Source organism: Pseudomonas sp. 22085, assembly GCF_052045815.1.
Lineage (GTDB): Bacteria > Pseudomonadota > Gammaproteobacteria > Pseudomonadales > Pseudomonadaceae > Aquipseudomonas > Aquipseudomonas glycinae.
This window is the reverse complement of the sequence record NZ_JBQEQA010000003.1, coordinates 1-355,548: the sequence shown is the minus strand read 5'-3', so window position 1 is coordinate 355,548 and position 355,548 is coordinate 1. Positions and strand designations below refer to the sequence as shown.

At 61.4% G+C, this 355,548-nt stretch carries 296 protein-coding genes, 2 tRNA genes, 5 pseudogenes and 1 riboswitch; of the genes and pseudogenes, 153 read left to right on the top strand and 150 right to left on the bottom strand.

What is annotated here, in order from left to right; genetic code table 11:
- Positions 1 to 46: 46 nt before the first annotated feature.
- The 3 genes from ACTJK7_RS05455 to ACTJK7_RS05445 all read right to left on the bottom strand — a co-directional run bounded on the left by ACTJK7_RS05455 (position 47) and on the right by ACTJK7_RS05445 (position 3,524).
- Positions 47 to 1,429, bottom strand: a complete 1,383-nt coding sequence (locus ACTJK7_RS05455) for an MFS transporter (protein WP_064379290.1) — start codon at positions 1,427 to 1,429, stop codon at positions 47 to 49.
- 126 nt (positions 1,430 to 1,555) lie between these two features.
- Positions 1,556 to 2,290 (bottom strand): ArsR/SmtB family transcription factor, encoded by a 735-nt coding sequence (locus tag ACTJK7_RS05450; RefSeq protein ID WP_064379288.1) that lies wholly within the window; start codon positions 2,288 to 2,290, stop codon positions 1,556 to 1,558.
- A gap of 304 nt (positions 2,291 to 2,594) precedes the next feature.
- On the bottom strand, positions 2,595 to 3,524 hold the full coding sequence (locus tag ACTJK7_RS05445) for a LysR family transcriptional regulator (RefSeq protein WP_085655551.1): 930 nt from the start codon (positions 3,522 to 3,524) through the stop codon (positions 2,595 to 2,597).
- A 117-nt stretch (positions 3,525 to 3,641) separates the two neighbouring features.
- On the opposite strand from ACTJK7_RS05445, the gene ACTJK7_RS05440 reads away from it, so the two are divergent.
- The 3 genes from ACTJK7_RS05440 (at position 3,642) to ACTJK7_RS05430 (ending at position 5,320) form a co-directional block, all read left to right on the top strand.
- Positions 3,642 to 3,935 (top strand): putative quinol monooxygenase, encoded by a 294-nt coding sequence (locus ACTJK7_RS05440; protein ID WP_323151694.1) that lies wholly within the window; start codon positions 3,642 to 3,644, stop codon positions 3,933 to 3,935.
- A gap of 31 nt (positions 3,936 to 3,966) precedes the next feature.
- Complete coding sequence (locus ACTJK7_RS05435; protein ID WP_064379283.1) at positions 3,967 to 4,980, top strand: zinc-binding alcohol dehydrogenase family protein; 1,014 nt, start codon at positions 3,967 to 3,969, stop codon at positions 4,978 to 4,980.
- Positions 4,981 to 5,146: 166 nt separating this feature from the next.
- Positions 5,147 to 5,320, top strand: a complete 174-nt coding sequence (locus ACTJK7_RS05430) for a hypothetical protein (RefSeq protein ID WP_011332306.1) — start codon at positions 5,147 to 5,149, stop codon at positions 5,318 to 5,320.
- Between the two features lie 8 nt (positions 5,321 to 5,328).
- On the opposite strand, the gene ACTJK7_RS05425 is transcribed toward ACTJK7_RS05430, so the two are convergent.
- Together ACTJK7_RS05425 and ACTJK7_RS05420 are read right to left on the bottom strand one after the other, a co-directional pair.
- Positions 5,329 to 6,534 (bottom strand): multidrug effflux MFS transporter, encoded by a 1,206-nt coding sequence (locus ACTJK7_RS05425; protein WP_440780900.1) that lies wholly within the window; start codon positions 6,532 to 6,534, stop codon positions 5,329 to 5,331.
- 114 nt (positions 6,535 to 6,648) lie between these two features.
- Positions 6,649 to 6,846: a heavy-metal-associated domain-containing protein gene (locus ACTJK7_RS05420; protein ID WP_007958490.1), complete on the bottom strand. Its 198-nt coding sequence runs from the start codon at positions 6,844 to 6,846 to the stop codon at positions 6,649 to 6,651.
- Between the two features lie 148 nt (positions 6,847 to 6,994).
- Between ACTJK7_RS05420 and ACTJK7_RS05415 the strand changes: the two genes are divergently transcribed.
- From ACTJK7_RS05415 to cueR, 3 genes are all read left to right on the top strand, one after another.
- Entirely contained in the window at positions 6,995 to 7,378 is a 384-nt protein-coding gene (locus tag ACTJK7_RS05415; protein WP_064379277.1) for a hypothetical protein, read from the top strand.
- Between the two features lie 216 nt (positions 7,379 to 7,594).
- Entirely contained in the window at positions 7,595 to 9,985 is a 2,391-nt protein-coding gene (locus ACTJK7_RS05410) for a heavy metal translocating P-type ATPase (RefSeq protein ID WP_064379275.1), read from the top strand.
- Positions 9,982 to 10,395, top strand: coding sequence for a Cu(I)-responsive transcriptional regulator (gene cueR, locus ACTJK7_RS05405; RefSeq protein WP_011332302.1), 414 nt, complete (start codon positions 9,982 to 9,984; stop codon positions 10,393 to 10,395). Before ACTJK7_RS05410 ends, cueR begins: the two co-directional genes overlap by 4 nt.
- Here cueR and ACTJK7_RS05400 read toward each other — a convergent pair.
- Both ACTJK7_RS05400 and ACTJK7_RS05395 read right to left on the bottom strand, forming a co-directional pair.
- The gene (locus ACTJK7_RS05400) at positions 10,349 to 11,566 is read right to left on the bottom strand and encodes an MFS transporter (protein ID WP_440780902.1); all 1,218 of its coding nucleotides are present in this window, start codon (positions 11,564 to 11,566) and stop codon (positions 10,349 to 10,351) included. The genes cueR and ACTJK7_RS05400 overlap by 47 nt on opposite strands.
- Before the next feature lie 56 nt (positions 11,567 to 11,622).
- Entirely contained in the window at positions 11,623 to 12,519 is an 897-nt protein-coding gene (locus ACTJK7_RS05395; RefSeq protein WP_011332300.1) for a PA4780 family RIO1-like protein kinase, read from the bottom strand.
- 440 nt (positions 12,520 to 12,959) lie between these two features.
- Between ACTJK7_RS05395 and ACTJK7_RS05390 the strand changes: the two are divergent.
- Both ACTJK7_RS05390 and ACTJK7_RS05385 read left to right on the top strand, forming a co-directional pair.
- Positions 12,960 to 14,048 (top strand): annotated as a pseudogene (locus tag ACTJK7_RS05390) (cache domain-containing protein); the annotation flags it as partial.
- A 90-nt stretch (positions 14,049 to 14,138) separates the two neighbouring features.
- The gene (locus ACTJK7_RS05385; RefSeq protein ID WP_440819224.1) at positions 14,139 to 14,906 is read left to right on the top strand and encodes a methyl-accepting chemotaxis protein; all 768 of its coding nucleotides are present in this window, start codon (positions 14,139 to 14,141) and stop codon (positions 14,904 to 14,906) included.
- 49 nt (positions 14,907 to 14,955) lie between these two features.
- Here the strand turns inward: ACTJK7_RS05385 and ACTJK7_RS05380 are convergent, their stop codons facing one another.
- Positions 14,956 to 16,233, bottom strand: a complete 1,278-nt coding sequence (locus ACTJK7_RS05380) for an acetyl-CoA C-acetyltransferase (protein WP_064379268.1) — start codon at positions 16,231 to 16,233, stop codon at positions 14,956 to 14,958.
- 275 nt (positions 16,234 to 16,508) lie between these two features.
- Here ACTJK7_RS05380 and ACTJK7_RS05375 point away from each other — a divergent pair, with 275 nt between their 5' ends.
- From ACTJK7_RS05375 to ACTJK7_RS05360, 4 genes are all read left to right on the top strand, one after another.
- On the top strand, positions 16,509 to 17,861 hold the full coding sequence (locus ACTJK7_RS05375) for a 3-oxoacyl-ACP reductase (protein ID WP_108559449.1): 1,353 nt from the start codon (positions 16,509 to 16,511) through the stop codon (positions 17,859 to 17,861).
- 2 nt (positions 17,862 to 17,863) lie between these two features.
- The gene (locus ACTJK7_RS05370) at positions 17,864 to 18,718 is read left to right on the top strand and encodes a MaoC family dehydratase (protein WP_323151798.1); all 855 of its coding nucleotides are present in this window, start codon (positions 17,864 to 17,866) and stop codon (positions 18,716 to 18,718) included.
- A gap of 306 nt (positions 18,719 to 19,024) precedes the next feature.
- Positions 19,025 to 20,563: a collagen-like triple helix repeat-containing protein gene (locus tag ACTJK7_RS05365; RefSeq protein WP_139831633.1), complete on the top strand. Its 1,539-nt coding sequence runs from the start codon at positions 19,025 to 19,027 to the stop codon at positions 20,561 to 20,563.
- 134 nt (positions 20,564 to 20,697) lie between these two features.
- Entirely contained in the window at positions 20,698 to 22,365 is a 1,668-nt protein-coding gene (locus ACTJK7_RS05360) for a ShlB/FhaC/HecB family hemolysin secretion/activation protein (RefSeq protein ID WP_085655557.1), read from the top strand.
- Between the two features lie 523 nt (positions 22,366 to 22,888).
- Here the strand turns inward: ACTJK7_RS05360 and ACTJK7_RS05355 are convergent.
- The gene (locus ACTJK7_RS05355) at positions 22,889 to 23,296 is read right to left on the bottom strand and encodes a response regulator (RefSeq protein WP_011332293.1); all 408 of its coding nucleotides are present in this window, start codon (positions 23,294 to 23,296) and stop codon (positions 22,889 to 22,891) included.
- Between the two features lie 85 nt (positions 23,297 to 23,381).
- Positions 23,382 to 23,582, bottom strand: a complete 201-nt coding sequence (locus tag ACTJK7_RS05350; protein ID WP_085655558.1) for a Flp family type IVb pilin — start codon at positions 23,580 to 23,582, stop codon at positions 23,382 to 23,384.
- A gap of 337 nt (positions 23,583 to 23,919) precedes the next feature.
- On the opposite strand from ACTJK7_RS05350, the gene cpaB reads away from it, so the two are divergent.
- Genes cpaB through ACTJK7_RS05310 form a run of 8 tightly spaced genes read left to right on the top strand, consistent with a single transcriptional unit; the run spans position 23,920 to position 31,366 of the window.
- The gene (cpaB, locus tag ACTJK7_RS05345; RefSeq protein WP_440780904.1) at positions 23,920 to 24,858 is read left to right on the top strand and encodes a Flp pilus assembly protein CpaB; all 939 of its coding nucleotides are present in this window, start codon (positions 23,920 to 23,922) and stop codon (positions 24,856 to 24,858) included.
- 21 nt (positions 24,859 to 24,879) lie between these two features.
- The gene (locus ACTJK7_RS05340; protein ID WP_085655560.1) at positions 24,880 to 26,148 is read left to right on the top strand and encodes a type II and III secretion system protein family protein; all 1,269 of its coding nucleotides are present in this window, start codon (positions 24,880 to 24,882) and stop codon (positions 26,146 to 26,148) included.
- Complete coding sequence (locus ACTJK7_RS05335; RefSeq protein WP_323151802.1) at positions 26,145 to 27,335, top strand: pilus assembly protein; 1,191 nt, start codon at positions 26,145 to 26,147, stop codon at positions 27,333 to 27,335. The genes ACTJK7_RS05340 and ACTJK7_RS05335 overlap by 4 nt, the downstream gene beginning before the upstream one ends.
- Positions 27,332 to 28,603: a CpaF family protein gene (locus ACTJK7_RS05330; RefSeq protein ID WP_323151803.1), complete on the top strand. Its 1,272-nt coding sequence runs from the start codon at positions 27,332 to 27,334 to the stop codon at positions 28,601 to 28,603. Before ACTJK7_RS05335 ends, ACTJK7_RS05330 begins: the two co-directional genes overlap by 4 nt.
- Positions 28,604 to 28,613: 10 nt before the next feature.
- A complete protein-coding gene (locus tag ACTJK7_RS05325; protein WP_108559438.1) occupies positions 28,614 to 29,495 on the top strand; it encodes a type II secretion system F family protein in 882 nt (293 codons plus the stop codon).
- On the top strand, positions 29,492 to 30,382 hold the full coding sequence (locus tag ACTJK7_RS05320) for a type II secretion system F family protein (protein WP_085655563.1): 891 nt from the start codon (positions 29,492 to 29,494) through the stop codon (positions 30,380 to 30,382). The genes ACTJK7_RS05325 and ACTJK7_RS05320 overlap by 4 nt, the downstream gene beginning before the upstream one ends.
- 10 nt (positions 30,383 to 30,392) lie before the next feature.
- On the top strand, positions 30,393 to 31,082 hold the full coding sequence (locus ACTJK7_RS05315) for a tetratricopeptide repeat protein (RefSeq protein WP_011332285.1): 690 nt from the start codon (positions 30,393 to 30,395) through the stop codon (positions 31,080 to 31,082).
- Between the two features lie 11 nt (positions 31,083 to 31,093).
- Positions 31,094 to 31,366: a DUF3613 domain-containing protein gene (locus tag ACTJK7_RS05310; RefSeq protein WP_085655565.1), complete on the top strand. Its 273-nt coding sequence runs from the start codon at positions 31,094 to 31,096 to the stop codon at positions 31,364 to 31,366.
- 659 nt (positions 31,367 to 32,025) lie between these two features.
- Here the strand turns inward: ACTJK7_RS05310 and ACTJK7_RS05305 are convergent.
- Both ACTJK7_RS05305 and ACTJK7_RS05300 read right to left on the bottom strand, forming a co-directional pair.
- Positions 32,026 to 32,802 carry a response regulator transcription factor gene (locus ACTJK7_RS05305; protein WP_064384041.1) on the bottom strand — a complete coding sequence of 259 codons (777 nt, stop codon included), beginning with the start codon at positions 32,800 to 32,802 and terminating at the stop codon, positions 32,026 to 32,028.
- Positions 32,803 to 32,926: 124 nt separating this feature from the next.
- The gene (locus tag ACTJK7_RS05300; RefSeq protein ID WP_064379248.1) at positions 32,927 to 33,397 is read right to left on the bottom strand and encodes an A24 family peptidase; all 471 of its coding nucleotides are present in this window, start codon (positions 33,395 to 33,397) and stop codon (positions 32,927 to 32,929) included.
- Between the two features lie 75 nt (positions 33,398 to 33,472).
- Between ACTJK7_RS05300 and ACTJK7_RS05295 the strand changes: the two genes are divergently transcribed.
- Together ACTJK7_RS05295 and ACTJK7_RS05290 are read left to right on the top strand one after the other, a co-directional pair.
- The gene (locus tag ACTJK7_RS05295) at positions 33,473 to 33,913 is read left to right on the top strand and encodes a TadE/TadG family type IV pilus assembly protein (protein WP_440779924.1); all 441 of its coding nucleotides are present in this window, start codon (positions 33,473 to 33,475) and stop codon (positions 33,911 to 33,913) included.
- Positions 33,910 to 36,675, top strand: coding sequence for a PAS domain-containing sensor histidine kinase (locus ACTJK7_RS05290; protein WP_108559435.1), 2,766 nt, complete (start codon positions 33,910 to 33,912; stop codon positions 36,673 to 36,675). The genes ACTJK7_RS05295 and ACTJK7_RS05290 overlap by 4 nt, the downstream gene beginning before the upstream one ends.
- Here ACTJK7_RS05290 and ACTJK7_RS05285 read toward each other — a convergent pair.
- The 5 genes from ACTJK7_RS05285 to ACTJK7_RS05265 form a co-directional block, all read right to left on the bottom strand.
- A complete protein-coding gene (locus ACTJK7_RS05285) occupies positions 36,645 to 38,624 on the bottom strand; it encodes a pilus assembly protein TadG-related protein (protein WP_440779925.1) in 1,980 nt (659 codons plus the stop codon). The two genes, ACTJK7_RS05290 and ACTJK7_RS05285, sit on opposite strands and share 31 nt — an antisense overlap.
- A gap of 149 nt (positions 38,625 to 38,773) precedes the next feature.
- A complete protein-coding gene (locus ACTJK7_RS05280; protein WP_007951006.1) occupies positions 38,774 to 39,331 on the bottom strand; it encodes a DUF4136 domain-containing protein in 558 nt (185 codons plus the stop codon).
- A gap of 54 nt (positions 39,332 to 39,385) precedes the next feature.
- Entirely contained in the window at positions 39,386 to 39,997 is a 612-nt protein-coding gene (locus ACTJK7_RS05275) for a DUF4136 domain-containing protein (protein WP_440779927.1), read from the bottom strand.
- Positions 39,998 to 40,009: 12 nt separating this feature from the next.
- Positions 40,010 to 40,759, bottom strand: coding sequence for a methyltransferase (locus tag ACTJK7_RS05270; RefSeq protein ID WP_440779929.1), 750 nt, complete (start codon positions 40,757 to 40,759; stop codon positions 40,010 to 40,012).
- The gene (locus tag ACTJK7_RS05265) at positions 40,759 to 41,061 is read right to left on the bottom strand and encodes a MazG-like family protein (RefSeq protein ID WP_440779931.1); all 303 of its coding nucleotides are present in this window, start codon (positions 41,059 to 41,061) and stop codon (positions 40,759 to 40,761) included. The genes ACTJK7_RS05270 and ACTJK7_RS05265 overlap by 1 nt, the downstream gene beginning before the upstream one ends.
- A gap of 143 nt (positions 41,062 to 41,204) precedes the next feature.
- Here ACTJK7_RS05265 and ACTJK7_RS05260 point away from each other — a divergent pair, with 143 nt between their 5' ends.
- Both ACTJK7_RS05260 and ACTJK7_RS05255 read left to right on the top strand, forming a co-directional pair.
- Positions 41,205 to 41,498: a hypothetical protein gene (locus ACTJK7_RS05260; RefSeq protein ID WP_064379237.1), complete on the top strand. Its 294-nt coding sequence runs from the start codon at positions 41,205 to 41,207 to the stop codon at positions 41,496 to 41,498.
- Positions 41,499 to 41,535: 37 nt separating this feature from the next.
- Complete coding sequence (locus tag ACTJK7_RS05255; RefSeq protein ID WP_440779932.1) at positions 41,536 to 42,885, top strand: MATE family efflux transporter; 1,350 nt, start codon at positions 41,536 to 41,538, stop codon at positions 42,883 to 42,885.
- 9 nt (positions 42,886 to 42,894) lie between these two features.
- On the opposite strand, the gene ACTJK7_RS05250 is transcribed toward ACTJK7_RS05255, so the two are convergent.
- The 10 genes from ACTJK7_RS05250 to ACTJK7_RS05205 form a co-directional block, all read right to left on the bottom strand.
- Positions 42,895 to 43,689, bottom strand: a complete 795-nt coding sequence (locus ACTJK7_RS05250) for a DUF4123 domain-containing protein (RefSeq protein WP_108559427.1) — start codon at positions 43,687 to 43,689, stop codon at positions 42,895 to 42,897.
- Complete coding sequence (locus tag ACTJK7_RS05245; RefSeq protein ID WP_440779934.1) at positions 43,686 to 45,035, bottom strand: type VI secretion system Vgr family protein; 1,350 nt, start codon at positions 45,033 to 45,035, stop codon at positions 43,686 to 43,688. The genes ACTJK7_RS05250 and ACTJK7_RS05245 overlap by 4 nt, the downstream gene beginning before the upstream one ends.
- A gap of 233 nt (positions 45,036 to 45,268) precedes the next feature.
- Complete coding sequence (speA, locus tag ACTJK7_RS05240; protein ID WP_039772053.1) at positions 45,269 to 47,182, bottom strand: arginine decarboxylase; 1,914 nt, start codon at positions 47,180 to 47,182, stop codon at positions 45,269 to 45,271.
- Between the two features lie 218 nt (positions 47,183 to 47,400).
- Positions 47,401 to 47,772, bottom strand: a complete 372-nt coding sequence (locus ACTJK7_RS05235; RefSeq protein ID WP_064379228.1) for a translation initiation factor Sui1 — start codon at positions 47,770 to 47,772, stop codon at positions 47,401 to 47,403.
- Between the two features lie 187 nt (positions 47,773 to 47,959).
- Positions 47,960 to 48,517: an NUDIX hydrolase gene (locus ACTJK7_RS05230; protein WP_064379226.1), complete on the bottom strand. Its 558-nt coding sequence runs from the start codon at positions 48,515 to 48,517 to the stop codon at positions 47,960 to 47,962.
- Between the two features lie 3 nt (positions 48,518 to 48,520).
- Positions 48,521 to 49,588 carry a DUF2333 family protein gene (locus ACTJK7_RS05225; protein WP_064379224.1) on the bottom strand — a complete coding sequence of 356 codons (1,068 nt, stop codon included), beginning with the start codon at positions 49,586 to 49,588 and terminating at the stop codon, positions 48,521 to 48,523.
- A 137-nt stretch (positions 49,589 to 49,725) separates the two neighbouring features.
- Positions 49,726 to 50,202 carry a hypothetical protein gene (locus tag ACTJK7_RS05220; protein WP_064379222.1) on the bottom strand — a complete coding sequence of 159 codons (477 nt, stop codon included), beginning with the start codon at positions 50,200 to 50,202 and terminating at the stop codon, positions 49,726 to 49,728.
- Entirely contained in the window at positions 50,199 to 50,705 is a 507-nt protein-coding gene (locus tag ACTJK7_RS05215) for an Hcp family type VI secretion system effector (RefSeq protein WP_064379220.1), read from the bottom strand. Before ACTJK7_RS05215 ends, ACTJK7_RS05220 begins: the two co-directional genes overlap by 4 nt.
- The gene (locus ACTJK7_RS05210; RefSeq protein ID WP_108559422.1) at positions 50,684 to 51,403 is read right to left on the bottom strand and encodes a hypothetical protein; all 720 of its coding nucleotides are present in this window, start codon (positions 51,401 to 51,403) and stop codon (positions 50,684 to 50,686) included. The genes ACTJK7_RS05215 and ACTJK7_RS05210 overlap by 22 nt, the downstream gene beginning before the upstream one ends.
- The gene (locus tag ACTJK7_RS05205; protein WP_323151145.1) at positions 51,403 to 52,551 is read right to left on the bottom strand and encodes a DUF2515 family protein; all 1,149 of its coding nucleotides are present in this window, start codon (positions 52,549 to 52,551) and stop codon (positions 51,403 to 51,405) included. Before ACTJK7_RS05205 ends, ACTJK7_RS05210 begins: the two co-directional genes overlap by 1 nt.
- A gap of 326 nt (positions 52,552 to 52,877) precedes the next feature.
- On the opposite strand from ACTJK7_RS05205, the gene gcbA reads away from it, so the two are divergent.
- The 14 genes and pseudogenes from gcbA to ACTJK7_RS05135 all read left to right on the top strand — a co-directional run bounded on the left by gcbA (position 52,878) and on the right by ACTJK7_RS05135 (position 71,352).
- Positions 52,878 to 54,548 (top strand): diguanylate cyclase GcbA, encoded by a 1,671-nt coding sequence (gene gcbA, locus ACTJK7_RS05200; RefSeq protein ID WP_064379216.1) that lies wholly within the window; start codon positions 52,878 to 52,880, stop codon positions 54,546 to 54,548.
- 1,490 nt (positions 54,549 to 56,038) lie between these two features.
- Positions 56,039 to 56,545, top strand: a pseudogene (locus ACTJK7_RS05195) (methyl-accepting chemotaxis protein); the annotation flags it as partial.
- A 58-nt stretch (positions 56,546 to 56,603) separates the two neighbouring features.
- A complete protein-coding gene (locus ACTJK7_RS05190) occupies positions 56,604 to 58,361 on the top strand; it encodes a protein-disulfide reductase DsbD (RefSeq protein WP_440779937.1) in 1,758 nt (585 codons plus the stop codon).
- A 132-nt stretch (positions 58,362 to 58,493) separates the two neighbouring features.
- Positions 58,494 to 58,949: a type II 3-dehydroquinate dehydratase gene (aroQ, locus tag ACTJK7_RS05185; protein WP_011332265.1), complete on the top strand. Its 456-nt coding sequence runs from the start codon at positions 58,494 to 58,496 to the stop codon at positions 58,947 to 58,949.
- A 24-nt stretch (positions 58,950 to 58,973) separates the two neighbouring features.
- On the top strand, positions 58,974 to 59,444 hold the full coding sequence (gene accB / locus ACTJK7_RS05180) for an acetyl-CoA carboxylase biotin carboxyl carrier protein (RefSeq protein WP_064379210.1): 471 nt from the start codon (positions 58,974 to 58,976) through the stop codon (positions 59,442 to 59,444).
- Between the two features lie 17 nt (positions 59,445 to 59,461).
- The gene (gene accC, locus ACTJK7_RS05175) at positions 59,462 to 60,820 is read left to right on the top strand and encodes an acetyl-CoA carboxylase biotin carboxylase subunit (RefSeq protein ID WP_064379208.1); all 1,359 of its coding nucleotides are present in this window, start codon (positions 59,462 to 59,464) and stop codon (positions 60,818 to 60,820) included.
- 166 nt (positions 60,821 to 60,986) lie between these two features.
- Positions 60,987 to 61,865 carry a 50S ribosomal protein L11 methyltransferase gene (gene prmA, locus ACTJK7_RS05170; RefSeq protein ID WP_007951025.1) on the top strand — a complete coding sequence of 293 codons (879 nt, stop codon included), beginning with the start codon at positions 60,987 to 60,989 and terminating at the stop codon, positions 61,863 to 61,865.
- A 30-nt stretch (positions 61,866 to 61,895) separates the two neighbouring features.
- Positions 61,896 to 63,164: a DUF3426 domain-containing protein gene (locus ACTJK7_RS05165; RefSeq protein WP_108559411.1), complete on the top strand. Its 1,269-nt coding sequence runs from the start codon at positions 61,896 to 61,898 to the stop codon at positions 63,162 to 63,164.
- Between the two features lie 185 nt (positions 63,165 to 63,349).
- The gene (dusB, locus tag ACTJK7_RS05160) at positions 63,350 to 64,360 is read left to right on the top strand and encodes a tRNA dihydrouridine synthase DusB (RefSeq protein ID WP_064379205.1); all 1,011 of its coding nucleotides are present in this window, start codon (positions 63,350 to 63,352) and stop codon (positions 64,358 to 64,360) included.
- Positions 64,357 to 64,677 (top strand): DNA-binding transcriptional regulator Fis, encoded by a 321-nt coding sequence (gene fis, locus ACTJK7_RS05155; RefSeq protein ID WP_002555375.1) that lies wholly within the window; start codon positions 64,357 to 64,359, stop codon positions 64,675 to 64,677. Before dusB ends, fis begins: the two co-directional genes overlap by 4 nt.
- 82 nt (positions 64,678 to 64,759) lie before the next feature.
- Positions 64,760 to 66,367 (top strand): bifunctional phosphoribosylaminoimidazolecarboxamide formyltransferase/IMP cyclohydrolase, encoded by a 1,608-nt coding sequence (gene purH, locus ACTJK7_RS05150; RefSeq protein ID WP_039772035.1) that lies wholly within the window; start codon positions 64,760 to 64,762, stop codon positions 66,365 to 66,367.
- Between the two features lie 153 nt (positions 66,368 to 66,520).
- Entirely contained in the window at positions 66,521 to 67,813 is a 1,293-nt protein-coding gene (purD, locus tag ACTJK7_RS05145) for a phosphoribosylamine--glycine ligase (protein WP_108559408.1), read from the top strand.
- A 102-nt stretch (positions 67,814 to 67,915) separates the two neighbouring features.
- Positions 67,916 to 70,693, top strand: a complete 2,778-nt coding sequence (locus tag ACTJK7_RS05140; RefSeq protein WP_323151142.1) for a hybrid sensor histidine kinase/response regulator — start codon at positions 67,916 to 67,918, stop codon at positions 70,691 to 70,693.
- A gap of 62 nt (positions 70,694 to 70,755) precedes the next feature.
- Positions 70,756 to 71,352: a MarC family protein gene (locus ACTJK7_RS05135; protein ID WP_440779940.1), complete on the top strand. Its 597-nt coding sequence runs from the start codon at positions 70,756 to 70,758 to the stop codon at positions 71,350 to 71,352.
- Positions 71,353 to 71,409: 57 nt separating this feature from the next.
- On the opposite strand, the gene ACTJK7_RS05130 is transcribed toward ACTJK7_RS05135, so the two are convergent.
- From ACTJK7_RS05130 to ACTJK7_RS05095, 8 genes are all read right to left on the bottom strand, one after another.
- Positions 71,410 to 78,588, bottom strand: a complete 7,179-nt coding sequence (locus ACTJK7_RS05130; RefSeq protein WP_440779942.1) for a TcdA/TcdB pore-forming domain-containing protein — start codon at positions 78,586 to 78,588, stop codon at positions 71,410 to 71,412.
- 313 nt (positions 78,589 to 78,901) lie between these two features.
- On the bottom strand, positions 78,902 to 80,605 hold the full coding sequence (gene cobJ, locus ACTJK7_RS05125) for a precorrin-3B C(17)-methyltransferase (protein ID WP_108559403.1): 1,704 nt from the start codon (positions 80,603 to 80,605) through the stop codon (positions 78,902 to 78,904).
- Entirely contained in the window at positions 80,605 to 81,339 is a 735-nt protein-coding gene (locus tag ACTJK7_RS05120) for a precorrin-2 C(20)-methyltransferase (protein WP_108559402.1), read from the bottom strand. Before ACTJK7_RS05120 ends, cobJ begins: the two co-directional genes overlap by 1 nt.
- Positions 81,336 to 81,962, bottom strand: coding sequence for a precorrin-8X methylmutase (locus ACTJK7_RS05115; RefSeq protein ID WP_108559400.1), 627 nt, complete (start codon positions 81,960 to 81,962; stop codon positions 81,336 to 81,338). Before ACTJK7_RS05115 ends, ACTJK7_RS05120 begins: the two co-directional genes overlap by 4 nt.
- Entirely contained in the window at positions 81,955 to 83,253 is a 1,299-nt protein-coding gene (gene cobG / locus ACTJK7_RS05110) for a precorrin-3B synthase (protein WP_064379190.1), read from the bottom strand. The genes ACTJK7_RS05115 and cobG overlap by 8 nt, the downstream gene beginning before the upstream one ends.
- A 159-nt stretch (positions 83,254 to 83,412) precedes the next feature.
- Positions 83,413 to 84,075 carry a hypothetical protein gene (locus tag ACTJK7_RS05105; protein WP_108559396.1) on the bottom strand — a complete coding sequence of 221 codons (663 nt, stop codon included), beginning with the start codon at positions 84,073 to 84,075 and terminating at the stop codon, positions 83,413 to 83,415.
- Positions 84,076 to 84,128: 53 nt separating this feature from the next.
- Positions 84,129 to 84,965, bottom strand: coding sequence for a hypothetical protein (locus ACTJK7_RS05100; RefSeq protein WP_064379186.1), 837 nt, complete (start codon positions 84,963 to 84,965; stop codon positions 84,129 to 84,131).
- A gap of 120 nt (positions 84,966 to 85,085) precedes the next feature.
- Positions 85,086 to 85,757, bottom strand: coding sequence for a hypothetical protein (locus tag ACTJK7_RS05095; protein WP_064379185.1), 672 nt, complete (start codon positions 85,755 to 85,757; stop codon positions 85,086 to 85,088).
- Between the two features lie 221 nt (positions 85,758 to 85,978).
- Here ACTJK7_RS05095 and cbiE point away from each other — a divergent pair, with 221 nt between their 5' ends.
- The 26 genes from cbiE to ACTJK7_RS04965 all read left to right on the top strand — a co-directional run bounded on the left by cbiE (position 85,979) and on the right by ACTJK7_RS04965 (position 111,631).
- Positions 85,979 to 87,190, top strand: a complete 1,212-nt coding sequence (cbiE, locus tag ACTJK7_RS05090; protein WP_108559394.1) for a precorrin-6y C5,15-methyltransferase (decarboxylating) subunit CbiE — start codon at positions 85,979 to 85,981, stop codon at positions 87,188 to 87,190.
- Positions 87,183 to 88,280, top strand: coding sequence for a cobalt-precorrin-5B (C(1))-methyltransferase (locus ACTJK7_RS05085; RefSeq protein WP_323151511.1), 1,098 nt, complete (start codon positions 87,183 to 87,185; stop codon positions 88,278 to 88,280). Before cbiE ends, ACTJK7_RS05085 begins: the two co-directional genes overlap by 8 nt.
- On the top strand, positions 88,277 to 89,005 hold the full coding sequence (locus tag ACTJK7_RS05080) for a cobalt-precorrin-6A reductase (protein WP_108559390.1): 729 nt from the start codon (positions 88,277 to 88,279) through the stop codon (positions 89,003 to 89,005). Before ACTJK7_RS05085 ends, ACTJK7_RS05080 begins: the two co-directional genes overlap by 4 nt.
- 191 nt (positions 89,006 to 89,196) lie before the next feature.
- Positions 89,197 to 89,499, top strand: a complete 303-nt coding sequence (locus ACTJK7_RS05075) for a type II toxin-antitoxin system RelE/ParE family toxin (RefSeq protein ID WP_085611238.1) — start codon at positions 89,197 to 89,199, stop codon at positions 89,497 to 89,499.
- Positions 89,500 to 89,502: 3 nt separating this feature from the next.
- Complete coding sequence (locus ACTJK7_RS05070; RefSeq protein ID WP_085609233.1) at positions 89,503 to 89,793, top strand: addiction module antidote protein; 291 nt, start codon at positions 89,503 to 89,505, stop codon at positions 89,791 to 89,793.
- Between the two features lie 97 nt (positions 89,794 to 89,890).
- Positions 89,891 to 90,292 carry a DUF2946 domain-containing protein gene (locus ACTJK7_RS05065; protein ID WP_108559388.1) on the top strand — a complete coding sequence of 134 codons (402 nt, stop codon included), beginning with the start codon at positions 89,891 to 89,893 and terminating at the stop codon, positions 90,290 to 90,292.
- Positions 90,293 to 90,340: 48 nt separating this feature from the next.
- Positions 90,341 to 90,820 carry a copper chaperone PCu(A)C gene (locus ACTJK7_RS05060; protein ID WP_179692816.1) on the top strand — a complete coding sequence of 160 codons (480 nt, stop codon included), beginning with the start codon at positions 90,341 to 90,343 and terminating at the stop codon, positions 90,818 to 90,820.
- Positions 90,821 to 90,841: 21 nt separating this feature from the next.
- Positions 90,842 to 91,288: a DUF2946 domain-containing protein gene (locus ACTJK7_RS05055; protein WP_323151512.1), complete on the top strand. Its 447-nt coding sequence runs from the start codon at positions 90,842 to 90,844 to the stop codon at positions 91,286 to 91,288.
- A gap of 84 nt (positions 91,289 to 91,372) precedes the next feature.
- The gene (locus ACTJK7_RS05050) at positions 91,373 to 93,493 is read left to right on the top strand and encodes a TonB-dependent copper receptor (protein ID WP_440779947.1); all 2,121 of its coding nucleotides are present in this window, start codon (positions 91,373 to 91,375) and stop codon (positions 93,491 to 93,493) included.
- A 79-nt stretch (positions 93,494 to 93,572) separates the two neighbouring features.
- Positions 93,573 to 94,952, top strand: coding sequence for a PepSY-associated TM helix domain-containing protein (locus tag ACTJK7_RS05045; RefSeq protein ID WP_108559383.1), 1,380 nt, complete (start codon positions 93,573 to 93,575; stop codon positions 94,950 to 94,952).
- Positions 94,953 to 95,114: 162 nt separating this feature from the next.
- Entirely contained in the window at positions 95,115 to 97,241 is a 2,127-nt protein-coding gene (locus ACTJK7_RS05040) for a TonB-dependent receptor (RefSeq protein WP_108559381.1), read from the top strand.
- Between the two features lie 12 nt (positions 97,242 to 97,253).
- Entirely contained in the window at positions 97,254 to 98,042 is a 789-nt protein-coding gene (locus tag ACTJK7_RS05035; protein WP_108559379.1) for an ABC transporter ATP-binding protein, read from the top strand.
- Complete coding sequence (locus ACTJK7_RS05030; protein ID WP_108559377.1) at positions 98,039 to 98,986, top strand: ABC transporter substrate-binding protein; 948 nt, start codon at positions 98,039 to 98,041, stop codon at positions 98,984 to 98,986. The genes ACTJK7_RS05035 and ACTJK7_RS05030 overlap by 4 nt, the downstream gene beginning before the upstream one ends.
- Entirely contained in the window at positions 98,983 to 99,993 is a 1,011-nt protein-coding gene (locus ACTJK7_RS05025; RefSeq protein ID WP_323151515.1) for a FecCD family ABC transporter permease, read from the top strand. The genes ACTJK7_RS05030 and ACTJK7_RS05025 overlap by 4 nt, the downstream gene beginning before the upstream one ends.
- 205 nt (positions 99,994 to 100,198) lie before the next feature.
- Complete coding sequence (gene urtA / locus ACTJK7_RS05020; RefSeq protein WP_011332239.1) at positions 100,199 to 101,464, top strand: urea ABC transporter substrate-binding protein; 1,266 nt, start codon at positions 100,199 to 100,201, stop codon at positions 101,462 to 101,464.
- Positions 101,465 to 101,623: 159 nt separating this feature from the next.
- Positions 101,624 to 103,126, top strand: a complete 1,503-nt coding sequence (gene urtB / locus ACTJK7_RS05015) for an urea ABC transporter permease subunit UrtB (protein WP_108559373.1) — start codon at positions 101,624 to 101,626, stop codon at positions 103,124 to 103,126.
- Positions 103,126 to 104,205 carry an urea ABC transporter permease subunit UrtC gene (urtC, locus tag ACTJK7_RS05010; RefSeq protein WP_064379157.1) on the top strand — a complete coding sequence of 360 codons (1,080 nt, stop codon included), beginning with the start codon at positions 103,126 to 103,128 and terminating at the stop codon, positions 104,203 to 104,205. Before urtB ends, urtC begins: the two co-directional genes overlap by 1 nt.
- Positions 104,202 to 105,071, top strand: a complete 870-nt coding sequence (gene urtD / locus ACTJK7_RS05005) for an urea ABC transporter ATP-binding protein UrtD (protein ID WP_007950599.1) — start codon at positions 104,202 to 104,204, stop codon at positions 105,069 to 105,071. Before urtC ends, urtD begins: the two co-directional genes overlap by 4 nt.
- Positions 105,072 to 105,208: 137 nt before the next feature.
- Positions 105,209 to 105,907 carry an urea ABC transporter ATP-binding subunit UrtE gene (gene urtE / locus ACTJK7_RS05000; protein ID WP_108559369.1) on the top strand — a complete coding sequence of 233 codons (699 nt, stop codon included), beginning with the start codon at positions 105,209 to 105,211 and terminating at the stop codon, positions 105,905 to 105,907.
- A 30-nt stretch (positions 105,908 to 105,937) separates the two neighbouring features.
- Positions 105,938 to 106,777: an urease accessory protein UreD gene (locus tag ACTJK7_RS04995; RefSeq protein ID WP_108559368.1), complete on the top strand. Its 840-nt coding sequence runs from the start codon at positions 105,938 to 105,940 to the stop codon at positions 106,775 to 106,777.
- A 33-nt stretch (positions 106,778 to 106,810) separates the two neighbouring features.
- Entirely contained in the window at positions 106,811 to 107,113 is a 303-nt protein-coding gene (gene ureA, locus ACTJK7_RS04990) for an urease subunit gamma (protein ID WP_039766748.1), read from the top strand.
- Between the two features lie 9 nt (positions 107,114 to 107,122).
- The gene (locus tag ACTJK7_RS04985) at positions 107,123 to 107,656 is read left to right on the top strand and encodes a GNAT family N-acetyltransferase (protein ID WP_108559366.1); all 534 of its coding nucleotides are present in this window, start codon (positions 107,123 to 107,125) and stop codon (positions 107,654 to 107,656) included.
- Positions 107,657 to 107,661: 5 nt separating this feature from the next.
- Positions 107,662 to 108,195, top strand: a complete 534-nt coding sequence (locus tag ACTJK7_RS04980) for a GNAT family N-acetyltransferase (protein WP_039766745.1) — start codon at positions 107,662 to 107,664, stop codon at positions 108,193 to 108,195.
- Positions 108,195 to 108,503, top strand: coding sequence for an urease subunit beta (locus ACTJK7_RS04975; protein WP_108559364.1), 309 nt, complete (start codon positions 108,195 to 108,197; stop codon positions 108,501 to 108,503). Before ACTJK7_RS04980 ends, ACTJK7_RS04975 begins: the two co-directional genes overlap by 1 nt.
- A 143-nt stretch (positions 108,504 to 108,646) precedes the next feature.
- Positions 108,647 to 110,347, top strand: a complete 1,701-nt coding sequence (gene ureC / locus ACTJK7_RS04970) for an urease subunit alpha (RefSeq protein ID WP_085685440.1) — start codon at positions 108,647 to 108,649, stop codon at positions 110,345 to 110,347.
- Between the two features lie 156 nt (positions 110,348 to 110,503).
- Positions 110,504 to 111,631 (top strand): sensor histidine kinase, encoded by a 1,128-nt coding sequence (locus ACTJK7_RS04965; protein ID WP_064379141.1) that lies wholly within the window; start codon positions 110,504 to 110,506, stop codon positions 111,629 to 111,631.
- 136 nt (positions 111,632 to 111,767) lie between these two features.
- On the opposite strand, the gene ACTJK7_RS04960 is transcribed toward ACTJK7_RS04965, so the two are convergent.
- Positions 111,768 to 112,073, bottom strand: coding sequence for a chaperone modulator CbpM (locus ACTJK7_RS04960; RefSeq protein ID WP_108559362.1), 306 nt, complete (start codon positions 112,071 to 112,073; stop codon positions 111,768 to 111,770).
- Positions 112,074 to 112,096: 23 nt separating this feature from the next.
- Complete coding sequence (locus tag ACTJK7_RS04955) at positions 112,097 to 113,047, bottom strand: DnaJ C-terminal domain-containing protein (protein WP_011332227.1); 951 nt, start codon at positions 113,045 to 113,047, stop codon at positions 112,097 to 112,099.
- A gap of 293 nt (positions 113,048 to 113,340) precedes the next feature.
- Between ACTJK7_RS04955 and ACTJK7_RS04950 the strand changes: the two genes are divergently transcribed.
- Complete coding sequence (locus tag ACTJK7_RS04950; protein WP_108559360.1) at positions 113,341 to 114,615, top strand: Hsp70 family protein; 1,275 nt, start codon at positions 113,341 to 113,343, stop codon at positions 114,613 to 114,615.
- A 145-nt stretch (positions 114,616 to 114,760) separates the two neighbouring features.
- On the opposite strand, the gene ACTJK7_RS04945 is transcribed toward ACTJK7_RS04950, so the two are convergent.
- The 3 genes from ACTJK7_RS04945 to ACTJK7_RS04935 form a co-directional block, all read right to left on the bottom strand.
- Complete coding sequence (locus tag ACTJK7_RS04945) at positions 114,761 to 115,774, bottom strand: AI-2E family transporter (protein ID WP_011332225.1); 1,014 nt, start codon at positions 115,772 to 115,774, stop codon at positions 114,761 to 114,763.
- A 215-nt stretch (positions 115,775 to 115,989) separates the two neighbouring features.
- Positions 115,990 to 116,295, bottom strand: coding sequence for a PsiF family protein (locus ACTJK7_RS04940; protein WP_064379136.1), 306 nt, complete (start codon positions 116,293 to 116,295; stop codon positions 115,990 to 115,992).
- Between the two features lie 63 nt (positions 116,296 to 116,358).
- Entirely contained in the window at positions 116,359 to 117,153 is a 795-nt protein-coding gene (locus ACTJK7_RS04935) for an AraC family transcriptional regulator (RefSeq protein WP_323151517.1), read from the bottom strand.
- Positions 117,154 to 117,251: 98 nt separating this feature from the next.
- Here ACTJK7_RS04935 and ACTJK7_RS04930 point away from each other — a divergent pair, with 98 nt between their 5' ends.
- Positions 117,252 to 118,139: a DMT family transporter gene (locus tag ACTJK7_RS04930; RefSeq protein WP_323151518.1), complete on the top strand. Its 888-nt coding sequence runs from the start codon at positions 117,252 to 117,254 to the stop codon at positions 118,137 to 118,139.
- 120 nt (positions 118,140 to 118,259) lie between these two features.
- Here the strand turns inward: ACTJK7_RS04930 and ACTJK7_RS04925 are convergent, their stop codons facing one another.
- The 3 genes from ACTJK7_RS04925 to ACTJK7_RS04915 form a co-directional block, all read right to left on the bottom strand.
- Positions 118,260 to 119,150, bottom strand: a complete 891-nt coding sequence (locus ACTJK7_RS04925) for an esterase/lipase family protein (RefSeq protein WP_323151519.1) — start codon at positions 119,148 to 119,150, stop codon at positions 118,260 to 118,262.
- Between the two features lie 91 nt (positions 119,151 to 119,241).
- Positions 119,242 to 119,547, bottom strand: coding sequence for a DMT family transporter (locus tag ACTJK7_RS04920; RefSeq protein ID WP_064379132.1), 306 nt, complete (start codon positions 119,545 to 119,547; stop codon positions 119,242 to 119,244).
- Positions 119,548 to 120,186 carry an FMN-dependent NADH-azoreductase gene (locus ACTJK7_RS04915; RefSeq protein ID WP_323151520.1) on the bottom strand — a complete coding sequence of 213 codons (639 nt, stop codon included), beginning with the start codon at positions 120,184 to 120,186 and terminating at the stop codon, positions 119,548 to 119,550.
- Between the two features lie 119 nt (positions 120,187 to 120,305).
- Here ACTJK7_RS04915 and ACTJK7_RS04910 point away from each other — a divergent pair.
- A pseudogene (locus ACTJK7_RS04910) lies at positions 120,306 to 121,275 on the top strand (LysR substrate-binding domain-containing protein).
- Between the two features lie 31 nt (positions 121,276 to 121,306).
- The gene (locus tag ACTJK7_RS04905) at positions 121,307 to 121,837 is read left to right on the top strand and encodes a ferritin-like domain-containing protein (protein WP_011332217.1); all 531 of its coding nucleotides are present in this window, start codon (positions 121,307 to 121,309) and stop codon (positions 121,835 to 121,837) included.
- A 63-nt stretch (positions 121,838 to 121,900) separates the two neighbouring features.
- Here ACTJK7_RS04905 and ACTJK7_RS04900 read toward each other — a convergent pair whose 3' ends face one another.
- Entirely contained in the window at positions 121,901 to 123,976 is a 2,076-nt protein-coding gene (locus tag ACTJK7_RS04900; protein WP_440779960.1) for an AsmA family protein, read from the bottom strand.
- Between the two features lie 382 nt (positions 123,977 to 124,358).
- Here ACTJK7_RS04900 and ACTJK7_RS04895 point away from each other — a divergent pair, with 382 nt between their 5' ends.
- The 7 genes from ACTJK7_RS04895 to ACTJK7_RS04865 all read left to right on the top strand — a co-directional run bounded on the left by ACTJK7_RS04895 (position 124,359) and on the right by ACTJK7_RS04865 (position 129,457).
- A complete protein-coding gene (locus tag ACTJK7_RS04895; protein ID WP_064379127.1) occupies positions 124,359 to 124,823 on the top strand; it encodes a hypothetical protein in 465 nt (154 codons plus the stop codon).
- 173 nt (positions 124,824 to 124,996) lie between these two features.
- Entirely contained in the window at positions 124,997 to 125,629 is a 633-nt protein-coding gene (locus ACTJK7_RS04890; RefSeq protein ID WP_108559349.1) for a TetR family transcriptional regulator, read from the top strand.
- 185 nt (positions 125,630 to 125,814) lie between these two features.
- On the top strand, positions 125,815 to 126,315 hold the full coding sequence (gene ureE / locus ACTJK7_RS04885; protein ID WP_108559347.1) for an urease accessory protein UreE: 501 nt from the start codon (positions 125,815 to 125,817) through the stop codon (positions 126,313 to 126,315).
- Positions 126,312 to 126,986, top strand: coding sequence for an urease accessory protein UreF (locus ACTJK7_RS04880; RefSeq protein WP_108559345.1), 675 nt, complete (start codon positions 126,312 to 126,314; stop codon positions 126,984 to 126,986). Before ureE ends, ACTJK7_RS04880 begins: the two co-directional genes overlap by 4 nt.
- Before the next feature lie 22 nt (positions 126,987 to 127,008).
- On the top strand, positions 127,009 to 127,623 hold the full coding sequence (ureG, locus tag ACTJK7_RS04875; RefSeq protein WP_007950645.1) for an urease accessory protein UreG: 615 nt from the start codon (positions 127,009 to 127,011) through the stop codon (positions 127,621 to 127,623).
- Between the two features lie 27 nt (positions 127,624 to 127,650).
- On the top strand, positions 127,651 to 128,223 hold the full coding sequence (locus ACTJK7_RS04870; protein ID WP_064379124.1) for a HupE/UreJ family protein: 573 nt from the start codon (positions 127,651 to 127,653) through the stop codon (positions 128,221 to 128,223).
- A 100-nt stretch (positions 128,224 to 128,323) separates the two neighbouring features.
- A complete protein-coding gene (locus tag ACTJK7_RS04865) occupies positions 128,324 to 129,457 on the top strand; it encodes an AGE family epimerase/isomerase (protein ID WP_108559343.1) in 1,134 nt (377 codons plus the stop codon).
- Positions 129,458 to 129,487: 30 nt separating this feature from the next.
- On the opposite strand, the gene ACTJK7_RS04860 is transcribed toward ACTJK7_RS04865, so the two are convergent.
- The 9 genes from ACTJK7_RS04860 to amaB all read right to left on the bottom strand — a co-directional run bounded on the left by ACTJK7_RS04860 (position 129,488) and on the right by amaB (position 140,567).
- Positions 129,488 to 130,393, bottom strand: a complete 906-nt coding sequence (locus ACTJK7_RS04860; RefSeq protein WP_108559341.1) for a cation diffusion facilitator family transporter — start codon at positions 130,391 to 130,393, stop codon at positions 129,488 to 129,490.
- Positions 130,394 to 130,593: 200 nt separating this feature from the next.
- On the bottom strand, positions 130,594 to 131,358 hold the full coding sequence (locus ACTJK7_RS04855) for an SDR family oxidoreductase (RefSeq protein ID WP_108559339.1): 765 nt from the start codon (positions 131,356 to 131,358) through the stop codon (positions 130,594 to 130,596).
- Between the two features lie 739 nt (positions 131,359 to 132,097).
- Positions 132,098 to 132,814, bottom strand: a complete 717-nt coding sequence (locus tag ACTJK7_RS04850; protein ID WP_011332208.1) for an ABC transporter ATP-binding protein — start codon at positions 132,812 to 132,814, stop codon at positions 132,098 to 132,100.
- Entirely contained in the window at positions 132,811 to 133,683 is an 873-nt protein-coding gene (locus ACTJK7_RS04845) for an ABC transporter ATP-binding protein (protein WP_108559337.1), read from the bottom strand. The genes ACTJK7_RS04850 and ACTJK7_RS04845 overlap by 4 nt, the downstream gene beginning before the upstream one ends.
- Positions 133,680 to 134,981 carry a high-affinity branched-chain amino acid ABC transporter permease LivM gene (livM, locus tag ACTJK7_RS04840; protein ID WP_064379119.1) on the bottom strand — a complete coding sequence of 434 codons (1,302 nt, stop codon included), beginning with the start codon at positions 134,979 to 134,981 and terminating at the stop codon, positions 133,680 to 133,682. Before livM ends, ACTJK7_RS04845 begins: the two co-directional genes overlap by 4 nt.
- Positions 134,982 to 134,984: 3 nt before the next feature.
- The gene (locus ACTJK7_RS04835) at positions 134,985 to 135,899 is read right to left on the bottom strand and encodes an ABC transporter permease subunit (protein WP_039766704.1); all 915 of its coding nucleotides are present in this window, start codon (positions 135,897 to 135,899) and stop codon (positions 134,985 to 134,987) included.
- A gap of 229 nt (positions 135,900 to 136,128) precedes the next feature.
- Positions 136,129 to 137,262: an ABC transporter substrate-binding protein gene (locus tag ACTJK7_RS04830; RefSeq protein WP_039766703.1), complete on the bottom strand. Its 1,134-nt coding sequence runs from the start codon at positions 137,260 to 137,262 to the stop codon at positions 136,129 to 136,131.
- A 364-nt stretch (positions 137,263 to 137,626) separates the two neighbouring features.
- Positions 137,627 to 138,910, bottom strand: coding sequence for an L-pipecolate oxidase (gene amaA / locus ACTJK7_RS04825; RefSeq protein WP_221615479.1), 1,284 nt, complete (start codon positions 138,908 to 138,910; stop codon positions 137,627 to 137,629).
- Between the two features lie 166 nt (positions 138,911 to 139,076).
- Entirely contained in the window at positions 139,077 to 140,567 is a 1,491-nt protein-coding gene (amaB, locus tag ACTJK7_RS04820; RefSeq protein ID WP_011332204.1) for an L-piperidine-6-carboxylate dehydrogenase, read from the bottom strand.
- Positions 140,568 to 140,728: 161 nt separating this feature from the next.
- Here amaB and ACTJK7_RS04815 point away from each other — a divergent pair, with 161 nt between their 5' ends.
- From ACTJK7_RS04815 to nadE, 3 genes are all read left to right on the top strand, one after another.
- Entirely contained in the window at positions 140,729 to 141,628 is a 900-nt protein-coding gene (locus tag ACTJK7_RS04815) for a LysR family transcriptional regulator (protein WP_064593129.1), read from the top strand.
- Between the two features lie 229 nt (positions 141,629 to 141,857).
- The gene (gene pncB / locus ACTJK7_RS04810; protein WP_011332202.1) at positions 141,858 to 143,081 is read left to right on the top strand and encodes a nicotinate phosphoribosyltransferase; all 1,224 of its coding nucleotides are present in this window, start codon (positions 141,858 to 141,860) and stop codon (positions 143,079 to 143,081) included.
- A gap of 4 nt (positions 143,082 to 143,085) precedes the next feature.
- A complete protein-coding gene (gene nadE, locus ACTJK7_RS04805; protein ID WP_064379115.1) occupies positions 143,086 to 143,913 on the top strand; it encodes an ammonia-dependent NAD(+) synthetase in 828 nt (275 codons plus the stop codon).
- A gap of 55 nt (positions 143,914 to 143,968) precedes the next feature.
- On the opposite strand, the gene azu is transcribed toward nadE, so the two are convergent.
- Complete coding sequence (gene azu, locus ACTJK7_RS04800) at positions 143,969 to 144,415, bottom strand: azurin (protein ID WP_007950684.1); 447 nt, start codon at positions 144,413 to 144,415, stop codon at positions 143,969 to 143,971.
- Between the two features lie 343 nt (positions 144,416 to 144,758).
- On the opposite strand from azu, the gene ACTJK7_RS04795 reads away from it, so the two are divergent.
- Positions 144,759 to 145,346, top strand: a complete 588-nt coding sequence (locus ACTJK7_RS04795) for a TIGR00730 family Rossman fold protein (protein WP_064379113.1) — start codon at positions 144,759 to 144,761, stop codon at positions 145,344 to 145,346.
- A 68-nt stretch (positions 145,347 to 145,414) separates the two neighbouring features.
- Positions 145,415 to 145,594: a hypothetical protein gene (locus ACTJK7_RS04790; RefSeq protein WP_007950694.1), complete on the top strand. Its 180-nt coding sequence runs from the start codon at positions 145,415 to 145,417 to the stop codon at positions 145,592 to 145,594.
- A gap of 116 nt (positions 145,595 to 145,710) precedes the next feature.
- Here ACTJK7_RS04790 and ACTJK7_RS04785 read toward each other — a convergent pair whose 3' ends face one another.
- From ACTJK7_RS04785 to ACTJK7_RS04770, 4 genes are all read right to left on the bottom strand, one after another.
- A complete protein-coding gene (locus ACTJK7_RS04785) occupies positions 145,711 to 146,604 on the bottom strand; it encodes a transglutaminase family protein (protein ID WP_064379112.1) in 894 nt (297 codons plus the stop codon).
- On the bottom strand, positions 146,604 to 149,090 hold the full coding sequence (locus ACTJK7_RS04780) for a circularly permuted type 2 ATP-grasp protein (RefSeq protein WP_108559329.1): 2,487 nt from the start codon (positions 149,088 to 149,090) through the stop codon (positions 146,604 to 146,606). Before ACTJK7_RS04780 ends, ACTJK7_RS04785 begins: the two co-directional genes overlap by 1 nt.
- 88 nt (positions 149,091 to 149,178) lie before the next feature.
- The gene (locus ACTJK7_RS04775) at positions 149,179 to 152,454 is read right to left on the bottom strand and encodes a DUF2126 domain-containing protein (RefSeq protein WP_440779966.1); all 3,276 of its coding nucleotides are present in this window, start codon (positions 152,452 to 152,454) and stop codon (positions 149,179 to 149,181) included.
- A gap of 323 nt (positions 152,455 to 152,777) precedes the next feature.
- Entirely contained in the window at positions 152,778 to 155,081 is a 2,304-nt protein-coding gene (locus tag ACTJK7_RS04770; protein WP_108559325.1) for a YgiQ family radical SAM protein, read from the bottom strand.
- 157 nt (positions 155,082 to 155,238) lie between these two features.
- On the opposite strand from ACTJK7_RS04770, the gene ACTJK7_RS04765 reads away from it, so the two are divergent.
- Positions 155,239 to 157,818 (top strand): hypothetical protein, encoded by a 2,580-nt coding sequence (locus ACTJK7_RS04765; protein ID WP_440779967.1) that lies wholly within the window; start codon positions 155,239 to 155,241, stop codon positions 157,816 to 157,818.
- Positions 157,819 to 157,827: 9 nt separating this feature from the next.
- On the opposite strand, the gene dnaB is transcribed toward ACTJK7_RS04765, so the two are convergent.
- From dnaB to rnr, 7 genes are all read right to left on the bottom strand, one after another.
- Positions 157,828 to 159,225, bottom strand: a complete 1,398-nt coding sequence (dnaB, locus tag ACTJK7_RS04760; RefSeq protein WP_011332193.1) for a replicative DNA helicase — start codon at positions 159,223 to 159,225, stop codon at positions 157,828 to 157,830.
- 120 nt (positions 159,226 to 159,345) lie between these two features.
- Positions 159,346 to 159,792, bottom strand: a complete 447-nt coding sequence (rplI, locus tag ACTJK7_RS04755; RefSeq protein ID WP_003186385.1) for a 50S ribosomal protein L9 — start codon at positions 159,790 to 159,792, stop codon at positions 159,346 to 159,348.
- A gap of 19 nt (positions 159,793 to 159,811) precedes the next feature.
- Positions 159,812 to 160,702: a hypothetical protein gene (locus tag ACTJK7_RS04750; RefSeq protein ID WP_108559321.1), complete on the bottom strand. Its 891-nt coding sequence runs from the start codon at positions 160,700 to 160,702 to the stop codon at positions 159,812 to 159,814.
- A 36-nt stretch (positions 160,703 to 160,738) separates the two neighbouring features.
- Positions 160,739 to 160,969, bottom strand: a complete 231-nt coding sequence (rpsR, locus tag ACTJK7_RS04745; RefSeq protein WP_002551829.1) for a 30S ribosomal protein S18 — start codon at positions 160,967 to 160,969, stop codon at positions 160,739 to 160,741.
- A 28-nt stretch (positions 160,970 to 160,997) separates the two neighbouring features.
- On the bottom strand, positions 160,998 to 161,426 hold the full coding sequence (gene rpsF, locus ACTJK7_RS04740) for a 30S ribosomal protein S6 (protein WP_007950702.1): 429 nt from the start codon (positions 161,424 to 161,426) through the stop codon (positions 160,998 to 161,000).
- 306 nt (positions 161,427 to 161,732) lie between these two features.
- Positions 161,733 to 162,500: a 23S rRNA (guanosine(2251)-2'-O)-methyltransferase RlmB gene (gene rlmB, locus ACTJK7_RS04735; RefSeq protein ID WP_064379106.1), complete on the bottom strand. Its 768-nt coding sequence runs from the start codon at positions 162,498 to 162,500 to the stop codon at positions 161,733 to 161,735.
- Positions 162,497 to 165,127, bottom strand: a complete 2,631-nt coding sequence (gene rnr / locus ACTJK7_RS04730; protein ID WP_108559319.1) for a ribonuclease R — start codon at positions 165,125 to 165,127, stop codon at positions 162,497 to 162,499. Before rnr ends, rlmB begins: the two co-directional genes overlap by 4 nt.
- Before the next feature lie 225 nt (positions 165,128 to 165,352).
- Here rnr and ACTJK7_RS04725 point away from each other — a divergent pair.
- The 4 genes from ACTJK7_RS04725 to ACTJK7_RS04710 all read left to right on the top strand — a co-directional run bounded on the left by ACTJK7_RS04725 (position 165,353) and on the right by ACTJK7_RS04710 (position 168,475).
- Positions 165,353 to 165,439 (top strand) — tRNA-Leu (locus ACTJK7_RS04725).
- Positions 165,440 to 165,620: 181 nt separating this feature from the next.
- Positions 165,621 to 165,707: transfer RNA gene (locus tag ACTJK7_RS04720), tRNA-Leu, on the top strand.
- Between the two features lie 192 nt (positions 165,708 to 165,899).
- Positions 165,900 to 166,910 carry an extracellular solute-binding protein gene (locus ACTJK7_RS04715; RefSeq protein ID WP_064379104.1) on the top strand — a complete coding sequence of 337 codons (1,011 nt, stop codon included), beginning with the start codon at positions 165,900 to 165,902 and terminating at the stop codon, positions 166,908 to 166,910.
- The gene (locus tag ACTJK7_RS04710; RefSeq protein ID WP_064379103.1) at positions 166,910 to 168,475 is read left to right on the top strand and encodes an ABC transporter permease; all 1,566 of its coding nucleotides are present in this window, start codon (positions 166,910 to 166,912) and stop codon (positions 168,473 to 168,475) included. The genes ACTJK7_RS04715 and ACTJK7_RS04710 overlap by 1 nt, the downstream gene beginning before the upstream one ends.
- A gap of 41 nt (positions 168,476 to 168,516) precedes the next feature.
- Here the strand turns inward: ACTJK7_RS04710 and ACTJK7_RS04705 are convergent, their stop codons facing one another.
- From ACTJK7_RS04705 to ACTJK7_RS04650, 12 genes are all read right to left on the bottom strand, one after another.
- Positions 168,517 to 170,451, bottom strand: a complete 1,935-nt coding sequence (locus ACTJK7_RS04705; protein ID WP_041475493.1) for a methyl-accepting chemotaxis protein — start codon at positions 170,449 to 170,451, stop codon at positions 168,517 to 168,519.
- A gap of 140 nt (positions 170,452 to 170,591) precedes the next feature.
- Positions 170,592 to 171,881 carry an adenylosuccinate synthase gene (locus ACTJK7_RS04700; RefSeq protein WP_064379102.1) on the bottom strand — a complete coding sequence of 430 codons (1,290 nt, stop codon included), beginning with the start codon at positions 171,879 to 171,881 and terminating at the stop codon, positions 170,592 to 170,594.
- Between the two features lie 54 nt (positions 171,882 to 171,935).
- Positions 171,936 to 173,123 (bottom strand): ATP phosphoribosyltransferase regulatory subunit, encoded by a 1,188-nt coding sequence (locus ACTJK7_RS04695; RefSeq protein WP_108559315.1) that lies wholly within the window; start codon positions 173,121 to 173,123, stop codon positions 171,936 to 171,938.
- A 313-nt stretch (positions 173,124 to 173,436) separates the two neighbouring features.
- Positions 173,437 to 174,306, bottom strand: coding sequence for a protease modulator HflC (gene hflC, locus ACTJK7_RS04690; protein ID WP_085655749.1), 870 nt, complete (start codon positions 174,304 to 174,306; stop codon positions 173,437 to 173,439).
- Complete coding sequence (gene hflK / locus ACTJK7_RS04685; protein WP_064379100.1) at positions 174,306 to 175,478, bottom strand: FtsH protease activity modulator HflK; 1,173 nt, start codon at positions 175,476 to 175,478, stop codon at positions 174,306 to 174,308. Before hflK ends, hflC begins: the two co-directional genes overlap by 1 nt.
- Before the next feature lie 96 nt (positions 175,479 to 175,574).
- On the bottom strand, positions 175,575 to 176,876 hold the full coding sequence (hflX, locus tag ACTJK7_RS04680) for a ribosome rescue GTPase HflX (protein WP_064379099.1): 1,302 nt from the start codon (positions 176,874 to 176,876) through the stop codon (positions 175,575 to 175,577).
- Between the two features lie 12 nt (positions 176,877 to 176,888).
- On the bottom strand, positions 176,889 to 177,149 hold the full coding sequence (gene hfq, locus ACTJK7_RS04675; protein ID WP_007902656.1) for an RNA chaperone Hfq: 261 nt from the start codon (positions 177,147 to 177,149) through the stop codon (positions 176,889 to 176,891).
- A 93-nt stretch (positions 177,150 to 177,242) separates the two neighbouring features.
- The gene (miaA, locus tag ACTJK7_RS04670; protein ID WP_064379098.1) at positions 177,243 to 178,214 is read right to left on the bottom strand and encodes a tRNA (adenosine(37)-N6)-dimethylallyltransferase MiaA; all 972 of its coding nucleotides are present in this window, start codon (positions 178,212 to 178,214) and stop codon (positions 177,243 to 177,245) included.
- Positions 178,214 to 180,112 (bottom strand): DNA mismatch repair endonuclease MutL, encoded by a 1,899-nt coding sequence (gene mutL, locus ACTJK7_RS04665; RefSeq protein ID WP_197869925.1) that lies wholly within the window; start codon positions 180,110 to 180,112, stop codon positions 178,214 to 178,216. The genes miaA and mutL overlap by 1 nt, the downstream gene beginning before the upstream one ends.
- 5 nt (positions 180,113 to 180,117) lie before the next feature.
- The gene (locus tag ACTJK7_RS04660) at positions 180,118 to 181,497 is read right to left on the bottom strand and encodes an N-acetylmuramoyl-L-alanine amidase (protein ID WP_371915557.1); all 1,380 of its coding nucleotides are present in this window, start codon (positions 181,495 to 181,497) and stop codon (positions 180,118 to 180,120) included.
- Positions 181,498 to 181,548: 51 nt separating this feature from the next.
- Positions 181,549 to 182,019 carry a tRNA (adenosine(37)-N6)-threonylcarbamoyltransferase complex ATPase subunit type 1 TsaE gene (gene tsaE, locus ACTJK7_RS04655; protein ID WP_064379095.1) on the bottom strand — a complete coding sequence of 157 codons (471 nt, stop codon included), beginning with the start codon at positions 182,017 to 182,019 and terminating at the stop codon, positions 181,549 to 181,551.
- Entirely contained in the window at positions 182,007 to 183,506 is a 1,500-nt protein-coding gene (locus ACTJK7_RS04650; protein WP_064379094.1) for a bifunctional ADP-dependent NAD(P)H-hydrate dehydratase/NAD(P)H-hydrate epimerase, read from the bottom strand. The genes tsaE and ACTJK7_RS04650 overlap by 13 nt, the downstream gene beginning before the upstream one ends.
- Positions 183,507 to 183,569: 63 nt before the next feature.
- Here ACTJK7_RS04650 and queG point away from each other — a divergent pair, with 63 nt between their 5' ends.
- Positions 183,570 to 184,670 carry a tRNA epoxyqueuosine(34) reductase QueG gene (gene queG, locus ACTJK7_RS04645; RefSeq protein WP_323150973.1) on the top strand — a complete coding sequence of 367 codons (1,101 nt, stop codon included), beginning with the start codon at positions 183,570 to 183,572 and terminating at the stop codon, positions 184,668 to 184,670.
- 49 nt (positions 184,671 to 184,719) lie between these two features.
- On the opposite strand, the gene ACTJK7_RS04640 is transcribed toward queG, so the two are convergent.
- From ACTJK7_RS04640 to orn, 6 genes are all read right to left on the bottom strand, one after another.
- Positions 184,720 to 189,441, bottom strand: coding sequence for an RHS repeat domain-containing protein (locus ACTJK7_RS04640; protein WP_440779970.1), 4,722 nt, complete (start codon positions 189,439 to 189,441; stop codon positions 184,720 to 184,722).
- Positions 189,442 to 189,522: 81 nt separating this feature from the next.
- Positions 189,523 to 190,509, bottom strand: a complete 987-nt coding sequence (locus ACTJK7_RS04635; RefSeq protein ID WP_108559307.1) for a hypothetical protein — start codon at positions 190,507 to 190,509, stop codon at positions 189,523 to 189,525.
- 355 nt (positions 190,510 to 190,864) lie between these two features.
- On the bottom strand, positions 190,865 to 192,394 hold the full coding sequence (locus ACTJK7_RS04630; protein ID WP_159085198.1) for a hypothetical protein: 1,530 nt from the start codon (positions 192,392 to 192,394) through the stop codon (positions 190,865 to 190,867).
- Between the two features lie 184 nt (positions 192,395 to 192,578).
- Positions 192,579 to 193,610 (bottom strand): hypothetical protein, encoded by a 1,032-nt coding sequence (locus ACTJK7_RS04625; RefSeq protein WP_108559304.1) that lies wholly within the window; start codon positions 193,608 to 193,610, stop codon positions 192,579 to 192,581.
- 168 nt (positions 193,611 to 193,778) lie between these two features.
- A complete protein-coding gene (locus tag ACTJK7_RS04620; protein WP_064379088.1) occupies positions 193,779 to 194,390 on the bottom strand; it encodes a trimeric intracellular cation channel family protein in 612 nt (203 codons plus the stop codon).
- 83 nt (positions 194,391 to 194,473) lie between these two features.
- Positions 194,474 to 195,016, bottom strand: a complete 543-nt coding sequence (gene orn, locus ACTJK7_RS04615) for an oligoribonuclease (RefSeq protein WP_011332176.1) — start codon at positions 195,014 to 195,016, stop codon at positions 194,474 to 194,476.
- Positions 195,017 to 195,123: 107 nt separating this feature from the next.
- Between orn and rsgA the strand changes: the two genes are divergently transcribed.
- From rsgA to ACTJK7_RS04595, 4 genes are all read left to right on the top strand, one after another.
- Positions 195,124 to 196,155 (top strand): small ribosomal subunit biogenesis GTPase RsgA, encoded by a 1,032-nt coding sequence (rsgA, locus tag ACTJK7_RS04610; RefSeq protein ID WP_007950741.1) that lies wholly within the window; start codon positions 195,124 to 195,126, stop codon positions 196,153 to 196,155.
- A 209-nt stretch (positions 196,156 to 196,364) separates the two neighbouring features.
- Positions 196,365 to 196,772 carry a TIR domain-containing protein gene (locus tag ACTJK7_RS04605; RefSeq protein ID WP_440779971.1) on the top strand — a complete coding sequence of 136 codons (408 nt, stop codon included), beginning with the start codon at positions 196,365 to 196,367 and terminating at the stop codon, positions 196,770 to 196,772.
- Positions 196,773 to 196,774: 2 nt separating this feature from the next.
- Positions 196,775 to 197,734, top strand: a complete 960-nt coding sequence (locus ACTJK7_RS04600) for a caspase family protein (RefSeq protein WP_064379086.1) — start codon at positions 196,775 to 196,777, stop codon at positions 197,732 to 197,734.
- The gene (locus tag ACTJK7_RS04595) at positions 197,734 to 198,225 is read left to right on the top strand and encodes a toll/interleukin-1 receptor domain-containing protein (RefSeq protein WP_102686789.1); all 492 of its coding nucleotides are present in this window, start codon (positions 197,734 to 197,736) and stop codon (positions 198,223 to 198,225) included. Before ACTJK7_RS04600 ends, ACTJK7_RS04595 begins: the two co-directional genes overlap by 1 nt.
- A gap of 88 nt (positions 198,226 to 198,313) precedes the next feature.
- Here the strand turns inward: ACTJK7_RS04595 and motB are convergent, their stop codons facing one another.
- Complete coding sequence (motB, locus tag ACTJK7_RS04590) at positions 198,314 to 199,393, bottom strand: flagellar motor protein MotB (RefSeq protein ID WP_108559300.1); 1,080 nt, start codon at positions 199,391 to 199,393, stop codon at positions 198,314 to 198,316.
- 3 nt (positions 199,394 to 199,396) lie between these two features.
- Positions 199,397 to 200,248: a flagellar motor stator protein MotA gene (gene motA, locus ACTJK7_RS04585; RefSeq protein ID WP_007952169.1), complete on the bottom strand. Its 852-nt coding sequence runs from the start codon at positions 200,246 to 200,248 to the stop codon at positions 199,397 to 199,399.
- A 167-nt stretch (positions 200,249 to 200,415) separates the two neighbouring features.
- Between motA and ACTJK7_RS04580 the strand changes: the two genes are divergently transcribed.
- From ACTJK7_RS04580 to asd, 3 genes are read left to right on the top strand one after another with little or no spacing between them, the layout of a single operon-like run.
- Positions 200,416 to 201,954 carry an HDOD domain-containing protein gene (locus ACTJK7_RS04580; protein ID WP_108559298.1) on the top strand — a complete coding sequence of 513 codons (1,539 nt, stop codon included), beginning with the start codon at positions 200,416 to 200,418 and terminating at the stop codon, positions 201,952 to 201,954.
- A gap of 39 nt (positions 201,955 to 201,993) precedes the next feature.
- Complete coding sequence (locus ACTJK7_RS04575; RefSeq protein ID WP_108559296.1) at positions 201,994 to 202,809, top strand: rhodanese-like domain-containing protein; 816 nt, start codon at positions 201,994 to 201,996, stop codon at positions 202,807 to 202,809.
- 18 nt (positions 202,810 to 202,827) lie between these two features.
- Positions 202,828 to 203,688 (top strand): archaetidylserine decarboxylase, encoded by an 861-nt coding sequence (asd, locus tag ACTJK7_RS04570; RefSeq protein WP_108559293.1) that lies wholly within the window; start codon positions 202,828 to 202,830, stop codon positions 203,686 to 203,688.
- Between the two features lie 60 nt (positions 203,689 to 203,748).
- Here asd and ACTJK7_RS04565 read toward each other — a convergent pair whose 3' ends face one another.
- Entirely contained in the window at positions 203,749 to 204,150 is a 402-nt protein-coding gene (locus tag ACTJK7_RS04565; protein WP_108559292.1) for a lectin OAA family protein, read from the bottom strand.
- A 221-nt stretch (positions 204,151 to 204,371) separates the two neighbouring features.
- On the opposite strand from ACTJK7_RS04565, the gene ACTJK7_RS04560 reads away from it, so the two are divergent.
- Positions 204,372 to 206,126 carry a molecular chaperone gene (locus ACTJK7_RS04560; RefSeq protein ID WP_440779974.1) on the top strand — a complete coding sequence of 585 codons (1,755 nt, stop codon included), beginning with the start codon at positions 204,372 to 204,374 and terminating at the stop codon, positions 206,124 to 206,126.
- A 39-nt stretch (positions 206,127 to 206,165) separates the two neighbouring features.
- On the opposite strand, the gene serB is transcribed toward ACTJK7_RS04560, so the two are convergent.
- Positions 206,166 to 207,380 (bottom strand): phosphoserine phosphatase SerB, encoded by a 1,215-nt coding sequence (gene serB, locus ACTJK7_RS04555; protein WP_039766615.1) that lies wholly within the window; start codon positions 207,378 to 207,380, stop codon positions 206,166 to 206,168.
- A gap of 134 nt (positions 207,381 to 207,514) precedes the next feature.
- Here serB and ACTJK7_RS04550 point away from each other — a divergent pair, with 134 nt between their 5' ends.
- Positions 207,515 to 209,023, top strand: a complete 1,509-nt coding sequence (locus ACTJK7_RS04550) for an AhpA/YtjB family protein (protein WP_197869237.1) — start codon at positions 207,515 to 207,517, stop codon at positions 209,021 to 209,023.
- A gap of 382 nt (positions 209,024 to 209,405) precedes the next feature.
- On the opposite strand, the gene ACTJK7_RS04545 is transcribed toward ACTJK7_RS04550, so the two are convergent.
- The 9 genes from ACTJK7_RS04545 to ACTJK7_RS04505 all read right to left on the bottom strand — a co-directional run bounded on the left by ACTJK7_RS04545 (position 209,406) and on the right by ACTJK7_RS04505 (position 218,712).
- A complete protein-coding gene (locus ACTJK7_RS04545; protein WP_064382913.1) occupies positions 209,406 to 210,116 on the bottom strand; it encodes a PqiC family protein in 711 nt (236 codons plus the stop codon).
- Between the two features lie 177 nt (positions 210,117 to 210,293).
- Positions 210,294 to 212,558 (bottom strand): DNA topoisomerase IV subunit A, encoded by a 2,265-nt coding sequence (gene parC / locus ACTJK7_RS04540; protein ID WP_064382912.1) that lies wholly within the window; start codon positions 212,556 to 212,558, stop codon positions 210,294 to 210,296.
- A 7-nt stretch (positions 212,559 to 212,565) separates the two neighbouring features.
- Positions 212,566 to 213,090 (bottom strand): retropepsin-like aspartic protease family protein, encoded by a 525-nt coding sequence (locus ACTJK7_RS04535; protein WP_007952204.1) that lies wholly within the window; start codon positions 213,088 to 213,090, stop codon positions 212,566 to 212,568.
- Entirely contained in the window at positions 213,087 to 214,076 is a 990-nt protein-coding gene (locus ACTJK7_RS04530) for an esterase-like activity of phytase family protein (protein WP_085654390.1), read from the bottom strand. Before ACTJK7_RS04530 ends, ACTJK7_RS04535 begins: the two co-directional genes overlap by 4 nt.
- Positions 214,076 to 215,983: a DNA topoisomerase IV subunit B gene (parE, locus tag ACTJK7_RS04525; protein ID WP_064382910.1), complete on the bottom strand. Its 1,908-nt coding sequence runs from the start codon at positions 215,981 to 215,983 to the stop codon at positions 214,076 to 214,078. Before parE ends, ACTJK7_RS04530 begins: the two co-directional genes overlap by 1 nt.
- 42 nt (positions 215,984 to 216,025) lie before the next feature.
- Entirely contained in the window at positions 216,026 to 216,634 is a 609-nt protein-coding gene (locus ACTJK7_RS04520) for a YqiA/YcfP family alpha/beta fold hydrolase (RefSeq protein ID WP_064382909.1), read from the bottom strand.
- 96 nt (positions 216,635 to 216,730) lie between these two features.
- Entirely contained in the window at positions 216,731 to 217,546 is an 816-nt protein-coding gene (gene cpdA, locus ACTJK7_RS04515; protein WP_108559284.1) for a 3',5'-cyclic-AMP phosphodiesterase, read from the bottom strand.
- Positions 217,547 to 217,651: 105 nt separating this feature from the next.
- On the bottom strand, positions 217,652 to 218,104 hold the full coding sequence (locus ACTJK7_RS04510; RefSeq protein ID WP_064382907.1) for a DUF1249 domain-containing protein: 453 nt from the start codon (positions 218,102 to 218,104) through the stop codon (positions 217,652 to 217,654).
- The gene (locus ACTJK7_RS04505) at positions 218,095 to 218,712 is read right to left on the bottom strand and encodes an NUDIX domain-containing protein (RefSeq protein WP_440779976.1); all 618 of its coding nucleotides are present in this window, start codon (positions 218,710 to 218,712) and stop codon (positions 218,095 to 218,097) included. The genes ACTJK7_RS04510 and ACTJK7_RS04505 overlap by 10 nt, the downstream gene beginning before the upstream one ends.
- A 220-nt stretch (positions 218,713 to 218,932) precedes the next feature.
- On the opposite strand from ACTJK7_RS04505, the gene ACTJK7_RS04500 reads away from it, so the two are divergent.
- Positions 218,933 to 219,679 carry an RsiV family protein gene (locus tag ACTJK7_RS04500; RefSeq protein ID WP_440779977.1) on the top strand — a complete coding sequence of 249 codons (747 nt, stop codon included), beginning with the start codon at positions 218,933 to 218,935 and terminating at the stop codon, positions 219,677 to 219,679.
- Here the strand turns inward: ACTJK7_RS04500 and cytX are convergent.
- Both cytX and thiC read right to left on the bottom strand, forming a co-directional pair.
- The gene (cytX, locus tag ACTJK7_RS04495) at positions 219,648 to 220,940 is read right to left on the bottom strand and encodes a putative hydroxymethylpyrimidine transporter CytX (protein WP_085654392.1); all 1,293 of its coding nucleotides are present in this window, start codon (positions 220,938 to 220,940) and stop codon (positions 219,648 to 219,650) included. The two genes, ACTJK7_RS04500 and cytX, sit on opposite strands and share 32 nt — an antisense overlap.
- Positions 220,941 to 221,131: 191 nt before the next feature.
- Positions 221,132 to 223,021, bottom strand: coding sequence for a phosphomethylpyrimidine synthase ThiC (gene thiC, locus ACTJK7_RS04490; RefSeq protein WP_108559280.1), 1,890 nt, complete (start codon positions 223,019 to 223,021; stop codon positions 221,132 to 221,134).
- Positions 223,022 to 223,168: 147 nt separating this feature from the next.
- Positions 223,169 to 223,274, bottom strand: a riboswitch (TPP riboswitch).
- A gap of 196 nt (positions 223,275 to 223,470) precedes the next feature.
- Here thiC and ACTJK7_RS04485 point away from each other — a divergent pair.
- Positions 223,471 to 224,904 (top strand): TolC family outer membrane protein, encoded by a 1,434-nt coding sequence (locus ACTJK7_RS04485; RefSeq protein WP_011332156.1) that lies wholly within the window; start codon positions 223,471 to 223,473, stop codon positions 224,902 to 224,904.
- 31 nt (positions 224,905 to 224,935) lie between these two features.
- Here the strand turns inward: ACTJK7_RS04485 and waaA are convergent, their stop codons facing one another.
- Entirely contained in the window at positions 224,936 to 226,216 is a 1,281-nt protein-coding gene (waaA, locus tag ACTJK7_RS04480) for a lipid IV(A) 3-deoxy-D-manno-octulosonic acid transferase (protein WP_064382902.1), read from the bottom strand.
- An 11-nt stretch (positions 226,217 to 226,227) separates the two neighbouring features.
- The gene (locus tag ACTJK7_RS04475; RefSeq protein WP_323150981.1) at positions 226,228 to 227,130 is read right to left on the bottom strand and encodes a LysR family transcriptional regulator; all 903 of its coding nucleotides are present in this window, start codon (positions 227,128 to 227,130) and stop codon (positions 226,228 to 226,230) included.
- 102 nt (positions 227,131 to 227,232) lie between these two features.
- Between ACTJK7_RS04475 and ACTJK7_RS04470 the strand changes: the two genes are divergently transcribed.
- From ACTJK7_RS04470 to ACTJK7_RS04455, 4 genes are all read left to right on the top strand, one after another.
- Positions 227,233 to 227,565: a DMT family transporter gene (locus ACTJK7_RS04470; RefSeq protein ID WP_064593060.1), complete on the top strand. Its 333-nt coding sequence runs from the start codon at positions 227,233 to 227,235 to the stop codon at positions 227,563 to 227,565.
- Between the two features lie 204 nt (positions 227,566 to 227,769).
- Positions 227,770 to 228,945 carry an NAD(P)/FAD-dependent oxidoreductase gene (locus ACTJK7_RS04465; protein ID WP_064382900.1) on the top strand — a complete coding sequence of 392 codons (1,176 nt, stop codon included), beginning with the start codon at positions 227,770 to 227,772 and terminating at the stop codon, positions 228,943 to 228,945.
- On the top strand, positions 228,942 to 229,754 hold the full coding sequence (locus ACTJK7_RS04460; protein ID WP_064382899.1) for an aldo/keto reductase: 813 nt from the start codon (positions 228,942 to 228,944) through the stop codon (positions 229,752 to 229,754). The genes ACTJK7_RS04465 and ACTJK7_RS04460 overlap by 4 nt, the downstream gene beginning before the upstream one ends.
- 31 nt (positions 229,755 to 229,785) lie before the next feature.
- Positions 229,786 to 230,751 (top strand): hypothetical protein, encoded by a 966-nt coding sequence (locus ACTJK7_RS04455; RefSeq protein ID WP_064382898.1) that lies wholly within the window; start codon positions 229,786 to 229,788, stop codon positions 230,749 to 230,751.
- Between the two features lie 4 nt (positions 230,752 to 230,755).
- Here ACTJK7_RS04455 and ACTJK7_RS04450 read toward each other — a convergent pair whose 3' ends face one another.
- The 5 genes from ACTJK7_RS04450 to msbA form a co-directional block, all read right to left on the bottom strand.
- Complete coding sequence (locus tag ACTJK7_RS04450) at positions 230,756 to 231,556, bottom strand: hypothetical protein (RefSeq protein WP_064382897.1); 801 nt, start codon at positions 231,554 to 231,556, stop codon at positions 230,756 to 230,758.
- A 13-nt stretch (positions 231,557 to 231,569) separates the two neighbouring features.
- Positions 231,570 to 232,256 carry a hypothetical protein gene (locus ACTJK7_RS04445; protein WP_064382896.1) on the bottom strand — a complete coding sequence of 229 codons (687 nt, stop codon included), beginning with the start codon at positions 232,254 to 232,256 and terminating at the stop codon, positions 231,570 to 231,572.
- Complete coding sequence (locus ACTJK7_RS04440) at positions 232,257 to 233,231, bottom strand: glycosyltransferase family protein (RefSeq protein WP_064382895.1); 975 nt, start codon at positions 233,229 to 233,231, stop codon at positions 232,257 to 232,259. It abuts the gene before it with no gap.
- Positions 233,232 to 233,361: 130 nt separating this feature from the next.
- Complete coding sequence (gene hldE, locus ACTJK7_RS04435; RefSeq protein WP_064382894.1) at positions 233,362 to 234,783, bottom strand: bifunctional D-glycero-beta-D-manno-heptose-7-phosphate kinase/D-glycero-beta-D-manno-heptose 1-phosphate adenylyltransferase HldE; 1,422 nt, start codon at positions 234,781 to 234,783, stop codon at positions 233,362 to 233,364.
- 200 nt (positions 234,784 to 234,983) lie between these two features.
- Complete coding sequence (gene msbA, locus ACTJK7_RS04430; protein ID WP_064382893.1) at positions 234,984 to 236,786, bottom strand: lipid A export permease/ATP-binding protein MsbA; 1,803 nt, start codon at positions 236,784 to 236,786, stop codon at positions 234,984 to 234,986.
- A gap of 154 nt (positions 236,787 to 236,940) precedes the next feature.
- On the opposite strand from msbA, the gene ACTJK7_RS04425 reads away from it, so the two are divergent.
- Positions 236,941 to 238,803, top strand: a complete 1,863-nt coding sequence (locus ACTJK7_RS04425) for a bifunctional O-antigen ligase/aminoglycoside phosphotransferase family protein (protein WP_108559274.1) — start codon at positions 236,941 to 236,943, stop codon at positions 238,801 to 238,803.
- 39 nt (positions 238,804 to 238,842) lie between these two features.
- On the opposite strand, the gene ACTJK7_RS04420 is transcribed toward ACTJK7_RS04425, so the two are convergent.
- Genes ACTJK7_RS04420 through ACTJK7_RS04395 form a run of 6 tightly spaced genes read right to left on the bottom strand, consistent with a single transcriptional unit; the run spans position 238,843 to position 246,114 of the window.
- Positions 238,843 to 239,727: a glycosyltransferase gene (locus ACTJK7_RS04420; protein ID WP_108563635.1), complete on the bottom strand. Its 885-nt coding sequence runs from the start codon at positions 239,725 to 239,727 to the stop codon at positions 238,843 to 238,845.
- A gap of 14 nt (positions 239,728 to 239,741) precedes the next feature.
- A complete protein-coding gene (locus tag ACTJK7_RS04415) occupies positions 239,742 to 240,896 on the bottom strand; it encodes a glycosyltransferase family 4 protein (RefSeq protein WP_108559272.1) in 1,155 nt (384 codons plus the stop codon).
- Positions 240,893 to 242,338 (bottom strand): PIG-L family deacetylase, encoded by a 1,446-nt coding sequence (locus ACTJK7_RS04410; RefSeq protein ID WP_108563634.1) that lies wholly within the window; start codon positions 242,336 to 242,338, stop codon positions 240,893 to 240,895. The genes ACTJK7_RS04415 and ACTJK7_RS04410 overlap by 4 nt, the downstream gene beginning before the upstream one ends.
- Before the next feature lie 8 nt (positions 242,339 to 242,346).
- Entirely contained in the window at positions 242,347 to 243,243 is an 897-nt protein-coding gene (locus ACTJK7_RS04405; RefSeq protein ID WP_085654397.1) for an antimicrobial resistance protein Mig-14, read from the bottom strand.
- On the bottom strand, positions 243,243 to 244,373 hold the full coding sequence (locus tag ACTJK7_RS04400) for a glycosyltransferase (protein WP_064382888.1): 1,131 nt from the start codon (positions 244,371 to 244,373) through the stop codon (positions 243,243 to 243,245). The genes ACTJK7_RS04405 and ACTJK7_RS04400 overlap by 1 nt, the downstream gene beginning before the upstream one ends.
- A complete protein-coding gene (locus ACTJK7_RS04395) occupies positions 244,357 to 246,114 on the bottom strand; it encodes a carbamoyltransferase family protein (RefSeq protein WP_440779979.1) in 1,758 nt (585 codons plus the stop codon). The genes ACTJK7_RS04400 and ACTJK7_RS04395 overlap by 17 nt, the downstream gene beginning before the upstream one ends.
- Positions 246,115 to 246,503: 389 nt before the next feature.
- On the opposite strand from ACTJK7_RS04395, the gene ACTJK7_RS04390 reads away from it, so the two are divergent.
- The gene (locus ACTJK7_RS04390; protein ID WP_159085197.1) at positions 246,504 to 247,310 is read left to right on the top strand and encodes a hypothetical protein; all 807 of its coding nucleotides are present in this window, start codon (positions 246,504 to 246,506) and stop codon (positions 247,308 to 247,310) included.
- 49 nt (positions 247,311 to 247,359) lie between these two features.
- On the opposite strand, the gene ACTJK7_RS04385 is transcribed toward ACTJK7_RS04390, so the two are convergent.
- From ACTJK7_RS04385 to ACTJK7_RS04340, 10 genes are all read right to left on the bottom strand, one after another.
- Positions 247,360 to 247,695 carry a YceK/YidQ family lipoprotein gene (locus tag ACTJK7_RS04385; RefSeq protein ID WP_108563633.1) on the bottom strand — a complete coding sequence of 112 codons (336 nt, stop codon included), beginning with the start codon at positions 247,693 to 247,695 and terminating at the stop codon, positions 247,360 to 247,362.
- 159 nt (positions 247,696 to 247,854) lie between these two features.
- Positions 247,855 to 249,306 carry a lipopolysaccharide kinase InaA family protein gene (locus ACTJK7_RS04380; protein WP_323150984.1) on the bottom strand — a complete coding sequence of 484 codons (1,452 nt, stop codon included), beginning with the start codon at positions 249,304 to 249,306 and terminating at the stop codon, positions 247,855 to 247,857.
- The gene (locus ACTJK7_RS04375) at positions 249,306 to 250,058 is read right to left on the bottom strand and encodes a lipopolysaccharide kinase InaA family protein (protein ID WP_085654400.1); all 753 of its coding nucleotides are present in this window, start codon (positions 250,056 to 250,058) and stop codon (positions 249,306 to 249,308) included. Before ACTJK7_RS04375 ends, ACTJK7_RS04380 begins: the two co-directional genes overlap by 1 nt.
- Positions 250,055 to 250,789, bottom strand: coding sequence for a lipopolysaccharide kinase InaA family protein (locus ACTJK7_RS04370; RefSeq protein WP_440779980.1), 735 nt, complete (start codon positions 250,787 to 250,789; stop codon positions 250,055 to 250,057). Before ACTJK7_RS04370 ends, ACTJK7_RS04375 begins: the two co-directional genes overlap by 4 nt.
- Positions 250,789 to 251,595, bottom strand: coding sequence for a lipopolysaccharide core heptose(I) kinase RfaP (gene rfaP, locus ACTJK7_RS04365; protein ID WP_440779982.1), 807 nt, complete (start codon positions 251,593 to 251,595; stop codon positions 250,789 to 250,791). Before rfaP ends, ACTJK7_RS04370 begins: the two co-directional genes overlap by 1 nt.
- On the bottom strand, positions 251,596 to 252,717 hold the full coding sequence (locus ACTJK7_RS04360) for a glycosyltransferase family 4 protein (protein WP_440779983.1): 1,122 nt from the start codon (positions 252,715 to 252,717) through the stop codon (positions 251,596 to 251,598).
- Positions 252,717 to 253,778, bottom strand: coding sequence for a lipopolysaccharide heptosyltransferase I (waaC, locus tag ACTJK7_RS04355; RefSeq protein WP_074689605.1), 1,062 nt, complete (start codon positions 253,776 to 253,778; stop codon positions 252,717 to 252,719). Before waaC ends, ACTJK7_RS04360 begins: the two co-directional genes overlap by 1 nt.
- Position 253,779: 1 nt before the next feature.
- Positions 253,780 to 254,814 (bottom strand): lipopolysaccharide heptosyltransferase II, encoded by a 1,035-nt coding sequence (gene waaF, locus ACTJK7_RS04350; RefSeq protein ID WP_011332131.1) that lies wholly within the window; start codon positions 254,812 to 254,814, stop codon positions 253,780 to 253,782.
- A gap of 51 nt (positions 254,815 to 254,865) precedes the next feature.
- On the bottom strand, positions 254,866 to 257,805 hold the full coding sequence (gene glnE, locus ACTJK7_RS04345; protein WP_085654403.1) for a bifunctional [glutamate--ammonia ligase]-adenylyl-L-tyrosine phosphorylase/[glutamate--ammonia-ligase] adenylyltransferase: 2,940 nt from the start codon (positions 257,803 to 257,805) through the stop codon (positions 254,866 to 254,868).
- Positions 257,802 to 257,927, bottom strand: a complete 126-nt coding sequence (locus ACTJK7_RS04340) for a hypothetical protein (RefSeq protein WP_255261909.1) — start codon at positions 257,925 to 257,927, stop codon at positions 257,802 to 257,804. The genes glnE and ACTJK7_RS04340 overlap by 4 nt, the downstream gene beginning before the upstream one ends.
- 262 nt (positions 257,928 to 258,189) lie before the next feature.
- Here ACTJK7_RS04340 and aceE point away from each other — a divergent pair, with 262 nt between their 5' ends.
- The 5 genes from aceE to msrA all read left to right on the top strand — a co-directional run bounded on the left by aceE (position 258,190) and on the right by msrA (position 268,189).
- Positions 258,190 to 260,835 carry a pyruvate dehydrogenase (acetyl-transferring), homodimeric type gene (gene aceE / locus ACTJK7_RS04335; protein ID WP_011332129.1) on the top strand — a complete coding sequence of 882 codons (2,646 nt, stop codon included), beginning with the start codon at positions 258,190 to 258,192 and terminating at the stop codon, positions 260,833 to 260,835.
- 11 nt (positions 260,836 to 260,846) lie between these two features.
- Complete coding sequence (gene aceF / locus ACTJK7_RS04330; protein ID WP_085654404.1) at positions 260,847 to 262,808, top strand: dihydrolipoyllysine-residue acetyltransferase; 1,962 nt, start codon at positions 260,847 to 260,849, stop codon at positions 262,806 to 262,808.
- 278 nt (positions 262,809 to 263,086) lie between these two features.
- Positions 263,087 to 264,484: an alkaline phosphatase D family protein gene (locus ACTJK7_RS04325; protein WP_108559258.1), complete on the top strand. Its 1,398-nt coding sequence runs from the start codon at positions 263,087 to 263,089 to the stop codon at positions 264,482 to 264,484.
- Between the two features lie 238 nt (positions 264,485 to 264,722).
- On the top strand, positions 264,723 to 267,419 hold the full coding sequence (locus ACTJK7_RS04320; protein WP_108559256.1) for a putative bifunctional diguanylate cyclase/phosphodiesterase: 2,697 nt from the start codon (positions 264,723 to 264,725) through the stop codon (positions 267,417 to 267,419).
- A gap of 104 nt (positions 267,420 to 267,523) precedes the next feature.
- On the top strand, positions 267,524 to 268,189 hold the full coding sequence (gene msrA / locus ACTJK7_RS04315) for a peptide-methionine (S)-S-oxide reductase MsrA (RefSeq protein WP_236195586.1): 666 nt from the start codon (positions 267,524 to 267,526) through the stop codon (positions 268,187 to 268,189).
- Positions 268,190 to 268,333: 144 nt separating this feature from the next.
- Here the strand turns inward: msrA and ACTJK7_RS04310 are convergent, their stop codons facing one another.
- From ACTJK7_RS04310 to putP, 5 genes are all read right to left on the bottom strand, one after another.
- Positions 268,334 to 269,173, bottom strand: coding sequence for a 23S rRNA (adenine(2030)-N(6))-methyltransferase RlmJ (locus tag ACTJK7_RS04310; protein ID WP_064382876.1), 840 nt, complete (start codon positions 269,171 to 269,173; stop codon positions 268,334 to 268,336).
- A 656-nt stretch (positions 269,174 to 269,829) separates the two neighbouring features.
- On the bottom strand, positions 269,830 to 270,141 hold the full coding sequence (locus ACTJK7_RS04305) for a hypothetical protein (protein ID WP_108559254.1): 312 nt from the start codon (positions 270,139 to 270,141) through the stop codon (positions 269,830 to 269,832).
- Positions 270,142 to 270,472: 331 nt separating this feature from the next.
- Positions 270,473 to 271,180, bottom strand: coding sequence for a DUF4123 domain-containing protein (locus ACTJK7_RS04300; RefSeq protein ID WP_440779985.1), 708 nt, complete (start codon positions 271,178 to 271,180; stop codon positions 270,473 to 270,475).
- On the bottom strand, positions 271,170 to 273,185 hold the full coding sequence (locus ACTJK7_RS04295) for a type VI secretion system Vgr family protein (RefSeq protein WP_108559250.1): 2,016 nt from the start codon (positions 273,183 to 273,185) through the stop codon (positions 271,170 to 271,172). Before ACTJK7_RS04295 ends, ACTJK7_RS04300 begins: the two co-directional genes overlap by 11 nt.
- Before the next feature lie 352 nt (positions 273,186 to 273,537).
- The gene (putP, locus tag ACTJK7_RS04290; protein WP_064382872.1) at positions 273,538 to 275,022 is read right to left on the bottom strand and encodes a sodium/proline symporter PutP; all 1,485 of its coding nucleotides are present in this window, start codon (positions 275,020 to 275,022) and stop codon (positions 273,538 to 273,540) included.
- A 456-nt stretch (positions 275,023 to 275,478) separates the two neighbouring features.
- Between putP and putA the strand changes: the two genes are divergently transcribed.
- Both putA and ACTJK7_RS04280 read left to right on the top strand, forming a co-directional pair.
- Positions 275,479 to 279,432 carry a trifunctional transcriptional regulator/proline dehydrogenase/L-glutamate gamma-semialdehyde dehydrogenase gene (gene putA / locus ACTJK7_RS04285; protein ID WP_108559247.1) on the top strand — a complete coding sequence of 1,318 codons (3,954 nt, stop codon included), beginning with the start codon at positions 275,479 to 275,481 and terminating at the stop codon, positions 279,430 to 279,432.
- Positions 279,433 to 279,709: 277 nt separating this feature from the next.
- Positions 279,710 to 281,512: an acyl-CoA dehydrogenase gene (locus tag ACTJK7_RS04280; RefSeq protein WP_108559245.1), complete on the top strand. Its 1,803-nt coding sequence runs from the start codon at positions 279,710 to 279,712 to the stop codon at positions 281,510 to 281,512.
- A 124-nt stretch (positions 281,513 to 281,636) separates the two neighbouring features.
- Here the strand turns inward: ACTJK7_RS04280 and ACTJK7_RS04275 are convergent, their stop codons facing one another.
- From ACTJK7_RS04275 to ACTJK7_RS04260, 4 genes and pseudogenes are all read right to left on the bottom strand, one after another.
- The gene (locus tag ACTJK7_RS04275) at positions 281,637 to 282,368 is read right to left on the bottom strand and encodes a methyl-accepting chemotaxis protein (protein ID WP_440819223.1); all 732 of its coding nucleotides are present in this window, start codon (positions 282,366 to 282,368) and stop codon (positions 281,637 to 281,639) included.
- A gap of 135 nt (positions 282,369 to 282,503) precedes the next feature.
- Positions 282,504 to 283,529: pseudogene (locus tag ACTJK7_RS04270) on the bottom strand (cache domain-containing protein); the annotation flags it as partial.
- 145 nt (positions 283,530 to 283,674) lie between these two features.
- A complete protein-coding gene (locus ACTJK7_RS04265) occupies positions 283,675 to 283,977 on the bottom strand; it encodes a cell division protein ZapA (protein ID WP_064382868.1) in 303 nt (100 codons plus the stop codon).
- On the bottom strand, positions 283,974 to 284,204 hold the full coding sequence (locus tag ACTJK7_RS04260) for a hypothetical protein (protein ID WP_007952320.1): 231 nt from the start codon (positions 284,202 to 284,204) through the stop codon (positions 283,974 to 283,976). Before ACTJK7_RS04260 ends, ACTJK7_RS04265 begins: the two co-directional genes overlap by 4 nt.
- A 171-nt stretch (positions 284,205 to 284,375) precedes the next feature.
- Here ACTJK7_RS04260 and ACTJK7_RS04255 point away from each other — a divergent pair.
- From ACTJK7_RS04255 to trxC, 6 genes and pseudogenes are all read left to right on the top strand, one after another.
- A pseudogene (locus ACTJK7_RS04255) lies at positions 284,376 to 285,254 on the top strand (MCP four helix bundle domain-containing protein); the annotation flags it as partial.
- Entirely contained in the window at positions 285,237 to 286,109 is an 873-nt protein-coding gene (locus tag ACTJK7_RS04250; protein WP_371850982.1) for a methyl-accepting chemotaxis protein, read from the top strand. The pseudogene ACTJK7_RS04255 and the gene ACTJK7_RS04250, both read left to right, overlap by 18 nt.
- A 262-nt stretch (positions 286,110 to 286,371) precedes the next feature.
- Positions 286,372 to 288,114, top strand: coding sequence for a potassium/proton antiporter (locus ACTJK7_RS04245; RefSeq protein ID WP_011332112.1), 1,743 nt, complete (start codon positions 286,372 to 286,374; stop codon positions 288,112 to 288,114).
- A 34-nt stretch (positions 288,115 to 288,148) separates the two neighbouring features.
- Positions 288,149 to 291,502, top strand: coding sequence for a mechanosensitive channel MscK (gene mscK, locus ACTJK7_RS04240; RefSeq protein WP_011332111.1), 3,354 nt, complete (start codon positions 288,149 to 288,151; stop codon positions 291,500 to 291,502).
- 48 nt (positions 291,503 to 291,550) lie between these two features.
- Positions 291,551 to 293,014: a protein adenylyltransferase SelO gene (gene selO / locus ACTJK7_RS04235; RefSeq protein ID WP_108559241.1), complete on the top strand. Its 1,464-nt coding sequence runs from the start codon at positions 291,551 to 291,553 to the stop codon at positions 293,012 to 293,014.
- Positions 293,015 to 293,095: 81 nt separating this feature from the next.
- Positions 293,096 to 293,530, top strand: a complete 435-nt coding sequence (trxC, locus tag ACTJK7_RS04230; protein ID WP_440779988.1) for a thioredoxin TrxC — start codon at positions 293,096 to 293,098, stop codon at positions 293,528 to 293,530.
- Positions 293,531 to 293,537: 7 nt separating this feature from the next.
- On the opposite strand, the gene ACTJK7_RS04225 is transcribed toward trxC, so the two are convergent.
- Positions 293,538 to 294,308 (bottom strand): ParA family protein, encoded by a 771-nt coding sequence (locus ACTJK7_RS04225; RefSeq protein WP_064382864.1) that lies wholly within the window; start codon positions 294,306 to 294,308, stop codon positions 293,538 to 293,540.
- Positions 294,309 to 294,677: 369 nt separating this feature from the next.
- Between ACTJK7_RS04225 and ACTJK7_RS04220 the strand changes: the two genes are divergently transcribed.
- From ACTJK7_RS04220 to queC, 22 genes are all read left to right on the top strand, one after another.
- Positions 294,678 to 295,403: a beta-ketoacyl synthase chain length factor gene (locus tag ACTJK7_RS04220; protein WP_064382863.1), complete on the top strand. Its 726-nt coding sequence runs from the start codon at positions 294,678 to 294,680 to the stop codon at positions 295,401 to 295,403.
- Complete coding sequence (locus ACTJK7_RS04215) at positions 295,379 to 296,188, top strand: lysophospholipid acyltransferase family protein (protein ID WP_108559237.1); 810 nt, start codon at positions 295,379 to 295,381, stop codon at positions 296,186 to 296,188. Before ACTJK7_RS04220 ends, ACTJK7_RS04215 begins: the two co-directional genes overlap by 25 nt.
- A complete protein-coding gene (locus ACTJK7_RS04210) occupies positions 296,169 to 296,429 on the top strand; it encodes a phosphopantetheine-binding protein (RefSeq protein ID WP_007952344.1) in 261 nt (86 codons plus the stop codon). The genes ACTJK7_RS04215 and ACTJK7_RS04210 overlap by 20 nt, the downstream gene beginning before the upstream one ends.
- A 9-nt stretch (positions 296,430 to 296,438) precedes the next feature.
- Positions 296,439 to 296,693 (top strand): acyl carrier protein, encoded by a 255-nt coding sequence (locus ACTJK7_RS04205; RefSeq protein ID WP_007947135.1) that lies wholly within the window; start codon positions 296,439 to 296,441, stop codon positions 296,691 to 296,693.
- Positions 296,690 to 297,235 (top strand): hypothetical protein, encoded by a 546-nt coding sequence (locus tag ACTJK7_RS04200; RefSeq protein ID WP_440779990.1) that lies wholly within the window; start codon positions 296,690 to 296,692, stop codon positions 297,233 to 297,235. Before ACTJK7_RS04205 ends, ACTJK7_RS04200 begins: the two co-directional genes overlap by 4 nt.
- A complete protein-coding gene (locus ACTJK7_RS04195) occupies positions 297,232 to 298,911 on the top strand; it encodes an AMP-binding protein (RefSeq protein ID WP_440779991.1) in 1,680 nt (559 codons plus the stop codon). Before ACTJK7_RS04200 ends, ACTJK7_RS04195 begins: the two co-directional genes overlap by 4 nt.
- Positions 298,904 to 299,638: a glycosyltransferase family 2 protein gene (locus tag ACTJK7_RS04190; protein ID WP_323150815.1), complete on the top strand. Its 735-nt coding sequence runs from the start codon at positions 298,904 to 298,906 to the stop codon at positions 299,636 to 299,638. Before ACTJK7_RS04195 ends, ACTJK7_RS04190 begins: the two co-directional genes overlap by 8 nt.
- Positions 299,635 to 300,582, top strand: coding sequence for an LpxL/LpxP family acyltransferase (locus ACTJK7_RS04185; RefSeq protein WP_108559231.1), 948 nt, complete (start codon positions 299,635 to 299,637; stop codon positions 300,580 to 300,582). The genes ACTJK7_RS04190 and ACTJK7_RS04185 overlap by 4 nt, the downstream gene beginning before the upstream one ends.
- Positions 300,563 to 302,107: an HAL/PAL/TAL family ammonia-lyase gene (locus ACTJK7_RS04180; RefSeq protein ID WP_323150814.1), complete on the top strand. Its 1,545-nt coding sequence runs from the start codon at positions 300,563 to 300,565 to the stop codon at positions 302,105 to 302,107. Before ACTJK7_RS04185 ends, ACTJK7_RS04180 begins: the two co-directional genes overlap by 20 nt.
- Positions 302,100 to 302,525 (top strand): acyl-CoA thioesterase, encoded by a 426-nt coding sequence (locus ACTJK7_RS04175; protein ID WP_323150813.1) that lies wholly within the window; start codon positions 302,100 to 302,102, stop codon positions 302,523 to 302,525. The genes ACTJK7_RS04180 and ACTJK7_RS04175 overlap by 8 nt, the downstream gene beginning before the upstream one ends.
- The gene (locus ACTJK7_RS04170) at positions 302,522 to 303,124 is read left to right on the top strand and encodes an outer membrane lipoprotein carrier protein LolA (RefSeq protein ID WP_440779992.1); all 603 of its coding nucleotides are present in this window, start codon (positions 302,522 to 302,524) and stop codon (positions 303,122 to 303,124) included. The genes ACTJK7_RS04175 and ACTJK7_RS04170 overlap by 4 nt, the downstream gene beginning before the upstream one ends.
- Positions 303,108 to 305,447: an MMPL family transporter gene (locus tag ACTJK7_RS04165; RefSeq protein ID WP_440779993.1), complete on the top strand. Its 2,340-nt coding sequence runs from the start codon at positions 303,108 to 303,110 to the stop codon at positions 305,445 to 305,447. Before ACTJK7_RS04170 ends, ACTJK7_RS04165 begins: the two co-directional genes overlap by 17 nt.
- Positions 305,444 to 306,604: a sodium:proton antiporter gene (locus tag ACTJK7_RS04160; protein WP_440779994.1), complete on the top strand. Its 1,161-nt coding sequence runs from the start codon at positions 305,444 to 305,446 to the stop codon at positions 306,602 to 306,604. Before ACTJK7_RS04165 ends, ACTJK7_RS04160 begins: the two co-directional genes overlap by 4 nt.
- A complete protein-coding gene (locus ACTJK7_RS04155) occupies positions 306,591 to 307,838 on the top strand; it encodes an NAD(P)/FAD-dependent oxidoreductase (protein ID WP_323150810.1) in 1,248 nt (415 codons plus the stop codon). Before ACTJK7_RS04160 ends, ACTJK7_RS04155 begins: the two co-directional genes overlap by 14 nt.
- Positions 307,835 to 308,560 (top strand): class I SAM-dependent methyltransferase, encoded by a 726-nt coding sequence (locus tag ACTJK7_RS04150; protein WP_011332096.1) that lies wholly within the window; start codon positions 307,835 to 307,837, stop codon positions 308,558 to 308,560. Before ACTJK7_RS04155 ends, ACTJK7_RS04150 begins: the two co-directional genes overlap by 4 nt.
- Positions 308,560 to 309,042, top strand: a complete 483-nt coding sequence (locus ACTJK7_RS04145; RefSeq protein WP_108559220.1) for a hypothetical protein — start codon at positions 308,560 to 308,562, stop codon at positions 309,040 to 309,042. The genes ACTJK7_RS04150 and ACTJK7_RS04145 overlap by 1 nt, the downstream gene beginning before the upstream one ends.
- On the top strand, positions 309,039 to 310,235 hold the full coding sequence (locus tag ACTJK7_RS04140) for a beta-ketoacyl-[acyl-carrier-protein] synthase family protein (protein ID WP_108559218.1): 1,197 nt from the start codon (positions 309,039 to 309,041) through the stop codon (positions 310,233 to 310,235). The genes ACTJK7_RS04145 and ACTJK7_RS04140 overlap by 4 nt, the downstream gene beginning before the upstream one ends.
- A complete protein-coding gene (locus tag ACTJK7_RS04135; RefSeq protein ID WP_064382849.1) occupies positions 310,232 to 310,711 on the top strand; it encodes a hotdog family protein in 480 nt (159 codons plus the stop codon). The genes ACTJK7_RS04140 and ACTJK7_RS04135 overlap by 4 nt, the downstream gene beginning before the upstream one ends.
- On the top strand, positions 310,704 to 311,432 hold the full coding sequence (locus tag ACTJK7_RS04130; RefSeq protein ID WP_108559216.1) for a 3-ketoacyl-ACP reductase FabG2: 729 nt from the start codon (positions 310,704 to 310,706) through the stop codon (positions 311,430 to 311,432). Before ACTJK7_RS04135 ends, ACTJK7_RS04130 begins: the two co-directional genes overlap by 8 nt.
- Positions 311,432 to 312,667, top strand: a complete 1,236-nt coding sequence (locus ACTJK7_RS04125) for a beta-ketoacyl-ACP synthase (RefSeq protein WP_064382847.1) — start codon at positions 311,432 to 311,434, stop codon at positions 312,665 to 312,667. Before ACTJK7_RS04130 ends, ACTJK7_RS04125 begins: the two co-directional genes overlap by 1 nt.
- A 20-nt stretch (positions 312,668 to 312,687) precedes the next feature.
- Positions 312,688 to 313,128, top strand: coding sequence for an excinuclease (locus ACTJK7_RS04120; RefSeq protein ID WP_074689575.1), 441 nt, complete (start codon positions 312,688 to 312,690; stop codon positions 313,126 to 313,128).
- A gap of 175 nt (positions 313,129 to 313,303) precedes the next feature.
- Positions 313,304 to 314,002: a 7-cyano-7-deazaguanine synthase QueC gene (queC, locus tag ACTJK7_RS04115; RefSeq protein WP_108559214.1), complete on the top strand. Its 699-nt coding sequence runs from the start codon at positions 313,304 to 313,306 to the stop codon at positions 314,000 to 314,002.
- A 51-nt stretch (positions 314,003 to 314,053) separates the two neighbouring features.
- Here queC and ACTJK7_RS04110 read toward each other — a convergent pair whose 3' ends face one another.
- Positions 314,054 to 314,932, bottom strand: coding sequence for a queuosine precursor transporter (locus ACTJK7_RS04110; protein ID WP_108559212.1), 879 nt, complete (start codon positions 314,930 to 314,932; stop codon positions 314,054 to 314,056).
- On the bottom strand, positions 314,916 to 315,518 hold the full coding sequence (locus ACTJK7_RS04105) for a helix-turn-helix domain-containing protein (RefSeq protein ID WP_108559210.1): 603 nt from the start codon (positions 315,516 to 315,518) through the stop codon (positions 314,916 to 314,918). Before ACTJK7_RS04105 ends, ACTJK7_RS04110 begins: the two co-directional genes overlap by 17 nt.
- 341 nt (positions 315,519 to 315,859) lie before the next feature.
- Between ACTJK7_RS04105 and ACTJK7_RS04100 the strand changes: the two genes are divergently transcribed.
- From ACTJK7_RS04100 to ACTJK7_RS04090, 3 genes are all read left to right on the top strand, one after another.
- The gene (locus tag ACTJK7_RS04100; protein WP_108559208.1) at positions 315,860 to 316,189 is read left to right on the top strand and encodes a DUF6124 family protein; all 330 of its coding nucleotides are present in this window, start codon (positions 315,860 to 315,862) and stop codon (positions 316,187 to 316,189) included.
- 75 nt (positions 316,190 to 316,264) lie between these two features.
- Positions 316,265 to 316,519 (top strand): hypothetical protein, encoded by a 255-nt coding sequence (locus ACTJK7_RS04095; protein ID WP_108559205.1) that lies wholly within the window; start codon positions 316,265 to 316,267, stop codon positions 316,517 to 316,519.
- 318 nt (positions 316,520 to 316,837) lie between these two features.
- Positions 316,838 to 317,275: a hypothetical protein gene (locus tag ACTJK7_RS04090; RefSeq protein ID WP_064382846.1), complete on the top strand. Its 438-nt coding sequence runs from the start codon at positions 316,838 to 316,840 to the stop codon at positions 317,273 to 317,275.
- Here ACTJK7_RS04090 and ACTJK7_RS04085 read toward each other — a convergent pair whose 3' ends face one another.
- Entirely contained in the window at positions 317,276 to 318,172 is an 897-nt protein-coding gene (locus ACTJK7_RS04085) for a LysR family transcriptional regulator (RefSeq protein ID WP_039766450.1), read from the bottom strand.
- A gap of 178 nt (positions 318,173 to 318,350) precedes the next feature.
- On the opposite strand from ACTJK7_RS04085, the gene ACTJK7_RS04080 reads away from it, so the two are divergent.
- A complete protein-coding gene (locus ACTJK7_RS04080; protein WP_234420622.1) occupies positions 318,351 to 319,565 on the top strand; it encodes an MFS transporter in 1,215 nt (404 codons plus the stop codon).
- A gap of 71 nt (positions 319,566 to 319,636) precedes the next feature.
- Here the strand turns inward: ACTJK7_RS04080 and hemE are convergent, their stop codons facing one another.
- The 11 genes from hemE to ACTJK7_RS04025 form a co-directional block, all read right to left on the bottom strand.
- Positions 319,637 to 320,704, bottom strand: a complete 1,068-nt coding sequence (hemE, locus tag ACTJK7_RS04075; protein WP_440779995.1) for a uroporphyrinogen decarboxylase — start codon at positions 320,702 to 320,704, stop codon at positions 319,637 to 319,639.
- A gap of 246 nt (positions 320,705 to 320,950) precedes the next feature.
- Entirely contained in the window at positions 320,951 to 322,369 is a 1,419-nt protein-coding gene (locus tag ACTJK7_RS04070; RefSeq protein WP_007909438.1) for an FAD-dependent oxidoreductase, read from the bottom strand.
- 33 nt (positions 322,370 to 322,402) lie between these two features.
- On the bottom strand, positions 322,403 to 326,848 hold the full coding sequence (gene gltB / locus ACTJK7_RS04065) for a glutamate synthase large subunit (RefSeq protein ID WP_064382840.1): 4,446 nt from the start codon (positions 326,846 to 326,848) through the stop codon (positions 322,403 to 322,405).
- A 350-nt stretch (positions 326,849 to 327,198) separates the two neighbouring features.
- A complete protein-coding gene (locus tag ACTJK7_RS04060; RefSeq protein ID WP_064382839.1) occupies positions 327,199 to 328,806 on the bottom strand; it encodes an AAA family ATPase in 1,608 nt (535 codons plus the stop codon).
- 10 nt (positions 328,807 to 328,816) lie between these two features.
- Positions 328,817 to 329,917, bottom strand: a complete 1,101-nt coding sequence (gene aroB, locus ACTJK7_RS04055) for a 3-dehydroquinate synthase (RefSeq protein WP_129972288.1) — start codon at positions 329,915 to 329,917, stop codon at positions 328,817 to 328,819.
- A 152-nt stretch (positions 329,918 to 330,069) separates the two neighbouring features.
- The gene (gene aroK / locus ACTJK7_RS04050; protein WP_011332081.1) at positions 330,070 to 330,588 is read right to left on the bottom strand and encodes a shikimate kinase AroK; all 519 of its coding nucleotides are present in this window, start codon (positions 330,586 to 330,588) and stop codon (positions 330,070 to 330,072) included.
- Positions 330,589 to 330,592: 4 nt separating this feature from the next.
- Complete coding sequence (gene pilQ, locus ACTJK7_RS04045) at positions 330,593 to 332,671, bottom strand: type IV pilus secretin PilQ (RefSeq protein WP_085654412.1); 2,079 nt, start codon at positions 332,669 to 332,671, stop codon at positions 330,593 to 330,595.
- A 14-nt stretch (positions 332,672 to 332,685) separates the two neighbouring features.
- Positions 332,686 to 333,210 (bottom strand): pilus assembly protein PilP, encoded by a 525-nt coding sequence (locus tag ACTJK7_RS04040; RefSeq protein WP_039766425.1) that lies wholly within the window; start codon positions 333,208 to 333,210, stop codon positions 332,686 to 332,688.
- Positions 333,207 to 333,830: a type 4a pilus biogenesis protein PilO gene (pilO, locus tag ACTJK7_RS04035; RefSeq protein ID WP_085654413.1), complete on the bottom strand. Its 624-nt coding sequence runs from the start codon at positions 333,828 to 333,830 to the stop codon at positions 333,207 to 333,209. The genes ACTJK7_RS04040 and pilO overlap by 4 nt, the downstream gene beginning before the upstream one ends.
- Positions 333,827 to 334,393: a PilN domain-containing protein gene (locus ACTJK7_RS04030; protein WP_440779997.1), complete on the bottom strand. Its 567-nt coding sequence runs from the start codon at positions 334,391 to 334,393 to the stop codon at positions 333,827 to 333,829. The genes pilO and ACTJK7_RS04030 overlap by 4 nt, the downstream gene beginning before the upstream one ends.
- On the bottom strand, positions 334,393 to 335,457 hold the full coding sequence (locus tag ACTJK7_RS04025; RefSeq protein WP_085746416.1) for a pilus assembly protein PilM: 1,065 nt from the start codon (positions 335,455 to 335,457) through the stop codon (positions 334,393 to 334,395). The genes ACTJK7_RS04030 and ACTJK7_RS04025 overlap by 1 nt, the downstream gene beginning before the upstream one ends.
- A 217-nt stretch (positions 335,458 to 335,674) precedes the next feature.
- On the opposite strand from ACTJK7_RS04025, the gene ACTJK7_RS04020 reads away from it, so the two are divergent.
- Positions 335,675 to 338,122 carry a penicillin-binding protein 1A gene (locus tag ACTJK7_RS04020; protein WP_064382834.1) on the top strand — a complete coding sequence of 816 codons (2,448 nt, stop codon included), beginning with the start codon at positions 335,675 to 335,677 and terminating at the stop codon, positions 338,120 to 338,122.
- Between the two features lie 263 nt (positions 338,123 to 338,385).
- Here ACTJK7_RS04020 and ACTJK7_RS04015 read toward each other — a convergent pair whose 3' ends face one another.
- The 3 genes from ACTJK7_RS04015 to rpmE form a co-directional block, all read right to left on the bottom strand.
- Positions 338,386 to 339,654: a malic enzyme-like NAD(P)-binding protein gene (locus ACTJK7_RS04015; RefSeq protein ID WP_007952395.1), complete on the bottom strand. Its 1,269-nt coding sequence runs from the start codon at positions 339,652 to 339,654 to the stop codon at positions 338,386 to 338,388.
- Positions 339,655 to 339,838: 184 nt separating this feature from the next.
- Positions 339,839 to 340,621 (bottom strand): thermonuclease family protein, encoded by a 783-nt coding sequence (locus tag ACTJK7_RS04010; protein ID WP_108559195.1) that lies wholly within the window; start codon positions 340,619 to 340,621, stop codon positions 339,839 to 339,841.
- A gap of 41 nt (positions 340,622 to 340,662) precedes the next feature.
- The gene (rpmE, locus tag ACTJK7_RS04005) at positions 340,663 to 340,881 is read right to left on the bottom strand and encodes a 50S ribosomal protein L31 (protein ID WP_007952398.1); all 219 of its coding nucleotides are present in this window, start codon (positions 340,879 to 340,881) and stop codon (positions 340,663 to 340,665) included.
- A 180-nt stretch (positions 340,882 to 341,061) separates the two neighbouring features.
- Here rpmE and ACTJK7_RS04000 point away from each other — a divergent pair, with 180 nt between their 5' ends.
- From ACTJK7_RS04000 to ACTJK7_RS03955, 10 genes are all read left to right on the top strand, one after another.
- Positions 341,062 to 343,281 (top strand): primosomal protein N', encoded by a 2,220-nt coding sequence (locus ACTJK7_RS04000; RefSeq protein ID WP_108559193.1) that lies wholly within the window; start codon positions 341,062 to 341,064, stop codon positions 343,279 to 343,281.
- A gap of 212 nt (positions 343,282 to 343,493) precedes the next feature.
- Positions 343,494 to 345,230, top strand: coding sequence for an arginine--tRNA ligase (gene argS, locus ACTJK7_RS03995; protein ID WP_440779999.1), 1,737 nt, complete (start codon positions 343,494 to 343,496; stop codon positions 345,228 to 345,230).
- Between the two features lies 1 nt (position 345,231).
- Positions 345,232 to 345,948 carry an SPOR domain-containing protein gene (locus ACTJK7_RS03990; RefSeq protein WP_011332070.1) on the top strand — a complete coding sequence of 239 codons (717 nt, stop codon included), beginning with the start codon at positions 345,232 to 345,234 and terminating at the stop codon, positions 345,946 to 345,948.
- Between the two features lie 258 nt (positions 345,949 to 346,206).
- On the top strand, positions 346,207 to 346,737 hold the full coding sequence (hslV, locus tag ACTJK7_RS03985; protein WP_039772440.1) for an ATP-dependent protease subunit HslV: 531 nt from the start codon (positions 346,207 to 346,209) through the stop codon (positions 346,735 to 346,737).
- Between the two features lie 55 nt (positions 346,738 to 346,792).
- Entirely contained in the window at positions 346,793 to 348,130 is a 1,338-nt protein-coding gene (hslU, locus tag ACTJK7_RS03980; RefSeq protein WP_039772441.1) for an ATP-dependent protease ATPase subunit HslU, read from the top strand.
- A 77-nt stretch (positions 348,131 to 348,207) separates the two neighbouring features.
- Complete coding sequence (locus ACTJK7_RS03975; protein WP_039772444.1) at positions 348,208 to 348,579, top strand: gamma-butyrobetaine hydroxylase-like domain-containing protein; 372 nt, start codon at positions 348,208 to 348,210, stop codon at positions 348,577 to 348,579.
- 258 nt (positions 348,580 to 348,837) lie between these two features.
- A complete protein-coding gene (gene phaC, locus ACTJK7_RS03970; protein ID WP_011332067.1) occupies positions 348,838 to 350,517 on the top strand; it encodes a class II poly(R)-hydroxyalkanoic acid synthase in 1,680 nt (559 codons plus the stop codon).
- 160 nt (positions 350,518 to 350,677) lie between these two features.
- A complete protein-coding gene (gene phaZ, locus ACTJK7_RS03965; protein WP_007952412.1) occupies positions 350,678 to 351,532 on the top strand; it encodes a poly(3-hydroxyalkanoate) depolymerase in 855 nt (284 codons plus the stop codon).
- Between the two features lie 151 nt (positions 351,533 to 351,683).
- Positions 351,684 to 353,366: a class II poly(R)-hydroxyalkanoic acid synthase gene (gene phaC / locus ACTJK7_RS03960; RefSeq protein ID WP_011332066.1), complete on the top strand. Its 1,683-nt coding sequence runs from the start codon at positions 351,684 to 351,686 to the stop codon at positions 353,364 to 353,366.
- A gap of 28 nt (positions 353,367 to 353,394) precedes the next feature.
- Positions 353,395 to 354,015, top strand: a complete 621-nt coding sequence (locus tag ACTJK7_RS03955; protein ID WP_007952414.1) for a TetR/AcrR family transcriptional regulator — start codon at positions 353,395 to 353,397, stop codon at positions 354,013 to 354,015.
- Between the two features lie 70 nt (positions 354,016 to 354,085).
- Here ACTJK7_RS03955 and ACTJK7_RS03950 read toward each other — a convergent pair whose 3' ends face one another.
- Both ACTJK7_RS03950 and ACTJK7_RS03945 read right to left on the bottom strand, forming a co-directional pair.
- Positions 354,086 to 354,964, bottom strand: a complete 879-nt coding sequence (locus tag ACTJK7_RS03950; RefSeq protein WP_085654418.1) for a phasin family protein — start codon at positions 354,962 to 354,964, stop codon at positions 354,086 to 354,088.
- A 10-nt stretch (positions 354,965 to 354,974) separates the two neighbouring features.
- Complete coding sequence (locus ACTJK7_RS03945; protein WP_039772451.1) at positions 354,975 to 355,397, bottom strand: phasin family protein; 423 nt, start codon at positions 355,395 to 355,397, stop codon at positions 354,975 to 354,977.
- Positions 355,398 to 355,548 lie beyond the last annotated feature (151 nt).

Sequence of the window (355,548 nt, the reverse complement as noted above, 5' to 3'; positions counted from 1 at the left end):
GACGGTCCGCCATCGCGGGCAAGCCCGCTCCCACAGGGTGCTGTATTCAGCTGAGCATCTCGGTTTCAGTCAGCTCTTCCAGCGTCTTGCCTCGGGTCTCCATCCCGAACAGCCACACCACTCCCGCCGCAATCGCAAAGCACAACGCCCCCAGCGCAAACACCCCGCCCTGCCCGGTAATCGGAAACACCAGCCCGGTGACCAGCGGCCCAAGCAACGACCCCACGCGCCCGATGGCCGAGGCAAACCCCGAGCCGGTCGCTCGCGCCGAGGTCGGATACAACTCCGGCGTGTAGGTGTAGAGCACCGCCCACATCCCGAACAGAAAAAACTGCATCAACAGACCGGTGCCGATCAGCAGCGCCACGTTACCGCCGAACACTGCGCTCTGCCCGTAAAGAAATGCCATCACCCCACCGCCGAGCAACGTGACGATACACACCGGCTTGCGTCCCCAACGCTCCACCAGCCAGGCCGCCATCAGGAAGCCGGGAATCCCGCCGAGGGAAATCAGCACCGTGTAATATACCGACTGGGTCACGGCAAAACCCGACTGTTGCAGCAACGCACTGAGCCACGAGGTCAGGCCGTAGAAACCGAGCAGTGCGAAAAACCACAGGCTCCAGATCATCGTCGTGCGTTGGCGATAAAGCGGCGACCAAATCTGCTTCAGCGCCGAAAGGAAATGCCCCGGAGGTGTCACGCTCCGTGGCAGGCGAACCGGTTCCGGCAATGCGGCACCGCCGAGCGATGCCTTTACCCGCGCCTCAATGCCGCGCAATACCTTGTCCGCTGCGTCATGCTTGCCGGCCTGTTCCAGCCAGCGCGGCGACTCGGGAATGAAAAAGCGGATCGCCAGCACGAACACCGCCGGCACCGCCAGCACCAGAAAGATGTCGCGCCAGCCGATCAACGGCAGCAGGAAATACGACAGCACACCCGCTGCGACAAAACCCAGCGGCCAGAAACCGTCCATCAGCGCTATGTAGCGCCCCCGACGCTGGGCGGGGATCAACTCCGACAACATCGACTGGGCAATCGGAAACTCCATGCCCATGCCGATTCCCAGAAGGATGCGAAACAGCGTCAGGCTCTCGACCGTCTGCGCCGTGGAACACAGGTAACTGGCCAGCCCCCACAGGACGATGCTCCACTGGAACACCGGTTTGCGACCGAACCGATCCGCCAGTAATCCGGACAGCGACGCCCCCAGCACCATGCCGAAAAAGCTTGAACTGGCCAGCAGACCGGCCTCGGCACTGCTCAGGCCGAACTCGGCTTTGATCGAGCCGAGCAGGAAGGTCATCATCGCCAGATCCATGGAGTCGAAGAAGAACGCCAGGGCAATGATGATGAAGATGATCCGGTGATAACTGCTGACTGGCAGACGCTCCAGTCGATCCGCCGCGCTGAAGTTACCCGTGTCCATGCCACCTCCTCAATCCGAAAAATCTCCGGATCGAGTGTGCGCGATAGCGGTTGCGCACTTGTGCCAGATGCGACTTTTCCGCAGCCGTTGACGACGTTCAACAGCGAATCTGTGGAAGAAGGCGCTCTACAACGCCATTTCCAGTTCGGTTTCACAGGCAAACCGATGAATTTCCCGCTGGCCTGCCGCCGTCAGTTGCAGGGCTCGGGAATCGTTGGGCAGCACCAGCCAGCCCGACTGCATGAACAACTGCAGCAGCGCGGCCCCCAGCGATCCGCCCATGTGCGGGCGACGTTCGCTCCAGTCCGGACAGGCACAAGCCACTTGCGCATTGCGGTGGGCCAGCGCCTGGATGTACACGCCGCGCCCGGCCAGTTGCGTCGAGCCTTTGTGTGTCACGACCACCCGGTTTTCAAGCTGCTCGATCCAGCCGGCGTCGAGCAGTCGCTGGTACAGGTCGGCGGCCAGCGTTCCCCCCAGATGGTCGTCGCAGAACCGGGCGCGCAGCAGTGACGAGGGCGCGGCCTGGGGTCTGAAGACGGGCGAGGCACGCTTGAATACGTCGGGAATTTCTCGCGGAGCACTGGCCAGTGTGGCGCTGGCCAGGGCTTCGATGGCCGCGCCGATTTCGGGAGCCGCCAGGCGGAAGAAGCGTTTGCGACCGCGCGCCTCGACCTTCAACAGACCGCCAGCGGACAAACGCCCCAGGTGCGCACTGGCCGACGACGGCGAAAGCCCCGCCAGCAACGCCAGTTCCTCGGTCTGCCGGGCCGAGCCATCCATCAACGCCCACATCATCGCGCTGCGCTTGGGATCGGCCAGCAACGTGGCGATCTGGCTGATGCAAGGTGCATGTTCCATGTATTCACTCCCTGTTGAATCGTATCGTCTACTGCTCATAGACATCTTGACCAGTAATCTGTCGTCGGCCAAGGCGCGCAAAATGCCTTGAGTCGAGGCGAGGCAGCGCGCCACGGCAAGGAAACCGCAGCGTTGTCGCGACCATCGTCCCTACCCCGCCGGTGCGGTCTGATTGTTCTCGTGTCAGCCTTTTGGTGCGGGCATCAGGCGGTCGCTAGTATAAGCGGGTTGTTCGCCGAGTCCTGCGCCGGAGCGGTCGTGGCTGGTGATTGTTCCTGAGAGAAATTTCGCTATTTACCTGCGACTAATGATCAGTCGCCGGGAAAACGGGAAATCGGCTACTCAATTCAGCGCAACGACTGGCGAGCATTTCCCTCAGAAGGTTCACCGGCTTACTCAATTGTGCGCGATGGGCGCACAGCAAATTCAGCGGAGCGCGTTCGCAAAGCAGCTCCGGCAACAGCACTTTCAGCCGTCCCGACAGCACATCGCCGGCCACATCCAGCCACGACTTGTAGGCGATCCCCGCTCCCGCGACCGCCCACAGACGCACCACGTCGGCGTCGTCACTGAAGCGATCGCCACTGACGGTCAGGCTGACCTCACGCTTGCCGTCATGAAAACTCCAGTGGTCATGCACCCGGCCGCCGAGCATATACAGCAGGCAGTTGTGCTGAGCGAGCTGTTCCAGATGCAGCGGCTCGCCGTGCCGGGCCAGATAGGCGGGGGACGCGCACAACACCCGGCGGTTGTGCGGGGCAATCGGCAACGCCACCAGACTCGAGTCCTCCGGCTCGCCGTAGCGCAAGGCGATGTCCACCGGCTGGCGAAACAGATCGGCGATACGGTCGCCCAGCAGCAGACGCACCGTCAGTTTCGGGTGTTCGCGCTGAAAGTCGTCGAGCCATGGCAACAGCAGGTTGCGACCGAAATCCGAAGGCGCCGACAGCTGCAGAATCCCGCTGACCTGGTCCTGCCCGCTGGCCAGCAGGCGGCGCCCCTCATCGAGGTTGCTCAAGGCAGCGCGGGCGTATTCGAGAAACCCTTCACCTTCGGCCGTCAGCCGCAGACTGCGGGTGGAGCGCGCCAACAAACGCGCGCCCAATTGCTGTTCGATCCGTTTGAGCGCGGCACTGGCCACCGCAGCGGACATGTCCATTACCCGCGCCGCCGCCGACAGACTGCCCAGATCCGCCGCCCGGACAAACAACTGCAAGTCATCAAAACGCAGCATCCTGAGCCTCAATTATCAAAAAAATATTGAAAGAGACTGCTCTTTTAGCCGGTTTTATCTCCGACAGAAATAGCCAATCATGCCTTCCATCGAACTCATCCCGTCCCGGAGTCGCATATGTCCCAGCCCTTCACCGCCATCGCCACCCTGATCGCCCGACCTGGCCAGCAGGACGCTCTCGAACAGCACTTGCGCGCCCTGATCGAACCGACCCGCGCCGAAGCCGGTTGCGGTCAGTACGAACTGCACCAGGACCTGGCCAATCCGCTGGCCTTCTACATGATCGAACAGTGGGCCAGTGACAAAGCCCTGCAAGCCCACGATGCCAGCGCCCATATCCAGCATTTCCGCAGCCAGGCCGAGGCGTTCCTCGAACACTTCGAACTCAAGCGTCTGCGCGTCATCGCCTGACGCCTTCCTTTATTCACTTTCGGAGTTCTCCATGAAAGCTATCGCCTATTACGCCTCGCTCCCGATCAGCGACGAAAAATCCCTGCAAGACATCGAACTGCCGGAACCGGTTGCCGGCCCGCGCGACTTGCTCGTCGAAGTCAAAGCGATTTCGGTCAACCCGGTCGACACCAAGGTTCGCCAGAACGTCGCGCCGGAAGGCGGCGCCGCCAAGGTGCTGGGTTGGGACGTGGCCGGTGTGGTCAAGTCGGTCGGCAGTGAAGTGACCCTGTTCAAGGCCGGCGACAAAGTGTTCTACGCCGGCTCCATCGCCCGGGCCGGTGGCAACAGCGAATTGCACGTGGTGGATGAGCGGATTGTCGGCCATATGCCAAAAACCCTCGGTTTCGCCGAAGCCGCCGCCCTGCCACTGACCGCCATTACGGCCTGGGAGTTGTTGTTTGAACGCCTGCAGATTCGCGAAGGCAATACCGATGAGGGCCAGAGCCTGCTGATCGTCGGCGCGGCCGGCGGTGTCGGTTCGATCCTCACCCAACTCGCCAGCCAGTTGACCGGGCTCAAAGTGATCGGCACCGCCTCCCGCCCGGAGACCCGCGATTGGGTGAGCGAACTGGGGGCAGATCGGGTGATCGATCACAGCCAGCCGCTGAGCGAAGAACTGAAACGCGCCGGTGTCGCTCACGTGACCCATGTCGCCAGCCTGACCCAGACCGAACAACATCTGGACCAACTGGTCGAGGCCCTGGCGCCGCAAGGCAAACTGGCGCTGATCGACGATCCGAAGGCGCTGGACGTGACCAAGCTCAAGCGCAAGAGCCTGTCGCTGCACTGGGAGTTCATGTACACCCGCTCGCTGTTCGAAACGCCGGACATGATCGAGCAGCACAAACTGCTCAACCGGGTGGCGGAGCTGATTGACAGCGGGACATTGAAAACCACGGTCGGCGAGCACTTCGGCACGATCAACGCGAGCAACCTGCGCCGCGCCCATGAATTGCTGGAAAGTGGCAAGGCCAAGGGGAAAATTGTTTTAGAAGGTTTCTAAAACCCGCAAGACCGCAGCCTTCGCCAGCGCCAAAAATGTCTGGCCCGGGGGCTGCGGTGTTTTTTTGCCGTCAGTCAGATGCTTGACCCTTGTCACAATTGCGATCGTATTCAGGTCTACAATCGGAACCTCTGCGATGCAATCTTTTACGTACGGGAGGTCAGCAATGAAGATCCTGATAAAAGAAGTGGCAAAGTCCCAATGGCAAGTTCGTCTTGACCAGCACGCCGTGACCTTTCGCAGTGAGGCCGAAGCCAGGGCCTTCACCCGCACCCTCGAAGCGCGTATTTGCGCGCCCCATCAGATTCCCGACCTCGGCCAGCAACGCGCTGTCGGCTGAGGCTTTCGTTACTGGATTTCGGCCTGCGCCTTTGCCAGCGCCCGGGCATTCTGCATGCGCCGGGTGAGTGTCGCCGCGCAGACGACCAACAGACCGCACAGGCTGATGACCATGGCCATCGGCACGGCGCTGCCATCGTGCAGGATGCCCACCAGCGCCGAAGCCCCGGCGGCGACGCTGAATTGCATGCTGCCGAGCAACGCTGAAGCACTGCCGGCGCGACCGCCCTGCCCGTTCATCGCACACGCCGCCGCATTGGGGCTGATGCAGCCAAGGCTGGCCACGCAGATGAACAACGGGATCAGCAGTGGCCACAGGGCCTCGGTGTGCAAGGCGCTGACCGCGAGCAGCGTCAGCCCGGCGGCCAGGTAAACCCAGACCGCCCGTGACAGCAGAAAGGCCGGACCGCGCTTGGCCAGCAGGCGCGCATTGACCTGTGCGACCAGAATGAACCCGGCCGCGTTGGTGCCGAACAGCCAGCCGAAATGCTCGGCCGGTACGCCATACAACTTGATGAAAATGAACGGGGAGCCGGCGATGTAGGCAAACATCCCGGCAATGGCGATGCCGCCGGTCAGGGCATGCCCCATGTAGACCGGATCGGCCAGCAGCCGACCGTACTGACGCAGGGCACCGGACAACGGCTGACGCGGAACATGCGCCGGCAGACTTTCCGGCAGGCCGAAGGCCACCGCCAGCCCGGCGAGGGCACTGAACGCCGTCAGCACCAGGAAGATCGACTGCCAGCCTGTGGTGTTGACCAGCAGACCGCCGAGCATCGGCGCCAGAATCGGTGCCAACCCCATCACCAGCATCAACTGCGAGAAAACTTTCGCCGACCCCACCGCGTCGCACTTGTCGCTGACCACCGCCCGGGCAATCACCATCCCCGCGCAACCGCCCAGCGCCTGCACCAGTCGCGCTCCGATCAGCCACTCCAGGTTCGGCGCATAGGCGCAGGCCACTGACGCCAGCGTGAACAGCGTCAGACCGATCAGCAACGGAATCCGTCGTCCGAAACGATCCGCCACCGGCCCGTAAGCCAGTTGACCAATGGATAGACCAAAGAAGTAAGCCGACAGCGTCAGCTGAACGTCTTTCTCATCGGTGCCGAACGCCAGCGCCATGGTGGGAAAGGCGGGTAGATAGAAGTCGATCGCCAACGGACCGAAAGCGGTCAGGGCACCGAGAATCAGAAGGGTACGGAAGTTCATCAGGCGTCCAGGTCTGGCAGGCAGTTGGGGGGCACTTCGGTGGAGTGCAGCCCGACAGTCTAGCCGCGCGAGGACGCCTTGAACATTCCGGTAGCTCGCTAACTATTAAAAAGATCAGGCGAGTTTGATGGCGTAACCTTCTTCGCTGATCGCTTCGATCACCTGCTCGGCGCTCAACGCACTTTCGACGCCGACTTCCTTCGCCGCCAGATCGACCCGCACGCTGGCGGCCGGATCCTTGCTCTGCACCGCCTGAGTGACGGCTTTGACACAGTGACCGCAGGACATACCTTCAACAGTGAACACTTGCATGGAATGACTCCTTTGAGTGAGGTTGTCGGCAGTTTCGGGCTTGCCACGATGGCAAGGTCAAGTTCTGCAAAAAACTGCCGGGCTGGCAATCGGCGCCGCGCTCGGCCAAGCTGCGTGCATCAATGACTTGAATTCAGGAGATTCAGCCATGCGCTGGTCAGCTTTCAGCCTGTTTGGCGTACTCAGCCTTTTTGCCGCAATCCCTTCGGTGCAGGCCGCCGGGGAAGATTACGGGGTGCTGATCATTTCCCGCGAGCGCCTGGAAGTCGCGACTTCCTGCGAAATCGGCGTTTACATTCAGGATCAACTGTCGGCGCGCCTGTTCCAGGAGCAAAGCACCTCGTTCAACCTGCCGCCGGGCAATGTCTCGCTGCGCCTGAAGCTGCTGCCGGGGCAAATGCCGGGCTGCAACCCGGGCATGCTCGCGCCGGGCTCGCAGGAGATCAAACTGCATGCCGGCGACATCCTGAAATTCCGCATCGCGATGAACCAGGAAGGCATGTACCTCAAGCCGACCGGCCTCGGTTATTGAATACCGCTCGCTGATCATTCCCACGCTCTGCGTGGGAATGCAGCCCGGGACGCTCTGCGTCCCAAAGCGTGACGCAGAGCGTCACAAGAGGCATTCCCACGCAGAGCGTGGGAACGATCGGGTATGAGGGCGGTGGCGGGTGGCGGAAACTGGCGCTTGACCTTGCCAGCATGGCAAGGTTGATCCTGTAGGCCTCTTCTACAGGGAGTACGACCGATGTCCGATTCCATCACGTTCGATCTGCCCATCAGCGGCATGACCTGCGCCAGCTGCGCCGGCCGTGTCGAGCGGGCGTTGAGCAAAGTCAGCGGCGCCACTGCCGTCAGCGTCAACCTCGCCACCGAACAGGCCCGGGTGCAGGCACCCGGCGACAGCCTGCCGGCGTTGATGGAGGCGGTCGAACGCGCCGGTTACAGCGTGCCGCAGCAAACCGTGGAATTGAACATCGACGGCATGACCTGCGCTTCCTGCGTCGGCCGCGTCGAACGCGCCCTGAACAAAGTACCGGGGGTGAAGAGCGTCAGCGTCAACCTCGCCAATGAACGTGCTCATCTCGAATTGCTCGGCGCGGTCGATCCGCAAACCCTGATCGCCGCCGTGAGCAAGGCCGGCTATTCGGCCAGCCTCTTCGAACTCGAACACCAGACCGACAATCGCCAACAGCGCCTGAACCATGAGCGCTGGGCGCTGATCTGCGCGATCGCCTTCGCCTTGCCGCTGGTGCTGCCGATGCTGGTGCAACCATTCGGCATTCACTGGATGCTCCCGGCCTGGGTGCAATTCGCCCTCGCCACCCCGGTGCAATTCATCTTCGGTGCACGCTTCTACGTCGCCGCTTGGAAAGCCGTACGCGCCGGGGCCGGCAACATGGACTTGCTGGTAGCGCTGGGCACCAGCGCCGGTTATGGCTTGAGTCTCTACGAATGGGCCACCGCCGCCGGGCGCATGCCGCACCTGTATTTCGAGGCCTCGGCAGTGGTCATCGCGCTGGTGCTGCTCGGCAAATACCTGGAAAGCCGCGCCAAACGCCAGACCGCCAGCGCCATTCGCGCACTGGAAGCCTTACGGCCGGAGCGGGCAATTCAAGTCATCGATGGCCGTGAACAGGACGTCGCCATCAGCGCCCTGCGTCTTGGCGACCGAGTTCTGGTCAAACCCGGTGAACGCTTCCCGGTGGACGGCGAAGTGCTGGAAGGCCAGAGCCATGCCGACGAAGCGCTGATCAGCGGCGAAAGCCTGCCGGTGCCCAAACAGCCGGGCGACAAGGTCACCGGCGGTGCGATCAATGGCGAAGGCCGCTTGCTGGTGAGCACCACGGCGCTCGGCGCGGAAAGCGTGCTGGCGCGGATCATCCGTCTGGTGGAAGACGCCCAGGCCGCGAAGGCTCCGATCCAGAAACTGGTGGATAAAGTCAGCCAGGTGTTCGTGCCGACCGTGTTACTACTGGCCCTGGCCACGCTGATCGGCTGGTGGCTGTACGGCGCGCCGCTGGAAACCGCGTTGATCAACGCCGTCGCGGTGCTGGTGATCGCCTGCCCATGCGCCCTCGGTCTGGCGACACCGACCGCGATCATGGCTGGCACCGGCGTGGCGGCGCGGCACGGGATTCTGATCAAGGACGCCGAAGCATTGGAGCGTGCCCATGAAGTCAGCGCTGTGGTATTCGACAAGACCGGCACCCTGACCTCCGGTACGCCGCGCATCGCGCATTTCAGTGCGGTCGACGGTGACGAAAATGCCCTGCTGACAGCGGCCGGCGCGCTGCAACGCGGCAGCGAACATCCACTGGCCAAAGCGGTGCTGGATGCCTGCGCCGAACGCAATCTGACGGTGCCCGATGTCAGCGACAGCCAGTCCCTGACCGGGCGCGGCATCGCCGGCAGCCTCGACGGCCGGCGCCTGGCCCTGGGCAACCGGCGCTTGCTGGAGGAAAGCGGTCTCGACGCCGGAAACCTGAGCGAATCCGCCAAGGCCTGGGAAACCGAAGGCCGCACGCTGTCGTGGCTGATCGAGCAAAGTCCGGCGCCCCGCGTACTCGGCCTGTTCGCCTTCGGCGACACCCTCAAGCCCGGCGCGCTGCACGCGGTGCAACAACTGGCCGCCCAGCACATCCACAGCCACCTGCTGACCGGCGACAACCGCGGCAGCGCCCGGGTGGTCGCCGAAGCGCTGGGCATCGAAAATGTCCACGCCGAAGTGCTGCCGGCGGAAAAAGCCGCCACCGTCGCCGAGCTGAAAAAAACCGGCGTCGTGGCCATGGTCGGCGACGGCATCAACGACGCCCCGGCACTGGCCGCTGCCGACATCGGCATCGCCATGGGCGGTGGCACCGACGTGGCCATGCACGCCGCCGGCATCACCCTGATGCGCGGCGATCCGCGGCTGGTGCCGGCGGCGCTGGAAATCAGCCGCAAGACTTACGCGAAGATCCGCCAGAACCTTTTCTGGGCTTTCGTCTATAACCTGATCGGCATTCCCCTGGCGGCGTTCGGCTTTCTCAACCCGGTGCTGGCCGGTGCGGCGATGGCCTTGTCGAGCGTCAGCGTGGTGAGCAATGCGCTACTGTTGAAAACCTGGAAACCCGAGGACCTGGAGGACAACCGATGAACATCGGCCAAGCGGCCCGCCACAGTGGCCTGAGCGCGAAAATGATCCGGTATTACGAGTCGATCGGTCTGCTCAAGGCTGCCCATCGCACCGACAGCGGCTATCGCATCTACGGCGACGATGACCTGCATACGCTGGCGTTCATCAAGCGCTCGCGGGACTTGGGTTTCTCGCTGGAAGAGGTTGGGAAACTGCTGACCCTCTGGCAGGATCGCCAGCGCGCCAGTGCCGATGTGAAGGCCCTGGCGCGACAGCACATCGACGAGCTTAATCAGAAGATCCGCGAACTCGGCGAACTGCGCGATACCCTGCAGGATCTGGTCGAGCACTGCCACGGCGACCATCGTCCGGACTGCCCGATCCTCAAGGAACTGGCGTCGGGTTGCTGCGCGCAACCCGCGCGTGCCTGAGCAACAGGGCTTTCATCGACAGCACCGTGCCAAGGGGAATGCCGTGGAACAACAGCACCACGGCACCCGGCGCCCACCACTCATAGAACGGTGCGGCGATCAGCATGCCGACGCCGAATCCGGTCATCTGCAACAGCGTCAGGAAACTGAAGATCGGCAGGCGCAATGGCTCCGGCTCCCGTTGCAGGCGTGACATCAGGCCGACTTCCGAGAAACCGTCGCCCAATCCGGCCGGCAGCGAAAACAGCAACAGGCCGACGACGCTGTGCTGCTGGAACATCAGGATGAAGCCGCAGGACATCAGCAGCACGCCACCGAAATAGCGGCGCTCCAGATGAACGTTTTCCGAGCCGTTCAAGCGACTGGCGATCCGCGCGCCGAGCAGTTTGCCGGCGGCCCACACCGCGAGCATCAGGCCCAGCGTGGTGCTCGCCGAGTCCGGCGTCAGCAGTTTGGAGATGACCGGAAAACCGACGTTGTGCGCAGCGCTGCCAAGGGTGTCGGCCATGGTCACCGCCAGCATCGCCGCCACCACCGGAGCGCTGCGCAAGCCCTGGACCAACGCTGACCATTCGCTGCGCTCATCGCTTGATTCGGCCAAAGGCTCCGGTGCACTGAACCGCAGCGGCGCAATCAACACCGCCGCCAGCAGGTAGGTCAGCGCGTTCAGTGCGAACACCGCTTCAAAACCAACCCCCGCAACCAGCAACCCGGACACCAGACTGCCGCCGACCATCGCCATGGACGAGGCGGACGTGATCCACGCATTGGTCTTGAGCAACTGCGCCGGCTCGATCAATCGCGGCAACTGGCTGTTGAGGCCGATGGCGAACATCGAATTGCCAAAGCCCAGGCCGAACGCGATCAGCGGTAGCAACAGCGCCTGCTGACTGACCGGCACGATGAGCAACAGCCCGAGCACAGCGGCGCGCAGCAGATCGAAGGCAATCAACGGCAGACGGCCACTGCATCGACGATAGAGCGCGGTGCCGATCAGACTCGCAAAGATTCCGCCGCCCACGCGACTGGCTAGAAAAATCCCCACGCTCATCGCGCTGTTGCTCAGCAGGTAGACATACGTGGCCAGCGCAACCATGTTCAGAAAAGCGCCGAAATCGGAAATCAGCCGAGCCGTGATGATCAGCCGGGCATTGCGGGAGGTGGTGGTCACAATCAATCCTTGAATGTGTAAAACCCGGCCGAAGCCGGGTTTTCCCTTTCAGATGCTCACTGCATCCACGGTGGCGGAGGCGGTTCGTCAGACTTGCCCTTGGGCTCGTCGTCCGCCGCGCGGATGGCTTGCTTGCGCTCCTCATCCAGACGCGCTGCTTCGATCTCGCGCAGCACCCCGCCGACATCGGCAAGGTCCTCGGGATCGTCGAACTCGCCGGTCAGCACGCTGGCCGGATGTAACGTACCCGCTTCGTACAACGCCCACATTTCCTTGGCGTATTTGGTCTTCTTCAGCTCCGGCGCGAAGCGACCGAAGTACGAAGCCATGTTGCCGACGTCACGTTCCAGCATGCTGAACGCGTGGTTGTTGCCGGCGGCGTCCACCGCTTGCGGCAGGTCGATGATGACCGGGCCGGTCGGCGTCAGCAGCACGTTGAACTCCGAAAGGTCACCGTGCACCAGACCGGTACACAACATCAGCACGATCTGCGAAATCAGGAACGCGTGATATTCGCGGGCCTGATCCGGCTCCAGCACCACGTCGTTCAGACGCGGCGCGGCATCGCCGTACTCGTCGGCCACCAGTTCCATCAGCAGCACGCCTTCGAGGAAATCGTACGGCTTGGGCACCCGCACCCCGGCATTGGCCAGGCGAAACAGCGCCGCGACTTCGGCGTTCTGCCAGGCGTCTTCGGCTTCCTTGCGCCCGAACTTGGAACCCTTGGCCATGGCCCGGGCCTGTCGGCTGTTGCGAACCTTGCGGCCTTCCTGATACTCGGCCGCCTGGCGGAAACTGCGTTTGTTCGCCTCCTTGTAGACCTTTGCGCAACGTAACTGATTGCCGCAGCGCACCACATAAACAGCTGCTTCTTTGCCACTCATGAGTGGACGCAGCACTTCGTCGACCAGACCGTCCTCGATCAGGGGTTCAATGCGTTTTGGAGTCTTCATCAGCTTTTATTGTGGGTCCTTTATTACCAAACACGCGAATGTCACTCGTTATACGGCAATCCTCGCATCACGGGGAGGGGTTGCCGACCTGTGAACCTGTGGATGCACACACTGTGCCGGATAAACCGGGCCGATCCGCCGCTATATCGGCCGCTGCGAATCATAGCCGAGGCTGTCGAAGTTGTTGGCGACAGGACTTGAGGGCATTTGCGACAGAATCTGACATCCCGATGCACGCATCTCGTAAGAATTTTCTCTTCTGGCCTCAATTTCCCTTTCGTGCGGCCGAATTCCTCTGTGACAGAGGAATTTGTCCGACAATCGTTCCAAAAAAATGTCGATGTCGCACCCAAGGAAACGGGTGAGAAATAGGTTTTTCGGCTGCCAATAACCGCGAGTCATCTGCACTGCGTGGGCCTACAAGAAAATCTGGAGCGCGGATGAACATCAAACAGAAGTTGACCTGGGCGTTTGCAATCATCGCCTGCTTGCCCGTGGTGCTCGTCGCCACGCTGGTGGTACTGAACCTGCGCAGCGATGCCCGGGACGATTTTGTCGACAGCAGCGGGCGCGAGATCCGTCAGGTCAGCAATGCCATGCAGCTGTTTTTCGACGGCATCAGCCAGAACGTCGATTACCTGGCGGCGCAACCATTGGTCAAAAACGCCGACGGCAGCGTGCGCAGCCGCATGAGCGCCAACGCTTCCGACACCTCGGATGGCGAGATCGACAAGCAACTGTTTGCACTGTTCGAGGGGCTGGCCAAATCCCACCCGGCCTACTCCTACGTGTCCTATGGATTGAACAGCGGCGGCTATGCCTTCTGGCCGGGCGATCCGAAGATGGCCAACTACGACCCGCGCACCCGCCCCTGGTACAAGACCGCCATGGCCAACCCGGGCAAAACCCTGCGCACCGAAGCCTACTACTGGGCCGGCGATGACGCGGTACTGGTCAGCACCGTGCGCGCGGTCGCCAACCAGTTGGGCGCCCAGGGTGGGGTGGTCAACATTGACGTGTCGCTCAAGCAACTGACCGAGATCGTCAAACAGATCAAGCTCGGCGAAAGCGGTTACCTGATGCTGATGGAAAACACCGGCACGGTGCTGGTCGATCCGAAGCAACCGGAGCACAACTTCAAGCGACTCGACAGCCTCGGCGATGGCTATGCGCAACTGGCCAAGGCCGGCAAAGGGCTGGTGGAAGTCGAGCTCAACGGCGAACGTTACATGGCCAATGTCTGGCCATCGGAGCAACTGGGCTGGACCTTCATCGGCCTGATCAAACAGAACGAAGTGATGAGTTCCGCCACCCAACTGACCTGGCTGATCGCGATCATTGCCGCCGTGCTGGCGGTGTTTTTTGCCGTGGTCGGTGCCAGTTTTGCCAGCCTGATCGTGCGGCCGATCCGCAGCGTGGCCAGCGGTCTGGAAGGCATCGCCCAGGGCGAAGGCGACCTGACCAAGAGCCTCGACATCCGTGGCAGCGACGAAACCGCGCAACTGGCCAACTGGTTCAACCAGTTCCTCACCGCGATTCGCAGCCTGATCCAGCACATCGGCGGCGCGGCCGGGAAAATCCTCGCCACTTCGCAGAGTTCGACCCGGGTCTCCAGCGACATGGCCGAAGCGGCCGGGCGCCAGCGCGAAGCGGTGGACATGGTCTCGACCGCGTTCCACGAAATGGTCGCCACCGCCAACGAAGTCGCCCGCTCGTGCAGCCAGGCAGCGGAGTCGGCCGACAGCGGCCAGCGTCAGGCCCGCGAAGGTCAGCAACAGATCGATGCGGCGGTGCACAGCGTCGATCAACTGAGCCAGGAGCTGGAGCAATCGGCGCAGTCGATGCAACAACTGGAGCGCGACAGCAACGACATCCAGTCGATCCTCGGCACCATCCGCTCCATCGCCGAACAGACCAACCTGCTGGCGCTCAACGCGGCCATCGAAGCAGCGCGGGCCGGTGAGCAGGGGCGTGGTTTTGCGGTGGTGGCCGACGAGGTTCGCGCACTGGCCAAACGCACGGCGGATTCGACGGCGGAAATCGACGGGCTGCTGGGCAATCTCGCCAAGCGCACCAGCGCGGTGACCCAGCAAATGCACGCCAGCCTCGACGTGTCGCAGCAATCGGTGGCACGCATCGGCGAAGCGCGGGAGAGCTTTGGTCAGATTCGTGAGTCGGTGGATGTGATTCGCGATATGAACACGCAGATTGCTACGGCGGCGGAAGAGCAGCATCAGGTGGCTGAGGACATCAATCGGCATATCAGCCAGATTCACGGTGATGCGCAGTTGGTGGCGGAACTGGCGAATTCGGCGCGGCTGGATTCGCAGAGTCTGGCGGGGTTGTCGAATGAGCTGGATGGGTTGGTGCGCAGGTTTCGTACCTGAGTAACCTTTGGAATTCCCTCTCCCTTTGGGAGAGGGAATTCCTGTTCGTTCAGCGTTCGATGATCGCCGTCACACCCTGTCCGCCAGCCGCACAAATCGAAATCAACCCCCGCCCCTGCCCCGCCGCATCCAGCAACTTCGCCAGGTTCGCCACGATCCGCCCGCCCGTCGCGGCAAACGGATGCCCCGCCGCCAGTGAGCTGCCCTTGACGTTCAAGCGGCTACGATCAATCGACCCCAGCGGCGCGTCCAGCCCCAGCCGGGTCTTGCAGTATTCCGGATCTTCCCAGGCCTTCAACGTGCACAACACCTGCGCAGCAAAGGCCTCGTGGATTTCGTAGTAGTCGAAGTCCTGCAAGGTCAGCCCATTGCGTGCCAGCAGGCGCGGCACCGCATAGACCGGAGCCATCAGCAGCCCTTCGGCGCCGTTGACGAAATCCACTGCCGCCGCTTCGCCGTCGCGCAGATACGCAAGGATCGGCAAACCACGCTCCTTCGCCCACTCTTCGCTGCCCAGCAACACCACCGAGGCGCCATCGGTCAGCGGCGTCGAGTTGCCGGCGGTCAGCGTGCCCTTGGCGCTTTTCTCGAAGGCCGGCTTCAGGGTCGCGAGTTTTTCCAGGGTCAGGTCCGGGCGCAGGTTGTTGTCGCGGGTCAGGCCGAGGAACGGTGTCATCAGGTCGTTGTGCCAGCCTTCGCTGTAGGACGCCGCCAGTTTGTGGTGGCTTTCGAAGGCCAGTTGATCCTGTTCCTCGCGGGGGATGTTCCAGGTCTGCGCCATCAATTCGCAGTGCTCGCCCATCGACAGGCCGGTGCGCGGTTCGCCGTTGCGCGGGAATTCGGGGATCAGGTGTTTAGGGCGTAATTGCAAAAAGGTCTTGAGCTTGTCGCCGGTGGTCTTGGCGCGGTTGGCCTGCAGAAGGATCTTGCGCAGGCCTTCGCTGACGCTGATTGGCGCGTCCGACGTGGTGTCGACGCCGCCGGCAATACCGCAATCAATCTGGCCGAGGGCGATCTTGTTCGCCACCAGCAACGCCGCTTCCAGGCCGGTGCCGCAGGCCTGCTGAATGTCATAGGCCGGGGTGGCCGGCGACAGGCGCGAGCCGAGCACGCATTCGCGGGTCAGGTTCATATCCCGTGACAATTTCAGTACCGCCCCTGCGACCACTTCGCCGATGCGCTGGCCGTGCAGGTTGTAGCGTTCGATCAGGCCTTCGAGGGCGGCGGTGAGCATCACCTGATTGCTGGCGGTGGCGTAGGGCCCGTTGGAGCGGGCGAACGGAATGCGGTTGCCACCAATGATCGCGACGCGGCGCAGCTGACTCATGAAATGCTCCTTGTTGATTCAGACTCATGGAAATCCCTGTGGGAGCTGGCTTGCCAGCGATAGGGCCAGCACATCCAACACCTTCGGTGGCTGACTCCGCCATCGCGGGCAAGCCCGCTCACACAGGATCGGTGATGTATTTGCCATGTGTTCGGCCACAAAAGCGCCGGGGGCAAACTACTCTGCTGTTCTAGCGTAGGCCTTATTGCGTGGATCGAACGATTGATTGCCCTTCGCAGTCCACACTTTGAACCCCATCTTCTGGAGAGCGTTCCATGTCTGACCGCTATATCGACTTCGCCAACTCGTCCATCGGCCACCGTCTGGTCGGAGCCCTGGGCCTGCCGTCGCCGGTGCGGCTGGAACGCTGGCAGGCCGGGCGTCTGCGGCCGGTGGAAGGTGCGCTGCTGATCGGCGGCGGGCCGCTGGCCGAACGGGTCAGTGCATTCGCCAATCGCCTGACCGACGCGATCTACCGCTACGGCGACCAGCCGGCGACCGCCACTCAATGGATTCCCGGCCATGGCCCGAAACTCAAGGCCGTGGTGTTCGACGCCAGCGATTTGCAGCACACCGACCAGCTCAAGCAACTGCGTGAATTTTTCCAGCCGTTGATGAAGAACCTCGACAGCAGCGCGCATCTGGTGATCCTTGGCCGTGCCCCGGAAACCCTGCGCGAACCGTTCGCCGCCAGCGCACAACGGGCACTCGAAGGCTTCTCGCGCTCGCTGGCCAAGGAGCTGCGCAGCGGCGGCACGCTGCAACTGATCTACGTCGGCGAAGGTGCCGAGGATCAGCTCGAAGGACCGCTGCGGTTTTTCCTCTCGCCGAAAAGCGCTTTCGTCTCCGGGCAAGTGATCCGTCTGACAGCCTGCGCCACTCAGGTCACCGACTGGACCCGCCCATTGGCCGGGCGCAAGGCGCTGGTCACCGGAGCGGCTCGCGGCATCGGCGCCTCGATTGCCGAAACGCTGGCTCGCGACGGCGCCGAGGTGATCCTGCTCGACGTACCGCCAGCCAAGACCGATCTCGAAGCCCTGGCGGCTCGCCTCGGCGGTCGCGCCATCACCCTCGACATCTGCGCCGAAGACGCCGCCGCGCAACTGATCGAAGAGCTGCCGGACGGCCTCGACATTCTGGTGCACAACGCCGGCATCACCCGCGACAAGACCCTGGCCAACATGACCCCGGAGTTCTGGGACGCGGTGCTGGCGGTCAACCTCAACGCACCGCAAGTGCTGACCAAGGCCCTGCTCGACAGCGGCACCTTGCGCGATAACGCCCGGATAGTTTTGCTGGCATCGATCAGCGGCATCGCCGGCAATCGCGGGCAGACCAATTACGCGGCGAGCAAGGCCGGGCTGATCGGACTGGCCCAGGCCTGGGCGCCGACCCTGCTCGAACGCGGCATCAGCATCAACGCCGTGGCGCCGGGGTTCATCGAGACCCAGATGACTGCGCACATTCCGTTCGGCCTGCGTGAAGCCGGGCGGCGCATGAGTTCGCTGGGCCAGGGCGGCCTGCCGCAAGACGTCGCCGAAGCCGTGGCCTGGCTGGCACAACCGGGCACCGGCGCGTTCACCGGACAAGCGCTGCGGGTGTGCGGCCAAAGCGTTCTGGGAGCCTGAACATGACGATCAAATGGCACACGCTGCACCACGAGCCGAGCCTGCCGGGGCTGTATGCCCGGGCGGCGACCCGACGCAAAATCACCGGCACCACCCTGCCCGACAGCGGTTTGCGTTGCGCCGTCGAGGTGGAGGGCAAACGGCTGGCGGCCTATCGCAAGGTTTGCGGTTTCGCTGATGACGGCCTGCTGCCGCCGACCTATCCGCATATCCTGGCGTTCGCCCTGCAGATGCAGTTGCTGACCGCCAAAGAGTTTCCGTTCCCGTTGCTGGGGCTGATTCATCTGAGCAATCGCATCCGCGTATTGCGGCCGATGGGCGGGATCAGTCGTGCGCAAGTCAGCGTCCGGGTGCATAACCTGCAACCCCATCCCAAAGGCGCGACCTTCGATCTGCTGACCACCCTCGACGATCAACTCGGCCCGTTGTGGGAAGCCGAAAGCCAAATGCTCTGTCGCGGCGTGAAGCTTGAAGGTGAACCGGTCGAACAGGCCTGGGAGCCGGCGCTGCCGCTGATGCAAGTGGCGCAATGGAAGGCGCCGGCGGACATCGGCCGGCAGTACGCGAAAGTCTCCGGCGACTACAACCCGATCCACCTGAGCGCCGCCAGCGCCAAGCTGTTCGGTTTCCCAACCGCCATCGCCCACGGTCTGTGGAATAAAGCCCGCACGCTGGCGGCACTGGCGGATCATCTGCCCAAGGCCAACCTTGAGGTCACCGTGCATTTTCGCAAACCGGTGCGCCTGCCGAGCGAGGTGAGCCTGTTCGCCAGCGCTGCCGGTTCCAGCGGTGAGTTGCGCCTGATCGGCGCCGGGGATCTGGAGCACATGGTGGGCAACTGGCAGCCGGTGGCCTGACATCAAGGCCGAAAAAACCTGCTCAATTGTGTATATATCACTTAAGTTTTCCCGCGCCGCCCACACCGCACTCTTGAAAACCCAGCCTTGATTTTCAAGGCTTTTTTTTGCGCGCCTATATCCTCGGTATTAGTCGTTAGGCCGCACTCGCAGCCCCCTGCATAAAGGCGTTAATACCAACTTGAGAATGGCGTGGATCCGGCCTTGCGACTGATATGAGCACAACGGACGAAGGCACTGCCGGCAACAGAATCGGCGGGCCATCGAAGACAACAAACGTTGTGACAGGTGCAAGGAATAACGCTCATGAAAACTCAGATGAAAGCTCATGCGGCATGGTGCAAATCGGCAACGGCACTGGCCCTCATTCTCTCCCTCGGTCTGGCCGGTTGCAGCAGTGGCGGCGGCGGTCATCACAGCAGCTCCGGCAGTTCTTCTCCAGACAGCTCGACTGCCGGTACGGGTGGCACGGGCGGTACCGGTGGCACAGGAGACACGGCAGGCACTGGCGGTACCGGTGGCACTGGCGGAACCGGCGGCACGACAACCCCGACCAATCCCACCGACCCGACGGATCCGACCAACCCAACCAACCCGAGTACACCGACACCTCTGGTTACCACCACCCTGGTGCAGGACGTCGGCAATACCGTCAGCGGCGTCGGCGATGGCGTCGGCCAGGTCGGTGACTCCCTGAGCGGCGTGCCTGTCGTTGGCGGCGTGGTGCAAAGCGCGGCCCGGACTGCCGGCAACGTAGTGACCACGCTGGGTGACGGCGTAGCCAACGGCATCGGCAAACTGGCAACCACCGACAATGGCCTGGGCGTCACCGCTTCGGCGGTCGGCGGCGTGGTGCAGGATGTGGGTAACGGCGTGTCCGACCTGAGCGGCAAACTGGCCACTGCCTCGGGCAGCGTTCCCGTGGTCGGCGGTGTGGTGACCAAGGTCGCCCCAGTGCTCAACGGGGTCGGCGAAAAGGTCACCATGCTCGGCGACACCCTAAGCACCGCCACCACCACCGGCCCGCTCGGCTCGGTTACCAAAGAAGTCGGCAGCAAACTGGTGCCGGTGATTGCCATGGTCGAAAGCACCACGGACAAACTCGGTACGGCTACAGGGCTGGGCGCGCCGTTGAACGGTTTGGTCCAGAAGGTCGGCAGCACGGTTGACGGCGTGGGCGACAAAGTCACCGACGCCGGCAACGGCAACGCCCTGACCAACACTGTCGGCGGTGCCTTGAGCAATGTCGGCACCGCTGTCGGCAAGGCCGGCGGGCTGGTGGATAACGGGACCGGTTCCGGAACGGGCGTCGGTGGCGGCCTGGGCAGCAATGGCCTGCTGCAAACCGTCGGCGGCGCCGTGGTCAACGTCGGCGCCGGCTTGAGCAGCGGCAATGGCACCCTCGCCGCACCGGGTGGCGTGCTGGCGGCGGCCGGTAATACCGTGGCCTCGCTCAACACCGTGCTCGGCGGTTCGGGCTCGCCGATCACCAGCCCGACCACGCCCCTGGCAACCCTGGGCAACAACGTGGGTGCCGGACTTGCGCCAGTCACCACGGCGGTCACCAGCCTGACCCAGAACGTCGGCGCCGCCACCGGGCTCGGTACTCCGGTCGCCGGTCTCACCGGCCAGGTCGGCGGTGCCGTCGGCAATCTCGGCAACACGATTGCCAGCACCAACAGTAATCCGGTCGTGGCGGCGGTCGGTAACACAGTCACCACAGTGGGCAATACGGTCACTGCGGTCGGCGGCCTGGTCAACGGTGGCACCGCCACCGGAACCGGCGGCGGACTGGGTGGCGTCCTCGGTGGTCTCACCGGGACCCTGGGCGGCAACAATCGCTGAATTGCACCTGGCCGATTCGACGGCCGAACCTACAGCGCCTACGCTTGGTTGAGGGCGGAAGATTCCCACGAGTCTTCCGCTTTTTTCTTGGGAGAAAACCCGCCCGGTGCCGGGGGTTGAACATGGAGTGTCCTATGCGCGTTATGGCATCCCTGCTGTTTGTCAGTCTCAGTTCCACAGCCCTCGCCGATACCCTGCCCAGCTTTCTCAACAGCAACGAAACCATACGCAATCTGCCGGTGCCCAATTTGCCCGCCGACGCCTACCGGCCGAATGCCGCGCCGCTGCAAGTGCCGGAGCCAGGGGCCGCCGCCGAGCCGTTGATGATGAGCACCAAGATCAAACTCAACACTGTGCAGATCGAAGGCGGCACGCTTTACCCGCTGAACGAACTGGCAGAAATCTACAAACCCCTGATCGGCCGCGAGAGCAGCCTCGCCGACCTGATCGAGGCCACCCGCACGATCACTCGACGTTATCAACAGGACGGCTATCTGCTGTCATACGCCTTCCTGCCACAGCAGACCTTCGATGACGGCGTGGCGCGCGTCGTACTGGTGGAAGGCTATGTCCGCGACGTGCAGATCGCGGGCGACGTGGGACGGGTCAAAGCCCTGCTCGACCGACTGGCCGCCAAGCTCCAGGCCGAGCGCCCTCTCACACGCAAGACGTTCGAGCGCTATACCACACTGATGACCCGCATTCCCGGCGTGACGATCCAGGCCCAGGTGCCACCGCCTGGCACCACCGATGGCGCAACCACGCTGATCGCCCAGGCCAGCCGCAAACCGTTCACCAGCACCCTGAGCACCACCGAAGACAACCGTAACGGCACTCAGGCCCTGCTCGGGGTCAGCAGCAATTCACAAACCTCGATGGGCGAACAATTGACGTTCAGCGGCCTGTTTCCACCGGGGGATGATCACGAGCATTACTATCGGCTGGACTACAACCAGTTCATCAACGACGAGGGTGCGCAACTGAGCCTGTCGGCCTCACGCTATCGCGCAGATCCCGGCACCAACGTGCTGCTGAACAACGGCCTGGAACTCAAGCCGCATCGCGAAAACGACCGTTACTCGCTCGGCTTCAGCCTGCCGCTGATTGCCGCTTCGGATGAATTGCTGACCGCCGGATCGCGCCTGTACGCGGTCAACGACAAGACCCGCTACAACGTGATCGGCTACCCGTTGAGCGTCGAAGAACGCACCGACATCCGCGCTCTCGCCTTCGAAAGCGACTGGCGCAAGGCCGATCCCCGGCAACTGCGCATTCTCAGCGGCGGCGTGTATCAGGGCTTGGACAGCCTGGGCGCGCGCACCAACAACAATGCCATCGACCTCGATTTTTTCCGGGTGCGTCTGTCGGGAGTGCAAAGCGACAAGTTCCTTGATAACTGGCAAGGCGTACTGTCAGCCGCGTTGTATTGGAGTGACGACACCCTGCCCGACAGCGAGCGCGCCGTATTCGGCGGCCAGAACTTCGGCCGCGGCTATCCCGACGACCAGGCGTCCGGCGACAAGGGCTGGGGCGTGGCTTACGAAATCAACTACAGCTTCAACCGCGACGGCAACTGGGTGCGCATCCTGCAACCGTACTTCGTGCTCGACCGCTCACGCAGCTGGTTCAATGAATTGCCGGTGCAGGCCAACAACCTGTCATCGGCGGCGGTCGGCCTGAGATTCGGCGATGCGAAGTACTACAACATTGCCCTGGAAGCCGCCAAGGCGATGTCCGATGAAGCGCTGGACACCTTCAACCGCCGGCCGCGTTACAGCATCAGTTTCAGCTACCAGTTGTAAGCCGCTTGATCGCCGGCGAATCCCAGATCGGAACGCAGAGCGTCCCAGGCTGCATTCCCACGCAGAGCGTGGGAACGATCAAACAAAAGCAGTCCGCTTTCGCTCATCGCTCCTCGCTCCTCGCTCCTCGCTCCTCACCACTCAACACAATGAGCGTTAGCTCGAGTACCGCTTTTGATCTACGGGCGACGTCGGAAGGCTGAGTGGAGGGATTCATCCGGGGGTGGGAGCGCAGCGACCGTTTGGCGAAGCCAAACACATCGAGAGGAGGTGCAGCGAAGCAAACCGTAGGCGATGCCCCCGGATGAAACCCGGAACGAAGGAACCCCGAGCCCCAGCGAGCGGGCCGAACGCAGGAGCAAGCGTTTTTTTGCTTACTTTTTGACTGGGCCGGCACTCCGGGCGTTTGTCAAAAAAGTGAGTCGCCGTAAGGGCGAAACCGCCAGCAGGCGCACCCGCAGAAACGGATATTCACCCAAAACCCCAACAACATGGTCGGCCCAAAGGCCGCCAAGTCAAACCCTCAAGAAACATTCACCCGAGGCTTGGGAAACAGATTATCCAGCGTCTCAAGCAACCGAACGTGATAAATCGGCTTGCGAAACAGATCCAGCACCTGCAACCGCAACATGTCGCTCACATCCTCCATGTCCGCATGCCCGGAAGTCACAATCACCGGTAAATGCTGGCGCGAGGTGTGTTCGCGCAATCGCTTTATCAGCGACATGCCGCTTTCCTCCGGCATGCGCAGATCGGTAATCACCAGCGCGATATCGGGATGCCGGGTCAAATGATGCAGGGCCAGTTTCACCGAGGTCGCGGTATGACAGACAAAGCCCTCCCCCTCCAGCAACTCCGCCAGTTCCAGCAGTGCGTCCTCCTCGTCATCGACCAGAAGCAACTGTTGGCGGGGCGTATGGGAGAAAGACATAGGGCGATTCCTGCGATGGACTAAGCGCTGACGTTAGAACCCCTTGGGCGCATTCGCAAGTTGCCGGCCATGGCTGCCTACCCGATCAGAGTGCGGCCTGAATGGTGTTGAACATCGTGGTAATGGCGTTCGAGATCGGTGTCACGAATGCCGCCAGCGCCACCGCCACCATCCCGGCGATGATCGCGTATTCGATACCCGAAGCTCCTTCGGTGTCCTTGACCAGGCCTTTGTAAAAAGTGATCTGGGACTTGATTGTCTGCACGGTTTTTTTTGCGAAGGACATGACTGATTCTCCTTGAAGGCACCGGGTGTTATGCGTTCGCAACATGATTTCCCCGTGCCAGCATCAGCATTGTCGGCAAAGTCCGGACCTACAACTGTAAGAACGGATTAACACCAAAGTACTAACTACTAAAACAACGGGAAAAAACCATGTTTGGCGCTTTAGTCCCCTGCTTTCGGCGGATATTTCGGCCCGCGTAATGGCATTTTGTTCGGGCTGCGCTACCGTCAAATAGCGAAATAGTTACTCGTTCATAGCTGCCTGATTGCGAAGTTATCTCGTTGGACGTCACGGGTTGTTGCAAGAGACAGAGCGCAGCGGGAAAGGGAGAGCCGTCATGAACAGTCGCGTCACTCTGGGTCTGGCCGGCATTTTGCTGCTGGGTGCCATCATCGCCGGTTACTGGGGGCTCACTTTGAGTCGCCAGGCCCCGGCCGCCGAACCCGTGGTTGCCGCCCCTGATACCCCCGTCGCCACCCCGGCACCGGTGGAAGATCCGACTCGCCAGCCGGTGGTGGTGCTGGTGCGAGATATTGCACCGTTCGTGACCATCACCGCCGCCGATGTCGCCGTGGAAAAACTGCGCACCGCCCCCGCCGGAAGCCTGTCCAGCGTCGATCAGGTGATCGGCCGCACACCCTGGCGCGCCCTGTCGGCTGGCACCTGGCTGACCCAGGAAAGCTTCGAGGCCGGCAGCCCGCTGGCGCGGATGATTCGCCCCGGCGAACGCGCACTCGCAGTGGCGGTCGATGAAGTGATCAATGCCGGCGGGCAACTGGCGCCGGGAGACTACGTCGATGTGCTGCTGTTCTTGCGCAAGGATGAGAACAACCCGCAGCCGAGCGCCCAACTGGTAGTGCCTGCCGTGCGGGTGCTCGGCGTGGGCAATCAGATGGGCCTGACCAACAGCGGCCAACCCGCCAGCCCCGCCCACAGCGAAGAAGAAAGACTCAAACAGGAACAATTGCGCGCCGCCGCCCGCAGCGTGGTGCTCGCGGTGCCTGAGCCGTTGCTCAACCGCCTGATGCTGGCCTCCAGCGCCGGCGTATTGCGGCTGGCCGTGCGCAGCGCCGACGAGCAGCAACTGGCCCGCTACTGGGCCGGCGACAACAACGTCGCCGCCAGCCTCGATAGCCCTCGGCGCGCGTTGATCGAGTTCAGCCAACTGTCGTTGACGCCGCCCCCCAAACCCATGGCGGTCGCCAGTCAGACTGCTCCAGGAAAACCGGCCGTGGAAGTGATACGCGGCACCGAATCCGCCGAACCCACGCACTGAATCGAGCAAGGATGCACCTCCATGCGCAAACGCTTTACGCCCCTGTTCCACTGGCTGCAGTTTTCCTTGCTGAGCGTGGCTTCGATCGGCAGCGCGGCCGCCGCTACCGGCAACTGCGCTGCGCTTGCGCCGCTGCCGGCCGTGCTGGAAATCGGCGAAGGCCTGCAACAGGCCGTGCAATCGCCGGTGGCGATCACTCGGGTGGCAGTGGGCGATCCGAAGATCGCCGATGTGCGCGTGACCGGCGATCAGGGTGTGTTGCTCACCGGCGTCGGCCCCGGCGCCACCACGTTGATGATCTGGACCGCCTGCGCCAGCACACCGCGTCAAAGCATGGTGTTCGTGCAGGGCAAGGCCAGTGCGGCGATGACTGCGGCGGCGCTGCCGTCCAGCAGCGAACCGAACCTGCCCTCGCAAGTGCAGACCGACATCCGCTTCGTCGAAGTCAGCCGCACCAAACTCAAGGAAGCGGGTACGTCGATCTACGGCAAGGGCTCCAACAACTTTCTGTTCGGCGCGCCGGGCACCGTGCCGAACACCGGGGTCACGCCGGGCGTGGTTCCGCTGCTCAACATCGATCCCCGTATTGCCGCGCCGAGCATCCCGCTGGCCAACGACATGTTCAACATCGTCTGGGGCGGTGGCAGCAGCAAGTTCCTCGGCATCGTCAACGCGCTGGAAGGCAGCGGTTTCGCCTACACCCTCGCGCGGCCAAGCCTGGTTGCACTGAGCGGACAAAGTGCGAGTTTCCTCGCCGGTGGCGAGGTACCGATCCCGGTGCCCAGCGCCAACAGCAACAGCTACTCCATCGAGTACAAGGAATTCGGCATCCGCCTGACCCTGACCCCGACCGTGGTCAGCAACGACCGGATCGCCCTCAAGGTCGCCCCGGAAGTCAGCGAGCTGGATTACAACAACGGTGTCACCATCGGCGGAACAACCGTGCCGGCGTTCACCATCCGCCGCACCGACACCAGCATCTCCCTGGCCGATGGCGAAAGCTTCGTCATCAGCGGCCTGATCAGCACCCGCAACGCCTCGGAGGTGAACAAGTTTCCGGGGCTGGGCGACATCCCGGTGCTTGGCGCGTTTTTCCGCAACTCGTCGATCAACCGCGAAGAACGCGAACTGCTGATGATCGTCACCCCGCACCTGGTGCAGCCGCTGGCCGTCAACGCGCCATTGCCGTCGTTGCCCGGCGAGAAACTGCGCAACTACGACCCGAACTGGTATCGCCTGTACTTCCTGGAAAACGGCAACTTCGATAAACGCAGCGGGTTATCGCAATGAGCCAGAGCCTGAGCCAGACCTTTCTCGCCATCACTCGCAACACCACTGATCTTGAGTGGCTGCAAGGCGCGCTGGCGCCCCTGGGCCAGGTGGTCAGTGCCGGTGGCGGCAGCCTCGACGAACTGCTGGCGCTGGTCGACGTGACCTTCGCCAGCCTGGTGTTCGTCGGCCTCGACCGTGAACATCTGGTGGCCCAGAGTGCGTTGATCGAAGGCGTGCTCGAAGCCAAGCCGATGCTGGCGATCGTCGCCCTCGGCGACGGCATGGACAATCAATTGGTGCTCAACGCGATGCGCGCCGGTGCCCGGGATTTCGTGGCCTACGGCTCGCGTTCCAGCGAAGTCGCCGGCCTGGTGCGACGGCTGAGCAAACGCCTGCCGGCGGTCACGCCGAACACCCAGCTCGGCGGATTGACGGTTCTGTACAGCATCCAGAACAACGCCGACGGTGCGCTGCTGGCCAATCACATGGCGCTGGTGGTGCAGAAGAGCGGCCAGCAGACCTTGCTGCTTGACCTTGGCCTGCCGCGCGGCGACAGCCTCGCCCTGCTGGGGCTGGAGAGCTCGTTTCATTTCGGCGATGCGTTACGTCACCTGCGCCGCCTCGACGCAACCCTGATCGACAGTGCCTTCACCAGTGCCGAGGCCGGGTTGCGCATTCTCGCCTACGCCCCCGGCGACGAACCGCTGGAGCGCACCAGCGCCGCCGAGCTGTACATGTTGCTCAGCGCCCTGCGCCAGCACTTCCAGCACATCGTGGTAAACCTCACCGGCCAGCCCGACAGCGAAGCGCTGCGCACCTTCGTCAGCCATTGCGACAAGCTGCTGTGGTACACCGACCAGAACGTCCTCGACTGCCGACGCAATCTCGCGGTGCTCAATCTGTGGCGCGAAAAAGGCATGAAGCTCGACCACGGCCGGCTGCTGGTGGATCGCTACCTGCGCAATGTCGCGCCGGACTCCGACACCCTCGGCAGGACCTTCGGCCTGGAAGTCATCGCAGTGCTGGCCTACAGCCCGGAAGTGCGCCTGAATGCCAAGAACCAGGGCGTGACCCTGTTCGAACTGGCCCCGCGCGAAGCCATCAGCCAGAGCCTGCGCACCCTCGGCGAACGGCTGGCCAAGCGTTCCGAAGGCCTGGCCAAACCCAAAGTCACCTGGTTTGATCGCTTGCGAGGCAGCTCATGAGCAGCGAGCAATTGTTCGGCGGACCACAGCGCAACACCACCGGCAACACCGACCACGACGGCCTGAAACTGGTGCTGCACCGCTACATCATCGACGCCATCGAAGAGTCGGGAAAAAACCTGCTGGAAGGCTCGCGGCAAGTGTTATCGCAGTTCGTCATCGACAAGGTCGGCGAATATATCGCTCGTCTGCATCTGGCGATTTCCCGTTACGAAATGGAGCGTCTGGCCGAAGAAATCGTCGACGAACTGACCGGTTTCGGCCCGCTGGAAGTGCTGCTGCGCGACAGCGCCGTGACCGAGATTCTGGTCAACGGCCCACACCGGGTGTTCATCGAACGCGATGGCGTGCTGCACCTGAGCGACCTGCGCTTCATCGATGCGCACCACGTCGAACGGGTGATGCAGCGCATCCTCGCCCCGCTCGGCCGGCGCCTCGACGAGTCGTCGCCGATGGTCGATGCGCGCCTGCCCGACGGCAGCCGGGTCAACGCGATCATCCCGCCGATTGCCCTCGACGGCCCGTGCCTGTCGATCCGCAAATTTCGCAAGGACATGCTTAAAAGCACTGACCTGATGGCGATGCAGACCATCGATCAGGCGATCTTCGACTTCATCGCCGAAGCCGTCGGCAAGCGCTGCAACATTCTCATCAGCGGCGGCACCGGCACCGGCAAGACCACCTTGCTGAACATTCTCAGCCAGCTGATCAACCCGCACGAGCGGCTGGTGACCATCGAAGATGTCGCCGAATTGCAACTCGGCCATCCGCATGTGGTGCGCCTGGAAACCCGCCCGCCGAATGCCGAGGGCCACGGCGAAGTGAAGGCCAGCGACCTGATCCGCAACGCCCTGCGGATGCGCCCCGACCGGATCATCCTCGGCGAGATTCGCGGGGTCGAAGTGGTCGACGTGCTGACGGCGATGAACACCGGCCACGACGGCTCGATGAGCACGGTCCACGCCAACAACGCCCAGGACGCGCTGCTGCGCCTGGAAACCCTGGTGGGCCTGACCGGACGCACCATTGCCGAACGCACCCTGCGCCAGATGATTTGCGCGGCACTCGACGTGATCATTCAACTGACGCGCATGCCCGACGGCCGCCGCTGCGTCAGCGAAGTGGTGGAAGTGGTCGGGGTACGCGACGACGTCTACGTCACCAACACCCTGTTCCGTCTCGACCGCCGCACCGGTTTCGGTTTTCTGCGTGAAGCAGTCAACCCGGCCGGTGACAAGTTGCGCCGCGAACCGGCGCTGTCACCGTGAGGACCACGACATGCTCAAACCGCTGTTGCTGATCCTGATCTGTATGGCGTTGCTCGGTCTGTCGCTGCGCCTGTTCTACAACGGCTGGCGCCAGAGCGGCACCGAACGGGTACTGGACCGCTTGAATCAGGGACAACCGCGACTGCTGGCGGAGAAACCGCGCTGGGCGGGACTGGAGCGCGCCTTTTTGCGGGCGGGTCTCGGTCACCCGGATCGTCTCGAATTGTGGTTGCTGCTGTGGGCCTTCGGCAGCGTGATCGGCCTGGTCATCGGCGGCTGGATCGGCTTTTTGTTGCTGCTGATGCTGCCACCGCTGGCGCTGCGCGTTTACGTCATTTGGCGCTATCAGCGACGGTTGCGACGGATGATCGAACAACTGCCGCAACTGCTCGACCACACGGTGCGCAGCCTGAAATCCGGACGCACCCTGGCCGACGCGATACTGGGCGCAATCGACGCCAGCGAAGACCCGCTGAAGAACGCCATGGGCCGGGTACAGCGCAACGTGCAATTGGGGGTGAGCCTGCCGGAGGCCGTGGGCGATGTGGCCGAGCTCTATGAAAAGGACGAATTGCGCCTGTTCGCCGTCGGCCTCAAGGTCAATCACCGCTACGGCGGCAACGCCAGCGAACTGCTGGAAAACTTGATCCGGATGATCCGCGAACGTGACCAGGCGTCCCGCCAGTTGCGCGCCATGACCGGCGAAACCCGCATCACCGCTTGGGTGCTCGGCCTGCTGCCGGTGGGGCTGGCCGGGTACTTCCTGCTGTCCAATCCCAAATACCTGATCGCCATGTGGAACGACCATTCCGGCCAGATGATGCTCGCCAGCGCCTTCGGCCTGCAGGTGATCGGCAGCCTGTTGCTCTGGCGGATGTTGCGCAGCCTATGACCATGCCTCTGATGATCAGCGCCCTGTTGATGCTGGGCGCTGCACTGTTGCTGATCAGCGGCCTGCTCGACCGCCGTCGTCGCGCGCGGCAGGTCACGCGGCGGCTGGAAGGTGCGCTGCTGCGGGACAATCGTTTCGGTAACCTGCTGCAGGTGCTCGGCAGCAGTACCCTCGGCCAGCGCGCGGTCAAACTCGACAACGAAACCCAGACCCTGCTCAACCGCCTCGGCTGGCGCAGCGCCCGCCAGCGATCACTGTTCGCCGCCTGCCAGATCGGCTCGCCGCTGCTGTTGCTGACCGTGGCGGTCTTGCTGCAAGGGGTGCTGTTTCCTCACATCGAGCGTCAATGGATCGCCCCGCTGTTCGCCCTCGGCATCGGCTACCTGTTGCCCAAACGCCTGCTGGCGATGGCCGCCGCCCGCCGGCAAAAACAATTGGCCACGGAAATCTCCACCTTCATTCCTTTGCTGCGCATCCTGTTCGAAGCCGGCATGGCCGTCGAGCAGGCGTTGCGCGTGCTCAGCCATGAAGGCCAGACGTTGCTGCCGGTGCTGACCCAGGAATTGCGTCTGGTGCTGGCCCGTGTCGACTCGGGCCTGGAGCTGGGCGAGGAACTGAACAAGGCCACGCGCCTGCTGGCGGTGGACGAATTCACCGACACCTGCGTGATCCTTCAGCAACTGCTGCAACAGGGTGGGGGCGCGATGAAATCGCTGCTGGCGCTCAAGCAACTGCTCGATGACCGACGCCTGACCAGGCTGCAGGAATACATCTCGAAAATGTCCGCCAAAATGTCCGTCGTGATGATGATGTTTCTCTTCCCGGCGCTGTTGATCGTCCTCGCAGGCCCGGGCTTCAGTGCCCTGGCGCGGGCGCTGGGCTCATAAAGGAATCGCCATGAAAGCAATGATTGCAAGCTTGACCCTGCTGATGCTCGGCGGCTGCGCCAGCAACGGCCAGACGCCGTGGAGCGCCCTGAACCCGAACGCCGGTTGCGGCCCGTTGAGCCAGGAACAACAACTGTCGATGACCCTGGCCGACGACATGGCCAAGGACGGCAAACTGCACGCCAGCCTGGCGAACCTGCAAAGCCTGCCGGACAACCTCGCCGACGTCCGCCTGCGCAAGGCCAAGGTCTATCGCCTGCTGGGGCGCAGCGAAGCCGAGCCGTTGTATCGCGGCCTGCTCGGCAGCTGCCTGGCCGCCGAAGCCGAACACGGCCTCGGCCAGCTCGCCGCCGCCCGCGCCGACTACGGCCAGGCCCAGGCTCACCTGCAACGCGCCGCCCGCCTGGCCCCCACCGACGAAAAAATCCGCAACGACCTGGGCGTGGTGTACCTCAACCAACTGCGCATCGAAGACGCCCGCTTCGAATTCCTCACCGCCATGGAACTCAAGCAAAGCGATTCGCTGGCCGCCCTGAACCTGGTAACACTGCTGCTCTACCAGGACGACTGGACCCGCGCCGCCGAACTGGTCAGCCGCCTGAACCTGAGCCCTGAGCAATTCAACGAGGCCCAGACCCGCGCCCAGAAACTCAAGACCCCAAGCCCCGTCACCGCAGCCGCCACCGCGATGCTCAAGTAAGGAGCCCCGCCATGAAAGCCACCGCGCTCTGCCTCACCCTCCTCGCCCTGCCCCTGACCACCCACGCCATCGACCCCGGCCCCGCCTCGGCGCAACAACAGGAAACCGAAGGCTGGCTGCTCCTGCAAAGCCGCAACAAAGCCGCCTCCACCAAACCCCAGACCAGCACCCCCACCGAACGCGAACTGACTATGCAACGCTGGCTGAAGAGCTACACACACGAGATTCCGGAATTCTTTGATCAGAAGCAGGGTGGGACTGTGGACAGTGGGTCGGGAGGATAAACGCGGCGCAAGCACACATTTCCAAACGTGTTTGTCGTCCTACAGATGGCGTGATTTTGGGGGATGTTTCCGACAACATGCCCACCGAACTGACGGTGAACCGAGTACTGGATAACGTCGAAGTACAGCGTCATCCAACCCACAGCCAAGCCGCTCTGACTGAACCGAGCTGCCAGCGACTGTTGCTGGCAGCTCGAATCGGGACGCGGAGCGTCCCGGGCTGCATTCCCACGCAGAGCGTGGGAACGATCAAGAAAAAGCAGTCTGCTGTTCGCTGTTCGCTTCCCACCACTCAACACGATGAGCGTTAGCTCGAGTACCGCTCTTGACGTGCCGGCCCCATCGGCAGGCTGAGTGGAGGGATTTATCCGGGGGTGGGAGCGCAGCGACCGTGCGGCGCAGCCGCATGCATCGAGAGGAGGTGCAGCGAAGCAAACCGTAGGCGATGCCCCCGGATGAATCCCGGAACGAAGGAACACCGAGCCAAAGCGAGGTGCCGAACGCAGGGGCCCAGCGTTTTGGTTACTTTTGGCTGGGCCGGCATTCCGGCGTCTGCAAAAGTGACTCGCCGTAAGGGCGAAACCATAAGAAGCCGTTACCGCAGCAACGGATATACACCCAAAACCCCAAGAACCTGGCCGGCCCAAAGGCCGCCAAGGTCAATGCGCCGTAACCCCCCGCCGAACAGCAGAAGAACTCCCCGGCGCCAGAGCCAACGCCAGCTGCGTCCGATTATGCATATGCGTCAACCGCAAAACCTGCGACACATACAATTTCACCGTGTTCTCGGTAATCCCCAACTCACAGGCAATCTGATAATTGGTCTGCCCCTTGCCCACCAGCCGGGCCACATCGAGCTGGCGCGGCGACAACTGCTCGAAAATCGCCGGCATCTCTGCACTGTCACCCTCTGCCAAGGTCTGGGCAGCCGGCGCAGGCCCGCGCCGAACCTTGTCCAGATCCTGATACAAATCATCGATCGACGAAGAAAGATCCTGCAGCTTCTGATTCAGGTGCCCCAGTTGCAGGGTCTTCTGCCGCTCCTGCAGCACCGTTTCCTGACGCCGCAACCCCTCCAGCAACTCATCCAGATCCACCGGTTTCTGGTAGTAATCGGCAATCCCCGCGCGCAACGCCTTGATCACATCCTGCTTGTCGGCGCGGCCGGTAAGCATGATCGCTTCGAACGCCCGGTTCTTGCCGGACACCCGCTGCAGCGCCTGCACCAGCTCGATGCCGTCCATGTCCGGCATGTGCAGGTCGCACAACACCAGGCCGATGGCCGGGTCTTCACTGAAACGCGTGACCGCCTCGCTGCTGGACTCACAGGGCACGCAGCGATAACCGCTGCTCTCGAGAAACTCACAGAGCTCTTCAACGATCAGCGCCTGATCATCGACCACAAGGACTTTTACCGCCGACGTAAGCTTGTTCACGTGCCACTCCATGCCCGGGCCAAAGCTGGCCTTTCCTGTACTGCCAGCCTGTGGCTGTATAACTGCTTATTTGAAAGTAGACGCACTTTCCGACTATGTACATAGCAGTAGTGGCGGGTGGCGACTAATGGATCCAATAAAAAGTCAGGATTGTTCCAACCAGCACAAACGGCGCAAATGGCAGCTTTTTTGACACTTCAGGACTGAAATATCTAAGACGTTCTCTAACCCCTTGACTGACATGCAGCCAGACTTTTGGCACCAGCAGCATCCACATCACACTGCAAAAAGCGGCGCCGATGAACGCGCCCAGCAGGTGCTGACCGTCTGTCGCGAGAGCCAGGGCTGTCATTAGTTTCACATCGCCGCCGCCCATACGCCCCAGCAGGTAACCCGGCAGCGTGAGCGCCAGCGCCAGCAATACCGCCCAGCCGCCCTGCGCCGCCTCGGCCCCGATCCAGGTGGTGCCGCTGACCAGCAGCCAGACCAGCGCCAGCGCGCCGACACCGAGGGTCAGGCCGTTGCCGATGTGGCGTTCGCGGGCATCCTGCGCGGCGCAGAGTGTCAGCCAGATCAGTAGGACAAAGCTGTGCATCCGGTAAAAATCGTCCGTTTTGGCTGAATGATTCTATGCTGATACTACGTAGTGACTGTCAGGGTAGACGCACTCATGAAAACCGGCCTCCCCCGCAAGCAAAAAGGCGCCGCCGCCATCGAATTCGCCTTGGTGTTCGTCATCTTCTTTGCCGTGTTTTACGGGATCGTGAGCTACAGCCTGCCGATGTTGCTGATGCAGGCCTTCACCCAGTCGACGTCCGAAGCGGTGCGGCGTGGCGTGGCGCTGGATCCGGCGACCGCCAACTACGCCACCGCGATCCAGAACGTGGCACGCGCCGAACTGGCCCGACGCCTGGCGTGGCTGCCGCCGGCGCTGAACTTCAACGCAGCCACTGACGCGACAGTGACCTACGTGGGCGGCCTGCTGACGGTGCGCATCAACTACCCGACCAACAAGCTCAATCAGGCGTTACCGTTTCTGATCTTGCCCGGTATCGGGGCGGTGCCCAATCTGCCGGCCAACCTGACCGCCAGCTCGAGCCTGCATTTTTGAGTTCCGGTGACAAGCTGTTCAACCGCCTGCTCAATCGTCAAACGTCCACACCGCCAGCGGTCATGGACAACCCCGCGGTATCCAGCGTCGGTTTGCAGCTGCATCTGGATGGCGAAGGCCAGGTCATCCACCTGACCGGACCGCTGCGCCATGTGCTGGCGCAACAACTGTCCGCCACTCGCACGCCGCATCTGCTCGATTACCTGCTGCCCCACAGCGCGCTGGCGGTCGAAGGAGCTCCGGCCGACTGGCAAGGGCAACCGCTCGATCTGGATTTTTTCAGCCTCGCCGGTCCGCCGCTGCACTTGCGCGGCTGGGTGCAGCCGCAGGGGAATGGCTGGATCCTGCAATTGCTGGACATCGGTGACCTGCTGAGCGAAAGGCAGCAGGCGCGCAGTCGCGAACAATGCCAGTGGCTCGCCGCACACATCCGCGACCACTTGCGGCTCTGTAGCCTGGCGCGCCTGCCGCATGTGCTGGGCGAACAGTTGCAGTGCCTGAGCCAGCGTTTTCAGGTGCCTTGCATCGCCGTGGCACTGCTGGATGAAGCGGCCCAGGGCTGGCAGATTCATCAGCATTACAGCGCACCCCACGCCCCGCGACTGTGGGATATGGCGCAGCGTCTGGGTACCGGACTCGACAGCCTTAACGGCGCCGCACCGCAACGCGTGCTGCCCGCCGAGCATCCACGACTGAGCAGCGTGTTCGGCCCCGCCGAAGGGTTTGCCGTGCCTTACCGCGATGCCCATGGCGTGGCGGCATGGTTGCTCTTCGGCTGTTTCAGCGCGCAGCCACACACCGCCGAGTTGAGCGATCACGACTGGCTGCAACTGGCCGCCGCCGTCGCCGCGCCGCTGCTGGAACGCCTGCGTGAACATCGTCACCACTTGCAGCTGGAACGTCTGGAAATCCTGCAAAGCCTGCTCGGCACCGGTTGGTGGGAGGTGTTCAGCGACAGCGCGGAAGTGCTGCTCGCCGATGCGCTTGCCGTCAGCCTCGGCTTGAGCGCCGGGCGCCTGCCGATTCAGGCCTGGTTCGCCCGGGTGCACCCGGCCGACCGCGAAGAACTGCGCAGCCGCCTGCAAGCCTTGCAGGACGAAGGTCAGGCACTGGAGCTGTGCGTGCGCCTGCAACCCGTTGATCAAGCGCAACCGCAGTGGTTCCGCCTGCAGGGCCAGTCACTGGGCATCGGCGCCGAGCGGCGTCTCGTAGGCTTCATGCTCGACATCAGCGACATCAAGAACCAGCAACAGCAGGCCGCCGCTGCCCATGCGCGACTGGACAACCTGATCGCCAGCGCGCCAGCGGTGATCTACGTGCAGCGCTATGTCGAGGGCGCGCTGCAGCCGACGTTTTTCAGCGCCAGCCTGCAACCATTGCTGGGCTGGAGCCTTGCCGACTGCGCCGACGGTGCGCTGGTGAATCATGTCCATCCCGACGATCGCGCGGCGTATTTCGAACGCACCCGGCAGTTGTTGCGCGAAGGTTCGGTGAGCACGCGCTACCGGATGCTCGACACCCAGGGCAACACCCACTGGCTGCTCGACGAAGCCAAACTGTTACGCGACGATCTCGGTCTGCCAGTGGAGGCTGTCGGGCTGTGGCTGGACGTTACCGACTCGACCCTCGCCGCCGAGCGGATCAAGACCAGCGAAGAACGCTATCGCATCCTCGTGGAAGATTCGCCGGCCATGATCTGCCGCTATCGCCCCGACCTGACCCTGACCTTCGGCAACCGGCCACTGGCGATGTATCTGGAGTGCGCCCCGGAGCAACTGCCGGGGGTGAATCTGGGCAGCTGGATGTCGGACGAACAACGCGAGGCCTTCGTCCAGCGCCTGGCGCAACTGACTCCGGACGCGCCGGTGAGCAGTGCCGAAATCAACCTGCGCCTGCCGGGGCGCGAACATGCGTGGTGGATCTGGTCGGATCGCGGGGTGTTCGATGAACAGGGCCGTTTACTCGAAATCCAGGCCGTGGGCCGTGACAACACCGAGGTCCGGCGTTCGCAGCAGCAACTGACCCAGAGCGCAAAAATGGCCACCCTCGGCGAGATGGCCACGGGGCTGGCCCACGAGATCAATCAGCCGCTGAACGTGATGCGCATGGCCATCGTCAACGTGCTCAAACGCCTGGGCAACGGCGATGTGCAGATCGATTACCTGACCGACAAACTCAACCGTATCGACACTCAGGTCCAGCGAGCGGCGCGGGTGGTCGATCATATGCGGGTGTTCGGCCGTCGCTCGGAAATCGAACAGCACCCGTTCAACCCGCTCGATGCCATCGAAGGCACCTTGTCGTTGCTGTCCGAAGGTCTGCGCGGCAAAGGCGTAGAGCTACGAATCGGCGAGGCGAACTTCCAGCTGCAGGTGCGCGGGTACGTCGATCAATTGGAACAGGTGTTGATCAACCTGATGGTCAACGCCCGGGACGCGCTGTTGAGCAAACGTGAATCCAATCGCGACTTCCAGCCGTGGATTGCCGTGCATGCCGAACACGACGAACACGTGGTGCGGCTGTGGGTCGAGGACAACGGCGGCGGCATCGATCCGCGTTTGCTGGAGCGGATTTTCGAGCCGTTCTTCACCACCAAACCGGTGGGCGTCGGCACTGGCCTGGGCTTGTCGGTGAGTTACGGCATCGTCGAGAACATGGGCGGACGCCTGAGCGTGCGCAACGGCGACGACGGCGCCCGGTTCTGCATCGAATTGCCGATCGCCCTCGACGATCAGATCACCAGCGTCGCCCGCCCCGACTGACAACTGAGATTAGCGCCGACATCGACCTGATTGAGGTTGATCCCCAGGGCCATCAATAAGGTATTGATCAGAGTGTCGAGCAGCGGACTGAGCACCGTATTGATGGTGGTCACCAGCAAGGTCTTCACGGAGCTCAGAATCGCCCCCAATCCACTGACCAGACTGCCCGTCGGGCCATGCATGTTGAGGTTGAGGTTGTTCAGGGTGTCGCTCAGGCTGCTGACCACGTTGCCGGTGCTGTAGCTGTAATAGAACGGCGGCTGGTTGATCTCCGGCAGACTGGCAGCCGGCGGTGCGGAGTAGACATGGGGGATGTTGGCGTTCTGGCCGACGGTGGTGTCAGCCGAGATGTCGAGCCCGCCACCGACGGAAGGGATGCGCGGATCGCAGCTGACCGGCAGCACCAGGAAGCGTCGGCAGGTCTTCACGCCGATATCGATCACCTTCAACGGCTGCACCACCACGGCCGGCGGCGTGACGTTATTGCCGAACACCGCTGCCGGATCCATCCGGCCGATTTTCAGGTTGGCGACTGAAGTCGTGGTGTTGGTGGTCAGGGTCTTGTTGGTCGGCGTCAGGCAACTGAATGCAGTGACGTAGCTGTTGGCCGCCGCCACATCCAGCGCCACGTCGAGACGAATCGGCCCGGGCAGCACCTCGATCGACGGTGTCTGGCAGGGCGCACCGAGCGCGCACGTCAGCGAATCGATCACCCCCACCAGATTCAGGCTGAGCAGGGCATTGAGCGTATTGGTCAGCGGCCCGGCGAGATCGGCCACGGCGTTGACCAGCGACAGAATCGTATCCAGCAAAGGCAGATTGACCGATAACAGCGTTCGCACCTGCGCGGTCTTCACATAAATCCGGTTCGGCCCCAAGGGGTTGGCGGCTGCCAGCCGAGGGTTACCGATAGCCGACAATTGCGGCGGCTCCAGCACCTGCACGCTCGCGGTAATTTGTGCCACGCCAAGGTTGATCGTCTGGTTGGCCACCAGGCCGTTCTGCTTGTTGGCCAGTTGCACGAAGCCCTGAATCAGATCGAACGCCCGCACGTCCACCGCCAGTGCCGTGGCCTGGGTGCCGGCCTGTACCTTCAGCAGGTTGCCCAGCACCACTTGGGTCGCACCGGCCGCTGCCTTGATCGCCTGCAAGCCGAGGATGGTTGCCGTGGCACTCAGGGTGCCGTTGGGGTCGAGGACGTTGATCGCGGTCTGGACCAGTTGACTGACGGCGATGGTGTTGCCGAGCACTTCGCTGTAGCCGCCGGCACTGAGACCGATATCGACCTTCAACCGGTCCAGATAACCGAGCAGATTGATATTGGTGTTGACCAGGCCATTCCAGCTCGCGGCACTGAGCGAGAGGTTGCCGCCCAGCAAGCCACCGAACAACGCATTGAGCACGGCTGACCGCCCCGTATCGACGCTCAATGCGGTGCTGCGGATGGTCAGGGAAGCCAATGGTGGCGGCACCGCCGCGACTGCCGTGGCGCTGAGATTGATGGTTGCATTGCGGCCCGCGCCGCCGAAGAGTCCACCGATGGCACCGGCAAAGCTCTGAGGCACGGTATGACTGACGACGACACGGATCGCTTCGGTGCTGGCGGCATTGACGGCAAACACCCGCAGATTGCTGGCGTCCAGACTCAATGATCCGCAGGCGACCGCCAAGGCTCGACCGGCACTGGGAATCGGGAAATTGTTGCGCACGACGCTGGCCTGCGCATAGGCGTTGGCCGTGGCCCCGGCGCCGCAGTTGCCGCCACGGGTCGCGGCTTCAAGGGCGGCGACATCGGCGATCTGTTGCAGGTGACGACGCTCGAGATACAGGCGGCCGCTGTCGACCACCACCAGGATGAACACCAGGGCCATGCCCAGGGTCAGCGCCGCCATCAGGCCGATGGCTCCCCGCTGCCGGGCTGGCCCGCCGCACTGCGAATGACGTGACATGGCGCACTCCTTTGCCGGCGCACGGCCGGGCGCAACCTCCATGGATGGGTATGAGTGTAGACACGCGCAGGCAACGCTGCTGGCAAGACGCCAGTTTTACCCGCCCATAAAAAACGGGAGCCATTTGGCTCCCGTACTTTTTCAACAGATTAACGCGGTGGATAGTTGGACAGGATCCGTGCCACCGTCTCGCGGATGGCATTGCTGCGATCCGCGGGATTCGGCGTGCGGCTGAGCATCTGCTCGTCGCTGCCGCGCCACACCAGTTTGCCGTCCTTGCCGTCGAGCAGATCGACCTGAATGGTCGCTACTTTATAGGTGATGTTGCGGGTTTCGTTGTACATCGGGGCGCCCCAGTAACCGTTCCACGGGCCGCCCCAACCGCCGCCGTAGTTGGTGGTCACCTGTTGCTGACGGTCCTCGACGATCAGGTAGGTCTGCACAAACAGATCACCTCGGGCGCCCGAAGCGGCCGGGCGCAGGCCGCGCTGATCCAGTTGGTCGGCGACGGCCTGACGGATGCGCTGTTCGGTCAGGTCGCTCTTGATCCTTGGATCGTCGGGGCGGTATTGCAGGGCGGGGTCTTTCCAGCTCCAGCTGCGGTAAGCGGCAAAGTCGCGGCTGGCGTCGAAGTCATGGTTGACCTGGTTGGCGGCGCAGGCACTGAGCAGCGCGGCCACAGCCAGTAAAGCGAGACGGCGGAACATGGTTTTTCTCCGGTGGAAGACATGAACCTGGAGGAGCTTCTCATTTGCCAGAAGCTAACCGGGAGGATACGCCGACATGGCCTTTTCGACAGCCTCCCGAATCGCGTCGGTGCGATCACTTTGCTTGCCTTGCGTGCGGGTTTCGGCGCTGGCGCTCCAGACCGGCTGACCACTGCCGGCGTCGAACAGATCGACTCGCACCACCACGACCTGTTCCTGGTAGGTACGCACGATCGGCACCGTGTTGTACATCCCGTAACCGCGGCCGTAACGGTCATAACCACCATAGCCGCCGTAGTAACCGTAATCGTCCTGCACCTGACGCAGGCGGGTTTCCAGGCTCAGGTTGGCGCTGACCAGCAGGTCGGCCGGGCGATTGTCATGCAGCGGGCGCAAGCCGCGCTGATCCAGCGCACTGCTGACGGCTTCGGCCACTTGCGCCGAATCCGCCCAGGCCGTGCCCGGCGGCAGCTGACCGTTGAGCCACGCCCAACTGCGATAGCGCCCGTAATCCCGTGGCGGCGCGGGATAAGCGCTGCGGTCGAAAGTGGTCGCTGCCTGCGGAGGGGCCGGCGGCAACGGTCGCGACTGCGCTACGTAGGGGTTGCTGCCCTGGCAAGCGGCCAACCCCAGACAGATCAGCAGTAACCCTGAATGACCTTTCATATCTCGCTCCGATCAGATCGGCCGGCAGATCCAGTGCAAGTAGCGCCCAAGCCCGGCGAAGCCTGGGTGACGACGGTGGGCGAGTTCCATCTCGAGCAAATCAATCAACTCGGCGCGGGCCTGGAATTCCACCGGCATGTAATCGTGGAAAACCCGCACCCCGCTCTGAGTTTCGACCTGCCACAACCCGGCGAGTTGCGTCGCCAGTTCCCGTGGATCGAGTGGCTGCTGCGGCGTCAGGCTCTGCTTTTCACCGGCCATGTCGTTGCTGCGCATTTTCTTGAAATGGCCTTTGAGCAGGTTCCGGTAAATCAGTGCATCGCGGTTGTAGAACGCCAGCGACAGCCAGCCGCCGGGCTTGGTCAACTGATGCAGCACCGGCAGAATCGCGTGGGGTTCGGCCAGCCACTCCAGCACCGCATGGCACAGCACCAGATCGTAAGGCTCGGTGAGCTGGCCGAGCAGTTCCTGCCAGGGCGCCTGAATGAACGTCGCGGTTTGCCCGGCTTCGGCAAAGCGCTGGCGTGCGCCTTCGAGCATCGGTTCGGCCGGCTCGGTGAACGTCACCTCATGCCCGCGCTCGGCCAGCCATAGCGACATGTGGCCCAGGCCACCGCCAATGTCCAGAACCCGCAACGGACGATCCGGCAAGGCTTCGGCGAGGTCGGCCTGCAGCACCGCGAGGCGGATCGCGCCCTTGGCGCCACCGTAGATTTTTTCGGCGAAGCGGGTCGCCAACTGATCGAAATGACGGTCGCTCATCAGCTGAACCGCCGTTCGCTGTCGGCGAGTTTGCTGCGCACCACTTCATTCATGTCCAGGCCCAGCTCGCTGCACAGCAGCAACAGATACAGAACGATGTCGCCGACTTCCTGCCCGGCGTGGGCGAGTTTGTCCGTCGGCAACTGGCGGGACTGGTCTTCGGTCAGCCACTGAAAGATTTCCACCAGTTCGGACATTTCCACGCTGGCGGCCATGGCCAGGTTTTTCGGGCTGTGAAATTGCCGCCAGTCATTGCGGTCGCGAATGGCGTGCAGGCGTTCGGTCAGTTCAACAAGGTTCATCGGGCTCTCCTGAAGGCGTATAGCTTCGGGGGGATGTCGAGCGAAGGCAAGCGCCAGTCGCCCGTTAAAACCCTCTATGCTTGCAGGGAACTCGACCGCACCCGCTGCGGCCCAAGGCTCAGCTCTTTCATCAGGAAACAGACATGCAGGTAGAAAGCTTTTTCGAATGGCTGGGCCAGGCGCTCGGCTCGATCATCCGCTTCATCGTCGACGGCCTCAGCGGCCTGTTCAATCTGCTGGGCAACGCCGGAGGCAACTTTGTCGACGGGCTGTCGAGAGCGCTGGGCATGGACACCTCGATCATCAGCATCATCGCGCTGATCGTCGGCCTGATGCTGCTGTGGTCGGCGATCCGCGCGTTCATGAATGCCTCGATCATTGCCGGGATCATCTGGTTGCTGCTGGGATTGTGGCTGCTGAGCTGGATCATTCACTGACGCCGCCCGCTACAATGCAGCTCCTCAAGGAGCCCGCATGTCCAACCTGATCACCGACTGGCGCGACCGCCCGACCCACCGCCGGGTCTGGGCGCTCGCCGCCCCCATGATCCTTTCCAACATTTCCGTGCCGCTGGTGGCGCTGGTCGACAGCACCGTCATCGGTCATCTGCCCCACGCCCATCAACTGGGCGCTGTGGCGGTTGGCGCCAGCCTGTATACCTTTCTGGCCTGGGCCATGGGTTTTCTGCGCATGGGCACCACCGGTTTTGCCGCCCAGGCCGCCGGGCGCAGCGACGGTGCGGCCTTGCGGCAGATTCTGCTTCAGGGCCTGCTGCTGGCGATGGGGCTGGCGCTGCTGCTCGGAGCGCTGGGTGTACCACTGAGCGGGGTCGCGCTGCACTTCATGCAACCGTCGGCGGAGCTGGATCAGCTGACCCGCGACTTCTTCCACACCCGCCTGTTCGGGTTGCCGGCGGCGCTGGCCAGTTATGCGCTGGTCGGCTGGTTCCTCGGCACCCAGAACGCCCGGGCGCCGCTGGCCATTCTGCTGAGCACCAACCTGATCAACATCGCGCTCAACCTGTGGTTCGTGATCGGCCTGGACTGGGGCGTGGTCGGTTCGGCCCGCGCCTCGGTGATCGCCGAATGGAGCGGCGCCCTGCTCGGTCTGTGGATGACCCGCAAGGCGCTTCGTGCCTATCCCGGCCACATCGCCTGGGCGGCACTGAAGGTCTGGCAGAGCTGGCGCCCGCTGCTGGCGGTCAACCGCGACATTTTCATCCGCAGCCTGGCCCTGCAATCGGTGTTTTTCCTGATCACCGTGCAGGGCGCGCGACTGGGCGATGCCACCGTCGCGGCGAACGCGCTGTTGCTCAACGGCCTGCTGTTGACCGCCCACGCGCTGGACGGACTGGCCCATGCCGTCGAAGCCTTGTGCGGCCACGCCATCGGCGCCCGGGATCGTCTGGCCCTGCGTCGCTCGCTGGTGGTTGCCGGCGGATGGTCGCTGCTGGCCAGCCTGGGCTTTGCCGCGTTGTTCCTGCTGGCCGGCCACTTGTTCATCGAAATGCAGACCGACATCCAGAGCGTGCGCGACACCGCGTTCATCTACCTGCCCTACCTGGCCGTCCTGCCGTTGATCGCAGTCTGGAGCTACTTGCTCGACGGCCTGTTCATCGGTGCCACCCGTGCCCGGGAAATGCGCAACGGCATGCTGGCGACCGTGATCCTGCTGCTGCCGGTCGCCTGGGCGCTGCAAGGTCTGGGCAATCACGGCCTGTGGATTTCATTCCTGCTGTTCATGGTGCTGCGCAGCCTGACGCTCGGGGGACTGGCGTGGTGGCTGCGGCGCACCGATGGCTGGTTCAACGGTGCCGCTCACTGAAGCGGCGCTTCACGACGGATCGTTCAGCCAGCGCCGACGCAACAGTTCGAGCCGCTGCCGTGGGGTCAAACCTTGCGGCAGCGGTGTCAGCTCGGCACGCGGATGCTGCAAACGCAGCCACAACCAGTCGTCCAGCAGCGCCTGTTCGCTGAACCCCAGCGCCAGGCCTTGCTCCTGAAAGGAAGACATCAGCCGATAGCCGTTCCCCGTCGACTGACTCCAGCGCCAGACATGCTGATCCAGCAGGCATCGGTGCAGGCGTTCGCGCTGTTGGCGGGTCAGGCTTTGTTCGACCCGCAGCGGTTCCACGGCCAGCCCCGGATTGCGCAGCTGCTGCCAGCCCTGACTGCCGCCGGCCAGATCGGCCCAGGTCCCGCCGAACCAGCGCAACCAGTCTATCGGCCCGAGCCAGCAGCTCAATTGCCGGGCGTCACAGGCATCGAAAAAGTAGCTGGCAGTCTGGCGATTGTAGTAATTGAGCAGCGCACGATGATCCAGTCCCACCGAGACGGTCAGCATCCGTTGCAAGTGCTCGCGCAACCGCTGCTCCGGAGCTGCGCAGCCCAGCAGCAGCCCTTGCCAGGTATGCGGGTCGGCATGACAGAGCGACGAGAGTGCGGGGAAGTCGCGCAGATCGATCAGCCATGGCCCCTGCTCATCGACCGGCTGGAACTCCGTACCGTGAAACAGTTTCATGCTGCGCACACCCGAGAATCCCTGACGCAGCGTGATCAACGCCTGCTGTGCCTGCGCGGTGTCCAGCAACAACCATTGCGCACGCTGTCCGGGTGCCGCGACGCTCATCGCCCTTCGCTCGTTTTGAGCCCGGCGGCCACTCGGCAACAGCACACCGATGCGGCGCAGTGCCGATAACTGCCGCCTCCGGGTATCAGGCACAACAGTAACAACGGCTCGGCCGCCTTCAGCCATTGCGAGAGACCTTCGCTGGCCAGGCGGTCAGGCACCGGCAACGGCTCTTCTTGCTCAATGGATTTCGCAGGCGCCAAAGCCTGCAGGACGCCACTGATCACGGGCTGTTCGGGATCGCCTTCCAGAAAGCTCACCACAACCTCCAGACCTTCCAGCATCAGCGCCGACGGTGCATCGGCCAGCGCCGGGGCCAGTGGCAGCCAACAGTGACTCGGGCTCGCCCCTTCGCCCTGATACAGCCAGTCAAACTGGACGGCAATCGGGCGCCCGGGATCCGGTTGTGGCTCCGCAACTGACACGACCCACGCGCGTTGCGGACTGCGCATGCGGTTTCCCGAGCACTGCGCGGGCACCGGGGGCACGTGAAGATGATCGGCGGCAAAGATCCGATTGCTGTAGGGCGGGTCGAGCAACTGATCCGCATGGTGCTCGATCCGGGTCAACAACCAGCGCCTGTTGGCGTCTGCGATAGGGTGATCGGACAACGCCAGCCATTGACCGCTGCGCAGGGTTGCCTGACAGGAGTCCCCCTGTGCCGTGCGAACACGCTGCAATCCTTCGCCTTGCACGTCGACCTGCTCGCTCATCAGCCAACGCCGTATGGTCGACGACGGGGCGCTGCTTTCGCTGTCGACTCGCAAGTCGTGCGCTGACGGCAGCCCGGCCGGATTATCGCCGAACACCAGACAATGCCCCCTGTCGCCATGCTCGAAGCGATAGTGAATCCGCGCCTGCCTGCACAACCGCTGCACCAGTTGCAGATCCGACTCTCCGTACTGGGTGCAGAATGTCTGCGGGGAATGATCGGCCTGCAGTTCGAATCGGCGCCGGGCTCCGCTGATTCCATGCTCGCGCAGGACCTGATCCAGAATCTGCGGTGCCGTGCGGTCGCTGAAGATGCGCTGGCTATATCGCAGGCCGAGGCAGCTCAACCGTGGCCCCAGCCGCACCCGGCACAATCGCGCGCCCTGCCCAGGCTCATGCTGGACAAGACTGTGCAGTTGCCCGTGCACGCCGTTGCCCGAAGGCCCGAAACACAGGCGAGCCGGGCGATACATCAGGCTGGCGAGATCCAGGGAGGGATCATCGAGCAGCAAGTCGATCTCGAAGGCAAAAGGCTCACTGATGGCTTCGCTACCCGTGAATGCCAGGACTTCAAGCGGAGCGGACAGACCCGCTACATCGAGACGAAACAACGGCTCGCAGGCTGGATCGAACATGGGCGATTCTCTACAGGAGGGGCGGCCGGGGATTCTCGCCGAGAGGCATGGCCGAGTAGAGTGCCGAAGTACAAATTCGGAAATGACCTACGCGAAAAGCAGACGACATCACTTTGCTCGCCTGGATGAAGGCCATTTCACGAATTTAAAAAGAAGAATCTCACCAGATCATCTGAAATGCCCGCTGTGCGCGGAACAATTTCAGACAATCTGGTGGAATCGGAACCTGAACGTCAGGAAGACAGGTAGGAGGAGCGAGTCAGGCCCAGGCGCAAGGCATCGAGGAACTGGGTGCGCTCGCTGGCGCTGATGCGGGCACTGGCGCACTTGTCGCGGTAGTGAGTCATCAGTTCTTCCGGCGACAGGTGCACATAACGCAGCATGTCTTCGATGGTGTCGTGGGTTTCAATACCGGCGTGGTACACGCTGCCATCGGCGTTCTGGTAGATGTTCACCGAGTCGGTGTCACCGAACAGGTTGTGCATGTCGCCCAGGATTTCCTGGTAGGCACCGACCAGGAACACGCCCAGCAGGTAGTCTTCACCTTCGTTCAGCGCGTGCACCGGCAGGCTGGTCTCGATGCTCTGCTCGTCGACGTACTGGTTGATCTTGCCGTCGGAGTCGCAGGTCAGGTCTTGCAGGACGGCGCGACGCAGCGGTTCTTCGTCGAGACGGTGCAGAGGGATGATCGGCAGGACCTGATCGATCGCCCAGGTGTCCGGCAGGCTCTGGAACACCGAGAAGTTGCAGATGTACTTGTCGGCCAGCTTGTCGTTGAGTTCGTCCAGCACCTGACGGTGCGAACGCTGACGTGCTTTCAACGAGTTGTGCAGGCGACGGCATACGGCGAAGTAGCACTGCTCGGCCAGGGCTTTCTCGGCCAGGGTCAGTTTGCCGTCGGCGTACTGGGCGGCCACGTCGCTCATGTAGTGAGTGGCACGCCAGTAGGTTTCGGTGACCATTTCGATATCGGTTGGGCCGAGCAGATCGACCAGCCACTGCACGGTTTCCGGCAGGGCTTCCTTGTTCTCGATCAGCGGAATTTCGTCGTTGTGTTTCTCGACGTCGGTCACCTGCACCACCAGCATCGCGTGGTGCGCAGTCAGCGAACGGCCGCTTTCGGAGAAGATGTGCGGATGCGGCAAGGCCTGCGCGTCGCAGAATTCCTTGAGCATGCCGACCACGACACCGGCGTAGTCGTCCATGTCGTAGTTGATCGAGCTGGCGTTGCGCGAGTGGGTACCGTCGTAGTCCACACCCAGACCGCCGCCGACGTCGATGTGATCGACTGGCAGGCCCAGATTGCGCAGCTCGCCGTAGTAACGGATCGCCTCCTTGAAGCCGTGCTGGTAGTCAGCGAGGTTGGCGATCTGCGAACCCATGTGGAAGTGCAGCAGGCGGATGCCCTGATCCAGGCCCGCCGCGCGGAAGCGCTCGACTACCGACAACAGTTGCGCCGCCGACAGACCGAACTTGGATTTCTCGCCACCGGTGTCTGCCCACTTCGACGACGCCAGGGACGACAGACGCACGCGCAGGCCGACCTGTGGCTTGACCTTGAGCGAGGCGGCTTCTTCGATCACCAGACCGACTTCGGATTCTTTCTCGATCACGATGAATACATTGTGGCCGAGCTTCTGACCCATCAGCGCCAGACGGATGAACTCGCGGTCCTTGTAACCGTTGCAGACGATGGTGCCGCCCTTCGGCGCCAGCGCCAGCACCGCCAGCAGCTCAGGCTTGGAGCCGGCTTCCAGACCGATGGAAACGTTCTGGGTGGCGATGATGTTCTCGATCACCGCTTCCTGCTGGTTGACCTTGATCGGGTACAGCGCGGTGTATTTGCTCTGGTACTCCAGACGCTCGATATTCGCATCGAAAGCGCCGGTCAGCTGACGGACGCGGTCTTGCAGGATGTCGGGGAAACGTACCAGCAGCGGCAGGGACAAGCCGCTCTTGCGCAACTGGTCGACTTGTTCGAACAGATCGATAGGCGAGCTGCTCGGGCCGTTCGGACGAACTTCGACGCGACCGGCGTCATTGATCGCGAAATACCCGGCCCCCCAATGGCGAATCCCGTAAACACTGCGGCTGTCCGCAACTGTCCATTGGCTGCCATCGTCTTTGCGTGTGCGTCGTACGGACATCGAAGTCCCCTATAAAGAAGTCATAGTGCGTCGCCTGATCGCAGGCCGGCGCAGTCTAAAGAATGAAAATGACGGTTCGTCAGCGGGGCGGTAGACCGCGCTGACAGCGTTGAGTTTAGAAACCGTTCATGAACAGGCTCTGTGAAAACCATGGAAACGACGTCAGAACCAGGAACTCTGGAGCTGAATCAAGCCGTCGGTGGGTTTCACAGAGGCTGCTAGCCGCCGGACTTCTTTGCTTTGAAACCGTGCTTGACCAACTCGGCCAGGAGCAGCTCGACATGGTCGCCCTGAATCTCGATGACCCCGTCTTTCAATGCACCGCCGGTGCCGCAACGCTTCTTCAGCGTTGTCGCCAGCTCCTTGAGCGCGTCTTCGGCCAGGGGCACGCCGGTGATGGTGGTCACCGTCTTGCCGCCACGGCCCTTGCTCTCGCGGCGCACGCGGGCAATGCCGTCGCCGGCCGGGATCACGGTTTGCTTGCAGATACAGGCGTCCACCGGTTTGCTGCATTCCGGGCAATGACGACCTGCGTCGGTGGAAAATACCAGGCCGCCCAGGGCGGCGAAGGATGCGGCTTTTTTGGCCACCGGCAATCCTCTCGGGAGGACAAAGACTGATCGCAGCCTTGGGCAAGGCTATCGACCGCGAAGCCCCACTCAGGCAGGGGCAGCGCTACTGCACCGGTTCTTCAATAAAAGCGGGCCGGTGCAGCTTGAAAAGGTCGCGCAGTGTAACGGCAAAAACGCCGATTGCTAAGTGCCAATCGGCGCCAATTTATGTGTTCTTTGCGACGTTGCTTTGCTGAGCCTTCAGATAACGTTTCAAGGCTGCCAGAGAGTCCGGGCAATAAGGCTTTTGCCGGATTTCCTGCATGACCTGCTCGACCGGAATGAAGCGCGCTTCGAGCACTTCTTCAGGCTGCAGGATCAGCGGCCCGTCCCACACCGCCGAAAACGCCGAACACCACAGACGATTGCCGGTGTCTTCGAAGTAGAAATGGTCGTGGGCCGTCAGCTCTACGCCACTCACGCCCAGCTCTTCTTCCAGTTCACGGGCCGCCGACTCGGCGTAGGTCTCGTGCGCCTGCACCATGCCGCCTGCTGCCACGTCCCAGTAACCGGGATAGATGGCTTTGCTCAACGTGCGCCGATGCACGCAGAGTTCACCGGCGGAGTTGAACAGCATGATGTAGGTGCCACGGCCGATCAGCCCGCGCTCGCGCAGGTCGGAACGTACCAGGGCGCCGAGCAGGTTGTCCTGCTCGTCGACCCAGGCGATCTGTTCGGCATCCGAGGCGGCGCGGTGGGCCGCCTCTCTGGCGCTCTCGTCCATGACTCAGCCCTGATTGAGCAGTTGACGCAAATCGATCACGGCCGCGTTGGCCCGGGAAATGTAGTTGGCCATGACCAGCGAGTGGTTGGCCAACACGCCGAAGCCGCTGCCGTTGAGGATCATCGGGCTCCAGATCGGCTCCTGGGAAGCTTCCAGCTCACGGATGATCTGACGCACGCTGACGGTCGCGTTCTTCTTGGCCAGCACGTCGGCGAAATCGACCTCGATCGCGCGCAGCAGGTGCGACAGCGCCCACGCCTGGCCACGGGCTTCATAGAACACGTTGTCGATCTGCATCCACGGGGTTTCGACCACTTCCTCGTCGACCTGCGGCACTTCACCCACCGCCGGCACTTCGGTTTTCAGCGCGGTGTTGAGCTTGACCCGGCCGACACTGGCCGACAGGCGTTGCGACAGCGAACCGAGACGGGTGCCGACATCGCCCAGCCAGTTGTTCAGGTTGTCGGCGCGGGCATAGAACAATGCGTTTTTCTGGGTCGGGTCGGACAGACGCGCCTGATAACGGCTCAGGGAATTGATGCCCTCCTGATATTCCGACTCGCTGGACGGCAGGACCCAACTCTTGTTGTCGAAGTTAAAGCGCGGCTCGGCCTTGGCCAGGTCGGCGTCTTCAGCCGATTGCGACTGCGAACGGGCGAAGTCCTTGCGCAGGGCACGGGTCAGGTCGCGCACCTGCACCAGCACGCCGTACTCCCAGCTCGGCATGTTGTCCATCCACAGACCCGGCGGGAAACGGTCGTTGGAAATGTAGCCGCCCGGCTTGTCGAGCAAAGTGCCGGCAACGGTTTTCAGGGTTTCGACGGTGGTGTAGCCGACCACCATCTGCTTGCCTTCCTTCTCGGCGGCAACCTGAGCGTTCTGCGCGACGGGAAACAGTGCCGGCTCCTGACTCCAGTACCAGCCCAGGCCAATGGTCACCAACAGATAAATGGCAACCAGCGTGGCCAGCGCCCGGCTGAACAACAGCCCGCCGACATAGCTGCGGGCGGCCGACTTGGGCTCGGCGGCACGTTCAGGCGCGCTGCCCGCGCGGTTCTTCCAGTCCAGCATGGCGATATCCTTTCAATCTTGGGTTCAACGGTTCGACCACAACCATACAACAACGTGCCTCGCCCCGGCACCCGCGATCAGGGTCGCGAAGAAAAACAGGCGGAGTTCGTCAGTGAACGAAAGGATAGACGCAGGCTTCAGACGTTGAAAATTCGCATTGAAATCTGCCGGGCATCGTCCGGCATGAACAGATGAGCAATGCCTTCGGCGTCAGTTCGGCGCTGGGTGGGGATCCCGTCAACTGTTGCAATGTAAGGCTGCTGCGGCAACGGTTCGCCGGTCATGCTCTCGACCAGACGATAAATGCGCGGCGTTCTGGTGGGCTGGGGCGGGGGGTTGTTCATCAAGTCGAGCACCGCCTGATCGAAGGCTGACTGGACGGTGGACCACTCGCCGTCATCGGCTTCGGCCCTGAGTAACAGCCACTCGCCACGTTCGATGTGCTCCAGCACTTCACTGTCCAGATCGAGCATCAGACCTGCCCGCAGTTGATCGAGACCTTCGAGGGATTGCCGCTCCAGCAGCACCTTGCAAACCCACTCCAGCGCCTGGTCCACCGGATAGACATGCAGGCGCTCGGTATCGGTCAGGTGCGAATGATGAACCAGCCTCATCCCAGGCTCTCGCTCTGCCACTCATCGGAGCCCATCGTCCGGCTGATCTCGTGCCGCCAGTAGATGCGGCGGTAGCTGAAGTGGACTTTTTCCCGCTGTGTCAGGTGTGACGTGGCGGGATCCTGACAGTCGGGCATAAAAACCTCGGTGCTGACGATCTGCGCGTCTTCCAGTTCAATCGTATAAAAGTGCTCCTGACTACCGTGGGCCGATGTTCGATAGAACTCCAGACAGCACTTGCTCAGCCGCTCACCGGAACACAGGGCGACCTGGATCAGCGGCGACGCTTTGTCGATGGTTTTGGTGATGACCAGCGGCTTGTGCATTCGCCGCCCGGCACCCGCGCCCTTGGGCAGGAGAATGCCGTGGCTGAAGGCCTGAACCATGATCTTGTCCTCACGTCCGTTCTGGTAGCTGTTGCCCACCGACGGTTCGGTGAAGGCACCGGCGCTGATCAGGCCCTGGCGGCTGCCAACAATGGTCATGAAGGCTGGGGTTGGCATGGTATTGCTCCTTGTTTGGGTTGCGGCGGGGGAAAGGGGTGGGGTTCTTCGTAGAGGTCTTCCGTTTCCTCGAATCTCCAGGGTTTGCTGAGCTCTAGAGTGATGAGATAGCGCTCCTGGTGGGGGTGTCTGGAATCGGCGAATCGTCCAAGAAACAACATCGCTTCGTACTGCTCGCCGGCCTTCCAGTAAGTGGTACCAGTCCGTACCCCCGGTCTTAGAAAGGCCCGCCACTCGGGGGTGTCCGCGATGGTGGGATTGTGCCGCGTCCCCATGGGTTTCCACCCTTTCGCGCACCATTGGGCTTGCAGATCGAGAACGACCTTCAAGGCATCTTCAATCAGCAACGGTTCGACCTGGGGAGACATACGAATATTACCGACCACGTCACCCTTGAAAGTGAACGTAAAGAACCGCGCCAGCGGCGTTTCGAAACCGTATTGCGGATCGACAAATCGCAGGCGCGCATCTGTCCTGGAAGCGCCACCCCAGACGCGCCTGCCAACATGGCCCCATATAACGAGGGGTGCAGTCGAATGGTCACGCATGTATTCATACGTTCCTCCAACGGACATGGCGATCACAGAATCGCCCCACAAAGGCTGTGTCAATTGACGTGCGGCAGCCACTGCCAAAACACCACAAAACCCCAGCCATGCCCAACAACGCCATCTGGACAGACAGGCACGCAAGCGCATCAAGCGCCCTCCAAGGCAGCAATCTCACGGATGGATTGCGCCAGTGCGTCTCTGTTGCTGTCATTGAGCATCTGGTGAAAACGGGCTGCGGCCCGCAGGACAAACGCCATTCGCTGATCGAGATCGGACAGATTCGCCAGCGGGTTGCGGCCAAAATCGATGGTGCGACCGTCATCGACCCGCTGACATTGACTGGAGAGGGTCAGCTCGATGGCCTGGGCTACACCGGAAGGGAAGCCGGTCACGTAAGAAAAATGGTTGCTACGCAGCAGCATTACCAATTGACGGTTTTCGTAGATGCTCGGCTGAAGAATGTTTTGCTGTTCGTGCCAGGCCAGATGCTGCACGCTTGAGGCAATGTTTCCCGCCTCAATGGCCTCGAAGGCATTCAAGACTTGTTCAAACGCCTTCCCAAATGGGAGCGTTTCCTGACTTACCGGCCAAAGCACGGGAAACTTTGCGTGCCCATAAATGCCTTCGCGTGCCCTCAAACACTTCTTCAACTCCGCCAACCCACGCACCGCATAAAACTGATGCAGCGGATAAACATCCAGAAACAGCGTGGTATTGCCCATCGCCATCATGTCGTACACATGCCGGAACTGTTGCTGCACCAATGACAGCTCTTCACCCGAAGTACGCAAATCCAGCGAAGGCAAAGGGTTGCGCGCCCTCGCCTCTTGGTAATCCCCCCAGTCCTCGGCCTGTCGGGGCATTTTGTCCGGAGTGAGCAGCCCGGACTCACGGCGCCCGTCCCGCATCCGCTGCCGCGCCTCATGCTCCTGGCGGATCAGCTCGATACTGTCCGCCGCATGCAGCAATCCACAACCGACCTGCTTGGACGCGAACGCCGCCAGCCCGGCCCACTGGAACCGCGAGTCATGCAGCCACAGTCGGGCATACGCGGCGTTGATCGCCCGGTTGCGCTGCACCGGATCGGCGATCAGCACGCCGTCAGGGGCGACGATGCTCTCCGCCTCCCGTTGATAGGCACGCCAAAGGCACTGGCACGTCAAAACCGGCACCTCGGTCACCCTCACCCGTTCGCCATACAACATCTCTTCATTGCACTCACAGTCGGCAACGGGCGTGATGTTGTGATTCAGGCGCTGGGCATCGCTGGAGTATTTGTTGAAACACTGAGTCATGTCCGGGCAAACATCCGGTAGGGGTTTCCCTGACCCTACCAGTGCAAAACCCTTGCGAAACCGATCTTGGGAAAAATCAGAAAGCCCTGACAGACGATGACCATCCAGTGCGGGGGAAGCGTCCTCAAAAGCCTTGGGAAACATCCTTTAAGGCCCGGTTCACGGGCACTTGAACGACGAGCCAGTCCCGGATGAAACCGACCAGTCAGAAACTGAATAGTGACGCACAGCAGATTATTGACGTACGACACTCATGTAAGGGAAAAGAGGTGCTAGCATAGAGCCACCAGTCGATCTCAGCATGCAGCCTAACTAGTAGTCAGGATATGACCGAGCCAGAAGACCCCAGCCGTGAGCGCCTCAAGCACCACTTTGCCCAGCGGGTAATTCATCAGGCACGTCAGATTCTTGAGATATGGCAGCGCCTGCAGCGCAGTGAGTGGTCCACTGCCGATCTCGCCGAACTGAGCGAGGCTAATCTGCGCCTGCTGCGTTTTGCCGAGCGCTTCGAACAGCCCGAACACACGCAACTGGCCCGCCACATCAGCCAGTCGCTGGAAGCGGTGGACGCCAATCGCGGACGCCTGAGCAGCGGCCTGATCACCGATCTCAACCGTTTGATGCAGCGCTTGTCGCGCACCGGCCTGCGCCATGGCGATCAGCTTGATCAAACCTTTTTGCCGCCGCTGCGCAAACCGATCTACGTGATGCTGCAGGATCACGACCGCGCCGAGCGGCTGGCCAAGCAGCTGGAGTTTTTCGGTCTGAGTGCCCAGGCGCTGGACAGCGTGTCGGCGTTTCGTTCGTCGATGGTCGAGCGCCTGCCGGCCGCGATTGTCATGGACGTGGATTTCAGCGGTGCCGGCGTCGGTCTGAAACTCGCCGCCGAAGCCCAGCAAGGTCTGGAAGAACCGCTGCCGCTGCTGTTCTTCAGCCTGCACGAAACCGACACCCCGACCCGCCTCGCGGCAGTGCGCGCCGGTGGCCAGGAATTTCTCACCGGTACCCTCGAAGCCTCGAGCCTGCTGGAGAAGATCGAAGTCCTGACCTGCGTCGCCCAGTACGAACCCTATAAAGTGCTGATCATCGACGACTCCCGCGCCCAGGCCCTGCACACCGAACGCCTGCTCAACAGCGCCGGGATCGTCACCCGCACCCTGATCGAACCGATTCAAGCGATGGCCGAGCTGGCGGACTTCCAGCCAGACCTGATCATCCTCGACATGTACATGCCGGCCTGCACCGGCACCGAGCTGGCCAAGGTCATCCGCCACAACGACCGCTACGTCAGCGTGCCGATCATTTACCTGTCGGCCGAAGACGATCTGGACAAGCAGCTCGACGCCATGAGCGAAGGTGGCGACGACTTCCTGACCAAGCCGATCAAGCCGCGCCACCTGATCACCACCGTGCGCAACCGCGCCGCCCGTGCGCGCAATCTCAAGGCACGGATGGTCCGCGACAGCCTCACTGGCCTCTACAACCACACGCACATTCTGCAATTGCTCGAAGACTGCTCGTTCCGCGCCCGCCGCGAGAACAAGCCGTTGAGCTTTGCCATGCTCGACATCGACCACTTCAAGCGGGTCAATGACAGCCACGGTCACCCCATGGGCGACCGGGTGATCAAGAGCCTGGCGCTGTTCCTCAAGCAGCGTCTGCGCAAGACCGATTTCATCGGCCGTTACGGCGGCGAAGAATTCGCCATCGTCATGCCGGACACCGATATAGAAGCGGCGCACAAAGTGCTCGACGAAATCCGCCAGCGCTTTGCCGAGATTCACTATCCGGCCCAGCCGCAGGATCTGTGGTGCACCTTCAGCGCCGGCGTGGTGGAGATGCACGACGACTCCGACAGCCTGATGATGGCCAGCCAGGCCGACGAGGCGCTGTACCGCGCCAAAGGCGAGGGACGCAATCGGGTGCAGACCGCTCGCGACTCAAAGCAAAGTGCCACTTTTTCATCGGATTCGACCCAAACGGTCATAACCGTGTAACAGAACCGCAATAAATTCAGGCGCTTACCATTCTGCCGTTGGTAGCCGTCATGCGCCTGAAGTTGCTCACCAATCTCAATACTCTGTTGCTGGTCGCCGTCTGCGTGGCCCTCGGCGCCACGCTGTGGTGGTCGCAAAAAGCCCTGGAGCGCCCGTATCTGTTGATGGAGCGTTACCTGGGACTGTCGCAGCGATTTCAGAATGACGTGGCACGCAACGTCGAGGATTACCTCGCCAGCGGCGACGCCCTGCGCCTGAGCAACGCCAGTCAGGCCATCGATGATTTGCAGAAAGAACTTGGTGAGCTGCCGCCCGCGCTGGCCGACACCTTGCGCCCCAGCCTCGCCGACCTCGATGGGTTCAGCAAGACCGACCTGCTGGCTGCCGGCAAACTGGCCGGCGATCCACAAGCCCTGTTGTTGCAGGCCGAGCGCGAATTGAGCGCCAGCCTCGATCAACTCAGCACCTACGCCGGCGGCAATGCGACTTACCTGACACCCCTGCTGGTTGCCTCTCAACATCTGGGCAAACTATCGCTGGCCCGAGACAAACTGGTCAGCAGCGGACGCAGTGAACTGGCCGCCGATGTCGAGCGCGAAGTCAGCAACATCCGCGCCCAGGCCCAGACAATCGACGCCCTGCCCTTGCTCGGCGTGGTCGCCAGCAGTGAATCCGGCAGCGACGATTTCGCCGCGATGATGGGCATCGAAAGCACAGCAAAAGCCGCCGCCGAAGACGCCGGTGTCGGCCTCAAACGCGAACTCAACAGTCTGCTCGGTCGTTACCCGGCGGAACTGGCGCGCACCCGCGAGCAGATCCAGAAACGCACCGACCTGAGCACCGCGACCCACCAGAAAATCGCCGCCGTGCAGCAAGCCATCGCCGGCCTCGAACCGGTGGTACGCGCCCAGCACGGGCAAATCCAGGGTGAAGTCCGCCTGATGCAAGGCGTGATGATCGGTCTGATTCTGCTGATCGCGCTGCTGATCGACACGCTGCAACGACGCCTCGCCCGCACCCTGACCAACCTCGCGCCGGCGCTGTCGACCTGGGCCGAAGGCGACTTCAGCCGCGACATTCATCTGGGCAAAACCAACCGCGAACTGCACGACATCGAAGCCTCGCTCAATCGCCTGCGCGCCTATCTGGTGGATCTGGTCGGGACCATTCGCGGCAATGCCGAGCAAGTGGCCGGCAGCAGCCGCACCCTCGCCGAACTGAGCAACGACTTGCACAGCGGCGCCGAACATCAGGCCGGTGACACCGCGCTGATCCGTGATTCCCTCGGCGAACTGGAAGCGACCATCCAGCAAGTGGCCGGCGATGCGCGCCAGGCCGCCGACGCCAGTCGCCATGCCGGGCTGGCGGTCGAACACGGGCAACAAGTGATCGGCCAGAGCCTCACCGGCCTGCACGCGCTGGTTGGCGAAGTGCAGGGCAATGCACAGATGATCGAACACCTGGCCGAAGAGTCGGCAACCATCGGCGGCGTGCTGACGGTGATCCGCTCGATTGCCGACCAGACCAACCTGCTGGCGCTCAACGCGGCGATCGAAGCCGCCCGCGCCGGGGAAATGGGCCGCGGGTTTGCCGTGGTGGCCGAGGAAGTGCGCTCGCTGGCGCAGCGCACCGCCGGCGCCACCGCCGAAATCCAGACCCTGATCGCCGGCCTGCAAACCGCCGCCCGGCAATCGGTCGAGGGCATGCGCGCGCAGGTCGAACACGCCGAGGCCACGGCCAGTCAGGCGCAATCGGCGGACGGTGCGCTGGACAAGATTGTCGGCGCGATCCAGACCATCTCCGACACCGCGATCCGCATCGCCGACATCACCGCGCAACAGAGCGGTGCGGTCAGCGAGATCCGCGATCACAGCGAACGGATTCACCAATTGGGCGGGGACAATCTGCTGCGCATCGGCCAAGGCCGCGAGCAGGGCGAGAACCTGCTGTTGCTGGGCGGTCAACTGCACACCGCCGTGCAGGCGTTCCGCGTCTGACACACAGCTCAGGGCCAAGTCCGCTATCATTCCCGCACCTTTGATTCGCGAGATTGTCATGCGCCGTCTGCTCTGCCTGCTGTTTTTCATCTTCGCCCTGCCGGCCGGCGCCGCCGGTCTGTTCGACAGCAAACCCAGCGCCACGCTGGGCTCGGTCAACAACAGCGCCGATTTCCTGCCGGTGCGCGAAGCCTTTCAACTGAGCCTGGTCGAGAGCACACCGCAATCGGTCAAACTGCGCTTCGTCGCCACCGAAGGCTATTACCTCTACCGCCATCGCTTCCAGTTCCGTGCCGAACCTGCCGAGGTAAAACCTGGCGCCGCACAAATGCCCCAAGGCGAGCAGAAACACGACGAGTATTTCGGCGACGTCGAGGTCTACCACGGCATTCTCGATGTGGAGCTGCCACGCAATGATGCCCGTGCCTTCACGCTGGCCGTCACCTATCAGGGCTGTGCCGACAAGGGCTTGTGCTATCCACCGGAAACCGAGCGCCTGAGCATCGAGGGCGATGCAGCGGCAAGTGACGCGTCCACTCCGGTGACCGGTTGGGACTGGCGTGATCTGGCGCTGTTCTTCCTGGCGGGCCTGGGCCTGACCTTCACACCTTGCGTATTGCCGATGCTGCCGATTCTGTCCGGCGTGGTGTTGCGCGGGCAGGTCGGCGGTTTGCGTGGCTTTAACCTTTCCCTGGCTTATGTGCTGCCGATGGCCGCGTGCTTCGCGCTGCTCGGCGCATTGATGGGGCTGTTCGGCGCGCAACTGAATTTGCAGGCGCGGCTGCAATCGGCGTGGGTGCTGGTGCCGTTCGCGATGTTCTTTGCGGTGTTCGCGCTGGCGATGTTCGGCGTATTCGAGCTGAAACTGCCGCACTTCATCAGCAGCCGCCTCGACCGGATCGCCGGGCGCACCGAAGGCGGCTCGCTGTGGGGCGCGGCGGTGTTGGGCGTGGTGTCGAGTCTGCTGGTCTCGCCGTGCGTTTCCGCACCGCTGGCCGGCGCACTGCTTTATATCAGCGCCAGCGGCGATGCGCTGGGCGGTGGCCTGAAGCTGTTCATGCTCGGCCTGGGCATGGGCGCGCCGCTGTTGCTGGTGGCCACTGGCGGCGCGGCGTGGCTGCCGAAAAGCGGGCCGTGGATGATGTACGTGAAGAACGGCATCGGCGTGTTGCTGCTCGGGCTGGCGATCGGTTTGCTCGGCCGGGTACTGCCGGGGCAGATCACGTTGCTGCTGATCGGCTTGCTGGCCGGTGGCGTCGGACTGTTTCTCGGCGCTCTGGAATTCGTCTACAAACCGCCGCGCAAACGCCTCGGCCAGTTGCTCGGCATGTTCCTGCTGTTTTATGCGCTGGCCTGCTGGTACGGCGCGTTCAGCGGGCAGACCGACCCGCTGAACCCGATAGCCGCGGCGCGGCTTGCCGACAGCGGCTCGACCGCGCAGAACAGCGGTTCGTGGCAGACCGTCAGCACCCCGGCGGAACTGGATCGGGTGCTGCTCGAGGCGAAAACCGCCGGCACCCCGCTGCTGCTCGACTGGTATGCCGACTGGTGCATCAGCTGCAAAGTCATTGAACACGAAGTACTCAATGACGCCACGGTGGTGGAGCGGCTCAAGGGCTATCGGCTGATCCGCTTCGATATCACCGCCAGCAATGCCGAACAGCGCACCCTGCTCGACCGCTACAGCCTGTTCGGCCCACCGGCGCTGATGTTCTTCGGCAAGGACGGGGTGGAACGTCGCGATGTGCGGGTGATCGGCGAGATCAACGCCAGCGACTTCGCCAAACGTGTCGCCAAAGCGAATGACCGGATTTAATCAGTCAGTCACATATTTTGCGCAAACATCGGTCATCGTGCTGGCTATTGCAGAGAACTGGACAGTCACAAAGTCTTTGCGGCATAGTCGCCGGGTTCTGACGAAGGCTCACCCATAACAAGGAACACGCAGATGGCAACGCTACTGGTGCTGCACGGCCCCAACCTGAACCTGCTCGGCACCCGGGAACCGGGGACCTACGGGTCGACCACCCTGGCGCAGATCAATCAGGATCTGGAACGCCGCGCCCGTGAAGCCGGCCACCATCTGCTGTATCTGCAAAGCAATGCCGAGTACGAATTGATCGATCGCATCCACGCCGCACGCGGCGAGGGCGTGGACTTCATTCTGATCAACCCGGCAGCATTTACACACACAAGTGTCGCATTACGTGACGCGCTGCTGGGAGTGAGCATCCCATTCATCGAAGTGCATTTGTCCAACGTGCACAAACGCGAACCTTTCCGCCATCACTCCTACTTCTCCGATGTAGCGGTAGGAGTGATCTGCGGCCTTGGCGCCAGCGGTTACCGACTGGCCCTGGAGGCTGCACTAGAGCAGCTTGAACACCAAGCTAAACGCCCCTGACCGACCCTTGGGAGTTGATGATTCATGGATATCCGTAAAGTTAAGAAACTGATCGAATTGCTGGAAGAGTCCGGCATCGACGAGCTCGAGATCAAGGAAGGCGAAGAGTCCGTACGCATCAGCCGTCACAGCAAGACCCCGGCGCAGCAGTACTACGCTCCGGCTCCGATGCAGGCTCCGGCCGCTGCACCTGCCGCCGCTGCCGCTCCGGTTGCTGCTGCAGCCGCCGCTCCAGCTGCCGCTGCTGCGCCAGCGCTGAACGGCACCGTTGCCCGTTCGCCGATGGTCGGCACCTTCTATCGCAAATCTTCGCCAACCTCGCCGTCCTTCGTTGAAGTCGGCCAGACCGTGAAGAAAGGCGACACCCTGTGCATCGTCGAAGCCATGAAGATGATGAACCACATCGAAGCTGAAACCAGCGGTGTGATCGAGTCCATCCTCGTCGAAGACGGCCAGCCGGTTGAGTACGACCAACCGCTGTTCACCATCGTTTGAACTGCGGAGAGCCTTTGATGACTGCGAAGTTGGAAAAAGTTCTGATCGCTAACCGCGGTGAGATCGCCCTGCGGATTCTGCGTGCCTGCAAAGAGATGGGCATCAAGACCGTCGCCGTTTACTCCAAGGCCGACAAAGAGCTGATGCACCTGGGTCTGGCAGACGAATCCGTCTGCATCGGCCCGGCTTCTGCCGCGCACTCCTACCTGCACATCCCGGCAATCATTGCGGCCGCTGAAGTGACTGGCGCTACCGCCATTCACCCAGGCTACGGTTTCCTCGCGGAAAACGCCGACTTTGCCGAGCAGGTCGAGAACTCCGGCTTCGCCTTCATCGGCCCGAAAGCCGAAACCATTCGCCTGATGGGCGACAAGGTATCGGCCAAGCACGCGATGATCGAAGCGGGCGTGCCAACCGTTCCAGGTTCCGACGGCCCGCTGCCGGAAGACGAGGAAACGGCGCTGCGCATCGGTCGTGAAGTCGGCTATCCGGTGATCATCAAGGCCGCTGGCGGCGGTGGTGGTCGCGGCATGCGTGTGGTGCACAAGGAAGAAGACCTGATCGCCTCGGCAAAGCTGACCCGCTCCGAAGCAGGCGCGGCGTTCGGCAACCCGATGGTCTATCTGGAAAAATTCCTGACCAATCCGCGTCACGTCGAAGTGCAGGTTCTGTCCGACGGCCAGGGCAACGCCATCCATCTGGGCGACCGCGATTGCTCGCTGCAACGCCGTCACCAGAAAGTTCTCGAAGAAGCACCGGCACCGGACATCGACGAGAACGCGCGCAAGGAAGTCCTGGCCCGCTGCGTCAAGGCGTGCATCGACATCGGCTACCGTGGCGCCGGCACCTTCGAGTTCCTGTACGAGAACGGTCGTTTCTACTTCATCGAAATGAACACCCGTGTTCAGGTGGAGCACCCGGTTTCGGAAATGGTCACCGGTATCGACATCGTCAAGGAGATGCTCAGCATCGCCGCTGGCAACAAGCTGTCGTATACCCAGGATGATGTGGTCATCCGCGGTCACTCGCTGGAATGCCGGATCAACGCCGAAGACCCGAAAACCTTCATGCCGAGCCCGGGCACGGTCAAGCATTTCCACGCTCCAGGCGGCAACGGCGTTCGCGTCGATTCGCACCTGTACAGCGGTTATGCCGTTCCGCCGAACTACGACTCGCTGATCGGCAAGCTGATCACTTACGGCGCAACCCGCGACGAAGCCATGGCGCGCATGCGCAATGCCCTGGACGAAATCGTGGTCGACGGGATCAAGACCAACATCCCGCTGCACCGTGATCTGACCCGCGACGAAGGCTTCTGCAAAGGGGGCGTGAACATTCACTACCTCGAGCACAAGCTGGCTGGCGACAAGCACTAAGCTTCAGCCCGCACCTGACAAGGCCGCCTTCGGGCGGCTTTGTTGTTTCCGAAGGTTTCATCTGCTCACACATTCCCCGCTCCCACAAAACCGTCGCGCTCGCGTAAACTTGCGCGCTTCTCGCAGGCCGCTAGGCTGCAATCAATCTTTTTCACAGGTGCCCGCCATGCCTTGGCTGCAAGTCCGTCTCGCCATCAGCCCGGAACAAGCCGAAACCTACGAAGACGCTTTCCTTGAAGTGGGCGCCGTTTCGGTGACCTTCATGGACGCCGAAGACCAGCCGATCTTCGAGCCGGAACTCAACACCACCCCGCTGTGGGCACACACCCACCTGCTGGCCCTGTTCGAGGGCGGCACCGAAGCCGCCCCGGTACTGGCCCATCTGGAACTGCTGACCGGCAGCCCGCTGCCCGAGCACCACAGCGAAGTCATCGAAGACCAGGACTGGGAACGCAGCTGGATGGACGGTTTCCAGCCGATGCGTTTCGGCCAGCGGCTGTGGATCGTGCCGAGCTGGCACGCCGCACCGGAGCCGGACGCGGTCAACCTGCTGCTGGATCCGGGCCTGGCGTTCGGTACCGGCACCCACCCGACCACCGCCCTGTGCCTGGAATGGCTGGACGGCCAGGACCTGAAAGACTGCAACGTGCTGGACTTCGGCTGCGGCTCGGGGATTCTGGCGATTGCCGCCCTGCTGCTCGGCGCGAAAGAAGCCGTGGGTACCGACATCGACGTGCAGGCACTCGAAGCCTCCCGCGACAACGCCGGCCGCAACAATATCGCTGACGAACTGTTCCCGCTGTACCTGCCGGAAGACCTGCCGCAGGTCAAAGCCGACGTGCTGGTGGCCAACATTCTGGCCGGCCCACTGGTTTCCCTGGCGCCGCAACTGTCCGGCCTGGTCAAGTCCGGTGGGCGTCTGGCACTGTCCGGGATCCTCGCCGAACAAGGTGACGAAGTTGCCGCCGCCTACGCGCAGGACTTCGATCTCGATCCGATCGCCAATCGTGATGGCTGGGTGCGCATCACCGGCCGTCGGCGCTAGAATGACCGCCTGCTCAATCCGGATCGCCGCATGACCGACAGCTTCGTCACCCAGTGCCCGCATTGCCAAACCAGTTTCCGCGTCAGCCACGCTCAGTTGAGCGTGGCCCGCGGGGTGGTTCGTTGCGGCTCCTGCCTGCAAGTGTTCAATGCCGCCAAGCAATTGCTGGAGCAACACGCAGGCAAGGAAGCGGTCACGCCGGTGGCGCCGTCAATCAGCGAGCCACCGCCGATCAGCGAACCTGCGCCTGTCGAGCCACCGGCCATCGTCGAAACGCCCGAGCCGCGCGCCATCAGCCAGAAGCAATGGAGCGCCGCCGAGCTGGATCTGGACACTCTGGATCTGGACGAAGAACTGGCCCGCCTCGAGCAACGGGAAATCCAGCCGACCACCGAGTTCGGCCGCCCACGCGAAGACGCCCTGAGCGCTCGCCGCGACAGCCACGAACCGGAAGACACGACGTGGCCGGACAGCCTGTTCAGCGAGCCGGCGGATGAGCGCGCACCCGAAGTCGAAGATGAACCCGAGGCCATCGAGCTTGAGCCGATTCGACCGGAGCGCACCGAACCGTCGCTCTCGCTGGAGCCGGTAGATCTCGATGACGAACCGCCGATCCCGCAACTGCGCCTGCACGATCCGATCGACCCGAATGCGCGCCGCGAACGCCTGTCGGCAAGTGACGAAGTCGACGACGAACTGCCATTGATCGAACCTGCGCGCAAAAAACGCGAACGTGCCGAAACCAGTGTTCGCGCCGAAGCCTTGCAGGACCTGACCGACGATCCGCTGCAACTGGACTGGCAGAAACGCCGCTCCCCATGGGGCCGTCGTCTGCTCTGGCTATTGCTGATCGTGCTGGCCGCCGCTGGCCTGGGCGGACAGTACATCGCCTATCACTTCGATGAACTGGCTCGCCAGGATCAATACCGGCCCTGGTTCCAGCAACTGTGCCCGCAAATTGGCTGCACGGTGCCGTCCAAGGTGGATATCGCCAAAATCAAGAGCAGCAACCTGGTGGTGCGCAGTCACCCGGAATTCAGCGGTGCGCTGGTGGTGGACGCGATCATTTATAACCGCGCACCGTTCTCGCAACCGTTTCCGCTGCTGGAGCTGCGCTTCGCCGACCTCAACGGCCACCTGATCGCCAGTCGTCGCTTCAAACCCGGCGAATACCTCAACGGCGACCTCGAAGGCATGGCGGAAATGCCGCCGCAGACGCCGATCCACATCGCCCTCGACATTCTCGATCCAGGACCGAAAGCCGTGAACTACAGCCTGAGTTTCCACTCGCCCGAGTGAAACGCTGCGCCGCTCCCGGATTGACGGCAGTTTTCTGACTGCGCGCCGCGCGACCAAACCGGCGGTAATAACAGAATAACTGTTCAGATTTTGTTCAATTCAGCCTTTATCCAGTCATCGAGAGCGGGTATCATGCCAACCCTTTTTCGAACTCTCATGATCCGGCCCCACTTCAGGGAAGTCCTATGTCGGCGGTACGCATCGGCCCATATACATTGCAGAACGGCTTGATCCTCGCCCCGATGGCGGGCGTCACCGACCAGCCCTTTCGTCAGCTGTGCAAGCGTCTGGGCGCAGGGCTTGTAGTCTCGGAAATGGTCACCAGTGACATGAGCCTGTGGAACACCCGCAAGTCGCGCATGCGCATGATCCACGAAGGCGATCCCGAGCCACGCTCGGTGCAGATTGCCGGTGGCGATGCGCAGATGCTCGCGGATGCGGCCCGGGCCAACGTCGAACTGGGCGCACAGATTATTGATATCAACATGGGTTGCCCGGCGAAGAAGGTCTGTAACAAGGCCGCCGGCTCCGCGCTGTTGAAGGATGAGGCACTGGTCACCGAGATCCTGCACGCCGTCGTGGCGGCAGTTGATGTGCCGGTGACCCTGAAGATCCGCACCGGATGGGATCGCGACAACAAGAACGGCCTGACCGTGGCGAAGATCGCCGAGCAGGCCGGGATCACGGCGCTGGCGGTGCATGGCCGCACCCGCGCCGACCTGTACACCGGTGAAGCCGAGTACGACACCATTGCCGCGATCAAGCAGGCGGTGTCGATTCCGGTGTTTGCCAACGGCGACATCGTATCGCCGGAAAAGGCCCGCTACGTGCTCGACGCGACCGGCGCCGATGGCCTGTTGATCGGCCGGGCCGCCCAGGGGCGGCCATGGATTTTTCGCGAGATCGAACACTTCCTGCGTACCGGCGAAAAACTGCCGGCGCCGGAGCTGATCGAGGTGGAACGCATTCTGCTTGAGCATCTGGCCGCCCTCCACGCCTTCTATGGGGACGTGATGGGCGTGCGAATTGCCCGCAAGCATGTGGGCTGGTATCTCGCAACCTTGCCGGGCGCCAGGGAATTTCGCGCCCACTTCAATCGTTTGGATGGTACGGAAACACAATGCGCCAACGTTCGGGAGTTCTTCGCCGAACGTTACAAGAGCCTGACAGGGGACGAAGAAGGGGTGGCCGCATGACGATGATGACCGAGACTTTAGTGAGTGGAACAACACCCGTGAGCGACAACGTGAATTTGAAACAGCACCTCAATACCCCGAGCGAAGAAGGTCAGACCCTTCGCGGGAGTGTCGAGAAGGCGCTGCACAATTATTTCGCCCACCTTGAGGGCGCGTCCGTCACGGACGTGTACAACCTGGTGCTCTCCGAAGTCGAGGCTCCCCTGCTCGAAAGCGTGATGAACTACGTCAAGGGCAACCAGACCAAGGCCAGCGAGCTGCTCGGACTGAACCGCGGCACGCTGCGCAAGAAACTCAAGCAGTACGATCTGCTGTAAGCATTCAATCAAACCAGAAAGGCGCCCGCGTAAAACCGGTCGCCTTTTTTGCTGACTTCCCTTGCTTTTGATGGAAATTGAGATGACCGACCAGACTACCCGCCTGCCGATCCGCCGCGCCTTGATCAGTGTTTCCGACAAGACCGGGATCCTCGAATTCGCCAGGGAGCTGGAAGCCCTGGGCGTGGAAATCCTTTCCACCGGCGGGACCTTCAAACTGCTGCAGGACAACGGCGTGGCCGCAGTGGAAGTCGCGGATTACACCGGTTTCGCAGAGATGATGGACGGTCGGGTGAAAACCCTGCACCCGAAAATCCACGGCGGGATCCTCGGTCGTCGCGGTATCGACGACGCGATCATGAACGAGCATGGCATCAAGCCGATCGACCTGGTAGCCGTCAACCTGTATCCGTTTGAAGCCACCATCAGCAAGCCAGGCTGCGACCTGCCGACCGCCATCGAGAACATCGACATCGGCGGCCCGACCATGGTCCGTTCGGCGGCGAAAAACCACAAAGACGTGGCCATCGTGGTGAATGCCAGCGATTACGCCAACGTCCTGGAAAACCTCAAGGCCGGTGGCCTGACCTACGCTCAGCGTTTCGACCTGATGCTCAAGGCGTTCGAACACACCGCCGCCTACGACGGCATGATCGCCAACTACATGGGCACCGTGAACCAGGCTGCCGAAACCCTGAGCACCGAAGGTCGCAGCGAATTCCCGCGCACCTTCAACAGCCAGTTCATCAAGGCCCAGGAAATGCGCTACGGCGAGAACCCGCACCAGAGCGCGGCGTTCTACGTTGAAGCCAAGCCTGCCGAAGTCGGCATCGCTACCGCGACCCAGCTGCAAGGCAAGGAACTGTCGTACAACAACGTGGCCGACACCGACGCCGCGCTGGAATGCGTGAAGAGCTTCGTCAAACCGGCCTGCGTGATCGTCAAGCACGCCAACCCGTGCGGCGTGGCCGTCAGCCCGGACGCCGAAGGCGGCATCCGTCAGGCCTACGAACTGGCCTACGCCACTGACACTGAATCGGCGTTCGGCGGCATCATCGCCTTCAACCGTGAACTGGATGCCGAGACCGCCAAGGCGATCGTCGAGCGTCAGTTCGTTGAAGTGATCATCGCACCAAGCGTCAGCGAAGAAGCCCGCGCCATTGTCGCCGCCAAGGCCAACGTGCGCCTGCTGGCCTGCGGCGAGTGGTCGGCCGATCGCGTTCCGGCCTGGGACTACAAGCGCGTCAACGGCGGTCTGCTGGTACAGAGCCGCGACATCGGCATGATCGGTGCCGACGACCTGAAAGTGGTGACCAAGCGCGCCCCGACCGAACAGGAAGTCCATGACCTGATCTTCGCCTGGAAAGTGGCCAAGTTCGTCAAATCCAACGCCATTGTGTACGCCAAGAACCGCCAGACCATCGGTGTCGGCGCCGGCCAGATGAGCCGCGTGAACTCGGCGCGTATCGCCGCGATCAAGGCTGAGCACGCGGGTCTGCAAGTGGCTGGTTCGGTGATGGCATCCGATGCATTCTTCCCGTTCCGCGACGGCCTGGACAATGCGGCCAAGGTCGGTATCACGGCGGTGATCCAGCCAGGTGGTTCGATGCGTGATGCCGAGGTGATTGCTGCTGCTGATGAAGCCGGCATCGCGATGGTATTCACCGGCATGCGCCACTTCCGTCACTGATAAACCGATTCCCTGTGGGAGCGGGCTTGCCCGCGATGCAGACACCTCGGTTCTTCAGATAGACCGCAGTGATGCCATCGCCGGCAAGCCAGCTCCCACAGAAAAGCGCCCCAACGGCGCCCAACAGAATTAGCGTCATCCGAGGTTTTTGAAATGAATGTTTTGATCATTGGCAGCGGTGGCCGCGAACACGCCCTGGCCTGGAAAGTGGCTCAGGATCCGCGTGTGCAGAAAGTTTTCGTCGCACCGGGCAACGCCGGCACCGCGATTGAAGCCAAGTGCGAAAACGTCGCCATCGACGTGCTGGCCCTCGAGCAGCTCGCTGACTTCGCCGAGAAAAACGTTTCCCTGACCATCGTCGGTCCGGAAGTGCCATTGGTGGCCGGCGTCGTTGACCTGTTCCGCTCCCGTGGCCTGGACTGCTTCGGTCCGACCGCCGGCGCCGCGCAGCTGGAAGGCTCGAAAGCCTTCACCAAGGATTTCCTGGCACGCCACAAGATCCCGACCGCCGACTACCAGAACTTCACAGAGATCGAGCCGGCCCTGGCTTACCTGCGTGAAAAAGGCGCACCGATCGTGATCAAGGCCGACGGCCTGGCCGCCGGTAAAGGCGTGATCGTCGCCATGACCCTGACCGAAGCCGAAGACGCCGTGCGCGACATGCTCGCCGGCAATGCCTTTGGCGACGCCGGTTCGCGCGTCGTCATCGAAGAATTCCTCGACGGCGAAGAAGCCAGCTTCATCGTCATGGTCGACGGCAAGAACGTCCTGCCGATGGCCACCAGCCAGGACCACAAACGCGTCGGCGACGGCGACAGCGGCCCCAACACCGGCGGCATGGGTGCTTACTCCCCGGCTCCGGTAGTCACCGCCGACGTGCACCAGCGCGTGATGGACCAGGTGATCTGGCCGACCGTGCGCGGCATGGCCGACGAAGGCAACGTCTACACCGGTTTCCTTTACGCCGGTCTGATGATCGACAAGGCCGGCAATCCGAAGGTCATCGAGTTCAACTGCCGTTTCGGCGACCCGGAAACCCAACCGGTGATGCTGCGTCTGCAATCGAGCCTGGTGCTGCTGGTCGAAGCCGCACTGGCCCAGGCGCTGGACAAGGTTGAAGCACAGTGGGATCCACGTCCAAGCGTCGGCATCGTGCTGGCCGCCGGTGGCTACCCGGGTGACTACGCCAAGGGCGCGCCGATCAACGGTCTGGACGCCGCCGCCGCACTGGAAGGCAAAGTCTTTCACGCCGGCACCGCGCTCAAGGACGGCAACGTTGTGACGGCCGGTGGTCGGGTGCTGTGCGCCACCGCCATGGGCGCCAGCGTCGGCGCCGCCCAGGAGCAGGCCTACAAACTGGCCAAGGCCATCGACTGGGAAGGCTGCTTCTACCGCACCGACATTGGCTACCGCGCCATTGCCCGTGAACGCGGTGAATCTCAGTAATAAGCTACGCCGTGTTTCCGGCAGGGGCCCATCGCCCTTGCCGGACTGTTCCGACGCTGCGCATCGTTATATTCTGGCATCAACCTACGAAGGGATTTCGCCGTGCGCTGGCTCAGGATTGCCATAGGCTTCACCGTCACGCTGCTGACCTTGCTCTGCACGCTCCCGGCCCAGGCCGCGCAAGGCAGTGGCTGGTCGGTATTGCTTGACGATCAGGGCAACCTCCAACTGAGCGACATCCGCTCTGCCCGCTACACCAATCAATTCAGCCCTATCGAGCTTGACCGCCTCACCGCGGCCGAACCCGATGGCGCCCTGTGGCTGCGCTTCAGGCTGGCGCCCGGCAAGCACGAGCAAGTGCTGCGGATCTTCGCCCCTGACCTGTCGCACCTCAATCTGTATGTACTCGACGGTGATCGACTGATCGAACAACGCGACACCGGCACCGCTCAGCCCCAGGCGGAGCGACCGCTGCCCAGCAGCGATTTCATGCTGCCGTTGCCCCAGAGTGACAAGCCCCTCGATGTCTACCTGCGACTGGTCTCAGACCACCAGCTGCGCCCGTACATCACCCTGCAAGCGGCGGTGATGGCCGCGGCCAATCACAACCAGACGCTGATCTACGGCCTGCTGTTCGGCTGTCTGGCGATGCTGATCCTGCACAACCTGATCCGCTACGCCTACACCCGCTCACGCAGCAGCCTGTGGCTCGCGGTGTGTGAAGGCCTGTTGAGCCTGAGTCTGTTGCTGCTGCTCAACCTCGCCGGCCCGTGGCTGCCGAACTGGCACGCGATCCAGACCCCCGGCGCCTATCTGGCCCTGCTGCTGACCGCACCGGCGGGCCTGATGTTCGCCTACCGCTTCTTCGCGCCGCTCGGCCCGCATCCACTGAACAAGCTGCTGATCGGCGACATCCTGTTCATCGTGGTCTGCAGCCTGCTGCTGTTGTTCGTCAACACCCTGCCACTGAACATCATCACCTACGCGCTGGTGGCCCTGGCCGGCCTGAGCATGTTGTTGGTGGGGTTCTTCCACTGGCAGAAAGGCTACCGCCCTGCCCGGCTGTTCGTTGCCGCAATGGTGGTGTTCAACATCGGCACGCTGATCATCCTCCCGGCCTTGCTGGGGCTGACTTTGGTGGCGCCGCAAGGTCTGATCATGACCCTGATGGGTTTCATCTGCATCAGCGGCCTGCTGATGAGCATCGCCCTCGGCGAGCGTCAACGCAGCATCACCGAAAGCCGTTTCAGCATCAGCCGCGACCTTGCCGCGAGCAACGCCGAGATCAACGCCAAGGCCGAGTTCCTGGCCAAGATCAGCCACGAAATCCGCACGCCGATGAACGGCGTACTGGGCATGACCGAACTGCTGCTCGGTACGCCGCTGTCGGTAAAACAGCGCGACTACGTGCAAACCATCCACAGCGCCGGCAATGAACTGCTGACCCTGATCAACGAGATCCTCGACATCTCCCGCCTCGAGTCCGGGCAGATCGAACTCGACGACGTGCAGTTCGACCTCAACGCGCTGATCGACGATTGCCTGAGCATCTACCGCGCCAAGGCCGAACAGCAGAACGTCGAGCTGATCAGCTTTATCCAGCCGCAAGTGCCACGGGTCATCAGCGGCGACCCGACGCGTCTGCGCCAGACACTGCTGAGCCTGCTGGAAAACGCCCTGAAGAAAACCGAGGAAGGCGAAGTGCTGGTGGTGGTCGCCCTCGACGAACGCAGCGCCGGCCCACGCCTGCGCATTGCCGTGCAGGACAGCGGCCAACCGATGGATCAGGAAGAGCGCGACGCGCTGATGCACGCCGAGTTGCACAGCAAGCACTTTCTGTCGGCCAACCGTCTGGGTGGCAACCTCGGGCTGGTGATCGCCCGCCAACTGATCCGCCTGATGCAGGGCGAGTTCGGCATCAAGAGCGGCGCCAGCCAGGGCAGCACGCTGTGGCTGACCCTGCCGCTGGACCCTGATCGCCTGGAGCACCCGACCTCGGACCTCGACAGCCCGCTGCAAGGCGCGCGCGTGCTGGTGGTCGACGACAACGACACCTGCCGCAAGGTGCTGGTGCAGCAATGCAGCGCCTGGGGCCTGAACGTCAGCGCCGTGCCGTCTGGCAAGGAAGCGCTGGCCCTGCTGCGCACCAAGGCGCATTTGCGCGACTATTTCGATGTGGTCCTGCTGGACCAGAACATGCCCGGCATGACCGGCATGCAACTGGCGGCCAAGATCAAGGAAGACCCGAGCCTGAACCACGACATCCTGCTGATCATGCTCACCGGCATCAGCAATGCGCCGAGCAAGATCATCGCGCGCAACTCGGGGATCAAGCGCATCCTGGCCAAACCGGTGGCCGGCTACACCCTCAAGACCACGCTCGCCGACGAACTGAACCAGCGCAACCGTGGCCAGGTGGTGTTCCAGCCGCAGCCAGCCAACCCTGCCACCCCCGTCAAAGTGCCCAGCGACTTCCGCATTCTGGTGGCCGAAGACAATACGATTTCCACCAAGGTGATCCGGGGCATGCTCGGCAAGCTCAACCTGCAGCCAGACACCGCCAGCAACGGCGAAGAAGCCTTGCAGGCGATGAAAGCCCAGCGCTACGACCTGGTACTGATGGACTGCGAAATGCCGATCCTCGACGGGTTCTCCGCCACCCAGCAACTGCGGGCCTGGGAAGTCGGCAACCAGCGCATCCGCACGCCGATCGTGGCACTGACCGCGCACATTCTCGCCGAACACAAGGAACGCGCGCGTCAGGCCGGGATGGACGGGCACATGGCCAAACCGGTGGAGCTGTCGCAACTGCGCGAGCTGATCGAGCACTGGGTGGCCCAGCGTGATCAGCAGAACCGAGCGACGACGCAACCGTCGTGAGCCGACAGACACGATAGCGCCTGTTAGACTCCCCCGACTTTCCCCGCCAGCGAGCCCGCGCCATGCTCCACGTGTTATTCAGTGTTTACCTGAAGATGCTGGTGCTCTACAGCCCGTTCTTCGTGTTGTCCTGCTTCATCAGCCTGACCCGTGGTTATTCACGCAAGGAACAACGCCGCCTGGCCTGGAAGGTGGCGATCGCCACCCTGGTCTCGAGCGTTTTGCTGTATCTGTTCGGGCGAGTGATTTTCGATGTGTTCGGCATCACGGTGGATGCCTTCCGTATCGGCGCCGGCAGTGTGCTGTTCATTTCGGCACTGGGCATGGCACAAGGCAAATCGGCGGTGCAGGCTGACAACGTCCAGCAGGACGTGACCATCGTGCCACTGACCATTCCCCTGACCGTCGGCCCCGGAACGATCGGTGCGCTATTGGTGATGGGCGTCAGCCAACCGCACTGGGACGATAAACTCACAGCCATCATCAGCATCGCTCTGGCCAGTTTTACCGTGGGTGTCGTGCTTTATCTGTCGAACCGCATCGAACGGATCCTGGGCGATCAAGGCTTGCAGATTGTCAGCCGCCTGATGGGACTGTTCGTCTGTGCGTTGGCCGCGCAGATCATTTTCACCGGGGTGAAAGGTTATCTGGTGCCGTGATCCGCACGGCAAGGCCGCCGACGCAGAGATCGGCGGCCTCGTTTGGCCACAATCGAATCAGTGAGTGAACGATTCGCTCGTTGCGATCAACGCCTTCATGTCCACGTAGCCTTTGTCGACCTGATCAGTCATGACCTTGTGCAGCAGCTGTTCAAGGCTGAACCGGTGGTCACCCGTTGCGGTCCTGACAACGATCTCCATCGCAATGACCGGCCCGCCTTCCGAGGCATATACATCGCGCACTATCAGACTGTGAGCGTTGTCTGGATCGATCAACATGAGTTGCCCGTCCTTTACTGTCAGCAACAGCCGTTCGTTCGCCGACATCTCCAGAAACAGCCTGGGCGCCCCGGAACGCTGAACGTCCGGGGACGGCTGGCATTCAAGCACGATGCAGTCCATGCGCTGCCAGTCTTCGTCGGTCAGGCGACAGACCTGCTGCGGCGCGCCGAACGTCAGCAACAGCTTTTCAACGCCAAGGGGCACAACCACCTGTGAACCTGGAAAGTCACTGCGGGACGCAATGGACATGACCTCCTCCTGCCTCTGTGCCAGACAGTCCTGCATCCAGATCGAGACTGACGGGGTCGGCTCAGGGCGCGGCGTGAAGACAATGTTATCCACGGGGTCGTACACCAGCGGCAGCGATTCACTTTCAAGGCCCAAAAACACCGGCCATTGCCCGTCGGACGGTTTGATGACGTCGAACAGTTGATCGGACTCGGGGACATAGTATCGATAGAATCCATCCCTCTCTCCAACCGGCATGAAAGCAGCATGTGGACAGGTCGAGACCAGCGCTCGCAAGCGATCGCGAAGCCGGGCATCGGTTGGGCGATCGCGTTCGGACCAGCGAGTCTCGACACCGAGAACTTTGGCCGGCTGGCCATCAATCAATTGCAGGTTCACACCGTCCCGCGTCTGCACCAGCAACCCTTGACCCCGGACCTCGACCTCTGAAACCTGCCACTGATCCCATACCGGCTGTGCCTTCGGCAAATGGTCCGGATTCGACAGACGCGAGCCTTCGGCAAAGGCGGCCCCCAGCGCTTCGAAGTCGACGAGGCTCTGGCGATAGAGTCGGCCTGCCGTACGGTCGAACAACCAGGCCGCCTTCGCATCAGGTGTCGTCGCAAGCAAAGTCATTTCCCCGCCGTCGCCGACGTCTGCCAGTAGCATTTGCCCGGCGATGCACCACGCTGCCAGAAATGCAGGACGGTCCCGGCGCGTCAGACCGATCACGGCAAAGGGTGCGGCCTTATGCTTTTGAGCCAGTTCAGACATTGCGTCCGGCCAGTCGGGATTCAATTCGAACCAGCGCTGACCCACGCCGATGAACCGCAGCGCGCCGTCCCTGTCGACCTCGAACAGACGCCCGTCCTTTTTGGTGGCAACGTAACGACCTGCGGTAGAAGTCAGCTCGACGACATTGTCTTCGATAATGTCGTCAACCGTCTCTGCATCATCTATCCGGCCGAGCGCCACTCTAATCAGCGCTCCAGCTTCCTTGTCATAAATAATCGCGTCCTGATTGTCGACCCGGTCCCACATCAACATCGTCCGCTGCACGACATCGAAATAATTGAGAATGAATTGGTTGTCATGCAGCCGAAGCCATCCGGAGTAAGCAAACTCACCGTGGTCAAAACAGCGTAACTCGACAAACGGCGCGGCTTTCCAGATGCTCAGCGACGTGGACATTTCGGCAGCGTCATCGGCATACGGCCGGGGTTGCGTTAACTGACTCAGAGGTTGCTTCCAGTAATCGAGCGTGCGTTGAAGCAAATCTTCGGAATGTCCCCGGGCGTTGAAGTGTGTGAATGTCAACGCCGCTCCATCAATCAGGTACTCCAACGAATAGTCGGCCTCACCCGAGCCGGAGACGTCCTGAACGACACGCAGCCCTCCGCTGACCGTGCTTTCGAAACCGGTGATTCTTGAACCTTGCGCAGGATTCATCAGGCGATAGCGATGATTGACCGTTCCAGAGAGGGTATCGACACGCCACAGGGTCGGATGATCCGGGTGATAGAACCACGCGTGCTCTGCAATGACGGCTCCCAGAACGATGCCTGTATTCACCGCGTCCGGCAGATTGCGCGGATACAGAATGCGATCCAGTCCGGCGTCGTAGTACCCGGTGGTCGAAACGGGTTTGTTGGAGGCAGTCATAGGCACCTGAAAACCAGACACCGGCGTGTGCGACGAGGTCAGCCGATTCGCGCGGCGCAGGCTCCTGAGTCTTGCCAGAACGGTATCTGAAATCCGGTCCACGTCCGGCAGCCCGGCGGTGATACCGACACCGGACTCACTTGTTTGCGAGATCCTGTTGCTGCTCAGATCGATGCGAACCAGCAGCAACGCATTGTTTTTGCTGCGATCCACCTGAAACAGTTCGCCGCCCTTGAGCCGTATAAAACCTTCAAAGCCATCGATCCGGATGCCATCGACGATAAGTGCCGCGTCCTCGAACCGAACCTGCTCCTCACTCGCCCAAGGCGCGGCAATCACCCACTCGGCCGAGGCACGAGGCAAAAACGCCTCAGGGGAGGGGCCCTCAACGAGAGGCGGCGGATTGAGGACAACCGACACCACGCCCGGACTGAGCGTCAGCAGCACTTGTCCAGAATGGGCGGTGATTTCATAGGAAATCAGGTTTTTCCATTCGGCCGGCAATTGAGGTACGACCAGTTGTCGACAGTGTTCATCCAGGCGCACGCGGATAGCGGTCGGCGTGTTGAACGGATGCAATTTGTAGAGGACATGGGGGAACGGGGCCGTGGAAAAGAACTGCAACCGTTGCTCGCCCCGCTCATCGAACTCCAGTCGTTCCTTCCATCCGTCGATGATATTGGGATAGGACGTGCGCAGCCCGCTGCGGTCTTGCGCGACCGGCAGCGAATAATCCCCGTAATCCCAGAACCGCTGATAAGTTTTCAAGCGTTCGGAGATATCCTCGTCCGGGGAGAAACCCGACGAACCCAATTGGTATTCGTATCCGTAGTAACAGCCTGGCGTGCAGGGCAAGACGACTGCATTGACCTGTTTCTGCCGGTCGATTCTCAACGTCGATGGCAGACGCAGCGCCTCGCGAATATTGATCGCCCGGTGCCTTTCCTGCTCTCTTGCATCGAAGGAGGGAAGCCCCACAGTCTGAAAGATCGTCGCGAAGAACTTCTGGCTATCGAATGCCACGCTGCCCCGCCGCAGATCCAGCTCTGTGATGACGGCTTCGGGTTCGAAACGCAGGACACCCTTCTCGATCCTGTGTCCTGCCTCCGTATAGGCTTCATTGATCAGAAACAAGTGACGTCCGACCGCTCTGGCCTTGTCACTGATTTGTCCCAGGTTGCTGGCAATGGCCGCTGCACCGATACCGATGCCCAGCAACGGAATCGACAGCACAGCCGCCACCGACCCCACCGTACCGCCGACCGCCAGCGCCGCTATATCCAGACCCAGCGCCGCCCCATTGAATGCAAGCTGGGTGGCCAGTCGCGAGCGTTGCTCATCAGTGGTGGCCACGGTCAGGCCATGGATATCGAAACCGATGTTGACCGCCGAAAATCCCAGACCTACTCCCGATGCGGCACGCCCCAGCAACCGCGAGGAAAGCGACGCATGACCTGCTGCGAGCGCCTGTTCACTGGCCGCCACTTGTCGCACCAGACTGACCATCTGCAGTGCGTCTGTCACGACACCAAAACTCAGTTGCGCATAACTCACATAAGCCTGGACCTGCAGAGCGGTCGTCAGTGCGGGAATCTGCCCCCCCTGACGTTGATACTCTCGACTGCGCATCTCATTGATGATGGCCTGGATAGCGAAGGCAAAACTCAAACGGCTGCCGCCGTCGGTCTCCACCGGGCCTCGCGCCGGCCCCGCCAGCGTGTTTGCCAGACGCCTGATGTGTCTTGCGAGTTTGATGAACCGTGAATCGACGGTACTGACCTCGACCGAGACCTGGGGGTGACGGGCGTCAACCATCGTCAGCGTGTAGTGCGACTTCGACGTTTCCCTCACCGTCTCGAGCAATGGCAGGTATTGCTCCCCAAGCTGGCTGTCACTGCGCAAGCGCCGGGTCGCCTCTTCGAACTCGCCTGCCTGGTGGCGTGCGTCAAGTTGCGCCAGGCCCTCTCCCATCCGCACGTTTTCCGAAAGCGAGCGCATGCGTGCCGATGCCTGTTCATCCCATACGGAAACCGTTCGGCCGGCGCTAACCCGTTCGCTCTTCAGAAGGTCGTTCACGAGCAGTTTCGAAGGCAATACCTTGTCGGCAATCGCCTTCGTATCCAGCTCGATCACCGTGAACACGGAGTCCGTCGAACCGGCCAGACCGTAGAGCGCTGCCAAATCACCGTCACTGGCGAGGTGACCCTGTATGGCTCGCTGGAGTTGATCCGCCCGAGAGAATCCGTAAATCGCATAATTCGGGTCGAAAAAGCGATAGGACGGTTTTCCGTCAACCTGAACCCTGGCCACCAGCAATGCATGCTTACCCGTATCGAGCAGGTAGACGGCGGATCCGGCTTTCGCCTCCAGATTGCGGACAATCACGTCAAGCCCAAGTGCTCCGTTCGAACGTCCGATCTCGGTCGTTGCAACAGCCGACAAGTCATCCAGTGCGGCAAACATGGTCCGGGACTCGGCATCAGCGGGATCGAGACTGGCATTGGCAATCCGGCCGATCAGCGCACGCTCGGCCTCGTCTCCGAGCCCCAGCGCAGCGGCCATCAGCAATGCCAAGGGATAGCAGCGGCGGCCGGGATCGCCGGTGCCCAGCCGCAACAGATCCTGAGGAACCTGCCGTGCCGAAGAGGCCCCGGCCTTGAAGAACTGCTCGCGGATCTGCACAGCGTTCCTGAGGATTTTCGTCTGATAGTCACGGCGCGCGGCACCGTTGATTTGCGCGATGCGCTGTCCCCACTGGTACAAGGTCAGCGGTTCGGCCAGTGCGCGGACCTTCAGCTCACCTGCGCTCTCTGCGCCAGATGTGGCCCCTTGGGCAAAACCGGCCTGAAAAGCCGGAGCGCTGCGTTCGTAAAGGATCTTCTCGATAGCGTTATAGCGTTTGAAAAAGCCTTCATCGACGGTGTCCCGGGCCACTGCCCGGACTTTTTGCCACGCCTCGGAAAAGCCCTCCACATCCACACGCGATGCCGAGAACAAACCACCGATAACAGCTCTCTGCAACGGGCTCAACTGATCGAGTTCAAGCGCCCCCCGGGCAAGCCTTGTCAGAAAATCATTGAAATTGTCGGCAGCCTGCTCCCCATGCGAAGGCGGAATGAGGCTGTCAGGTTGCGCGAGAATTTGCTGTCGAACATCCAGACCCAGATCGATTCGCCTGCCGACATTGATTTCGCCACTCAGTTTGTCGCGCATTGCCTTGATGAAGGGGTCGCCCAGATCATTCATCAGTTTCTGCAAGACATCGGTCAAGAACACCGGTTTGCCTTCGATGACCGGCCAGCCCTGCTTGAATGTCATATGGTGCTCATTGAGCAACTCCGTCAGGTTGGCGCCGTAACGTGACAGGAGTTTTCCATCTTTCCACTTGTTGTGTTCTTTCGTCAGCCACTGTTCGGGATCATCATTGACGGTCCAGCCAGAGATCATTTCCTCTTCGGTATAGACGTTGTAGCTGTCCAGTAACTTGAGATGTTTACGCACATCATCGACATGATCGGGCAATAATTTGTCTTCTATATACTTTGTCACTCCTGTCGCCGCGCTGCCTGGCCCGGTCAGCGTGACAGTTCCTCGTGCGCCGATGCGAATGCCGTCTTGATAATACGTAGCAATGGCTTCAATCAGATTGGCCGATGAAAAGTGATTCTTTGAACCGGGAAATCTTCCCTCCGCCTGTTTTTCATTGACGACGTTCTGAATGACGCTGATAACACGGCTTTCATCCGACGCCGCGATACCCATTGCGTCCAGACGACGCTCGACCTCATACAGGCAGTCATAATTCAGACGGATCGCCTGCATGTAGGCCATGGTCATCCCGCTGCGCGGCTGCGCCAGAAAATGCGCGTTCATTTCCCCATTGCTCGCAAGACCTTTCGCGGTGCCCAGGCGAATGGCATCCTGCGGAACCGGGCTGTCCTGCGGGGCAATGAATATTCCGGACACGCCGGGCTTCTCACGGGCAAACGCTAGAAGTTTTTCTTTATCCTGTGCAGGAATTTTGTCGGTTCTGTCCTTGTAGCGAGACCGATCCCTGCCCGGCATCAACGAAGCATCCTCATTGAGCAGAAGCTGCAGCACGCCCACCTTCGCCTCTTCGCTGAACTGGCTGATGTCCACGCCGCCCAGCTTGTCGACAAACGGAGGCAGATAGTCCATGTCACTGTAGCGGCCGCCCTCCAGAAACCCGGCCTGCAACCTGACGACATCACTGGCTGCCGCGAGATTTCCGCGCAGGCCGATTTCCCGCTGATAGACATCCTGCAGGAAATGTCCGGCAAACTCGCGGCCAGCGTCACGCACTCGCAGATCATCACCGGCCATCGCCAGATGCGTATCCAGGCATTTCTGACGGAATGCCTCCAGCACCTTGCGGTCCTTGCCATATGCGCTGACCATTAACTGGATGCGGGCGTCATCCCTGCGTCCGGCCCACTGCGGCTGGTTGATGTAATCCGCCATCTGGAGCTTCAAGACGCGCGCGCGGTCTTCAATCATTTGTGCCAGCTGCGAAGGTTTGCTGACCTGATCTGCGCCGGACTCCATCGCATGCGCCCTGGCACTGTCGAGAATGACGCGGTTCATCTCGAAAGCCAGCAACGCATCGCTGTCGTACCAGAGATTGAATTGGTAATTCTCCGGGCCCAGCACGGCGCGCCAGATATTCATGTAGTCGCGCTGGATGTGACCGACTTCACTGCCGCCCACCCAGACGAAGTGCATGATTTTCGGAACGGTCCGAGCGACACCTGAAAATACTGAAACCGTTGCGCCAAGTCGCGACGCGTAGTTCTGAATACGCGCGTGCGCCCGCTCGATGACCGGTGATACCGGCCCCTTCATTCGCCCGGTCAACGATTCAAAGGTTTCGAGGAATAGTTTGACTGGCAACTGCTGTTCCACAGGCTGATTCGTTGCGGTGGCCAACTGATAATAGTGTTCGAGCGCCGCATATTCGGCGCTCGCCGAATACGCGGCAAATGCATTCTTTATATGACTGAATTCGGTCTTCGAAGGCAAACCAATTAAACTTTCAACATCCATGATGACAGATTCCATTCGATCAAAAACATTCAAACAGGCACAAACACACCTCCCTGCTCATATTGATCAGGAGGGCACTCGATAATTAATAAACTTCCTTGAAGCCGGGCCAGACTAGGATAAAAAAACAACCACCACAAACATAAAAACCTTCAAACTGTTTCCATCACAACATTCAAAACAATATAAATCCCGACACTTTAAAAACAGTCAGTATTTCGAAACAGATTCTCAACTTAAAAAACAAGGCCGCGAATATCAAGTTCGCGGCCTTGTTTGCGTACGGCAGGTATGCGAGCGCAAGCATCGGACGTCAGCCCACTGGCTTTTCACCGTACCAACGTGGGGTGTACACCCACTCGCCACCTTCGGCACGAGCAAAGGTGCAGGTCGTGGACGAACCGATCAGCACCATCGTGCGCATGTCCACCTGCTCCGGCGTCACTGCGCCGAGCGTCGTCACCCGCAACGTCTGCCCCGGCCGACCGATATCGCGGCCCAGCACCACTGGCGTTTGCGGTGTGCGGTGTTGCGCGACGATTTCCAGCGCTCGCCCCAGTTGCCACGGACGGGCGCGGGAGATCGGGTTGTAGAACGCCAGCGCCAGATCCGCTTCGGCGGCCAGATCCAGCCGTTTCTCAATGATCGACCACGGCTTGAGGTTGTCCGACAGCGACATCACGCAGAAGTCGTGACCCAACGGTGCACCGGCCTGAGCGGCGGTGGCGAGCGAGGCGGACACGCCCGGCAGAATTTCCAGATCGACGCTGTGCCACGCCGGGTCCGTCGACTCGTGCAACGCTTCGAGCACCGCCGCCGCCATGGCGAACACGCCCGGATCGCCGGAGGAAACGACGATCACCGATCGGCCCTGAGCGGCCAGCCTGAAGGCGTGACGGGCGCGCTGCATTTCTTCGCGGTTGTCGGTGCAATGCTGCACCTGATCAGCGCGGAACGGGCCGGCCATGCGCACGTAGGTTTCGTAACCCAGCACGTCGGTGGCCCGGGCCAGTTCGGCTTTTACCGCCGGCACCATCAGCTCGGCTGCACCTGGCCCGAGACCGATGACGGCCAGACGTCCGCGCGGACGGCCAACCTGCGAAACATCCAGCGGTTGTTCGGCCACGGCGATGGCGAGGTCATGGGATGTGGTGATGATCCGAGCGCCGGGGACTGCATCACGAGCCAGCTCACCGATGTCATTCGCCGGCGCCACAAAGCGCAGCGGCACCGCCAGTTCAAGCGCAGCCTCACGCAATGCCGGACTGGCCATCTGAACGTCCGCCGCCACCAGACAGGCCAGCGATTGAATCGCCACACCGGCCTGCTGCAACGCATCGCGAATCGCATCCGGCAGATCGGCCACATCGGCACCGACCGCCACCGCCACACTGCGTGGATAAATCAGCAACTCACTGGCGCTCGCTTCTCGGGCTGCGCTGCTGACATGAATCGAGCGCTGCGCCCGTGGATCTTCCGGCAGTTGCGCCTGCTCAAGCCACGGCGCAGCGCCGTCGATGCGCACGCTGTGGCCGGCGAGCAGGTCGGAGACAAAACGCTTGCCCTGCTCGAGATCGCCGAGGGCATAACCGCCGGGCGGGTTGAGCAGGCAGGTGCCGAAGCGCAACTCGCCGCTGGTGGTGATCGCCGCTGCCACTTCAAGCGCAGCCGCGATCTCGCGGGCCATGACATTCACCCCGCCGAGGCCACCGAGCAGCGGCACCACGGCACTGCCGTCCTCAGCCACGGCGAGCACCGGTGGCTCGTTGCCTTTCTCCAGTAGCAGCGGCGCCAGGGTGCGGATGACGATGCCGGCCGCGCACAGGGCAATGATCGGCGTGTCCTGTTGATACAGCGCGCGCAGGGTCGCGCCGAATTCGCTGTAAGTCAGGTCTGCGCCTTCGACACGTCCATTGAGCCCGTGAATCTTTGCGCCCGGATAGACCTGCTGAAGGCGACGGGCCGTAGCGAGCGCGCCCTGGCCGAGAATGACGATGGCCGGTGTGGAATGGTTCATCAGCCTTGCCACCGTTCGCCAGGAACAATGATCAGCGAGAAGTATGGCGACGACATCGGCTCGACCTCATCCAGCGGCACGATCTTCTGATTGGCCATGGTCGCGCGCTCGACATACAGCGCACGCTCGGCGAGACCCAGTTCCGCCAACACCTCGCGCACCTTCGGGAAGTTGCGCCCCAGCTTCATGATCACCGCCGCGTCGGCATCGGCCAGACGACGCTTGAGCTCGTCATGAGGCAGCACGCCGGACAACACCGACAGGCTCTGATTGCGATACACCAGCGGCGCGCCCAGCACCGAGGCGCCGCCGAGCATCGAGCAGACGCCCGGCACCACTTCGGCTTCATAGCGGCCGGCGAGACGATCGTGCAGGTACATGTAAGAGCCGTAGAAGAACGGATCACCTTCGCAGATCACCGCCACGTCGCGACCGGCATCCAGATGCGCGGCCACTTCCTCTGCCGCTTCATCGTAGAAGTCGCTGATCACTTGCTCGTAGGACAGCGGCGCCGGCAGCACTTCGGTGGTCACCGGGTACACCAGCGGCAGCAGGTTCTGCGCGTCCTGCAGATGCGCTTCGATGATGCCGAACGCGTTGCCCTTCTTGCCCTTGGCCACGAAGTACGCCACCACCGGCGATTCGCGCAGCAGGCGCAGGGCCTTGACGGTAATCAGTTCCGGATCACCGGGGCCGACGCCCAGGCCAATCAAACGTCCTTGAGCCTGCATCATTCGATCTCCGTGGCGAGGGCATTGACCGCAGCGGCAGCCATGGCGCTGCCGCCGAGGCGGCCCTGCATGATCACGAACGGCACGCCACGGCTGTTGGCAGCCAGCTCGGCCTTGGACTCGGCAGCGCCGACGAAGCCCACCGGGAAGCCGAGGATCAACGCCGGTTTCGGGGCGCCGGCATCGAGCATTTCCAGCAGATAGAACAGCGCGGTCGGCGCGTTGCCGATCACCACCACGCTGCCTTCCAGATGCGGACGCCACAGCTCCAGAGCGGCTGCCGAGCGGGTGTTGCCCAGCTCGCGCGCCAGCCCCGGCACGCTGTCATCGCGCAAGGTGCAGATCACTTGGTTGTTGGCCGGCAGGCGCGCACGGGTCACGCCCTCGGAAACCATCCGCGCATCGCACAGGATCGGCGCACCGGCGGCCAGCGCATCGCGCCCGGCCTTGCCCGCGCCTTCGGAAAACTGAAGCCCGTCGATCGCCTCGACCATGCCGCAGGCGTGGATCACCCGCACCGCGAGTTTTTCCAGGTCGGCCGGAATGCGCGCGAGGTTGGCCTCGCTGCGAATGATCGCGAAGGAGTTGCGATAGATCTCCTGACCGTCGCGGATGTAATCAAGCATCAAGGGGGCTCCGTGAGCGGGCGGCGAGCAGGGTCGCGACCGCTTCGATAGTAAGGTTGTGAGCGTGCAGTGCGCCGAAACCCGGCAGCGCTGCATCGCGAAAATAGAGATCGTAGTGACCGGGGCCGACCGCCAGCAGCGTCACCCCAGCCCGATGCGCGGCGGCGCAAGAGCGAGGGCAGCCGGACAGGTGCACATCCACGGCGTGGGGCAACAGCGCAGCCAGCAGGCGGGCATCGTGTTTGGTGTCGGCCAGGCCTTTGCCGCAACCGTTGGCACCGGTGCAGGCGATCAGGCGCGCCAAAGGATCTTCGACACGGGTCAGCAGGTTCAGCGTATCCAATTCGTCGAGCACTTGAACCGCATCGGTTTCCCGCACATTAGGCAGCAACAGACTCTGCCAAGGGGTGAAACGCAGGCTGCCGTCGCCGAAGGTTCTGGCCAATTGCGCAACACCACGCAGCGTATCCGGGTCGAGGCGACCGAGCGCCGGTGCGGCACCGACATAGACCTGACCGGGCAACTGCTGAGCGTGGATGCCGAGGTGCAAACCCACTGATCCGGCTTCGCGCTGCCAATCTCTGGCAGCCTGGAGGTTGATCCGCTGACCGAGCACTTCCAGAAACTTCGGCGCCGGGCATTCTTCCAGCAGATGGCGCATCCGGGCCTGATCCGGCCGGGCCAGCTCGAGGAACAACTCCAACACCGCCACCACCAGCGCATGGCCGTCGGCAAGCGCTACGGCAGCCAGCGGTCGATCCGTCGGGCAACCCGCCAGGCCGAACGCCAACAGCGTGTCGTCGCACTCCTGGTACGCCGACAACCACAGATCATGGGGGTGTTCGAGCATCGCCAGCGCTTCTCCGCCATCCAGTTGCACGGCGAACTTGGCGCTCAGCTCATGGAAACGCGGATGGCTTTGCAGGGTCTCGAGGATCTGCCCGGACAATGGCCGAGTATCGAAGCGCATCTGCCGGTCAATACCGGCAGCCGGGCTGAGCATCAGGTTGCGCACATCATCGCCGGCTGCGGTTCGCGGCCCGAGACCGGCGGCCAGCAGGCTGTCGATCAGCGCGGCGGATTGCTCGCCGATCCCGCGTATCTGCAGATTGCCCCGGTTGGTCGCCTCGATCGCCCCGCCGGCAAAGCGCTCGGCAGCGTTGGCCAGCGCATCGGCCTGACCGGCCGTGATCGAACCACCGTCAAGCTTGATCCGGCAGATCCCGCCATCCAGCGCCTGGACGATACGCAGCAACCCCGGACAGGCCGAGGGGCGTATGGCGTTGGACATCGGGCGTTCGTTCAAGGGCTGACCGGCTGACAGGCAGTGCTGTGATGGGCGAAAGGTCGCCATTATGCCTGCTTTGCCTGACTGCATGAAAAGTCTGCCCGTCGGACAGCCGATCATGTTGCATCTTCTACCGCCACCGCTGGAGCTTGTCGCCAACTCTCAGGCTAACGCGATGATCTGCTCCTGGCGCCGCTCCCCCAATAACTCAATCACTTTGGCCCGGGAAAAGACGTAATCTTCGGGATCGATCAGTGCCCTGTAACCATCGATGGATACGTTACCCCGCACGTTTGCGGTATTGAATCGATGGCACCAGAGATTGCCTTCAATGACTTCATCAACTTCGAACGCGATGAAGACTGTCGACACCCCCAGCCCCCGAGTCAGAAGACTGAGTCCGAACCGCACCCACCGGCCCTCATGCAACGCGTTCTCGAAAAGAACGCCCGTTGCCGGCGTCGGCGATGCCTCGCTCAACAGCGAATCCAGGCTGAGATCCACGACTTCATCGGTCGCGGCGGGAACCCACTGATAAAGGATCCGCCGGGTCAACTCGGCGAGAGTAAAACTGCGCGGCATCGGCACAGGCAGGCTGGCTTGCGGGTTATCCAGCAACATTGCACCGGTGACTCTCAGTGCGATCCTGTTGGCCTGATTCCATGCATCGACCTGGGCAAAGTCAGGACATTTGCGAGAAGCGACCAGTTGAGCATAAAGCAGTGCATCCAGACCATCGCACCGGTCCGACGCCAACAACTCATCCGCGACCAACACCACCGTACCGGCGCATACGAAGGTCTTGAAACCAACACCTGCATTCATCGAAAACTCCTTTTAAGAAAGCCAGAGGACCGGGCCTCTGGCTTCAATGAACATCAGGCCTGGCCAAACTCGTAGCTGAGCGCTTTTTCACGCTGCTCGGTCAATGCCCTGACAATCAATGGCTCGACCAGCAAGTAGTCCTCTTCGTCCATGGTCATGGTGGCGGAGCCGTTGTAGATGCTGACGCTGGATGTCGCCCACTCGACAAACAGCACCTTGGTCGGTTGCGCCGCGGCAAAATACTGAACCGCAGCGATGGCCATCGTGATGGTGCCGTCTTTGTTTTCCAGGGCACTCGACATACAGAAGTTGCCGCCCTCGGCTTTTTTAACGTTGCGTTCAAAAAGTCCCAGCGCTTCAGGGACATCTTTCAGCGCTTCAATCGTGGAGTCCGCCACATCCTTGAGCACCTTCAAGGCCGCCGCCCCCTGCCCCACCGCCGAAGACACCGCAGTATGGAGGATGTTGAGTGCAACATTGTCCATGGTCAGTTTCTGGGAAGTTGCATTGTAGCGATTGTAAGGCTGGTTGAAGGCAAACCAGCCCCCTACTTTCATGAGCTTCATGAATTCATCGTAGCGTTTCTCCTTCTGGCTGGCGGAAGGGTATTTGGTCAAGGCAACCAGATCAGCGTACATATAGGTATTTTTCACAATGCGTTTGCTGCGTCTGGACATACTTTCATCGAAACCGGCGATGCCTGTGCCCATGATGGCGGCGTTAAGTTCATCCTTGTCGATTGGCAAACTGGCATTCAGCGACAACTTCGCAGAGCGAGGAACGGGCTGTGCGGCGATCAGCTGGTTACACTCTTCGATCAAAGCAATACGTTGAGCTGCGGACAAGGTCTCACCAACCACTTCGTCATTCTTAGCAATTACTTCATTCATTATGCACATTCCTTTAAATTAAAAACGCCTCCGTGGCGCACACTCAAACTAACTTCCACTCCACCAACACGCAACTTTCACTGCATTCAATTTATTTCAACACAGACAAAAAAACCGAACTCACTGACTCAGTGCAAACTCATTACGCCGCATATCGCGGACCAGTTCAGTCAACTCTGCTCGCCGGGCACTCATGTTTTTCGGCGTATTCATGAACCGCCGCGCATAGACTTCCAGTTGCGACCTGGAATATTCGACATCCCAGAACAAATACCTCTTCGTCCACTGGGCGTCGAGCAACCCGACATGACTGATCACTATTTCAAGATGTTTATAGTAATTGTAATAGGCCGGTGAAAATACAAAGTCATTCCATTCCCGGACACTGTCCGCAAACAAATCAAAACCCGCCGGATTGTGTTCCAGCAACTGGAAGGTTTTTTTCATCTGCTGTCGCCTTCCACTACTCAGCAGCCGTTCCATCGATTTTGACCAGGCATCCAGAAAGTCGCCCTCAAACTCCCGACCGGCAACCCGCACCGGTTCACCCAGCTCCCAGCCAAGCTGCTGAAGCGATGCGGAGTAATATTCGAACCAGAAGCCCGGAGCCTGTCTTCTGTTCACGCGCTGGTCGGCCTGATACTCGGCCCAGCGCATGCTGTCTTTGATAAAACGTTCATCTTCACGGCTCACTCCGGAAAAAAAAGTGAGCAAGCTATTTCCCGCGACAACCGAGCTGCTTTCTTCGGCAATGTCAGCGACTTGTGGCAAAACATTATCAAGCATTTCCATGCGTCATTAATTCCCTTATAAAAATCACTATCCAGAACAACAAGTCATCTCTAACAAACCCATACCAACTACAAACAAAACTTATCAACAAAAAAACAACCTGAGAAAAAACAACATAAACATTAGATGTCTTCCAGGCTGTTCAAAATGCGCAGCAGTCATTTCGCGGGAGTCGCGTTATCATGTCGCCCACTGACGATGAACAAGTAATGAGGAATGGCATGACCCCTTGGCTGACGGTTGTAGGCATTGCCGAAGACGGCTTCAAAGGTCTTGGCAAAAATGCCCGGCGCGCCTTGATGAGCGCCTCGCGGATCATCGGCGGTCAGCGTCAGCTGGATCTGTTGCCGGTGTGCATCCGTGGCGAGCGCCAGTTGTGGCCGAGCCCGTTTTCCCTGGCCCCGGTGCTCGAGCGTCGCGGCGAAGCGGTGTGTGTGCTGGCCAGCGGTGATCCGATGTTCTACGGCGTTGGCGCGAGCCTGGCGCGGCAGGTGCCGGGGGCCGAGATGCTGGTCCTGCCGGCCCCGTCGTCCTGCTCGCTGGCGGCGGCCCGACTGGGCTGGCCGTTGCAGGACGTCAGCGTGCTGTCGCTGGTGGCTCGCCCGCTGGCGGCTCTCAATGCACAACTGTTTGGCGGCGTGCGCCTGTTGTTGCTGAGCAATGACGGCCAGAGCCCGGCCGCCGTTGCGGCATTGCTGCGCGAGCGCGGCTTCGGCGCCAGTCGCCTGAGCGTCCTGGAGCATCTGGGTGGCAGCGCCGAACGCCGGATCGACGGCACCGCCAACGACTGGAACGATCCGCGCATTGCCGACCTCAATGTGATCGCCATCGAATGCCTCGCAGATCCAGACACTCCGCGCCTGTCGCGCCTCGCCGGGCTGCCGGACTCGGCCTTCCGGCACGACGGCCAACTGACCAAGCGTGACGTGCGCGCCATCACCCTCGCCCGCCTCGCCCCGACACCGGGCGAACTGCTGTGGGACGTCGGCGCCGGCAGCGGCTCGATCGGCATCGAGTGGATGCGCGCGCACCCGAGCTGTCGCGCACTGGCCATCGAGGCTGACGATGGTCGCCAGCAGCTGATCGAACACAACCGCGATGCGCTGGGTGTTCCCGGCCTGCAATTGATTCGCGGCAGTGCGCCGCAGGCGCTCATCGGGCTGGAACGTCCGGACGCGATTTTCATCGGCGGCGGCGTGACCCGCGAAGGCGTGCTCGACACTTGCTGGGAACAACTAAAGCCCGGTGGCCGACTGGTCGCCAACGCCGTGACCCTGCAAAGCGAAATGACCTTGATGAGCTGGCGCGAACAGCACGGCGGCGAGCTGACCCGCATCCACATCGCCCAGGCACAGCCGCTGGGCGAGTTCGATACCTGGCGCCAGGCGCTGCCGATCACCCTGCTCGATCTGGTCAAACCCCTCGATGCGTGACGAAACTGCCGAACAACCCGCGCCCCTGCGCAGCGGCCTGACCACCGGCAGCTGCGCCACAGCGACCAGCCTCGCCGCGGCTCGCCTGCTGCTCGGCGGAGTGGTGGCGGACGCGGTGCAGATCGTGTTGCCCAAGGGCAAGCAGGTGCAGATGCGACTGGAGTTCTGCCGACTGACCGAAGACGGCGCGGAAGCCGGAACGATCAAGGATGCGGGCGATGATCCGGACGTGACTCACGGCGCCCTGCTCTACTCCCGTGTGCAACTGATCGACGAGCCGGGAATTCGCTTCATTGCCGGTAAAGGTGTCGGCACCGTCACCCGCCCGGGACTGGTGCTGGCCGTCGGCGAACCGGCGATCAACCCGGTGCCGCGCAAGATGATCAGCGATCACCTGACGCTGCTCGCCGAAGAAACCGGCTATCGCGGCGGCTTCGCGGTGACGGTGAATGTCGAGGGCGGCGAAGCTTTGGCATTGAAAACCATGAACCCGCGCCTGGGGATTCTCGGCGGGCTGTCGATCCTCGGCACCAGCGGCATCGTCCGGCCGTTTTCCTGCGCGGCGTACATCGCTTCGATCCACCAAGGCATCGACGTGGCGAAAACCAACGGCTTCCTGCACATCGCCGCCTGCACCGGCAACGCCAGCGAAGACACCATGCGCCGGGTCTACAACCTGCCGGAAATTGCCCTGATCGAAATGGGCGACTTCGTCGGCGCGGTGCTCAAGCACCTGCGCAAAGTACCTGTGGATAAACTCAGCCTGTGCGGCGGCTTCGGCAAGATCAGCAAACTCGCAGCCGGGCACATGGACCTGCACTCGCGTCATTCGAGCATCGACCTGCCGCAACTGGCCGAATGGGCGGCGGCGATTGGCGCCGACGATGCGCTGCAGCAAGCCATACGCGGGGCGAACACCAGTCAGCAGGCGTTGGCGATGGCCAGTGCGGCGGGTGTTGCCCTGGGTGATGAAGTTTGCCGCCATGCTCTGGAATTCGCCCGCAGCGTGGTGCCGGCTCAGGTGCAGGTCGAAGTGTTTGCGATTGATCGTCAGGGCGGCATCGTCGGCCATGCGGGAGCTTTTGTATGAAACGGATTCTGTTGCTCGGCGGCGTGACTGAAGCGCTGGCCATCGCGCGCACTCTGGGGCCAGAACACATTTACAGCCTGGCCGGCGTCGGCCGGGTGCCGACCGATCTGACGTGTCAGGTGCGCGTCGGCGGCTACGGTGGCGCCGAAGGTCTGGCGCAGTTCATTCTCGACGAAGGCATCACACTTTTGCTCGACGCGACCCATCCCTACGCCGCACAGATCAGCCACAACGCCGCCACTGCTGCGCAACTCACCGGCATCCCCTGCTGGGCCCTGCGCCGCCCGGCGTGGCAACCGCAACGGGGCGATGACTGGCGCGAAGTCGCCGACTGGGCCGAACTGATCACCGCCCTCGAACCCTTCCGCCGCCCACTGTTCACCCTTGGCCGCGAACCGCTGCAACACCTCGATGAAATCCCCGCGCACCAGTTCTGGACCCTGCGCGCCCTCGACGTCTACCCCGGCAACGAACGCTGCGAAGTCATCGGCGCCCGTGGACCGTTTCTGCTGGAGGACGAGCGAGCGCTGTTCGAACGCCGGCAGATCGACGTGCTGATCAGCAAGAACAGCGGCAGCACCGCAACCGAGCCGAAACTGGACGTGGCGCGGGAGCTTGGGGTGCCGGTGATGGTGTTGAAGCGGCCGGTGTTGGCGGGGGTTGATCGGGAGTTCAAGAGTACGTCTGAAGTCCTGGAAGCCCTCTCTACGTCAGATAATTCCTGATTTCGAGCTAATCCTTGATTTGACCGGCAGAATTTCAGGAACCAGCCGACTGTTCGCCCCTGCCACCTCACGCCAAGATTTCGATTCCTTTAATCCACACAGATTTGCAGCGAGCAAATTCTTGAAGCGCACTGCTGCCTTCAAGAAAAATGCGGCTTGTCAGCCTGTATCCCAAGGAATACGATTTCGACATGATCGAATTTGAACGATCCCCTGCATTTGCCGATTGGCTCGACTCGATGAAAGACACCAACGGCAAAGCTCGCATCATCGCCAGAATTCGAGGTGCAGAGCATGGAAATATGGGTGATTGCGAGTTCGTTGGCAGTGCCGTTTATGAAATGCGCGTTCATTACGGTCCCGGCTACAGGATGTACTTCACACGTAAAGGTAACGTGATTTATCTGCTACTGCTGGGGGGCGACAAGTCGACACAAAAACGAGATATCAAACGCGCCATCCGGATGGCGCAAAGCATCGGTAATGAGGAGTAAGTCATGACCGAAAAATTCACCCGCTTCGACGCTGCAGAGTTTCTTAAAACGCCGGAGGAAATGGCGGCTTACCTGGACGCCTGTTTTGACGAAGATGCTGGCGATGGCGTTCTCATCCGTGCAGCGCTTAATGACATTGCCCGCGCCCAAGGCATGACTCAGGTTGCGCGGGATGCAGGTCTGGGTCGTGAAAGCCTTTATAAAGCGCTGAGCAGCACTGGAAATCCGGAATTCGCGACTATCATGAAAGTCATGAAGGCGCTGGGTTTGCGGCTGCATGCCGTAGCAGGCTGAATCCTCTGCGACACCAAACCGCACGACGCTTTTTTACTTATCGGCCCTGATCAGGCTAAATAGCCGCGCCTGATCGCCCACCCTACGGATCTGTCCCATGAACCGACACCGGCTCGCATTTGCCTGGATCGCCTGCTTTGCAGTGCTGTTCAACATGCTCGCCATGCCGTTGACGGGTGCGATGGCGCAGGCGGCGCAAACGCCGGCCGAGCAGTTGCTGTGGAGCAGTTTCTGCACCGGCAGCGGGACGAAGATGGTGGCGATCGACATCGGCAGCCTCGATCAGAAGGCGCCGCAAAACGGTGACCATCATTCGACCATGCAGCATTGCTGGTGCTGTTCCGGATCGGCGCCGGTGGTGGCGTTGCCGGGGCATTCGCCGCAGCTGTATTTCGCTCAATACGAAAGCAATCGCAGCGTGGCGCCCGCCGTGCTGCAGACTCCGACACCGCGCCAGCAATGGCCGAGCCTCAATCCCCGCGCCTCTCCTCTGGTTTGATTTGTTCCCGCATTTGACCTGCGTTTCAAATCGTTCTGGAGAACTGCCATGTTGAACAAACTCATCGTCATCGCTGCGCTGTTGCTGCCTGCGTGCTTCGCCCATGCCCACGAATACAAGGCCGGCGAGCTGGAGATCGCCCACCCGTGGTCGCAGGAACTGCCGCCGAACGCGCCGACCGTTGCCGCGTATTTCATCATTCACAACGGCGGCAAAACCGCTGACCGTCTGCTCAGCGTCGACTCGCCCATCGCCCCGACAGCGGAATTGCACGAGCACGTGATGCAGGGCGATCTGATGAAGATGCAACAGGTGCCGAACGTGGCCATCCCGGCCGGTGGAAACGTGACCTTCGCGCCGATGGCCTATCACGTGATGCTGATGAATCCGACCGACCGCAGTCTGTTGACCGATGGCAAGCGCTTCCCGCTGACCCTGCACTTTGAAAAGGCCGGTGACGTGACCGTCGAAGTCGCCGTGCAGAAAAAGCCGCCGGAAGCCACGCAAGCCCACGCGCACGCCCAGTAACCGTTCCGGCAGACTCCGCCCATGCGCCCCCTGAGCGCCAGGCCCTCCCTGCAACGCCGTCAGACTGAACACCTGACCCGCGGCAGCTGGATCGCCCTGTTCGCCATGTTGATGATCTTCATCGGCCCGCTGATTTCCCAGTCGATGCCGATGGATCAGCACGCCTCGACCTCCATGCCAATGAGCATGGACATGTCGATGGACATGCCGGGTATGGACCATTCCGGGCACGGTGCACAGCCCTCGGCGCAACACTGTCCGCCGCAATCCTCGCACCACGTGCTGTGGGAAAAGTGCGGCTATTGCAGCCTGCTGTTCAATTGCCCGGCGCTGACCGGCGGCGGCAGCTTCGCCACCTTCAGCATTCCACTGGTCAACACCTTCACCCCACCCTCCCCGCGCCTGGGCCACGCCCGGCAGACCTTCTTCCCCGGCGCCCGCACCCGCGCCCCGCCCGTCGCAGCGTAAACACCCACCTCTGATTGCACACGGTTGAGAAGACAGCCTCAGGCTGCCGGCCGCGTCGTTTACGACTGTTTGATGGAAATTGTCATGTCCAGGTTTTCTGCTGTCCCACGCCCGGGTTCTGCCCCGGCGTCCTTTGCCCTGAACGAATCCCGCGTTCGTTTCAGGCACGCTACCGCCGTCCTTTGCGGCGTCCTGCTGTCCCCGCTGGTCCACGCCGACGAACACGCCGGCCATGCTGACGAACTGAGCCCGACGGTGATCACCGCCATCGCCCCGAGCTCGCCGCTGACCATCGTCACCAACCCGAAAGACCCGCGCCAACCGGTGCCGGCCAGCGACGGCGGCGACTACCTGAAGACCATTCCCGGCTTCGCCTTGGTGCGCAACGGCGGCACCAACGGTGATCCGGTGCTGCGCGGGATGTTCGGTTCGCGCCTGAACATCCTCACCAACGGCAGCATGATGCTCGGCGCCTGCCCCGGCCGGATGGACGCGCCGACCTCGTACATCTCGCCCGAGACCTACGACAAACTCACCGTGATCAAGGGCCCGCAAACCGTGCTCTACGGACCGGGCGCCTCGGCCGGCACGATCCTGTTCGACCGCGAGCCGGAAAGTTTCGGCGAACTCGGCACCCGCGTGAACGCCAGCGTGCTGGCCGGCTCCCACGGGCGCTTCGACAAGGTCGTCGATGCGGCGGCCGGCGGCTCGCTGGGCTACGTGCGGGTGATCGGCAACACCGCGCATTCCGACGACTACCGCGACGGCAACAACGACATCGTTGCCTCGCGTTATGACAAGTGGAACGGCGACGTGGCGCTGGGTTGGACCCCGGACGCCGACACCCTGATCGAACTCACCGCCGGCAAGGGCGACGGCGAAGCGCGCTACGCCGGACGCGGCATGGACGGCTCGCAATTCCTGCGCGAAAGCCTCGGCCTACGCTTTGAGAAGTCCAACATCACCGATGTGCTGGAGAAGCTCGAAGCGCAGGTCTACTACAACTACGCCGACCACGTGATGGACAACTACACCCTGCGCACGCCGTCCGGCACCGGGATGATGGCCGGTCCCATGGCGTCCAACGTCGACCGCCGCACCCTCGGCGCCCGGATCAAGGCCACCTGGCGCTGGGCCGATATCCAGCTGATCACCGGCCTCGACGCGCAGACCAACGAACACCGGCAGCGCAGCGGCATGGGCATCGATACCTACAAGGATCAGCCGTACACCAAGGACGCCGACTTCCATAACTACGGGGTGTTCAGCGAAATGACCTGGTACGCCGCCGACCGCGACCGGCTGATCACCGGCGCCCGGGTCGACCGTGCCTCGGCCAGGGATTTCCGGCAGACCACCGGTTCGGGAATGATGTCGCGCCCGAACCCGACTGCCGGCGATACCCGCGCCGACACCCTGCCGAGCGGTTTCATCCGTTACGAGCATGACCTGGCCGACAGCCCGACCACGCTCTACGCCGGCCTCGGCCACGCGCAACGTTTTCCGGATTACTGGGAGCTGTTTTCGCCCAAATCCGGCCCGGCGGGTTCGGTCAACGCATTCGATTCGATCAAGCCGGAAAAGACTACTCAGTTCGACTTCGGCGTGAACTACAAGAGCGCCGAGCTTGAAGCCTGGGCCTCCGGTTACATCGGCCAGGTGCGCGATTACATCCTGTTCGACTACACCCCGACGATGATGGGCATGAGCACCTCCCGCGCCGAGAACATCGACGCGCGGATCATGGGCGGTGAACTCGGTGCCGCCTACAAACTCACCGACAACTGGAAAGCCGATGCGACCCTGGCCTACGCCTGGGGCAAGAACAGCAGCGACGGCAAGGCCCTGCCGCAAATGCCGCCGCTGGATGCACGTTTCGGCCTGACCTACAGCGAAGACAACTGGAGCGCCGGCGCACTGTGGAGGGTGGTCGCCGCGCAAAACCGTATCGACCAGAACAAGGGCAACGTGGTCGGCAAGGATTACGACAAGAGTTCAGGCTTCGGCGTGTTCTCGCTCAACGGCGCCTACCGGATCAACAAACACTGGAAGGTCAGTACCGGCGTCGACAACCTGTTCGGCAAGGCTTACGCCGAACACCTCAACCTGGCGGGCAACGCCGGGTTCGGCTATCCGGCCAACGACCCGCAAGCCATCAACGAGCCGGGGCGCACGCTCTGGACCAAGGTGGACATGAGTTTCTAACCCTCAAGGGCGCTCGCTCCCTTCAGGGAGCGGGCGGCAACAGACAACTAGAAGATCCAAGCCAAGCGGAGCACACGTGATGAAACAGCCCAAACCGAATTTCTACAACCTGGCCTGGCGTTGGCATTTCTATGCCGGATTGTTCGTCGCGCCATTCATGGTGATGCTGGCCCTGACCGGCATCATTTACCTGTTCAAGCCGCAACTCGATTCGCTGATGTACAGCAGCCTGCTGAACGTCCCCGCCGGGCATCACACCGTGCCGGCCGACGACCTGCTGCAAAAGGTCAGAAGCGCTTATCCACAAGGCCAGGTCACCCAGTACCTGCCGCCGGTGAATGCCGAGCGCAGCGCGCAGTTTGTCGTGGCCAATGCCAGCCATGAGCTGAACGTGTTCGTCGATCCGTACCACGGCGACATCCTTGGCGAGCAGGATGCCAGGCAGAACCTGCAAGCCATCGCCCGGGCGATTCACGGCGAACTGATGATCGGCACCGTCGGTGACCGACTGATCGAAATGGCCGCCGGCTGGGGCGTGGTGCTGGTGGTGTCCGGGGTTTTCCTGTGGTGGCCGCGAGGTCAGGCAGCGGGAATTTTGTGGCCACGCCTGAGCAGTCGCGGCCGCGTGCTGTGGCGTGATTTGCATGCCGTTACCGGATTCTGGGGCGCCGCGTTGCTGCTGGTGATGCTGCTCAGCGGCATGACCTGGACCGGTTTCTGGGGCAAGCAGTACGCGCAGGTGTGGAACGTGTTCCCGGCGGCGATGTGGGACAACGTGCCGACTTCCGACGTCGAGGCCGGCAGCCTCAACAACGCCGCGCGCCAGACCGTACCGTGGGCGATGGAAAACACCCCGATGCCGATGTCCGGCGACCACGCCGAACACATGGCCCACGGCGGCATGCAACACGGCCCCGCTGCACCGACCATCCGCCTGCAGGACGTGCAGAACATCGCCATCGAGCGCAAGGTCGAGCCGGGCTACAGCATCACAATGCCGACCACCGCCACCGGCGTGTTCACCATCGCCGTGTTCGCCGACGACCCACGCAACGACGCGACACTGCACATCGATCAGTACACCGGCAAGGTGTTGGCCGACGTGCGCTTCGAGCAGTACGGCGCTGTTGCCCGCGCCACCGAGATCGGCGTGATGCTCCACGAAGGCAAGATGTTCGGCACCTTCAACCAGATCATCGTGCTGCTGATCTGCCTGATGATTCTGCTCAGCGCCGTCAGCGGCGTGGTGATCTGGTGGAAGCGTCGGCCACAGGGCAAGTTCGGCGTGCCGCCGCTGCGCCACGATCTGCCGAAGTGGAAAACCGGGGTGGCGATCATGCTCGTGCTGGCGGTGGTGTTTCCGCTGGTGGGGGCTTCGCTGGTAGTGGTGTGGTTGCTGGATCGGCTGCTGTTGTCGCGTCTGGGCCGGCAAACTGAATCTGCCTCAACTTCATCGTGAATCTCGCGAGATGCGCGATCCAGACAGATCTTTAAACTGCCGGGGCTTAAACTCCGGCAATTTTTAGTGTTACTGTATAACGCAAATTTGCTGCTCTGCCCGCAGCCATGCACTGTCATGAGGCTGCGGGCTTTTCTTTTGAAGAAGTGATTCACCGTCCCGATGAACAAGTACCTCTTGTCCAGCCTCTGTCTGTTCGCCTTGAACAACAGCGCCCACGCCGACAACGCCCAGCTGACGCTGCCCACCGGCACCATCACCGCCCTGGCCAATGACGACCGGACCGTCAACCTGAGCACGCCAACCAGCGCCGGCTCGCGTCTGAACCTCAGCGCCATGGAAACCCCGGCCAGTGTCGAAAGCCTGAGCGGCGAACAAGTCCGCGCCCGTGGCGACCGCAGCGTGCAGGACGCGGTGTCGCGCAGCACCGGCATCAGCCGCACCGGCACGCCGGGCGATGGCGGCACCTCGTTGCAGGCCCGGGGTTTTACCGGGCAGAGTTCGGTGATGCAGCTGTATGACGGCAACCGCATGTACACCGGCATGGGCACCGTGACGTTTCCGGTCGACACCTGGTCGGTGGAGCGCGTCGACGTGCTGCGCGGCCCGGCCTCGGTGCTGTATGGCGAAGGCGCGACCGGCGCGGTGGTCAACGTGATCCCGAAAAAGCCGTTCGAAGGCGAAATCGAAAACCACGTGCGCGTCGGTTATGGCTCGTTTGATAGTCAGCAGCAGGCGTTCGACAGCGGCGGTTCGCTGACCGACACCCTGAGCTATCGCCTCAACCTCAACCGCCTGCGCAGCAACGGCTGGGTCGATCGCGGTGATTCGTCCAGCGACTTCATCAGTGCCGCCCTGCGCTGGCAGGCGACCGACGACCTGACTTTCACCCTCGCTCACGATTACGGCGATCAACACCCACAGAACTACTTCGGCACGCCACTGATCAACGGCCAGTTGAAGGACAGCCTGCGCAACCAGAACTACAACGTGCGAGACGACAAACAGCACTACAACGATCAATGGACGCGCCTGACCAGCGACTGGCAGATCAACGATGCAGTCAGCGCCAGCAACGAGCTGTACTACCTCAAGGCCCAACGCCGTTGGCAGAACGCCGAAAACTACAACTTCGACGCTGACCGTCAGCAGTTCAGCCGCAGCGGCTACTTCGGCATCGGCCACAAACAGGAACAGGTCGGCGACCGCCAGACCTTCACCTTCAAGCATTCGCTGTTCGGCCTCGACAGCCAGACCGTGACCGGTGTCGACTACAACCGTATTCGCTTTCAGCTCGACAGCAACTCGCCATTCAACGACGTATTGCCGAACGGCCAGCCGCTGGATCGCTATCACCCGCAGACCGGTTATTTCGAGAGCGCCGATCCGTATCGCGATCAGTTCGACAGCACCACCAGACAGATGTCGGTGTTCGCCGAAAACCGTACGCAGCTGAGCGAACGCTGGTCGCTGGTGACCGGTGTGCGCCGCGACTACGTGCACGTGGATCGCAACAACCTGGTCGACGGCAGCCAGAGCGACAAGACCTTGACCGGCAACAACTGGAAGGCCGGCCTGGTGTTCGCGCTGACCCAGGACACCTCGTTCTACGGTCAGGTCGCCACCAGCACCGATGGCATCGGCGGTTTGATTTCCCTGAGCCCGAGTCAGCAGCAATATGACCTGTCCACCGCGCGGCAAACCGAGATCGGCCTGAAGCAGCTGTTCTGGGATCAGCGTGGCGAGTTCACGCTGGCGGCGTATCGCATCGTCAAGAAGAAGCTGCTGACCGACGATCCGGGCAACCCGACGCTCAAGCAGCAGGTCGGCCAGCAGTCGTCGAACGGCCTGGAAGCGAGCCTCGATCTGCAACTGCCGAACGCCTGGCAACTGCAGGCCAACGCCGCCATCGTCAAAGCCAAGTACGACGATTTCGAAGAAGTGGTCGGCGGCGTGCCCGTGTCGCGCAACGGCAATCGCCCGGTGGACGTGCCACGGCGCACCGCCAATCTGTGGTTGAGCAAGGCGCTGACCGATGACCTGAAAGCCGGCGCCGGTGTGCGTTATGTCGATGCGCGCTACGCCGACATGGCCAACCGCAACGAGCTGCCGAGCTACACCGTGGTCGATGCAACGCTGTCGTGGAAAGCCCTGCGCAACACCACGCTGGGGTTGCAGGTGAACAATCTGTTTGACCGGACGTACGCGCAAAGCCAATACAATGAGGGCCAGCAGTGGATTCTGGGTGAGCCTCGTTCGTTCTTTGTCACCGCTGACTACACCTTCTAGAACAGGAACGAAATGAGCTCACTGTCCCTCACCGATCTCGCCTGGACACCTCTGGGCCACGGCCATTGCCATCACCAGTTCCAGCTGCGTGACGCCTCGCTGCAAGTGGCCGCCGGGGAGTTCGTCGGGCTGATCGGTCCCAACGGCAGCGGCAAGACCAGCCTGTTGCGCTGCGCCTATCGCTTCAGCCAGCCGGAACACGGTGAGGTCAGACTCGATCACCACAACGTGTGGAAACAATCCTCGCGCTGGTGCGCGCAACGCATCGCCGTGGTCTTGCAGGAGTTCCCCGACGCCTTCGGCCTGACCGTCGAAGAAGTGGTCGCCATGGGCCGCACGCCGCACAAAGGCCTGTTCGACGGCGACACGCTGGACGATCGCCATCTCGCCACCCAGGCCCTCAAATCCGTGGGCCTCGATGGCTTCGAAGATCACGCGTTCGCCACGCTGTCGGGGGGTGAAAAACAGCGCGTCATACTCGCCCGGGCCCTGACCCAACAACCGCAACTGCTGATCCTCGACGAGCCGACCAACCACCTCGACCCGCGCTATCAGCTGGAGCTGCTGCAACTGGTCAAGCGCTTGCAGATCGGCACGTTGGCGAGCATCCACGACCTGAACCTGGCTGCCGCGTTCTGCGACCGGTTGTATGTGATCAACCACGGCCGGATCGTCGCCAGCGGCACGCCGCAACAAGTCCTGACCGTCGAACTGCTGCGCGACGTGTTCGGCGTCGAAGCATTGATCGATTCCCACCCCCTCCACGGCTACCCGCGAATCACCTGGATAACCCGACCATGACTGTGCGCTCCCTGCTTTGCCTCGCTCTGTTGCTGGGCACCACCCAAGCCTTTGCCGAGGCCACGAAGTACCCGCTGACGATCCAGAGCTGCAATCGCGAAGTGACCTTCAAGCAAGCGCCGAAACACGCGGTCAGCCACGACATCAACATGACCCAGATGATGCTCGCCCTCGGCCTCAAGCCGAAAATGGCCGGCTACAGCGGCGTCAGTGGCTGGAAATCGGTGACGCCTGAAATGCAGTCGCTGCTCGACGGTCTGCCGGAGCTGGCAGCCAAGTACCCGTCGGTGGAAACGTTACTCAACGCCAACGTCGATTTCTTCTTCGCCGGCTGGGATTACGGCATGCGCGTCGGCGGCGATCTCACGCCGCAGACCCTGCAACCGCTGGGCATCAATGTGTATGAACTGACCGAGTCTTGCGCCTTCGTGATGAAGCGCCCGGCCGCGACGCTGGACGACACCTACAACGACCTGCGCAACCTCGGAAAGATTTTCGACGTGCAGGACCGTGCCAACGCATTGATCGCCGACATGCAAAGTCAGGTCGCCGAAGTCCGCAAAGACCTGCCCGCCGAAAAACCTCGGGTGTTCCTGTACGACAGCGGCGAAGACCGCGCCATGACCTCCGGCCGCCTCGGCATGCCGCAAGCGCTGATCGACGCCGCCGGCGGGCGCAACGTTCTCGATGACGTCGAAGCGAGCTGGACCCGGGTCAACTGGGAAACCGTGGTCGAGCGTAATCCACAGGTGATCGTGATCGTCGACTACAGCGAAATCACCGCCGAGCAGAAGATTGAATTCCTGCTGAAGAACAAGGCGCTGCAATCGGTGGACGCGATCAAGAACCAGCGCTTCATCGTCATCCCCTACGTGCAGGCCACGCCGGGGATCGACAATGTGCTCGCCGTGGAAACCCTGGCCAAAGGGTTCCACGGCGAATGATCGATCGTCGCTATGCGCTGCTGCTGATCGCCCTCGGTGCCGTGCTGCTGGTGTCGTGCGTGGTGTCGCTGGGCTTCGGCCCGGCGCGAGTGCCGGTGGACGTTGTGTGGCGGATTCTGCTGCACAAACTGTTCGGCCTCGGCGTGCCGGACTGGAGCGCCGGCCAGGAACACATCGTCTGGCTGATCCGCGTACCGCGCATGCTGCTCGGTGCGTTGGTCGGCGCCGGACTGGCGTTGATCGGCGCGGTGCTGCAGGCAGTGACGCGCAATCCGCTGGCCGATCCGCACCTGCTTGGCGTCACCTCCGGCGCCACCCTCGGTGCAGTGATCGTGGTGCTGCACGTCGGTGAAATCGTCGGTCTGCTGACCTTGCCGATTGCAGCATTCATCGGCGCATTGTTGAGCATGGTTCTGGTGCTGGGCATCGCCAACCGTCAGGGCCGGCTGGACAGTGATCGTCTGCTGCTGTGTGGCGTGGCGGTGTCGTTCGTAATGATGGCGATCGCCAATCTGCTGCTGTTCATGGGCGATCACCGGGCAAGTTCGGCGGTGATGTTCTGGATGCTCGGTGGCCTCGGACTGGCCCGCTGGGAATTGTTGGCGGTGCCGGCGTTGAGCGTCCTGCTCGGATTGATTCTGCTGATCGGCATGGCCCGTCCGCTGAACGCTTTGATGGCCGGCGAACAGACCGCCGTCACCCTTGGCCTGAATGCCCGGGCGGTGCGTCTGCGGGTGTTCGTGATTGCTTCGTTGATGACCGGAGTGCTGGTGTCGATCAGCGGCTCCATCGGCTTTGTCGGGCTGATGGTGCCGCACATTGCCCGGCGCCTGATCGGTGCCGAGCATCGGCGTCTGCTACCGGCGTGCGTGTTGCTCGGCAGCGTTTTCCTCGTCTGGGTGGATGTCGCCGCACGCACGCTGATCGCCCCTGAAGACCTGCCCATCGGCGTCGCCACCGCAGCCCTCGGCGGCCTGTTCTTCATCGGCCTGATGCGCCGCCGCTGAATCCTCCGGGTGCGCCCCAATCTGGCGCACCCCGCTGCACCTTTGCATGCAACACGTCCCCTCGTGGTGCGCCGACTCTAAGCGCGACCGCTCTAAACCGACATTTCCCTGCCCAAACCCGACCGGGCACAGCCCTTGCAAAACAGCCTTCAGTCGTTCGCATCTGCCAACCATAAAAAACTTTAACGTTCATGGAGATCGCACAATGAAGCGTCGCAGTTTGATCAAGGCTTTCACACTCACGGCATCCATTGCCGCGATGGGCATGACCTGGACCGTACAGGCCGCCGAGACCATCAAGGTCGGGATTCTGCATTCGTTGTCCGGCACCATGGCGATCTCCGAAACGTCGCTCAAGGACATGGCGTTGATGACCATCGACGAGATCAACGCCAAGGGCGGGGTGAACGGCAAGATGCTTGAACCGGTGGTGGTCGACCCGGCGTCGAACTGGCCGCTGTTCGCGGAAAAGGGCCGCCAGTTGCTGACTCAGGACAAGGTCGCGGTGGTGTTCGGCTGCTGGACCTCGGTGTCGCGCAAATCGGTGCTGCCGGTGTTCGAAGAACTCAACGGCCTGCTGTTCTACCCGGTGCAATACGAAGGCGAAGAGATGTCGCCGAACGTGTTCTACACCGGCGCCGCGCCGAACCAGCAAGCGATCCCGGCAGTTGAATACCTGATGAGCGAAGAAGGCGGCAGCGCCAAGCGCTACTTCCTGCTCGGCACCGACTACGTCTACCCGCGCACCACCAACAAGATTCTGCGTTCGTTCCTGCATTCCAAAGGCGTCGCGGACAAAGACATCGAAGAGGTCTACACCCCGTTCGGCCACAGCGACTATCAAACCATCGTCGCCAACATCAAAAAATTCTCGGCCGGCGGCAAGACCGCGGTGATCTCGACCGTGAATGGCGACTCCAACGTGCCGTTCTACAAAGAGCTGGCCAACCAGGGCCTGAAGGCCACCGACGTACCGGTGGTGGCGTTCTCGGTAGGTGAAGAAGAACTGCGCGGCATCGACACCAAGCCGCTGGTGGGCAACCTCGCGGCATGGAACTACTTCGAGTCGGTGGAGAACCCGGTGAACAAGAAGTTCGTCGATGACTGGAAAGCCTACGCGAAGAAACACAACCTGCCGGGCGCCGACAAGGCGGTGACCAACGACCCGATGGAAGCCACTTACGTCGGCATCCACATGTGGGCGCAGGCGGCGGAGAAAGCCAAATCGACCGACGTCGACAAGGTCCGCGAAGCTCTCGGCGGCCAGACCTTCGCCGCGCCGTCCGGCTACACCCTGACCATGGACAAGACCAATCACCACCTGCACAAACCGGTGATGATCGGCGAGATCCAGAGCGACGGTCAGTTCAACGTGGTGTGGCAGACCGAGGGGCCGATCCGTGCGCAGCCGTGGAGCCCGTTCATTCCGGGTAACGACAAGAAGCCGGAGTATGCGGTGAAGAGCAACTGAGTTAACCCGCTCAACCTGATCGTTCCCACGTCGAGGCGTCGAACCGTCTGCGTGGGAATGCCTCAATGGACGCTCTGCGTCCGCTTTTGGGACGCGGAGCGTCCCGGGCTGCATTCCCACGCAGAGCGTGGGAACGATCACTACGCAAGGCCATTTCATATGCCCACTGCCCTTTACCGCTTGATCCTGGCCGTCACACTTTTGCTGCCGATGGCCGTCCATGCCGGAGATGCGGAAGACTTCGTCGCCGCCAACCCGATGCAACAGGCCAAACTGTTGGAAGCCTGGGCCGCGCAGCCCGATCCGGCGCGTGTTGAACTGATCAACGCCCTGCAACAAGGCGAGCTGACCGTCGACGGCCAAGCCAAAACCCTGCGCCTGAACAACCGCCTGCGGGGTCTGATCGACACCGCACTGGCCAGCCACCAATTGCTCGCCGCCGACGCCAAAACCCGTCTGACCGCCGCGCAGCAATTGCAGAAAAGCGCCAAACCCGCGCAGCTGAAATTCCTCGACCAGCAACTGGCTGGCGAACAAGACGAAAGCGTCCACGTCGCCCTGAGCCTGGCACTGGCCAACCTGCAACTGGTCGACACCGACCCGGCGGTGCGCCTCGCGGCCGTGCGTCTGCTCGGTGAAACCGGCGACCCGCTGGCCCGCACCCGCCTCGAAGGCCTGCTCGAACCCGGCGTGGAAACCGACGCCAACGTGCGCACTGCCGCCGAAACCAGCCTCGCCCAGGTCAAGCGCAAACTGCTGGTCGGCGAACTGCTCGGCCAGGCCTTCAGCGGTATGTCCCTCGGTTCGATTCTGCTGCTCGCGGCACTCGGCCTGGCGATCACCTTCGGCCTGCTCGGTGTGATCAACATGGCCCACGGCGAGATGCTGATGCTCGGCGCCTACTCGACCTACGTCGTGCAGTTGATGTTCCAGCGCTACGCGCCGAATGCCATCGAGTTCTATCCGCTGATCGCGCTGCCGGTGGCGTTCTTCGTCACCGCTGCCATCGGCATGGCCCTGGAGCGCACGGTGATCCGTCACCTCTACGGCCGCCCACTGGAAACCCTGCTCGCCACCTGGGGCATCAGCCTGATGCTGATTCAGCTGGTGCGACTGGTGTTCGGTGCGCAGAACGTTGAAGTGGCGAACCCGGCGTGGCTGTCCGGCGGGATTCAGGTGCTGCCGAATCTGGTGCTGCCGTACAACCGCATCGTGATCATCGCTTTTGCGTTGTTCGTGGTGGTGCTGACCTGGCTGCTGCTGAACAAGACCCGCCTCGGCCTGAACGTGCGCGCCGTCACCCAGAATCGCAACATGGCCGCCTGCTGCGGCGTGCCGACCGGGCGCGTCGACATGCTCGCCTTCGGCCTCGGTTCGGGCATCGCCGGACTCGGTGGCGTGGCCCTGAGCCAGATTGGCAACGTCGGCCCTGACCTCGGCCAGAGCTACATCATCGACTCGTTCCTGGTGGTGGTGCTCGGCGGTGTCGGCCAACTGGCCGGCAGCGTGTTCGCCGCATTTGGCCTGGGCATCGCCAACAAGATTCTCGAACCGCAGATCGGTGCGGTGCTCGGCAAGATCCTGATCCTCGCGCTGATCATTCTGTTCATCCAGAAACGTCCGCAAGGCCTCTTCGCACTGAAAGGACGGGTGATCGACTGATGAACCAGCCTCTACTAGTCACGGCCACGCAAAAGGCCGGCCCCAAAGTCACCCTCGCTGTCGGCGCGGTGATCCTCGCCTTGCTGATCGCCCTGCCGCTGCTGTCGCTGTTGCCGGCGGACAGTGCGCTGCATGTTTCGGCTTACACCCTGACGCTGGTCGGCAAGATTCTCTGCTACGCCATCGTCGCCCTGGCGCTGGATCTGGTCTGGGGTTACGCAGGTCTTTTGTCGCTGGGGCACGGCCTGTTCTTCGCCCTCGGCGGTTATGCGATGGGCATGTACCTGATGCGTCAGGCCGCCGGTGATGGTCTGCCGGCGTTCATGACCTTCCTGTCGTGGACCGAGTTGCCGTGGTACTGGAGCGGCACCGGCAGCTTCCTCTGGGCGATGTGTCTGGTGGTGTTGGCGCCGGGGTTACTGGCGCTGGTGTTCGGTTTCTTCGCCTTCCGTTCGCGGATCAAGGGCGTGTATTTCTCGATCATGACCCAGGCCCTGACCTTCGCCGGGATGCTGCTGTTTTTCCGCAACGAGACCGGGTTCGGCGGCAACAACGGCTTCACCAATTTCCGCACGATCCTCGGTTTCGGCATCACCGAACCCGGCACGCGCGCGGTGCTGTTTCTGGCGACGGTGTTGCTGCTGGTGGCGAGTCTGTTCATCGGCTGGCGACTGGCCCGCAGCAAGTTCGGCCGGGTGCTGACTGCGTTGCGCGATGCGGAAAATCGCCTGATGTTCTGTGGCTACGATCCGCGCGGTTTCAAGCTGTTCGTCTGGGTGTTGAGTGCGGTGTTGTGCGGCCTGGCCGGTGCGTTGTACGTGCCACAAGTGGGGATCATCAACCCGAGCGAAATGTCGCCGACCAACTCGATCGAAGCCGCCGTGTGGGTGGCCCTTGGCGGGCGCGGCACCCTGATCGGCCCGCTGCTCGGCGCCGGCGTGGTTAACGGCATGAAGAGCTGGTTCACCGTGGCGTTCCCCGAATACTGGCTGTTCTTCCTCGGCGCGCTGTTCATCGTCGTGACGTTGTACCTGCCCAAAGGCGTGATCGGTCTGCTGAAGAAACGAGGTGAATCATGAGAGTCACGGCGAGCGCTGAATTCATGCTGGAACCGGCGTTTTTCCCGGTGGAGCCGAACAAGGACGAAGGCACCAGCCGCGACTCGATCGGCCTCGGGCAACGCGTCGGTCCGGGCCTCGACACCCGCCACGGCACGATCCTGACCCTGGAAGACATCAGCGTCAGCTTCGACGGCTTCCGGGCGCTGAACAATCTGAACCTGTACATCGGCGTCGGCGAACTGCGCTGCATCATCGGCCCCAACGGCGCGGGCAAGACCACGCTGATGGACGTGATCACCGGCAAGACCCGGCCGAGCCACGGCAAGGCGTGGTTCGGTGAAACCCTCGACCTGACGCAGATGAGCGAAGTGCAGATCGCCCAGGCCGGCATCGGTCGCAAGTTCCAGAAACCGACGGTGTTCGAAGCACTGAGCGTGTTCGAAAACCTGGAGCTGGCGCAAAAAACCGACAAGTCGGTGTGGGCCAGCCTGCGGGCGAAGTTGAGCGGCGAGCAGAAAGACCGGATCAGCGAAGTGCTCGACACCATTCGCCTGACCACCTCGGTCAATCGTCCGGCGGGGCTGCTGTCCCACGGGCAGAAACAGTTTCTGGAAATCGGCATGTTGCTGATGCAGGACCCGCAATTGTTGCTGCTCGATGAACCGGTGGCGGGCATGACCGACGCCGAAACCGAGTTCACCGCCGAGCTGTTCAAGTCGCTCGCGGGCAAGCACTCGCTGATGGTGGTGGAACACGACATGGGCTTCGTCGGCTCGATTGCCGACCACGTCACCGTGTTGCATCAGGGTAGCGTGCTGGCCGAGGGGTCGCTGGAACAGGTGCAGGACAACGAGCGCGTGATCGAGGTTTACCTCGGCCGCTGAAGAGGAATCCGATCGTTCCCACGCTCCGCGTGGGAATGCCGCCATGGACGCTCCGCGTCCGCCGTTATGTGACGCGGAGCGTCACGGGATTCATTCCCACGCAGAGCGTGGGAACGATCACCGGGGAGAGTTTGAACATGCTGCAAGTCGACAAGCTGCACCAGTATTACGGCGGAAGCCACATCCTGCGCGGCCTGAGCTTTGAGGTGAAGGTCGGCGAAGTAACCTGCCTGCTCGGCCGTAACGGCGTGGGCAAGACCACGCTGCTCAAATGCCTGATGGGCCTGTTGCCGGCCAAGGAAGGCGCGGTGAACTGGGAAGGCCAACCGATCACCACGTTCAAGCCGCATCAGCGGGTGCACGCCGGGATCGCCTACGTGCCCCAGGGCCGGGAGATCTTCGGCCGACTGACCGTGGAAGAGAACCTGCTGATGGGCCTTTCGCGTTTCCCCGGCAGCGAAGCCAAAGAGGTTCCCGCGTTCATCTACGAGCTGTTCCCGGTGCTGCTGCAAATGAAACAGCGGCGCGGCGGCGACCTGTCCGGCGGACAGCAACAACAGCTGGCCATCGGTCGTGCACTGGCCAGCCGTCCGCGTCTGCTGATCCTCGACGAACCCACCGAAGGCATCCAGCCGTCGGTGATCAAGGAAATCGGCGCAGTGATCAAGAAGCTCGCGGCCCGTGGCGACATGGCGATTCTGCTGGTGGAGCAGTTCTACGATTTCGCCGCCGAACTGGCCGATCAATACCTGGTGATGTCCCGGGGCGAGATCGTGCAGCAGGGCCGTGGAGAAAATATGGAAAGCGAGGGTGTGCGCGGACTGGTTACGATCTAACCTGTAGCGTCCTAACGATAATCAGAAAACATGAACTTACCTTTAGCGACTGCCCTGTTTACCCCGAGCTGGCATGCCGAGCTTGAGCTGGCCTATGCCCGCTTCGGCGATTGCACGCGCCCTACCCGTCGTCGCCACCTCGGTCCGCTGCGGGTGCAAAAGCATCTGTACGCCGAAGGGCCCGAGGTCTGCCAGCACATCATTGTCCACCCGCCGGGCGGGATTGCCGGCGGTGACCGGCTCGACATCAGCGCCCGCGTCGAACAAGACGCCTGGGCACAGATCACCAGCCCCGGCGCGGCCAAGTGGTATCGCGCGGCGGGGCCCGCTTATCAGTCACTGAACCTGCATGTCGCTGATGGCGCGACACTGGAATGGCTGCCTCAGGAAACCATCGTCTACAGCGCCGCCCAGGCGGAACTCTCGACCTCGATTGAGCTTGAAGGCGATGCGCGGCTGTTCTACTGGGACGTGGTAGCCCTCGGGCGGCCGGCCAGTGGCGAGCGTTTCGACCTCGGGCATTTCCAGGCACATCTGGATATTCGCCGTGATGGCCGGTTGTTGTGGCATGAGCGCCAGCGCATCGTTGGCGCTGACGGCTTGCTTGATTCGCCGATCGGGCTGGATGGCCATCCGGTGTTTGCGACCTTGCTGGTGACCGGTGAGATCGATGCTGAATTGCTGGAACGCTGCCGCTCGCTAAACCACGACGTGCGTGGGGATCTGACGCAACTTCCCGGACTTTTGGTCGCCCGTTGCCTGGCCAGTGAAGCGTTGCTGGCGCGGGCCTGGCTGATCGATCTGTGGCGATTGCTCAGGCCTGCGCTGCTCGGCCGCGAAGCCCTGCCCCCCCGAATCTGGAACACCTGATTTTCTTCAACTGTCGACAATGGATTTCAAACGATGGACCTGACCCCACGCGAAAAAGACAAGCTGCTGATCTTCACCGCCGGCCTCGTGGCCGAGCGGCGACTGGCCCGTGGCGTGAAGCTCAACTACCCGGAAGCCATGGCCTACATCTCGGCGGCGCTGCTCGAAGGCGCCCGTGACGGCCAGACCGTTGCCGAACTGATGCACTACGGCACCACCCTGCTGACCCGCGATCAGGTGATGGAAGGCATCCCGGAAATGATCCCGGAGATCCAGGTCGAAGCGACGTTTCCCGACGGCACCAAACTGGTCACCGTCCACCAACCGATCGTCTGAGGCCGTGCCATGACCTACACCATCCGCGATGCCCTGCACGCTGACCTGCCGGCGATCCGCGACATCTACAACGACGCGGTGCTCAACACCACGGCAATCTGGAATGAGTCCGCCGTCGACCTCGGCAACCGTCAGGCGTGGTTCTGCGCACGCCAGGCCCAGGGCTATCCGATCCTGGTGATCGTCAACGCCGACAACACCACCCTCGGCTACGCTTCGTTCGGCGACTGGCGTCCGTTCGACGGTTTCCGCCACACCGTCGAGCACTCGGTCTACGTGCGCAGCGACCAGCGCGGCAATGGCCTCGGCCCGCAACTGATGAACGCGTTGATCAAACGCGCGAAAACCTGCGGCAAGCACGTCATGGTCGCCGCCATCGAAAGCGGCAACGCCGCGTCGATTCGCCTGCACGAACGCGCCGGTTTCATCACCACCGGGCAGATGCCGCAAGTCGGCACCAAGTTCGGCCGCTGGCTCGACCTGACCTTCATGCAACTGACCCTCAATCCTGGCGCGGAGCCACCGCCCGCCAACAAGGAGTGACACCGATGAACCCCGCCCAACTGCGACGCGTCAATGCTGAAAGTTTTGCGCACTATCGTCAGGGCCTGATCGACCTGCTGCTCGACGCCGTGGGGTATGGCGCCAGCGTCGGCTTCATGGCCGACCTCGATGCCACCCAGGCCCGCGCCTATTTCGACGATGTGCAGGACAACCTGAACAAGGGCAACGTCTTGCTGTGGGTGGTGGTCAAGGACGAACAGGTGCAGGCCAGCGTTCAGTTGAGCCTGTGCCAGAAGGCCAACGGCCTGAACCGCGCCGAGGTGCAGAAACTGCTGGTGCGCGAACACGCCCGGCGGCGCGGCCTCGGCCAGCAGTTGATGCAAGCGCTGGAACAGACCGCACGTCAGTACAAGCGCGGCATGCTTTACCTCGACACCGAGGCCGGCTCCCCCGCCGAAGATTTCTACAAGGCTTTGGGTTACACCCGCGCCGGGGAAATTCCCGACTACGCCTGCGACCCGAACGGCACCTATCGCCCGACGGCCCTCTATTACAAAGTCCTGCAAGGAGCTAACTGATGATTCCCGGCGAGTACAAAATCCAGCCCGGCGACATCGAACTCAACGTCGGTCGCCGCACCATCACCCTGAAGGTGGCGAACAGCGGCGACCGGCCGATCCAGGTCGGCTCGCACTACCATTTTTTCGAGACCAACGACGCCCTGACCTTCGACCGCGCCGCCAGCCGTGGCATGCGCCTGAACATTCCCGCGGGCACCGCGGTGCGCTTCGAGCCGGGCCAGAGCCGCGAGGTAGAGCTGGTGGATTACGCCGGGCACCGGCGGGTGTTCGGGTTTGCCGGGCGGGTCATGGGTGACCTCGACTGACTGATCGTTCCCACGTCGAGGCGTCGAACCGTCTGCGTGGGAATGCATCCCGTGACGCTCCGCGTCACATAACGGCGGACGCAGAGCGTCCATGGCGGCATTCCCACGCAGAGCGTGGGAACGATCAATACCAAGGCGAACGAATGAAGATTTCCAGACAAGCCTACGCCGACATGTTCGGCCCCACCGTCGGCGACAAGGTGCGCCTGGCCGACACCGAGCTGTGGATCGAAGTCGAACAGGACTTCACCACCTACGGTGAAGAAGTGAAATTCGGCGGCGGCAAAGTGATCCGCGACGGCCAGGGCCAGAGCCAGTTGCTGGCGGCCGAGGTGGTCGACACCGTCATCACCAACGCGCTGATCATCGACCACTGGGGCATAGTCAAGGCTGACGTCGGCCTCAAGGACGGGCGCATCGCCGCCATCGGCAAGGCCGGCAACCCCGACGTGCAGCCCGGCGTGACCATCGCCATCGGCGCCAGCAGCGAAGTGATTGCCGGCGAAGGCATGATCCTCACTGCCGGCGGCATCGACACCCACATCCACTTCATCTGCCCGCAGCAGATCGAAGAAGCGCTGATGAGCGGTGTCACCACCATGATCGGCGGCGGCACCGGGCCGGCCACCGGCACCAATGCAACGACCTGTACTTCGGGGCCGTGGCACCTGGCGCGGATGCTCCAGGCGGCGGATGCGTTCCCGATGAACATCGGCCTCACCGGCAAGGGCAATGCCAGCCTGCCGGAGCCGCTGATCGAGCAGGTCAAGGCCGGCGCCATCGGCCTCAAGCTGCACGAAGACTGGGGCACCACCCCGGCGAGCATCGACAACTGCCTGAGCGTCGCCGACCAGTACGACGTGCAGGTGGCGATCCATACCGACACCCTCAACGAGTCCGGTTTCGTCGAAACCACCCTCGGCGCGTTCAAGGGCCGCACCATCCACACTTACCACACCGAGGGCGCCGGTGGCGGCCATGCACCGGACATCATCAAGGCCTGCGGTTTCGCCAACGTGCTGCCGAGTTCGACCAACCCGACCCGGCCGTTCACCCGCAACACCATCGACGAACACCTCGACATGCTGATGGTCTGCCACCACCTCGACCCGAGCATCGCCGAGGACGTGGCGTTCGCCGAGAGCCGCATCCGCCGCGAAACGATTGCCGCCGAAGACATCCTCCACGACCTCGGCGCGTTCTCGATGATCAGTTCCGACAGCCAGGCCATGGGCCGCGTCGGCGAAGTCATCACGCGCACCTGGCAGACCGCCGACAAGATGAAAAAGCAGCGCGGCCCCCTCGCGCAGGACGGCGAAGGCAACGACAACTTCCGCGCCAAACGCTACATCGCCAAGTACACCATCAACCCGGCGATCACCCATGGCATCAGCCATGAAGTGGGTTCGGTGGAAGTCGGCAAGTGGGCCGATCTGGTACTGTGGCGCCCGGCATTCTTCGGCGTGAAACCGACGCTGATCCTCAAGGGCGGCGCCATCGCCGCCAGCCTGATGGGCGACGCCAACGCCTCGATCCCGACCCCGCAACCGGTGCACTACCGCCCGATGTTCGCCAGCTACGGTGGCTCGCTGCACGCCACCAGCCTGACCTTCATCAGCCAGGCGGCGCAGGCGTCGGGACTGCCCGAAGCGTTGGGCCTGAAGAAGAAAATCGCCGTGGTCAAAGGTTGCCGCGACGTGCAGAAAACCGACCTGATCCACAACGACTATCTGCCGAACATCGACGTCGACCCGCAGACCTATCAGGTCAAGGCCGATGGCGTGCTGCTCTGGTGTGAACCGGCCGAAACCCTGCCGATGGCACAGCGTTACTTCCTGTTCTGACAACCGACAAACGCAAAAAAGGCCCCGAGCACCTGCCTGACGCACGGTCTCGGGGCCTTTTTCGTGATGCTGGAAAACCACTGGGCAATGGGTCGTGTATTTCTCGCCAAAGGGACTAATATTCGATTCGCTGTCGCCTTTATTCAGGAACTGCCCATGCGTCTTTCCGAGTTCATCCTGGCCAATATCGACCCAATCGTCGATGAATGGGAAAAGTTTGCCGCTACCATTACCCCGGCCGCCGACCATCTGGACTCGGCCGGTCTGCGCGATCACGCCAGCGCCATCCTGCGGGCCGCCGCTCGCGACATGAGCAAACCGCAAAGCCGCGACGAACAGGTCGCCAAGGCCAAGGGCGAAGGCCCGGAGAAAAGCCCGAGCCTGGATGAAGCCGGAGCCAGCCATGGCGAGCTGCGCCACACCGTCGGTTTCGATCTGGTGCAGATGACCTCGGAGTTTCGCCACCTGCGCGCCGTGGTGATCCGACGCTGGGTCGAGCATATCGAATTACCGGACACCACCTGCTTCCAGGACATGATCCGCTTCAACGAAGCCATCGACGAAGCCCTGGCCGAATCGACCGCCGCCTATGCCGAACAGGTCAACCGCTCACGGGACATTTTTCTCGCCATTCTCGGCCATGACCTGCGCGCGCCCCTGCAAGCGGTGAGCATGTCCACCGAGTTGCTGATGCGCAAAACCACGCTGGAAGGCGATGCGCTGACTTGTGCGCTGAACATCAAACAGGGCGCGCGGCACATGGCGGCCATGGTCAGCGACCTGCTGGAACTGGTACGCAGCCGCCTGGGCAGAAGCCTGCCGATCGAACCGGCGCCAATGGACCTGGCCGACGCGGCGCGAGCAGCCATAGCCGAAGCGTGCGCTGGCAATCCGGACAGTGATCCGACATTGAACACCGAGGGTGACACCCGTGGTGTCTGGGACGCTGGTCGGATCGATCAACTGCTGCAGAACCTGATCGGCAATGCCTTGCAGCATGGCTCTGATCCGCGCGAAGTGATCGTGACGTTGAAGGGGGAAGCCAGGCAGGTGCTTCTGACCGTGCACAATTACGGCCCGCCCATTTCCGAAGAGGCCATCGGCACCATTTTCGACCCCTTGGTACGCAGCGCCGACGAAGAACTCGGCCAGCCGTCGACCAGCCTGGGACTCGGCTTGTTCATCGTCAAGGAAGTGGTGACCGCCCATGGCGGGACGATCGAAGTCAGCTCAAGCGCAGCCAACGGCACGCTGTTCAGCGTGATGCTGCCCCGACAGGTTTAAGCAGGAAAAACGCGGCGCTTTCATCGCTGGCAAGCCAGCTCCCACAGGGTTCTGCGAAGTTCACAGAAGTTTCGATCGGCGATGAACTTGTGGGAGCTGGCTTGCCAGCGATGGGGCCCTCAATCACATCCGAGAACTATTCGACCACCAGCCGCGCCAGGCGCTGCCTGAGCATCCGGTTCTCGGCCCGCAGCTCCTGCACTTCTTCCAGCAGGTCCAGCGCCAGGGCGACGCCCTCCCACTCCAGCTCAAGATCGCGCCGCAGCTTGGCGGCGCGTTTGGCCAGGGCCAGTTCGTAGTCGGTGAAGCGCCATTCCCTGGGCTGCGCGCCCTGAGGTTCGAGGATGCCGTGCTCGACGATTTCGATCACGTAGACGTCCGACAGGTCGGCCGCCTCACAGAATTCTGCCATGTCCAGTTGAACGATCAGGGGGCTGCTCATGATGGGCTACTCCGTCGTCAGTATCAGAAGTTCTCGCGCGGGTTGAAGGCGGCCTTCTTCGCCAGTTCCTGCCACAGCGCCTTGACGTCATCGCCGTTGGCTTTCGGCATCACGGCCTTGAGCTGGACGAACAGATAACCGCGCTCGCCCGCCTTGTTCTGCAGACCGTGGCCCTTGGCACGCATGCGCTGGCCATTCTGGCTGCCGGCCGGTACCTTGAGATTGATCTTGCCGGTCAGGGTCGGCACGGCCACTTCGGCGCCCAGCGCCAGCTCCCAGGGAGCGAGCGGCAAGGTGATGATCAGGTTTTCGCCTTCGACGTCGAATTTCGGGTGCGGCGCGAAACGGATGGTCAGGTACAGATCGCCATTGGCACCGCCACCGATGCCCGGTGCGCCCTGACCCTTGAGGCGGATGCGCTCGCCGTCGGTCACGCCCGCCGGGATCTTCACGTTCAGACTCTTGCTGGTGTTGCTGACGTGCTGGCCCGAACCGTTGTATTGCGGCACCTGGAAGCTGATCTTTTTCGATTCGTTCGAAAGCGTCTCTTCCAGAAAGATCGGCAGTTCCAGTTCCACGTCTTGCCCTCGCCGTCCGGCACTGCGGGATTGCCGGCCAGCGCCGCCACCGAAACCGGGGCCGCGATTGCCGAAGATCGAACTGAAGAAGTCCGAGAAGTCGCCGGTGTCGCCACCGCCGCCGCCAAAGCCGCCACGGCTCTGCCAGCCAGGTGGGCCCTGAAACGGCTGGCCGTGCTGGCCATAACGACGCAGTTCGTCGTATTCGGCGCGCTTGTCGGCGCTTTTCAGCGCTTCGTAGGCTTCCGAGGCGTCCTTGAACTTGGCCTCGGCGTCCTTTTCCTTGCTGACATCGGGGTGGTATTTGCGCGCCAGCTTGCGATAGGCAGCCTTGATTGCCTTGTCGTCAGCCGTCGGCTCCACGCCGAGTATCTTGTAATAGTCTTTGAAGTCCATCGAAGGAATCACCATCCGTTATCGATTTCGCGCCGATCCCAGCATGCGCCTATTCGCGCGTGCCGGGTTGACCGATCTCAAGTTTGTGACCGGGTGGCGCAGCAGAAGTTTATCGGCAGTGGACGGCGGTTCTTGCGACCGCCGGTATGTCTGCCGGCCCATGCCAGCAAGTTTGGGGCAAACCGCCGAGTTTCAAGCAAGCTTAGTCGTGAAATAGCAGATGACCGGCCTTCGAATCTGTCGCGCACTGACATACACTGCGCGGCCGTTTTTTTGACCGGAACCGAAAGACCATGAAAGACGCCTCTCCGGCCCGTGCCTGCGGCATCGACTTCGGCACGTCCAACTCCACCGTCGGCTGGCTGCGCCCCGGCATGGAAACGATGATCGCGCTGGAAGACGACAAGATCACCCTGCCATCGGTGGTCTTTTTCAATATCGAAGAGCGCCGTCCGGTATACGGCCGTCTGGCGCTGCACGAGTACCTGGAAGGCTACGAAGGCCGACTGATGCGCTCGCTCAAGAGCCTGCTCGGTTCCAAGCTGATCAAGCACGACACCAGCGTTCTCGGCACCGCAATGCCGTTCAAGGACCTGCTCGGGCTGTTCATCGGCCAGCTCAAGAGCCGCGCCGAAGCCGCCGCCGGTCGGGAGTTCGAGCAGGTGGTGCTGGGCCGCCCGGTGTTCTTCGTCGACGACGATCCGCTGGCCGACCAGGAAGCCGAAGACACCCTGGTGGAAGTGGCGCGCAAGCTCGGTTTCAAGGACGTGTCGTTCCAGTACGAGCCGATTGCCGCAGCCTTCGACTACGAGTCGACCATCGAAAAGGAAGAACTGGTGCTGATCGTCGACATCGGCGGTGGTACCTCGGACTTCTCGCTGGTGCGCCTGTCGCCCGAGCGTCGCGGCGTGGATAACCGTCACGATGACATCCTTGCCACCGGCGGCGTGCACATCGGCGGGACCGACTTCGACAAACAGCTGAGCCTGCAAGGCCTGATGCCGCTTTTCGGCTACGGCAGCCGGATGAAAAGCGGCGCGTTCATGCCGACCAGCCACCACATGAACCTGGCAACCTGGCACACCATCAACTCGGTGTACTCGCAGAAATCGACCCTGGCCCTGGGCAGCATGCGTTACGACATCGAAGACACCGGCGGCATCGACCGTCTGTTCAAGCTGATCGAACAGCGCGCCGGGCACTGGCTGGCGATGGAAGTGGAAGAAACCAAGATCCACCTGACCCACAACGACAGTCGCCACGTTCCGCTGGATCGCATCGAGTCGGGACTGAGCGTGGAACTGACCCGGGCGTTGTTCGAGTCGGCCATCGAGTCGCAGCTCGAGCGCGTGCGCGGCAGCGTCACCCAGTTGCTGGCCGACGCCAATGTGGCGGTGAGTCAGGTCGATACGGTGTTCTTCACCGGTGGTTCGAGCGGCATTCCGGCACTGCGCAACAGCGTCTCGGCGATGCTGCCGAACGCGCGGCATGTGGAAGGGAATATTTTTGGCAGCATTGGTAGCGGTCTGGCGATCGAGGCCATGAAACGTTACGGCTCGGTGAACTGACACTGCACTGATGATCGTTCCCACGCTCTGCGTGGGAATGCCGCAATGGACGCTCTGCGTCCGCTGTTGAAGCTGTGACGCGGAGCGTCACGGGATGCATTCCCACGCAGACGGTTCGACGCCTCGACGTGGGAACGATCACCTACTAAACCATCCCGCCCAGCTTCAACTCACTCTTCAGATACGCGTAATAGATCGGCCCCGCCACCACCCCCGGCAGGCCGAACGCGGCCTCGAACACCAGCATTGCCAGCAGCAACTCCCAGGACTTGGCACTGATCTGCCCGCCGACGATGCGCGCGTTGAGAAAGTATTCCAGCTTGTGGATAAAGATCAGGTAACCCAACGCCGCAATCGCCACCCAGATCGACAGCGACAGGCCGACGATAGTGATCAGCGTGTTCGACATCAGGTTGCCGATCACCGGTAGCAGACCGAGCAGGAAGGTCAGCACGATCAGGGTCTTGGTCAGCGGCAGCTTGATCCCGAACAGCGGCAGGACCACCGCCAGGAAGATCCCGGTGAAGAAGGTGTTGAGCAGGGAAATCTTGATCTGCGCGAACACGATGTTGCGAAACGCCTGAACCAGCAGGTGCAGACGGTCGAACAGTGCGGCCGCCAGCGGCTTGCGCTTGGTGACGTCCGGCACGCGCTGCAAGGCGATGATCGCGCCCAGCACCATGCCGATCAGCAAGGTCACGAACATATGCGCCGCGTCCTTGCCCACCAGTTGCAGTTCGGACAAATGCTTGCTCGCCCATTCACCGATGGCCACCCGGAATTCGGCAGCGCTGGCCGGCAGGTAGGCGTCGATGAACGGCGGCAACTGTCCACGCGCACGGTCGACCACGCCCATGAATTTGTCGAGGGAAGCGCCAGGGTTTTCCGCCTCATGCAGTAGGAAACTGATGGCACCAGCGAAGATCAGCGTCAGCACACTTACCACCAGCGTGCCCAGCAGCGCCACCGCCAGCCAGCGCGCACGGCGGCCTTCGATCAGCCGCTGCAGTTGCGGGGTGAGCATGTTGACCAGTTCGAACACCAGCAACCCGGCCAGCAGACTGGGCAGCAAACGCAATGGCAACACCAGCAACAGACCGCCGAAAATGATGATGCAACTGACCCAGAACACTACATGACGCTCAGAAAACGTTGGCATACAGCCTCAAAACGAACGGCGTAAAAGGATTGGCAGTCTGCCAGCGATCCGAGAGGAGCACTAGGGATATGCGGGCAGACCTTTCGGGCCTCATCGCTGGCAAGCCAGCTCCCACAAGTTAAGTGTCGAACACAAATGTCGTGAACAGCCTCACTCCCTGTGGGAGCGGGCTTGCCCGCGATGGGGCCAGCACACTCACCACAAAGCTCCGGCGTTTATTTTTTCTTCAGGCAATCACTCATGAAGGTCTTGCGCGCATCACCCGTCAGCGCCTTGGTCTTGGCATCGGCATTACAGGTTTTCATCTTTTCCTGCTGCGGGGTCAGGGCCTTGGCGTCGTTGGCCGCCGGGGCTGCCTTGAGGCAGGTGCTCATGAAGGCTTTGCGCTCGTCGCCCTTGAGGCTCTTGGCCGTGGCGTCGGCGTTGCAGGTGGTCATCTTGTTCTGTTGCGCCGTGGCGGCGAAACCCTGGGAGCACAGCAGCAGACCGATCATCAACAAAGGGACACGCAACATCTTCATGGAGTTTTCTCCTTGGCGCCGCCTCGATGGAGGTGGCCTCTGCTGGAGTGTAGTCAAAGCTTGTTACACCTTCCTAGCCTCAAGATGGCTGCGCCGATACTGCTCCGGGGTACATCCGGCCTGCCGGGCAAACATGGCGATGAAGGCCGAACCGCTGCTGTAGCCGAGATCGAAGGCGATTTCCTGCACACTGCGCGAACTTTCCAGCGCCTCGATGGCCGCGAGATAGCGCAGGCGCTGACGCCACTCGCCGAAACTCATCCCCAGCTCCCGCACGAACTGCCGGGCCAGGGTGCGCTCGCTGACATGCACCTGCGCCGCCCAGTGCGCCAGCGGCTGATTGTTGCCGGGCTCGGCCTGCAGGGTTTCGAGAATGGTCAGCAAACCGGGGCTGCTGGCGTAAGGCAAATAGCATTGATGAACCGGGGCCTGGCGCAATTGATCCACCAGCACTTGGGCCAGGCGCTGGTCGGCTTCGAACGCCGGGATCTTCACATCGCGGGCGGCGAAGTCCTTGAGGATCGCCTTGAGAATGTCGCTGATCGCCAGGGTGCAGGCCTGCGCCGGCAAATCGCAACAGACCTCCGGCGCCAGGCACACCGCCCGATAATTGACCGGCTGATGACTGTAGAAACTGTGCTCGACCTGCGGCGGCACCCACACCGCGTATTGCGGCGGCGACATGAAGCGGCTGCCATCGACATCCATGTGCAGCACGCCGTGGGCCGCGTATTCCAGCGTGCCCCACGGATGGCGATGCGGCGCGGCGTATTCATGAGCGTTGAAGTCGGCATAGCGGAAATACACCGCCGACGGCAGTTCGCTGAAATCCAGCAGATCGATGTGTTTACTGTTCATGCTGTCCGGAATCAGGGGCGAGTTGTCCGGTTCGCAGTATAGGCCTGCATCCAGACAGGGGATAATCACCGTTCATCAACGTTCTGGTTTCTCCTCTCATGCAATACGCGTTTCCCCTGCTGGCGATTTTCATCTGGGCCGGCAATACCGTGATCAACAAGCTTGCGGTCGGTGCGATCTTCCCCGCCGAGATCGGCTTCTACCGCTGGCTGCTCGCCGGCCTGCTGTTCACGCCGTTCATGCTCAAAAAAGTAATTGCGCACTGGCCGCAGATCCGCCCGAACCTGGGCAAGATTTTCATCCTCGGGGTGCTCGGCATGGCGGTCTATCAGAGCCTGGCTTACTTCGCCGCGACCCTGACCAGCGCCACCAACATGGGCATCATCCTGTCGCTGATGCCGTTGATGTCGCTGGCCATGGCGATCATCAGCCTCGGCCAGCGCCTGACCGCCGGTGCACTGGTCGGTGCAGTGCTGTCGTTCGCCGGCGTGCTGGTGGTGGTGTCGTCCGGCAGCCTCGGCGCATTGCTGCAACACGGGGTGAACCTGGGTGACGCGATGATGCTGATCGCCACCCTCGCCTACGCGATCTACAGCACCCTGCTGAAAAAATGGCAGCTGCGCCTGCCGCCGCTGGTGTTGCTGTATTTGCAGGTGCTGGTGGCGGTGGTGGTGCTGTTTCCGCTGTACGCCGCGTCGCCGAAAACCGGCCTGACCCTGCAGAACATTCCGCTGGTGCTGTACGCGTGCCTGCTGGCCTCGATGCTCGCGCCGCTGGCCTGGATGCAGGCCGTGCAGCGCCTGGGGCCGAGCCGGACCACGCTGTTCTTCAACCTGCTGCCGTTGATCACCGCGCTGATTGCCGCGGTGGTGCTGAAGGAACAACTGGCGATGTATCACCTGGTCGGTGGCTTGCTGACGCTGGGCGGGGTGATTCTTTCCGAGCGCTGGACGACGGTGCTCGGCCGCAAACTCAGCGTCGCCTGATCTGGCCTCTTCGCTGGCAAGCCAGCTCCCACAGGGCTGGGGTCGTACATACATCTTGTGGACGCCCGAATCACTGTGGGAGCTGGCTTGCCAGCGATGAACGATAATGCGGTCTGACGGTTAAACCCCGGCAGCTTTCAACCGCGCCGCATGCTCGACAAACAGCCGCACCGGGTCCGCGCCTTTGCCGACCAGCCCCAGCGACTGGTTGACGATGTCGAAGTGATCCATCGGGTAGTCATCGCCGATGACCGTGCCCAGGTGCGAACTGTAGCGGCCGACCATGCCGTCGCACTGCCCCGGCTCGCGCACGAAGGTTTTGGCGAACAACCGGCAACTGCGATTGGTGCCATCGAACAGGTTGCCGCCGCGATCGGTCTTGCCCGGCTGCAACGTGCCGGACCACGAGTAATACCGCACGCCGTTGACCTCCTCCGGCCCCTGCCCGCCCCAGGTTTGCGGCAGGCCCTGTGGATAACGCTGGTTGAACAGCGCCACGCCTTCGGTGGTCAGGGAATGGTGCGAGGCGTGGATATCCATCGGCAGTTTCGGCCCGTGATAACCGGTTTCCAGCAGCGCCATCAACCAGCCGACAAAGCGTAACAGCGCTTCCAGAATGCGCCCCTTGGCACTGTCCGCCGGATAGTGTTTCGCCAGGTAGTCGGCCAATTCCGAACCGTGATTGGGCCCGGCCACCGACGTTACCGACGCCACCAGATCCGGACGCTTGGCCGCCGCGTAACGCGCCGTCAGCGAGCCCTGGCTATGGCCGAACAGATTGACCTTGGCGGCGCCGGTCTCGCGCAGGATTTCATCGATGCGCGTCAGCAACTGCTCGCCGCGCACTTCGGTGGAATTGAGCGGCGACACCTGCACCGCAATCACCGTCGCACCACCCCGGCGCAACGCTTTGATGATCCCGTACCAGTAGGGGTACAGCAGCAGACGGATGAAACCGAGCATTCCCGGCACCAGCACCAGTGGATAACGTGTGGCCGAATCTTGCGACATGGGCAAACATCCTTGTGGTCGGTAAGTGGATGCAGGGCGTGCAAAACGCCCGCCAAGCATCCGCCTCGATGATGACAACTCCACGACCAGCCTACTTCAGCCCCACCACCCCCGCCACAATCAGCCCCACCGACAGCAACTTCACCAGCGTCAGGCTCTCGCCCAGCAGCGCGAAACCGAGAAACACCGTGCCGAGCGAGCCGATGGCGGTCCAGATCGGATAGGCGATGCTCACCGGCAACTCGCGCATCGCCAGGGTCAGGAAGTACACCCCGCCCACCGCCGCAATCACGGTGATCAGCGACGGCCAGAGCCGGGTGAAACCCTCGGCGTACTTCATGCCCATGGCGAAGGTGACCTCGAACCCGGCGGCAATCAGCAGAAACAGCCAGGCCACCTAGAACGCCCGGGCCAGGTCGAGCAAGCGCTGCTCGGCCTCGGCCACCGACACCGCGAAGGTGCGCTCGGCGGATTCCTCGCCCTCGGCCGCGACCACCGTGACGTCGTTGATGCCGATGAAGCCCAACGCCGTGCGCAGCCATGGATCGGCGTGGTTCAGTGCCTCCAGCTCGCCGCCCGGGCCGAAACCGAAGCCGCCACGACTGGTGACGATCAGCGCCTTTTTGCCGTGCAGCAGCGGCGTGTATTGGGCGATGCCGTTGTCCAGGGTGTGGTCGAACGTCAAGCCCAGCCGGACGATCTGATCGACCCAGGCCTTGAGGCCGCTGGGCACGTTGAAGTTGTACATCGGCGTGGAAATCAGCAGCAGGTCGTGATCGAGCAGCTCGCCCACCAGTTGATCGCTGAGCGCCAGATCGGCCTGCATCGTCAGCGGTCGTGCTTCGGGCTCCGGGTAAAACGCCGCCGCGACAAACGCCTCATTAACCGCCGGAATCAGCGCCCGCCCGACTTCACGGCGGGTAATCTGAGCCTGTGGATGACGGACTTGCCAGGCGCTGAGAAAGGTTTCTGCCAGACGCCGCGAATGGGAACGCTCACCGCGAGGGCTGGCATGGATCACAAGAATCTTGCTCATCTGAATCTCCTTGGGACTAGACTTGAGTGACGGTGTGGCGCCAGATTGCAGGCATCACCTCATCGCCTCAAATGAGCAAAAATCAGTCGGGATGAATTGATTTCATCCGTGGAGTTTCCATGTTCGCTTCATTGCCGCTGACCGCCCTGCGCGCGTTCGAATCCGCCTCCCGCCTGCTGAGTTTCAAGGCAGCCGCCGAAGAGCTGGCGGTGACGCCAACGGCGATTTCCCATCAGATCCGCTCGCTGGAGGATTGGCTCGGCGTGGCGCTGTTCGAACGCCTGCCGCGTCAGGTGCGCCTGACCGAGGGTGGCGAGCGGCTGTTCCGCAGCCTGCACGGCGCATTTCTGGAGGTGGCGCAAAGCGTCGATACCCTGCGCCCGCAACGCAGCGGCAGCAGCCTGACGCTGTCGACCACCGCCGCGTTCGCCGCGCTGTGGCTGGTGCCGCGACTGGGGCGGTTTTATGCGAAGCATCCGAACATCAATGTGCGCCTGGACACCCATTGCGAAGTCATCGACCTGCATCAGGACGCCAGCGTCGATCTGGTGCTGCGCTACAGCCTCGACGATTACCCGAACCTCTACGGGTTGTGCCTGTTCGATGAGTCGTTCGGCGTGTATGGCTCGCCGGAGCAGGTGGCGCTGGCCGCCCGCCGTACCCCGGCGCTGATCAGCGTGCATTGGCACAATTCGAAGCTCTACGCCCACGGCTGGGAGGCCTGGTGCGCGCAGTCGGGCGAGAACTGGCTGAATCAGCACCCGGCCGTCCGCGAATACGATGAAGAGCATTACGCCCTGCAAGCGGCCATCGCCGGACAGGGGCTGGTGCTGGCGAGCAACATCCTGGTGTCGCAAAGCGTCGCCAGCGGTTTGCTGGTGCCTTACAAGAGTGAAGTGCAGGTGGATGGCGCCGGTTACAGCGCACTTTGCGTACCGGGTCGAGAGCGCCATCCGCCGGTAAAAGCGTTTTTTGCCTGGCTGCGCGAAGAGGCACAGCTTTCCGGGCATGTGCCGCGCTGAATCCGACAAAACTTTTTGCAGCTCTCATCACTCACAAGCAGGTAACGATCACGTCAGCAGAGCGTGACGCCAATCGGATTAGCCTCCAGGAGACTGAAATGAGTGACCTGCAATTGTCTGATGTTCAAACCCTGCGCGAGCGCGCCCGCCAACACGTGGAAAACGGCGCGGTGACCGAAAGCTACAGCGCCAACCGTGAAGAAGTGCTGCGCCTGCTCAACGAATCGCTGGCCACCGAACTGGTCTGCGTCTTGCGCTACAAGCGCCACTACTTCATGGCCAACGGCCTGAAAGCCAACGTCGCCGCCGACGAGTTCCTCGAGCACGCCACTCAGGAAGCCGAACACGCCGACCGTCTCGCCGAGCGCATCGTGCAACTGGGCGGCGAGCCCGAGTTCAACCCGGACTTGCTGTCGAAGATGTCCCACGCGCAATACGTGGCCGGCAACACCTTGAAGGAAATGGTCTACGAAGACCTGGTGGCCGAGCGGATCGCCATCGACAGCTACCGCGAGATCATCCAGTACATCGGTGAAAAGGACCCGACCACGCGCCGGATCTTCGAAGACATCCTGGCTCAGGAAGAAGAGCATGCGGATGACATGGCGGATATTCTGAAGGACCTCTAATCCCCGCTCCCCCGCTGACCGATCGTTCCCACGCTCTGCGTGGGAACAATCGGGTTGCTGCGATTACTTGGTAGGTTTGACAGTCACCGGCGCCTTGCCCGCCCTCATCTGCTCCAGCAACGGCGCGCACTGATTCGGCTCGCCACCACTCGGCGCCACCAGCGCCAGCAGCCCCGCCGCCGGCGCAGCGATCACGCCCAGCGCCACCATCCCCGCCCCGCGCAACATCAACGGCACCGCTTTCACCCCCGCATCCGGCTTGATGAACTTGCCGCGTACATACAACGGCGAGCGCAGGGAAATCAGGCGCCAGCCCTTGGATTCCGGCGTCACCGTCAGATCCAGTTGCTCGGTGGCCATGTTCGCTGTGCCGTCGATGTAGATGATTGCGTTCTCGGTATCGAACACAAACAGTCTTGTCGTCGCCAGACCGGTCTTGATATCGAAGTCCGCCGCCGCGCAATTGATCTTCACTTCCTTGTCGCCAAAGATCTTGCCGACCACATAGTTGCCGACGTTGAGCCCGGCCAGCTCCATCAACTCGCGGCTGATGGCGCCGTCGTTGATCAGCATCTTCAGGTTGCCGTTGGCGCCGCCCAGCAGCTTGGCCACCGAGTTGCCGCGACCGGCGATGTCGGCATCGCCGTTGAGCTCGCCGAAACTGGTCTTCATCGGTTCGAAGGTCGGGAACAGCTGTTTGAGCTTGAACTTGCGCGCGGTCAGTTTCGCTCGACCTTCCAGCGGCTCGGTACGACCGTTGAGGCGAATCTGCGCATCGAGATTGCCGCCGGCCACGCCAAAGCGCAGCGGCTCCAGACTTAGTTCGCCGTCGTTGAGTTTCAGGTGGGTATAGAGGTCGGTGAACGGCAGTTCTTCGCTGTGGACGATGCGTTTGCCGGTGAATTCGACGTCGGCGTCCATGTCGCGCCAGCGCTCGGTCTTGAACTCTTCCACCGGCAGCACTTTGTCTGCCGGCTGTTTGCTTTCGCCGCCACGGGCCTTTTGCTTGGCATTGGAGTCGGCACCGATCAGCGGCGCGAGGTCGGCAAACAACAGTTGATTGGACAGTAGCGCGCCACTCAGCTTGGGCCGTGGCTGGCTGGCGACATAGGTCAGATCGCCATGAATGTCGCTGCTGCCGATCTTGCCGTTGAACTGTTCGTAGCGGAACTGCGCGCCGCCCGGCTCATGCAGCTTGGCGATCAAGTGACCGTCGGTGGCGTACGGCGGGGTGTCCGGCAGGGTCACGCCGGTCAGCGGATACAGGTTGCCGAGGCTGGCACCCGCCAGTTTCAGGCGCAGATCGAGCGCACCAAGATTCAGCGGATCGGTCAATGTGCCGGCGAGTTCGACGCTGGTATCGCCGATCTTCGCCTGGGCCTGCAACGGGAACGGTTTGCTCGCGTCCTGCAGCGCCAGCAGGCCGCCGATCTTGCCCTGGCCGGCGAGTTTCTGGCCGTGGTATTGGCCGGTGACTTTCAGGCCGAAGGCGTAATCCTGCGGTGCGCCGCCCTTGTCCTGCGCGGTTTTTGCGGCTTTGTCGCCGACGATGTCGCTGAACGGAATCGGCTTGCCCAGCGGATCGATCAACAGGTCGAGGTTGGTCTTGAGGGTCTGGTCATCCAGGGTGACGTGGCCCTTGTCGAAGCCGATGGCACCGATGTCGACCACCCAGTTCGAGGGCTCGGCGTTCGGGTCCTTGGGATCGAACTTGAAGGTCCAGTTGGCGCGGCCATCGGCCAAACGCTGCAATTGCGCGTTGGGTTCGGTCAGGTCGATCCGCGGGATCGTTACCCGTTGCGCCAGCAAGGCCAGCGGCGAGATGCGCAGCTCGACCCGTTTGAGGGTGACCATCTGCGGCTGCTTCGACCAGTCCGGATTGCCCAGCGTCAGGTCTTCGGCCACCACGTGCGGCCACGGCACCCAGGCGCGCCAGCCGCCCTCGTCGAGTTCACGCCGCCAGACCACCGACAGGTTGCCATTGATGGCGAACGGTCGATGCAACTCTTCCGAGACTTTGGCGTTGAGCGGCGGTTTGATCCGGTTCCAGTCGAAGAACACGATGATCAGCACCAGCACTGCCAGAAGCAGCACAAGGGTGGCGAAGGTCCAGGCGAAGATTTTACGCGTGCGCGTCATTGCACAAAGCTCCTGAAGACGACTGCATCCATTGGCACGACGCAGCTGAAACGACGGGCCGTGATGGCCCTCATGAAATCTGTGACTGACAAACAGCCCGCAGGTTTAATCCAAAGCCCCATCGAGGGGGAAAAACGGTCGCCATTCTGACCGATCGGTCGAGTTGGCGTTACCGGGCCCGCACATTTGCGGAGCGCAAGTGGGTGGAAAATACCCACTCCAGTGCAAAACCGCCCGCCTGAAACGCCCGAGCTAGAGCCTCCCGAGCGAACAATCAATTCTGTTGATTATTACCATTGTGTTTATGAACTTTTATATCGACTTATCGAGAGTAGCATTGCCCTCGTACCCACTTTATCGCCCTCCCAAGGAGCAACCCATCATGAAACGCCAACTTCTGTTCAGTCTTACCCTCTCGATGCTGGCCAGCACCGCTTTCGCCCTGCCAGCTGCCGATCAAGCAACTCCGCAAGTCAAAACCAGCCACTCGGTGTTCAGCCAGACTGTTGCCGCTGATGGCTCGGACCGCACTCCACAAGGCCAGACCCTGGCTGAAAACGGTCGTAACCGCCTGGAAGAAAAAGGTCTGGTTCAAGATGGCTATGACAAAACCCCACAAGGTCAAACCGTAGCTGAAGGCGGCCGTGATCGTCTGGAAGAGAAAGGTCTGGTTCAAGACGGTTCGGATCGCACCCCACAGGGCCAAACCCTGGCATCTGACGGTGGCGACCGTACCCCACAAGGCCAGACTCTGGCTTCTGACGGCGGCGACCGTACCCCACAAGGTCAAACGCTGGCCGAAGGTGGTGGTGACCGTGTAATCGAACGCAACAGCGCTTTGAGCTAAGCCCATGGTGGCCTGGAAAAAAAGCCCAATCCCCGGATTGGGCTTTTGACTTTTCAGAAGCGGTATAAAGAAGTCGCGATTTCCCTGCTCCATCTCCCCCGCTGCCGTTCGACGCCGACAAAGCCGATTTGCTAGAGTGCGGCGCTTGTCTTGCCTAAGAACACACCCTTGCGATGCTGCCCCGCGCCGAACAGAAACAACAGACCCGCAACGCCCTGATGGACGCTGCCCGCCACTTGATGGAAAGCGGCCGAGGATTCGGCAGCCTGAGCCTGCGTGAAGTGACGAAAACCGCCGGCATCGTGCCCACCGGTTTCTACCGGCATTTCGCCGACATGGACGAACTCGGCCTGGTGCTGGTCAGCGAAGTCGGCCAGACCTTCCGCGAAACCATCCGCCTGGTGCGCCACAACGAATTCGTCATGGGCGGCATCATTGATGCGTCGGTGCGGATTTTTCTCGACGTGGTCAGCGCCAACCGTTCGCAATTCCTGTTTCTGGCCCGCGAGCAGTACGGCGGATCGCTATCGGTGCGTCAGGCCATTGGCCGTTTGCGGGAGGACATCAGCTCCGACCTGGCGGCGGATCTGGCCTTGATGCCCAAGCTCCAGCACCTCAATCGCGAAGGCCTGAGCGTGATGGCCGACCTGATCGTCAAATCGGTGTTCGCCACCCTGCCGGACATCATCGACCCGCCCGCCGAAGCTCTGCCGGAGCATCTGACGCCCCAGGCGAAGATCACCCAGCAGTTGCGCTTCATCTTTATCGGGTTGAAGCACTGGCAAGGACTTGGCAGTACCGAATAATTCCTCTCCAGCTCCCACACTGGCTCCTGTTTGGTGCGTGTAAAAAACTTCATGCACCAAAACACTCCACAATCCTGCAACATCTTGAAACATCCACTAGGCTCCGACAGGGTTTTCCTACGCTTCGTCCGATTGGCAAGCCCCTTGCTCTAGCCTGAGCATTGTCCACTGCTGGAAGCTTTCCGATGCTGGTGATTCATCGCAGAATCGACCCCAAACCCGTCTGGGCCGCCGAGTTGCACCTGACCTTCGAAGCCAGGAGCAAAAGCCGCCTGCGCTGTTTCAGTGCCGAAGGCGAGGACGTCGGGCTGTTTCTGGAGCGCGGCCAGCCGCCGCTGTATGACGGTGAGTGCCTGCAAGCCGAAGATGGCCGGATCGTCCGGGTCTGCGCCCGCCCCGAGCAATTGCTGCACGTCACCTGCGCCAATGCTTTCGAACTGACCCGCGCCGCCTATCACCTAGGCAATCGCCATGTGGCGCTGCAAGTCGGTGACGGCTGGCTGCGGCTGCTCGACGATTACGTGCTCAAGGCGATGCTTGAACAACTCGGCGCGCAGGTCGAATCGATCGAAGCCCCGTTCCAGCCGGAACACGGTGCCTACGGTGGCGGCCATCATCATTCGCGGCACGGTGACGAAGACTTCAACTACGCGCCGAAACTCCATCAGTTCGGCGTCCGTTTGTGAACCCGGCCTGGGCGCTGCTGCGCCTGGCCAGTCCGCAACTGCCGATTGGCGGCTACAGCTACTCCCAGGGTCTGGAAATGGCTGTGGATAACGGCCGCGTCGACAGCCCGGACAGCGCCCGCCGCTGGATCAGCGATCAATTGCTGCTCAACCTTGCGCGGTTTGAAGCCCCCATGCTGCTCGCCCATTGCCAGGCCGCAGCGGACGAAAATTGGGATGAGCTGCTGCGTGTCTGCGAAAGCCATCGGGCCAGCCGCGAAACCCGCGAGCTGCATCTGGAGAGCCGGCAGATGGGCTACTCGTTGCAGCAATTGCTCAACGGCTTGCCCGAACTCGATCAGGCCGCGCGGGACTTTCTCGAACACTGTGCCGAGCCGCACCTGGCCCTGTGCTGGGCACTGGCTGCGCGCGCCTGGCAGATCAGCCCGCAGGACGCCCTCGCCGCGTGGCTGTGGAGCTGGCTGGAAAACCAGCTCGCGGTGCTGATGAAAACCCTGCCGCTGGGCCAGCAAGCCGCTCAGCGCCTGACCAGCGAACTGCTGCCGCTGCTGCAACAGGCCCAGCAGGACGCCACCCGAATCAATCCCGAACACCTCGGCAGCGCCGCGTTCGGTCTGTCCCTGGCGTGCATGGCCCATGAGCGCCAGTACAGCCGCCTGTTCCGTTCCTAGGGCCTTTTATCAGGAGAATCACATGAACACACAACCCCTGCGCGTCGGCATCGGCGGCCCGGTCGGTTCCGGCAAGACCGCGTTGACCCTGGCCCTGTGCCTGGCCCTGCGCGAGCGCTACAACCTGGCCGTAGTCACCAACGACATCTACACCCGCGAAGACGCCGACTTCCTGGTGCGCAACGAAGCGCTGGCGCCGGAACGCATCATCGGCGTGGAAACCGGTGGCTGCCCGCACACCGCGATCCGCGAAGACGCCTCGATCAACCTCGAAGCAGTGGATCAGCTGAACCGGCGTTTTCCGGGGCTGGACCTGATTCTGGTGGAGTCCGGCGGCGACAACCTGTCCGCGACCTTCAGCCCGGAACTGTCTGACCTGACCATCTACGTGATCGACGTGTCGGCCGGCGACAAACTCCCACGCAAGGGCGGGCCCGGCATTTGCAAATCCGACCTGCTGGTGATCAACAAGATCGACCTCGCGCCGCTGGTCGGCGCCTCGCTGGAGATGATGAACAGCGACACCCAACGCATGCGCAACGGCAAGCCGTTCGTGTTCAGCAACCAGAAAACCGGGCAGGGCCTGGAAGACATCATCGCCTTCATCGAACGCCAGGGTCTGCTGACTGCAGCCTGATTCACTGATCAACAAGGAAGCTTATCCATGACACTCAAACGCATTCTCGGCGCCGTCGCACTGCTGTTGACCCCGGCCCTGGCCTTCGCTCACCCCGGCCACGGCGACTCTGGCCTGGTGGCCGGCATCAGCCACCCGATCGGTGGCCTCGACCATTTGCTGGCGATGGTGGCCGTCGGTCTGTGGGCCGCGCAGCAGCAAGGCGCCGCGCGCTGGGCGCTGCCGTGCACCTTTGTCGGCACCATGCTGATCGGCGGTTTGCTCGGCTTTGAAGGGCTGGAGCTGCCGGCGCTGGAAAGCGGGATTGCCGCCTCGGTGCTGGCGCTGGGTCTGGCGGTGGCGCTGGCCGTGCGTCCGCCACTGGTGATGGCGGTGGCGGCGACGGCGCTGTTTGCATTGTTCCACGGCGTGGCTCACGGCCTCGAGTTGCCGGACATGTCGAGCCCTTGGGCGTATGCCGCAGGGTTCGTGGTCGCGACGGCTGCGCTGCATGCGGCGGGTTATGCGGTCGTGCGTTTTCTGCCTCAGGCGGCCGCGCCGCTGGTTCGACTGGCCGGAGCGGCTTCGGCAGTGACCGGCGCGTGGTTGCTGGCCGGCTGAACTGCACCTCTGATCGTTCCCGCGCATGGCGCGGGAACGATCGATCGCCACTCTCTGCTACCATGTCGCGCAATCGCCCCTGCCGTGACGACGTCCGCCCATGCCCCACGCTTCCCGCTCCACCTCCCTGCCTGAACTGACCGCCCTGTTCGGCGAAGTGCAACAGCACTTTCTGAACGTGATCGTGCCCCTCTGGCAAGGACCGGGCTGGAACGCCGACATGGCGTTGCCTTATGAGGCGCTGGACGCCGCGCATCAGCCGCTGCCACCGCAGCGCTACCGGGCGATGGCCTGCGCACGGCAGCTGTACCTGTTTTCCAGCCTGATCGGGGTTGTGGATAACGCCGAAGTTCGCGCGGCTGCGTTGTTCCGCTCCCTGCAACGGCACTTCCACGATGCCGAGCACGGCGGCTGGTTCTACAGCATCGATCCACAGGGCAAACCGCTGGATCAGCGCAAGGACCTCTACACCCACGCCTTCATCCTGTTTGCCTGCGCCCACTACTGGGAAAAATCCCGCGAGCCCCTGGTCGAGTCGACCTTGAACGCCGCGCTGGAAGTCATCGGCCGGCGTTTCGCCACTGGCGACGGCCTCTACGAAGCCTGCCTCGACCGCGACTGGATCACCCTGCAAACCGGCCCGCTGCAAAACCCGCTGATGCACCTGGCCGAAGCGTTCCTGGCCACTCTGGCGGTGCGCGAAGATGCACAGGTCAAGCAAGCGCTGAGCGAGTTATGCACAGCCATGCACAAGCGCTTCGTCGATCCTCAGGCCGGTGTGCTGATGGAGAAACCGCTGGGGGCTGTGGATAACTGGTATGAGCCGGGCCACCAGTTCGAGTGGTATTTCCTGCTGGAATCCTCGCCTCTGCTCCGCGGTTCGAAACTGCATGCCGCCCTGGACCGGGCCTTCGCGTTCACCGAGCAGTACGGCGTGATGCAACCGTCCGGTGCAGTGCGGGCCATGCTCGATCTGGATATGGACGGACGCCCGAAGGATTCAACCCAGCGCATCTGGGCCCAGGCCGAATACCTGCGCGCCCTGACCTTGCGTCCGGACAGTGAAAGCGCGGTGCTGCGCCAGTTGCAGGCGTTGCAACAGCGCTTCCTGCATGCCGGCGGCTGGCACGAGTGCCGTGACGATCAGGGCGAGGTCAGCCGCAAGGACATGCCGTCGACCACGCCGTATCACCTGGCGACCTGCTATCGTGGCCTCGCCGACTATCTGAGCTGACGTCGTGGCGAGCTCGCGCGCTCGCACAAGTCAGGCAATCCACTTCCTGTCGGCAGTGAAGCTGATGGTCAGCCAGCGCGCCGCGTCCGGTTTGCCCAGCTTCGCGGAAATCTCCTCACGCAGCACATCCAGCTGACCGACGCTCTGCAGCCGGTAGTTCGCCGGCAACACCACATGAATCTCAATGAACCGCGCCCGCCCGTGCTTCTGCACATAGGACACGTAGTCGTCGAAACCATGCTCGGCCTTCGCGGCGTCCATTACCTCGCGCACTTGCTCATCCAGCGTGTCCGGCGCAATGCCGAGCACGTCCTGCAGCGCCGGGCCGAGGATTTTGAACGCCGGTGGCAGCATGGTCAGGGCCAGCACGATGAGAATCAGCGGATCGACGAACTTCGCCCACTCGCCATAGCCCTGGGACTTGAGCAGCAACGCCGCGAGGAAACTGATCAACAGGCCCACGGACAGCATCGCGTCCACCAGCCAACTGATGTTGTCGAACTGGATCAGGCTCGACTTGAGCGTGCGATTGCGGTGCCGGACGTAGAAGAAGTAGGCGAACTCGACAACGGTGAACACCGCCGCGTAGATGATCACCAGCCCCAGTTCGATCTCACGACCGCCATTGATGATGCCGAACACACCGTTGAGAAACGCGTAGATCGCGATCAGCAGCAGGAAACTGCCCTCGATCAGCAGCACCATCGGCTCCAGGTGCCAGAAACCGAACTGGAAGCGCTGGTTGCTTTGCTTGGCGATCAGCTTCGCGGTGATCAGCATCAGGACTTTGATGAAGGTCGCGATCAGCGAAAAAAAGCCATCGAACAGGATGGACTGGGAACCCGAAACAAAACCGGTGGCGATCCCGGCGATCGACACGGCAAACATCAGGAGGGTCGATTGTTTGAGCAGCGACTGCTCACCTCGGTTACTCACTTTGACTCCTCGAAAAACCTTGAAAACCGCAGGGTGCGGTGGGGTTGTTGAGGAGTGAGTCTACCCCATGCGGGGATTTTGCCTGTTACGGCCCCATCGCGGGCAAGCCCGCTCCCACAGGTTTATCGGTGGACCGAAATCTTGGGACCGCCTCGATACCTGTGGGAGCTGGCTTGCCAGCGATTAGCCGTTACGCGGTGTCAGGCCTTGTTGCGCTCGATGGCAAAACCGGCCCAGGTCTGGCTCACCGGCATCAGTTCCAGGCTGTTGATGTTGATGTGCGCCGGCGCGTTCAGCACCCAGAAGATGGTCTCGGCGATGTCCTGCGGCTGGATCGGCTCGGCACCGGCGTAAGTCGCGTCGTAACGCGCCTGATCGCCGGCGAAACGCACCAGCGAGAACTCGCTCTCGCACAGGCCCGGCTCGATGTTGCTGACGCGCACGCCAGTGCCCTGCAGGTCGCAGCGCAGGTTCAGCGAGAACTGTTTGACGAACGCCTTGGTCGCGCCGTAAACGTGGCTGCCCGGGTACGGATAGTTACCGGCGATGGAACCGAGGTTGATGATACCGGCGCCGCGACCGTGGGCGATCAGGCGCGGCAGCAACAGGCGAGTGCTATACATCAGGCCTTTGACGTTGGTGTCGACCATGGTGTCCCAATCATCGAGGTCGCACTTCGGTGCAGGGTCCACGCCCAGCGCCAGGCCGGCGTTGTTGATCAGGCCGCGCAACTTGGCGAACGATGGCGGCAGGTTGGCAATCGCCTCTTCCATCGCCTTGCGATCACGCACGTCCAGCACCAGACCATGCACTTCGGTCTGCTTCGACAGCTCGGCGCACAGCGCGTTGAGGCGGTCGCCACGACGACCGGTCAGCACCAGTTTCCAACCGGCCTCGGCAAAACGACGGGCACAGGCTTCACCAAAACCGGAGGTCGCGCCGGTGATAAACAGGGTGTTGGACATCGTGTTCTCCTTGCTTCGGCCGCCGGGGCAGCCCTTGGAATAGAAAATCAGCGGGCAGCATGCCCGGCCCCGCTTTAACCGGCAACCACCGGATCCTGTTCATTAATTGATCAATCTCCGCTAGGCCATACGCGCTGAGGCCTGTAGCCATATGCACGCACGTTATCCACAAGCCCTTCCACAGTTTCCGGGGGCAAGTGGTTAAGCGCAAAGCCGCGCCACACAAGGCTTTGCGGGCGATTTGCAAAGTTTTTTGCTTGACCCTGAACAACCAGTTGTGCCGGGCAGGGCATTTTGCACGACCGGCCGGTCATGGCCATGATTGCGCGAGGCCAGCAATTACGGCCCTTAGCCGAGTCTTTCCAGAGTTTAATCACAGACTTATCCACAGGATTGACCACAGCCATCCGCGCGGTTTTGCGCCCCCATAAAAAGGTTGACAAACGGGCCTTACCCTCAGCGAAAACACACTGATCAAAAAACAACCACAGCGCTGCACGCCACGGTTTAAAAGGCTTTCAGCCAGCTACACCCACGTTATTCACAGCCAGCTCCACAGCAAACGGGGACAAGTCAAAACTGTGGAAAAACAGCCATTTGCAGCGTCTATATGTCGCGCTTTGGCAGGTTGAGGATTTTGTTTTCCACAATTTCCCGAAAGTCCTGGTTTTCAGTGAACGAGCAGAAGCAAAAAAGCCCCGACACTCACGCATCGGGGCTTGTGGACAACTTCAAACGATCAGTGACCGCCGAGGTAAGCGTTACGCACCTCCTCGTTCACCAACAGTTCCTGACCGGTGCCCGTCAGGCGGATCTCGCCGTTGACCATCACGTACGCCCGGTCGGACAGTTTCAACGCATGGTTGGCATTCTGCTCGACGAGGAAAATGGTCATGCCGGTTTTCGCCAGTTCCCGCAGGGTGGCGAAGATCTGTTTCACCACGATCGGCGCCAGACCCAGACTCGGTTCGTCCAACAGCAACAGCTTGGGCCGGCTCATGAGCGCCCGGGCGATGGCGAGCATCTGCTGCTCGCCCCCGGACATGGTCATGGCCCGCTGATTACGGCGCTCTTCGAGCCGCGGGAACAGCTCGAACATGCGCTGCATGTCTTCCTTGGCGTACTTGTCGCCGATCGGAATGGTGCCCATCAGCAGGTTTTCCTCGACGGTCATGTCGGGGAACACCCGCCGCCCTTCCGGCGACTGCGCGATGCCGTTAGAGGCGATGTAGTGCGATGACTTGTGGGTAATGTCCACGCCTTGATAGAGAATCTGCCCGCCCGCCGCCCGTGGCTGGCCGAAGATCGACATCAACAGGGTGGATTTGCCGGCACCGTTGGAGCCGATCAGGCTGACGGTTTCTCCTTCGTTGATCTGCAGCGAAACGCCTTTGAGGGCCTGGATCGGGCCGTAGAACACGTCCAGATCCTTGAGTTCGAGGATGGGTTGCGTCATACGACTTCCTCTTCGTCGGCGCCCAGGTAGGCAGCGATCACTTTCGGATCGTTACGGATGGCATCCGGTCCGCCTTCGGCGATGACGATGCCGTGGTCCAGCACCACGATGTGATCGGAAATGCTCATTACCATGCCCATGTCGTGTTCGATCAGCACCACGGTCAGATCGTGCTCGTCGCGCAGCAGCCGGATCATCGCGCTCAGCGCTTCGGTTTCCTGAGGGTTGAGGCCGGCGGCCGGTTCGTCGAGGCAGATGATCTGCGGCCGCGTGCACATGGCCCGGGCGATCTCCAGACGACGCTGCTGGCCGTAGGACAGTTCACCGGCCAGACGGTTGGCGCAGTCCACCAGATCCACCACTTCCAGCCAGTAGAACGCGCAGTCCAGCGCGTCGCTTTCAGCCTTGCGGTAACCCTTGGTGTTAAGGATGCCGGCCAGCATGTTGCGGTTGACCCACATGTGCTGGGCCACCAGCAGGTTTTCCAGCACCGACATTTCCTTGAACAGGCGAATGTTCTGGAACGTCCGGGCCAGGCCTGCGCGGTTCACCAGATGGGTGCCGCCGAACATCTTGTAGTACATACGACTGAGGAACGACTTCGGCGAAACGAAATCGGTCGGTTTGAACGACTCGCCCAGCAGCTGGATGACGTTGGTCTGCCGGCCGCGCACGTTGAGTTCGATCTTGCCGCCGGAGGCCTTGTAGAACCCGGTCAGGCAGTTGAACACCGTGGTCTTGCCGGCGCCGTTGGGGCCGATCAGGGCGAAGATCGAGTTGCGCTTGACCTTCAGGCTGACATCGCTCAAGGCCTTGATGCCACCGAAGTGCATCATCAGTTTTTCAACAGAGAGTACGACTTCACTCATGGCGCAGTCCTCTCATAGTGAATGGCACCTTTGCGTGGAGTGACCCCGGTACGGCTGATGCGGATCAGCCCGCGAGGTCGCCAGATCATCATCAACACCATCAGGATGCCGAACAGCAGCACGCGGTATTCGGCGAAGCCGCGCAGCAGTTCCGGGGCGACGGTCAGCACGAACGCTGCGATCACCACACCGATGGTCGAGCCCATACCGCCGAGTACCACGATGGCGAGGATCAGCGCCGACTCGAAGAAGGTGAACGAGGTCGGGTTGACGAAGCCTTGATAGGTGGCGAAGAACACACCCGCCAGACCTGCCGTGGACGCACCGATGGTGAACGCCGAGAGCTTGACCAGCACGTGGTTGAGGCCCATCGAGCGGCAGGCGATCTCGTCTTCACGCAGGGCTTCCCAAGCGCGGCCGACCGGCATCTTCACCAGGCGATGCTTGATGTACAGCACGGCCAGCACCACCAGGAACAGCACCGCATAAATGAAGTAGTACTTCACGTCCGGGTTGTAGGCGATGCCGAAGAACTCGTGGAACGGCACCCCGCCATCCTTCGCCCGCTTGCCGAATTCCAGACCGAAGAAGGTCGGCAGTGGCGCCGGCATGCCATTCGGGCCGCCGGTCAGGGACAGCCAGTTGTTGAGCACCAGACGGATGATTTCACCGAAGCCCAGGGTCACGATCGCCAGGTAGTCGCCGTGCAGGCGCAGCACCGGGAAACCGAGGATGCAACCGGCAAGGCCGGCGGTGATCGCCGCCAGCGGCAGCACGGTCCAGAAGCCCAGCCCGAGGTACTGATACCCGAGCGCCAGACCGTAGGCACCGATGGCGTAGAACGCCACGTAACCCAGGTCGAGCAGGCCGGCCAGACCCACCACGATGTTCAGTCCCAGCCCCAGCAGCACGTAGATCAGTCCGAGGATGACCACACCCAGCAGATAGGAGTTGGAGAAGAACGGCAACGCTACGGCGATGGCGATCATCAGCGGGATGATCCAGCGCAGGCGCGATTTGTAGTCCGGGGGCAGCACATGCACGCCAGAACCGGTGCTCTCGAATCCGTCGAGAATGCGCAGGCCTTTCGGGGTTTGCAGGAACAGACTGAGGGCAAAGCGACCGGCCATGACGATGGCGATGATCCATGCCACGCGGGTCGGTTCGAGGTTGAAGCTGTAGCCGTCGAGTACCACGCCGACGATCGGCCCGAACACGATCAGGGCGATCAGACCGGCGAGAATCGCCTCAACCAGGCTTTTTTTGACATCGATGGATTTTGCAGTGGTTGAAGACATCGCTTACACCTTCGACACAAGAGGACGGCCCAGCAGGCCCTGAGGCCGGAAGACCAGAACAAGTACGAGCAGCGAGAAGCTGAACACGTCTTTGTAGTCGGAGTTGACCAGGCCCGAGAACAGCGACTCGGAGATCCCGAGGATGATCCCGCCGAGCATGGCGCCAGGCAGCGAACCGATCCCGCCCAGTACTGCCGCAGTAAATGCCTTGATGCCGATGATGAAGCCGGCATAGAAGTCGAAGGTGCCGTAGTTCATGGTGATCAGCACGCCGGCCAACGCCGCCATGGCCGCACCGATGATGAACACGTAGGAAATGACCCGGTCGGTGTTGATGCCGAGGATCGAAGCCATTTTGCGGTCCTGCTGGGTCGCACGGCACATGCGCCCGAGCTTGGTGTACTTGATGACATAGGTCAGCAGGCCCATGCCGACGAATGCGGCCACCAGGATGAAGACTTTGGTGTAGGTCAGCTGCACGAAGCCGGTACCGACTTCGACACGCCATGCACCGGTCAGCAGCGTGGGTACGCCCTGTTGTTTGGCGCCTTGGGCGATCTGTGCGTAGTTTTGCAGAATCAGGGAGATGCCGATGGCGCTGATCAACGGTGCCAGTCGGGTGGAGTTGCGCAGGGGTTTGTAAGCGACTCGCTCGATGACCCAGCCATACACCGCCGTGATCACGATGGTGAATACCAGGGTGCCGAGCATCAGCAGCGGGAAGGATTCAATACCGAAGTAAGCCAGCAGAGCCAGACTGATTGCCGCCAGGTAAGCAGAAATCATGTAAACCTCGCCGTGGGCGAAGTTGATCATGCCGATGATGCCGTAGACCATTGTGTAGCCGATGGCGATCAGGCCATAGACCGACCCGAGGGTCAGGCCGTTGACCAGTTGCTGCAGGAAAATACCATCCATAACGCAATCTCACGCAGTGAGAACCTGCACACCCTGAGGCGCGCGGTTCTTCTAGGAAAAATACAGATTTACGTCGGAGCAATGTCAGACAGGAAACCGCAGCCCCCTTGTGGGAGCTGGCTCGCCAGCGATAGCGGTAGAACATTCAACAAAGTTGTCGACTGTCAGGCCGTCATCGCGGGCAAGCCCGCTCCCACAGGGAATGTGGCGTCCGGTTGATCAGGTGCCGTTATTTCTGTTTTTCCAGCTGGTGATATTTGCCGTCCTTGTCCCACTGGTAGACCACGTAGTCGGAGACCTTCAGGTCGCCTTTGGAATCCCAGGTCTTCTCGCCCATGACGGTCTTGACCGGGTTCTTCTTCAGCCAGGCAGCGGCCTCCTCGCCCTTGTTCGACTTGGCGCCGTTGAAGGCGGCGGCCAGGGTCTGAACCGATGCATAGGCGTACAGGGTGTAGCCTTCAGGCTCGGTGCCAGCCTTGCGGAATGCATCTACCACGGTCTTGCTGTCGGGCAGCAGGCGTGGGTCGGCACCGAAGGTCATCAGCACGCCGTCGACGAATTGCGGGCCACCGGCGGTGGTCACCAGTTCGTCGGTCACGATACCGTCATCGGACATGAACTTGACGTCTTTCAGGCCTTGTTCACGCAGTTGGCGAACCAGCGGGCCGGCTTCCGGGTGCAGGCCACCGAAGTAGACGACATCGGCACCGGCGCCACGGATCTTGGTGACGATTGTGCTGAAGTCTTTCTCGCCACGGGTCAGGCCTTCGTACAGCACCGGCTTAACGCCGCGTTTTTCCAGTTGTGCCTTGGTCGCATCGGCCAGGCCCTGACCGTAGGTGTCCTTGTCGTGCAGCACGACGACTTTCTTGCCCTTGAGCACGTCGACGATGTAATCGCCGGCAACGATGCCCTGCTGGTCGTCACGGCCGCACATACGGAACATGGCGCTCAGGCCGCGCTCGGTCACTTGCGGATTGGTGGAACCCGGGGTGATGGCGATGATGCCGGCTTCGTCGTAGATCTCCGACGCAGGAATGGTCGAGGACGAGCAGAAGTGGCCGACCACACCGGCGACTTTCTGGTTGGTGAGGTCCTTGGCGACCGTCACCGCCTGTTTCGGCTCGCAAGCGTCATCGCCCTTGACCAGGACGATTTTCTCCCCGTTGACGCCGCCCGCCGCGTTGACCGCGTCGGCCGCCGCTTGTGCCCCTTTCATGTATTGCTCGCCAAATGCCGCGTTGGCGCCCGTCATCGGACCCGCCACACCGATTTTCACATCAGCTTGTGCAAACGCAGAAACACCCAGCGCAGTAGCCACTGCGAGGGCCAGAAAGCCTTTCTTGTAAAACGTCTGGGACATGAGGTGGTGCTCCAAGGTTTTTTTTAGTTGGCACTGCGACTTCACTTGAATGCTCAGAGCAAGGGCCGTGCCATCGGTTTTTTATTCTTCAAAAAGTCGCTGCTTTCTTGTTATTTCGACTGTTTCGTTCCCATTTTCATTGGGCGTGCAACCGTCTAAACCGCGGAAGGTGAAACCAATTATTTTTTCAGGCGCAACCCGCACGCGCCATCATTGCAACCGCGGCGCCAAACGACGTGCAACCAGCCTGTAACAGCCCGCGTCACCGAACTGCACACTGCTGGTGCGGGACTGCTACAACCCGCACCATTACAGGCTAGTCGCTACATCGAAAAGCGCCGCTTCCGGCAACATATTTCAATACTCAAATGACGATCCGCAGGCACTGGCCCGCGTGATACAGCGAGAACCCGGCCTCGTACAGGCAACTGCGCAAGCCCACCCCCGCCAGCGGCTGCATCGGTGCGAACGGAATCGGCAATGCCTGAGGATTTCCGTTACACAGGTAATCGGCGAAGGCCTTGCCGACCACAGTGCCGGTAGTCACGCCACGGCCGTTGTAACCGGTGACGGCCACCAGTCCCGGCGCGGGCTCGAACAGGCGCATCAAATGATCAGGGGTAAACGCGATGCGCCCGGTCCAGGTGCATTCCCATTCCACAGGCTTGAGATTGGGGAAGTAATGCTGCTGCACCCGGTCGGCCCAGGCCTTGAGGAACCAGGTCGGTTTCTGATTGCCGTTGCCGAGGCTGCCCAGCAACAGACGCCCGTCCTTGTCGCGGCGGATGCTGCTCAGCACCTGGCGGGTATCCCAAGAGCCCTGCCCGCCCGGGAGGATTTCCTGAGCGGCGTCTTCGGTGAGCGGCACCGAAGCGACCTGATAGTAGTAACCGGGGAAGAAATTGCGCTTGAGTTCGGTCCAGTCGCCTTCGGTGTAGGCGTTGGAAGCGATAACCACCTGTTCGGCGAGCACCGAACCCTGCTCGGTCTGCACCGACCATTTCGGCCCCTGGCGTTCAAGACGCGCGACCGGCGAGTGATCGAACATCTGCCCGCCAAGGCGCATTACAGCGTTGGCCAGCCCGGTGACATACGCCATCGGATTGAGCGTACCGGCGCGCCGGTCGAGCAACGCGGCGGCGATCTTCTGTGTGCCCGTCGCCTGTTCACAGGCCTTGCCGGTCAACAGTTCGACCGGTGCACCGCGGCGTTTCCACTGTTCTTCGCGACTGCGCAGATCCGCCTCACCCTTGGCGTTGTGCGCCATGTGCAGGGTGCCTTCGCGGCGCAACTGGCAATCGATGTTGTATTTATCCACAAGGCTGAACACCAGCGCCGGCGCCGCACCGAGCATGCGGTTGAGCTGGCTGCCGACCGCCTCGCCGAAGCCGGCTTCGATCTCGTCCGGCGGGATCCACATCCCGGCGTTGACCAGCCCGACGTTGCGCCCGGAGCCACCATGCCCGGCGCGATGGGCTTCGAGCACGCAGACACTTTTGCCTTTTTCCAACAGATGCAGCGCCGCCGACAACCCGGTGAACCCGGCGCCGATCACGCAGACATCGACTTTGACCTCGCCCCTGAGCGCCGTGTTATCCGGGCGTTGCGGCGTGAGTTTTTCCCACAGACATTCTTCGCGTAACGGCATTGCCAGACTCCAACAGAAACCTGCCAAACACACCTAAATGATCGTTCCCATGCTCTGCGTGGGAACGCAGTCAGGGACGCTCTGCGTCCCGAAAGCGAACGCGGAGCGTTCGGTGCAGCATTCCCACGCAGAGCGTGGGAACGATCAATAGCTTTTGAGAAAACTGTCAGTCGAAAGTAATGCCCTGCGCCAGCGGCAATTCCAGCGAGTAGTTCACGGTATTGGTCTGCCGACGCATATACGCGCGCCATGCATCCGAACCCGACTCACGACCGCCACCGGTTTCTTTCTCGCCACCGAACGCGCCGCCGATTTCCGCGCCGCTCGGGCCGATGTTGACGTTGGCGATGCCGCAGTCACTGCCGACCGCCGACATGAATTTCTCGGCCTCGCGCACATCGGTGGTGAAGATGCACGACGACAACCCTTGCGGCACGGCATTGTTCAGGCGCAGCGCCTCTTCAAAATCGCTGTAACCGACCACGTACAGGATCGGCGCGAAGGTCTCGCTGCACACCACGTCGCTCTGCTCCGGCATTTCAACGATGGCCGGCGACACGTAGTAGGCGTTAGGGAATTGATCTTCCAGTTGGCGCTTGCCGCCGAACACCCGACCGCCCTCGCTCAGCGCCTGCTCCAGCGCGTCCTGCATGTTTTCGAAGCTGTGTTTGTCGATCAGCGGGCCGATCAGGTTGCCCTCCAGTGGGTGACCGATACGGACTTTGGAGTACGCAGCTTTCAGGCGGGTGACGATTTCTTCTTTCACCGATTCATGGGCGATCAGGCGACGCAAGGTGGTGCAACGCTGGCCGGCGGTACCGACGGCGCTGAACAGAATGGCGCGCACGGCCATGTCCAGATCGGCGCTCGGGCCGAGGATCATCGCGTTGTTGCCGCCCAGTTCGAGGATGCTGCGGGCGAAGCGTGCGGCGACTTTCGGCGCCACTTCGCGGCCCATGCGGGTGCTGCCGGTGGCACTGATCAGCGCGACACGCGGGTCATCCACCAGCGCTTCGCCGGCATCACGACCACCGATGATCACCTGGCTCAGGTGCGCCGGGGCATCGCTGAAATTCTTCAGTACGCGCTCGAACAGCGCCTGACAGGCCAGCGCGGTCAGCGGGGTTTTCTCCGACGGTTTCCACACCACCGGGTTGCCGCAGACCAGCGCCAGCGTGGTGTTCCACGCCCACACCGCGACCGGGAAGTTGAACGCACTGATCACGCCGACCACGCCCAGCGGGTGCCAGGTTTCACGCATGTGGTGGCCCGGACGCTCGGAGGCGATGGTCAAACCGTACAGCTGGCGAGACAGACCGACGGCGAAATCGCAGATGTCGATCATCTCCTGCACTTCACCAAGGCCTTCCTGGGTGATCTTGCCCGCTTCCCAGGACACCAGTTCGCCGAGTTCGGTCTTGTATTCACGCAGCACTTCGCCGAACTGACGCACCAGCTCGCCGCGACGCGGGGCCGGCACCTTGCGCCATTGTTCGAACGCATGATCTGCGCGACTGATGTGCTGCTCGACTTCGGCCGGGCCTTCCCAGTTCACGGCGCCGATGCGGCTGCCGTCGATGGGCGAATGCACCGGCACTTTGCCGTTCTGGTACAGGGCCGGGTTCACACCTAGACGATCAAGCAATGCGGCAACCATGGGTCACTCCTCAAGCAAAAAACTGAATGTGTGCGGGCGCGTTTTCACGACCGGGCAGACCTTTAGTTGTAGCGTCAGGAAGGCTGGGCAACAAACGACCTTTACGCGAGATATCATTCCGTTTATTCATGCTGCGCAGAAAGACAAGAAAAGGATCGCCCATGCTGAACAAACGCCACTTGCCGTCGATCACCGCGTTGCAGTGCTTCGAGGCCGTGACCCGGCACCTGAGTTTTACCCGGGCCGCCGAGGAACTGAACCTGACCCAGAGCGCCGTCAGCAAGCAGGTGGCGCAGCTCGAAGAACTGCTGCAGCACTTGTTGTTCCGCCGGGTGCGCCGCCGCTTGCAGATGACCCCGGCCGGCGATCTGTATCTGGTGGAAGTCAGAAAAATCCTGACCCAGGTCGAGATGTCGACCCATTACCTGCGTTCCTACGGCGGCGAAACCGAAGTCCTGCGGGTCTCCACGCCCTCGACCTTCGGCGCCCGCTGGCTGGTGCCGCGCCTCAAGGGCTGGCGTCTGCGTCATCCATCGATCCATCTGGACCTGTGCAACGAGCAGGAGGCCGATGACCTGCTGCAAGGGCGCAGCGACCTGGCGTTCTATTTCGGCCAGGGCTCACGCCCCGGCACCGAATGCCTGAAGCTGTTCGGCGAAGAACTGGTGCCGGTCTGCGCGCCGAGCAGCCTGCCGGACACTCCGTTGACTGATCCAACGCAACTCACCGATCTGGTCCTGCTGCAGAATGCTTCGCGCCCGCAAGCGTGGCACGACTGGTTCGACAGCCAGGGTTACCAGACCGAACACAGCTACCACGGCCCGCGTTTCGAAACCTTTTATATGTGCATCCGCGCGGCGCAGGTCGGCTGCGGCGTCGCCCTGCTGCCGAGGTTTCTGGTGGAAGAGGAATTGGCCGACGGCAAACTGGTCATTCCCTGGCAGCATGCAATGCCCAGCACCGATGCGTATTACCTGGCTTATCCGGAACACGCGGCGGAAGTGCCCAAGGTGCGGGATTTCGTGAAGTGGATGCTGGAGCAGATCGACAGTCCGGTTTGAAGTTGTATTCAGTCCCTGTGGAAGCGGCGGTGCGGCGGTCCGACTTGCCCGCGAAGACGGCATCACATGCAACATTGATGTTGATCCTGCCGACGCTTTCGCGGGCAAGCCCGCTCCCACAGGGATCTGTGGCGGTCAAAAAATCGCTGGCAATCCACACCCCGGATATGCGCCACTAGCGCCATTGATTGATACCGCGCCAGAGCGCGGCCCGCCTGGAGACCCCGTTATGAGCGAGAGTGTGTTTGCCGATCGCATCGTGCAGAACCTGCTCGACACCGACTTCTACAAACTGACGATGATGCAGGCGGTGCTGCACAACTACCCCAACGTCGAAGTCGAATGGGAGTTTCGTTGCCGTAACAGTGAAGATCTGCGCCCGTATCTGGCGGAGATCCGCTTCCAGGTCGAGCGTCTGGCCGAGTTGAGCCTGAGCGCCGATCAGTTGAGTTTCCTGGAGCGCATCAGCTTCCTCAAACCTGACTTCCTGCGTTTCCTCGGCCTGTTCCGCTTCAACCTGCGCTACCTGCACACCGGTATCGAGAACGGCGAGTTGTTCATCCGCCTGCGCGGGCCGTGGCTGCATGTGATCCTGTTTGAAGTGCCGCTGCTGGCGATCGTCAGCGAAGTGCGCAACCGCTATCGCTACCGTGAAACGGTACTGGAACAGGCCCGTGAACAGCTGTATCGCAAGTTCGACTGGTTGACCGCCAACGCCTCGGCCGAAGAGTTGTCGCAGTTGCAGGTCGCCGACTTCGGCACACGTCGCCGGTTTTCCTACCGCGTGCAGGAAGAAGTGGTGAACGTGCTCAAACACGATTTCCCCGGACGCTTCGTCGGCACCAGCAACGTGCATCTGTCCCGCGAACTGGACATGAAACCGCTGGGCACCATGGCCCACGAGTGGATCATGGCCCACCAGCAACTCGGCCCGCGACTGATCGACAGCCAGATCGCCGCCCTCGATTGCTGGGTCCGGGAGTACCGCGGCCTGCTGGGGATCGCCCTCACAGACTGCATCACTACCGATGCCTTCCTCGGCGATTTCGATCTGTTCTTCGCCAAGCTGTTCGACGGTTTGCGTCATGACTCCGGGGACCCGGTGCTGTGGGGCGAAAAATGCATCGCCCACTATCACAAGCTCGGCATCGACCCGATGAGCAAGACGTTGGTGTTCTCCGACAGCCTGACCCTGCCCAAGTCGCTGGAGATCTTCCGTGCGTTGCGCGGCCGGATCAATGTCAGCTTCGGCATCGGCACCAACCTGACCTGTGACATTCCGGGTGTCGAACCGATGAGCATCGTGCTTAAAATGACCGCCTGCAACGGCCAACCGGTGGCAAAGATCTCCGACGAGCCGGGCAAGACCCACTGCAAAGACCCGAATTTCGTCGCCTATTTGCGACACGTTTTCCAGGTTCCTGCCGTTTCCAGCCTTTCCAGCAAGGAGTGAATTCATGCAAGCCGTACAGCGTGAGATTGCTGAACAGCTCAACGTTCAGCCGCCGTTCGCCGATGACCAGGCCCTCGAAGCGGAAGTCGCCCGCCGCATCAGCTTCATCCAGGATTGCCTGACCAGTTCCGGACTCAAGACCCTGGTGCTGGGCATCAGCGGCGGGGTCGATTCCCTGACCGCCGGCCTTCTGGCCCAGCGTGCGATGCGCGAGTTGCGCGAGCGCACTGGTGACGAGGCCTACAAGTTCATCGCCGTGCGCCTGCCGTATGACGTGCAGTTCGATGAACACGACGCCCAGGCCTCGGTGGACTTCATCGCCCCGGACGAACGCCACACCGTCAACATCGGCCCGGCGGTCAAATCGCTGGCCAGCGAAGTCGCAGCCTTCGAAGGCAAGCACGCGGTGTCGGTGGATTTCGTGCTCGGCAACACCAAGGCGCGGATGCGCATGGTCGCCCAGTACACCATCGCCGGCGCGGCCCATGGCCTGGTGATCGGCACCGACCATGCGGCGGAAGCGGTGATGGGTTTCTTCACCAAGTTCGGTGACGGCGCCTGCGACCTGGCCCCGCTCAGCGGTCTGGTGAAGAACCAGGTCCGCGCCATCGCCCGCAGCTTCGGCGCTCCGGAATCGCTGGTGGAAAAAGTGCCGACGGCGGATCTGGAAGACCTGTCGCCGGGCAAGCCGGACGAGGCGTCCCACGGCGTGACCTACGCCGAGATCGACGCTTTCCTGCACGGCGAGCCGGTGCGTCAGGAAGCGTTCGACATCATCGTCAACACCTACAAAAAGACTCATCACAAGCGGGTCATGCCGTTTGCGCCTTGAATCCGGGGCATAAAAAAAGCGTCCTTCGGGACGCTTTTTTTTGACCTTGTGTTGCTTACTTCAGGGTCACGGTGCCTTTCATCATCGAGATGTGGCCCGGGAACGAGCAGAAGAAGCCGTACTTCTCGTCAGCCTTGAGCTTGGACACGTCGATGGTCAACGAGTCGGTTTCCTTGGCGCCGATGATCTTGGTGTGAGCGATAACGCGCTCATCACCGTCCTTCAGGTAGTTCTTGTCGATGCCGGCGGCCAGGCCGTCGGTAGCGATCGGCTGCATGTCGGCTTCTTTACTGATCACCAGGTTGTGGCCCATGACGTTCTTCGGCAGGCTGCCGGAGTGGGTCAGTTCGACGGTGAAGGTCTTGCAGCTCTTGTCGATTTCGATGGCCTTGGTGTTGAAGGACATCTGGTCGGTGGAATCAACGGTGGTTTTGCACTCGGCAGCCATCAATTGGCTGCTGGCCAGCGCCAGCAGGGATACCGCAACAACTTTGGAAAACATGGTGAATCTCCAAGGCAGGGTTAACAAAAACACGAATGGTTGGAAGACTGCCTGAAATCTTCGCAAGTTCCTATGACTTGAGTCAAAAATTGTATACAACTTTCAGGCTATGACACTCATCGAAACAATCTAACAGCCAGACGTTTGGCCGGGCCGTATCTTCAGGGCTCAACGTTCATCTGGAGCATCCGTCATGTCCTTCAACAGCCTGTTGTGCAGTCTGCTCGCCGCCTACGCCTGTGGTGCGAGCGGCACCTGTGAAACCCCGAAACGCGAAGTCTAGTCCTTGGATCGAGACCCGCCAGCCTTTACCCTGTGCGACTGATCGACACAGGAGCAAGGCATGTCTCTCACATCCGTTTGTGTATTTTGCGGTGCCAACGCCGGCACCACTCCGGCGTACACCGAAGCGGCCATCGCCCTCGGTACCGCCATTGCCGAGCGTAAGCTGACGCTGGTTTACGGCGGCGGGGCTGTCGGCCTGATGGGGATTGTCGCCGACGCTGCGCTGGCGGCCGGTGGCGAAGTGATCGGCATCATCCCGCAGAGCCTGATGGACAAGGAAATCGGTCACAAGAGCCTGACCCGCCTGGAAGTGGTCGACGGCATGCACGCGCGCAAAGCGCGGATGGCCGAACTCAGCGATGCGTTCATCGCCCTGCCCGGTGGCCTCGGCACCCTGGAAGAGCTGTTCGAAGTGTGGACCTGGGGCCAGCTCGGCTACCACGGCAAGCCGCTCGGCCTGCTCGAGGTGAACGGTTTCTACAGCAAACTCACTGCATTTCTCGATCACATCGTCGGCGAAGGCTTCGTTCGCGCGCCACACCGTGACATGCTGCAAGTGAGCGAGTCGCCGCAAACGCTGCTCGAAGCCCTCGATCAATGGCAGCCGACCGTCACGCCAAAGTGGGTCGACCAGAAACCCGGTTAACCCCCGGGCACCGATACAGGGCAGAATACGCGCCGCTCAACCTCACCTTCGACCCCAGAGGATCGCCCATGGCCAAACCCAATTACTCCTTCGCCAAACGTCAACGTGACCTGGCCAAGGAACAGAAGAAAGAGGAAAAGCTTCAGCGCAAGAAACAGATGGCTGAAGAAGCGGCACTGAACCCTGACGGTGAAGTGGCGACCGATGATGATGTTGAGGCACCGAAAGACCAGGCACCCGACGCCTGAGCAAATTGCTGAAACCTAGAACACAATCCCTGTGGGAGCGGGCTTGCTCGCGAAAGCGTCGTGACATTCACCATGGATGTGACTGAAAAATTGCTNCCCGCTCCCACATTTGATCTTCACTCCTCCAGCGGCAACACAGTGACGCGAACTTCCGGGTCGTGATTGCCACCACCCAGAATCACCCCGCGCAACGGCGAGACATCGGAGAAATCCCGGCCCCAGGCCAGGGTGATGTGCTCCAGCGCCGGCTGCACGTTATTCGTCGGATCGAAATCCACCCAGCCCAGCACCGGGCAAAACACCGAAACCCAGGCATGGGACGCATCGGCGCCGATCAACCGTGGCTGCCCCGGTGGCGGTTGGGTCAGCAGGTAACCGCTGATGTAACGCGCCGCCAGCCCGCGTGAGCGCACACAGGCAAGCATCAGATGCGCAAAGTCCTGACAGACCCCGCGCCGTCGCTCCAGCACTTCCACCAATGGCGTCGCGACTTGCGTCGCTTCGGCGTCGAAGGTGAATTCGCTGAAGATCTTCTGCATCAAGGCCTGCACACCCAGCATCAACGGTCTGCCGGCCGGGAAACAGCTCTCCGAGAACTCGACGAAGCTGCGCTTGAGATGCACGTAAGGCGACTGGAATCGATAGCGACAGGCTTCCAGCAAAGAGGCGGACAGCGGTTGACTGCTGTAAGTCAGCGCGTTGCGCGTCAACTCCCAGGCCGGTGACTGCTGGAAATCCACCACGGGTCGCGCCAGCACTTCCACCGTCAGCCGTGCGTTGACCTGCAATTCATCGTGCGGCCGTTCGAAGGCGAGGCGAGTCAGCGGATTGCCGAACACATCCTGCTCGTCACGGCGGGTGGTCGGCTCCGGACTGATCAGCAGTTGTTGCTCGGTGCAACGCTGCCACTCGCATTCGCGCGGCCACAGGTGCGCCAGTTGCTGGGCCAGGGACACCGGGCTGTCGTAGCGATAGCACGTGTCGTGAAGGATCTGGTAATGGGCGCTCATCAGACGGACACCGTGCGCTGGCTGACATCATCGACATGGGCGAAATGGCGCAGGGCCAGACGATCCGACACCTGACTGCTGGCGTCGGCGATCTCCTGCAGCAGATCCGCCAGACCGTCGAGGGCCGCGCGCACGCTGGGTTCGCCGAACAAAGGATTCTCCAGACAGCTCAAGTCGAAACGCGCCAGACGCTCGACCAGCGGCGGCAATCCTGCCTCCCTCGGCACTCCGAAGTCATCATTCAAACGCTTGAGGGTGCGAGTCACCAGTTTCAACTGGAACAGCACCGCATGGGGGTTCTGCTCATCCAGCAGCAACAGGTCGAGCACCGGAATCAACTGCGCCACTGCCAGATAACGCGAGCGATAGGTGATGCTGCTGTTGCCCAGCTCCAGTAACCACTCAAGCCCGGCCTGATCGAACGCCCCGGCGCCGCGCAGAAAACCCGCAAGGCTGCTGCTGAGAAATTGCAGGCGCTCGATTCGCCGGCCGATCATCAGGAAGCGCCAGCCTTCGTCGCGGGTCATGTCGTCGAGGGCAAACCCGGACAGCGCCGCCAGCGACATCACCAGCCGGTTTAGAAAATCCAGCAGCTCGCCGAAGTCTGGCTCGTCGGTATCCAGTTCCGTCGCCTCGCGCTGCAACTCCACCAACGCCTGCCAGTTCTCCCGCGAGAGCTTGCCGCGCACCTGCGAGGCTGCCCACTGCAAGCGTTGCAGGTTGGAGCGCAGGCTGAACGACCAGTCCTCGCCGAGCAATGCCGCGAGCAAGCGTTCCGGCAGTTCACCTTCGTCCGGCAGCAGCATCAGTCGCTCGCCCAGATCCACAGCGGCCTGCAAGGCTTGCGGGTCATCGCCGTCGACGTAGCGCGCGAGCATGATCCGCAACAGCCGTGCGCTGTCGTCGCAACGCTCGCAGTAACGGCCGAACCAGAACAGGTTTTCCACCACCCGCGACGGCAGATACGGATCGCGTCGCACCAGGTCGGGCACGCCGATATTGCGCTGGGCTTTCCACTGCTCACCGCTCGGCGGCCGATCCCCCAGCACCCAGGTGTCCTTGCTCGCGCCCCCGCGCTGCATCGACACCACTTCGGCATCGGCTTCGGCCGCGACCCGGGTCAGGCCACCGGGCAACACCCGATAACCGTCGTGACTGGCCACCGCGTACATGCGCATGCCGATTGCCCGGGGTTGCAGTTGCCCGTCCTCGGGCTGCCAGATCGGCGCCTGGGACAACTGCGCAAGTTCTTGCGCGACATACGCATAAGGGCGGGCCTGCATGCGCGCAGCGAGACTTTCACGCTGTTTTTCGCTCAGATCCCGGCCAAACACCGGAGCGAAGCTTTGCGACGGGAACGCCGGTTTGATCAGCAGCTCCGGCAGTTTTTCCAAGGCTTGAGCCAGCACCGGCGCTTCGCCGCACCACCACGTGGCGATGGAAGGCAGGATCAGGTCTTCGCCGAACAGGTACTGATTGATCTTCGGCAGGAACCCCAGCAGTCCCGGCGACTCCAGTACGCCACTGCCCAGTGCATTGGCCACCAGCACCCGGCCCTGACGCACCGCCTCCAGCAATCCGGGAACGCCCAGCGCCGAATCCGTACGCAATTCCAGCGGATCGCAGAAGTCATCGTCGAGCCGGCGCATGATCGCGTGCACCCGGCGCAGGCCACTGAGGGTTTTCAGGTAGACCGTGGCATCACGCACCGTCAGGTCACCGCCCTCCACCAGCGGATAACCAAGCTGGCGCGCCAGATAAAGGTGCTCGAAATAGCTCTCGTTGAAACGCCCCGGGGTGAGCAGCACCACCAGCGGCGCGTCATCGTCGCACGGGGCCTGACGGGCCAGAGTTTCCTGCAGGGTGCGGAAGAAGCCGGCCAGATGCTGCACTTTCAGATCCCGGTACAACTCGGGGAAGGCGCGGGACACGATGGTGCGATTTTCCAGCGCATACCCGGCACCCGATGGCGCCTGAGTGCGATCCGCCGTCACCCACCAGCGTCCGTCCGGCGTGCGCGCCAGATCCACGGCATACAGATGCAGAAAGGCCCCGTCCGGTGGCGCAATGCCCTGACAGGGCCAGAGGAAATTGTTGTGACCGAACACCAGCTCCGCCGGCAGCAAGCCTTCGCGGATCAACTGCTGCGGGCCATACAGGTCCGCCAGCACCGCATTGAGCAGCCGCGCGCGCTGGGCGATTCCGGCCGACAGCTGTTGCCACTCGTCAGCGGCGATCACGTGGGGCAGCAGATCCAGCTCCCACGGACGGTCCGCGCCCTTGGGGTCGGCATAGACGTTGTAGGTGACACCGTTTTCCTGAATCTGCCGGGTCAGCAACGCCTGACGCTGCACCAGTTGCGCCGGGGTGCTGCGCTGCAATTGGTCGACCAGTCGCCGCCAGTGCGGGCGCACCGCCCCGCTGTCGTCGAGCAGTTCGTGATAGGTGCCCGCCGTCAGCGGGTAGCGGTCAAGCAGGTCAGGCATGGAAAGCTCGGCAGCCGGCAAGGAACGGTCAGACTAACGCAGGCACATGACGCCCGGATATACGAAAAATCCGGGCGTCGCGTACGACTTAGAAACGTCGTAAATCGAGTGTCATCGGCAGCTCGTCGGAGATTGTCAGGTTCGGTATCGGAAGCTTCCCCGGCGTATGTCCGATGCGGAAGAAACGCGCCATGCGCCGGCTCTCCGCTTCGTTGGCATTGACCGGCAGCGTTTCGTAATTGCGCCCGCCCGGATGAGCGACGTGGTACTGGCAACCGCCCAGCGAGCGCTGCATCCAGGTATCGAGCAAGTCGAATACCAGTGGCGCATGCACCGGGATCGTCGGTTGCAGGCAATTGGCCGGTTGCCACGCGCGGAAACGCACACCCGCGACAAACTCGCCAACCCGTCCGGTCGGTTGCAGCGGCACCGGGATGCCATTGCAGGTCAGCAGATAGCGCTGCGGCGGCAGCCCCGTGAGTTTGACCTGCAAGCGCTCCAGCGATGAGTCGACGTAGCGCACCGTACCGCCCGCTGCGCCCTCCTCGCCCAGCACATGCCAGGGTTCGAGAGCCTGGCGCAATTCCAGCTCGATGCCGTTGACGGCGTAATCGCCGACTTTGGGAAAGCGGAATTCCAGATGAGCCGCAAACCATTCGGCACGCAGGGGGTAACCGGCACTGTTGAGCTCGACGATGACGTCGGCGAAGTCCTGCTCGATGAAGTGCGGCAGCATGAAGCGGTCGTGCAGCTCCGTACCCCAGCGCGCCAGTTTCGGCGGCGCATAGGGCTCGCGCCAGAACCGCGCCACCAGCGCTCGCAACAACAGCTGCTGCGCCAGGCTCATGCGCGCATGGGGTGGCATCTCGAAACCACGCAACTCCAGCAACCCGAGGCGCCCGGTGGCGCCATCCGGTGAATACAGCTTGTCGATGCAGAACTCGGCGCGATGGGTGTTGCCGGTAACGTCGATCAGCAGATTGCGCAACAGCCGATCCACCAGCCATGGGGCACACTCTTCTCCCGGCGCCGGCATCTGCGCGAAAGCGATTTCCAGCTCATACAGCGCATCGTTGCGCGCTTCATCGACTCGCGGCGCCTGAGAGGTCGGGCCGATGAACAGCCCGGAAAACAGGTAGGACAGCGACGGATGGTTGTGCCAATAACTGATCAGGCTGCGCAGCAGATCCGGGCGGCGCAGGAACGGCGAGTCCGCCGGCGTCGCGCCACCGAGCACGAAATGGTTGCCGCCGCCGGTGCCGGTGTGCCGCCCGTCGACCATGAATTTCTCGGTGGACAGTCGGGTCTGGCGCGCTTCTTCGTACAGAAATTCGGTGCGCTCGACCAACTCGTCCCACGTCGCCGACGGCTGCACGTTGACCTCTATGACGCCGGGATCCGGGGTGATGCGAAAGTTGCTCAGGCGCGGATCGCTCGGCGGCTCATAGCCCTCCAGCAATACCGGACAATGCAGCTCCTCGGCGGTGGCTTCGATGGCCGCGACCAGTTCCAGATAGTCCTCGACCCGCTCCAGCGGCGGCATGAACAGGTACAACCGGCCTTCCCGGGCCTCGGCGCAGAAGGCGGTGCGGGTCAGCCAGTCGGCGGACTCGTCGATTTTCGGCACACGATCGTACGCCGGAGCCGGCTCACCGTGTTGGTTGAGCTGCGCTGTTTCGGGCAGCTCGGGGAAATCCTGATTCGGGTCGTTCGGATGAATGAACGGGTACTCCGCCGCCTTCACCCAGGGCTGTGAACCCAACGGCAGGCGATAGCCCAGCGGTGAATCCCCCGGCACCAACCGGCAATGCTCATCGCGCAGGTACCAGCGCCCGCTCTGCCACTGATCGCCCTTGGCGGTGCGCGCCAGCGGCAGCACCTGGCCGATGATCTTGTCCAACCCCTGACTGAACACCTTGCGCAGTCGCGCACGTTCCAGCGGCTCCTCCAGACGCGAGTCTTCGGCACTGACGTTGCTCGGCAAGGCGCCCTCGCGCCAGAGGTAATAGAAGTTGTCTTCGTAGGCCGGGAACACGAAGCGTGTCGGCAGTTTCAGGCGTTCGGCGACACTCGCCAGAAAGCGTCCGGCCAGTTCACCTGTGGCGCCGTAATCCTGCTGTTCATCGGCAATCAACGCGTTGTTTTGCCAGACCGGCACACCGTCGCGGCGCCAGTAGCAGTTCAGCGACCAGCGCGGCAGTTGCTCGCCGGGATACCATTTGCCCTGACCGAAATGCACCAGCCCTTTGGGCGCGTAATGCTTGCGCAGGCGCTGGAACAGTTCGGCAGAGAGCCGACGCTTGTCCGGGCCCAGCGCGGCGGTGTTCCACTCGGCGCCATCCGGGTCGTCGATGGACACGAAGGTCGGTTCGCCGCCCATGGTCAGGCGCACATCGCCTTCCAGCAGGTCGGCATCGATCTGCCGGCCCAGCGCCTGGATCGCCAGCCATTGCTCATCGGTGTAGGGCTTGGTGACCCGGGGTGCTTCCCAGATCCGCTCCACGGACATTTTGTGGCTGAACTCACACTCGCAAGGTTCCACCAGACCACTGATCGGCGCCGCCGAGGACGGATCGGGACTGCAGGCCAGCGGGATATGCCCCTCTCCGGCGAACAGTCCGGAGGTGGCATCGAGGCCGATCCAGCCGGCGCCGGGCAAGTACACCTCGCACCAGGCATGCAGATCGGTGAAGTCCGCTTCGGTGCCGGAGGGGCCGTCGAGGCTTTTCACGTCGGCGGTCAGTTGTATCAGGTAACCGGAGACGAAACGCGCCGCCAGCCCGAGATTGCGCAGCAGTTGCACCAGCAGCCATGCCGAATCGCGGCAGGAGCCGGAGGCGTGTTCGAGGGTGTGCTCCGGGGTTTGCACGCCCGGTTCCATGCGGATCAGGTAATTGATGTCCTCGCTCAGGCGCTGGTTGAGCGCCACCAGGAAATCCACGGCCGGCAGCGGCGTGCGGTCGATGGCATCCAGATAGGCCTTGAATTTCGGCGTCAGCGGCAGGGTTTCGAGGTACGGCGCCAGTTCCTTGCGCTCATCGGCGGCGTAGGCGAAGGGGATTTTCTCGGCGTAGGGCTCGAGGAAAAAGTCGAACGGGTTGAACACCGCCATTTCGGCCAGCAGATCGACCTCGATCCGCAGTTCGGCGGTTTTCTCGGGGAACACCAGCCGTGCAAGGTAGTTGCCCTGGGGGTCCTGCTGCCAGTTGATGAAGTGCTGCTCGGGCGAGACTTTCAGTGAATAGGACAGAATCCGCGTGCGGCTGTGGGCAGCCGGGCGCAAACGCACGATCTGCGGGCCGAGTTCGACAGCGCGGTCGTAGCGGTAATGCGTGACGTGATGCAATGCGACATGAATCGACACGGCGTGCCTCCTGCGAGCCCAAGCGTATTCGAAAGCGCGCAAGACTTATGCCATGCAGAGGCTTGGGCGCTTTCCCGGAATGCTCAGGGCAGTACAGCACCAAAATCGGGCGATGCGGTGAAATGGTTTGGCACAGTTGCACGCAAATGTTGCGAAAGCGGCCTGGTACTTGATCGTTCCCACGCTCCCGCGTGGGAATGCAGCCCGTGACGCTCTGCGTCACTGGACGCGGAGCGTCCCTGGAGGCATTCCCACGCAGAGCGTGGGAACGATCAGCAAAACGCCAACCCGAAGGTTGGCGTTCTGTTCAGCTCAAGTGCGTTTCAGCGCGGTACGACCGGCTTGCGTGCCGGTTTCGGCCCTTTGCCTTTCGCCGCTTCCTTGCGTTCCTTGGCGGCCTGCTGGTTGCGGGCGAACGCCGCGGCCTTGGCCTGTTCACGCTTGTCCCATGGATTGCCGCCGTCGCTGGCGCGCGGTGGCAGACCGGTGTGCTGGGTGAGGATCTTGGTGGTCTTCTCTTTCGCGACCTTGTGGCTGCCGGCCGGCGTCGAGTTCTTGCGACGGGCACTCTGGTAGCTGTCGGTGGCCGGCTGGTGCAGCGGGATCAACTGGTGCTTGCCCGGCCCGATCAGGTCGGCGCGGCCCATGCGGGTCAGCGCTTCACGCAGCATCGGCCAGCCTTTCGGGTCGTGATAACGCAGGAACGCCTTGTGCAGACGACGCTGCTCCTCGCTCTTGACGATGGTCACGCCGTCGCTCTTGTAGGTGACCTTGCGCAGCGGGTTCTTGCCCGAGTGGTACATCGCGGTGGCGGTGGCCATCGGCGACGGATAGAACGCCTGCACCTGATCGGCACGGAAGCCGTTGCCCTTGAGCCACAGGGCCAGGTTCATCATGTCTTCGTCGGTGGTGCCCGGGTGCGCGGCGATGAAGTACGGAATCAGGTACTGCTCTTTCCCGGCTTCCTTGGTGTACTTCTCGAACATGCGCTTGAAGCGATCGTAGGTGCCGATCCCCGGTTTCATCATCTGGTTGAGCGGACCTTCCTCGGTGTGTTCCGGGGCGATCTTCAGGTAACCGCCGACGTGGTGGGTCACCAGCTCCTTGACGTACTCCGGCGACTCGACCGCGAGGTCGTAACGCAGGCCGGAAGCGATCAAAATCTTCTTCACACCCGGCAACGCACGGGCGCTGCGGTACAGCTGAATCAGCGACGAGTGGTCGGTGTTCAGGTTCGGGCAGATGCCCGGGAACACGCAGGACGGCTTGCGGCACGCGGATTCGATTTCCGGGCTCTTGCAGGCGATGCGGTACATGTTCGCGGTCGGGCCGCCGAGGTCGGAAATGACGCCGGTGAAACCCGGTACCTTGTCGCGGATTTCTTCGATTTCGCGAATGATCGACTCTTCGGAACGGTTCTGGATGATCCGGCCTTCGTGCTCGGTGATCGAGCAGAAGGTGCAGCCACCGAAGCAGCCACGCATGATGTTCACCGAGAAGCGGATCATGTCGTAGGCCGGGATTTTTTCCTTGCCGTACGCAGGGTGCGGAACACGTGCGTAAGGCATGCCGAACACGTAGTCCATTTCTTCGGTGGTCATCGGAATCGGCGGCGGGTTGAACCAGACGTCGACCTCGCCATGCTTCTGCACCAGCGCACGGGCATTGCCCGGGTTGGTTTCCAGGTGCAGCACGCGGTTGGCGTGAGCGTACAGAACCGGGTCGTTACGCACCTTTTCCATCGAGGGCAGGCGGATCACGGTCTTGTCGCGGGTCATTTTCGGGCTGGCCAGGATCTGTACGACCTTGGCTTCTTCCGGGTCTTCAACCGGTCCCTTCTCCTGCTCGATCGCGCAAGCCTGAGTGTCCTGGGTGTTGACGTACGGGTTGATGATCTTGTCGATCTTGCCCGGACGGTCGATGCGCGTGGAATCGACTTCGTACCAGCCCGCAGGGGTGTCACGACGGATGAACGCGGTGCCGCGCACATCGGTGATGTCTTCTATCTTGTGACCGTAGGACAGACGCTGGGCGACTTCGACAATCGCCCGCTCGGCGTTGCCGTACAGCAGGATGTCGGCGCTGGCGTCGATCAGGATCGAGTTGCGTACGCGATCCTGCCAGTAGTCGTAGTGGGCGATGCGGCGCAGGGAGGCTTCGATGCCGCCGAGCACGATCGGCACGTGCTTGTAGGCTTCCTTGCAGCGCTGGCTGTAAACCAGGCTCGCGCGATCCGGACGTTTGCCGGCCATGCCGCCCGGGGTATAGGCGTCGTCGGAACGGATTTTCTTGTCCGCGGTGTAGCGGTTGATCATCGAGTCCATGTTGCCGGCCGCGACACCGAAGAACAGGTTCGGCTCGCCGAGCTTCATGAAGTCGTCTTTGGACTGCCAGTTAGGCTGCGCGATGATCCCGACGCGGAAGCCTTGCGACTCCAGCAGCCGGCCGATGATCGCCATGCCGAAGGACGGGTGATCGACGTAGGCATCACCCGTGACAATGATGATGTCGCAGGAATCCCAGCCAAGCTGATCCATCTCCTCCCTGCTCATCGGCAGGAACGGCGCTGGCCCGAAACATTCGGCCCAATATTTTGGATAGTCAAATAACGGCTTGGCTGCTTGCATGTCGATAACCGGTGTTGGCTTTCATTGAATTTCGCGGGCGCGGAATATAGCACAAATTTTGACCAATTCCGACGACTGTGGTCGGTTTCTCGTCGCACCGCCCGCCGCCACACTCTCTGTTCAACAAACGGGTTCACTTATTCAAGGATGAATACGCATGCCTGCAAAACCACCCGCCATAGGCGCCACGACCGTCGAAGTGCACAATCCGCCTTCGAGACCTGTGACCGGACATTTTCCGGAGCACTCCACTTCGCCTCCGGTTCCTGCGGACACCCGCCTGTTCACGCCGCGTCCCGCACACGCCAGCCTCCCGGCAATCGACGGCCCGGACACGATCTCTCCCGCACCGTCCGTGACATTCGTCGAAAGCCTCTCAAACCCGACGGCTTCACCGAGAAGACTCAGGCTCGAAACCTATGGCATTCCTTCCGGTGTCCGACTGCCGGAGGCCGACACACAGGGTTTCAGAACCTTCAAGGGGCGACTGTTCGTCGAAGCGTACGATGGCAGCATTGTGCAAGTTGGCCTGGACCCTGACAGCCGCATCTACCGCATCAGACTCAGCAATGAGTTGAACCCCTCGGGCCCTGTTCTCTTGCAGGATCCCCAGAGCAAACGCTGGTATCCACTGGATGAGTTCCAAGCCGGGGCCCTTGCACTGACTTCCAGTCGACTGGAGGCATTCCGGACAGGCCTGGATTTCTCTGGCATCGCGCCGGACAGCGAGGGGCTGCACAACTTCGAAGGCAAGCGCTACGTGGTCATTGAAAGCCGCGCCTATCAGGTGATGCGCGACGTTGACGCCTCCTCTCCCGCGCACACCGTCTGGCGTATCGTCGCGTCGAAGGATCCGGTCGCCTCCGACAGCGAAAACACCTACCGCGCCAGTCGGGCCGGCTCCACCCTGGCCATCACTCGCACTGCCGAAGGTTTTTGGGTTCCCAGTCTGCATGGGCTCAAGGGAGGCATGCGTCGCAGTGCAATCGCTCAGCACAGCAAAACCTATCTGCTCCAACGGCATGAGCCCATCAGGAATGCCTTCGATGCCCTGACCGCTTCCAACACGCGCTATGGCGAACTCTGGCGCCGTGCCCAACCCTTGCCTGAGGGCAGTGACGCCGAAAAGGCCGCGCTGATCGAGATCGAAGTGCATGTGATCAAGCACACAAGAATGCAGGCCGATTACGTCAAGTCACTCATCGACAACCGGGACTGGCTGATATTGCTCAAGGCAGGCGGGCTCTATAAAGCCGAGCTTCATGCTCAGCAGATCAACAGAGTCGACTACTTCAACAAACTGCTTGCAGTCATGGACCGCAGAGCTCTGCCAACCCTGCATGCAATCACCGTCGAGTCGCTCAAGCGCAACCTCGTCCACCTCGACAAAAAGCTGAAGATCATGGACGAGCGTCAGGCCGTGATGGATCAGATTCAGAAGGCTGACCGCAGCGCCCTGGCGGTTCTGGAGGAGATGAATCGCAAAGTGCCCACGGTGGATCAGATCCAATCCAGCCAATACAACATTTGCCTGCGCCTGATCTCCGACGATCCGCAGAACCCGCAGGATCACGGCATGCGCAGTGCCATGGCCATGCACTTGCTCAAGCAGGATCTGAACGAAGTCTTCGGGTACTCCGAACCTCTTGCATTGCAATTGACGATCGAAAACATCAAAAGCGACAAAGCAGGCCTGGAGGCATTGCTCGCGTCGACAACGCCGGCCAAGGCAGAGTACGTCAGGAAGGCACTGACCCTGCTCGATGCCTTTGAATCGAAAATCGAAACCCGGCTGAACGATATCTTTGACCGGATTGACAACAACCAAGAACTGCCCGGCTACGATCAGGAAATCGATTTCGACTTCCTCCCTGGACAAGTTACCGGAGCCGCCGGAGACGCGGCGCCGCGAAAGTTGTTCCGAACCCGTCAAAATGGCACTTACCGTGTGCTGGTCGGCGTACCGGACACCGCTGCCGACGGCCGCATCACCCTCAGCGTTCCCGACCTGTTCAAACCGAACGATCCCCCTCAACGCTACGAAATGAAAGAAGGTGAGTGGCAGCCCGTACGTTCCGCCCCGGCCCCGACCTCCAGACCTCAGCTGGTCAGCGAAGCGCTGGCGCGCCTTGGTAACGTGGAGGCGTACCTGGCCCAGGCTCGATTGATGGAAAGCCGAAAGGACAACCCGACCACCATTGTCGAATATCTGGGTGCCGAGACGGATCGACTCGCAGGTCTGGCGAAACGCCTCGAGCTCCTCGGGCAAACGGCAGCAGGCGCTGAAACCTCCGACTTGATCAGCCGACTGAAAGCTGCCGCCGACTCAATGGGCGCCAAAGGCCAGGATATTTTGATACGGATGTACAAAAACAAGGATGTGCTGGACGTCCCGCGCCTGAACTTCCTGCTTGAGCATGCTCAACTCAAGGTGGTCAAAACGGTGGAGCGCAAGCAACTGGGCAAGGGTAAAGACAAGTCATTCCTGGACGTTTACTCGATCATCGACCGCTCGGATAACACGCCCTTGTGGGAGGCCCACTTTCACTACGACAGGAAGGACCGTGCTGCGCTGGATTACACCGTCAAGGGCGCACACCTGAAAAACCTTGAACAGCGCAAGCTCGGCAGCTCGTTTCAACAGCGTGAAGAACAGGCTGGTCGGCCCCACCAACGGATATGGCGGGAGTTCATCAGCCCCAGGGTTGCCCAGAAACTGTTTGATCAGCTGGCGTGATCAATTGCGTTACTCGTCGTCGTCGAAGTTGTAACTGCCCGGCGCGAGGTTTTCGAAACGTGTGTATTTGCCGATGAAGGCCAGGCGAATGAAGCCGATCGGACCGTTCCGCTGTTTGCCGATGATGATTTCGGCGATGCCCTTGTGCTCGGTTTCCGGGTGATACACCTCGTCCCGGTACACGAACATGATCACGTCGGCGTCCTGCTCGATCGCTCCGGATTCCCGCAAGTCGGAGTTCACCGGGCGCTTGTTGGGACGCTGTTCCAGGGAGCGGTTGAGCTGCGACAGGGCGACTACCGGGCAGTTGAATTCCTTGGCCAGGGCTTTCAGGGATCGGGAGATCTCGGAAATCTCGTTGGTCCGGTTGTCACCGCTGGAACCCGGGATCTGCATCAGTTGCAGGTAGTCGATCATGATCAGGCCGATGTCGCCGTGCTCGCGCACCAGCCGCCGGGTCCGGGCACGCATCTCCGACGGACTGATGCCGGCGGTGTCATCGATGAACAGCTTGCGGTCGTTGAGCAGATTGACCGCCGAGGTCAGACGCGGCCAGTCGTCGTCTTCCAACTGGCCGGAACGTACCTTGGTCTGGTCGATACGGCCGAGGGACGACAGCATACGCATGATCAGCGATTCGCCTGGCATCTCGAGAGAGTAAACCAGCACCACCTTGTCGCTGCGCAACACGGCGTTTTCCACCAGGTTCATCGCGAAGGTGGTCTTACCCATCGACGGACGGCCGGCGACGATGATCAGGTCGGCCGGTTGCAGGCCGCTGGTCTTCTCGTCGAGGTCGGTGTAGCCGGTGGACAGGCCGGTGATCGAGTCGGCAGTGTTGAACAGGGTGTCGATGCGGTCGATGGCCTTGGTCAGCAGGTCATTCACACCCACCGGGCCGCCGGTTTTTGGCCGGGCCTCGGCAATCGCGAAGATCTGCCGCTCGGCTTCGTCGAGGATTTCCTCGGCGGTGCGGCCTTCGGGATTGAAGGCGCTATCGGCAATTTCGGTGCTGATACCGATCAACTGACGCAACGTCGCGCGCTGGCGGACGATCTGCGCATAGGCCTTGATGTTGGCGACGGACGGCGTGTTTTTCGCCAGCTCACCCAGGTAACCGAGGCCGCCGACCTGCGAAGTCTGACCTTCCTTGTCCAGTTGCTCGGCAAGGGTCACGACGTCGATCGGCAGGTTCTGATCGGCCAGTTTGGCGATCGCACGGAAAATCAGACGGTGGTCATGTCGGTAGAAATCGCCGTCGGAGACTTGATCGAGCACGCGTTCCCAGGCGTTGTTGTCCAGCATCAGACCACCGAGCACGGCCTGTTCGGCCTCGATGGAATGCGGCGGCACCTTCAGCGCGGCGGTTTGCAGATCGTATTGCTCGGGAGCGGAGATTTCGTTCATGGCCACTTTTTAATCAGGAAAAGCAGGGAGTGCAGAAAGACAAAGGGCACGACCTGTAAACAGGATCGTGCCCGATGTTAACCGTCTGCCGGACAAGCCGCCAGTCGATCAGGGTGTTGCTTAAGCTGCTACCACGACAACGCGTACGGTGGCTTCAACTTCGGCGTGCAGGTGCACGGCCACGTCGAATTCACCCACGTTGCGGATGGTGCCGTTCGGCAGACGAACTTCGCTTTTCGCCACTTCAACGCCGGAGGCGGTCAGTGCGTCAGCGATGTCGTGAGTACCGATCGAACCGAACAGCTTGCCTTCGTCGCCAGCGGTGGCAGTGATGGTCACTTCCAGCTCGGCCAGTTGGGCAGCACGGCTTTCAGCCGAAGCTTTACGGTCTGCGGCGGCTTTTTCCAGCTCAGCGCGACGCTCTTCGAACGCAGCCAGGTTGGCAGCGGTCGCAGCGGTGGCTTTGCCGAAAGGCAGCAGGTAGTTACGGCCGTAACCGGCCTTAACGTTTACTTTGTCGCCCAGGTTGCCCAGGTTGGCGATTTTTTCCAGAAGGATCAGTTGCATGTGGAAATCCTCTTAACTTTTAACCTTCACCGTTCGCGTTATCGGTGTCTTTCGACACCCGACCGCGAAAATCAATCAGGCTGTCGACAATGGCCAGAACCACGAGCAACGGATAGATCAGCTGCATGAACAGCAACAGCGTTACGTACAACCCCACCAGCCAGAAACCGGCCAGTCGCCTTTGCGCCACCAGCCCGTGAATCAGGGCCAGCCCGGCGAACACCAGCGGTACACTGCACAACGGCGTCAACATGGCCATCTGTGCACCGAGATTCGGGCCCAGAAGCATCAACGCCAGCAGCAACATCGCCGGCCCCAGCGGGATCCGGATGGCGCGAAACTCGCGACCAAAACCGCCCGGGTTGTACAACAACGCCTGCCAGTAACGCCCGACAATCAGGCTCAGCACGCTGACGATCTGCAACAAGGCCGCAATCAGGCCGGTCAGGACCGGTGCGATCAGCGACGCAAAACGCGCCTGCTCGTCTACCGACAAATGTTGGTAGGCATCACCGAGAAGCGCGGGCATGACCTTTATCAAGGCCTGCGCCAGCATCTCGATCTGGGGCGCGAACGCCGCCCCGAGCACCACTGAAAACACCAGCCCCATGGCTACGCTGACCAGCAGCGTACGGACCCAGGATTCGCTTGCGCGCAATACCAACGCAAGCCCCGAAGCCCCCAGCAGCACCAGAAGTGCCCGTGGGTCATCGGCATACAACCACCAGATCAATGCCGGCAGCAGTCCCAGTGACACGACGCCCAGGGCGTCGGCCAATCCGCGCCGCAGAAGCACCAGGCTCCCGGCGGCAGCACCCAACCAATACAACAACGGCAATGTTGCACACCCGGCCACTACGAGAGTGGCCTGCATACGGCCGCGCATGATGAACTCAGCTAAGGCACGCATGCATTCAATCCTTTGCTACTTGTCGACTGCCCGGTCTCAGCGGCCGTGGCTGTCGGTGTAGGCCAGCAGGGCCAGGAAGCGGGCGCGCTTGATAGCGGTGGCCAGCTGACGCTGATAACGAGCTTTGGTACCGGTGATGCGGCTTGGAACGATTTTGCCGGTCTCGGATACGTAGGCTTTCAGAGTGTTGAGATCTTTGTAATCGATCTCCTTCACGTCTTCAGCGGTGAAGCGGCAGAATTTACGACGACGGAAGAAACGTGCCATTTGATAGGCTCCTTAAAAGGTCCGTGGATTACTCGTCAGCGTTATCGCTGTTGTCGCTGTCGCTATCGCTGTCATCGCCATCGGCGCTGCCATCGTGCTCAGGACGTTCGCGACGCTCACGGCGCTCACTGCGGTTTTCTTCAGCCTTGAGCATCTCGGACTGGCCGGTAACGGCTTCGTCGCGACGGATGACCAGGTTACGGATCACAGCATCGTTGTAGCGGAAGTTGTCTTCCAGCTCGGCCAGGGCCTTGCCGGTGCACTCAACGTTCAGCATCACGTAGTGAGCCTTGTGAACATTGTTGATTGCGTAGGCCAGTTGACGACGGCCCCAGTCTTCCAGACGGTGGATTTTGCCGCCGTCTTCTTCGATCAGCTTGGTGTAACGCTCAACCATGCCGCCGACTTGCTCGCTCTGGTCAGGGTGGACCAGAAAGATGATTTCGTAATGACGCATGAATGCTCCTTACGGGTTGTAGCCTGCCGCTCAAAAACGGTCAGACAAGGAGTGAATGACACTTATGGACTTGCTGGCGCGGGGCACATGGATGCCTGCCGCCACAGCAAGGGGCGCAATTGTAGAGAAGGGACTGAAGAGGCGCAAGGCAATTGGTGATTATTTGAACAGTCACACTTTCTGCCACACCACAAAGCACTGTGGGAGCGGGCTTGCTCGCGATAGCGGCTTAACTTCCAACAATGATGCTGAATGTAACTCCGCTTCGCGAGCAGGCTCGCTCCCACATTTTGGACTGCGTAAGGCTTAAGCCTTCTTGGCAGCCGCCTTGGACTTGGCACCACGCTGGCGCTGGGCCTCGAACAGGCAAACACCCGTTGCAACCGACACGTTGAGACTGCTGACGCTACCGGCCATCGGCAAATGCACCAGGTAATCGCAATGCTCGCGGGTCAGGCGACGCATGCCTTTGCCTTCGGCGCCCATGATCAGAATGGTCGGGCCGGTCAGGTCCTGGTCATAGATGCTGACCTCGGCCTCACCCGCCGTGCCGACAATCCACAACCCGCGCTGCTGAAGCTTTTCCAGGGTGCGCGCAAGGTTGGTGACGGCCACCAGCGGAATCACTTCCGCCGCGCCGCAAGCCACTTTACGCACCACAGGGGTCAGGGTGGCCGACTTGTCTTTTGGCACGATGACCGCCAGCGCACCGGCAGCATCCGCCGAACGCAGGCAGGCGCCGAGGTTGTGCGGGTCGGTCACGCCGTCGAGCACCAACAGCAACGGCGCGCCCTCGGTGCGATCAAGCAGCTCGTCGAGCATCGCTTCGCCCCAGACCTGGCTCGGACTGACGTCCGCCACCACTCCCTGGTGCACGCCTTCGACCCAGGCGTCCATTTCGCGGCGCTCGGCCTGACCGATCTGGACCCGGTTTTCGTTGGCCAGCTCGATCAGCGTCTGCACGCGCGGATCGTTGCGGCTTTCAGCCAGCCAGATCTGCTTGACGCGTTTAGGGTGGTGACGCAGCAACGCTTCTACCGCGTGAACGCCGTAGATTTTTTCCAACTGACTCATGACTTCGCCTTCGGTTTACGCGCCCCGCCACTTTTGGCTGGAGCGGAACCCGCTTTCGGCGGGCCTTTGCGGTGTTTGCTCGGTTTGGCTGGCTTGCCGCCGGAGGCCTTTTCAGGCGCCGACCGTCCGGTCTTTCCCCCGGACGCCGCTTTACCACCGTTTTTGGCGTCGGCCAGCAAAGCCTTCTTCATTTCACGGCTTTTGCGCAGCTCGGCGTTTTTCGCCACGGCGTCGCTCGGGCGATAAGCCTCGGCAACCTTTTCCTTGGCCGGACGACGGCTGGCGGTTTTTGCCGGAGCCTTTTCTTCCACAACCTTGGCTGCAGGAGCGGTCGTCTCGGTGCCACGCTTCTTGCGGCCGATCGGCGCGCTGATGGTTTTTTCAGCCATCTCGAAGTCGATCTTGCGCTCGTCGAGATCGACGCGCATGACCCGCACTTCAACGGTATCGCCAAGACGGAAGCTGCGACCGGTGCGCTCGCCCGCCAGGCGGTGATGCACAGGGTCAAAGTGGTAGTAATCGCCCGGCAGCGCCGTCACGTGTACCAGACCTTCGACATAGATATCGGTCAGCTCGACGAACAGGCCAAAACCGGTCACGGCAGTGATCACGCCCGGGAACGATTCGCCCACGCGGTCCTTCATGAACTCGCACTTGAGCCAGTTCACTACGTCGCGGGTCGCTTCGTCGGCACGGCGCTCGCTCATCGAGCACTGCTCGCCGAGTTGCTCCAGCGCTGCTTCGTCGTACGGATAGATGCGCGCCTTCGGAATGGTCATCGCACCGGCACGGCGAACGTGCGGGGTGTCCTGTTTCGAATGGATCACGCTGCGGATCGCCCGGTGCGTGAGCAGGTCCGGGTAACGACGGATCGGCGAGGTGAAGTGGGTGTAGGCTTCGTAATTCAGGCCGAAGTGGCCTTCGTTCTGGGCGCTGTACACCGCCTGACTCAGGGAGCGCAGCATTACGGTCTGGATCAGGTGGAAATCCGGACGGTCCTTGATGCTGGCCAGCAGGGCCTGATAGTCCTTCGGCGACGGACCATCCTTGCCTTTGTGCAGAGACAGGCCGAGTTCACCGAGGAACGCGCGCAGTTTTTCCAGACGCTCCGGTGGCGGGCCGTCGTGGACGCGGTACAGCGCAGGGATTTCGTGCTTCTTCAGGAATTCGGCAGTGGCCACGTTGGCCGCCAGCATGCATTCCTCGATCAGCTTGTGCGCGTCGTTACGGGTAGTCGGACGGATCTCGGCAATCTTGCGCTCGGAACCGAAGATGATCCGGGTTTCCTGCGTTTCGAAATCGATCGCGCCACGCACGTGACGAGCGGCCAGCAATACCTTGTACAGCGCATAGAGCTGCTTGAGGTGCGGCAAGACGTCGGTGTATTCACCGCGCAACTTGCGCCCTTCGGTGGCTTTTGGCGTTTCCAGCATCGCGCTGACCTTGTTGTAGGTCAGACGGGCGTGGGAATGGATCACCGCTTCATAGAAGCAGTAGTCGGTCATTTCGCCGGACTTGGAGATGGTCATCTCGCAAACCATGGCCAGACGATCGACATGTGGATTCAGCGAGCACAGGCCGTTGGACAGCTGCTCCGGCAGCATCGGCACCACACGCTCGGGGAAGTACACCGAGTTGCCGCGCACCTGGGCTTCGTTGTCCAGAGCCGAACCAATCTTCACGTAGCTGGAAACGTCGGCAATCGCCACATACAACTTCCAGCCGCCGGAGAACAGGCGCAGCTTGCCTGGCTTGGCTTCGCAGTAGACCGCGTCGTCGAAGTCGCGGGCATCTTCGCCGTCGATGGTGACGAACGGCAGATGGCGCAGGTCGACGCGCTTCTCTTTGTCTTTCTCTTCGACTTCCGGCTTGAGCTTGCCGGCTTCCTTCAGAACGGCTTCAGGCCAGACGTGCGGAATGTCGTAGGTGCGCAGGGCGACATCGATTTCCATGCCCGGCGCCATGTAGTTGCCGACGACTTCAATCACATCGCCTTGCGGCTGGAAGCGCGGGGTCGGCCAGTGGGTGATTTTCACCTCGACGAACTGACCGATCTGGGCGTTGGCGTTGCGGCCCGGGGTGACCAGCACTTCCTGCTGGATCTTCGGGTTGTCTGCAACAACGAAGCCGATACCGCCTTCTTCGAAATAGCGGCCGACGATGCTTTCGTGGGCACGGGACACCACTTCAACGATCACGCCTTCGCGACGACCGCGACGGTCCAGGCCGGAAACACGGGCCAGAGCACGGTCGCCGTCAAACACCAGACGCATTTGCGCCGGGCTCATGAACAGGTCATCGGAGCCGTCATCCGGCACCAGGAAACCGAAGCCGTCGCGGTGACCGCTGATGCGACCGAGGATCAGGTCGAGTTTGTCCACCGGCGCATAGGTGCCACGGCGTGTATAGATCAGTTGAGCATCGCGCTCCATGGCGCGCAGGCGGCGGCGCAGGGCTTCGATCTGGTCTTCTGTGGTCAGACCAAACTCTTCGACCAGTTGCTCGCGGGCAGCAGGCGAACCCCGATCAGCAAGGTGCTGAAGGATCAGTTCGCGGCTGGGAATAGGGTTTTCGTATTTTTCCGCTTCACGAGCGGCCTCGGGATCGAGGGACTGCCAATCGGCCATTAGAGAGTTTTCACCTTGTCTATATGCGGGTTAGTTTGGCATAGGCGCCATCAAACGGGAAATTTCCGACTATATAAGGCACGTCTGGGGCCTTGTATCGTCGCCTGAAGGGCGTTTTGAACACCGCCGGTAAAAAAAATCATTTTTTTTGCTGACAGGGGTTTACAGTTAAAAAGGCGCTCCGTATAGTGCGCGCCATCGACGACGTACACACGTTGACGAGATGCCCAGGTGGTGAAATTGGTAGACACGCCAGCTTCAGGTGCTGGTGACCTTACGGTCGTGGAAGTTCGAGTCTTCTCCTGGGCACCAATTTCGAGCTTGAGACTAGATCAGTTTCAAGACTCCCACAAAAACCCGCGAAAGCGGGTTTTTTGCATTCTGCTTTCCAGCTTTTTCTGAGAATGATTTATTAAAATCAAATCAGGGGTTTACAGATCAAAAGGCGCTCCGTATAGTGCGCCACATCAACAGCGGCAACGCTGAAGATGAAGCCCAGATGGTGAAATTGGTAGACACGCCAGCTTCAGGTGCTGGTGACCTTACGGTCGTGGAAGTTCGAGTCTTCTTCTGGGCACCAATTCAAATTCAAGGTCACGATCTTGAATTTAACAAAAACCCGCGAAAGCGGGTTTTTGCGTTTCCGGGGTTTGGAAAAGCTTGAGAGCCGACACCTGGCAAACACTACCTCTCCTCGCAAAGCGCACTTGAGAAACAATATCGTTTATCATTGTTGCAAGTTTTTGCAATGCGACAGTGAGGAACCCTGCGAATGATGTTTCGAAATACCCTGCGCCGCGGCTTGACCTTCACCCTGCTCGGCCTGGCACTCGCCACCCCCCTCACCCAGGCTGCCGACGCGGTTTCCCTGACGCTCTACAACGGTCAACACAAGGAAGTCGGCGACGCGATCGCCAAAGCCTTCGAAGCCAAGACCGGCATTCACGTCAACGTGCGCAAGGGCAGCAGCAATCAGCTGGCCAGCCAGATCATCGAAGAAGGCGACCGCTCCCCCGCCGACGTCATCTACACCGAAGAATCCCCACCGCTGAACAACCTCGGCGAACAAGGTCTGCTGGCCAAGGCTGACGACGCGACCCTGGCCGTTCTGCCGAAAGAATATGTCGCCGGCAACGGCACTTGGATCGGAGTGACCGCCCGGGTTCGCGTGGTGGCCTTCAATCCGAAACTGATCGACGAAAAAGATTTGCCGAAATCGGTGCTGGATTTCGCCGATCCGCAGTGGCAAGGCAAGGTCGGTTTCGTACCGACCAGCGGCGCGTTCCAGGAACAAGCCGTGGCGATCATCAAAAAGCACGGCCGCGAAGCCGCCGAAGAATGGCTGACCGGCCTGCGCGCATTCGGCAAGACCTACAGCAACAACATGGTCGCCCTCAAGGCTGTGGAAAACGGCGAAGTCGCCACGGTGCTGGTAAACAACTATTACTGGTTCGCCCTGCAGCGAGAGAAAGGCAAGCTTGATTCCAAACTGCATTACTTCACCGGCGGCGATGTCGGTGGCCTGATCACCGTGTCCAGCGCAGCCGTGCTGAAGTCCAGCAAACATCCAAAAGAAGCCCAGCAATTCCTCGCCTACATGGCCAGCGAAGAAGGTCAGCGTGTGATCACCCAGACCACCGCCGAGTACCCGCTGCACAAAGGCATGGAATCGGATCGCGGCCTCAAGCCGTTCAGTGAACTGGAAGCACCGGACGTCACGCCGGCCGACCTGGGCAACGCCGAAGAAGCGCTGGAGCTGGAACGCGAAGTTGGCTTGAACTGATGACGGCATCGTTATCCGCCCCCGCTACACGCGGGGGTTATACGCCACGACGCAAGCGGCCGTCGATCTGGCTGGTGTTGCCGGTGTTGCTGTTGGTGGTCATGAGCCTGTTGCCGCTAGCCTACGTCGGGCTCAAAGCCTGGCAGGCGGGCTGGACCGAAGCGCTACATTTGCTGTGGCGCCCGTATGTGTTTGGCCTGCTGCGCAACACACTGGCACTGATGGTTGGCGTGACCGTGACCTGCGGTGTGATCGGCCTGTCGCTGGCCTGGCTGTTGGAGCGCAGCAATCTGCCGGGCCGACAGCTGTGGGGCGTAATTCTTTGCCTGCCGTTCGCAGTGCCGGCATTTGTCAGCAGCTTTACGTGGGTTTCGCTCAGTGCGCAGTTCGAAGGACTCGGCGGGGCGATCCTGGTGATGAGCCTGTCGAAGTACCCACTGATCTTTCTGCCGGTCGCGGCAACCCTGCGCAATCTTGATCCTTCTCTTGAAGAATCGGCACGGACGCTGGGTCAGAATCGCTGGGGCGTGTTTTTCCGCGTCACCCTGCCGCTGCTCTGGCCTTCGCTGCTGGCCGGTTCGCTGCTGATTGCGCTGCACATGCTGGTGGAATTCGGCGCACTGTCGATCATTGGCCTGCAAACTTTCACCACGGCGATCTATCAGCAATTCGAACTGGAATTCAGCAATGCCAACGCGGCGATGCTGTCGGCGGTATTGCTGGCGCTGTGCTTGATGCTGTTGTGGCTGGAGCTGCGGGTGCGCGGCAAGGGCCGGCACGTACGCACCGGTCAGGGTGCGGCGCGTCGAGCTGAACAAGTGCGACTGGGCCCTTGGGCGATCGTCGGTCAGCTGTATTGCCTGATGCTGGCGATTGTCGGCAGCGGAGTTCCGCTGGGCATGCTGGCCTACTGGCTCGCCGTGGGGTCGTCAGCGGCCTTCCCGGTGGCGGCAATCACCGAAGCATTGCTGTCGTCGCTGGCGCTATCGCTGGGTGGCGCGGGATTGTGTCTGGTGCTGGCAGTGCCGGTCGGGTTGCTGGTGGTGCGCTACAAAGGCCAACTGGCGATCTGGGCCGAGCGCCTGCCCTATCTGCTGCACGCTCTGCCGGGATTGGTGATCGCGTTGACGCTGGTGTATTTCGCCCTGCATTACGTGCCGGCGCTGTACCAGACCTCCGCGCTGTTGCTGATCGCTTATGCACTGCTGTTTCTGCCACTGGCTCAGGCACCGATCCGTACGGCGCTGAACAAGGCGGCGCCGCAACTCGAGGAAGCCGCCCGCACCCTCGGCGCCTCTTCGTTCACGGCGTTCTGCCGAGTGACCCTGCCGATCATCTTCCCGGCACTGGGCGCAGCCTTTGCGCTGGTGTTTCTGGATGCCATGAAGGAACTGACGGCGACGTTGCTGCTGAGCCCCACAGGGCTCAACACATTGGCGACGGAAGTCTGGGCGCACACCGCGAATGTCGAGTTCGCAGCGGCGGCGCCTTATGCGGCGTTGTTGATTGTGGTGTCGGGATTGCCGGTGTATCTGCTGACGACCCGGATGTATTTGAGCCGATAAAAAAATCGCAGCCGAGGCTGCGATTTTTTTTGCCCGGACTATCAGGCCCGGAACTGCCCCAGACTGGCCTTGAGCTGCGCCGCCAGACCATCCAGCACCTTGCCGCTGGCCGTGGTCTCGACCACGGCCTGAGCGGCTTTCTCGGCCTGGGCATGAATCGTCTCGACGCGCCCACGCACAGCCTGCGCGCCTTGCGCCTGATGCGCCGCGGCCTGAGTCGCCAGGCCAATCGCCGCATGCACCTGCTCGACCGACGCCTGCACCGACTGCTGCAAACGCGCGCTGTCACGCAGCACCAGCAAGCCTTCGCTGGCCTGACGCCCGGCCTGACCGATCGCCTCGACCGCTTCACGGGCGCCCTGCTGCAGGGCCACAATGTGCGCCTGGATGTCACCGGTGGAGCTTTGGGTCTTGCTCGCCAGCGCCCGGACCTCATCCGCCACCACCGCAAACCCGCGCCCGGTTTCACCGGCCCTTGCGGCCTCGATCGCAGCGTTGAGCGCCAGCAGGTTGGTCTGTTCGGCGATGCCGTGAATCACGGTCAGCACCACTTCGATCTGCTCGCTCTGCTGCGCCAGCCGCTCGATGACTTTCGCCCCGGTATCGACCTGCCCCGCCAGCGCTTCGATCAGGCTGCCGACCTTGGCCGAGGTGCGAGTGTTCTCGTCGGTAGCCTGACGAATATCCACCACCTGCTTCAACGCCGCCTGCATCGCATGGCTTTCCGATTGCGCTTCATCGGCCATTTGCGACAGCGCCCGCAGACTCTCGGCCACTTCATCGCGCTGCATCCCGGCCGCCGCATCGGCACCGGCGTTGCGCAGGGTCATGGCGCCGATTTCCACACCGGTACGCTGAGCCACATCCCCGGCCTCGCGCACGATCGGCTGCAACTTGTCCACAAAGCGGTTGACCGCCGAAGCCATGTCGCCGATCTCATCCTTGCTGTTGATCTGCACGCGCTTGGTCAGATCGCCCTCGCCCGCCGCCAGATCATCCATGGCGGCGTTGAGCATTTTCAGACGATTGACGACCCGATGACCGAGCACCACGGCCAGCAGCAACAGCACCCCAGCCCCGACCAGCGCCAGGCCCATGCCGATGCGCCAGCGCAGCGTTGCAGCAGCATCCTGCACGGTACTGGTGGTGTTGGCTTTCATCTCGGCAGCCGTGGACTGCGCCGATTGCAGGCGAGCCTGCATGGCGGTGGCACTGTCGGCAGCAGCACCTTTGAGACTGTCGCCCACCAGTTGATCGCTGCTGGCAATCAACGCCGAGAAGCGCTGGTCGAGCGCCGCCAGATCGGTTTCAACCGAAGCGGTGGAGACGCCCATCAACACCTTGCCGATCTCCACGCCATTGGGGTTGATCGAGGCTTCCAGGTAGTAGACCGACGGATCGTTCTTCGCCGCATCCAGCACCTTGTCCAGCGCCCGCTCGCCCTGGCCTTTTTCCAAAAGGGCCTTGTTGATCGGGTTTTCGCGGTTGAGGTAGCGAGTCAGATGCTGGCCGGTGGCGTCGTCATACACCACGAACAGCACGTTGGGATTGCGCTGAGCCCGACGGGCGAATTCGGACAGGGTCGGCACGTCGCTGTCCCACATGGCACGGGGCGCCACCGAGGCCAGCAACTGGGCCATGTCATTGGCCGAATCCTTCAGGTCTTTTTCCAGAGTCGCACGCAGTTGCGCCTGCTCTTCCTTCAGACGCGAGGAAAGACCGGCGGTAAGACGCTGACGGGTACTTGAGGAAAGGTTGTCGAGACTCGACGTGACTTCACGCCCGGCCTGCTCCAGCTCACCGGACAACTTCTGGCTGTCGGCGCCCAAGCGAGTGCCGAGATCGGCTTCCAGCGCGGTGACGGTGCTCCGCGTCAGGGCGACGGCCACCAGCACTTGCACCAAAAGGGCGATACCGAGGGTAACGAACACGGGCCGCAACAGACGGCTTTGTAACAGTGAGAGAACGGCTGACACTTTGAATCCCTCTACTTCTGACGCCATTAATTTGATGGCACTCTTGTAGACAGAATCACAGCAAAGGTCATGCCGTCCAACAGGCATAAACGACAAAGGCCCCGATGAAGGGGCCTTTGTGTTTTTACATCAACGACTTATCAAGCGAACGGATGACGCAGCACGATGGTTTCGTTGCGGTCCGGGCCCGTCGAAATAATGTCGATCGGCGCGCCGATCAACTCTTCAACGCGTTTGATGTAGGCACGCGCGTTGGCCGGCAGCTCTTCCAGAGTCTTGGCGCCCACGGTCGATTCGCTCCAGCCCGGCACTTCTTCGTACACAGGCTGCAGGCCCACGTAGCTGTCAGCGTCAGTCGGGGCAACCGCGTTGCCTTGCGCATCTTTGTAGCCGGTGCAGATGTTGATGGTTTCCAGGCCGTCGAGTACGTCCAGCTTGGTCAGGCAGATGCCCGAGATGCTGTTTACATCGATAGCGCGACGCAGGATAACGGCGTCGAACCAGCCGCAACGACGGGCACGGCCGGTGGTAGCGCCGAACTCGTGACCTTGCTTGGCCAGGTGCGCACCGACTTCGTCGAACAGCTCGGTCGGGAATGGACCCGAACCCACGCGAGTGGTGTAAGCCTTGGTGATGCCCAGGATGTAGTCCAGGAACATCGGGCCAACGCCCGAGCCGGTAGCAACGCCACCCGCGGTGGTGTTGGAACTGGTCACGTACGGGTAGGTGCCGTGGTCGATGTCGAGCAACGAACCCTGGGCGCCTTCGAACATGATGTCTTTGCCGGCGCGACGCAGGTCGTGCAGCTCGGCAGTCACGTCCAGCATCAGCGGCTTGAGCAGCTCGGCGTATTCCTTGCACTCGGCCAGCGTCTTTTCGTACTCGATGGCAGGCTCTTTGTAGTAACCGACCAGCATGAAGTTGTGGTAGTCCACCAGTTCACGCAGCTTGTCTTCAAAGCGCGGCATGTTGAGCAGGTCGCCAACACGCAGACCACGACGTGCAACCTTGTCTTCGTAAGCCGGGCCGATGCCGCGACCGGTCGTACCGATCTTCAGCTCGCCGCGGGCCTTTTCACGGGCCTGGTCCAGCGCCACGTGGAAGGACAGGATCAGCGGGCAGGAAGGGCTGATGCGCAGGCGCTCGCGCACCGGTACGCCTTTCTCTTCCAGCTTGGTGATCTCGCGCAGCAGGGCGTCAGGTGCAACCACCACGCCGTTGCCGATCAGGCACTGCACGCCTTCGCGCAGCACGCCCGACGGGATCAGGTGCAAGACGGTTTTTTCACCGTCGATCACCAGAGTGTGACCGGCGTTGTGGCCACCCTGGTAGCGCACTACGGCGGCAGCATGTTCGGTCAGCAGATCAACGATCTTGCCTTTGCCCTCATCACCCCATTGGGTGCCCAGGACTACGACATTCTTACCCATAACACTTGTCCTCATTCGCGCAAACTTGGTGCCGGCGTCAGCCGGCAGGAAAACTCAAGAAGCCAGTGGCGATACTTGCCAAAGCCCGTTCTGCTGGATCAATTGCCGGTCGCAGTCCGCATCACGGGCGGCGGCCAAAGGTTGTCCAGGCAATGCCTGAACGACACGCTGACCCTCACTGCGCAACTGGCAAACCTGCTGCCAGAGTGCCGCATCCGTACTGTCAGGCATCCAGATACCGCCAGACGGTAGCTCGATCTCAGCACGCCCCAGGGTCACCAGGGTTTTCAAATCGGTGGAGAAGCCGGTGGCCGGACGGGCGCGACCGAAGTCGGCGCCGATGTCGTCGTAGCGACCGCCCTGGGCGATGGACTGGCCAACACCCGGCACGAACACCGCGAACACCACACCGGTGTGGTAGTGATAACCGCGCAGCTCGCCGAGGTCGAAGTACAGCGGCAGCTCCGGGAAGCGCACCGACAGACGCTCGGCGATCGCCAGCAAATCTTCCAGCGCCGCCATTACTGGCGCCGGCGCATTGGCCAGACGCTCGCGGGCAGCGGTCAGGACTTCACGGCCGCCGCACAGGTCGACCAGCGCGCGCAACATGCCGGACAGATCGGCCGGCAGGCCTTCGGTCAAGGTAATGACCTCGTCGATGGCCTTGCGTTGCAACGCATCGAACAACTGCTGCTCGACTTCACCCGACAGACCGGCCGCCTGGGCCAGACCGCGGTAGATGCCGACATGCCCGAGGTCCATGTGCACGTCCGGCACATCGGCCAGTTGCAGCATGGCCAGCATCAGGCTGATGACTTCGACGTCGCTGCTCGGGCTGGCATCGCCGTACAACTCGGCGCCCAACTGGATCGGGCTGCGCGAGGACGACAAGGCACGCGGCTGGGCATGCAGGACGCTGCCGGCGTAGCACAGACGGCTCGGGCCTTCGCGACGCAGGGTGTGCGCATCGATGCGCGCCACTTGCGGCGTGATGTCGGCACGGAAACCCATCTGCCGGCCCGATTGCGGGTCGATGACCTTGAAGGTACGCAGATCCAGGTCCTGGCCCGCGCCGGTCAGCAGGGATTCCAGGTACTCGATATGGGGAGTCACGACGAACTCGTAACCCCAGCTCTGGAACAGATCCAACACCTGACGACGCGCGACTTCAATGCGCGCCGCTTCCGGTGGCAGTACTTCTTCGATGCCATCTGGCAGCAGCCAGCGGTCTACCGTTGCCATTACGCCATTCCCCTTAGATCCGGGCGGCCAGCCCGAGGGCGAGCCTTGAGTGAAGCAGAAAATGACCGACCCGTTCAAAACGCACGCGCATGAACGACGCGGCGAAAGGCCTGTTACCGGCTTCGCCCATCACTTTCCTCGAAAAACTGTCGGGCCATTCAACCCGTTCTTCTGCAACAAAAACAGCAATCAAACGTGCAGACGCAAAAAAGCCGGGAATTTCCCGGCTGCCGCATCATACACACGTTTTCCCAAAGGATCACCCCGCCCGAGGTATTAGCCGCCGGGCGGAATGATTCGGGTCAACGTCGTATCAAGGCTTGGCCTTCTCCAGATACTTGAAGAAGTCGCTGCTTGGGTCGAGGACCATGACGTCGGATTTGTTCGCGAAGCTTTCACGGTAGGCACGCAGGCTACGGTAAAACGCGTAGAAGTCCTGATCCTGACCGTAGGCCTTGGAGTAGATCGCAGCGGCCTGAGCGTCGCCATCACCACGAATCTCTTCGGATTCACGATAGGCTTCAGCCAGCAGCACACGGCGTTGACGATCGGCGTCGGCACGGATGCCTTCGGCCAGCTCGTTACCCTTGGCGCGGTGCTCGCGAGCTTCACGCTCACGCTCGGTGCTCATGCGTTCGAACACGCTGCGGTTCACTTCTTTCGGCAGATCGATGGCCTTGACCCGGACATCGACGACCTCGATACCCAGCTCCTTTTCCGCCATCTTGTTCAGCGACGCGGTGATGTCAGCCATCAGCGCATCGCGCTCACCCGACACAACTTCGTGCAGGGTGCGCTTACCGAACTGGTCACGCAGACCCGATTCCAGACGACGGGACAGACGCTCGTCGGCGATCTGCTTGAGGCCGGACGTTGCGGTGTAGAAGCGCTCGGCATCTTTCACGCGCCACTTGGCGTAGGCATCGACCATCACGGCTTTCTTTTCCAGTGTCAGGAAACGCTGTGTCGGCGCATCCAGCGTCATCAGGCGGGCGTCGAACTTGCGCACCTGGTTGACGTAAGGAACCTTCACATGCAGACCCGGCTGAACGTCAGCCTGAACCACGCGACCGAATTGCAGCAACACCGCGCGCTCGGTCTGAGCGACGATGTAGAAGCAGTTCCAGGCAGCGATCGCCACGACAACGCCGACAATAAGGGCGATCAGCGATTTATTGCTCATCAGCGACTCTCCCTGGTACGCGCCTGCTGTTGCTGCAGATCGGCTGCGGCACGTGCATTGGCTTCATTGCTGGTGGCTGCCGCACTGTTCACCGGAGCGCTGGTGTTGCGACCACTTTCGACCATCTTGTCCAGCGGCAGGTACAGCAGGTTGCTCTGGCCGTTCTTGTTGCCGGTCACGAGTACCTTGCTGGTATTGCTGAAGACTTCCTGCATGGTGTCCAGGTACAGACGCTCACGGGTGACTTCCGGCGCCTTGCGATACTCGGCGACCAGCTTGGTGAAACGATCTGCCTCACCCTTGGCGCGCGAGACCGTTTCGTCACGGTAGCCGTTGGCATCTTCAAGGATCCGCTGGGCCTGACCACGGGCTTCCGGCACCACGCCATTGGCGTAGGTTTCAGCCTGGTTGCGCGAACGCTGCTCGTCCTCTCGGGCGCGGATCACGTCATCGAAGGCCTCCTGAACTTCACGCGGTGCCGCTGCGCTCTGTACGTTGACCTGGGTGACGGTGATACCGGTGCGATAGGTATCGAGGAACCGTTGCAGACGCTCCTTGATTTCGCTGGCCATCAGCTCACGACCTTCGGTCAGCACCTGGTCCATCGCGGTTGAACCCACCACATGGCGCAGTGCACTATCGGTCGCATGTTGCAGGCTGATTTCCGGCTGGTCGACGTTCAGCACGAAGTCCTGCAGGTTGCTGATCTTGTACTGCACGGTCAGCGGCACTTCGACGATGTTCTCGTCTTCGGTCAGCATCTGGCCCTGCTTGGTGTAGGCACGCTCACGCGTGACGTTCTCCATGTACTTCTTGTCGATCGGCGGGAAGTAGATGTTCAGGCCGGGACCGACAGTCTCGTAGTACTTGCCGAAGCGCAGCACCACGGCTTGCTCCTGCTCGTCCACGACGTACACCGCGCTGTACAGCCAGACGGCCGCCAGCACGACCAGGCCGATGCCGAGGAGGCCGCCAAAGCCACCACTCTTGCCCGAGCCACCACCGTCATCACCGCGTTTTTTTCCACCACCGAACAACCCGTTCAGGCTTTCCTGCAGCTTTCGGAAGGCCTCGTCGAGATCCGGCGGTCCCTTGCGGTCGCCGTTGTTGCGACGCTTGCCACCCCAAGGATCCTGATTGTTCGAGTTGCCACCCGGCTCATTCCAAGCCATAGCGCTCTCCATCTGATAAAGCAAAGACGCACCCACGGCGCGCCGACCAATGCTACAGAATGCCTGCCGTTGCGGCACAACCGCTTTGTCAGGCTTTTATTGCAAAGTGTGTTGCTCGATGAACTCCGTCGGCACAACGCCCTCACGACTGACCAGCCGATTGAGCTCCGAGCGTGGCAATCGAATGGCCAGCAAGCTGACCCCTTCTTCGTCGTATTCTTCTTTCTGTACCGCGCCCAGCTCGAAGAACTGTGCACGCAGACGCGCAAACCGCTGGGGCAAACGCAAGGTTCCGACAAACAAATCACTGCCCAGCAATTCGGCAATGGCTTGCTCAAGCAATTCCAGACCGGTGCCATCACGGGCTGACAACCAGACCCGTTGGGGCTTGCCGTTTTCATCGCGCTGGATTTGTGGCTCAACGCCTTCAAGCAAATCGAGTTTGTTATAGACCTCGAGGATCGGCAAGTCCTGGGCACCGATCTCGCCCAGCACCACCATCACCTGCTCGATCTGCAACATGCGATCCGGTTCCGCCGCATCAATCACGTGCAACAGCAGGTCGGAGTTGCTCGACTCTTCGAGCGTAGACCGAAATGCCTCGACCAGTTTGTGCGGCAAGTGGCGAATGAAACCCACGGTGTCGGCCAGGACAATCGGCCCCAGGTCGTCCAGTTCCAGACGGCGCAAGGTCGGGTCCAGCGTGGCGAACAACTGGTCAGCCGCGTACACCTCGGACTTCGTCACATTATTGAACAGCGTGGATTTACCGGCGTTGGTGTATCCCACCAGAGAAACGGTAGGGATATCCGCACGCGAGCGGCCGCGACGCGACTGTTCGCGCTGGCTGCGCACTTTTTCCAGCCGCCCCTTGATCTGGCGCAGGCGAACCCGCAGCAGTCGCCGGTCGGTTTCGAGCTGGGTTTCACCCGGGCCGCGCATGCCGATACCGCCACCCTGACGCTCAAGGTGAGTCCAGCCGCGAACCAGCCGGGTGCTCATGTGGTCAAGCTGGGCCAGTTCTACCTGGAGCTTGCCCTCATGGGTACGGGCGCGTTGGGCGAAAATATCGAGAATCAGACCGGTACGGTCGATCACGCGACACTCGAAAACACGTTCGAGGTTACGTTCCTGACTGGGCGTAAGGGTGTGATTGAAGATCACCAGATCGGCTTCTTCGGCGTGGACCAGGTCGCGCAGTTCCTCGACCTTGCCGCTGCCAATCAGGTATTTGGCGGTTGGCCGATGACGCGGCACGTTAAAAAACGCAACGGTCTCGGCGCCTGCCGAATTTGCCAGTTCCTGAAACTCCTGCGGATCTTCGCGCGCCTCAGGGTCCTGTCCATCCAAGTGAACGAGAATGACCCGTTCACCACCACCGTGGCGCTCAAAGAACAAAGGAGACTCCTATCAGGCGTTACCTGGCTCAGCGTCACCTGCTTCGGATTCGGTTGCGCTTGGCAGACGAATTGGACGAACCGGCACGACTGTAGAGATAGCGTGTTTGTAAACCATCTGGCTGACGGTGTTCTTCAGCAGGATAACGAACTGGTCGAACGACTCGATCGTGCCTTGCAATTTGATCCCGTTCACCAGGTAGATGGAAACCCCCACTTTCTCTTTACGTAAAGTATTCAAGTAAGGGTCTTGTAGCGAATGCCCTTTTGACATGTGCCGCACTCCTTTAAGGATTCAATATAAAAAATAGGTAAACAGATGGCTTTTGCCGCCACACCCCCAAGGATAGACGGCAATTGCAAGGACTCAGCTCAATATGGAGATCGTCCCAAGGTATTTCAAGGCGCGTGGCAGATTGTCGCAATCCAGACTGTCGAGCCAGTGTAAATCTTTCCAGCTGCGCAGCCAGGTGAACTGGCGTTTGGCCAATTGGCGCGTGGCGATGATGCCCCGCTCCTGCATCTCGGCCGACGTCAGCTTGCCATCCAGGTAGTCCCAGACCTGGCGGTAGCCTACCGCACGTATAGACGGCAACCCGGCATGCAGGTCACTTCTATTACGCAGGGCTACGACCTCGTCGATGAATCCCTGTTCCAGCATATTTGTGAATCTTTGTTTAATGCGCTCGTGCAGTACCTGCCGATTAGTTGGAGCAATCGCCAGGTTCGCGACAGTATAGGGCAATTGTTGCAGTCCCGATGCGGCCGCTTCGGTACTTTGTACAGATTGTTTCAGCCGCAGTTCAGTCATGCTCTGACCGCTGACCCGATAAACTTCCAGCGCACGACTCAGTCGTTGCGGATCGTTCGGATGGATGCGCGCCGCCGACTCCGGATCGATGACCGCCAGTTGATCGTGCAGGGCTTGCCAGCCAAGGCGTGCAGCCTCTTCTTCGATCTGCGCGCGAACGTCGGGATCGGCCGCCGGCATGTCCGCCAGACCGTCGATCAAAGCCTTGTAGTAGAGCATCGTGCCGCCCACCAGCAGCGGAATTTTTCCGCGTGCGGTGATATCGGTCATGGCCTCCAGCGCATCGCGGCGGAAATCCGCTGCCGAATAGGCTTCGGCCGGGTCGAGAATGTCGATCAAGCGGTGGGGAAATTCGGCCAGCAGCTCCTTGGACGGCTTGGCGGTACCGATGTCCATGCCGCGATAGACCAGCGCCGAATCGACGCTGATCAGCTCGCACGGCAGCACCTTGGTCAGCTCGATGGCCAGGTCGGTCTTGCCCGCAGCGGTCGGGCCCATCAGGAAAATCGCTGGAGGAAGCTGGCTCATCAACGACCGCGCAGGAACAGTTTGTCCAGATCGTCCAGGCCCAACTGGGTCCAGGTCGGTCGGCCATGGTTGCATTGACCGCTGCGCTCGGTGTTTTCCATGTCGCGCAGCAGGCCGTTCATTTCCGGCAGGGCCAGGCGCCGGTTGGCGCGGATCGCGCCGTGGCAGGCCATGGTGCCGAGCAGTTCGTTCAGATGCGCCTGGATCCGGTCGCTAGTGCCGTATTCCATCAAGTCCGACAGAACATCGCCCACCAGACGGTTAGCTTCGGCCTGTTTGAGCAGGGCCGGGATCTGCCGGATGGCCAGGGTTTCCGGGCCAAGGCGCTGCAATTCAAAACCGAGGCGCTGGAACCATGCCGCATGTTCTTCGGCGCAATCGGCCTCGCGCTGACTGACCGCCAGCGATTCCGGCACCAGCAGCGGCTGGCCGCTCAGGCCTTCGCTGGCCATGGCAATCTTCAGGCGCTCATACATGATCCGCTCGTGAGCGGCGTGCATGTCCACCAAAACCAGGCCCTGGGCGTTCTCGGACAGAATATAGATGCCCTTGAGCTGCGCCAGCGCATAACCCAGCGGCGGAATGTCTTCCTGACCGGCCGGCAGCGCATTGGCATTCGCTTCAGGCAGCGGCGCGAAAAACTCGCGGTACGCAGCCTGAGCCTCGGCAACCGGCACGGTCGATTGCGGGCGCGGCGTGTATTGATACTGATAAGCGCCGCCAGCGCTGGCGCCCGAAGCTGTATTGAACGCCGGTTGCGCCTGCGGTTGCTCCAGCAACGCGTTGGCCGCCAGACGCATTTCGCCCTGCGGCCCGAACTCACCGGCTTCAAGGCCGGTTGGCCGGACAATCGCGGTGGTGACCGAACCGGCAAGCTGATCTTCCGGTCGCACATCGCCGAGGGCACGGTGCAAGGTGCCATAAAGGAAATCATGCACCATGCGCCCGTCACGGAAGCGCACTTCGTGCTTGGTCGGGTGCACGTTGACGTCGACCGCTGCCGGATCGACCTCGAAAAACAGCGCAAACGTGGGGTGCCGGCCGTTGAACAGCACATCGCGATAAGCCTGACGCACCGCGTGGGCCACCAGTTTGTCGCGCACCGCACGGCCGTTGACGAAGAAATATTGCAAGTCAGCCTGACTGCGGTTGAAGGTCGGCAGACCGACCCAGCCCCACAAATGCAGGCCATTGCGCTCGATTTCGATCGGCAACGCCTGCTCAAGAAAGCCCGAACCGCAGATCGCCGCCACACGCCGGGCGCGGGCCGCGTCATCGTGGGCTTCGTGCAGGCTGAGGATGGTCTTGCCGTTGTGGCGCAGATGGAAGGCCACGTCAAAACGCGCCAGCGCCAGACGCTTGATCACTTCTTGCAGGTGATCGAATTCGGTTTTTTCAGTCTTGAGGAATTTGCGTCGCGCCGGGGTGTTGAAGAACAGGTCACGGACTTCCACCGACGTGCCCACAGGGTGCGCCGCTGGCTGCACGCGGGGCGCCATGTCGCGGCCTTCGGTTTCGACCTGCCAGGCCTGATCGGCATCGCGGGTGCGCGAGGTCAGGGTCAGGCGCGCCACGGAGCTGATCGACGCCAGGGCCTCGCCGCGGAAGCCCAGGCTCATCACCTGTTCAAGGTCTTCCAGGTTACGGATCTTGCTGGTGGCGTGACGGGCCAGGGCCAGCGGCAAGTCATCGGCGGAGATGCCGCTGCCGTCGTCGCGCACCCGCAGCAGTTTGACGCCGCCCTGCTCGACATCGACATCGATACGCCTGGCGCCGGAGTCGAGGCTGTTTTCCAGCAACTCCTTGATCACCGAGGCCGGGCGTTCGACCACCTCACCGGCGGCGATCTGGTTCGCCAGCCGCGGGCTGAGCAGTTCGATGCGGGCAGCGTTCAACACCTGGTTCATTCTTTGGACGCCAGTTCGGTGCCGGGAATGGTCAGGTGCTGACCGACTTTCAGATCATCGCTTTTCAGATTGTTGGCACTGCGCAGCGTGGCCGGCGAAATCTGGTAACGCACGGCAATCATTGCCACGGTCTCACCCGGACCTACCCGGTGATCGCGCGGACCTTGAGCGATCTTGCCCGAATCACGCAGCCAGGCGATGTAGGTACCCGGTGGCGGATTCTGCTGGAAGAACTGGCGCACGCCGCTGCTGATCGAGCGCGCCAGCGCCTGCTGGTGGCTGGCTGCCGAGAGTTTCGACGCTTCGTTGGCATTGGAGATGAAGCCGGTTTCCACCAGGATCGACGGGATGTCCGGCGACTTCAGCACCATAAACCCGGCCTGCTCCACACGTTGCTTGTGCAGCGGCGTGACCCGGCCGATGTTGGTCAGGACTTTCTGGCCGACGTTGAGACTGGAGGTCAGCGAGGCGGTCATCGACAGGTCGAGCAGAACGCCGGCCAGCATCCGGTCCTTGTCATCGAGGCTGACGTTGCCGGCACCGCCGATCAGGTCGGAACGGTTTTCACTGTCGGCCAGCCAACGGGCGGTTTCAGAAGTGGCGCCACGGTCGGACAGGGCAAACACCGACGCACCGAACGCAGCGGCCGACGGCGCGGCGTCGGCGTGGATCGAGACGAACAGGTCGGCGCCCTTCTTGCGAGCAATCTCGGTACGGCCGCGCAGCGGGATGAAATAGTCACCGGTACGGGTCAGCTCGGCGCGGAAGCCTTTCATGCCGTTGACCTGACGCTGCAATTCGCGGGCGATCTGCAGTACCACGTCTTTCTCACGCTGACCGCGAGAACCGGACGCACCCGGGTCTTCACCACCATGACCGGCATCGATGACCACAATGATGTCGCGCTTGCCGGCCGGGGCCGGTGGCAGCTTGATCGCAGGTTCGGCCGGCGTGACCGGAACCGCGGGAACGGTGGCAACTGATGGTGTCGGCGCAGGCGGCGGTGCGGCATCGGCCGGGTTGTCGAACAGGTCGACCACCAGACGGTTGCCGTACTGCGCATTCGGCGCCAGCGAGAAGCTTTTCGGGGTGACCGCCTTTTTCAGGTCGATGACCACCCGCAGGTCAGTCGGCGTGCGCTGGGCCGAGCGCATGGCGGTAATCGGCGTGTTGGCGGTCTGCACATTCAGCGGCGCGCCGAGGGTGGCGCCGTTGATGTCGATGACCAGACGATCCGGCGCGGTCAGCGTAAAGACGCTGTGCTGCACCGGGCCTGTCAGGTCGAACACCAGTCGCGTGTTGTCCGGCGCCCGCCACAGGCGCACGCTGTTGACCTTCGTGTCGGCCACAGCGTTGACGGTTACTGCCATCAACATCAGTCCAGCGGCAGCCATCAACGCGCGAAAGCGCATACCTAACCCCATCATTCAATTGGTTTCCAATGCCAAAGCGGCACACCAGGCCTCGCCGCGCGAGCCCTGGGATAAAATGGTCAGCGAACGTCCGCTGTCTTGCGGGCTAATGGTAATGGTCAGGTCAGGCTTTGGCAAAAAGCCTGCACCTTTATCGGGCCACTCGATCAGACACAGAGCATCGTCGTCGAAATAGTCGCGAATCCCGAGAAACTCCAGCTCCTCCGGATCGACCAGGCGATACAGGTCGAAGTGAAACGCGCGGACGTCACCGATCTCGTAGGGCTCGACCAGGGTGAAGGTCGGACTTTTCACCGCCCCCACATGCCCCAGACCGCGAATGATGCCCCGCGACAGCGTGGTTTTGCCCATCCCGAGGTTGCCTTCGAGAAAGATCAGGCCATGGCCCTGCGTGATGCGGGCGATGCGTGCGCCAAAGTCGCTCATGGCCTGTTCATCAGCCAGGTACAGGGTTACTTCAGACACGGTGCATGCTCCTCCAACAACTGACGAATGGCTGGAATCAGATCACTGGCCGCCAGCCCACGGCCGAATTTACCTTGTTGCAGACCGGCGTTGGCGTGCAGCCAGACCGCCAGGCATGCGGCATCGAAACCGTCCATGCCCTGGGCCAGCAGCGCGCCGATCAGGCCCGCCAGCACATCGCCGAGCCCGGCAGTGGCCATGGCCGGATGGCCTTGATGACACAACGCCAGACGGCCATCGGGATGAGCGATCAGACTGCCCGCGCCCTTGAGCACCACCACCGCTGTATATTTTTTGCTCAACGCCAGCGCCGCCGCCGGACGATCAGCCTGCACTTCGGCGGTACTGATCCCCAATAAACGCGCGGCTTCCCCCGGATGCGGCGTGATCACGCAATCCTTGGGCAAACTGACAAAACCGCGGGCCAGCAGGTTCAGCGCATCCGCGTCCCATACCTGCGGCAGCGCTGCATTGGCAGCGGCTGATAACAGCGCTCGCCCCCAACTGGCCTGCCCAAGCCCCGGCCCGACCACCAGCACCGACACCTTGTCCAGCAGCCCCATCAACTGATTGGCTGAAGAAGCGCCCAGTGCCATGGCCTCCGGTACCCGACTCAAAGCCGCCGGCACATGTTCCGGGCGGGTCGCGACCGAGACCATCCCTGCCCCGCTGCGCAAGGCGCTTTCGGTGCTGAGCAGGATTGCCCCGCCAAAACCGTGATCGCCACCGATCAGCAGCACATGGCCGAATCGCCCCTTGTGGGCAGCCGGCGCACGGGCAGCCGGACGCGGCAGGTTAATCGCGTTGAGCCGTTGAGCGGCGGCAGGAATGTCACTGAAGCTTTCGGCAGACGCCTGCAGATCGTTAAACAGCAGTTCGCCGATATGATCCACCGCCTCGCCCGTGAACAGCCCGAGTTTCAGGCCGATGAACGTCACGGTGAGGTCGGCGTGCACTGCCCCACCCAGCGCATGACCAGTATCGGCGCACAACCCGGATGGGATATCGACTGCCACCACCGGCAGCCCGCTGGCATTGATCGCCGCAATCGCAGCGGCATAGGGCTCACGCACCTCACCACTCAGGCCGGTGCCGAGCAAGGCGTCAACGACAATACCGCGCAACTCGCAGGACGGATCCCAGGCACAGATCGAGACGCCATCCGCCACGGCTTCGGCGTGCGCCACGGCGGCATCACCCTTCAAACGCTGCGGTGCGCCGACAGCCAATACCCGCACCGACCAACCCGCCCGGTGAGCGAGCGCTGCCACCAGATAACCATCGCCGGCGTTGTTGCCGTGTCCGGCCAACACCGTCAATTCATTCCCGGACGGCCATTGGCGCACCAGTGCGCGCCACGTAGCGTGGGCGGCGCGTTGCATCAATTCGAAGCCCGGCGTGCCGGCAGCGATCAGCCGTTCATCGAGTTCGCGCACTTGCGCGGCACGGTACAGCGCGTCGGGTAATTGATCTTTAGTGTGCGGCATGCGTCTTCGGGCTCCGATGTCTGGCAGAATTATACGCACCTCAGCTCCGGTTTCTCTCGCCTCATGTCCGCCATCACCACAGATCTGCCTGCCCTCGCCCAATCCATCAAGGACTGGGGGCGTGAGCTGGGCTTCCAGCACGTCGGCATCAGCGGTCTGGATCTGGCCGAGCATGAACAGCATCTGCAACGCTGGCTCGAGGCCGGCTACCACGGCGAAATGGATTACATGGGCGCCCACGGCAGCAAACGCTCGCACCCCGAAGAGCTGGTGCCGGGCACCCTGCGTGTGGTGTCGCTGCGCATGGACTACCTGCCGGGTGACACGCAAATGGCGCAATTGTTGGCCAATCCGGAAAAAGCCTACATCTCGCGATATGCCTTGGGCCGCGATTATCACAAGTTGATCCGTAAACGCGTTCAACAACTGGCGGACAAAATTCAATCCGCAATCGGCCCGTTCGGCTTCCGCGCCTTCGTCGACAGCGCCCCGGTGCTGGAAAAAGCCATCGCCGAACAGGCCGGACTGGGCTGGATCGGCAAAAACACGCTGGTGCTGAACCGCAAGGCCGGCAGTTACTTCTTTCTCAGCGAACTGTTCGTCGACCTCCCGCTTCCAGTGGACGCCCCCCACAGCACCGAACACTGCGGACGCTGCACCGCCTGCCTCGACATCTGCCCGACCAACGCCTTCGTCGGCCCGTATGTGCTGGATGCGCGACGCTGCATTTCCTACCTCACCATCGAGCTGAAAAGCGCCATTCCCGAAGACTTGCGGCCACTGATCGGCAACCGCGTGTTCGGTTGTGACGACTGCCAGATCTGCTGCCCGTGGAACCGCTTCGCCCGTCCGTCCGGTGAAAGCGACTTCAAGCCACGGCACAACCTGGACAATGCCGAACTGGCCGAGCTGTTTTTGTGGGATGAAGACAAGTTCCTGAGCAGCACTGAAGGCTCGCCACTGCGCCGGGCGGGTTACGAACGCTGGCTGCGCAATCTGGCAGTGGGGCTGGGGAATGCGCCTTCAACGATTCCGGTGCTGGAAGCGTTGAAGGCGCGACGGGATTATCCGTCCGAGCTGGTGAGAGAGCATGTGGAGTGGGCACTGGAACAGCACGCCGGATCTGCGCAGGCAGAACCGGCAGATAATGTGCTCAAATCGTAGTTGAGTGCTGTTGGCGCATGCCGGTACTGCCCGGTCTGATCATTGATGCCTATTTTTTTTCGTTATAGTGGCCACCCATCTGCTTGATGATGACGATCCGGTCTTTGGTGTTCTCCGTCAGATAAATACGGTCTCCCTTCGACAAGTAAAGATGCATTGGTTTTGATGTCGTGCTGGACGGACCATACATTGGCGTATATTCGGCATGGATGAGTCTGGCGGCGGAGGTCGGGGAGTTACCCGCTTCAACATGTTTCATGAACTCTTCTGCCCTGTCCTCCGAGGCCTTGCGCGCCTCTATCCTGAGAAAGTTCAACTTGTCTTTGGGCCTGACCAGCGTCCATTGCTTTTCGACCTGCTCCTCAACCGGCGCATTGGCTTTCCTGGCCGCGGCCTTCGCGCCTTTGCCCTTGGCAAGCACCTTGCCCATTTTCATCGTCCCCTTTGAACTGAGTCCCTGCTCAAAGGCCGAAGCCAGTTTTCTGCCGGCATTGACACCCGCTTTGGCGCCAGCCGCCAGACCGGCACCGAGCGAAGCCAGTCCAAGGCCGACACTGATCCAGCCCAATACCTCTCCCAATTGAGAGTCCGGTGCATAATTATCGAGCACTTCACCGGCGATACCCGTCAAACCTGAAGCGACAGTCAGTCCCAGCGCCGCCAGCGCCCACGGCGTGGCAGCGCCCATCGTCAGCACGCTGGCAACAATCCCGAGCACCCCCATTCCGATGCCCAGAATCGATTGCCAGGATATATGCCCTGTCGGGTCGACACGATTGACGGGATCGCCCAGGCAATAAGCGTAGGCATTCAATCCCCCCCCGCCAAACGGACTCATGCTGTCGGGGCCGAGAAAACGCATCAGCGTCGGGCTGTAGGCTCTGTAACCATTGCCCAGCAGGTAAAGGCCGGTTGCCCGATCAAGCTGCTCACCATTGAACCCCGCCAGACTGAACACCCCGCCTTCGGCAGGAAGGTGCCCGTACGGGCTGTAAACACGGTCAGTCAGATTTTTTTCACCCAGCTCTGCCAGCACACTGTGCTGCTGATCGGTGCCGAACAGTTGTGTGCCGCTGCCCGGTCCGAGTTGCTGCTGCCCCACCAGTAGTCCACCGTGACGCACGATACTGGATGAACTTTTACCACTGACTTCATGGATGACACGCCCTTCGTGGTAATAACGCTGGGTAGGTGCATTTTCCGGTTGCGACAGTTCAACCAGATGGTCGAAACCGTCGTAATGGTAATTGCGAATGACCGAGCCTCCTGCACCAGTCAATTGCTCAAGACGCCCGAATGCGTCATAGGCCAGGACTCGCGCCTGGTCATCTTTGATCATCCTGCCGTTGGCGTCGTATTCCAGGGTGACTGCCGGTGGATAGTCGACGTGTGAATGCCTGACTGCACTGAGTTGTACAGGGTCCGGATTGTCGTAACTGAAGGTGGTCAGATTCACACCCAGCGGGAACCGCGTCTGCACGCTCAGAAGGTTATCCAGCGCATCGAACGTGAATGTCTGCTGAACAATCTCCTTGCCATAAGGATCCCGGGGTTTTTGGGTACCCGCACAGTCGTACTGGATCAGCCGGCCACGCACATCGTAGGCAAATCGTTCATCGCGCAGTATTTGCGTACCGCGCATGGACACTTTCTGCGCCAGTTTGCCGGCAAGCGTGTAAGCCGAGACCAGCGTCTGGTCGGGCTGGCCCTTGATCTCGAAAGTACGGCAAGTCTCACGACCGATATCATCATAGGCAAACCGAGTGATCATTCTTCGCTTGATCGAAGTGTCTTCGGTCTTCGTCCACTCCAGCATCCCGGTCAGTGTGCTGTAGTGGAATTCGGTTTTCAGCGTCCCTTGCACAGTTGCCAACAAGCGGCCGTGCTCATCGTATTCGCAAATATGCTCGCCACCGAGAACATCGACATAAGTGAGCGGTCGCCCCTCGAGGGAATAAGTAAAGGAGGTTGCTTTGCTGATATCACCGAAGGTCGTCGTTTCGGACTTGATGCGCCCGGAAGGATAATAGGCAAAACGATGTTCTCGGTCTTTTTCGGTGCAGGTCAACGGCTGACCACTGACGGGGTCGTACGTCATGGTCGTGAGCAGAGCCCCCGCCTTGCGCTCGGTCAGTAAACCGCCCAGGTCTCGCAAATAAGTGAATTCGGTCTTCTTGCCCTCAGCGCTCCTGTACCACTGAGGCTGACTGAAACCCGCTTCGTAACCAGTCTGCGACTGGCGCCCACCCACCGTACTTTCCGTCAGGCGATTCAAACCGTCATAGATCTGCCGACCCAATACCTTGCCATCGACCTGAATCCCGACCGGCAGCGCTTCGTCAGTGTGATCCGCGTATTCGGTGACTACCTCACTGGCGTCGGGCATGACACTTCGGATCATGCGATCAAAGACGTCGTATTCATATCGAGTGGTATTGCCAACCGGATCGGTCTGGCTGGCCGTGCGCCCGAACCCGTCATAGGTATAAGTGGTTTTACCCAGACTCTCGCGCCTCAGATTGAAGCTCTCGACGCTCAGCGGTTTACCAAACTCGTTGACGAAAGTGACGGTCTTGCCCATCCCCTGAAGCCAATTCGTTTGCCGGCGAGCGACCGGATCGACCTCGTTGTATTCGATACGCCCATCGGCATGGAGGGTCTTGCTGAGCTGGCCCCAGTGATCGAATTCGTAGGCGGTCGCAACTGGATAAGGCTTGCCATCACGCCAATCGGTCAGCGTGACTTTCACTTTGTGACCCGCCGAATCATGAATCGCGGAATAAAGAGTGCGACTGTGAATGAGTCCGTCCTTGTCCGGATGGTCACAGTCCTTTTCCTCAACGGTGATAACCCTTTCCAGGCCGTCATACGTCGCGCGCTGCTCACCACCGGCTGGATCGGTGGTCACTATCGTAGCGGGCTGCTGCTTACTGGCGGGCAAATAGGCCCATCGGGTCAAGGCGGCGTAGGGGGTACCCCGGGCAAGCGTTTTGGACACTGGCCGGCCGATCGCGTCGTATTCATATTCGATGCGTTCACCATCGACACCGATGCTCGCGACCTGTAATCCACTCAACGTCGAGAGCACTTTCTCACTGGTCTGCAGCGCGCCATCAAATCCGTGAGTACTGGACTTTACCTCCAGCCTGGTGCCCTTGAGCTCATAGGAGAACTCGGTACGGTTTTTTTTATCTGCCAGAGTGATGCTTTGCTCTTTCATGGCCCCGTGCTTGAGCGGATCCTCTGGCGTATTCAGGTAACGCTTTTCGGTCTTCGATCGCAGGATTCCGACCCCTTCCACAAGCTCGAAAAAACGTTCCTCAACCGGCAGGACGAAGGCCAGCTCCGCACCGCTCAGCGCGGGATGCAGAACATAGTCGTAGTGCGTAACCGTCGAGTTTGCGCCCCCCGCTGCAGGAATGACTGTCCTTTTTTTCTGAAACCTGGCGAAACCCAGCGGATCCTCCGGACAGTTGTCCCCACCACTTGCCGGATAAAATTCCGACACAGTGGTCACTCCATTCGGCTCGACAATCTTCAGCAAGTTGCCTTCACCATCGAACTCGGTGACGGTGATTTCCTCACGTTTGTGCTGGGTGCGCCGGTCGAGATAAGTCACCTTCTGAACTTTTGGCATGCGGAACTGGGCAGGCTGCTCATTGAATGGCTTGGTGACGCAACAGTGATACTCGATAGTCGTTGAGGTCTGGGCATCGCCACTTGTCGTGACCTCCGAGATCAACAAATGGAATTTGTTGTAAGTGCGGCGGATGCGAGTGTGCACCTTACCGTTGACCACCATTAGCTCGTCCGAGGAATAGACATAGTTGGCGGGTGCCAGGTAGAGAGGGTCTCCATCATTGCTTCTGGTCGGGACGAGACCCTGCCCGAGAAAGTTATGGTCTGAATACGAGTAGGCCTTGCATATCCGGGGTTGATCGCGCCCGGGATAAATCTCGTGAGCGATGACAAATGGCAGTGTCTGTTCGACGCCACTCACGAAACGGTGACCTTGTCGTTTGTAGCGAATGATTTCTACACCGCGCAACGGGTTGACGACGCGCCGCAAATAGATGGCCTGATCAATGACTTCATATTCCAGCTCCCAGCCTTTGCCGACCGGTAGCTCGATTGCCGTAACCTGACTATTTTTCAGGATCAATGCGTAATCGGAACGGGCCAAACTATCGGGATGCCGGGTCAGTGTGACCTGACCTGCATTGCGTGTGATTTTCAGCAGGCATCGCTTGGCGTCGCTGACTTCAGCCAACATGGGAAACTGATTGAACAACACATGCTTCAGCGTGATGCTCACACCATTATGGGCAATGATTTTTTCCACTACCGCGACTTGAGTGCCTGCCTGAACCTTTAGCAGCTCACGCCGACCATCCTTGTAGCGAATTTCGTAGCGCCCCGTCCCGATCTCCAGCACCTTGGCGGTTTGCAGCTTCATTTCCTTGAACTTCAAGCCGCTGGAGGTCTCCACAGCCTGATAGCGTTCACCGTTGGCCAGCGTCATGACTTTGCTGCGCAAGTCGTAATGCGTCATGGTCAAAGACCAGCCTACGCCGAAACCGGTATCCATCTGATTGAGCGGATTGAAGCCCAAAGAAAGTGCAAGCTCAGGGCCATTGAGGTCCGCTGAGTGCAACTTGCCCAAGGAAAGCGCACACGTATACATGCCGGTGCGAGGATCAACACCTCCGGAAACAAACTCACTAAAGTTGAAAGCGTTTGAATGTGCTTTGGAAGAAAAATTACTTTCCATGGAAAAAACGTCCTTTATTTTCAGGTTCAGCGATTGGCGATATCAAGTGACCAGCAACAACTTGCTGGTCACCAGGCGAAATCAGGCAAGCTGTTTCATTGATCGCCGCGACTCATCCAAAATAAAAGTTCGTTGTTCCTTGTTACCGTCGAGAGAGAGCCTGTGTTCCGTGCCAAACTCATCGATTACTGCAAATTCGAATGCACTTTCGCTCTCCCGAGCCACTTGCAGGTCAGCTGAAACATACTGAACAAGTGTCAACTGCCCGGGCACTTTGTTGATCGGTACCGTTACGTAGCCGAGAGGGCCGCGAAACGTGGCTTTTTCTCCATAGATCGGTGCCATATAACCGTAAAAGTTTCTACGACCATCCTGTGTTCCGGAAATGTTGCCGGACACGTAGACCTGTACCGCTTCTTCGGAATCATAAGGGTCAAGTTTTACCTCACTGCTGTACCAGTCGAGGAGATGAACCTGCCGTCCTTCCGCTTGCAGACCAATGTGATAAAGCTGAATCCAGTCGTAACCTGCCCTCTGCTGCGCGTCGTCGTATTTCCTCAACGAAAAGCTGCTCAGTGGGTAAACCTTCGGAGGAACAGCTTCGAGCGTCACACTGCTATCAAAACCGATCCCGTTGGTTCGCAATGTCACGTTGTTCATGATGATTTCGGCAGCCACTTCCATAATTCCAGGCCTGGAGGCGGAAACCCAGAATTCAAAAACCTGCACAGGGTCGGAATCATCACTGATTCGATTGTTCTTTACGCGAGGAACTTCGGTCATGCGCGGTGCCCCACCCGACATTTCGTGTGCATAGCGATTTTCCTGGGTGGACACGCTCCAATCGCCCTCAAGAGGCCGGGCGCCGTTATAGGCAATCAGGCGCAGGGACTGCAAGGCGGGATGTCCATACAGCGACGCGTCGTCTCCACTGTTATCGACACCGTGTAAAAGTACCAACACGCGTACTTGCATGCGACCGTTGGCGTAAAGCGTTTTATGTTGGCCAGACCTGCCGGCGTCAAACTTCACCTCGATACGGGAAATACTGAGTTGCTCATCAAACATCAAATAATACCTTGGCAATGAATAAGTTTCGTCCTTCTCAGGACTTGCCGAAGCATTGACGCACGATCAAAACGACAATAAAACCATCAACACTCTACAAACTATTAACAGCCCCAGGCGAGGAAATACCTGAATATCAAATCAAAATTTACACACACTTTTCAAACCTTCAACAAGACATTCCACCGGCTCACAAACCTCAAGACCGTCCGCCCCAAAGCCTTAATTCTGAAGACCTGATGCTCCTCTTCCGGTCCTGCCCCAGGTTGAGCCAAAAACGGAAGAGGGCAAAAATTTTGCTTATATTTATCAAAACATGTTGGACAAACTGAATATTAGTTACTTCCTCCAACACTCAGTTACTGTCTGAATCCGTCCCGAATCCGCTCTCTGCGGATTCACTGTCGGACTCCACCTCTGAAAGCGGCTCATCCATCTGAATTTCTATTTTTCGATCCATGCTGGCATCTTCCAGATAATGACCAATTCGTTGCCTCGATACGTTATTCAACGGGTTATTCACCAGCCCGACAAACAAATGTTGTGTATCCGGAACATCGAATAACTCATCGCCAACATCTGAAATATTATTATTCTGCAACGCCAACACCCCAAGTTTTTTCGGCGCGCTTATTCCTGAAGGAATACTGGAAAGGTTGGCATCATGCAGCATCAACTCTTTCAATTCCGACATGAAGCCCACATGCGGGGTGATTGTCAGAGGATTGTGTGCCAGATTCAGCAATGTGAGTGTTTCTATTCGAGACAGCCCCTCAGCCGTCACCTCCGTAAGTCCAAGCGAGCAATTTTTCAATGTAAGCTCGCGCAATTCACGCATTTGAAATATTCCTGACGGAAACTCTTCCGCTCTTACGCCAGTGATCATCAAGTATTGAACATTGGGAAAACTGTCGAGGAACGCGCCTATTCGTGCACTGGTTACCTGCGCGGTTAATATTAATTCTGTTACATATTCGAACCGCGCGGATAACCTTGGCAACTCACCAGAAAAATCGATGTTCGACGAAAAATGATCGTCACCGTATCCCCATCGCGATACAGACTTGCGTTGCCAGATATCTCGCAGCATTGCGCTGAATTGCTCACGAGCCAGGCGTTCTCCGGCAAGCGTCAGCGCACGGCCCTGCGCTGACGATTGCGAATGCGAATGCGAGTGAGGCGAGGCCTCGCCGGCACTCCATATCGCCAGTTCGTCACGCAACATCGCGAACTCATTTTCGAGCCGCGTCATTACGCCGAATGGATCACTCCTCAAGCGCTGGTTGATAAACGTCGCCACTTCCTCGTCAGAGATCTGCGGATAAAGATCACGTACGCGCTCGGCAACGGACATCCGTTTGCGTACCGGGTCGAGACTTTCAAGTCGATCAAGCGAATCACTGCTGTCTACCGCATGCCAGAATCTGCCTTCGCCATTCGGCTTCAACAGCGGACCGGAGGGTTTGAGCTCTCTGGCTTTAGTGGCACGAAACAAGCCACTCTCCGCATCCGGAACCACTTGCACGAAACGGTCGTCGGCGACTTGCACAAACTGCCGCCCCTTGTACATCCGGATGCCTTGCGCATCGGCGTCGCCGAGGTGTGCTGATTTGGGTATCCGATAGTCTGCCAGCGAGGGGAGCGCCGAAAGTATCGCAAGCTCATTGGTTACCAAAGAGATCGGGGCCGCACTCACGCTGGTTTCCTGCGTCAGTGCGCCCATATTTTGCCGGGAGAAAATGTGCGACGGCTCCAGTCGATTCGGCATGGATATCTGCGGCGCTGCAGAGGCAGGAAGCGGTGGCCGATGTGAAACATCGATACTGAAATCGGGTGAGTTGCTTGGGGTAGCAACAGGTTTGACCTTTGGCATTTTGTCAGCCATGAGCGCTCATCCTTGAGGTGTCGTTGCGCTGGCCCCGCAAACCAAAGGGCCAACGCGAGTCATAAGTACTGCACGTTCCATGCGAGTACCTGATAGTTGAACATCACAGTCTATCGATACTTGCAGTATAAATGCGCATATATACCTACCACTCCTGCCGGATCAGCATCAGCGATGTATCGACTCAACCTCGTTCAAGTGTGAAATCGCGCGTATAAAAATCCAGCCTGAATGCCAGCTTGTGCTCGGTGCCGTGTTGATCAATAGCACGGAAGTGAAGAACTTCGCCGTACCTGGAGCTTGGTGCAAGTTCAGAATATTCGGACAGCGCCTGAACAACCGTCAGTTCTCCGTCGTGATCATTGACCCTGACAGAGTACTTTTTGGACTCTCGTGTAACAGCCTCGGAAAAAAGGAACGCAATGGGATCCCCATTAAATGGCAGTTGTACGTCCAGCGTGTTTCGTTCCGGGCGGACAAAAGTGGCCAGCATAAAATTGGTACTCGGCTCCTCTAACTTGTTACCCCCGGCAAAAGCATAGTCCTCGCCGGCTTCAGCTCCGTCTGCAATCCAATCAACCAGCTTGATCTGCTGCCCCTGTGGGTAAAGCCCCAGGTAGTAGTTGCAGATACGATTACCGGGCTGCTCATTACCGCGCCGGGCTTGATACCAGCGAAATTGCTCGATGGCATAAGCCGCAGGCGTTTGGGACTCAATCGTTACGCTGCTGTCATGAACACTGGACAGCGTGGTCCCGTTACTGAGAACCCTCAGCCCGTTCAGTGATAAGCGTGCAGCTATCCTGGTCGTTCCCGCGACCGATGAGGATACCCAGAAAGTGCGAACCTGCGGATGGACGCTGTCGCTTTCAGCATCGTCGTCGTGATCGACACCGACGACAGCCGAAGTTTGCGCCTCGAGGGTGTAACGTCCCTGCTCGGTGCTCGCGGTCCAGCCATTACGCAATGTCCTGCCAGTGCTGTAATGGATAAGCTCTATGCTATTTATTACATCTTCCGGCACATGCATGGCATCGCCGTTGGCGTCCACCCCGGAAACCAGAACTTGCACCTTAACCTGCATGCGGCCATTACCGTACAGCGATTTAAGGCTGGTGCTATCACCGGCATCAAACTTCACCTTGAAACTGGCAAGTCCTTCGAGAACAGGCGGGGCAGTTTGCTGATGCGATGTTGCACTCTCGATTTCACTCATGATTCATTTCCTTTGAAGAGTTCTATTCAAGGGTTGCCTTTGACAACCCATCAACAAAAGAAATAACACGGCTTCAAAACAGCCAACAAAGCGAAAAATGTAAGAAACATGCTCTTGCAAGCATTCCGAAACTTGCAATCAGGAAAAATCAATCAGCAGCAACAGATATCAATGTTCGTCGTTATAGACAAACTTCGGCATTTCCCAATGAAAACGAATCGCCAACAATCGCAACAGAAAACCACCAAACAAGGTAATCAGAATTGCCTGCTCACTCGGCACATTGAGATACAGGCACAGCATGTAACACCAGGCAGCTGCAAAAGAGACGCTGGCATACAGCTCACGGCGGAAGATCAACGGAATATCGTTGCAGAAGATATCGCGCAGGATGCCGCCGAATACACCGGTGATCACGCCGCTGACCGAGGCCACCAGCATCCCGTGGCCCATTTCCAGGGCGGTCATGCAACCGATCAGGGTAAACGCCACCAGACCGACCGCGTCGAGCACCAGAAACAGCGAGCGCAGGTGACGCATCCAGCGCGCAGTGAACACGGTGATCATCGCCGCGACCGTGGTCAGCACCAGGTATTCCGGGTGTTTGACCCAGGTCAGCGGGTAGTGCCCGAGCAGCACGTCACGCACCGAACCGCCGCCCAATGCGGTGACGCAGGCAATCAGCACCACGCCAAACCAGTCCATGCCGCGACGGCCCGCAGACAGGGCGCCGGTCATGGCTTCGGCAGTAATGGCGACGAGGTAGAGCATCAGCAACATGGTGGCGATCCTGGCAGGAAGGCGCGCAGTCTACTCACTTCGCCGAGGCACCAAAAGAGGGCACCCCGGCGTGGGTGCCGATCTCAGAACTTGATGAAATGCTTGCGGTAGTGCTGCAGCTCGGCGATGGATTCACGGATGTCGTCCAGCGCCAGGTGAGTGCTGCCCTTCTTGAAGCTGTCACGCACGTCCGGTGCCCAGCGCGCGGCCAGTTCCTTGAGTGTGGAGACGTCGAGGTTGCGGTAGTGGAAGTAGCTTTCCAGCGCCTTCATGTGGGTATAAAGGAAGCGGCGATCCTGGCAGATGCTGTTGCCACAGATCGGCGACTTGCCCTTCGGCACCCACTGCTCGAGGAAGGCGATGGTTTCGGCTTCAGCCTCGGCCATGCTGACACGGCTTTCACGCACGCGCTGGGTCAGACCCGAGTTGCCGTGGGTGCGGGTGTTCCACTCGTCCATGCGGGCGAGGACTTCGTCGCTGTGGTGGATGGCGATCACCGGGCCTTCGGCCAAGGTGTTCAGGTCACTGTCGGTGACGATGGTAGCCATTTCGATGATGACGTCGTTTTCCGGATCCAGACCGGTCATTTCCAGGTCGATCCAGATCAGATTCTGCGGGTTTTGCATATTTCGGCTCCTGAGCAATGCTGCGCAGTTTAGCCTAGGCAGCCTGCCGGGCGTGCTAAACTCGCGGCCGTTTTACCTAATCGCTGCATTCTTCAGACGGAACACCCATGGCCAAACGCCAACTCAATCGTCGTCAAAACTGGCGCATCGAAAAGATTCAGGGCGAGCGCGCCGCCCGCGCCGCCAAACGCGAGTCCTCGGCTGTCGAGGCGCTCGAAGGCGGCGACCTGGGCCCGGAACAGCACGGTCTGGTGATCGCCCACTTCGGTGTGCAGGTCGAGGTCGAGGCCGTTGACGGCGAACTGGCCGGCCAGGTTTTCCGCTGCCACTTGCGCGCCAATCTGCCTGCATTGGTGACCGGCGACCAGGTGGTCTGGCGCGCCGGCAACCAAGGCATCGGCGTGATCGTCGCGCAACTGCCGCGCACCACCGAACTGTGCCGCCCGGACAGCCGTGGCCAGCTCAAGCCGGTGGCCGCCAACGTCGACATGATCGTCATCGTCTTCGCCCCGCTGCCCGAGCCCCACGCCAACCTGATCGACCGATATCTGGTCGCCGCCGAACACGCCGGCATCCGTCCGTTGCTGCTGCTGAACAAGTTCGACCTGATCGACGAGCAGAACGCCCCGGCGCTGAACGCCCTGCTGGCGGTCTACCGCACACTCGGCTATCCGGTGCTGGAAGTCTCGGCGCACCACGGCAACGGCATGGAGCAATTGCAGAAGCAGCTCGACGGGCGCATCAGCGTGTTCGTCGGCCAGTCCGGTGTCGGCAAGTCGTCCTTGGTCAACAGCCTGCTGCCGGAAGTCGAAACCCGCGTCGGCCCGCTGTCCGAGCTGTCCGGTCAGGGCACGCACACCACGACCACTGCGCGCCTGTTCCACTTCCCTGGCGGTGGCGAGTTGATCGACTCCCCGGGCATCCGTGAATTCGGCCTCGGCCACGTCAGCCGCGCCGACGTCGAAGCCGGCTTCATCGAGTTCAACGATCTGCTCGGCACCTGCCGCTTCCGCGATTGCAAACACGATCGCGAACCCGGTTGCGCACTGCTCAAGGCCCTGGAAGATGGCCGCGTGCAGCAGCAGCGAATGAACAGCTACCGCTCGATCATCGCCAGTCTGCCGGAAAACGGTTACTAAACAGCCCTGTCGGCGGCCCTTCCCCAAGGGCTGCCGGTTGTCGGAACCTGCCGGCGTTTCCACCCTCACCTTAAACACAAGCCCTTTCTGTAAGCCTGATTACTTCAGTTTGCAGGACATTTCTCTTTTCCCGCCCAGACCTTGTAGCGCCCTTCCAGAGGCCTAAATTGGGTTCTTCCTTCGCACCTATGCGATCTCCGAGGAACCCCATGCAGACCTATCATTTGTTCATCAGCCACTCGTGGAACCACCCCCACGCCCACGACAATCTGGTGCGCCTGCTCGGCGCTCAAGCCGACTTCAGCTTCAAGAACTTTTCCGTGCCACCGCACAATCCGATCATGGGTGCACGCACCGACAAGCAGCTTGAAGAGGCGATCGAAAACAAGATCCGGCCGTGCTCGGCGGTGCTGATCATGGCCGGTATGTATTCGACCTACAGCAAGTGGATCAACAAGGAAATCGAGATCGCCAGACGCATGGGCAAGGTGATCATCGCGATCAAACCGTTCGGTGCCGAACGGATTTCCACCGTTGTACGCAATGCCGCACATGCCGAGTGTGCGTGGACCACCCAGAGCATCATCAAGACCATCCGCCTGCACACGGCGGTGTAACCATGCGCAAGGGACTGTTTATCGGCATCAACCACTACCACCATGTCGCCCCTCTGAGCGGCTGTAACAACGATGCCATGGCCATGGCATCGGTACTGGAGCGCCACGCCAACGGGCGGCCGAACTTCAGCAGCAAGGTACTGACTTCAGCCGAGGAGAACCTGACACTCGACACGATGAAGCAACAGATCCGGGAGCTGTTTTCCGGCGACTGCGATGTGGCGCTGTTGTACTTCGCAGGCCATGGCCAGTTCGACACCAGCATCGACGAAGGACTGCTGATTCCACAGGACTTCCGGCACGGCGGCGAAGGCATTCGCATCAGCGACATTCTGACGTGGGCCGATCAGGCACCGCACATCAAGAACAAGATCATCATCCTGGATTGCTGCCAGGCCGGCGCAGCAGGTGCCATGCGCAGTCTGCGCGGTGGCAGCAGCGTGATCGGCGAAGGCATGACCATCCTGACGGCCTGCAAGAAAGAACAATCGGCGCTGGAAAGCCGTGGCCACGGGGTGTTCACCGATCTGCTGTTGCAAGCCCTGCACGGCGGCGCAGCCAATGTATTGGGCAAGGTCACGCCGGGCAGTGTGTATTCGTTTGTCGACAATGCGCTGGGGGCATGGGAACAGCGGCCGGTGTTCAAGACCAACGTGTCGCAATTCGTACCGCTGCGCGAAGTCGCGCCGCTGATTGCCGAAGAAACACTGCGCAAGCTCAAGGACTGGTTTCCCGAGCCGAGCTTCGTCTTCCGGCTCGATCCCAGCTACGAACCCACCGAAGCGGCATTCGATCCCGATCACGGCGATGTCTTCAAACAGTTGCAGATGTGCAACCGCCACAGCCTGATCGAACCGGTCGACGCCGAGCACATGTACTACGCCGCCCTCCACTCCACCGGCTGCCGCCTCACTGCACTCGGCGCCTATTATCGAGAGCTAGCGCTCAAAGGACATTTCTGATGCCCGTATTCATCAGCTACCGCCACGGCGATCGCGCTCAGGCGATTGCCATCAACAGCCGCCTGGTTCAGGCCAATATCAAGACCTACCTTGATGTGCTGGATCCTGAATCCCAGACCACCGACGACATCACGGGTGTCATCACCCGTAACATCACCGAGTGCAGCCACCTGCTGGCCGTGGTGTCGGAAAAGACCGCACTGTCGTGGTGGGTGCCGTTCGAAATCGGCGAGGCGACCATCAGCCACCGACGAATCTGCTCGTTCAGAACCGGGCCGGCGGAGCTTCCGCACTATCTGGACAAATGGCCGAAGCTGAGCACCGATCGGGATCTGGACTTCTTCATCGATGCTTACCGCACCGAAGGAAGCGTCAAGCGCTCCATGACCCTGGATTCGGTCACGGCAAATCAGTCAACGCGAACCGCCAATCGACACAACGCCGAAGTGTTTCATGACGCGCTGAAAAACCGTATTCGACGCGGGTTTTAGTCAGCCCGAGCGCAGCAGGGAATGCGTCTGTGACCAGCCTTCCCGCCGGACACAAAAAAGCCGACATCGCTGTCGGCTTTTTTGTGGGTCACTGCTTCGGCGCGGTAGCCGGTGCAGTGGCCGGTGCAGCAGGCGCCGGTGCTGGTGCCGCTGTGCCCGGCTCGGTCGGTTTCGGCAGCGGGTCGTCGAACAGGTTCAGTCGTTCGCGCAACTCATGGGCCGGTACCGGCTGCTGATCTGCCGGCAAGGCGTTCGGGTCGACCGGGGTGGCCGGCGCCGCGCCGTTCTGGCCTTGATCTGCGGGTTGCGACGGGTCGGCACCTTGCGAGCCTTCGATGGCCGCCTGGGCCTTCTTGGTCAGCACCACGATGTCGATACGGCGGTTGACCGGGTTGAACGGGTTCTCCTTGTCGAACAGTGCCGACGAAGCGTAACCAACAACCCGCGCCACTTGAGCGTCCGGATAACTGCCCGCCACCAGCGCACGCCGGGCGGCGTTGGCGCGGTTGGCCGAAAGCTCCCAGTTGCCGAAGTCGCCATTGCCTACATAAGGCTTGGCATCGGTGTGACCGCTGATGCTGATCTTGTTCGGCACCGCTTTGATGGTGTCGGCCATGGCCAGCAGGATGTCTTCGAAGTACGGCTTCAGGCGTGCAGAGCCGGAATCGAACATCGGCCGGTTCTCGGCGTCCATGATCTGGATGCGCAAGCCGTTCGGCGTGATTTCGAACAGAATCTGATCCTTGAACTTCTGCAGCTGCGGGTTCTCGTCGACCTTGTTCTGCAGTTCCTGCAGCAACAGTTCCAGACGTTCCTTCTCGACCTGTTCAGCCATGCCTTCAACCTGTTCGGTGTCGACCGTGACCTTGTCCGGCTGCGGTTGCGACTTCACTTCAGGGTTGAGGGTGTTTTCCGGCGCCAGGGTCGGCGTGCCGCCCAGATCGATGATGTACGGCGTGCCGCTTTCGGAGAAACCGACCGGGTCCTTGAAGTAACCGGCAATGGCGATCTTCTGTTCCGGGGTCGCGGTGGACAGCAGCCACAACACCAGGAAGAACGCCATCATCGCCGTCGCGAAGTCGGCGAAAGCGATCTTCCACGCCCCGCCGTGATGCCCGCCGGCGATGCGCTTGACGCGCTTGATGATTATCGGCTGGTTATTTTCCATGACTTAACGACCGCGAACGGCTTGTTCCAGCTCGGCGAAGCTTGGACGGTGAGCCGGGTACAGCACCTTGCGACCGAACTCGACAGCCAGCGACGGCGGCATGCCGGAAGCCGAAGCCACCAGCGAGGCCTTGATGGCTTCGTAGACGTTCAGCTCTTCCTTGGCATCGTGGGCCAGGGAGTGCGCCAACGGGCCAAAGAAACCGTACGCCGCGAGAATACCGAAGAAGGTACCTACCAGTGCCGCACCTACGTGCAGACCGATGGATTTCTGATCGCCTTCACCCAGGGAGGCCATGGTCACCACGATACCCAGTACCGCCGCGACGATACCGAAACCCGGCATGGCGTCCGCGATGCCGTTCACCGCGTGGGACGGATGTTCGAGGTCTTCCTTCAGGCTGTACAGTTCCATGTCGAAAAGGCCTTCCAGCTCGTGGGGAGCCATGTTGCCGGACGACATGATGCGCAGGTAGTCGCAGATGAACGCGGTCATGCGTTCGTCTTTCAGTACCGCGGGGTACTTGGCGAAGATCGGGCTCGCGGCGGCGTCTTCGATGTCGCCCTCGATGGCCATCATGCCTTCGCGGCGACTCTTGTTGAGGATCTCGTAGATCAGGCCCAGCACTTCCAGATAGAACGTGTGGCTGAAACGCGAACTGAACATGCTCAGGGATTTCTTGAGCACGTGCATCGTCATGTAGCCGGGGTTGGCCTGGAGGAAGGCTCCGAGTGCCGCACCGCCGATGATCATCACCTCGAAGGGCTGGATCAGGGCGGCAATCTTGCCGTGGGAGAGCACGTATCCGCCGAGCACGCTCGCGAATACGACGATGATGCCGATAATTTTAGCCATAGGTAGAAAGGTACTTGTTTAAGTCGGGTTCAAGGTCATATTCGGAAGTTAAAAAATCTCTTCTTCTACTTATCGGCAAAACTGCGCCAGACTATAGCCAGTTCAGGCGAAAAGCCAATTTAGCCCATGCCGGGCGCGTCTACAGTCAGTGAAGATCTCGTCCAGACATGGCTAATGAAACGAACGTCCCACACGTAAAACCGACCACACTCGATGGCTGGGTGAAGCTGCTCGACAGCGTTCGCCTGCCAGTGCCGCAAGACGCCCATGACCGGGTCTGCCGGGCGATTCGCGATGACCGCAGCTCGCTGCGCGACATCGCCGACCTGATGCAGGACAGTCCGGCGCTGGCCCTGAGCATCATCCGCGAAGCCAACCGCCACACCCACGGCAACATGACTGCACCTGCGGAAAACCTCGAAGTGGCGATCAATCGCCTCGGCCTTGGTCGCACCGAAGAGTTGCTGGCGCGCCTGCCCGCCGAACCTGCCGCACAGATCCCCCAGCCCCTGCGCCAGTTGCAGATGATCAGCCAGCACGCCACGCAACAGGCCAACGGTTTTTTCGCCAGCCGACTGGCGCGACTATGGCAAGACATTCATTGGGGCAGCCTGTTGTTTCTGTCGCCGCTGTGGCCGTTGGCGCTGACCTTTCCCAAATTGCTTGAAGAGTGGGAAGTGCGGGTTATCCACAAGGGTGAATCGGCGCGAGTCGTGGAAAAGCAGCTGTTCGGCGTGCGCCTGCTGAAGATCGGCGAGGCGCTGGTGCAAGTCTGGCGTCTGCCGGTCTGGGTGCAGCAAGGTTATCGGCTGCTGCTGACCGAACAGCGCGAACTGGTCAAGGTCCTGCGCATTGCCCGCGACGTCGATCATCCGTTGCGCCAGCAGAATCGCCTTGATGACGACCCGACCCTGCGCCGCTGGCTCAACCAGCCGGCCAACACCGTGTTGCTGGCCAACGGACTGGCACTGTCGGCGCAACAGGCCTGGGACAGTCCGCACAGTGAGCGCTGGCAATTCCTGACCAGCCTCTACCTGCAAATCTCGATGGACGAGGTGCAACAACAATTGCACCAACAGGCCGCCGTCAGCGCTCGCCATCATTTCATGCCGGACCTTTGGCATCCGGCGCTTTCGCTGCTGTGGCCGTGGGGCACCCGTCGCCTTCCAGCCGGAATGCTGCCGGCTGCGGCGCCGTCCGCTGAAGACCTGAGCCAATGGCGCCGGCAATGCGCGGAGCTGCTGGCCGTGCCAAGCCGCTTCACCAACGCCATGAGCCTGACCGTCGCCGCCCGCGATGCGCTGGTCGCCAGCGGCATGCGCCGGGTGATGATCCTGATGGCCGACCGCGGCCACGCCAATCTGCGCGTCCATCAAACCTCGGGGTTGCCGAAGGACGCCGCTGCGCTCAATTTCGTCGTCAGCCAGAGTTCGGTGCTGCAACGCTTGCTCGCGCAGCAGGCGCAAGTGCGGATCACCCCGGACAACAACGCCCAGTTTTCCGCCCTGCTGCCGCCCTCGCTGCGCGCCCTTTTCCGTGGTGAACACCTGTTCCTGCGTTCACTGGTGAACAACGGCCGGGTGATCATGATCGTGGTCGCCGACCAGGGTGGCGGGCCATTCGCCGACATCACCGTGCAAGCCTTCGGCAAAACCGCGCAGTGCATCGAGAAAGCCCTGCACAGTTTTAGCCAGCGCGGCCAATGACAGCTACAATCCATCCCCTTTGTGCTCTGGAGACCTCACATGTCTGATTTCTCTGGCCTGGCCCTGGTGATCGAGCCGAGCGACCTGCTGCCGCGCCTCGAATCCCGCGATCTGATTCTGGTGGATCTGACCAGTGCCGCCCGCTACGCCGAGGGACACATTCCCGGCGCACGTTTTGTCGATCCGAAACGCACCCAGCTGGGTCAGGCGCCGGCTCCGGGGCTGTTGCCGAGCAAGGAAAAACTCGAAGAACTGTTCGGTGAGCTGGGTCATCGCAAAGATGCGGTCTACGTGGTCTATGACGACGAAGGCGGCGGCTGGGCCGGGCGCTTCATCTGGCTGCTCGATGTGATCGGTCACGACAAGTACCACTACCTCGACGGCGGTCTGCCGGCGTGGCTGGCGGAAGGTTCGCCGATGTCGATCCAGATTCCTCCGGCGGTGGGCGGCCCGGTTGCCCTGACCCTGCACGAGGAACCGACCGCCACCCGCGAATACCTGCAAAGCCGTCTCGGCGCCGCCGACCTGGCGATCTGGGACGCTCGCGGGCCGCTGGAGTATTCCGGTGAGAAGGTCCTGGCGGCCAAGGGCGGGCACATCCCCGGCGCGGTCAATTTCGAATGGACGGCGGGCATGGATCAGGCGCGTCAGCTGCGCATCCGTACCGACATGCCGCAGATCCTGGAAAACCTCGGGATCACCAAGGACAAAGAAATCATTACCCACTGCCAGACCCATCACCGGTCCGGTTTCACTTATCTGGTGGCCAAGGCCCTCGGTTATCCGCGGGTCAAGGGCTACGCCGGTTCCTGGGGCGAATGGGGCAACCACCCCGACACCCCCGTCGAGCTTTAAGGATTTTTAAGGACAGTCATGAAAGAGCGTTTGTTTATCATCAGTCAGTACCTGCTGCCCCATCACCTGCTGTCGCGCCTGGCCGGCTGCGTCGCCGAGTGCCGCGTGCGCTGGTTCAAGAATGCCTTCACCACCTGGTTCGCCAAGCGTTATCAAGTGGACATGTCGCAGGCACTGGTTGAAGACGTGACCGCTTACGAGCACTTCAATGCCTTCTTCACCCGCGCCCTGAAAGACGGCGCTCGCCCACTGGACCCGACCCCAGGCGCGATCCTCAGCCCGGCCGACGGCGCGATCAGCCAGCTCGGCCCGATCGAACACGGTCGCATCTTCCAGGCCAAGGGCCACAGTTTCAGCGTGCTGGAACTGCTGGGTGGCGATGCAGCCAATGCTGCACCGTTCATGGGCGGTGAATTCGCGACTGTTTACCTGTCACCGAAGGACTACCACCGCGTGCACATGCCGCTGGCCGGCACCCTGCGCGAAATGGTCTACATCCCGGGCCGGATTTTCTCGGTCAACCAGACCACCGCAGAGAACGTTCCGGAACTGTTTGCCCGCAACGAGCGCGTGGCGTGCATCTTCGACACCGAGCGCGGGCCGATGGCCGTGGTGCTGGTGGGCGCGATGATCGTGGCCTCGATCGAAACCGTGTGGGCCGGTCTGGTCACGCCACCGAAGCGCGAACTGAAAACCTTCCGTTACGACGAAGCCGCCCGTGCGCCGATCCATCTGGAAAAAGGTGCGGAACTGGGGCGCTTCAAGCTGGGTTCGACCGCGATCGTGCTGTTCGGGCCGGATCAGGTGAAATGGGTTGAAGAATTGAAAGCCGGCTCGCCGGTACAGATGGGTCAGGCCCTGGCACAGTCGAACGCCTGAACCTGTTGATCCGCCCTTTCGCACGTCTGCGAAGGGGCGGATACGACCTGGGTGGCGCCGTTACTCTATCTGCCCACGGAAGCCGATCGGCCCTTCGTTGGCGTAGGTATTGGTGCCACTGAGGTTTTTCCCGCCGTCACTCGACGTGACGCTCAACGCGATAACGTTCTGGTTATCTCGCCCGCCGATCACCCACTTGCCACCTGGATGCCACGGGGCATCGTTGCCACCCCACTGGTTTTCGACGTTGTACTGGTTCTGGCCAGTGCGCTGAGCCTTGAAGCCAATAGGGCCTTCGCCGGCGTAGGTCATGGTGCCGGTAAAGGTTTTGCCACCGTCGCCGGACTTGATGTCGATCGCGACGACGTTCTGGTTGTCCCGCGCGCCCAGCACCCAGGTTCCACCCGGATGCCAGGGTGCCGAACTACCGCCCCATTGATTTGCCACTGCGTATTTAGACATGAACCTCATCTCCTTGAAGTTTCGGGAGACCTGCCCCGACGTTGACGGCAGGCCGTGCAACCGTGCGTTTCCGATCGCACGTCAGACAGCCTAGTAGCGCCTGCGGAAATGGCACCAGGCCAGCAGACCAACGGTAAAAAAGGCTGACAAACGCCAGCGAAACGGACCACAACTGCTAAAGTTTTGGCATTGCCCTATTCGCCGCCGGAGCTTGTCACGGCATGAGTGAGCCACGATCCCGACCACCACTGGCTACCCCGACACCCACGCAGTTGCGCTTGTCTTTCTGTGAAGCCACCCCACGCGACCTCAGGCGCTGGATTGCCGATCTGCCCAAGGCCAACATCGGCGAAACCGCGCGCCTGCTGTATCAAGGCCTCGGCGAAATCAATCAATTGCTGACCCCCAGCGACAACCGCCTGCATTTGCTGGAGCTGTTGCGGCCCGAGGTGTATTTCGTCTGCCAGCATCTGGAGCGGCATTTTCTGCATCAGGCGATCATGCTCGATGAGCGCTCACGCAAGATCAGCAATCTGTGCCAGGCCCTGCAAAGTCAGCTGGCCATCGGTTACAAACAGATCATTGTGCGGATTGCACCCAAGTACTCGCGGGATCGCGCGGCATTGGTGAGCGAAGCGCTGCAACGGGCGGCTCATGCACTCAAAGGGCAACTGGTTCGCGCCGCGCAGTTGTACAGCGCCGCACCGGAACAGCTGTGGTTCGAACTGCATCAATTGTTTCGCTGCGCCTGCGAACTGCAACTGCAGCATCGCCGGGTGCGAGACGACCTCGCCAGTCTGACCGGCGAGTTGAGCGTCGAACAGACCTACCTCGCCGCCCTGCTGCTGGGTAGCGCACGCTGCAATCAGTTGCGGCAGAATCAGATCGCGCGGCTGGCCCAAGTAGTGGAACCGTGGAGTGCGTGGCTGAAACTGCATCCCGCCCATCCGGGCGAGGGTTTATTCGCGGTCTCGGCAGACATCGACGCCGGCCCGCGCTACCGCTCCCAGTTTCGCAGCGAGCAACAGGCAGGCTTGCTCGGTTTCGATCCGCAACCGCTGGTGAATGCCATCGAGGCCCACCTTCTGCAGCAGGACGCAACGACGCCGCTGCCCGTGCCGGCCGGCCTGACCCTCGACACCCTGCAACATTTGCACGCGACTTGGGGCGAAGCCGCCGAACGCAGCTTCCAGCGCACCGTCGGCCAGGGCAACTTGACCGTGTGCGTCGGCATGAGCGCCCTGCACTTTTACCTGGGCGGCGAACGCACTTTCAGCGAACTGCTAAAGCACCCCGGAACTCGTGCGGCAAATTTCAGCCACGCGGTGGTTCAGGGCGAAAAGGACGGCTGGAGCCAGGCGTTCGATGCCGCACCGCAGAGCAAGGCCGACGAGTTTTTGCCTTACGAAGAGATCCGCTACGAACCGCTGGCCGACGACGAAAGCGACACTGACAGCCGGCCGCATTACCCGACCTATGCATTGCCGGTCATCAACCACAGCCCCGGTGGTTACTGCCTGGCCTGGCCAAAAGAAGTACCCGCTGAATTACAGGCCGGGGAAATGATCGGGATTCAGGACAGCCTCAATCAAGGCTGGAGCATTGCCGTCGTACGCTGGATCCGCCAGGTGCGCGGCGCGGGGACGCAGATGGGTATCGAATTGGTGGCGCCACACGCTCAGCCCTGCGGCTTGCAGCTGGTGCGCACGCGGGATGATCACAGTCATTATTTGCGAGGTTTGCTACTGCCGGAAATCAGCGCCATCCACTTGCCCGCGACGCTATTGGCACCACGGCTGCCGTTTCAGGAAGGCAACAAAGTGCTGATCAACACCCAGGGCGAAGAACACCGCGCCGGGCTGGATCGGCGGGTGGCGAGCACACACAGTTTCAATCAGTTCGCCTATCGCTCGCTGGAGACCGCCAAAAATGGCGAGAGTGAAGAGGATTTCGACTCGTTGTGGAAATCCCTTTGAGCCAGGACCGCAGCCAAGGGCTGCGATCCTGTGCCTGGGTCAGAGCTGCCCGTCGCGATCGCGGAAGCCCAGCAGGTACAGCACACCATCCAGACCGAGGGTCGAGATCGCCTGCTTCGCCGACTGCTTGACCAGCGGTTTGGCGCGGAACGCCACGCCCAGACCGGCAATCGCCAGCATCGGCAGGTCATTGGCGCCATCGCCCACGGCGATGGTCTGCTCCAGACGCAAACCTTCTTTTTCAGCCAGTTGCTTCAGCAGATCGGCCTTGCGCTGGGCATCGACGATCGGCTCGATCGCCACGCCGGTGCACTTGCCGTCGACCACTTCCAGTTCGTTGGCGAACACATAGTCGATACCGAGCTTGGCCTGAAGTTGCTTGGCGAAGTAGGTGAAGCCGCCCGACAGGATCGCGGTCTTGTAGCCCAGGCGCTTGAGTTCGGCGAACAGGGTTTCGGCGCCTTCGGTCAGGCGCAGCGAGGCGCCGATCGAATCGAGTACGCTGACATCCAGGCCCTTGAGCAGCGCCAGACGCTCCTTGAAGCTGGCGCGAAAGTCCAGCTCGCCGGCCATTGCCCGCTCGGTGATTTGCGAAACCTGATCGCCAACGCCGGCGGCTTTGGCCAGTTCGTCGATGACTTCGGCTTCGATCAGGGTCGAGTCCATGTCGAACACCGCCAGACGACGGTTGCGACGGAACAGCGAATCTTCCTGGAAGGCGATATCAACGTTCAGCTCCTGTGCCACGCTGAGGAACTCGGCGCGCAGGGCTTGCGGATCGGCGGCTTCGCCGCGCACGGAGAACTCGATGCAACCCTTGCCCTTGTCAGCCGGGGTGTCCAGCGGCATACGACCCGACAGACGGTCGATATGGTCGATGTTCAGGCCGTATTTGGCGGTGATCGAGCTCACGGCCTGCAACTGGCCGGCGGTGACCTTGCGGGTCAGCAGGGTAACGATGTGGCGCTTCTTGCCCTGATTGCCCACCCATTGCTGGTAATCCTCTTCGGACACCGGGGTGAAGCGCACCTGCTGATCGAGCTCATAGCCCTTGAACAGGATGTCCTTGAGCACCGACTTGCCTTGCTCGGAGTCGGGAATTTCCACGAGGATGCCGAACGACAGCATGTCGTGGATCACCGCCTGACCGATGTCGAGGATATTCACACCACCCTGGGCCAGTACACCGGTAATGGCCGCCGTCAGACCAGGACGGTCGACTCCCGTGATGTTAATCAGGACGATTTCGCGCAACGCGCACCCCCGCAACTGGAAAAAAACCGCATTCTACCCACTTTCAGTGACCATCGGGCACCGCCAGCGCTTTGCCGGTCTAGGGCCTGTCGCTATACTGCGCGTCAACTTCACGGACAAAAGAGCCGAGCTCAGTGAACCGGCCCACGCCAGTTAAAACCGATAACTTCTTTCTGCTGATCTTCCGTGCACTGCGCCACCGCCGTGTACCGATTGCATTGCGCATTGCCAGCCATAACGTGATCCTGGTCGCTCTGGCCCTGGTGATCTATGCCTGCGTGATGGGCCTGCAGTTCAAGCAGGCCATGCACGAGCAGGCCGATGCGCTGGGCGAAAGCCTGACCACGCAGACCGCCACCTCCGCCACCGAGCTGCTGGTGTCCAACGACATCCTCAGCCTCAACGTGCTGCTCAACAACCTGACCAAGAACAAGCTGGTGGCCCACGCCGCCATCTACAGCGTGGACAACCGCATCCTCGCCGAGTCCGGTCAGCGGCCCAAGCACGGCCTGCTCGGCGAAGCCGAGGGCATGTACGAGAGCAAGATCACCTTCCAGGACGTGACCGCCGGGCAACTGCGCATCAGCCTGGACATGGATCAGTTCCAGCAGCCGATGACCATCAGCCTGCAAAGCATGGGCATCCTGAGTGCGATCCTGCTGGCACTGTCCCTGGCCCTGAGCCTGCGTCTGGGCCGGCACATTTCCACGCCGCTGCTGCAACTGCGTGTATGGCTGCGCCGGATCGACGAATACACGCCGGGGATCGAGCGTCAGGACGAGATCGGCGATCTTGCCCGCCAGTTGCACGCCAACTACGCCCCGGAGCCGGCCGAACCGGAGCCCGAGCCGGAGCCCGAGTTCGAGGACGACGAGCCGGAATTCGAAGTGCGCAACCTGCGTGATCCAAGTTTTGACGAAAGCCGCCCGATGGCCGCGCAGAAGCCCGCGCCACGCCATGTGGTCAGCACCGTTGAAGACGACGATGACGAAGACCCGTTCGCCGATCTGCGTGACGAGTCGCTGAGCGATGCCGCGCAACCGGCCGTGCGCCGCCCGACCCCGAGCGTGCCGCAACACACGGCGGTGCTGGCGGTGCAACTGGGCTCGCAGGAACAACTGCGCCGCTTGCCGCGGGCACGACTGGAAGAGTTGCAGGATCGCTATCGCGATTGCCTGGAACAGGCCGCTTCGCTGTATCAGGGCGAAATCGAAACCCTGAACGACGGCAGCACGCTGATGCTGTTCCACACCGAAGACAGCGGCGACGACTACCTGACCAACGCCATCTGCTGCGGCGAGTTGCTGCGGGCGCTGGGCCACCAGTTGCAGATCGAAGTCGCCGACAGCGGCATCACCCTGCAATTGCAGTTGGGCCTGACCCTCGGCGACGAACTGTTCGGCCTGAGCCAGATCGACCTGTTGCTGACCGATTCCGCCCAGGACGCGCTGGCCCTGTCGCAACACAGCCGCAACCTGCTGCTGGTGGAGCGCAAGATCGGTGACGACGCGCTGATCCGCCAGCGTGCACGGATCCGGCCGATTGCCAGCCCTGAGGGGGCTTGCTGCGTGGAGCGGTTGATGGAGCCTTATCCGTCGATGCTTGAGCGGCAACTGGCGCGGATGCATGAGCGTCGGGCTTAAGCCTTAAGCCAGTTACAAACAAGCCCGCAGACGAGTGATTGTCTGCGGGCTTTTTTGTGCGTGGGGTTTTCGTGATTGCGCCTGACCCTGAAGAGCCCCCTCACCCTAGCCCTCCCGAAACGTCGGACCGCCCGTAGGGAGAGGGAACCGATCCGGGAATATTGAAGAGCTGCAGCGACTTGAACGCCCAGCTTTGAATCCATAATCGCCAAGATCTTTCAGGTCGATGTATGACGCCAGACATCTCGGTCAGTCCCCTCTCCCTCCGGGAGAGGGTTAGGGTGAGGGGCTTTTTCCAGCCGGGCACCAAAGCATGGATCCACCAACGTCCAGACACAACAAAGCCCGCACAGGGCGGGCTCTGTTCTGACTCGATCCAGTCCTAGAAGCGAAACACTTCCATATCCGTACGAATCGGCGAAGCCATCGGTATTTTCGGCTGCTTCTCGGCTTCCGCCGCCGGTGCTGCCGGCTTCGGTGCCGGTTTGCGCGGCGCCTCGGCCACCGGTGGCTGATTGGCCAACGGCTTGAGCGCTACCGACAGCTGCTCCGCCAGGCGCTGCAACAGTACGCCCTGTGCCTGCACCTGCGCGGCGGTGGTGCCGGCATGCTGTTCCTGCAGATGCACGATGCGGTTGTCCCGCACCTGACCACGACGGTCGATCAGGCGCCACTGCGCGTCCAGAATCGCCGGTTGCTTGGCACCGGAATCCAGACGCGTAATGGTCAACAGCACCTGCACGTCCGGAGTGAAGCCCACGGTGGCCGGCGCCAGCACGACGCGCTGACTGTCCAGATGACCGGCAACCTGACGCAACAGCAACTGATCGATGTCCGACGAAAGGCTTCCGGCCCAGCGACCATCGGTCGAAGCTTGCAGGCTGCCGTCCGGTTGACGCTGCAACAGGGTTTCCCGTTGCAGGTAGTCGGCTACGATCACAGGGCCCAGCAAAACTGCCATGCCCGCGCTTTGCGCAGGCTGGGCCGGACTTCCGCTGTCCAGCTGATACAGCGACACCGGCTGGTGAACGCTGCAACCCGCCAGGCCAAGAACGCCGGCGAGCAGGAAAATAAGGGGGCGCAGAGAAGTCATCATCCCGTCCAGGTGGCCGCCACAAGGCTGACCACAGTGAAAATACTCAATAAATATGAAGAACGCTCGGCCACGCCGGCGCTTGGAAAGGCCATATCATCCGTGAATATGCGTTCCGACTCCAGCGCCAAAGCGCCGATCTACGGGTTAAATCGTAGATCGGAGCGTCTGGGACGCCTAATTGAGGTTTTCGACGAGCAGCGCATCCACCCGCTGGAAGCCACGTGGCAGTTTGTTACCACGGCGACCACGTTCACCTTTGTAGTGTTCGAGGTCGTCGGCTTTCAGCGACAAGGTGCGTTTTCCGGCCTGCAGCACCAAGGTGGCGCCTTCCGGAAGAACGGCGATGTCCGTGACATATTCTTCGCGACTGGCCACACGCTCACCGGAGATACCGATGATCTTGTTGCCTTTGCCCTTTCCTAATTGTGGCAGATCGCTGATCTTGAAGATCAGCAGGCGACCCTCGGTCGTCACCGAGGCCAGCCAGTTGTGCTCGCGATCGGCCACCGGACGCGGCGCGATCACCTTGGCGTTGTTCGGCAGGCTCAACAGCGCCTTGCCGGCCTTGTTCTTGGCCTGCAGGTCTTCGCCTTTCACCACGAAACCGTAGCCGGCGTCGGAGGCGATCACGTACAGCGAGTCCTCCTCAGGCATCAGCACACACTCGAACGTTGCGCCCGGCGGCGGCGTCAGACGGCCGGTCAACGGCTCGCCCTGGCCCCGTGCCGATGGCAGGGTGTGGGTGGCCAGCGAGTAACTGCGGCCCGTGGAGTCGATGACCACGGCTGACTGGTTGGAACGCCCCGCCGCCGAGGTCTTGAAGCCGTCCCCGGCCTTGTATGACAGGCCGGTGGCGTCGATATCGTGGCCCTTGGCCGAGCGGATCCAGCCCTTTTCCGACAGCACAACGGTAACTTTCTCGTTCGGCAGCAGATCGTGCTCGGTCAGCGCCTTGGCTTCAGCGCGCTCGACGATTGGCGACCGACGGTCATCGCCGTAGGTTTCAGCGTCTTTCAGCAGCTCGCTGCGAACCAGCTTCTTCAGCTTGGCTTCGCTGCTCAGCAGGGCTTGCAGCTTGGCCTGTTCCTTGAGCAGTTCGTCCTGCTCGTCGCGCAGCTTCATCTCTTCCAGTCGCGCCAACTGACGCAGACGGGTGTCGAGGATGTAGTCGGCCTGGATTTCGCTGAGGGCGAAACGCTCGATCAGCTTGGCTTTCGGGTGTTCCTCGGTGCGGATGATGTGGATCACTTCATCCAGGTTGAGGTAGGCGATCAGCAAACCGTCCAACAGGTGCAGCCGGCGCTCGACCTTGTCGAGGCGAAATTGCAGGCGGCGACGCACGGTCAGCACGCGGAACTCCAGCCACTCCACCAGCAACGCACGGAGGTTTTTCAGCTGCGGCTTGCCGTCCAGACCGATGATGTTGACGTTGACCCGGTAGGTCGACTCCAGCTCGGTGCTGGCGAACAGGTGCTGCATCAGTGCTTCGTGATCGACACGGCTGTTGACCGGGATGATCACGATGCGGCACGGGTTTTCGTGGTCGGATTCGTCGCGAAGATCGGCGATCTGCGGCGCTTTCGACGGTTTGGCCTGCATCAGCGCAGCGATCTGTTCCAGCACCTTGGCCCCGGAGACCTGATGCGGCAGCGCGGTGACGATGATGTCGCCGTCCTCGACGTGGTACACGGCGCGCATGCGCACCGAGCCCTTGCCGGTTTCGTACATTTTCAGCAGGTCGGCGCGTGGGGTGATGATTTCCGCTTCGGTCGGATAGTCCGGGCCCTGAATGTGCTCGCAGAGCTGTTCGACCGTAGCTTTCGGCTCATCGAGCAGGCGCACGCACGCGGTGGCGACTTCGCGCAGGTTGTGCGGCGGTACGTCGGTGGCCATGCCCACGGCGATCCCGGTGGTGCCATTGAGCAGGATGTTCGGCAAACGTGCCGGCAACACCAGAGGTTCCTGCAGGGTGCCGTCGAAGTTCGGGCCCCAGTCTGCGGTGCCCTGGCCCAGTTCGCTGAGCAGCACTTCGGAATAACGCGACAGCCGCGCTTCGGTGTAACGCATGGCGGCGAAGGATTTCGGATCGTCCGGCGCACCCCAGTTACCCTGGCCGTCCACCAGCGTGTAGCGATAGCTGAACGGCTGGGCCATCAGCACCATCGCTTCGTAACACGCCGAGTCGCCGTGCGGGTGGAACTTGCCGAGCACGTCGCCGACGGTACGCGCCGACTTCTTGTGCTTGGAATCGGCATCCAGCCCCAGCTCGCTCATGGCGTAGACGATACGCCGCTGTACCGGTTTCAGACCGTCGCCGATATGCGGCAGGGCACGGTCCATGATCACGTACATGGAGTAGTTGAGGTAGGCATTTTCGGTGAAGTCAGCCAGCGAGCGGCGTTCTACACCGTCCAGGCTGAGATCAAGGGAGTCGCTCATGCGGGCCTCATCGGTTCGTTGTCTGGCGCAGCAGCATGGTGCCACCGCGCTGGGTAAATTCAAGTTTGTTCAGGGCGCTCATGCCGAGCAGCACCTGATCGCCATGCAGCCCCGGCGCCACCAGTGCGCGGACGTCCCGCAACACGATGTCGCCCAACTGCAGGCGGTCGATACGGGTGCGATAGCCCTGGCTCAGGCCATTGGCCGTGCTCAGGGTCACACCGAAACCTTCTTCCAGCCGGAGGTTTTTCGCCACCTCGGCCGGGATTGCCACATCGGTCGCGCCGGTGTCGAGCATGAACTCCACCGGCCGGCCGTTGATCAGGCCGCTGGCGACAAAATGTCCCTGGGCGTTACCGATCAGTTTCACTTCAATAAAACCGTTACCCTGCTGCGAAGCCACTTCCACATTGGGATTACGCTGGCGTTCTTCCCACTGCCCGAAAAACCGCGTGGCCAGAAACAGCGCCGCGCACCAGGCCAGAATCATCAGCACACGACCGGCGCGCTTGCCCGGCGGTTGCTGACTCACGGCTTGGCGCTCCAACCACCCTCAGGCGCAGCGAAGCGCCAGATGATCGGGCGAACCTCGCCATCGGCGCGCGGGCCGAAATTGTTGTCGACGCCGATCCAAGCACCCTGAGCATCAACAACCAACGCCTCTTCCAGCCCGAAGTTCTGCGAATAACGCCGATTGGCCTGCAACAGCTCGGCCGCATACGACCAGCAGAGCTCGACCTTGGCCGTCTGCGCATCACGGCGACAGATCTGGTAGGCGTTGCGTTCAAGGGTAAACAGTTTTCCGTCGAACAATGAAACGTCGGAAAAATCCCGATTGACCGGTCGGGCTTTGGGAAACTGCGGTGGTTGCATTTCCATCCCGCCTTCACTGAGCAGCACACAGCGACCGTCACAATCCCACACCGTCTGCTGGCGTTTGATCAGCAACAAACCGCGGCTTTGTCGCTCGGCAGCCAGCCACATCTGATCGCCCGCCGGATTGATCGCCAGGCCTTCGAAGATCGCATTGAATTGCAGTAGCAGGCCACTGGCCCGCGCTTCGCGCACCATCATCGGCGAGATTTTCAGCCATGACGACGGCCCCTGCGGCGGCACTTGCAGTACGGCGGCATGGCCTTCGCTGACAATGTAGCGATTGCCGGCGCTGTCGCAGGTGATCCCTTCGAAATCCAGATCACCGCCGCGAACAAACGACGCCGCCCAGGTCCGCGACTTGATGCCCCACGGCAAACCGCTGTCGGGCACTGGCGGCGGGTCGATGCGCACGGCAGTCGCCTGCCAGACGGGATCGCGAGTATCGAGACGATAAATCTGGTCATCGTCGCGATCCGAAACGGTCCACAGGTCATTGCCGCACAAGGCCAGCCCCGACAGGTTGCCGCCGCGCATGCCTTCGACCGGGTGTTCGGCGAGCACGCGCAGTTCTTGCGCAGGCTCTGCCGACACCGTCATCGAACCCAGCAGCAACGCACCCGCCAAGGTCCAGCCAAACCGCATCAGGCCAGAACCTCGGCAAGGTTGCCCTTGGATTCAAGCCAGGTCTTGCGGTCGCCGGCACGTTTCTTCGCCAGCAGCATGTCCATCATTTCCGAGGTCTCGGCGAAATCGTCCCCAAGGGTCAACTGCACCAGGCGCCGGGTGTTCGGGTCCATGGTGGTTTCACGCAGTTGCGGCGGGTTCATTTCACCCAGACCTTTGAATCGGGTGACCTGCGGCTTGCCGCGTTTCTTCTCGGCGACCAGACGGTCGAGGATCCCGTCGCGCTCCGCTTCGTCGAGGGCGTAGTAGATCTCTTTGCCCAGGTCGATGCGGTACAACGGCGGCATCGCGACATAGACGTGACCGGCATCCACCAGCGGGCGGAAATGCTGGACGAACAAGGCACAGAGCAGGGTCGCGATGTGCAGGCCGTCGGAGTCGGCGTCGGCGAGGATGCAAATCTTGCCGTAGCGCAGTTGACTCATGTCCTCGGCGCCCGGATCGACACCGATGGCCACCGCGATGTTGTGCACTTCCTGGCTGGCCAGGACTTCGCTGCCGTCGACTTCCCAGGTGTTGAGGATCTTGCCGCGCAACGGCAGGATCGCCTGGTATTCCTTGTCCCGTGCCTGCTTGGCCGAGCCGCCGGCGGAATCACCTTCCACCAGGAACAGTTCGGAACGCATCGGATCCTGCCCGGCGCAATCAGCCAGTTTGCCCGGCAATGCCGGCCCTTGGGTGATGCGCTTGCGTTCGACTTTCTTGCTGGCCTTCAGGCGACGGCCAGCGTTGCTGATCGCCAGCTCTGCCAGGGCCAGACCGGTTTCCGGGTTGGCGTTGAGCCACAGGCTGAACGCGTCCTTGACCACACCGGAAACGAAAGCCGCCGCTTCACGGGACGACAGGCGCTCTTTGGTCTGGCCGGAGAATTGCGGTTCCTGCATCTTCATCGACAGGACGAAAGCGATGCGTTCCCAGACGTCTTCCGGTGCCAGCTTCACGCCGCGCGGCAGCAGGCTGCGGAATTCGCAGAATTCGCGCATCGCATCGAGCAGGCCCTGACGCAGACCGTTGACGTGGGTACCGCCCTGCTCCGTCGGGATCAGGTTGACGTAGCTTTCAGTGACCGAAGTGCCGCCTTCCGGCAGCCACAGCAGGGCCCACTCGACCGCTTCCTTGGTGCCCGCCAGGTTGCCGCAGAACGGTGCGTCCGGCAGGCGCTCGAATTCGCTGACCGCATCCACCAAGTAAGAGCGCAGGCCGTCTTCGTAATGCCACTCGACCTTCTCGCCAGTGCCTTTGTCTTCAAAGCTGATCAGCAGCCCCGGGCACAAGACGGCCTTGGCCTTGAGCACGTGCTTGAGGCGGCTGATGGAGAATTTTGGTGAGTCAAAGTATTTCGGGTCCGGCGCGAAGTACACGCTGGTCCCGGTATTGCGCTTGCCGACGGTGCCGATCACTTGCAGATCGGTGGCCTTGAAGCCGTCGGCGAAGGTCATTTCGTATTCGTTGCCGTCACGCTTGACCCGCACCCGCACCTGGGTCGACAAGGCGTTGACCACGGAAATACCCACCCCGTGCAGACCGCCGGAGAACTGGTAGTTCTTGTTGGAAAACTTGCCGCCCGCATGGAGCTTGGTGAGGATCAGCTCGACGCCCGACACACCCTCTTCCGGGTGGATGTCGACCGGCATGCCACGGCCGTCGTCGCAGACTTCCAGCGAGTGGTCGGCGTGGAGAATGACCTGGATCGATTTGGCGTGGCCGGCCAGGGCTTCGTCGACGCTGTTGTCGATGACTTCCTGGGCAAGGTGGTTCGGCCGACTGGTGTCGGTGTACATGCCGGGGCGTTTGCGCACCGGGTCGAGGCCCGAGAGGACTTCGATGGCGTCGGCGTTATAGGAGCTAGCGCTGGGAGTGGCCATAGGGTCTCGTCGTCAGTGATTCAATGAAAATGGGGCAAGACTTCACAGTGCGGTGAAATCGATTGCCTGATAGGTATCGGCGCCAATCCCGGCAAAGCTGAGCAATGCCGGCAATTGTGTAACAAATCCCTGGAAACTGTGGTCGCCGCCGGCCTGAATGCGCAAGGCACAGGCCCGGTAATACTGCTGGGCGAGGCGATAATCCAGCGTTTCATCTCCGGTCTGCAACCATACCTGATATCGCTGCGGATCCTGCGGCGCCGGCACTTCCAGCTCGGCCAGGGCCGTCACGTGGTCGTGGGTCAGCTCCCAGGTTTCGTCGGTGTACAGGTTTTTCTGGGTGCCCAGGTATCCGTCGAACATCCGATGTGGACTGACGGCCGGGTTGACCAGCAAGGCTTTCAGGCCATGGCGCTCGGCCAGGTGAGTCGCATAGTAGCCGCCGAGCGAGCTTCCCACCAGCAATGGCCGGCCGAGTTCGGCAATTGCCTGCTCCAGCTGACCGATGGCTTCGCGCGGGTGATGATGCAGCGCCGGCACACGCAGTTGGTCGCTCAAACCCAGCCGCTCCATCACCTCGACCAGCTGACAGGCCTTCTTCGAGGCCGGCGCGCTGTTGAAACCATGGATATAGAGAATCGAACCGGACATTTGAGCTCCCTGGGCGTCGGCTGAAGAAAGCGGAGTTTACAGGGAGTCGAGGGGTGTTGGGCCAGCACCTGAGGAAATCAGCGCTGCACCCGTCAATCAGTAACCGTTGGAGCCGTAATCCACCTGAAAATCAAAACCGGTGACACGCTCCACGCCGGTCTCCAGCTGCCCATCCGGCAACAAGCGCAACCAGCGATACCCCGGTGCCTGCTCGCCGACCTTGAAGTCTTCACTGCCCGGCTCGAACTGGATGCAGGTCGATGGCGAGGCGATCAGCCGTACACCGTTGCGCTCGCGGTCGATTTCCTGATGCACATGCCCCCACAGCACGGCGCGGGCCTGCGGGAAACGATCGAGCACCTCGAAAAAGGCTTCCGGATTGCGCAAGCCGATCGGCTCCATCCAGGCGCAACCGATCGACACCGGATGGTGGTGGAAGCACACCAGATGATGGCGATCCGGCGCTTCGCTCAGGGAACGGGCGAGCAATTGCAGTTGGTCATCCTGCAAATACCCCGGCACCGAACCGGGCACTGCCGAATCGAGCAGGGTCACGCGCCAGTTGCCGACATCCACCACAGACTCCAGCAGTGCACTCTTCACCGTCGCCTGCGCCATGATCTGCGGTTCGTCGTGATTGCCGGGAATCCAGCGGGCCGGCGCATCGATCTGCGCCGTCATTTGGCGAAACAGCTGATAGGACTCCAGCGTACCGTCCTGGGACAGGTCGCCGCTGGCAACGATCAGGTCGATCCGCGGTTGCTGTTCGAGCACCAGATCGATGACTTTTTGCAGGCTCTCGCGGGTATTCATGCCCAGCAGCGTTCCATCCGCTTCGGCGAACAGGTGACTGTCAGAGAGTTGCACCAGCAACGCCGTGTCGGCGGTGGTCAAAGTCGATACGCTCGGCAAGGCGTTCTCCCCCGGGATCGCGGGACTGGATAGGTGCGGCAATTATGCGGGGGGACAGCACAAAGAGAAACCGGCGAACCGGACGCAGTTCACAACTTGCGCTGGTTATCGGACTGCCGCGTATTCGTGTCCGCACGCCAGACAATGACTCAGCCACTCACCCAGGAACAGATTGAGCTGGGACTTTTCATCCGGCTGATGCATGGCCGCATTCGGGTAAGGATAGACGCCGCGAAAGCGTCGCGCATGCTCGGCACTGATCACCTCGGCCATGCGCGCGTCGTGATACACCTGCACTTCCAGTTGCGGCACCGGCAGCCACGGCAGGCTGTGTTCCTGGCGCACCTGCAAGGTCGTGGTGTACGGACAGGTCTGCAGCACCTCCAGCGCCAGCACGCCGAGCATCTGGTCGCCCTGGGTCACGGCGATGCGCCGCGCTTCGGGGTCGCTGCGCATGTCCGGCAACAGTCGCATCAGGCGCGCGTAGTTCGCCTCGCAGGCGGCTTGCAGCCCCGCGAGGTCGACACGGTAGCGATCGCGCAACTTGTTTACGACCATAACCCCCTCACTTCGGCGCGATTGAGCGCCAGCCACTGCAAGGCGATGATGCTCGCCGCATTGGCAATCCGTCCGTCGCGTACGGCCTGCAGGGCATCTTCAAAGGCCCAGACCGTGACGCGAATATCTTCGGCTTCTTCTTCCAGCCCATGCAGGCCGCCTGCGCCTTCGGTGCTGCAACGCCCCAGATACAGATGCACGAATTCGTTGCTGCCGCCCGGCGACGGAAAGTATTTGGTCATCGGCCACAGGGCCTTGATGTCCAGCCCAGCTTCCTCCTGTGCCTCGCGGTGAGCAACTTCTTCCGGCTGTCCGTCCTTGTCGATCAGACCGGCGACCAGCTCCACCAGCCACGGGTTGTCCGTCTTGCCCAGAGCACCGACGCGAAACTGCTCGATCAGCACCACTTCATCGCGCTGCGGATCGTAGGGCAGCATGCACACGGCATCGTGGCGCACGAACACTTCACGATTGATTTCGCGGCTCATGCCACCGGCGAACAGTTCGTGGCGCAAGTGCAGACGGTCGAGCTTGTAGAAGCCCTTGTAGCACTGCTCGCGTCGCACGATATCGACGGCGCTCGGAATGGCTTTGGCAAAATCGGTCATGAGCATCCTCTTTACTGCAAATCCAACACGAGGCGCCTTCTTGCGACCTCGACTTCGCGCCATCCTAACGCGCCCGTGACGTTTGATGCAGCCCCTTTACTGTCAGCGGGATGGACGGTGGAGGCGAAACCCACTCTAATTAGCTTAGTGGCGAACTGACCGCTCCGTTGAGAGTCGAAGCGGTAACTTTTTGCCTTCCCCTGCTTCAGAAAGGACGCCCATGTCGCTTTTCAAAATCGCCTCCGTGGCCGCCATCGCCCTGACCCTGGGCGCTTGCGCCAGCCTGTTCCAGCCCAACTACCGCACGCCGCTGGAAACCACCCGCGACGCCTCGGAAACGCTGAAAACGGGTTGCTCCAACCAGGACTGCCCACTGGTCAACATCGATACGTTGCGCTTCCCGGCAGAACCGGCGCTGGACGGCATCATCGAAAAACGTCTGCTGCAAATGACCCGCACCGCACCGAACGCCCCGGTGGCGCCGACGCTGGCAGCGTATCGCGAGCAGTTCCTGGCCAACGCCGGCCCGCGCAACAGCAGCTATTTGCAGGCGAAAGTACGCGAGCAGCATGACGGTCTGGTGATCATCGAAACGTCGAGCTACCTGGACACCGGCGGAGCCCATGGCACGCCTGGCCGTGGTTTCATCAACTATTCGCGTCAGCAGCACAAAGTGCTGACTCTGGCGGACATGTTGCTGCCGGGTCAGGAAGAGGCGTTCTGGAAAGCGGCGCAAGTGGCGCACAACAGCTGGTTGATCAGCACCAAGCTCGATCAGGAACCGGAATTCGTGAAGAGCTGGCCGTTCGTCAAAACCCCGAACGTGGCGCTGACCTACGGCGGTGTGATCCTCAAGTACGACGTGACCACCATCGCGCCTTATGCGCTGGGCCACGTCGAACTGAAGATCCCTTACCCGCGCCTGAACGGCATTCTCAAGCCCGAGCTGTTTCCCGGCCGTAACTGAAAGCCCGGCCGAGCACCAGTTGCAGCAGCCCTGCCAGCACCAGCGCCGGTAGGGTCGCGCCGACATCCGGATACAGATTGGCCAGCAAGTGATAGGTGCTGATGCCACCCAACCAGGCCAACAGTGCCGGCCAGCGCAACGCGGCCGACGCCACTTGGGCACTGCGCTTGCGCAGGATGAAGTGATCCACCAGCACCACGCCGAACAGCGGCGCGAACACCGAACCGATCAGCAGCAGGAAGTTCTGGTATTGCGCCAATGGCGCGAGCAAGGCGATCAAGGTGCAGATAACACCAATGACCAACGCCAGATGCTCGACTTTCAGACGCAACAGAATCCCGCTGGAAACCGCTGCCGAGTGAATGTCGGCGAAAGCGTTTTCCGACTCGTCCAGCAGAATCAGCAACAGCGGAATCCCAAGACCGGCGCCGGCCAGCGCCAACAGCAGCGCGTTGACTTCACCGCTCGGCGCGAATGCCAGGGTGTAGGCGACGCCCAGGCTCATCAGCCAGAAGTTGCCGATGAAGAAACCGATCGCGGTACCGCCGAATACATTCTTGGCCCGCTTGCCGAAACGCGAGTAGTCGGCGATCAGTGGCAGCCACGACAGCGGCATCGCGATGGCGATGTCGAAGCCCACGGCGAGCGGCATCGAGCCATCCCCAGCCTGTGCCCACAAGGCGGCGAGGTCAGCCTTGGCGAACAGGTTCCAGGTCAGCCAGATGCACGCGGCCAGAATCAGCCAGATGCCCCATTTGCGCAGGATCTTGCGCACGAACGTCAACGGTCCGCTGACCGCGAGCAAGGTCGCCAATGCACCGAAACACAGCGTCCACAACATCGGACTGGCCCACAGCGAACCTTCGCTGAACGCACGGGTGCCGAGCAGGCTGGCGGCGTCACGCATGACGATGATTTCGAACGAACCCCAACCGATCAGTTGCAGCAGGTTAAGCAGCGCCGGCAGGCTCGCGCCTTTGCTGCCGAGGCTGAGTTTCAGCGCGGCCATCGACGACAGGCCGGTGTCGCTGCCGATCACGCCGACGGCGGCCAGCAACAGGACGCCGACCAGGGTGCCGAGGAAGATCGCCAGCAGCGATCCCGACAGCCCCAGCCCCGGCGCCAGCAGCGCACCGGTCTGCAACACCATCAGGCCGATGCCGAGGGAGAACCATAGGGAAAACAGGTCGCGACCGCCGAATACACGCTGGTTGGCGGGCACGGCGAGGTCGGGAGAATAAGTACCGGGTTGAATGCTCAAGGGTGTTATCTCAGAGGGACATTTGTTTTTGTGCTGACCCGTTGATCGTTCCCACGCTCTGCGTGGGAACGCCTCTAGGGACGCTCCGCGTCCAGTGACGCGGAGCGTCACGGGCTGCATTCCCACGCAGAGCGTGGGAACGATCGGTGCGGACGGTCCGACGCCTAGACGTGGGAACGATCAGTGCGGGATCAAACCTTCTTGTACAGCTGACTGCCTTCCTTCCTGAACCGCTCGGCCTGTTCCGCCAGGCCCTGGGCGACGTCCACGTCGACCGCGTCAATCCGCTGGTTGGCCGCGTATTCGCGGACTTCCTGAGTGATCTTCATCGAGCAGAATTTCGGCCCGCACATCGAACAGAAATGCGCGACCTTCGCCGAATCCTTCGGCAGGGTTTCATCGTGATACGAACGGGCGGTGTCCGGGTCCAGACCGAGGTTGAACTGGTCTTCCCAGCGGAATTCGAAACGCGCCTTGCTCAAGGCGTTGTCGCGGATCTGCGCGCCCGGATGTCCTTTGGCCAAATCCGCCGCATGGGCCGCGATTTTGTAGGTGATGATCCCGGTCTTCACGTCATCCTTGTTCGGCAGACCCAAGTGTTCCTTCGGCGTCACGTAGCAGAGCATGGCGCAACCGAACCAGCCGATCATCGCTGCACCGATGCCGGAGGTGATGTGGTCGTAGCCCGGCGCAATGTCGGTGGTCAGCGGGCCGAGGGTGTAGAACGGCGCCTCGTCGCAGCACTCCAGCTGCTTGTCCATGTTCTCTTTGATCAACTGCATCGGCACGTGGCCGGGGCCTTCGATCATGCATTGCACGTCGTGCTTCCAGGCGATCTTGGTCAGCTCGCCGAGGGTTTCCAGTTCGCCGAATTGCGCTTCGTCGTTGGCGTCGGCAATCGAGCCCGGACGCAGGCCGTCGCCCAGCGAGAAGCTGACGTCGTAGGCCTTCATGATCTCGCAGATTTCGTCGAAGTGGGTGTAGAGGAAGTTCTCTTTGTGGTGCGCCAGGCACCACTTGGCCATGATCGAACCGCCACGGGACACAATGCCGGTCACGCGTTTGGCGGTCAGCGGCACGTAGCGCAGCAGCACGCCGGCGTGGATGGTGAAGTAGTCGACGCCCTGCTCGGCCTGCTCGATCAGCGTGTCGCGGAACAGCTCCCAGGTCAGGTCTTCGGCGACGCCATTCACTTTTTCCAGTGCCTGATAAATCGGCACGGTGCCGATCGGAACCGGCGAGTTGCGGATGATCCACTCGCGGGTTTCGTGAATGTGTTTGCCGGTGGACAAGTCCATCACCGTGTCCGAACCCCAGCGAATGCCCCAGGTCAGTTTCGCCACTTCTTCTTCGATGGACGAACCCAGCGCGCTGTTGCCGATGTTGCCGTTGATCTTCACCAGGAAGTTACGGCCGATGATCATCGGTTCCAGTTCGACGTGGTTGATGTTGGCCGGGATGATCGCGCGGCCGCGAGCAATTTCCTCGCGCACGAACTCAGGGGTGATTTCTTTCGGAATGCTCGCGCCGAAGCTGTGGCCGGCGTGCTGCTGCTTCAACAGACCAGCAGCGCGGGCCTCTTGCAGCTTCATGTTTTCGCGGATGGCGACGTATTCCATCTCGGCGGTGATGATGCCTTTGCGCGCGTAGTGCATCTGGCTGACGTTGGCCCCGGCCTTGGCGCGGCGCGGGTTGTTGACGTGGGCGAAACGCAGCTTGGTCAGCTCCGGGTCGGCGAGGCGTTCCTGACCGAAATTCGAGCTCAGGCCTGGCAGACGCTCGGTGTCGCCACGGTCGTCGATCCACGCCGAACGCACGTCGCCCAGACCTTTGCGCACGTCGATCACCACGTTCGGATCGGTGTACGGGCCCGACGTGTCGTAGACGGTGACCGGCGCATTGATTTCGCCGCCAAAGTCGGTCGGGGTCACATCGAGGGTGATTTCGCGCATCGGCACGCGGATGTCCGGGCGGGAGCCCTGAACGTAGACTTTTTGCGAACGGGTGAACGGTTGGACCGACTGCTCGTCGACCTTGGCCGAGTCACTCAGGTTGATCGCGTTTTTAGATTTTGTAGTCATCACGGGCTCTCCAGACAGCATCCAGGCAGTGGATTGTCGGAGCAGAACCTGAAAGGCACGGACGCACCCAGAACGGGTGCTGTGCATCGTCGTCGAGCGTTCGATTGTCGAACAATTTCCCGGACGAAGCACAAGAGGACTCGCCGGGTGACGAGAAATCTTGTTCCCTACGCAGGCGCTAACCTGATCAGGTTCAACGGGATCCGAAATTATTCGATCTCAGCCTCATAGCAAGGCACCCCGACAAGAACCCGGCCAGTCTAGACACAACCGGCAAAGAACGCCAACACCGCGGCAAACACCATGATGAATGGCGCAATTGGCAGATTGTTGCCTGCTGCTGGCGCAACTACACTCGCTACGCCATGCTGCGCCTTGACGCTGCATGGGCCGCGCCTTACCTTTGGCGCCCGGATTATTTCCATAATATTCATGCTAGGGATCGCCTCATGCTGCGCAAACTCTCACTGGCTGTTGCCGTGTCTTGTGCGTCCACCACAACGGTCTGGGCAGCAGAAGCGCCTTTATCGACCAAGACTGATCTGGTCAGCGTCTATCAGGAAGCGGTCGACAACAACGCCGACCTGGCCGCCGCCCGCGCCCAGTACGGTGCGCAGAAAGAAGTCGTGCCCCAGGCCCGCGCCGGGTTGCTGCCGAACCTGTCCGGCGGCGCTGAAGTCGCCAACGTGCGCACGTCGATCGACCAGCCCTCGGCCATCGCCAACCGCAGCGCGCACTCCTATCAGGCGACCCTGGCGCAGCCGCTGTTCCGCGCCGACCGCTGGTTCCAGTACCAGGCCGCCAAGGACGTCAACGAGCAGGCCGCGCTGCAACTCTCGGCGACCGAGCAGAACCTGATCCTGCAAACCGCCGAAAGCTATTTCAACGTGCTGCGCAGCCAGGACAACCTGGCCTCGACCAAAGCCGAGGAAGCCGCGTTCAAGCGCCAGCTCGATCAGTCCAACGAGCGCTTCGATGTGGGCCTGTCGGACAAGACCGACGTGCTGCAGTCGCAAGCCAGTTACGACACCGCACGCGCCAACCGGATCGTCGCCCAGCGTCAGGTCGATGATGCGTTCGAAGCGCTGATCACCCTGACCAACCGCCAGTACAACTCGATCCAGGGCATCGTCCACACGTTGCCGATCCTGCCGCCGGCGCCCAACGACGCCAAGGCCTGGGTCGATACCGCCGCGAAACAGAACCTCAATCTGCTGGCCAGCAACTATGCGGTCAGCTCCGCCGAACAGACCCTGAAACAGCGCAAGGCCGGCCACCTGCCGACCCTCGACGCCGTGGCCAAATACGAAAAGGGCGACAACGACGCCCTGGGTTTCTCCAACCCGAATGCGTTCGGTACGCCGTACAGTGGCAATGTCGAGCAGAGCACCGTGGGCCTGCAACTGAACATTCCGATCTACAGTGGCGGATTGACCAGCTCCCAGGTGCGCGAGTCCTACTCACGGCTGGACCAGACCGAACAGCAGCGTGAAGGCCTGCGTCGGCAAGTGGTGGAGAACACCCGCAACCTGCACCGCGCGGTGAACACCGACGTCGAGCAGGTGCAGGCGCGCCGGCAGTCGATCATCTCCAACCAGAGCGCGGTGGAAGCCACGGAAATCGGTTATCAGGTGGGGACGCGCAACATCGTCGACGTGCTCGACGCCCAGCGTCAGCTCTACACTTCGGTGCGCAACTACAACAACACCCGCTACGACTACATCCTCGACAACCTGCGCCTGAAGCAGGCAGCGGGGACGTTGAACCCGGGTGACCTGCAGGATCTGACCCGCTACCTGAAAGCCGACTACAACCCGGACAAGGATTTCCTGCCACCGGATCTGGCCAAGGCAGCGGAAGCCCAGCTCAAGGCCCGGCCTTAAACAAGAAACGCAGCCCTGAGGCTGCGTTTTTTTATGGGCGGTCGATCAACCTTCCCAGGCCATCGAGCAAGCGCTGCAACGCGCCCTGATTGCGGCGCATCACGCTCAGCCCGGCGTCGGCCATGCGCTGTGCGTCGCGCGGCAGTTCGAACAGACGCTGCACTTCTGTGGCCAGACCTTCGGCGTCATCCACCTCGGCCAACGCCCCGGCGCTACGCAGTTGCGCGGCGATGTCGAGGAAGTTGAACAGGTGCGGGCCGCTGATCACCGGTTTCGCCAGCGCTGCCGGCTCCAGCAGGTTGTGCCCGCCGTTGGCTACCAGACTGCCGCCGACAAACGCGCTGTCGGCCAGGGCGTAGAGAAACAGCAACTCGCCCATGGTGTCGCCGAGCAGCACCGAAGTCTGCGCATCGACGCTCGCGCCAGTGGAACGACGCACCGTGGCAAAGCCTTCACGCTGGCACAATTCGAACACCGAATTGAAACGCTCCGGATGGCGTGGCACCAGAATCAGCAGCGCATCGGGATGGTTGGCCAGCAAACGGCGGTGGGCGTTCAGCACCACTTCGTCTTCGCCTTCATGGGTGCTGGCGGCGATCCACACCGGACGCTCCAGCGCCTGCCATTGGCCGCGCAATTCATGGGCACGTTGCAGCAGTTGCGGATCGATGGTCAGGTCGAACTTGATCGAGCCGGTGACTTCGACTGTCTCCGGGCGCGCACCGAGATCGCGGAAGCGCTGGGCTTCGGCCTCGGTCTGCACGGCGAACAGGCTCATTTCGGCGAGCATTGGCGCGGTCAGTTTGCTGAACCGGCCATAGCCCTTGGCCGAACGCTCGGACAGCCGTCCGTTGGCCAACGCCACCGGAATCCCGCGCTTGGCGCACTGGTGGATGTGGTTCGGCCAGAGTTCGGTTTCCATGATCACCGCCAGTTTCGGCTGCACGCGATCCAGAAAACGCGCCGCCGCGCAGGGCAAATCGTAAGGCAGGTAGCAATGCTGGATGCGCGGCTCGTTGGCGAACATCGCCAGGATGCGTTCCGAACCGGTCGGCGTCATGCAAGTCACGGTGATCGGCAGCTGTGGATAACGTTGCAGCAGCGCGCGGATCATCGGCGCGGCGGCGATGCTTTCGCCCACCGACACGGCGTGAACCCAGATGCCGCCCGGTTGCAGGGCGGGCATGCCACAGGAGAAACGTTCGCCAATCCGTTTGGCATACGCCGGCGCCTTGCGCGAACGCAGCCACAGCCGAATCGCCACCAATGGCAGCCCCAGGTAAAACAGCGCGGTGTAGAGAGTTCTATTCATGGCGGCGGAGTTTATCGGCTTTTGCCGCCGATCGCCCGCAGGTGTATGGCAAATCGCTCCGCCAGCCAGCGAGCCGCCGGCCCCAGCGGTTCGTCGCGGCGCCAGACCAGTTCCACCACCAGCGCCGGCGGTGTCCATTCGCTGTCCAGTTCCACCATCAGGCCCTGATACGCCGAGTACTGCACCACATGGCGCGGCAACCAGGCCCAGCCGAGGTCGCGCACCAGCCATTCGGCCATCACATAGAAGCTGTCAGCGCGCCACACCTGCGGACTGGCCGGTTCGTTGCCGGGATAAATGCTGGTCTGGGTCGACATCAACAACTGCCGATGCTGCGCCAGTTGCTGGCAGGTGACGTAAGCCTGCGCTGCCAAGGGATGATTGACGCCGCAGACCGTGACCATTTCCACACTGCCCAGCACCCGGCGCTCCAGCGCTTCAGGGATTTCATCGTGATAGAACAACAGCCCGAGATCGGCCCGGCGCTCCACCAGTTTGCGCGAGACTTCACCCTGGGCGGCGCTGGTCAGCTGGACTTCCAGACTGGGAAACTGCTCGGCCAGGGCGGCGAAGCTTTCCACCAGCGCCTGATAGGGCATCGCTTCGTCCTGGGCCACCCGCAACTGCGCTTCCTGCCCGCGCATCATGGCCACGGCCCGTCCGTTCAGACGCTCGCACTGGCGCAACACTTCCCGCGCCTCTTCCAGCAAAGCCTCCCCCGCTTCGGTAAGACTCGGCTGGCGGCCGCTGCTACGCTCGAACAGACTCACGCCGAGATCATCCTCGAGCATGGCAATCGCGCTGCTGATCGCCGACTGCGCCTTGCGTTGCTCGCGCGCCACGGCGGAGAACGAACGCTGTTCGGCCACCGCAACGAACACCCGCAACTGCTCCAGATTCCACTGCATGCTCATCGGCCAACCCATCTTGTAAACAGATAGGTAATGACTTTACCCCATCTGGGGAGTCACTAGAATGCCGCCTCAGAAAGCAACGCTTCACACGAGGATTTGAACATGAACGCTTACGTCTACCTGGCCATCGCCATCTGTGCCGAAGTGATCGCGACCGTTTCGATGAAAGCCGTCAAAGGCTTCAGTACGCCGTTGCCACTGCTGCTGGTCATCGTCGGCTACGCCATTGCGTTCTGGATGCTGACCCTGGTGGTACGCAGCGTGCCGGTGGGCGTGGCCTACGCGGTGTGGGCCGGCATGGGCATCGTGATGGTCAGTGTCGCGGCGCTGTTCATCTACGGGCAGAAGCTGGATATCCCGGCGATGCTCGGAATGGCGCTGATTGTGCTCGGCGTGGTGGTGATTCAACTCTTTTCCAAAACCGCCGGCCATTAACTGATTAATGCATAACCCCCTGTTGGAGCGGGCTTGCTCGCGAAGACGGTGTGTCAGGCAACATTGTTGTTAACTGATAGACCGATTTCGCGAGCAAGCCCGCTCCCACATTGCCCGACACCTTCCCCTGTGTTGATCATCGACAAATCCCCTTTTCCCCGAGTCTGTATACTGCGCCCTCGTCTTGAACACTGAGGTCGTTGCATGCCATCTCCAATTTCCACCGACGTGCTGATTGTCGGCGCGGGTGTCGCCGGTCTCTGGCTGAACGCGCGCCTGCGTCGCCAAGGTTTCTCGACCGTGCTGGTGGAAAGCGCCAGCCTCGGCGGCGGGCAGAGTGTGAAGTCCCAGGGCATCATTCACGGCGGCGCCAAGTACGCGCTGCACGGTGCGTTGACCGGCGCCTCGGAAGCCATCGCCGACATGCCGCGCCGCTGGCGTGAAGCCCTGGCCGGCAACGGCGAGCTGGACCTGAGCGGCGTGCGCCTGCTGTCCGAAGCCCATTACCTGTGGTCGCCGGGCACCCTCGCCGGCAACCTCACCAGTTTCTTCGCCAGTAAAGCGGTGCGTGGCCGGGTCGATCAGGTCAAGGGCGATCAACTGCCGCTGGCGTTGCAAGACAAGCGCTTCAAAGGCAAGGTCTACCGCCTCGCCGAACTGGTGATCGATGTACCGAGCCTGATCCAGCGTCTGGCCGACTTGTCGGGTGACGGCCTGCTCGCCGGTCAGAACATCGAGCCGTTGCTGGAAAGCGGCGTGCTGGTTGGCCTGAAAGTCGATGGCCGTGAGATCCGTGCCCAGCGCATCGTGCTCAGCGCCGGCGCCGGCACTGCCGATCTGCTGACCGCTTTGGGCCTGACTCATCCGGCCATGCAACGCCGGCCGCTGCACATGATCATCGCCAAGGGTCCGGGCCTGAAGCCGCTGTACGCGCACTGCCTCGGTGGCGGCACCAAGCCGCGCATCACCGTGACCACCCACCCGGCTGCCGATGGTCAGTGGGTCTGGTATCTGGGTGGTGACATCGCCGAATCCGAAGGCGTGGCCCGTGAGCCGGCCGAACAGATCGCCACCGCCCAGAAAGAACTTGGCCAGTTGTTGCCATGGATCGACCTGAGCACCGTGCAGTGGGCGACCCTGCGCGTCGATCGCGCCGAACCGCTGCAAACCGGCCTGACCCGCCCGGACAACGCCTTCCTTGCCGAAGACGGTCGCCTGCTGGTGGGTTGGCCAACCAAGCTCGCCCTGGCGCCGGACTTCGCTGACCGGGTGATTGCCTCCCTGGAACGCGACGGTATCCAGCCGAGCCATCCTGCTCCGCTGCCCGAGCTGCCAAAACCACCGATGGGCGTTCCCGCCTGGGAGCAATTGCTGCCATGAGCCTGCCGACCCTGCACGATCTGCATCGCCCACTGGGCAGCACCGGCCTGCTGGTTTCGCCGCTGGGCCTGGGCACCGTAAAACTCGGCCGCGACCAGGGCGTGAAATACCCCAACGGCTTCCAGATCCCCGACGATGACGCTGCGCGCATGTTGCTCAAACAGGCGCGGGAGCTGGGCATCAACCTGATCGACACTGCCCCGGCCTATGGCCGCAGCGAAGAACGCCTCGGCCCACTGCTGCGTGGCCAGCGTCAGGACTGGGTGATCGTCAGCAAGGTCGGCGAAGAATTTGTCGACGGCCAGTCGACCCACGATTTCAGCGCCGCTCACACCCGGATGTCGGTGGAGCGCAGTCTGCAACGTCTTGAAACCGATTTTATCGACCTGGTGCTGGTGCACTCCGATGGCAACGATCTGGCGATCCTCAACGACAGCGAAGTCTACGCAACCCTCGCGGCGCTGAAGGCCGAGGGCAAGATTCGCGGCTTCGGTTTTTCCGGCAAAACCGTCGACGGTGGCCTCAAAGCACTGGAGCAAGGCGACTGCGCGATGGTCACCTACAATCTGAACGAACAAAACGAAAAGGCGGTCATTGACTATGCTGCTGCCCACGGCAAAGCCATTCTGGTGAAGAAGGCGCTGGCCAGTGGTCATGTGTGCCTGAGTCCCGGTATGGATCCGGTGCGCGCCAGCTTCGAGTTGCTGTTCGCCCAGCCCGGCGTGGCCAGTGCCATCGTCGGGACGATCAATCCGCTGCACCTCGCCCACAACGTTGCGACCGTTGCCCAGGTCCTTCGTGGTCACTGACGCCGCCTCGCGGCCTTAAGCAGGAGCCGACATGCCGCGTACGCTCATCAGAAAGAACCCGAGCAACTTCAAGACACTGCCGCTGTTCGTCGAAGCCACGCCGGAAGGCCTGACCTACCAGAGCGTCGGCATGCCGCTGAATTTCGCCCAGACCCTGCAACGACGCAAACCGGTCAGCGTGGCCGACGCCGAGCGCTTTGCGCTGGAGCTGGCCAACCTCGGCGTCTCGGTGCGCCTGACCCTGCACTGGCAGAATCGCGATTACTGGGTGCTGGTGCGCCAGCGGCGGCAGGATCGCGGCGACGTCGTGCTCAAGCTGATTTCCGGCTACGTTCCAGCCCATGAGCTGAATATCCCGCTGCACACAGCGATTCAGGAAATCGCCGAGGAATGTCTGCTGGAAACCCCGGAAGGCTGGCTCGGCGGGCGCTTCAACGACACTTGGCTGCCGGCGCCGTACTCATCGGCGCTGCATTATCGCGAGGCCCTGCCCTTTCGCCTGACGCCGCTGTCCGGCTCGGCGCGGCCGGTGCGCTGCGCCAATCTGCAATTGCTCGAACGGCCACGGGCCTACGTGCATTTGCCGACCGCGTCACTGCAGTTGATCTACGACCTGCGGCTGGACGTACCCAAGGAGGCAAAATCCCTGAGCCTGTTCCACGTCGATGAGCGTCTGGAGGGAGATCAACTGGTGGCTCGGCTGGACCGCAAGCGCCCCGATCTCTACCTGATGCCGCTCAAGGACGGCGCGCCCTTGGCCGAGTTGTATACCCTCAAGCGCGACAAGCTCCTGCCGGCCAGCACCCGCGGACTTTATCTGGCCGAAAGCTTTGCGGCCCAGACGGGCTGGGTCGTGCGTGAAGAGCGGATTCGCTGGAAAGACTGGGTCGTGCAACAGGGCCTGCAACCGGCGAAGCCCCCTCGCGCGGGACTCAAGCAATTGAGTCTGAAGGCGCTGCGTCTGGTTGGCATCGGCAAGAAACGCGCGAGCAAATAGCCGACTAGCGCCGACGATCCATCCAGGTGCGCAAGGTCGCGAAGAAATGGAAATAACGGTTTTCACGCTTGCCCATGCCGCGCTTGGGCGAAAACGACTCTTCGGCAAAAGCGCCGGTGATTCGTACCCGAGAGGCTTGGGTCGGTAGCGTGCAGACTTTGGCGCCGGCCTGCTGTAGCGCGTACTTGAGCAAGCGCTCGGAGTGCAGCTTTCTTCCCGTCGCTTTGCAGAATTGGAAAATGCGCTCGATCCGCTTGCCATAGGCGACATAGGTATCGCGCCCGCAAATGGCAAAGCGGTCGTTCAACCCGCCCCACCACTGCCAGTCCGGAATGTAGGCAGAGTGCCTCCGAGCCTCTGGATGATTGAAGACATAGGCGGGCAGCGGGTTGTGGAAGAAAATGTCCGGGCGCACGAACACGACGAAATCCGGATTGAAGGTTTCGATCATGCTGGTCACGGTGTGCAGTGAATTGAGCTGATAGATCAGGTTGCGCAGCGACGCATAGTCATCGGCCCAGGTATCGCCCTGCGCTTTGACCTGCTCGAAATCCCAACGCTCCAGCACCCCGTCAGTCGAAGTCAGAGCCCCGATCATCGATTCGAACGGCTGATAGTTGTCAGCCGCCAACTCACCTTTTTCGCCTGAGCGGAAGTTCTGTACTTCATCGATTTTGTACAAATGATAGAAGCACTGTACGTCGCTGCCCGCCGGAAACTGCGCCAGAACGTTCTGTTCAATGGAAGGGAAACAAATCTGCGAATTTCTCGGGATCCCGAAAAAAGCGACGGCAATTTTCAACACTCAACAGCACCTTTTATTTTTGGCGAAAGAGCTTTTGCCACCAGCGACGGGGTTGCAAAGGCACCACAATGACGTCCGACTGCTGCAGCCAGTCGCGCTCGTAATCCCAGGCATGCCCACCCCACAGCTTCCCCGACTCGTTGGAAAACCCCAGGGTCATGAGCTGATAGGAATAACCGGCGTGACCGCGTAACCAGTCCAATACCACCAGCGTATTGAAACCGGTAGAAGGCCCGACGTAGCGTTTGCCGCCCGGACGATCGACCGGATAGTTCCACAGGGGCGGCAGCGGGATGCGATCCCAATACATGGCCACCCGTGGCAATGGACACATCGGTGCGGCGCAGCCGACCAGCATGGTGAAACAACGCTCGCCCGCATGCTCGAACAACCGTCGCACGTCCGGGCCGTAAGGCAGACCAAAAAAATAGGCGTCCGGCGCGTTATAGCCATGCACGAAGACGTTCCAGCTTTGCTCGTTGAGCAGCGGCGCCTTGATGCAGGTGTTGAAACTGACGACGACGTCATTGGCGCTGATATTCAGCGCCTGAAAATCCGCCGCCGTGATGGCCGGGTTATTCGCGATCAGGACGACCCGGTGCGCGCGGCTCAGGCATTCGCGCAATGGCTCGGGCAACGCGCCCAGCACCGACTGGTTACCGCCGGGGAGCGCATCCAGCGCCATGTGTTCATCCTTCATTCAGACCGGCACCTTCATGCCGAAACGCAGTTTCACCCAGAACCGCGTGAATGCTGACGGCGGCTGCCATGGGCGCATCTCGCGCTGTATTTCAGTGGCGAGGGCCTGGCCGACACGGGCGAAGGAATAGCGACTTTCTGCAAAGGCCTGACCATTGCTGGCGATACGCTGCGACAGCTCCGGATCGCCCTGCAACAGTTTGATCTTTTCCACCGCCTCGTCTTCGCTGCGATAGAACACGGTGTTGTGCATGTCTTCGAAACCGAGCAACTTGTCTTCTTCGCCCTGACTCCAGGCAAGCAGCACACAACCGCAGGCCATGGCTTCGTAGTTCTTGATCATGAACTCGTTCATGCCGATGTCGGCGCTGACGAAAATCTTGATGCGATTGAGCGTTTCCAGGTACTCGGAGCCGGAGCGGGTGCGGGTCACCAGCATACCGGTACGCTGCGCCAGCGATTCGAGCAGAGCCTTGCGCTGGGCGTACTCGGTGCTCTTCAGGCTGCCGAGAAAACCGATGGGAATGTCGCGCTCGGACCCGGTGTTGCGCAGCATCTGCTCGTCATAACCCTTGGAGACGAACACCGTGTCGATGCCTTCAGCAAGCATCTTGCGTGCGACCACCGCCCCGGATACCAGCGCCCGGCAACTCGGCAGGCGCCTGTAGAGACGCGAATAAACGCCACGATATTTACTGGCGGGCATGTAGTTCTGGTAGGCGTCGTGTTCGAGAAAGACCAGCCCGGGAATGCACTTGAGCACCCGCAACTGCGGGACCAGGCGCTTGACTCTGGAGAAGATCACGACACGATCAAAGGTCTGGTAATCAACCGAGGCCAAAAAAGGCCCCAGGTTCATCTGTTGCTGTTTGCTGAGCCGATAGACGATGCATTCATCACAGTTCTGCTGCACGATGTCGTAGAGCCGGTCGAGAATGACCCGCTGTTCGTTCATCACCAGGAGCATGACTTTCATAGGTTAAATGACCACACGACGTAAGCAGGCAAGCGCAGCGGATTCAAACCTGCCAACATCAACGGAAACGGTTAGATCCCCAAGGCAAAATCCGTTCACACGCAGTACAAAACGATAAAGATCCATCTGATCAACGACTGCGGATTTTTTCGACAATCGCGGTCGTCGAACTGTTTTCCACCAGTCCCAGCACTTTCACGGTGCCGCCATAAGCCGTCACGATGTCGGCGCCGACCACCTGGTCAATCCCATAATCCCCGCCCTTGACCAGCACGTCCGGCTTGACCTCACGCAGCAGGTTTTCTGGCGTGCCTTCAGGGAAACTGATGACCCAGTCCACCGCCCCAAGCCCCGCCAGCACAGCCATGCGCCGGTCGACGCTGTTGATCGGACGGCCAGGCCCCTTGAGGCGGCTGACCGAAGCATCGTCGTTGACCGCGACGATCAAACGATCGCCTTGAGCCCGCGCCTGCTCCAGGTAGGTCACATGACCGGCATGCAGGATGTCGAAGCAGCCATTGGTGAAAACGATTTTTTCGTTGTGTGCACGAGCATCGGCCACCGCGAGCAGCAACTGCTCCAGGCCCAACACACCTCGCTCGGAACCTTCTTCACGCTGAATGGCGCGACGCAGTTCCGGGGCGCTGATGGCCGCCGTACCCAACTTGCCGACCACGATGCCCGCCGCCAGGTTGGCCAGCGCTACCGCGTGCGGCAGTTCTTCGCCAGCGGCAATCGCAGCCGCCAGGGTGGAAATCACCGTGTCGCCGGCACCGGTCACGTCGAACACTTCACGGGCCCGCGCTGGCAAATGCAGCGCCGGATGATCCGGACGCAACAGGGTCATGCCGTGTTCGCCACGGGTGACCAGCAGCGCGCCGAGTTCCAGGTCATGCATCAGCGTCGCGCCCTTGGCCACCAGCTCGTGCTCATCGGCGCAACCGCCGACGATGGCTTCGAATTCGCTGAGGTTCGGGGTGATCAGGCTCGCGCCACGGTAGATCGAGAAATCCTTGCCCTTCGGGTCGGCCAGCACTGGAATGCCTTTGGCACGCGCAGCCTGGATCAGCGCCTGATGGTTTTTCAGGGCACCTTTGCCGTAGTCGGACAGCACCAGCACCTTGATGCCTTCCAGCAGGTCGTCGACCTGCGCGCCAAGGGCCAGTGCGTCGGTGGCGAACGGTTCTTCGAAGTCGATACGCAGCAATTGCTGGTGCCGGCTCATGACCCGCAGCTTGACGATGGTCGGCTGGTGCGCGATGCGCTGGAACAAGGCTCGCACGCCCGCACCCTTGAGGCTGTTGCTCAGGCTGTCGGCGGCTTCGTCGTCACCGGTCACACCGACCAGCGACGCCGGCGCGCCCAGCGCGGCAATGTTCAAGGCAACGTTGGCGGCACCGCCCGGGCGGTCTTCGATTTGCTCGACTTTAACGACAGGAACCGGCGCCTCAGGGGAAATCCGTGAGGTACCACCATGCCAGTAACGGTCGAGCATGACATCGCCGACCACCAAGACAGGGGCTTGATCGAATCGCGGCATGGACAACTTCATGGAGCAACCCACATACAAAATGAACAGGGGCGCGATATTAACACAGGGTTGGCGAAGGCTTGTGCGGCGGCTGCAACAGGATTGAAGCACTGGCCTTTTTGTGCATTTTTCAAGCAAGGAGGTCCTCAACCGACGACAGACCGCTGCAGCGAGAAAAAACGCCGGACGCATATTGCGCGCCCGGCGTTATCGAGGCCGGATCAGGCGATGTCTTCGGCCGGGGCGTCCAGACCCATGGCGTTGAGACGCGCGTAGTAGCCGTTCTGTGCCAGCAGGTCGTCGTGGGTGCCACGCTCGACGATCCGGCCTTGATCCATGACCAGAATCAGGTCGGCCTTCTCGATGGTCGACAGACGGTGAGCGATCACCAGCGTGGTGCGGCCTTTCATCACTTGATCCAGCGCCGCCTGAATGTGCCGCTCCGATTCCGTGTCGAGTGCCGAGGTCGCCTCGTCGAGAATCAGCAACGGCGCGTTCTTGAGCAAGGCACGGGCAATCGCCAGACGTTGGCGCTGACCGCCGGAAAGCAGCACGCCGTTTTCTCCGACCTGGGTGTCCAGGCCTTGGGGCAGCTGCGCAATGAAGTCCATGGCGTAGGCATCACGCGCGGCTTTCTCGATGTCTTCGCGCGGCGCCCCGGCCAGATCGCCATAGGCGATATTGTTGGCCACGGTGTCGCTGAACAGCGTGACGTGCTGGGTAACCTGGGCAATATGACGCCGCAGATTGAGCAGCTTGTATTGCTCCACTTCCACGCCATCGATCAGGATTTCGCCCTTGTCGTGGTGATAGAAGCGCGGAATCAGGTTGGCCAGGGTCGACTTGCCGCTGCCCGAACGTCCCACCAGCGCCACCATTTGTCCCGGTTCGACCGAGAAGCTGATGTCATCGAGCACCTGACGCTCGGTGCCCGGATAGGTGAAGCTCAGGTTGCGTACATCGAGGCGACCGCTGACCGAGTCGCGCTCGATCGTGCCGGTATCGACTTCAGGCTCGACGTCCAGCTGCTCGAAAATGCTTTCGGCACCGGCCACGCCCTTCTGGATGGTCGAACTGACTTCGGACAACTGGCGGATCGGCTTGGGCAGCAGGCCCGCCAGCGTGATGTAGGCCACCATGTCACCGGCCGAAGCGTCGCCGCGAAGGTACAGCACAAGGAACATCAGGATCGCCATGGCGCTGTAGATCACCAGTTGCAGCATGGGCGTGTAGATAGCCCCGGTGCGGGTCATGCGCAGCTGCTTGTCGGTATTGCCCTGACTGGCATTGAGGAAACGTTTCTCTTCGTAGGCTTCGCCGCCAAAGCTGCGCACCACTCGATAGCCCTGGATGGTTTCCGACGCCACGTGGGTCACGTCGCCCATGGCCAGCTGGATTTTCTTGCTCTGCTTGCGGAATTTCTTGCTCGCGGTGCGCACCATGACGGCAATCAGCGGCAGGATCGCGACCATCACCAGCGTCAGCTTCCAGTTCATGAACAGCAGGGAGGCGAACAGGAAGATTACCGTCATGCCCTCACGGATTACGACCTTGATCGCATCTGTTGCCGCCCCCGTGACCATCGTCACGTTGAAGGTGATACGCGAAATCAGGTGACCGGAGTTATGCTTGTCGAAATAACGGTTGGGCAGGACCAGCAAGTTGTTGAACAACTGCACCCGCAGGTCATGCACCAGGCCGAGGGAAACCTTGGCCAGAAAATAGTTGCCCAGATAGGATCCCAGGCCCTGCCACGCGGCGATCAGGATGATCAGCAGCGGTACGGCCTGCAACAGCTGCAGATCGCGCAGGTAAGGCACGCTGGGGAACAGCACTGCCTCGGGATTGGACAGGCCGTCCACAAAGTACTTGAGGATGTAGCCGAGCATCGGCTGGGTCGAGGCAAAAATCAGAAAACCGACGATGCTGATCAGGAACAGACTGATGTACGGCCGGACATAGCCGAGCAGGCGGAAGTAGATTTTCAAGCTCGAAGGGCTTGCGGCGGGACTGGAGTCGGTCATATCACGCGAAAGTCGATAAAAAGGACGCTGACTTTAGCACAGCTTCTTCAGGGTTCTGGCAATCGGCCAAAGGCTGTTATTGTTAGGCGTCTTTTTCTGCGTCAAATAGCCATCATCGAAATGGCCGATCAACTTCAGGATTGAATCTCTCAGCATGCAACTTCGCGGCTTCAGCAGTACGTCCAATCGAATTTTCGACTTCATCAGCCTGTGGATACTTCCCGCCGGCTACTTCCTGCTCTTGTGCGCGCTGTTTTTCCTGCCGGGTCGCAGTGTTCTTCACAAGCTGTTTTACGGCTTGTTCAGCATTCCGACGCTGATTGCACTGTGCCTGCGCCCGCGGGAACTCAAGGAAATGCTGCGTGAGCCGGTGATCATTGCGCTGCTGCTGTTTGCCGCCTGGGCACTGCTGAGCCTTTGCTGGGGTCCGCAGGAAGAACCGATAAGCGGTATGTTCAAGCCCCCGCTGCATACCTTGATGCTGTTCGCCGGATGTGTCCTGCTGGTTCGCTACCGCAGCGACATTCTTTCGCCATTGTTGTTCGGCGCCGCGCTGGTGGCCCTGGTCGCAACGATCAGTTTCCTGATTCCATTCGTGCTCCACTCTGATCCCGGCGAGCGCCTGATCGGTGGTGGCGCGTTCGACAACCCTTTGCTCAGCTCCCATCTGTTCGGATTTTTCTGCGCCTATTGGCTCAGCCTGAGCATGACCTGCAAGAATCGCCGGCTGTACTGGCTCAGCATTCCCGCGATGCTGATCATGTTCATGGCCGTGATCGGAACCGGCTCGCGCACCCCGCTGATGGCGCTGACCATGGCGGCATTGTGGCTGAGCCTGATTTGCTGGAACCGTCGCTCGCTGGTGCTGCTGGGGGCATTGGTGGTCGGCGGCGCAACCACGTCGGTGCTGTTCTCGAAGATGATCATCGAACGCGGTGACTCCTACCGTTTCGAAATCTGGCAGCAAGCCCTGGAAAAAATCGCCGAACACCCATGGATCGGCCACGGCTACAACGCCACACTGGCGATTGATCCGGGTGTCGGTTACAGCTTCCAGGAACCCCACAGCTTTGCGCTGGGGGTGCTTTATTACGTCGGCATCCTCGGCATGCTGCCGTGGCTGTTTTTTCAGGCCTGGGGCTTGCTGAGCAGTTGGCGCCAGCGCGTGCAGCCGCTGCTGATCATCGCCTCGACCTGGCTGGTGTTCGGCATCGGTGCCGGGCTGACCGAGGGTGGCGGGATCATTTCGCGCCCCAAGGAGCACTGGTTCCTGCTGTGGATTCCTTTGGCGCTGATTGCAGCCCTGAGCATCAATCAACGGGCCCGACGCCTTTTGACAACGCCGGTACAGAAGCTTTCGGCATCCGCTCTGCAACAGCTCGGCAACGGCGCCCAGGTCATCGAGGAAGACGGACTCGGTCCGAAGGTCCTGCGTCTGGCCGATGGCAGCTTTCTCAAGCTGTTTCGCCGCCGTCGCTGGTACACCTCGGGCAGTTTCAACCCGTATTCCGAGCGGTTTGCCGTCAACAGCGAACAGTTGCGCCGGATGGGCATTCCCACGCCCCAGGTGCTGAACCTGTATCGCCTCGACGACGGCAGCAGCGCCGTGCATTACACGCCGCTGCCGGGCCACACTCTGCGCCAGGTCTTGCAGGGCATCACCGCGCCGGCAGTGCGACAGGCGCTGGTGGAACGTTTTGGCAAATTCATGGCCGGCCTGCATGAGCAGGGCGTGTATTTCCGCTCGCTGCATCTGGGCAATGTGCTGGTGCTGGAGGATGGCGAGTTCGGGCTGATCGATCTGGCCGACCTGCGGATCTACCCTTCGCCCCTCAGCCTGTCACTGCGTCAGCGTAATCTGCGCCACATGCAACGCTACACCGTCGACCGGCGCTGGCTGTTCGAGGATCACCTCGAGGCACTGCTCCAGGGGTATGCCGTAACGGCGTCGAAATCCGCCGTAGAGAATCTGCACAGGCAAGTGCTGGCCGGCAACGCGCCGGCTCGGGTTCATTGATGATTCAGACCAGTGCGTTCAGTGCGAGCGACAACGACCTCAGTCTTTCTCCAGCGGCAAAAACAGTAACCGGCCCAGCCCGCGCCAGGTCTTCTTGTTCCAGGCCTTGAAAGGAATCTGCGCCAGCAGCTCCCGCGCCAGTTTGCGGTCGCGGCTGGCGGTCTTCAGAAACATCGAATTGAGCGACTTGTAGCGCACTTCGTCGTACAGCGGATGATCGCTGAACCGCGCGTAGGTGCGCAGGATGTTTTCGATCATGAAACGGTGGTTCTTGTAGGAGTTGGTGGCGTGCTTGCGATAGCGCGCCATGACCACGTTCAACCCATCGATGAAGTACCCGGCGCGGGTCACTTTCAGTTCGATGTACAGATCCTCCAGACGAATCGTCGGATCGAACCCGCCCACCTTGTCCAGTGCTTCGCGGCGAATCATCAGGGTCGGCGCCGGCGGGTACGGCTTGCGCTCCAGAAACATGTCATCGAAATCCAGGCGCCGGAACGGTACGTCCCGGCGCTGACGCTTCTCCGGATAGAGATTGCCGTCGGCATCCATCAACTCGATGTTGCCGGCGCAGATGCCCACTTCCGGCTTGCCGTCCATGTAGGCGACCTGTGTCGCGATCCGGTCCGGGTACATGATGTCGTCGGAACCGAACGGCACGATCAGACTGCCCTTGGCCCGCGCGATCGCGCCATTGAGCGTATTGGTCAGGCCCTGATTCTGCTGCACCCGGAAATCGAAGCCGTGCTTTTCCTGCAAGGCCTGGATGCGCTCGACGCTATCGTCCTTCGAACCGTCATCGATCACCAGCAGCTCGATGTTCCGGTAGGTCTGATTGATGACACTGAGGATGCTTTCTTCGATGTACGGCCCGTGGTTGTAGGACGCGATGATGACGGTGACGAGGGGCTGGGCACCGCTCATGGCACTTGTATCGCTCATGGCTGTTCCTTGCGGGCCTGCTCCAGGCCGGAGTCGATCAGATTCAGGTATTCCTGGCGGAAAACCTCGATGTCGTGCTGTTCCTGCAAGTAGCGGTAAGCCTGCTCGCCCTTGGCCTTGAGCTCGTCATCCGACAGCGCGAGGTAGCTGTCCAGCGCCGCGACCAGGCTCGGTACGTCCTTGGGTGTGATTGACAAGCCACCGGCACCTTCGATCAGCGGCAACATGGCCGGCACGTTCGAGGCAATCACCGGCAGGTGCCCGCTCATGCCTTCCAGCAAGGCCAGACCGAGGCCTTCGGCCAGCGACGGCATGGTCCAGATATCGAACGCGCGCACGTATTGCAGAGCATTTTCCTTGAAGCCCAGCAGGTGCGCCCGGCCAGTCAGGCCCAACTGTTCGATCTCGGCGGCGAGCGGCGCCTGCAGGCGTCCGGCACCGATGATTGCCAGTTGAGTGTTCGGGTATTTGTCTTTGAGTTGGGCGAAAGCCTGCAACAGGTAAGTGTGGCCCTTGACCGACACCAGCCGCCCCAGTGCCCCGATCAGGCGCACATTCGGGTCGATGCCGAGCAATTCACGGGCACGCTCGCGGCTGTGCTGCAAACCCTCGGCCTGTTCGATGTCGATGGCGTTGGTGATGGCGTACGTGTTCTGGTCAGTGAAACCGCAATTGCAATCCAGCAGGTACTGCTTGACCGCTGGCGACACCCCGACGAACCGCCAGTGCCGATCGATCAGGCGCTGAGTCTGGCGACGACGGTAAAAGCGGTCGTACTCGCCGAAACCGTGGGAAATGCCGATGCACAGCGGCACCTTCAACCAGCGGTTGAGCGTCAGCATCATGTTCACCGGCTTGAAGCGGTTGCAGATCACCACGTCGAATTTCTCCCGACGGCAGAACTTGTACAGCTGCCACATCGCCCGCAGGCGCATGCCCTTGAGGGACTTGTCGGAAAACTCGAAATACACCGAACGGTCGGCACGGCTGACCGCCTCGCCCGGTCCGGGTTTGCCGCGCAGGAAGGCGGCGGTCACTTCGTAACGGTCGGTCGGCAGCGCCTTGACGATCTGTTCGGCGAGGTCGGCGAAATCATGGGATTTGACGTTGTAATCGGGCTGCAGCTGCAGCACCTTTGCGCGTTGACTCATACCTCTCCCCGGTGCGATGCCGTCGCCCCTGTTTCGCTCTGCTTCAGCACCCAGAACAACTCCTGGCGTCTGATTGCTTTGCGGAAAAATTCGTTCTCGCCATAAACCGACGGACGCCGACCGGCCAGCAGTCGCTGAAACAACCGGCGCAGGCGACGCTTGAACGGGGCCGGTGGCTGCAGGTCATGCATCATGCCCAGCGCCATGGCCTTGTCCCGTTGCAATTGGATCGACAGCGGCAGGCACAGCGGCTGCATCGCGAGGGTCGCATCGAACGTCGGCGGCAAGGCGATGCCCTGCCCGCTGTCGCCCATCGGCCAACGGTCGTTGTCGTGCAAGTGGTTGGCGTAACCGAGCAGCGTCGGCTGCCATTCGAGGCCGCGCAAGGCTTCCAGCACCGCCTCTTGGGCGCAGATGTGATCGGGATGCGGATCCAGCGTCGGGTGCGGCATCACGATCACATCCGGGCGCGCGCGGGACAGCACGTCACGCAGGTCGGCCAGCAGGTTGTTCCAGGTCGGCGCGCCGTCGGCATCGCCGGGCAGGACAAACGGATTCAGCTGACGGAACATCCGCGTGTCGCTCAGATCGGCTTCGCGCGAGCCAATGGGTTGATTCGGTGCAGCCTGCATCGCCGCCAGTTGCAGGCAGAAATACCCGAGCTGCATGCAGTGTTCCTGCGGCACGCCGGCCCAGCGCGGTACGGCCAGACTGTCCCAGGCGCGCAGACGCCCCTTGAGCCGCGCCGCCTCGACCTTGTTCAGGCCCATCCGTTGATAATGTTCGGCTTCGATCTCGCCGGCGGTCAGGGTCACGATCCAGGCTTCTTTGGCCTGGCTGTACAAACCGTAGGCAGCCAGTTCGGCATCGTCGGCGTGAGGCGCGATGACCATCACCCGCTGCTGGCGGTAGTCCGGTTGTTCCAGCGCCCACAGCACCGGCTCGCCGGACACCCGGCAAAAGCGCCCGCGCAGACGCAACTGGCCTTGCGACAGGGCCTGCGCCTGGCCGCTGAGGTTCAGATAACGCAGGCCGTTAACGCCGCGTTCGAACGTCTGCGCGTCGGGATGGGTGCCCCCGACCAACTCGATCCGAGGATCGAAGAAGCGTCCCAGCCAGCTGCTTTTGACCTTCACGGCGAGGATCAGCGTGGCGTCGTCCACCAGCATCACACCTTCGTCGAGGCGCAACTGTTCGCCGTTCAGATGCACCTTGGGCTGCGGAGTGAAGGGCGGAAAGCTGTATTGGTAATCGTCTTTCGGCGAATAGAACAGGTGATCGGCGAACCACGCCTCATGGGCAATCCAGCCAATGACCGCCAGCACCAGCGGCAGCCACCAGGCCACCAGCAAGCCAAGGGCGATCAACACGATCAGTGCGATCAGCAGGCCGATTCGTTTATTGCGCCGGTGACGCTTGAGCAGTTGCTGTTTGCGGCTCATGGGTTGACTCATACGGTGAAGACCGGCACAGGATTGCACCAGCGATCCTTGTATTCACGGTCGGCGCGACCGAAGGAAAAGCGCAGCGGCTTGTTCAGGGCCCGGGCATGTTCCCAGGCAGATTGCGTATTGAGGAAACTCAGGACGCTGCCGGGGCTGAATTCGCGGGTTTCAGGGTCGACGCCGCCGTTGATGTACTCGACGCTGATCCACTCCGGGGCTTCGACGCGGTACACCAGTTGGATGGCGATCGGCGCGTCGTTGAGGAAGATCACCGAACCGATCAACAACTCGCGCAGCAGTTCGATGACTTCGGCCATGCGCCCCGCACCTGTGGCCGGGAAACCCCAGCGGCGCTGGAACAGGTCGCAGTAGACCGCCGCCAGCTCCGCACTGGAGAAGTCGCTGACCGGCCGCACCACGCCGCCCGCCTCTTCCAGCAGGCGCAGTTCACGGCGCTGGTTGTAGCGAAACTTCTTCGACAGTTCTTCGGGGGTACGGGCCATGGCCAGTTGTTCGGTCTGCAACTTGAGGCCGCTGAAGCGGTTTTCGTTGAGCGCCGACAGGTAGCGCCCGCGATGGCGCAGCGGGGCCTGGGCATCGGCGGCGGCCGGCAGGATCAGCTCGGCGTTGCCAAGATCGAACAGGCCTTTCTTGCCGTTGCGCTTGAGCACGTCCTTGGACAAGGCCAGGTCGCGGCCCCAGGTCGGGATTGCGGCTTTGATTTCGCCCTGCTGCTCCCACGCCAGATAGCGCACCGGGATGCCGGCCAGATTCGCCAGCCGCTCGACCACCATGGGATGAGTCGCGACGCTGCCGCCAAAACGCTGCCAGGCCTGTGCATAAGTTGAGGCGTCAACGGGCGACCAGCCACGTTCGCGCCAGCCTTGAAATCGGTTGAGCATCAGCCCCTCGGTGCCAGATCGGTAACTTGCGGCAAATGCCAGAACGTGTCGCGTACGGCTCGATCGGAGAAGCGCTCACGCAGGCGGTCGAACATCATCTCGGCGCACTGACGACGCTGCTGCTCGTCCATGCCGGCCAGATGTTTCAAGCCTTGGGCCAGATGCTCGGCGTCACCCAGCGGAAACAGGATCCCGACGCCTTCGACCACTTCCTTCGCCCCGCCGCACGCCGTGGCCAGCAACGGCACGCCGGCAGCCATGGCCTCCAGCAGCACCATGCCAAACGGCTCATTGTCGGAACTCAGGGCAAACACATCGAACGCCCGGAAGTAATTGCGCGCGTCCGGCACCTGGCCGAGAAACAGCACCCGATCCCCGACGCCCAGCTCACGGGCAAGTGTCTTGAGTTCATCCTCAAGCCGCCCCTCGCCGAGAATCACCAATTGGCTATTGGCCGGCAGACCGGGCAGCGCTGCGGCAAAACCGTGCAGCAGCGTGGCCTGATCCTTGTCCGGGTGCAGACGACCGACATTGCCGACAATGAAGGCATCCGCCGACAGACCAAGGGTTTCGCGGGCTTCACGGGCGGACACCTGACTCATCTGCAACGCGGAGATATCGATGCGGTTGTAGAGGGTCTGGATGCGCGCTGCCGGCCATTTCGGCAGGCAACGGCGCATGTCGTCCCGCACCGCATCGGACACGCCGAGCAGGCTCAGACGCTTGCGGCAAATGTGCGCAAAGAGTTTGCGCGTGCCGCGTTGGTAATCGCCAAACGCGTGATGCACGCCAATCACCGGCAGCGAAGTACCGAGCAAGGCGATGTAGATCGGCTTGAAACGATGGGCGATGCAGAAACTGAAATTGCGGGAAGCGGCGATCTTGCGCAGATCGCCGATGGCGCCCAGCTTCAGGCCACGAATGGCCTTGGAGCTGTATTCCATGAACAACACTTCATCGGAGGCGCAGGCTGCGGCCACCTCGCTATCGGCGGCCCCGGTCAGAAAGACCGTGGTCACCCGATAACCGGTACCCGCGAACAGGCTGGCGTACTGCCGCGCGCAGTCCAGGAACGGCCCGTCATAGCCGTGGGAGAACTGCAGCACATGGCGTTCAGCCGAGCGTGTCATAAGCGTTTGCGCCTTCTTTGACCACCAGGATGTCTTCCATGATCAGGTATTGCAGATCCGAGCCGAAAAACATGTTCAGTGCGTCGGTCGGCGAGCAGATCATCGGTTCGCCACGGCGGTTGAGCGAAGTGTTCAGGGACACGCCGTTGCCGGTCAGCACTTCCAGCGCCTTCATCATGTCATAGTAGCGCGGGTTGTATTCGCGCTTGAGCACCTGGGCCCGGGACGTGCCGTCTTCGTGGACGACTTCCGGCACGCGGGTTTTCCACTCTTCCGCCACTTCGAAGGTGAAGGTCATGAACGGCGCCGGGTGATCGATCTTGATCATCTGTGGCGCAACGGTGTCGAGCATCGACGGGCAGAAAGGCCTCCAGCGCTCGCGGAACTTGATCTGGTGGTTGATGCGGTCAGCCACGCCAGCCACGCTCGGGCAACCGATGATCGAACGACCGCCCAGCGCGCGCGGACCGAACTCCATGCGGCCCTGGAACCAGGCCACCGGGTTGCCATCGACCATGATTTTGGCGATCTGCTCCGGCATGTTGTCAAGCTTGCGCCAGGTCGGCTTGTTCTCGTGACGGGCACATGCGGCGATCACGTCTTCGTTGCTGTACGACGGGCCGAGGTAGACGTGTTCCATCTTCTCGACCGGCACGCCACGGGCGTTGGACACATAGGCCGCTGCGCCGACTGCGGTGCCGGCATCGCCGGAGGCAGGCTGCACGAACAGTTCCTTGACGTCGTCGCGGGCGATGATTTTCTGGTTGAGCTTGACGTTCAACGCACAGCCACCGGCATAGGCCAGTTTGCCGGTTTCCTTGAGCACGTCGCCCAGGTAGTAGTCGATCATCTGCAGCGCGATTTTTTCGAACAGCGCCTGAATGCTGGCAGCGTAGTGGATGTACGGCTCGTCGGCGATGTCGCCTTCGCGCTTCGGACCCAGCCACTCGATCAGCTTCGGCGAGAAGTAGTAACCCTTGCCCTTCTCTTTATAGCGACGCAGGCCGATCACGTTGGCGTAGTCGGTGTTGATCACCAGCTCGCCGTTTTCGAACGAAGCCAGGCGCGAGAAATCGTATTTGCTGGCGTCGCCGTACGGCGCCATGCCCATGACCTTGAACTCGCCGTCGAGCATGTCGAAACCGAGGAACTCGGTGATCGCGCCGTAGAGGCCGCCGAGGGAGTCCGGATCGAAGAATTCCTTGATCTTGTGGATCTTGCCGTTCTCGCCATAACCGAAGAAGGTCGTGGCGTACTCGCCCTTGCCGTCGATGCCGAGGATCGCGGTTTTCTCTTTGAAACCCGAGCAGTGGTAGGCGCTGGAAGCGTGGGCCAGGTGGTGTTCAACCGGTTCGATCTTGATTTTCTTCGGATCGAAGCCCAGTTGCTCCAGGCACCAGACGATTTTGTTGCGATAGCGCTTGTAGCGACGGTTGCCCATCAGGATCGCGTCGAGTGCGCGGTCCGGGGCGTACCAGTAACGCTTGGCGTACTGCCAGCGGGCCTTGCCGAAAATGCTGATCGGGGCGAACGGAATCGCGACCACGTCAACGTCGGACGGCTTGATGGCAGCCTGCTCCAGGCAGAACTTCGCCGATTCGTAGGGCATGCGGTTCTTTGCATGTTTATCGCGTACGAAGCGCTCTTCCTCAGCCGCCGCGACCAGCTTGCCGTCGATGTACAAGGCTGCTGAAGGATCATGGCTAAGGGCGCCGGACAGGCCAAGAATCGTCAATGCCACAGGGGTCTAGCCTCTTTAGTCTGCATTCAGGCGCGATGCGCCTTGAAAAATGATGTGCCCTCGCACCGGGCGAGAGACAGCTAAAGGGCGGGATTATAGCAAGGAATGTCAATGACGCTGACATCGGATTGAGCGTCGCGAAAGCCGGCGAATGGACGCGCATCCAAGCAGCGCTCAACCTGCGCGTAACCAAACCGATGGCTGATGCTCACTTGGCCTTTTCTACGACCAAAAATGTCGCCCGCTATATAAAAAAAATAAAAAATCATTATTAAAAAACAAAAAAAGAATATAGCCAACTGTCAAATCTGACAGTAGATAAACCTTCCCACACCTACCATCCTGAACACTCGGCAAGACATCATAAATACGAGCAGAGGGCTAACACCATGAAAGATAAAATATATAGCGAAAGAACGTTCGGCTTTTTCAGTGAAAAAAATCAATTAATTTCTCCAAGTACCACCCCATCCAATACTTCACTCGAACTTCCCGTACTCGCGTATAGAGCCTTCGCGACAAACGCCTTGCATTTATTCCACGGATCCCATTGGGGCGTTGTCCTTCCAATGGAGGTAGTACTGAACCTGCGGGTAGTAATGCCCGTCAGCACTCGAAAATCCGACGCTGGAAGCCTGATATATGTGCGCTGGTCAGCTGATGATGGCTCCGCCGAATATACGTCGACGCCACTCCCGGTTTCGATCCCCGGTAACGTCGAGCTGATCGAAATCCCCCCGAGCGAAATAAAAAAATTCGAACTAAAGACGCTAAAAATAAGCTATGCCTTTATTAAAGATGGCCATGAAACGCTGTCTCCCGAGTTACCGATAACTGTGGCGCCACAGTTACTTTACAAGCCAGCCATTATCGAGGGAGTGACTGACAACACATTAAAAATCTCAGACCACCCTCATGGCCTGACCACAACTATTCCTGCCATCAAAAACTTGCGGGAATACAACGCCATCTCAATGAACTGGATGGTATTTGACCAGAACCTTTTACTTTTCTCACATTCAGAAACAGTTCTCACCACCAATCCGGACAGCGATTGTCTTTTCCATATACCTGTCCATGCATACTCGCCTTATCAAGGCTTCAGCTGCACAGCCTTATATGAAATCTGGTTAGGCGCGGAGCTGGATCCAAGCTTGAGATGGAGTACAGGCGTTATCGAATTTGGATTAATTTAACCCTTTCGTGACAAGCCATGACTACGAATCGCTGGGACAGCGGCGCAGATCAGTTATGGCCTCTACGCCAGTAAATACTGAGGTTGCCATCGCTGGCCTGACGATAGATCGTATAAGGCAGGCAAGCCGTATCGAATACCCCGGAAAGAGTCATGTCGAGCAGGACGACAGGCACCAGAATGCCAGTGGGATCAGGGGGCGCGTGCAACAGGCAGAAGTCGTGGGCGAGCCCGCTGTAGATGCGCGGGATCGACTGACAGTAGGTCTTCTGTTTGCGCAGGCTGCGCGTAGCAGCCTCGTCGTCCTGCAGCACAGTGACGGCGGTGCCGCAGCCAGACAATGCCAGGGAAAATGCGCCAATGGTAATAGCCGTTTTGATGGTCAAGATTTGCCCTCCGGGAACGTCGGGGCAAACTAGCATCGGAGGCTTATACGGGGCAGTTCATGGGTTCTGGTAAGGCCGTAGGACAAATCACAAGAATTTGTCGTCACATGCCTTACCCGATTTCCATTGCAGAAACGTCTTACCGGCTTGCGAAATAAATCACACAGCGCCCGATGCATCCTTGGGCAAACGCTGATCGATCACCTGATACAGCGCACTGCTCTCGGGCCAGTTGCGCATGAACCGCGCGCGATCCCGGGCATAGGCTGGAGCAAAGCTGCCCGCCGAACCGTGCTGGCACATCGAATCCAGATCGATCAGCGCCCAGCGATCCTCATGCCAGAACAGGTTGTGGCCCTTGAAATCGCCATGACTGATGCGCTCGGCAATCAACCGCGCAAACAGCTGATCCAGCGCCTGCAACTCGGCTTCCGGCGCTGCGCCGCTCTCAACATACGGCGCAAAGCGCTCGATGATGTCAGGCCCGGGCAGGTACTCGGTGATCAGATACGCCTTGCTGCGCAGCCAGAAAAACCGGGTTTCCAGCACCGCCAGCGGTTTGGGCGTGGCGATACCGAGGAACGCGAGGCGATTACCCTCGCGCCAGGAATGCCAGGCGCGGCTCGGGCGCCAGAAGCGCTTGAGCCAATGAGCAAACCCTTTGATGTTGTAACGTTTGATCACCAGCGCACGCCCGGCCACTTCGATCTTGCCGACGCTCGCCGCGCCGCCGGTTTTGTACAAATGACCCTGATCGAGCAAGGCATCGGCCTGCTCCAGCACCGGCAGCATCGCGGACTCTTCCTCGCGGCGAATCGAGCGCAGAGCAAATGCACCACGCTTGACGCTGAACAGCGTGCATTCACGACCGACCTTGATCAGGTAATCCTTCAAGCGCCAGGCGCGCACCTTGTCGATCTGCTTTTGCAGGGCTTCCAGCGGCAGCGCGTGCTCGCTGTTGCTCAGCAGGTAATACACCAGCAATTCTTCGGTGAACGGCTCGAGCGACTTGGGCAACTGGGCGAAAAACACCCCGAGGTTTTCCAGCACTTTCTGCCGTGACAACGGCTGGCCGGCAGTTTCCACACGGATACCGGCGCCGTCGATCAGATAAAGTTGGCCGCCGTGGCGCAGCAGGTTGTCCAGATGCAGGTCTTCCTGCCACAGGCCTTTGCCGTGCAATTGACCGATGGCGCCAAGCGCTTCGGCCAGCACCGCCGATTGTTCGTCGGCCAGCACCGGCAGGGATTCGACCTTGCTCCAGGCATCGCCCAGACTCTCGGCGCCTTCAAGGAACTCGAACAGCAACCAGCCGCCTTCGCCATCCTTCAGACCATCAGCCAGCAGCAACGGCGTGGTCATGCCCTGGGCGGCGAGCAGCTTCACCCCTTCCAGCTCACGCTGAAAATGTCGCGCGGCCTTGTTGCCGACCAGTAACTTGGCCAGCACCGGACGCCCGCGCCACACACCGGCACCGACGTAACGCTGCCCCGGCAACACGCGCAACAGACTCAGCAATTGCAAGTCCGCTGGACCGGCCGCATCGGCGAGGGCTACCGACAGTGGCAGTTGCGGGGTTCGCCCGACACCGGTCAGCTCGGACAGCTGCATCAGCGGGTCTCCTTGTGGCTACGTCGTGCGGTCAGCCGGGCGAGCCAGCTGTCGAGCAGCGAGCTGTCGGCGGGCTGATCGAGGTAAGCCGCCAGCAACTCACGCAATTGCGCGTCGCTCCACTCCGGTGCGCGGCGTTGCAGCGGCTCCAGGTCCTTGATCCGGTCACGCATGCCGAACAATAACGGTCGGGTTTTTTCCAGGTCGATCAGTTGCGCCTGGTACTCGTCACCGTTGGCCCGCAGAAAAATGTGCTTGGGATAGAAACAGCCATGCACCTGGCGTACGCCGTGCAGATACCGAGCCAGCAGCCCGCAGGCCTTGAGGATCGCCGTTTGTTGCGTTGCACCGAGTTGCGACCAGCGCGCCAGCAGCGACTCAAGGTCGCTCCAGCCATCCAGCGCGCGAGTCAGCAGGATCGCGCGGATTTCGCCGTCGACTTTGCGCTCACCGAAAAAAGCCGCTTGCAGCGCAGGAATGCCGAGTTTGCGATATCGGCTGATATTGCGAAATTCGCGGGCAAAACTGGGTTCGCCGAACGGCGCATGCAAGGTGCGGGTCAGGTAATTGCTCTGGCGCTTGAGGTAGTAACCCTGGCCTTCCAGTTCCAGACGAAACACGCTGCTCCAGCCGCCACGGGCGGTGTTGGGTTCATCTACAGCCTCAAGCTGCTTGGCCCACAGGGCGTCAAAAGTGCCTAGACCGTGGCGCTCAAGCAGTGCACGGTCTTCTTCGGCGAGAAAATCAGTCATTCGCGTCCCTCGAAAAATCTCACCACGTGGCGAATCCGTTGCTTGTCGGCGGCATTCAGCCGGTCACGCTGGCGGTATTGCAGGTAGAAGCGCAGGCGCTGGGTGTTCGACAGGTGATACTTGGCCACCTTGTCGAGGCAGGCCAGATCCTTGGTGATCCGGTACTTGAGCCAGAAACCGCGCCAAAAATCGCCGTTCGGGCAGTCGATCAGATACAACTGCGCCTGATCGTCGATCAGCAGGTTGCGCCACTTCAGATCGTTATGGGTAAAGCGATGGTCGTGCATGACCCGGGTGTAACCAGCCAGTTGCCGGCTGACGCCATCGACCCAGGCGCGATCCTTGAGCTTGGGATCGTTGCGTTCGGCCAGTGCCGACAGGTCTTCGGTGCGCGGCAGTTCACGGGTAATCATCGCCCCGCGATCGTAGGCCATGCCGTTGCGCTCCAGGCCCCACGCCACCACCTCGGCAGTGGGAATGCCCCACTTGGCAAAGCGCTTGAGGTTCTGCCATTCCATCTTCACCCGGGGCTTGCCCAGGTAACGGCGCAAGCCCTTGCCGGCGCCGGAGTAGCGTTTGACGTAATAGTTGACGCCGTTGCGCTGCACGCGAATGACTTCGGACAACGGGTCGCGGGTCAGACGCTCGCCTTCAAGCGCAAACACCGCTTCAAGGCTGCCGAAATCCGCTGCGAGATCGTTGTATTCGGGCTCAAGATTCCAACCCGCCATCAGAGCGCATCCCCGTATCGCTGCTTGCGCTCGTAGAGCTTGTTGGCCTTGCCTTCGAGCCAGTTCAGCAACGGTGCTTCTTCAGCCAGGATCCGGCGCAGCGGTTGCTGGAAATAGCCCTTGAGGAAGCGCAGCTTGTCGCGGCGGGTCAGGCCGATGTCCAGCGCGGAAAAATACAGCGCCGCCAGATCCTTGTCGCGCCAGCGCCGGGTGATCGCCGGATGGGTCTGGGCGCGGTGCAGGTCGATCACCGAGAGTTTGAAATCTTCCGGGGTCACCGGCTTGTCGGTGTGCAGCAGAAAGTGGCAGATGTAGCAGTCGCGGTGGTTGACCCCGGCGCGGTGCATCATGCCGGTCATGCGCGCGACCTCGGCGATCAGCGCCCGCTTGAGTCTTGGCTGCGGCGGTTGCTTGACCCAGTCGATGCTGAAGTCTTCCAGACTGATGGTCGGTGCCAGCTCTTCGGTGACGATGAACGAATGCTGATCCGCCGGGTTGCTGCCCTTCTCGCCGTACGCAACGGCGGTCATGGTCGGCACGCCGACTTCCTGCAAGCGCTGGATGGCTTTCCATTCCTGGCCCGCGCCGAGCACCGGCAGCTTGGCGGTCAGCAGGTTCTTGAAGATCTCGCCCCAACCGATGCCCCGGTGGATCTTGACGAAAAAGCCATTGCCGTCGACTTCCGTGCGCAACGTCCGGCGGGCTTCCAGCTCGCGGTACACCTCGCCCTGCAAGCCCTCGACCTCGGCGAACGGATCGCGTCCGGCCCACAGGCTCTTGAACGGTTCAGCCAGCATCAACTTCATTTAAGCGTGCTCCGCCAGAATCACATCGGCCGCGTGCTGCGGCATGCTGTAGAGGTCGGCCGTCTCGGCGAAGGCCAGACCGTTGCGGCTCCAGGCCGCCCGTGCAGCGTCGTCGTTCAACATGTCAGTCAGGTATTGCGCCAGTTGCGCCTGATCGAACGGCTCGTCCAGCACCCGCCCGGCACCGGCCTCGGCGATGTAATGGGCGTAACCGCAGACCGCGCTGACCAGCACCGGCAACCCGGCGACCAGCGCTTCAAGCAGCACCGTACCGGTGTTTTCGTTGTACGCCGGGTGGATCAACAGATCGGCGCCGAGCAGGAAACGCGGGATATCGCTGCGCCCCTTGAGGAACGTCACGTTGTCGCCCAGGCCCAGCGTCGCACTCTGCATCTGGAACAATTTGGGGTCATCCTGGCCGATTACAAACAGCCGGGTGCGTTTCTTCAGATCGGCAGGCAAGGCGGCCAGCGCTTTCAGGCTGCGATCGACACCCTTGGTCTTGAACCCGGAACCGATCTGCACCAGCAGCAGTTCGTCGTCCTTCAGATTGAATTCGGCGCGGAAACCGGCGCGAATCCGGTCGGCATCCGCAGGGCGTCGACGGTCCTGGGCGATGCCCGGCGGCAGCAGGTGGAAGCGTTCCAGCGGCGTGTCGTAATACTTGATGAACAACGGCTGCTGCACTTCGGAAATCATCAGCACTTCGGTCTTCGCGTCTTTGGCGAACACTGCACGCTCGTATTCGGCGAAGTGGCGGTAGCGGCCCCAGCGGCGATACAGCGAATGGCGCAGGTTCTGCGCCTTGTCTTCGAAGCAGCCGTCGGCGGCGTAGTAGACGTCCAGCCCCGGCATTTTGTTGAAGCCGATCAGGCGATCCACCGGACGCTTGGCCAGGTCCGCCTCCATCCACGCGCTGAGTTTTTCATTGCGCCGATGATTGAAGAACGCCTTGACCGGCGCCACCAGCACTTCGAAACCGGGCGGCACGTCGCCTTCCCAGATCAGGGTGTAGACGCGAATTTGATGGCCGCGCTTCTGGCATTCGAGGGCGATGCGCATGAAGTCGCGCTGCAAACCGCCGAACGGGAAATATTTGTACAGGACAAAAGCCAATTGCATCAGCGCAGCTCCTCAGCCATCAACAACGTGCTCAGTCGGCTGGCAACACGCTCGGGATTCAGACGCGTGAAGCACAGGGGCCACTCGCGTTTCAGGTCAAACTGACGGGCATCCTGCGCGGTCGGTTGATACGTACATTTCTTTTGCAGGCACGGCGCGCACGGGAAATCGCTGCCGAGGTGAATCTGCAGCTTGCCGTAGGCGCCGGTCAGGCCCGGATTGGTCGGGCCGAACAGGGAAATCGTCGGCACGTCCAGTGCTGCAGCGAGATGGCCGAGACCGGTGTCCACCGCGACGCAGGCCTGGGCACCAGCGAGCACCTTGCCGACCCCGGCCAGGTTCAGCTTCGGCAGTACTTCGGCATGTTTGAAACCGGCGGCGATGCGCTCGGCCCGGGCCTTCTCCAGCGGGTTGCCCCACGGCAACTTGATCCCGACGCCGAGGTAACCGACCCGTTCGGTCAGCTCGCGCCAGTAGGCTTCCGGCCAGTGTTTGGTGTCCCAGGTGGTGCCGTGGAGGAACACCACATAAGCATTCTTGCGCGGCAGTTCGACCAGACGCTCGACGTTGAGGCCGTAATCGCCCAGGCCTTTGGGCAAGTCATAACCCAAAGCAATCGCGAACAACTGGCGCACACGCTCGACAGCATGCTGCCCACGGGCCACCGCCAGCTTGCGGTCATAAAAGCGCGCGGCGATCGGTTCGCGGGCCGAGCCCTTGTCGAGACCGGCCACCGGGGCTTTGACGTAGCGGGTCAGCCAGGCGCTTTTCAGCAGGCCCTGAGCGTCGATCACCAGGTCATATTTGTTCGCCCGAACGGACTGCTTGAAGCGCTTCCATTCGCCGCTGGTGATGGTTTTCCAGATATTTTTGCGCCAGCGGCGGATCGCCACCGGAATCACTTTGCCTACGGCCGGGTGCCAGGTCGGAATCTCGGCGAAACCTTCTTCCACCACCCAGTCGAACTTGATCCCGGGAATCGCCCGGGCGGCGTCGGTCAGCGCCGGCAATGCGTGAATCACGTCGCCCAGCGATGAAGTCTTGATCAGCAATACCCGCAAGTTAATGAACCTCGACCACAGAGCCCTGCAAACGCTGCAAGGCATCGTTGACCGCGTCCGGCATCAGCTGGCGCAGGCAGTTGTAATGGCCGAAACGGCAGGTGCGGTCGAAGCAAGGGCTGCAATCGAGGCCCAGACGGACGATTTCCACGTGTTCGGCCAGCGGCGGGGTGAAACCCGGCGAGGTCGAACCGTAGACCGCCACCAACGGGCGATTCAATGCTGCGGCCACGTGCATCAGGCCGGAATCGTTGGAGACCACCGAATCGGCGCAGGACATCAGGTCGATGGCCTCGGCCAGCGAAGTGCCGCCGCTCAGATTCACGGACTCTTCGCGCAAGCCCGGAATCAGCCGCGCGCGGATGTCTTCGCCGACCGCGTGATCGTTCTTCGAACCGAACAGCCAGACCTGCCAGCCTTCGCGAATCCGCGCTTCGGCGACCTTGGCGTAATGCTCGGACGGCCAGCGCTTGGCTTCACCGAATTCGGCGCCGGGGCACAACACCAGCACCGGACGGTCGAGGGTCAGGCCGAACTTGGCCAATGCGGCCTCGCGGGTCACCGGGTCGATTTGCAGGCTCGGGCGCGGATAGGGTTTCGGCAGCTCGGCGTTCGGTTCAAAGGCCAGCGCCATGAAACGCTCGATCATCAGCGGATAACGTTCTTTATCCAGCGTGCGCACGTCATTGAGCAGGCCGTAGCGGAATTCGCCGCGCCAGCCGGTGCGTTTCGGGATGCCGGCGAAGAACGGCACCAGCGCCGACTTCAAGGAGTTCGGCAACAGGATCGCCTGGTCGTACTGGCCGGCCAGGGATTTGCCGATCCGCCGACGGGTCGCCAGCTCCAGTGCGCCGTGGCCGAGCGGGAAGCTCAAGGCCTTGCGCACTTCGGGCATGCGTTCGAGGATCGGCCGGCTCCACTCCGGGGCCAGCACGTCGATTTCGCACTGCGGGTGGCGCTGCTTGAGACACTGAAACAGTGTCTGCGCCATCACCATGTCACCGACCCAACTGGGCCCAACGATCAGAATATTCATGTGGTTTCCATAAACGAACCGGGGAGGCTTTACGCCTCCCCGCCTCGAGAATCAGCTTAGCCCCAGCTCACGCCAGATCCGCATCACCTGCCGCCGTTCGTCCGCGAACTGATCGCCCGGTATCACCCCGGCGTCCTTCTGCAAGGCCTGCCGGTGGGCGGCGGAACGATAGGCCTTATAGGCCTCGCGCAACAGGCTGGCGTCTTCGGCCGGCATCAGCCCTTCGTGTTCCAGCTCTTCGAGAATGCGGATATTGTCCGTCCAGCGCAGCAACGGCGGGTGGGTCTGCGACCACGCCAGGGCCGCGTATTGCACCATAAATTCAATATCGACGATACCTCCGGCGTCCTGCTTGAGGTCGAACGGCGCCGTGGCCTCGAAGGCATTCGCCCCGGTACCGGCGGCGGTGCTCTTGCTGCCGAGGTTGTCGCGCATCTTGGCGCGCATCTCGCTCACTTCCTGTTGCAGTTTTGCCAGATCCCGCGCCTTGCCCAGCACCTGGGCCCGGACATTCTCGAAGGCCTGGCCGACATCCTTGCTACCCACCAGCACCCGCGCCCGCACCAGCGCCTGATGTTCCCAGGTCCAGGCTTCATTTTCCTGATAGCGCGCAAACGCGCCGAGCGAACTGACCAGCAGGCCGGACGCCCCGGACGGACGCAGGCGCATGTCCACTTCGTACAGCTGGCCGGAGTTGGTCTGCGCCGTCAGCAAGTGAATGATCCGCTGGCCGAGCCGGGTGAAGAATTGGGTGCCATCGATCGGTTTCGGGCCATCGGTTTCGGCCTGCTGGTCACCATCATGGATGAACACCAGATCCAGATCCGAACCATGCCCCAACTCGATCCCGCCGACTTTCCCATAACCGACAATGATGAAGCCGGGATCGCACAGCGTGCCGTCAGTGCGCAGCGGCGTGCCGTACTTGGCCACGGTCTGACGCCAGGCCAGCGCCAGCACCTGCTCCAGAATCGCCTCGGCCAGCCAGGTCAGGTAATCGCTGACTTTCATCAACGGCAGGCTGCCGGCGATTTCCGACGCGGCGACGCGCAAGCGGTGCGCCAGTTTGAAATGACGCAGGGCTTCCATCTGTTGTTCGAGGTCGTCTTCCGGGATCCGGGTCAGGCGCTCGCGCAGCTCGGCAGCCAGCTCCGGTGCCAGCGGTGGCTTGAACAGCCGGCCTTCGTTGAGCAATTCATCGAGCAGCAGCGGAAAACGGGTGATCTGCTCGGCGATCCACGGGCTGGCGGCGCATAGCGTCAGCAACCGCCGCAGCGCGCCGGGGTTTTCGGTCAGCAGCACCAGATAAGCCGAACGCCGGGCCACCGCCTCGACCAGCGGCAGGACGCGCTCCAGCACCAGATCGGGATTTTCGTGTTCCACCGCCTGAGCCAGAAGGCGCGGAATAAAGGCGTCGAGACGTTCGCGCCCCAGACGCTGCATCGCCCGCAACTGCGGGCTGGCACGCAGGCTCGCCAATGCCTTCAAGGCCTTGGTCGCGTCAGCGAAACCGCCCTCCTCCAACTGGCGACAGGCGGCCTCTTCGTCCTGAGCTTCTTCCCACAGCGGCAGCCATTCACCGCCGACCACCACTTCACTCTCGGCGCCTTCGTCCTCATCGGGATCGGCGATCACTTGCGCGAAGTGCCAGGCCACCCGGCCGCGCCAGAACATCAGCTTCTCGTGGAACGCTTCCCAGTCGGCGAAACCGAGCATGAACGCAATGCGCGCCTGATCCTGAGCGCTGTCCGGGAGCATCTGGGTCTGACGGTCGGCAATCGCCTGGATCGCGTGTTCGGTGTAACGCAGGAATTCGTAACCTTCGCGCAGCTCGCTGATGACGGCAGGCGGCAGATAGCCCTGCCCTTCAAGCGTGCTCAACACCTTTAATAGAGGGCGCTGTTGCAGACTCAGGTCGCGTCCGCCGTGAATCAGTTGAAAGGCCTGGGCGATGAACTCGACTTCGCGGATACCGCCGGAGCCCAGCTTGATGTTGTCGGCCATGCCCTTGCGCCGCACTTCCTGCTGGATCAGTTGCTTCATGGTGCGCAGCGCTTCGATCGCCGAGAAGTCCAGATAACGCCGGTAAACGAACGGCCGCAGCATTTCCTGCAACTGCTCGCCTGCCACCTGATCGCCGGCCACCACCCGAGATTTGATCATCGCGTAGCGTTCCCAGTCCCGGCCCTGATCCTGGTAATACTGCTCCAGCGCATTGAAGCTCAGCACCAGCGCACCGGATGAGCCGTACGGGCGCAGGCGCATGTCGACGCGGAACACGAAACCGTCGACGGTGATCGGGTCGAGGGCCTTGATCAGGCGCTGGCCGAGACGGATGAAGAATTCCTGGTTATCCAGCGGGCGCTTCACGCCGACGGTTTCGCCGCCCTCGGGGTAGGCGAAGATCAGATCGATGTCCGAGGACAGGTTCAGCTCGACCGCGCCAAGCTTGCCCATGCCGAGGATGACCATCTGCTGCGGTTCGCCGCTGCGCCGACCGGTCGGCGTGCCGAACTGCTCGCAATGGCGGCGGTACAACCATTGATAGGCCTGATCGATGCTGGCGTCGGCCATGTCCGAAAGGTCGCGGCAGGTCTGCACCAGATCGGCCTGACGGTTAAGGTCGCGCCAGATGATCCGCACCTGATGCCGGGTGCGCTGGCGACGCAGGACGCGGCCCAGCTCATCTTCGGTCTGCGCGGTGCTCACCGCCTCTGCAATCTGCCCGCACAACTCGCCGCGGGCGAACGGCCGGTCCAGTTCGCCGGACTGTACCAGCGACAACAACATCAAAGGGTCACGAACGCTCTGTTCAATGACGAAATCGCTGGCGGCGCTGACGCGGGCGAACTGCGCCCAGCGTTCCGGCGTCCAGGACGAGAAGCCGTGATCGTCTTCCAGTTGCGCGACGGCCGCACGGAACGACTGCTCCGATCGGCTGACCAACGGCAGGAGAATGGCGGGCAGTTCGGCAAGCGCGGGCAGGGTCATGGTCTATCCTTGATCGGCGTGTAAATGGCCGCTTGTAGTGATGATTGAAAAACCGCTACGCGAAGGACTGTCGAACAAAAGTGAGAAATAGCTGAAATTTCTTTTTCTTTGGCAGCCAGCATCAAACTTTCACCTTTTCCGGATGGCCAAAGACCAACCTTAACGATTATTCTCACAACGCAGTCGGAGGCCACAAGCCTTTCATCTGTAGTTTTACTACTCGTCTATACATTCGAAAGGCTGAAATGCCGGATGATTTGTAGTAAAACTACACGCCGCCGGAACAACCTGTCGGCAATCCAAGAATTTTAAATCGTCTGCCCACAAGGCCAGTCGCAAACTCAGGCAACCGATTCTGGAAGCCTTTCCGCCCTGGAGCAAGCCATGCAAGACCTCGATCCCGTCGAAACCCAGGAATGGCTGGACGCCCTGGAATCGGTTCTCGACAAAGAAGGCGAAGACCGTGCTCACTATCTGATGACCCGTATGGGTGAACTGGCAACCCGCAGCGGTTCGCAGCTCCCTTACGCCATCACCACGCCTTACCGCAACACGATCCCCGTTACCCACGAAGCACGCATGCCTGGCGACCTGTTCATGGAACGCCGCATTCGCTCGCTGGTACGCTGGAACGCGATGGCCATGGTAATGCGTACGAACCTGAAAGATTCTGACCTGGGTGGTCACATCTCCAGCTTCGCTTCCAGTGCGACCCTGTACGACATCGGCTTCAACTACTTCTTCCAGGCCCCGACCGACGAACACGGCGGCGACCTGATCTACTTCCAGGGCCACACCTCGCCAGGCGTATACGCCCGTGCATTCATGGAAGGCCGCATCACCGAAGACCAGATGAACAACTTCCGCCAGGAAGTCGACGGTCAGGGCCTGTCGTCTTACCCGCACCCTTGGCTGATGCCTGACTTCTGGCAGTTCCCGACCGTTTCGATGGGTCTGGGCCCGATCCAGGCGATCTACCAGGCTCGCTTCATGAAGTACCTGGAACACCGCGGCTTCATCCAGCCGGGCAAACAGAAAGTCTGGTGCTTCCTGGGCGACGGCGAGTGCGACGAGCCGGAATCCCTGGGCGCCATCTCCCTGGCCGGCCGCGAGAAGCTGGACAACCTGATCTTTGTCATCAACTGCAACCTGCAGCGCCTCGACGGCCCGGTTCGCGGCAACGGCAAGATCATCCAGGAACTCGAAGGCGTGTTCCGCGGTGCTCAGTGGAACGTGACCAAAGTCATCTGGGGCCGTTTCTGGGACCCACTGCTGGCCAAAGACGTCGACGGCATCCTGCAACGTCGCATGGACGAAGTCATCGACGGCGAGTACCAGAACTACAAAGCCAAAGACGGCGCGTTCGTTCGCGAACACTTCTTCAACACGCCTGAACTCAAGGCGATGGTTGCAGACCTGTCCGACGACGAGATCTGGAAACTCAACCGTGGCGGCCACGACCCGTACAAGGTCTACGCGGCGTACCACGAAGCGGTCAACCACAAAGAACAACCGACCGTCATCCTGGCCAAGACCATCAAGGGTTACGGTACCGGTGCGGGCGAAGCGAAGAACACCGCGCACAACACCAAGAAAGTCGACGTCGACAGCCTGAAGCTGTTCCGCGACCGCTTCGACATCCCGGTGAAAGACGAAGAGCTGGAAAACCTGCCGTTCTTCAAGCCAGAGCCAAACAGCGCCGAAGCCCGTTACCTGGCCGAGCGTCGCGCCGCACTGGGCGGTTTCGTGCCTCAGCGTCGCGCCCAGAGCTTCAGCGTACCGACTCCGGATCTGGACACCCTCAAGGCGATCCTCGACGGTTCCGGCGACCGTGAAATTTCCACCACCATGGCGTTCGTGCGGATCCTCGCGCAACTGGTCAAGGACAAGGAAATCGGCCCGCGCATCGTTCCGATCATCCCGGACGAAGCCCGTACCTTCGGCATGGAAGGCATGTTCCGTCAGCTGGGCATCTACTCGTCCGTCGGCCAGCTCTACGAGCCAGTCGATAAAGACCAGGTGATGTTCTACAAGGAAGACCAGAAAGGTCAGATCCTTGAAGAAGGCATCAACGAAGCGGGCGCCATGAGTTCCTTCATCGCCGCCGGTACTTCGTACTCCAGCCACAACCAGCCGATGCTGCCGTTCTACATCTTCTACTCGATGTTCGGCTTCCAGCGTATCGGCGATCTGGCCTGGGCTGCCGGCGACAGCCGCACCCGTGGCTTCCTGATCGGCGGCACCGCCGGCCGTACCACCCTGAACGGCGAAGGCCTGCAGCACGAAGACGGTCACAGCCACCTGCTGGCTGCCACCATCCCGAACTGCCGCACCTACGATCCGACCTACGGCTACGAGCTGGCGGTGATCATTCAGGACGGCATGAAGAAGATGACCGAAGAGCAACAGGACATCTTCTATTACATCACCGTGATGAACGAGTCCTACCAGCAGCCAGCCATGCCGGCCGGTGCCGAAGAAGGCATCAAGAAAGGCATGTACCTGCTCGAAGAAGACACCCGCGATGCGGCGCATCACGTACAGCTGATGGGCTCCGGCACCATCCTGCGTGAAGTCCGTGAAGCGGCGAAGATCCTGCGTGAAGAGTTCAACATCGGCGCCGATGTGTGGAGCGTCACCAGCTTCAACGAACTGCGTCGCGACGGCCTGGCCGTAGAGCGCAGCAACCGTCTGAAACCAGGCCAGAAGCCTAAGCGCAGCTACGTCGAAGAGTGCCTGAGCGGCCGTAAGGGTCCGGTCATCGCCTCTACCGACTACATGAAACTGTTCGCCGAGCAGATCCGTCAGTGGGTACCGTCCAAGGAATTCAAAGTCCTGGGCACCGACGGTTTCGGCCGCAGCGACAGCCGCAAGAAACTGCGTCATTTCTTCGAAGTCGACCGTCATTTCGTGGTGTTGGCAGCCCTGGAAGCACTGGCTGACCGTGGCGATATCGAACCTAAAGTCGTGGCCGAGGCCATCACCAAGTTCGGCATCGACCCGGAAAAACGCAACCCACTGGACTGCTGAGGAGAAACTCTGTGAGCGAACTCATTCGCGTACCTGACATCGGCAGCGGTGAAGGTGAAGTAATCGAACTGTTTGTGAAGGTCGGCGACCGTATCGAAGCCGACCAGAGCATCCTGACCCTGGAGTCGGACAAGGCCAGCATGGAAGTGCCGGCCCCGAAGGCCGGCGTCATCAAGAGCCTGAAAGTGAAGCTGGGCGATCGCCTGAAGGAAGGCGACGAACTGCTGGAACTGGAAGTCGAGGGCGCCGCGCAAGCGGCCCCTGCTCCGGCTGCTGCGCCTGCCGCCAAGGCCGAAGCTGCACCGGCCGCCGCGCCTGCACCGGCTGCGCCAGCCGCTGCCCCTGCTGCCGCTTCGGTTCAGCAAGTGCACGTGCCGGACATCGGTTCGTCGGGCAAGGCCCAGATCATCGAGATCCAGGTCAAGGTCGGCGACAAGGTCGAGGCTGATCAGTCGCTGATCACCCTGGAATCCGACAAGGCGAGCATGGAAATCCCGTCGCCTGCCGCTGGCGTGGTCAAGGCCATCAGCGTCAAGTTGAACGACGAAGTCGGCACCGGCGACCTGATCCTGGATCTGGAAGTGGCGGGTGCTGCGGCCCCTGCTGCTGCCGCTCCGGCCCAGGCTGCTGCGCCAGCCGCTGCCGCTGCTCCGGCGCCGGCCGCTGCACCTGCCGCACCGGTTGCCGACAGCGTTCAGGACATCCACGTTCCGGACATCGGTTCGGCCGGCAAGGCCAAGATCATCGAAGTGCTGGTCAAGGCTGGCGACAGCGTTGAAGCCGACCAGTCGCTGATCACCCTGGAGTCCGACAAGGCGAGCATGGAAATACCGTCGCCTGCCGCTGGCGTGGTGGAAAGCATTTCCATCAAGCTGGACGACGAAGTCGGCACTGGCGACCTGATCCTCAAGCTGAAAGTCAAAGGCGCCGCTCCGGCTGCTGCCCCGGCTCCAGCTGCCGCTGCTGCACCGAGCGCTCCGGCGCCAGCTGCTGCTCCGGCTGCCGCTGCACCCGCTGCCGCCGCTCCGGTTGCTGCTCCAGCCAAGCCTGGTGCGAAAGTTCACGCCGGCCCTGCCGTGCGTCAACTGGCTCGCGAATTCGGCGTCGAGCTGAGCGCTGTCGGCGCCAGCGGTCCGCACGGTCGCATCCTGAAAGAAGACGTACAGACTTACGTCAAAGCCATGATGCAGAAGGCCAAGGAAGCACCGGCCGCTGCTGCTGGCGCAACCGGTGGCGCGGGCATCCCGCCGATTCCGGTCGTCGACTTTAGCCGTTTCGGCGAAATCGAAGAAGTGCCGATGACCCGCCTGATGCAGGTCGGCGCCGCCAACCTGCACCGCAGCTGGCTGAACGTGCCGCACGTGACGCAATTCGACTCGGCGGATATCACCGAGCTGGAAGCGTTCCGCACCGCACAGAAAGCTGTCGCAGAGAAGGCTGGCGTCAAGCTGACCATTCTGCCGCTGCTGCTCAAGTCCTGCGCACACCTGCTCAAGGAACTGCCGGACTTCAACAGCTCGCTGGCTCCAAGCGGCAAGGCGATCATCCGCAAGAAATACGTGAACATCGGCTTCGCCGTCGACACCCCGGATGGCCTGCTGGTACCGGTCATCAAGAACGTCGACCAGAAGAGCCTGCTGCAACTGGCCGCCGAGGCCGCTTCCCTGGCTGAAAAAGCCCGGACCAAGAAGCTCTCGTCGGACGAGATGCAAGGCGCCTGCTTCACCATTTCCAGCCTCGGCCACATTGGCGGCACCGGCTTCACGCCGATCGTCAACGCGCCGGAAGTGGCGATACTCGGTGTTTCCAAGGCAACCATCCAGCCAGTCTGGGACGGCAAAGCCTTCCAGCCGAAACTGATGCTGCCACTGTCGCTGTCCTATGATCACCGTGTGATCAACGGCGCCGCTGCTGCACGCTTCACCAAGCGTCTGAGCGACCTGCTGGCGGACATCCGCACCATCCTGCTGTAAAGCGCTCGGCCCTCCGGCAACGGAGGGCCGACTGCGTTCCACGTTTTCGAGCGCCACACGCTCGTACCTCAACCCCGTCAGTTTGGCGGGGCTTTTTTTTGCCTGGAATAACTGTCGTCTGCACTTTTCCCACAACTTGCGCTGATATAGGCCACGACTTCAGTCCACTTCAAATTGATATTTTTCAGCGACAGACAACTAACCTTGGCGCATCAAAGTTGCACCGACAAACGAGACAACTTTATTACCCACCAACACTTATTCGAATGGATTCGAACATGCTGAAACCTACTGTCGGCCCGATCGTTGGCCATACAACAACTAATCAGGCGCGGATCTTTATTCGCGGCGGACTGCAACAGAACACTGCCGTATTTGCCGGAATTCGTTACCGACCATTGGACTCGAAACAATGGCAGACGGGGCAGTTTGTAAAACTTGATTCAACTCGCGACATGACTGAAGTGCTGGTGCTCGATCATTTGCAAGCCGACACGGACTACGAATACCAGACCGGCTGGTTCAGCCCGATGAGTCCTGTCCATACCATCCACAGCGTGGCGGAGTTGCCGCTGCAATGGCCACGGGAAACCTATCGCCTGCGCACCCGCAGCAGCCAGCCCTTGCAGCCGCGCGCCTACATCCTCGGCTCCTGCCGTTACCTGCGCATGACCGCCGGCATCCCGGTGCTGCCGCATCCGGGCGACCGGATCTTCGCGTCCATCAGCCAGTTGATCGAGGGGGCACAACCGGCAATCAGCGCAATCATGATGTGTGGTGATCAGATCTACGCGGACGATTTGAACCTGTTGGCCCCGGATCGCGACTATGACGAGATCATTGCAAAGTATCGTGCGGCGTTTTCCCTGCCCAATATCCGCCGACTGATGTCCGGCACTTCGACTTACATGATTCTTGATGATCATGAAATAGAGGACAACTGGCCAATGAACGCCAACGAGTCCGACATAGCGCTCTATCGCAATGCAATGGCGGCTTACGATATCTATCAAGCGAGTCATAGCCCGATCTGCTCAACAACAACTAATGGAACAGTTGATCCCACATCACTTGAGCATTACTGGTATCAATTCAGCGATGGCGATATCGAATGGTTTGTGACGGACAGTCGAACTCGCCGCAACTTGTCGACCGAGAACCGCCGCATCCTCGACGAAGAACAGGAACAGGCCTTGTGCAAGTGGTTGGTCGAAAGCCCGGCGCGGGTCAAGTTCGTGGTCACCAGTGTCATGTTTTACCCCGACCGCAAAATGAACGGCGATGATGCCTGGGCGGGTTTCCCCGAACAGCGCCTGCGTCTGCTGGAAATCATCTGCCTGCATCGGATCAGGAACGTCGTGTTCATTTCAGGCGACGTGCACGGCTCGTTGACCAGTCGCCTGAGCCACAGCGAAGACCCTGACTTCGAAGTGCACACCGTCGTGTCTTCACCGCTGAGCAACAGCAAACTGCTGCCCTACGCCACCGCCGCCACCTTCATTCTCGATCAGCCATTGACGCAGACCGAGGCAGGCACATACCGGCACGCGCTGACCAGCCAGGTCATCAGCCAGGACAACTTTGCACACATGGTGGTCGAGGCCGAGCGGATCCAGGTCAACTATCACGACCGGGATGGCAGGCACCTGCAATCCATCGATATTCCGTTGCGATGAATCCAGCGGTGCGACCGTTCCGGATGCCAAAAGGCTCTGGAACGGTACTCTCCACGCCTAATAGCATTAGTTTCCGGCTACCGCTGGAGAAATGTTCACTGCAGCCGACATATTCTTATAGCACTTGGCCTTCATGTCTCTTGTCAGTCGGTGCCGCAATGATGCAACCTTGCCGCAGGCAACAGTAAAGAGGGCGCGAGCCCGGCGCGTTCAGCAAATTTCCAAGCGAGTTCCCTTCATGAAGAGCCAACCCGATGCCGCCAGCCGTATGGTGGCCGAGGTAGTGACGCAGTTGCCTGTGCCCTCGCGGCTCGGCATGCTGCGTTTCGAGCGCTTGAATGAAGCCAGTTGGGCCATGTTGTTTCTCGATCCCAACTGTGAACGCCAGTTCGGCCAGCCCGCCGTCGAGCTCTGCGCCCTGGTCGGCTCGCCCTACGCCAGCCTGATGGAGCCCGAAGCGCGCTATCAACTGCATGATGCGATCCAGCAACAACTCGGCCAAAGCCCGCATTACCTGGTGCGCTATACCCTGCACACCGCCGCCGGCGCGCTGAGCATTCTTGAGCTCGGCGAAGCTTACAAACAGCACAACCGCCACTTGCTGCGCGGTTACCTGCTGGCGGTCGACAATGTGTTCGACGAGGCACCTTCGCTGCCGTCCGTCGACCTTGAAACCCAGAATTCACGCCTGCAAATCGCCCTTGAGCTCAACCAGCGTGCCCAGCAGGAACAGCTGCAACATCTGGAGCGGGTGCGCGCCCAGCAGGATCTGATCCTGTTGCTGGCCCGCCAGCGCTACAGCAGCCAGAACTCCCTGCAGGAAGCGGCCGAGCTGATCACCCGCTGCGCCTGCGATATCTATGAAATCGACTGTGCCAGCCTGTGGAACCTCGAAGGCCAGAAGTTGGTGCCGATTTCGGCGTACCACCGTGCTACCCAGGAATACATCCTGCCGGACGTGATTGATGTCAGCGGCTTCCCCGATTACATGGAAGCCTTGCACGGCAGCCGCGCCATCGACGCGCACAATGCGATGCGCGACCCGCGTACCCGGGAAATGGCCGAGGCCCTGCGCCCGCGTGACGTCAACGCCATGCTCGACGCCAGCATCCGCGTCGACGGCCAGGTGGTCGGCGTGTTGTGCCTGGAGCAGACCGGTGTCACCCGCGCCTGGCAGTCCGACGAAATCGCCTTTGCCGGTGAACTGGCCGACCAGTTCGCCCAGGTCATCAACAACCACAATCGCCGCACCGCCACCAGCGCCCTGCACCTGTTCCAGCGCGCGGTCGAGCAAAGCGCCAACGCCTTCCTGCTGGTCAATTGCGACGGCGTGGTCGAGTACGTCAACCCGAGCTTCACCGCGATCACCCAGTACACCACTGAGGAAGTCCACGGCCAGCGCCTCTCGGAGCTGCCGGCCCTGGAAAACCTCAGCGAGTTGCTGTTCGACGCGCCCTCCGCGCTGGCCAAAAGCAATAGCTGGCAAGGCGAATTCAAGAGCCGCCGCAAGAACCTCGAACCCTACTGGGGCCAGTTGTCGATTTCCAAGGTCTACGGTGACAACCGTGAGCTGACGCATTACATCGGCATCTACGAAGACATCACCCAGACCAAACTGGCGCAGCAGCGCATCGAGCGCCTGGCCTACACCGACAACCTGACCAACCTCGGCAACCGGCCTGCATTTATCCGCAACCTGGATGAACGCTTCGCCCGTGACAGCGATACGCCGATCAGCCTGCTGCTGGTGGACATCGACAACTTCAAGCGGATCAACGACAGCCTCGGTCACCAGACCGGCGACAAACTGTTGATCAGCCTGGCCCGGCGCCTGCGCAACAGCCTGAGCCCGAGCGGCAGCCTGGCGCGGTTCGCCAGTAATGAATTCGCGGTGTTGCTCGACGACACTGACCTTGCCACCGGGCAGCAGATCGCCAACCAATTGCTGGCGACGCTGGATAAACCGATGTTCGTCGACAACCAGCTGATCAGCGTCACCGGCTCCGTGGGCCTGGCCTGCGCGCCGCTGCACGGCCGCGACCCGCAAACCCTGATGCGCAACGCCGGCCTTGCCCTGCACAAGGCCAAGGCCAACGGCAAACACCAGGTGCAGGTGTTCACCGAAGCGCTGAACGCCGAGGCCAGTTACAAACTGTTCGTTGAGAACAACCTGCGCCGCGCCCTGACCCAGAACGAGCTGGACGTGTTCTACCAGCCGAAGCTGTGCCTGCGCAGCGGCCGATTGCTGGGCATGGAAGCGCTGCTGCGCTGGAATCATCCGGAGCGCGGCATGATCCGCCCGGATCAGTTCATCAGCGTCGCCGAGGAAACCGGCCTGATCATCCCGATCGGCAAGTGGATCGCCCGCCAGGCCTGCCGCATGAGCAAGGCGCTGACCGCCGCCGGCATGGGCAATCTGCAAGTGGCGATCAACCTGTCGCCCAAGCAGTTTTCCGACCCGGATCTGGTGGCCTCGATCGCCAACATCCTCAAGGAAGAAGCGCTGCCGGCCAATCTGCTGGAACTGGAACTGACCGAAGGCCTGCTGCTGGAAGCCACCGAAGACACCCACTTGCAGCTCGACCAGCTCAAGCGTCTGGGCCTGACCCTGGCCATGGACGACTTCGGCACAGGCTACTCGTCGCTCAGCTACCTGAAAAAATTCCCGATCGACATCATCAAGATCGATCGCAGCTTCATCCACGAAATCCCGGACAACCAGGACGACATGGAAATCACCTCCGCCGTGATCGCCATGGCCCACAACCTGAAACTCAAGGTCGTGGCCGAAGGCATCGAGACCGCCGAGCAGCTGGCGTTCCTGCGCCGGCACCGCTGCGACGTCGGCCAAGGCTACCTGTTCGACCGGCCGATTCCGGGCGGCGAGCTGATCCAGGCGCTCAAGCGCTACCCGCGCGGCCCGCTCTGCCTGTAAATCCCAAGGCAGTACCCGCACATTTTGCCTAGTGATTAACGGGGCATCATTGGGCACACTGGCGGTCAGACTTTTACATCCCATCCTGACTGAGAGGAACGATCATGGTTCTGCGCTCGGAAATTCTGGTGAACAAAAACGTGCTACCGACTAAAGAACAAGCTCTGCCAGGCCGCGAAACCGCAATGGCCCTGCCTGAAAAACACTTTGTTTTCACCGAAACGCCGTTGCTTGGTCCGTTCTTTCAGGACGTCGACTTCGCGATCTTCGGCCTGGGCTGCTTCTGGGGTGCCGAGCGCCGCTTCTGGCAGCGCGAAGGCGTGGTCAGCACCGTGGTCGGTTACGCCGGCGGTTACACGCCAAACCCGACCTACGAAGAAGTCTGCTCGGGCCTGACCGGCCACGCTGAAGTGGTGCTGGTGGTGTTCGACAAGGCCAAGGTCAGCTACGAAGAGCTGCTGGCGATGTTCTGGGAATTGCACAACCCGACGCAGGGCATGCGCCAGGGCAATGACATCGGCACCCAGTACCGTTCGGTGATCTACGCGACCCATCCGGAGCAACTGGAGGCGGCGTTGAAGAGCAAGGCTGTTTATCAGGCCGAACTGTCGAAGGCGGGTCTGGGTGAAATCAGCACCGAGATTGAACAGGCGCCTACCGTTTACTTCGCCGAGGCCTATCACCAGCAGTATCTGGCGAAAAACCCGGAAGGCTATTGCGGGATTGGCGGCACTGGCGTGTGCATGCCGCCGAGTCTGGCGGGGAACTGACCGCGACCACTGATCGTTCCCACGCTCCGCGTGGAAATGCAGCCCGGGACGCTCCGCGTCCCAACAGCGGACGCAGAGCGTCCATTGAGGCGTTCCCACGCAGAGCGTGGGAACGATCATTACGTGGGAACGATCGGTCAGTGATCAGCTTTCGGCGATCAACCAATCCATCTGCCATCCACCCTGGGTCTGCCCAAGCTTTTTGGATAACCACGGCAGCAGCTCACGCAATTCTTCCTCCAGCCCCCACGGCGGATTGGCAATGGCCAGGCCAGAGCCGTTCAGGCTGTTCGGCGTATCCAGTGGATGCACCAGCAACTCGACCCGCAGCAACTTCGGCGCACCGGTGCCGGCCAGATCCTGATAGAAACGACGCAATGCGCGCTGATCCTTCACCGGATACCAGATGGCCGCCACGGTTTGGCGCATCCGCGAGATCGCCTCTTTCAGCGACGCCGCACAACGCTGCATCTCGTCGAGCTTCTCGAACGGCGGATCGATCAGCATCACCGCTCGCTTCTCGGCCACCGGCAGCAGCGCCCGCGCCACATGCCAGCCCTCGCCCAGATGCACGGCCACACGGCGGTCGCCCTTCATGTTGTCCTTGAGCAGTACGCCATCTTCCGGGTGCTTCTCGTTGAGCAACACACGATCCTGGGAACGAGTCAGACGCCGCGCCAACTCCGGCGAGCCCGGGTAATAACGCAACTGGCCATCCGGGTTCATCTCGTGCAGCACTTTCATGTAGTCAGCGGTCAGCGCCGGCAGATCCGGCTGATCCCACAACCGCGCGATGCCTTCCAGGTACTCGCCGGTACGGTTGGCCTGATCGCCCTGCAGGTCATACAGACCGATGCCGGCGTGGCTGTCGAGATAGGCAAACGGCTGCTCCTTGCGCGACATCAGGGCGATGAGGCGGGTCAAGGTCAGGTGTTTGAACACATCGGCATGATTGCCGGCATGGAAGGCGTGACGATAATTCATGGCTGCTCCTGCGAGGGCCGTGAAGTTTACCTTTTACCGGGCGGCAAGTCAGGGGTTGGGGGCTGAGTGGGTGACAACCCTCCAAAAGCCCCTGATAAAACGGGACTGCAATGAGTGGAGTCGCCCGACCAATTTAGCGCAGCATTAGCCTGATTCCGACGACTGGTACCTTTTTAAATGGAATCACGACCTCTGCCTGTCAACTTTGACAGTATCCATCTCACCGAAAACAACACCTAATCAGGTGACAGGACCAGCGTTCGTTAACGCTTGTAATGTTTCAATCCATTGCAAAGAGGATCGTCATCAATGGCACAATCCATTACCACCACATCAGGTACTGGCACTGTTGCGAAAGTCTCAATCGGCCCAGGCCCGATCCCGGGAACTCAGGCGTTTGGTCAGGATTCCATCATCAGCGTAACCCTTGATAACGGAGGTGGAACATTTGACGCAACAACGCTAACACCGCCGTCCGTAATCGCTGGAGACAGAGTCAGGGTTACGATCACCGATGGCCCGCTGGGAAAACTCATAAGTGACGTTACAAAAATCTGAAAAAACAAATGGAGAGAGCTTGTTTGGCGCGCTCAAGCGGTACGGTGCGATAAGCCGACAAGCTCCCTCGTCTCAAGGCTATGCCTCGCCTACTAAAGCTACGAGCGTAGTCGCTTGCCAATCACATCCAACACATCACAACCATCACGCAGCGGTATCACGCAGAGCTGGGCGAAGTCGCTGAGGATGACCGAGTCGCACTCGACCGAGCCGCGCATGCACATGTTTTCCAGGACCTGGATCACGGCGCGGATGCGGTAGTTGGCGGCGTCCATCAGGATGTCGAGCGGGGCGTGGGTGTCGATGAACAGGGTGGGCATGTCGTTGCAGTTGCTGGTCAGCGCCATGAGGCGGTTGTCGGGGTGAGGGATGAAGGGTTCGTAGGGTGGATCTGGATGAAGCGTGCTCATTGTTTAATCCTCTGGTAGTGAAAGAGGCGCACACCGTTTCCCTCCTACAGGATTGGGTGGCAGCCATGCGCGGGGTAGGAGGACTGAGACCAGAGCACTCAGCCACGCCGAAGCGTGCCCGCGCATAACCGCCGCAAAAGATCTTACGGTCGAGCGAAGACTGCCGCAAATCGGGCAACGACGCTTATGCACTGCTCTGAAATCAGGGCTCCTACGCCCTGCCTCCACACTTGCGGAGACAACCAAAGACTATCCCCGCATCTCCGCGCCCACCAGTTCACGCAAACCGCCGCAACTCGCAGGAAACGTCCGAAGCCTTTGCCCGGAAATTTCACTCTGACTCGTCCCGCAAGTAGTCCAGCAATGCCGAAGCCGACGATTCGTCTGACGCTGAAACCGCAAAAAACCTGACAACCTTGCAACGCAAAACGTCGGCGGGAAACGCCTCGAACAACGCCGGCTGCTCCTCGCTCAACCACTGCAAGGCGTTGTTGATCCGGGCATCTTCGCCGAACTGCGCCAGCAGCTTTTCCGGCACCGACCACCAAGGAAACTCCCGACCCGAGACCCGCGCCCTGCCCCCGATCTCGACGGTCTGACCATTGATCAATCCTCGCGTGAGGACCGGTAGTAGTTGCCCGGCATCCACCTCGGACGACTCAAGGATCGGCAACAAAAACCGCCCATCCCAGAACCGGAAGAACACCGCTTTCCCGTCCGGCATCAGCACCTGAGTCAAACTGCGAAAGTGCTCGACCACCGCCTCAAGCCCCGCCGAAGAAACCGCCAGCCAACCCCAGTCGCGAGACTCCGTGGTCGCCACCCAATCCAGAAACTCACTGCCCGCGTCGACGATTCCCACGTAGGGCATCACCGCATCCCACTCGGCATAGATCGTTTCCGCCCAGACCGGTTTCGGCATCTGCGCTTTCAGCGGCCAGGCCTTCAGTGGCTCTGCCGCACTGGCGCTACTGAAAATCGCGAACAACAGCTCCGACGGCTTCAGCGGCACATCCTTCAACCATTGATCAGGCTGCACAGACACCACCTTTGCAGCGCTCGCATTCTTCACAGAACGGCGCATCACCTTTCAGGCTCATGATTTGTGCGGCAGTCAGAATCGCAGCCGGGGCTGCCGCCAGTTTTTCCGGCAACCCCGGCACCGTCGGCGCCGCACTCATCGCCGCCATCGGCGCACCACCCACAACGATCGGCACGCTGCTGAAGATCCCGCCGGGGCCGATGTTGATCCACTGCCCGCCCGCCTGAATCGTCGCGCTCGCGCCGCCGTCGATCACCACTTGCTGGCCGGCGCTGACGTGGAATTGAGCACTGGCGTTGATCGCCTGATTGCTCACGCGGATGTGCCGGTCGCCGGTCACCGTGAGGTGGTCGTCCTGCCTCACCTCGGTATGGCGCTGGCCGTGGGTGATGCGCTGCTCATCGGCTTTCAGCTCGTGTTTGGCGAGGCCGGTGACGACAACGCTGCGCTGGTTATCCACCTGCACCTGCTGATCGTTCAATACGTGCTGGGTCCAGTTTCGCTGGGCGCGCAGGTAGATTTCCTCGGCGCCTTTGCGATCTTCGATACGCAATTCGTTGTAGCCCCCACCGCCGGGACTACTCTGGCTGCGGAAAATACTGCGGGTCTTGTCGGCCGGCAGATCCAGCGGCACCGGCGTGGCGGCGTTCGGCAGGCAACCCATGACCAGCGGTTTGTCGGCATCGGAATCGATGAACCCCACCAGCACTTCCATGCCGACTCGGGGGATCAGCACGCTGCCATAACGATCATGGGCCCAGCCGCTGGCAACCCGCAGCCAGCAACTGGAATGCTCGTTGAGTTCACCGTCGCGATCCCAGGCCAGTTGCACCTTGACCCGACCGTACTCATCGCAATGGATTTCACTGTCTTTCGGGCCGGTGACCACGGCCGGTTGATAGCCGAGCATCCGTGGTTTTTCCGGGCCCATCGGCGGGCGGAAGAACACGTCCCACGGCGTGGCGAGAAAGGTATTACGGTAGCCCTGGAAGTCATCACCGTCGCTGGTCACCGATTCCTCCAGCACTTGCGGCTGTCGGCCACGGTGTTCGATAGCAGTCAGCAGCCAGAGGTCATTCAGATCCTGGCGCGGATGCTCGGTCAGTTGCAGGAAATGTCCGCTGACGAGAGCGGATTGATCGCTGCGGCCCTCGGCCTGACGGTAGTCGGCGACATGTCGTTCAAGGGTGCGCTGGGCCAGTTGCTTGCCGGTTTCGCGCTCGGTGAACTGGCCGGGAAACTGGTAATCCTCCAGCACCGGGCGCTGTTCGCTTACTGCACGGCTTTGCAGTGCCAGCCGGGGTTTGGTGAAGTCGTAATCACGCCGGGTGACCACGCTGGTGCGGGTTTCAACGCGTACGGTGAAGCGCTTGATCGCCGGTGCCGATGCGGCCATGCCGCTGCCCGGCAGGTACAGCGTCGGCTTGGTCAGACGCGGGAATACCGTCTGATCGTCGCCGAACACCAACAGATGTCCGTCCGGGCTGTGCTGAAAGTGAAAATGAATACCGACTTCGGCACACAGCCGCTGAATGAACGCCAGATCGCTTTCGGCGTACTGCACACAATATTCACGGGGCGGGTAATCGCTGCCGAGGCGAAACGTGAAGGCATCGCGCAGGATCGCGTGATCCTTGAGGATCTGCGTCACGATCTGCGGCACGCTTTGATGCTGGAAGATCCGCTGATTGATCCGATGACCCAGGTAGGCCAGACGCGGAACTAGGCTGACGTGATAGCGGGTCAGACGCTTGCCGGAATCCCCCTGCCCGACCCGATAGATCTGACCGTGGATACCGGAACCGTCTTCATCAAAACTCAGAAACGCCTGACAGTGCAGCAGGCTTTCCAGATCCAGATCCGGCCGTTCACTGACCAGCTCCAGGTCGAAGCGGAAGGGTTGGCTGATGGCTTCCTTGCCCGTGAACTCAAGGACTTTGAGGTCAAACTGGGCGCCTTCGACGGTCAACGTGAAACGCGGTTGATTGGCAGGCGCGAACATCCGATGTCTCTCTGCAGAATGAGGGCGGGCGATTCTGCATGAGGGGCAAGGGGTGCAGGACGGGTGACTGAAAAATCAGATTTTCCCTACTTGAAACTTCGATTTGGCCTTCAACAATCGACGCTTTCAACTACAGACAGATCCGTCAGAAATATCGCAGAACCCTGTGGGAGCTGGCTTGCCAGCGATGGCGATTTGTCAGTCACTCTAAATGCTGGATGTGCCGCCCTCATCGCTGGCAAGCCAGCTCCCACGGGGATCGCCAGCGCTGATCAGAAATCGCAGGCAATAAAAAACGGCCCGCTTCCTTTAGGACGCGGGCCGTTTTCTGGTGAGCCTCAGCTCATTCCCATCACTTGTTCAGATGGAAATCCTTCTCGGCCGCTTCAAAGCGCTGAACCATGCCGGCGCTCGGCTGGCCCATCAGGCTGACCAGGTAGATCGCCAGGCTGGCGAAGATGAAGCCCGGGATGATTTCGTACAGACCCAGCAATTCGAAATGCTTCCACACGATCACGGTGATCGCGCCGACCAGGATGCCGGCCAGTGCGCCGTCACGGGTCATCTTTTTCCAGATCACCGAGATCAGCACCACAGGACCGAAGGCCGCACCGAAACCGGCCCAGGCGTAGGACACCAGACCCAGCACGCGGTTTTCCGGGTTGGCAGCCAGGGCGATAGCGACCAGCGCAACCAGCAGCACCATGGCGCGACCAACCCATACCAGCTCGACTTGCGAAGCGGATTTACGCAGGAAAGCCTTGTAGAAATCTTCGGTCAGGGCGCTCGAGCACACCAGCAACTGGCAGCTCAGGGTGCTCATCACTGCCGCGAGAATAGCCGACAACAGCACGCCTGCAATCCACGGGTTGAACAGGATTTTCGCCAGTTCGATGAACACACGCTCGTGGTTTTCGGTCACTGGACCGGCCACTTCCGGGTGCGCCGAGAAATAAGCGATACCGAAGAAGCCCACGGCCACGGTGCCGCCCAGGCACAGGATCATCCAGGTCATGGAGATACGACGGGCGTTGGCGATCGACTTGACCGAATCAGCGGCCATGAAGCGCGCCAGGATGTGCGGCTGGCCGAAGTAGCCCAGACCCCAACCCATCAGCGAGATGATGCCGATGAAAGTGGTGCCCTTGAGCATGTCGAAGTTGCTCGGGTCCTGCGCTTCGATGGCCAGGAACGTGGTATCCACGCCACCGGTAGCCAGCAGCACGATGATCGGCGTCAGCAGCAGTGCGAAGATCATCAGCGTGGCTTGTACGGTGTCGGTCCAGCTCACCGCGAGGAAACCGCCGACGAAGGTGTAGGCAATCGTCGCCGCAGCGCCGGCCCACAGCGCCGTCTCGTAGGACATGCCGAAGGTGCTTTCGAACAGACGGGCACCGGCCACGATGCCGGAAGCGCAGTAGATGGTGAAGAACACCAGAATCACCACTGCCGAAATGATGCGCAGCAGACCGCTCTTGTCTTCGAAACGGCTGGAGAAGTAGTCCGGCAGGGTCAGCGCGTCACCGTTGTGTTCGGTTTGAACACGCAGGCGACCGGCAACGAACAGCCAGTTCAGGTAGGCACCGACGATCAGGCCGATGGCGATCCAGCTTTCGGACAGGCCGGACATGTAGATGGCGCCCGGCAGGCCCATCAGCAACCAGCCGCTCATGTCGGAAGCACCGGCGGACAATGCCGTCACCACGCTGCCGAGGCTGCGGCCGCCAAGAATATAGTCAGAAAGGTTGTTGGTGGAGCGATAGGCCATGAAGCCGATCAGCACCATTGCTGCGATGTAGATCACGAACGTGATCAGGGTTGGATTACTTGCGCTCATTACGTACGTGCCCTGGCTTTGTTTTTATGTAGCGGCGGCGGTTGCACCGTTTGCAGACTGACGTCTGACAGACGATTCGCACTGCCGCGCATTTATGACCAATGTTTCCCCAGGAAAGCCATTGGCCGGTGCGTCGGGTTCCCCCGGTTGCACCTTGGGCGCGAATCCTATGCAACAAAGCAAAACAGGTGCAACCAGTTTCTTGAGAATTAGTTGCACCCAGTCGGATTTATCCTACGGAAGTCGCTTTTTGCTCCCTTTTAACGCAGTGACAACGCTTTTCTAGAAGCAAAAGCACCAAGCAAGAGCAGCACTTTCGTACCAGAAATTATTTCCTGACGAGCTGCAGAATATTCCGACAAAAAAGGGTTGCACCCGGTTGCACCTGTTTCGGCTCGCGGCTAATCTTGCCGCCAGCTGTTGTCGCGCAACTGCGGCACCTATGAGGATAAAAATATGGCTACCACCACCCTTGGGGTCAAACTTGACGACCCGACCCGCGAACGCCTGAAGGCCGCCGCAACCTCGATTGATCGCACACCGCACTGGCTGATCAAGCAGGCAATTTTCAATTACCTGGAAAAACTCGAGGGTGGTGCAACCCTGACCGAGCTGAACGGTTTGTCCGCCAAGGACACCGACGACGCGGGCGAAGTCCATACCGATCACGCTCACCAATGCTTCCTCGAATTCGCTGAAAGCATCCTGCCGCAATCGGTGCTGCGCGCCTCGATCACCGCCGCTTATCGTCGCCCTGAGCCGGAAGTGGTACCGATGCTGATCGAGCAGGCTCGCCTGCCGGCACCGATGGCCGAAGCCACCAACAAACTCGCCGCGACCATCGCGGAAAAACTGCGTAACCAGAAGAGTGCCGGCGGTCGTGCAGGCATTGTTCAGGGTCTGCTGCAGGAGTTTTCCCTGTCGTCCCAGGAAGGCGTGGCGCTGATGTGCCTGGCCGAAGCGCTGCTGCGGATCCCGGACAAAGGCACTCGCGATGCGCTGATCCGCGACAAGATCAGCACCGGCAACTGGCAGCCACACCTGGGCAACAGCCCGTCGCTGTTCGTCAACGCCGCAACCTGGGGCCTGCTGCTGACCGGCAAACTGGTGTCGACTCATAACGAAGCCGGCCTGACCTCGTCGCTGAGCCGTATCATCGGCAAGAGCGGCGAGCCGATGATCCGCAAGGGCGTCGACATGGCCATGCGCCTGATGGGCGAGCAGTTCGTCACCGGCGAAACCATCGCCGAAGCCCTGGCCAATGCGAGCAAGTTCGAAGCCAAGGGCTTCCGCTATTCCTACGACATGCTCGGTGAAGCGGCGCTGACCGAACACGACGCCCAGAAGTACCTGGCCTCGTACGAACAAGCCATTCACTCGATCGGCAAAGCGTCCCACGGCCGTGGGATTTATGAAGGTCCGGGCATCTCGATCAAGCTGTCGGCCCTGCACCCGCGCTACAGCCGCGCCCAGTACGAACGTGTGATGGACGAGCTGTACCCGCGCCTGCTGTCGCTGACCCTGTTGGCCAAGCAATACGACATCGGCCTGAACATCGACGCCGAAGAAGCCGACCGCCTGGAGCTGTCGCTGGATCTGCTCGAGCGCCTGTGCTTCGAGCCGCAACTGACCGGCTGGAACGGCATCGGTTTCGTGATCCAGGCCTACCAGAAGCGTTGCCCGTACGTGATCGATTACGTGATCGACCTGGCTCGCCGCAGCCGTCATCGCCTGATGATCCGTCTGGTGAAAGGCGCGTACTGGGACAGCGAAATCAAGCGCGCCCAGGTCGAAGGCCTGGAAGGCTATCCGGTCTACACCCGCAAGGTGTACACCGACGTTTCCTACATCGCCTGCGCCCGCAAACTGTTGTCGGTGCCGGAAGTCATCTACCCGCAGTTCGCTACGCACAACGCCCACACCCTGTCGGCGATTTATCACATTGCCGGTCAGAACTATTATCCGGGCCAGTACGAATTCCAGTGCCTGCACGGCATGGGCGAACCGTTGTACGAGCAGGTTGTAGGAAAAGTTTCCGAAGGCAAGCTGAACCGTCCGTGTCGCGTGTACGCTCCGGTCGGCACCCACGAAACCCTGCTGGCGTACCTCGTACGTCGTCTGCTGGAAAACGGCGCCAACACCTCGTTCGTCAACCGCATCGCCGACCAGTCGATTTCGATTCAGGAACTGGTGGCCGATCCGGTTGCACAAATCGAGCAGATGGCAACCGTGGAAGGTGGTTTCGGCCTGCCGCACCCGCGCATTCCGCTGCCGCGTGACCTGTACGGTTCCGAGCGCGCCAACTCCAGCGGCATCGACATGGCCAACGAACATCGTCTGGCTTCGCTGTCCTGCGCCCTGCTGGCGACCGCGCACAACAACTGGAAAGCCGCGCCGATGCTCGGTTGCGCCTCCAGCAACGAAGCGCCGGCACCGGTGCTGAACCCGTCCGATCTGCGTGACGTGGTCGGCCACGTGCAGGAAGCCACGGTCGAAGACGTCGACAACGCAATCCAATGCGCCCTGAACGCCGCACCGATCTGGCAGGCCACCCCGCCCGCCGAACGTGCCGCGATTCTGGAACGCGCCGCTGACTTGATGGAAGGCGAGATCCAGCCGCTGATGGGCCTGCTGGCTCGCGAAGCCGGCAAGACCTTCGCCAACGCCATCGCCGAAGTCCGCGAAGCTGTCGACTTCCTGCGTTATTACGCGGTGCAGGCACGCAACGATTTCAGCAACGACGCCCACCGCCCACTGGGCCCGGTGGTGTGCATCAGCCCATGGAACTTCCCGCTGGCGATCTTCAGCGGCCAGGTTGCCGCCGCACTGGCCGCCGGTAACCCGGTGCTGGCCAAACCGGCCGAGCAGACTCCGCTGGTGGCCGCACAAGCCGTACGCTTGCTGCTCGAAGCCGGGATTCCGGAAGGCGTGCTGCAACTGCTGCCGGGTCGCGGTGAAACCGTCGGCGCCGGCCTGGTGGGTGATGAACGCGTCAAAGGCGTGATGTTTACCGGTTCCACCGAAGTCGCCCGTCTGCTGCAACGCAACATCGCCGGTCGCCTCGACAACCAGGGCCGTCCGATTCCGCTGATCGCCGAAACCGGCGGCCAGAACGCGATGATCGTCGACTCTTCGGCACTGACCGAACAGGTGGTGATCGACGTGGTGTCGTCGGCCTTCGACAGCGCCGGTCAGCGCTGCTCGGCCCTGCGCGTCCTGTGCTTGCAGGAAGATTCCGCTGATCGCGTCATCGAAATGCTCAAAGGCGCGATGGCTGAAAGCCGTCTCGGCAACCCGGAGCGTCTGTCCGTGGACATCGGCCCGGTGATCGACGCCGAAGCCAAGGCCGGCATAGAGAAGCACATCCAGAGCATGCGCGACAAAGGTCGCAACGTGTACCAGGTGGCTATTGCCGATACCGAGGAAGTCAAACGCGGCACCTTCGTCATGCCGACCCTGATCGAGCTGGAAAGCTTCGACGAACTGCAACGCGAGATCTTCGGCCCGGTGCTGCACGTGGTGCGCTACAAGCGTAAAGAGATCGACCAGTTGATCGCCCAGATCAACGCCTCCGGTTACGGCCTGACCCTCGGCGTGCACACCCGCATCGACGAGACCATCGCCAAGGTGATCGACAACGTCAACGCCGGTAACGTCTACGTCAACCGCAACATTGTGGGTGCCGTGGTCGGCGTCCAGCCATTCGGTGGTGAAGGCCTGTCGGGTACTGGCCCGAAAGCCGGTGGCCCGCTGTACCTGTACCGTCTGCTGTCGACGCGTCCTACCGATGCCATCGAACAATCCTTCGCTCGCGCTGATGCTGCCGTGGCGCCGGACGTTCGTCTGCGCGACGCCATGAGCAAACCGCTGACCGCTCTGAAAGCCTGGGCCGACAGCAACAAGTTCGCCGACCTGAGCACCCTGTGCGTGCAGTACGCGGCGCAGTCGCAAAGCGGTATCACCCGCGTACTGGCCGGCCCGACCGGCGAAAAGAACAGCTACGCGATCCTGCCGCGCGAGCACGTGCTGTGCCTGGCGGACATCGAAGGTGATCTGCTGACCCAACTCGCTGCAGTACTGGCGGTAGGCGGTTCGGCAGTCTGGCCGGAATCCGACACCAGCAAGGCATTGTTCGCACGCCTGCCGAAGGAAATTCAGGCGCGGATCAAACTGGTTTCCGACTGGAACAAGGACGACGTGGTGTTCGATGCGGTTCTGCATCACGGCCATTCCGACCAGTTGCGTGCGGTCTGCCAGCAGATCGCCAAACGTGCCGGCGCCATCGTCGGGGTTCAGGGCCTGTCCCAGGGCGAGACCAACATTGCTCTGGAGCGCCTGGTGATCGAGCGTGCGTTGAGCGTCAACACCGCTGCGGCAGGTGGTAACGCCAGTCTGATGACCATCGGTTAACTCCCGCGCGATCGTTCCCACGCTCTGCGTGGGAACGCCTCAAGGGACGCTCCGCGTTCCAGCCACGCTGCCGATTTCAAGCCTGGCACCGATGGGACGCGGAGCGTCCGGGGCTGCATTCCCACGCAGAGCGTGGGAACGATCAGTACAGCAACCTGAAATGGGCGCCCTCACCGGCGCCCATTTTTTTGGCCTCTCCATCACCGTTATCAATCTTCCTGTTCAGCCTTTATTCGCACGCCTAGACTCGGTCCATTCCAAAAAAAGGTAGGCCGACATGTCCGAGACGCTGCTCAGTTCCCGCAATCTGGCTTTCGAGCTGTACGAAGTCCTCGATGCCGAGGGCCTGACCCGGCGCGAGCGGTTTGCCGAGCACAACCGCGAAACCTTCGATGCCGCCATCGGCACGGCGCGCAACATCGCCGAGAAGTACTTCGCACCGCACAACCGCAAGGGCGACGAAAACGAGCCACGCTACGAGAACGGTCAGGCGATTCTGATTCCCGAGGTGAAACCGGCAGTGGATGCGTTCCTCGAAGCCGGATTCCTCAACGCAGCGCGCAGTTTCGACGCCGGCGGCATGCAACTTCCTACATTGCTGTCCCAGGCCTGCTTCGCCCACTTCCAGTCGGCCAACGCGGCGTCGACCTCCTATCCGTTCCTGACCATGGGTGCGGCCAACCTGATCGAAAGTTTCGGCACCGAAGAGCAGAAGCAACGCTTCCTGCAACCGATGATCGACGGTCGTTTTTTCGGCACCATGGCCCTCACCGAACCTCATGCCGGCTCGTCGCTGTCGGATATTCGTACCCGCGCCGAGCCTGCGTCCGACGGCACTTATCGCCTCAAGGGCAACAAGATCTTCATTTCCGGCGGCGATCACCCGCTCTCGGAAAACATCGTGCACATGGTGCTTGCCAAGCTGCCGGACGCACCGGCCGGGGTGAAGGGGATTTCGCTGTTTATCGTGCCGAAGTTTCTGGTCAACGATGACGGCAGCCTCGGCAAACGCAACGACGTGTTGCTGGCCGGGCTGTTCCACAAGATGGGCTGGCGCGGAACGACGTCAACGGCGCTGAACTTCGGCGATAACGGTGAGTGTGTCGGTTATCTGGTGGGCAAGCCGCACCACGGCTTGAGCTACATGTTCCAGATGATGAACGAGGCGCGCATCGGCGTCGGCATGGGCGCGGTGATGCTCGGTTATGCCGGTTATCTGTACTCGCTGGAATACGCTCGCGAACGTCCGCAAGGCCGGGTGCCGGACAGCAAGGATCCGACCACGGCACCGGTGGCGATCATTCAGCACGCCGATGTCAGACGCATGCTGTTGATCCAGAAATCCTACGTTGAAGGGGCGTTCGATCTCGGCCTTTATGCTGCGCGGCTGTTCGATGACACCACCACTCTGGAGTCTGAAGCGGAGCGCAAGCAGGCCCACGAACTGCTGGACTTGCTGACGCCGATCGTCAAATCCTGGCCATCCGAGTTCTGCCTGAAGGCCAACGAACTGGCGATCCAGATTCTTGGCGGCCACGGTTACACCCGCGAGTACCCGGTGGAGCAGTACTACCGCGACAACCGCCTGAACCCGATCCACGAAGGCACCCACGGCATTCAGTCGCTGGACTTGCTGGGGCGCAAACTGGCGCAGAACGGTGGCGCCGGGCTCAAGCAGCTGATTCGACTGATCGCCGACACCGCCGAGCGCGCGGTAGCGTACGAATCGTTGACCGCACTGCGTGAGCCGTTGGAGAAACTGGTGGCGCGCCTACAGAGCGTGACCATTGGTCTGCTGACCGACCTGGCTCAGGGCAAGGTCAACAGCAGCCTGGCGAACTCGGCGCTGTACCTGAAGGTGTTCGGGCATGCGGTGATTGGCTGGCGCTGGCTGGAGCAGGCGATTCGCGCCGAGGAAGGGTTGGCCAAGGGCAATGCGGCGGATGCCGACTTCTATAAGGGCAAGTTGCAGGCGGCGCGCTATTTCCTGACGTGGGAAGTGCCGGGGTGCCAGCATGAGCTGGCGTTGCTGGAGGCGCGGGATGATACGTGTCTGGCAATGCAGGATGCGTGGTTTTGACCTCTTAATGATCGTTCCCACGCTCCGCGTGGGAATGCCTCCTGTGACGCTCTGCGTCACGATCTTGAGAGGACGCGGAGCGTCTGGGGCTGCATTCCCACGCAGAGCGTGGGAACGATCAATTTCAGCTCAACTTGAACCTGCCCATCTGCCGCGCCAGATCATCCGCCAGCCGCTGCAGCATCTGACAATCCTCACGACAGGCGCGGACCTCCCCCGCCGTCGCCCGGGCCAGATCGGAAATGCCCTGTACGTTGCGGTTGATCTCCTCGGTCACCGCCGACTGTTCCTCAGTCGCCGTCGCCACCTGATGGTTCATGTCGCTGATGCGCTCGACCTGCCCGGTAATCGCAGTCAAAGACGCCCCGGTACGCTGGCTCGATTCAACTCCTGTCCCCGTCGCGGCCTGCCCGGTTCGCATCGATGACACCGCATTCTCCGCACCCTGCTTGAGGCTGCCGATCATCTGCTGAATCTCGTCTGTAGACGCCTGAGTCCGACGCGCCAAGGTGCGCACTTCATCCGCTATCACTGCAAAACCACGCCCCATATCGCCGGCTCGAGCAGCCTCGATGGCAGCGTTCAACGCCAGCAGGTTGGTCTGCTCGGACACCCCGCGAATCACCGCCAGCACCTGATCGATCGACGCCACTTGATGCGCCAGCTCCCCCACCGCCCCAGCGGCGACGCCGATTTCATCGGACATGCTTTCGATATGACGAATCGAGCCACCAACCACTTCCCGCGCCTGCATCGCTTCATCGCGGGCGGTTTGCGAGGCGAGAGCGGCGTTGCCGGCATTCTGCGCGATCTCCTGCACGGTCAGGCCCATTTCGTGGACGGCGGTGGCGACCATATCGGTCATTTCCTGCTGGCGGCCGGAGCGCTCGGCGGTGTTATCCACAACACTGGCCACCTGGCCCACAGCAACGCGCAGACGCTCGCTGGTGGTCAGCACCTCGCCAATCATCCCGCGCTGGCTGTCGAGGAAACGGTTGAAGCCCCGCGCGAGGTCGCCCAGTTCATCGGCGCGGCTGGAATCTAACCGATGGGTCAAATCTCCACCACCGCTACCGATTGCTACCAGTGCAGCTGTTACCTGACGAATCGGTCGCACCAACCCCTGGGCCAGCCAGATCACCAGCGCCAGGCAAACCAACGCCACCACCAGGCCGATGCCGCTGCTCATCCACATCGCCCGACGGGCTTCGGCGTAGATCTGCGACTGTGGCACTTCGGCCACCAGGGTCCAACCGAGATCGCGCAAAGGCAGGCTGAAGGCGAGGAAGTCTTCGCCGTCGCGCTGAAAGCTGCTGTTGGCGGCCACTTTATGGCCCATGACCGCGTGTGCTGCCGAGCCACCGATCTGCTCGCTCAAGGTGCGCTTGCCGCTGAACTGTGCCTCGGGATGGACCTGGATAAGACCGTCGGAACGCACGAGATAGACCTTCCCGCGCTCGCCGAAGCTGAAGTTGTGAATCAGCTCCGACAGCTCTTTCATGCTCAGCCCAAGGCCCGCGACACCGACCACTTTGCCGGCCTGCTCCACCTTCAAATCGATGAACAGCGCCAGCTCTCCAGTGGCCCCGTCGTTGTCGATATTCAGGGTTCGCGACTGGTTACTGTCAAGAAACGAGTAAAACCACGCATCGGCCGGCTTGTCGCGACTGAGGGTGCGATCCAGGCCTTTTTCGGTGATGTAGTGATTGGATTCGGTGCCGATGATCAGCGCAGTAAACGCCTTGTGTTCGGCGCGGATGCCTTCCAGATACTGCGCGAAACCCGCCGTTCTGGCGGAATCTTCACCATTGGCCAGCCAGTCGCGGACCATCGTGTTGCTGGCGATGTCCTTGGCGGCGGTGAGGGGTTGAACGAGGATTCGTTCGATGTCGTTGCGCGTCGCTTCGATGCTCGACGGCAGCGCCTGTTCGACCAGATAGCTCTGGGCGAGGCGGTTGACCACCAGGGTATAAATGCCAACCACGATCAGAATGCTGACCAGCAGGGCGGTGCCCATACCGAGGATCAACTGCCATTGAATACTGCGACGCCAGAACTGCATGGAGCACCCCCAAAGAATAAGAGGCTGAAACACTGCAACAGCCGTGCCGATTGTATACAGCGAAATCGACAATCTTATTCTTTGGTTGTGCGCAACCCCATCAACCCTGATTGATGGTCTTGGCGATGGTCTCGACCGTGGCGCTGACTTGCTCTTGGTAACGCTCGAGTTCCTGCTGATGCTGCTTCTTCATTTCAATCTGCTGCGAGCACAGATTCATCGCCGCCAGCACCAGCAGGCGGTCGCCGATCAGGGTCGGGTATTTCTTCTTGGTGTCGGCCAGTGCGGCCTTGAGCATCAACGCAGCGTCCAGCAGGGTCTGTTCTTCCCCGGCCGGTGCCTTGATCGAATAGTCCTCCCCCAGGATGGAGATGACTTTTACCCCTGCTGTACCGTGGTTCATGCGCTGACAGGACCTGCGTTGACGCGATCAACCAGGGCCTGGATGCGCGCGGCGGTGGCGCCGTGCTTTTCTTCCTGTTCCATCAGGCTCAGTTGCAGGCTTTCGTTTTCATCCTTGGCCTGGGCCAGTTCCGTGGACAGGGTCTGGTTGGTTTCCGACAGGGTCTGGTTCTGTTGCACCAGATCGCTGACGAGCTGTTCCAATTGGCTGAGGGATGCTTCCAACATTTTGATCTTCCAGGGCTTTTTCAAAGGGCGCGTACGATAAAGAAAAGTCGTCGTTGACGCCAGGGTTAAACCGGCGCAAGGCCTTGATTTTCCTGGCGGCCGACCGTTCTTGCGAGTGTTAGAGACTGTGATCTGCCGATCTGGTTCCTGCACTTCGTCGCCCGACGCCCCATGCGACAAATACGCACACCACCTCAAGACTTTAGTCGTATGACCGATAAGTCACCCAACAGCAGTCTCAGCCCGCACGGATGCGGCCCTTCCCTGGTATCCGCCTCCATGTCCCTTCGCAATATGAACATCGCCCCCCGGGCGTTCACCGGTTTTGCCCTGATCGGCGGCCTGATGCTGATTCTCGGTGTGTTCGCCCTGAATCAGATGAGCAAGATCCGCGGCGCCGCCGAGGACATTTCCTCCAGCAGCGTGCCGAGCATCAAGAACCTCGACGAATTCACTCAGCTGACCCTGCGCCTGCGGGTGCTGTCGTACCGATTGCTGGTGAACCGCGAGCCGGACGTCCAGCAGAAAACCATGGATCTGCTCGATATGCGCAACCAGCAGATCCGCAAGGCCCAGACCGATTACGAGCCGTTGATCGGCAGCCCCGAAGAGCGTGCGGCCTACGACCAGTACGTGCAGTTGCTGGGTCAGTACCGCCAGATCGAAGACCGGATGAAAACCCTGTCGCGCAACAATCAGGTGGATGAGCTGCGCAACCTGCTGAACACCCAGTTGCTCGACAACTCCGAAGCGATCAACACCGTGCTCAACCGCCTGATGCAGATCAACGGCCAGCAGATCAGCGAAACCAACCAGCAGGCCGCCGACCAGTATTCCTCGGCCTTCAATCTGGTGGTGACCCTGCTGGTGATCGCCACCGGTCTGACCTTCCTGTTCGCCTGGTTGCTGACCGTCAGCATCACCAAGCCGATCGCCAAGGCTCTGGATGCAGCGGAAACCATCGCCGAAGGCAATCTGACCCAACCGATCCAAGTGGACGGCACCGACGAAGCCGGGCGCCTGCTGGCGGCCATGGCCAAGATGCAGTCGAAGCTGCGCGACACCCTGCAGCGGATTTCCGGCTCGGCCACCCAACTGGCCTCTGCCGCCGAAGAGCTGAACAGCGTCACCGACGAAAGCGCCCGGGGTCTGACCCAGCAGAACAACGAAATCGAGCAGGCTGCCACCGCGGTCAACGAGATGACTAGCGCCGTGGAAGAAGTTGCGCGCAACGCCGTCAGCACCTCGGAAGCTTCGAAGAACGCCACCACCTCCGCCGGCGACGGCCGCGATCTGGTGCAGGAAACCGTCAGCGCCATCGAACGCATGAGCGCCGACGTGCAGAGCACCGCTACCCTGATCGGTGATCTGGCCAACGAATCCCGTGACATCGGCAAGGTGCTGGACGTGATCCGTGGCTTGGCCGACCAGACCAACCTGCTGGCGCTCAACGCTGCAATTGAGGCGGCCCGCGCCGGTGAAGCCGGTCGTGGATTTGCGGTGGTCGCCGACGAAGTTCGCGCCCTGGCGCACCGCACCCAGCAGTCGACCAGCGAAATCGAGCGCATGATTGGCAGCATCCAGAGCGGCACCGAACACGCCGTGGATTCGATGCGCAACAGCACCGAGCGCGCCGAATCGACCCTGAACATCGCCCGTGGCGCGGGTCTGTCGCTGGACACGATCAACACGGCCATCGTTGAAATCAACGAGCGCAACCTGGTGATCGCCAGCGCCGCCGAAGAGCAGGCGCAGGTGGCGCGGGAAGTGGATCGCAACCTGGTGAACATCCGCGATCTGTCGGTGCAATCGGCGACCGGCGCGAATCAGACCAGTGCGGCCAGTAATGAGCTGTCGCGATTGGCGCTTGATCTGAACAATATGGTTGGGCGGTTCAGCCTCTGAGATAGAAGCCCCCTTTTGATCATTCTCACATCGAGAGGTTGATCGTTCCCACGCTCTGCGTGGGAATGCAGCCCGGGACGCTCCGCGTCCCAAAAGCGGACGCAGAGCGTCCATTGAGGCATTCCCACGCGGAGCGTGGGAACGATCGCCTCCTCTGGTGCAAAAGCTTTTTGACAGCATCACATTTCAACAGGTTAGAATCGCTGGCACGCAGACTGCATGGTCAGTTTGTGCCCGTCTTTCCGCTTCTGGAGTACTGCCTTTGAATGCGACGACCATCAACAGCCTGTTCTTGATCGGCGCGTTGCTGGTAGGCGCAAGCATTCTTGTCAGCTCCCTTTCCTCCCGTCTCGGCATCCCGATTCTGGTGATCATCCTCGCGGTCGGCATGAGTGCCGGGGTCGATGGCGGCGGCATCATTTTCGATAACTACCCGACGGCCTATCTGGTCGGCAACCTCGCACTGGCAGTGATCCTGCTCGACGGTGGTTTGCGCACCCGGGTGTCCAGTTTCCGCGTGGCCTTGTGGCCGGCCTTGTCGCTGGCCACGGTCGGCGTCCTTATCACCACCGGCCTCACCGGCATGGCGGCCGCGTGGCTGTTTGACCTCAACCTGATCCAAGGCCTGCTGATCGGCGCCATCGTCGGCTCCACGGACGCCGCCGCGGTGTTCTCGCTGCTCGGCGGCAAGGGCCTGAACGAGCGGGTGACCGCCAGCCTGGAAATCGAATCCGGCAGCAACGACCCGATGGCGGTGTTCCTCACCGTGACCCTGATCGACATGCTCGCCAGCGGCCAGACCGGCCTGCACTGGAGCCTGCTGACCCACCTGATCCGCGAATTCGGCATCGGTGGGGTGATCGGTCTGGGCGGTGGCTGGCTGATGCTGCAACTGGTCAACCGGATCAACCTGGCCACCGGTCTGTATCCGATTCTGGTGATCGCCGGCGGTCTGGTGGTGTTCGCCCTGACCAACGCCCTGCACGGCAGCGGCTTCCTCGCCGTGTACCTGTGCGGTCTGGTCATCGGCAACCGCCCGGTGCGCAGCCGTCACGGCATTCTGCACATGCTCGACGGCATGGCGTGGCTGGCGCAGATCGGCATGTTCCTGGTGCTGGGCCTGCTGGTCACCCCGCATGACTTACTGCCGATCGCCCTGCCTGCGCTGGGTCTGGCGCTGTGGATGATTCTGTTCGCACGGCCGCTGTCGGTGCTGGTCGGGCTGCTGCCGTTCAAGGCCTTCCATGGCCGCGAAAAGGCGTTCATTTCCTGGGTCGGTCTGCGCGGCGCGGTGCCGATCATTCTGGCGGTGTTCCCGCTGATGGCCGGGCTGCCGAATGCGCAGCTGTACTTCAACCTCGCGTTCTTCATCGTGCTGGTGTCGCTGCTGGTGCAGGGCACGAGCCTGCCGTGGGTCGCCAAGCTGCTCAAGGTGACGGTACCGCCGGAGCCGGCGCCGATTTCCCGCGCCGCCCTCGAAGTGCACGTCACCAGCGAGTGGGAACTGTTCGTCTACAAGCTCGGCGCGGAAAAATGGTGCATCGGTTCGCCCCTGCGCGAACTGAAAATGCCCGAAGGCACCCGTATCGCCGCCCTGTTTCGCGGTCAGCAACTGCTCCATCCGTCGGGTAGTACGGTGCTGGAAGTCGATGATTTGCTGTGTGTTATCGGCCATGAGCACAACCTGCCGGCCCTCGGAAAACTGTTCAGCCAGGCGCCGCAACGCGGCCTCGATCTGCGCTTCTTCGGCGACTTCGTACTCGAAGGAGATGCCCAGCTCAAAGCGGTTGCCGCCCTGTACGGCCTGCCCGCCGAAGGCATCGATCCGGACATGACCCTGGGCCACTTCATTGCCCAGAAAGTCGGCGGTGCACCGATCGTTGGCGACCAGGTGGAATGGAACAACACCCACTGGACGGTTGCGGTCATGGACGGGAACAAGATCGGCAAAGTGGGCGTCAGATTCCCCGAAGGAAGTCGCCCGGGCCCCGGGCTCTTCCTCTAAACTGCGTCCACTCTCACTTGCTTGACCGGTCTCTATGCCTACCCTGCGCTCCTTTTTCGTCGCGGCCCTGCTGGGCCTGAGTCTCACTGTCGGCCCGCTGCAGGCCGCCGAACCGCCGTCCAGCGACGCCGTGCAGGCCAGCCTGGACAAGCTCACCGACAGCAAACTGCCCGAAGCCGACAAGAAGGCCCTGCAGACGGTCCTGCAAAACACGCTGAATCAGCTCAACAACCGGCGTGACTACGAGCAGAAGCTGATCGACCTCAAGCAGCAACTGGCCACCGCGCCAAAGCAGACCATCGAGAATTCGCGCGAACTGACCCGCCTCAAGGCCAGCGCCGTGGTGCCGGTTGCGCAGCGCTTTCCCAAGGAAAACATCCAGCAGCTGGAGCAGATGCTCACCGAGCGCTCGACCCAGCAAAGCGATCTGCAAAAGGCCCTGGCCGACGCCAACAGCCTGATCATCACCGCCCAGACCCGTCCCGAACGTGCCCAGGCCGAGATTTCCAGCAGCCAGACGCGCATCCAGCAGATCAATAACATCCTCAAGACCGGCAAGGACGCCGGCAAGACCGTCAGCGCCGAGCAGCGCGACCTGCTCAACGCCGAACTGGCGGCGCTCAATGCGCTGATCCCGCTGCGCCGTCAGGAACTGGCCGGCAACAACCAATTGCAGGATCTGGGCAACAGTCAGCATGACCTGCTCTCGGAAAAGTCCGACCGTCTGGATCGCGAGATCCAGGAACTGCAAACCCTGATCAACCAGAAACGTCTGACCCTGTCGCAGGAAACCGTGACGCAGCAGTCGATCGAGGCCCAAAAGTCCGGCAGCAGCGCCCTGCTCGCCACGGAAAGCGCGGCCAACCTCAAGCTCTCCGACTACCTGCTCAAAAGCACCGACCGTCTCAACGAACTGACCCAGCAGAACCTGCAGACCAAGCAGCAACTGGACAGCGTGACCCAGAGCGATTCGGCCCTCGACGAGCAGATCAACGTGCTCAAGGGCAGCCTGCTGCTGTCGAAGATTCTCTATAAACAGAAGCAAGCGCTGCCGCGCCTCAAGGTCGACCGCGATCTGGCGGACCAGATCGCCGACATTCGCCTGTACCAGTTCGAAATCAATCAACAACGTGAACAGCTGAGCAATCCGGCGACTTACGTCGACAACCTGCTGTCCACTCAGCCACCGGAGCAAGTCACGCCACAACTGCGCAAGAGTCTGCTGGAGCTGGCCAACACCCGTGTCGATCTGCTGGAACGGCTGAGCCGCGAACTGAGCGCGATGCTCAACGAATCGATCACCCTGCAACTGAACCAGAAACAACTGCTGAGCACCGCGCAAAGCCTGCGCGCGACTCTCGACGAGCAGATGTTCTGGATTCCGAGCAACAAGCCGCTGGACACCGAATGGATGCGCGGCGTGCCGGAGCGTCTGAAGCGTCAGATCGATACCCTGCCGCTGGCCTCAAGCTTCAGCGAACTGACCGACGGCCTGACCCAGCGACCACTGTTGTTCCTGCCGCTGGCGCTGCTGATCGGCGCGCTCCTGTGGCGGCGCAAGCAACTGTATTCGCGCCTGAACAAGGTTCACCAGGACATCGGCCACTTCAAGCGTGACAGCCAGTGGCACACGCCGCAGGCGATCCTGATCAATATTCTGCTGGCGATGCCGGTGGCGCTGGGCCTGGCCCTGTGCGGGCTGGCGTTGCAGATCGACGCTCGCGGGCAGAACGCCAACATGGGCGCGGCGCTGCTGCAAATGGCCCAGGCGTGGCTGGTGTTCTACACCGCTTACCGGATCCTCGCGCCGGGTGGAGTGGCCGAATTGCACTTCCGCTGGGAAAAGCCGCAGGTCGAATTCCTGCAAGGCTGGGTGCGTCGCCTCGGTCTGGTGGTCATGGCATTGGTGGCCGTGGTGGCGGTTGCCGAACTGCAACCGGCGGCGCTGGCCGACGATGTACTGGGCATGCCGGTGGTGCTGACCTGCTATGCGCTGATGGCGTGGCTGCTCAGCCGCCTGCTGATCAGCAGCCCGACCCACGAAAACGCCTCGCTGTTCCGCAAGGCTGTGGGCGTGATGTTCACCCTGCTGCCCATCGCGCTGTTCGTCGCCGTGTGCTTCGGCTACTACTACACCGCGCTGAAGCTCAGCGACCGCTTGATCAACACCCTGTACCTGCTGATGTTCTGGCTGGTGATCGAAGCGACTTTCGTCCGAGGTCTGGCGGTCGCGGCACGCCGTCTGGCCTACCAGCGCGCCCTGGCCAAACGTCAGGCCGCGAAAGAAGCCGGCGACGGCGAAGCGGTGATCGAAGAGCCGACCCTGGATATCGAAAAGGTCAACGAACAGTCCCTGCGCCTGATCCGCCTGGCGCTGCTCGGCGGTTTCATCGCCGCGCTGTACTGGGTCTGGGCCGACCTGATCACCGTGTTCTCGTACCTCGACAACATCACCCTCTACGAATACACCAGCGGCACCGGCGCCAACATGAGCATGGTGCCGATCAGCATCGGCGACATGCTCGGCGCGCTGATCATCATCGGCATCACCTTTGCGCTCGCCCGCAACTTGCCGGGCCTGCTTGAAGTGTTTGTGCTATCGAAACTCAATCTGGCCCAGGGCAGTGCCTACGCGACCACGACGCTACTGTCGTACGTGATCGCCGGGGTCGGTTTCGTCTCGACCCTGTCGACCCTCGGCGTGAGCTGGGACAAGTTGCAATGGCTGGTGGCGGCGCTGTCGGTCGGCCTCGGCTTCGGTATGCAGGAGATCTTCGCGAACTTTATCTCCGGCATCATGATCCTGTTCGAGCGCCCGGTGCGGATCGGCGACACCATCACCATCGGCAACCTGTCGGGCACGGTGAGCAAGATCCGCATCCGCGCCACGACCATCACCGACTTCGACCGCAAGGACATCATTGTCCCGAACAAGACGTTCATCACCGGGCAACTGATCAACTGGTCGCTGACCGACACCATCACCCGGGTGACCCTGAAACTCGGCGTCGATTACGGTTCGGATCTGGATCTGGTCAAGGAACTGCTGCTCAAGGCCGCCCGGGAAAACCCGCGCGTGCTCAAGGAACCCGAGCCGCACGTGTACTTCCTCAACTTCGGCGAAAGCACCCTCGACCACGAATTGCGCATGCATGTGCGCGATCTCGGCGACCGCAACCCGGTGCTCGATGAGGTCAACCGCTTCATCAACCGCGAGTTCAAGAAGCAGCACATCAACATCTCGTTCCGCCAGATGGAGGTTTACCTGAAGAACCTCCACGGTCAGGAATACAAGATGGTGCCGATCGAGCCGGAAACCAAAACCATCGTGCCGGTCAGCGACGACCAGAAACCGTTGCAGGAACCGCCGCCGGCCAAACTCGACTAACCCGGCTAATCCCAGCAGAATGCTCGGACATTCTGCTGGAGCCGGTCCTTGAAAGCCCTCGACGAACTGACCTTCGACAACCGCTTCGCCCGCCTGGGCGATGCGTTCTCGGCCCACGTGCTGCCCGAACCGATCGACAATCCGCGACTGGTGGTTGCCAGCCCGGCGGCCCTGGCGCTGCTGGATCTCGACCCGGCGGTGGCCGACACCCAGGAATTTGCCGAATTGTTCGGCGGCCACAAGCTATGGGCCAATGCCGAACCACGGGCGATGGTCTATTCCGGGCATCAGTTCGGCGGCTACACCCCGCAATTGGGTGACGGTCGCGGGCTGTTGCTGGGCGAGGTTTACAATGCGGCCGGCGAACACTGGGACATGCATCTGAAGGGCGCCGGGCAGACACCGTTCTCGCGCATGGGCGACGGCCGCGCGGTGCTGCGTTCGTCGATCCGCGAGTTTCTCGCCTCCGAAGCGCTGCATGCGCTGAACATTCCTTCGTCACGCGCCGCCTGCGTGATCGGCTCCGACACTCCCGTCTGGCGTGAGAAACAGGAGCGCGCCGCGATGGTACTGCGCCTGGCGCCGAGCCACATCCGTTTCGGCCACTTCGAATACTTCTATTACACCAAGCGTCCCGAACAGCAGAAGCTGCTCGGCGAACACGTGTTGGCGATGCATTACCCCGAATGCCTGGAACAGCCGGAACCCTATTTGGCGATGTTCCGCGAGATCGTCGAGCGCAACGCCGAACTGATCGCCAAGTGGCAGGCCTATGGCTTCTGCCACGGCGTGATGAACACCGACAACATGTCGATCCTCGGCATCACCTTCGACTTCGGTCCCTTCGCCTTCCTCGACGATTTCGACGCGAACTTCATCTGTAACCACTCCGACGACCAGGGCCGCTACTCCTTCAGCAATCAAGTGCCGGTCGGCCAGTGGAACCTCAGCGCCCTGGCCCAGGCCCTGACGCCGTTCATCAGCGTCGAAGCCCTGCGCGAAACCCTCGGCCTGTACCTGCCACTGTTCCAGGCGCACTACCTCGACCTGATGCGCCGCCGCTTCGGCTTCACCACCGCCGAGGACGACGACCAGCAACTGCTGGAGCAGTTGCTGCAACTGATGCAGAACAGCGGCGTCGATTACACGCTGTTCTTCCGTCGTCTGGGCGAAGAGTCAGCCGAACAGGCCGTCGCTCGCTTGCGCGATGACTTCGTCGATATCAAGGGTTTCGATGCCTGGGGCGAGCGCTACGTCGCCCGCGTCGCACGCGATGGCGCGACCGATCAGGAACAACGCCGTGCGCGGATGCATGCGGTGAATCCGCTGTACATCCTGCGCAACTATCTGGCGCAGAAGGCGATTGATGCTGCCGAGCAGGGTGACTATTCAGAAGTGCGCCGGTTGCACGCGGTGCTGAGCAATCCATTCGAGGAACAGCCTGGAATGGAGAGCTACGCGGAACGGCCGCCGGAGTGGGGCAAGCATCTGGAGATCAGTTGTTCGTCGTAAGCGGGAACGACTGAACCTTGATAATCGATCCGTACGGCTCCAGATCAGTCGTACGATCCCGTTTTATTCATTGAGCCGATCATGACCGACCCCCTCCTCATCCCCTGCCCCTCCTGCAACGGCCTCAACCGCATCCCCGCCGAGCGCCTCAACGATCACCCGAAGTGCGGGCGCTGCAAGTCCGAGGTGCTGTTGAACAAGCCGTTCGAGCTCAAGCAAGGCGATTACGCCAGTCAGATCAAGGGTGATCTGCCGTTACTGGTGGACGTATGGGCGGACTGGTGTGAGCCGTGCAAGTCGTTTGCGCCGGTGTTCGAACAGGCAGCTGCGCAGTTGGCGGGCAAGTGCCGTCTGGCCAAGCTGGACAGCGAGGCCAATCAGCAGTTGTCGGCGCAGTTGGGGATTCGTTCGATTCCGAGCCTGATTCTGTTGCGCAACGGCCGGGAAGTGGCCCGTCAGAGCGGGGCCTTCCCGTTGCCGCAGTTGATGGCCTGGCTGCGCAGCCAGGGCATCTGACAAGGCTTCAGGCGTCTTCGAGCAGGTTGTGCAGTTCGACGAACTGCTGTGTCAGCTTGTGCCGTGGATCGAGGTGGATCAGCGGCATGCTGGCCTGATGCGATTCGCGCATGCGCACTGAACTGGCGAGGTAGACCGGCAGCACCGGCAGGCCCTCGGCGATCAGTTCGTCGAGGATCTGCTGCGGCAGGCTGGCTCGGGCCTGGAACTGGTTGACCACAATGCCTTCAACTTCCAGGCCTTCGTTGTGGTCTTCCTTCAACTCGTCGATCTCGGCGATCAGACCGTACAGGGCCTGACGCGAGAAGCTGTCGCAGTCGAAGGGAATCAGTACCCGATCGGCGGCAATCAGGGCCGAGACCGCATAGAAATTCAGCGCCGGCGGCGTATCCAGATAGATCCGGTCGTAATCTTCCGACAGCTCGTCGAGCAGCTTTCGCAGCTTGTTGATCTTGTGCTTGGCCTCAAGCTTGGGCTGCAGGTCAGCCAGCTCGGCGGTGGCGGTGATGATGTGCAGGTTGTCGAACGGCGTTTCGTAGATATCCGCTTGATTCTTTTTCGAGAACGGCCCGGAAGACAGGGTCTGCTTGAAGAAGTCGGCAATGCCCATCGGAATGTCGTCACCCGTGAGCCCGGTCAGATACTGAGTGGAATTGGCCTGGGCATCGAGGTCGACCAACAGCGTGCGATAACCCTCGCTGGCGCTCACCGCCGCCAGATTGCAGGCAATGCTGGATTTGCCCACGCCACCTTTCTGATTGAACACCACGCGCCGCATGACAAAACCTCCGTGTATCAAAGAATGACCGAGTGTAGTGGTGCCCGGTGCCGGTTCGCTACCTCGATGGACGCGGACTACAAAGTCAGGCGCCAATCTCCCAATGGATACGGCGTAAAGAGACCCGTTGATCGCGGATTCGCCTGACAGACAGCCACCCGACAATCTGGATAATGGCCAAGTGACAGCTCTTGCCGCGTACCAATCGGTTCATTTCGTCGTTCAAAACGTAACCAGCATTTGCTACACACTCGTCGCACCGGGATAATGCGCGCCACCCGGCGCCACGCGCCATGCCATTTCAGGCTAAATCAGCTCAGCGGCGACGTTGGCGAAACCGCGTCAACTCAGCCCGCAGGGGCGGGATAAATGTCCGTGATCAACTTCAACATCGCCCAATGGCGCGCCTGGGCTCCCGGGCTCGACAGTGTGGAAGCCTGGCAAGCCTGGAGCCGACAACCGGTCGTGCTCGAAAGCAGCGATGCCGCACCCGATGTGTCGTTTCTGCCGGCCATGCAGCGCCGTCGTCTCAGCCGTCTGGCGCGGATGGCGTTCAGTGTCGGTTGGCCGCTGGCCGACGGTCGGGAAAATCTGCCGCTGGTGTTCGTCTCCCGGCACGGCGAAACCCCGCGTACCTTTGAAATTCTCAGTGATCTGGCCAACGAACAGCCGCTGTCGCCGACCCAGTTCAGCCTGTCGGTGCACAACGCGATCATCGGCCTGTGGTCGATCATGCGCGGCGAGACCAGCGAAATGACCGCACTCGCTGCGGCTGGCGACGGCCTCGAACACGGCCTGCTCGAAGCGGCGACGTTGTTGAACGAAGGGGCCCCCGCGGTGCTGCTGGTGATCACCGAGGAACAACCGCCCGAAGCCTATTCGACGTGGATCGACGACGTGCCGTTTCCCTATGCGGTCGGGCTGTTGCTCACCCCCGGTACCGACTGGCGGCTGACCCTGAACAGCGCCCCCGAAGCACGGTCAAAAACGCAGTGGCCTCATGCGCTGAATCTGCTGCGAACCCTGCTCGATCAGCAACCCCATTGCCAACATGCCTGGAAGAATCGTCTATGGACCTGGCAACGCAACCCGTGATCGAAAAAAATCGCGATGCCTATTACTGGCGTCTGCTGGCGACTGCCACCAGCTTCGCCCTGTTCGGGCTCGGTGGTCTGTGCCTGCGCCTGCTGGTATTTCCATTGCTCGGTTTCCTGCCGGGCGACGCCATTGCGCACCGCGAGCGGGCGCGCCAGACCGTCAGTCGGCTGTTCTGGTTTTTCGTCCGGTTCATGGCCCGTACCGGCGTGCTGACCTACGACATCCAGGGCGCCGAACGTCTCGGCCGTCCGGGGCAGATGATCATCGCCAACCACCCGTCGCTGATCGACGTGGTATTCCTGATCGGTCTGGTGCGCGGGGCCAATTGCGTGGTGAAGAAAAGCCTGTGGGAAAACCCCTTCACTCGCGGCCCGCTGCGCAGCACCGAATACATCAGCAACGACGGCAGCATGGACATGCTCGACGCTGCCGCTGGCGCGTTGCAGGGCGGGCAGACCCTGATCATTTTCCCTGAAGGTACCCGCACACAGCCGGGTCAGGCGCCGGCCTTTCATCGGGGGGCGGCGGCCATCGCGCTGCGCGGTGCGAAAATCGTCACCCCGGTAGTCATCAAGGTCAGTCCGACCACCCTGACCAAGGCCGAGCCCTGGTATCGCATTCCCAGTCGCCGCGTGCACTTCAGTTTTCGCGTCGGGGCCGATATAGACCCACAGACTTTCGCCGCGCAGGGCCCCGCGCCTCAGGCTTCGCGCAAGCTCAACGACTATTTGCACCAATTCTTTATCAAGGAGCTCGCCGAAGATGAGCGATCTAAACCGTGACATAAAAGAGCTGATCATCGACGCCCTGGGCCTCGAAGACATCAGCGCAGAGGACATCGGCGACGACCAGACGCTGTTTGGCGAAGGCCTGGGCCTGGATTCCGTCGACGCTCTGGAACTCGGCCTGGCGATCCAGAAAAAGTACGGCATCAAAATCGACGCCGACGCCAAGGACACCCGCAACCATTTCTCCAACGTGGCGAGCCTTGCGGCGTTCGTCACGGCAAAACAGGCAGCTTGAGACCGGACCATGCAAACTCGTGACGACATCTTCAACACCCTGCGCGATGCCCTGGTCGAGCTGTTCGAACTGGACCCGGCCCGCGTGAGCCTGGAATCCAACCTGTATCAGGATCTGGAAATCGACAGCATCGATGCCGTCGACCTGATCGATCACATCAAGCGCCAGACCGGCAAGAAAATCGCCGCCGAGGAGTTCAAGTCGGTGCGCACCGTCAGCGACGTGGTCGAGGCGGTCTACCGTCTGGTTCAACCGGCGGCATGAGCCGACTGATCGGTCTCGGCCTGCTGCTGGCGGGCCTGCTGTATCCCTTTGCGGTGTATTTCGGCATGGAGCATTTCGCGCCATGGCAGTTCGGCCTGCTGCTGGGCAGCTTGTGGCTGGCCCGCGCACTGACCGGCGAACGGAAGCCCGGCAGTCTGTGGATGGCCTTTGTGGCGATCGTGTTCTGCCTGCTGCTGGCGGTGTTCGACAGCCCTTTGCTGCTGCGTTGGTACCCGGTGCTGATCAGCGGCTTCATGCTGGTGCTGTTCAGCCTGAGCCTGAAATACGGCCCGCCGATGGTCGAGCGTCTGGCTCGCCTGCGAGAGCCGCAACTGCCGCCCAAGGCGATTCGTTACACCCGCCAGGTCACCGTGGCCTGGAGCGTGTTTTTCTTTTGCAACGGTTTGTGCGCCGCCCTGCTGACACTGTGGGCGCCGCTGAACTGGTGGATGTTGTACACCGGCCTGATCTCCTACGGATTGATCGGCCTGATGTTTGCCATTGAATGGCTGATACGACAACGGGTAAGAGGTCGCCCATGAACTGGATAAAACTTGAGCAGCTGTTGCTCAAGGCCCTGCCGGCGCGTGCTGTTACAAGCGCACCGGCACTCGATCACGCTCAACTGCGCGAACAGGCCCTGGGCCTGGCCGCCGGTCTGCAAGCACGCGGCGTGAAGCGTCTGGCGGTGCATCTGGAAGATGCCGCCGATCTGGCCGTCGCCCTGCTCGGTGCCTGGCGTGCCGGCATCAGGGTGTTGCTGCCCTCGGATCTGCAAGCGCAGACCCGCCAGCGCTGGTCGAGCGACGTCGATCTGTGGCTGACCGATCATTCCGATGACGCTCGCCTGAGCGATCTGCAACAACCGGCCCTGCCCGCAGCCGAACTGGATCTCGACCAGTGCCGCCTCAGCCTGTGCACCTCCGGTTCCAGCGGCGAGCCCAAGCGCATCGACAAATCCCTGCGGCAACTGGCCAACGAAGTCGAAGCCCTTGAGCAGCTGTGGGGCGCGGATCTCGGCGAGGCCTGCATTCTTGGCAGCGTCGCCACCCAGCACATCTACGGCTTGCTGTTCCGCGTGCTGTGGCCGCTGTGCGCCGGGCGTCCGTTCCTGCGCAAGCAACTGGCCTTCCCGGAAGACCTGCAACGTGCCAGCCGCGAGCACCCGGCCTTCGCCTGGGTCGCCAGCCCGGCGCTGCTCAAACGCATGGGCGACAACCTCGACTGGCCAGCGCTGAGCGCCGTGCGCCGGGTGTTTTCCTCTGGCGGCGCACTGCCGGCAGACGCCGCAAAAAGCCTGCATCAACGCTTGGGGCAGTGGCCGACGGAAATCCTCGGCAGTTCGGAAACCGGTGGCATCGCCTGGAGACAGGGTGAATCGTTGTGGCAGCCATTTGCCGGCGTCGAGTTGAGCCAGGACAGCGACGGTGCCTTGCGGATCGCTTCGCCTTATCTGCCCGCCGGGCATGTCGAACACACCGCCGATGCGGCGCGCATTCAGGCCGATGGCCGCTTTGAATTGCTCGGGCGACTCGACCGGATCGTCAAACTCGAAGAAAAACGCATATCCCTGCCGATGCTTGAACAGGCGCTGGTGGCTCACGACTGGGTCGCCGAAGCGCGTCTGGGCGTTGTGCAGGAGAACCGCGCGTCGCTCGGCGCGCTGCTGGTGCTCAGCGAATCGGGCCTGTTTGCCCTGCGCGAGCACGGTCGGCGCAGCCTGACCGAAACCCTGCGCCGTCATCTCGGCGACCACTGCGAAGCCCTGGCCCTGCCCCGCCGCTGGCGCCTGCTGCGGCAAATGCCGCTGACCTCGCAGGGCAAGTTGCCTCAAGCCGACGTCGAAGCCTTGCTGCTGGCACCACGGCCGAAAGCGCCGGAGATTCTGGAACAGGCCGAAACCGAGGGCGAATGGAACCTGCAGTTGAGCGTTCCGCCAGATCTGGCCTATTTCAGCGGTCACTTCCCCAAGGCCCCGGTGCTGCCGGGCGTGGTGCAGGTCGAATGGGCGCTGAATCTGGGTCGACAACTGCTGAACCTGCCCGGCGCATTCGCCGGCATGGAAGTGCTGAAGTTCCAGCAACTGGTGCGCCCCGGCGATGAAATCCAGCTGCACCTGCGCTTCGACCCGGAACGCGGCAAGTTGTATTTCGCCTACCGCAACGACACGGCCACCTGCTCCAGCGGGCGGATTCTGCTGGGGGCTGGCGATGCATAACCCTTGCGCCGTGATTCCGGTCTACAACCACGAAACCGCCATCGGCACGGTGGTCGACGCCCTGCTCGCCGAGGATCTGCCATGCATTCTGGTGGACGATGCCAGCAGCAAATCCTGCGCAGCGGTGCTGGACGCGCTGGCCGAACGCGAACGGGTTTATCTGGTTCGCCTCACTGCCAATCAGGGCAAGGGTGGCGCGGTGATGACCGGTCTGCGTGAAGCGGCGCGGCTGGGCTTCAGCCATGCCTTGCAGGTCGACGCCGACGGTCAGCACGACTTGCAGGATGTCGCGCGTTTCATCGAAGAATCCCGCGCCCACCCCGAGTCGCTGATCTGTGGTTATCCGCTGTACGACGCCAGCGTGCCGAAAGGCCGTCTGTATGCGCGTTACCTGACCCACGTAATGGTGTGGATCAACACCTTGTCGCTGCAGATTCGCGACTCGATGTGCGGCTTCCGGGTGTATCCGCTGGAACCGACGCTGGGCGTGATCGATTCGGCGCGGATCGGCAAGCGCATGGATTTCGACTCGGACATTCTGGTGCGCCTGGCGTGGCGCAATCAGCCGATGCGCTGGTTGCAGACCAGCGTGCACTACCCGCTGGACGGCGTGTCGCACTTTCGCCTGTTCCACGACAACGTGCTGATCTCGGGCATGCACACGCGCCTGTTCTTCGGCATGTTACTGCGTCTGCCCGTGATCCTCTGGCGACGGTGGCGTCCATGACCGTCGAGACCGACAAGAAGCACTGGGCCGACCGCGAAGAGCGTGGCAGTTTCCTGCTGATGAAATTCACCGCACTCGCCGCCAAGGTTCTCGGCCGACGCCTGCTGAGCCCGTTGCTGTACGGCATCGTCCTGTACTTTTTTCTGTTCGGCCGAACTGCACGGCGCAGTGCCTGGCAGTATCAGCAGCGTCTCGCCGACTGGAGCGGTCGCCACGAATTGCGCGCGACCCGGTGGCAGGTGTTCCGCCAGTTCATGGCCTTCGCCGATTCGCTGCTCGACAAGCTCGACGTGTGGAACGGCAAGCTGAAGATCGAGCAGATCGAAATCATCGACCCGGCGCTGTTGCGCAACCAGTTGCGCGGCAGTCGCGGGCAAATGCTGGTGGGCGCGCATCTGGGCAACCTCGAAGTGTGCCGGGCGCTGGCGGAGCTGGGCGAGAAAGTCACGATGAACGTGCTGGTGCACACCAAGCACGCCGAGCAATTCAATCGCCTGCTGGGCGAGGCCGGCGCGACCAACCTGCGGCTGATCCAGGTCAGCGAACTGGACCCGGTGATCATGCTGCAACTGCACGAACGCCTGGAGCGCGGCGAGTGGCTGGCGATTGCCGGCGACCGCGTGCCACTGCATGGCGGGCGCAGCGTGACCGTGGACTTTCTCGGCCACCCGGCGCCGTTCCCGCAAGGGCCGTGGCTGCTGGCCGGCCTGCTGAAATGCCCGGTCAACCTGCTGATGTGCCTCAAGCAACCTGACGGCCACTATCGCCTGACTCTCGAGCCGTTCGCCGACGCTGTGGTGTGGTCACGCCGCGAGCGCGAACAGGTCATTCATCAGTGGGCCACCCGCTATGCGCAACGCCTGAGTCACTATTGCCTCGAAGCACCGTGCCAATGGTTCAACTTTTACCCATTCTGGAAAACCGATGACAACGCCAACTCCTGAGCCGGTCACCTTCGGCGAACGCCCTCTGCGCATCGAAGACGTGCTGGCCCTGGCCAACCGTCAGGCGCCCGTGCAGTTGCAGAGCGACGCGCCTTATCGCGAACGCATCGCCAAGGGCGCGCGGTTCCTCGATTCGCTGCTGGACAAGGAAGGCGTGATCTACGGAGTGACCACCGGTTACGGCGACTCCTGCGTGGTCGCGGTGCCGTTGCATCACGTCGAGGCGCTGCCGCGTCATCTCTACACGTTCCACGGTTGCGGGCTGGGTAAACTGCTCGACCCCCAGGCCACTCGTGCAGTGCTCGCAGCGCGTTTGCAGTCGCTGTGCCACGGCGTGTCCGGGGTGCGCATCGAACTGCTGGAACGCCTGCATGCCTTCCTTGAACACGACATTTTGCCGCTGATCCCCGAAGAAGGTTCGGTGGGCGCCAGCGGCGATCTGACGCCGTTGTCCTACGTCGCCGCAACCCTGTCCGGCGAGCGTGAAGTGATGTTCCGTGGCGAACGCCGCCAGGCTGCCGATGTGCACCGTGAACTGGGCTGGACGCCGCTGGTGCTGCGCCCGAAAGAGGCGCTGGCGCTGATGAACGGCACCGCCGTGATGACCGGTCTGGCGTGCCTGGCTTACGCCCGCGCCGATTACCTGCTGCAACTGGCGACCCGCATCACCGCGTTGAACGTGGTGGCGCTGCAAGGCAATCCGGAACACTTCGACGAGCGTCTGTTCGCCGCCAAGCCGCATCCGGGGCAGATGCAGGTGGCCGCGTGGCTGCGCAAGGATCTGGCAATCGACGCGCCGACCGCGCCGTTGCATCGCTTGCAGGATCGCTACTCGCTGCGCTGCGCACCGCATGTACTCGGCGTATTGGCCGACAGCCTGAACTGGCTGCGCTCGTTCATCGAAACCGAACTCAACAGCGCCAACGACAACCCGATCATCGACGCCGAAGCCGAGCGCGTGCTGCACGGCGGACACTTCTACGGCGGGCATATCGCGTTCGCCATGGACAGCCTGAAAAACCTCGTGGCCAACGTTGCCGACCTGCTCGACCGACAACTCGCGCTGCTGGTGGACGAGCGTTACAACCACGGTTTACCGAGCAACCTGTCGGGCGCCAGCGCCGACCGCGCGATGCTCAACCACGGCTTCAAGGCCGTGCAGATCGGAGCCAGCGCCTGGACTGCCGAAGCGCTGAAAAACACCATGCCGGCCAGCGTGTTCTCACGCTCCACCGAGTGCCACAACCAGGACAAGGTGAGCATGGGCACAATCGCCGCCCGCGACGCCATTCGCGTGCTGGAGCTGACCGAACAGGTCGCCGCCGCCACGCTGCTCGCGGCCAATCAGGGCGTGTGGCTGCGTAGCCGCGATGAAGATGCGCGTCCACTGCCGCCATCGCTGGCCGCCATGCACGAACAACTGGCCGAGGACTTCCCGCCAGTGATCGAAGACCGTGCCCTGGAAGGCGAACTGCGCCTGTGTCTGCAACGCATCGCCGAACAACACTGGAGGCTGCATGCGTAGTGCCGGAGTGCTTCACGCCGATACGGAAATCCTCGTGCCGTTCTTTGACGTCGACACCATGCACGTCGTCTGGCACGGCCATTACGTGAAATACCTGGAAGTGGCGCGCTGCGCGTTGCTCGACAGGATCGGCCACAACTACAACCAGATGGTCGACTCGGGCTACGCCTGGCCGGTGATCGACCTGCAACTGCGCTACGTGCGCGGCGCGGTGTTCGGTCAGCGGCTGAACGTGCGCGCCAGTCTGGTGGAGTGGGAAAACCGCCTGAAGATTCACTACCTGATCACCGATGCCCAGACCGGCGAACGCCTGACCCGCGCCAGCTCGGTGCAGGTCGCCGTCGAAGTCAGCAGCCGCGAGATGCAACTGGCCTCGCCGAAAGTCTTCACCGATGCCGTGGAAAGGATGCTGCGATGAATGTGCTGTTGAAATCCCTTGGCGCTCTGGCGCTGCTGACGCTGTCGTCGCTGGCCAATGCCTTCGACCTGCAACAGTTGAGCGAGCAACTGGCGAAACCGGCCGTGATCCACGGCCAGTTCATCCAGGAAAAACACCTGCGCGCCCTGCCCCAGCCGCTGATCAGCAAGGGCAGTTTTGTCCTCGCCAAAAACCACGGCCTGCTGTGGCTGCTGAAATCCCCGCTGCAACAGGATTACCGCATCAGCGCCAAGGGCATCGCCCGGCGGGATGCCACCGGCTGGCAACTGCTGCCGAACAAGAGCGCCGGGGCCGAGCAGAACCGTTTGTTCCTCGCCGTACTGCAAGGCGACAGCAGCGGTCTGCAACGGGATTTCGAACTGGCCCTGAGCGGCGATGCGCAGCAATGGCAACTGACCCTGACTCCGCGCTCGGTGCTGCTCAAGCAGGTCTTCAACCAGATCAACATCAGCGGCGGCACCTTGGTGAACATCATCGAACTGCTGGAAACCCAGGGCGACAGCACCGTACTGCGCATGCAGGACAGCACTGCCGGCCAACCTCTGAGCGACGCGGAGCAACATGACTTTGCCGAGTGAGCGCAGGCTGCCCTGGCTGTTCCTGATCCTGCTGCTGGCCGTCGTCGCACTGGGCGCCTGGCAGTGGCGCGACGGTGCGCCGCTCTCGGCCAACCTGATGGAGCTGGTGCCCGGCACCCATCCGGACGCCCTCGAACTGCGCGCCGAACAACGCATGCAGGAACCGCTCAACCGCGACATGCTGGTGCTGGTCGGCCACGCCGATCGCCAGCAAGCCGTCGCCATGGCCCAGACTTTGGGCGAGCAATGGCAGGCCAGCGGGCTGTTCGAAAAAGTGCAGTGGAACCTGCAAGCCGACCTGCCGGCCCTGCGCACGCAACTGCTGCAAGGGCGGCTGGCGATGCTCTCGGCGGATGACCGACAACTGCTGATCGAACATCCCGACGTCTTTATCCAGCAACGGGTACAGGCGCTGTTCGACCCGTTTACCGGGTTCAGTCTGGTGCCGAGCCAGGACGACTGGCTGGGCCTGACCGGGCGCATCCAGAACAGCCAGCCGCAACATGGCGCGGTGCAGCTGGACATCGGCAGCGGTGCGTTGATCGCCGACGCCGACGGCAAGAGCTGGGTGCTGCTGCGCGCACGCACCACCGGCAGCGCCTTCGACATGAATCAACCGCTGCAAGTCGCCGCCCTGCTGCAACACAGCCGTGAGCAAGCAGCTCGCGCCGACGTGCAACTGTTGGCCGCCAGCGGCCTGCTGTACGCCGCCAACGGTCAGCAGCAGGCGACCCGGGAAATGACCTGGGTCGGCGGCGGCGCCACCATCGGCATCCTGTTGCTGTTGCTGCTCGCCTTCCGCCGCTGGCGGGTGCTGCTGGCGTTCATTCCGGTGCTGGTGGGCATGCTGTTCGGCGCGGTGGCCTGCGTCGCGCTGTTCGGGCACATGCATGTGATGACGCTGGTGCTCGGTTCGAGCCTGATCGGGGTGGCGGTGGATTACCCGCTGCACTACCTGTCCAAGAGCTGGAGCCTCAAGCCGTGGCACAGTTGGCCGGCGTTGCGCCTGACCCTGTCCGGGCTGACGTTGAGCCTGATCACCAGCGCCATCGGTTACCTGGCACTGGCCTGGACACCTTTCCCGGCCTTGACCCAGATCGCCGTGTTCTCCGCCGCCGGTTTGCTCGGCGCCTACCTGTCGGCGGTGTGCCTGTTGCCGGCGCTGCTGAAAAACGTCGAACTGCGCCCGGCGCAATGGCCGCTGCAACTGGCTGAGCGTCTGGTGCGACTACGGGAGAACCTGCTCGAACACGTCAGGACGCCGGTGTTGCTGGCCCTGCTGATCGCCTTCTGCGTCGGCGGCCTGCTGCAACTGGAGAGCAAGAACGACATTCGCCAGTGGGTCGGTGCGCCGCAACGCCTGACCGATGAAGCGCAGACCATCGCGCGGATTACCGGCTATCAGCCGACCAGCCAGTTCTTCCTGGTGCGCGCCGCCGATCAGCAGCAATTGCTGGAACGGCAAGCGGCCCTGAGCGAGCGCCTGGATCAATTGGTCAACCTCGACAAGTTGCAGGGATATCTGGCGCTCAATCAACTGGTCAGCCCGCCAGCTCAGCAGCAACAAGTGCGTGAGGCGCTGAGCAAGTTGCCGCAGTTCTGGCAGCCGTTGCTGGAGGTCGGCGTGCCGCTGGCGGCGCTGCAAACCGAGCTGCAACAGTTGCAGGCCCTGCCCGCCGAAGATATCGATGCGGCGCTGGCCGGCCCGCTCGGCGAGCCCTACCGCACGCTGTGGCTGGGGCCGACCGAGGACGGCGTGGCAGCGATGGTCAGCCTGCAAGGCCTGAACAATCCGTCGCTGTTGCGGGTGCAGGCGCTGGATCTGCCCGGCGTGATGCTGGTGGACCGGCTCGGCGATCTGAACAAGGTGTTCGCCCAGACCCAGATCAGCGCCGCTGAGCTGAAACTCGCGTCCTGCGTATTGATCGTGCTGGTGCTGATGCTGCCGTTCGGTCTTGGTGGCGCGCTGCGGATCGTCGCCCTGCCGCTGCTCGCTGCGCTGTGCAGCCTCGCCAGCCTGGGCTGGCTCGGTCAGCCGCTGACCCTGTTCAGCCTGTTCGGCCTGTTGCTGGTGACGGCGATCAGCGTCGACTACGCGATCCTCATGCGCGAACAGGTCGGCGGCGCGGCCGTCAGCCTGCTCGGCACCTTGCTCGCCGCCGCCACCACCTGGCTGTCGTTCGGCCTGCTGGCGGTGTCGAGCACCCCGGCGGTGAGTAACTTCGGCCTGTCGGTGAGCCTCGGTCTGGCGTTCAGCTTCATGCTCGCGCCGTGGGCCGGGCGTCAGACCCATGCGGTTGCCGTCACGGAGCCTGCAGCATGATGGTGGTGATTTTCTGGCTGATGGCCTTGGCGCTGTTCTTCGTCGCCACCCGGGTCGGCCGGCATTTCGGGCTGATCCCGATCGTCAGTCAATTGCTGCTGGCCAGCTTCGGCCTGCCGCTGCTGATGTACTTCTGGATCGAACCGGGCTGGCAACTCAACGGCGCCGAACTGATCGCGCCGGGCTGGCTGAAAAACCTCTACAGCCTGAGCTTTGCCCTGTTGCTGGGGCACATCCTCAGCGACGTGATCGACCTGCGCCTGGACCGGCAGAGCGTGAAGATCGCCCTGCCGAGTTTCGCCGTGCCGTTCACCTGCGGCCTGGCGACGGCGTACTGGCTGTTGCCGACGCAGCCGTGGATCAACTCGTTGGCGATCGGTTTGGTGTTCGCCATCACCGCGATCCCGGTGTTGTACCTGTACCTGCGCCACATCGACTACCCGCCCGCCGCCACCCGGCGTCTGGTGCAGACCGCGATCCTGATCGACCTGACTTGCTGGACGCTGTTCGGCCTCGCTCAGGGCAGCCTGCACCTGAGCAGTCTGTTGCTGCCGTTGGGGATGGCCTGCGTACCCGTGCTGCTGCGGGTGTTCGGCATCCGCCGGCCACTGACCTACAGCCTCGGTTTTTTTGCGCTGTTGGTGCTGGCTGAACACTACAAACTCAACGCGCTGATTTTAGGCATCGGCTATCTGCTGTGCATGGCCGCGCTCAAGGTGCCACTGGTATTGCCGATCCCGGCGCACTGGATGAACCGCTTGCAGACCTGGGTGGCGATTCCGCTGATCCTGACTTTCGGCATCGTCCAGATCGACGTGCACAGCGCCCTCGCCAGTCTCGGCGCCGTGCAATGGGCGGCGCTGCTGCTGTTGCCGGTCGCCAGCAAAATCCTGGGCAACTGGCTCGGTCTCGGCTGGGCTGGCGCTTCGTTCGCAGGCGCCAGCCGCTGGCGCGAAAGCGTGCTGCTGAACATTCGCGGCTTAAGCGAAATCGTTTTTCTCAACCTGCTGTTGCAACAACAGCTCATCAGTCCGGCACTGTACTTTGCGCTGATGCTGATGGGTCTGATCGCGACGCTGTTGCCGGCCTTCATCGGCCTGCACCGGGCGTCACTGAACCCTATTGCCGTACCCAGGAGCTCACGTGCCAATCGTTGAAATGGAATCCCGTCAGGTCGTGATCATCGGCGCCGGCCCCTCCGGCGCCATCGCCGCCGCATTGCTCAAACGCAAGGGGCACGACGTGCTGGTGATCGAGCGTCAGCATTTCCCGAGGTTCTCCATCGGTGAAAGCCTGCTCTGCCATTGCCTGGATTTCGTCGAAGAGGCCGGCATGCTCGAGGCGGTAAATGCCGCCGGGTTCCAGCGCAAGAACGGTGCGGCGTTCGCCTGGGGCGAGCGCTACAGCGCCTTCGATTTTGCTGATACCTTCACCGCCGGCAAGCCCACGACCCTGCAGGTGCAACGCGCCGACTTCGACAAGTTGCTGGCCGATCAGGCCGCGTTGCAGGGCGCGGAAATTCGCTACGGCGACGCAATTGTCAGCGTCGATTTCGAACGCCCGCGACCGTTGCTGGACGTGCGCCGCGAAGACGGCAGCGAGTACCGCGTCGAAGCCGACTTTGTCCTCGATGCCAGCGGCTACGGCCGCGTGCTGTCGCGCCTGTTGGACCTCGAAGCACCGTCGAATTTCCCGGTTCGCCAAGCCGTGTTCACCCACGTCGAAGACCACATCGATCATCCCGGCTTCGACCGCGAGAAGATCCTCATCACCACCCACCCGCAACACCGCGATATCTGGTTCTGGTCGATCCCGTTCAGCAACGGGCGCTGCTCGGTGGGCGTGGTGGCTGCCGCCGAACATTTCGCAGGTCGCGATGCCGACCTCGACGCCTGCCTGCGCGGGTTCATCGCCGAAACCCCGAGCCTGGCCAAAGTGCTGCACAACGCCGTGTGGGATACCCCGGCGCGCACTCTCGGCGGCTATGCGGCCAACGTCAAAACCCTGCACGGCCCGGGCTTTGCGCTGTTGGGTAACGCGGCGGAGTTTCTCGACCCGGTTTTCTCTTCGGGCGTGACCATCGCCATGCGTTCGGCGAGCATGGCCGCCGCTGTGCTGCACCGACAGTTGCAGGGCGAAACGGTGGACTGGCAAAGCGAATTCGCCGAGCCGCTGAAACGCGGGGTCGATACATTCCGCTGCTACGTCGAAGGCTGGTACGCCGGCACCTTTCAGGACGTGATTTTCCACGAGCAAGGCTCCCCGGAAATCCGCCGCATGATCTGCTCGATCCTCGCCGGTTACGCCTGGGACGAACGCAACCCGTTCGTCAGTGAAGCGCGCCGTCGGCTGAAGACGATCTCCGAACTCTGTGCAAGGGACGACACATGAATTACCTGAGCGACAACTACGTCGAGGAAACCCGCTTCGGCTTCTGGTTCCTGCGCAGCCACACTTGGCAGCACCATGTGCTGCGTGTGGCGATCAACGATCTGCGCGGGCTGTTCAGCGAGTCGTTGCCAGCCAGTCCGGTGCTGCTGGATGCCGGTTGCGGCCAGGGCAAGTCGTTCGGTCACCTGCGCCAGACCTTCGCGCCTCAGCGCCTGATCGGGGTCGATGCCGATCCGCACAGCCTGGAATTGAGCGCCGCCGAGGCCGCGCGTCAGGGCTTCGACGTCGAGCTGATCGGCAGCGACTGCGCGACGCTCAATGTGCCGGACGCCAGCGTCGACCTGCTGTTCTGTCACCAGACCTTTCATCATCTGGTGGAGCAGGAAAAAGCCCTGGCCGAGTTCTATCGGGTGCTCAAGCCGGGCGGTTATCTGCTGTTCGCCGAGTCCACCGAGGCTTACATTGATACGTGGGTGATTCGCTGGCTGTTCCGGCATCCGATGCATGTGCAAAAGAGCGCGGCGCAGTACCTGGAGATGATTCGCCAGCAGGGTTTCGAGTTCGCCGAACAGAACGTTTCGTACCCGTATCTGTGGTGGAGCCGGTCGAAGGATTTCGGTCTGCTCGAACGTTTTGGTCTGCGCCAGCCCAAGCCTTTTGGCCAGCGGGAAGAAACCCTGGTCAACGTGGTGGCCCGCAAACCCTTGAACGAGGCTGTCTGATGTTGCGTGTTCTACTGCTCGCCTGCGTCCTGCTGCTCGGTGCCTGCGCCAGTCAGGCGCCGCTGCCGGCCGGCAACCCGAGCCTGCCGCTGCCGATGCAACTGCATATCGAGCGGCACCTGGCCGGGCAACAGCAAGACTGGTTGCTGGTGATCCAGCGCGAAGGGCCGGGCATCCGCTGGTCGATGATGGATCCGCTGGGCATTCCCCAGGCGCGTCAGCAGTTGATCGACGGGCACTGGCAGGCCGACGGCCTGCTGCCGCCCAACCCGGAAGCCCGGGAGCTGTTCGCCGCGCTGCTGTTCGCCCTGACCCCCGCGGGCGAGCTGTCGCGCAACTACCCCGACGCGCAGCAACAGGGCGGCCGACGGTCCCTGCCGGCGCGCTGGGACATCCGTTACACCCAACCCTTGAGTTTCGAATTGAACCTGCCACAAGGCCCGCACTATCGCGTAACGCCACTCGGTGAACCGACGTCATGACCGCCTACCTCAATGCCCTCGGCGTGATCTGCGCCCTGGGGCGCGACAAGCAAACCGTGGCACGCAACCTGTTTGCCGGCGACTGCTCCGGCATGCGCCGCGAGTCCGGCTGGGTGCCGGAGCGCGAACTGCCGGTGGCCGCCGTACACGGCGATCTGGCGCCGATTCCCGAGGTGCTGGCCGACCAGCGCAGCCGCAACAATCAACTGTTGCTGGAAGCCGCGTTGCAGATTCGCGATGACATCGAGCAGGCGATCCAGACTTACGGGCGCGATCGCATCGGCGTGGTGCTCGGCACCAGCACTTCCGGTATCGACGAAGCCAGCCGTGGCCTGGCGCACTACATTCGTGACCAGCAGTTCCCGGCCGATTACGACTACCGGCAACAGGAACTCGGCGCCCCGGCGAATTTCCTCGCCGACTGGCTGCAACTGAGCGGCCCGACCTATGTGATTTCCACCGCCTGCACCTCCAGCGCACGCGCCTTGATGAGCGCCCGACGCCTGCTCGATCTGGGCCTGTGCGACGCCGTGCTGTGCGGCGGTGTCGACAGCCTGTGCAAACTGACCCTCAACGGTTTCAGTGCGCTGGAAGCGGTGTCGGACGAGCGCTGCAATCCGTTTTCCGCCAACCGCAATGGCATCAACATCGGCGAAGCGGCGGTGCTGTTCGTGATGAGCAAACAGCGCGGTGCAGGGCCGGGCATCGCCCTGCTCGGCGCTGGCGCCAGCTCCGACGCGCATCATATTTCCGCACCTGAGCCAACCGGCCGAGGCGCGCTTCAATCGATGCAGAAGGCGCTCGATCAAGCCCATCTGCAAGCCGGCGACATCAGCTATCTGAACCTGCACGGCACCGCGACCCAGCACAACGACGCCATGGAAAGCCTGGCCGTTGACGCGCTGTTTGCCGACGGCGTGCCGTGTTCCTCGACCAAACCGATGACCGGTCATACCCTCGGCGCTGCCGGCGCACTGGAAGCAGCCTTCTGCTGGTTGAGCCTGAGTGCCGACAACCCCGACCACGCCTTGCCACCGCACATCTGGGACGGCCAGGCCGATCCCGACCTGCCAGCGCTGAAGTGGGTGACTGCAAGCGAACGCCTGGCGTCCATTGCACCTCGCTACCTGATGAGCAACTCGTTTGCTTTCGGTGGCAATAACGTCAGCCTGATTATCGGAGACGCCCCATGACCCACTGGCCGCTCGCCGAACTGCTGCCCCACGCTGGCGACATGATCCTGATCGACCGGATCCTGAGCTTTGACGACGAACAGATCCACACCACGCTCACCGTCCGGCCCGGCGGCCTGTTCAGCCTGCCCGACGGCAGCCTGCCGGCGTGGGTCGGCGTCGAGCTGATGGCGCAAAGCGTCGCCGCGTTCGCCGGCTGCCATGCGCGGCAGAAAGGCAACCCGGTGGAGCTGGGCTTTCTGCTTGGCACACGCAAGTTCGAATGCAATGTCGCGGCCTTTCCGGTCGGCAGCGAACTGACCATCCATGGTCTGCGCTCGCTGGAGGACGACAACGGCATGGGCGTATTCGAATGCCATATCAACGCGCCCGGCATCGAGGCCAGCGCCAGGTTGAACGTGTTCCGCCCGCCGCAGGCGGCGGACTATCTGGAACAAACCCGCGACGAAACCAACAAGGAGTCGAACGATGACTGAATCCATCCTGGTCACCGGCTCCAGCCGTGGCATCGGCCGTGCCATTGCCCTGCGCCTGGCTAGCGCCGGCCACGATATCGTCCTGCATTGCCGTAGCGGCATGACGGAAGCACAAGCAGTGAAAGCCGAAGTCGAAGCCCTCGGACGCAATGCACGCATCCTGCAATTCGACGTGGCGGATCGCGAAGCCTGCAAAGCCATCCTCGAAGCGGACGTTGAAGCCCACGGCGCCTACTACGGCGTGGTGCTCAATGCCGGCCTGACCCGCGACGGCGCCTTTCCGGCCCTGAGCGACGACGACTGGGACGTGGTGCTGCGCACCAACCTCGACGGTTTCTACAACGTCCTGCACCCGGTGATGATGCCGATGATCCGCCGCCGCGCCGCTGGTCGCATTGTTTGCATCACCTCGGTCTCGGGGCTGATAGGCAACCGTGGCCAGGTCAATTACAGCGCGTCGAAAGCGGGTGTGATCGGCGCGGCAAAGGCGTTGGCGATCGAACTGGCCAAGCGCAAAATCACGGTGAACTGCGTCGCGCCCGGTCTGATCGATACCGCCATGCTCGATGAAAACGTGCCGGTGGAAGAACTGCTGAAAATGATCCCCGCACAACGCATGGGCACGCCTGAAGAGGTGGCCGGTGCGGTGAATTTCCTGATGTCGGCGGAAGCGTCGTACATCACCCGCCAGGTGCTGGCGGTCAACGGAGGCTTGTGTTGATGAAGCGCGTCGTCGTCACCGGCATGGCCGGCATTACCTCGCTGGGCAGTGACTGGGACACCATCGCCGGCAATTTCGCCGCCAACCGCAGCGGCATCCGCCGGATGGACGAGTGGGATCGCTTCAGCGAGCTCAACACGCGCCTGGCCGGGCCCATCGATGATTTCCAGGTGCCGGCGCACTGGACTCGCAAACAGCTGCGCAGCATGGGCCGTGTCTCGCGGCTGGCAGTCGGCGCGGCGGAAAAAGCGCTGGCCGATGCCGGCCTGCTTGGCGACGAGTCGATCAAGGACGGGCGCATGGGCGTGGCCTGTGGTTCGTCCACCGGCAGCACCGACGAGATCAAGGCGTTCGGCAACATGCTCCTCAACTCGGTGGCCGAAGGCCTCAACGCCAACTCCTACGTGCGGATGATGCCGCACACCACGGCGGCGAACATCAGCATCTTCTTCGGCCTCACTGGCCGCTTGATCCCGACCTCCAGCGCCTGCACCAGCGGCAGCCAGGGCATCGGTTACGCCTACGAGGCAATCAAGTTCGGCCGTCTGCCGCTGATGCTGGCCGGTGGCGCCGAAGAGCTGTGCCCGACCGAGGCCATGGTGTTCGACGCGCTGTACGCCACCAGCCTGAAAAACGATGCGCCGCACACCTCGCCACGCCCGTACGACAAGGGCCGCGACGGTCTGGTGATCGGTGAAGGCGGCGGCATGCTGGTGCTTGAAGAGCTGGAACACGCCCTGGCACGCGGTGCGCACATTCACGCCGAGATCGTCGGTTTCGGCAGCAACGCCGACGGCCAGCACACCACCCGCCCCGAGCAAGTCACCATGCGCCGGGCAATGGAACTGGCGCTGGAAGACGCAGGTCTTGCGCCGGACGTCATCGGCTACGTCAACGGCCACGGCACCGCCACCGAACAGGGCGATGTCGCCGAAACCCTGGCCACCAGCAGCTTGTTCGGTGAACGCATGCCGATCAGTTCGCAAAAGAGCTTCCTGGGCCACACCCTCGGCGCCTGCGGGGCGCTGGAATCGTGGTTCAGTATCGAGATGCTCAACCGCGACCTGTACGTGCACACGCTCAACCTCGACGAGGTCGATCCGCACTGCGGCAAGCTCGACTACCTGCGCGGCGAATTCCGCCAGATGAGCCACGAATACGTGATGAACAACAATTTCGCTTTCGGCGGGGTCAACACCTCGCTGATTTTCCGTCGCTGGCCCCAACCGAATTAATCCAGGTCAAGGAGACCTCCATGCACTTCAAGAAACTCGCTGCCACCCTGCTCATCTGCGCCATGCCGGCCGTCAGCCAGGCCCGTGACACGGCGGTCTACCTGCCGTTCGACAAGGCCGTCGCCGAAGCGACCCGCACCGGCAAGATCGACGGCAGCGTGAAGTTCTATCTGGCGGGCAACGCCCCGGCCGGCAAGGTCACCGTCGTCAGCCCCGGCGCCGTGACCAACAAGAAGACCAACGCCTTCAACAAGACCGACCAGGAAGCCTGCGAGTGGGTCGTGCAATCGGCGATCATCAGCCTGCACCAGGCCGCAAAAAACGCCGGCGCCAACGCCGTGACCAACATCGTCAGCTTCTACAAGAGCAACGAGCGCAAGGATGCGAAAACCTACGAATGCCACGCGGGCGCGATCATGGCCGGCGTAGCGTTGAAGGGCGATCTGGCGACGGTTAAGTAACGGCCGGAAACGACAAAGGGCGCCTTTCGGCGCCCTTTTTTTCATCTATTGCACAAAAAACTGCACACAAGGAAAGCTCAGCGTTTCTTTTCGGAAACGTCCCACATTCAGCGCATTTTCTACTCTGTAAGGTCAGTGGTGCCGCGATCAAGCGGCACACCTCAAGGACGAAAAAATGCGTAAAAAAGCGGTTATCGTTTTCAGCGGCGGTCAGGATTCAACCACCTGTTTGATCCATGCCTTGCCGATGTACGACGAAATTCACTGTATTACGTTTGATTATGGCCAACGCCATCGCGCAGAAATCGACGTAGCACGTCGACTAGCGAAAGAGTTGGGTGTGACTGCACACAGCGTGCTGGACGTGAAGGTACTCAACGACTTGACCATCAGTAGCCTGACGCGTGACAACATCCCCGTACCGTCCGCCAATTCATTCGGAAGCGATTTGCCCAACACGTTCGTACCTGGAAGAAACATTCTGTTTTTAACGCTGGCGTCGGTTTATGCGTATCAAATTCGGGCTCAGACTGTGATTACAGGTGTCTGCGAAACAGATTTTTCTGGCTACCCGGATTGTCGTGATGATTTCGTTAAAACGCTAAATGAAGCTATCAACTTAGGCATGGAATATGAACTGCAGCTTGAAACGCCATTGATGTGGCTGACCAAGGCCGAAATCTGGGCGCTGGCCAACTATCATGGCCAACTCGATTTTGTTCGCGAACATACACTGTCTTGCTATAACGGAATAAAGGCTAGTGGCTGTGAGGAATGTGATGCTTGTGGCCTTCGCTCGAAGGGGCTAGACGACTTCCTGAAAAACAAGAAAAAATTCACAAACAGTTTGAGATATCGATTGAGCTTAAGCTAACTCCCCAACGAACAGGAGGAGGAGCGTAATAACGCCCCTCCCCTGATGCCATTACGCGACCTTACTCTCCGCAACAAACCTTCTAAAAAGCGACCTTGCTCCGTACGCGGGAAAAACATTGAAAAATGCGAAAAACATCTTGATAGTGATTTGCACCATCACGATTGACAATATTTCATTACTCTCCAGCACACCATAAAAAGCTATAAAGCAAAAAAGTACACTATCGATCAAAACTGCAAAAAACGTGCTAAAAAAGACACGCAAAAAGAGATACTTGGAGTTTGTCAACTGCTTAATTTTGCACAAGAGGTATGAATTAATATATTCGGAAAACAGAAACGAAACCGATGAGGCCAACAACACCGAGGAAACATGCGATACCACCTCACCATAAGGTGCATCAAGTTTCCAATCCGGCACTCCCGGCATCATTTTTGCCGCACTCAACAATAAAATGATCAGCGCATTGCTCAGGAATCCAAAAAAAATTGCTCTTCTTGCTAGCTTGAACCCATACAACTCATTCAACATATCGACTACAAGAAAGGTTAGAGGATAGAGAAAAACTCCTGGAGTTAAAACGACGTCAAATTGCTCGATATATATCAGCTTCGTGGCACCAATATTCGAGAACACATACAACACCAAGAGCAACAGGTTTAATACAACGTAGACCATCCAGGATCGCTCATGCCGATCGGTCATATCATAGGCGGTCACGGCTGTACTCGTAGAATAATATTTCCTGTATATACTTTTGACTTCGGCTCTGCTGAGATTATCTATCAAATCACTTTTTATCAGCTCTGCCAATTTCAGTTTAATCAGCTTCCCGGTTGAGACAACCATTACTACAGCGAGCTTCTTATCCGGCTCAAACCCCAGCAGCTTATATTTGCTGCTTACAGCCTCAATACCTTCCGACATTAAACCTTTCCTCTATCAATTCCCCTATGACAAGTACATCAGCATCAAACTCCGAGTCGGCGACGATGGTAAGTTTTCTAGTACGCTTGTCATATACAAGCTTTTCACCCCTACTAATCGATACGCCTTTCCTAACTATCAGAAGGTCACCCACTTCATTGGCACCGACTATCTCACTCTCCAAAAGCACACCTATCAGATTACTCGCCGCTCCGAAGTAATAGGTCAAAGGTTGCGATATAGCCAATTCGCCAATCCTTTTCTCCAAACTCTGAAGCAACAAGCTTTCCTTGATGACCGGCACTGCGGCTGGATTCATATTCCCGTGCAAAGAAACAGTGGATTCAATTATCTCCCGCTCTTCAAAATCGACTGTTTCTATCTCTTTGTAAGACACCCCGAAAAAATCCGAGATCTTCCGGATTGTAGATTCCTGTACGTTAACCACTCTACCTTCCAGAATATTGTAGATGGTTGTCCTGGTTAACCCGCTGGAGCTACACAGTGAAATTCTTGTTTCACCTCGGCTTTCTATCAGGTACTTAATATTCTTTTTTAGTTTTTCTGTTTTTTCTTTCTTATGCATTAAATATCTGCCAATCACTTGATAGGTTGAAACGCATCCGCTACTCGTCGGAACTATGCAGAATGCTGCCATACGCGGATGAATTGTACATCCACAGCAGCATGTTTAATTCGATGTTGAATACCAAACACAATATAGAGGATAAATCCCACAGCATTTAGAGAGCTTACTTACATACACCTACAAAGAATCATTTAATTACACAAACGTTCAATTATTTGATTAATAGAAGCGAAATTATTAGTTATAAATACATTCGTCATCCACTTCCTTCGCTGAGCACCTATGAATAACTGGAGTTGGATGCCGCTATTCACTAAAAAACCAGAGGGAGTTCCGAAATGGAAAAAGTTGATTCCGACCACCCGCAATCCTTGGGCACAAGTAATCCAGACATGCTCGACCAAACCCGAACGACTGTCCCCGTCACCTCCCACCGCTTGCGTAAACAGGAGACGGTCAGCCACATTTTCACGATCCTGCCGGATGTCGACACTGAGTCATTGCTTTGCCATGCATGCGAAAACCTCGCTTCACTCAATGTCATGGCTACGAATCTCGCGGGCGAGGTAGAAGGGCCGCAGCGGAACATAACGTTGGCTATTCAGCAGCTCACCGTCCTGAGCGAGTTGCTGGTCAATAGGGCGCTGGACAACCTGGATCCGCCTTGAGAGAGCCCGCGCTTTCACGAAAAAAACACTGACTACCGAATACCCGCGCCTTTTACCTAATGGAGTTCTTCTGTCATGGATCGATACAGACCTATCACCGGAATTGACTGCGAAATACCTTCACTGCTGATCGACACTGAAGCACCACTGGACGTACTTCACGAAATAGCCGTCTATCGCATACGCACAGCGACACAGTTTCTCGAAAACCTGGCGTTCAGCGAGGGCATTTACAGTGAGTTGGCGAAGGTATTGGTCACATCGTTGCGCGATGGCTGCGACTTGTTGGATGTGATCGGGCGCAGATTGCAGGATGAGGTTTCGGCTTAGGAGTTAATGCAATCAAACCTTCAGAAACGACGAAGGGCGCCTCGGCGCCCTTGCACAAACAGGTTGGCTTGTCATCGCCTGTCACCTGTCTGGCTCTGCGATGGCTGGATGCCCAGGATCCTCAGAGTCTCACAAGCCCCTTTCGGGAACGCCGGCAGTATTGCCTGAAAAGGTACTCCCGACAACGCTGGCATTTCGCTGCACCTTCGCAAGCACCATCTACACTCGCTCAAACAGGCCAACGCACAGTGCCTGCCGGAACGGCGAGCCCGGTCGGTCAAGTACTCGCGGTTCTCTTTCACCGTCAAGGAGATGACCATGCAAGCGAAAGCCCTGATCACCGCCGCCCTTCTCGGTCTGCTGCCCGGCGCCAGCCACGCCACCAACCTGATGTACATGCCGTTCGAAACCGTTGTGTCGGATGCGATGCGCGCCGGGCGGCTGGATGGCAGTGTGAAGTTTTATCTGGTCGGCAACGGGCCTCAGGGGACTCAGCGGTTGTTGCAGCGCGGGGTGGTCAGCGACTTGAAGACCAACGGTTTCAACAAGAGCGATCACGACTCCTGCGAGTGGGTGTTGCAGTCGAATCTGATTGCGCTGCAAGCCGAGGCCAAGCGCGTCGGGGCGAATGCGGTGACCAACATCGTCAGCTACTACGACCAGCATGTGCGCAAGGATCTGAACACTTACGAATGTCGCGCCGGCATCTTTGTCACGCGGGTGGCGTTGAAGGGTGATCTGGTGCGGCTGCCTTGATCAACCAGCTTCAACCTTGCGCGTGAGCAGTTCGACAAATGCCTTGGCCATCGGCGATTTCTGGTCCTTGCGCTGCACCAGCCAAACCGCCGTCACGGCCTCGGGATCGAGCAGCGGCCGGTAGACCACGCCGTCGATGCGCATCCGCTGATACGAGGCCGGCATGACCGACACGCCTAGACCGGCTGCCACCAGACCGATGATGGTCATGGCTTCGCCGGCCTCCTGGGCAAAGTGCGGACTGAATCCCGCGTCGCGGGCCAGGCTGATCAACTGTGAATACAGACCACTGCCGTAACTGCGCGGGAAGAACACGAACGGTTCAAGTGCCAGCGCCGAGAGGAACAGCCCCTCTTCAGAGCCCTGCGCCAGCGGATGTTTGGAGCTGAGCACGGCCACCAGCGGCTCGCGCATCAGTTCGACCACGCTGAGCGAATCCGGCAACCCCAGCGGTCGCATGATGCCGACTTCGATCGATTCGTCCACCAGCGCGTCGGCGACCATGGTGCTACTCATCTCCCGTAGATTCAGGTGCACGGCAGGGAAGCGCTGGCGGAAGGAAAAAATCGCCTGGGGAATGGTCGAGTTGAACGGCGCCGACGAGGTGAAGCCGATCTTCAGCTCACCAAGTTCACCCAGTTGCGCGCGGCGAGCCACATCGGCCGCTTTATCGACTTGCGCGAGCACGAGCCGCGCTTCCTCCAGAAACAGCCGCCCGGCCTCGCTGAGCTCGACCCGACGATTGGTACGCTCGAACAGCCGCGCGCCGACTTCCTGTTCCAGCGCCTGGATCTGCTGGCTCAGCGGTGGCTGGGAGATGCCCAGCACCTGTGCGGCGCGGCCGAAGTGCAGTTCTTCGGCGACGGCGATGAAGTAGCGCAGATGACGTAATTCCATGGGCACCCCATTAGGTCGTTAAAGCTATCAAACAGGTCGAACAATATATTGGATAGAAACATTAGCCAGCTATATGATTTTTTCATTGCCTGTCTGCCCGCGCCCTCCGAGGTCTGATGTGAAAACCGCCGTCGCTCCACTGGCCCATGAAGTCCCGCCCGCTGCGGCGGACGATGTGATGACCGAACTGCAAGAGATCTACATCGAGAAAGGCACGCCCGCGTTCATGCGCACGGTGCTCGCGCTGTTCAGCGGAGGCTTCGCGACCTTTGCCCTTCTGTACTGCGTGCAGCCGATGATGCCGCTGCTGTCCCACGAATATTCGATCAACGCGGCGCAGAGCAGCCTGATCCTGTCGGTGGCCACCGGCATGCTGGCGTTCGGTCTGCTGATCACCGGCCCGATTTCCGATCGGGTCGGGCGCAAACCGGTGATGGTTGCCGCGCTGTTTGCTGCTGCGCTATGCACCATCGCCAGTTCGATGATGCCGAGCTGGCATGGCGTCTTGATCATGCGCGCGCTGATCGGGCTGTCATTGAGTGGCCTGGCGGCGGTGGCGATGACGTACCTGAGCGAGGAAATCCATCCGCAGCACATCGGGCTGGCGATGGGTCTGTACATCGGCGGCAACGCGATTGGCGGGATGAGCGGGCGGTTGATCACCGGCGTACTGATCGACTTCGTCAGCTGGCACACAGCGATGATGGTGATCGGCGGCCTGGCGCTGATTGCAGCGGCGGTGTTCTGGAAAATCCTGCCCGAGTCGCGCAACTTTCGCTCCCGCTCGCTGCACCCGCGCAGCCTGCTCGACGGCTTCACCATGCACTTTCGCGATGCTGGTCTGCCGCTGCTGTTCCTTGAGGCGTTCGTGCTGATGGGCGCGTTCGTCACCCTGTTCAACTACATCGGTTATCGCCTGCTGGCCGAGCCGTACCACATGGATCAAGTGTTCGTGGGGCTGCTGTCGGTGGTGTACCTGTCAGGCATCTACAGCTCGGCAAAAATCGGTTCGCTGGCCGACAAACTGGGGCGCCGCAAAGTGCTGTGGGCGACCATTGCGCTGATGTTCGCCGGCCTCGCCCTGACCATGTTCACACCGCTGCCGCTGGTGATCATTGGCATGCTGATCTTCACCTTCGGCTTCTTCGGCGCCCACTCGGTGGCCAGCAGCTGGATCGGCCGCCGGGCGCTCAAGGCCAAGGGCCAGGCGTCGTCGTTGTACCTGTTCAGCTATTACGCCGGGTCGAGCATCGCGGGGACGGCAGGCGGGGTGTTCTGGCACCTGGCCGGGTGGAACGGGATTGGCCTGTTCATCGGCGCGCTGTTGCTGGTGGCGCTGTTGGTGGCGTTGAAGCTGGCGAAGTTGCCGCCGCTGGGTGGCGTCAAAGCCTGATTCCCGCCCACAAAAAAACGCCCGGCATAAGCCGGGCGTTTTTGTTTTCTACCTTTAGCGCTGAGCGCCGATTACTCGTGATACTGCGCCGACAACTCGTGCACCGCACGCAGGAAAGCGCCAGCGTGTTCCGGATCGACTTCCGGCGTGATGCCGTGGCCGAGGTTGAACACGTGGCCGCTGCCCTTGCCGTAGCTGGCGAGGATGCGCCCGACTTCGGTGCGGATCGCTTCCGGCTTGGCGTAGAGCACGGTCGGGTCCATGTTGCCTTGCAGCGCGACCTTGTCGCCCACGCGGGCGCGGGCGTTGCCGATGTCGCAGGTCCAGTCCAGGCCCAGTGCGTCGGCACCAGCCTCGGCGATGCTTTCCAGCCACAGGCCGCCGTTCTTGGTGAACAGGATCACCGGCACCTTGCGACCGTCGTGCTCGCGGATCAGGCCGCTGACGATTTTCTTCATGTAGGCCAGGGAGAACTCCTGATACGCCGCCGCCGACAGGTTGCCGCCCCAGGTATCGAAGATCTGCACCGCTTGTGCACCGGCCTGGATCTGGCCGTTCAGGTACGAAGTCACCGACTGCGCCAGCTTGTCCAGCAGCAGGTGCATGGCTTGCGGGTTGTCGTAGAGCATCGCCTTGGTCTTGCGGAAGTCTTTCGACGAGCCGCCTTCGACCATGTACGTGGCGAGGGTCCACGGGCTGCCGGAGAAACCGATCAGCGGTACACGGCCGTTCAGTTCGCGGCGGATGGTGCTGACGGCGTCCATCACGTAGCCGAGATCCTTGTGCGGATCCGGGATCGGCAGGGCTTCGATGTCGGCCTGGGTGCTGACGACTTTCTTGAAGCGCGGACCTTCACCGGTCTCGAAGTACAGGCCCTGGCCCATGGCATCGGGAATGGTGAGGATGTCGGAGAACAGGATCGCCGCGTCCAGTTGCGGATAGCGGTCCAGCGGTTGCAGCGTGACTTCGCAGGCGAATTCCGGATTCATGCACAGGCTCATGAAATCACCGGCCTGGGCGCGGCTGGCGCGGTATTCCGGCAGGTAGCGGCCGGCCTGGCGCATCATCCACACTGGGGTGACGTCTACGGGTTGCTTGAGCAGGGCGCGGAGGAAACGGTCGTTCTTCAGGGCAGTCATGTCGGCATCCGGAAAAAAAGTGCGGGCATTTTCTCAGAGCGCGACGCAAAAGGCACGGATGCAGGTCAGCCTTTTGTCTATCGGGTCAATTTGTCGCGTTTTTTTCACAGAAGATCGTTCCCACGCTCCGCGTGGTAACGCCGCCAGTGACGCTCCGCGTCACGCCTTTTGGGACGCAGAGCGTCCCGGGAGGCATTCCCACGCAGACGGTTCGACGCCTCGACGTGGGAACGATCAGAGGAAGGTTTAGACGCCCAGGTAATCCAGGATCCCTTCAGCCGCATTGCGGCCTTCGAAGATCGCCGTCACCACCAGGTCGGAACCGCGCACCATGTCGCCACCGGCGAAGATTTTCGGGTTGCTGGTCTGGTGCTTGTACTGACCCTGCTCGGGCGCAACCACGCGGCCCTGGCTGTCGGTCTGGATCTCGAACTGTTCGAACCATGGCGCCGGGCTCGGGCGGAAACCGAACGCGATGACCACGGCGTCGGCCGGGATGATCTCTTCGGAGCCCGGGATCGGCTCGGGGCTGCGACGGCCACGGGCGTCCGGTTCGCCGAGACGGGTCTCGACCACCTTCACGCCTTCGACCTTGTCCTCGCCGACGATGGCGATCGGCTGGCGGTTGTAGAGGAATTTCACGCCTTCTTCCTTGGCGTTTTTCACCTCTTTGCGCGAGCCAGGCATGTTCGCTTCGTCACGACGATAGGCGCAGGTCACCGATTTGGCGCCCTGGCGGATCGACGTGCGGTTGCAGTCCATCGCCGTGTCGCCACCGCCCAATACCACGACCTTCTTGCCTTTCATGTCGACGAAATCTTCCGGCGACTTTTCAAAGCCCAGGTTGCGGTTGACGTTGGCGATCAGGAAATCCAGCGCGTCATAAACGCCCGGCAGATCCTCACCGGCAAAACCGCCCTTCATGTAGGTGTAGGTGCCCATGCCCATGAATACGGCATCGTATTCGGCGAGCAGTTGCTCCATGGTCACGTCCTTGCCGACCTCGGTGTTGAGGCGGAATTCGATGCCCATGCCGGTGAAGACTTCGCGGCGATTGCTCAGCACGGTCTTCTCAAGCTTGAATTCGGGGATGCCGAAGGTCAGCAGACCACCGATTTCCGGGTTCTTGTCGAACACCACCGGAGTCACGCCGCCGCGCACCAGCACGTCGGCACAACCGAGGCCCGCCGGGCCCGCGCCGATGATCGCGACACGCTTGCCGGTCGGTTTGACCTTGGACATGTCCGGGCGCCAGCCCATGGCGAACGCGGTGTCGGTGATGTACTTCTCGACCGAACCGATGGTCACCGCGCCGAAGCCGTCGTTGAGGGTGCAGGCACCCTCGCACAGACGATCCTGCGGGCACACCCGGCCGCAGACTTCCGGCAGGGTGTTGGTCTGGTGCGACAGCTCGGCGGCCTGGAGGATGTTGCCCTCGGCCACCAGCTTCAGCCAGTTCGGAATGAAGTTGTGCACCGGGCACTTCCATTCGCAATACGGGTTGCCGCAACCCAGGCAGCGGTGGGCCTGGTCGGCCGACTGCTGGGGTTTGAACGGTTCGTAGATTTCCACGAACTCTTTCTTGCGTTGACGCAACAGTTTCTTCTTCGGATCCTTGCGCCCGACATCGATGAACTGGAAGTCGTTATTCAGACGTTCAGCCATTGTTAAAACCTCATCAAACTCTTCAGGCGCATATCACTGCGGGTTGGCACGGGTGCTGGAAAGCAACGACTTCAGGTTGGCAGCCTTCGGCTTGACCAGCCAGAAACGACGCAGGTAGTCATCGAGGTTCTCGGCGAGCTCACGACCCCACTCGCTGTCGGTTTCCGCGACGTACTCGTTCAGCACGTTCTGCAGGTGGCTGCGATAGGCTTCCATCGCTTCGCCGCTGATCCGCTGGATTTCCACCAGTTCGTGGTTGACCCGGTCAACGAAGGTGTTGTCCTGGTCGAGCACGTAGGCGAAACCGCCGGTCATGCCAGAGCCGAAGTTGTAACCGGTCTTGCCCAGTACGCAGACAAAACCACCGGTCATGTACTCACAGCAGTGATCGCCAGTGCCTTCCACAACCGTGTGGGCACCGGAGTTGCGCACGGCGAAACGCTCGCCTGCGGTGCCGGCGGCGAACAGCTTGCCGCCCGTGGCGCCGTACAGGCAGGTGTTGCCGATGATGGCGCTTTCCTGAGTCTTATAAACGCTGCCCTTCGGCGGCACGATGGTCAGCTTGCCACCGGTCATGCCTTTGCCGACGTAGTCGTTGGCGTCGCCTTCCAGGTACATGTTCAGACCGCCGGCGTTCCACACGCCGAAGCTCTGACCGGCAGTACCCTTGAAGCGGAAGGTGATCGGCGCTTTCGCCATGCCCTGGTTGCCGTGCTTGCGCGCGATTTCGCCGGAGATCCGTGCGCCGATCGAACGGTCGCAGTTGCAGATATCCAGATCGAACTCGGCGCCGCTGAGATCGTTGATCGCCGACGTTGCCATCTCGACCATTTTCTCGGCCAGCAGGCCCTGGTCGAAGGGCGGGTTGCGCTCGACGCCGCAGAACTGAGGCTTGTCCGCCGGGATGTGATCGCTGCCCAGCAGCGGGGTCAGATCCAGGTGATGCTGCTTGGCAGTCTGCCCTTCGAGAATTTCCAGCAGATCGGTGCGGCCGATCAGCTCTTCGAGGGAACGCACGCCGAGCTTGGCCAGCCACTCACGGGTTTCTTCGGCGACGTAGGTGAAGAAGTTCACCACCATGTCGACGGTGCCGATGTAGTGATCCTTGCGCAGCTTCTCGTTCTGGGTCGCGACGCCGGTGGCGCAGTTGTTCAGGTGGCAGATGCGCAGGTATTTGCAGCCCAGCGCGATCATCGGCGCAGTACCGAAGCCGAAGCTTTCGGCGCCGAGGATGGCTGCCTTGATCACGTCGAGGCCGGTCTTCAGGCCGCCGTCGGTCTGGACCCGAACCTTGCCGCGCAGGTCGTTGCCGCGCAGGGTCTGGTGGGTTTCGGCCAGGCCGAGTTCCCACGGAGCGCCAGCGTATTTGATCGAGGTCAGAGGCGAAGCACCGGTGCCACCGTCGTAGCCGGAGATGGTGATCAAGTCCGCATAGGCCTTGGCCACACCGGCGGCGATGGTGCCGACGCCTGCTTCAGCCACGAGTTTCACCGAAACCAGCGCCTTCGGGTTGACCTGTTTCAGGTCGAAGATCAGCTGCGACAAGTCTTCGATCGAATAGATGTCGTGGTGCGGCGGTGGCGAAATCAGGGTCACGCCCGGCACTGCGTAACGCAGCTTGGCGATCAGCCCGTTCACTTTACCGCCCGGCAGTTGCCCGCCCTCGCCCGGCTTGGCGCCCTGGGCGACCTTGATCTGCAGCACTTCGGCGTTGACCAGGTATTCCGGGGTCACACCGAAACGGCCGGTCGCGACCTGTTTGATTTTCGAGCTCTTGATAGTGCCGTAGCGCGCAGGGTCTTCGCCGCCTTCGCCGGAGTTGGAACGCGCACCGAGGCGGTTCATGGCTTCGGCCAGGGCTTCGTGAGCTTCCGGCGAAAGGGCGCCCAGCGAGATACCGGCGGAGTCGAAGCGCTTGAGCACCGATTCCAGCGGCTCGACTTCACTGATGTCCAGCGGAGTGTCGAGAGTCTTGACCTTGAACAGGTCGCGGATCATCGACACCGGACGGTTGTCCACCAGCGAGGTGTATTCCTTGAATTTGGCGTAATCGCCCTGCTGCACGGCGGCTTGCAGGGTGTTGACCACGTCCGGGTTGTACGCGTGGTATTCGCCACCGTGGACGAACTTCAGCAGACCGCCCTGCTGGATCGGCTTGCGCGGACTCCAGGCTTCGGTAGCCAGTGCTTTCTGCTCGGCTTCGATGTCAACGAAACGCGCACCCTTGATGCGGCTCGGTACACCACGGAAGCTCAGCTCGCAAACTTCCTCGGACAGGCCGATCGCTTCGAACAACTGAGCACCGCGATACGACGCGATAGTCGAGATGCCCATCTTCGACAGGATCTTCAACAGACCTTTGGTGATGCCTTTGCGGTAGTTCTTGAACACCTCGTAGAGGTCGCCCAGTACTTCGCCGGTCCGGATCAGGTCGCCCAGCACTTCGTAGGCCAGGAACGGGTAGACCGCCGAGGCGCCGAAACCGATCAGCACGGCGAAGTGGTGCGGATCGCGGGCGGTGGCGGTTTCAACGAGGATGTTGGAGTCGCAGCGCAGGCCTTTTTCGGTCAGGCGATGGTGCACCGCGCCGGTGGCCAACGAAGCGTGGATCGGCAGTTTGCCCGGAGCGATATGACGGTCGCTCAGAACGATCTGGGTACGACCGGCACGCACGGCTTCTTCAGCCTGATCGGCGACGTTGCGGATCGCCGCTTCGAGGCCGACGCTTTCGTCGTAGTTGAGGTCGATGATCTGCCGCTCGAAACCCGGGCGGTCGAGGTTCATCAGCGAACGCCACTTGGCCGGGGAAATGACCGGCGAGCTGAGGATCACGCGCGAAGCGTGTTCCGGCGATTCCTGGAAGATGTTGCGCTCGGCACCGAGGCAGATTTCCAGCGACATCACGATCGCTTCACGCAGCGGGTCGATCGGCGGGTTGGTCACTTGGGCAAACTGCTGACGGAAATAGTCGTACGGCGTGCGCACGCGCTGGGACAGCACGGCCATCGGCGTGTCGTCGCCCATCGAGCCGACGGCTTCGTAGCCTTGCTCGCCAAGCGGACGCAGTACCTGATCGCGCTCTTCGAACGTGACCTGATACATCTTCATGTATTGCTTGAGCTGATCGACGTCGTAGAAAGCCGAACCGTGATCGTTGTCTTCCATGGTCGCCTGGATGCGCAGGGCATTCTTGCGCAGCCATTGCTTGTACGGATGACGGGATTTCAGACGGTTGTCGATCGCGTCGGTGTCGAGGATCTGCCCGGTTTCGGTGTCCACGGCGAAGATCTGGCCCGGGCCGACACGGCCCTTGGCGAGCACGTCTTCAGGCTGGTAGTTCCAGACGCCGATTTCCGACGCGAGGGTGATGAAACCGTTCTTGGTGGTGACCCAGCGCGCCGGGCGCAGACCGTTACGGTCGAGCAGGCACACCGCGTAGCGACCGTCGGTCATGACCACGCCGGCCGGGCCGTCCCACGGCTCCATGTGCATCGAGTTGTACTCGTAGAACGCACGCAGATCCGGGTCCATGGTTTCGACGTTCTGCCACGCTGGCGGAATGATCATCCGCACGCCACGGAACAGGTCGATGCCGCCGGTGACCATCAGTTCGAGCATGTTGTCCATGCTCGAGGAGTCGGAACCGACACGGTTGACCAGCGGGCCGAGTTCTTCCAGATCCATCAGATCGTTGGTGAACTTGGTCCGACGGGCCTGAGCCCAGTTGCGGTTACCGGTGATGGTGTTGATCTCGCCGTTATGGGCGAGGAAGCGGAATGGCTGAGCCAGCGGCCATTTCGGCAGGGTGTTGGTGGAGAAGCGCTGGTGGAACACGCAGATCGCGGTTTGCAGGCGCTGGTCACCCAGGTCCGGATAGAACGCGGCCAGGTCGGCCGGCATCATCAGGCCTTTATAGATGATGGTCTTGTGGGAAAAGCTGCAGATGTAGTGGTCGGTGTCGGCGGCGTTGGCCACGGACGAGCGACGACGGGCGCTGAACAGCTTGACCGCCATATCCTGATCGCTCAGGCCTTCGCCGCCGATGTACACCTGCTCGATCTGCGGCAGGCGCTCAAGGGCCAGGCGGCCGAGGACGCTGGTATCGATCGGCACTTTGCGCCAGCCGATCAGTTGCAGGCCTTCGGCCAGGATCTCGCGGTTCATGTTCTCGCGAGCGGCTTCGGCCTTGGCCGGATCCTGATTGAAGAAGACCATGCCCACGGCATATTGCTTGGGCAGCTCGACGCTGAAGGTTTCCTGGGCAATGGCACGCAGGAACGCGTCGGGCTTTTGAATCAGCAGACCGCAACCGTCACCGGTCTTGCCGTCGGCATTAATCCCACCGCGGTGGGTCATGCAGGTCAGGGCCTCGATGGCCGTTTGCAAAAGGGTATGACTGGGCTCGCCCTGCATATGGGCTATCAGGCCGAAACCGCAGTTATCCTTGAATTCATCTGGTTGGTACAGACCTGCTTTCATAGACACTTTCTCACCAGGCTGCCTCTTACCGAGGCAAATTTCTTTTCAATTCAACCACTTGCTTGCCGCGCCGAACGTACGCCGGCTTTGCGGGGGCAAAAGGGTGGTCATTGTACACAGCGACACAGAGGCTCACAAATTTGACGACGAAATGTCGCAAATTCATGTCGCATTTGTGAAAGGTTTAAAGCGATCTGCTGTGCTAGTCAAAACTTTTTTAATTTTGACCGCAACGACTCAAAGACTACTGTGACGCAGACACCACAAGGCACGCGGTCTGTAGAGACGGCGCGCACTTGTAGAGATTTTGAGGTGCTTGGAGAGGCGGCCTGGGTAAGGCCGCCGAATCTTCAGCGAGTTGTTGCCAGTTCCTGTTGGACGCTGGCGACAGTGCGAGGCCAAGGTTTACCAGCCTGAACCTTCGCTGGCAAGGCCTTGATGGCAGAAACGGCTGCATCACGATTGGCGAAGTTGCCGTAGGTGATCACGTAGAGAGGCTTGCCGTTGAGGACTTTCTTGAAATAACGGTACTCGCCGCCCTGCTCCTTGACGAAGTTTTGCGCGGTCGCTTCGGAGCTGGTACCGAGGATCTGCACCACGTAGTTGCTGGTCGGCTGACCGGCGTACCAGCTGCCACCGGCAGCCTTGGCGACGGTGACCGGCTTCTCGGCCGGTTTGGCGGCGGCAACAGGCTTGGCAGGCGCCGGAGCCGGTTTGGCCGCTGGAGCTGCCGGAGCAGGCACAGGCTTGGCGGTAGCGACCTGGGTCGGCGCCGGGGTCGGCTTGGCCGCCGGGACAGGAACCGGAACTGGCGTAGGAGCCGGACCGGCCTGAACGCCCGCGGGTGGCGCGGTGGTGGTCACGGTCGGTGGCGTGTTGCTGGAACCTTCGACCGGCACGCCGTCGTCGCCCTCAGTGATGCCCCCAGCGGCTTCAGCCAGCGGACCGCGCATTACCGGCTGCGAGTTGCCGACCAATGGCAGCGGCATCGGCTGGGTATTGCCGTTGAATTCGACGGACGGTGCGCCACCCGCTTGCGGCGCACCCTGGCCCAAGGGCAGTTGCGCCTGCTCGTTGGCCGGCGCACCGGTGGTCGGTGCCTTGTTGCGACCCGGCATCAGCCAGGCGGCAGCGACCGCGACCACAACGACGGCGGAAATCGCCAATACGTGTTTCTTCGGCATGTTGAACCCCATACTTGGACGCTTGACCGCAGAGCGGCTGGCAATCATGACTTCGATCAGAGCATCGCGAGCAACCTGGTTGATGTTGCCCGGCCAACCCTCGGAGCTTTCGTGAATATCAGAGATCTGATCCGCGGTGAAAAGTTCGACACCCCGGCCGGCGCCTTCAAGCCGCTGGTCGAGATACTCGCGGGTTTCTTCTTCGGTGTACGGCTGCAATTCGATGACGTGGAAGCGCTCTTCCTCAAGGTGCAAAGCCTCGAGCTGTGCGATCAGCGACGACTCACCGAACAGGAACACATGCGGGCGACCTTCCGGCGCGCCGGCGCCCAGCGCCATCAGCGCTTCAAGCGCGGACTCGTCGAGCTGCTCGGCATCGTCCACCAGCAGATAGACTTCCTGCCCCGTCAGCGCCAGCTGCACGACCTGATCGAGGATCGCCCCGACTTCGGCCTGGGCCACGTCCAGCGCCTGGGCGATCTGGCGCAGCACACCGGCTGCATCGCCGGCGCCACGGGCGGAAACGACGACGCTCTGCACCGATTGCTTGTTGGTACTGGCAACCAGCGCCTGGCGCAGCAGGGTCTTGCCGCTGCCCTGCGGGCCAGTGACCACCAGCAGCAACTGACTGTAACGAGCCAAGTGATGCAGTTGACCCAGCACCGGCTTGCGCTGGGCCGGGAAGAATTTGAAGCCCGGCACCCGCGGTGCGAAAGGGTCGTGACTTAACTGGAAATGGCCGAGGAACGCCTCGTCGGCATGCAAACTAGTCATCGGAATCTTATTAACCTTTAAGCTGAGCCAGAGCGCGGTAATCCGCTCCCAGCGTGGCCTGTAGAACCTCTTTCGGATAATCGTCGGTCACCACCGCTTCGCCCATCCGGCGCAGCAGCACCAGGCGCAAGCGACCGTCGATCACTTTTTTGTCAATTGCCATGTGTTCAAGAAAATCGGCTTCGGTCATCTCTTCCGGCGGAATCACCGGCAGACCGGCACGCTGGAACAGGCGGATGCCACGATCGCGCTCCTGCTCGCTGATCCAGCCCAGGCGCGCGGACATTTCCAGCGCCATCACGGTGCCAGCGGCGACCGCTTCACCATGCAACCAGACACCATAGCCCATGTGGGTTTCGATGGCGTGGCCAAAGGTGTGGCCGAGGTTGAGCGTGGCCCGTACGCCGGTTTCCTTCTCGTCGGCGCCGACCACCGCCGCCTTGGCGGCGCAGGAGCGTTCGATGGCATAGGTCAGGGCCGCTTGATCCAGCGCACGCAGGGCGTCGACGTTGTCTTCGAGCCAGGTCAGGAACGGCTCGTCGCAGATCAGACCGTACTTGATGACCTCCGCCAGGCCAGCCGAGAGCTCACGCGCTGGCAGGGTCTTCAGGGACGCGGTATCGATCAGCACCACGTTCGGCTGATAGAACGCGCCGACCATGTTCTTGCCCAGCGGATGGTTGATCCCGGTCTTGCCGCCCACCGAAGAATCGACCTGTGACAGCAGCGTGGTAGGAATCTGGATGAAATCGACGCCGCGCTGGTAGCAGGCGGCGGCGAAACCGGCCATGTCGCCGATCACACCGCCACCGAGGGCGATCACCGTGGTGCGGCGGTCATGACGGGCGGTCAGCAGGCCGTCGAAGATCAGTTGCAGGGTTTCCCAGTTCTTGAAGGCTTCGCCGTCGGGCAGCACCACGGAAACCACCGAAAACTGCGCCAGGCTGCGGGTCAGACGTTCGAGATAGAGCGGCGCAACGGTCTCGTTGGAGATGATTGCCACTTGCCGCCCATGGATATGCGGGGCCAGCAGCTCTGGCTGGTCCAGCAGTCCCTCGCCAATGTGAATCGGGTAGCTGCGCTCGCCTAGGTCGACCTTGAGTGTCTGCATGTGTCCCCACAGTGAAGATGGAAGCAGGCGTCCTGCCCTGAATTATTGGTTGTCTGCGGCCTATAGCGGGTATGACGCCGCTCGCTCGCCATCCGCCACAACCTCGGCGGGCTGTAACAGGACGCCGAGGATAGCGCATTTCGAGCGATGCTTTAACGGGGCGGAAGCTGCGCCAGGCGGTCGAGAATATCGAGCACGACCATGCGCGGTGGCCGCTCGTCGGTTTCCACCACCAGATCGGCGATTTCCCGATAGAGCGGATCACGGATCGCCAGCAGATCGCGCAGGGTTTTCTCCGGATTGGCGGTGCGCAGCAACGGCCGGTTGCGGTCGCGAGAGGTGCGGCCGACTTGCTGTTCGACGGAGGCGTGCAGATACACCACCCGCCCGCCCTCGTGCAGGGCCTTGCGGTTGGCATCGCGCATCACCGCGCCGCCGCCGGTCGCCAGCACCACGCCGTCGAACGCGCACAGCTCGGCGATCATCGCCTGCTCACGGTCACGAAAGCCGGGCTCGCCTTCCTTGTCGAAGATCCACGGAATATTGGCGCCCGTACGCAGTTCAATTTCCTTGTCGGAATCCTTGAACGGCAGGCGCAGCTCTTTGGCCAGTAATCGGCCGATGGTGCTTTTTCCAGCCCCCATCGGTCCTACAAGAATCAAATTTCGCACAGAATCAACGACTCACAGCAATCGCCTGGTTATTCATGATACGCGGAGTGAGAAAGACCAGCAGCTCGGATTTTTTCTCCGAAACCACATCACGCCGGAAAAGGCGGCCAAGATACGGCACATCGCCAAGAAATGGCACCTTATCTACAACCTTGCTTTGAGTATTTGAGAAAACGCCCCCGATCACGATGGTCTCGCCGTCGTTCACCAGCACCTTGGCATTGACCTCGTTTTTCTTGATCGGCGGTACATCCTGCACTTTGTTCAGATAGTCCGGTTCGTCCTTGGTGACCTTGACCTCCATGATGATGCGGTTGTCCGGGGTGATCTGCGGCGTCACCTCCAGCGACAGCGACGCCTCCTTGAAGGACACCGACGTAGCGCCGCTGGAGCTGGCTTCCTGGTACGGAATCTCGGTGCCCTTGAGGATCTTCGCGGTTTCCTTGTCGGAGGTGACCACCTTGGGCTGCGAGACGATTTCGCCGTTGCCGGTCTTCTCCATCGCGGTCAGCTCAAGGTCGAGCAAGACGTTGTCGGTGATGAACGCGATGCCGATCCCGGACGTGTTGTTGACCGTGCCCATGTCGACGAACGGCGAGTTGGTGCTGGTGCTGCCCGGCGTGCCAATGGTGGTCGACGAACCGTTGCTGACCCCGGAAGTGTTCCAGTTGCCCTTGTTCTGAATCGAACCTCCCCAGCGCACGCCCAAGCTCTTGTCGTAATCGACGTTGGCCTCGACGATCCGCGCCTCGATCATCACCTGACGCACCGGAATATCCAGCTGCGCCACAATCCGCCGCAGTTCGTCGAGGCGATCCTGAGTCTGGTAGGCAATGATGTTGTTGGTCCGCTCATCGACGGTGATCGAACCCCGTTCGTCGACCTTCGCCTCGGCGCTGGTGACCGACTGGAACAGCTTGGCGATGTCCGCGGCCTTGGCGTAGTTCACTTGCAACAGCTCGCGGCGCAACGGCGCCAGTTCGGCGATCTGTTTCTGCGATTCCAGCTCCTGCCGCTCGCGCGCAGCGATTTCATCGGCCGGCGCCACCAGCAACACGTTGCCGACCTTGCGCTTGTCCAGGCCTTTGGTCTTGAGCACCAGATCCAGCGCCTGATCCCACGGCACGTTTTGCAGCCGCAAGGTGATCCCGCCCTGCACCGTATCGCTGGCCACCAGATTGAGGTTGGTGAAGTCGGCGATCAGTTGCAGCACCGAACGCACATCGATGTCCTGAAAGTTGAGAGAGAGCTTTTCGCCGTTATAGCTGTTGCGGTCGGCGTTGCGCTTTTGCAGGTCATCGACGGTCAACGGCCGGATGCTGACGGTCAGCTTGTTGTCGGTCTGGTAGGTGGAATAGTCGAACGTACCGCTGGGTTCGACGGTGATCGTCGCGCGATCACCGCTGACACCGGCATTGACGAACTGCACCGGGGTGGCGAAATCCTTGACGTCGAGGCGCACCCGCAGCGGCTCGGGCAATTGGGTACGCGCGAAATTGAGGATGATCTTGCCGTCGTGTTCCTGAATGTCCGGGGCAATGGCCGGGTCGGACAGATCAATGACCACATTGCCCTCACCCGCCGTGCCACGCTGGAAATCCACGCCGCGAATGGCCCTGGCGGTCGGCGTATACGTGCGGACCGGCGCTGCCGCCGGTGCCGCACGCGGTGCACGAGCCGCCGTACGCGGAGCAGCGGTTTTGCTGCCCTGCCCGACCACCACGAATACCGTATTGCCTTCGACCCGGGTGTCGTAAGGCGCCAGTTGCGTCAGGCTGATGATCAGCCGCGTCCGGTTATTGGCCTCGACCACCGTGGCCGTGCGGGCATTGCCGCTGCCCAGGTCACGGGTCTTGCTCGCCAGCTGACTGGCGACACCCGGCAGATCGAGGGCGATCCGCGCCGGCGAATCGGTGGTGTAGCCTTTGGGCTGCGGAGGCGGGCCGTCGAACGACAGCTTCAACTCGACCCGGTCGCCCGGCAGTGCCGCGACGTCCAGCGCCTTCAGATTGGCTGCCTGTACCATCGGCGAAAGCAGCGCTATCCATAGCGAGAAACCGAGGGTGGAGAAAATCCTGTTCATTGTTCGACTTCCACTTATGAATGCTCTTTCAAAGGAATGGTGCGCGGCCGCTCAAGCCAGGCGCCCTGGCCGTCCGGAACGATCTCCACCACTTCGACCTGTGAAGCGCTGATGGCGACGATGCGCCCGTCGTTGCGCCCCAGATAGTCGCCGACCTTGAGCCGATGGACCCCGCCCGCGCCTCGCAGCAGGGCGAAGGAACCGGAGGCGTTGGCAATCGTGCCGACCATTTCAAACTGCTCGATGTTGAAACCTTCGAGGTATTGCTTGACCCGGTTGGGATCGGGTTTCACGTCGCGCGAACCGTGTTTCTGCCCGGCCAGATCGACCCGCAACTGGCGCGAAAACGGACTGCGCAGATTGGCGGCGCTGTAGGTGAACGTCGGGTAGGAGCGGAAGGTCGGAGTCGGCTCGATCTTGCCCGGCGGACGCAGGCGCACTTCATTCATGTAGGCGTCGAGGTCGCTGAAGTCATCGCCGCCACAGCCACCGAGCACCAATAACAATGCCGACAAGGCGATAAAACGGATCGGGCTCATTTCTGCAGCCCCTTGTCGTTGTAGCGGTAGGTCTTGGCGAGAATGCTCATGCGCAACTTCGGCCCGCCTTCGGGATTGGCCGGCGCCAGCTCGAAATCGTGCAGGGTGACGATCCGTGGCAGCCCGGCCACGCCGCTGACGAAGGTGGCAAGGTCGTGATAGGCCCCGGTCACGGTGATCTGGATGGGCAGCTCGATGTAGAACTGCTGGGTGACCTCCGGCAGCAGTTTGATCTCTTCGAATTCAAGACCGCTACCCAACCCGGTACGGGTGATGTCTTCCAGCAACCCTGGCACCTCGGTGTCACTGGGCAGTTGCCGCAACAGCACGCCGAACGAGTTTTCCATCTCCTTCATCTGCTGGGTGTATAGCTCCAGATTGGCCGCCATGTGCGCCTTGCTCGCGAATTGCTCCTTGAGGGTGACCTCCTCCTCACGCTTGAGCTCGAGCTGGCTCTCCAGGTCACTGATGAAAAAGTTATAGCCAAGCGCCAGGACCAGCACCATCAACAGCCCGCCGGCCAGTGTTTTGACCACTGGCGGCCAGGAGCCGATGTTGCTGGTATCGAGGTCGTTGAAATCGACATTGCGCAGGCTGTCCAGCCACTCGGACGGCTTCATTGGTCGTCCTCCTCGAGCCGGGGACGAGTCTGGCGAACGGTCAGCTGAAAGACGTTGGCCTGATCCACCTGGCCAGCGGTGGTGGCTTTCACTTCATTGAGGTTGGGCGCATCGAACCAGTCGGAGGCGTCGAGGTTGCGCATCAGGTCGGACACGCGATTGTTGGACTCCGCCGCGCCGCTGATCGACAGGGTCTTGCCGACCATTTTCACGTCGGTGAAATACACCCCGTCGGGCAAGGTGCGCGCCAGCTGATCGAAGATCCGCCCGCTGATCTGCCGGTTGCCCTGCAAGTCCTGGATGATGCGCATGCGCTCCACCAGTTGCTGGCGATGGGCCTTGAGCTCGCTGATCTGTTTGATCCGCTCGTCGACCACGGCGATCTGCTTGCCGATGTAGTCATTGCGCGCGACCTGCCGGGCGATGGCGGCGCTGATGATCTGATCGGCAATGAGCACCGCCCCCACCGAACCGACCACCACACCGGTCAAGACCAGCAGGAAGCGTTTGCGCCGTTCTTCGCGGCGCTCCTCGCGCCAGGGTAAAAGGTTGATCCGCGCCATCAGTCGAAACTCCTGAGCGCGAGCCCGCAGGCAATCATCAGGGCCGGCGCATCGCTCGCCAGGGCCCCGGCGTTGACCTTGCTGCTCAAGGCCATGTCGGAAAACGGGTTGGCAACCTGGGTCGGCGTGTTCAGGCGCTCTTCGATCAGCCGGTCGAGGCCGGGCACCGACGCCGTGCCGCCGGCCAGCAGAATGTGGTCGACAGCGTTGTACTGGCCGGAGGCGAAAAAGAACTGCAGGGAGCGCGACACCTGCTGCACCAGCGCCTCGCGAAACGGTTGCAGCACCTCGCTGACGTAGTCGTCCGGCAGGCCGCCCTGCTTCTTGGCGAGCCCCGCCTGTTCAAGGGTCAGGCCATAACGGCGCTGGATTTCCTCGGTCAGCTGTCGGCCGCCGAACAGTTGTTCGCGGGTGTAGATGATCCGGCCGTTGTGCAGGACGCTGAGGGTGGTCATGGTGGCGCCGATGTCGACCACCGCCACCGTCAACCGATCCTGGGACGCGGCCAGTTGCGTGGCCAGCAGGCCGAACGAGCGCTCCAGCGCATACGCCTCTACATCCACCACCCGCGCAGTCAGCCCGGCGAGAGCGAGCGCCGCTTCGCGGACTTCGACGTTTTCCTTGCGACAGGCGGCCAGCAGCACGTTGACCCGTTCAGGGTTGCGCGGCGAAACGCCCTGGACTTCGAAGTCGATGGCGACCTCGTCCAGCGGATAGGGAATGTATTGATCGGCTTCGATCTTGAGCTGGTTTTCCAGCTCGTCGTCGGACAGCCCGGCGTCCATCTCGATGACCTTGGTGATCACCGCCGAGCCCGCCACCGCCACCGCCACGGTTTTCAGCCCGGTGCGCGCCTTGACCAGCACCCGGGACAGGGCCTGGCCGACGCCCTCGAGTTCGGCGATGTTCTTTTCGACCACGGCGTTCGCCGGCAACGGCTCCACCGCATACGCCTCGACCCGGTAGCGCTCCCCCTGACGGCTCAGCTCCAGCAGCTTCACCGACGTGGAGCTGATATCGATCCCCAGTAACGTATTGGCCTTTTTATTGAAGAGTCCTAGCACTACCAATTCCCTATGACTTTCCGTGAGTTACGGACTCTGTAATGCGCATTGCGTTCCCTCGCCCCGTCTTGACAGAAGCGCAAATGACGCCCCCAGCGGAAAAGTGCTTATAATGCCCAGCGTTTTTTTCCGCTTTTTACTGCCGGCGCGGGTCGTTCTGTGTGTTAGCCGGGACCCTGTCGCCCAATTCATTCTTTGCCGTGGATGTCCAAAAGCCTTGATTCGTCTGCTGAAATTTTTCGGTTGGTCCATCGTCGCCGTTTTCTGCGGACTGCTTTTAGGTCTCAGCGGCGCGTTTCTTTACCTTAGTCCGGGTTTGCCATCTGTGGAGGCGCTGAGAAGCATTCAGTTGCAGATTCCGCTCCGGGTCTACAGCAGCGACAACAAGTTGATCGCAGAATTTGGCGAAATGCGCCGCACACCGATCCGTTTCGCCGACATTCCCCCCAATTTCATCAATGCGTTACTAAGTGCTGAAGACGACAACTTCGCCAACCACTACGGCGTTGATCCGAGCAGCCTGATGCGTGCCGCGACCCAACTGGTCAAGAGCGGGCACATCCAGTCCGGCGGCAGCACCATCACCATGCAGGTGGCGAAGAACTTCTTCCTGACCAGCGAACGCAGCTTCTCGCGCAAGACCACGGAAATCCTGCTGGCCCTGCAGATCGAGCGGCAATTGACCAAGGACGAGATCCTTGAGCTCTACGTGAACAAGATCTACCTGGGCAACCGCGCCTACGGCATCGAGGCGGCGGCGCAGGTGTATTACGGCAAGTCGATCCGCGAGGTCAGCCTGGCGCAGATGGCGATGATCGCCGGCCTGCCGAAAGCCCCGTCGCGTTTCAACCCGCTGGCCAACCCGGCGCGCAGCAAGGAGCGGCGCGACTGGATCCTCGGCCGCATGTACAAACTCGGCAAAATCACCGAAGCCGACTACACCGCCGCGATCAACGAACCGCTGAACGCCAGCTATCACGTGCCGACACCGGAAGTGAACGCGCCGTACATCGCCGAGATGGCCCGTGCGGAAATGGTCGGTCGCTACGGCAGCGACGCCTATACCGAAGGTTTCCGCGTTACCACCACGGTGCCGAGCAACCTCCAGGAAATGGCCAACACCGCGCTGCACGAAGGCCTGATGACCTACGACCAGCGTCACGGCTACCGTGGTCCTGAATCGCGCCTGCCGGGCAAGACCCGCGAAGCCTGGGCCACCGAACTGACCAAGCAACGCACCATCAGCAGCCTCGAACCGGCCATCGTCACCCAGGTCGACAAGAACGGCCTGCAAGTGCTGACCCGCACCGGCGAAGAGCACGTGGCATGGGACACCATGAAATGGGCACGCCCGTTCCTCAACACCAACAGCATGGGTGCCGCGCCGCGTCAGCCGTCGGATGTGGCACAGATCGGCGACCTGATTCGCGTGCAGCGCCAGCCGAACAATTCGCTGAAGTTCAGCCAGATTCCGCAGGCCCAGGGCGCGCTGGTGTCGCTGGATCCGCAGAACGGCGCGATCCGTTCGCTGGTCGGCGGTTTCGCCTTCGAACAAAGCAACTACAACCGCGCGATGCAGGCCAAGCGTCAGCCGGGCTCAAGCTTCAAGCCGTTCGTCTACAGCGCCGCGCTGGATAACGGCTACACCGCCGCCAGTCTGGTCAACGACGCACCGATCGTGTTCGTCGACGAGTACCTGGACAAGGTCTGGCGTCCGAAGAACGACACCAACACCTTCCTCGGCCCGATCCGCCTGCGTGAGGCACTGTACAAGTCGCGCAACCTGGTATCGATCCGCCTGTTGCAGGCGATGGGCGTAGGCAAGACCATCGACTACATCACCCGCTTCGGCTTCAACAAGCAGGACCTGCCGCCAAACCTGTCGCTGGCGCTGGGCACCGCGACCCTGACGCCAATGGAAATCGCCACTGGCTGGAGCACCTTTGCCAACGGCGGCTACAAGATCACCCCGTACATCATCGACAAGATCGAAAGCCGCAACGGCGATACGCTGTTCGTCGCCAACCCGCCGACCGTACCGCAGGGCGCCGCAGCTACCGACGGCATTGCCGCACCCGCCACCCAGGCGTTCACCGTCAATGCAGCGCCGGTTCCAGGTGAAGCGCCGGGCAACGCTGCCGTGCCCCAAGCACCAGCCGTCGCCGAGCGCATCGTCGATGGCCGTACCACCTACATCCTCAACAGCATGCTGCAGGACGTGATCAAGCTTGGCACCGGCCGGCGCGCACTAGCTCTGGGCCGCAGCGACATCGCCGGCAAGACCGGTACCACCAACGAATCCAAGGATGCGTGGTTCTCCGGTTACAACGCCGACTACGTGACCACCGTGTGGACCGGTTTCGACCAGCCGGAAAGCCTCGGTCGCCGGGAATTCGGCGGCACCGTGGCACTGCCGATCTGGATGAACTACATGGCCGCCGCGCTCAAGGACAAGCCACCGCATGTCCAGCCGGAGCCGGAAGGCATCCTCAGCCTGCGGGTGGACCCGGTCAGCGGTCGCGCGGCATCGCCGAGCACACCGGGTGCGTACTTCGAGCTGTTCAAGGCTGAGGACACGCCGCCGTCGGTCAACGAGATCGGCAATGGCGCCGTACCGGGCAGTCCGCTGCCGGCGGATGAACAGGCGCCGATCGATTTGTTCTGATCCTGATCCGCCAAAAAGCCCCGCCTTCGATTGAAGTGCGGGGCTTTTTATTGCCTGTTCATTTTGTGTTGTCTGAGCCGGCCTCTTCGCGGGCAAGCCCGCTCCCACAGTAACCGGGTGTGCGCTCCATTTGTGAACGCCACAAAACCCTGTGGGAGCGGGCCTTCCCGCGAAGAGGCCCTAAAGATCACCCCAAAATCAACAGGCACAAAAAAGCCCCGACTCTCACGAACCGGGGCTTTCGGCTGAAGCGCTACAACGGCTTAGCCGTTGAACACGTCATCCACGCTTTTCAGCGGGTAGTTCTTCGGATATGGCAGGGTCGCCACACCAGTCTCGATCGCGGCCTTGGCCACGGCGTCGGAGATCACGGTGATCAGGCGCTTGTCCATTGGCTTCGGAATGATGTACTCACGGCCGAATTCCAGGGAGATACCGCCGTAGGCGTCGCACACTTCCTGCGGGACCGGCAGCTTGGCCAGTTCGCGCAGGGCGTTGGCGGCAGCGATCTTCATTTCTTCGTTGATGCGCTTGGCGCGAACGTCCAGGGCACCACGGAAGATGAACGGGAAGCCCAGTACGTTGTTGACCTGGTTCGGGTAGTCCGAACGGCCGGTGGCCATGATCACATCGTTACGGGTGGCATGAGCCAGTTCCGGGGAGATTTCCGGATCCGGGTTGGAGCAGGCGAAGACGATCGGGTTGGCCGCCATGCGCTTGAGTTGCTCGGCGCTCAGCAGGTTTGGACCCGACAGGCCGACGAATACGTCAGCACCTTCGATGGCGTCGTCCAGGGTGCGTTTCTCGGTAGGGTGAGCGAACACAGCCTTGTACTGGTTCAGGTCGTCACGGCCAGCGTGGATAACGCCGGTACGGTCAACCATGAAGATGTTTTCGACCTTGGCGCCCATGCTCACCAGCAATTTCATGCAGGAGATGGCGGCGGCGCCAGCGCCCAGGCAGACGATCTTGGCGTCGGCCAGGGTTTTGCCAGCGATTTCCAGGGCGTTGATCATGCCCGCAGCGGTCACGATCGCGGTGCCGTGCTGGTCATCGTGGAAGACCGGAATGTCGCACTGCTCGATCAGCGCGCGTTCGATTTCAAAGCACTCAGGCGCCTTGATGTCTTCCAGGTTGATGCCGCCGAAGGTGATGGAAATGCGTTTTACGGTGTCGATGAAGGCTTGCGGGCTTTCGGAGTCGACTTCGATGTCGAAGACGTCAATGCCGGCGAAGCGCTTGAACAGCACGCCTTTACCTTCCATCACTGGCTTGGAAGCCAGTGGGCCGAGGTTACCCAGGCCCAGAATCGCGGTGCCATCGGAAATGACTGCAACCAGGTTGCCCTTGCCGGTGTACTTGTAGGCCAGTTCAGGATCGCGGGCGATCTCGCGCACTGGTTCAGCTACGCCGGGGCTGTAGGCCAGCGACAGGTCGCGGGCGGTAGCAGTGGCCTTGGTGAGCTCGACACTCAGCTTTCCTGGACGAGGATTGGCATGATATTCGAGAGCGGCAGTTTTCAGATCAGACATTTTGGCATTCCGCTTTTTACTGTTGGACAGACTGGTCAGCGAGGATACGCGCCTCGCAAAGTCCCCACAAGACTGCCCGGTCACCCCTGTCAAGCGCCCTGCCCTAAGACTTTGGGCCAAGAGCCACGGCGCACAAGGGCTAGACTGTTCACAATCGACAGAAAAAATGTCTACAACTTTTTATTCAGCGGGAGGGCTGGAGCATCGAAGGATCGGTCAGCGGCAACAGCCAGCGCGCCTGACCTGATTTCAGTCCACCGCGCCGGGAACGGTCGACCACCCAGCCACGAGCCTCGATCTGCTTGCCCTTCAACGCCTGCAGAGAGGCGGCGTCGAAGCGATCAAGCAGATTGGGTGCAACACGCAGTACAAGCTTGTCCTGCAACTCGATCCAGATTCCGCCGCGATTGCGCTGAACCTTGCTCACACGACCGCTGACCAGCGCGAAACCCGAGCGCTCGATCTGCTCCGCTTTCAGTACAGGCGAGCCCTTCCACAGGCCGAGCCCGGCCTGCCGCGCGCGGCGTTCGGCAGCTTGCTGGCAATCGACCAGATCGACATTCGGCGCCACCGCGACCTGGAAACCGAGGCCATCGGCGAGCATCTGCGCTTCGAGATTCTCACCCCTGGCGCTGAAAACATGGGCCAGGGTGCGGCCGTAACGGTCCTTGGACTCGGCGCCGAGTCGCAGGCCGACCCGCCCGTCGCTCTCGGCGACCAGGTCTTCGAGGCGCTTGCGCGCGGCCACTGCAAACGGCTCGTCGCTGCGGCCCTGCTTGCCGAGTTCGGGCGTATTGAGGCCGATCATCCGCACATTGCGCCCGTCGCTCAGACGCAGGGTGTCGCCGTCGACCACGCGCTGCACCGTGGCGCTGTCCAGCCTGGCCGGCACGGGGCAGAAGGCCTGGGCGGCGGAGAGCCAAATCGCGGACACAAAAAAGGCGCCCGCAAGGGACGCCTTTTTCATCAGACCGGAAAAGCCGCTGAGGTTTTCCAGAATGAAGGGCCTTAGGCCTTTTTCGCGCCGAAAGCACCGAAACGGTCGGCGAACTTCTGAACGCGACCACCGGTGTCCAGAGTCTTCTGCTTACCGGTGTAGAACGGGTGGCACTCGTTGCAAACGTCGATCGCCAGGGCTTTGCCGAAGGTCGAACGGGTTTCGAACTTGTTGCCGCAGCTGCAAGTTACTGCAACTTCTGGGTAATTCGGGTGGATATCGGCTTTCATGGTGTTTTCCTCAGCTGGCGTGCCGCCATCCAACACGATTGTTGAATACCGCACGTAATTAGGCCGCGGATTCTACCAGACAATCCCGATCACGCAAGCTGTCGCTGAGACCGACCGTCTGCTAGGCTCCCGGCCCAAACCTCATCCCCGCTGCTTGTTAGCTTCTAATCGAGATCCCGCGTGCCCGACGCCATTCTGCGCCTCGCCCTGCCTTCGCCCCTGCGCCGCCTGTTCGACTATCGGGCCCCGGCCGGCGTGCTGCGTTCGCAGTTGCAACCGGGCATGCGCCTGCGGGTGCCGTTCGGCCGACGGGAGATGATCGGGATTCTGGTGGAGGTCAATGACACCAGTGAAGTGCCAGTGGAGAAGCTCAAACCGGCACTGGCGCTGCTCGACGCCACCGCTCCGCTACCGCCGGCGCTGTTCAAGCTGTGCCTGTGGACTGCGCAGTATTATCAGCACAGCCTCGGCGACACCCTGAGCTGGGCGCTGCCGGTGCTGCTGCGCCAGGGCGAACTGGCCGAGGTTCGGCAGGAACGCTTCTGGTCCGCCGCTCCCGGCGCCAGCCTCGATGACCCGCGCATCGCCCGCGCCCCGCGCCAGCGTGAAGCCCTGGCGACTTTGGCCCAGCACCCTCACGGCGTGGCCCATCAGTTGCTGAGCAAATTGATGCTGAGCAAAGACAGCCTCGATCTGCTGTTGGCCAAGGATCTGGTGCAGGTCGAAGTGCGCCGCCACGCCCCCGGCGCACGCCATGAACACTGGCTGGCCCAGCCGGAACTGCCGCTCAACAGCGAGCAGCGCGCCGCTTACGAAGCGATTCGCGCCGGTTTCGACAGTTATCACGCGTTCCTGCTGGCCGGCGTCACCGGCAGCGGCAAGACCGAAGTCTACTTGCAGCTGATCCGCGAAACCCTTGAGGCCGGCAAACAGGCGCTGGTGCTGATCCCGGAGATCAACCTCGGCCCGCAGACCCTCGCCCGCTTCGAGCAACGCTTCAACGCCCGCATCGCCTTGCTGCACTCGGCGGTCAACGACCGTGATCGTCTGGACGCGTGGCTCGCCGCCCGTGACGGCGAGGCCGACATTATTATCGGCACCCGTTCGGCGCTGTTCACCCCGATGAAAAACCCGGGGCTGATCATCATCGACGAAGAACACGACGGCTCCTATAAACAGCAGGAAGGCCTGCGCTACCACGCGCGGGATCTGGCGCTGGTGCGGGCGCGGCAGGAAAACATCCCGATCGTGCTCGGCTCGGCGACGCCATCGCTGGAAAGCCTGCACAACGCCCACACCGGCCGCTACGGACTCCTACGCCTGAACGAACGTGCCGGCGGCGCCAAACAGCCACGCTTCCTGCGCCTGGACGTGAAAAGTCGTCCACTGGACAGCGGCATTTCCGGGCCGATGCAGCAAGCCATCGGCCAGACCCTCGCCGCCGGCCAGCAGGTATTGGTGTTCCTCAACCGTCGCGGCTTTGCCCCGACTCTGCTGTGCCATGACTGCGGCTGGATGTCCGAATGCCAGCGCTGCGATGCGCGGATGACCGTGCACCAGCGCTACGGCGAATTGCGCTGCCACCACTGCGGTTACGTGGAGCGCGTGCCGCGCCAATGCCCGAAGTGCAACAAGGTCGATCTGCGCCCCGTGGGCGCCGGCACCGAGCGGGCCGAGGAACGGCTGGCGATTCTGTTCCCGGACTATCCGGTGTTGCGCGTCGACCGGGACAGCACGTCGCGCAAGGACGCGATGAACCAGTTGTTCGCCACGATCCAGAAAGGTCAGCCGTGCATTCTGGTCGGCACCCAGATGTTGGCCAAGGGGCACCATTTCCCTCGGGTGACGCTGGTGTCGATCCTCGATGCCGACGGCGGTCTGTTCTCCGGCGACTTCCGCGCCAGCGAGCGCATGGCGCAGCTGATCGTGCAGGTTGCCGGGCGTGCCGGGCGTGCGGAGGAACCGGGCAAGGTGATCATCCAGACGCATCTGGCCGACCATCCTTTATTGGTGCAACTGACCGAGCAGGGTTACTTCGCCTTCGCCGAACAGGCCCTGAGCGAACGCCGCGCCGCCGGCCTGCCGCCGTTCGCGCATCTGGCGCTGTTGCGCGCCGAAGCGCACAAGCCGGGGCAGGCCGAAGGCTTTCTTGATGAAGCGTGCAGCGAGGCCGAGCGGTTGCTGGCCGAACAGAACCTGACCGGTATTGAACTGCTGGGACCCGTGCCGGCGCCGATGGAGCGTCGGGCCGGGCGTTTCCGCGCGCAGCTTCTGTTACAGGCCACGGCCCGGGCGCCGCTGCACCGACTGCTGGCGAGCTGGCTGCTGGTGCTGGAGCAGATGCCAAGCGGTCGGGCGGTGCGCTGGTCGCTGGATGTCGATCCTGTCGATTTGTATTGATTGATCGATCACTATCGCTGGCAAGCCAGCTCCCACAGGGGAATTGTGTCGCTCTTGTGGGGGCTGGCTTGCCAGCGATGGCTGACGAATTGTCACCACACATCCACATCCTGCCTGCTAAGGTTGGCAAGCCCGTCTTCGCAACGGATAATGCCCAGTTTTTCCACCCGCGCATCGATGCGCCGCCGCGCTTGCGGTCGAAAGAGAAGACCATGAAAGACACCATTCGCCAGCTGATCCAACAAGCCCTCACCCAACTCGTCAACGAAGGTGTGTTGCCTGAAGGCCTGACGCCGGCGATCCAGGTGGAAAACGCCCGGGACAAGACCCACGGCGACTTTGCCAGCAACATCGCCATGATGCTGGCCAAGCCTGCGGGCATGAAGCCGCGCGATCTGGCGGAAAAAATCATCGCCGCCCTGCCGGCTGACGAAAACGTCACCAAGGCCGAAATCGCCGGTCCTGGCTTCATCAATTTCTTCCAGAACACCCAGGCGCTGGCCTCGCGCCTCGACGCGGCTCTGGCCGACGATCACATTGGCGTGCGCAAGGCCGGCCCGGCGCAACGCACCGTGGTCGATCTGTCGGCGCCGAACCTGGCCAAAGAGATGCATGTCGGCCACCTGCGTTCGACCATCATCGGCGACGGCGTGGCCCGCGTGCTCGAATTCCTCGGCGACACCGTCATCCGTCAGAACCACGTCGGCGACTGGGGCACCCAGTTCGGCATGCTGATGGCGTACCTGCAGGAAAACCCGATCACCAGCGACGAGCTGTCGGACCTGGAAAACTTCTACCGCGCCGCCAAGCAACGCTTCGACGAATCTCCGGAATTCGCCGACCGCGCCCGTGGTCTGGTGGTCAAGTTGCAGGCCGGCGACGCTGAATGCCTGGCGCTGTGGACCAAGTTCAAGGACATCTCGCTGTCGCACTGCCAGAAGATCTACGAACTGCTCAACGTCAAACTGACCATGGCCGACGTGATGGGCGAAAGCGCCTACAACGACGACCTGATCAACGTGGTCAACGACCTGAAAGCCGCCGGCATGCTGGTCGAGAGTAACGGCGCCCAGTGCGTGTTCCTCGACGAATTCAAGAACGCCGAAGGCGAGCCGCTGCCGGTGATCATCGTCAAGGCCGACGGCGGCTACCTGTACGCCACCACCGACCTGGCGGCCGTGCGTTATCGCAGCGGCAAGCTGAAGGCCGACCGTGCGCTGTACTTCGTCGACCAGCGTCAGGCCCTGCACTTCCAGCAAGTGTTCGCCGTGGCGCGCAAGGCCGGTTTCGTGACCCATCCGATGGAAATGGAGCACATGGGCTTCGGCACCATGAACGGCGCCGACGGCCGTCCGTTCAAGACCCGTGACGGCGGCACCGTGAAGCTGATCGACCTGCTGACCGAAGCGCAAGAACGCGCCTACAGCCTGGTGAAGGAAAAGAACCCGACACTGGCCGAAGACGAACTGCGCGCGATCGCCAAAGTGGTCGGCATCGGCGCGGTGAAATACGCCGACCTGTCGAAACACCGCACCAGCGACTACAGCTTCAACTTCGACCTGATGCTCAACTTCGAAGGCAACACCGCGCCGTACCTGCTGTACGCCTACACCCGCGTGGCCGGCGTGTTCCGCAAACTGGGCAAGGATTTCAGCGAAGTCGACGGCCAGATCGTCCTCGAAGCGGCGCACGAACAGGAACTGGCGGCGAAACTGGCGCAGTTCGGTGAAGTGCTGAACAACGTTGCGGAAAAGGGCACGCCACACACCCTCTGCACCTACCTGTACGACGTGGCCGGCCTGTTCTCCAGCTTCTACGAGAACTGCCCGATCCTCGCCGCCGACACCCCGGCACAAATGCAAAGCCGTCTGCGCCTTGCCGCGCTGACCGGCCGTACCCTCAAGCAAGGCCTGGAACTGCTCGGCCTGGAAACCCTGGAGCGCATGTAAGTTGGCTGCCAAGAAAAAACCTGCACCCAAGCGTGGCGCCAGCCGTTACCAAGCTCCAGCGAAGCAACCGATCCCGGGCTGGCTGTGGATGGCCATCGGCCTGACGGTCGGCGCGTTCATCGTGTTCCTGATGAAGCTGGAGCCGGGCAAGGGCAGCGACACGGTCAAGCGCGAGAAGATCGAGCAACAGCAACAACAGAAAGCCACCAAGATCGCCGAGGCCAACAAGACCCCGCCGAGCCCGACGCAACCGGTGAAGCCGAAGTACGACTTCTACACCCTGCTGCCGGAATCGGAAGTGATCGTGCCGCCGGACGCGGTGCCGGAGAAAACCCTGCCGACGCCACAAGTGCCGGCAATCCCGACCACGCCGGTGACCCCGGCGGAAGCGGCGAAGATCGACACCGCACGGGCACAGGCTGCACTGGCCGGGATCACCCCACCGCCAGCGCCACCAGTGACGAAGGCTGCACCGGTGACCAAGTTCTTCCTGCAAGCCGGCTCGTTCCGCAAAGAGACGGATGCCGACAAGGTCCGCGCGCAGATCATTCTGCTCGGTCAGGCGGTCGCGGTTGAGTCCGGGACGGTCAAGGATGAAACCTGGTATCGCGTACTGGTCGGCCCGTTCAGCAACCGCGAACAACTGACCACCGCCCAGAAACAACTGGCGGGCGCCGGCTTCAGCAACCTGTTGTTACAACAACGTCAGAGCCGCTAACAACTTCCCACTGATCGTTCCCACGCTCCGCGTGGGAATGCAGCCCGGGACGCTCCGCGTCCCTTGCCGCAGGGACGCGGAGCGTCCATTGAGGCATTCCCACGCGGAGCGTGGGAACGATCACGTTGCTTTGCGTGGGAACGACCCCGCGCAAACCACCGCTCGTCCCCTCTCCCGCCCCGCAGTTGAAATCCTCTCCACCACCCCCATATGAATGGGCATAAGGCATTTTCGCCCCGCAGTGTGGAGACTCTTCCCTTGACCACCATCGTTTCAGTCCGCCGCCACGGCAAAGTCGTCATGGGCGGCGACGGCCAGGTTTCTCTCGGCAACACCGTGATGAAAGGCAACGCGAAGAAAGTTCGTCGCCTGTACCACGGCGAAGTCATCGCCGGTTTCGCCGGTGCCACCGCCGACGCCTTCACCCTGTTCGAACGCTTCGAAGGCCAGCTTGAAAAACACCAGGGCCACCTGATCCGCGCCGCCGTCGAACTCGCCAAAGAATGGCGCACCGACCGCTCCCTGAGCCGCCTCGAAGCGATGCTCGCGGTCGCCAACAAGGACGCATCCTTGATCATCACCGGCAACGGTGACGTGGTCGAACCCGAAGACGGCCTGATCGCCATGGGTTCCGGTGGTGCCTATGCGCAAGCCGCCGCCAGCGCCCTGCTGAAGAAGACCGATCTGTCGGCCCGCGAAATCGTCGAGACCGCTCTCGGCATCGCCGGCGACATCTGTGTATTCACCAACCACACCCAGACCATTGAGGAGCAGGATCTCGCTGAATGAGCCTGACGCGGCCCCTGTGCCACGGCTTGTTTCTGCTTGAGGACCGTCAATTATTATGTCCATGACTCCCCGCGAAATCGTCCACGAACTCAACCGCCACATCATCGGCCAGGACGATGCCAAGCGCGCCGTCGCGATTGCCCTGCGCAACCGCTGGCGCCGCATGCAGCTGCCTGAAGAGCTGCGCGTTGAAGTGACCCCGAAGAACATCCTGATGATCGGCCCGACCGGTGTCGGTAAAACCGAGATCGCCCGTCGCCTGGCCAAGCTGGCCAACGCGCCGTTCATCAAGGTCGAAGCGACCAAGTTCACCGAAGTCGGCTACGTCGGCCGTGACGTCGAATCGATCATCCGTGATCTGGCCGATGCTGCGATCAAGATGCTGCGCGAGCAGGAAATGACCCGCGTTCGCCACCGTGCCGAAGACGCCGCCGAGGACCGTATCCTCGACGCCCTGCTGCCACCGGCACGCATGGGCTTCAGCAACGAAGAAGCGCCGACCCAGGATTCCAACACTCGCCAGCTGTTCCGCAAACGCCTGCGCGAAGGTCAGCTGGACGACAAGGAAATCGAGATCGAAGTCGCCGAAATGGCCGGCATCGAAATCGCCACGCCTCCGGGCATGGAAGAAATGACCAACCAGTTGCAGAACCTGTTCGCCAACATGGGCAAGGGCAAGAAGAAGGCCCGCAAGCTCAAGGTCAAGGAAGCGCTGAAACTGGTACGCGATGAAGAAGCCGGTCGCCTGGTCAACGAAGAAGAGTTGAAGGCCAAGGCCCTGGAAGCCGTCGAGCAGCACGGCATCGTGTTCATCGACGAAATCGACAAGGTCGCCAAGCGCGGCAATGTCGGCGGCGCTGATGTGTCCCGCGAAGGCGTGCAACGTGACCTGCTGCCGCTGATCGAAGGCTGCACCGTCAACACCAAGCTGGGCATGGTCAAGACCGACCACATCCTGTTCATCGCCTCCGGTGCGTTCCACCTGAGCAAGCCGAGCGATCTGGTGCCGGAGCTGCAAGGCCGTCTGCCGATCCGCGTCGAACTCAAGGCCCTGAGCCCGCAGGACTTCGAACGCATCCTCAGCGAACCGCACGCCTCGCTCACCGAGCAATACTGCGCGCTGCTGAAAACCGAAGGCCTGAACATCCAGTTCCAGCCGGAAGGCATCAAGCGTCTGGCGGAGATCGCCTGGCAGGTCAACGAGAAGACCGAGAACATCGGTGCCCGTCGCCTGCACACGCTGCTCGAGCGTCTGCTGGAAGAGGTGTCGTTCAGTGCCGGCGACCTGGCCAGCGCTCACGACGACAAGGCGATCGAGATCGACGCCGAATACGTCAACAGCCACCTGGGCGAATTGGCGCAGAACGAAGACCTGTCCCGTTATATTCTGTAGAGCTGCCAGCTCCGAGCTACAAGCGGCAAGCTGAGTTAAGCTTGCCGCTTGTAGCTTGCAGCTAAAGGCTTTTTTCTATGCTTCCCACCGACATCAAACTGCACAAAGCCTCGAAAACCCTGTCGCTCAAATACGCGTCCGGCGAGGAGTACACCCTGCCCGCCGAATTCCTGCGCGTGCATTCCCCCTCCGCCGAGGTCCAGGGCCACGGCAAACCGATCCTGCAATTCGGCAAGCTGCACGTCGGCCTGACCAAGGTAGAACCGGCCGGTCAGTACGCACTGAAACTGACCTTCGACGACGGTCACGACAGCGGTCTGTTCACCTGGGATTACCTGTACGAGCTGGGGCGACGTCATGACGCACTCTGGGCCGATTATCTGGCCGAACTCAAAGCCGCCGGCAAAACCCGCGACCCGGACCAGTCCGTCGTCAAGCTGATGCTCTAGTCCGCGCCTCGGACTGTTTAGAGGGCATTTTCTAGATTCATCTGTTTGAATGCTCCGCTAAAGCGGCCCGGGATCGGCTGCTTGCGAAAAAAATCAATCTCGGGTAACCAATGGAACTGGCAAGTTCCCTGCAGTGCTCTACGACTGTAAAGCAGCTATGCAGAATCAACGGTCACCCGAGCAGTAGTACCTGGCATTGGCTGTGGAACTGCACAGCAGAAAACCGGGTACTCGTCTCAGGACAATGGAGCGTCGTAGATGAGTAACAAGAATAACGATGATTTGAAGTACCAGGCCTCGGAGAACACCCTGGGGCTGAATCCTGTCGTTGGGCTTCGCGGAAAGGATCTGCTGGCCTCTGCTCGAATGGTGCTGACCCAGGCCATCAAACAACCGATCCATAGTGTCAAACACGTCACCCAGTTCGGCCTCGAACTGAAGAACGTGCTGTTCGGCAAATCCGACCTGCAACCGGCGGGCGATGACCGTCGCTTCGTCGATCCGGCGTGGAGTCAGAACCCGCTGTACAAACGTTATCTGCAAACCTACCTGGCATGGCGCAAGGAACTCCATGCCTGGATCGACGACAGCAGCCTTTCGCCCAAGGACATCGCGCGCGGCCACTTCGTGATCAACCTGATGACCGAGGCGATGGCGCCGACCAACACGGCGGCCAACCCGGCGGCAGTCAAACGCTTCTTCGAGACCGGCGGCAAGAGCCTGCTCGACGGCCTCTCGCACCTGGCCAAGGATCTGGTGCACAACGGCGGCATGCCGAGCCAGGTCAACATGGGCGCGTTCGAGGTCGGCAAGAGCCTGGGTGTGACCGAAGGCGCGGTGGTGTTTCGCAACGACGTGCTGGAGCTGATCCAGTACAAGCCGATCACCGAACAAGTGCACGAGCGCCCGCTGCTGGTGGTGCCGCCGCAGATCAACAAGTTTTACGTATTCGATTTGAGCCCGGACAAGAGCCTGGCGCGCTTCTGCCTGCGCAACAATGTGCAGACCTTCATCGTCAGCTGGCGCAACCCGACCAAGGAACAGCGCGAGTGGGGCCTTTCCACCTACATCGAGGCCCTGAAGGAAGCGGTCGACGTGGTCACCGCGATCACCGGCAGCAAGGACGTCAACATGCTTGGCGCCTGCTCCGGCGGCATCACCTGCACCGCCCTGCTCGGCCACTATGCCGCCACGGGCGAGAACAAGGTCAATGCCCTGACCCTGCTGGTCAGCGTGCTCGACACCACCCTCGACAGTGATGTCGCACTGTTCGTCGACGAGCAGACGCTGGAAATGGCCAAGCGACACTCCTATCAGGCCGGCGTGCTCGAAGGCAAAGACATGGCCAAAGTCTTTGCCTGGATGCGTCCCAACGATCTGATCTGGAACTACTGGGTCAACAACTACCTGCTCGGCAACGAGCCGCCGGTGTTCGACATCCTGTTCTGGAACAACGATACGACTCGACTGCCGGCCGCGTTCCACGGCGACCTGATCGAGATGTTCAAAAACAACCCACTGATTCGCCCCAATGCACTGGAAGTGTGCGGCACGCCGATCGACCTCAAGCAGGTGACCGCCGACATCTTCTCGCTGGCCGGCACCAACGACCACATCACCCCGTGGAAGTCCTGCTACAAGTCGGCGCAGCTGTTCGGTGGCAAGGTGGAATTCGTGCTGTCGAGCAGCGGGCATATCCAGAGCATTCTGAACCCGCCGGGCAACCCTAAATCGCGCTACATGACCAGCGATGAAATGACCGCCAATGCCGATGACTGGCAGGAGAACTCGACCAAGCACGCCGACTCCTGGTGGCTGTACTGGCAGGCGTGGCAGGCCGCGCGGTCGGGCGAATTGAAGAAGGCGCCGACCAAACTGGGCAACAAGGCGTATCCGGCAGGCGAAGCTTCACCGGGCACTTACGTACACGAGCGGTAACCGACACCTGAAGAAACTGTGGGAGCGGCGGTTCGACTTGCCGCGATAACGGTATTTCAGTCGACACATTGGCTGAAGCTGCCACCGTCATCGCGGGCAAGCCCGCTCCCACAGGGTTCGAGGTGGAACATAGAATTTGCGACCCACAGGGCCTTGAAGCATGCCGCACCCGTTCATCTTTCGAACCGTCGAGCTGGATGGCCAGACCATCCGCACCGCAGTCCGCCCCGGCAAGCCTCACTTGACGCCCTTGCTGATTTTCAACGGCATCGGCGCCAACCTGGAGCTGGTGTTTCCTTTTGTCGCGGCGCTGGATCCGGACCTGGAAGTGATCGCCTTTGACGTGCCCGGTGTCGGCGGTTCCTCGACGCCGAGCCGGCCGTATCGCTTTCCGGGGCTGGCGAAGCTCACCGCGCGGATGCTCGATTACCTCGACTACGGACAGGTCAACGTGATCGGCGTGTCCTGGGGTGGCGCGCTGGCGCAACAGTTCGCCTACGACTATCCCGAGCGCTGCAAAAAGCTGGTGCTGGCGGCGACCGCTGCCGGTGCGGTGATGGTGCCTGGCAAGCCGAAAGTGCTGTGGATGATGGCCAGCCCACGGCGTTATATCCAGCCGTCCCATGTGATCCGCATCGCCCCGATGATCTACGGCGGCTCGTTCCGCCGCGACCCGACACTCGCCGCCAGCCATGCGGCGAAGGTGCGTTCGGCGGGCAAGCTCGGCTACTACTGGCAACTGTTCGCGGGCCTGGGCTGGACCAGCATTCACTGGCTGCACAAGATCCACCAGCCGACCCTGGTGCTGGCCGGTGATGACGATCCGCTGATCCCGCTGATCAACATGCGCATGCTCGCCTGGCGCATCCCCAACGCGCAGCTGCACATCATCGACGACGGGCATCTGTTCCTGATTACCCGGGCCGAGGCGGTGGCGCCGATCATCATGAAATTCCTCCAGGAGGAACGTCAGCGTGCGGTGATGCATCCGCACCCGACACCGCTGGGCGGATAACCGTCCCGGCACGGATTTCTGGACAGCGTTTTGCAGCGCGTCTGGACAGGTGCGTGGCAGGAGGCCGCGCAAGCAGCAACCCGCAACAGCGTCTATGGTGTTCTGGTTCGGTGTGTTTGTTTTTGGCCTGAAGACGAAGGAGTGTTGAGTCATGCGTGACAAACCAGCGACGGGCGTCGTGCCCAGCCCCGCCGTGTTCATCAATGCACAGAGTGCCATGACCGGTCTGCGTGGCCGCGACCTGATCTCGACCTTGCGCAGCGTGGCAGCCCACGGCTTGCGCAATCCGATCCACAGTGCAAAACACGCCTTGAAGCTGGGAGGTGCGCTCGGACGCGTGCTGCTCGGCGAAACCCTGCACCCGACCAATCCGCAGGACAGCCGCTTCGCCGACCCGGCGTGGAGCCTGAACCCGTTCTACCGGCGCAGCCTGCAGGCTTATCTGGCCTGGCAGAAACAGGTCAAGAGCTGGATCGACGAGAGCAGCATGAGTGACGACGACCGCGCGCGCGCGCATTTCGCCTTCACCCTGCTCAACGACGCCGTGGCGCCTTCCAACACCCTGCTCAATCCGCTGGCTGTGAAAGAACTGTTCAACTCCGGCGGCCACAGTCTGGTGCGCGGTCTCAGCCATCTGATTGATGATCTGCTGCACAACGATGGCCTGCCACGCCAGGTGACCAAACAGGCTTTCGAAGTCGGCAAGACCGTCGCCACCACCACAGGGTCAGTGGTGTTTCGCAACGAAATGCTTGAGCTGATCCAATACCGGCCGATGAGCGAGAAGCAATATTCGAAACCGCTGCTGGTGGTGCCGCCGCAAATCAACAAGTACTACATTTTCGACCTCAGCCCGAGCAACAGCTTCGTCCAGTTTGCGCTGAAGAACGGCTTGCAGACCTTCATGATCAGCTGGCGCAACCCGGATGTGCGCCATCGTGAATGGGGCCTGTCGACCTACGTCGAAGCCGTGGAAGAAGCGATGAACATCTGCCGGGCGATCACCGGCGCCCGTGAGGTCAACCTGATGGGCGCCTGCGCCGGCGGGCTGACCATCGCCGCGCTGCAAGGGCATCTGCAGGCCAAGCGGCAGTTGCGGCGGGTCTCCAGCGCCACCTATCTGGTGAGCCTGCTCGACAGTGAAATGAACACCCCGGCCACCCTGTTCGCCGATGAGCAAACGCTCGAAGCGGCCAAGCGGCGCTCCTATCAGAAAGGCGTGCTGGACGGTCGCGACATGGCCAAGGTGTTCGCCTGGATGCGCCCCAACGATCTGATCTGGAGTTATTTCGTCAACAACTACCTGCTGGGCAAGGAGCCGCCGGCGTTCGACATTCTCTACTGGAACAACGACAGCACCCGCCTGCCCGCCGCGTTTCACGGCGACATTCTGGACTTCTTCAAGCACAACCCGTTGACCCATCCGGGGGGCCTGGAAGTGTGCGGCACGCCGATCGACCTGCAGAAGGTCACGGTCGACAGCTTCAGCGTGGCCGGCATGAACGACCACATCACGCCGTGGGACGCGGTGTATCGCTCGACACTGTTGCTGGGCGGCGAGCGGCGCTTCGTGCTGTCCAACAGCGGCCACGTGCAGAGCATCCTCAACCCGCCGGGCAACCCGAAAGCCCATTACGTCGAGAACGGAAAGCTCAGCAGCGATCCGCGCGCCTGGTACTACGACGCCAAGAAAGTCGACGGCAGTTGGTGGCCGCAATGGCTGGAGTGGGTGCAGCAGCGCTCCGGCACCCTGCACGAAACCCGGATGACCCTCGGCAACGCCAATTACCCACCGATGGAAGCAGCACCCGGCACCTATGTGCGTGTGCGCTGACTGACTCAAGCCCTTTTAAGAAGACTGGATGAAAACAAGCGAACGGATCCTCGAATGTGCCCTGCAGTTGTTCAATGAAAAGGGCGAGCCGAACGTCTCCACCATGGAGGTTGCCAATGAGATGGGGATCAGCCCCGGCAACCTCTACTACCACTTCCACGGCAAGGAACCGCTGATTCTCGGGTTGTTCGAGCGTTTCCAGAACGACCTCGCCCCGCTGCTCGACCCGCCCGCTGATGTTGAACTGGCGCCGGAGGATTACTGGCTGTTCCTGCACCTGATCGTCGAACGGCTGGCGCAGTACCGCTTCCTGTTCCAGGACCTGTCGAACCTGGCCGGGCGTCTGCCGAAACTGGCCAAGGGCATTCGCCAGTTTCTCAACGTGCTCAAGCGTACGCTCGCGTCATTGCTGGCGCGCTTGAAAGCGTCGGGGCAACTGGTCAGCGACACCCAGGCGCTGGGGCAACTGGTGGAGCAGATCACCATGACGTTGCTGTTCTCGCTGGACTATCAACGGATTCTTGATCGTGAAGGGGAAGTGCGGCTGGTGGTGTACCAGATCATGATGCTGGTGGCGCCGCATCTGTTGCCGCCGGTGAAGGTGGCGACGGAGAGGATGGCTTTGCAGTACCTCGAAGATCACGAGTAATCCGACGGCGTTTACCCAAACAAAAACGCCCGACCTTCACAGGCCGGGCGTTTTTTTGAGCCCTGAAAAATCAGGACTGACTGGTTGGCGTCGACGGCGTCGATGCAGCAGTCGGAGCAGGCGCCGGGGTTGGAGCCGAGGCGGAGTTCGACGTGCTTGCCAGTGCTTGCGGTGTGGTCACCGGTTTTGGTGCTGCAGCTTTCGGCGCAGCGGCTTTCGGCGCGGCCGGTTTTTTCACTGCCGGTTTTTTCGCCGCAGCCGGTTTGGCGGCAGGCTTGGCAGCGGGTTTGGCGGCAGCCGTTTTCGCTGCAGGCTTGGCCGCCGGTTTGGCAGCTGGTTTTGCTGCCGTTTTTGCAACTGGCTTGGCGGCGGCCTTGGCAGCAACCGGTTTGGCCGCGGCTTTCGCTGCAGGCTTGGCGGCAGCGGTTTTGGCTGCTGCTTTTGCGGCCGGTTTGGCGGCGGCTTTAGCCAGTGGCTTGGCAGCGGTTTTGGCCGCAGGCTTGGCTGCTGCGGTTTTCGCCGCGACAGGCTGAGCTTTCAGGCCGGTGAGCTTTTCGATCTGCCTGGTCAGGGTATCGACCTTTTTGTGCAGATCCTTCACCTCGTTGCGGCTCGGTACGCCCAGGCGCGAAATCGCACTGTTCAGGCGCTTGTCGAAAGCCCCTTCCAGCTGATCCCAGGTGCCCAGCGCGCGATCTTTCACGCCGCTGATGCGCGATTTTGCCGAGCTTGCAGAATCCTTGGCAGCATCGACTTTCTTGCCGACTGCAGCCTTGGTGAGCTTCTCGGCTTTCTCGCCGTCTTTGACCAATGTATCGAAGAGCTTGCTGCCGTCAGTGTCGATCTTCGAGTACACGCCTAAACCAGCCAGCCAGATCTTGCGGGAATAGTCTTCGACTTTTCCGATCCACGAGCTGCCTTCTTTATCGGTGTTCTTTTTACCAGCCATCCCGTTCTCCTTAAGATTTACGCGCGACGCGTTCGAGCAATGCCGTCAGCTCATCGAGCTTAGCAGAGAGTGTCTCAACGTCATGTTTAGACGGAATGCCGATACGATTCAAGGCACTGGCCACACGTGTGTCGAACGCCTTCTCGACCTTGTCGAGCTGAACTTCGACCCGGCCTTTGAAAGAGCTGACTTCGCTCTTGGCTTCATCGATCTCGGCGTTGGCTGCTTCGAGTTTTTCGGTGACGGCTTTTTTGCCTTTCTTTTCAACAGTTTGACCAGCCTTGATCAACTCCTGAAAGTACTCGCTGCCCTCCTGACCGACCTTGGTGTAGGCACCCAGGCCTGCCAGCCAGATCTTGCGGGCATAGGATTTGACGTCGCTCAGAGCGGAAGTCGAAGCGTCGATTTTTTTCTTCAAAATGACTTTGGCCATGGTGCACCTCACGCGCAGAAGGTTTGAGGAACTGCCCTGACGAGTGTCGGGCTCAGGCACAAAATAGGGAGAAAAATTAGAAACGGCACCCTAACAACTGACATAAAAGACGGGGCAAACACGTACCCTGTGGGAGCGGGCTTGCCCGCGA

Excerpts from the sequence above, each read along its gene's own strand:
- ACTJK7_RS04700 (WP_064379102.1), bottom strand. The coding sequence starts at position 171,881 with ATGGGTAAGAATGTCGTAGTCCTGGGCACCCAATGGGGTGATGAGGGC.
- hfq (WP_007902656.1), bottom strand. The coding sequence starts at position 177,149 with ATGTCAAAAGGGCATTCGCTACAAGACCCTTACTTGAATACTTTACGT.
- urtC (WP_064379157.1), top strand. The coding sequence starts at position 103,126 with ATGAACCAGCCTCTACTAGTCACGGCCACGCAAAAGGCCGGCCCCAAA.
- ACTJK7_RS03955 (WP_007952414.1), top strand. The coding sequence starts at position 353,395 with ATGAAAACAAGCGAACGGATCCTCGAATGTGCCCTGCAGTTGTTCAAT.
- hflK (WP_064379100.1), bottom strand. The coding sequence starts at position 175,478 with ATGGCTTGGAATGAGCCGGGTGGCAACTCGAACAATCAGGATCCTTGG.
- cobJ (WP_108559403.1), bottom strand. The coding sequence starts at position 80,605 with ATGAACCATTCCACACCGGCCATCGTCATTCTCGGCCAGGGCGCGCTC.
- ACTJK7_RS05375 (WP_108559449.1), top strand. The coding sequence starts at position 16,509 with ATGTCTGACCGCTATATCGACTTCGCCAACTCGTCCATCGGCCACCGT.
- ACTJK7_RS05230 (WP_064379226.1), bottom strand. The coding sequence starts at position 48,517 with ATGGACGAGAGCGCCAGAGAGGCGGCCCACCGCGCCGCCTCGGATGCC.
- ACTJK7_RS05060 (WP_179692816.1), top strand. The coding sequence starts at position 90,341 with ATGTTGAACAAACTCATCGTCATCGCTGCGCTGTTGCTGCCTGCGTGC.
- prmA (WP_007951025.1), top strand. The coding sequence starts at position 60,987 with ATGCCTTGGCTGCAAGTCCGTCTCGCCATCAGCCCGGAACAAGCCGAA.
- ACTJK7_RS04900 (WP_440779960.1), bottom strand. The coding sequence starts at position 123,976 with ATGACGCGCACGCGTAAAATCTTCGCCTGGACCTTCGCCACCCTTGTG.
- ACTJK7_RS05085 (WP_323151511.1), top strand. The coding sequence starts at position 87,183 with ATGCGTGACGAAACTGCCGAACAACCCGCGCCCCTGCGCAGCGGCCTG.
- ACTJK7_RS04865 (WP_108559343.1), top strand. The coding sequence starts at position 128,324 with ATGCCCCACGCTTCCCGCTCCACCTCCCTGCCTGAACTGACCGCCCTG.
- ACTJK7_RS05225 (WP_064379224.1), bottom strand. The coding sequence starts at position 49,588 with ATGCTGGACTGGAAGAACCGCGCGGGCAGCGCGCCTGAACGTGCCGCC.
- urtA (WP_011332239.1), top strand. The coding sequence starts at position 100,199 with ATGAAGCGTCGCAGTTTGATCAAGGCTTTCACACTCACGGCATCCATT.
- urtE (WP_108559369.1), top strand. The coding sequence starts at position 105,209 with ATGCTGCAAGTCGACAAGCTGCACCAGTATTACGGCGGAAGCCACATC.
- ACTJK7_RS05435 (WP_064379283.1), top strand. The coding sequence starts at position 3,967 with ATGAAAGCTATCGCCTATTACGCCTCGCTCCCGATCAGCGACGAAAAA.
- purH (WP_039772035.1), top strand. The coding sequence starts at position 64,760 with ATGACCGACCAGACTACCCGCCTGCCGATCCGCCGCGCCTTGATCAGT.
- ACTJK7_RS04015 (WP_007952395.1), bottom strand. The coding sequence starts at position 339,654 with ATGTCTGATCTGAAAACTGCCGCTCTCGAATATCATGCCAATCCTCGT.
- hslU (WP_039772441.1), top strand. The coding sequence starts at position 346,793 with ATGTCCATGACTCCCCGCGAAATCGTCCACGAACTCAACCGCCACATC.
- ACTJK7_RS04070 (WP_007909438.1), bottom strand. The coding sequence starts at position 322,369 with ATGGCTGAACGTCTGAATAACGACTTCCAGTTCATCGATGTCGGGCGC.
- ACTJK7_RS04420 (WP_108563635.1), bottom strand. The coding sequence starts at position 239,727 with ATGAGCGGTGCCCAGCCCCTCGTCACCGTCATCATCGCGTCCTACAAC.
- ACTJK7_RS04010 (WP_108559195.1), bottom strand. The coding sequence starts at position 340,621 with ATGAAAAAGGCGTCCCTTGCGGGCGCCTTTTTTGTGTCCGCGATTTGG.
- ureE (WP_108559347.1), top strand. The coding sequence starts at position 125,815 with ATGCTGGTGATTCATCGCAGAATCGACCCCAAACCCGTCTGGGCCGCC.
- cpaB (WP_440780904.1), top strand. The coding sequence starts at position 23,920 with ATGAACAGTCGCGTCACTCTGGGTCTGGCCGGCATTTTGCTGCTGGGT.
- ACTJK7_RS04905 (WP_011332217.1), top strand. The coding sequence starts at position 121,307 with ATGAGTGACCTGCAATTGTCTGATGTTCAAACCCTGCGCGAGCGCGCC.
- ACTJK7_RS05310 (WP_085655565.1), top strand. The coding sequence starts at position 31,094 with ATGAAAGCCACCGCGCTCTGCCTCACCCTCCTCGCCCTGCCCCTGACC.
- ACTJK7_RS04265 (WP_064382868.1), bottom strand. The coding sequence starts at position 283,977 with ATGAACCACGGTACAGCAGGGGTAAAAGTCATCTCCATCCTGGGGGAG.
- azu (WP_007950684.1), bottom strand. The coding sequence starts at position 144,415 with ATGTTTTCCAAAGTTGTTGCGGTATCCCTGCTGGCGCTGGCCAGCAGC.
- ACTJK7_RS04545 (WP_064382913.1), bottom strand. The coding sequence starts at position 210,116 with ATGACTTCTCTGCGCCCCCTTATTTTCCTGCTCGCCGGCGTTCTTGGC.
- ACTJK7_RS04150 (WP_011332096.1), top strand. The coding sequence starts at position 307,835 with ATGAATTACCTGAGCGACAACTACGTCGAGGAAACCCGCTTCGGCTTC.
- ACTJK7_RS05115 (WP_108559400.1), bottom strand. The coding sequence starts at position 81,962 with ATGCTTGATTACATCCGCGACGGTCAGGAGATCTATCGCAACTCCTTC.
- ACTJK7_RS05300 (WP_064379248.1), bottom strand. The coding sequence starts at position 33,397 with ATGCACAGCTTTGTCCTACTGATCTGGCTGACACTCTGCGCCGCGCAG.
- hemE (WP_440779995.1), bottom strand. The coding sequence starts at position 320,704 with ATGACTGCCCTGAAGAACGACCGTTTCCTCCGCGCCCTGCTCAAGCAA.
- asd (WP_108559293.1), top strand. The coding sequence starts at position 202,828 with ATGAAAGAGCGTTTGTTTATCATCAGTCAGTACCTGCTGCCCCATCAC.
- ACTJK7_RS04520 (WP_064382909.1), bottom strand. The coding sequence starts at position 216,634 with ATGTCCGGTTCGATTCTCTATATCCATGGTTTCAACAGCGCGCCGGCC.
- ACTJK7_RS05395 (WP_011332300.1), bottom strand. The coding sequence starts at position 12,519 with ATGAAGACTCCAAAACGCATTGAACCCCTGATCGAGGACGGTCTGGTC.
- ACTJK7_RS04765 (WP_440779967.1), top strand. The coding sequence starts at position 155,239 with ATGCCTGCAAAACCACCCGCCATAGGCGCCACGACCGTCGAAGTGCAC.
- ACTJK7_RS05330 (WP_323151803.1), top strand. The coding sequence starts at position 27,332 with ATGAGCAGCGAGCAATTGTTCGGCGGACCACAGCGCAACACCACCGGC.
- ACTJK7_RS05360 (WP_085655557.1), top strand. The coding sequence starts at position 20,698 with ATGCGCGTTATGGCATCCCTGCTGTTTGTCAGTCTCAGTTCCACAGCC.
- ACTJK7_RS03950 (WP_085654418.1), bottom strand. The coding sequence starts at position 354,964 with ATGGCTGGTAAAAAGAACACCGATAAAGAAGGCAGCTCGTGGATCGGA.
- ACTJK7_RS04360 (WP_440779983.1), bottom strand. The coding sequence starts at position 252,717 with ATGCAATTGGCTTTTGTCCTGTACAAATATTTCCCGTTCGGCGGTTTG.
- ACTJK7_RS05370 (WP_323151798.1), top strand. The coding sequence starts at position 17,864 with ATGACGATCAAATGGCACACGCTGCACCACGAGCCGAGCCTGCCGGGG.
- ACTJK7_RS04830 (WP_039766703.1), bottom strand. The coding sequence starts at position 137,262 with ATGTCCCAGACGTTTTACAAGAAAGGCTTTCTGGCCCTCGCAGTGGCT.
- ACTJK7_RS04415 (WP_108559272.1), bottom strand. The coding sequence starts at position 240,896 with ATGAGTCAACGCGCAAAGGTGCTGCAGCTGCAGCCCGATTACAACGTC.
- speA (WP_039772053.1), bottom strand. The coding sequence starts at position 47,182 with ATGTCCGTACGACGCACACGCAAAGACGATGGCAGCCAATGGACAGTT.
- miaA (WP_064379098.1), bottom strand. The coding sequence starts at position 178,214 with ATGAGCCAGCTTCCTCCAGCGATTTTCCTGATGGGCCCGACCGCTGCG.
- ACTJK7_RS05120 (WP_108559402.1), bottom strand. The coding sequence starts at position 81,339 with ATGATGCAGGCTCAAGGACGTTTGATTGGCCTGGGCGTCGGCCCCGGT.
- rplI (WP_003186385.1), bottom strand. The coding sequence starts at position 159,792 with ATGCAACTGATCCTTCTGGAAAAAATCGCCAACCTGGGCAACCTGGGC.
- ACTJK7_RS04625 (WP_108559304.1), bottom strand. The coding sequence starts at position 193,610 with ATGAGTGAAATCGAGAGTGCAACATCGCATCAGCAAACTGCCCCGCCT.
- ACTJK7_RS04175 (WP_323150813.1), top strand. The coding sequence starts at position 302,100 with ATGCGTAGTGCCGGAGTGCTTCACGCCGATACGGAAATCCTCGTGCCG.
- ACTJK7_RS04145 (WP_108559220.1), top strand. The coding sequence starts at position 308,560 with ATGTTGCGTGTTCTACTGCTCGCCTGCGTCCTGCTGCTCGGTGCCTGC.
- ACTJK7_RS04180 (WP_323150814.1), top strand. The coding sequence starts at position 300,563 with ATGACAACGCCAACTCCTGAGCCGGTCACCTTCGGCGAACGCCCTCTG.
- ACTJK7_RS05105 (WP_108559396.1), bottom strand. The coding sequence starts at position 84,075 with ATGAATGCAGGTGTTGGTTTCAAGACCTTCGTATGCGCCGGTACGGTG.
- gcbA (WP_064379216.1), top strand. The coding sequence starts at position 52,878 with ATGACCGAGCCAGAAGACCCCAGCCGTGAGCGCCTCAAGCACCACTTT.
- ACTJK7_RS04130 (WP_108559216.1), top strand. The coding sequence starts at position 310,704 with ATGACTGAATCCATCCTGGTCACCGGCTCCAGCCGTGGCATCGGCCGT.
- dusB (WP_064379205.1), top strand. The coding sequence starts at position 63,350 with ATGTCGGCGGTACGCATCGGCCCATATACATTGCAGAACGGCTTGATC.
- ACTJK7_RS04595 (WP_102686789.1), top strand. The coding sequence starts at position 197,734 with ATGCCCGTATTCATCAGCTACCGCCACGGCGATCGCGCTCAGGCGATT.
- ACTJK7_RS04790 (WP_007950694.1), top strand. The coding sequence starts at position 145,415 with ATGGCCAAACCCAATTACTCCTTCGCCAAACGTCAACGTGACCTGGCC.
- ACTJK7_RS04960 (WP_108559362.1), bottom strand. The coding sequence starts at position 112,073 with ATGAGCAGCCCCCTGATCGTTCAACTGGACATGGCAGAATTCTGTGAG.
- ACTJK7_RS04870 (WP_064379124.1), top strand. The coding sequence starts at position 127,651 with ATGACACTCAAACGCATTCTCGGCGCCGTCGCACTGCTGTTGACCCCG.
- ACTJK7_RS04140 (WP_108559218.1), top strand. The coding sequence starts at position 309,039 with ATGACCGCCTACCTCAATGCCCTCGGCGTGATCTGCGCCCTGGGGCGC.
- ACTJK7_RS04710 (WP_064379103.1), top strand. The coding sequence starts at position 166,910 with ATGACGGCATCGTTATCCGCCCCCGCTACACGCGGGGGTTATACGCCA.
- orn (WP_011332176.1), bottom strand. The coding sequence starts at position 195,016 with ATGCAAAACCCGCAGAATCTGATCTGGATCGACCTGGAAATGACCGGT.
- cueR (WP_011332302.1), top strand. The coding sequence starts at position 9,982 with ATGAACATCGGCCAAGCGGCCCGCCACAGTGGCCTGAGCGCGAAAATG.
- ACTJK7_RS04630 (WP_159085198.1), bottom strand. The coding sequence starts at position 192,394 with ATGGCTGACAAAATGCCAAAGGTCAAACCTGTTGCTACCCCAAGCAAC.
- amaA (WP_221615479.1), bottom strand. The coding sequence starts at position 138,910 with ATGCCGTTACGCGAAGAATGTCTGTGGGAAAAACTCACGCCGCAACGC.
- rpsF (WP_007950702.1), bottom strand. The coding sequence starts at position 161,426 with ATGCGTCATTACGAAATCATCTTTCTGGTCCACCCTGACCAGAGCGAG.
- ACTJK7_RS05425 (WP_440780900.1), bottom strand. The coding sequence starts at position 6,534 with ATGAACTTCCGTACCCTTCTGATTCTCGGTGCCCTGACCGCTTTCGGT.
- ACTJK7_RS04620 (WP_064379088.1), bottom strand. The coding sequence starts at position 194,390 with ATGTTGCTGATGCTCTACCTCGTCGCCATTACTGCCGAAGCCATGACC.
- ACTJK7_RS05340 (WP_085655560.1), top strand. The coding sequence starts at position 24,880 with ATGCGCAAACGCTTTACGCCCCTGTTCCACTGGCTGCAGTTTTCCTTG.
- rsgA (WP_007950741.1), top strand. The coding sequence starts at position 195,124 with ATGGCCAAACGCCAACTCAATCGTCGTCAAAACTGGCGCATCGAAAAG.
- ACTJK7_RS04410 (WP_108563634.1), bottom strand. The coding sequence starts at position 242,338 with ATGAGCCGCAAACAGCAACTGCTCAAGCGTCACCGGCGCAATAAACGA.
- ureG (WP_007950645.1), top strand. The coding sequence starts at position 127,009 with ATGAACACACAACCCCTGCGCGTCGGCATCGGCGGCCCGGTCGGTTCC.
- rfaP (WP_440779982.1), bottom strand. The coding sequence starts at position 251,595 with ATGAAGTTGATGCTGGCTGAACCGTTCAAGAGCCTGTGGGCCGGACGC.
- ACTJK7_RS05070 (WP_085609233.1), top strand. The coding sequence starts at position 89,503 with ATGACCGAAAAATTCACCCGCTTCGACGCTGCAGAGTTTCTTAAAACG.
- ACTJK7_RS04250 (WP_371850982.1), top strand. The coding sequence starts at position 285,237 with ATGGCCAAGATGCAGTCGAAGCTGCGCGACACCCTGCAGCGGATTTCC.
- rpsR (WP_002551829.1), bottom strand. The coding sequence starts at position 160,969 with ATGGCACGTTTCTTCCGTCGTCGTAAATTCTGCCGCTTCACCGCTGAA.
- ACTJK7_RS04815 (WP_064593129.1), top strand. The coding sequence starts at position 140,729 with ATGCTGAACAAACGCCACTTGCCGTCGATCACCGCGTTGCAGTGCTTC.
- hflC (WP_085655749.1), bottom strand. The coding sequence starts at position 174,306 with ATGAGCAATAAATCGCTGATCGCCCTTATTGTCGGCGTTGTCGTGGCG.
- ACTJK7_RS05245 (WP_440779934.1), bottom strand. The coding sequence starts at position 45,035 with ATGTTCGATCCAGCCTGCGAGCCGTTGTTTCGTCTCGATGTAGCGGGT.
- ACTJK7_RS04660 (WP_371915557.1), bottom strand. The coding sequence starts at position 181,497 with ATGTTGATGGCAGTAACCGTCAACGCTGTGGCCGACACGAAGGTCAAC.
- ACTJK7_RS05265 (WP_440779931.1), bottom strand. The coding sequence starts at position 41,061 with ATGAACCTTGTTGAACTGACCGAACGCCTGCACGCCATTCGCGACCGC.
- ACTJK7_RS04375 (WP_085654400.1), bottom strand. The coding sequence starts at position 250,058 with ATGACTGATTTTCTCGCCGAAGAAGACCGTGCACTGCTTGAGCGCCAC.
- ACTJK7_RS05255 (WP_440779932.1), top strand. The coding sequence starts at position 41,536 with ATGTCCAACCTGATCACCGACTGGCGCGACCGCCCGACCCACCGCCGG.
- dnaB (WP_011332193.1), bottom strand. The coding sequence starts at position 159,225 with ATGAACGAAATCTCCGCTCCCGAGCAATACGATCTGCAAACCGCCGCG.
- ACTJK7_RS05025 (WP_323151515.1), top strand. The coding sequence starts at position 98,983 with ATGATCGATCGTCGCTATGCGCTGCTGCTGATCGCCCTCGGTGCCGTG.
- ACTJK7_RS05045 (WP_108559383.1), top strand. The coding sequence starts at position 93,573 with ATGAAACAGCCCAAACCGAATTTCTACAACCTGGCCTGGCGTTGGCAT.
- ACTJK7_RS05270 (WP_440779929.1), bottom strand. The coding sequence starts at position 40,759 with ATGAGCGACCGTCATTTCGATCAGTTGGCGACCCGCTTCGCCGAAAAA.
- ACTJK7_RS05075 (WP_085611238.1), top strand. The coding sequence starts at position 89,197 with ATGATCGAATTTGAACGATCCCCTGCATTTGCCGATTGGCTCGACTCG.
- ACTJK7_RS05220 (WP_064379222.1), bottom strand. The coding sequence starts at position 50,202 with ATGAGGCTGGTTCATCATTCGCACCTGACCGATACCGAGCGCCTGCAT.
- ACTJK7_RS04210 (WP_007952344.1), top strand. The coding sequence starts at position 296,169 with ATGAGCGATCTAAACCGTGACATAAAAGAGCTGATCATCGACGCCCTG.
- ACTJK7_RS04780 (WP_108559329.1), bottom strand. The coding sequence starts at position 149,090 with ATGCCTGACCTGCTTGACCGCTACCCGCTGACGGCGGGCACCTATCAC.
- ACTJK7_RS05285 (WP_440779925.1), bottom strand. The coding sequence starts at position 38,624 with ATGTCACGTCATTCGCAGTGCGGCGGGCCAGCCCGGCAGCGGGGAGCC.
- ACTJK7_RS04260 (WP_007952320.1), bottom strand. The coding sequence starts at position 284,204 with ATGTTGGAAGCATCCCTCAGCCAATTGGAACAGCTCGTCAGCGATCTG.
- parC (WP_064382912.1), bottom strand. The coding sequence starts at position 212,558 with ATGAGCGACTCCCTTGATCTCAGCCTGGACGGTGTAGAACGCCGCTCG.
- ACTJK7_RS04485 (WP_011332156.1), top strand. The coding sequence starts at position 223,471 with ATGCTGCGCAAACTCTCACTGGCTGTTGCCGTGTCTTGTGCGTCCACC.
- ACTJK7_RS04310 (WP_064382876.1), bottom strand. The coding sequence starts at position 269,173 with ATGAATTATCGTCACGCCTTCCATGCCGGCAATCATGCCGATGTGTTC.
- fis (WP_002555375.1), top strand. The coding sequence starts at position 64,357 with ATGACGATGATGACCGAGACTTTAGTGAGTGGAACAACACCCGTGAGC.
- mscK (WP_011332111.1), top strand. The coding sequence starts at position 288,149 with ATGCCTACCCTGCGCTCCTTTTTCGTCGCGGCCCTGCTGGGCCTGAGT.
- livM (WP_064379119.1), bottom strand. The coding sequence starts at position 134,981 with ATGTCTTCAACCACTGCAAAATCCATCGATGTCAAAAAAAGCCTGGTT.
- ACTJK7_RS04600 (WP_064379086.1), top strand. The coding sequence starts at position 196,775 with ATGCGCAAGGGACTGTTTATCGGCATCAACCACTACCACCATGTCGCC.
- amaB (WP_011332204.1), bottom strand. The coding sequence starts at position 140,567 with ATGGTTGCCGCATTGCTTGATCGTCTAGGTGTGAACCCGGCCCTGTAC.
- putP (WP_064382872.1), bottom strand. The coding sequence starts at position 275,022 with ATGAGCGCAAGTAATCCAACCCTGATCACGTTCGTGATCTACATCGCA.
- waaA (WP_064382902.1), bottom strand. The coding sequence starts at position 226,216 with ATGAATAGAACTCTCTACACCGCGCTGTTTTACCTGGGGCTGCCATTG.
- ACTJK7_RS04370 (WP_440779980.1), bottom strand. The coding sequence starts at position 250,789 with ATGGCGGGTTGGAATCTTGAGCCCGAATACAACGATCTCGCAGCGGAT.
- ACTJK7_RS04795 (WP_064379113.1), top strand. The coding sequence starts at position 144,759 with ATGTCTCTCACATCCGTTTGTGTATTTTGCGGTGCCAACGCCGGCACC.
- ACTJK7_RS04750 (WP_108559321.1), bottom strand. The coding sequence starts at position 160,702 with ATGCGTGCCTTAGCTGAGTTCATCATGCGCGGCCGTATGCAGGCCACT.
- ACTJK7_RS05210 (WP_108559422.1), bottom strand. The coding sequence starts at position 51,403 with ATGCGCTTGCGTGCCTGTCTGTCCAGATGGCGTTGTTGGGCATGGCTG.
- ACTJK7_RS05325 (WP_108559438.1), top strand. The coding sequence starts at position 28,614 with ATGCTCAAACCGCTGTTGCTGATCCTGATCTGTATGGCGTTGCTCGGT.
- aroB (WP_129972288.1), bottom strand. The coding sequence starts at position 329,917 with ATGCAGACACTCAAGGTCGACCTAGGCGAGCGCAGCTACCCGATTCAC.
- ACTJK7_RS04465 (WP_064382900.1), top strand. The coding sequence starts at position 227,770 with ATGCCATCTCCAATTTCCACCGACGTGCTGATTGTCGGCGCGGGTGTC.
- msrA (WP_236195586.1), top strand. The coding sequence starts at position 267,524 with ATGGTTCTGCGCTCGGAAATTCTGGTGAACAAAAACGTGCTACCGACT.
- ACTJK7_RS04110 (WP_108559212.1), bottom strand. The coding sequence starts at position 314,932 with ATGTCGGAAGGTATTGAGGCTGTAAGCAGCAAATATAAGCTGCTGGGG.
- ACTJK7_RS04770 (WP_108559325.1), bottom strand. The coding sequence starts at position 155,081 with ATGCAAGCAGCCAAGCCGTTATTTGACTATCCAAAATATTGGGCCGAA.
- ACTJK7_RS05455 (WP_064379290.1), bottom strand. The coding sequence starts at position 1,429 with ATGGACACGGGTAACTTCAGCGCGGCGGATCGACTGGAGCGTCTGCCA.
- ACTJK7_RS04445 (WP_064382896.1), bottom strand. The coding sequence starts at position 232,256 with ATGAAGGATGAACACATGGCGCTGGATGCGCTCCCCGGCGGTAACCAG.
- ACTJK7_RS04500 (WP_440779977.1), top strand. The coding sequence starts at position 218,933 with ATGTCGCTTTTCAAAATCGCCTCCGTGGCCGCCATCGCCCTGACCCTG.
- ACTJK7_RS05035 (WP_108559379.1), top strand. The coding sequence starts at position 97,254 with ATGAGCTCACTGTCCCTCACCGATCTCGCCTGGACACCTCTGGGCCAC.
- ACTJK7_RS04275 (WP_440819223.1), bottom strand. The coding sequence starts at position 282,368 with ATGGTCGCCACCGCCGTCCACGAAATGGGCCTGACCGTGCAGGAGATC.
- ACTJK7_RS05430 (WP_011332306.1), top strand. The coding sequence starts at position 5,147 with ATGAAGATCCTGATAAAAGAAGTGGCAAAGTCCCAATGGCAAGTTCGT.
- phaC (WP_011332066.1), top strand. The coding sequence starts at position 351,684 with ATGCGTGACAAACCAGCGACGGGCGTCGTGCCCAGCCCCGCCGTGTTC.
- ACTJK7_RS04915 (WP_323151520.1), bottom strand. The coding sequence starts at position 120,186 with ATGAGCAAGATTCTTGTGATCCATGCCAGCCCTCGCGGTGAGCGTTCC.
- ACTJK7_RS04170 (WP_440779992.1), top strand. The coding sequence starts at position 302,522 with ATGAATGTGCTGTTGAAATCCCTTGGCGCTCTGGCGCTGCTGACGCTG.
- ACTJK7_RS04530 (WP_085654390.1), bottom strand. The coding sequence starts at position 214,076 with ATGCGGTTTGGCTGGACCTTGGCGGGTGCGTTGCTGCTGGGTTCGATG.
- ACTJK7_RS05415 (WP_064379277.1), top strand. The coding sequence starts at position 6,995 with ATGCGCTGGTCAGCTTTCAGCCTGTTTGGCGTACTCAGCCTTTTTGCC.
- ACTJK7_RS04160 (WP_440779994.1), top strand. The coding sequence starts at position 305,444 with ATGATGGTGGTGATTTTCTGGCTGATGGCCTTGGCGCTGTTCTTCGTC.
- ACTJK7_RS04470 (WP_064593060.1), top strand. The coding sequence starts at position 227,233 with ATGAACGCTTACGTCTACCTGGCCATCGCCATCTGTGCCGAAGTGATC.
- ACTJK7_RS05450 (WP_064379288.1), bottom strand. The coding sequence starts at position 2,290 with ATGGAACATGCACCTTGCATCAGCCAGATCGCCACGTTGCTGGCCGAT.
- ACTJK7_RS04580 (WP_108559298.1), top strand. The coding sequence starts at position 200,416 with ATGGCTAATGAAACGAACGTCCCACACGTAAAACCGACCACACTCGAT.
- queC (WP_108559214.1), top strand. The coding sequence starts at position 313,304 with ATGCGTAAAAAAGCGGTTATCGTTTTCAGCGGCGGTCAGGATTCAACC.
- pncB (WP_011332202.1), top strand. The coding sequence starts at position 141,858 with ATGAGCGAGAGTGTGTTTGCCGATCGCATCGTGCAGAACCTGCTCGAC.
- ACTJK7_RS04835 (WP_039766704.1), bottom strand. The coding sequence starts at position 135,899 with ATGGATGGTATTTTCCTGCAGCAACTGGTCAACGGCCTGACCCTCGGG.
- ACTJK7_RS05280 (WP_007951006.1), bottom strand. The coding sequence starts at position 39,331 with ATGTTCCGCCGTCTCGCTTTACTGGCTGTGGCCGCGCTGCTCAGTGCC.
- ACTJK7_RS04220 (WP_064382863.1), top strand. The coding sequence starts at position 294,678 with ATGTCCGTGATCAACTTCAACATCGCCCAATGGCGCGCCTGGGCTCCC.
- aceE (WP_011332129.1), top strand. The coding sequence starts at position 258,190 with ATGCAAGACCTCGATCCCGTCGAAACCCAGGAATGGCTGGACGCCCTG.
- ACTJK7_RS04090 (WP_064382846.1), top strand. The coding sequence starts at position 316,838 with ATGCAAGCGAAAGCCCTGATCACCGCCGCCCTTCTCGGTCTGCTGCCC.
- ACTJK7_RS04100 (WP_108559208.1), top strand. The coding sequence starts at position 315,860 with ATGGAAAAAGTTGATTCCGACCACCCGCAATCCTTGGGCACAAGTAAT.
- ACTJK7_RS05055 (WP_323151512.1), top strand. The coding sequence starts at position 90,842 with ATGCGCCCCCTGAGCGCCAGGCCCTCCCTGCAACGCCGTCAGACTGAA.
- ACTJK7_RS04715 (WP_064379104.1), top strand. The coding sequence starts at position 165,900 with ATGATGTTTCGAAATACCCTGCGCCGCGGCTTGACCTTCACCCTGCTC.
- ACTJK7_RS04425 (WP_108559274.1), top strand. The coding sequence starts at position 236,941 with ATGCAACTTCGCGGCTTCAGCAGTACGTCCAATCGAATTTTCGACTTC.
- ACTJK7_RS04950 (WP_108559360.1), top strand. The coding sequence starts at position 113,341 with ATGAAAGACGCCTCTCCGGCCCGTGCCTGCGGCATCGACTTCGGCACG.
- ACTJK7_RS04935 (WP_323151517.1), bottom strand. The coding sequence starts at position 117,153 with ATGAACAGTAAACACATCGATCTGCTGGATTTCAGCGAACTGCCGTCG.
- ACTJK7_RS04280 (WP_108559245.1), top strand. The coding sequence starts at position 279,710 with ATGTCCGAGACGCTGCTCAGTTCCCGCAATCTGGCTTTCGAGCTGTAC.
- ACTJK7_RS04030 (WP_440779997.1), bottom strand. The coding sequence starts at position 334,393 with ATGGCGCGGATCAACCTTTTACCCTGGCGCGAGGAGCGCCGCGAAGAA.
- ACTJK7_RS04455 (WP_064382898.1), top strand. The coding sequence starts at position 229,786 with ATGCCGCGTACGCTCATCAGAAAGAACCCGAGCAACTTCAAGACACTG.
- ACTJK7_RS05065 (WP_108559388.1), top strand. The coding sequence starts at position 89,891 with ATGAACCGACACCGGCTCGCATTTGCCTGGATCGCCTGCTTTGCAGTG.
- ureA (WP_039766748.1), top strand. The coding sequence starts at position 106,811 with ATGGACCTGACCCCACGCGAAAAAGACAAGCTGCTGATCTTCACCGCC.
- pilO (WP_085654413.1), bottom strand. The coding sequence starts at position 333,830 with ATGAAGCCGTCCGAGTGGCTGGACAGCCTGCGCAATGTCGATTTCAAC.
- waaF (WP_011332131.1), bottom strand. The coding sequence starts at position 254,814 with ATGAATATTCTGATCGTTGGGCCCAGTTGGGTCGGTGACATGGTGATG.
- cobG (WP_064379190.1), bottom strand. The coding sequence starts at position 83,253 with ATGTCCAACGCCATACGCCCCTCGGCCTGTCCGGGGTTGCTGCGTATC.
- ACTJK7_RS04460 (WP_064382899.1), top strand. The coding sequence starts at position 228,942 with ATGAGCCTGCCGACCCTGCACGATCTGCATCGCCCACTGGGCAGCACC.
- ACTJK7_RS05365 (WP_139831633.1), top strand. The coding sequence starts at position 19,025 with ATGAAAACTCAGATGAAAGCTCATGCGGCATGGTGCAAATCGGCAACG.
- ACTJK7_RS05040 (WP_108559381.1), top strand. The coding sequence starts at position 95,115 with ATGAACAAGTACCTCTTGTCCAGCCTCTGTCTGTTCGCCTTGAACAAC.
- ACTJK7_RS04930 (WP_323151518.1), top strand. The coding sequence starts at position 117,252 with ATGCAATACGCGTTTCCCCTGCTGGCGATTTTCATCTGGGCCGGCAAT.
- ACTJK7_RS04125 (WP_064382847.1), top strand. The coding sequence starts at position 311,432 with ATGAAGCGCGTCGTCGTCACCGGCATGGCCGGCATTACCTCGCTGGGC.
- ACTJK7_RS04785 (WP_064379112.1), bottom strand. The coding sequence starts at position 146,604 with ATGAGCGCCCATTACCAGATCCTTCACGACACGTGCTATCGCTACGAC.
- purD (WP_108559408.1), top strand. The coding sequence starts at position 66,521 with ATGAATGTTTTGATCATTGGCAGCGGTGGCCGCGAACACGCCCTGGCC.
- ACTJK7_RS03975 (WP_039772444.1), top strand. The coding sequence starts at position 348,208 with ATGCTTCCCACCGACATCAAACTGCACAAAGCCTCGAAAACCCTGTCG.
- msbA (WP_064382893.1), bottom strand. The coding sequence starts at position 236,786 with ATGACCGACTCCAGTCCCGCCGCAAGCCCTTCGAGCTTGAAAATCTAC.
- ACTJK7_RS05410 (WP_064379275.1), top strand. The coding sequence starts at position 7,595 with ATGTCCGATTCCATCACGTTCGATCTGCCCATCAGCGGCATGACCTGC.
- ACTJK7_RS04940 (WP_064379136.1), bottom strand. The coding sequence starts at position 116,295 with ATGAAGATGTTGCGTGTCCCTTTGTTGATGATCGGTCTGCTGCTGTGC.
- ACTJK7_RS03945 (WP_039772451.1), bottom strand. The coding sequence starts at position 355,397 with ATGGCCAAAGTCATTTTGAAGAAAAAAATCGACGCTTCGACTTCCGCT.
- ACTJK7_RS04650 (WP_064379094.1), bottom strand. The coding sequence starts at position 183,506 with ATGCCGCACACTAAAGATCAATTACCCGACGCGCTGTACCGTGCCGCG.
- urtD (WP_007950599.1), top strand. The coding sequence starts at position 104,202 with ATGAGAGTCACGGCGAGCGCTGAATTCATGCTGGAACCGGCGTTTTTC.
- ACTJK7_RS04325 (WP_108559258.1), top strand. The coding sequence starts at position 263,087 with ATGCTGAAACCTACTGTCGGCCCGATCGTTGGCCATACAACAACTAAT.
- ACTJK7_RS04195 (WP_440779991.1), top strand. The coding sequence starts at position 297,232 with ATGAACTGGATAAAACTTGAGCAGCTGTTGCTCAAGGCCCTGCCGGCG.
- ACTJK7_RS05030 (WP_108559377.1), top strand. The coding sequence starts at position 98,039 with ATGACTGTGCGCTCCCTGCTTTGCCTCGCTCTGTTGCTGGGCACCACC.
- ACTJK7_RS04890 (WP_108559349.1), top strand. The coding sequence starts at position 124,997 with ATGCTGCCCCGCGCCGAACAGAAACAACAGACCCGCAACGCCCTGATG.
- ACTJK7_RS04135 (WP_064382849.1), top strand. The coding sequence starts at position 310,232 with ATGACCCACTGGCCGCTCGCCGAACTGCTGCCCCACGCTGGCGACATG.
- ACTJK7_RS04440 (WP_064382895.1), bottom strand. The coding sequence starts at position 233,231 with ATGAAAGTCATGCTCCTGGTGATGAACGAACAGCGGGTCATTCTCGAC.
- ACTJK7_RS04965 (WP_064379141.1), top strand. The coding sequence starts at position 110,504 with ATGCGTCTTTCCGAGTTCATCCTGGCCAATATCGACCCAATCGTCGAT.
- motA (WP_007952169.1), bottom strand. The coding sequence starts at position 200,248 with ATGGCTAAAATTATCGGCATCATCGTCGTATTCGCGAGCGTGCTCGGC.
- ACTJK7_RS04190 (WP_323150815.1), top strand. The coding sequence starts at position 298,904 with ATGCATAACCCTTGCGCCGTGATTCCGGTCTACAACCACGAAACCGCC.
- ACTJK7_RS05440 (WP_323151694.1), top strand. The coding sequence starts at position 3,642 with ATGTCCCAGCCCTTCACCGCCATCGCCACCCTGATCGCCCGACCTGGC.
- phaC (WP_011332067.1), top strand. The coding sequence starts at position 348,838 with ATGAGTAACAAGAATAACGATGATTTGAAGTACCAGGCCTCGGAGAAC.
- cbiE (WP_108559394.1), top strand. The coding sequence starts at position 85,979 with ATGACCCCTTGGCTGACGGTTGTAGGCATTGCCGAAGACGGCTTCAAA.
- ACTJK7_RS05250 (WP_108559427.1), bottom strand. The coding sequence starts at position 43,689 with ATGAGCGTCGCGGCACCCGGACAGCGTGCGCAATGGTTGTTGCTGGAC.
- accB (WP_064379210.1), top strand. The coding sequence starts at position 58,974 with ATGGATATCCGTAAAGTTAAGAAACTGATCGAATTGCTGGAAGAGTCC.
- aroQ (WP_011332265.1), top strand. The coding sequence starts at position 58,494 with ATGGCAACGCTACTGGTGCTGCACGGCCCCAACCTGAACCTGCTCGGC.
- putA (WP_108559247.1), top strand. The coding sequence starts at position 275,479 with ATGGCTACCACCACCCTTGGGGTCAAACTTGACGACCCGACCCGCGAA.
- thiC (WP_108559280.1), bottom strand. The coding sequence starts at position 223,021 with ATGACTACAAAATCTAAAAACGCGATCAACCTGAGTGACTCGGCCAAG.
- ACTJK7_RS05295 (WP_440779924.1), top strand. The coding sequence starts at position 33,473 with ATGAAAACCGGCCTCCCCCGCAAGCAAAAAGGCGCCGCCGCCATCGAA.
- ACTJK7_RS05260 (WP_064379237.1), top strand. The coding sequence starts at position 41,205 with ATGCAGGTAGAAAGCTTTTTCGAATGGCTGGGCCAGGCGCTCGGCTCG.
- ACTJK7_RS05350 (WP_085655558.1), bottom strand. The coding sequence starts at position 23,582 with ATGTCCTTCGCAAAAAAAACCGTGCAGACAATCAAGTCCCAGATCACT.
- ACTJK7_RS04925 (WP_323151519.1), bottom strand. The coding sequence starts at position 119,150 with ATGTCGCAAGATTCGGCCACACGTTATCCACTGGTGCTGGTGCCGGGA.
- ACTJK7_RS04085 (WP_039766450.1), bottom strand. The coding sequence starts at position 318,172 with ATGGAATTACGTCATCTGCGCTACTTCATCGCCGTCGCCGAAGAACTG.
- nadE (WP_064379115.1), top strand. The coding sequence starts at position 143,086 with ATGCAAGCCGTACAGCGTGAGATTGCTGAACAGCTCAACGTTCAGCCG.
- ACTJK7_RS04405 (WP_085654397.1), bottom strand. The coding sequence starts at position 243,243 with ATGCTCAACCGATTTCAAGGCTGGCGCGAACGTGGCTGGTCGCCCGTT.
- ACTJK7_RS05100 (WP_064379186.1), bottom strand. The coding sequence starts at position 84,965 with ATGAATGAAGTAATTGCTAAGAATGACGAAGTGGTTGGTGAGACCTTG.
- ACTJK7_RS04640 (WP_440779970.1), bottom strand. The coding sequence starts at position 189,441 with ATGGAAAGTAATTTTTCTTCCAAAGCACATTCAAACGCTTTCAACTTT.
- ACTJK7_RS04565 (WP_108559292.1), bottom strand. The coding sequence starts at position 204,150 with ATGTCTAAATACGCAGTGGCAAATCAATGGGGCGGTAGTTCGGCACCC.
- ACTJK7_RS04845 (WP_108559337.1), bottom strand. The coding sequence starts at position 133,683 with ATGAGTGAAGTCGTACTCTCTGTTGAAAAACTGATGATGCACTTCGGT.
- ACTJK7_RS04390 (WP_159085197.1), top strand. The coding sequence starts at position 246,504 with ATGAAAGATAAAATATATAGCGAAAGAACGTTCGGCTTTTTCAGTGAA.
- ACTJK7_RS05080 (WP_108559390.1), top strand. The coding sequence starts at position 88,277 with ATGAAACGGATTCTGTTGCTCGGCGGCGTGACTGAAGCGCTGGCCATC.
- ACTJK7_RS04895 (WP_064379127.1), top strand. The coding sequence starts at position 124,359 with ATGAAACGCCAACTTCTGTTCAGTCTTACCCTCTCGATGCTGGCCAGC.
- ACTJK7_RS04105 (WP_108559210.1), bottom strand. The coding sequence starts at position 315,518 with ATGCATAAGAAAGAAAAAACAGAAAAACTAAAAAAGAATATTAAGTAC.
- ACTJK7_RS05190 (WP_440779937.1), top strand. The coding sequence starts at position 56,604 with ATGCGCCGTCTGCTCTGCCTGCTGTTTTTCATCTTCGCCCTGCCGGCC.
- ACTJK7_RS05215 (WP_064379220.1), bottom strand. The coding sequence starts at position 50,705 with ATGCCAACCCCAGCCTTCATGACCATTGTTGGCAGCCGCCAGGGCCTG.
- ACTJK7_RS05445 (WP_085655551.1), bottom strand. The coding sequence starts at position 3,524 with ATGCTGCGTTTTGATGACTTGCAGTTGTTTGTCCGGGCGGCGGATCTG.
- ureC (WP_085685440.1), top strand. The coding sequence starts at position 108,647 with ATGAAGATTTCCAGACAAGCCTACGCCGACATGTTCGGCCCCACCGTC.
- ACTJK7_RS05315 (WP_011332285.1), top strand. The coding sequence starts at position 30,393 with ATGAAAGCAATGATTGCAAGCTTGACCCTGCTGATGCTCGGCGGCTGC.
- ACTJK7_RS04215 (WP_108559237.1), top strand. The coding sequence starts at position 295,379 with ATGGACCTGGCAACGCAACCCGTGATCGAAAAAAATCGCGATGCCTAT.
- rlmB (WP_064379106.1), bottom strand. The coding sequence starts at position 162,500 with ATGAGTCAGTTGGAAAAAATCTACGGCGTTCACGCGGTAGAAGCGTTG.
- ACTJK7_RS04955 (WP_011332227.1), bottom strand. The coding sequence starts at position 113,047 with ATGGACTTCAAAGACTATTACAAGATACTCGGCGTGGAGCCGACGGCT.
- ACTJK7_RS04400 (WP_064382888.1), bottom strand. The coding sequence starts at position 244,373 with ATGACACGCTCGGCTGAACGCCATGTGCTGCAGTTCTCCCACGGCTAT.
- glnE (WP_085654403.1), bottom strand. The coding sequence starts at position 257,805 with ATGACCCTGCCCGCGCTTGCCGAACTGCCCGCCATTCTCCTGCCGTTG.
- ACTJK7_RS04980 (WP_039766745.1), top strand. The coding sequence starts at position 107,662 with ATGAACCCCGCCCAACTGCGACGCGTCAATGCTGAAAGTTTTGCGCAC.
- pilQ (WP_085654412.1), bottom strand. The coding sequence starts at position 332,671 with ATGAACAGGATTTTCTCCACCCTCGGTTTCTCGCTATGGATAGCGCTG.
- ACTJK7_RS04080 (WP_234420622.1), top strand. The coding sequence starts at position 318,351 with ATGACCGAACTGCAAGAGATCTACATCGAGAAAGGCACGCCCGCGTTC.
- ACTJK7_RS05420 (WP_007958490.1), bottom strand. The coding sequence starts at position 6,846 with ATGCAAGTGTTCACTGTTGAAGGTATGTCCTGCGGTCACTGTGTCAAA.
- ACTJK7_RS04305 (WP_108559254.1), bottom strand. The coding sequence starts at position 270,141 with ATGAGCACGCTTCATCCAGATCCACCCTACGAACCCTTCATCCCTCAC.
- ACTJK7_RS05275 (WP_440779927.1), bottom strand. The coding sequence starts at position 39,997 with ATGAAAGGTCATTCAGGGTTACTGCTGATCTGTCTGGGGTTGGCCGCT.
- ACTJK7_RS04340 (WP_255261909.1), bottom strand. The coding sequence starts at position 257,927 with ATGCTGGCTGCCAAAGAAAAAGAAATTTCAGCTATTTCTCACTTTTGT.
- ACTJK7_RS05165 (WP_108559411.1), top strand. The coding sequence starts at position 61,896 with ATGACCGACAGCTTCGTCACCCAGTGCCCGCATTGCCAAACCAGTTTC.
- queG (WP_323150973.1), top strand. The coding sequence starts at position 183,570 with ATGTCCGCCATCACCACAGATCTGCCTGCCCTCGCCCAATCCATCAAG.
- ACTJK7_RS04605 (WP_440779971.1), top strand. The coding sequence starts at position 196,365 with ATGCAGACCTATCATTTGTTCATCAGCCACTCGTGGAACCACCCCCAC.
- ACTJK7_RS04320 (WP_108559256.1), top strand. The coding sequence starts at position 264,723 with ATGAAGAGCCAACCCGATGCCGCCAGCCGTATGGTGGCCGAGGTAGTG.
- ACTJK7_RS04985 (WP_108559366.1), top strand. The coding sequence starts at position 107,123 with ATGACCTACACCATCCGCGATGCCCTGCACGCTGACCTGCCGGCGATC.
- motB (WP_108559300.1), bottom strand. The coding sequence starts at position 199,393 with ATGGAAAATAACCAGCCGATAATCATCAAGCGCGTCAAGCGCATCGCC.
- phaZ (WP_007952412.1), top strand. The coding sequence starts at position 350,678 with ATGCCGCACCCGTTCATCTTTCGAACCGTCGAGCTGGATGGCCAGACC.
- rpmE (WP_007952398.1), bottom strand. The coding sequence starts at position 340,881 with ATGAAAGCCGATATCCACCCGAATTACCCAGAAGTTGCAGTAACTTGC.
- argS (WP_440779999.1), top strand. The coding sequence starts at position 343,494 with ATGAAAGACACCATTCGCCAGCTGATCCAACAAGCCCTCACCCAACTC.
- ACTJK7_RS05320 (WP_085655563.1), top strand. The coding sequence starts at position 29,492 with ATGACCATGCCTCTGATGATCAGCGCCCTGTTGATGCTGGGCGCTGCA.
- rnr (WP_108559319.1), bottom strand. The coding sequence starts at position 165,127 with ATGGCCGATTGGCAGTCCCTCGATCCCGAGGCCGCTCGTGAAGCGGAA.
- ACTJK7_RS04040 (WP_039766425.1), bottom strand. The coding sequence starts at position 333,210 with ATGAGCCCGATCCGTTTTATCGCCTTGTCGGCATTGTTATTGGTGCTC.
- ACTJK7_RS04505 (WP_440779976.1), bottom strand. The coding sequence starts at position 218,712 with ATGACCGATTTTGCCAAAGCCATTCCGAGCGCCGTCGATATCGTGCGA.
- urtB (WP_108559373.1), top strand. The coding sequence starts at position 101,624 with ATGCCCACTGCCCTTTACCGCTTGATCCTGGCCGTCACACTTTTGCTG.
- ACTJK7_RS04695 (WP_108559315.1), bottom strand. The coding sequence starts at position 173,123 with ATGGCAACGGTAGACCGCTGGCTGCTGCCAGATGGCATCGAAGAAGTA.
- ACTJK7_RS04165 (WP_440779993.1), top strand. The coding sequence starts at position 303,108 with ATGACTTTGCCGAGTGAGCGCAGGCTGCCCTGGCTGTTCCTGATCCTG.
- ACTJK7_RS04995 (WP_108559368.1), top strand. The coding sequence starts at position 105,938 with ATGAACTTACCTTTAGCGACTGCCCTGTTTACCCCGAGCTGGCATGCC.
- ACTJK7_RS04205 (WP_007947135.1), top strand. The coding sequence starts at position 296,439 with ATGCAAACTCGTGACGACATCTTCAACACCCTGCGCGATGCCCTGGTC.
- ACTJK7_RS04560 (WP_440779974.1), top strand. The coding sequence starts at position 204,372 with ATGAGTGAGCCACGATCCCGACCACCACTGGCTACCCCGACACCCACG.
- ACTJK7_RS04185 (WP_108559231.1), top strand. The coding sequence starts at position 299,635 with ATGACCGTCGAGACCGACAAGAAGCACTGGGCCGACCGCGAAGAGCGT.
- ACTJK7_RS05385 (WP_440819224.1), top strand. The coding sequence starts at position 14,139 with ATGGCCGAAGCGGCCGGGCGCCAGCGCGAAGCGGTGGACATGGTCTCG.
- gltB (WP_064382840.1), bottom strand. The coding sequence starts at position 326,848 with ATGAAAGCAGGTCTGTACCAACCAGATGAATTCAAGGATAACTGCGGT.
- ACTJK7_RS04200 (WP_440779990.1), top strand. The coding sequence starts at position 296,690 with ATGAGCCGACTGATCGGTCTCGGCCTGCTGCTGGCGGGCCTGCTGTAT.
- ACTJK7_RS04975 (WP_108559364.1), top strand. The coding sequence starts at position 108,195 with ATGATTCCCGGCGAGTACAAAATCCAGCCCGGCGACATCGAACTCAAC.
- ACTJK7_RS04095 (WP_108559205.1), top strand. The coding sequence starts at position 316,265 with ATGGATCGATACAGACCTATCACCGGAATTGACTGCGAAATACCTTCA.
- ACTJK7_RS05095 (WP_064379185.1), bottom strand. The coding sequence starts at position 85,757 with ATGGAAATGCTTGATAATGTTTTGCCACAAGTCGCTGACATTGCCGAA.
- ACTJK7_RS04510 (WP_064382907.1), bottom strand. The coding sequence starts at position 218,104 with ATGGTCGTAAACAAGTTGCGCGATCGCTACCGTGTCGACCTCGCGGGG.
- hldE (WP_064382894.1), bottom strand. The coding sequence starts at position 234,783 with ATGAAGTTGTCCATGCCGCGATTCGATCAAGCCCCTGTCTTGGTGGTC.
- ACTJK7_RS04060 (WP_064382839.1), bottom strand. The coding sequence starts at position 328,806 with ATGACTAGTTTGCATGCCGACGAGGCGTTCCTCGGCCATTTCCAGTTA.
- ACTJK7_RS04575 (WP_108559296.1), top strand. The coding sequence starts at position 201,994 with ATGTCTGATTTCTCTGGCCTGGCCCTGGTGATCGAGCCGAGCGACCTG.
- ACTJK7_RS05135 (WP_440779940.1), top strand. The coding sequence starts at position 70,756 with ATGCTCCACGTGTTATTCAGTGTTTACCTGAAGATGCTGGTGCTCTAC.
- ACTJK7_RS05355 (WP_011332293.1), bottom strand. The coding sequence starts at position 23,296 with ATGTCTTTCTCCCATACGCCCCGCCAACAGTTGCTTCTGGTCGATGAC.
- ACTJK7_RS04380 (WP_323150984.1), bottom strand. The coding sequence starts at position 249,306 with ATGCAGCTGTCCGAGCTGACCGGTGTCGGGCGAACCCCGCAACTGCCA.
- ACTJK7_RS04945 (WP_011332225.1), bottom strand. The coding sequence starts at position 115,774 with ATGCCAACGTTTTCTGAGCGTCATGTAGTGTTCTGGGTCAGTTGCATC.
- ACTJK7_RS04225 (WP_064382864.1), bottom strand. The coding sequence starts at position 294,308 with ATGCGGCGCGTGGTGTTCAATCAGAAAGGTGGCGTGGGCAAATCCAGC.
- ACTJK7_RS04855 (WP_108559339.1), bottom strand. The coding sequence starts at position 131,358 with ATGTCCAACACCCTGTTTATCACCGGCGCGACCTCCGGTTTTGGTGAA.
- ACTJK7_RS04295 (WP_108559250.1), bottom strand. The coding sequence starts at position 273,185 with ATGTTCGCGCCTGCCAATCAACCGCGTTTCACGTTGACCGTCGAAGGC.
- ACTJK7_RS05130 (WP_440779942.1), bottom strand. The coding sequence starts at position 78,588 with ATGGATGTTGAAAGTTTAATTGGTTTGCCTTCGAAGACCGAATTCAGT.
- ACTJK7_RS04635 (WP_108559307.1), bottom strand. The coding sequence starts at position 190,509 with ATGTTTGATGAGCAACTCAGTATTTCCCGTATCGAGGTGAAGTTTGAC.
- accC (WP_064379208.1), top strand. The coding sequence starts at position 59,462 with ATGACTGCGAAGTTGGAAAAAGTTCTGATCGCTAACCGCGGTGAGATC.
- ACTJK7_RS04475 (WP_323150981.1), bottom strand. The coding sequence starts at position 227,130 with ATGAGCATGCAGTGGAATCTGGAGCAGTTGCGGGTGTTCGTTGCGGTG.
- ACTJK7_RS05050 (WP_440779947.1), top strand. The coding sequence starts at position 91,373 with ATGTCCAGGTTTTCTGCTGTCCCACGCCCGGGTTCTGCCCCGGCGTCC.
- ACTJK7_RS04120 (WP_074689575.1), top strand. The coding sequence starts at position 312,688 with ATGCACTTCAAGAAACTCGCTGCCACCCTGCTCATCTGCGCCATGCCG.
- parE (WP_064382910.1), bottom strand. The coding sequence starts at position 215,983 with ATGGCCACTCCCAGCGCTAGCTCCTATAACGCCGACGCCATCGAAGTC.
- ACTJK7_RS05205 (WP_323151145.1), bottom strand. The coding sequence starts at position 52,551 with ATGACTCAGTGTTTCAACAAATACTCCAGCGATGCCCAGCGCCTGAAT.
- trxC (WP_440779988.1), top strand. The coding sequence starts at position 293,096 with ATGACCGACCCCCTCCTCATCCCCTGCCCCTCCTGCAACGGCCTCAAC.
- ACTJK7_RS04850 (WP_011332208.1), bottom strand. The coding sequence starts at position 132,814 with ATGACGCAACCCATCCTCGAACTCAAGGATCTGGACGTGTTCTACGGC.
- ACTJK7_RS05335 (WP_323151802.1), top strand. The coding sequence starts at position 26,145 with ATGAGCCAGAGCCTGAGCCAGACCTTTCTCGCCATCACTCGCAACACC.
- ACTJK7_RS05380 (WP_064379268.1), bottom strand. The coding sequence starts at position 16,233 with ATGAGTCAGCTGCGCCGCGTCGCGATCATTGGTGGCAACCGCATTCCG.